Below are 451,754 nucleotides of genomic sequence, written 5' to 3' on the forward strand. Positions count from 1 at the left end.
CCGCGCCGAGCACGGAGATCGCCACGAGCACGACCGTGTCGACGATGGGTTCCATGCCCGGAAGCTTAGAGAAGTCCGCCCGCGACGCCCTGTGGCGCCTCCCACCCTCTGCGACCCTGGTCCTGGTCGCCGGGCCTAGGAAGAATGAGCCGTTCTACTCACGCCGCGGACCCCGGCACTGCTGAAGGCTGGCGCCCATGACGACGACCGTTCCCCGCGTGGGTATCACCGCCGTGGCCAGTTGCCTGCCCGAGCAGCGGATGACGACCGACGATCTCCAGGCGAGGGTGGCCGGCGGCCTGCCGTTGCCGGCCGGGATGTTCGCGCAGGCCACCGGCATCACCACCCGTCGCGTCGCCGCCGACGGCGAGTACGCCTCCGACCTGGCCGTGGCCGCCGGCCGCCAGGTCCTCGAGCAGGCCGGCCTGGACGCGCTGGACGTGGACCTGCTGCTGTTCGCCTCGGCGACCCGGGACATGGCCGAGCCGGCCACCGCGCACGTCGTGCAGGCTGCGCTGGGTGGCCGGGCGCACGCCCTGGACGTGACCAACGCCTGCAACAGCTTCCTCAACGGCATCGACCTGGCCCGGTCGATGATCCTGGCCGGGCGGGCCCGCCGGGCGCTGGTGGTGACCGGCGAGACCCCGACCCGGGCGATGCGGCCCCGGCTGGACGGCATGCGCCAGGCCCGGCAGGCGTTCGCCGGCTACACCTTCGGCGACGCCGGGGCGGCCGTGCTGGTCGAGCCGGTGGCCACCGGCGGCATCCTGGACGTGGACGCCGAGACGCACTCGCAGCACTGGGCGGTGGGCGGGATCTTCGGCGGCGGCTCGCGGCATCCGCGCGGTGACGAGCACACCTACTTCACCGGCGACGGGCACAAGCTGCGCGGCGTCTTCGAGAAGATCGGGCTCGGCCTGGTCGAACGCGTCCACCACCGCACCGGCCTGGGCTGGGACGACTACGCCCGGGTGCTGGTGCACCAGGTGACGCTGCCCTATCTCCAGCGGTTCGTGGAGGTGGCCGGCGTGCCCGTGGACAAGCTCGAGGTGACCGTGCCGGAGCTGGGAAACATGGCCAGCGCCACGCTGGGCGTCCAGCTCGACCGGGTGCGTCCGGGGCTCCGCACCGGCGACAAGGTGCTGCTGGTCGGGCTGGGTGGCGGCGTGAGCCTGATGACCATGATCTGGGAGGTGTCGTGACCGCGCTGTGGGTGATCGTGCCGGCGTACAACGAGGCCGGGCGGATCGGTCAGACCCTGGCGGCGCTGGCGGCCCAGACCGACACCGATTTTGAGCTGCTGGTGGTGGACAACGGCTCGGCCGACGACACGCCGGCCATCGCGCGCGCTTTCGTCGCGCCGTTCCCCGTGCACGTGCTCATCGAGCCGGAGAAGGGCGTCGGCTGCGCCGTCGACACCGGTTTCCGGCACGCGATCGCGGCCGGGGCCACCATGCTCGCCCGTACGGATGCGGACTGCCTGCCCCGGCCCGGCTGGCTGGCGGCGGCCCGGGCCGGGCTGACCGGCGGCGCCGGGCTGATGTGCGGGCGGATCACCGCGCGCCGCGACGAGCACGGCCCGGCCGGGCGGGCGCTCTTTCGGCTACTGGTGGCACTCGCGGCGACCTTCGGGCGGCTGCGGCCGGCGCACCGCGCGGACGGCTACCGCGCGCCCTACCGGATGCACGCGGGCAACAACATGGCCATCACCGCCCACCTGTACGAGGCCTGTGGCGGCATGCCCCGGCGCCCGTCCCCCACCGACCGCACCTTCCTCAACCGGGTCCGCCGCAGCACGACGGCGATCCGGCACAGCCGCGCGATGGTGGTGGAGAATTCCACCCGGCGGCTGGCCGCGTACGGGATCGTCGGCACCGCCAAGTGGTATCTCGACCGCGGCAGCGGCGCGCTCACGGCGGACCCCCGCTGATGCTCGGCGAGCTCATCGCGGGCCTGCGGGACGACGACACCCGGCCGGCCGTGCTCGGCGCGCGGCGCACCGGGCAGACCGTGGTCCGCGCCACCCGCGCCGACCTGTCCCGGCTGACCAGCGGATACGCCGCCGCCCTGCACGCGCGCGGGCTGGTGGCCGGGGACACCGTCGGCATCGCCGTGCGCCCGGGGCCACGGTCCTTGGCGGTGCTGCTGGCGGCGTACCACCTGGGTCTGCGGATCGCGGTGCTGGACCCGACCGCCGGCCCGGAGGTGCTGCTGTCCCGGCTGCGGCTGGCCGCGCCGCGGCTGGTGCTGGCCGACGCGGCCGCGCAGGCGGTCGCCGGCTGGGCCGCTCCCCTGGCCCGCCGGGCCCACCTGGCCCTGCCTGACCTGGCCGCGCTGGCGCCCACGGTCACCATCGGGCGGCGGCTGCCCGGCACCGCGCCCGGCCTGGCCCCGGCGAGCGGACCGGCACCGGCGGGCTTCGACGGCGACGGCGACGCGGTGGTGGTCTTCACCTCGGGCACCACCAGCCGGCCGCGCGCGGTCGTGCACACCCGGGCGAGCGTCTCCGCCGGCATGCGGGCGGTCCGCGACCTGGTCCTTCCCGTGCCCGGCCGTCCGGTGCTGGGTGGCACCTTCTTCGTGCTGGTCCCGTCGCTGGCCGGCGGCGCGCCCGTGGCGTTGCCGGCGCACCGGCCGAAGACATTGGTCCGGCAGCTCGCGCGGCTCGCGCCGCAGGCCACCTATCTGACGCCGCCGCAGCTGCGGGCCGCTCTGGCCACCGGCGCCCGCTTCACCGGGCGGGTCTACAGCGGATCGGCCCCGGTCAGCGCCGGGCTGCTGGCCGCGGTTCGGCGCGCGGGCGCGGAGCAGGCCTGGGGCGTGTACGCCCTCACCGAGGTCTTCCCGGCCGCCGCGGTGGAGAGCGCCACCAAAGCCGCCTTCACCGGGCCGGGCGATCTCGTGGGTGAGCTGCTCCCGGGGGTACGCGCCCGGGTCGACGACGACGGTCAGCTGCTGCTCGCCGGGGCCAACGCGGCGGACCGCTATCTCGGCGAGCCGTCGCAGCCGTGGGTGGCGACTGGGGACATCGGCCGGCTCGACGGCCGCACGGTGGTGCTCGGCGGCCGGTGCAAGGACATGATCCTGCGCGGCGCCGAGAACATCTACCCCGGCCTGTACGAGCCCGCGCTGCACGTCCCCGGCGTCGAGCTGGCGGTGATTGTGGGCGTACCGGCGGGCGACGGCGACGAGCGGGTCGTGGCCGTGGTGCAGCCCGCGGCCGGTGCCGCGCCGGAGGCCGTACGGGCCGCGTTGCGCGAGCCGCTGGCCCGGATGGGTTCGGCCCGGCCGGACGCGGTCGTGCTCGCCGAGGTGCCACTGGCCGGGCGGTCCCGTAAGCCCGATCGCGCGGCGGCGGCCCGGCTGGCGGCCGGCGCATGAGGGACCTCGCCGTGATCGTGCCGGCCTACAACGAGGCCGCGCTGCTACCGGGGTTGCTGGCGGCGCTGGCGGCACAGTCCGATCAGGACTTCACCCTGGTCGTGGTGGACAACGGCTCGACCGACGGCACGGCCGCGATCGCCGCGGGCCACCCCGGTGACGTGGTGGTTCTGCACGAGCCCGAGCCGGGTGCGGGCACGGCCGCCGACACCGGTTTCCGGCATGCCATCGCCGGTGGTGCGACCCGGCTGCTGCGCACCGACGCCGACTGTCTGCCGGCCCGGGACTGGGTGGCGACCGCCCGGCTGCTGCTGGACGAGGCCGACCTGGTGTGCGGTCGCAGTGTGCCGCGCCGCGACGAGGGGCCGAGTCTCGCCGAGCGGCACCTCTATCCGGCCGTTGTCCGGCTGGCCGCCCGTTATGGCCGGTGGCGGCACCGCTCCCCGGCCTACCGGTGCCCGTTCGTGCTGGTCCACGGGCACAACGTGGCGATCACCGCGGAGCTCTACGAGCGTTGCGGCGGCACCCCGCGGGAGGCCCTCGGCGACGGCGCGGAGGACGTGACGATGCTCAACCGGGCCCGTCGGCACAGTGCGCGGGTGGTGCGGGCCGAGCAGCTCGTCGTCGAGTCGAGCCTGCGCCGGCTGCGCGCGTGGGGTGCCCGCCGCACACTGCTGTGGCACTGGGACCGGCGGTACCGGCCCGCGCCGGCCGCGGTGCACGTGCGATGAGGGCTCGTTCCCGGGATCGGCTGGTCTACCTCGGCAGCCATCCGATGCTGTTCGCGTTGCTCGCCGCGGGACGCCTGCGGCCGGTGCTGCGGCTGGGCGGCACGCTGCTGATCAACGACGCCGAGGCGTACACGGCCGGGCTGACCCGGATCCCGCTGGACCGCACCGCCGAGGGCACCACCGGCGGGGCCGCGGGCCGGCTCACCGGCGGTGACCTGCTGTTCGACCAGCACGGCGACGAGCACCGGCAGGCCCGGCGGGGCACGGCCGACGCGCTGGGAGCGGCCGCGGTGGCCCGGTTGCGCCCGATCTGGACGGAGGTGCTCGACCGCGGGCTCAAGCCGCTGACGGACGGCGAGACCGTTGATCTCGTACCGGTGGTGACGGAACTGGCCGGCACGACCGCGGCGGCGCTGCTCGGCCTGGAGGTGGACGGCCCCGCGCTGGCCGCGGCGGCCCGCGAGGCGGCCGCGACGGCAGCCCGCTCGCACCTGCCGGGTCCGGGCCGGCGCCGGGCCCTGACCCGGGCCCGGGCGGCGACCGACCGGCTGTCCGCGCTGGTCGCGCCGGGCGGTGGGCCCGAGGCCGGCCTGGCCGTGATGCTGGCAGTGGCCGCGGTCAACACGACGGTCGCCGCACTGCCGCGGGCCGCGGCCTGGGCCGCGGACGCCGACCTCTGGGGGTACGCCGGCAGCCCCGCCCTGGCCTCCGAGCTGCTGCGGGTCACCGCTCCGACCCCGTTGCTGCCCCGCGTCGCCGCCGCGCCCGGTCGCCTGCCGACGACCTCCGGTGGCTGCCCGGTCCGCGCCGGCGACCGGATGCTGCTCATCGCCCGGCACGCGGTCGGCGCTCACCACCTCGACCCCGACCCGGGTGCGCCTGCGCCGGCGCACATCGCCCAGCTCGTCTTCGGCGTCGGCCCGCACGCCTGCCCCGGCGCCCGGCTGGCCCGCACCCAGCTCACCGACCTGCTCCAGGCGCTCGCCCCGCTGCGCCCGGTGGTGGTCCGGGCCCGGCCCGATCGGCGCGCGGCGCTGCCGGGCTGGCGTTCCTTGACGGTACGGGCGACATGCGGCTAGCTGTCACCGGCGCGTCCGGCTTCTGTGGCGCAGCCGTCGCCCGCCTCGCCGCGGCCCACGGGCACGACGTGCTCTGCCTGGGCCGCCGCCCCGGTCCGATCGGCCGCCACGTTCCCTGGGACGCCGCCCGTGAGCTGCCCGACCTGACCGGCGCGGATGCCGTGGTCCACCTGGCCGCCGCTGTCGGTGACCCCAGGCCGGGGCGCCGGACCGAGGCGGCGTTCCGGGCCGTGAACGTGGACGGGACCGCCCGGCTGCTGCGAGCGGCGGACGGCCGGCCCCTGGTCTGGGTGAGCAGCGCCAGCGTCTACCGCCCGGGCCCGTACCGGACGCCGGTGTCCGAGGATCATCCCGTCGACGGGCACCGGGGCGTGTACGGGCGGACCAAGGCAGCCGGGGAACGACTCGCTCTGGCCGCCGGCGCGGTGGCACTGCGCCCACGGGCGGTCTACGGCGACGGCGACCGGCATCTGGTGCCGCGCCTGCGCCGGGTGGTGCGCGGGGGCCGGGCGTGGCTGCCGGGGCCTGACGTGGCGATGAGCCTGACGGCGGTGGAGAATCTGGCGGCTGCGTGCCTGGCGGCGGTGGGGTGGCCCGGGGGTGCGTACAACATCGCCGACGAGCGGCCGTACCGGCGCGACGAAGTTTTCGCCCGGGCCCTGCGCGTGCCGGTGCGGCACGTGCCGGCCGGGCCGATCCGGGCGCTGGCCGCGGTGTCACCGGCCCTGACCCGCTATGCCGTCGACCAACTCACCGACGGGATGGTCCTGGAGCTGGGCCGGGCCCGGGCGCTGGGCTACCGCCCGGAACGCACGCTGGCTGACTACTTGGTATAGACAACGACGCTACTTGGTGTAGACCACCGACGAGCGGAAGACCGTCGCAGCATGGGTGCCGTCGCCACTGCGGCGGGTCACCACCGCGTCGACCGTGAAGACATAGCCGGTCCTGCGGTCGAGGCCGGACACTGTGGCGCTCAGGAAGCCGCACGGGTTGCCCGGCTTGACCCTCACGAAGCCGATGTCACGCTGCTTGCCGAGTTTCAGGTCCTGGCTGATCGCGGTGATCCGGAACTCGACGATGTTGTAGCCGCCGACGTTGTACCAGTTCACCGTGGCCGAGGTGGTGCCCGGCGTGACGGCCAGTGCGTTGATCTTGTTGAAGTGCGGGGTGTCCCGGGCACACGTGGCCGACGGGGTGGGCCGCACCACCGGGGGCAGCGGCAGGAAGCCGCTGCTGGTCGCGGTCGGGGCCGGCGAGACGCCGCTGCTCGGCTGCGGGGTCGGCGTGGCGCTGCCCTGGGCCACGACGAGCCACTGGTCACTGCCGGTCACCTCGGAGGTGATGTCCGTGCCACCGCTCTTCTTGGCGCTGGGCGCGGTGAACAGGCTGCAACCGGTGAGCACCAACGGGGTCACCAACAGCAGGAGCCAGCGCTTGCGCAGCGGCAAGCGCCCTCCGGAGTTCGTGTCCCTGTCCTTCACAGGAGCAATCATCGACAACGTTCACGCCGACTTTAGGAACGGCGGTAGAGCTCCGTGGTGCGCCGGGCCAGGTCCTTGGTCGCGGCGGAGTTCGCCCACGTGCCGAGCACGACCGCCGCACCCGGGATGACCTTGGCGGCCATCCGCCGGGCCGCCCGGACGCCGGCCATCTGGGCCAGCTTGACGCCGAGCTTGACCATGACCCCGGACAGCGGCTGGCCGGCACTGGTGGCGAAGAGCCGGCTGGCGCGTTCCCGGCCCGCCGCCACGCCGAGCGCGAGCCGGGCGGTCTCGGCGGCCTTGTGCACCCGTTGCAGCACCAGCAGGTCGGTGGCACGGTCCGGGCCCGTCGGGTCGACGCCGTACGCGGCGGCCATGTGCAGCACCATCCGCGCCTGCGTCCACGCGAGCACGCCCACGTCGACGACCGCGCCGGGCAGGCCGGTGGCACCGGAGACGGCACCGGAGAGCCGCGCGTGGTTGGTGAACCGCTTGACCACTTGCTGGGCCAGCTCGTCCGGGGTCAGGCCAGGGTGTTCGGAGCGGGCCCGCTCGGCCCAGCGCTGCGCCTCGGGGCCGAGCCGGCGGACCGCCTCCAGGGCGAGGTGCTCCGGGGCGTACTGCGGGTCGGCCTTCATCCGGGCCCACAGCGTCCCGGGTGGGCCGGTCGGGTCGGGGCCCTGGTCAGAGGCGTTCGGCGGGGTCGGGAGGGCGGGTACGGCGGGATCGGTCACCAGATCACTCCGAGGGGTCGAGAGGCGGATCTCGTTCCATTGTGCCGTGCAGCTGCACGTGCACGGCAACGGTTGGCCGGATCCCACGCTGCGCGTCCGTCCGGTGACGCTCGCCGCCCCGGTTTTCGCTCATCCCGTCCACCGGGCGACCGATGAGCCCTGCGCAGGCACCCATCCGCGGCGGAAGGACGACGCACGCATGACGACGGGCGAAGAACAGCAGGTGGAACGGCTGCGGCCGACGCCGATGCTGATCACTGCTGTCGCCGTACTGGTCGTGTCGATCGGCGTCTTCGCGGCGAACTTCGCCGCGCAGCGCAGCCAGGTGGTGTGGGGCTGGATGCCCGCCATGATCGGTACCGCGATCGCGGGCTGGGCCTGCTGGCGTACCGCCTTCACGCCCGGGCTGGACCGGGTGACCCGGCGGGTGTGGCGCTCGCTGGCGGTGGTCTGCGTCCTGATCGTGCTGGGCCTGGCCGGCGATGCCCGCTTCACCGTGCTGCACCCCGGCCGGCTGGACCAGCAGCACGACGTGCCCACCTCGATCTGCTACGCGCTGGCCATGCTGGTGCTGCTCTGGGCCCTGCTGCGGCTGCCGATGGCCAAGCGGGAGAGCAAGGACCGGATCATGGTCCGCTTCCTGCTCGACGCCGCGACGATCAGCATCACGGTCGGCATCTTCTCCTGGTACATGCTGGTGCAGGTGGTCAACGCCTGGGACGCCGAGGGGCCGGCCGCCGTACCGGTGATCATGCTGATGGCCCTGGGCCTGGTCGGCTCGCTGGCCTTCGTCAAGGTCGCGCTCAGCGGCTTCGGCGGCGTGGACCGGATCGCCCTGCGGCTGCTCGCGGCCGCGGCGGCGGTCGGCGCCGTCGGCGGCGGGCTGTTCCCCCTGCTGTTCGACCTGCACCCGGGCCTGAGCGGCTCGCAGATGTTCGTGCCGGCGACGCTGCTGTTCGTGGCGTTCGCCGCCGACCGGCAGCGCCGGGCCGCCGGGGTCCCGCAGCCCGAGCGCCGCCGCCGGCCCTTCAGCGTGGTGCCCTACCTGGCCGTCGCGGCCACCGACGCCCTGCTGCTGACGGTCAGCAGCCAGGCCGGCGGGGCCGTGCTCATCGTCGCGCTGGCCGCGGTGCTGCTGACCGCGCTGGTCGTGCTGCGCCAGGTCAACGCGCTGTCCGAGAACGGCCGGCTGCTCGGCCGGGTGGACGCCAACCTGGTCGAGCTCAACGGCTACCAGCGCCGGCTCACCCACCGCGCCACCCACGACGCGCTCACCGACCTGGCCAACCGCACCCTGTTCGAGCAGCAGACCCGGGCGGCGCTGGCTGAGACCGGGGCCGGGGCGGTCGACACCCTGAGCCTGGCCCTGATCGACCTCGACGACTTCAAGGCGATCAACGACCGGCTCGGCCACGCCGTCGGCGACGCCCTGCTGGTGGTGGTCGCGCAGCGGCTGCGCGAGGCGGTCCGCGAGGACGACGCCGTGGCCCGTCTCGGCGGCGACGAGTTCGGCCTGCTGCTGCGCGGGCTGCGCCTGGCCGAGGCGACCGAGGTGCTGGACCGCATCGCCGAGTCGCTGACCCGCCCGGTGCACGCCCTGGGCTACGACCTGCTGGTCAAGGCCAGCATCGGGCTCGCCGAGGTGTGGCCGGAGGCCAGCCCGCAGGAGCTGCTGCGCCGCGCCGACCTGGCGATGTACGCCGCCAAGGAGCGCGGCAAGGGCCGGCACGCGGTCTACGACGCCCGCCTCGAGCAGGACCAGGCGGCCGACGCCCAGCTCGGCGCCGAACTGCGTCAGGCGCTGGACAACGGCGACTTCACGCTGGTCTACCAGCCGATCGTCTCGCTGCCCGACGGCGAGTGGACGTCGCTGGAGACGCTGATCCGCTGGAAGCACGCCGAGCGCGGATTCATCGGCCCGGACGTGTTCATCCCGATCGCCGAGCGCACCGGCCTGATCGTGCCGCTGGGCGACTGGATCCTGCGGACCGCGCTGCGCCAGGCCGCCGAGTGGCAGGACGTCTTCGGATCGGGGGCGCCCGGCGAGATCGGCGTCAACGTGTCGGCCCGGCAGCTGCGGGAGCCGGGCTTCGCCGCGGACGTACGGGCGGCGCTCGCGGACAGCGGCTTCGATCCGGAGAAGCTGGTCGTCGAGGTCACCGAGACCGCGGTGTTCGACGGCGGTGTGGCCCTGGACACGTTGCAGAGCCTGGTCACGCTCGGGGTCAAGGTGGCGCTGGACGACTTCGGCACCGGGCACTCGTCACTCGGGCTGCTGCGTACCTGCCCGGCCGACACCCTCAAGGTCGACAAGTCCTTCGTGGACGGCATCGGCGGGCGCTCGGAGGAGGCGGTGATCGCCACCGCCATGATCCAGATCACCAACGGGCTGCACCTGCAGGCCATCGCCGAGGGCGTGGAGACGGCCGAGCAGGCGGAGACGTTGTACCGGCTGGGCTACCGCTTCGCGCAGGGATACCACTTCTCCCGCCCGCTGTCCCCGCAGCAGGTCACCGACCACCTCGAAGCCGCCCGGGTGCTCGCCGTCTGAGCCCAGTCACACCACCACCGGGCTGCGCCGTTCCAGCAGCACGACGTCCCGCCAGCGGCCGTGGTGCCGACCGACGCGTTCCCGGGTGCCGATCACCCGGAACCCGGTACGCCGGTGCAGCGCCAGGCTGGCCTCGTTCTCCGGGAAGACGCCGGACTGGATGGTCCAGATGCCGGCCGCCTCGGTCGAGGTGAACAGCCGTTGCAACAGCGCCCGGCCCACGCCCCGGCCCTGGGCCCCGGCGTCGACGTAGACGCTGTGCTCGACGACTCCCGCGTACACCGGCCGGGGTGAGACCCTGGTGACAGCGACCCAGCCCAGGACGGCGCCGCCGGCCTCGGCGACCCAGCGGTGATCCGCCAGCCGGCCCGCGTCGAAGGCGGCCCAGTCCGGCGCCGTCGTCTCGAAGCTGGCGTCTCCGCCGTCGAGCGCCGCCTGGTAGATCGCGACGACGGCCGCCGCGTCACCGGGCACCATCGGCCGTAGGGAAAGATCAGACATGCACCGATCCTCGCGCGCGGGAGCAGGAATGAACACGCGCGGCCCGGTGTTCCCATCACATGGCCCGCCCCCGCGGGCGCATCTCGAGGAGGTCCGCAGCGTGCTCGACCCACAAGGGCTCTACGAGTTGGCCGACGACCTGCCCGACCTGGACGAGCCGGTGCTCGTGCAGGCGCTGACCGGGTTCGTCGACGCCGGGAGCGCGATCCAGCTCTCCCGCGAACATCTGCTGGAGCACCTGGACACCCAGGTCCTGGCGACCTTCGACATCGACCAGTTGCTCGACTACCGGTCCCGCCGGCCCTCCATGATCTTCGTCGAGGACCACTGGGAGAGCTACGAGGAGCCGAGCCTGGCCCTGCACCTCGTCCGCGACCAGCTGGGCACCCCGTTCCTGCTGCTCGCGGGCCCCGAGCCGGACCTGCAGTGGGAACGCTTCATCGCCGCCGTGACCGGCCTGATCGAGCGCTTCGGGGTCAACCTGACCGTCGGCCTCAACGCCATCCCGATGGCCGTGCCGCACACCCGCCCGGTGAGCGTCACCGCGCACGCCACCGACCAGCGCCTGCTCGGCGACCGCGAGTCCTGGCTGCAGCGCGTCCAGGTCCCGGCGAGCGTCGGCAACCTGCTGGAGTTCCGGCTGGGCGAGTCCGGGCACGACGCCATGGGGTACGCCGCCCACGTGCCGCACTACCTGGCCCAGACCACGTACCCGGCCGCCGCCGAGCTGCTGCTGGACTCCGTCTCCCGGACCACCGGGCTGGCCCTGCCCACCGGCCGGCTCCGCGAGGCCGCCCTGGTCGTCCGCCAGGAGGTCGACAAGCAGGTCGCCGACGACGAGCAGGCCAGCCGGCTGGTGCTGTCGCTGGAGGAGCAGTACGACGCGTTCCTGCGCGGACGGCAGGGCAACCTGCTGGCCGAGTCGAGCGGGCCGCTGCCGACCGCCGAGGAGCTCGGCGCCGAGCTCGAGCGCTTCCTGGCCGAGCAGAGCCGCGACAACGACCAGGGCTGAGCCCGCACCGGCTTCGCGCAATCCCACCCCGGTTTGCCCGAACTGTCTGATGATGTGAGGTGCGTCGAACGGCGACGGTCAGGCATGGGGGTTTCGCGGTGGCACCATTTCTCACGCGGCGGTCGGACGGACCGGCGCTGCGCCCGGTCCCTCGTGACGTCGAGAGCCTCGAGAAGCTGATCACGGATCTCGAGCGGGCCCAGGATCTGGCGTCGACCTGGCGGATCACGGTGGACAGCACGGTCCAGTCGCACAACTTCAGCTACGGCGCGGTCTGGCTGCCCGACGGCAAGGGCAACGTCTGCATCGAGTACGAGACCGGCCCGATCACCGGCGAGCTGCGGTCCGCGGTGCCCGCCGGTCCCGTACCGGCCGAGGTCGGCCTGGTCGGCAAGGCCTGGCGCACGAAGCAGTTCGTGTACCTGAGCTCGATGGCCGACTGCGCCGACTGCCGGCGCTGCCAGGCGGCGGGCCGGGCCGGCATGGCGGCCGCGGTGGTGATCCCCGTCATGCACCGCAATCAGCAGGTCGCGGTGCTGGAGTACTACTCGGCCGAGCCGCTCTACATCGACGGGCCGCGCAGCGAGAAGTGGGCGTCGATCGCCCGGATCGCCGAGCAGGCCCGGTTCAACGCCGTCGCCACCGCCGAACTGCGCCAGATCGCCGACGACCGGCTCGCGGTGACCAACGTGGTCACCTCGCTCGGCGACGCGACCGACTCCTCGGCGGCCCTGCGGATCGCGCTGGACTCGGTGCGCACGTCGTTCGGCTGGGCGTACGGGTCGTACTGGGAGGTCGACGACCAGGAGCACGTGCTGCGCTTCCAGGTCGAGTCCGGCTCGGCCGGCGACGAGTTCCGCAAGGTGACGCTGGCCGCCACCTTCGCCGAGGGCGTCGGCCTGTCCGGCCGGGCCTGGCGCGCCAAGGACCTGGTCTTCGTCCGCGACATCGGCGAGCTCACCGACTGCGTCCGGGCGCCCGCCGCGCAGCGCGCCGGGGTCCGGTCCGGGGTCTGTTTCCCGATCGTGAGCCACGGCCGCATCATCGGCACGATGGACTTCTTCACCTCCGAGTTCATCGACCTGTCCGAGTCCCGGGCGTCCGCCCTGCGCAACGTGGCGCAGCTGGTGTCGCAGCGGCTCGACATCGTGCGAGCGACGGAGGCGGCCCAGGAGAGCGCCCGGGCCCTGCTGGACACCGTCTCGCGGCTGCGCGCGGCCAGCGACGACGCGACCCGGGTGGCCCAGGACGCGGTGAACCGCGCCTCGGACATGACCCACGAGGTCGAGGCCCTGGGCAACGCCTCCACGGCCATCGGCGACGTCATCAAGATCATTTCGTCGATCGCCGACCAGACCAATCTGCTCGCCCTCAACGCGACCATCGAGGCCGCCCGGGCCGGTGAGGTCGGCCGCGGCTTCGCGGTGGTGGCGGGCGAGGTCAAGGACCTGGCCCGGGAGACCGCCGAGGCCACCCAGCGGGTCGCCGAGCAGATCACCGGGATCCAGAACAGCGCCCGTACGGTGTCCGCCGGCATCCTGACCACCAGCGACACGATCGGGCAGATGGACGCGGTCCAGGCCCGGATGAACGAGGTCCTCGAGGAGCAGGCCCGGATGGCCGGCGCCCTCCAGCCCTAGTTCTTCAGGGGTAGCCAGTCCAGGACGGTCTGGATCTCGGCGTCCCAGTAACCCCACTCGTGCGCACCCGGTCCGAACGCGGCGTCGAGGTCGACGCCGTGTTCGCGGCAGGCCGCCACAAAGCGCTCGTTGGCGGCGCGCAGGTGGTCCTCGGTGCCGCACCGGAGCATGAGCCGGGGCAGTTCCCGGCGGTCAGCGGTGGCGACCAGGTGCAGCAGGTCGTCATCGGTGCCGGCCAGCGGGCGGTCGAAGACCCGGCCCAGCAGCTCCTCGATGTGAGGGCGGTCGTCGTGCTGCTGCATGCCGGCCACGTCGAGGGCACCGGAGAGGCTGGCCGCGGCGGCGAAGCGTCGCGGCTCGCGCAGGGCCCACTTCAGCGCGCCGTAGCCGCCCATCGACAGGCCGGCCACGAAGGTGTCCTCGCGGCGGGTCGAGACCCGGAAGAACGACGACACCACCGCCGGCAGCTCCTCGGACAGGAACGCGAAGAACCGGGACCCGTGCGTCTCGTCGGCGTAGAAGCTGCGGTGCACCTGGGGCATGACCACGGCCAGGCCGCGGGCGGCGGCGTACCGCTCGAGCGAGGTGTAGCGGGTCCAGGCGGTGTCGTCGTCGGTCAGTCCGTGCAGCAGATAGAGCACCGGCGGCGGCGCGGCGGTGTCGTGACCGGTGATGCCGATCTGGGTGCTCGCCCGCTCGGGCAGCACGACGGTCATCGAGGTGCCGAGCGCGAGAGTCTCGGACGAGAAGTCAACACGGAGCAGGGCCATCGCTCCAGTATGTCGTGATTACGGAACGCACCCGCACGGTCACGGCAGCCCTTGGGGAATGTCGTACCCGTCGATTAGTATGTGTGTACTAAAACAAGCGCTGAGCTGCGGGGAGATCACCTTGACGACGCCCGTTTCGACCAGTTCCACCACCCTGATCCCGCCCTACGCGACGATGCTCGGTTTCACCCGCTACGTCGCCCGCACCGGGCCGGCGAAGGCCACCTTCGTCGGCGGACTGCGCCGCCAGCGCGAGCGGCGCACCGGCTTCAACCCGCACGGCCAGCTCGTCAAGGCCCTCAAGGCCGACATCGCGTTCCGCACCGGCGGCAGCTACCTCAACGGGGTCGTCGACCTCGTCAAGCCGCGGTGGAAGCCGCTCTACGAGGCGGTCAGCGCCGGGGCGACGACCTACCTGCACTCCCTCGGCGACCCGGAGGGCGTCGGCCTCGCGCAGACCCGCGACGCGCTCGCCTCGGTCGGCCCGCTGGCAGTCAAGATCAACCCCCACTTCGGCCTGCGGTACGAGGACGGCCGGCGCGAGGCTGTCCGGCTGCACTTCGACGAGCAGCCGCCCACCCCGGAGGCCGTCACCGCGACCCTGCACCTGATGGCCCGCCACATGGACCAGATCCTGCCCAACGCCGAGCCGGTGCTGGTCGACCTGCGCCGCGGCACCACCCACCGGATCGACCCGGGAGCCCGCCCGGGCGACGTGGAGAGCTGGCTGGCCGGGGAGGCGGCCGCGTTCACCGCCATGTGGGCCGCGACCGCCGCCTGACCGATCGGCAGCCCGACCTGCCCGAACGGTCCGTATTTCTCCAGGTTTCGGCGCGGGAACTTCTTAGGAGCAGCCCGGTTGCGACGATGTCTCCGGTGTAGGTGAACGGCGACACGTCGGGGGGCGTTCGGACATGCGGGTTGTGACGCGAGCAGCAGGCACCATCGCGCTGACGGTGCTCGGAGCCGCGGCGGGGGCGCTCTTCCAGACGGCGCCCGCCGCCGCGGCCACCCCGGCCATGCCGAGCCTGGTGGCGTACGTCCGCGCCGGCGACGTGTGGGTGAGCAAGGGCGCGACGGAGACGAAGCTGACCACCGGCGGCGGCTGGTCGCGGCCGCGCTTCAGCCCCAACGGGCGCTCGATCGCCCTGCTCAAGGCCGGCCAGCTGTGGACCATGAAGGCCGACGGCACCGGCCAGCGCCGGCTCACCACCCGCGCCGCGTCCGGCCCGTCCTGGTCCCCGGACAGCACCAGCATCGCGTTCGCCTCGCTCTCCTGCTCCGGCGGCCCGGGCGTCTACCAGATCTCCGCGACCACGGCCGGGGCCACGCCCACGGTGGTCTTCCCGGCGTACTGCCGCGACGAGCCGCTGCCGGCCGAGCCCGCCCCCGCCGCGAAGGCCGGGACGCCGAGCGCGCTCCCCGACCGGCTCCGCACCGACGACGCGGTGGCCTGGTCCCCCGACGGCACCCGGGTCGCCTTCCGCGGCGGCGACTGCGAATCGACGTACGACGCCTGCCTGACGGTGGGCACGGTGGCGACCGGCGGCGAGAAGACCGTCGCGGCGTACGGCGGCGGCAGCCTGCAGAACTCCGGCTTCGCGGTGATCCCGAGCTGGCGCGCCGACGGGGCGAAGCTGGCCTGGACGGCGTACCAGCAGGGCGAGACGGCCGCGGAGAACCAGCCGCTGCACGTGGTGGAATACGACACGGCGACCGGGGCGAAGCGCACGGTGGGGGCCAGCCAGGACCGCGAGCTGGCGTACGTGGACGCGAACCGCGGGGTGGCCACGGGCACGTACCGCAACGGTTCGTGGGTGATGGTGGTCAACCTGGCCACGGGGGCGCGGACGCCGTTCCACCAGGGCTCGCAGCCGAGTGTGCAGCCGGTGAGGTGATCCCGGGAGAGCGATGACGGCCGGCCCGGCGGTCCCGGCCTGCTCACGCCGCCGGATGACCGGCGGCCGGCGCTGCGTATCGTGGACGGCCTGATGAGTGAGACGACAGAGCGCCCGATCCGGACGTTCCATCCCCGGCGTGGCCGGATGGGCAGCCGGCACGCGGACGCCATGACCGACATCTGGCCGGCGTATGGGCTCACAGTCGTCGACGGTGATCGCACTCCCCTCGACCTGGTGGAGTTGTTCGGCCGCGATGCGCCCAAGGTGCTGGAGATCGGCTTCGGCATGGGTGACACGACGGCGGCGATGGCGGCCGCCGACCCCGGCCGGGACTACCTCGCGGTGGAGGTGCACACGCCGGGCATCGGCAACCTGCTCTCGTTGATCGGCGAACGCGGCCTCACCAACGTACGGGTCGCGCACGGCGATGCGATGGAGCTGGTTCGCAAGGTGCCGGCGGGCAGCCTGGACGCGGTGCACGCCTTCTTTCCCGACCCGTGGCCCAAGGCCCGGCACCACAAACGCCGCCTGATTCAGCCGGCTAACGTCGCCCTGCTGCGGGAGCGGCTCCGACCGGGCGGCACGCTCCACTGCGCGACCGACTGGGCCCACTACGCCGAGGCGATGGCCGAGACTCTGGACGCCGATCCGGGCCTGGCCAACACCCACGAGGGGTTCGCCCCGCGGCCGGCCCATCGCCCCGAGACGAAGTTCGAACGGCGTGGGGTCAGCTCCGGGCGGAAGATCTTTGACCTCATCTACCGCCGGACCTGACACCGCTGGTGGCGGCACCCACCCCGGTGGTCGACTCGATATTTTCCGGTGGTTTGCCGGTTTTATGGCTTCTTGGTCCGTAGCCTGATCTGCGGAGGTCCAAGCATGCCGCGAAGTGATCTTGGCCTCGAGCGTCCCGCCGCACCGGTGGCGCCGAGCGCCCGGCCTGCCGGAACGGCTGCGGCGGCGACCACGCCGGCCAGCACCGAACCGGACGGGCCCACGCGACCCGGCACCCCGCCGGCCGCGAAGAGCCCGGCGCCTGCCGCCCCTGGACCCACCGACCAATCCGAGCCGGCAGAGCCCGTCACCACCGGGCCGGCGGAGCCCGCCACGACCCGGCCGGCGGCCCCCAACGCCTCAACCCAGCATCCCTCACCGGCACAGCCCACGAACGGGCAGCCCGCGACCGAGCAACCCGCGAACGGGCAGCCCGCCGACGGGCAACGCACGACGGCGCAGCCCACGACCCCACCGCCGGCCAAGGGGCAACCCACGACGGCGCGGCCCGCGAACGGGCAGCCGGCAAGCGCGCAGGTCACGACCACCCAAGTCACAACCCCGCAGCCCACGGCCCCGCGGCCGACAACCGCGCACACGCCCGCCGCGCAGGCAGCAACCGCGACCGCGGTCGTCTCGCTCAACGGCATTCATCGGGCCGAACACCGGGATGCATCCCCCGCCGACCGTGGCCGGCAGTCGTGGCCGGAGATCTTCTCCGCTCACGACGACACCATCAACAGCGCCGCCGGTGAGCAGCTTGCCGCCCTCATCGCCCGCGCCGCGCATGCGCCCGGCGGGCTCGTGCATTTCGTCGACGGTGAGGCGTTGCGGATCTACGGCAGTTACGGCATGCGGATGCGCTGGGAGGACATCGGCGACACCCCGCTGCGGGACAGTCTCGCCGGGCTGGTTGTCGCCGACGGCCGGCCGTTGGTGATCACTGACTTCGCCACCGATCCGCGGATTCCGGCCAATTCTCCGATCCGGCGGCGGGGGCTCAGCGGCGCCTATCTCGGGCAGCCGATCCGGGACGCCTCCGGGGCCGTACTCGGGATCTGTTGTGCGCTCGACACCCAGCCGCATGAGTGGTCCGCCGATGATGTCGCCGCCGTCGGTGATGCCGCGCGGCTCGGGACTTTGCTCATCACTGAGCAGCAGGGGCGCCAGGAGGTTGATCGGCAGCGGCGGTTCCTCGATGCCGTGCTGGACAACCTGCATGACGGGGTCACCGCTTGCGACGCCGATGGGCGGGTTGTGCTGGTCAATGCCCGGATGCAGCGGCTCTGGGGTGGCGCGCGGATGCCCGCCGATCTCTCCGACCACCCCGCGGTCGCCGGGCCGAGTGACGGGGACGGGCTGAGTGACGGGGACGGGCGGCCCATCGCTCCCGGTGACGTCGCTTTGTTCCGGGCGCTTCGCGGTGAGCGGCTTCGCAACGAGGAGCTGGTGCTGCAGGGACGTGGTGGGCGTACCCGCTACTACCTGATCGACGCGCAACCGATTCTCGGACCCGATGGGGAGACCGTCGGCGCTGTGCAGGCCGTTCAGGATGTCACCCGGCAGCGGCGGGCCGAACGGTTCCGTACCTGTGAGCTTGCCGTGGTCACCGCCCTCGCCGCCGCGCCGACGATCGAGGCGGCCGGGCCTCGGGTGCTGGAGGCCGTGGTCGGGACGCTCGGCTGGACCCATGCCGAGTTGTGGCTGGTCGACGAGGCTGCCGGCGTGGTGCGGTCCGCCGCCAGCTGGAACTCGCCCAGCTGGCAGTCCGACATCGAGGTGCCGGCCGAACTGCCGTACGGCACCGGGTTGCCCGGCCGGGCCTGGCAGGCCGGCAAGCCGCTCTGGATCCGCGACGTCGGCCGGCCGCAGAGCCTGATCTCCCCCGAGACCGCCGAGAGCTCGCGGCTGCACACCGCGCTGGCCATCCCGGTGCGCAACGGGCTCGAGCCGCTGGGTGTGCTGACCGCTTTCGCCGACACCATCGAGGATCCCGAGGACGAGCTGGTCGCGCTCATGTCCGGGATCTCCGCGCAGATCGCCCAGTTCATCGAGAAGCGGCTGGTCGACGATCTGCAGCGGCAGCTCATCCGGACCAAGAACGAGTATCTCGCGCTGATCGGTCACGAGCTGCGGACGCCGCTGACCTCGATCGCCGCCTATACCGAGCTGCTGCGGGACGCCGACGCCGAGACGCTCGTGGCCGAGGGGCCCCGGCTGCTGGAGGTCATCGACCGCAACGCCACCCAGCTGCGGCACATCATCAACGAACTCCTTGAGCTCTCCGCGCTCGACACCGGGCACGCCGCGGTGCAGCTCAGCCCGATCAACCTGGCCGAGCTCGTCCGGGAGTCGGTGCAGGCCGCCCGGGACGCCATCACCGACGAGCCGGTGTCGATCGTCGACGAGCTGCCCGACGAGCTGGTGCTGCCCGGTGACCGGCACCGGCTGCGTCAGGTCGTCGACAACCTGCTCGGCAACGCCGTCAAGTACAGCCCCGACGGCGGGCGGATCGCGGTGCGGTTGCGGACCACCGGCCGGGCCGCCGAGCTGTCGATCTCGGACACCGGGATCGGCGTCTCGCAGGAGGAACGCGAGAAGATGTTCACCGGTCTGTACCGCACGAGCCGGGCCCGCGACCGGGCCATTCCCGGCAGCGGGCTGGGGCTGACGCTCAGCCGCGCGGTCGTGCAGCGCCACCACGGCACCATCGAGCTCAGCGAGCACGAAGGACCCGGCACGACCGTGTCCGTGCGGCTGCCGCTGGACGCTCGTTGACAACTCGTTGACAATTGTGACCCTGTTCACCGGGCTGCCGCCGGGCGAGGATGACCACCATGACGAGGTGGACACCAGACCCGACGTTCTATCCCTCCCCGCGTGACGCCGCCGGTGCGCCCGCCGAACAGCTGGCGTACATCGCCGCGTTCGACCGGTCGGCCGGGCAACCGGACGCCATCGCCGTCGTGGACACCGACCCGGTCTCCGCCACGTACGGCGCGGTCGTCGGCTGGACCGAGCTGCCGCACACCGGCGACGAGCTGCACCACTTCGGGTGGAACGCGTGCAGCAGCGCCCTGTGCCCCACCGCGCCGCACCCGCACGTCGAGCGGCGCTACCTGATCGTGCCCGGGCTGCGCTCGTCGCGGATCTACGTGCTGGACACCAAGGACGACCCGCGCAACCCCGTACTGGTCAAGGAGATCCCGGCCGAGGAGCTGGCCGGCAAGGCCGGCTACTCCCGGCCGCACACCATCCACTGCGGCCCGGACGGCATCTACGTCTCCGCGCTCGGCGGCGGCTCGTCCGACGGACCGGGCGGCATCGCGGTGCTGGACCACACGACCTTCGAGGTACGCGGCGCGTGGGAGAGCGACCGCGGCGACCAGTACCTGGCGTACGACTTCTGGTGGCACCTGACCCGAGACGTGCTGGTCTCCTCCGAGTGGGGCACGCCGTCCATGATCGAGGACGGTCTGGTCCCGGAGCTGCTGCTGGGCCGCAAGTACGGCCACCGCCTGCACTTCTGGGACCTGGCCAAACGTTCCCTGGTGCAGACGGTCGACCTCGGCGACCAGTACCAGATGACGCTGGAGCTGCGTCCCGCCCACGACCCGCGCAAGGAGTACGGCTTCCTCGGCGTCGTCACCAGCGTCGAGGACCTGTCGGCCTCGGTCTGGGTGTGGCATCGCGGCGACGACGGGCAGTTCGCGGTCACCAAGGTCATCGACGTGGCCGCCGAGCCCGCCGACGCCGAGGCCCTGCCGCCGGCGCTGCAGCCGTTCGGTGCGGTCCCGCCGCTGATCACCGACATCGACCTGTCGGTGGACGACCGCTTCCTCTACGTCTCCTGCTGGGGCACCGGCGAGCTGAAGCAGTTCGACGTCAGCGACCCGTTCCACCCGGTGCAGACCGGCTCGGTCCGGCTCGGCGGCGTCGTCGGCCGGGTGGCGCACCCGTCGTTCCCGGACGAGCGGCTGGCCGGCGGCCCGCAGATGGTCGAGGTCTCCCGCGACGGCAGCCGGGTCTACGTCACGAACTCGCTGTACGGCTCCTGGGACGACCAGTTCTACCCGGACGGCGTGGGCGCGTGGCTGGCGAAGATCGACGTGGACACCGAGCGCGGCGGCATGACCCTGGATCCGAACTTCTTCCCGCACGGCGACGAGTTCCGCGGCCGGCGCGTGCATCAGGTACGGCTGCAGGGTGGCGACGCCTCGTCCGACTCGTACTGCTTCCCGTGACCGGTGGCCAGCTCGCGGTGCTGGCGGCGCTGGGCGCCTTCCACGGGCTGAACCCGGCCATGGGCTGGCTCTTCGCGGTGGCCCGGGGCATGCAGGAACGTAGCCGGGCCGTGCTGCTGCGCTCGGTGCCGCCGATCGCCGCCGGGCACCTGGCCTCGGTGGCGATCGTGGCGGCGGTGGTGTCGGCGACCGAGTCGGTGGTGGCCGGCAACGTGGTGGCGATCGTCGGCGGGGTCGTGCTGGTCGGCTTCGGCCTGTGGCGGCTGCTCTCGGCCCGGCACTTCCGGTGGGCCGGTATGCGGCTGTCCGCGGCGCAACTGGCCGGCTGGTCGTTCCTGATGTCCTCGGCGCACGGCGCCGGGCTGATGCTGCTGCCGGTGCTGGCCACGACGACGAAGGCGCAGCCGGGCGGGCATGCCGGGCATCTCGCCGCGGCGGGCCCGGCCGGGCTGGCCGGCACGCCCGCCGCGGCCCTCGACGGGCTGCTGGCGGCGGGCGTGCACACGGTGGCGATGTTCGCGGTGCTGGCGACCTGCGCCGTGCTGGTCTACGAGTTCGTCGGCCTGAGCGTGCTGCGCCGGGCCTGGTTCAACGTGGACAAGCTGTGGGCCGCGGTGATGGTCGCGGCCGGCGCGCTGACGATCGCCCTGACGGCGTGAGGCCTGTCCCGCCGCGCGGCGGGACAGGCCATCAGGTCAGCGCCGGGGATGCACCACGCCCGCGGCACCGCTGCCACGCCGGGCCGGCTCGGCACTGGCGATCAGCTGGCCGCCGCGGCCGAACTCGATCGCGGTGGCCGCGCCCAGCTCCGCCACGGGCGGCTGGAACGCGTGCCCGAGCCGGCCCAGGGCGTCGCCGTACTGCGCGATGAACGCCGGCTCGGCCTGGACAGCGGCGGTGTTGCGCTGCGACGCCCGCGGAGCTGCCATCGCCTCCGGCAGGGTCATGCCCAGGTCGATCCGGTTGACCAGCACCTGCAGCACGGTGGTGATGATGGTGGCGCCGCCGGGCGAGCCGACGGCCAGGAACGGCCGGCCGTCCTTGAGCACGATCGTCGGCGACATGGAGCTGCGGGGACGCTTGTTCGGGCCGGGCAGGTTGGGGTCGGGCGCGCTGCCCTGCGTACCGGTGAAGTTGAAGTCGGTCAGCTCGTTGTTGAGCAGGAAGCCGCGGCCCGGCACGACCATCGCGTTGCCGCCGGTCTGCTCGATCGTCAGGGTGTATTCCACGACGTTGCCCCAGCGGTCGGCGACGGTGAGGTTGGTCGTGCTCTGCCCGTCCTCGACCTTGCCGCCGACGCGCGCCGGCGTGCAGCCCGAGGCGGTGATGTCGCCCGGCGCCACCGGCTTGGGCAGGGCCGCCGCGGGGTTGATCTGGCAGGCCCGCTGGGCCGCCCACCGGTCACTGATCAGCCGATCCAGTACGGGCTGCGGCGTGTAGGCGCCCACGTAGCGATTACGGTCCGCGAAGGACAGCGCGGAAGCCTCGAGGTACTGGTGCAGGGCCTGGGTCATGGAGACCTCGGAGAGGTCGGTCCGCTCCAGGATGTTCAGCGCCTCGCCGACCGCCGTGCCGCCGCTGGACGGGGTGGACATGCCGTAGACGGTCAGGCCCCGGTAGTCGGACTTCGTCGGGGCGGGGAACCGCAGCCGGTAGTTGGCCAGGTCGGACAGGCGCAGGTCGCCGGGGCGGATCGGGTACGCCCAGGGGGCGGCGGGGTCGGCGGCGACCGGCGGGTGCTGCACGGTGCGCACGATGTCGGCGCCGACGGGACCGCGGTAGAAGACGCCGGTGCCGCGCTTGGCGATCAGCCGGTAGGTGTCGGCCAGGTCGGGGTTGCGCTGCACGGAACCGACCGCGGGCGGGGCACCGCCGGGCAGGTACAGCTCACGGGTGGAGCCGAACTGGGCGAAGGGCGCCGCGTTGTCGGCGATCTGCTGCCGGAAGGTGGCGTCGACGGCGAAGCCCCGGTCGGCGACCTTGGCGGCGGGCTGCAACAGGCTGCCCAGGGAGCGGGTGCCCCACTTGCCGGTCGCGGCCTCCCAGGTGGCCAGGGTGCCGGGGGTGCCGACGGACAGGCCGCTGACCCGGGCCTCGGCGAAGTCGTAGGGCAGGCCGTCGGCCGGATCGACGAAGATGTCCTCGGTCATCGTGGCCGGCCCGGACTCGCGGCCGTCGATGGTGTGCACCTTGCGGTGTTTCGCGTCGTAATAGACGAAGAAGCCGCCACCGCCGATACCGGCGGAGAACGGCTCGGTGACCCCGAGGGTCGCGGCAGCGGCCACGGCCGCGTCGACGGCGTTACCGCCGCGTCGCAGCACGTCGAGGCCGACGGCGGTCGCGGTGGGGTCGACGGTGGAGACCGCGCCGCCGTAGCCGGTGGCGGTGGGGCTCAGGGGTGGCGCACCGCCGTGGGCGGAGGCCGCGGCGGGCACGAGGGCGACGGTGGTCGCGGTGAGCGTGGCCGTCATGGCCAGCGCGGTCGAGAACCGCATCATGCCTCCGGGAGCGGTGAGAACAGAGTGGACAGACTCCTGCCTACCGCGAGTGGGAGGTGCGCACAACCCGGGACACGCTCGTCACCCAGCGTCATCAAGATCAAGAGAAGGATCATGTCGTGCCTGGTTGCATGGCCCGGACCGTCACTCCCGCCGAGACCGGGCGCGGAGATCCAGTCGCTGGCGCTCCCGAACGGATCTCCGCACCCTGCCAGGTCCGTGCTCCCCCACCCGGCCGGGTTGCGCTACGTCGGGCCGGGTAGGTGCTGATGGAACGGGACAACCGATGCCGGGAGGTGTCATGGACAGCCGAACCGAACTTCGCGCGGTGGTCGAGGAACGGATCGCCGCCGTACGGGCGAAGGATCCCAAGCCCCTCGCGGCGCGCCAGCATCCCGACGTCATCACTTTCAACGTGCTGCCCCCGCTGCACGCGCAGGGCAGCGCCGCCGTGGAGCAGGCGACCCGGGCCTGGTTCGACGGGTACGCCTCGGACATCGGCTACGAGGTGCGCGACCTGCAGGTGACGGCAGACGGCGACGTCGGGTTCTGCTCGTTTCTCTACCACGTCTCCGGCACGCTGCACTCCGGCGCGCAGGTCGACATGTGGGTACGGGCCACCCTCGGCTGCCGGCGGGTCGACGGGCGGTGGTTGATCGTGCACGACCACGAGTCGGTGCCGTTCGATCCCGGCACCGGCCAGGCGTTGATCAGTCTGCGGCCGTGAAGGGCGGGATCCGCCGGCGGACATCCTCGACCGTCGCCGGCCCCGGCTGCCACGCCGACACCCAGGCGCCCTCGGTGGACCGCGGGATGATGCCCTGCTCCAGGAAGGCATAGCGGCCGCCCAGCACCCGCCGGGTGGCTTCGACGTCCAGGGAGTCGGTGTTCTCCCAGAGCGCGGCGAAGAGCGCCTCCACCCGGAGCCGGGACTGCTGGCAGAACAGGTCGGCCAGTTCGTGACCCGCGGCGCGGTGCTCGCGTTCGGCGCGGGCCCGCACGCACACCGCCGACATGGCGAACAGCTCGGCGCCGATGTCGACGATGCGGCCGAGGAAGGCCTGCTTGTGCTCCAGCCCGCCCTGCCAGCGGGACATCCCGTAGAACGTCGACCGGGCCAGCTTGCGCGAGGTCCGCTCGACGTAGCGCAGGTGCCGGGCGAGCGGGCCGAACTCGGCGTACCCGGTCGGCACCTGGCCACGCCCGACCGCCAGGCTCGGCAGCCACCGCGCGTAGAAGGCCCCGGCCCGGGCCCCGGCGCGGGCCTTGCGGCCCATCCCGGCCTCCGGGTCGATGATGTCGCCGGCCACCGTGAGGTGCGCGTCGACCGCCTCCCGGGCGATGAGCAGGTGCATGATCTCGGTGGAGCCCTCGAAGATGCGGTTGATCCGCAGGTCCCGCAGGACCTGCTCGGCCTCGGCCGCGCGTTCACCGCGGGCGGCCTGCGAGGCGGCCGTCTCGTAGCCGCGGCCGCCGCGGATCTGGATCAGCTCGTCGGCGACCAGCCAGGCCGTCTCGCTGGCGAAGAGCTTGATCAGCGCGGCTTCGATCCGGATGTCGTTGCGGTCGTCGTCGGCCAGGATGCAGCACAGATCCAGGGTGGACTCCATCGCGTACGTGGTCGCGGCGATGAAGGCCATCTTCTTGGCGACAGCCTCGTGCTGCGACACCGGCCGGCCCCACTGCACCCGCTCGGCCGACCACTCCCGCGCGACGGCGAGCGACCACTTCGACGCGCCGACACACATCGCCGGCAGCGACAACCGGCCGGTGTTGAGCGTGGTCAGTGCGATCTTGAGGCCCTTGCCGAGGCCGCCGATGACGTTCTCCTGCGGCACGAACACGTCGTGGAAGCGGGTCACGCTGTTCTCCAGGCCGCGCAGGCCGAGGAACTCGTTGCGCCGTTCCACCGTGATGCCGGGTGCGTCGCCCTCCACCACGAACGCGGTGATGCCCTTGCCGGGCACCCGGGCCATCACGACCAGCAGGGTCGCCACGGTGCCGTTGGTTGCCCACAGCTTCACCCCGTTGAGCCGGTAGCCGCCCTCGACGGGCTCGGCGACGGTGCCCAGGCGGGCCGGGTCGGAGCCGACGTCCGGCTCGGTGAGCAGGAACGCGGACACCTCGCCGGCGGCCAGCCGGGGCAGGAACGCCTTCTTCTGCTCCGGGGTGCCGAAGGTCTTGAGCGGCTGCGGCACGCCGATCGACTGGTGGGCCGACAGCAGCGCACCGACGGCCGGACTGGCCGAGCCGATCAGGGTCAGCGCCCGGCAGTAGTGCAGGTTGGACAGGCCGAGACCGCCGTACTCCTTGTCGATCTTCATGCCGAACGCGCCGAGCGCGGCCAGGCCGTGGAAGACCTCGTCGGGGATGCGGGCCTCCCGCTCGATGCGGGCGCCGTCGACCTCCGCGACCAGGTACGCCTCCAGCTTGGCCAGGAACTCCTCCGCATCGGGACGGGGCTCCGCCGCGGGCCAGGGATCGATGAGGTCGAGCCGTAACCGCCCGAGGAACAGCTCCTTGCCGAAGCTGGGCTTGCGCCACTCGGACTGGCGGGCCTCCTCGGCGACCTTGCGCGCCTGCTTCTCGGTGACGTCGGCCGGTTCGGTCACGGTCTACCCCCTTGACCCGGGTACGGCTGCTCGTAGCAGCCACGCTACCCAGCAGGGTTACCGCTGGGTAGCCCTCGACCGATGTCGATCAACGACACCCGGCAGTCACGAGTCGGCGGGGATGTCCGTCTCGAGCTGGTCGACGATGGGGTTCAGGAGCTCGTTGAGCTCTCGGACCAGCACGGCGACAGCCCGGTGCGCGCTCTGCTCGACCTCCGCCTCCGGGCCTTCCGGGGCGGGTGGCAGGTCGTCGAGCCGGACGGGTGCCTGCACCAGCAGCGAGGCGCGCAGGTGCGGGCTGCGGGTCAGGTCCTGCTCGGACGGGCCGACGTACTGGCCGAACAGCTGGGGCCAGTCGCGCCAGCCGCGGTCCCGGTCCCACTGGCGGCTCCAGGTGAGCTGGGCGGGCCACGGCGACACCAGCGTGACGTCGCAGGTCAGGCTGCCGTCCCAGGCGCTGCGCGAACAGGCCGCCGAGACGATCCGGGGATGCCGGCGGACGTAGCCGGGCTCCAGGCCGGTGGCCAGCCGCCACGCCACCACGGCGAAGGTGACCGGCGCGAAGTCGCCCCACGCGTCGGCGAACTCGCCGATGCGGCTGCGGACCTCGCCGGCGTACCGGCTCGGCCCGCCGGTCGCATGCTCGCGATCGAACTGCTCGTCGATCCAGAATGCCTGCTGCACGGTCCCCAGCCTACGGGCCGGCGGGGATCAGGCCGGCGAGGAGTGGGCCGCCCAGGTCTCGAACATCGTCGCGTAGCGGCCGCCCGCGGCCAGCAGCTCGTCGTGGCTGCCCGTCTCCACGATGCGGTGCTCGTCCACCACGATGATCCGGTCCGCCCGCATGGCCGTCGACAGCCGGTGCGCCACCAGGATCGCCGTACGCCCGTCCAGCAGGCGGTCCAGCGCCGCCTCGACCCGCAGCTCGCTGCGCAGGTCCAGGCTCGAGGTGGCCTCGTCCAGCACCACCACCCGGGGCTCGGCCAGGAACGCCCGGGCCAGGGCCAGCAGCTGGCGCTCGCCCGAGGACACCGACTGGCCGCGCTCGTGCAGCGGGGTCGCGAGGCCCTCCGGCGAGCGTTCCACCAGGTCCCGCAGGCCGACCGCGTCGACCGCCGCCCACACCTCGGCGTCGGTGGCGGCCGGACGGGCGAAGGCGATGTTGTCGCGCAGCGTCCCGGCGAACAGGAACGGCTCCTGCGGGACCACGCCGATCTGCCGGCGCAGCGAGGCCAGGGTGACCTCGCGCAGGTCGTGACCGTCGATCCGGATGCTGCCCGCGGTCGGGTCGTAGAGGCGGGTGACCAGCTTGGCCAGCGTCGACTTGCCCGCGCCGGTCGGGCCCACGCAGGCCACCGTCTCGCCCGGGTGGATCACCAGCTCCACGCCGGCCAGCACCGGGCGGTCCGGGAGGTAGCCGAACGTGACGCCGGCGAAGACGATCTCCCCGCGTACCGGTGGGAGCTCTGTCGCCGCCGGATGCTGGACCACCGACGGCCGCAGGCCGAGCAGGGTGTTGATCTTCCCGATCGCCGCCCGGCCCTGCTGGTACTGGGTGTAGAGCTGGACCAGTTGCTGCACCGGCTGGAAGAAGGCGTTCAGGTAGAGCACGAAGGCGGTCAGCTCGCCGATGGTCAGGGTGCCGCGCAGCACCATGCGGCCGCCGATCAGCAGCAGCGCCGCCATCCCGAGCAGGCCGATGACCGACGTGCCGGGGCCGTAGATCGCGTTGATCCGGCCGGTGAAATCGTTGGCGTCGCGGTAGCCGCCGACCACCTCGCGGTGCGCCACGATGTTGCGGTCCTGCCGGTTGTGCGCGGTGACCACCCGGACGCCGTTGAGGCTCTCGGACAGGTCGGCGAACATCGCGGCGATCGCGTCCCGCTGGCGGTTGTAGCCCCGGTCGGCCGCCCGGCGGAACCACAGCGAGGCGATCAGCAGCGGCGGCACGACCAGCATGAGCGTGATGACGGCCAGCCCGGCGTGGTAGTGGAACAGCACCCCGGTGACCACGACCATGGTGAGCGCCTGGATGACGAACTGGGCGAAGCCGTCGGCCAGCAGGGACTGCAGCGACTCCACGTCGGAGGTCATCCGGGTCATGGTGACGCCGGCCTTCTCCCGGGTGTAGTAGTCCAGCGACATGCGCTGCAGGTGGGCGAAGATCCGGATCCGCAGGTCGCGGGTGGCCGAGGCGGCGAGCCGGCCGCTCTGCCGCATCCGGACCGCGGTGGCCAGCCCGGTGGCCAGCACCGCCACGACGAAGGCGACGGTGGCGCCGACCAGGACGGGCAGGTTCCTGGCCGCGATGCCGTGGTCGATGCCGACCTGGACCAGGTACGGCCCGGCCTGCAGCAGCAGGGTCTCGACCAGGATCGCCAGCAGCGCCGCCACCAGCAGGCCGGGCCGCCCGATGACCAGCCGGGGCAGCGTGACCTGGGCGCCGCTGTCGGCCACCGGGTCGAACGGGACCCGCGGGTCGCCGTGCTCCGGCTCGCGCGCCTCCAGTTTGGCGACGCCCTCGGCCACGTCGGCCGGGATGCCGGCGAACGGCAGCCCGTTGCCCTTGCGCCCGGCCATCCCCATCGAGGGCCGCCCACCACTGCTGAACCCGCCGAAGCCACCACCGAAAATGCTCATGCCGCCACCGCCGAGGCGAGGACCCGGGCGTACTGCGGCTCGGTGGCCAGCAGCGACTCGTGGGTGCCGTCGGCGACCACCCGGCCGCCCGCCATCAGCACCACCCGGTCGGCCAGGCTGATCGTGGAGAGCCGGTGCGCCACGATGATCGTGGTCCGCCCGCGCATGAGGTCGCGCAGCGAGGAGTGGATGCGCTGCTCGACCGTCACGTCGATGGCGCTGGTGGCGTCGTCGAGCACGAGCACCGGCGGGTTCACCAGCAGGGCCCGGGCGATGGCGACGCGCTGACGCTGGCCGCCGGAGAGGGTGTAGCCGCGTTCGCCGACCACCGTGTCGTACCCCTCGGGCAGGTCCCGGATGAAGTCGTCCGCCCCGGCCGCCACCGCCGCCGCGACCACGGACTCGCGGTCGGCCTCGGGGCGGCCGTACGCGATGTTGTCGTGCAGCGAGAGCGAGAACAGGAACGGCTCGTCGGGCACGATGCCGACCTGGTCCCGCAGCCGGGCCAGGCGCAGGCTGCGCACGTCGTGCCCGTCCACGGTGATCCGGCCGCCGGTCACGTCGTAGAACCGGGCGAGCAGCCGGCCCAGGGTGGACTTGCCGGAGCCGGTGGCCCCGACCACGGCCACCGTCTCCCCGGCCCGGATGCGCAGGTCCAGGCCGTCGAGGGCCAGGGTGCCGTTCGGGTACGCGAACCGCACGTCCTCGAAGCACACGTCACCCCGCAGCGCCACATCCACCGGCTCGGCCGGGTCCACCACCTCGCTGGGGGTGTCGAGGATCTCGTAGATGCGCGCGGCCGAGGCCGAGGCCCGCTGACCCATCATGATCATCATGCCGAGCATCCGGAACGGCGGCTGGAGCATCAGCACGTACGAGTTGAAGGCCACGATGGTGCCGACCGTGGTCCCGCCGTCGATCACCATGATGCCGCCGACCAGCAGCACCAGGGCCAGCCCCAGCCGGGGCAGGTTGTCCAGCACGGGATTCCACCGGCTGCGGATCCGGGCGTCCTGCAGGTACGCCCAGCGGATCCGGTCCGCGGCCTCGGCCAGCGAGCGCAGCTGGCGCCCCTCGGCGGCGAACGCCTTGACGATCCGCACGCCCTGGATGTTCTCGTCGACGACGGTGGCCAGCCGGGCCAGCCGGGCCTGGATGAGCCAGGACACCGGGAAGATCGCCCTGCGCATGCCGACGCCGAGGAAGCCGATGACCGGCATGGTGGCCATCGCCACGATGGCCAGCGGCACGTTGATCGACAGCATCAGCACGAAGGCGACCACCGCGATCAGGCACTGCACCAGGATCGACGGGCCGAACGACAGGTACATCTGCACGGCGCGGATGTCCGAGCCGGACCGCGACATCAGCTCACCGGACTGGACCCGGTCGAAGAAGCCGAACGGCATCCGGGCCAGGTGCGCGTAGACGATGTTGCGCAGGTCGTACTCCAGCTCGTACGCGGTGCGCAGCAGGTAGAGCCGGGCGGCGTAGTTGATCAGGCCCTGAACCAGCGCCAGGGCGACGATCCACCAGACGTAGGTGGGCAGGTCGCCGGTGCGCTCGACGATCGCCCGGTCGATGCCGAGCCGGACCAGGTTCGGGATCTGCACCTGTACGACGAGCCCGGCGAACGACAGCACGAGCGAGGTGATCAGCAGCGCGCGGTGCGCCCGGACCAGTGGCAGCGCGCGACGCAGCCAGGATTTGCGCTGGTCAGGGTCGATGGCGGCGCGGGGCGCGCGGCGGCTCAACAGTGAGCCGGGGCGACGGCGGAAGGATGGGACACGGCGCCTCCTCCGGGATACTTAGCCAGGCTAAGGATACCCGCGCCGCGGCGCAATGCCGCCGACGCCCGCCGCCTTCGGCTCCACTCCGGGGCACCGGGTCCCGGCGGCGGGCGGCCGGACGGTCAGCAGGTAGCGGTCCACCGCCCCGCCCACACAGTCGCTCCGGCCGTAGACGGTGTGTCCCCAGCCCTCGTAGGTGAGCAGGGACGCCTTCGGGCCGAGCTGGGCGGCGACGTGCTGGGCCCAGGCGTACGGGGTGGCGGGGTCGTGCCGCGCGTTGACCAGCAGCACCGGGCCGGTCCTGGCCGGGGTGAGCGCCCGCTGCGGGTTGGCCGTGGCGCCGGTACGGCCCAGGCAGCCGTAGACCGAGGTGAGCGCGAGCGGTGAGAACGGCATCTGCGGCGACTTCGCGGCGATCCGGTCGAGGCGGGCGCGCAGGTCGGCGTACCCGGCCACCGGCATCGACCAGTCGTCGCAGAACACGGCGTGGAAGTTGTGCTCGCTGACGTCGACCGCGGCGGCCCGGCCCAGCTTGGTGCCCGCGCCACCGGTCGCCTCCTTGATGAAGACGCCGAGCGAGTGCCACTGCGGGTCGTACATCGAGCTGAACGCGACCCCGACCAGCTCGTGCAGAGTCAGCTTGTACGCCGTGTCGTTCGGGTCCCGCAGCGTGCCCCGCCGCGCCGAGGCGAGCAGCCCGGCCCAGAGCTTGCGGACGTCGCGGCCGTGCACGGCGCACTCGGTGCTGCGCGCGCACCAGGCCACGAACTCGTCGAACGAGTCCTGGGCGGTGCGCGCCTCGCCCCCCAGGAAGCCGTCGGTGTCGACGGTGTGGTCCATGACGCTGTCCAGCACCATCGCGCGGACCCGCTGCGGGTAGCGCTCGGCGTACTGCTGGCCGAGCAGGGTGCCGTACGAGGCCCCGTAGAAGCTGATCCGCTCCTCGCCCAGCGCGGCCCGTACCGCCTCCAGGTCCCGCACCACGCTCAGCGTGTCGACGTGCCCGTAGAGCGGTCCGGTGCGCCGGGCGCAGTCAGCGGCGAGCCGGCGGTTGTAGGCGACGAACGCGTCGTACGCCTTCGCACTCTCGATGGCCGGCGGCGGGGCAGCGGTCAGCACCGTCGTCGTGCACACGATCGGGTGGCTGCGGGAGATCCCGCGCGGGTCGAAGCCCACGATGTCGAAGCGCCGGCGCAGCTCGGGGCTGAAGAACGTGCTGTCGAGGGTGAAGTCGACGCCCGAGCCGCCGGGGCCGCCGGGGTTGACCACCAGCGTGCCGATCCGCTGCTTCGGGTCGGCGGCCGGGCGGCGGGCCAGCGCGATCGCCACGGACGCCCCGTACGGCCGCGCCCAGTCGACCGGTACGTCGAGGGTGGCGCACTGGGCGGTCTTGTCCTCCTCGCAGGGCTGCCACTTCGGCGCTCCCCCGCGTACCGCGTACGCGGGGGTCGCCGCCGTGGTCACCGCGGCCAGGACAGTGAGGAACGCGGCCAGGATCGGCCGTGTCTTTGCTCGCACCGGTTGTCTCTCCGCCCTGCCCGGCAGGCGCGCCGCGCGCCTCCTGTCTAGAGCAAGCGCGCGGCGCGATCTGCGGTTCTGGCGGTTTACCTCCGAAAGAGGATTACCTCTTCAGGTGACGCAGGGCCCGGCGGACCAGGTCCACGCGCTTATCCTCGGGCAGCCCCTCCAGGCCGAAGCCCAGGTAGACGCTGTCCCCGGTGGTCACGGCGGCACCGGAGTCGAAGGCGAGCTGGCTGCGCGCCCAGTCGGTGCTGTTGCGGCCCGAGCCCGGCGGCGGCCCGGCGACGGTCCAGCCGCCGAGGTCCGTCTCGAACGAGGTCTGCTGCGCGACCGCGCCGCCGACCTCGACCCGGACGTCGTCCAGGAAGACGCCCAGACCCTGGGTGCCCCAGTCCGACATGTAGGAGATCGAGAGCTCGACCTGCTTGCCCGCGTAGGCGCTCAGGTCGGCGTCGAACTGTTTCCAACCGGAGCTGGTGCCGGTTGCCGCGTTCCAGGTGCCGGTGGTGCCGGTCGACGTGCAGCCCTCGCCCTGGTAGTGGGTCAGGAACGGGTGGATCGTCTCGATGCCGGACTGGCAGCTGTCCCCGGTCTCGGTGGTGGTCAGCCCGCCCGCGTCCGGCAGCGTGGTCCAGTCGTCGGTGCCCACGACGTGCGCCTCGACGAACATGAAGTCCCAGCCCGCCTCGGTGTCGAAGGACGTCTGGAACTTCAGCCGCGCGGCGGTCGCCGCCGTCAGGTCGACGGTCTTGGTGAGCCGCTTGTACGAGACGTCCGACTGCCCGCTCCACAGGTACCAGTCGCCGTCGTACGGGTCGTACGGCGCCGCCCCGGGCAGCTGCCAGTCGATCGGCGCCCGCGAGTTGCCGAACTGCGGGAACTGCTTCGGCGGCAGGAAACTGGCCGTGGTCAGGAAGGACCCGGTGTGGTCACCGGCCGGGGTGGCACTGAAGCCCTTGAAAGCCCCCTCGGTGCCGACCAGCGGGTACGGCGTGCCCTCCGCGCTGGTGCCGCCGTCGCTGACGTAGGAGTACGCCCCGAGCCAGTACTGCTCGAAGTCGTTGCCCAGCGGCAGACAGGTCGGGTCGTTCGCCGCCAGGCACTCCGCCGGGCCGTTCGGCTGGTACACGTAGGCACCGTTGGCCGCCTGCGCGAAGCCGGCGTACTTGCCGCTGAACAGCAGCTTGCCGCCCTCGTTCAGGTAGTCACGCACGGCCAGCTCGGTCTCCAGGGCCGAGCGGGCCACCGTGCCGGCCGGCTGGCCGGGTGCCCGCGGGATGATGTCGTCGCCGGTCTCCCACAGCACGGTCCGGTAGTGCGAGAGCACACCGAGGGGGTGCGGGGCCTGACGGCCGTTGGCGTCGATGTCGTAGACGTCGGCCGAGCGGCCGGCGCGCTTGAGGGCCGCCACGTGCGCGGCGGCGTAGCGGGCGGTGGTGGCGCCGTCGGTGTTGGCCGGCGAGACGCCGGTGACGTCCTCGGCGGCGAGCACCAGCACGTCACCGCCGATCTTGCTGGCGACGGTGTAGGTGAAGCTGGCCGACTTGACCGTCCGGCGGCCGTTGCGGGCGGTGAACCAGACCTGCACCTTGTCCTTGGCGCGGGCCTTGGCGACCGTGCCCCGGCGCTCGGCGAAGTACTTGTCGACGCCGTCGCCGTAGCGCTCGCCGCCGCGCCACTCCCAGGTCCCGTCGGTGCGCTCACGCCCGCCGTTGACCCGGTAGTGCAGGGTGACGTCGCGCAGGGCCCGGCGGGCGGTCACAGCCACCTGCTGGCGCGAGCCGTACGAGGTGCTGAACGCGTCGACGGTCAGGTCGGCGGTGCTGCGCCCGACGGTCGAGACCGGGTTGTCCGGGTCGACGGCCGACCGGCCGACCGACAGCGCGAACGGCAGGTTCTTGCGGAACTCGTCCTCGATCAGCTTCTCGTCGTCCGGGAAGTTGAAGCCGCTCTCGCAGTCCTCGGCCTTCCACTGGTCGTCCGGGTAGAGGTTGGAGATCGTCTCGCAGGTGCTCATCTCCGGGGTGAAGCCGAGCGCACCGGTGCGCACCTGGGCGTGGAAGTCGGTGTCGCCGTTGGTGGTGTAGAGCTCGGCCGAGATGTCCGGGTCGTAGCCGGGCACGGCCGGGTGCGCGTCGTCGCCGGCCAGGGCGATCTGGATCTGGTCATCCGGGCTGGGCGTGCTGACCTGCCAGCCGATGCCGTAGAGCAGCAGCTCGGCGGCCGAGTGGTAGTTCACCAGGAACTCGAAGCCGACCCGCTTGAACAGCCCGTCGAGCGCCTTGGTCTCGGGCTCGGAGTTGGGGCCCGGGCCGCGGTAGGTCTCGCTGGCCGGGTCGGGCGACGAGCCCTCGTTGTCGTAGCCCCACTTCTCCGCGAAGTTGCGGTTGAGGTCGACACCGTCGCCCGCGGTGATCTCACCGTCGCCGTTGTTGTCGCGCAGGTTCTTGCGCCACAGCCGGTGGCCCTCGGTGAAGGTGAAGTCGTAACCGTCCGGGTTCACCACCGGCAGGAACCAGACCTCGGTGGTGTTGAGCAGCTTGGTCAGCGCCGGGTCGGTGCCGTAGCCGTCGATGACGTGGTGCATCAGCCGCCGGGTCATCTCGGGGGTGATCCACTCGCGGGCGTGCTGCCCGCCGAGGTAGATCGTCGCGGGGCGGCGCCCGTCGGGCACGAACCGCGCGTCGCGGGTCACCTTCACGGCCTGGATGGGTACGCCGCGGACCGTCTTGCCGACGGTGACCAGCTTGGCCAGGCGCGGGTTGCGGGCGGCGGTGTCGGCGAGCTCCTCGCGGAGACCACCGGGGGCGTTGTACTGCCGGAAGACGGTCGGCGCCGCGGCGGCCTGCTTGCGCATCGCCGTGGTCGTGCGCTTCTCGGCCAGCGGCACGCCGGCGGCGATCAGGGACTCGGCCTGGCGGCGGCCGAGGATGGGCTGGACGGTGACTTTGCCGTCGGCGGCGGCGGTCACGGCGCTCTCGTCGTGGTCGATGCCGACGGCCCGGAGGCGCTGGAGCTGTGCTGCGTCGAGGGTGCCGACGTACACCGCGAGATCCTCCTCGGCTGGTACGGCGGCGGCCGGCGCGATCCCGGACAGGGCCGCGGCGGCCACTGTCAGAAGAGATAACGCGCAGGCGGTAGCCCGGCGGGCTGGGGTCATGGTGTGAGCCTCCATGGGTGGGAAGGTCGTGAGTGGACCCTCCCGGCCATCCGCCGAGGCTGTCAAGGATGTGCATACCTGTATCGGTGAAGAAATGGTAACGGTCCGTACCCGTTCAGGTTTCTCTCAGCCAGCCGAGGCACGGTGGGTGCCATGTCAACCGCCGATCGGTCGAGGATGCGCTGGCAAGTGGCTGTTACCGCTGCTGGCGCGGCCCTGCTGGCCGCTTGCTCCGCCGAGGAGCCGGCTGCCGCTCCCGCGCCCCGCGCCAGCGCGCCGGCTGCCACCGCGCCCGCCTCGGCCGCCCCGTCCACGGACCGTGGCACCCCCGACCTGAGCGCACCGGAGACCGTGGCGACCGGGCTCGAGGTGCCGTGGGGAATGGCCTTCCTGCCCGACGGCAGCGCGCTGGTCGCCGAGCGGGACAGCGGGCGCGTGCTGCGGGTGCGGACCGGTTCCGGAAAACCGCAGCAGGTCTTCACTGTGCCGGGCGTCGCGGCCGACGGCGAGGGCGGGCTGCTCGGCCTGGCGGTCGCCGCGGACTACGCCCGGACCCGGTGGGTCTACGCCTACCACACCGCGGCGGACGACAACCGGATCGTGCGGTTCAAGCTCGGCGGGGGCGCCCCGGAAGTGATCTTCGACGGAATCACCAAGGCCGGCATCCACAACGGCGGCCGGATCGCCTTCGGCCCGGACAAGATGCTCTACGTGGGCACCGGGGACGCCGGGGACGGCAGCGCCTCGCAGGACGCCGGCGACACCAACGGCAAGATCCTGCGGCTGACCCCGGAGGGCCGGCCGGCGCCGGGCAATCCGAAGGCCGGCTCGCCGGTCTGGAGCCTGGGGCACCGCAACGTGCAGGGCCTCGCCTGGGCGGCGGACGGCACGATGTACGGCATCGAGTTCGGCCAGAACCGCCTCGACGAGGTCAACAAGATCGAGCCCGGCGGCAACTACGGCTGGCCCGAGGTCGACGGCAAGGGTGGCGACGGGGACTACGTCGACCCGGTCGTCACGTGGAGCACCGATGAGGCCTCCCCGTCCGGGGCGGCGATCGCCGGCGACACCCTGTACGTCGCCGCGCTGCGGGGGCAGCGGTTGTGGACCGTGCCGCTCGCCGGTGGCGAGCCGAAGGCCGAGTTCTCCGGGCGGTACGGACGACTACGAACCGTAGCCGTCGCGCCGGACGGTGCCCTCTGGCTCACCACCTCGAACACGGACGGCCGAGGCGACGTACAGGATGGCGACGACCGGATCCTGCGCTTCCGCGCCCGGTGACGGCTCGGGCGGCGGAAGGCAGGTGTTACGTCCGATTGTTGGGCGGAAGCAGCGGCAAGGTGGAGATGGCCGCCGCGTACTGGGCGATCTGCCGGGAGTTCGGCACGACGCCGACACTACGCAGCTGATCCTGAATGGCCTGTGCAACTTCATCCTCGGACTTGCCGCGATGCGTCTGCATGACCTTGTTGACGGCATAGTCAACACGAAGCTGCATCTGCCAGCCGACGGGCCGTTGTCCTGCACCGCCGGCGAAGCTCACTGAGGCGAGGGGTTCCATGACCTGAGTATCGGGAGCACCCCGGGTGAATCGGAAGGTTCAGGGTGCGGGTGCAACCGTCTTGCACCCGGGCCGCACCGGCTTCTCCATCAATCGGGCGGCCCGGGTCGCCGTTCAGTCGCCCACAGGCTTCCGGGGGCCGGCGTCGGCATCCGGATCCGCCTTCGCCGCGGGCACCTGGGTCGGCCGCCACCGCAGCCAGAGCAGGAAGAACGCGCCCAGCGCCAGCATCGCCAGCCCCATCCAGAGGTTGATCCGGACGCCCTGCGCCTTGTCGATCTCCGACGGGCTGTCGAAGATCCCCAGCAGCGTGACGATCAGGCCGTACACCACGAACAGCCCGCCGATCACCCGCCGCACGTCGAACAGCCGGGCCGCGGCGGACACCTTCTCCGCCTCCGCGGTCTGGGCCAGCAGTTCATCATCGGGACCGTTGGTCTCCTCGGACATCTCAACTCCTCTCGTGGCTCGCGCCGGTCACCAGACGGGGATGTACAGCAGGAACGCCAGCGCGACAGCGATGCCACCGAGCAGCACGGGGTTGCGCCACCAGACCTTGTCGCCCGCGATGATCACCTCGCCGGAGGTGGATGGTCCGGCCAGGCCGTAGACCAGGCCGCGCAGCTGGTTCTCGGGCTTGGACTCGGTCACCATGGTGACCACGACGGCGGTCAACACCGCCGTGACGAAGGCCAGGCCCGCGCCCCAGAAGCTCTCCTCCAGGTCGGAGTTGAACTTGACGACGTCCGCCAGGTACAGCAGGTACAGGGTGAGCGACGACAGCGTGCCCAGCGTCAGCGACCAGAAGCCGGCCCAGGCGGTCATCCGCTTCCAGAACATCCCGACGATGAAGGTGGCGAACAGCGGGGCGTTGAAGATCGAGAACAACGCCTGGATGTAGTTCATGATGTTGCTGAAGCCGGCCGCGATGAACGCGGTGCCGATGCCGACGACGATGCCGCCGACCGTGGCGAGCCGGCCGATCCGCAGGTAGTAGTCGTCGGAACGGTTCTTGCGGATGTACGTCTGCCACAGGTCGTAGGTGAAGACGGTGTTGAACCCGCTGACGTTGGCGGCCATGCCGGCCATGAACGAGGCGATCAGGCCGGTCACCGCGATCCCCAGCACGCCGTTGGGCAGCAGGTCGCGCATGAGCAGCGGGATGGCGTTGTTGTAGACCAGGTCACCCTCGTCGGCACCGAGCCCCTTGACCGTGATGATGGCGATCAGGCCGGGGATGACCGTGACCGCCGGGATCAGCAGCTTCGGGAAGGCGCCGATGATCGGGGTGCGCCGGGCCGCGCTCATGTCCTTGGCCGAGAGGGCCCGCTGCACCTCGGCGAAGTTCGTCGTCCAGTAGCCGAACGAGAGCACGAAGCCCAGGCCGAAGACGATGCCGATCCAGTTCGCGCCCAGCGGGTTGTCCGAGTTCGCCGTGCCCTGCCAGGTGTGCAGCGCCGCGTCGCCGAGCTTGCTGTCCCGGACCGCGTCGAAGAGGCCGTCGATGCCGCCGACCTTGACCAGGCCGACGACGGTGATCGGGATGAGCCCGGCCAGAATGACGAAGAACTGCAGCACCTCGTTGTAGATCGCCGAGGAGAGCCCGCCGATGCCGATGTAGAGCAGCACGATGGCCGCGCCGATCACGATCGACACCCAGAGCGGCCAGCCGAGCAGCGCGTCGAGCACCAGCGCCAGCGCGTACAGGTTGACGCCGGCGATCAGCACCTGGGCGACCGCGAAGGTGACCGCGTTGACCAGGTGGGTGGGCCGGTTGAAGCGCAGCCGGAGGAACTCGGGGACGCTGCGGACCTTGGACCCGTAGTAGAACGGCATCATCACGATGCCCAGGAAGACCATCGCCGGTACGGCGCCGATCCAGTAGTAGTGCAGGGTCATCAGGCCGTACTGGGCGCCGTTGGCGGCCATGCCGATGATCTCGAGGGCGCCGAGGTTGGCCGAGACGAACGCCAGGCCGGTGACCCAGGCGGGCATCGATCGGCCGGACAGGAAGAAGTCGGCGCTGGTCTTGATCGCTCTTCGGGCGGCGAAACCGACGCCCAGGACGGTCGCGAAATAGATCGCGAGGATCAGGTAGTCGAATACGTCGAGATCGAGCCGTAGCCCTTCAGCCGCGAGCGTCTCCACGGGCACCTCCTGTGCAGTCCAGGCGGCGATACCCGTCATGAAGATCCTTCACACCTGCCTGTTTCGGCGAGGTGAATCGGCGGTCCGGCTTCACCCGGGGCCTCTCGTGCGATCGAATGGCGTGGATGTCCATCGTTCCCGGAAGGACCGCCATGCCCGTTGCCGTACCCCGAGCTCTGCTCGTCGCACTTGTCGTGCTCGCCGGTCTGCTCAGCGTGCCCGCGCCCGCCTCGGCCGCCCCGCCCTTCATCCGCGGTGGCGAGACCGTGCCCGTCTACGACTACGCCGACGCCATTCGCGAAAGCGTGTGGGTCCAGACCCCCACCGACGCCGACCGGGACGGCGTGCCCGACCGGGTCGCGGTCGACCTGGTCCGCCCCCGCACGGCCGCCGGCGTCAAGGTGCCGATCATCATGGACGCCTCGCCCTACTACGCCTGCTGCGGCCGCGGCAACGAGGGCGAGCTCAAGCAGTACGACGCCCAGGGCGTGATCAGCAAGGCGCCGCTGTTCTACGACAACTACTTCGTGCCCCGCGGGTACGCCTTCGCCGCCGTCGACCTCAGCGGCACCAGCCGCTCGACGGGTTGCGAGGACGTCGGCGGCCCGGCCGAGGTGGCCGGGGCCCGCGCGGCGATCGACTGGCTCAACGGGCGGGCCCGGGGCTTCACCGCCGACGGCACCCCGGTCTCGGCCCGCTCCTGGAGCACCGGCAAGGTCGGCATGATCGGCAAGTCCTGGGACGGCTCGGTGGCCAACGGCGTCGCCGCCACCGGGGTCCGGGGCCTGGAGACCATCGTCCCGATCTCGGCCATCTCCAGCTGGTACGACTACATGCGCTACAACGGCTCCCTGCGCTCCTCGGGCTACCCGAACTACCTGCAGTCCGTGGTCAGCGACCGGCTCACCGAGTGCGCGGCGGTGACCTCCTCGCTGGCCACCGACAGCGCCGACGACACCGGTGACTACAACGCGTTCTGGCGCGCCCGCGACTACCGCCCCGCCGCCGGCCGGGTCCGGGCGAGCGTCTTCGTGGTGCACGGCCTCAACGACCTGAACGTGGCCACGCCGCAGTTCGCCGCCTGGTGGCAGGAGCTGGCCGAGCAGGGCGTGCCGCGCAAGATCTGGCTGCACCGCACCGGGCACGTGGACCCGTTCGACGTCCGCCGCGCGGAGTGGGTCGACACGCTGCACCAGTGGTTCGACTACTGGCTGCAGGGCCTGCACAACGGCGTCATGGCCCAGCCGCGGGCGACGATCGAGACCGCACCCGGGGTCTTCACCGCGGCCCGGGACTGGCCGTTGCCCGGCACCCGCAAGGTCAGTGTGCCGCTGGGGTCGGCGGTGGCCTCGTACACCGACGCGTCGCTGACCGAGGACGCGGCCGTGGCCTCGCCGTCGGAAGAGGTCGCGGGGCGGCTCGCTGTGCTCTACGGACCGCTGCGGGCACCGCTGCGCATCTCCGGCTCCCCGTCCGTACGGCTGCGGATCCGCGTCGACCGCCCGACGACCCAGCTCACCGCCCGGCTGGTCGACTACGGCACGGCGACCCGGGTGGACTATGGCACCGGTGAGGGTGTGCGGACCCTGGCCACGGAGTCGTGCTGGGGAGCGTCGACGGCGGCCGACGACGCCTGCTACCGCGACGTGGCCGAGCGGGTGGTGACCTCCGACCACGAGGTGCTGACCCGCGGCTGGCTCGACGCGGCCCACCACGTGTCGCTGCGCTTCACCACGCCACTGCGGCCGGACCGCTGGTACACCGTGACGGTCCCGCTGAGCGCCTACGACGTGACGGTCGCGGCCGGGCACACCCTGGGCCTGGTCCTGACCCAGAGCGACCCTGAGTTCACCGAGGCACCGAACACCGGTGCCACCGTACGGGTCGACCTGGCCGCCAGCCGCCTGGTCCTGCCGGTCACCGGCCGCGCCACGCTCACCCCGGCCCCGGCCGGCGCGACGGTCACCACCGCACCGGTCGCCCCGGCGGAACGCCGGGCTCCGGCCGACCGCCGGCAGCTGCCGCAGTAGCCGCGCATCGGGCCCGGCGTCTCCGGCCGGACACGCCGGGCCCGATCGGCAGTAATAATTATTATTCTGGATCTCCGCAACGCGCGTGAAATATGGTCATCCTTCGATGCGAAGGAGATCCGATGCGCCTACGGCGATTGTCCTCCACTGTGCTCGGTGCGGCGCTGGCCGCCACCACGTTGGCCGCTCCGGCGGCGGCCGCGGAGCCGCTGTCCTGGTCCGTGAGCGGCCCGGGGGCCGCGGTGAACGCGCGGCTCGCCCTCGACGAGGCGGGCCGGCTCAGCTTCGGGGTCGACCGGGCCGGCACAGCCGTGCTGTCCCCGGCACCGATCGGCCTCGTCACCACCGCCGCCGACCTCAGCGTGGGGCTGAGTTTCGTGTCGCGCGGCAACCGCACCGTCCGCGAGCGATACACCAGGACGACCGGCAAACAGCTGGCCCGTGACGTCACGCTCACCGAGTCGACGTTCGCCTTCACCGGCGCCGGCGGGGCCCGGCTGGACGTCGTGGTGCGGGTCTCGGCCGAGGGGGCCGCCTACCGGTACGTGCTGCCGGCCGGTGGCACGATCACCGGGGAGACGTCGTCGTTCTCGATGCCGGCCGACGCGCTCGCGTGGCTGCTGCCGTACTCCCCCAACTACGAGAACGAACGGGTGCAGACCACCGCGGGCGCCGCCGCCACCGGTGACTACGGTTTCCCGGCGCTGTTCCGGGTCGGCACCAACTACGCCCTCATCACCGAGTCCGACGTGGATGGTCGCTACTCCGGCGCCCGGCTGACCCACAACGCCGGCTCGGGCGCGTACGCGATCAAGCTCGCCGACCCGCAGATCGTGGCGACCGCCCGGCTGGCCACCCCCTGGCGTACGGCGATCGTCGGCGACCTGGCCACCGTCACCGGCTCGATGCTGGTCGACGACCTGGCCCCGCCGGCGAAGCTCACCGACACCTCCTGGGTGCGGCCCGGCACCACCGCCTGGTCCTGGCTCTCCGAGCACAGCAGCCCGGGCGACCCGGCCCGGCAACGGCAGTACATCGACTTCGCCGCCCGCAACGGCTGGCCCTACGTGCTCATCGACGAGGGCTGGAGTGCGGAGTGGGTGCCCGGCGTGGTCCGCTACGCCCGGGCCCGCGGGGTCGACGTGCTGCTCTGGTTCCACTGGACCGCGCTGGACACCGCGCAGGAGCGGGACACCATGCTGCCGCTGCTCAAGTCGTGGGGTGTGGCCGGGGTGAAGGTGGACTTCATGGACTCGGACAGCCAGGCCCGCTTCCGGTGGTACGACGACATCCTGGCCGCCACGGCCGCCCACAAGCTGATGGTCAACTTCCACGGCGCCACCATCCCGCGCGGGGTGCAGCGCACCTGGCCGCACGTCATGACGCTGGAGGCGATCCGCGGCGCCGAGCAGTTCCGGACCCGGGCCGCCACCAACACGATGTTCCCGTTCACCCGCAACGTGGTCGGTGGCATGGACTACACGCCGGTGACCTGGGTGGTGGCCGACCGGGACACCACTGACGCGCATGAGGTGGCCCTCGCGGTGGTCTACGAGTCCGGCTGGCAGCACCCGGCCGACAAGCCGGAGACGTACGAGTCGCATCCCGAGGCGCTGCGGACGCTGAGCCAGCTGCCGACCGTCTGGGACGAGACCAAGCTGCTCGCCGGGGCGCCCGGCCAGGAGGCCGTCATCGCCCGGCGCCACGACGACCGCTGGTACGTCGGCGGCATCTCCGCGGTGGCCGCCAAGACGTTCAGCACCCCGCTCGGGTTCCTCGGCAGCGGGCGCTACCTGGCCGAGACGCTGCGCGACGGCGACGGCGGGCTGGTGCGGGAGAGCCGGATCGTGCGCCGCGGCGACACGCTCACCGTGCCGGAGCGCACCAACGGCGGGTTCGTCACCGTGCTGTGCGCGTACACCGGATCGGCGACCTGCGACCGGCCCGTACGGCGAGTGCCCGCCACCACGCTGACCGTCGACCCGGCGAGCGCGGATGTCCGTCCGGAGGGGACAGTTTCGGTGTCGGCGACGTTCACGCTGCCCGCCGGTGGGCCGATCACCGGGGTGACGCTGGCGCCCGTACCGCCGGCGGGCTGGACCGTCTCCGGCGCGGTCGTGCGCGATGCCACCATGCGCGGCGGCGACACCCTGCGCGGCACCTGGCGGCTCACCGCACCGGCCGGCCTCGCCACCGGCTTCACCGACCTGCCGGTCGCGGCCGACTTCACCTTCCCGGCCGATCCGGGTTCGCCCGACGCGGCGGGAAGCCGCCGGCCGGTGCACGTCGAGCAGGCGGTCCGGGTCCTGGTGCCGCCGGCCGATCCGGCCGGCACCCCGGCGGTCAGCGACCTGCCGTTCCTGAGCGAGAGCAACGGGTACGGGCCGGTCGAGCGCGACCGGTCCAACGGGGAGGCCGACCGCGGTGACGGCCGCCCGCTGACCATCCGCGGCTCCGTGTACGCCAAGGGGCTCGGCATGCACGCCCCGGGCGAGATCACGGTCTGGCTGGGTGGCGCCTGCACCGGCTTCACCGCGGTGGCCGGCATCGACGACGAGGTGACCCAGTCCGGCTCGGTGGACTTCCAGGTGCTCGGCGACGCGCGGCCGCTGGCGGCGACCGGGATCCGGCGCAGTGCGGACCCGGCTGCCGCCCTCAGCGTCGACGTCACCGGCGTGCGGATCCTGACCCTGCGGGCGACCGACGGCGGGGACGGCCGCAACTTCGACCACGCGGACTGGGCCGACGCCCGGCTCAGCTGCGCGCCGAGCGCCGGTCGATAAGGGCGGCGAGGCCGTCGAGGATGCGGTCCAGGCCGAAGGTGAACGCCTGGTTCTGGCCGCCCTCGACGGCCGTCTCGCGCATGGCCGCGGTCAGCTCCGGAAAACGCGCGCCGTGCCGGGTCATGACCTCGCTCATCGCCGCGGTCATCCCGCTCTCGTCGAGCCGGGCGGCGGACTGCTGGGCCAGCATCCGGGCGTGCCCGGCCAGCACCGCGATGGCGTCCAGCCGTTCCGCGCCCGTCAGCCCGGAGCTGGTGCCCAGGGCGGCCAGGGCGCACTCCATCCAGCCGAGTTCGCGCGGGCCGAGCGGACGCCGCCCGACCGTGGCGTCGACCGACCACGGGTGCCGCAGGTAGGCCGCGAAGAGCCGCTCCGACCATTCGGTCAGCGCAACGCGCCAGGAGCCGGCCGACAACTCCGGCGGCTCCCCGATGGCCCGCTCGATCATCAGGGCCACCAGCTCCGCCTTGCCCGGCAGGTAGCGGTAGAGCGACATCTTGGTCTTGCCGAGCTCGGCGGCGACGCGCTGCATGGAGACGGCGGCCAGGCCCTCTGTGTCGGCGACCGCGATCGCGACGTCCGTGATGCCCTCCAGGGTCAGCGCCGGCTTGGGCCCGCGCGTGGGCTGGGCCCGCCCGTCCCACAGGAATTCCACTGACATCGGACAACCCTCTTGCGCTCCGGCGACAACTGTCTCTACCGTACACAGAAATAACTGATACCTATGGACACAGTTTGGAGCCACCATGACCGGCACGGTCCTGATCTCGGGCGCGAGCATCGCCGGGCCCGCCCTGGCCTACTGGCTGGGCCGCCACGGCTTCCGGCCGACGATCGTCGAGATCGCTCCGGCCCTGCGCACGGGCGGCAACGCCGTCGACTTCCGCGGCCCGGTCCACCTCGGCCTGCTGGCCCGGATGGGCGTGCTGGACGCCCTGCGCGAGGTGCAGACCGGGGGCACCGCGATGCGCTTCGTGACCGCGGACGGACAGCGGACCATGGAGATGCCCGCCGACTTCGCCGGTGGCGACATCGAGATCCTGCGCGGCGACCTGTCCCGGATCTTCTGCGCGGCCGCCGGCGAGCACACCGAGTACCTCTTCGGCGACAGCATCGCGGCCCTCGACGAGACCCCGGGCGGCGTCGACGTCACCTTCGCCTCCGGCCGGCAACGCACCTTCGACCTGGTCATCGGGGCCGACGGGGTGCACTCCAACGTCCGCCGGCTGACCTTCGGCCCGGAGCGGCAGTACGTCAGCCACCTGGGCTACTACGTCGCCGGCTGGCCGATGCCCAACCACCTCGGCCTGGGCCGCGACACCCTGGGCCACAACACCCCCGGACGGCTGGCGTCGATCGGCGGCGATCACCGGGACCCGGCGCAGGCCGGCGCGTTCGTCGTCTTCGCGTCGCCCGAGCTGAGCTACGACCGGTACGACCTCGACGCGCAGAAGCAGCTGGTGCGCGAGCGCTTCGCGGACCTCGGCTGGGAGGTACCGCGCATGCTGGCCGCCCTGGACACCGCCGACGACCTCTACTTCGACCAGATCTGCCGGGTGGACATCGAGCCCTGGTCGCGGGGGCGGATCGCCCTGGTCGGCGACGCGGCTTGCGGGGCCACCATCGGCGGCATGGGCAACGGTACGGCGCTGGTGGCGGCGTACACGCTGGCCGGCGAGCTGGCCGCGGCGGGCGGCGACCACACCGTGGCCTTCCCGCGCTACGAGGACCGGATCAGCCGCTTCGCCAAGCGCGCGCAGAAGGGCGGTGCGGGCGCGGGCCGGTTCCTGGCCCCGAAGACGGCGCACGGCCTGGCGATCCGCAACTGGCTGCACAACCGGGGGTGGTTCATGACGATGACGTACAAGATCGCCGGCGACCGCAGCAGCGGCATCGACCTGCCCACCTACCCGGAAACGGAGTCCCGGGCCGGCCGCACGGGCCGGCCCGGAGAACCGCTCAGCGGAGCTTCTCGACCGCCTCGACCGTGAGCTCGTCCAGACCGTCGATGACCAGGCCGGCCAGCGCCAGAGCGTCGGCCGCGGGCGGATAGACCCCGTGCGGCACCGCGATGACCGCGAGCCCCGCCGCGGCCGCGGACCGCAGGCCGTTGCTGGAATCCTCGACCGCCGCGCAGACCTCCGGGGTCAGACCGAGCCGCTCGACCGCGGCCAGGTAGACGTCCGGCGCCGGCTTGCCGCGCGGCACCTCCTCGGTGGACAGGGTCACCCGGAACGTGCCGGCCAGCCCGGCCGTCTCGAGGACCTGGTCGATGAGGATCCGGGCGGACGAGCTGGCCAGGGCGACGGGGAAGCGTTCCGCGAGCCGCCGGACGGCGTCGACCGAGCCGGGGATCAGCGGCAGCGCCGACCGGTAGCGCTCGGCCATCCGGGCGAGCACGTCCGCGGCGACCTGCTCCGGGGTGCGGGGCACGCCCACCTCGGCGCTCAGGTGCGTGGACCACTCGCCGGTGCTCATCCCCATCATCCGGGTCTGGGTGTCGGCGAGGAACTCGCGCCCGTGCTCGGCGACGTAGCCGCGGCGCACCTCCTCCCAGACCTCCTCGGTGTCGATGATGACGCCGTCGAGGTCGAAGACCACCGCCTGTACTGTCACAGCGCCTCGATCGCGGGCATGACCTCGGTGCGCAGCGTCTCGATCTTGCGCAGATCGGAGACGCCGGCGACCATGCCGTGCCCCACCGTGAAACCGAGCCCGGCGTAGCGGGTCAGGTCGTCGATGAGCTCCCCGACGCGCTCGCCCTTCTCCCCCGGGTCGAGGTTGAGCGTCACCGTCTTCTCGATCGCGTCGTAGTCGCGGCCCTCGGTGGCGCAGTGCTGCCGCAGCACGTCGAGCTTGTGCTCGACCTCCGGGACGGCGAAGAGGTTGCACGAGTCGGCGTACCTGGCCACGAAGCGCAGCGTCTTCTTCTCGCCGCCGCCACCGATCAGGATCGGCGGGTGCGGCTTCGACAGCGGGAGCGGGGAGTTGAGCAGGCGGCCGAGCTGGTAGTGCTTGCCGTCGTACGGCGCCTCGTCCCCGTGGAACATCCGCAGGCAGATCTGCAGAGCCTCCTCGAGGCGCTCGAAGCGTTCCGCGGTGGGCGGGAAGAACAGGCCCAGGCCGCGGGACTCCTCCTCGTTCCAGGCGGCGCCGATGCCGAGCATGGCCCGGCCGCCGGAGAGCACGTCGAGGGTGGTGACGGCCTTGGCCAGCAGGCCGGGGTCACGGTAGACGACGCCGGTCACCAGAGTGAGCAGCTTGGCGCGGCGGGTGTGCGCGGCCAGGAAGCCCAGCGCCGTGTACGCCTCCAGCATCTCGTGCTCGGGGGTGCCGAAGATTTGCCACAGGTGGTCCATGACGCTGATCCGGTCGAAGCCGGCCTCATCGGCCGCGGTGGCCACGTCGGCCAGCACCGGCCCCAGCCGCGGCGCGCCGTCGGGCCAGGTGAAATCGGCGATGTGCAGACCCAGTTTCACTGAGAATTTTCCTCTCCACGGTCGGGTGGCCGGCCGGCCCGGGGGACCGCGGCCCGCCCCGAACCCTATCCCCCGCATCCATCACCGTACGGATTCCCCGCGTCCGGAATGCCGGTTATGAGCGGGCCGAAATCCCCCCTTTCGTCACTCAGAGCAATGGGTGATCTGTCACGATTCTCGGATACTTAACCGGTAAAGGGGCACCGGAGCTGCACATTCATGACCGTCCGCCGCCGGCCCTTCCGTCACCCCGGCGACCAGTTGACGCACGGTAATCGATTGGTAAGTTGATGCCCGGTCCCCCCGATGACCTCCGTACCGCACCCGCCGAGGAGCCACCGCCATGCCTCCCGCGCCGCGACAGCCGGCGAACCACGCCTCGTGGTCGTCGCCCACCGTGACCGTCGTGATCCCCGCCCTCAACGAAGAGCACAACCTGCCGCTGATCCTGGAGAACCTGCCGCCGGTGGACGAGGTCGTCGTCGTCGACGGCCGGTCCCGCGACGACACCGTGGCGGTCGCCCGCGAGGTACGCCCCGACGTGGTCGTGGTCCGCCAGACCCGCTCGGGCAAGGGCAACGCGCTGGTCTGCGGCTTCGCCGCGAGCACCGGCGACATCGTGGTCACGCTCAACGCGGACGGCTCGGCCGACCCGCAGGAGATCCCCCGCTTCGTGGACGCCCTGCTCTCGGGCGCCGAGGCGGCCCATGGCTCGCGGCTGCGCCCGGGCGGCGACCACCGTGACGCCGGCGCCGCCGAACGCTTCGGGCACGCGGTGCTGTGCCGGGTCGTCAACCTCTTCTTCGGCACCCGGTTCACCGACCTCAGCTGCGCCTACAACGCCTACTGGCGCGAGCTGCTGCCGGCGCTGGAGCTGCCGGCCCCCGACGCGCGCGGGCCCAAGCGCGGCCGGCCGGCCTGGGGCGAGGGACCGGAGATCGACACCCTGACCACGCTGCGGATGGCGACCCAGGGCCTGCGGGTGGTGGAGGTCGCCACGGTCGGCTACCCCCGCATCCACGGCGACGACCGGCCCCGCCGGGTCCTGCCGGCGGCGCTGCGGGCCCTGCGGACCGCGTGGAGCGAGTACGTCCGCCGGTGGCGGATCGGCCGCCGCCCTGCCCCGCAGCGCTACGAGGCCGCCAAGGAGGCGCGCTTCGAGGCACACCGGGAGGCTCGCTTCGAGGAACGCCAGGAGGCTCGCTTCGAGGCTCCTCGGGGTTCCCGTTCCGAGGCCCCTCGGGAGGCGCGCTTCGACGGGCCGGCGGCGCGGCAGAGCCCCTACGCGGACGAGCCGACCGGGCGGCACGCGGCCCGGCACTCGGTGCCCCCGCCCGGCAGCGATCGCGACATCCGGGACCGCGACATCCGGGACAGCCGGGACAGCCGGGAGGGCCGGGGACGTGACGGCCGGCGACCGGTGCGGCGGCGCGGCGGCGAGCCCGGCCGCCCGGACCTCACCGTGATCCAGGGCGAGGGCCGGGACGAGCGCTGGGACGGCCCGGCGCACCTGCGGGCGGTGCCGGGCGAGAACTACCGCGGGTACTAGCCCTGGGCGACGCGGTCGCGCAGCCGGGGCAGGATCTGCTCGCCGTACACCCGCAGGAAGCGGTCCTGGTCCGGGCCCGGCGCGTGGAAGACCAGGTGCTTGAAACCCATGTTCAGGTACTCGGTGACCTTGGCGGCGTGCTCGTCCGGGTCCGAGGAGCAGATCCAGCGGCTGACCGTACGGTCCACCGACAGGGCGTCCGCGCGCCGCTGCATCTCGATCGGGTCCTCGACGCCGGTCTTCTCCTCCGGCGACAGCGCCAGCGCGCCCCAGTACTGGGTGTCGTTGCGCGCCCGCTCCAGGTCCGGGTCGAAGGAGACCTTGACCTCGATCATCAGGTCGACGTCGTCGAGTGACCTGTTCGCCTTCTCGGCGCCCTCGCGGACGGCCGGCAGCAGCGTGTCGGTGTAGAGCTCGCTGCCCTTGCCGCTGGTGGTGATGAACCCGTCGGCGATGCGCCCGGCGAGCCGGGTCGCGGCCGGGCCGGAGGCGCCGATGTAGATCGGCACCGGCTGCTCCGGCTTGTCGTAGATGGTGGCCAGCTCGGTGCGGTAGAAGGTGCCCTCGAAGGTCACCCGGTCCTCGGTCCAGAGCTGCCGGATCAGGGTGACCGCCTCCTTGAGGCGGGCGAAGCGCTCCTTGCCGTCCGGCCACTGCAGGCCGAGCGGCACCTCGTTGAGGGACTCCCCCGAGCCCACACCGAGGATGACCCGGCCGGGCGCAAGGCAGCCGAGGGTGGCGAACGCCTGGGCGACCACCGCCGGGTGGTAGCGGAACGTCGGGGTGAGCACACTGGTGCCGAGCAGGACCCGCTCGGTGCTCGTGGCGAGCGCGCCGAGCCAGGGCAGCGCGGCGGGAGCGTGCCCGCCGTCGTGCCGCCACGGCTGCAGGTGGTCGCTGACGAACACCGAGTCGAAACCCTGCTGCTCGGCCTGGATGCCGTAGCGGAGCAACTCGCGCGGGGCGAACTGCTCCGCCGATGCCTTGTAGCCGAACCGAATCATGATCCGACCCTATCCCGCGGTGCTACCCGGCGGCCTTGTACGCCTTGCCCGCCTCGGTCGGGGTCGAGGCGTCCTTGTAGAGACCGAAATCGACGCTGTCACCCACCGCGGGCAGCCCGAACCAGGCGTACCGCTCGACGAAGGAACGCTTCTCCATGCCGGTCGTGGTGCCCTTGATGAAGGCCGCCTCCTGGGCACCCGTGGGGTACTTCGGGGAGCCGGTGAAGTTCATCAGGCCGTACTCGGTGACCCAGACCGGCAGGTCGTAGCGGGCGTGAACCGCGTCGACGTAGCCGAGGAACTGCCCGACCGCGGCGGCGCTGAAGTCCGAGCCGTACCAGTGCACCGTGATGAAGTCGACGCGCAGATTTTTTTCCTTCGCGCCCTTCATGAACCGGTCCAGCCAGCCGCCGGCGGTGTCGCCGCCGTAGGCGACGGCCGGGCTGCCCAGCCGCAGGCCGGTCTCCTGCAGCTTCGGCCAGGCGGCGAGGGCGTCCTCGACGCTCATGTTCGCCTGCCCGCCCATGTCCGGCTCGTTGAAGCCGAGCAGCACGTCACCCTCGCGCTTCGCCTTGGCCAGGGTCCCGGCCGTCACGTTGGCCTTGCCCCAGATCATCGGCACGAACTCGACGTCGGCCGGCCCCGGCATGGAGTCGTTGTCGGGTGACCAGTTGTAGTACCAGCCCGCGCCGACATCGTCGAGCGCGCCCTTGATCCCGTCGAACTGCCAGGTGCCGACGCCCTTCTTGGCCGAGGTCGCGGTGGCCGGCACCGGTGCCACGGGCGCCTTGGTCTTCTTCTTCGTCGGCGAGGGCTGCGCCGACGGCGACACCGAGGTGGCGCTGGGCGTGGGCGCGGCCGGCAGGGACAGCCGCGGCGTGGGCGCGGCGGTGGAGATCACGGCCGCGTTGGCGACCGGCTTGTCGGCGTTGGAGTACACGACCACGGCCGCACCGCCACCGGCCACCGTGCCGGTCGCCAGCATCGCGGTGAGCACCCGCCGGCCGACGCCGACGCTGCCCTTCACGGCGATCTTGGCGGCCAGCGCCTTGCCCGAGACCACGTGCGCGACGTGTGAACCGGCCTGCGCGCCACCGAAGGCGGACAGAGCACCGCCGCTGAGCGTGTGCGGCAGCGGCACCAGGGCCATGCCGACCAGCAGCCGTTCCGCCGCCACCAGACCCGACCAGGCCGGTGAGCACTGCCGGCAGTCACGGGTGTGACGGGCGATGCGCTTGCGCCACAGGGCTCCGGGCCGGCCGTCCCACTCGGCGGTGACCAGCGCCAGATCCGCGCACGGCGGATTGGCGGCCAGCGCCCGCACGACGACGCGGGCCGTCTCCAGCTGGCCCTTCATCCGCTGGATCCGTACCGCGGCGTGCTGGCGGGTCACCTCGGTCGCGGCGACGATCTCGTCCCGGGTCAGCTCGCCGGAGGCCTCCAGCCACCACAGCGAGAGCAGCTCCCGGTTGTCCTCGTCGAGCCAGCGGGTGGCCTCGGCGGTCTCCCGGCGCTGACCGGCCAGCTCCAGCCGGGTGATCGCCAGGTCGGTGAAATCGGCCCCCGGGTCGCGGACGTCGTCGGGCAGCAGGGTGTCCGGCGCCGACCGGCGCACCCGGTAGCGCTCCCGCACCTGACGCACGGTGATGGCCACCAGCCAGGACCGGAACGCCTCGGGTTCGCGCAGGTCACCGAGGTTGCGCAGGACGCGCAGCATGGTGTCCTGCACGACGTCGTCGACGTCCGCGTGCCCGTCCAGGGCCCGGCCGACGATCGTGTAGACCAGCGGCAGGTACCCGGCGACCAGGCGGTCGACCGCGGCCGGGTCGCCGGCGCGGGCGGCGACCACCGTCGCGGTGTCCGGTTGAAACGCCATCAGAGTCCTGACCTCTTCCCGTGGGGCCTCGATCATTGCGCGCGGCGGCCGTTTCGCCGACCACGGGAAGGGAGACCGCCCGAACGGCCTGCGATAACAAGAACTTCGGACGGCCGGTTCCGGACCGGCGGGAAGCCGGATCGCCCGTACCGGGATTAGCCCGGCCGTCCCGCGGGAACATCACTGTCAGCGGACCGGGCGGGTGCCGGGTCGACAACGGGGGGAGGAGTCGCATGCGTATCTCGGTACGGCTCAACCTGCCGCGTGAGGTCGACAGCGTGCCCGCGGTGCGCCGGCTGCTGCGGTGTGCCCTGTCGGCGTTCCAGGTCGACCGCCAGGACGGCGACGACCTGGAGCTGGCCCTGACCGAGGCGTGCGCCAACGTGGTCAAGCACGCCACCGGCGCGGACGGCATCGAGGTCCGCCTGGACGTGGCCGAGGACCGCTGCGCGATCGACGTCGCCGACAACGGCGCCGGCTTCGACGCGAGCGCGGTCGACGACCCCGGGCCGAACAGCGAGCGCGGCCGGGGACTGTTCCTCATCAAGGCACTGAGCGACAACGTCCGGATGCAGTCGACCCCGCGCAGCGGCAGCCTCATCCACTTCGAGAAGTCCTTCGCGCTGGCCGGCGGTGCGGGCGCGCACTGAGCGACCCGCCGTACCGCCGTACCCGTTGATCCGCCGTACTCCTTGATCTGCCGTACCCCCTGATCCGCCGGGCCCGCTGCCCGCCGCCGGACCGCTTCGCGGTGCCCCTATCATCTTTGCCGTACAGCAAATATTGCTGTCCGGTCGCTGTCCCGCGCCCCGATGAGAAAGAGGTCAGCCCTTGTCCGACCGTCCGACGCTCGTCGGAGCGCTGCTGCGCGCGGCGCCGCCCGACCGGCTTCCCGAGGTCGTGGCGGACCACCTGCGCCGGCACTACGCGGCCGGCCGGGTCGAGGTGCTGCTCGGCGACCTGACCCTGACCGGCCTGTGGCCGCTGCTCGAGCTCGGCGGACCGCCTGGAAACGCCCTGGCCGTGCGCTGTTTCGGCAGCCAGCGGCCGCTGGTCGACATCGCCGCGGACGCCAACCGCGCCTACCTGCCCCTGACCGTCTGGGGCGAACGCCTCGGCGTGCTCGTCGTGCGGACCTCCCTGCCCTCGGGCACCGGGCTGACCAGCGACCTGTCGGCGGTCGCCGACGAACTCGCCGTCGCCCTGCGGGCCGCCGACTCGGTCACGGACCGCTACCGCCGGGTGGTACGCCGGGAACGCCTCACCATGGCGGCCGAGCTGCAATGGGAACTGCTGCCGGGACGCTCGCTCGGCGACGAGCGCTTCCTGGTCGCCGGGCAGCTGGAGCCCGCGTACGCGGTCTTCGGCGACCACTTCGACTGGACCCTGGCCGACGACCGGCTCACCATCACCGTGCTCAACGGCGCCGGCGACGGCCTCGACGCCGCGGTGCTCACCACCGTCGCGGTCAACGCCATGCGCAACGCCCGCCGCTCCGGCGCCGACATCGTCGAACAGGCCGAACTGGCCGGCGATGCCATCCACGCCCGGTACGGCGGCGCCGCCCACGCCGCCACCCTGCTGCTGGAGATCGACCTGATCGGCGGGCACGTGGCCGCGGTCGACGCGGGCTCACCCCGCGCCGTCATCGCCCGCGAACGGGACATCCAGCCGGTGATCCTGGAGCAGCAGCTGCCGCTGGGCATGTTCGGCGAGACCCGGTACGAGATCCAGCGGTTCCGGCTCGAACCGGCCGACCGGCTGCTCGTGGTCAGCGACGGGGTGCACGCCGCCACGCCGGGCGGACGGGCCCCGTACGGGGAGAGCGCCCTGCTGACCGCGCTGCGCCGGACGCGCCTGCAGCCCGCCACCGAGGCAGTGGGTACGGTTATGCGGGGCCTGCGCGAATATCACGCGGGCGCCGATCCGGACGACGACGCGGTCACCGTCTGCCTCGACTGGCGGCGATGACCGACGTGGTCCAGGCTGGGAGAGGCCATGACCTGGTAGGCCGAAATGCCCCGACTTTGAGCAAACAGAGGACCGGCATGGATCGCGTCACGGACGTCGCCGCGGCGATGGAGTCGACGGTGGAGTCGCTGCTGGGTGTCCTGGAGAGCGCCCGGCTCGCGCAGTCGCCCGCCGTACCCCCGGCGCAGCTGCGCGTACTCACGATCATCTCGCGGGGGCCGCACACGAACATGAGCCGCCTCGCCGAGGCCCTCGACGTGGTGCCGTCCTCGGCGAGCCGGCTCTGCGACCGGCTGGAGGCCACCGGCCTGCTGCGCCGGGTGCCGGACCCCCGCGACCGCCGCGAGGTCCGGCTGCTGCTCACCCCGACAGCCCAGCGCCTGCTGGAGGACCTGCGCGAACGCCGCCGGTCCGCGCTGGCCGAGGTGCTCGAACGGATGAGCCCGGCCAGCCGGCAGGAGCTGGTCCGGGCGATGGCGGCGTTCGACGCGGCGGCCGGCCCGGCGACGGCGACGGGCGACGAGGACGGCCTGCGCTCGGCGTGAGGTAGCGTCCTCGCGTGCGTATCGGCATCGTGATCCTTCCCGACGAACGCTGGTCCGTGGCCGGGCGGCGCTGGCGCCTGGCCGAGGAGTACGGCTTCGACCACGCCTGGACCTACGACCACCTGGGCTGGCGCGACCTCGTCGACGGCCCCTGGTTCGACGCCGTGCCGACCCTGACGGCGGCGGCGATGGTGACCCGCCGGATCCGCCTCGGGACCTTCGTGGCCTCGCCGAACTTCCGCCATCCGGTGCACTTCACCCGCGAGATCACCGCCCTGGACGACATCTCCCAGGGCCGGCTGCTGCTCGGCGTGGGCGCGGGCGGCATCGGCTTCGACTCGGCGGTGCTGGGCGCGGCCGAGCTGACCCCCAGGGAACGGGTGGACCGCTTCGCCGAGTTCCTCGAGCTGCTCACCCGGCTGCTGGAGAACGACAAGGCCGACTTCACGGGTACGTACTACAGAGCGGTGGACGCCCGCAGCACCCCCGGCCCGGTCCAGCGGCCCCGCCCGCCGCTCGTGGTGGCGGCGAACGGCCCCCGCGCCCTGCGCCTGGCAGCCCGGTACGGCGACGGCTGGGTGACCACCGGAGCGCAGGCGGTGGACGACGAAGCGGCGTGGTGGCGATCGGTGGCCGAGGTCAGCGCCAAGTTCACCGAAGCGGCAGGCGACCGGAGGGTGGACAGGTATCTCAACCTCGACTCGTCGCCGGTGCTGTCGCTGAGCAGCGTCGAAGCGTTCACGGACGCGGTGGGGCGGGCGGCGGAGCTGGGCTTCACCGATGTGCTGACGCACTGGCCCCGCAAGTCGAGCTGGTACGCCGGGGACGAACGCATCCTGGAAGCGGTGGCGCCGATGCTGCCGAAACTCCGTACCGCCTGAACCGGACTCACCGCAATCTTTCCGGTCCCGGCTATCCCAGGACGGCTATTCGCCTTACTGTCACCAGTCGCGTACGCAATGCCACCGTTAGAGATCACTCGCCGGGCGGTCATTGGGCAGTGATGCCTATGACTTTAAGGCCAGTACTCGTGGGTGGGCGCCCACTTACCTTTAGGGGTGACGGGACCGGCGCTGCTCCCTTGCCCTGGGGCAAACGTGCCGTCCGGGCCACACGATTCCCGATGAGCGCGTCGATAGCCGGCGGGCAGTTTCCGACGATGTCGCGGCCGGGACCACGGCACCGCCGTTACCGGAGACGCGGGCGGCCCGTTACCGGATGCACGGCGGATGGTCGGCAGGGCCGGGCGGCATCGGTCGGCATCGCTGCGGCGGCGGCCGCGAGGGCCATTCCTCATGCCGGCAGGCGGGATCCACCGGCGTCGGGTGTGGCTCAGGTGAACGCCGTTTCCTCGCGGACGGGCCATTCCGGAGGTCGGAGCTGCCGGTGATCGCGACGACCGTGTGGCCATTGACCGGCGCCTTTGCCGGCGCAGCCGGGCTATCCGCCGGGCCGGGGAACGGCTTTCCAGCGGGCCGCGGACTGGAGTTCCATCTGGGCGCGGGGCGGACTTTCCACCGGTCCACCCGGCCACAGCTTCTCGCCAGGCCAACGGCCGGGCTTTCCAACGAGCCGACGGCTGGGGCTTTCGACCCGGCCACGAACAACTTCCGACCGGGCCGCCGGGCCGTGCTCCCACCGGACCACCGGCCGGGCCACCCACCGAGCCGCGGCCAGAGCTGCCGGGCTCCTCACCGGGCCACCGGGCCGGGCTCCCGACCAGGCCGCGGCCGGGGCTTCCCACCGCGCCACCGACCCGGCCTTCCGCCAAGCCGCAGCATGGTGTCCACCCCTTGCTACCGGCCGCGCCTCTTGGCGCGATCCCGGTCAGCCATGGCGCATCGCTGACTGCATCCGTGCGAAAGGCCGTCCACCCGGTCACCTCCGGGCGCGGCCGGATGGACAGGGACACTCATTGCCGTACCGGAGCATGCGCCGGGGCCGGACGCAGATGCGTCCGGCCCCGGCAACCACAAGGGATCAGCGGCCGTGGGCCGCCCGATAGGCATTGCTGACACTCTGCGGGATGCGGCCCCGCTCGGAGATCTGGTGGCCGTTCTCGGCCGCCCACTCGCGAATCAGCCTGTTCTCGTCGCGGCTGCCCGCCGTGCGGCCCGTGCCACTCGACGGCCGCCCCGCGGCACGGCCGGAACCGCCCCGGCCGATGCGCGTGCCCGCCTCGATGAACGGGTCCAGCGCCTTGCGCAACTTGCCGGCATTGGCCTCGGAAAGGTCGATGGTGTAGCTCGTGCCGTCGAGGCTGAACTCCACCGTCCGATCGGCCGGCTTTCCGTCCAGGTCGTCGATGAGGGTCGTGATTACCTGCCGCGCCATAACGACTCCTGACGTAATCCGAAGAACGCGCCCAGTCTCGCCTGTGACGGACTCCGCGCGCAACTGTTCGCTTGAATTTCACAGAATAACGGAGACGCCGGGCAATTATCGCCCCGGTCACCTTCACTAATGCGACCGCGCTATTCCGTGGAATCGTGGCGGGCGGCACGGTTAGCTGTGCCCGGGTGGAAAACCCGGGTGGCTGGGGCCGTGCGGATGCCGTTAGGGTCGTCGCCATGGACGCCGACGACCGTGCCGCCTGGGAAGAGCAGCGCCGGCAGGCGGTCGCCGGGCACGGCGCCGCGCTGGAGGCCGGCCGGGCCGCCGAGGCGGAGCAGGCCGGCAAGCTGCTGGCCGACTTCGTGCGCCGGGCCACCGAACGCGGCCTGCCGCCCGTCGTGCTGCGGGCCCGCGCCTTCGACGGCCACGCGACCTACCGCACCCGCCTGCGCGGCTGGTACCTGAAGGCGAACCGCTCGGTGGCCGTCGGCGAGGACGGCCAGTACTACGTCCTGTCCGTCCCCTCCTCACTGCGCGCCCGCTTCATCGGCGCCGACGTGTCCCCCAGCCCGGCCCGGCTGATCGTCGGCGCGGGCGGCGGCGACGGTGAGACCATGCCGCTGGAGCGTCTGCTCCAGCGCCGACTCGACGCGGGAGCCGTGTGGCCGTGAGGCTCATCCCCACCCCTGCCCCGGCCCGGCGACGGATCCTGGCGGCCCTGACCGCCACCGCGACCCTCGCCACCGCGGCCCTGACCGGCCCGGCCCGCGCAGCGCAGCCACCGACCCACCCGGCCCAGGTCAACGCGGCCCAGGTCAACGCGGCCCAAGCCAGCACGGCAAAGGCCGGAGCAGGGCAAGCGCTCGCGGCGGAGGCCCAGGCAGCGCAAGCCCAGGCAGCGCCCGTGCCGTGTCCGCGCCCCAAGGTCAAGCCGCCCAAGGGGCGCCCGGCCCGCCCCACCCCGCCCAAGGACGACCCCGTCCTCCGCGCGGTGGGCGGCGACGCCCTGGCCACCGACGGCCTGATCATCCCGCGCGGCGCCCCGAGCCCGCCCGCCCTCACCGCGACCAGCTGGCTGGTGGCGGATCTGGACACCGGCGAGGTCCTTGGCGGCTGCGGCCCCCACGTGTACGGCACCCCCGCCAGCGTCCAGAAGCTGCTGCTCGTCGCCACCGTCATAGACAAGCTCGACCCCAAGCAGGTCGCCACCATCACCGACGGGGATCTGGCCATTGAGCCGTACAGCTCGGCTGTCGGGTTGCTCAAGGGTGGGAAGTATCCGGTCAGCACGTTGTGGCTCGGGCTGCTGCTCAATTCCGGCAACGATGCGGCGAACACGCTGGCCCGGCTCGGTGGTGGCCGGGGTGGACTGCCCGCCACCGTCGCCGCCATGAACGCTGAGGCGAAGCGGCTGGGTGCGTACCAGACGCATGCCGCCACGCCGTCGGGGCTGGACGGGCCGGGGCAGTTCACCAGCGCGTACGACCTGGCGCTGATCGCCCGGCAGTGTTTCGCCAAGCCGGACTTCCGCAAGTATGCGCTGACCGAGCGGGCTCAGATCCCGGCGCAGAAGAAGTTGAAGAAGGGTGGCTTCCAGATCCAGAACGAGAACAAGCTGATCTACAACTACCCGGGGGCGCTCGGCGGCAAGACCGGCTTCACCAAGCTCGCCCGGCACAGCTATGTCGGCGGCGCCGAGCGGAACGGCCGGCGGCTGGTCGCCACCGTGCTGGGCGCCGAGGCGGCTCCGCTGCGCGGCTGGCAGCAGGGCGCCGCGTTGCTGGACTGGGGCTTTTCGCTGCCCAAGGACGCGTCGGTGGGCAAGCTGGTCGAGCCGGACAGCCCGGATGCCCACGGTACGGCCACAGACGCGAGCGCCGCTCCTGCCCCGGCGGCGAAGGACGAGCGGCCCGCCGCCACCGCGGTGCGCGCCGCCACTAACAGGGGCGTGTCCATCGGGCTCGCCGCCACGATGGCGGTGCTGCTGGCCGGCGCCCCGCTGCTCCTGCTGCTGACCCAGCGTCGCCGGCGGCGGCTGCGGCGACGCACCACGGTGCCCCACGAGGCGGAGCTCAGGGTGCCCCGCTAAGCGGAGCTCAGGTGGCGAGCAGGCCGAAGACCCAGATGACCGCGATGCCCAGCGCCGCCGCGAACTCCACCAGCAGGGACAGGCCGACCGCGCCCAACGCCTGCCGGGTCGACGGCCATGCCTGACCCGGGCCCAGCCGGAGGCGCTCGGCCACCCACAGGCCGCCGACGAAGCCGAGCACCAGGCCGACCACCGGCACCACGAAGAAGCCGACGATGCCCAGCACGCCGGCGATCAGCAGCGACGACGTGGGCACGCCGGTGCTCTTGAGTCGCTTGCCGGGCCACAGGTATTTCACCACCGTGCCGCCCACCGCCACCACCGTGGCCAGGGCGAACACCACCCAGCGGCCGCCGTCCGCGTCGCCCAGGATCACCCAGAGCAGCACTGCCAGCCAGCACAGCAGCAGGCCGGGCAGGACCGGGATCACCACGCCCAGCACGCCGGCCAGCATGGCCACGCCGGCGATCAGGTTGACGGTCGTGCCGGAGTCGCTGAGATCCATGCCGACCAGCGTGCCGTAGTCACGCCACAACCCTCAAGCCGTGCCGCCCGTGACCGATGGACACTCAGCGCCGCCGAACCCCCGCGACGGTGCACCGAGAACCACGGAGGCCGGAATGACCCGCAGCGTGCTGGCGGTCGGTACGCACCCCGGTGACGTCGAGTTCGGTTGTGCCGGGACGCTCGCCGCCCACCGCGCCGCCGGCGACTCGGTCACCATGCTCGTGCTGACCTGCGACGGGCCCGACACCGTACGCAGCCGGCAGGCCGAGGCCGCCGCCCGGGAGCTCGACTGCCTGCTGGTCTGGGGCCCGCAGGCCGCCGAGCGCCGTTCCGGGGACCGCCGGGGGCACACCCGCGGCAGCAACGACCGCCGGTCGCGCCACCAGCGGCCCGGCGAGACGTGGCCCGGGCTGATCTCGTCCGCCGCGATGACGGTGGCCGCCATCGAGAACGTGCTGACCGGCGTCGACGCCGACGTGGTCTACGTGCACGCCCCCGAGGACGCCAACGCCGAGCACCGCGCCGCCGCCGTGGCCACGCTGTCCGCCGCCCGGCACAGCAGCCGGATCCTGCACTACTCCGGCGAGTCGACCCTGCAGTTCGCCCCCGCGCTGTTCGTCGACATCTCGCCGTTCCTGGACCGCAAGCTCGCCGCGCTGGCCGAGGCCCCGGTGCCGGTGGATCCGGAGCTGCCGACCGGTACCGCCCGGCACTTCGGCGCGCAGGCCCGCGTGCGCTACGCGGAAGCCTTCGCCCCCGCCCGCTTCGTCTGGGATCTCGCCGCCGTACGAGTGCCGGCCCGGGCCGCCTGAGAGCCGGATCCGAAGCAACCGGTCGGCAACTGAGCGCAACCAGAACATGTACCCGGCGTCACTCAAAGTTTCTCCTTGTCAGCCGGTGCCCACCGCCGCGGGCCACCGACAACACACGGGGGATTCACATGACCAGCACCATGACGACCGCTGCCGACCTTGCCGCCGACACCGCGACCGCCGTGCCGGCCCTGTCCGCCGCCGAGCAGGAGGAACTGATCCGCACCAACATGCCGCTGGTCGGCCACCTGGTGCGCGACATGCTCAGCCGGATCCCGAACCACATCCACCGTGACGATCTCACCAGCGCCGGCCTGCACGCCCTGGTGACCGCCGCCCGCGGCTGGGACCCGACCCGCGGCATCCCGTTCAACCGCTTCGCCACCACCCGCATCCGCGGCGCGATCCTCGACGAGCTGCGCTCGCTGGACTGGGCGACCCGCTCGGTGCGGACCAAGGCGCGGGCGACCGACACCACGCGGCAGAGCCTGACCACCACGCTGGGCCGGACGCCGACGAACGAGGAGCTGGCGCAGGCGCTCGGCACCACCACCACGGACCTGCACCAGACGGACAACGACGTGCAGCGCGCCACCGTGCTGTCGCTGCAGGGCTTCACCACCAGCAGCCCCGACGACCTGGTCACCGAGCGCACCCCCGGCCCGGAGGACATGCTGATCCGCCGCGAGCAGATCGGTTACCTGCACCACGCGATCGAGTCGCTGCCGGAGCGCCTGCAGACCGTCATCACCGAGTACTTCCTCAAGGAGCGGCCGATGGCCGACATCGCCTCCGACCTCGGGGTCACCGAGAGCCGGATCAGCCAGCTGCGCGCCGAGGCGCTGTCGCTGCTCAAGGACGGCCTCAACACCCACCTCGACCCGGAGCTGGCGCCGGCCCCGGAGAACCCGGACAGCATCATCGCCCGCCGCCGGGCCGGCTACTACGCCACCATCGCCGGCAACACCAGCCTGCACTCGCGTCTCGCGCTGACCAACGCGCACGGCTTCACGCCGCTGACGCACGGCGCGGCCGCCTGATCCACGACGACGAGCGGGGCCGGTGCGTACGCGCACCGGCCCCGCTCTGCGTTCCCGTTCAGCTCAGCGCGTCGAGCACCTTGGGCAGCTCGGCCGTGTGCAGCACACCGAGCCGCCGGGTCGCCCGGGTCACCGCGACGTAGAGGTCGCTGAGGCCGCGCGGGCTCTCCGCGATGATCTCGTCCGGCTGGACCACGATCACACTGTCGAACTCCAGGCCCTTGGCCTGCCGGACGGTCATCAGCACGATGTGGTTGAGCAGGTCGGGCTGCTCCCCCACGGCCGCCTCGGGAATGGCGGCGGTGAGCTCGCGACCCAACGACTCCTCCAGCCCCGCCGGCACCAGGACACCCACGCGCCCCTCCGCGGCGGCTGCGGCTTCCCGGCGTACCGCTGTGATCAGCTCGGTCGCCAGCTCGGCGGGCCGCACCCGGGCCGCCCACGGCTCCTCGCCGGCGGTCCGCACCGAGCGCGGCGGCTGCAGCGACGGGTCGACCGCGGCGAGCACGTCCGCGGCCACCGTCATCACCTCGGCCGGGGTGCGGTAGTTGACGGTCAGCTCGGCCAGCCGCCAGCGCTGGGCCACGTACGGCTCGAAGACCTGCTCCCAGGTCGTCGTCCCGGCCAGCTCGCCGGTCTGCGCGACGTCCCCGACCACGGTCATCGACCGGCTCGGGCAGCGGCGCATGAGCAGCCGCCAGGCCATCGGCGACAGCTCCTGCGCCTCGTCGACGATCACGTGCCCGAACACCCAGGCGCGGTCCGCGCCCGCCCGCTCCGCAGCGGTACGCGTGTCGATCACCTCGTGCCGCTCGACGAAGGCGCTGGCGTCGACGACGTCGGTGGCGGACAGGATCTCCTCCTCCTGGTCCTCGAAGTCCAGCGACCGCGAGCCCTCGACGATCTCCAGCACGCCCTCCGCGTACTCGATCGCCTGCTCGCGCTCGCGGGCCACCGCCCGGGCCCGCAGGGTGTCGTCAACCCCCAGCAGCTCGGCCAGCTCGTCCAGCAGCGGCACGTCGGCCGGCGCCCAGCCGGCCCGGCGCTCGCGCAGCAGCAGCGCCCGTTCCTCGTCGCTGAGCTCCGGCGCGGCCGAGGCGAGCCGGTCCGGATCGCTGAGCAGGTCCCGCAGGACCTGCCGCGGGGTCAGGATCGGCCACAGCTCGAAGAGCGCGGCCTGCACGTCCTCGTCCTCGCGCAGCTCGCGCCGGGTCTCGGCCAGGTCGGCCTCCTCCAGCAGGTTGTCGCCGCCGAGCGGGTCGGCGCCGATCCGCTCGGCGATCTGCAAAGACAGGGTGTGGATGACCGCGGTCACGAAGATCGACCGGGCCAGGTTGTGCGGGCGCCCGGAACGCCGGGCCTCGGCGCGCGCGTCCTCGCAGACGGCCCGCTCGATGCGCAGCGGGAAGCCGTCGTGGTCGACCTCCACGTAGTCGTCGGGCACGGTCTGCCGGTCGGCCACCGCGGCGGCGAGCACCTCGAGCATGTCGACCCGGCCCTTGAGCGCGGCGGCGGCCGGCGCCTCGGTGGCCCGGGCGGTCACGCCGGGGAACATGTCGCCGAGGGTGGCGAGCAGCACGCCGGTCTCGGCGAGCGAGGGCAGCACCTGCGAGATGTAGCGCAGGAAGGTGGCGTTCGGGCCGAGGATCAGCACGCCCTGCTTGGTCAGCTGGGCGCGGTGGGTGTAGAGCAGGTACGCCGCGCGGTGCAGCGCCACGGCGGTCTTGCCGGTGCCGGGACCACCCTGGACCACCAGGACACCGGGCAGCCCGGCGCGGATCACCTCGTCCTGTTCGGACTGGATGGTCTCGACGATGTCGCGCATCCGGCCGGTGCGGTTGGCGGTCAGCGCGGACAGCAGCGCGGCCTCACCGGTCACGTCCTCGCGGCCGTCCGTGCCACCGGCCTCGATGTCGAGCACCTCGTCGTCGATCCCGGTCAGCTCGCGGCCCCGGGTGCGCAGATGCCGGCGGCGGGTCACCCCCTCGGGGGACACCGCGGTGGCGAGATAGAACGGGCGCGCCGCGGGCGCCCGCCAGTCGATCAGCAACGGATCCTGATCACGGTCCTCGGCGAACAGTCCGATCCGGCCGATGTAGCGGGGATTGTCGGCGGCGAAATCCAGCCGGCCGAAGCACAGACCGTTCTCGACGGAATTCATCTGGGCGAGCTGCTCGGCCCAATGGCTGCGGGTCGCCTCGCGCTGGGAGCGGCCCTGCGGGGTGCCGCCGGCCTCGAGCAGAATCGCGCGCAGCCGCTCGTCGGCCTGCTCACGCAGCAGGTCGAGGCGGTCGTAGAGCACGGCCAGGTAGGCCTTTTCGGACTCGATGTCGTCGTTCCGCAGTGTTTCCGTGCCGCCGGCGGAGCTTGACAAAGCTACTCCCTGTTGTGGTAGCATTCCGAGGTCAGCCACCTTTTCAGGTGGCTTTTTTCGTTTCCGTGGAAACGCTCAGAATAGCCGATGCATCCGCCTCACGGCGAGTCCGTGACCGGGGTTACGGCCCGGTCGGCAAGTGTAAGGAATCCGTCACCGCAGGGCCTTGCCCGTTACGCCGGACGGTCCATCGACATTAAGCGGTGCATGAACCACAGCCACCCGTTCCGACGCCTCGGCGCGCTGGCGCTCATCGCCGTCGCCGCCGTCTCCCTCACCACCGCCTGCTCCGACGACAAGGAAGCCGCTCCGGCCGGTAACGCCGCCGCCGCGGCCGCCGGCGGGCCCCAGCCCAAGACGATCGAGGGCGCCAAGGCCGCCGCGCAGACCGTGTTCGACCGTTTCAGCGGCGGTGACTTCGCCGGCGCCTGGGACATGTACACCGATGCCGGTAAGAAGGCCATCACCAAGGCCGACTACGTCAAGCTCAACACCGCCTGCTCGCGCAAGGGCCTGGCCATCACGCTCAGCAGCGCCCGGATGGAGGGCGCCGACCGGGCGGTCGTGATCGCCAAGCAGCTGGTCGCGGCCCAGTCCTACACGATGGTCTACGAGAAGGACTCGTGGAAGCTCGAGCCCGCCAAGGAGGGACTGGCCCTCTACGCCAAGGGCGCCGACAAGGCGATCGCCGCCCAGAAGAAGGCCGGCACCTGCGCCAACGCGTGATCCCCGCTTGAGGCCGGCTCCGCGCGGAGCCGGCCTCAGGCCGCCACCGGCAGACCGTCGGGGCTGGTCAGCGCGAGCCGGTCGCGCAGCCCGCCGCGGGTCGCGATCTGGTCGTAGTACGCCGCCCGGCGCCGCGCCACGCAACCGTCCTTGACCGGGCTCTGGGCCGCCAGCGCCGGGTCCAGGTGCGTGTTCAGACCGTCCTTGAGCAGGGTCAACGCCTCGGCCCGCAGTTGCGACACCCGCGACTCGGTGACTCCCAGCTCCTCGGCGATCCGGGCCATCGGGCGCTCCTCGAAGAAGTAACCGGTGATCACCGCGCGCAGCCGCTCCGGCAGCACGTCGATGGCGTGCCGCAGGTAACCCAGCCGCTCACGCCGGATCAGCAGCTCCTCCGGGCCCGCGCTGGGCTCGGTCACCATGTCGTCGGCCCCCACGGTGGCGAAGCCCTGCAGGCTGAACACCACGGCGCGGGCCACGTCGTCGTCCGCGGACTCGATGTCCTCCACCGTGCAGCCCAGGTGCGCGGCGACCTCGGCCGCCGTCGGGGTCCGGCCCAGCTCGGCGGTCAGCTCCTGGCGGGCGGTGTCCGTACGCCGGGCCCGCTGCCGCACCGACCGGCTGGCCCAGTCCAGCCCGCGCAGCTCGTCCAGCAGGGCCCCGCGTACCCGGGCCGCCGCGAACCGGGCGAACGGCACGCCACGCTCCTCGTCGAAGCCACGGGCGGCGGCCACCAGGGCCGCGTACCCGGCGGAGAGCAGGTCGTCGCGGTTGACGTGGGCGGGCACCCGGGCCAGCATCTCGCGGACCAGATGACCGACGAGCGGCATGTGCGCCCGTACGACGTCCTCGCGACGGCGGTCGAAGACAACAACACCGCTCATGGGGGGTCTCTCCTCGGATACCGGCCGGCGGGGGGAGTCCGGCACTGAGGAGAAACGGTGCGGGTCGCGGGGTGCAGGGAGGGTCACAGTCGGGTGCGGCGGGGTTGCGATGCACTTACGCGTACACTTGATCTCGCGGCCCGCCCAGTTCTGCCTCGGGCCGCCTTGGATCGACCACCACGCGCCGCGACCCGTGAGGTCTGCGCCGGGCAGGACGACCCCTTCAGACTTACGGAGTTCACACCTACATGTCCTCGTTCACCGACCTCGGCGTGCCCACGAAGCTCGCCGCGGCCCTCGCCGACCTCGGCATCACCACCCCCTTCCCGATCCAGGCCGCCACGCTGCCGGACTCGCTCGCCGGCCGCGACGTGCTCGGCCGTGGCCGCACCGGCTCCGGTAAGACGTACGCGTTCGTCCTGCCCGTGCTCGCCCGGCTGGCCGAGAGCAAGTCCCCGCGGCGGCCGACCCGGCCCCGCGCGCTGATCCTGGCGCCGACCCGCGAGCTCGCCACCCAGATCGAGGCGACCATCGCCCCGCTGGCCGCGATGCTCGGCCTGCGCACCCTCACCGTCTTCGGCGGCGTCGGCGCGAACCCGCAGATCAAGGGCCTGAAGGCCGGCGTCGACATCCTGGTCGCCTGCCCGGGCCGGCTGGCCGACCACATCCAGCAGGGCTACGCCAGCCTGGACGCGGTCGAGATCACCGTGCTCGACGAGGCCGACCACATGGCCGACCTGGGCTTCCTGCCGGTGGTCCGGCGCCTGATGGACGGCACGCCGAGCAACGGCCAGCGGATGCTCTTCTCCGCGACGCTGGACGGCGGCGTGGACGTGCTGGTCAAGCGGTTCATGCACAAGCCGGTCACGCACCACGTCGACTCGGCGGCCGAGGCCCCGATCGAGATGACCCACCACGTGCTGCACGTCCGCCACGACGACCGGTTCCCGGTGCTGGTCGACCTGACCGCCGCCCCCGGCCGCACGGTGGTGTTCACCCGCACCAAGCGCCGCGCCAAGACGCTGACCCGCCAGCTCGTGCAGGCCGGCGTGCCCGCGGTCGAGCTGCACGGCAACCTCGCCCAGAACGCCCGCAACCGCAACATGGCGGCGTTCTCCGACGGCAGCGCGCAGACGCTGGTGGCCACGGACATCGCGGCCCGCGGCATCCACGTCGACGACATCGCGATCGTGATCCACGCGGACCCGCCGGTCGAGCACAAGGCGTACCTGCACCGCTCCGGGCGTACGGCCCGGGCCGGCGCGCAGGGCACGGTCATCACGCTGATGACCGACGACCAGCAGAGTGAGGTCCGCGACCTCACCCGCAAGGCCGGCATCAGGCCGACCACCAGCAAGGCCCGTCCCGGCGACGCGCTGCTCGCGCAGCTCGCCCCGGGTGAGCGCACCTACAGCGCGCCGGTGTCCCCGGTGCCCGAGCCGGTCGAGGAGCAGGGCGGCGGCCAGGCCCGGCGTGGCCGTTCGGGCGGCGGCCGGGGCGCGGCCACGGGCGGCACCCGGGCAGCGGGCGGCGGTCGTGGCACGGGCGGCGGCAGTCGCAGTGGTGGCGGCGCGCGTGGCGCGGGCGGCGACCAGCCGGCCGGTTCCGGCGCTCGTGGCCAGGGCGGTCACACCCAGGGGGCGCGTTCCTCCGGTGGCCGTTCCCAGGCGCCTCGCACCCCGGGCGCCGCTCGCGGCGGCGGCCGGCGCGGCGGCACGGGCTCGACGGCCGTGCACACCAGCCAGTCGTCCAGCGGCGGCGCGGCGGCCTTCTCGGCCCGCAGCCGGGCCGCGCGCTAACTAGACACAGGCAAAGGGCGCTGAGGGTTACCTCAGCGCCCTTTCTGCTGTCATCGGCCGGCCAGGGCCGGATCGCGCCAGGCGGTCAGCACGCAGAACTCGTTGCCTTCCGGGTCGGCCAGCACCACGTACGGCTCGTCGCCCTGCTGCCCCACGTCCGCATGCCGGGCGCCCAGGCCGATCAGGCGTTCCACCTCGGCCTGCGGGTCGGTGGCGGTCAGGTCCGGGTGGGCGCGGTTCTTCCCCGACTTCGGGCCGGCCGACGCCTGCAGCCACATGTGCTGGGCGCCGGGCGGAGCGTCGTCCGGCGGGATCAGCTTGGCGTTGCCGTCGTCGCCCTTCTCCACGCGGTAGCCCAGGGCCGCCGACCAGAAGGCCGTCATCACGTCGATGTCCTGCACATCCAGGGTCAACTGTGCGATTCGCAGCATGTCGTGCTGCATACCCCGCTCAGCCGGCTGAAACGCGGCACTCCACGGTCACCCGGACGTGCCGGCCGATCAGGGCCCGGCCCGCGCCGACTCCCGCGGCCACCCGGTCGACCGTCGTCCTGGCCCGCACGTGGTAGCCGTCGGTGACCGGCTGGACGTCCACGATGGACAACGTCAGCGGGGCCGAGCCGCCCCGGATGCTCAGCACCCCGGTGAGCTGCCAGCCGTCGGCCGTACGGCTCAGCCCGGTGCTGCGGAAGCCGATCGCCGGGTGGGTGTCGACGGCCAGGAAGCGCTTGCCGCGTACGTCCTTGTCGCGGCGCGGGTCGTCGGTGGTGAAGCTGGCCGCGTCCAGGTCGGCCGAGACGGTGGACTGCTCGGGTCTCTGCCCCACCATCACGGTGCCGGACCGTACGGCGAAGGTCGCGTCCACGGGTTTGAGGCCGAAGGTGTGGGTCGCCGTCAGCTTGACGCTGGAGCGGGCGGAGTCGATCACGTACGTGCCGGGCCGGATGTCGCCTTCGAGGCGCTGGTGCTGTGTCATACCAGCAGCCTGGCGACCGTGGCGCCCGAAGACCTCAGTACTGCCGCTGAGATCCGGTACGTAGCCAGGACGCGACCTGGGTGCGGTTGCTCAGCCCCAGCTTGGCCAGCAGGTTGCGGACGTGCGTCTCCACGGTGCGCTCGGAGAGCACCAGCCGCTCGGCGATCGCGCGGTTGGCGAGCCCGTCGGCCACCAGCGCGGCGATCTCACTCTCCCGCGCGGTCAGTGCGCCCGCTCCCCCGCGTACCCCCCTGGTCTCCTCGACCAGGACCTGCGCGCCTGCCGCGACCCGGGTCATGCCCAGCCGCCGGCCGGTCGCGGCCGCGGCGGCCGCGAGGTCGTGCGCGCGACGGCGGTCCCCCGGCGCGGCCCGGGCGATCAGCGCCCGCGCCTGGGCCAGCTGGGCCTGCGCCAGGAACGGCGGCGAACCGGCTTCCATGGTGATCGCGGCGTCGAGGTGCCCGACCGCGGTGTCGTGCTCGCCGAGCAGGGACGCGATCGCGCCGAGCGCGCGGGCGGCGGCCCCGTGGCAGTTCGTGGTGCTGTTCAGATAGACGCCGGCGTGGCGCGCGGTGCGGTCGTAGCAGGTCCGGGCCGTGTCGAGGTCGCCGAGCCCGGCCGCCAGCTCACCGCCGAGGACCAGGACGTAGACGCGCAGGCTGCCCGCGGGCACGTCGTCCAGCTTCGGCCGCAGGTGCTGCCAGCACAGCCGGGCCATGTCGCCGGCCCCCGCGTCCAGGGCCGTGCGACCGAGCTGGGCGGCCGCGATCGGCAGGGACAGGGCCGTCGACATCTGCCCGGCCGCGGCGACATATTCCGCGGCCTGCCCGGTCTGCAGGGACAGACCGGCCAGGAACGCGTAGTAGAGCCCGACCGCGGTCGGGTCCTGCATCCGGTGCCCGACCTCCCGGGCCTCGGCGGCGAGCTGCTCCGCCTCGGTGAGCCGGCCGGCCAGCAGGGCCCGCGTCGCCCGGGCCCGCAGCAGGTGCCAGCGGGCGAGCGGCCACCCCAGCCGCTGCGCCAGCGTGTCCAGCCGCAGCGTCTCCGCGTCGGCGGCGGCGTTGTCACCGGCCATCAGGTACGCGTCGATGCGCCAGGTGCGCCCCCACAGCTCGGCGTCGGGGCGGCCCAGGGCGCAACTGCGCTCGGCCAGGGCCACCACCTCGTCCGGCTGCTCGAACGGGTCGGTCACCTGGTGCCGGGCGTGCACCGCCGCCGCCATGTCGTCGGGGCTGCCGGTCAGCTCGGCCAGCGCCATCGCCTCGGCGCTGATCTCCTGCGCCCGCCGCACGTCCCCGGAGTCCGCCAGCAGGTACGCGTACTGGGCGAGCACCCGCGGGTGCCGGCCGGCGACGGCGAGCGCGCGTTCGCAGAGCAGCAACAGGGCCGGTCCCAGCTCGCCGGCGACGCCGCGGACCACCAACGCCGCCTCGACGGCCAGGTCGGCCCGGTGGTCGCGTTCAGCGCTGTCCAGCACGGCCGCGCAGTCAGTACGGGCCAGGTCGAGCCGGCCCTCCGCATACGCGGCCGTGGCCCGGGCGAGCCGGTCGGCGGGGTCGTCCGCCAGCTCGACGGCGTGGCCCTGCCAGCGGATCGTCTCGGCATAGTCGAGGGCTCGGGTGGCCGCCGTGGCCGCAGCACGGCACGCGTCGACCGCGCTCTGCCGGGAGCGGGCGTCCACGGCCGCGCGTACCCGGTGCCGGGCGATGTCGGCGGGCGCCGCACCGGCCGTGGCCAGCGCGTCGGCGAGCCGCTGATGCCAGGCGATCCGCTCGCCGCGGGACAGCTCGTCGTAGCGGGCCTGCCGGACCAGGTCGTGCGCGAAGGCCAGCAGCGCGGGCCGCCACGGGTCCTCGGTCAGCACCCCGGCGTCCAGTGCCTCGGCGAGCAGGCCGTCGACCGAGTCCGGATCGCTCGCCGCCGTACGCAGCACCGCCACGTCGATCTCCGCACCCAGCGCGGCCGCCCCGCCCAGCAGCTCCCGGCAGTCCGCGCTGAGCTGGGCCGTACGCCGGCCGACGAGCCGCCGCAGCTCGGCGGGCACCTCCAACCGGCCGGCCGGGCGGCGCAGCCGGTCCTCCCGCGACAGTTGCCGGGTCAGCTCCCGGACATAGAGCGGGTTGCCGCCGCTGAGCCGGTGCACCACGGCGGGCCACGAGCCGTGCACGCCGGGACCGGCCTCCTGGGTCAGATACGCACCGACCGCCGGCGCCTCCCACGGCTCCAGGCGCAGCACCTCGACGGCGGGCAGATCGTCGAGCGGCACCGGCGGGCGGACCGTGCCGACCACCAGCAGCCGCGAGCCGGACAACTCCCGGCAGAGCATGCGCAGCAACGCGACCGACGCGGCGTCGGCCCAGTGCAGGTCCTCCAGCACGAGCACCAGATGACCGGCCTCCCGCAGCGCGCGCACCGTGCGCTGGGCCACCCGGAAACGGACGGCGGCCTGCGACTCACCCTCGGCGGCGGTCGCGGTCAGCAGCTGCGGCGACAGCCCGGGCACGTCCTCCAGCAACCGCAGCCACGGCCAGTACGCGGGCGCGCCCTCGTCGGGCACCGCCCGCGCGACCCGGACCGTGGCACCGGCCGCCGCCGCGCGGGCCACCGCCTCCTCGACCAGGGTGGTCTTGCCGATGCCGGCCTCACCGACGATCAGGGCTGCGCCACCCTCGCCGGCTGCCGCGGCGGCGCGCAGCCGGTCCAGGGCGACGACCTCGGGCACCCGGCCCACCAGAACCACGGGCCCAGAGTAACTACGGTGTGACCGCGATCTCCGCGCCGAGCCGGTAGCCGTCGCACAGTTCCAGGTCGTCGCCGCTCCAGAAGCGGCCCGGGTCGTACCAGCTCGGCTGCTTGCCGTGCGGCAGCAGGCCCATGTCCTCGTAGGTCACCGCGACCACCTCGGCGCAGTACGCCGTCTCGAGGTCGGCCTCCTCGGCCCCGGGCTCCTGCCACGGCAGGCGGATGCGGGGCACCCGGCCACGGGCCCAGCGCCAGGCGAGCTGGGCGCTGGACGGGAACGGCGTGCCGTCGAGGCGGGCGACCGTCTTGAGAGCGCGGTCCTCCATCTCGGTGGTCACCGGCTGCTCCAGCTGCCGCAGCCAGCCGCGCTGGCCGTACCGCCGGGCCCAGACGGTGACCGCGTCACGCAGGTCGTGCAGCTGCACGCCGCGCTGGAAGGTGCCCGACCACATGTCGGGCAGCGACTTGCCCAGCTCGGCGTGCCACATCAGCGGTGGCATGTCCTCGATCACCAGCGACATGCCGACATGGTTCACCGGGCTGTTGGTCATCGCCTGGATGGCCCGGTCCGGGCCGGAGCGGCCACGGAACAGCCAGATGTCACCCGTACGCGTCAGATCTATGGCCTCGTCGAGGCTGATGTCGGCGACCACGTGTCTATCCTCAGCAGATGCGTTGGTGGAAGGTAGCGGGACTGGCCGGGCTTGCGGGAATCACAGCCACGGGGGTGGTGCTGGCTCGCTCCGAGCGGCGGCGCCGGGCGTACACCCCGGACGAGATCCGGGAACGGCTGCACGCCCGGGTCGCCGAGGGCACGGCCGACAAGGCGCCGGAGCCGGCCGACAGCGAGCGGGACTGACCTCAGACAACGTCGGTGTCCCGCAGCAGGGACCATAAACCGGCGCCGTCCGGGGCGGCGAACCACGTCTTGCCGCCCGAGCCGACCGCCTCGGGCGTGCCCGACGGCCCGGGGACCGCGCCGGCCAGCACGGCCTGGGTCGGCGAGAGCCGGCGGATGGCCACGGCTGCGACGTTGTCCGGGTGCTCGCGCGCGAACTCGGAGTAGATCTCCTGGTCGTGCTGGCCGTCGTCGCCGATCAGCAGCCACTTGATGTCCGGGAACTCGGCGGACAGCCGGCGCAGGGTGTTGCGCTTGTGCTCCTGGCCGCTGCGGAACCACCGGTCCGGGGTCGGACCCCAGTCGGTGAGCAGCAACGGGCCGGCCGGATACATGTGCCGGGACAGGAAGCGGGCCAGCGTCGGCCCCACGTTCCAGGCGCCGGTCGACAGGTAGAACACCGGCGCGCCCGGGTGGGCCGTGACGAGCCGCTCGTAGAGCACCGCCATGCCCGGAACCGCGGCGCGGGCGTGCTCGTCGAGAACGAACGTGTTCCACGCCGCGAGCAGCGGACGGGGCAGGGCGGTGACCATCACCGTGTCGTCGATGTCGGAGACGACCCCGAACTTGATGCCCGGGTCCACGACCCGGATCGGTGCCTCGACCGGCTCGGCGCCCTCGGTGCTGAGCCGGACGCTGCCCCAGCCCGGCTCGAGGTCGCCCTTGACCCGGGTGTCGACGTAGCCACTGCGGTCGGTGCGGGTCTCGTGGACCTGGTCGCCGATCTGGATCCGCACCGGCGCATTGTTCACCGGTGAGGTCGTGAAGCTGCGCCAGCCGCGCACCTTGTCCAGCTGCCGGACAGAGCGGGTGCGCCGGGTCAGCACGACCCGCGCCATCACCCGCGCCCAGCCCGGCGCGCCGTAACCGGTGTACGCGGTGATCACCGGCTCCCAGCCGCGTTGCCGCAGCCGGCGCTCGACGATCTCGTGCAGGGCATCCTCGATGCGCGCCGCACGATGCAGCCGTACGGCGGGCGGGCGGCCCGCCGGGGTCAACGACACTTCGGCCTCCTGCCGTCCGTCATCAGCGACCCCGACGGTACCTGGCCTGCCTGAGTCGCGCCTCGTAAGTCCGGGCGTGGGCAGTCCGACGGGTGACCACATTCCACTCTGGACGATCGCCGGCGGCTCAGTGCACTGCCAGCCGGGCCTTGGCCGGGCGCGCCGGCGTCCACTGCTGCCTGTAGTGCACGTCGCTGCCGGCCGGGACCCGAACCGTGCGGGCCTCGGCGCGCAGGCCGCGCAGCGTGGCGGCCGCCCGCTCCGACTCCTGCCACGCCAGCCGCTCCTGCTCTGCCGCGGCCTGGTAGGCGGCGAACCGGTGCTCCCGCACGGCGGCCCGCAGCGCGGCCTCCTGGGCGACGGGGTGCCGCCGCGGGTTCCAGCTGCCGCGGTGCGCGAGCACCTCGTTGAGCTGCGCGATCGACAGCTCCCGGTGCCGGCAGGCCGCGGTGGCCATCCGGTGCAGGTTGCGCTCGCGGTCGGCGAGCTCGGTGCGGGTGCGGCGCTGCTTGAAGATGGGGAAGGCGGCCGCGGCGGCGACCCGGCGCGCGTCCCGGTCGGCCGCGTCGAAGGCCGCCCAGGCCGCGTCGACCTGCTCCTGGGCGCGTTCCCAGGCGGCGCGGCGGCGACGGGACACCTCGGCGGCGCGGTCGGCGGCCGCGGCGCGCTCGGCAGCGCGCGGATCAGGAGGCAGCGCGGCCGGGCGGGCCGGGCGGCGGGGCACAGCGAAGAGGGCCGTCGCGGCGGCGACGGCGATGAGCAGGACCATCCACATGGTTGCGGCGGTTTCCACGATGAACATCCGCTTCTCTAGGGGTTTGTCACTGATCTGGGGCCGCTGACGGTCGCGGCGCTGCCGGCTTCCGGCGTTTCCCGTACGCGCACAGGAGTCGCTCATGAAAGCCGAGGGGCCGGCGCCGTCACGGGACGGGACGCCGGGCGGGGTGGTGGGCCCGGCTCAGGCGCGCGGCGGGCCGCGCTGGCCGTGAACCCGCAGGTTGGCGCCGGCGGCCGCGCGGGCCTCGACGCAGATCCCGCGGCCGTCGTGCCGCGGCTGGACCGGCAGCCCGGCCACGCCCTGCACCGCGCCCGCGTCGACATGCCCGGAACCCGGAGCGTCGCTCTGCCCGGTCTCCGCGGCCTCGGCGGCCTCAGCGGCCTCGGCTGTCCGGACAATCTCAGCGGCCAGGGCGGTCTCAGCGGCCAGGGCGACCTGGGCGGTCCCGGTCACGCCGCTCGCCGACTCCGGAGCGCTCAGGGCCAGACCGGCCCGGCTGCCACCCAGGCGCGGCGCGGGGACCTCGATCACCGGCACGGCCGGGCCCGCCGGGGTGTCGACCGTCGTGATGATCGTGACCGGGGACTCGGCGGGCACCTCGGCCGGGCTCAGCACCGACGGGAGCGCGAAGGCCAGGGCGATCAGCGCCAGGCCGGCCAGGAACTGCAGCAGGCGTCGACCGTCCCAGTAACGGGGCAGCAGGCGCGCGACAGTGGCCACCCTGACAACTTACCGTTCTCGGCCCCTCCGTGCACAGATAGTCGTGAGTGCGTCCTTCGTCCCACTCCGGCGAGTGAGGGACCATGGACGGGTGACGCAGATCGAACAGCTCGCCGAGTGGGTCGGCGACGGCGGCGTGGTCGTGCTGAGCGGGGCCGGCCTGTCCACCGATTCCGGCATCCCGGACTACCGCGGACCCTCCGGCGCGGCCCGCCGCACCACCCCCATGACGTACCAGGCATTTACCCGGGATCCGGTCGCCCGGCGGCGTTACTGGGCGCGCAGCCACCTGGGCTGGCGCACCATCGGCGACGCCCGGCCCAACATCGGGCACCGGGCCGTGGCGCGGCTGCAGGAGCTGGGCCGCCTCGACGGGATCATCACCCAGAACGTGGACGGGCTGCACCAGGCGGGCGGCGCGCACGGCGTGGTCGAGCTGCACGGCAACCTGTCCCGGATCACCTGCCTGGACTGCGGTGAGCTGTCCGACCGGCTGGCCCACTCGGACCGTCTCGACGCGGCGAATCCGGGCTTCGCGGCGGCTGTCAACGCGGTCAACCCGGACGGCGACGTGGAGATCGACGACGCCGAGCTGGACGGCTTCACGGTGGTCGACTGCGAGTCCTGCGGCGGGATGCTCAAGCCGGACGTCGTGTACTTCGGCGAGACCGTGCCGGCCGAGCGGGTCAGCCGCAGCTTCGAGCTGGTCGCGGGGGCGCGGACATTGCTGGTGCTCGGATCCTCGCTGACGGTGATGTCCGGGCGGCGGTTCGTGCTGCGCGCCGCCAAGGACGGCATCCGGGTGGCCATCGTCAACCAGGGCGTCACCCGCGGCGAGCCGTACGCGGACCTGATCGTGGACGCCGCCCTCGGTGCGGTGCTGCCCGACGTGGTCCGCCGGGTGGAGGGTGTCGCCGTACCCGGATGATCTGGGTACGCGGGCTCATCCGGCGGCCGGTGGCAGCGCCCTAGGTTCGGTGCCATGCCCGTCACGAAGCTCCGCGCCCTGTCCGGCCTGCTCGCCCTGGCCGCCGCCACCGTGTTCACCTGGTGGGCCTGGCTGGGCCGGGACACCACCAAGACGCTCGACCCCGAGACCGGGAACTACTCGGGCCCGTACACCACCGCCCAGGTCGCCGGTGCCGTGCTGACGCTCGCCGTCCTGCTGATCGCCGCCGTGCTGCTGCGGGTGCCGGCGCTGCCGGCGGCCGCCGTGATGACCGTCGCGTTCACCGCGGCGTGGACCGCGCAGGCCGCCGGCGAGGACGAGACGGGGCTCTATCTGGTGGGGACTTTCCTCGTGCTGGCCGGCATGACCGCCGGCACCACGGTGGTCGCTCTGATCACCGCGCGCCTGCGCCGACCGGCGACCTGATCCCGCCCGTTTCATCCGGTATCGCGGGGCTCGCGAAGCACGTAAACGAGTAAGCCGCAACCTAGTTACCGTCTCGAAACCTAAATAAAGCTACCGACGCGTTGACGTGACCCGGCTCACCGGAGTTAACTGCCCGGAACCGCTCCCGAAACCGGTTCCGAAACTGCGGTGCAACCATCTGGACACAAGTCGGAGGACACGTGCCAATCACCATCGCCGATGTGGCAGCCCGGGCCAAGGTCAGCAAGACCACGGTCTCCCGGGTGCTCAACGGCAAGGGTGAGCTGGACGAGTCGACCGCCGCCCGGGTCCGCAAGGTCATCGAGGAACTGGGCTATGTGCCCAGCTCACGGGCCGTGGGCCTGGCCCGCGGCCGGACCCGGGTGGTCGGCATGCTGGTCCCCTCGCTCACCTGGCCGTGGATCGGCGAGGTGCTGCAGGGCGCCGTGGACGTGCTCGAGACCGAGCGCTACGGCCTGCTGCTGTTCACCTGCAACCGCGGCGAGGAGTCGATGCGCCAGTTCGGCGTGCAGGTCTCCGCCAAGAGCTTCGACGGGCTGCTGGTCATCGAGCCCGAGGGCACCCTCGACTACATCGCCATGCTGCACGCCCGCGGCTTGCCGGTGGTGCTGATCGACGACCGTGACGTGCAGCCCGGCCAGATCCCCAGCGTGGGCACCACCAACCACACCGGCGCCGGCGCCGCCGCCCGGCACCTGCTCGAGATCGGCCGGCGCAAGCCGCTGGTCGTCGCGGGTCCCGAGCGCTTCGGCTGCACGGTGCAGCGGCTCGACGGCTTCGCGAGCGTCTTCGCCGAGGCCGGCCACCCGGTCACCCCGGACCGCGTGCTCCAGGGTGACTTCACGATCGCGCGCGGCTTCGAGCTCGTGCAGGCGGCGCTGGAGTCCGGTGTGGAGTTCGACGCGATCTTCGCCCACAACGACCTCTCCGCCACCGGCGCGATGCAGGCCGTGCTCGACAGCGGCCGGCGCATCCCGCAGGACGTCGCGGTGGTCGGCTTCGACGACATCCCCATGGCGGCCCACACCCAGCCGCCGCTGACCACCGTGCACCAACCGCTGCGCGAGATGGGCGAGGCGGCGGCGCGCACGCTGCTCGCCCACTTCGAGGGCTCACCCCTGCCCAACCGCCCGACCGTCATCCCCGCCACGTTCACCGTCCGGGGCTCCACCGGCGTGAGCCCGGAGCCCGACTCCGCATAAGCCTTACTCCCCCGTCACACCCCCATAGATCCGCAAAACGGCCGGCGTTCCGACGTCCGGCGCACTCGCCCTGCCTCGGGGCACCCCCTCTCACCCGATTCGCACCACCTGAGGAGACATCAGAGATGCAGCGCAGGAAATTGTTCGCGGTCGCCCTCGCGGGCGTGCTGGCCTCGGGCGGCCTCGCCGCCTGTGGCGATTCCCCCAACGAGGGCAACAAGAAGGCCGGCAGCGGGGCCACGTTCCTGACCGTCGGCATGCCCAACGGCCCGCAGACCGAGAACCACAACCCGTTCCTCACCACGTCGGCGGGCGCCTCGCTCGGCTATCGCTGGATGATCTACGAGCCGCTGCTGATGTGGAACCCGGTGAAGCCGGCCGAGCCGTCCCGCCCGTGGCTGGCCACCGGCGCCGAGTGGACGCCGGACTTCAAGAAGGCGACCATCACGGTCCGCGACAACGCGAAGTGGTCCGACGGCAAGCCGGTCACCGGTGACGACGTCGCCTACACGTTCAACCTGATCAAGAAGAACGAGGCGCTGAACCTGGCCGCCACCCCGTACGGCGACATCAGCGCCAGCGGGAACACCGTGACGGTGACGTTCACCAGCTCGATGTTCGTCTACAAGGACAAGTGGCTGGGCCAGACCCCGATCGTGCCCAAGCACATCTGGGAAGGCATCAAGGACCCCACCACCGACCCGAACAAGACGCCGGTCGGCTCGGGCCCGTACACGCTGAAGTCCTTCACCCCGCAGACCACCACGCTGACCGTGCGCGCCGACGGTTACTGGCAGGACCTGCCGCAGGTCAAGGAACTGCGCTACACGTCGTACACCGACAACAACGCGCAGACCACCGCGCTGTCCGACGGTTCGAACGAGTGGAGCTTCGTCTTCATCCCGAACTACAAGACGGTCTTCATCGACAAGGACCCGGCGCACTACAAGGTGTGGGCCCCGCCGGTGCTCGGCATCCACGGCCTCTACATCAACACCACCAAGGCGCCGTTCGACAACGTGGCCCTGCGCAAGGCGATGAGCATGGTCGTCAACCGCGAGGACATCTTCAACCAGGCCGAGGCCGGCTACTTCCACCCGCTGGTCACCAGCGTGACCGGTCTGCCGTCGCCGGCCGGTGACGCCTACGTCGCGCCCGAGTACAAGGGCAAGACCCAGGCCGTCGACGTGGAGGGCGCCAAGAAGGTCCTCACCGAGGCCGGCTTCAAGCTCGAGGGCACCACGCTGAAGGACCCGAGCGGCAAGCCGGTGAAGATCACCCTCACCGACCCGAGCGGCTGGTCCGACTACCAGACCTCGCTCGAGATCGTGAAGGACAACTTCGCGCAGATCGGCATCGCCGCCACGGTCGACAAAGCCAACCAGGACGCCTGGTTCCGCAACGTGGAGGAGGGCAAGTTCGACGCCACCTTCCGCTGGACCAACGGTGGCTCGACGCCGTACGACATCTACCAGACCATCATGGACGGCAAGCTGCTGAAGAAGATCGGCACTGCCTCCCCGGGTGGCAACTTCGGCCGCTTCAACAGCCCCGAGGCGACCGCGGCGCTGGCCGCGTACGCCAACGCCGCCGACGACGCCGCCCGCACCACCGCGCTCAACACGATCCAGAAGATCTTCGTGGAGCAGGTGCCGATGATCCCCGTCGGCGCGGACAACATCGGCATGGCCTACAGCACCAAGAACTGGGTCGGCTGGCCCGACGACACCAACCCCTACAGCGCCGGCCAGCCCACGCAGGCCAACGCCCTGGACGTCGTCCTGCACCTCAAGCCCGCCAACTCCTGACCCGCAACGCCGTGCCCCGGACGGGCTCGACCCCGTCCGGGGCACGGCACCGCGGCAGTTCACCCCTGCGAAGGAACTCGGCATGACGTTGAGCCCAGAGGCTGAGGCGCCGGCCAACGAGGTGGTGCTTGAGGCGATCGGCCTGACCAAGCACTTCCCCGTCCGCCGGAAGCTGCGCGACCTTTTCAACCGCACGCACGACGCCGTCCACGCGGTTGATGACGTACATCTCACGCTGCGACGCGGCCGCGTGACCGCCCTGGTCGGCGAGTCCGGCTCCGGCAAGTCCACCGTGGCCCGCCTGCTCGCGCAGCTCTACCCCCGCACCGCCGGGGACATCCAGCTGCACGGCCGGAGCACGAAGGTGAAGGGCGGACGGCAGTTCCGCCAGTACGCCGCCCGGGTCCAGATGATCTTCCAGGACCCGTTCGCGTCGCTGAACCCGGTGCACACCATCCGGTACCACCTCACCCGGTCGTTGAAGATCCACCACAACGCCGGCAACTCCGCCGAGGAGCTCGATGCGGCGCTGAACAACCTGCTCACCCGGGTCAGCCTGACGCCGCCGGAGCGCTACCTGGACAAGTTCCCGCACGAGCTGTCGGGTGGTCAGCGCCAGCGCGTGGCCATCGCCCGGGCGCTGGGCGCGGACCCGGAGGCGCTGCTGGCCGACGAGCCGGTGTCCATGTTGGACGTCTCGATCCGGCTCGGCGTGCTCAACCTCCTGCGCGACCTCAAGGAACGGCTCAACCTGGCCATCCTCTACATCACCCACGACATCGCCTCGGCCCGCTACTTCGCCGACGACACGATGGTGATGTACGCCGGCCGGATGGTCGAGGGCGGCGACAGCGAGTCGGTGACCCAGTCGCCGGCGCACCCGTACACCCGGCTGCTGATCGACTCCGCACCCGACCCGGACCGGATCGCCAACATGCTCGGTGACGCCGCGGACCGCGGCAACGGCGAGCCGCCCAGCCTGATCAAGCCGCCCAGCGGCTGCCGCTTCCACCCGCGCTGCCCGATGGCGATGCCGCGCTGCCTCACCGACCTGCCGGTCCGCCTGGAGATCGGCGACAAGCCCGGTCACTGGGCCGCCTGCTGGCTCTACGACGAGGCCACCGTCGCCGCCCAGCCGCCCGGCTCGGCCGCGACCGGCCACTCCCCCGAGGCCGTGGCGGTCGCGGCGGACGCGCACCCGGAGGAGGTCCGATGAAGTTCCTGATCCAGCGGATCCTGTTCTACCTCTTCACCGCGTGGGCGGCGATCACCCTCAACTTCTTCATCCCCCGGATGATCCCCGGCGACCCGGTCAAGTCGCTGCTGGCCCGCTTCCAAGGCCAGATGAGCACCGACGCGATCGACTCGCTCTACGTGCTGTTCGGCCTGGACAAGGACGCCAGCATCTGGAGCCAGTACATCGACTACTGGAAGCAGCTCTTCCAGGGCGACCTGGGCCTGTCGTTCACCGCGTTCCCGTCGCCGGTGTCCGAGGTCATCAGCGACGCGCTGCCGTGGACCGTGGCGCTGGTCGGCATCACGACCATCATCAGCTTCTTCATCGGCACCAGCCTCGGCGTGCTGGCCGGCTGGCGGCGCGGCTCGTGGATCGACGGGCTGCTGCCGGCCACCACGTTCCTGTCCTCGGTGCCGTACTTCTGGCTGGGCCTGCTGGCCATCTACCTGCTCGCCGGGCCGGACAGCTTCTTCCCGTCCTCGGGTGGCTACGGCACCGACGTGGTGCCGTACCCGGACTGGCCGTTCATCTCCAGCGCCCTGCAGCACAGCCTGCTGCCGGCGCTGACCATCCTCATCTCGTCGGTGAGCGGCTGGATCCTGAGCATGCGCAACATGATGGTCACCGTCGCGGCGGAGGACTACATCACGGTCGCGCACGCCAAGGGCCTGTCGGACCGCCGGGTGGCGCTGAGCTACGCGGCCCGCAACGCCCTGCTGCCCAACATCTCCGGCTTCGCGCTGTCGCTGGGCTTCATCGTCGGCGGCACCCTGCTGGTGGAGATCGTCTTCTCCTACCCGGGGCTGGGCTTCCTGCTGTTCCGGGCGGTCGGGGCCAAGGACTACCCGCTGATGCAGGGCATCTTCCTGGTCATCACCATCTCGGTGCTGGTGGCCAACCTGATCGCGGACATCGCCTACCTGATGCTCGACCCGCGTACCCGCAAGGAGGGCTGACAGGTGACCATCCCCACCTCCAGCATCGACCAGGTCATCCCCGGCCAGGGCGCCATGGCGCAGCCCGAGGCGGCCAAGCCGGGCAAGGCGGCCAAGCGCCGCAAGTTCCGGTTCATCTCCAACAAGAAGGCCATGACCGGGATCATCGTCCTGGGCATCTACCTGCTGTTCGCGGTCATCGGGCCGTGGGTCGCGCCCTACGACCCGGACGCCCGCGGCAAGCAGTTCGTCGCGCCGCCGTCGGCCGACCACTGGTTCGGCACCACCCACCTGGGCCAGGACGTGTTCAGCCAGATCCTGGTCGGCACCCGGGCCGTCATGCTGGTCGGCCTGGCCGCCGGCGTCATCGCCACCATCCTGGCGGTGCTCATCGGCGTCACCGCCGGCTACCTGGGCGGCGGCTGGGACGACAGCCTTTCGGCGCTGTCCAACGTGTTCCTGGTCATCCCGGCCCTGCCGCTGATCATCATCGTCACCGCGGCGGTGCCCAGCGGCGGTGACACCCTGGTCGCCCTGATCATCGGTCTCACCTCGTGGGCCTGGGGCGCACGGATCCTGAGAGCCCAGACACTGTCGCTGCGCAGACGCGACTACGTCGAGGCGTCCCGGGCCACCGGCGAATCGACCTGGCGCATCATCATCTTCGAGATCCTACCCAACCTGACCGCGATCATCGCGTCCGGCTTCGTCGGCACGGTCATCTTCGCGGTCACCTCGGAGATCACCCTGGCCTTCATCGGCATCGGCTCGGCCACCTCGTGGAACTGGGGCACGATCCTGTTCTGGGCGCAGAGCCAGCAGGCCCTGGCCCAGGGCGCGTGGTGGTGGTTCGTCCCGGCCGGTCTGGCGATCGCGTTCCTGGGCACCGCCCTCTCGCTGATCAACTTCGGCATCGACGAGTTCGTCAGCCCGCGACTGCGCAGCGCCGGCAAGACGAAGATCAAGACCACGTCCGGGCGCACCGTACGGATGCGGGTCGGCTTCACGCCGGTGCTGGACAACTCGGCCGCGCCGCACACCCACGCCAGCCCGATCCCGGTCATCGGCGGCAAGCCGACGCCGGTCATCCGCAGCAAGGAGGCCACTCGATGAACGAACCCGTTCTCGAGATCAAGAACCTCAACGTGGACTACGGCCTGGGCGACCAGGCGGTGCACGCCGTCCGCGACGTCAACCTCACCCTGCACCGCGGTGAGGTCCTCGGGCTGGCCGGCGAGTCCGGCAGCGGCAAGTCCACCCTGGCGTACGGGCTCACCCGGCTGCTCGCCCCGCCCGGCGTGGTCAGCGGCGGCGAGGTCATCTACCACCCCGAGCAGGGCGAGCCGTACGACGTCCTGGGCCTGACCGACAAGCAGCTGCAGGCGTTCCGCTGGGCCGAGACGGCGATCGTGTTCCAGGGCGCGATGAACTCGCTCAACCCGGTGCACAAGATTTCGACCCAGCTGACCGACGTGCTGGCCGCGCACGAGCCGCAGATGTCGGCGCACAGCCGCAACGCGCGGGCCCGGGAGATGCTCAAGCTGGTCGGCATCTCGGCGGACCGGATGGACGCGTACCCGCACCAGCTCTCCGGTGGTATGCGGCAGCGCGTGATGATCGGCATGGCGCTGATCCTGCAGCCGCAGGTGGTCATCATGGACGAGCCGACCACGGCGCTCGACGTGGTCATGCAACGGCAGATCCTGGGTCAGCTCATCGAACTGCGCGAGCGGCTCGGCTTCTCGGTCATCTTCATCACCCACGACCTGTCGCTGCTGGTGGAGTTCTCCAACCGGATCGCCATCATGTACGGCGGCCGGATCGTCGAGGAGGCGCAGGCGACCTCGCTGTACCGGGACTCGCTGCACCCGTACAGCATGGGTCTGTTGTCCTCGTTCCCGGCGCTGCGCGGCCCGCGCCGCGAGCTGGCCGGGATTCCCGGCTCACCGCCCGACCTCAAGGGCATGCCGACCGGTTGCTCGTTCCACCCGCGCTGCCCGAAGGCCTTCGACCCGTGCGCGGACAACATCCCGGTGCTCGGCAACCCGGACACCCCCGACGGGGCCAACCGCACCGTCGCCTGCTGGCTGCACCCGGTCAAGCAGCCGGTCGGATAACGACCGCAACGCCGACGGCCCCGGCCCCACCAGCCGGGGCCGTCACCATATCCATCCCCCTTCAGGAGAACCATGAACCCCACAGTCACGCCCGCCCCCGGGCTGCTCCTGCCCACCGCCGACCTGCCGCCGTCGTTCAAGTGGGGCGTCGCCACGTCCTCGTACCAGATCGAGGGCGCCGTCGCCGAGGACGGCCGAACACCGTCCATCTGGGACACGTTCTGCCGCGTGCCCGGCGCCGTGGTGGGCGGCGACAACGGCGACGTCGCGTGCGACCACTACCACCGGATGCCGCAGGACGTGGCGCTGATCAAGAGCCTGGGGGTAGACACGTACCGGTTCTCGGTGGCGTGGCCGCGGGTGCAGCCCGGCGGCCGCGGCCCGGCGAACGAGGCCGGCCTGGCGTTCTACGACCGGCTGACCGACCAGCTGCTGGCCGCCGGCATCGACCCGTGGGTCACCCTGTACCACTGGGACCTGCCGCAGGAGCTCGAGGACGCGGGCGGCTGGCCCAACCGGGACACCGCGTACCGCTTCGCCGACTACGCGATGCTGGTCTTCGACAAGCTCAGCGACCGGGTCGACAACTGGACCACGCTGAACGAGCCGTGGTGCTCGGCCTGGCTGGGCTACTACGTGGGCGTGCACGCACCGGGCCGGAAGAACTTCGACGACGCCATCTCGGCGGTGCACCACCTGCTGCTCGGCCACGGCCTCGCGACCCAGCGGATGCGGGCCGCGGCGACGCGCGAGATGAAGTTCGGCATCACCCTCAACATGGGTACGGCGGACCCGGCCACGGACACGGCAGCCGACCGGGACGCGGCCCGCCGCGCCGACGGCATGGGTCTGCGCATCTACCTGGACCCGCTGCGCAAGGGCAGCTACCCGGCGGACATGGTCGAGGACCTGGCGGCGCGCGGCACGGCGTTCCCGGTCCAGGACGGCGACCTGGAGGTCATCTCGACGCCGTTCGAGGTGCTCGGGGTGAACTTCTACTTCGGTCAGGACTTCAGCGGCACCGACGAGCAGGGCAACACCCACGACGCCGACGGGCACCCGGTGGTGCGGGCGGTCCTGCCGGGCGGTCCGCGTACGGCGATGAACTGGCCGATCACCGCGGAACGCTTCACCCAGCTGCTGGTCCGGCTGCACCGCGACTACCCCGGCCTGCCGATGGTGATCACGGAGAACGGCGCGGCCTTCGACGACAGCGCCGACACCGACGGGAACGTGGCCGACGAGGACCGGACCGCGTACCTGGCCGAGCACATCGCGGCGGTGGCGGCGGCCCGGGAGCAGGGCGCGGACGTGCAGGGCTACTTCGCGTGGTCGCTGATGGACAACTTCGAGTGGGCCGAGGGGTACGCGAAGCGGTTCGGCATCGTGCACGTGGACTACGACACGCAGGTGCGTACGCCGAAGCAGTCGGCCCTCTGGTACCGCGACACGATCAGCCGGGTCCGCGGCAGCTGACCACTTGCCAATACGGCGGCCCGATTGCGGGCCGCCGTATCGCCGTTCGGCCTTGCTTGCTTCTGCTGACTGCCGCTGTCATCCTGATCGGCTGTCCATCGGCCAGCCCACCGACAAGGTGGCCGGACGAGAAGGCAGGTACGAGATGACATCGCCATTGCAGTCAGCGTTGCGATCCTTGGTACGGGAAGCGCTCCACGAGTTGGCGAGCGTCGAGGGTACGCCGACCTTCGCTGACCTCCCGGATAACCGCGGGTGGAACCGTTTCGGTCAGCGAGAGTTCGGTGCCCTGCGTCGCAATGCCTGGCGGGTCTCTCCGGAGCTAGCGCACTACCGCTGGTTCGACCGGTTTCCCGCGATGGCGAAGGTGCGATCGATCGTCGCCACCGATGCTGCTCTACATGAACGCCTCGAGATCGGTGCGGGTGTGGAATTCTCCATGTCCGGCCCACAGAACCTCGGGCCGTCAGTGACTCAGCACCTAATCGAACCGATGGTGCGGAGCTCGCGGTCCTACGAATTCGACGAGCACGCCTTCAGCGAGGCATTCGCTACCCTTCTGCGCGGATTGACCGCTGCCCGGGCCCGGCTCGTCGAGTTCGTACCGATGAATGCCTTACGAGTGACCAGCGACGTCACGACGGTTGAGCTGTCAGACGACCTGACGCTGAGGGCCATGTCCGACCAGCAGGTCAGCGCCGCGATAATGCGCCACGCGGTCCCTGCGGAGTTCCTTGGCGGACCAACCTTCGTCTCGGTCGAACCTGATCACCAGTGGGCGCTGTCCGTCGAAAGCAACTTTCCCATCATCTCTGCCTCAGAGATGCCGAAACACCCGACGGCCGGGCCCTTCCCGGTACTGGACGGACCGGCCGAACGGCTGGTCAAGGCACTGCGAGTCGTCTGTGGAGGCTCGGTGGTCTCCACCCGTTCAGTACGGCTTCAGCACGACGACGACTTTCCGCTACTGTCCGGGCCCACGGCGGTACTGACCTCTCTTTCGGCCGTCGACTTCACCCGGCCGACACTCCTGACCGGAGACGATGTCGTTGAGGTCAGCCGTCTGTTCGCCTGGCTCGATGAGCCCGGCGTCCGTGCGGACCGTCTGCTGAGTGTCACTCTGGACCGGCTGGTCATCGGAGGTGCCCAGCGCGACCCCGCCCAACGGCTGACCGACTTGATGACATGCCTAGAAATGATTTTCATTAAGCGCGCCGGCCTTGACGACACGAGACAGAAGAGCATTCACATCCGGCGAGGGGCTGCCCGGCTGCTAGCTGACGATCCGGCTATCGGAGCAACCCGCAGCGAGATCGAGAACTTCATCGCAGCCGCGTACAAGAAGCGGAACGACTACATGCACGGCGATGATCCGAACTCGGGCACCCTCGTCCTCATCGATGCGGGTCCCGCAGCGAGTCTCACCGAGATGGTCGATGCTGCTGAGCTCGTGACTCGCCGGGCCGTGCACCTAACCATCACAGGAACAGCCTCGCCTTAGCCCGTACGCCGTCCTCAGCGACGGAGGCCCTGCTCCGGCTCCGCGCGTCGGCTCGCGCCACCCGGCATCCTATGACCGGCCGCGGCTCAGGGAGCGGCGGTGGGCGGCGCGGGACGGCGGGGTTGTCGGGCCCGGGGTCGCCGGGAGGCCGCCGTCGACGAGCAGCCGGGCGATCGGCAGGGTGGCCGCGCCCATCGCGACCGCGTCCGGGCCGAGCTGGCACAGGTCGATCCGGGTCCGCGAGTACGGATGCCGCAGAGCGTTTCGGGAGGCTGCGTCGCGAATGTCGGGAAGAAAGCGCTCTCCGAGGGCCAAGCCGGCCGGCCCGCCGAGCACGATGCGCTCCGGTGAGAACAGGTTGACCAGTCCCGCGATGCCCGCGCCCAGGTAACCCACGGTCTGCGTGATGACCGCCTGGGCCGGCTCGTCCAGCGCACCGTCGGCCGCGAGCATCCGGGTGAGCAACTTCGGGTCGGGCTGCTGACCGGTCGCCGCGGCGAGGCGGGCGATCACCGTCTCCGACCCGATGTACGCCTCCAGACACCCCCGCGCCCCGCACCGGCAGACGTCGCCGTCGTACACCAGGGTGGTGTGGCCCCACTCCCCGGCGTTGCTGAACGCGCCGCGATAGCCGCGCCCGTCCATCACGACCGCCGCGCCGACGCCGGTGCCGACCATGACTATCACCGCGTGCCGCGCGCCCCGGCCCGCGCCGAACCACATCTCGGCCTGGCCCAGGGTCTTGGCGCCGTTCTCCACGAACACCGGCACGTCGGTGCCGGCCCGCAACATCTCGCCCAGCGGTACGGCGTCCCAGCCGGTGGTCTGCGAGTGCACGACGGCCGAACCGGTCGAGTGGTCCACGACGCCCGGGACGCCCACGCCGAAGCCGAGCACCTCGGAACGCTCGACGCCGGCCTCGGCGATGACCGCCGCCAGCCCCTCCAGCAGCTTGGCCGCGGTCACCTGCGGGTCGGGGCCGTCGTCGCCGAGCGAGAACTGGGCCACGCCGAGGCGGGACATCGCCAGGTCGTACAGCTCCACCAGCAGGCGGGTCTCGCCCACGTCGGCGCCGGCGACGTAGCCGTACCCGGGGGCCACCCGCAGCAGCGCGCGGGGCCGCCCGCCGTCCGAACCGACCAGGCCGGCCTCTTCGACCAGGCCCTCGTCGATCATCTCGCCGATCAGGTTGCTCACGCTGGCCTGGCTCAGCGCGGTCGTGTCACCGAGCTCCTGGCGGCTCTGCCGGCCGCCGTGGAACAGGTCCGTGAGCAGGCTGGCCCGGTTCGCGCGGCGGACGTCCCGCACCGTCGTACGCCTGGTCTCCAACCCCTACCGCCTTCGCATTCAGCCCCGTCGACCTGCCATCTAACGCTATGCCACTGACATCATGTGGCACGGGAGGCCCGGAAACCACCTCGTGACCTGGCCGGGGCTGGGATACGGTCGGCGCCGTGAACGACTATCAGGTCCTGAACCGCGCCAACTGGGACGAGCGCGCGGCAGCCCACGCGGCCTCCAAGGACTACCGCGTCGCCGCCTTCGCCGACGACCCGGCGCACCTCAGCGGCGTGGTCCGCTTCGACCTGCCCCGGCTGGGCGACATCCGCGGCCTGCGCGGCGTGCACCTGCAGTGCCACATCGGTACGGACACCGTGTCGCTCGCCCGCCTCGGCGCGACGATGACCGGCGTGGACTTCTCCCCGGCGTCCCTGGCCGAGGCCCGGCGCATCGCGGAGCAGGCCGGCACCCCGGTGGAGTACGTGGAATCGGACGTCTACAGCGCGCCGGAGAAGCTGGAACGAGGCAGCTTCGACCTGGTGTACACGGGCATCGGGGCGCTCTGCTGGCTGCCCGACATCCGCCGCTGGGCGCAGGTCGTGGCCGAGCTGCTGCGCCCGGGCGGCCGGCTGTTCATCCGTGAGGGCCACCCGGTGCTGTGGGCGCTGGCCGACCCCCGGCCGGACGGTCTGCTCACGCTGGAGCACCCGTACTTCGAGCAGCCGGAACCGACGGTCTGGACCGAGGGCGGCACGTACGTCGAGACGGACGCCGAGTTCACGCACAACACCACCCACGAGTGGAACCACGGCCTCGGCGAGGTCGCCACCGCGCTGATCGAGGCGGGGATGGCGGTGACCGGGCTGGCCGAGCACCTCTCCGTGCCGTGGGAGGCGATGCCGGGCCAGATGCGGCAGCTGGAGAACGGAGAATGGCAGCTCACCGACCGTCCGCAGCGGTTGCCGCACAGCTATACGTTGCAGGCGGTCCGGGCCTCCGTTTAAAGATCGACGCATTCGGGGTATCTCGCGGCCAGTCCCCACGACCTAGGAGCCCCCGATGCGCGCAGGATCAATCGGCGGAGTCATTCTCGTCATCTGGCTCGTCCTCGGCGCCGTCGCCGCGTTCGAGCGTGGTTACTTCAAGGACACCGGCGACGCGAGCTGTGCCGAGGCCGGCACGGTCGTCGTCACGGTGGTCGCCGGTCCGCTCAACTGGATGGGTGTGAACCCGAAGATCACCTGCGACGTCCCGGAGCCCTCGAAGTAGACCAGCCCACCTCTGCCGGACGCCGCCGTCATCCCGCCCGGGGTGCCGGCGGCGTCCTGCTGTCCGGTCGCGCTCAGCGCACCCAGGGCGGGCTGATCGACGAGCCGTCGGCCAGAGTGGCCTCGAGCCCGACGGTGGTCGTCACCCACGCGGTCGCCGGAGCGCCCGAGGTGTTGTCCAACGCGAAGCTCGCCCCGGCCGGCACGAAGACCACGTCGCCGGAGCGCACCTGCGTGCCGGCGCCGTCGACGGTTGCCGTCAGCTCACCGCTCAGGACGAGAAGCACCTCCTCACGGTTCACCCGGTGCGGCACGCCGGTCGTGCCCGCCGCGACCTCCAGCCGCCAGGCGCAGAGCTCACTGCTGCCCGACGAGGGCGCGACGAAGGAATTGAAAGTGGCGCCGTGCAACTGATGCGCGACGGCGTCCTGCTCACGGATGACGGACATGGTGGAGCCTCCCCAGGTAGTCAAGCTGCTTGACTAAATAGTCAAGCAGCTTGACCGATCTGTCAAACTTCTTTTGTGGACCGTGATCTCCTCGACCTGCCGGTGCTGCTGCTCAACGCGGCCGGCGCCCTGGTGGACGCCATCGACGCGGGCGTGCGCGCCCGCGGCTTCGCCGACCTGCGCCCGGCGCACGGCTTCGCCTTCGCCCGCCTGTCCCACGACGGCGCGACGGTGGGCCAGCTCGCCGAGCACCTGAGCATGACCAAACAGGCGGCCAGCCAGCTGGTCGAAGAGCTCGTGACCAAGGGGTACGTGGAACGCCGCCCGCACCCGGCCGACGCCCGCGCCCGGCTGATCGTGCTGACCCCGAAAGGCTGGGCGTGCACCCGGGCCGCGGACGAGGCCGCCATCGAGGTCCTGCGCCCCTGGGCGGACGCCCTCGGCCCGCACCGCCTGGCCGCCCTGCGCGCCGATCTGTCCCGCATCGCCACCCCGGGCCGCCTGCGACCCACTTGGTGACCGCGCACCCGATTACTTTCGCGCGGCTGATCCGTACTCCTGGAAAGCCCACCGAACAGGAGACCCGCGATGCCGAACCTGCAGGCCGAAGTACAGGCGGAACGCACCGAGCAGGCCGACCTGCTCGCCACGCTGACCCCGGAGCAGTGGAACGCCCCGACCCTGAGTGCCGGCTGGCGCGTACGAGAAGTCATCGCCCACACGACCGCACCGTTCCGCATGTCGCTCGGCCGTACCGTTTGGGAACTGACCAAAGCCCGCGGCGACATCAACCGGATGGCGGACCGCCTGGCCCGCCGCGACGCCGCCCGGCTGTCGCCGGCGGAACTGCTCGCCGCGCTGCGCGACAACATCACCCACCCGTGGGCGCCGCCCGGCGACGGGCCGCGCGGAGCACTGTCCCACGACGTCATCCACGGCCTGGACATCACGGTCGGCCTCGGCCTGGACCGCCGGCCACCGCCCGAGCGCGTCGCGCTCGTGCTGGCCGGCCTGCGACCGAAGAACGCCAAGTTCTTCGGCGCCGACCTGACCGGGGTACGCCTGGAAGCAACAGACCTGGACTGGGTGTACGGGACGGGTGAGCCGTTGCGTGGACCGGCCCAGGACCTCCTGCTCGTGGTCTGCGGCCGGCACCTGCCCCCGGGCCGGCTGACGGGCGAGAGTGCCCCTCGGTTCCACGCGCCCGCCCTGCGTTGAGGGCCTGCGCTGGCTCGCTACAGCGTGGTCAGCACGGCGAGGAGGATCGCGGTGGTGAGCAGGCCGACGATGACCGCGAAGATCGCCCGTCCCCGGCCGTGACCGCCGCGCCGGGACGCCCGGACCAACGCCCAGACGCCCAGGCCGAAAGCAACCGGCCCGAGCGGCCAGATCACGAGCGCGAACAGGGCGACATAGCCGGAAGCGATGGACTGCCACGACCGCCCCGTCGGCAGAACCCAGTGCGAGGCGGTGGCCGGGGGATACGAAGACTGCTGCATGTGGGTGTCCTTCGGCGCGTCGAGGGCCGACCTGAACCTTTCGTGGGCTTGGCGGAAGTCGCTACCGTGAACGACAGGTGACGCCTATCCGCTGGGCGGTGAGCGATGCGGCAGGAACTCCGGACACGAGCATCGAAGATGGCCGGTGGAGCCTTCACCGGGGCTGTCATGCTGGCGATCGTGGCCTTCTGGGCTGCGGTGGCCGTCTTCATCTGGCAGGCGCTGAAACCGTACCGGTTGATGGTGGTGGACCTGTGGGAGCTCATCCCGCCCGGCGCCCGCGGCGAGGTCGGGCTGGGGCTCGCCATCGCGGGCGGGATCCTGCTGATCCTCTTCGTCATCCTGGTCATCGTCAGCGACACGCGCGTCGGGCCCAGCGGCGGCAGCAGCAGCCGGAGCACGTCCGTCGGTGTGGACCTCGACGGGGCGGACATCGACGTCTCCGGCATGTAGCAGATATCGCTGAACGTCGATTTTTACGGCCGGGCCCTGGCGTGTCCTGACAGGACCGTTCTACCGTCGCTGCATGGTGTCGCGTCGATCTGTCCTGCGGGCGTTGCCGCTCGCCACGGCCGCTCTGGTCGCACCGAAACTCCCGGCCCAGCAGGGTCCGGCGCGCGTACCGCCGGATCCGGCTGCCGCCGCGGGCGCCGCGATCGCCGTACAGGGCTTCACCGCCGACCTCTACCGTTCGCTGAGCTCCACCGCCGGCGACGGCAACGTGGTGTGCTCGCCGTACTCGGTCGCGCTCGCCCTGGCCATGACCAGAGCGGGCGCCGGCTCCACCACCGCGGACGAGATGGACGCCGTGCTGCACGCGCCGCAGCCGCGTCCCGGCGCGCTGGACAGCGGCCTCAACGCCGTCGATCAATTGCTGACCGGGCGGTACCAGGACGGGGACGGCACCAAACAACCCAAGCTGGCCACGGCGAACGCCCTGTGGACGCGGCTCGGTCTCGACCTGGAGCCGGCTTTCCGGGACACGCTGGCCGGCTACTACGGCGCCGCGCCGCACCCGGTTGACTTCCGTGGCGCGACGGACCTGACGCGTCAGGCGATCAACACCTGGGTGTCGGACCGGACCAACGCGAAGATCCCGGAGCTGTTGCAGTCCGGCTCGGTGAGCCCCGACACCACCCTGATCCTGACGAACACGACCTACCTGCGCGCGGCCTGGACGTACCCGTTCAGCGTCCCGGCGACCGCGGCGGCGCCGTTCACCCGCGATGACGGCCGGGTCGTCGAGGTGCCGATGATGCGCGGGCCGTTCGACACGATGGGGTACCTCGAAGGGGACGGCTGGCGGGCGGTCGACGTGCCGTACGCCGGTGGCGGCCTGGCCATGGCCGTCGTACTGCCGACCCGGGACGATCTCGCCGCGGTCGAGGCGCACCTGAACGAGGAGTGGCTCGGGGCACTGCTACGCGGATTCCGGTTCCAAATGGTCCAGCTGCGGCTGCCGAAGTGGACGTTCCGCCTGCCGGCCCAGCTCGGCGGCGTGCTGAGCGAGCTGGGCATGCCGACCGCGTTCTCGTCGCGGGCGGACTTCACCGGCATCAGCACCGAGCCGTCCCTGCGGATCGACGACGTGGCCCACGAGACCTTCATCGCGGTGGACGAGAAGGGCACCGAGGCGGCAGCCGCGTCGGCGGTCATCGTCCGGCCGCCGTCGATCCCCCAGGGGCCGAACTTCTTCGTCGACCGCCCGTTCCTCTACGTCATCCACGACCGCTCCAGCGGCGTACCGCTGTTCATCGGCCGGGTCCACGACCCGCTGGTCACCGCGCCGGCCTGAGCTCATCCCCCGGCGATCCGGCGGCCGGCCTTCGTGCCTTGCCGTACGGCGATCAGCCGGCTGGGCACCGTCAACGCCGCGTACAGCCCGGCCATCCGCAGGGCCAGGGCGCGGTGCGGGTGCGGGTGGCCGTGCCGGGTGAGCCGCGCCAGCCAGCGCCGCTCCAACTGCCGGCCCGCCACGGTGACGCCGACCGAAGCGGCCACGGCGGTGGTCAGCACGCCGACGCCGACGGCACCCGCCAGGACAGCTCGCCGACGCGGCGACGCGTCATCCTCGGACGGATCGCCGGCCGGCAGGTGGATGCCGACATCCACGTACGGAAGTCCGGAGCCGGCCCCCGGGACGGCGGGCTCGTCGGTGCCCGTGGCGGCAGAACGGGCGGCACGAATCCCCGGAATCGCCACGGCGCCGATGACCGCCGCCACCGCCCCACGAGCGAGACGGCGACGGGCCGGGGGCAGCTCGGCGGCGGCAACCCAGACGCCGACAGATGCGACGTCGAGGCCCGCGTCGGCGAGCGTGCTCAGGTACGGGCGCCAGGCGGCGCCGGTCGGGATCTTGGTCATCCCTCGACGGTAGAAGCCGCGGTCCACTGCCTATGCGGGATCGGGCAGGGCGGCGGTGATGGCACCGGCCCACTGACGCAGCATGTCCGGGTATCGCGCGGCGAAGTTCCGCAGGTCCTCCGCGGCCGACGCGGTCAGCGCCGTCAGCTCGTAGGTGACCTTGACGTCACTGGTGCCGACGGCATCGCCGGCCAGCTCCACAGTGACGGTGCCGGCGTTCTCGCCCGGGACCACCCGGGCGTAGCGGATGCGCCGGCCGGGCGTTCGGTCGGTCACCACCCAAGTGGTACGGCGACCGTTCGCGTCTGTCTCGAAGACCGTTCCCGGCGCGGATTCGTCGGCCGGGTCGGCCGGGAAGCGAGGCAGCCACCCCGTCACCCACCGCTGCTCCCCGCGCGGGGTGAACAGCTCGAACGCGCGCTCGGGCGGAAGTGGGACAGTCAGCCGGCCACTCAGGGCGACGTTCACGGTTCCTCCTCGCTGTGGGCATCGGCCGCGGTCAGGGTGAGTCCGTAGACCTCCCGGAGCTGCTCGATCTTGACGAGGGTCTCGGGCGAGAACGGGGGCCGGCCCTCGAACGCGTGCAGCGCCATGCCCTCGACCAGATCGCCGAGTGAGAGGTCGAGATATTCGGCCACGCCCTTGAGCACCTTCAGCACCGTCCGGTCGAGCCGGAGGCCGGTCTGAACACGATCAGCTGTTACCACGGTACCAAGGTAACACCGTCTGCACGTCCACCACCGCCTGAGCGCGGACGAACCGGTGGTGACGCGTATGGTCGGGCGGTGAATCCGGCTGACCTGCAGGGCCTTCGCTCGGGAGACCTCGAGACCCGCGAAGCACATGTGCACCGCCTGCTCGACCGGGCCAGGACGCAGGGTGACGAATCAGCCATCGCGGCGCTGCACGCGCTCGTCCGCGACTACCGCGATTTCCACCGGTCGTTGTATTCGCGGGCGATGAACCAGGCGGCCGTCTTCGCGGACAGCGCCCTCGAGGAGCCGTTGCTGGCCGCGCTCGCCGACACCCGGTACAACTGCCAGGCGTGGGCCGCGATGGGCTGCGCGGCCATGGACATCCGGGCCGCCGTACCGCAGCTCGTCACGCTCCTCGACCACTCGCAGTGGATCGTCCGGGGCGAAACGGTGACCGCGCTCGGCCGGCTGGGCGACGCCTCGGTCGTACCGTCGCTGCAGCCGCTGCTCGGCGATGAGGCCGACTGGCTCCGCCAGCGAACCGCCGACGCCCTGGCCCGCATCGGCGGCGACGCGGCACTGGAGGCCCTCTGGCACGAGTTCGAGCACCGCCGCTTCCCCCGGATCGGCTACGTGGCCAGCACACTGGCGTTGTTCGCGCCCGAGGTGGTGCCCCGCCTGCTGGCCGCGACCGAAAGCCCGGACCCGAATCAACGCTACTGGGCTGCGGTCGCGCTCGGCTCCACAGGCGACGACCGGGCGGTCCCAACCCTGGAACGGCTGATGGCCACCGACCGCGGCACAACCGTCTTCGACGGCGAAGTACGCGCTGCCGCCAAGAAGGCCCTGCGCACCCTACGTCGCATCCAGACAGCAATAGCAGAACGAGAAAGCGCCGAAGCTTGAGGCAGCAATCGACGCTGTTCCTGACCGTGGGACTCCCCTGCGCGGGAAAAACGACTGCCGCCCGGCGCATCGAAACCGAACAGGAAGCCCTGCGTCTCACGAAGGACGAGTGGATCAAGGCCCTCTACGGGGACGAGAATCCACCGGAGGCCGGCGACGTGATCGAAGGCCGACTGATCCAGATCGGCCTGCGCGCCCTGGAACTGGGCAACAACGTGGTGATCGACTACGGCCTGTGGAGCCGGGACGAGCGCTCCGCGCTGCGCCAGGCAGCGGCGGACCGGGGCGCCAGCGTGGAGATGTTGTATTTCGAAGTCTCGCCAGCCGAACAGCGGCGACGGGCTGATCGGCGCCAGGCCGAAGCGCCTCACTCGACCTGGCCCATGTCCGACGAGGAACTCACCGAGTGGGCCGCCAAAATCGAGATCCCCACCCGAGGCGAACTCGACGGCACCGAACCCATCGGCAAACCCCCACCTGGCTTCCCCACATGGGACGCCTGGCGCACGCACCGCTGGCCCCCATCAGTCCATTGACCCACCCCGAGGCGCGGCCGGTCGGTGCGGAACGGTCTCGGCTGCTCGTGCCGGACCCGTGGGAACTCATCCCGCCCGGCGACGGCATCACGCTGCTGGACGAGACCTGCGCGGTTCAGTTCGAAGAATTCGAGCGCCGCCGCGTCCCCGCGCGTTGCCGGGCGATTCGGCGCGATCAGGTCAGCTCGCGGTAAGCCCGCAACACCGCCTCGGTGCGCTCGGCAAGCTCAGAGCCGGCATCCGCCGAGATGTCCGGCCCCGCCGAGGTCAGCCGGGCAAGCGCCTCGTCCGCCTCCCTGGCCAGCGCATCGATCTCCTGATCGCGGATCAGTTCCTCACCGACCACCATAACTGCGTGCAACGCTTCCAGCCGCTGGGTCACCTCGTCATCCAGCTCTGCCAATGCCGAGGTGGCCTTCGCCATCCGAGGCGCCAGCTCGAACGCACCGTCATGCTTGGCCAGCTCGGCATGCAGTTCCCGGATTTCGTGCCGCCTCTCCAGCGCTCCGGCGAGATCGAACAACGCCTGCGCGAGCTGCCGCTCCGCCATGGGCACGTCGATGAGCGCTCCGAGCGCGGGCCATGTCTGCGACGTTCGCTGACACAGATCGATGGCGTCCGAGAATACTTTCCGATCGCGGCCGTCGACGAGTACGTGATGCTGCGCGCGGTCACTTGCGAAACTGGGCGCCGAGATCACGCCAGGTCGACGCCGCAAGCGGTACAGAACCGCCCCACCACCGACAGCGATCCCCGCCAGGACGAGAAGGCCGCCGACAAGCGCACCACCCAGCAGCATCAATCCGCCGACGATGCCGAAAAAGAGCGCAAACCCATAGAGGAGGCCCTCGAAAGGCCCTCGATCGGCGGGTTCCTCCGCAGGGGTGATCTCGACGACGCTGCCCCAGCCGAACGAAAGCCCTCGCCCGCCGACCACCTCGAGAGCAAGACGGGACACGATGACCAGCTCATCGTCGTGGGCCACATACAGGGACGGCATCGCCCTCGCTCCGCTCTCCAGTCAGGCGGCCCACATCATCCCATGCCGAAAAACACCGGACGAACGCTGTCGCGCGAATCGCCGGCCTCACGCCGCTCACGGCTGGACCGTCCGCGCGGCGACCCCACAGTCCGCCGGCGCCAAGCGTCGTCGACCTCGCCGAATCGCTACCGCGTTGCGTTCGCGTTCCATCAAAGCGACGCCGTAGACATTCGCACCGAGGCTACGGCCGCGAACCATGCCGGAACGGCTGCGTTCCTCCGGCAGCGGTGAGCCGGACTGCCAGCCGCAGCCAACGGGATTTCACTGCCGCGGAGCCATCGCTGCACGACAGCCGGCCCCCTGCTCCATACACGGCAGACCACTTTCCGCCCGGAAGGTGTACCGATCTCGCTCCCTATTGCAGTTTCCCATACGCTCAGAGTAATGCACACACCGATAGGGGCAGGGTATGAAGATCCACAGAGTGACCAGTGACAAAATCGTTCTTGTATTTTTCCTTGCAGCCGCAATAGCAGCGATCTTGGCCTCACCGCTGGTCCTCTATCTTGTATCGCGCATAGGCGGGACCGATTGGGCAATTCTCGGAAACATCGGCCAAGCGTATGGACTGGCGTCCGCGTTGGTGTCGTCCATAGCGTTGATCGCAGTAGCCCGCACACTGTCCTTCCAAGCCAAGCAGAACAACATCGCCCACATACACGCATTCCGTTCGATGCAAGCCGACGTCGCCCGTTTCTCGTTCGACTATCCGGAAGAATGCCTGGGCACGGTAGGAGCGACCACGCCGGACGAGATGGCGGCCGCCAAAGCGAACATCTTCCGCACCTTCCAGGCCAGGTACCAACTCGCCGGCTACGAGATGAACGAGTTCACCGAGTGGGATGTGCGCAACGAGTACGCTGCCGGACTGTTCTCCACCGAAGGCGGCAGGAATTGGTGGAGGTGGGCGCGACTCTCCTGGGTGGATGCCGGCACCGGCGCGGCACCGGCAAGAGTGAGATTCGGGCGCATTCTGGATGACGTGTTGATATCGCTGAGTTCGGCCGACGACCAAAGCCCGGAGATCGACGTCACCTACGACGGCCTCGCGGCAAGACTGCTCAATGGAGGCGACATCTACAGCGGCAAAGCCTGGATACCCGCGGCCACAAAGGCCCATAAGCAGAATAACGAAGCACCTGACCAACCACATGACGCCCACCACCGACGGCCAGACGCAGCCACACAACCCGAGACCGACTGACGGCCTGGGCCCCCAATGCCGAACCGCAACCGGCGAGGTATGTCCGCCTGATCCCCACCACGCCGGCCCGCACGGCGATATCCCACCAGAACCGCAGCGCGGCAACCACACCACCACTCAAGGTCGGGGGCAAGAGAAGGACCTCAGCCCGCTCGATGAGATGCCAACAATCTGCGGCCCCATGAGCACAACCTCCCCAGAACCATCGCGCCGACCGGGTCGCCGACTACGAGCCACCGTTCTGCGGTGGCGGCCGTGATCGCGGCAGGCGCCGCACTTCTTTCGGTAGGTCGGTGGGCGGCGCTGCGTCAAGTGCCGGTCGGTGGCGCGCTCATCGCCGCCGCCAGGAACGTGATCGCCCAGTCCCGGGCCGCCTCGCCCGATCCGGAGGTCGACGGGCGCTGGTTGTAGAGATTGACGCGGTCCACGGCGGTCACCGCGAGGATCCCGCGCAACCGGAACCACAGCTCCTCCGCAGGCAGGCCAGGCAGCGCCTGTCTGAAAGCGGCCACGAAGCGGTCGCGAACCGTGTCCTCGGCCGGGCCGGTCCAGGCCCGGGTCTCCTCGGCCGGGTCACTGAGGATGGTCACGATCAGCCGGGACGTCCGGGCGCCGCTCTCCGCGCCGGCCGGCATCTCGTCGAACAGCGGGCCCACGAAGGCCGCGACCAGGTCGGCGACCGCCGGGCCAGGCGTCCGGGCGAGCAACCGGTCGAGCCCGGCGGCCTGCGCGGCGTTGATCGGCTCGATCACCCGGCGGGCCACCGCGGCCAACAGCTCTGCCTTCGAGCCGAAGTGGTATGCGACGGCGGCCAGGTTCGCCCCGGCGCGGTCGGTGATCGCGCGGACCGAGGTCCCGCGGTAACCGCGCTCGGCGAACAGGTGCTCGGCCGCGTCAAGGAGCTGGGTGCGGGTGTCGATCGTAGCCACGTGTGCCACCATACAAACGTTTGATTAAAACGAACGTTTGAAAGAGGCCAAAATGAAGATCCTCGTGTACGGCGCCGGCGTCCTCGGCACGCTGCATGCCGCCCGCCTGCACGAGGCCGGGCACGACGTCGCCCTGCTCGCTCGCGGCGGGCGCCTGGCCGCCCTGCGCGAGCACGGCGTGCTGCTCGCCGAGGGCGACAACCCAGCGGTACGGCGGGTGTCGGTGCCGATCGTCGAGAAGCCCTCCAACGGGTACGACCTGATCACCGTCTTCGTCCGCACCCACCAGATCGACGCGGTGCTGGAGTCGCTGGCCGCCGTCGACGGCGACGTGCTGTTCCTGCTCAACTGGGCAGCCGGAGCAGAACCGCTGGCCGCAATGCTCGGCCGCGAGCGCGTGCTGCTCGGCTTCCCCAATTCCGGCGGAACGATGGACGGCAACGTGGTCCGCTACCGCGCCACGAGTCTGATGAACCGACTGGTCCCGATGCCGATCGGCGCCCCCGACGGCCGCCCCAGCCCACGCCTGGAACAAATCATGCAGGCGTTCCGCACGGCCGGGATCCGAACCAAGCCCGAGCCCAAAATGGACGCCTGGCTCACCACACACGCCGCCTTCGAGGCACCCCTCAGCCAAGCCGCACACGCAGCCGGCGGCCCAGCCGCACTGGCCGCCGACCCAGAAGCGGTCCGCACCATGCTCCGCCAAATCCGGGAAAACCTGTCCGCCCTCCCGACCCCACCAGTCCCCCGCGCCTTCGCCGCACTGAAGACACTGCCGGAAGCCCTCCTCGTGCCCCTCCTACGAAGCTTCCTACGCAGCCCAACAGCCGCCCGAAGCGGCCTGAGCGACACCACCCCCACCGCAACAGCCGAACACAACCGCCTGACCGAACAACTACAAAGCCGCGCCAAGAAATGACGCGGGTGCCGCCCGAGGGAGGCAAGCCTCGTGCCCGGCCTCCGCTTGGCCATTGACCGTGTCCGATCGGACATGCGCGGGCCCAGGCACCCCTGGAAGTGGGTCACAGATCGAGGCGAGCCCGGGTGGGTTCCGGGTCGAGGCACGCCCGGAAGCGGCTCACGGATCGAGTCGAAACCGAGTGAGTTACGGGTCGAGGCACGCCCGGAAGCGGGTCACGGGCCGAGGCGAAACCGGCAGGGTTGCGGATCGAGACACGCCTGCAAGTGGCTCACGGGCCGAGCCGAAACCGGGTGGGTTGCGGGTAGGCCCAACCGCTCCCGCACCGCAACCGGCGAGGTGCGTACGCAAGACCCACCACCCACGCCGGCCCGCCCAACAAAAATCCCCTGCAAAGACCACAGCGCGGCAGCCAGACCCATCACCGCAAGGGGATCACCCACAAAGCCCTGCAACCAGCGCCGAGCAACCAAAAACGCACCCGGAACAGGAAACCATGCAAGGTTGGGGGCCGGGGTGACCAAGAACGGCATAAATGCTCCTCAAGCCGATCTTGGTCACCCCGGCCCCCAACCGTCCACCCGCAAGCAAAATCAACCCCGCTCAATCAAATGCCCAACAATCTGAGGCCCCATAAGCACAGCCACCCCAGACCCATCCCGCCGATCATCAACCGCAGGAAGCTCAACAGGATCCCCGGTAGCACTGGCCCCAACCGGCCGAGGCCCGACCCAGGCAACCACCAGAGCGGTCTCCCCCTTGAGGAACCGCTGAACCCGAACCCCGCCGGTAGCCCGCCCCTTGGCCGGATACAACCCGAACGGCGTGACCTTCACCTGGGTGCCGGTCGACGTGACGACCATCGGCTCCCCATGCTGCGGATCCGTCGTGTTCACCACGTTGAACGAAACAGCCTCGGCCCCGGACGACAGGTTCATCCCGGCCATGCCACCGCCCTTCAACCCCTGCGGCCGCACCAGCTTGGCCGGGAAGCGCAGCAGCGACGCGTCCGAGGACACGAAGGCCAGGGACTCGGCGCCGTCGGTCAGCCAGGTCGCTCCCAGCAGCTCGTCGCCGTCCTTGAGGGTGATGACTTCGAACTCGTCCGAGCGGACCGGCCATTCCGGCGCGCAGACCTTGACCACGCCCTGCCGGGTGCCCATGGCCAGGCCGGGTGAGCCGGTCGCGCCGAGCGGAGCCAGTCCGACGACCTTCTCCCCCGGCTCCAGCGGGATCAGCTCCGAGGCCGACATGCCGCCGCGCACCGAGACCGTGCCGGACTGCTCCGGCAGGACCGGCAGGGGCAGTACGTCCACCTTGAACGCCCGCCCGGTGCTCGTCACGAGCAGCACGCGGCCACGGGCGGTGGAGTGCACGACCGAGCGGACCGCGTCGTGCTTGACCCGTCCGCTGCGCCGCCGTCCCTCGGTCGCTTCTTCGCTTTCCGCCGCCGTGCGGGCGATGAGCCCGGTCGCGGAGAGGATGACCTGGCAGGGGTCGTCGGCCACTTCGAGGGGACCGGCCGGCGCGGACGCCGCCAGCACCTCCTTGAGGTCGCCGTCGATCAGCGTGGTGCGCCGGGCGCCGCCGAACTCCGAGGCCACCTCGGCCAGTTCGTCCGAGACGACCTGCTTGAGGACGTCGTCGTTGTCCAGGATCCGGCTGAGCTCCGCGATCTCGCCGCGCAGACGCTCCTGCTCGGTCTCCAGCTCGATGCGGTCGAAGCGGGTGAGCCGGCGCAGCGGGGTGTCCAGGATGTACGTCGCCTGGACGTCGCTGAGCCCGAACTCGCTCATCAGGCCCGCCTTGGCCGCCGCGGCGTCGTCGCTGCCGCGGATGATGGCGACCACCCGGTCGATGTCGATGAGGGCGATGAGCAGGCCGTCGACCAGGTGCAGGCGGTCCTGACGCTTGGTGCGCCGGTGGGTGGTCCGCCGGGTGACCACCTCGTAGCGGTGGGCCAGGAACACCTCGAGCAGCGCCTTGAGGCCCAGCGTCCGCGGCTGGCCGTCGACCAGCACCAGGTTGTTGATGCCGAAGGACGACTCCAGCGGGGTCAGCCGGTAGAGGTCGGCCAGCAGGGCCTGCGGGTTGACGCCGACCTTGCACTCGATGACCAGCCGGATGCCGTGCTCGCGGTCGGTGAGGTCCTTGACGTCGGCGATGCCCTGGAGCCGGGCCGGCTGGCGCTGGCCCTTGCGCGGGCCGGAGGTGATGAGCTTGCCCTTCACCTCGTCGGTGATCGCCTCGATGATCTTCTCGGTGCCGACGCCGTACGGGAGCTGGACGACGGTGATCGCCTGGCGGCCGCGACCGCCCTCCAGCGGGCCGGTCTGGGCGCGGGCCCGCATCCGCACCACGCCGCGGCCGGTCTCGTACGCCCGGCGGACCTCGTCGAGGCCGAGCAGCTGCCCGCCGGTTGGCAGGTCGGGGCCGGGCACGAAGCGCATGAGCGTGTCGAGGTCGGCCTCGGGGTCGGTGATCAGGTGGCGGGCCGCCGTGACGACCTCGCCCAGGTTGTGCGGGATCATGTTGGTCGCCATGCCGACGGCGATCCCGGACGTGCCGTTGACCAGCAGGTTGGGGAAGGCCGCGGGCAGCACCTTGGGCTCGAGCTCGGAGCCGTCGTAGTTGGGCTTGAAATCGACCGTGCCCTCGCCGAGCTCGCCGACCAGCAGCATCGCCTCGCGGGACATCCGGGCCTCGGTGTATCGCGAGGCGGCCGGGCCGTCGTCGGGCGAGCCGAAGTTGCCGTGCCCGTCGATCAGCGGCGCGTTGAGCGAGAAGTCCTGGGCCAGGCGCACCATCGCGTCGTAGATCGCCAGGTCACCGTGGGGGTGGTAGCGGCCCATCACGTCGCCGACCACGCGGGCGGACTTGACGTAGGCCCGGTCGGGGCGGTGGCCCTGCTCCTGCATCGACCACAGGATGCGGCGGTGCACCGGCTTGAGGCCGTCGCGGGCGTCCGGCAGGGCGCGCGAGTGGATGACCGAGTAGGCGTACTCCAGGTAGGAGTCCTCGACCTCGGTGGTGAGCGGGTTGTCGATGACCCGGGCGCCGGCCTGGTCGAAGGCCGACAGGTCCACCCGGGACTGCTCGTTCTTGCGGCGTGCCATGTCTGAAACAGCCTCTCAGGCGTCGATCGTTTCCTGGTCGATGCGGCCGGCGGCCTCGATCAGCCAGTTCTTGCGCGGCTCGACCCGCTCACCCATCAGCAGCTCCAGCGTCGCCTCGGCCCGTTCGGCGTCGTCGAGGGTGATCCGCCGGACCGTGCGGGTGGCCGGGTTCATCGTGGTGTCCCACAGCTCGTCGGCGTCCATCTCGCCGAGGCCCTTGAACCGGCTCACCGGCGCGACCGACCTGCCGGCGCGCTGCAGCCGGGTCAGTGCGGCCTCCATCTCCTGCTGGGTGTACGTGAAGATGGTCTCGGCGTTGCGGCCCTTGGTGGTGATCTTGTGCAGGGGCGGCATCGCGGCGAAGAGCCGGCCCTGCTCGATCACCGGGCGCATGTACTTGGCGAAGAGGGTGATCAGCAGGGTGCGGATGTGTGAGCCGTCGACGTCCGCGTCCGCCATGATCATGACGCGGCCGTAGCGCATCGTGCTCATGTCGAAGGTGCGGCCGGAACCGGCCCCCAGCACCTGCACGATGGCCGAGCACTCCACGTTGTCCAGGACCTGTTGCAGGCTGGCCTTCTGCACGTTGAGGATCTTGCCGCGGATCGGCAGCAGGGCCTGGTATTCGGAGCTGCGGGCCATCCGGGCGGTGCCGAGCGCGCTGTCACCCTCGACGATGTAGAGCTCGCTGCGGCCGATGCCGGTGGAGCGGCAGTCGACCAGCTTGGGCGGCATGGACGCGCCTTCGAGCGCGGTCTTGCGGCGGGCCGCGTCCTTCTGCTGCTTCTGGGTCAGGCGGACCCGGGCGGCGTCGACGACCTTCTGCAGGACCGTGCGGGCCTCGCTCTTGGTGCGCCGGTCGTCGATCCAGGCCTTGAGGTGCTGCTCGACCAGGGTCTGCAGCACCCGGGTGATGCCGGCGGTGGAGAGCTCGTCCTTGGTCTGCGAGGTGAACTGCGGCTCGGGCACCCGCACGTGGATCACCGCGGTCATGCCCTCCAGCAGGTCGTCCAGGACCGGCACGTCCTCCTTGGGCTTGAGCAGGCCGCGGGCGTTGCGGATGGCGTCGCTCAGGGCCCGGACCAGGGCCCGCTCGAAGCCCTTGCGGTGGGTGCCGCCGTGCACGTTGCGGATGGTGTTGGTGAAGGACTCCACCGTGCGGTCGTAGCCGGTGCCCCAGCGGAACGCGACCTCGACCTGGGCCTTGCGCTCGACGTTGGACTGCATCACGCCGTTGGCGTCGGCGGCGTTCTCCTTGTAGGTGCCCTCGCCGGCGACCATCAGGATGCCCGAGACGGGCTTGTCGCCGGCCGGGGTGAGGAACTCCACCATGTCGGTCAGTCCGTGCGGATAGTGGAACTTCTCCTCGGCCGGCTCCTCGCCCGTGTGGTCACGCAGCACGTACGCCACGCCGGGGACCAGGAACGCGGTGTTGCGCAGCTTGGCCCGCACCACGTCGATGTCGAGCCGGGCGCCGGTCTCGAAATACCGCGCGTCGTACCAGTAGCGGATCGAGGTGCCGGTGCGCTCGCCACGCTTCATCTTGCGCACCACGCGCAGGCCGCTCTGCGACTGGAAGGGGGCGTCCGGGCCGGGGCCGGCGAACACGCCGGGCACGCCACGCTGGAAGGACAGCTCGTGCACCTTGCCGTCGCGCCGGACGGTGACGTCGAAGCGCAGGGAGAGCGCGTTGACCGCGGAGGCGCCGACGCCGTGCAGGCCGCCGGAGGTCTTGTAGCCCGAGCCGCCGAACTTGCCACCGGCGTGCAGCCGGGTGAGCACCAGCTCGACGCCGTTGAGGCCGGACTTGGCGTTGATGTCGGTCGGGATGCCGCGGCCGTCGTCGTCGACCTGCACCGAGCCGTCGGCGTGCAGGATCACCTCGACGTGCTCGGCGTGCCCGCCGACGCCCTCGTCGGTGGCGTTGTCGAGGATCTCGTTGGCGAGGTGGTTGACGCCGCGGCTGTCGGTGGAACCGATGTACATACCCGGCCGCTTGCGGACCGCATCGAGTCCTTCGAGGTGCGTGAGGTCATCAGCCCCGTAGAGGATCTCTGGTTGCGCAGTCACGAGGTATTACTCCCGGCAGTGGCAGCTGTCAACGACGCGGCGAGCCTACCGGGCACCTCCGACGACTTTCGTGAGGCCGACCGTGAGCTGGTCTCCATAACACACGACTAAAGGGGCAAATGCTCCGGGTCGTGAGCCACAACACGATTCCGGCCGGCCTGTTTGGCCGCGTAGAGGCCGGCGTCGGCCCGCCCGAGCAGGGTGTCCGGGGTCGGGTCGCTGGGGCGCAGCCGGGCCAGGCCGACGCTGATGGTCACCGGGATCGGCCCGGAGCGGGTGTCGACCGGCGTGCCGGCCACCGCGGCCCGCAGCTCCTCCGCGAGCTTGGCCCCGGCGGAGTCGATGCCCGGCAGCAGCACCGCGAACTCCTCACCGCCGTACCGGGCGACCAGGCCGTCGGCCGGCAGGCCGCCGAGCAGGCGCTGGACCACACCCTTGATCACGTCGTCGCCGACCTGGTGGCCGTGCGCGTCGTTGATCCGCTTGAAGTGGTCGATGTCGACCATGAGCGCGGTGACCGGCCCGTCCACCGCCCGGGCGGCGGCCAGCGAGCGCTCGGCGAGCTCGAAGAACCGCCGCCGGTTGGCGACGCCGGTCAGGCTGTCGGTGGTGGCCAGCTCGGTCACCCGGCTGAACAGCCGGGCGTTGTCGAAGGCGACCATGCCCTGGCCCACCAGCGCCGCCGCGAGCCCGAGGTCGGCCGCCGCGTACGCGCCCGGCCGGTCCGACGCCAGCACCAGCACGCCCACCGCGCCGTTACGGTCGTCGAGGGTGACCGTGAGCCAGCTCTGCCCGGTCGAGTCGTCGAAGGCGCCGGCCCAGGGCGGCGTACCGTTGATCATGTCGGCCTGCCGGTTGTCCAGCAGCCCCCGCAGGTCCGGATGATCGGCCAGGGCGAGCTGCACCGGGGCCGGCCCGCCGAGCACGGTGATCTCCTCCGAGTCGGAGGTGCCGAGCAGCAGCCAGCCGCGGTTCGCGCCGGGCGTCTGCCGGGCGGTCAGCAGCAGCCGGCGCAGCACCAGCTGCGGGTCCAGGGTGCCGGTGAGCCGGGCCATCGCGCGGCGCAGCGTCTCGGCGAGGTCGCGCTGGCGGTTGGCGGCGGCCACCGCGACCTCCAGCTGGGCGGCCCGGGCCGTCTCCAGGCCGACCGCGATGTGGTGGGTGATGGCGGTCAGCACGTCGGCGTCGTCCACGGTGAAGACGCCCTTGGCGACCCGGCTGTCCAGGTAGACCACGCCGAGCAGGCGGTCGTCGAGCTCCAGCGGGGCGACCAGGATGCTGCGCAGGCCGTACTGGACCACGCTCTGCGCGCCCAGCGCCTCGCCCTGCTCGGTGCCGGTGACTACGAGGGGCTCGCGGCTGTGCCGGACCTTGTCGACGACGGTGGCGCTGTAGCCGGTCAGCTCGGCGACGTCGCGGCCGCTCGAGTCGCGGCCCACGAACGGGGCGAGCACCTGGGTCTCGGCGTCCATCAGGAACAGGATGGCGCGTTCGGCCCCCAGCAGGCGGGTGGTCTCGTCCAGGGCGACGCGGGTCAGCCGGTCGGGGTCGATGACCCGGGAGGCGGCCAGGCTGAGCTGTTCCAGGGCGGCCCAGCGCTGCCCGGACCGGCCGCGGGCGGCCACCACCGGTACGCGGTTGCGGCGCCCGGCGTCGAGCCGGAACTCGGCGGCCACCCGGCGGGCCCGGTGCGGCCAGCCACGCTCCTCGGCGATCCCGGCGGCCATCCGCGCCTGCCGGTCGGCCTCTCCGGTGCTGCCGACGGCGGCGAGCGCGCGGGCGCGTACCAGGGCAGCCTCGAAAGCCGGCAGCGGCGCGTCGACCTGGCGCAGCAGGGGCTCGGCCTTGGCCAGCAGGTCCAGCGCGGCCACGCTGCGCGCCGGGTCCAGGGCGAGCAGCGCCGCGCGGGCGACCCGGTGGTGCGCGGCCACGACGGGCCGGCGCGTGACCCGGCCGAGAGCGGAGACAGCCGCCGCGGCGACGGCGACCGCGGTGTCACGGTCGGCGGGCGCGGCCCGGCGGGCCTGCTCCAGCCGGCCGTACGCCAGGTAGACGTAGTAGCAGTGCTGGGCGGGCAGCACGTCGAGCGGGCGCAGCCCGAGGCTCTCGAAGTCCGCGACGGCGTCGTCGAAGGCGCCCTCGAGGTCGTCGCGCTCGATGGCGGACAGCATCCGGGCGATGATCGTGTCGACGACCTCGTGGATCTCCTTGGGTCCGTCCCCGGCGCGGGCGAGCGTGGTGATCGCCTCGCCGGCCCGGCCGCGCATGGCCAGCAGCCCGGCGTCGACGGCGAGCACGGCACTGCGGTCGGCGTTGCCGCCGCCCTCGAGCCAGCGCTGCCGGCCCGGGCGGGCCGCCTCGGCCTCGGTGATCTCGCCGCGCAGCAGCCAGTCCCAGCCGAGGACGGCGTAGCAGTCCAGGATCAGCCCGACGTCGAGGAAGCGGTCGCGTTCGGCCAGCACCTGGCGCACCCGCTCGCCGGAGTCGGCGCCGCTGCCGTGCACGGCGATGGCGGTCATCCAGTCGATGCGGGCGAGCAGGGTGGGGTCGCCGAACTCGTGGGCCTGCCGGACGGCGGCCGCGGTGATCCGGTCGGAGGTGCGCTGCAGTCCGAGCATCCGCAGGGCGAGGGTGAGGCCGACGAGGTCGCGGGCCCGTTCCGGGGACCGGCCGAGCCGGCTCGTCGGGTGGATGAACCGCAGGCCGTAGAGCAGTGACCGCAGCGGGCGCAGGGTCCGCACGCTGCCGGAGCCGCCGTAGTGGTAGAGCGTCGTCTGCAGCCGCAGCCGCTCGCGGTAGGCGCCCTTGGCGGTGCCGTAGCCGAGCCGGGTGACGCCGATCAGGCAGCCCACGAAGAACAGCCACATGCCGGTGAGCGCGGCCAGGACCGGGTTGCGCGGCAGCGGGCGGCCCAGCTCGGCCAGGCCCTGCTCGACCGCGCGGACCTGCGCCGCGCCACCCCAGTTGCTCTCGTGCACGCGGGCCAGGTGCAGGTGCAGGTGGGCCCGCGCGATCCGGTCGGTGGTCCCCTCCAGGGCGGTGGTCAGGGCGGCGATCGCCTCGTCGAAGCGGCCGTTCTGGTGGTACGCGACACCGAGCAGCTGGTGGAACTCGCTGCCCACGGTCAGCCCGCCGGTCTCGGCGGCCTCGGCGGCGTACTCCAGGAAGGTCAGCGCCGTGTCGGGGGCGTGCTCGGCCAGCGCCCGGGCTCCGGCGGCCTGTCCCGCGCGCAGCATCCGGGCCGGCTCGTAGGAGGGGTCGCCGAGCGCGCAGTGCCGGGCGAGGGCGTACACGTCGGCACCCTCCTTACGGTCGAGCACGTCGGCGATGCGCTGGTGGAGCCGGCGTACCTCGTCGTCGGGCAGGCCGTCGATCAGCGCGAGGCGGATGCTGTCGTGCACGAACCGCACGGTGCCCTCGCGGTGCTCGACGAGGCCGCGGCGGGCGGCGTCGGAGAGGACGTCGAGGACCCGGCGGCGGCCGACGCCGGCCACCTCGGCGACCAGGCCGGGGGCGAAGGTGGCGCCGATGACGCCGGCGAGCTGCAACAGGCGGCGGTTCTCCGGGGCCAGGGTGCCCATCCGGCGCAGCAGCAGCTGGGCGGAGTCGGCCGGCAGGGCCAGCTCCTGCACGCCGGCGGTGTCCACCCGCCAGACGCCCCAGTCGGGGGTCAGCAGGCCGGCGTCGATGACCGCCCGGGCATAACCGAGGGTCGCGAACGGGTTCCCGCCGGTCAGCACGGCGATCGCGGTGGCCCCGCGCTCGTCGATCCGGACCCCGCCGGACAGGGAGCTGATCAGGTCGCCGACCGCCGCGGCACTCAGCGGCGCCAGCGTGATGTCGGTGTCGGGGCCGGGCTGGAGGCGGTTCAGGACCATGGCGGCCGCGGGCGCGCCCTCGTCGTCGTTGCGGGCGGTGGCCACCACGAGCAGCGGCACCCCGGTGAGCCCGGCGGCGAGCTGCTCCAGCACCCGGACGGTGCCGTCGTCGAACCACTGCACGTCGTCCAGGTGCAGCAGCACCGGACCGGTCGTCCGGGCCAGGCCGGTGAGCAGGTCGGCGACGGCGGCCGAGTGCCGCTCCAGGCCGATCTCGGCGGCGACGCCGGGCACGCCGAGCGCGTCGGCCAGCGCCGGCGACAGGCTGGTCACCAGGCCGGCACCCTGCCCGGCGGCGGAGCGCAACAGCTTGCCGGCGGCGGCAGCGCCACCGGGGCGGCGCAGCAGAGCCCGGACGTACGCGTCCACGGCCGCCCGCAGCGGCGCCATCGGCCGGCGGTCGCTGGGTGAGGCCGTACCCCGCAGGACGATGCCGCCGGCCGCCACGACCAGCTCGCCCAGCTCGGCGGCCAGCCGGGTCTTGCCGCTGCCGGTGCTCCCGTGCAGCACAGCGATGCCACCACGGCCCGCCGCGGCGGCACTCCAGCGCTCCCGCAGGGCGCTGAACTCGGCGTCGCGTCCGGTCAGCGGGGCGGTGGCGAGGGTGACCGGGCCGTCCTGCTCCCCGAGCGGGAACATCGCGGCCGGGTCGGCACCGAGCCGCCGCAGGTCGGCCACCAGGCCGGCGGCGCTCTGGTAACGGTCGTCGGGGTCCTTGGCGAGCAGCCGGACGATGATCGCGGCGAAGGCGGCGCCCAGGCCGGGAGCCAGGGCCCGGGGATCCGGTACGGGCGCAGTGGCGTGCAGGTGCAGCAGCTCGCCGACGTCCCCCGCGGCGAACGGCGGGGCCCCGGTGACGCACTCGAAGAGCACCGCACCCAGGGCGTACAGGTCGGAGCGGCCGTCGACGGGCCGGTTGAGCATGCCGCTCTGCTCGGGCGGGCTGTAGAGCAGCGTGCCCGCGACCGGGTCCTCGGTGATCCCGGCGCCGGCCGAGACGCGGGTGGCCAGCCCGAAGTCGACCAGTCCGGCGCCCCCGTCCGGCCCGACGACGATGTTGTCCGGCTTGACGTCGCGGTGCACCAGGTCGTGGGCGTGCGCCGCCACCAGCGCGCCGGCGATGTCGGTGCCGATCCGCACGGCCATGGCCTCGCGGACCGGACCCCGGGCCAGGCGGGCGGTCAGCGGCTCGCCCGGGAGCAGATCCATGATCACGTACGGGCGGCCGCCGGCCGTACCGGTCTTGTGCACGCGGGGCAGGCCCGGGCTGTCGACCACGGCCAGCAGCGCGCACTGGCGGCGGAACTCGCGGACGCCCTCGGTGCTCGCGGCGATGGTGTCGCGCAGGAGTCTGAGGGCGTACTCCTTGCCCCGCAGGCGTACCCGGTGCACGACCGCCTGGTTGCCCCGGCCCAGCTCGCCCAGCACTTCGAGCCCGGCGGCGTCGCCGGGCTCGAGCTGCAGCAGGGCCGGCTCAGCCGGCGGAGAAGGCGTGGCACCCACGTTGCCTTTATCGGCTCAGGTCGGCCCCGCTGAAGTATTGGCTCCCGGCGGATCTGCCGGGCGGCCGGTCAGCCGCACGTCTGCAGGATCGGTCCGGCCGTCACCACCTGCGGATACAGCGCCCGCGACAGCTCCACCGGGGCCGACTTACCGGCCACCGAGACCGGCGGCATCTCCTGGTAGACCACCGCGTGGTCGGTCACCGCCCGGGTGGCCGCGCAGACCACCACCGTGTCGTGCGGCGCGTACGCCTGCAGCCGCGCCGCCGTGCTCACCACGCTGCCGCTGACCATCCCGTACCCGCCGTCGCGGGTCTGGTCCAGGTCGACGATGGCGTCGCCGGTGGCCAGCCCGACCCGGGTCCGTACCGGGAACCGGCCGGCCAGGAGACGCCCCCGCAGCGCCTCCTGGATGGCCAGGCCGGCCCGGACCGCTCCCACGGCCGCGCAGCTCGTGTCCTCCGGCGTGCCGGGCACCGGCCCGCCCGCCCCGAAGATCGCCATGACCGCGTCCCCGATGAACTTCTCGACCACCCCGCCCGCCGCCCGGACCTCGGCCGACACGGTGGCGAAGTAGTCCATCTGCAGATCCCGGACGTCCGCGCAGTCCAGCTCGTCGACGATGCCGGTGAAACCGACGATGTCGACGAACAGCACGGTCACTGTCTGTCGCCGGCACCGGATGCCGGCAGTCATTCTGTTCATGCCCCACGCCCCTTCGCCGCATTGGCGAGGCAAACGGTGCCAGCCGGCAGGGGTACAGCGGATCCGCAGAATGACGTATCTGTGACAGCGGGCCCAGCGTCGAATTTGTGACGCAGAACAGTCCGAACCGACGAGAACGTGCTACCCGGATCGGCACTAGGCTGCCACGCATGGCCAGCGAGGGGGACGACGCGCCTATTGTCGGACGTACCGGCACTTTGACCGCGGTTCGCACGGACCTGCTGGACGCCGGTCCCAGCGGCACCGCGGCGGTGTTCGTCACCGGCGAGAGCGGCGTGGGCAAGAGCCGCCTGCTGCGCGAGACGGCGGATGCCCTGCGTGACGCGGGTGTCGCCGTGCTGTCCGGCACCTGCCTGGACATCGGCGACGCCTCTCCCCTGCACCCGGTCCTGCAGGCGCTGCGCCGCGCCGGGGTGCACGCCGACACCGCCCCGGTGGACGCCGCCGCCAACCAGGACGGCGCGGGCGTACTCCTCGAACGGGTCTCCCAGCAGCTGCGTTCGCTGGCCCAGGGCCGGCGGCTGCTGCTCGTGCTCGACGACCTCCAGTGGGCCGACCGCAGCACCCGGCAGCTCCTGCTCTACCTGCTGGCGGGCCTCGGCGAGATCAACCTGTCGGTGCTGGCGGCGGTCCGGGCCGAGTCGCTGCACGGCTCCCATCCGCTACGGCGGGTGCTGGCCGAGCTGCGCCGGTTGCGGTCCGTACGCGTGCTCGACCTGGCCCCGCTCGACCAGGAGTCGACCGGTGAGCTGGTCGCCGCGATCGCCGGCGCCGACGTGGCCCCGGAGGACGCCGACCGGGTCTACAAGCGCAGCGGCGGCAACCCGTTCGTGGTCGAGGAGCTCTCCCGGGACCTGCGGGACGGCCGGGTCGAGCTGTCCGACACGCTGCGCGAGATCTTCCTGTCCCGGGTCGACGAGCTGCCCCCGCACGCCCACGACGTGGTGCACGCCGTCGCCGCCGGGGTCGAGCCGGTCGAGCACGCCCTGCTGGCCCGGGTCCTGCCGCTGCCGGAGACGGAGCTGATCGAGGCGATCCGGGCCGCGGTCGCGCACCGCTTCGTGACCAGCGCGGCCGACGGCTACCGGCTGCGGCACCAGGTCGTCGCCGAGGTCCTCGAGCACGAGGTGTTGCCGGCCGAGCACGCCGCCCGGCACCGCCGCTACGCCGAGGCCCTGGAGGCTGTCCCCGGCGCCGCCGACCACGCCCGGCTGGCGCATCACTGGCGGCAGGCGGGCGAGCCCGCCCGGGCGATGCCCTCGGTCGTCGCCGCGGCCCGGGCCGCCGAGCAGCTCTACGGCTTCGCCGAGGCGCACCGCTACTGGAGCATGGCCCTGGAGCTGGGCTGCGACCAGGCCCCCGAGCGCACCGAGCTGCTCGCGCACGCCGCCGAGTCGGCGCACCGCTGCGGCGAGCACCAGCGGGCCCTGACCCGGCTCGAGGAGCTGGCCGCCCGCCCGGACGGCCCGGGGGCCTGCGAGATCCACCTGCGCCGGGCCCGCTACCTGGCCGCGGCGGGCCGCTCGGCGACCGCCGAGATCGAATACGAGCGGGCGCTGGCGTTCGCCGAGTGCACCCCGTCGGAGCAGGCCAGCGCGGCCGCGCACCTCGCCGAGCTGCTGGTCCACCTGGGCCGCTACGCCGACGCCGGGGTCCGCGCGCGCGACGCGCTGGAGCTGGCCGAGAAGGCCGACGGCTCGACCGCCGACCTGGTCCGGGCCAGCGCTGCGCTGGGCTTCAGCCTGGCCTTCCGGGAGGATCCCGACGCGGGGCTGGCGGTGATCCGCCAGGCGGTGGAGATCGCCGAGCGCTCGGGGCACCCGGACGACATCGGCTGCGCCTATCTGCACCTGGCCGAGCTGCTCACCGGGCCGCTGAACAGCGTCGAGGAGGGCGTGCTGGTGGCCCGCCGCGGCGCGGAGAAGCTGGCCGCGATCGGGCTCGGCCGCACCTACCAGACCCGGCTGCTGGCCATCGCCGCCAACGGGCTGTTCCGGATCGGCGACTGGACCGAGATGGAGAAGGTGCTCGACACCGCGATGCGGCACCGCCCGTCCGGCGCCGACGCGGTCGAGCTGCTGCTGTCGCGCTGCCGGCTGTGGGTCGGCGTCGGCGACGTCGAGCAGGCCGACCGCGACCTGGAGGCGGTGGCGACGATCCTCGCCGGTGGCGGGGCCCGGCACGTGCTGCCGATGCTCACCCTGCGGGCCGGGCTGGCCATGTGGCAGGGCCGGCACGCGGAGGCGCGGGCCGCCGTGCAGCGCGGCCTGACCGAGACCCGCTCGGACGACCTGGTGCTGCTCGGTGTGCTGGCCTGGCACGGGCTGCGCGCCGAGGCGGAGGCCCAGGCCGGCGGCAAGGTGCCGGTGGACCTGGGGGCGGTGCGCCGGCTGCAGACCGTGGTCGAGCGGATGGCCAAGGGTGCGGGCAACGCGGCCCCGCCGGTGCGCGCCGTGGTCGACGGTTACCTGGACCTGTGCGCGGCCGAGCAGAGCCGGATCGACGAGCGCAACGACCCGGAGCTGTGGGCCCGGGCCGCGACGGCGTGGGACAGGCGCAAGCAGCCGTACCCGGCGGCGTATTCGCGGCTGCGGCAGGCCGAGGCCACCTTCGCGCGCCGGCCGGGCCGTTCCAACCGCGGGCGGGCGGCGGCCACGATGGCGCTGCGCGAGGCGTACGCGACCGCAAGGGCCATGGGCGCCAAGCCGTTCGCGGCCGAGATCACCGCGGTGGCGACCCGGGCCCGGGTCGCCCTGACCGGCGACGAGGACACGGTTCCGATCCCGCCGCCGAGCCGCGACTCCGGCGACGAGCTGGACGTGCTGACCGAGCGCGAGCGGGAGGTCCTGGCGGCGGTCGCCGAGGGGCTGACCAACCGGGAGATCGGTCAGGCTCTGTTCATCAGTGAGCGGACCGTCGGCGTGCACGTCGGGCACATCTTCGACAAGCTCCAGGTGCGCACCCGGGTGCAGGCCAGCCGGGTGTTCCTCCGGGCGGCGTGACCTTTTCGTTATCTACGTACGCGGAATACGTCGTTCTACCGATCCCCACGCCCGTCCCCGATGAAAGGCTGACTCTCGTTCGGGGGAGCACCGCCCGGCCGGCCGGCCCGACCAGGCCGCCGGGCGGTGCTGGAGGGCCTCCGCGAGGGAGTTCCGTGTGTGGAGGACCGCGATGATCACCGATTCCGTCTGGGGGCCTGTCCGCCAGGACATGGCCGACGTGCTGGCCGGGCACCCCGATGACGTACCCGCGGTGGTCGACCAGCTCACGAAGCTCCAGGACGTACTGGAGCGGGTGCCGCCGCTGCTGGACAGCAACCCGCTCGCCGACTTCAACAAGCTCTACCTGACCATCACGACCAGCGTGCTCGAGCGCCTGTACGCGGGCCGGTTCGCCGACCCGGCGTTCCTGTCCCGCCTGGACGTGGAGTTCGCCGCCCGCTACTTCGACGCCCTGCGCCAGTGGTCGGACGCCAGCGCCGGCTGCCCGCGGGCCTGGTCCGTGCTGTTCCACCGGATCCCCGGCCCGGACGCGCGCCCGTTGCCGTCGGCGGCCGCCGGGGTCAACGCGCACATCAACTTCGACCTGCCGTTCGCCCTGGTCACGACCTTCGACCACCTGGGCTCCGACCCGGTCGACGACAGCGACCAGCACCACGACTATCTGCAGATCAACGACATCTTCGCCGAGTCCATCCCCGGGCTGCGCCGCGGCTTCCTGGAGAAGTGGCAGCTGATCATCGACATGATGAACGGCGACCTGGACGACTGGTGGCAGGGCGAGCTGATCGAGTACACCCGCAACGTGGCCTGGCGCAACTCGCAGAAGCTCTGGTGCGTACGCCATGACCTGCAGGCCCTCGGCCGGGAGCGGACGCGCCTGGACGGCACCGCCGAGGCTTTCGGCAAGCTGCTGATGTCGCCGATGGGCGCCATCCTGCAGTGACCTGATCTTTCTTCCGGGGGGCGGGGTGCAGGGCCCGTGCTTGTCCAAGAGCACGGGCCCTGAACCTCCGGGCTACTTGATCACGACGAGCCGGGCGACGTTCTTGCCGCCGTCCTTGGCGCCGGCGAGGCCGATCTCCGCGCCGCTCTTGATCGCGGCGGCCTCGGCCTTCTTCTTGTCCTGCACGACCCGCAGCTTGTCGCCGTAGGTCCAGGTCTGCGCGAAGCCGTCGGCCGACTTGACGCTCACCGTCGTGGCGTCCACGGCGGTGACCGTGCCGCGCTGCACGACGACGGTCTTGACGCCGTCCTTGCCCTGCACCGTCATCTCCCCGTGCAGAGTGTTCTTCCGTAGGAACTTGCGGGCCCGGGGGTGCTTGCCAGCCTTGTCCGGCTTGGCCGCGGCGGAGGCCGACGGCGCCGGGTCCGCCTCCAGACCGACGGCGGCGAGCGCGAAAGTCTCGTCCGCGACGTCCGCCGCGGGCGCCGCCGGGGCACCGGCCGGGGCCGCGCCACCGCCGCAGCCGCTCAGCCCGAGCAGACCGGCGAGGCTCACAGTGGTCAGGGTCAGCGCGATACGGGTTCGTGTCATGCCGCCAAGACTGCGCCGGCCGTGCACGGGCCGGATCAGCGTCATGTTCGGGTTGAGTAAGGGCCGGTGGCGGCAGGCAGGGCGATGGTGAACATCGCGCCGCCCTCGGGAGCGTGGCCGGCCGCGATGGTGCCGCCGAGCCGCCCGACCAGGCGGGCGGCCAGCGCCAACCCCAGACCGCTACCGGTACGCCGGATGCCCCGGTACCGCCGCTGCAGCGCGCCACGCTGGAACGCCACCGCCAGGTCTTCGTCGGAGAAGCCGGGACCCCCGTCCCGGATCTCGAGCACGCCGCCGTGCGGGCCGGGCCGTACCGCCAGGATCAGCGGGGCACCCGGCGGCACAACCCGCAGCGCGTTCTCACAGAGCCCGTCGATCACCTGGCGGATGCGGCCGGGATCGGTGGCCACCACGACCGGCTCGGCGAGCAGCTCGGTGCGCACCTGCGGGCCGTCCGGGCCGCAGCGCCGGGCCCACGCCTCGGCGGCCGACCCGGCCAGGTCGACCAGGTCCACCGGCACGATGTCCACGGGCAGGTCCGCGGCCTCCAGGCGGGCGAGCACCAGCAGGTCCGAGATCAGCCGGTCGAGCCGGTCGGCCTCGGCGACCATGGTCTGCCCGGCCCGCGCAGCGTCGTCGGCGGCGACCACCCCGTCGGCCAGGGCCTCGGCGTAGCCGCGGATCGTGGACAGCGGGGTACGCAGCTCGTGCGACACCGACAGCAGGAACTCGCGTTCCCGGCCCTCGCTGATCTGCAACGCCGCGCCGAGCTGGTTGAGCGCGGACGCGAGCTCGGCCACCTCGGCGGGAGGTCGCACCGCGAGGCGTACCGAGCGGTCACCGGACGAGAGCCGGCCCGCCGCCACGGCCGCCTGCCGCAGCGGCCGGGCGATGAAACGGGCCAGCAGCGCTCCGGCGAGGACACCACCGAGCAGGCCGGCCAGCAGTGCGAGCCACACTCCGCCGAGGACGCGGGCCGCCGTACCGGAAGCGGTGTCGCGGGTGAGGACCACCCCGCTGGTGTTGCCCCGCAAAGGCCGGCCGACGATCAGCACCGCGCGCCCGCCGACCGTGCCGCGGGTGTTGACCGTCGCGCCGCCGGCGACCTGGGTGACCACCCGGTCCGGCAGCCCGGCCCGGTCGACGGTGCCCCGCCGGATCAGATAGACGTCGACGCCGTCGGCCCGCAGCCGGGACACGATCCGCTCCCGGGCCACCTGACGTTCGGTGGTGAGCAGCTCGACCGCAAGCGCGGACTTCTCCATCAGTTCGTCGCGAGCGGCGTTGTTGGCCGAACGCACCGCGATGGGCAGCGCCACGAGCGCGGTGATGATGACGGCGACGACGGCCGTGGCCGCGGTGACCAGGACGGTCCGGCCGGACAGGGTGCCGAGGATGCTACGCATCGGCTGTGTAGCCGACCCCGCGGACCGTGCGGATCAGGGTCGCGGCGGCGCCCAGCTTGGCGCGCACCTGGGCCACGTGCACATCGACCGTACGGGTACCCGCCGGCGACGCGTACCCCCAGACGCTGGCCAGCAGCTCCTCCCGGGTGAAGACCCGCCCCGGGCGCCCGAGCAGGTGCGCGAGCAGGTCGAACTCGGTGGGGGTGAGCGTCAGCGGCACACCGTCCACGGTGACCAGATGTCGGCCGGAGTCCAGCTGCAACGGCCCCAGCGTGCGCACGTGGCCGCCGTCGGGTGGCCCGGCGGCGCGGCGCAGCAGGGCCCGTACCCGGGCGACCAGCTCCCGCGGGCTGAACGGCTTGGTGAGGTAGTCGTCGCCGCCGAGCTCGAGGCCGAGGATCCGGTCGACCTCGTCGTCACGGGCGGTGAGGAAGACGACGGGGGTCCAGTCACCGGCCTCCCGCAGCCGGCGGCAGATCTCGGTGCCCTCCATCCCGGGCAGCGCGATGTCCAGCACGCACGCGACCGGCCGCAACCGCCGGGCCGCGGCCAGCCCGGCCGGGCCGTCGTGCTCGACGTGCACCCCGAAGCCGTCCCGGCTCAGGTAGAGCCGGACCAGGTCCGCGATCGGCCGTTCGTCCTCGACCAGCAGGATCAGGCCCTTGGCGGGAGGTTCACTCACCGGACCATCATGCCCGGCTCAGGCCCGGCTCAATGTTCGGATGAGGTACGGGTCGACAGCGCCGCCGCCCGCAGCGTCAGATACCGCTGCTCGGGCAGGCTGGCCGTCATGGCCGCCGCCCGCAGGTAACTGCTGTGCGCCGCGGTGTGGTCGCCGGCCAGCTCCAGCAGGTGCGCGCGGACGGACTCGAGCCGGTGGTTGCCCGTCATCCGCTCGTCACCGTCGAGCTCGGCCAGCACGGCGAGCCCGGCCAGCGGCCCGCGCGCCCGGGCCACGGCCACCGCCCGGTTCAGCGTGACCACCGGACCGGGCGAGACGCGTTCCAGCACCTCGTAGAGGGCGAGGATCTGCGGCCAGTCGGTCTCCGCTGCGGTGCGGGCCTCGTCGTGCACCGCCGCGATCGCGGCCTGCAACTGGTACGGCCCCAGCGGCCCCCGGCCCAGCGTCCCGGAGACCAGCGCGACCCCCTCGGCGATGAACGCGGCATTCCACAGTCCCCGATCCTGCTCGTCCAGAGGCACCAGCGCGCCGTGCTCGTCGGTCCGCGCCGGGCGCCGCGCGTCGGTGAGCAGCATGAGCGCGAGCAGCCCGGCCGTCTCCCCGTCGCCGGGCAACAGCCGGTGCAGCATCCGGGTCAGCCGGATCGCCTCGGCGGTCAGGTCGGCCCGTTGCAGGTCGGGCCCGGCACTCGTGGTGTAGCCCTCGTTGAAGACCAGGTAGAGCACCTGCCGTAAGACCTGGAGCCGGTCGGCCCGCTCAGCCTCGGGCGGCGCCTCGAAGCCCAGCCCGCTGGTGCGGATCCGCTGCTTGGCCCGGCTGATCCGCTGGGCCATCGTGGCCTCGGGCACCAGGAACGCCCGGGCGATCTCCGCGGTGCTCAGGCCACCGACCGCGCGCAGCGTCAGGGCGAGCTGCGAGGGCGGCGACAACGACGGGTGGCAGCAGAGGAAGAGCAGAGTGAGGGTGTCGTCCTCGTCGACGGCGGCGGCCGGGTCGGCCGGCTCGAGCAGCGCGACGTGCTCCTCGCGGGCGCGGCGGGCGCTCTCGCTGCGCCACTCGTCGACCAGGCGTCGGCCGGCCACGGTGATCAGCCAGGACCGCGGGCTGTCGGGCACCCCCTCGACCGGCCACTTGAGGGCGGCGGAGAGCAGGGCCTCCTGGACCGCGTCCTCGGCGGCGTCGAACTGCCCGTACCGGCGGACGAGGACCCCGAGGACCTGCGGCGCGAGCTCGCGCAGCAGGCCCTCGACACCGGGCTGGTCCGTGGTCACTGCTCGGGCGGCCCGTCGGGAACCTCGCGCAGCTCGACCCGCTCGGCCCAGACGACGATCTGGCCGGCCCGCTCGATCGCCCGCTGCTCGTCCTTCACCTCGAGCACCCAGTAGCCGGCCAGCGACTCCTTGGCCTCGGCGAACGGCCCGTCGGTCACCACGACCTGGCCGTCGACCAGCGAGACGGTCTTGGCCGAGGTGGGATCGGCCAGCCCGCGGGCCTCGACGAACTCACCGGCCTGCTCCAGCTCGGCATTGAACGACATCATGAACTGGATCATCTCGGAGACCCACTCCTGACTCCGGCTCTGCATCATGGTGGCGCCGTCACCGAACATCATCAGCATGTACTTCATGGCTCAGTCTCCCAGCCCTCGGGTGCCCCCGGCGGGGCACTTCCACCGGTGAGTCGGAGACCCGGCCCCGTTCTCTACACACCCCACAAAGAAATTCTCGGCTCGCCCGGCCGCACTATCCTCCCGGGCATGCCGACCGTCGATGTGTTGCTGCTCGTGGCCGAGGCTGTGCTGGCCGTGCTGGTGCTCGCGTCGGCGGTCTGGCTGGTGGTGCAGCACAACCGCCGGCCGGGCCGGGTCCGGCTCTTCCGGAGGCCGGTCCCGCGACCGCGGCTGCTGGCCGGGGCGTACGCGGTGCTCGCCCTCGGGACCGGCATCCACGTGGTTCAGGACCTCACCGGCAACAGCCTCACGCTGCTGCTGATTTCGCTGGCCACTCTGGGCGCGTTCGTAATCCTGCTCTCCTTCGCTCGCCGCCCCGTCTGACGGGATTCCTTGCGGGGCGGCGTCAGCCGAGCAGCCGGTCGAGCAGGTCGTCGGTGAGGCCGATGTGACGGTCGGCCGGATCGCGCAGGGCGACCGTCAGCAGCGTCAGACCGGCGTCGGGTGACCTGGCGTGGAGCAGTCGCAGCTGCTGCCAGCCGCCGCCGTGCCGGTAGACGCGCCGGCCGCGGTGGACCCGCACGCCGATACCCCAGGCGTAGTCGAGCGGCGTGCCGTCGTCCAGGAATCCCGGCGTCTGCAGCAATCCCGAGATGTGCAGCCGGTCCTCGTTGAGGCCGTCGCCCCAGCGCAGCAGGTCGGCGGGCGTACTCCACACACCCCCGTCGCCCAGTGACAACGGGGCCGGATGCGGTGACTCGATGGGGACGGCGCCCGGGGGCTGAGCCGAGGGACCGGGCCAGTACAGCGTGCGCGACATCCCCAGCGGCGCGAAGAGGTGATCGCGGGCGAAGCCGGGCAGGGGCTGTTCCGTGGCCCGTTCCACGATCGCGGCGAGCAGGATGTAGCCGGCGTTCGAGTAGGCGAACCGGCTTCCCGGCTCGGAATCGGATGCGGGTGAGGACTTCAGGGCTGTCAGCATGCCGGCGGAGGTGCGGTCGCCGGGGCCTTGCAGCCGGGCGTCGTCGGGCAGCCCGGCCGTGTGGTGCAGCAGGTGGCGCAGCCGCACCGCGCCGGCCCAGGACGGCAGGTCCGGCAGCCAGTGGCGCGCCGATGTCTCGGTGTCCACCTGGCCCCGCCTGACCAGCAGGGCGAGACAGGCCGCCGTCATCTGCTTGGCCACGGAGGCGATGTAGATCATCGACTCCGCACCCGGACCTTCCACGGGACGCGTGACGACCATCGGTTCCTGACCCGGACGGCGGATCGCTACTGCCACCGGCTCCTGCGGTCCATAGCCCGCCCGCTCGATCAGCTCCGCAACTCCACCTTCGTCCATCGGGTCACCGTAGCCGTGGAGAGCGCTTTCCATAGGAGCCGTCTCGCCGTACCGTAAGACCGTGTTTGTCGCTTCCTGGGCACGGAATGCTTGACACATCGGAAAACTGGGCGCAACACTGCGGCGGTATGGAGAGCGCTCTCCATTGATCACTCCCCCCGTGACTCCGTCCCCGAACGTCAGGAGTTCCCGTGCATCCGGCATCCCCCCAGGCGCTGTCCCCGCACGCGCCCCGACCTCGACGCTGGCGCCGGTTGATCCCCGTCACCGTGCTCGCCGTCGTCGCCGCCTATGTGGGCGTCGTGCAGTTCACCGCGCACGCCGCCGATTCCCTGCTGTCGCAGGGCAAATCCGCGACCGCGTCGTCGCAGGAGGGTGCGGACGTCGCCGCCGCCCTCGCGGTGGACGGCAACGCCGGTACGCGCTGGTCGAGCCAGTTCAGTGATCCCCAGTGGCTGCGGGTGGACCTCGGCACCACCGCCACGATCAGCCAGGTCGTCCTGCAGTGGGAGGGCGCGTACGCGAAGGCGTACAAGATCCAGACCAGTGCCGACGCCACCACCTGGACCGACATCCACAGCACCACCACCGGCGCCGGCGGCACCGAGACGCTCACCGTGAGCGGCACCGGGCGCTACGTCCGGATGTACGGCACCACCCGCGCCAGCGGCTACGGCTACTCCCTCTACGAGTTCAAGGTCTACGGCTCCACCGGCGCACCCACGGCCTGTGGCACCACGAACGCTGCCCAGGGCAAGCCGGCCACCGCCTCCACGCAGGAGGGTGCGGACGTCGCCGCGGGCAAGGCCGTCGACGGGGACGCGGGCTCCCGCTGGTCGAGCGAGTTCGCCGATCCCCAGTGGCTGCGCGTGGACCTGGGCAGTTCCCAGGCGATCTGCCAGGTGGTCCTGCAGTGGGAGGGCGCGTACGCCAAGGCGTACAAAATCCAGACCAGTGCCGACGGCACCACCTGGACCGACATCCACACCACCACCACCGGCGCCGGCGGCACCGAGACCCTCACCGTCAGCGGCACCGGCCGCTACGTCCGCATGTACGGCACCACCCGCGCCAGCGGCTACGGCTACTCCCTCTACGAGTTCAAGGTTTTCACCGGTGGCAGCACGACGCCGCCCACCGACCCGACCACGCCGCCGCCCGTGCCCGGTGACTTCACCACCGTCTGGACCGACGACTTCAGCGGCGCCGCCAACACCTCGCCGAACGCGGCGAACTGGCTGCTGCGCACCGGCACCCAGTATCCCGGCGGCGCCGCGAACTGGGGCACCGGCGAGGTCGAGACCGCGTCGAACTCCACCGCCAACGTCTACCTCGACGGCGCCGGCAAGCTGAACATCAAGGCGACCCGTGACGGCGCCGGCAAGTGGACCTCGGGGCGTATCGAGACCCAGCGCACCGATTTCGAGCCGCTGGCCGGGCAGCAGACGAAGTTCACCGCCGTCCTGAAGCAGCCCGACGTGGCCAACGGCGCCGGCTACTGGCCCGGCTTCCGGGCCACCGGCGCGGCCTACCGGGGCAACTACACCAACTGGCCCGGCGTCGGCGAGACCGACATCATGACCGACGTCAACGGCCGCAGCCAGCTCTCCCAGACCCTGCACTGCGGCACCGCACCCGACGGGCCGTGCGCGGAGTACAACGGCCGGCAGAGCGGGCTCGCGAGCTGCACCGGCTGCCAGACCGGCTTCCACGAGTACACCCAGGTCATCGACCGCACCAGGACCGACGAGGAGATCCGCTTCTACCTCGACGGCCGGCAGACCTGGGTGGTCCGCGAGTCGCAGGTCGGCGTGACCGCGTGGCGCGCGGCCGTGCACCACGGCTTCTTCCTGCGCTTCGACCTGGCCATCGGCGGCTCGCTGCCGAACGCGATCGCGGGCTTCACCACGCCCACCCCGGAGACCACCTCGGGCGGCGTGCTCAGCGTCGACTCGGTGACCGTGGCCCGGGCCACCGGCACCACCCCGGCGGCGATGACCGACCCGGCCACCCCGGCCGGCCCGTCCACCGTCCGGGTCACCGGTACGCAGGGCAACTGGCAGCTGAACGTCAACGGCGCGCCGTACGAGGTCAAGGGCATCACCTACGGCCCGCCGCAGGCCGCCGCCGACGGCTACCTGCGGGACCTGAAGAACATGGGCGTCAACACGATCCGCATCTGGGGACCGGACGACAACACCCCGGCGCTCCTCGACCGGGCCGCCCAGCAGAACATCAAGGTCGTCGTCGGCCTCTGGCTCAACCACGGCGCCGACTACGTCAACGACACCGCGTACAAGTCCTCGGTGAAGGCCGAGATCGTGGCCCGGGTCAACGCGCTCAAGGGCCGGCAGGGCGTCCTGATGTGGGACGTCGGCAACGAGGTCATTCTGGAGATGCAGAACTACGGGCTGGCCGCCGACGTGGTCGAGGCGCGCCGGATCGCCTACGCCAAGTTCGTCAACGAGGTCGCCGAGGCGATCCACGCGGTGGACCCGAACCACCCGGTCACCTCGACCGACGCGTACACCCACGCCTGGACGTACTACAAGCCGTACGCCCCGGCCCTGGACCTGCTGGCCGTCAACTCCTACGGCGCGATCGACACGGTCAAGCGGGACTGGATCGCCGGCGGCTACACCAAGCCGTACATCCTGACCGAGGGCGGCCCGGCCGGCGAGTGGGAGGTGCCCAACGACGTCAACGGGGTCCCGGACGAGCCGACCGATCTGCAGAAGCGGGCGGGGTACACGTACAGCTGGAACGCGATCAAGGGCCACCCGGGTGTGGCGCTGGGCGCGACCGAGTTCCACTACGGACTGGAGAACGACTTCGGCGGCGTCTGGCTGAACACGTTCACCGGTGGCTGGCGGCGGCTCGGCTACCACGCGCTGAAGCAGGCGTACACCGGACAGGCGTCGGCGAACACCCCGCCGGAGATCACCACCATGACGGTGAGCCCGCAGACGGCCGTGCCGGCCGGTGGCACGTTCACCGTGAATGTCGCCGCGACCGATCCGCAGGGCGATCTCATCCGGTACAACCTGATGGCGAGCGACAAGCACATCACCGGCAACCGCGGCCTGACCAATCTGAGCTTCACCCAGAACGGCAATCAGTTCACGGTTCGCGCGCCGGAACAGCTCGGCGTCTGGAAGGTCTACGTGTACGCGTTCGACGGCCAAGGCAACGTGGGCATCGAGCAGCGCTCGTTCAAGGTGGTCCCGCCGACGATCCCGGGCACGAACCTGGCCCGCGGCAAGACGGTGACCGCGTCGACGTACCAGCCGACCGGCACGAACGGGCCGCAGCTGCCGGCGTACGCGGTCGACGGTGACTACGGCACCCGCTGGGCCAGCGAATGGGTCGACACCGCGTGGGTACAGGTCGACCTGGGCTCGGTGCAGTCGTTCAACCGGGTGCTGCTGGCCTGGGAGGCGGCGTACGCCAATGGTTACACGGTGCAGGTGTCGGACAACGGCAGCACCTGGCAGACGATCCACACGACGACCGGCGGCAACGGCGGCTTCGACGACCTGGCGATCAGCGGCACGGGCCGCTACGTCCGGGTCTCCGGCACCGCCCGCGCCACCGACTACGGCTACTCGCTCTGGGAGTTCGGCGTCTACCGCAGCTGACCACGGTGGCGCCCTCGCTCCTGCGGGGGCGCCACTGTCGAATGGACCTTCCGGCTGCTCTTCCTGGCCGAGATCGCGGTCCGGATCCTGGCCCACAGCCGGGTGCTGCGGCTGGTGCGCTTCTCCCCCGGCCTGCGGACCATCGTCTCGGCGCTGCTGCGCAGCTGATCGAGCAGGGCCTGGCCGTCTCGGCCTGGACCCTGGTCTACTACGTCAGTTACATCCTGATCACGGTGAACCTGCTGGTTAACATCCTGATCGCGGTCATCGTGAACTCGATGGAGGAGGTCCGCCGGCTGGAGCTGACCGAGGGCCTGGCGCCGGACTTCGACGCTGACGGCGACGGCGAGCCGGACGAGCTGGACCGGCTCGCGATCAGCCAGCGCCTGGACGATCTCCGCGCGGTGATCGCCGAGCTCGAACGGGATCTGCGGGTCGGCGAGCGAACCCCGGATTCTGTCGGTGGCCGGGTCTATCGTCGGCAATGAGCTGAGGAGGAGTCATGGACAAAGTCGTCCACTTCGAGGTCCCGTTCGACGATTCGGACCGGGCGCACACCTTCTATCGCGAAGCCTTCGGCTGGCAGCTGGCGAGCATGCCGGGCATGGGCTACACGATGGTCACCACCACCGCGACCGACGAGTCCGGCCGGCCGGGTGAGCCCGGCGGCATCAACGGCGGCATGCTCGCCAAGCAGGGCCCGATCACCAGCCCGGTGATCACCATCGGCGTCGACGACCTGGACGACGCCCTGGCCCGGATCGAGAAGCTGGGCGGCCAGGTGGCGATCGGCCGGCAGCCGGTCGGGGACATGGGCTTCTCGGCCTACGTCCACGACACCGAGGGCAACCTGATCGGCCTCTGGCAGAACGCCTGAGACCGCTCAGCCCGCGAGGCCGGCCGTCCAGGCCAGGACCCGGTCCACGTCGGAGCGGGTCCAGCCGACGGCCGAGTCGATCGGCACCAGCAGCGTGGGTGCCGACCGCCCGGCGGCCCAGCGGCGGCCCGCCTCGGTGTGGTTGTCGTCGATCCAGGCAACCGGGCGGTCACCCACCACCTCCGCCACCGCCGGCACCTTGGCCTCCGGCGGGAACGGTAGCGGCGGGAAGGTGACCACCGGCAGCGGGGCGACGCCCACCTTCGCGCCGAAGAGGGTGTTGGCGTCCTCGCCCCAGGCACTCGCCCAGTGCAGGTCACCGGCGGCGGCCAGCTCGGTGATCCACGCGGCGTGGTCCGGGCAGTAGCGCTCCGGGCCCTCACCGGGATAGAACTCGTGCTCGAGGTATCCGTCGGGGCAGGAGGACGCGGCGAAGGGGTTCAGCACCCCGTCGAGATCCAGCAGCAGAACGGGTCGGCTCACCGTGCCATCCAACCCCGGCGGGCTTACCGTCTCTGCATGCGGGTCATGACCTGGAACGTATGGTGGCGTTTCGGCGGCAACTGGCGCGAGCGGGCCGCCGGCATCAGAACCACCCTGGAGACGTACCAGCCGGATGTGGTGGGTCTGGTGGAGACCTGGGCCGCCGACGGCACGACACAGGCCGACGTGCTGGCGAAGCAGCTCGGCCTGCACGCGGCGTTCGCACCCACCTCGCTGCCACCCGAGCCGGATCCGGTCGAGGAGCCCGGCCAGCTCGGGGCGGTGGTCGGGCTCGGTCTGCTGAGCCGCTGGCCGATCCTGCGCACCGAGGTCCGCGAGCTGCCGCACCCCCAGCGCCCCGGTCCGCCGCCGACGGCACTGATCGGCACCCTGGACCATCCCCGGGGCAACCTGTACGTCATCGTCACGTGCCGCGAGTGGGAGCCGCACTACGCCGAGGACCGGGCCGTGCAGACGGTGGCGCTCGCCGAGCTGGTGACGGACCCGGCGTTCGACGGGCCCCTGCCGGTGCTGCTGATCGGCGACCTGAACGCGCCGCCGGACGAGCCCGAGCTGGCCCCGCTGCGCGCCGTGACCGTGGACACGTGGGAGGCCGGTGGCGGTGATCCGGGGGCGACCACTCTGGACTCGCTGCTGCCGTACGCGCCGCTGGAGGCGACCACGCTGATCGACCGCCGGATCGACCACGTGCTGGTGCGCCCGGGACGCCCGGACACCGCCGTGACGGTCCGGGGCGCTTTCATCGCCGGCGACCGCCCGATCGACGGGCTCTACCCGTCCGACCACTACGCCATCGGCGCCGATCTGGACCCGTGAGCCGAAGTGTCGTACCCCCTCTCTACCTTCTCCGCATGGTCTCCGCGACGTACTCCTACCTTGGCTCCTCGGATCTGGTCCCGGCCGGCGGGCTCACGTTGCAGACCTGCGGTGGCCCGGCGGCACACCCGAGATTCTTCACCGGCTTCCTGACCGAGCCGGGTGCCACGGCGACCGGGCTGCTGGCCGTCGCCGAGGTCGCCCGCAGCCGCTATTTCCGGCCGTTCGACCCGGCCAGCCTGGACCCGGTCGTCACCGCCGGGGCGGACAGGTTGCGCTTCGAGTCGTTCTCCGGCTGCTGCGGCGTCTACGCCCGCCTGGACGTGCTGCCGCCCGGCATCGACGGCGAGATCACCGGGCACGGCACCACCAACATCGACGTCAACCCGCCGCTGCAACGCGCGCTGACCCGGGTGGGCCGCGTCGACCCGCTGCACCTCGCGGTCGGGCCCGACGACCTGACGGTGTCCACGTTCGACGGTCCTCTCGTCGAGCGCAAGGTGCCGCTGCCGTCCCGCTGGCTGCGCGGCTTCGCCGAGGCGCAGGTGCTGACGTCCCGCTTCGACCCGCGCGCCGTGATCGGCGTGACCGAGGCCCGAGCCCTGCTCCAACGCCTGACGGCGGGCGACCGCTCCGTGCTGTGGGCGCTTCCCGCCGGGCGCTCGCTGCGCCTCACGTCCCGGCCGGTGCCGGGCGCGATCTGCCTGCCGGGTGCCGGCCGGCTGGTCGCCCTCAAACCCTTCCTGCGGTACGCGACCAGCCTGCGCGTCTACGGCCCCGCGGTCGCGACCGGCAGTGGACCGGTGGCCAGCACCTGGGAGCTGAGCATGCCGGCGCTTCGGCTGTCACTGACGTTGTCACCGGAGCCACACCGGGGTTTCTCCGGCGAGGGCGCGGTCCTGGAGTCACTGGCGAGCGACGAGGCGGCCGACGACGCCGAGCTGGTCAGCGCGCTGCTCTCCTGGGATCCGGCGATCGACGTCAACGCGCTGGCGACAGCGGCGGGCATCGGGGCCCAGCGGGTGCGCGACGCGTTGACACAGCTCGGCACGGCGGGCCGCGTCGGCTATGACGTGGCCGAGGCGGGCTACTTCCATCGCACCCTGCCGTACGCGGCGGAGGTGGTGGAGCGGATGAATCCCCGGCTGGCCGGAGCACGGGCCCTGGTCGCCGCGGGCGCGGTGGAGGTGACGGGAGAAGTCGCGGTCGTGCGGAGCGGTGACGACACGTACCACGTGCGCCACGCCGACGACGTGTTCTCGTGCACCTGCCCCTGGTGGGCGAAACACCGAGGGGAACGGGGGCCGTGCAAGCATGCGCTGGCCGTACGCATCGTCCGCGCGGGAGGGCCGGCGTGAGCCTGGAATGGGAGACGCTCGACCGCCTCACGGGCGAGGGCGAGATCGACCAGCTCGCCGGGCTGTTGCTCAGCGCGGATGAAACGCAGCGGCTGGCCTTCGCCAAGGAGTTCGAGGCCCGGATCAAGGCGATGACCGCCGACGACTGGCACCGCCCACGCCACGATCCGGCCCGGGGCTACGCCCTGATCGCGATCGCGTGCTTCTCGTCCGCCGCCAAGACGGCGGCGCTGCTGATCCGGCCGGTCATGCGCGAGGGCTGGGGCCGGCTCCCCGCCGACTGGTTCATCACGATCGCCCAGGCCCGGCAGCTGCCGTGGCTGGGCGACCTCGGCACCCGGCTGGCGGCCCGGGTGCGCCCCGACGACTCGTGGACGGGCCAATGGGAGTTCCCCGCTGCTCTGTTGCGCGCGGCGGACGCGGAGCCGCCGACCAGCGAGGGAATGGTTCGCGGCTGGCTCGCCGAGATGCTGCGGTTCCGGAACGAGGGCGGGCCGACCCGGCTGGTCGACCTCCTCCGCGAAAGCTCCTACCTCGATCTGTTCGTGCCGGCGCTGTTCACCATCGACGGCCTGGGCAACGCGTTGAACGAAGGGCACTTCTCCGAGGCGGACGGCAGCTGGCAGAGCACTCCGCTGTTCCCGTCAGCGGTCGCCCAGCTTGTTGCCGAGGGTCGGCTCGAGCGTCGGCAGATTCTTGATGCCACTGTGGATCGTCTGGTCCGCGGCGACCGGCCGGTGGCCCTGCGACCGTTCGCCATGCTGCTCGAAGCCCTGACCCCGACGAACGACGAGGTGGCCGGCCACGCCCTCGACTACGTCCGGCTGCTGCCCGACGCACCGTCACCGATCGCCACCATGGCCCAGCGCGCCCTGCGCAGCCTCGACGAGGAGGGCCGCCTGGAGCTGGAGACAGTCCTGGAAGCGAGCCGGTCGGTGCTGGTGCGGAAGGAGAGGTCTCTGGTCAAGGCTCAGCTGGTGTGGCTGGAGAGGGTCGCTCGGCGGGAGCCTGACCGCATCGCTGAGGTGATGGAGGTGGTGGCCGTCGCCTTGGAGCATCCGGCGCTTGATGTTCAGGAGCGGGCGCTGACGCTGATCGGCCGGCATGCCGCAGGGCTGCCGCCGCTCGTGGTGGCCGCTCTTGCCGAGGCGGCAGCTGGGCTTCCGGGCGCTGCCACTGTCTTCGGTCCGGCCACCGGCACCTCAGACCACTCCGGGCTCATGGGTGCAGGCGCCATCGGTCCGGGCGCTTACGGATCAGTCGGTTCTCCTGCGGACCTTCCGCTGCCGGCGCGGGTGCCGCCGGCCGTCATGCCGCCGCCGATCGCGAGCGCGGCGGAGCTGGCCGAGGAGGTGGTCGCCCTCATCCGCGAGGAGTCCGGCGTCCGCTGGGAGCGCGTGCTCGCGGGCATCGTGACCCTGCACGCCGCCGGCCGGACGTCCGACCTCGCCGAGGTTTTCGAGCCGGTGTTCGACCGCCACCCGGATGCCTTCGGCGATCAGCGGTGGAACCACCGGCCGCGCCTGGTCTTCCTCGGCGAGGCGCTCTGGAGCGTCATCGACCCGAAGCGACACGGTCGCGCCTGGGAACGCATGATCGCGGCAGTGCGTGCCGCGCGCCAGGAAGACCCGTCCCACGGCAATCCTCTGATCGCCACCCCGAACGGTGTGCCGGCGCTGCGCATTGCGGAGCTGGCAGTGGAGGTGACGCGCACGCCGGTGGCGGAGTTGTTCGCCACACCGACGCACGTCAACGGCAGCCTCGACGCCGAGACTCTGCTGGACCGGCTCGTCCGAGCCGAGGCGCAGGGCCGGCAGCCGTGGCCCACGGACTTCGAACAAGCCCTCCTACGAGTCCCCCGCGAGGTCGACGCCTCGGTCCGGCAACGGGCCCGAGCTCTGACCTCGCCGGCCGGACACCAGTTCGCCGAGTGGCTGGCCGGTGGCGGTCTGCCCGATCCGGCAAGCACCCGCTTCGAGCAACGGTCCGTCGCTTCGGAGCCCGGTGTCCTGCTCCAGGAGATCGCCGGCCGTCGCGTCATGGCGAATCTCCGCCCGGCCCGCACCGCCGGACTGCTCGAGAATCACCTGACCTGGCTGGAACGCCGCCCCAAGCCGAACTACTCCGGCGCGGAACTGACCGGTGACGTCACCACCCTGGCCATGGTGCTCCCCCACCACCGGGAGATCACCGCGGCCTGGGCGCTGCCGGCCCTCGCCCGTCTGGCCGACCAGGACGAGCGCGGCGGCGGGACGCTGCTCCCCACGCTGGCGGAATGCACGGGCCCGCCCGGCCCGGCCATGTCGCTGGCCATCACCTACGTGTTCGGCGCCCGCCATGAGCAGGACCGGGTGGCGGGCGTGGACGCGTTCCTCGCGCTGGCGGTGACCGACGCATCGGTCGCCTCGGCGATGGGAGCAGACATGGGCGACCTGTGCGCAGACGGCACGGTGAAGCTCAACCGGGTGGTGCTCGCCCTGGCCGACGCTCACCGCGCCGGAGCCTCGGCCGCGGTGTGGGACGTCCTGGTGGCTTCCATCCCGCCGTTGCTGCCGCAGGGGTCACGCGGTCTGCCCGACCTGTTGGAGCTGGCAACGCAGGTGGCCTCGGCGATCGGCGCCAGAACGGAGATCGCGGGCCTGGCGGAAGCAGCGGCCAAGCCGGGAAGTGCACGCCTGACGAGAGAGGCGAGGCGCCTGCAAGCGACGCTCACCCGATGATCCGGGGTACAAGCACCCGCCCGCGCGACCATCTCCGGAAGGGAGACCTGGGTGCCGGCCGTTCCGGGAGCTGGAGGCCCCTGCGCGCCACAGCCTCGGTGGCACCGTGGCGCGCAGGGGAATTCTGTGGGCCGGCCGCTTCGGGAGAGCGTTTTCCGGACTGAGTTGATTGTTGCCGCGGTGTTGCGGCCCGTCAATATCTTTTGGTTCCGGAACCGTGCGGCATTGGAATTCCAGATGGCGATATTGACAGGGCCTGCACCGCCGCAGAGACTGAGATGCTTCCTTTGCGAATGGAGTTTTTTGTGAGCATCGCGCTGCGGGCTGTAGCGGGCAGCTGCCTACTGACCCTGCTGCTCGGTGCCGGCGCTTGTGACTCCGGGACGTCCACCACCGCCGCACCGCCGGTCGCCAGTTCGTCGGCCGCCGGTTTCTTCGGCGGCACCGACCTGGCCTGGGTCGAGATCACCATCGCCATGAACGAGCAGCTTCTGCCGCTGCTCGACCTGGCTCCCACACACGCCTCGGATCCCGGCCTGCGGTCCCTCGCGGCCGAGGTCAAGACCACCCATGAGCAGGAGCTCAGCACCCTGCGAGGCCTGCACGACGAGGCCAGGCTGCCCGCCGAGAATCCGCACAAGGGCATGCCGATGCCGGGCATGGTGACCCCGGAGCAGGTCACTCAGGCCGCGGCCGCCCAGGGCGCCGCCTTCGACAAGCTGCTCGCCCAGCACCTCAAAGCGCATCTTGAGCAGGGCGTCAAGCTCGCCGAGAGCGAGGGGAAAGCCGGCCTCGAGCCGCGGACCAAGGACCTCGCCGCCCAGGTGCTCGCCGGATGCCGGCAATTTCTCGCACAGCTGCCGGCGACAAAATTCAGCGGGAAATAACTGTTATCCCGACGCCACGAAATGGTCCGGGCACCCGACCAGCGGCACCCGGACCATTTCGTGTGACTGTTACGGCAGGACGTAGTTCTCGTTCAGGGCCGCGCCCCGGTCCGGCTTGTACTGGTCGAAGCCGCGCGGGTCGCACTGCAGCCCACCGTTGATGCAGTGGGTCACCAGGGCGTTCAGGGTCCGCGCGTCCCAGGCGTTGTAGAAGTCGTAGTGGAACGAGTACGCCCGCCCGCTCGCCAGCCGCACGTTCGCCATGGTGCCGCTCACCGGGAACGCCATCTTGAACTCGACCATCGGGACCGCCACCGGGTGGCTGGCCGGGCACACACCGACCGTCGGGTACGCCATGTGGCTCTTGTGGTCCGGCGTGTCCAGGTGGATGCCGTCCCAGCAGCTCGGCGCCTGGTACCGGATGTTCAGCTGGGTGCCGGCCGGACAGTTCGCCGGGAAGTCCCAGTTGCGCACGCTGTCGCCGCACTCCCAGCCCTCGACCGCACCCGGCGCGTTCTTGAACTCGTCGAGGGTCGCCGACGGGCTGCCGACCACGTACCGCAGGCCCGGCGGGGACGGGCGCACGCTGCGGTAGTCGATCACGCCGCTCTTGTAGTAGATGACCTGGCGGCCCACCGGCTGCACGGCCGTGTCGCCGTTGAGCAGCGTCGGCATCCAGTAGCCGGTCTTGTCACCGGGCGTGATGCAGGAGGTGCCGCCGGCGTTGAGGCTGTTCAGGGTCGTCGCCGCGTTCGTGGTGGTGTTCCCCATGAACGTGTGCGAGTGCGAGGCGCCCGGCATGTTGGGGAAGACGATCGGGTCGTCCGGCAGGTTGGAGCGGCTCACCGAGCAGTTCGCCTGGAACTCGTGGTGGGTCGTGGGCGGGTTGGTCGCCGGTGGCGTCGCCGTCGACGGAGTGACACCGGTGACGGGCGGGTTCGCCAGGACGTAGCCGCCGCCGGCCGGGGGTGTGCTGGTGCTCGTGCCGTACACCTTGAACTCGTACAGGGAGTAGCCGTAGCCGGTGCCGCGCTGGGTGCCGTACATGCGCACGTACCGGCCGCTGCCGTTGACCGTCAGGGTCTGGCTGCCGCCGGCAGCCGTCGTGGTGCTGTAGATGGTGGTCCAGGCGTTGCCGTCCGGCGAGGTCTGGATCTGGTACGCCTTCGCGTACGCGGCCTCCCACTGCAGCACGACCTGGGTGACCGTGGCCGTGCTGCCCAGGTCGACGCGCAACCACTGGGGATCCGCCCACTGGCTGCCCCACCGGGTGTCCGTACGGCCGTCGACCGCGGCCGCCGCCGGCGACTCACCGTTCTCCAGCGACGACGCGAGCGCCGGTTTTCCCTGCGACAGCAGGGTGTCGGCGGCCTGCGCCGACTGCACTCCGGCCACCAGCAGCGATCCCGCCACGGCGGCGACACCCAGCGGCGCGACGAGCCGTCTGAGCCGGCTTCTTGCTGTTCTCATGAGTTCTCCCACGGGGGTGAGGACGGATGGCACCACGGCCGGACGTGCGGGGGATCGGCCGACATAACTTGGAGAGCGCTTTCCGAAGTGTTACGCCGAGGTTGCGCGTACGTCAATATGCCCCGGTGGTTCCGGAACCTGAGCGCCTGGAGGCGGGCCCGGAAGGCCAGGTCGGAGAGCGCTCTCCACCATGTGCTATAAAAACTGTTATGCAGACCCGGAGCCTCACCCCATGACCGCCGGCACCCGGCGGTTGCCCGTCGGCGAGCGGTTGCCGACGCTGGAGGACGTGGCCCGGGTCGCCGGCGTCTCCCGGGCGACCGTCTCCCGGGTGATCAACGGCATCCGCAACGTGGACCCGCAACTGCACGAGATGGTGTGGAACGCGGTCGGCCAGACCGGCTATGTGCCCAACCGGCTGGCCCGCTCGCTGGTCACCCGGCGCACCGGCACGGTGGCCCTGGTCGTGTCCGACTCGGAGTCGCACGATGACGACCCGTTCATGGGCCGGTTCTTCGCCGACCCGTACTTCGGCCGGGTCGTCGGCGGGCTGATGAGCGTGCTGCGCGCGGCCGGCATCCAGCTGGCGCTGCAGATCGTCGGCACCGAGGAGCAGCGCACCCGGCTGGTCGGCGACCTGCGCCACGGCCAGGCCGACGGCGTGATCGTGCTGTCGCTGCCCGGCCACGACCCGCTGCCGCGCATGCTCACCGACGCCGGCGTGCCCGCGGTGATGATCGGCCGCCCGGCCGACCCGGTGCCGATCAACTACGTGGACCTGGCCAATGACACCGGCGCGTCACTGGCCGCGGACCACCTCGTCGGCCGCGGCTGCCAGCTGGTGGCGATGATCTCCGGCCCGGCGGACGTGCCGGCCAGCAACGACCGGATCACCGGCTTCCGCCGCTCGATGGCCCGGCACGGGCACGCCTGGGTGCCGCTGGCCTCGGGCAACTTCACCCAGGAGAGCGGCGAGCAGGCGATGCGCACCCTGCTGGCCGAGCACCCGGACGTGGACGGCGTCTTCGTGGCCAACGACCTGATGGCGCTCGGCGCCCTCCTGGCCCTGCGCGACGCGGGCCGCCGCGTGCCGGAGGACGTGGCGATGGTCGGCTTCGACGACAGCAGCGCGGCGGTGGCGGCGAATCCGGCCCTGACGACGGTGCGGCATCCGCTGGAGGACATGGCCGCGGAAAGCGCACGCCTGCTGATGGCCCGCATCGAGGACCCCACGATGCGCATCTCATCGGTGATCTACGAGCCGACGCTGGTGCTGCGCCAGTCGGCCTGAAGCAGTGAGTCCCGCCGCCACGGGGGCGGCGGGACGCACCCACCGTCACAAAGCCAGGGGTACGGCAGCCTCGCGGGTGGCCGGAGGTGACGGCGGATCGTCATCGTCCGGCACTCACATCACGGCGCCCTGCGGGAGGGGCCTGACAGTCAACTGTCAAGAAGGATTTGGCGAATTCGCTCCCGGCTGTAACCGGTGGCAGCCACGATGTCTACCTGGCGCATCCCCGCTCGGTCAGCGGCGCGGATCTCCTCGGCCAGGTCGGCGCGCGCCTGGTCCACCTTCTCCCGGGCCTCCCGGATGATCTGGGCCGCCCGCTCCTGAGCACGCGGCACCCCGGCCTCCGCCATGCGGAGCTTCCGTACCGCCGCCTCAAGAGTCACGAGTGCATCGTCCCTGGTCGGCATGTAGGCCAAGTGACATATCCATTAAGTAGGCCAAGTAGAGGTCTTGACGTTTGGCCTAATACAAGGTTTTGTAGTTGGCATGCGGCAGACAGGTGAGCGGTCCGCCGACCGAGCTGGTCAGCCGTACGGCACAGAGAGGCCCCGCACAAATCACCGTGCGGGGCCTCGTCGTTTCCTCAGCCAATGGCCGGGCAGGCTACGGGCTCGCCGCCAGGAACAGGAAGGCGGCCAGCAGTCCCAAGTGGATGCCGCCCTGCAGCACGTTGGCCCGGCCCGGGACCACGGTCAGCGTGCCGACCACCACCGTCAGCGCCAGCAGCACCATCTGTGTGCCGCCCAGGCCGAGCAGCAGCGGACCCTCCAGCCAGATCATCGCGATGGCGATCGCCGGGATGGTCAGGCCGATGCTCGCCATCGCCGAGCCCAGGGCGAGATTGAGGCTCGTCTGCATGCGGTCACGTGCTGCCGCCCGTACCGCGGCAATGGTCTCCGGCAGCAGCACCAGCAACGCGATCACCACGCCGACCACCGCCTGCGGCATGCCGGCCGCGGCGACCGCCGACTCGATCGACGGGGAGACGCCCTTGGCCAGACCGACGACCGCGATCAGGGCGACCAGCAGCAGGCCCACGCTGGTCAGGGCCGCCCGGCGGGTCGGCGGTTCGAGGTGGTCCTCCTCCTTGATGATCTCGCCGGCCGTCGTGATCGGCAGGAAGTAGTCGCGGTGCCGGTGGGTCTGCACCAGCACGAACAGCAGGTAGAGCCCGAGTGAGGCCACCGCGGCGAAGCCGAGCTGGGCCGGGGAGAACTGCGGGCCCGGGCGGCTGGTCGTGAAGCTGGGCAGCACCAGGCTCAGGGTGGCGATCATCGCCACCGCGGCCAGCGCGCCGCCGGTGCCCTCGGAGTGGAAGACGGCCACCCGCCGGCGGATCGCGCCGACCAGCAGGGACAGGCCCAGGATGCCGTTGCAGGTGATCATCACGGCCGCGAAGACCGTGTCGCGGGCCAGCGCCTGCGCCTTGTCGCCGCCGCTGATCATCAGCGTCACGATGAGGGCGACCTCGATGATGGTCACGGCCACGGCCAGCACCAGCGAACCGAACGGCTCGCCGACCTTGTGGGCGACCACCTCCGCGTGGTGCACCGCGGCCAGCACGGCCCCGGCCAGCAGCAGGCCGCTGATGATCACGGCCGGCGGCGGCAGGTCGCGACCCCACGTCAGGATGAGGGCCGCGACGGCGAGGATCGGGACCCAGGCCGTCCAGCGGGCGAGGTAACTCGTGATCTTCGCGTTCATCTGTCAACCCTGCCAGAAAACCGGCCCCCGCGCCCTGCGACCAGCGTCTCCCCGGAAATTGACGCGTTGACGTTGGCGCACCCCGCTGCCGGGGCACGATAGTCTCATGGCCTACGTCAACCCGTCCGGTGAGTTCTCCCGCGACCAGCGTTACATCGCCACCCGGATCACGGCCGACGGCCGCGACGGCTATCCCGTCGAGCCCGGCCGCTACCGGCTGGTGGTCAGCCGCGCCTGCCCGTGGGCCAACCGGGCGATCATCGTACGGCGGCTGCTCGGGCTCGAGGACGTGCTGAGTATGGGCATCGCCGGCCCGACGCACGACGAGCGCAGCTGGACCTTCGACCTCGACCCCGGCGGCCGGGACCCGGTGCTCGGCATCGAACGGCTCCAGGAGGCCTTCCTCGCCCGGTTCCCCGACTACGACAAGGGCATCACCGTGCCGGCGATCGTGGACGTGCCGACCGGGCAGGTGGTGACCAACGACTTCGCGCAGATCACCGTCGACCTGAGCCTGGAGTGGAAGAAGTACCACCGCGAGGGCGCCCCCGAGCTGTATCCGGAGCACCTGCGCGAGGAGATCGACAAGGTGAACAAGTTCGTCTTCGCCGACGTCAACAACGGCGTCTACCGCGCGGGTTTCGCCGGCACCCAGGAGGCCTACGAGAAGGCGTACCACCGGCTCTTCGACCGCCTCGACAAGCTCTCCGAGCTGCTGTCCGGCCGGCGCTACCTGGCCGGCGACACGATCACCGAGGCCGACGTGCGGCTGTTCACCACGCTGGTGCGTTTCGACCCGGTCTACCACGGCCACTTCAAGTGCAACCGGCAGAAGCTCACCGAGATGCCGGTGCTGTGGGCGTACGCGCGGGATCTCTTCCAGACGCCCGGTTTCGGGGACACGATCGACTTCGTGCACATCAAGCAGCACTACTACGAGGTGCACCGCGACATCAACCCGACCGGGATCGTGCCGGCGGGCCCTGAGCTGGGCAACTGGCTCACCGAGCACGGGCGCGAGGCGCTCGGCGGCCGGCCGTTCGGCGACGGCACCCCGCCCCCGCCGCCCAAGGAGGCGGAGGTCGTCCCCACCGGGCACGGAGCGGCCGCATAGGATCTCCTCCGGTGTCCATCCTGGAGGTCCCGTGAGCGACCAGATCGACAGCACGACCGCGCAGCCCGCCCGCCGGTACAACTACTGGCTCGGCGGCAAGGACAACTTCGCGGTCGACCGGGCGTCCGGCGACGAGATCCTCAAGACCTTCCCGACGGCCCGGCTGGCCGCGCTGGAGAACCGCCGTTTCCTGCAGCGGGCCACCCGCTACCTGGCCGCGGAGGCCGGCATCCGGCAGTTCCTGGACATCGGCACGGGCCTGCCCACGGCGGACAACACCCACGAGGTGGCACAGGGCATCGCGCCGGAGAGCCGGGTCGTCTACGTCGACAACGACCCGATGGTCATGGTGCACGCCCGGGCCCTGCTGACCAGCACCCCCGAGGGTCGCACCACCTACATCGAGGCCGACCTGCGGTCGCCCGAGCAGATCCTGGCCGACCCCGACCTGCGGGCGACCCTCGACCTGGGCGAGCCGGTCGCGCTGATGCTGGTCGCGGTGCTGCACTTCGTCCAGGGGTACGGCGCCGGCCGGCCGATCGTCGGTACGTTGATGGACGCCCTGCCCAGCGGCAGTTTCCTCGTGGTGACCAACGCGACGAAGGACCCGTTGCCCGCGAAGATGGCGGCGGACTACGACGCGGCGCTGGCGGCCGGGGTCACCAACATCTGGCCCCGGGACCGCGCCGAGTTCACCGACCTGTTCAGCGGGCTGGAGCTGGTCGAGCCGGGCGTCACCCCGGTCAGCGAGTGGCGCGCGGAGTCCGAGCCGGAGCCCCGCCCGAACCCGGCCCACATCGCCATGTACGGCGCGGTCGCCCGCAAGCCCTAGCCTTCGTGCGGCTCCAGCGCGGCTCTGAGCAGGTCGGCCAGCCGGCGCTGGTCCGCCGGAGACAGGTGGCTCAGCAGGCTCTGCTGCCGGGCCAGACCGGCGGCCACGGCCCGGTCGACGACGTTGATGCCCTTCGAGGTCAACCTGACCAGCACGCCGCGGCGATCCGAGGGTGACGGGCGGCGTTCGGCCAGGCCGGCCTTCTCCAGCCGGTCCAGCCGCGCGGTGGTGCCGCCGGTGCTGAGCATCATCGAGGCGGCCAGGGCCCCCGGCGACAGCTCGTACGGCTCCCCCGACCGGCGCAGCGTCGCCAGCACGTCGAACTCCGCGCGGCCGATGCCGAAGTCCGCGTACGCCCGTTCGCCCTCGTCGCCGGCGATCCGGGCCAGCCGGTAGATCCGGCCGAACACCGCCATCGCCGTCGTGTCCAGGTCCGGACGCTCGCGATGCCATTGCTCGGTGATCCGGTCGACGCCGTCGGTGTGAGCCACCACCCCATTCTCTCGATGTCGAGCTTCTTGACAAGAAGGCAGTTCCGGGCAAGTCTCTTGATGTCGAGATACTTTGCGTCGAGGGAGTTCGGATGCGCCCGCCGGTTCTGCTGGTCACCGCCCTGACCCCGGTCGTCTGGGGCACCACGTACGCCGTCACCACCGAGTTCCTGCCGCCCGGACGGCCGCTGCTCGCCGCCGCGTTGCGCGCCCTGCCCGCGGGGCTGCTGCTGGTCGCCCTGACCCGCCGGCTACCCCGCGGCGACTGGTGGTGGCGCTCAGCGGTGCTCGGGACGCTCAACATCGGCGTGTTCTTCGCCCTGCTGTTCGTCAGCGCGTACCGGCTGCCCGGCGGGATGGCGGCAGTGCTCGGCGCGGCGCAACCACTGCTGGTCGCCGGGCTGACCGTGCTGCTACTGACCGAGCGGGTCGCGCTGCGGACGGTCCTGGCCGCGGTCGTCGGCGCGGGCGGGGTCGCGCTCGCCGTGCTGACCGCCGAGGCCCGGCTCGACCCGATCGGGCTGCTGGCCGGGCTGGCCGGGACGGCGTCGATGGCCCTCGGCCTGGTGCTGACCAAGCGCTGGGGACGCCCGGACGCCTCGCTGCTCACGACCACGGGCTGGCAGCTCACCGCCGGCGGACTGCTGCTCACGCCACTGGCGCTCGGCGTCGAGGGACTGCCGGCGACGCTCACCGGCGTGAACGTCGCCGGGTACGCGTACCTGTCGCTGGTCGGCACCGCGCTGGCGTACACGATCTGGTTCCGCGGCCTGGACCGCCTGCCCGCGGCCCGGGTCTCATTGCTCGCGCTGCTCTCGCCGGTGGTGGCGACCGCCGTCGGGTGGGCCGCCCTGGGTCAGGCGCTGACCCCCGTGCAGGTGCTCGGCATGCTGCTCGCCTTCGGCGCGGTGCTGGCCGGGACGTCAGCGCAGGTCCGCGTTCTCCACGATGCGGGTGGCGAAACCCGTGCGCGCGGCCCGGAGCATGGCCCGGCCGAGGCGGTCGGTGCTGGTCACGTACTTCGGAGCGATCTTGAACAGCACCGGGATCAGCGGCGCGGTGAGCGCGTAGGTCACCCGGTAGATGCCGGTCTTCGAGGTGGCGCCGTGGGTCGGCTGGATGAAGCCGGGACGGAAGCCGTACCCGTTCGGGAAGGTCTTGATGACCTCGATCTCCGTCCGGGCCTTGACCCGCGCCCACATCTGCCGGCCGTCGGGCTTGGTCCCCGCGCCTGACACGTAGACGAAGGTCATCCCGGGGTTCAGCCCGGCGAGCTTGTGCGCGGCCGCGACCGGATAGTCGTACGAGATCTTCGTGTACGCCGCCTCGTCGAGCCCGACCGAGGAGACGCCGAGGCAGTAGAAGCAGGCGTCGTAGCCGCGCAGCTCGTCCTCGATCGGCGTCAGGTCGGCAACATCAGCCAGGGTGACCTCGCGCAGTTTCGGGTGCCGTACCCCGGTGGGCCGGCGCCCGACGGACAGCACCTGCTCGACGTCGGCGGCCAGCAGGCTCTCGCGCAGCGCACCCTGACCGACCATGCCGGTCGCGCCGAAGATGATGACCTTCATGTGGTGTCCTTCGCGGTGAGGATCCGGACGCTCTCGACGACCGTCCGGCGGCGTGCGGCGAGGCCGTCGGGCCCCGCGGTGTGGGTCAGGGCCAGATCCGGCGAGCCGAGCACGGACAGGCCGGTGACCAGGGCCAGGAGCTCCCCGGGCGGGAAGCGGTCGCTGATCCGGCCGGCCCGCTGCGCGGCCGCGATGGCGGCGACCTTCTGCTCGTCGGCCGCGACGACGGCTGCCGGCATGGTCGCGCTGCCGCGCTCCAGGGAGTACCACAGGGCCAGGCGCAACGCGTACGGCTGCTGCTGGATCCGGTCGAACAGCCGGGCCGCATAGCCGGGCAGATCGTCCGGGTCGATCGGGACGTCCTCGACGGTGTCCACCACCAGGGCGTGGAACACGGCGTCGAACAGGTCCTCCTTGTTGCCGAAATAGGAGTAGATCAGCGCCTTGTTGGCCATGGCGGCGGCCGCGATCCGGTCGACCCGGGCGCCGGCGATGCCCCGCTCGGCGAACTCGGTCGCCGCGGCTTCCAGCAGCCGTCTCCGGGTGTCCTCAGCATCGCGGACCATGCCGGTCAGCCTAGCTGACTAACTAGTTAGTTGGCCGTATTTTGTCGTACCGGGCTTCTAGAGTGCGACAGTGCCTGTTGAACGCTGGACTGCCACCCACGTCGCCGCGCTCGCCCCCGACGCGAGCTCGCTGAAGGGTGCGCGCGGCGTGAGCAGCGCCGCCAAGTGGCAGCAGACCGGGCTGCTCGGCGAGTCACTGTGGGGGCTCTGCCGAGGCAGCGGCCGGCAGCCCTATCAGGTGTGCGTCGACCTGGCGGGCCCGGCCTACAAGTGCTCCTGCCCGAGCCGGAAGTTCCCGTGCAAGCACGCGCTCGGGCTGCTGCTGCTCTGGGCCGAGGGCGGCGGGATCGAGCCGGCCACCACGGCACCGGCCTTCGTGACGGAATGGCTCGCGGGCCGGGCCGCACGGGCCGCACCCCGGCAGCCCGGGCCGGTGGACCCGGAAGGCGCCCGCAAGCGCGGGCAGCAACGCGCCGAGCGGGTCGCGGCGGGGATGGCCGAGCTGCGGCGATGGCTGGACGACCAGGTGCAGCAAGGGCTGGCCGGGGCGCAACAGGCGGGGCGCCAGCCGTACGAGACGATGGCCGCCCGCCTCGTGGACGCGCAGGCCCCCACGGTGGCCTCGGCGGTCCGGCGCCTCGGTGGCGCGGCGGGCATCGGCCCGCAGTGGGCCGACCGGCTGGTCGGCGGCCTCGCGATGATCCGCCTGCTGGTCGCCGGTCACGAACGCCTCGACAGCCTGCCGCCCGCCCTGGCCGCGACAGTCCGGTCCCGGATCGGCTTCCCGGTGAGTCAGGAGGACGTGCTCGCGACGACGCCGGTCCGCGACCGCTGGCAGATCCTGGGCCAGGTCGACAGCGACGAGGGCGCGATCACCACCCGGCGCACCTGGCTGCTGGGGGCCACGACCGGACGGTTCGCGCTGGTCCTGTCGTTCGCCGCGCCGGGCCAGTCCCTGTCCGCCGAGCTCGTGCCGGGCAGCGTCATCGACGCGGCGCTCTGCTTCTATCCCGGAGCCGCACCGCTGCGCGCGCTCGTACGGGAGCACTTCGGCACGCCGCAGCCATTGACCGCGCCGGCCGGCGCGGCGGGGCTGCGGGCCGCCCTGGCCGGCTGGGCGACCACAGTCGCGGCCGAGCCGTGGCGTTCCGACGCGCCGATGCTGATCGGCGGCGTCGCACCCAGCGCCGACGGGTTCCTCACCGACACCGCGGGCGAGTCGTTGCCGCTGGCGCCCGGCCATCAAGAGCCCTGGTGGCTGCTGGCGGCGGCCGGCGGCGCACCGGCCACCGTCGCGGGTGAATGGTCCCCCGCGGGGCTGCGACCGCTCGCCGCCTGGGTCCACGGCCGGCACGTGCCGGCCGCCGCACCGGCCCCCGGCCCCGCGATGGCACGCCGGCCCGAGCTGCCGGCCGACCTGCTCGCGGTGGCGTTGGTGGGGACGGCTCGGCGGCCGTGGGCCTCGTCGACGGTCCACATCGGTGACCGCGAGCTGCACACCGGAGAGTCCTCGCTGCTGGAGGCGGCGGCGACCGCGCTGACGTACCGCCGAGCCGGTGTCACCCCGGAGTCCGGCCACGCACCGGTCGAGCCCGCGCCCGCGGAGGTCGATGCGCCGTTCCCGGAGGCCGCCGCGGCCCGGCTGATCCGTTTGCTCACCGACGGCGCGGCGCCCGGCGGCGCTCAGCAGGTGCAGGAGCTGCTGGCCCAGTGGCTCGGAGCAGCCGCCGCGCACGGTGGGCACGTGCCGCCCGAGACGCTGCCGGCGCTGCTGGATGCGGGCCGGCGCAACGCGGCGATCCGGCCCGCGCTCGGCAAGGTGGCGGGCAATCGTGGCGCCTGGCTGGCCGGGATGCGGCCCGACTGGCGGTGGCTGCGCGACGAGGCGCCCGCGGCCGGGGTGCCCAGCGATCCGGAGGTGTGGGAGACCGGCACGGCGGGCGAACGGCTGGCGTACCTGTCACGGCTGCGCGCCACCGATCCGGCCGCCGCTCTTGCTCTGTTGCAGAGCACCTGGCCGACGGAGGCGCCCGACGACCGTGCCCGTTTCGTGGCCGCTCTCGACACCGGCCTGTCCCTCGCCGACGACGCCTTCCTGGAGCAGGCGCTCGACGACCGCCGCAAGGAGGTCCGGGAGACGGCCCTCGACCTGCTGCAACGACTTCCCGGATCGGCGCTGGCCCAACGGATGACAGTGCGGGCGCACGAGGCGGTGCGCTGGGAAGGCCGGCTCGTCGTCACCCCGCCCGCGGAGCTGACCCCGGAGCTGCGGCGCGACGGCGTGGCGGCCCAGCCCGCACGCGGCACGGGAGTGCAGGCCTGGCTGTTGGAGGAGGTCGTCGCCGGCACGCCGCTGAGCACCTGGACCGCCGCCTTCGACCGCACCCCCGCCGCGGTCGTGGCGCTGGCCCGCGGCCACGACTGGGAGACGCCGCTGCTGCACGGCTGGGCCAAGGCCGCCATCGTCCAGGCCGAGTCCGAGTGGGCCACGGCGCTCGTCTTCAACGACACCGGGGAAGGCGCGGCCAAGCTGCGCGAGGCGGTGCGATGGGATCTGCACCTGCTGCTGCCACCGGCCGACCTGGCCCGGATCGCCGCCGACTTCCTGCGCCGCGAGGACCACCTCGCGCACCGGCTGCTCGCGGTGCACCCGGGCGAATGGCCGGAGGAGCTGGCGGTCGCGGTGGTGGAGACGATCGCCCACCGCGCGCGTACGGACAAGCACAGCTGGCAGCTGGCGGAGCTGTGCCGGGCGGCCGCGCTGGCCATGCCGCCCCGATATGCGGTGCCGGTGGCGCGGCTGGCCGAGGAGCTCGATCAGCAGCAGGGCGACGTGTCCCGGGTCCGGCCGGTGGCCGACCTGGCCCGCACCCTCGACTTCCGCTACGAGATGCTGCAGGAGCTGCGCTGACCGGCCCATCTTGTCCGGCCCATCTTGTCGGGGGGCCTGAGTAACGTTCCCGGCATCGCCCATCGCCCGCAGGGACACACAGGGAGCCCGAGTGACCGCACTGCGACCGCACGCCGAGGACCAGTATGCCGAGGAGCTGGCCCTGCTCGCCACGACGGACGAGCGCCCGCGCCCGCCCGGCTGGCGGCTGTCGCCACAGGCGGTGGTGACCTACCTGCTCGGCGACGGCGCCAAGATCACCCCGAAGTACGTGGGGCCGCGCCGGCTGATGGAGGTCGCGGTGTCCACCCTGGTCACCGACCGCGCGCTGCTACTGCTCGGCGTGCCCGGCACAGCCAAGACCTGGGTGTCCGAGCACCTGGCGGCCGCGATCTCGGGCGACTCCACCCTGCTGGTGCAGGGCACGGCCGGCACCGCCGAGGAGGCCATCCGGTACGGCTGGAACTACGCCCGCCTGATCGCCGAGGGCCCGTCCGAGGCGGCCCTGGTGCCCAGCCCGGTGATGCGGGCCATGCAGACCGGCACCATCGCCCGGCTGGAGGAGCTGACCCGCGTCCCGTCCGACGTGCAGGACGCCCTGATCACCGTGCTGTCGGAGAAGACCCTGCCGGTCCCGGAGCTCAACACGGAGGTCCAGGCTCAGCGCGGCTTCAACCTGATCGCCACGGCCAACGACCGCGACCGCGGCGTCAACGAGCTGTCCAGCGCGCTGCGCCGCCGGTTCAACACGGTGGTCCTGCCCGTGCCCGCGTCGGCCGACGAAGAGGTGGAGATCGTCGCCCGCCGGGTCGGCCAGCTCGGCAAATCCCTGGACCTGCCCGAGGTCCCCACCGCCCTGGAGGAGATCCGCCGGGTCGTGACGATCTTCCGGGAGCTGCGCAGCGGCCTCACCGAGGACGGCCGCACCAAACTGAAATCCCCCACCGCCACCCTGTCCCCGGCCGAAGCCATCTCGGTGATCACCAGCGGCATGGCCCTGGCCGCCCACTTCGGCGACGGCCACCTGCACCCCAGCGACGTGGCCGCCGGCATCGTGGGCGCAGTCATCAAGGACCCGGTCTCCGACAGCGTCGTCTGGCGCGAATACCTGGAAACAGTCGTCCGCGAACGCACCGACTGGCGAGACTTCTACCGCGCCGCCCGCGATGCCTGAACGGCTCTACGGCATCCGCCACCACGGCCCCGGCTCGGCCCGGGCGGTGGTGCAGGAGCTCGACCGCCAGCAGCCGGACATCATCCTGATCGAAGGCCCACCGGAGGCAGACGACCTGGTCCGCTGGGTGGCAGATGCCGGCCTGGAGCCGCCGGTGGCGCTGCTGGGCTACGCGGCGGACAACCCGGGGCGGGCGGCGTTCTGGCCGTTCGCGGTGTTCTCCCCGGAATGGCAGGCGATGCGGTGGGCGGCGGAGCGGGGGGTGCCGGTTCGGTTCTTCGATCTGCCGTATGCCTATCGGTTGACTGACAAGCGGACTCCGGATGCGCCGCCTTCGGCTGGGCCGCCGCCCTCGGACCCGGCGCCACCGGGTGCTGGGCCGCTTCCCGACCCGGCATCGCCTGGCGCCGCCCTCCCGCCGGATCCGGCGGCACTGCCGAGCACTGGCACGGCACCAGCGGTGTCTTCAGACCTGGATCCCTCCAGCACAGAATTTGCGAGCCCGCCCGGCGTCTCCTCAGGTCCCGCCAACCTGAGGTCTGTTGTGGACAGTGAGCACGAGATACCCGCTCAGGCTGCCGGGGGTGAGCCCGTCTTGCGGTTGCGGCCTGTTGACCCCATCGGGGAGTTGGCTGCCGCCGCCGGCTACGACGATCCCGAGCGGTGGTGGGAGGACGTTGTTGAACATCGGGGGATGCCTGCGTTCGACGCCATCGCTGAGGCCATGACGGCCATCCGGGAGAACGCGCCCGAGGATCCTGAGGATCTTTTGCGGGAGGCCTACATGCGGACGGTGCTGCGGGAGGTGCGGCGCACCCACGAGAACATCGCCGTTGTCTGCGGGGCCTGGCATGTGCCCGCGCTCGCCCGGAAGGTCACTGCGCGGGAGGATGCCGCTCTGCTCAAGGGGCGGAAGAAGGCCAAGGTCGTCTTCACCTGGGTGCCCTGGACGTACGGGCGGCTCGCCTCCTGGTCCGGTTACGGCGCCGGGGTGCGGTCGCCGGGCTGGTACCACCACCTGTTCACCACCGGTGACGACGTTGTGCCGCGCTGGCTTGTTGATGCTGCTCAGGTGCTTCGAGCCGAGGGTGTGCCCACCTCCTCCGCGCACGTCATCGAGGCCACCCGGCTGGCCGAGGCATTGGCCGCCGTTCGCGGGCGACCGTTGGCCGGGCTGGCCGAGGTGACCGAAGCTGCTGAGGCGGTCATGTGTGACGGCGAGCCGTTGCGGGTCGAGCTGATCGATCGGCGGCTGGTTGTCGGTGAGCGGCTCGGTGCGGTTCCTGATGCCATGCCCGCCGTACCGCTGGCCCGGGATCTTGCCGCCCAGCAGCGGTCCGTGCGGCTCAAGGCCGAGGCGCTCGAACGCGTTCTTGACCTTGACCTGCGCCGCGACATCGATCTGGCCCGCAGCCGGCTGTTGCACCGGCTGCGCGCGATCGGGGTGCCGTGGGGCGAGGCCGACACGACCCAGCGTGGCACCGGCACGTTCCGGGAGCAGTGGCGGTTGCGGTGGCTGCCCGACTTCGCCATCCAGTTGGTCGAGGGCAGCATGTACGGCACCACCGTCGTCGCCGCAGCCACCACCAAGGTGACCGACGCGGCCCGTAAAGCGGCGTCGCTCGGTGACGTGACCGCGCTCGTCGAGGTGTGCCTGCTCGCCGACCTCGCGGACGCGTACCCGCCGGTGCTGGCCGCGCTCGACACCCGGGCCGCGCTCGACGCCGACATCAACCACCTGATGGCCGCCATTCCCGCTCTGGCCCGCACCCTGCGGTACGGCGACGTCCGGCGCACCGATGTCGCCGGGCTGGCCACCGTCACCGCCAGCCTGCTGACCCGCGTCTGCGCCGGGTTGCCTTCCGCCGTCGGCTCGTTGTCCGACGAGGCCGCGAAGGAGTTGCGGTCTCACATCGACGGCGTGCACTCCGCGGTGAGCCTGCTCGACGACGACGAGCTGCGCGACCGCTGGCTGACCACAATGGAGTCCGCCTCGCGACGCGCGGATCTGCACGGGCTGCTCGCCGGACGGTTCACCCGGCTGCTGCTCGACGCCGGCCGGCTCGGGACCGCCGAGGTGCAGCGGCGGCTGCGGTTGCCGTTGACCATCGGTACGCCACCCGCGCACGGCGCCGCCTGGGTCGAGGGTTTCCTCGCCGGCGGTGGCCTGCTGCTCGTGCACGATGACGCGCTGCTCGAACTGCTCGACGGGTGGCTCGCCGACATCGCACCGGACGCATTCGATGACGTTCTGCCGTTGCTGCGCCGTACCTTTGGGGCTTTTGCCGCGGGTGAGCGCCGGGCGATCGGTGAGCGCGTCGCGGACCCGGGCGGGGCGGGCGGCGCCGCCGGCGAGCCGCTGGTGCTGGACCACGACCGGGCGGCTCTGGTGCTGCCGACCTTGAGTGCGTTGCTGGGCCGGGAGGTCTCATGACGGACAGCGAAGATCCCGCCCGGCGCGAGCGGCTGCGACGCTGGCGGCTCGTGCTCGGCGGTCCGGCCGAGGAGTCACTCGGCACGGCGCAGGGCCGCGACGGTGCGATGGACGCGGCCCTGTCAGCCCTGTACGACGGCGGCGGTGACGGCGAGGGCAGCCGGACAGCCCGCTCGGCGGGGCTGGGCAGTTCGGCGCCGAAGGTGGCCCGGTGGCTCGGCGACATCCGCGAGTACTTCCCCAGCACCGTCGTGCAGGTGATGCAGGCCGACGCGATCGAGCGGCTCGACCTGACCCGCCTGCTGCTGGAGCCGGAGATGCTGGCCGCGGTCGAGCCGGACGTGCACCTGGTCGGCACGCTCCTCTCGCTGAACAGGGTGATGCCGGAACGCACCAAGGACGCGGCCCGGCAGGTCGTGCGCAAGGTGGTCACCGAGCTGGAGAAGCGGGTCGCCCAGCAGACCCGGGCGGCGGTCAGCGGCGCGCTGAACCGGGCCGCGCGGATCAACCGGCCGCGGCACGCCGACATCGACTGGGACCGGACGATCCGGGCGAACCTCAAGCATTACCAGCCGGGTCCGGGCACGATCATCCCGGAACGGCTGATCGGCTACGGCCGGCGCGCCACCGCGATCCAGCGGGACGTGGTGCTCTGCGTCGACCAGTCCGGCTCGATGGCCGCCTCGGTGGTGTTCTCCGGGGTGTTCGCTGCGGTGCTGGCCTCGATGCGGTCGTTGCGGACGTCGCTGGTGGTCTTCGACACGGCGGTGGTCGACCTGACCGAGGAGCTGAGTGATCCGGTCGAGGTGCTGTTCGGCACCCAGCTGGGCGGTGGCACCGACATCAACCGGGCCATCGGCTACAGCCAGCAGCTCATCACCCGGCCCCGGGACAGCATCTTCGTGCTGATCAGCGACCTGTACGAGGGCGGGGTCCGGGAGCAGATGCTGCGCCGGGTGGCAGAGATGAAAACCGCGGGGGTGCAGGTGGTCGTGCTGCTGGCCCTGTCGGACGAGGGGGCGCCGGCCTACGACCACGAGAATGCGGCGGCTTTGGCGGCGTTGGGCGTGCCGGCGTTCGCGTGCACACCGGACGCGTTTCCGGACCTGATGGCGGCGGCGATCGAACGGCGGGATCTGATGGCATTCGCCCAACGCTTCGCCGACCGCTGAGAGGACAGCGGCGTCAGGAGGCGGCGGGACGGCGGCGGGCGAGGACTCGCCAAGCAACAACGGCCACCGCGAACGGCAGCGCCGCGTTCGCGAGCAGGATCGGCAGCTCCTCAGCCACGCTGTAGCCGGCCGACCGCACCCCGGCAGCCCACAAGAACCAGATCCGTCCCCCGCCCACCTCCGGCGAGTACAGCGATCCCACAACCACAGCAACAACCGCCGGCACCCCGAAGACCAGCCCGAACACCGCGATCTCCGCCCGCACCGGATAACCCGCCCACACCACGCCCAGCCACGCGTTCAGCACCGCGATGACATACCAGAGCGGCACGAACACGCCCGCCGCGATCAGCCCGCGCGGCCCCGAGGCCAGCAGCGCGCTCAGCACCAGCGTCGCGGCGAACAGAAGCAGGCCAGCGGCAAGGAAACGGGGCAGGCGAGGCATCAGGCGCTGATCGTCATCCGGGTCACGTGCTCACCCGCGACCTGAAAAGTGAAGTGGCTCGGCCCGTTGAAACCGCCACCACCCACCATCGCCGTCACCACGTACGCGCCGTCCTGCACCGCCACCTCCGTGACGTCGAGGGTCGCGTGCACGCCGATGTTCTCGCCGTCGCTCCACCGCCGGATCGCCTCGTGGCCGTGGAATTCCCGGCCCCAGTCGTCGACCACGCCGTCGGGTGCGAACGCCGCGAGGAACGCTTCGGTGTCGCCCGCGTTGGTCGCGTCGAAGACGGCCTGGACGGGCGCAGGCAGCAACACACTCATGTCAGCGACGATAGCGGCGGCAGGACTATCGCGGTCAGCACGAGACCGTCCTCGACCAGATACCGGCCGGTCAGCACCGAAATTGGTCCTGGCACGAGCACCCGCGCGGTGAACGTCGCCGCCTCCGGCTCGAAGCTCACCTCGGCCTCCTCGAAGCCCAGCCACTCCCCCGTCCGCGGCGACCACACCTTGTACACCGACTCCTTCGCGCTGAACAGCAGCCGCTCCCAGCACACCTCCGGCCGCGCCGACGCCAGCCCGGCCAGGTGCGTCCGCTCGTCCGGCGACGCCACCAGCTCCAGCACTCCCTCCGGCAGCGGCCCGTGCTCCTCCGCGTCGATGCCGATCCCGCCGGCCTCCGACGTACGCGCCACCGCGGCCGCCCGGTAGCCGGCGCAGTGCGTCATGCTGCCCACGATGCCGTCCGGCCAGACCGGCGCTCCGCGGACGCCGGGCAGGATCGGGGCCGGCGGCACTCCGAGCTCGGCCAGCGCCAGCCGGGCGCAGTTGCGTACCGTCGCGAACTCCTGCTTGCGCTTCTCCACGGCGTTCGTCACCAGCGCGGCCTCGGCCGGGAACAGGGACGCCGGCGGGTCCGAGCGGGTGTGAGCCGTCTGCACGGTCGGCGGCAGAATGCGGTCAAGCACCGGCGAAGAACCCCAGGATCGCGTCGTTGACCGCCGCCGGCTGCTCCAGGTAGCCGTAGTGGCCCGCGTCGGCGATGCGCGCGTACCGGGCCTGCGGGATCGCGTCGGCCAGCTCGCGGCCGCGGGCCGCGGGCGCGATCAGGTCATCGGCGAACGACAGCACCAGGGTCGGCACCCGGATCCCCTGGTACGCCGGCCGCCGATCGGTTTCCACGGTCACGCCGAGGTGCGCGCGCAGTCCCGGGTCGGCCCAGTCGGTCGGGGACACCTCCATGATGTCCAGCCAGTCCTGCGCGCTCTCCGGGTCCTCGAGGGTGCGGGGCGACAGGTTCTGCAGCGCCCGGTTCACCGCGTCGTACTCCGGCGGCAAGGTGACCCCTGAAGCGGTCATCGCCAGGTCAGCGGCCGTCATGGCCCGCGACACCACGTCCGGCCGGGCCCGGCTGGCCATCAGCACCGCCTGGGTGACCAGTTCCGGCCGCACCAACAGCAGTTCCTGCACCACGTAGGCGCCCATCGAGGTGCCGATCAGCCGGCACGGCCCGCCGGCGACTCGCTCGATCACCGCGACCGCGTCGGCCACCAGCTGCTCGATCGTCAGCCCGGGCGTCGCCGGGCCGCTACGGCCGACGCCGCGGTTGTCCAGGGTGATCGTCCGGTACCCGGCGGCGGTCAGGGCCGGCACCTGGTGCAACGTCCAGGTGCGGCCGCGGGCCGCCGAGCCGGGGATGAGCAGGACCGGCGCACCCCGGCCCGACTCCTCGTAGTGGAGGGTGATGTCACCGACACCGATCGCGGGCATGTGCGGAAGGCTAGCCGAGCCGGCGGGGCGGATACTGACGCGATGACCTCCGCGATCCGCCGGCTGGCCGCCGGGCTGCCTCGCGACCCGGGCGTCTACCGGTTCCGCGACGCCCGCGGGCGTGTGCTCTACGTCGGCCGGGCCACCGAGCTGCGGGCCCGCGTCGGGTCCTACGGCGGCGACCTGCGCGACCGCCGGCACCTGCGCCGGATGGTCCCGGCGGTGACCCGGATCGAGGCGGTGGCCTGCGAGTCGGTGCACGAGGCGGCCTGGCTCGAACGCAACCTGCTGGAGGAGTCCCTGCCCCGGTGGAACAGGACGGCCGGCGGCGAGGAAGTCCCGGCGTACCTGCGGCTTGATGCCCGGCCCGCGACGGCCGGCCTCCGCCTCACCCACGAGGCCGGGCCGCCGGTCGCGGGAGTGCGGATCTTCGGGCCGTATCTCGGCGGCACGCGCGCCCGGCTCGCGGTCAGCGCGCTGCACCGGGCGCATCCGCTCGCGGCCGCGGGCTCGGGCCTGACCGGCGCCGAACGGGAGCTGGCCGCCCGGCGCGGCGTCAGCGCCGCCGACCGCGAAAACCTGGCCGAGGCCGTCGCGGCGGTCCTGCGGCGTGATCCGGTCGCGGTCGCGGCCGCCCGAAGGAGCTTGGAGACGGTACGCGACAGAGCCGCCACCGCGCTCGCCTTCGAAATGGCCGGCCGCGTCCAGGAGGAGATCCGCGCGCTGGAGTGGGTGACGGCCGCTCAGCAGGTCACGACGCTGGAGCCGGTCGACGTCACGGTGCAGGGCTGGGCCGACGGCTGGCTGGTGTCGTTCGCCGTGCGGGCCGGCCGGGTCCGCTCGTGGAGCCAGCGCCGCAGCGCCCGGCCCCCGCAAGAGCCACCGCCGGCATGGGCGGGCTTCGCCCGGCGCAACGCCGAACTAGCCGCGACGCTGGCCAGGCTCGCCCAATGACCGGCCCAACAGCCGAGACCGGCGCAACGGCCGAGGCCAACCCAAGAGCCGAGACCGGCGCAACGGCCGAGGCCGGCCGATGACGGACACTGGCCCGGTGACGATCATCTACGGCTGGCGGGCCGGCTTCGACAACGCCGCCCTCGACGCCCTGCACGCGGCTGGTTTCGGCTATTCCGCCCAGGGAATCGACTGGAAGGGCCGGCTCGACCGGCACAGCCTGGGCTGGGTCTGCGCCCACCAGGAAGACGAGCTGGTCGGCTTCGTCAACGTGACCTGGGACGGTGGTGTGCACGCTTTCCTGGTGGACACCGTGGTGGCCACCGAGGCCCGCGGCCAGGGCGTCGGCACCACTCTGGTGGCGACCGCGGTGACCGGTGCCCGGGAGGCGGGCTGCCAGTGGCTGCATGTCGACTACGAGCCGCACCTCACCTCGTTCTATGTCGAGGCCTGCGGCTTCCGGCCGACCGCCGCCGGTCTCATGGCCCTCGATCTGTCTTCGACCTCAGGAGGAAATCATGCCGTTGACCGGTGAGTACGCCCCGAGCCCGGAGGACTGGGCCCGCGAGCAGGCCGAGAAGTTCGAGGCCAGCGGGGGCACCGAGGCCGCCGAGCTGCGGGGCCGCCCGATCATCCTGCTGACCTCGGTCGGCGCCAAGACCGGCAAGATCCGCAAGACGCCGCTGATGCGGGTCGAGCACGACGGCGAGTACGCGGTGGTCGCGTCCCGCGGCGGCGCCCCCACCCACCCGGTCTGGTACTGGAACCTGGTCAAGAACCCGCACGTCGAGCTCCAGGACGGCAACGCCAAGCGCGACTACCAGGCCCGCGAGGTCTCCGGCGAGGAGCGGGCCGTGTGGTGGGAGCGGGCGGTCGAGGCGTGGCCGCCGTACGCGGAGTATCAGACCAAGACCGACCGGATCATCCCGGTCTTCGTCCTCACCCCGATCTCCAGCTGAGAGGCATTCATGCCACTGTCCGGCGAGTACGGCCCGAGCACTTCCGCGTGGGCCCGTAAGCAGGCGGAGACGTACGAGGCGTCCAACGGCGAACGCGCGGGCGACATCAGCGGCCAGCCGGTGATCGTGCTGACCTCGGTCGGCGCCCGGACCGGCCTGCTGCGCAAGACGGCGCTGATGCGCGTCGAGCACGCCGGCGAGTATGCCGTCGTCGGCTCGCTGGGCGGTGGCCCGAAGAACCCGGTCTGGGTCTACAACCTGCGCAAGGAGCCTCGCGTCGAGCTGCAGGACGGCGACGCCCGGCACGATTACGTCGCGCGGGAGGTCAGCGGTGACGAGCGCGCGGTGTGGTGGGAGCGGGCGGTCGCGGCGTTCCCCACGTACGCGACCTACGAGAAGAAGACCGCCCGGCTCATTCCGGTCTTCGTGCTGGCTCGGGCCTGACCGGCGGGCCGTCAGCGGGTCAGGCGGGCGGCCCGTGCGGCGCGGGCCGCCGGCACCACCAATGGCGTCCGCGTCTGCGGGTCCGGGATGACCTCGCACCGCAGCCCGTAGACGTCCTCGACCAGCTCCGCGGTGACGATCTCCCCCGGTACGCCCTCCGCGACGATCCGCCCGGCCTTCATCACGATCAGGTGGGTCGCGTAGCGGCAGGCGTGGTTGAGGTCGTGCAGCACGGCGACCAGGGTCCGGCCCTGCTCGTTCAGGTCGGCGCAGAGGTCCAGCAGGTCGATCTGGTAGGCGATGTCCAGGTACGTCGTCGGCTCGTCCAGCAGCAGGATGCCGGTCTGCTGGGCGAGCGCCATGGCCATCCACACCCGCTGCCGCTGACCGCCGGACAGCTCGTCGACGGCGCGGTCCGCCAGCGCCGTCACGCCGGTGGCCTCCATGGCCGCGGCGACCTGGTTCTCGTCCTCCGGCGTCCACTGGCGCAGCAGCTTCTGGTGCGGATATCGGCCGCGGGCCACCAGGTCGGCCACCGAGATGCCCTCCGGAGCAGTGGCCGTCTGCGGCAGCAGGCCGAGGCGCCGGGCGACCTCCTTGGCCCGGTACGAGCCGATCGACGCGCCGTCCAGCACCACCGAGCCCTGCTTCGGGGTGAGCAGTGCGGACAGGGCGCGCAGCAGCGTGGACTTGCCGCAGGCGTTCGGTCCGATGATCACCGTGAAGGAGCCGTCGGGGATCGTCACGTCCAGGCCGGCGGCGATCACCCTGTCGCCGTAGGCCAGCGTCAGGCCGGTCCCGGACAGCCGCGAGGTCATCAGTTTCCCTTTCGCCATTGCCCGGCGAGCAGCCAGGCCAGATAGACCCCGCCGACCGCGCCGGTGACCACCCCGACGGGCAGCTGGGCGGGGGCCAGCAGCCGTTGCGCGACGAAGTCGCTGAGCACCATCAGCAGGGCGCCGGTGATCGCCGCCGGAAGCAGCTGCAGCGTCGGCGAGCCGGTGAGCCGCCGGGTGATCTGCGGTGCGGCCAGGGCCACGAACGCCACCGGGCCGGTCGTGGCGGTCGCCACCGCGCAGACCGCGACGGCCAGCAGGACCAGCACCAGGCGAGAGCGGTTCACCCGTACGCCGAGCGACTGCGCCGAGTCGTCACCCATCTCCAGCAACTGGAGTCGCCGGCCGAACAGCAGGAGCAGCGGGGTGAGCACCAGCAGGGCCAGGCCCAGCAGGCGCACGTACTCCCAGGTCCGGCCGTTCAGAGTGCCGACCAGCCAGACCGAGGCGGCCTGGGCGGCGTCGACCCGGGCCCGGCTGATCAGGTAGCTGTTGACCGCGACGAGCATCGCGCTGATGCCGATCCCGACGAGCACGATCCGCCGGACCGCGCCGCCGCCGGCCGCCGCCAGCCCGTACACGATCAGGGCCGTGAGCAGGCCACCCACGACGGCCGCGACCGCGGCCCCGCCCGGCCCGGCGCCGAACACGAGAATCGCGACGACCACGCCGGTGGCCGAGCCGGTGGTGAAGCCGACGATGTCGGGGCTGCCCAGCGGATTGCGCGACAGGCTCTGGAAGACCGCGCCGGACATGGCCAGCGCCGCCCCGGCCAGCAGGCCCAGGCTGACCCGGGGCAGGCGCAGGTCGAGCAGGATGAAACGGTCGGCGCGCCGGCCGCCGCCGTCGAGGATCTCGAGGATGTCGGCGACCGGCAGCCGCACGCCGACAGCGACGATGGTCCAGACCACGACGGCGGCCACGGCCAGCAGCAGGACCCCGCTGACCCCCAGTGTGCGCAGGTCGAGGCGGAGAGCGAGGCCCGGCGCCCGGACGGTGATCCGGCGTCTCACAGCGGCACGATCCGGCGGCGCAGGATGACAGCCAGGAACACCGGGGCGCCGATGAAGGCGGTGATCAGGCCCGCCTGCACCTCGCCGGGGCGCGCGATCACCCGGCCGGCGACGTCCGCGAGCAGCAGCAGCGTCGGCGCGAGCACCAGCGAGTACGGCAGCAGCCAGCGCTGGTCCGGCCCGACCAGGGTGCGCGCGATGTGCGGCACGGCGAGCCCGACGAACGCGATCGGCCCGACCGCCGCCGTGGCCGCGCCGCAGAGCAGGGTGACGGCCACCGCGGTGAGTACCCGGGTGCGGTTGAGGTTGGCGCCGAGCGCCCGGGCGGTGTCCTCGCCGAGCGCGATCACGTTGAGCGAGGGTCCGAGGGCAAGCGCCAGCACGACGCCGACCAGGATGAACGGCGCCACCGCCCAGAACACGCCGAGGTCGCGGCCGGCGAGCGCGCCGACCGTCCACAGCCGGTAGCGGTCGAAGGTGGTGACGTCGAGCAGCGCGACCGCGTTGGTGACCGCGAGCAGGGCGGCGCCGACCGCGGCACCGGCGAGCGCGAGCCGTTCCGGCGACGCGCCCGAGCGGCCGCGGGTGCCGAGCAGGTAGACCACGGCGAACGCGCCGGCCGCCCCGACGAAGGCGAACCAGATGTAGCCGGTCAGCGAGCCGATGCCGAGCACCCGGATGGCGAGCACTACGGCGGTGGCCGCGCCCGCGTTGATGCCGAGGATGCCCGGGTCGGCCAGCGGGTTGCGGGTCAGCGCCTGCATCAGCGCGCCGGCCAGGCCCAGGGCGATCCCGGCGGCGAGGCCGATGACCGTCCGCGGCACCCGCAGGTCCAGGACGATCCGGACGTCCTCCGAGGTCACCCCGTGGGTGAAGAAGGCGTCCCAGATCGTGCCCAGCGGGATCGGCTTGGTGCCGACCACGATGCTGAGCACGGCCACCGCCGCCAGCGCCCCGGTCGCGGCGACCAGCCCGAGGCCGCGGGCGGTCAGCCCGCCTCGGGCCCGGACGCGCGCCTCGAGCGGGGTGTAACCGGCGCGCTCGGCGGCGGTGCTGGTCACGCCAGGGCGGCCTTGACGAGCGGCACGAACTTTTCGATGACGAACGGGGTGCTCAGCACGGAGTTGGTGGAGAAGCCGTTGACCAGGTCGGCGTCGTCGACGATGAGCAGCCGGCCGGCCTTGGCGGACGGGATGCTGTTCAGCACCGTGTCCTTCTTGAGCTCGGCGCCGGCGCCCAGGGCGAAGATGACGGTCAGGTCGGCGTCGAGCAGGCCGACCTTCTCCTTGGAGACCTCGGCGTAGAAGTTGGCCGGCTTGAGATCCTCGATCTGCTGCGAGTTCTGGAAGCCGAGCGCCTCCATGAACTGCACCCGGCCGTCGCCGCGGGTGTACGCGCCGTACTGCCCGCTGAACGCGGCCGCGACGACCACGCTCTTGCCGGCGAACCCGGGGTTGGCTGCCTTGGCGTCGGCGAGCGCCTTGTCGTTGGCCGCGACCAGGGCCTCCCCCTCGGCCTTGCGGCCCAGCGCCTCGGCGATCAGCAGCGTCTGGTCCTTGAGGGTGGTGCCGTACGGCGCCGTGCCGGCCGGGCCGGAGAGTGTCGGGGCGAGCTTCTCCAGCTGGTCCCACTCGGCCTTGGTGTTGGCGCTCTTGGTGAAGGTGATCAGGTCCGGGCGCAGCGTGGCGACGCTCTCGAAGTTGATCTCGGGACCCTTGAGCACGGTGGGCCTGGCCCCGTTCAGCTTGGCCTGGGCCCACGGCCCGACGCCGGTCGGCCAGGCCTGGAACCAGTCGAGGATGCCGACCGGGACGACACCGAGGGCGAGCAGCGCGTCCGCGTCTCCCCAGCCGAGCGACACGACCGTCTTGGGCGCCTCCTCGACGGTGGTGCTGCCGAACTGGTGGGTCACCGTGACCGGGAACGAGCCACCGGTCGCGGCGGACGAACCACCGGTGGTCGGGCTGTCGCCGCTGTCGCTGTCGCCACAGGCCGCGAGCAGGCCGGCGGCCGCCACGCCCGCTGCACCGAAGAGCAGGTTCCGGCGCGAGATGAGCGGATGGGTCGCCATGTCGAACTCCGTTCAGGTTAGGTAACCCTCACCTTACCGACGCTCACGGATCTTGGGAAACCGGAGTGAGCAGCCGCATAGCGGCCCCGTTCGGGCCAACCTGCCGGAAAACCGGGTGCTCATCCCCCACTTCGGGTCGATCATGGGGTAATGCGTACCCCCCATCAGTCCGTCGACCGGCCCGGCAGCCGCCTGGTGGAATCGGCGGCCACGCCGACCGCCCCCGCCACCCTGCCGCTGTCCGGTGCCGTCGATGACGGTGACCGGCTGGTGGACGTGGTCGACCTGCTCGCGCTGGACGCTTTCGTCACCGGCCGGGAGCCGTTCGGCCGCACCCGGTACCTGGAAAACGTACGCGCCGAGGCCCTGCTGACCACGGAGGACGCGCGCATCGTGCGCGACGCCGTGGAGGAGGACGGGCACGGCCGGCTGTCGGTCGGCGAGGGCTGGACGCTGCACGTCACCCGCTGGAAGCAGAGCCGCCGGGCCCGGGTCACGGTCACCGCGATCAGCTCCGAGCTGGCCGAGTCGGTGCTGGCCGTCGTCGCCGAGGACGCCGTCGAGGAGCCGGAGCCGGCCGACGACAGCGTGCCGATCGGCTTCTGGCACTACGGCGCGCACGGCCCGCGCCGGGTGCAGCGCGAGATCGACGCGGCGCCGTGGGACAAGATCCGGGCCAACTACGCCGGCCCGGTGGCGAGCACCCTGGAACGGCTGATGGCCATCGACGGCACGGCGGTCAACGGCCGGCTGCTCCTGCTGCACGGCGAGCCGGGCACCGGTAAGACCACCGCGCTGCGGGCGCTGGCCCAGCAGTGGCGCTCGTGGTGCCAGGTCGACTGCGTGCTCGACCCGGAACGCCTCTTCGGCGACCCGGCCTATCTGATGAGCGTCGCCCTGGGCAGCGGCGACGACGACGAACCGCGCTGGCGCCTGCTCATGCTCGAGGACTGCGACGAGCTGATCAGCGGCGACGCCAAGGCCAGCGCCGGCCAGTCGCTGTCCCGGCTGCTCAACCTGACCGACGGGCTGCTCGGCCAGGGCCGCAACGCGCTCATCGGGATCACCACCAACGAGGACCTGGCCACGCTGCACCCCGCGGTGGTCCGGCCGGGGCGGTGCCTGGCCAGCATCGAGGTCGGGCGGCTGCCGTACGGGGAAGCAGTCGCGTGGCTGGGCACCCCGGCCGGCGTCGGCCCGCACGGCGCGACCCTGGCCGAGCTGTACGCGCTGCGCACCGGCGCCCAGCCGGTGACCGTTCCGGTGACGCCCCCGGCCACCGGCATGTACCTGTAAGTCAGCCGCTGCACTGCGGTGCTGCGTACCGGCCGTCGGCAGTGGTGGAGCTGAGCAGCTTGCCGTCCAGAGTGATCGTGCACGTGACGGGCCCGGCGTCGCCGCCACCCTTGCGCTGGCTGATGAGCACCAGCGGCTTCTTCTGCCCGGTCACCTCGAAGGTGACGCGCCAGGGCAGGGCGATGCCGTTCAGCCGGATGATGTCGCCGTCCTGGTCGGTGTAGCTCACGCTGCCGGTGTTGCGCGATCCGCTCGCCGTGACCTCGTAGACCACGACCTGGCCCCCGGCCGTGGGCGCCGCGACGCCGCCGGCCGTGGGCGCCGCCACGCCGCTGCTGACCGCGACGATCGGCTTTTTCCCCGCCGGCGCAGTGGTGGTGGCACGGCGGGTCGGCGCCGCGGCAACCGCCTTGGAGGTGGCTCCCACCGAGGGGGTCGGTCCCTGGGCATCATTGTCCTCGCCGGACCCGCCGCCGAACTGGTCGATGGCCAGCATCCCGGCGATGAACAGGGCGCCGGCCGCCAGCACGGCCACGATCCACCGGGTCGCCCGGCGGCCGCGCCGCTCCTCAGGCCCGGGCGTGGCCACCCAGCCGGACGGCACCGCGTCTTCGAAGCGGGCCGTGTCGGCCAGCGGCACCTGGCCCGCCGCGCCGGGCTCCGCTGCCGCGTCGCCGATGGCCGAGGTCGGTGCCTCGGTCAGCCAGGGATCCGCCGGCGTTGATCGGCGTACGGAATCACTGTCGTCACTGCTCACAACTCGAAGCTACGGCGGGTCCGCAACACCGTCACCAACCGCAACGGCGAGATCGGCCAGCGTCCGGAGGAACCGTTCACTGTCGACACCGTGCGGGTGCCGGCCGGCGAAGATGTCGGTGAAGATCCAGTAGTGGCTGACCGCCGCCATCAACACCGCGGCCAGCGCGGCTGGGTCGGGATGCCGGGGTGACTCGCGGGCCACCCAGCCGGTCAGGGCCTCGTGCACCCGGGCCAGCTCCTGGGTACGTACCTGGTCCAGCAGGTCCGGGAAGGACGCCAGGTCACGCAGCAGCAGCCGGTTGACGTCGCGTTCCTGCTCCAGCCGGCGCAGCCCGGCCCGGGCCACGGCGAGGAAGCGGTCCCGGCGGGACAGCTCCGCGCCGGTCTGCTCCAGATAGGCCACCAGTGGCCGCCCGGCCTCGAACTGCCGGCGCAGACCCTCCTCGAGCAGGGCGCGCTTGGTCTTGAAGTGCCGGTAGAGACCGCCGGCCCCCGCGGACAGCCCGGCGGCCGCCTCGATCTGGGCGATCGTGGTGGCGTGGTAGCCGTGGCGGCCGAAGAGGTCCATGGCCACGGTGACGATGGTGTCGCGGGTGCCGCTCAGCTCTGCTCCAGGGTCAGCTCGTAGTGCAGGGTGGTCCAGCCCTTGCGGCGGTGCATCGCCGGCACGATCCGGCCGTGCAGCCACGGATGTTTCGCGGCGAGCAGGGCCCGCACGGGCTCGGCCTCCTCCGCGCTGAGCAGCCGTGCCCGGCCGGGCACGGCCGGGCCGGTCGGACGGCCGCGCATCGTGCTGGGCGCCACCCGGACCTCGGGGAAGTTGCGCAGCCGCTTGGCCTTGCCGGCCGCGTCGTAGCTGCGGAAATAGCCGTGCCCGCCGGACACGACCAGGCTGACGGGCGTGCCGACCCAGGAGCCGTCGCGCTTGCGGGTCTCCAGCAGCACAGTCCGCTGCCGGCCGAGGGAGTCGAGGGTGGTCATGGCGCACCTCCGCACGTAAGTAAGTACCTACTTACAGGCTACCCCAGGATCCGGTCCAGCAGACCGGCCACCCGGGGATCGGACAGCGCCGAGGGCTGGTGGACCACGTGATAGGTCACCGGCGGCAGACCCTCGACCGGTACGGCGACCAGCCCGGGCGGAGCCGGCACGCACCCGTTGACGATGGCCAGCCCCACGCCCAGCGCGACGAAGTGTGTGATCAACGGCCAGCCCTCGGCCTCCACCGCGACCGTCCACTCCGCCCCGGCGCCGCGCAGCGCCCGCTCCAACAGCACCCGGTGCGGCCGATGCTGCGGTGGCACGACCAGGCTCGTACCGGCCACGTCCGGCAGGGTCACCGCGCGGCGCCGGGCCAGTCGATGGCCTTTCGGCACGAGCAGCACCTGGGGGAAGGTCGCCAGCCGCACCGCGGTCAGGTCCTCGGGCAGCACGTCGAGCACGCTCACGCCGAGCTGCGCCTGTCCGGTGCGGACCGCGGCGAGCATTTGCCGGTGGTCGCAGGTGATCAGGCGCAGCCGGGTCGGCTCCTCGGCCAGCACCGCCCGGATCGTGTCACCGAGCAGATAGAGGTAGGCGCCCTGTCCCGCCGCCAGCACGACCGGCCGGCCCGGCACGACGCCGGCGAACTCGGCCAGGAAGTCCGCGAGCCGTTCGTCGTGCGCGCGGGCGAACCGGGCGACCGCCGCGCCATCCGCGGTGAGCACGAGCCGCCGGCCGCTGCGGTGGTAGAGCGGCCGGCCCAGGGCCTGGGCCAGCTTGCGGACCTTCACGTGCAGGGCGGGCTGGGAGATGCGCAGCTCCGCGGCCGCGCGGGTGAAGTTGAGGTGCTCGGCGAACACGGCGAAGGACGTCAGGGCATCGCTCGACACCGCCCGCTCATTCATAACCGGGGACTATAGCTGCGCCGACATCGATAGTTCTGCTCTAGAGTGCTGGCACTCAGGCTGAGCTCATGACGACACAACAACTCAGGCTCGGCGTCGACATCGGCCGGGTCATCATCGGCGGCGGTGCCCCGGGCGGCAACGACACCCAGTTCTTCAGCGGAGACACCGCCCGGATGCTCGCGACGCCGGCCGTCCCCGCGGCGATCGACACGCTGGCCCGGCTGGTTCCGCTCTTCGGGCAGGTGTGGCTGGTCTCCAAGTGCGGCGAACGCGTCCAGCGCCACACCCGCCAGTGGCTCGACCACCACGACTTCGCCGCCCGGACCGGCATCCCCGGCGACCACCTGCGCTTCTGCCTGAAGCGGCCGGACAAGGCGGTCCACTGTGCCCAGCTGGGGATCACCCACTTCGTCGACGACAAGCTCGACGTGCACCAGGCGCTGCGCGGTGTCGTGCCGCACCGCTACCTCTTCGGGCCGCAGCGCACCCCGCCGCCCGACTGGGTCGAGCACACCCCGACCTGGGCGGCGGCCGAGGCGGCGATCCGGCGCAGCCTGGGATGACCACTCACCGCAGACCCGCGATCACCGTACGGGCGAACGACCGCGCGGCCGTGTCGTCGTCGCGGCGGTCCACCCAGCCCATGTGCCCGAGGAAGGCGTGCTGCATGCAGGCTCCGGCCAGCAGTCCCGCGGCCGCGTACAGGTCGGCGTCGGCTCGGATGCGGCCCGCTTGCGCCTCGGCACTCAGGTATCCCGCGATGGCCTCGTTGACCTTGTGCGGTCCCAGGCCGTGCTTGCGCAGGCCGTCGGTGTGGGCGGCGAGGATGGTGCGGTCGGAGAAGATCGACGCGAGCATCGGGAAGTTGTCGGTGTAGAACACGATGGCGGCGCCGGCCACCGCGGCCAGCCGGTCCTCGAGGTCGTCGGGGCTGTCGCCGGCCGGCCGGTCCAGCGCCACGGCCAGTTCGGCGAAGCCGGTGGAGCGTTCCTGCAGCACGGCGAGCATCAGCTCGATCTTGTCGGCGAAGTGCTTGTAGAGCGTCGCCTCGGAGAAGCCGGCCGCCGCCGCGATCTGGCGGGTGGTCACGTTGGCCAGGCCACGTTCGCGCATCACGCCGGCCGCCGCGTCCAGGATGACGTCTCGGGTTCCCACCCTTGACAGGTTAGTGAACGCTCACCACCCTGACTAGGTAGTGAGTGTTTACTAACCAGGGAGTCAGCATGAAGATCACCGTGTTCGGAGCGACCGGCGGCACCGGGGTCGAGCTGGTGCGACAAGCGCTGGAGGCGGGACACACCGTCACGGCGGTGGTCCGCTCGGCCGCGGACTTCCCTGCCGGTGCGGAGGTCGTCCGGGCCGACGTCATGGACCCGGCGGCGATCGAGCCCGCCGTGGCCGGCCGCGACGTCGTCATCTCGGCGCTCGGTCACCGGCCGGGCGCCGACGAGCCCGTGTGCGCGCCGGCCGCGGAGTCGATCATTCAGGCGATGCGGGCGACCGGGGTGCGGCGGCTGGTCGTGGTGACCGCGGCCGGCCACATCAAGGACTCCCACGACGGCTTCGTGACGGCCCGGATCGTCAAGCCCCTCCTGTGGCGGTTCCTGCGCGCCGCGTGGACCGATTTCGTGGCCACGGACCGGATCGTCGCGGCGAGCGGTCTGGACTGGACGATCATGCGTCCGCCCCGGCTGACCGACGGCGGGCCCAGGCCGTACCGCACGGCGCTCGACCACACCGTGCGTGGCGGCAGCTCGATCTCCCGCACGGACCTGGCGACCGCGACCCTGGCCGCGGCGACGGACCCGGCCACCGTCGGGCACGCCGTCGCGCTCGGCTACTGACTCGCGGGCCCGGAGGCCATACGGCATACGCTCGCGGCGACCGGCTCCCCCGTGGGCGCGCCAAGCCGCGCGGGCGCGCTCGGGCCGCGCGGACAGCTCAAGCCGCGCGGACAGCCCAGGCCGCGCGGACAGCCCAGGCCGCGCGGACAGCCCAGGCCGCGCGGGCCGCTCAGGCCGCGCGCCCGACGAGACCCGCGAACGACCAGCGCTTGTCCGTGCTCCTGGGGCCGTACGACTCCAGCACCACCGGCGCGCCCAGGAGGTCACCGATCGCGGCCGGCCAGTCCGTGGGGCGGTGCAGGTCGCCGGGGCGGGCCCGGTCGAGCAACGCGGTCAGCGCCGCCTGGTGGCCCAGGTCGCGGGGCGGGCCGGGGGCGATCCGTTCCCAGCGGGCGCCGTCCAGGTCGTAGGACGTGCAGATGCGCAGGCCGGGGACCCGGGGCGGCGCGTCGAGGTGGGTGACGGCGAGCGAGTCGACCCCGCCGGCCACCTCGACCGCGTACCGGTGGGCGACCGCGTCGAAGTGGCCGACCCGGAACGCGCCCTGCCACTCGCCCACGCCGTTGTGCGCCTCGGGCAGGTCGAGCGGCGCCTCGGTCACGAACGGCCCCGCGCCGTGCCGGGTGGCGTACGTCCGCACCACCCCCAGCCGCTCGAACGACGGACACAGCGCCGCGACGTTGTCGAATGTCGTCGTGGACCACGTCGTGTACGGGTGCCAGCCCCGCCACTCGTCCAGCAGAACCCCCTGCGCCCCCTCGAAGACGCACCGTCCCTGGGTCAGCAGTCGGTCGAGGTGACCGGAGTCCACGATGGACACGGCGCGGCCGAAGGCCAGGAAGGCGTCCGCGACGTCCTCCAGCGGCGGCACGTCGTCGAAGGGACCCAGCGCGTCGCGGACGGCGGCCAGCCGGGTGCGCAGCCGTGCGGGCGACAACACGTCCGCGACCCGGGGCGCGTCCGCGTGGCTGAGGGCGTACTCCATGGTCTGCCCGATGCCCATGCCGCACGAACCGTGCCGGGCCCCGCCGCGGCGCCGCTCGCGGGCCTGGTTGGCCGCCCGGTGCCAGGGCGTCGCGAGCAGCGCGTCGCCGTCGACGGTGAGCAGGTGGAACGGGTTGCCCAGCGCGGCCGCCTCGGCGGCCAGCGCCAGCGGGTCGACGACCACGAAACGCGACAGGTGGGTGGGCACGCCGTGCAGCGTGCCCGCCCCGAACTGCGCGAACGTGTGGTGCCGCCCGGCGGGGGTGACCACGTTGTGGGCGGCCTGCGCTCCCCCGTTGAACCTGATCACCGCGGTGACCGGGCCCGAAGCGCAGAGCGCGTCCACCACCGTGCCCTTGCCCGCGTCGCCGTAGCCGAGATCGACCACGGCGACGTGGCCCGCCGGGCCGTTCACAGCCGTTCGTTCCCGCCCGGCGTTGCCGCGCCGCCCGTCTCCAGCGGGGAACGAACGACCGTGCCGCGGCCCGCGCCCAGCGGGGCCAGGGCCTTGCCCACCGACGGGCCGGCCGGTGAGCCCACCTCGACCAGGTCGGCGAGGCCGGCGTCGAGGTCGATGGACTCCTCGCCGAGGCCGACGGTCAGCGCGATCGTCTCGCAGACCGCGTCGAGGTCGTCGAGCTCGATGACGTGCTGGCCGAGCAGCTTGCGCCAGTAGCCGAGGATCTCCGCGTCGCCGCCCCAGCCGGCTGCGGTCGGCATGATGTAGTAGACGTCGAAGCTGCGGCGCAGCTCGGCCAGCATCGCCTCGGTCGTGATCGGCTCGCGGAGGTCGTCGCCGATGAAGCGCCGCACCTCCTTGGGGTTGATCCGCGGGTAGGCCATCTCGTCGCCGATGATGAACAGGTAACCGCGGCGGCCGCGCTTGGTCACCGAGTCGAGGTCGGTGTGCCGGGCCATGAAGTACATGGCCAGCTCGTACGACTCGCGCCGCTGGCCGCCGCCCCCGCCCTCGAGCACGATGCGGGCCAGGTCCTCGTCCATCCGGTTGTCCGACTCGAATTGCCCGATCTGCAAAGGCACGCGGTCGCAGGTGGCGTCGCCGATGGCCCCGAACATGACGTGCGGGTCGGCCACGTAACCGCGGGTCAGCAGGCCGAGCAGCTGGGGCAGCTTGGTCTGCAGCACCCGCGGCACGGTGCCCATCGAGCCGGTCACGTCGAACAGGACGGCGATCGGCGTGCTGTGCGGGTGCTCGTCGCTGTCGCGGCTCTCCCGCTTGCCGACGTTCATCGGGTCCAGCGCCGGGTGGGCCTTGCGGGCCCCGCTGTCGCTGTAGGCGAAGGCGCTCGCGCCGGTCGCGGCCCGGTAGCCGGCGGCGGCGGAGTAGACATCGGTGGACCAGCGTCCGCTTCCCATTTTGTTCCTCCTGTGAGTCAGGCCGGCATCGCGAAGGGGCGAAAACGGCGGGGGCCGTACAGGTCGTCGAGGAGCTCGTCGAACTCCCGGAGCAGGCGCCAGGCGTCCTGGGGGCGCATGCGGGGCTTGTCGTAGCGGCAGCCGCGGGCGAAGCGCCGCAGCGCGACCGGCGGGTCGTGGATGAGCCGCAGCATCAGGCCGGTCGCCATGAAGATGTCGGTGGCGGCGGTGGCCGGCTGCTTGCCGGTCACCTCGGGTGGATAGGCGGCGCGGTGCTTCGCCACCAGCGCCGGGACCGTCGTGCCGGCCGGCACCGAGTAGCACCAGTCGACCAGGACCAGGCCGTGCTCGGCCGGGTGGATGAGCACGTGCTCCGGCAGGACTGCGCCGTGCACCAGGCCGGCGCGGTGGGCCCAGCCGAGGCCGGTGAGCAGCCGCCGCCACATCCAGGCGACGTCGCGCGGGTCGAGGCCGGCCGGGTAGGCGGCGTGCACCTCGGACAGCGGGACGAAGCCGCGCTGCCGGGCGATGACGTTGGCGGTGCGGCGGACGCGCGCCGCGTCCTCGTGGGTGAAGCTCTCCAGCAGCCGCGGCGCGTAGGCGCGGAACTTCGGATCGCCGTCGGCCGCCAGCGTGGTCAGCGCGGCCGCCTCGGCCCGCATCAGGTCGTTGTCACCCGGCCGGTGCGGCAGCTTGAGCAGCGCGGCGTCACCGTCGACCGCGTGCAGCCGCGTGATGTCCCCGGTCGCGACCACCCCGCCGACGCGATAAGTGGCGCGCTTCGTGGTCAGCGGCCGGTCGTCGCGCTCGCTCCACAAGGTGGTCAGCCGGGCGAGGGCCGCCGTCGCGGCCGGGCTGCGACCCGCGGGTGCGACATCGGGATGCACAACCTTGACCAGGATCCGGTACGCGTGCCCGGCATCCCCGACCGCAACACCGTGGCCGGAGCCAGCCGGCCGGGCACAGGCTGCCACGAGATCGGCGAACGTGCCCGCCCGGCCGATGGCCGCCACCGCCTCGTCGAACGTCACCGCACACCGTCCTCACGGGTCGGCCGCAGCAGCGCCGGGTGCAGCAGGTGCGCGTCGCCGGCCCGGTACAGGCGCGGCTTGGGACCACCACGCTCCCCGGCCCGGCTGGCCGTCTCGCCGGTGCTCTCCACAAATCCGGGCACCGACAGCACCTTGCGATGGAAGTTGCCGGCGTGCAGCTCCTCGCCCCAGACCGCCGCGTAGACCGCGCGCAGCTCGGCGATGGTGAACTCGTCGCCGACGAAGGCGGTGGCCAGCGGGGTGTACTCCAGCTTGGCGCGGGCCCGGTCCAGCCCGTCGGCGAGGATCGCCGCGTGGTCGAAGGCCAGCTCCCCGGCCTCGTCGACCGGCACCCAGAACGCGCCCGAGGCGTCGCCGCCCGCCCGCGGATCGGGCAGGCTCGGCGCGAACGCCAGGTAGGCCACCGAGACGACCCGCATCCGGGGGTCGCGGCCGGGGTCGCCGTAGCTACGCAGCTGCTCGAGATGCACCCGGTCGAGCACACCCTCGCCGGGGCGCAACCCGGTCTCCTCGGCGAGCTCGCGGAGCGCGGCCGCATCGAGCGTCTCCTCCTGCACGAAGCCACCGGGCAGCGCCCGCCAACCGGCGAACGGATGCCCGCCCCGCTCGACGAGCAGCACATGCAGCCGCCCGTCCCGGATGGTCAGCGCGACGACATCAACCGTGACCGCGACCGGCGCGAAAGCCCCGGGGTCATAGCTGTCGAGAAAGTCCCGCTCGTCGCTCATCGTCATCCTCGTTATGCTCGTCGTTCTCAGCTTGAGTAAAACTCGATCTGAGAAGAACCTAGCGCAGTCTCGCGCCCAGGGTCAACCACTCACGCAGAATGAAGGGTGTGCGGATCCGTTCAGGCGCCGCCGAGGCGCCTGGATCCGTGCGCCCGGCCTCGGCGGGAGCGACGGTCAGCACCATGCACGGACCTACGACCGGAATTGCTTTTGACCGCAAAAGGCCGTCACCGACGAAACGGTGACGGCCTTAGGTGAGGCTCAGCTCTACAATTACCGCGCTTCGAATGTCAGGCAGTCGGCGCGGTCCACGCCGGCGCCCACCATGATCGACGGCGCGTGGCACTCGAGCTCGGTGTTGTGCACGCACTCGCTCCGCTTACAGGCGCCGACCTGGGCTTCCGCCTGGCCCATGCCGCCCTTGTCGGCGGTGTCGATGAACGTGTCGCACTCCGAGCTGGCCCGGCCGATGGTGATCGCGAAGGCCGTGCAGCCGTCGTGGTTGTATCCGCATCCGCTGACCGTGCAGGTCTGCACGCGCGGCATGGCCATCATCTGAGTCATGTGAGGCCTCCCTTTCTCCCTGCCGACCATAAACCATCGGACGCCATTCCGCCGGTCGGCGACAAAGGTATTCGCGGGGATTCAACAAATAAGGACGACCATTCTTTAGGTAAGGCAATCCTCGCTCACCGCGGGTTGGGCGACTGGGCCCCGGCCGCCCACCGGGCCTGTCAGAATAGGGCAAAACGCCCCGACCGTCCCGGAGGTCCGCGCCGATGGCCGACGAACGACCGCCCCGCAAGCGGCTGTGGCTGGGGGCCGGGGCGGCTGTGATGGCGCTGGCGGCCACCGCCGTGGGCCTGGCGTCGGATCCCAAAGATCCGGTCCCCTCAGCGTCGGCGGCCCCGTCGGTCTCCGCAGCGTCCGGCCCGTCCGCTTCCGCGACCGCCGGCACCCGGTCGGCCCGGGCGCTGATCGCCCTGCCCCGCGCGGACGGCACCTGGCCGGGCGTCAACGGGATGTCCGGCGTCAACGGCGACCCGCTGTTCGACACGGCGCACGTCAACGCGTTCTGCACCGCGCGGGGCCGGGCGTGCCGGGTCGCGCAGACCTACACGGACCGGACCTCGTGGGCGGCGATGACCGCGGGCTCGGGCTGGACGTTCGACCTGTTCTCCGACTTCGACGGCATGCTGGTGGTGTCCCAGGGCCTGGTGCCGATCGGCGCCGGCGCCGACCTGGCGGCCTGCGCGGCCGGCGACCACGACCAGGACTGGAAGAACTTCGGCTCGCTGATGACCCGGTACGGCCGCGGCGACTCCGTGGTGCGCCTCGGCTGGGAGTTCAACGAGAAGACGTCCCCGTGGCGCGCCGACGACCCGAAGACCTGGATCGCCTGTTACCGCCGGGCCGCGACGAACATCCGCGCGACGAACCCGGACGTGCTGCTGGACTGGACGATCAACGCGCACGGCACCCCGGCGGGGACGTGCGGCGGGCTGAGCACCAACTGCTACCCGGGCGACGAGTACGTGGACATCATCGGCATCGACAACTACGACCACTACCCGTGGTCGCCCTCCAAGGCGGTGTTCGACCAGGCCGCGACGGATCCGGAGGGCCTGACCTGGCTGTACGACTTCGCCCGCCAGCACGGCAAGCCGTTCTCGGTGGGCGAGTGGGGCGTGGTGCCGACCGGTGACGCCGGTAAGGAGAACCCGTCGTTCGTGACCTGGATGCACGAGTGGTTCGCGGCGCACGCGTCGAACCTGGCGTACGAGGCGTACTTCTCGGACTGCGGGGACGGCGGTGTGCAGTCGAGCCTGTTCCGCACTGATGCGGCCTGCGTGAAGAACCCGAAGTCAGCGGCGGTCTACCGATCGCTGTTCCGAAGCTAGACAGGACTCCGCGCTGGTCAGTACGGAGAATTCACTTGTCTTCATCACTCTAAGCAATCAGATAATCACATTTCGTTACGCTTCCGGCGAGACGGCCCGGCCGATGGTTGATCGAGCGCGCGGGCCCACCCATCCAGCGACGCGGTCCCTTGTGACCGTAGGAGGACCTCGCATGAGCAAGTCCATGTCCACCACTCGATCCCGGTTGGCACGCGCCGGGTTCGCGACAGGAGCGGTCGCCGCCGTCCTGCTCGGCACGACCACACCGGCGTTCGCCGCTGGGGCGGTCACCATCGACGACGCCACCGGAGTGACCGGCCTCGTCGAAACGATCACCGCTTCATCGAGCACCCAGTTCGGCACCTCCGGGACGATCGCGGCCAACTTCTCCACCGCCTCCGTCTGCCCCACGGCGTCCACGGCGAACGCCACCAACATCGCGGCGACCAACGTCGTCCGTGTCACCAGCAGCAGCGTCACGATGTCGACACCGGCCACACTCGTGCCGGCCGTCTACAAGGTCTGCGTGTACTCGGGCGGCACTCTGGTCAACAACCCGACCACCACCCCGATCTACACGGTGTCGGCCGCCACTCCGGCGCTGAACCTCACGACCGGTCCGGCCGGCGGCGGCAACCAGATCACCGCCACGTCCGCCAATCCCTTCCTGACCGTCGCCGGCACCACGCCCGGCGTGGTGTTCTCCGTCCCCACGTGTCCGGCGGTCTCCGTGACAGCCGATGCCACGCACGTCTCGGCGTCCGCCGTGACGGTAAGCAACGACAAGACCACGGCGACGATCACCGTGCCGTCCGGCGTCGTGGCCCCGAACACGTACAACGTGTGCATCTACAAGGCCACTACCGTCGGCAGCGACCTGATCGGTAACAGCAGCAACGACTACGTCGCCGGAGCGCCGGAGGTCACCCTCAGCGCGGTCACCGGCCCGAACGGTGGCGGCAACACGCTGACCACCACGGCGGCCGCCTTCGCCGATCTTGGCGCGACCGTGCCCGCGGTGAACTTCTCCACCACCGCCTGCAGCACCACGTACGAGAACACGGGTCCGGCCGCTGCGCTGGCCGCACCGGCAACCCGGGCCAGCAACACCGTCAGCTTCGTGGTGCCGGCCGGTGTGCTCGCCCCGGACCAGTACAACGTCTGCATCTACGCCGGCAACACCGACGGGACCAGCCCGCTGGTGGCCCAGAGCAGCGCCAAGTACTCGATCCCGCTGGCCGCCGTAACCACCAGCCCGGACGTTGGCGCCTCGGCCACCAACAAGACCATCACGATCACGTCGAGCAGCCCCATCCTGAGCGGCGTCACCGCGCCGGGCGTCACCTTCTCGGTCACGGCCTGCCTGCCGACCTACACGGTCGACGGCACCCACTTCGCCGCTGACGGGACGCCGAAGCGGATCACCGACAACATCGCCTCGATGATCGTCCCGACAACGGTGGTCGTGGCCGGCGGTGTCCCCACCGCCTACAACGTGTGCCTCTACAACGGCACCGCGCCCGACAGCACGCTGGTCTCCAACGCCGGTACCTACACCGTCGCGGGGGCCGTCACCCTGGCCAACTCCCCGCTCACGGTCGCCACGAGCGGCCCGGCGCAGGGTGGCACCCTGGTCACCGTCTCCGGAACGGGCTTCCCGACCGGCGCCGGCGCCATCACCGCCAGCCTCGGCGGCAGCGAGCTGAAGAACATCAAGCGCCTCAACGGCACCACCTTCACCGGGGTCACCACCGCGCACGCCCCGGGCGTCGTCGGCCTCAGCGTCACCACGGCCGCCGGTACGCTCACCAAGGCGAACGTCTTCACGTACTCCTACGGCATCACGGTCCTGCCGAACACCGCACCGAGCGACACCACCGTTGATCTCTACATCACCGGCGCCGGCTTCTCGGAGCTGACCTTCGCCGACACCGCCGGCGGCGACCTGTCGGACAACGACGAGGCGCATGTCTACCTGGTCGACGGCGCGTACAGCGCGGCGGACAACAGCGTCCCGGGCACCAAGAACAACCCGCCGGTCGCCGAGTGCGAGGACGCGTTCGCGCTCAGCGACACGGCCCTGCTCTGCTCGTTGAACCTCGAGGAGAAGCTGAACGCGGCGGGCGCGGCCCAGCCGAACACGCCGGTGTCCAACGGCACCTACACCGTCGCCGTGGTGAACACGGGTCTGCCGGCCTCGGAGGCTGCGGCCAACAACCCGGTGCAGACGGTCAGCGCGTCCATCCTGACGAGCGGTTCCACCTTCACGGTCGCCCAGTACTGATCGGCGCCACCTGATTCATCTGACCCAACGGTGCACCACGCGGTGATGGCCCGGAGCGTTCCGCTCCGGGCCATCGCTCATGTCCGGCCCGGGCGTACGGTCACCAGGGAAACGGCCGGTCGCCCCGCTGGGCGACCGGCCGGTCCACATCGGGGAGCGAGTCAGCCCAACGTGGTCCACTGCGCGTCGATCGCGGCGACACTCAACGTCGGGGACGGCCGCCCGCCGATCTTGACGGCCACGCTGTACACGCTCTTCCCCGCGCTGGTGCGCCAGCAGATCAGCAGGGTCGGATGCTCGGTGGCCGCCACATCCGCACTCAGCCGGATGGTGTCGCTGCACCGGGCGGTGCCCACCTTGTCCCCCCGGCCGGCGACCCAGCCCAGCTCCTTGTAGCCGGTGAGGTCCTGACGTGCCGACACGACCTTGATCGTCCCGCCGTCCTGCGCCGACGTGGTCACGGCGACGTCGTCGGCGGCAACGGTGGCCGGCGACGGCAGTGGCCGTAGCACTCCGGGCCCTTTTCTCGCCGCGGTGGATCTGACCGCCGCGACCCGCTCCTCCACCGTCTTCGGGCGTTGCGACGCGCCGGACGTGGGTGACGGCTTCAGCGCGGATGCCGGCGTCGCGGTCACGGCCGGTCCGGTTAACCCGGAGGTCGCCGTCCCGGGTTCCGGCGCGGCGTTCTGCGCGGTGGGAGCGGTGCCGCGGTCGGCGTGCACCTGGTAGGCGACGAACCCGCCCACACCGAGCACGGTCAGCAGACCGGCCGTGCCGACCACCGCGCGCCGGCGGGAGCGGCGGACGCGTCCCGAGGTGCGGACGCCGTCCGGCGATGCTGCCCCATCGGGGCGGTCGTTGTCGTCACCATCGCGCATAGCTTCAGTCCTCCGCGGTCCGGGCGTAGGGCCGGTCCGCATCGGTCGCGGCTGCGGGCCCCGATCTCCGCCATGCTGCCACGCTGACGAGACAAGTTATCCCAAAACGGGTTGGGTCAGCCCAGGGCTTGCCACTCCCTGTCGATGGCCGCCACGCTTTCCTGCTCGGACGGGTCCCCGTCGAGGTCGACAGCAACCGTGTAGACGCTTTTCTGCGCACTGGTACGCCAGCACAACAACAGGTTCTGCTTCGCCTGCGCCTCGGCGTCCGCACTCACCTTGATCTTCTGGCTGCAGAAGGCACTGCCGACGGGCTTGCCCTTGTCGGCCACCAGGGCGAGCTCGCGCTGGCCGGTCAGATCGGTGCGCGCGGACACGATCCGCAGGGTCGCGCGGTCCTTGCTCAGCGACCCGGTGTTCACCACCTTGGCCGCGGCCGCGGCGGCGGCTTTGCCCTGCGGCTTCACCGGCCTCATCAACGGCACGCCGTCCTTCGCGGCAGCCGCCCGGGCATCGGCGATCTCCTTGGCGACCGACTTCCCATCGGCGGAGGCAGTGGGGGACGCGGATGCCGTTGGTGACGCTGAGGTCGGAGGCGAGACGGTCGTTCCCGGCGAGACAGCCGGAGCGGAGGACGCAGTAGACGGCGTCAGCCGCACCAGCGCCGCCGCGTCCCGGGTCGTCGCCTTGCCGTCGTCCACCACCTGGGCGGTCACCAGAGCCGCCCCGACCCCGAGGACCGCCAGTCCGGTCACGGCGATGAGGACCTGCTTGCGGCGCCGGTTGCGCTGCGCGGTCACCTCGTCGCGGCCGTAGTCCTGGTCGTCCCATTCGTTACGCATGCTGTTGTCCTCCGCAGGTCTCGACTGGGTCGGCCCACGGTCTCGCGGGCCAGGCCCCGAGCCCTCATCGTCCCATCCGAACGGACATACCGGTCTAAAACCAGCAACTTCGCAGAGCTTCCAGGGCGCCCGCGAACGCGTGGTCGGCCGGACGGGCGTACCCGATCACCAGGCCGCCCGCCGGCCCGCCCGGCGCGCGGAAGTGGTCCAGCCCGTGCAGGGCCAGGCCCCGCTCCGCCGCCCGGGCGATCACGGCCGCCTCGTCGGGCACCGGGACGAGGGCGTGCAGCCCGGCCGCGATACCGGTGACCGAGGCGCGCCCGGCCAGCGCCGCCACCAGCAGGTCGCGCCGCTTGCGGTAGCGGAGCCGGGACCGCCGGATGTGCCGGTCGTACCCGCCGCCGGCCATGAACCTGGCCAGCGTCAGCTGCTCCAGCACCCCGGCTCCCCCGCCGCTGAGCCGCTTGGCCGCGATCACCGCGTCCAGCAACGCCGGCGGCACCGCGATCCAGCCCAGCCGCAGCCCCGGCGCGAGCGTCTTGCTCACCGTTCCGACATAGGCCACCAGGTCCGGCGCGAGGCGTCGGCGCCGTCCGCGTCGACCGGCAACAGCGTCCCGCTCTGCCCCAGCACTTCCCGATGCAGCCGCAGGCCGTGCGACTCCATCGCGACGGACCCGGGCGCGAGCGCGGTCGCGAGCAGATACAACGCCTGGGTCGTGCCCGAGCAGATCACGAGGTGCTCCGGCGAGGTGCGCACGCCGCGCACCCGGGCCAGGTACGACGCCAGCTCGGCCCGCAGCCCGGGCAGCCCGCGCGGATCCGGGTAGCCGAGGGCCTCGGACGGCGCCGCCGACAACGCCGCCCGGGACGCCCGCTGCCACGCCGCCCGCGGGAACGCCGACACGTCGCCGGGGTGGCCGCGCACCTCGAGCAGCAGGTTGACCGAGCCGGCCCACGAAGCAGACATCGGCATGGATCGTAGGCGGGCGGTGGCACAAACCCGGCGTCGGTAGTAGAGAGGGCGCATGGAGAAACGCGCATTGGTGCTCGGCGGTGGTGGCGTCACCGGCGTCGCTTGGGAGATCGGCCTGCTGCACGGGCTGGCCGAGCAGGGCGTCGACCTCAGCTCGGCCGACCTGTTCGTCGGCACGTCCGCCGGCTCGGTCGTGGCAGCCCAGCTCACCAGCGGCACCGGCATCGACGCTCTGTACGAGCACGAGCTGGCCGACACCACCGGCGACACCGACGCGGTCATCGGGGCCCGGGTGCTGCTCGGCTTCGTGCTCGCCGCGCTCTGGCCCGGCGACCGGGCCCGCGGCCGGGCGCGGCTGGGCCGGGCCGCCCTCAAGGCGCGCACGGTGCCCGAGTCGGCCCGGCGCACGGCCATCGCCGCACGGGTCAAGCGGGACGACTGGCCGGCCGCCCGGCTGCTCATCCCCGCGGTCGAGGCGCGGACCGGCGTGGTCAAGGTCTTCGACAGCGAGAGCGGTGCGTCACTGATCGACGCGGTCGCCGCCAGTTGTGCCGTGCCGCTGGTGTGGCCGCCGATGACCGTCGGCGACCGTCGTTACGTCGACGGCGGCGTGCGGTCGGTCGCCAACGTCGACCTCGCCCGCGGCTACGAGCGGGTGGTGGTCATCGCCCCGGTCACCGCGGCCGCCCGGCGCGCGGACCGGCCCGCCGCACAAGCCGCCGCTCTGGGACCGGGTGTGCGTACCGCGGTCGTCAGCCCGACCGACGCGGCGCTGACGGCGATCGGCCGCAACCCGCTCGACCCCTCGCGGCGCGCGCCCGCGGCGCGGGCCGGGCGCGCGCAGGCCGCCGAGGTGATCGAGCGGGTCCGGGCCGCCTGGGATTAACCCACTCCGACGCTGTTGTGGCCGGCGGGCAGGGCGCGGCCCTTGCTGTCATACGCCTTCAGGTCGCTGACCATGCCCGCGGCCGGGTCGAACCAGAAGAACTTGACCGCGTTGTCTTCGCTCCACGCGGCCTGCCGGGCGGTGACGGTACGGCCACCGATCCGCGCGGTGATCTTCGTGGCGGCCCCCGCGTAGTAGCCGAACGACGGTGACGGCCGGCCGTCGACCTCCATGCCGCCCTGCACGGCGTGGAAGCCGGGCGCCCGGTCCGATCCCTCGGTCTCGTTGGCGACGACGACACCGGTGACCTTGCCGTCACCACGCCGCAGCCCGGCCATCACGCCGAACCGCGTACCGGGCAGCACCTTCTCCTCGATGGCCACCGCGTAGAGCACCCAGGCGCCGTCCTTCGCGCGGTATCCGGCGTCGACCGCGTCACCGAGCTTCCGCTCGGCGGGCTGGGCCGCGGGCTCCGGAGCAGCCGCCGGGGCCGAGGCCGACGCGGCGGTGACCGGCCTCGGCGTGGGCTTGCGCTGCGAGGCACCGGCGGCCACGGCTCCGGTCACCACCAGGGCGGCGGCGGTGCCGGTCACGGCAACGGCGAGGATCGATCGGCGGGACAGTCCCATTGCGCGACTCCATCAGGATGTGCGGATGGTGCATGACGCAGACCGAGACGGCCCGCCGCGGAAAAAGGTTGCTGCAACCTTTCCGGGCCCTGACCCGTCTTGGCCGTCGTGGGAGTGAGAGGCGACGATGAGTTCGTCGAGTTCGCGCAGGCGAACTCGGCCCGGCTGCAACGCGCCGCGTACCTGTTGACCGGTGACCGGCATCAGGCCGAGGACGCGGCCCAGGCCGCCCTGGTCCGGGTGTACGCGGCCTGGGGCCGGGTGCGCCGCAAGGACCCGTACGCGTACGCCCGCACGGTCCTGGCCAACCTCGTCACGGACCAGTGGCGCCGCCCGATCCGCGAGTACGCGACCGAGGAGCTCCCCGAACGACCCCTGCCCCGCGACATGGCCGACGACGTGACTCGGCGCCGCTGGCTGATCGGCGCGCTGCAGACGCTGTCGCCCCGCGAGCGCACCGTGGTCGTGCTGCGGCACTTCTTCGACGCCACCGAGGTCGACGTGGCCCGCGAGCTCAACCTGTCCCTCGGCACGGTCAAAAGCCTCAACTCGCGGGCGCTGGCCAAGCTGCGGGTCTCCATCCCGGCACCCCGGCGCGCGGAAAGCGGAGTACGCCCATGAACAACCTCGACGAGCTGAGAGACGCCATGCACTCGACGCCGGACTTCGAACCCAAGTCACTCGACCTGGCCGCCGTGATGTCCGCCGGTGGCCGGTTGCGCCGCCGGCGCCGGGCCACGGTGGGCGCCGCCTCCGGGGTGGCGGTGCTGGTCCTGCTCGTGGGCGGTTTCCAGCTGGTCCGCCCGGAGTCGTCGCAGCCGGGGGTCGCTGCGGCCGGTCAGCCGTCGAGTGCCGCGCCGGCGAAGACCGCTGAGCCGTCGGCCACCGCGGTCCAGGAGGATCCGGACGAGCCGATCACCGGGGACGCGTTCGGTGACGTCGTCGAGACCGGGATGAAGGTCGACGGGCTGGACCGGCTGCTGTGGATGCAACGGGTCGACGAGCCCGTCCTGCCGGACACCACCATGGGGATCGCCACCGGCTGGCGCACCACCGCGGGTCAGCTCGTCGTCGACGTCGTCAACAACGAGGTGGAGGGCTCGGACCGGGCACCGGGCTTCCACGCCCTGGAGATGGCGATGGTCGTCAACGACAAGCCGAGCCCCGCCTTCGGCTACTACGTCGGTGCTGCGGCGAAGATCACCGTGACCGCGGACGGCCGGACAGTCCGGGCAGAACAGGCCACCTGGAGCGAGGACCGGTCGATCGTGCTGTTCTGGTTCCCCCTGAACAAGGTCAAACCGACCAGCAAGGTCGGTAAGGCGACCGCCTACGACGACAACGGCCGCAAGCTGCCGACCGGCAACGCCACCTTCGGCGTGGGGTAAGCCTGTCCCCGTTCATGATCATCGGGTTTACTGCTGTACATGAGCATCATCTCCCCCGGGTTCGGCGGGCGGCGCCGCTCCTCGCAGCCCGACCTGCCGCCCGGGCAGTACCTCACTCATGACTTCCCGGTGCTCTCGGCCGGCCCGACGCCACGGATCCCGCTCGACCGCTGGCAGTTCACGGTCACCGACGAGACCGGCGCCAAGCACAGCTGGTCCTGGGCGGAGTTCCAGGCCCTGCCGGCGGAGGACGTCACGGTCGACATCCACTGCGTCACCAAGTGGTCCAAGCTCGGCACGACCTGGCGGGGCGTCTCGATCGACACCTTGTTCGAGAACGTCGAGACCACCGCCGACTACACGATGGTGCACGGCTACGGCGGCTACACGACCAACGTGCCGCTGGAAGATCTGCTCGACGGCAAGGCCTGGGTGGCGTACCAGTTCGACGGCGAGCCGCTCGCGCCCGAGCACGGCGGCCCGGCCCGGCTGGTGGTCCCGCACCTGTACTTCTGGAAATCGGCCAAGTGGGTCAACGGCATCGAGATGCTCCAGCAGGACGAGCCGGGCTTCTGGGAAGAGGCCGGCTACCACATGTACGGGGACCCATGGCGCGAACAGCGTTACCAAGGCGACTGACCTGGCGGGCCGCCATTCTCGAAGCGGCTCGTCAGGAGACACCGTCCGCTCGGACCCTGGTGCTGCGGGTGCCGGACTGGCCGGGGCACCTGCCCGGTCAGCACGTCGACGTGCGCCTGACCGCCCCGGACGGCTACTCGGCCCAGCGCAGCTACTCGATCGCCTCGGCCTGGCAGGACGGCGGCACGGTCGAGCTGACCGTGCAGCGCGTGGAGGACGGCGAGGTCTCGTCCTATCTGGCCGACGACCTCCAGGTGGGCCAGCCGCTGGAGCTGCGCGGCCCGGTCGGCGGCTGGTTCGTGTGGCGCAACGCTCCCCCGCCGGTGCTGCTGCTGGCGGGCGGCTCGGGTGTCGTACCGCTGATGGCGATGATCCGGGCCCGCGGCGACGTACGCGGCCGGCAACCGTTCCGGCTGATCTACTCCGTCCGCACCCCGCAGGACGCCCTGTACGCCGACGAGCTGGCCCGCCGGGTCCGCGACGACCCGGGGCTGGACGTCCGTTTCGTCTACACCCGCAAGGCCCCCGACGGCTGGCCCGATCCACCGGGCCGGCTCACCGTGGCGACGATCAACACGTACGGCTGGCCGCCGGACTTCGCGCCGGACGTGTTCGTCTGCGGCCCGACGTCGTTCGTGGAGGCGTCGGCCGACATCCTCGTCGCGCTGGGGCACGACCCGAAGAAGATCCGCACGGAACGATTCGGAGGGACGTCATGACCGAGCACGAGCTGGACGGCAACGCGATGGCCGGGGATCTGCGCGAGGTCTTCGCGGTCGATGTGACCACGGCGGTGGCCACCTGCGGCGGGTGCGGGGAGCCGAGCGTCGTCGCGCGGCTGCGGGTGTGGGGGCCGGCGCCCGGCCTGGTGGCCCGCTGCCCGTCCTGCGACGACGTGGTGCTGCGGCTGGTCCGCGGCCCGGAGCGGGCCTGGCTGGACCTGCGCGGCGCGGTCAGCCTCCAGGTCACGATGCCGCCGCTGGGCGCCGTCGCCGAGAGCTGACCCCGGCGTTCAGTCGCGGAAGGTACGGCGGAGGCGCTCGGCCAGGCCGAGGGGGCGTGGTGCGGTGGCGATCCGGTCGGCGCGCGACGGGCCGACGGTCGGCGTCGTGGGGCGGGAACGGCCGATCGGCTGGTCGTAGTCGGCCGCGGCGATCGCGTCGATGATCTGCTCGTCGGTGAAGTTCTCCGAGCCGGGGATGGACGACACGAAGCCGACCAGGACGCCGTTGCGCATCACCTGGGCCTCGAGCCCGGCCGTGCCGTCGTTGTCCCAGACCGCCTCGCGGCCATCGGGCAGGACGACCCGGATGCCGTACTGGGTGATGCCGGCGTGCGGCAGCTTCACATGGGCGAAGACGTTACGTCCGCGCAGCGTCTCGACGACCCTCCGGGCCCGTTGCTCATCCATGCGGCGACGCTAGCCCGGGTAGCTGAGCGCACGCTGAAGACCGACTGTGGCACCGGTGAAAACTTATCGCTCTGCGCACACGGCCCATGACCGCCTGACATAGATGCAGGTCACATCGACGGATGTTACTACGAGGTAACAGGAAAGTCACTGTGTTTCTTTCCTCGGGACCTTGACTTACTGTTCGGTAACCGGAGCGCTCCGGCCCCCAGTCCCCCGCGGATCCGGAGGCCACCCCGATGAGCAGACGTACCACCGTCCTCGCCTGCCTCGTCATGTCCACCCTGCTGAGCATCGTCGCCGCGACACCCGCCGCGGCCGCCACACCCCGATCCGAGTGGGACTACGTCGCGCTCGGCGACTCCTACTCCTCCGGCGTCGGCGCGTCCGGCCAAACCGGACTCTGCCTGCGCAGCCCCAATGGCTACCCCGGCCTATGGAACGCGGCGAACGACCCGAAGTCGTACCGCTCGGTCGCCTGCGGCGGCGCCACCACGCAGACCCTGCGGTCCACCCAGCTGTGGCCGCTGACCAGTAGCACCGACCTGGTGACGCTGACCATCGGCGGCAACGACGTCGGCTTCGCGTCGACCGTCATCACCTGCACCCTGTCCAGCGACAGCAAGTGCGCGGCGACCGTCGCGTCGGCGATGCAGGTCCTGCGCACGGAGATGACGGCCAAGCTCGACGGCACGTACGCCGACATCCGCCGCGAGGCCCCCAACGCCCGGGTGGTCGTCCTCGGCTACCCGATCCTGTTCGACGAGACCGCGGTCAACTGCGGGATCGGCGGCATGAGCATCGCCAAACGCAAGTCGATCAACGGCGGTGCCGCCGAACTCAACAGGCTGATCGCCGCCCGGGCCGCGGCAGCCGGCTTCACCTGGTCGGACGTGACCGACGAGTTCGCCGGCCACGGGATCTGCGCCCCCACCCCGTGGCTGAACGGCCTCACGGTGATCCCCGCGACCAACTCGTTCCACCCGAACGCCGCGGGCTACCGCAGCGGCTACCTGCCGGCGCTGAACGCGGCTTTGAACTGACCCGCAACTGACGGCCCGGCAGTCACCCTGCCGGGCCGTCAGTCAGCGGGACTCCAGCACAGACAGATCCCTCATCGCGAAGCGGTAGTGCTCGATCTCCTCTTCGAGCACGACGGCCAGACACCCGGCCACCGCGCGGACCTCGTCGGGGTAGCCCGGAGCCGGCGGCCGGGTGCAGGGCCGGCCCAGGTCGGCGTCGGTCAGGCCGTTCAGGATGCCCGCGAGCACGGCCAGCCGGTCCGCCCGGGCGGCCAGGACCTCGGCCCAGGTCGGCTCCGCCGTGAGATCGATGCCCAGGCCGGCCGCGTCCGCCGCGGCGTAGGCGGCCTGCGGAAGACCGATCCGGTGGTACGGCAGCTCCTCGTCGAGAACCGTGCGGCTGGCCCAGGAGTCGGTGATGAAGACGAGGTGGCGCAGCGTCTCGGCGAAGGACCACTCACCGTCCACCCGCTCGTCACGGGCCGGCTCGGGCAGGGCCTCCACCCAGCCAGGAGTCGACGACCTTGACGCCGGTGAGATCGCAGTCGACCAGGGTCACGCCGGTCAGATCGGCGACCTCGACGCGGGTGCCACGGAACCTGGCGGTGTCCCGGTGCGCGCCGGCGGACCAGCGGTGGGGACCGAACTGTGCAGCCATCCCGCCATCCTGCCGCACCCGATCGGCCGGTGCGGACAGCATGCTTCGGGGTCACCTGGACGGCCGGTTTCTGTCATGATCTCTCGCCATGATCCGGCTGTATTCGCTCTTCGTGCTGATCGACCTGGCGCTGCTCGTCGTCGCGCTGATCAGCTGCCTGTCCGCCGAGGAATTCGAGATCCGGGCTCTGCCCCGGATCGCCTGGGTCTTCCTCATCCTGCTGTTCTCCCCGATCGGTGCGATCGCCTGGTTCGTCGCCGGTCGTCCGGCGCGTCCGGTGCGGCTCAGCAACGGCACCACCTGGCGGCCGGGCAGCGGCTTTCCCGAGCAGGAGCGGCCCCGGCGCGCTGCCCCGCTCGCGCCGGACGACGACCCGGAATTCCTCAAGAGCCTGGGTCCGGATCGGACCGAGCTCCAGCGCTGGGAGGCGGACCTGCGCCGCCGGGAGGAAGAGCTGCGCCGGCAGGAGCCCAAGGAGCAATGACAGAACGGGGCCACCCGCAGGTGGCCCCGTTCCCGTTCAGTCCAGCAGTTCCTTGACCGTACCCGCGGCGACGGTGTGGCCGCCCTCGCGGACCGCGAAGCCGAGACCGACGTCCATCGCCACCTCCTTGCCCAGGTGCACCGTCAGGTCGACCGTGTCACCCGGCATGACCATCGGCAGCTCACCGAGGTCGATCGCGCCGGACACGTCCGTGGTGCGGAAGAAGAACTGCGGGCGGTAGTTCGCCACGAACGGCGTGTGCCGGCCACCTTCCTCCTTCGTCAGCGCGTACATGGTCGCCGTGAAGCTCTTGTGCGGCTTGACGCTGCCCGGCAGCGCCACGACCTGGCCGCGCTGCACCTGGTCGCGCTTGATCCCGCGGAGCAGGATCGCCGCGTTGTCACCGGCCTCCGCGGTCGGCAGGCTCTTGCCGAACGTCTCGAGCCCGGTCGCGACCGTGCTGAGCGTCTCGCCGAGGCCGACGACCTCGACCGGGTCGCCGACGCGCAGCGTGCCGCGCTCGATCTTGCCGGTGACCACGGTGCCGCGGCCGCTGATGGTGAGCACGTTCTCGATAGGCATCAGGAACGGCTCCCCCAGCTCCCGCTCCGGCACGGGCACGTACGCGTCCACGGCGTCGAGCAGCTCCACGATGGACTGCGTCCACCGCGGGTCACCCTCGAGGGCCTTCAGCGCGCTCACCCGCACCACCGGGACCTCGTCGCCGGGGAAGCCGTACTCGCCGAGCAGCTCACGCACCTCCAGCTCGACCAGGTCGAGCAGCTCCTCGTCCTCGACCGCGTCGCTCTTGTTGAGCGCCACGACCAGGTACGGCACCCCGACCCGCTGGGCCAGCAGCACGTGCTCGCGGGTCTGCGGCATGGCGCCGTCCTGCGCCGAGACGACGAGGATCGCGCCGTCCACCTGCGCCGCCCCCGTGATCATGTTCTTCACGTAGTCGGCGTGCCCCGGCATGTCGACGTGGGCGTAGTGCCGGGCCGCGGTCTCGTACTCGACGTGGGAGATGTTGATGGTGATGCCGCGCAGCGCCTCCTCCGGCGCCTTGTCGATGCCCTCGAAGGCGACGAACCGGTTGGCGGCCGGGTCGCGGTCGGCGAGGACCTTCGTGATGGCGGCGGTCAGGGTCGTCTTGCCGTGGTCGACGTGACCCATCGTGCCGATGTTCAGGTGTGGCTTGGTCCGGACGAACTGGCTCTTGGCCATGGTTGTACTTGTCCTCACTGGATGCGAGAAACGGTCGGGTCGAAAGGTGGAACGCGAGCCTTGCCCAGGGACGCGCGCCAGAACCGCGCAGCTACCCTTCCCCGGGTTCTGCTGCGGCTTGGGGAAGGGTCAGATTCGCGTATCGCACGCGGGAGCGGCCAGCGGGGAGAACCCCGCGGGCAGCTGCAGACCGGGTGCGAACATGCGGATCACGGTAGGCGGTAACGCCGGAACCGGCGACCTTATTTCACACCTTGCCGAGGTCGGCCGTCGGCGCCATCACGATGCGCGGCAACTGGGCCGGATCGAGCCACTGGAGCACCCGGACCACGTCGCTGCGGCTCAGCGACACGCAGCCGGCCGTCGAGCCGGCGCCCTTGACGTGCAGGAAGATCGCCGAGCCCCGCTTGACGTTCGCCGGCTTGCTGGTGACGTACTCGCCGTGAGTGGCGTCCCAGGTGATCGAGGTGGGCGCCGGGCGGTTGTAGTCGATGACCGCCGCGAACTCGTACTGCGTGGGGTACGCGGCCAGCCGTTCCGCCTCGCCCGTCCGCCAGGTGCGCTTGGCGGACGCCGACGGCTGGAACATGTTGTAGGTCTTGGGGTCCTTGTTGTCGCCGACCCAGTAGTCGTTGGTGTCGGCCCGGGTCCACGGCATCTTGGTGCTGGGACCGTTCTTCAGGCCGAAGGTCTGGGTGATCCGGAAGGTGCCCATCGGCGTGGTGCCGGAGTCCTGGATCCGCTGCCCCGCCCAGGCCCAGCCGGCATAACCGTTGCGCGCCGCCATCGCCGGGAACTTCGCCGTCCAGGTCTTGCCGTCGGCACCCAGCTGGTACGTGTACACCGTCGAGTACGAGGAGCCGCGCGACTTGCCGACCACGACGACCACCTGCCGGGAGTCGGCGACCTTGGCCAGCTTGGTCGGGTGGTACGGCGGGACCGCGGCGGCGTCGGCGGACATCGCCCGCACCACGCCGAGACCGGCCACGACAGCGCCGAGCACGATCCCGGCCGCGAGCAACCTACGCATAGTTCACGGACGATACCGTTCACCAGTCGAAGGCGCTGCCCCTCGCGACCTTGGCCCCGCCGTACCGGCTCTGGCCGAAGGTCCACGACATGATCACCTGATAGCGGCGGCCCTTGACCGGCTCGACCGTCAGCGGCCCGCAGAGCCGGGTCGGCCGGTCCTTGGTGAAGGTCAGGCCGGTGCAGACCTTCGGGCTGCCGACCGTACGGCCGGAGCTCAGGTCCTGCAGGGCGACGGCGATCCGGCCCTCGCCCGGGGTGGGGGCGGTCAGCATCGCCTGGATCCGTACCCGGCTGCCCAGCGCGTGGCAGGGGCTGACCACCAGCGGGGTGAAGCCGGCCATGCCGAACTCGCGCTCGCAGGCGTACGGGCCGTACGGCTGGGCCTCCTTGACCCGGGGTTTCGGCGTGGTCTTGCGGGTCGCCGCCGGCCGGGCCGGGGACAGCGCCTGCGCGGCGACCGCAGCGCCGGTGGGCCGACGCCGCTGGGCGGCGGGCTCGTGGGAGGCGCTGGTACGCGCGGCCGGGGCCGAGCGGGATGCGGCGACCGGGCCCGAGGGCCTGCTCGCCGGCAGCATCGGTTCGGCCGCCGCGGCACCGGCCTGCTGGCCCGGGGTACGGACCAGGTGCCAGGCCGTGGTGGCCACCCCGGAGGCCAGCATCGCCGCCGAGACCACCGCGATAGTGGCCCAGGGCCGGCCCCAGCGCCAGCTCGCCGGCTGGTTGCGTCGCCGCGGCACCGGCAGTCGCACGCCGGCCAGCGACGGGTGGACCGGCTTCGGCACCTCCGGACCGGCGGCGCGCGGCTTCCGCTCATCCCCGGCGCGCGGCTTCCGCTCATCCCCGGCGCGGGCGGGCCGGGGCGACGCAGACTCATCCGCGGCGCGGGCGGATCGGGACGACGCAGACTCATCCGCGGCTCGGGCCGACCGGGGCGACACAGACTCGTCCGCGGCAAGGACGAGCCGGGACGAGACGGGCTCGGCGGCGGACCGCTCGGGCCGCGGCAGCGCGGGTACGTCCCCCGCCGCGCGGGCCACGGCGCTCAGCTCGGCGATCAGTTCGCCGGCGGTCGGGCGGAGCCGGGGCTTCTGTTCCAGGCAGCCGGTGATGATCTCCCAGAGCGGATCGGGGATGCCCGGCAACCGCTGCGGGTTGCCCTCCAGGTGCAGCCGCATCAGGTCGTGGACGGTGTCGCTGTCGTACGGCGGCCGCCCGCACACCATCTCGTAGAGCAGCACCCCGAGGGCGTAGATGTCGGCCGCGGGGCTGACCGTGGCGCTGTGGAACGCCTCCGGCGCCATGTAGTGCGGGGTGCCGACGACGGCGTGGGTCGTGGTGAGGCTCGGGGTGTTGAGGACCCGGGCGATGCCGAAGTCGGTGAGGCGGGTGTCGAGCTCGCCGTCCGTACGGTGCAGCAGGATGTTGTCGGGTTTGAGATCGCGGTGGATGATGCCGAGCTCGTGCGCCTCGGCCAGCGCGGCCACCACCTGCGCGGCGAGGCGGGCCGCCTCGCCGGGCCTGAGGGTGTGCTGCTCGCGCAGGTATTCACGCAGGCTGCCGCCGGGGACCAGGTCCATCACCAGGCCCAGCGACTCGCCGACGCTGAACAGGTCCCGGACCCGCACCACGTTGCGGTGCCGCAGCATCAGCAGGATCGTGCGCTCCTGCACGAAGCGGGTGACCAGCTTGGGCTGCCGGAGCAGGCTCTCGTGCAGCAGCTTGACCGCGACCGGCTCGCCGGAGGCCCGGTCGACCCCCCGCCAGACCGTGCCCGTCGCCCCCTGCCCGATGGGCCGGACGAGGATGTACGAGCTGCCGACGCACCGCCCGCTCAGATCGAGGGTCGACGCGCCGTCCGAATCCGGGCGTACGCCGCTGCCCGTGGGATCCTGATCCACCTGTGGTCGTGTCCTTCCGCCGCTGCGGTGCTCTGCCAACCTTCGCTGTACCGAGGCCTTCGCTGACCAGGCGGAATGATGGTGTTTGTCCGGATCAAAAGGCAAATGCATGCGTCGGAGTTCGCACCCAAGGTAGTTGTGCGGGGTCGCCCGTCACCCCGGCGGCGCCTCGTCGTTCCAGCCCATCGAGAGCCCGTGAACAGCGAAAACTCCGCGGACGGCCGGCGCTGGGACCCGCCGGGCGGGTGTGACGGGTGGGAACATCCTCGGCCGGACGGTTGCTTTGCCGGGAAACGACCACGACGCCCCGCGCTATTGCAGATAGTGAACGACATGGGTGTCATGGCTTATCCCCTCCGATACGCGCTGGCCGATCTGGCCCTGGCGCTCAGCCGCGCCTCCCAGGATGCGGCGACCGTGTGCGCGACCGCGGCCCAGGCCGCGGCCGACATGCTCGGCGACGGCGCCGGGGTCCAGCTGTTGCGCGACGACGGCCGGTACGACGCGATCACGTTCCACCATCCCGACGACGAGCTGAACCGGCCGTACGCCCGGCTGCTCGACCGGGAGGGTGAGCTGCCCGACGACGACTTCTCCACGGGGCTGGCCGCGAGCCGCCGGCCCGTGGTGCTGGCCGGCGAGGGCACCGACCCGCTCAGTGAGCTGCCCCGCCCCCGGCACCAGGCGTACGTGGACCCGGGCGGCCACCCGCCGGCCGTGCACTCGGCCGTGCTGTGCCCGGTGATCGTGGACAACACCTACGCCGGCTACCTGGTGCTGGTCCGCGCCACCCCGGGCGCGACCTACTCCGAGGCCGATGTCGAGCTGGCCCGCGACATCGCCGGCGAGCTGTCCCTGGCGCTGTCGTCGGCCCGGGCCACGGAGCGGCTGCGGGCCAGCGAGGAACGCTACCGCCGGGTGCTGGAGACCATCCCCGAAGGCGTGCTGCAGCTCGATGCGGACGGCGTGGCCACGTACGCCAACGAGCCGATCGGTGTCGTCCTCGGCCTGCCCCGCGCCCAGCTGGTCGGGGTCTCGCTGCGCGGCTTCCTGGACGAACGCGGCCAGGCCGAGCTGATGCGCCGGCTGGCCGAGTGCCGGGCCGGGCGCTCCACGGTCGGCGGGGCCCGGCTGATGCGCGCCGACGGCTCGCAGCGCAGCGTGCGGATGAGCATGATGCCGCTGACCGACGAGCACGGCCAGCACCTCGGCGTGCTGTGCATGATCACCGACACCACCGACCACATCGACACCAAGGGGCTCAAGCGCCAGCTCGACCACCTGCGCCGGCTGGACAGCATGAGCCAGCTCATCGGCGGCATCTCGCACGACTTCAACAACCTGATGACCGTCGTGCAGGGCTCCGCCGACATGATCGCGACCACCACCGCCGAGGGCTCGCCGCAGCACCAGATGGCCAAGGACATCATGGACGCGGTCAGCACCGGCCGGACGCTGACCCATCAGCTGCTGGCGTTCGGGCGCACCGAGGGCAACCGGCCCGAGGTCATCCCGATCCCCGACCTGCTGACCGACGTGCAGAGCCTGTTCAGCCGGACCCTGGGCGAGCGGATCGGCCTCGACCTGGCGTTCGGGCCGGACGTCTGGCCGGTCCGGGCCGAGCGCGGCCCGCTCGAGCAGGCGCTGGTCAACCTGGCCGCGAACGCCCGCGACGCGATGCTGCACGGCGGCATGCTGCGGGTGGCGGCGACCAACGAGGTGGTGGCGCCCGGGCAGCTCGCCGAGGGCGCGCCGACCGGCCGGCTGGTGCACATGGTCATCCAGGACACCGGTACGGGCATGTCCGACGAGACCCGGCGGCGGGCGCTGGAGCCGTTCTTCACCACCCGGCCCACCGCGGCCGGGCTGGGCCTGGCCACCGCCGCGGGCGTCGTGCAGAGCATCGGCGGGCACATCTCGCTGGAGTCGCAGCCCCGGATGGGCACAACCGTGCACCTCTACCTGCCCGCGGCCGAGGAGCGGACCACCCCGGCGGTGGACCGGCAGAGCACCCCGTCGGTGATCGGCCGGGTGCTGATCGTCGAGGACCAGCCCGAGGTGGCCCAGCTCGTGCAGCGGCTGATCGCGCCGGCCGGCTACGAGATCACCGTGGCCACCGACGCGCTGATGGCGGTGACCCAGGTGGCCGCGGGGGCGCACCCGGACCTGCTGATCACCGACGTGGTGATGCCGGCGATGACCGGGCCGGAGCTGGCCGCGGCGCTGCGGACGCACCACCCGGACCTGCCGGTGCTCTACATGTCCGGTTACACGGCGGCGTCGCTGGGCCCGCAGCTGCACCTGGACGCGAACAGCATGCTGGTGGAGAAGCCGTTCACCCGGTCGACGCTGCTGGGGGCGATCCGTTCGCTCTGCGGGCCGCAGCCGGTCCCGCAGGCGGCCGCGCCGGCCGTCCCTCAGTCCGGGGCCTGACCTCCGCGGCTGAGACCGAGCAGGACCGAGGCGAGCACGAGGACGCCCAGGCCGAGCCAGACCCAGGCGGGCGAGGCCCAGTGCTCGTTGGCCAGGTAACCGGCGATCAGGCCGGCCCCGGCGCCGAGCAGCAGCAGACCCGCGCCGCGCATCAGCTGTGCCCCGGCCGGGCCGGGCCGACCGCGCAGGCGGCCAGCAGGTGGAACGCCTGCGCCTCGGCGGACCAGCCGGGCCGGTCGAAGGACGGCGAACCGCAGGCACCGCGGACGATGCCGTACCGGTCGACCTCGCGGGTGGCCGCGGCCAGCAGGTCCCGGCCGGTCGCGGCGTAGGACTCCGGCAGCCAGCCGTCGGCCGCGCCCACCGCCGCCGCGTAGGCGAACATCTGCGCGGCGTTGGTCTCCCGGAACGTCGCCGGGTCGTCCAGCACGTCGTGGAAGAGCCCGTCCGGTCGGCGCAGCGCCAGGCAGGCGTCCAGCACCTCCCGGGCGTGCGCGGCCAGGTCGTCGCGTTGCGGCAGCTCGGGCACGAGCCGCAGGGTGCGCGCGATGCCCGCGACCACCCAGCCGTTGCCGCCGCCCCAGTGGTCGGCGCGGCGGAGCGTTCCGCTCTCCTCCGACCAGATCGCCGCGTACAGCCCGTCCCGGCACAGCCGCCGGCGATGCCCCTCCAGCTGGGCCACGGCCAGGTCGCCCCGGCCGGAGAGCGCCAGGAAGGGCAGCACCATGTAAACGGTGTCGGCCCACATCTCGCGGGCGCCGAGCATGTGGAACAGCGTGCCGTCGGCGGCCCGCGGCGCGGCGTCGGTCAGCCAGGCGAGCTGGCGCCGGGCCGCGGCGGCAAAAACTTCTTCCCCGGTGCGGCGGTGAGCGGCCAGCACGGCCTCCCCGCAGGCAGCCCCGTTGACCACCCCGGGCTCGTCCACGTCACCGAGCCGCCCGTCCGCCGCCTGCCGGGCCACCGCCGCCTCGGCCAGCAGCAACGCGAGGTCGTCCCGCCCCAGGTCCAGGGCAGCCTGCGCGGCGACGCCCTGCTCCCACGACTGGCGCTGCACGGCCAGCAACGCGGAAAGCACCGCCTCCAGGCGACTCATGCGAACAGGGCGCTGACCGACTCGCCGTTGTGGATCCGGCGCATCGCCTCGGCCAGCGCCGGAGCCACGGACAGCACGGTCAGCTTGTCGGTGTGGTGGTCCTTGGGGATCGGCACCGTGTTGGTGCAGACGATCTCCTCGATGTCCTTCTCGGCCGACAGCCGGGCCACCGCGTCCCCGGCGAACAACCCGTGTGTGCAGGCCACCCGGACGCTGCGGACGTTGCGCTCACGCAGCCGGGCCAGCAGCTCGAAGACCGTGCTGCCCTTGGCGATCTCGTCGTCCAGCACGATCACGTCCCGGTCGGCCACCTCGCCGATCACCGAGCTGATCACCACGTTGTCGTCGGCGAAGCGCTGCTTGGCGCCGGCCGCGACCTCGATGCCGAGCAGCCGGGCGAATGCCGCGGCCTCCTTGGCGTTGCCGAGGTCCGGGGAGACCACGACGGCGTTGCTCAGGTCGTAGCCCCGGAAGTGATGGGCCAGCTCGCGCAGGGCGTGCAGGTGGTCCACCGGGACGCTGAAGAAGCCGTGGACCTGCGGAGAGTGCAAGGTCATGGCCAGGATGCGATGCGCGCCGGCGGTCTGCAACAGGTCCGCGACGAGCCGGCCACCGATCGAGATGCGCGGCGCGTCCTTCTTGTCGCTGCGGGCGTACGCGTAGTGCGGCAGCACCACGGTGATCCGTCCGGCGGAGGCCCCGCGGGCGGCGTCGAGCATGAAGAGCAGCTCGACCAGGTTCTCCTGGACGGGCGGCACGAGGGGCTGGATGAGGAAGACGTCCCGTTCCCGGCAGTTGCCCTGCAGTTGCACCTCTATGCAGTCGTTGGCGAACCGGGAGGTCTTGGTGGGTAGCAGCGGCACGCCCAGGTGATCACAGATCTCGGCTGCCAGCTCCGGGTGGGCACTCCCGGTGAAAACCGCGATGTCACGCACGGGCACCACCCTAAGCGCTGCTCCGCCGACACCACGGAGCGACCTGCTCGGCGCGCGCGGGGGTACCTCCGACGAGCGGATCTTCGCTAGCGTGGGCCCATGAACGGACTTGCCGTGGCCTGCCGCCGGGTGGTGCACATCTACCGTGCCGAGGCCGGCGACGTGGTCGCGCTGGCCGGCGTCGACCTGTCCATCGCGCCCGGAGAGACGCTGGCCCTGGTCGGGCCGTCGGGATCGGGCAAGTCGACGCTGATCGCCCTGCTCGCGGGGCTCATGCGCCCGTCGGCCGGCCGGATCAACATCGGCACGTACGACATGGGCAAGCTCTCCGACGCCGAGGTCTCCCGGCTGCGCGGCACCGAGGTGGGAGTGGTGCTGCAGGGGGCTGCGCGCAATCTGCTGCCGTACGCGTCGCTGCACCGCAACATCTGGCTGGCCCAGCGGCGCGCCGCGCACACCCGCGGCATCGAGCTCGACGACCCGGACCGCATCCTGGATCTGGTCGGGCTGCCCGGGCAGGGACGGGCGAAGATCGCCGAGCTGACCCCGGGCGCCCGGCAGCGGGCCGCCCTGGCGGTCGGCATCGCGGCCGGTCCGGGCCTGCTGCTGGTGGACGAGCCGACCAGCCGGCTGGACACGGCGGGCCGCAACGAGGTGCTGGCGGCGATGGAGACGGTCAACGCCGAACGGCAGACGACGATCGTGGTGGTCACCCACGACAACGAGGTGGGCGCGCGGCTGGGCCGGGCGGTGACGATCCGCGACGGCCGGGTCGGCGCGGAGGGCCGCGACGGTCAGGACTTCGCGGTGGTGGCCGGCGACGGCACGGTGCAGCTGCCCCCGGAGGTCCTGGGCAACTATCCGCCGGGCACGCTCTTCACGGTCGACCACGAGAACGGCACGGTCACGCTGGTCCCGGGAGGTTAGCCTTCGTCCTCCCGCTCCGGGACGGTCCGCACGGTCGGGTTGATCCTGATCGTGGAGTTCAGCGAGTTGGCGATGTAGCACTCGTGGTGGGCCTGCTCGACCAGCGCGAGCACCTGCTTCTCGTCGGTGCCGGGGGCCACGTCGATCACCGGCGCGAGCTCGATGAGCTCGATCCGTGCCCGGCGAAGGTCCTCGCTGAGATGCCCGACCGCCTCGTCGGTGTAGCCGAGCACGTCCACGTGCCGGCGGGCGGCCAGCGACAGGAAGGACAGCAGCTGGCAGGAGCTGGCCGCCATGACGACAAGCTGCTCGGGATTCAGCAGGGCGGCGTCACCACGGAAATGCGGATCGGCGCTGAGCCGCAGGTCGTCGTCGGCCGCGGCCGCGGTGTGGGCACGTGAGTAGAAACGGTAGCCCGCGCCGGTCGAGCCGTCCCACGCCAGCCGGGCGGTGTGCACCAACTTCTCCATGCACCCCAAGTTAGCGGGGCGAGCGGCTTCCGCCGTGCGAAGCGACCAGGGCGTCGGCCACGAGGGCGGCGTCCGCGTCGGCGATCTCCCCCGGATACTCCGGCAGGAGGTCGTCCCAGACGACCAGCCACGAGCCGTACAACTGGGCCTGGCCTTCCGGTCGGGCGAAGAACCACACGTGCAGATGGGCGCCACCGTCGCCGATGCGGTAGACGTGGGCCCGCGAAATGTGCGGCAGGGCCTGTACGTGGCGGACGATCCGGGTGGTCAGCAGCCCCAGCTCGGCGGCCATCTCGTCGGGCAGGTCGGCCATGTCGTAGTGGTCGCGGGGATACAGCATCAGCACCAGCGGCATGCCGACTCCGGGGATCCGGGCCAGCCGCCAGTGCTCGTTGAACCAGATCCCCTCGTCCCGGTTGCGGCAGTCGTTGCAGTCCGCGGGGTCCTCGCCGTGGCGTGGGGGCTCGGGCAGCACCGGCGGACGCAGCGGGGAGACACGCAGCCCGTCCTGCTCGAACGGGCTGATGTCCCATCCCGTCATGCGAGCCAGCGGCAGCCGGCGCTCGGTGTCAGCGATGCTAACTGCTCGGTCGTAGAACTCATCCGGTGGCAAGGCCATGCCGTCAGCGTACTTTGTGGACGGAGGACGCAAGTGGTGACCGCACTGCGGCACCTTTCCGCCGGCCCTTGACAAGGAGTATTGGACTTCCTGTCCATGCGCTTTATGCCGAGCTGGCGAATTCGTTTCACGTGCCGCATTATGTGACTTAAGAAAGGCCAGTTCGGCGGTCACCAGGTCTGAGCAACGGCACAGCTTCAGCCGCCTCAGATACGAGGCGCTGGAGGACGGGATCATGGCGGAGGTCGATCGCTCGAGCGCCAGGCCACTGCGCGCGACTCGGATCATGGCGTGGTGTTCGGCGGTCGTGGTCGGCACCTCTGTGACGGTCCTCGCCGGGGTCGGACTGGCGGCGTTGCTGGGCCGGCAGGGTGACGCGACATTCTGGAACAACCTGAGCAACGTCGGGCAGGCATTCGGCGTGCTGAGCTCGATCATCAGCGGTCTGGCGCTGGCCTACCTGGTCGTGACGAGCCGCGTGCAATTCCGGGAACTGCGGGCGAGCCGGGACGACCTCGAGCGACAGCATCAACTGTTGTTGCGCAGTAACGCTGAGTTGCAAAGAACGGCCGAGGCTGGTCGCGGGCAGCTCCATCTCGACATCCTCAAGCTCGCCATCGACGATCCCCAGCTCGCCGAGGTGTGGCCGCCTTTCCAGCCGGGACTCACGACGAAGCAGAACCGGCAGTACCTCTACGCCAACATCATCTACCAGTTCCAGCAGACGTGGATGAGGGTGGGCGGCCACAGCGACGAAGAGGTGCTCGACACCATGCGCTACCTGTTCACCAGCCCCATAATCCGGGACTACTGGCGAGCGTCGGCACGCGCCCGGATGTCCCTGACCCCCGGCAGCGACGAGCACCGGCTGGCCCAGAAGGTCGACGAACTCTGGCATGAGTACGAAGCGGTCATAGCCGCACGCCGGGAGTCGAACCACGGGTCGGTGAAAGACCTCCGCACTACCGGCGACGCGCGGGATCGATCCGACAGTGACTCGCCGGCCACCGAGGCTGCCTGAGCCTCAACTGAGCGGGATGTCCTTGCGGGCTGCGAGCAGGGTGGCGCGATTCACCATCACGATCCGCTCGTAACCGGCGACGGCGGCGTCCGGGGGAAGTTGGCCCGAGAGCTCGGTCGTCATGTCCGTCCCGATGACCGCGAAATTGCCGTCACTCAGTTCGAAGATGTCCGGGCACGTGCCGTTGGTGGCACTTCCTCGTTCGCTCGGGGGAACGCCGAGCCGGCGAATGATTTCCACTTGTATCGCCCTTCCAGGACACAGAATATGAACCCCCCGAACGCCGTGGCGACGAATTCCGGGGAGTGACTTTTCGGCCACAGCGAGTGCTCGAAGTGCCGTTCACACAACGGCCCGAGAACAAAGGCACGCTAGCACAATAGATCGTTCTGGCTGAGTTGAGCGGCAGTAGCGGTGCATTTTCTCGAAAGGAGGACGCGGCCCGCCTCCGGCGGCGCCCGTCACGCCGAGTCGTCAGCAGCAACATACCGTTCCAGACTTTGCCGTGGAGAGTGCCGATCGGCGGCAATGGCCGCTTTCCGAGCCACCGATCGAGCGCTTTGCCACCGCCGGTTGCGCGCGTCGGGTTTGCTCGGACGTATGGACGAGGACCTCACCCGGCTCGCCGCCGACCTCCGCGAACGTGAGCTGCTCGCCTCCCGCCGGGCCGGCATCACCGCCGCGATCACCCGGCTCGCCTCGGATCTGGACGCCCTGCGCCGCCGGCACGCGATCGAGCAGCGGGACGTGGACCGCCTGGAGAACCTCTCGCTGACCCGGCTGCTGGCCGACCTGCGCGGCTCCCGCGAGCAGGCCCTGGACCGGGAACGGGCCGAGGCCGAAGCCGCGTACTACCGGGTGGCCCAGGCGCAGGACCAGCTCGACACCCTCCGGACCCAGCTCGTCCAGATCGAGGCCCGGCTGGCGGCCACGTCGACAGCTCCCGGGACGTACGCGGCGTTGCTCGCCGAGAAGGAGCGACAGCTGCGGACGAGCGGGACAGGCCCGGCGGGCCGGCTGACCGAGCTGGCTGAGGAACGCGGCCGGCTCTCCGCCGAGCTCAAGGAGCTGACCGAGGCCGAGTCCGCGGCCCGGGCCGCCGCGCAGGCCCTGACCGAGGCGAACGAGCTGCTCGGATCGGCTGACAACTGGTCCACCGCCGACACGTTCCTCGGCGGTGGCGGACTGGCCAGCATGATCAAGCACAGCCGGCTGGACGACGCCGCGGCCCGGGCCGCCGAGGCCGACCGCCGGATCGCCGTGCTCCGCGCCGAGCTGCGCGACGTCGACCTGGCCGTGCCCACAGTGGCCGGCGAGCTCGGGCTGGGCGGCTTCACCCGCTTCGCGGACGTGTGGCTCGACAACATCTTCACCGACCTGTCCGTGCGCGGGCAGATCAAGAACGGTCTCGGGCAGCTCGGCCAGGCCGCCCAGCAGGTGGGCCGGATCCGGGCCGCGCTGGCCGCCCGGATCACCGAGAACCGCAACCGGCTCGCGACCCTCGACCGCGAACGGGCCGCCCTGCTACAGCCCTGACCCGGCGCGGGTCAGCCGTTCGCCCGCGGCTCGACGGCCTGCAGCGCCCAGCTGTTGCCGTCCGGGTCCTTGAAGTGGACGAAGTTGCCCCACGGCTGCACGTCGACGTCGCCGGCCTCGACGCCCGCGTCCAGCAGCTGCCGGCGGGCGGCCTCCGCGTCGGGCACCACCACCTGGATCTCCTGGGTGCCCGGCACCTTCTCGGTGATGCCGACGCCGAGCACGATGGAGCACGCCGAGCCGGGCGGGGTGAGCTGCACGAACCGCAGGCCCTCGTGCACCCGGTGGTCGTGGTCGGCGTTGAAGCCGATCCGCTGGTAGAACGCCTTGGCCCGGTCGACGTCGGTCACCGGTACGGGAATGAGCTCGATCTTCCACGTCGATGTCATGAGGACATCCTGCCAACCATTGCGGTCACTTCCTGACCGCAGCGGATCTTCGGTTCAGTACAGTGCGGGCATGGCGAACCTACGGCAGCGCATCCTGGCCGAGCTCGGCGTCAGACCGGTGATCGAGCCCGCCCAGGAGATCCGGCAGCGGGTCGGCTTCCTCAAGGACTATCTGCGCTCGACCCCGGGCGAGGGCTTTGTGCTGGGGATCAGCGGGGGCCAGGACAGCACGCTCGCCGGCCGGTTGTGTCAGCTCGCCGCCGAGGAGCTGCGGGCCGAGGGGCGGGCAGCCACGTTCGTCGCGGTGCGGCTGCCGCACGGCGTGCAGGCCGACGAGCACGATGCGAGGATCGCCCTGGAGTTCATCCGGCCCGACCGGTCGATCACGGTGAACGTGCAGCCCGGCGCGGAAGCCGTCGCGGCCGAGGCCGCGCTCGGGCTGAAGGAGCTGCTGGGTGCCGAGCCGCGGCTGCGGGACTTCGTCCGCGGCAACATCAAGGCCCGGGAACGGATGGTGATCCAGTACGCGATCGCCGGGCAGCTGAACCTGCTCGTCGTCGGCACCGACCACGCCGCGGAGGCGGTCACCGGCTTCTTCACCAAGTACGGCGACGGCGGCGTCGACATCACCCCGCTGACCGGCCTGAGCAAACGCCAGGGTGCCGCCCTGCTGCGGGAGCTCGGCGCTCCGGCCAGCGTCTGGGAGAAGGTGCCGACTGCCGACCTCGAGGACGACCGCCCGGCCCTGCCCGACGAGGAGGCGCTGGGCCTGACCTACCACCAGATCGACGACTACCTCGAGGGCGCCGACGTCGCCCCGGACGTGGCCGCGAGGATCGAGTCGATCTACCAGGCGACCCGCCACAAGCGCGCGCTGCCCGTGACCCCTCTCGACGACTGGTGGCGCCCGACTGTCTGATCAGCGCACCGTTTCCCGGGCGGTACGGGCCAGCTCCTCGTCGTACGGGCGGCCCAGCTCACCGGCCAGCGCGATGATCCGGTCCAGCGCCGCCACCGCCTCCTCGACGTGCCCGGCCGCGCGGCAGGTCTGCGCGTACGCATGAAGGCAGTCGATCTCCAGTTGCACCTCGGCGAGCGGCTCGAGCAGCTCGAGGGCCCGCCGGTGATGGTCGAGCGCCTCCTCGGGCTTGCCCATGACCATTAGCGCAACACCGAGAGCGTTGTGGCACCACGCCCGGTTGTGCTGGAGGTTGTGCTCCTCCGCGAGCCGCAATGCGTCGTGCAGCGCCCCCAGTGACTCCGCCGGGTCGTGCCCGGCCAGCGCGACGCCGAGCGTGACCAGTCCGGTGATCCGGCCGGGTCCCTCCGCCAGGGCGACCGAGGCCCGCGCGAGCTCGACGGCTTCGCTGTGCCGCCCGAGGTGCGCTGCCACCCAGCCCTCGACGGCCATTGCCTGCGCCTGCCCGGCGCGTTGCCCGAGCTTCTCGAACAGTTCCCGGGCCCGCCGGAGCTGCGCCTGCGCTGCTTGGAGGTCCCCGGAGTCCCGCCGCGCGAACCCGAGGCGCAGCGCCAGACCGGCCGCGAGGTCGTCGTCCGGCCCGGACTGCTCCGCCAGCTCGTACGCGGCGAGCGCCTCGGTGAGGCGTCCGGCGGCGGCCCGCGCGAAGCCGAGGTCTGCCAGCAGAGCAGCCCGTTGCTGGTGGCGGGCCAGCCTTCCGGCGGCGGCCGCGGCGGCTTCGAGCATGCGTACCTGTTCGTCGGTCCCGCGGTGCCGGAAGAACCAGACCCGCAGGGCCTGCGGCAACTCGGCCACCACCTCGTCCAGGCCGAGCCGCACGGCCGCGTCGAAGGCGGCGACCAGGTTGACGTACTCGGCTTCGAACCAGGCCATCGCCTTGGCCGGATCGCCCGGCGCCGGTTCGCGGCGGTGCGGTGCGGGCAGCGTCCGATCGTGGGCGACCGCCAGCGCCAGATAGTGCCGCAGGACCCGGCGCAGGGCGGCCTCGGCCTGCGGCTCCTCCGCTGCCGCCAGGTCGGCCGCGTACTGCCGGATCAGGTCGTGCATCCGGTACCGCCCGGGCGCGGGCTCCTGGATCAGGTGGGCGTCGATCAGCTCCTCCAGCACCGCGCCGACCCGGTCGGGTGGCAGGTCGGTGAGCGCGCCGGCCACCGCCGCGTCGAAGTCGGCGCCGGGCAGCAGGCCGAGCAGCCGGAACGTACGCCGCTGGACCGCGTCGAGCTGGTGCAACGACATGCCGAACACGGAGTCGAAGCGGCCGGCGGTGTCGCGCAGCCGCTCGGCCAGCACGGCCACCGTCCATCCTGGACGATGCCGCAGCCGCGCGCCGGCCATCCGCAGCGCCAGCGGAAGCCCGCCGCACTGCTGCAGGACCTGGCTCACCCCGGCCTCCTCGGTGAGCGCGAGCCCGGCCGCCCGGCCGAACAGCTCCGCCGCGTCGCCACCGGTCAGCGGTTCCAGCGACACCGGCGGCACCCCGTCCAGGTCGACCAGCCGGTGGCGGCTGGTGATCAGCACCCGCGACCGGCCCGCGCCCGGCAGCAGCGGGCGTACCTGCTCCGCGTCGACGGCGTTGTCGAGCACGACCAGCGCCCGCCGGCGGGACAGCTCCGAGCGCCAGAGCGCCGCGCGTTCGGCGGCGCCCGCCGGCGGATGACTGACGTCCAGCGCGTTCAGCAGCCGGCCCAGCGCGGCCTGCGGATCCAGGGGTTGCTGACCGGGGGTGAAACCCTGCAGGTCGAGGTAGAGACCGCCGTCCGGGTAGGCGGTGGCGAGCCGATGGGCCACGTGCACGGCCAGGCTGGTCTTGCCGACGCCGGCCATGCCGTCGACCACAACCGCACCCACGGTACGGAGCAGCTCCTCGACCAGCGCGCACTCCGCCTCGCGCCCGGTGAAGTCGAACAGGTCGGCCGGCAGGTCGTTGCGGCGTGGCACGGGCGCCGCGCCCGCCTTCGCCGCATCGGCCCACACCGCGCGCAGCGGCCGGGGATCGCGGCCCACGACCCGGCACAGCGCCACGACGGTGTCCCACGGCGGCACGAGCCGGCCGGTCAGATACCGCGACAGGGACGAGCTGCTCAGCCCCGACCGGGCGGCCAGGGCGCGCAGGCTGAGCCCGCTCAGCTCCTTGATCCGGGCGAGCTGGACCACCAGCTGTTCCTGGGGGCTGGACACCTGGAACACCGTACCGTCCCGCCCCGCGGCCCCGGATCAGCGACGCGTTTCCGCAGCTCAAGTCGCACCTGGGTGTCCCACGGTGTCCCACGCGCCGGGCGCGGCCCGGCCCGCCGGTGGTCGGATGACTCCTGTCGGGAACGCCGACGACGGAGACGGAAGGAGACCCGATGCCGACCGAGCGCATGCCGAACCCGGCGGTCCTGCTCCCCGCGGCGATGACGGCCCTGACGGCCGTCGACGCGGCCGTCGCCCGGGCCGGGCTGGACGGCAAGCTGCTGGCGCTGAGCCGGCTGCGGGCCAGCCAGATCAACGGCTGCGGCCCCGGCGTGGCCGAGGGAGTGCACCAGGCCCAGCGGTACGGCGCGAGCACAGCACAACTGCACGCGGTCGCTGCCTGGCGGGCGACCACCTGGTTCAGCGACGAGGAACGCGCCGCCCTGGCGCTGACCGAGGCGGTTACCCGGCTCGCCGACCGCCCGGACCCGGTGCCGGACCGGCTGTGGGACCTCGCCGCCAAGCACTTCGACCACCGGGAGCTGGCCGCTCTCCTGCTGACCACCGCGATCACCAATGCCGTCAACCGGCTCACCGTGCCGACCCGCCAGCAGGCCGGCCCGCGATGACCGGACACCGAGAGGAACCTGACATGCCGACCACCACGAAGACCGCCAGCGTTTTCACCGACGAGGAGCGCGGCGCGATGAAGGAGCGCGCCAAGGAGCTCAGGGCGAGCACCAAGCGGGGGGCCAAGGCCGACACCGAGAGCCAGGTGCTGGAGAAGATCGCCGGGATGGCGGAGCCCGACCGCGTCCTCGCCGAGCGGTTGCACGCCCTGATCAAGGCCGGCGCGCCGGCCCTCACCCCGAAGCTCTGGTACGGGATGCCCGCCTACGCCCGCGACGGCAAGGTGGTCTGCTTCTTCCAGAGCGCGGCGAAGTTCAAGACGCGGTATGCGGTGCTCGGCTTCAGCGACGAGGCCCGCCTCGACGACGGCGCCCTGTGGCCGACCTACTTCGCCCTGACCGAGCTCAACCCCGAAACCGAGGCGCGGGTCAGCGCCCTCGTGCGGCAGGCCGTCAGCTGAGAGCCGGGTCCATCATCCGATGGTTCCGAGGAAGACGACGGCGTCGAGCTGGTCGATGGTCGCCGGGTCCAGGGAGAGGTACGTGTGGTCGCGCGGCACCCGCGGCGTCAGCTCGCGGTCGAGGGCTGCGGCGAGACGACCGGGATCGATGACGGCGCGGTCGTACGGCAGGGTCGACAGCACGCCTTCGAGGGTGTCGGGAGGCGGGACGTCGGAGCCGCGGGTGCCGAAGGTGGTGGCGGCGAAGGCGTACTCGCCGTCGAGGCGGGTGCCGGCGATGGCCCCCGCGCTCCACCACTGCAGGGGCAGGCCGGCGAAGTGCAGGTAGCTCTTGTCGCGTTGCAGGTGACGGTTGCCGGTGAAGGCCAGCGTGGGTCCGCGCCGCCGTTCCCGGCAGACGATGGCCCCCAGGTTGTCGGCCATGATCGTGTCGCGCAGGCCCATGAGCGCGTTGACGCGGGTGGGCGCGGGGTCGGCCATTCCGGCGTGGTAGCGCAACAGTCCGGCCGCGGTACGGGCGTGCAGGTCGGCGCTCCACCAGTCATCGGCGGAGGTGACGGCCGTCAGATGGGGAGCGTGGGTGCTGAGCAGCACCCGCAGGTCGTCGACGATCAGGCGCAACTCCCGGACCTCGGGGCTGCGGCCGACCGACCGGGCCGGGTCCAGGGTGGCGGCCGGGTCGGTCCAGCGCCCGTCCGGTCCCAGCAGGCCATCGAGGTGCTCGCGGCTCCAGGGCAGGTCGAGGTGGCCGGCGAGGTAGTCGTACAGGGCGGTCACGGCGGGACGGGGGCCGGCCGGTCCGGTGACCTCCAGGGGACCGTCGAAGCCGTAGAAGCGCAGCCGCTCGGGCCGGGGCCGCTCCTCGTTGTAGGCGCGCATCCAGTGCAGGAGCTCGCGGTTGGCCGGTGAGGCGCCGAAGCCGTGGCTGAAACCCCGGCCCAGCGCCGTGTCGAGCGAGCCGGTGCCGTCGGTGACGTACGCGTCGGCGATCAGGCCGGCCAGGCAGTCGCTCTCGATGGTGATCGAGCGGTAGCCCTCGTGGGTGACCAGGTGGCGGAAGAGCTCGTTGCGCAGCTCCGGGAAGGCTTCGACGCCGTGGGTGGGCTCACCGAGGCCGAGCAGGCGGGTGCCCGGGGGCAGCAGCGCGGTGAGAGCTTCAGGGGTGAAAGGCCGGGCGGCGTCCCGGATCGAGGTCGTCATGCCCATCAACAGTATCGTTGAACTTTCTGTGTAAACTTTGCCGGAATGCGGCTGCGACCGATCGACCTGGCCCGTGAGCACGGCCTGTCCACCCAGGCGGTGCGCAACTACGAGGAAGCGGGCATCCTCCCGCCGGCCGGGCGCTCGCCCTCGGGCTACCGCGTCTACGCCCCACGTCATGCCGCGGCGTTGCGGACCTTCCTCGCTCTGATACCCGCGCACGGCCACGCGACCGCCACGGCGATCATGCGGGCGGTGAACGAGGGCGCGGTCGAGGAAGCGCTGCGCCTGATCGACGGCAGCCACGCGCAGCTGGCCGAGGACCGCCGCACGCTGGAAGCCGTGGACCTCGCCCTGGGCGGCCTGGCCCCACCGGCCGAACCGGCGCCGGGTGAGACGTTCATCGGCCCGCTCGCGCACCGGCTCGGCATCCGGCCGGCCACGCTCCGCAAGTGGCAGCGCGCCGGCCTGATCACGCCCCGCCGCGATCCGCACACCGGCTACCGCGTCTACACCGCCACCGACGTACGCGACGTGCTGCTGGCCCACCAGCTGCGCCGCGGCGGGCACGGGCTGGCCCGGATCGCCCAGGTGCTGGAGCAGGTACGGACGGCGGGCGGACCCGAGCCCCTGCAAGCGACGATGAACGAGTGGCGTGCACGGCTGACGGCCCGCGGCAGAGCGATGCTGTCCGGCGCGACCGCGCTCGACACGTACTTGAAGACACCCGGCAGCTGAGCCCGCTCAGCGCACCAAGGTCGCCTCGCCGTCGGCCAGGTGCAGTTCGTGGTCGCAGGCCGCCGCGGCCTCCGGGTCGTGGGTGGCGAAGACCACCGCCGCGCCCCGCACCGCCTCCGCGCGCAGCAGCTCGATCACCTTCTGCCGGTTGGCCGCGTCCAGCTCGCTGGTCACCTCGTCGGCCAGCAGCACATCGCCGCGCAGGGCCAGCCCGCGGGCGATCGCGGCGCGCTGCTGCTGGCCCCCGGAGAGCTCGTCGACGAGCTGGTCCGCCTGCCCGGCCAGGCCGACGCGTTCGAGCGACTCGGCGGTGCCGCGCCGGGCGTCGGCGGGGGTGCCACCGGTCGCGATGACGGCGACCGCGATGTTCTCGGCCGCGGTGAGGATCGCCGCCAGCCCGTTCTCCTGCGGGATCAGCACCACGCCGAGCGCGACGCCCTGATCACGGTCCTTGAGCTCGCCGCCGTCGACCAGCACCCGGCCGGTGGCCGGCGGCAGCAGGCCCGCCATCGCTGCCAGCAGCGTGGTCTTGCCCGCCCCGGACGGGCCGGTCACGGCCAGGATCTCGCCGGGCCGCACCGTCACGGTCACGTCCCGCAGCACCGGCACCCCGTCGCCGTAAGCGACCTGCGCCGCGTCCACCGTCAGCGTCCTCATCGGCCCTCTCCCTCGTTCACCCCGGCGGCACGCACCCGGCGCCGCAGGTCCCGGCCGGTCAGCAGGGCCACCCCGGCCAGCACGACCAGCATCGCCAGCCCGGCCGCGGCCAGCACCAGCGGCCGGGGCCAGTCGGCGAACGGCAACGGCGCCGGCTTGATGCCGGCCAGCGGCAGGGTCCAGCCGGTCAGTCCCCAGCCGGCCAGGGCGATGCCCAGGCCGGCGAGCACGGCGATCACTGCCAGGATCGGGTACGTCCACAGTGTCGCCTGCCCCGCCGCCCGCCGGTTGAGCCCCTGGGCGCGCAACGCGGACAGGTCCTGCACCCGCCGCGCCCGGTCCACGGCCGCGGCCAGGATCAGTGCGCCGGCCCCCAGCAGGGTCGCCAGGCACCCGGCGAGCACGTAGAACCACAGCGCCAGCGCAGGCCCCTGCTCATCGAGCTGAGCGCGCACCGCCGACGCCCGGGTGTCGCCGGTGATGACCAGGCCCTGCGCGGCCAGCCGGTCCAGGGTGTCGGCGGGCGCGGCCGCGGACAGCCAGACCTCGGGCAGCGTCGTGGTGGTCGCGGCGGTGGCGTAGCGGTCCAGGTATTCCAGGTCGGACACCGTCGCGCGCCGGCCGAGCCGGGGCACGGCGGGCAGGTCGGCGACCCGGGTGACCGGCACCAGCTGCCCGTCCAGGCCGGTGATCGTGTCGTCCGTGCTGCGCCCGGCCCCGGCCACCGGCAGCGGCGAGGGCGTGTCCGCCGGCTGGATCCAGGCGCCGTCGGGCAGCCCTCCCGGCGCGTCGAGGTCGACCTGGAGACCGGCGGGGACGGCGGTGAGCGTCCCGAACCGGGGCATCCGCCAGCGCTCCACGTCGGCGAGCTCGGCGGCCGGCAACGCTGCCCGGACCGGGTTGATGCTGCCCAGTCCGGTCAGGATCAGCCGGCAGCGGACCCCGTTCGTCCCGCCGATGACGGTGATCTGAAGGCCGTCGACCCGGCAGCCCGCCCGGCACACCGGCACCCGCTGCCCGTACGTGTAGGGGCCGTCCTGCAGCTCGCCGAACGCGACGGTGGCCGAGCCCAGCCCGGTCACCGAGGTGACGGTGACCGTCAGCCGCAACGGCGGGCTGCCCTCGAGCCCGCTGGCGGTGACGCTGACGTTGAGGTCCCGGCCGGGGATGACGATCGGCTCGGGGGCGGCCGGACGCAACGCCCGGGCCACCTCGGCGGCGTCGGGCCCGCCGGCCCAGTTGGCCACGGTGGCCAGCCGGGTGCTGTCCACGGCGAGACCGGGCGGCTCGCCGACGCCGCTGCCCGGGGTGCGGGCGACGGCCATCGCGAACGCGCCCTCCGGGTCGACTGCCCGTACGGCTGTGAGGAGCTGCTGCGGTGTGCCGGGTTCAACGGTCAGGACCCGGTCGGCGCCGGTGCCCAGGGTCGCCTGCACGGCCCGGTCGCGGGCGCCCACATCGGCGGCGCAGGCCGCGTAACCGGCGACGGCCACGGCCGCGACCAGCATCGCGAACAGGCCCCGGGCGCCGGAGCGGCGGGACAGTTGCAGGCCGGCCAGGGCCATGCCGAGCCGGCCCCGGCGCAGCGCGCGGACCGCGAAACGGGTGACGACCGGAAGCAGGGCCCGGCCCACCACCAGGGCGAAGGCGAAGACGATCAGGGCCGGCGCGAACAGGCCGGCCCCGGTCGGGTCGCCGGACAGGTTGAGCTGGACGCCGGTGATGATCGCCAGCAGGGCCACCGTCAGGTCCAGGACCGGCGGGCGGCGGCCGGTGACGGGCAGCCGGCGCAGCAACGCCGAGACCGGGCTGAGCAGCTGCCGGCGCTGGGCCAGCAGGGCGGCCAGGACGGCGGCGAGCGCGGCCAGCGGGGCGTACCGCAGCGAGGAGAAGGCCGGGGCGACGCCCACTCCGGGGAACCGCGCGGCCGCGATGGCGTTCACCAGCAGCTGCCCGGCCAGACAGCCGAGCAGGGCGCCGAGCACGATGGCGACCAGGCTCTCGCCGGTGGCCAGCCACCAGCGTTCCCACCAGCGCGCGCCGCGCAGGGCCACGACGGCCAGCTCGGGGCGGCGGCCCTCGGTGCCGTACCCGACCGCCAGGAAGATGACGAAGCAGGAGAGCAGGACCAGCGGCACGGCGATGACCGGCACGATCACCCGGGCCGCGGCGCGACCGGCCTCGATCCGCGCGAGCAGGTCCGGGATGCCGGTCTCGGTCAGGATCGGCGCCCCGATCTTGATGGTCATGTCCCGCAGCCCGTCCAGCGCGGCCTGGACCCCGGCGAGCTTGTCGACGTCCAGGGCGCCCGGCCCGGCGGCGCTGTCGATGGCGAGCTGCGTGTTGCCGTGGTCCATCGTGGACAGCGTGGCGTAGTCGGCGAACACCGGCTCCCCCGCGCGCGGTCCGGGATCGGCGGCGAAATAGCCGTGCGTGCCCCAGTACACCGCCGTGGGGTCGGGCACCCGGTACGTGCCCACCACGGTCACCCGCTTGGGCTGCCCCTTCGGCTCGAAGTACGGCGTCCGCGGATCCTGGCTGAACTCCGCGTACGTCAGCTCGACGGCGTCGCCGGGCGCCAGTGACCGCCGCCGCGCGGTCTGCTCGCCGATGACCACCTCGCCCTCACTGATGAGGCACCGCCCGGCCACGATGCTCAGGTGGCCGCAGACGTCCTGCCGGTAGACGAACCGGGACCGCAGCTTCACGTCCGGCTCGATGCCCAGCGTCGGATACTCGGCCGAGAAGACGTTGCCGAAGCCGGGGAACGCGACCAGGGCCGGACCGACGTTGGTGAAGCTGAGGCTGTCGCCCTCGGCCCGCGCGTCCTCGATCTTGCTGACCTGCAGGCTGCGTTCCCGAGGCAGGGCGGTCTCGACCTGCCCGGCGGCGACGGCCCGGTCAGCGGCCTGCACGTACGCGGGCGCGGCAACCGCGGCGGCGACGCTGATCATGGCGAGCAGCGCGAGGGTGAGCGCCTGGCCACGCCGGCTCCACACCATCGCCAGGACCAGGGCCATCATCGGCTGCTCCCGTGCAGGTCACGAACCAGCGGGCGGACGGCGAGCCAGCTGGTCACGCCGAGGGTGAGCAGTGCGAGCAGCCCGGCCACTAGCAGCGCGGCCGGGCCGAGGGCACCCGGCGGTGGGATCAACGTCCAGTTGTCGGTGAACGGCCGGACGGTGACCCCCACGGCGGGGCGGGCCACGGCCGCTGCCAGCAGACCGGCCAGCAGACCTGCGACCACGAGGGCGGCGCTGCCGGCGTACCCGATGGTGACGGCCGTGCGCAGCGGCAGACCCTGCAGCCGCAGCGCGGACAGCTGATCGAGCTGCGGGCCGCGTTCGACGGCCGCGGCCACCGCGACGGCCGCCGCGGCGAGCAGCAGGCCGACCATCGCGGCCAGCATGGCGAAGGTCGCGCCGACCGCGGTGCCCTGGTCCTCCAGCCGGCCGGCCTGCTCGGCCACCGTGGCGTCGTCGAGCACGGTCAGGCCGCCGGCCCGTAATGCCGTGAGCACCGACTGCGGGGCGTCCGCGGACAGCCAGACCTGGTACGTGCCACCGAGATCCGACTCGGCCGCGATCCGGCGGGCGGTGTCCAGGTCCACCAGCACCCCGGCGCCGCCGACCACCGGGAGCACCGGCGCGGTGCCGGCCACCCGGACCCGGACGGCCGGACCGCCGAACGCGTAGACGACCGCGTCGCTGAACTGCCAGGCCGGCGGCTGCGGCCCGGCCATCACGACCGGCAGCGGCAACGCGGCGTCCACGGCGAACACCCGGTTGCCGGGTGGCGAGTTGCTGCCGGTCTCGTTGCGGTCCATCCGCAGGGTGAGGGCGCCGGCGGTGGCGGAGACGTCCATCGCGGCGGCCGAGAAGTCGGGGCGCCACCGCCGCGGGTCACCCAGCGAGGCCGCGTTCAGGACCTCGGTGGACGGCTCCTGTTGCGACAGGCCGCGGATGGTCACCGCGGCACTGCTGGACGGCAGGCCGAGCCGGCCGTCGCGGCCGGCCGGCGACGACAGCTGCCAGCGGACCAGCCGGCATCCCGGCGCCTCGGTGCAGCCGCTGACCCGGGCGCGCACCCGGTGCTCGCCCGGCTTGACCGGTCCGAAGTCGACGGAGCGGCTCACGCCGGTCGCCTCGTGCTGCAGGACGGCGGTGACCACAACCGGCTGGCTGTCGGCGTTGCGCACCCGCAGGGTCAGCCGGCTGCCGGTGACCATCGCGGCGGGCGGCAACGGGGTGGCGCGGGTCGCCGCCCCCAGGGCGTCCGGCAGGCCGTACTCGGGTCGCCAGACGGCGATCGCGGCGAGCCGGGAGCTGTCGACAGCCACGACCGGCGGGGTGCTGTCGCGGTTGATCACCACGGCCATCGCCTGGGTGCCACCCGGGTCGGCGGCCCGGACCGCGTGCTGCAGAGCGGTGCGGTTGGTGGCCTGCACGGTGAGCACCCGGGGGGCGCCCAGCTCGACCTCGCTGCGCTGGGTGCGCGCCTCGCGGCCGGCGGACCAGCTGCCCGCCGTACCGGTGAAGACCGCGACCGCCACCGCGACCAGGGCGAAGACCCGGTGGGCGCCGGGCCGGCGGGCGGTCTGCGCGGCCACCAGGCCGAGCCGCAGCCGGCCGGCGCGCAGGGCGGCACTGCCGCCGCGATCGGCGATCCGGCCGAACAACCGGGCCAGCAGCAGCGCCACCGCGAGGGCGACCAGTGCGGGCGCGACCAGCGCCAGGCCGCCGGTGCTGCGCCCGGCCCGGACCTGGTACGCGGCACCGACCGCCACGGCGATGAGCACGAGGTCGATGACGTCGGCCCGCCAGTCCCGGCGGCCGGCGGAGACCCGGCTCAGCAGTTGTCCGACCGGCAGCCGCAGCACGGCCGCCTCCACCGCGAACAGCACGAGCAGGCCGCCCGCGACGACCAGGCCCACCGCCGCGGCGGACAGGCCGAGCGCCTCCAGCCGGTCGGTCGGGCCGAGCACCGGGCCGGCCAGCAGCCGGGCGGCGAGGAAGCCCAGCGGCGCCCCGACCAGCGCGCCCGCCAGCAGCGGCACCACGTGCTGGCCCAGGGCCAGCCACAGCATGCCGCGCCGGGTGCTGCCGCGCAGCTTCAGCAGGGCGGCGTCACCGCGCCGCTCGCGGCCGGTGTAGCGGCCGGCCAGCCCGATCGCGAACAGGCCGAGCACCAGCACCTGGCAGAGCGCGACGGCGACGGCCTCGCGGATCGTGCGCCGGTCCCCGGCGATCGTGCGCAGCAGCTCCGCCGTCGGGTTGACCAGGCGCAGCCCGGCCGCGTCGAAGTCCGCCTCCGCCCCGCGGACGACGGCGGCCAGGTTGTAACCGTCGTCCCCGCGGATCAGCGCCTGCGGCACGCCCACGTCGTAGGTCAGGGTGGGATCGGTGAGCCCGTCCCCGGTGAAGGTCCCGACCGGGGTGAACGCCGGCTCCAGGCCGCCGTTGGCCCGGAACAGCTTGTTGCTCCAGTACTCGCCGGCCGGATCGCTCACCACGTAGCGCGAGACGATCCGCAGCTCGACCGGCACCGTGTTCTGCGAGGCGCGCAGCACCAGCTTGTCGCCGGGCGCCAGGCCGAGCTGCTCGGCGGTGTCCTGGCTGATCGCCACCTCACCCGGGGCCGCCGGGCACGGCCCGGTGAGGAAGACGTGGGTGCAGAACTCCTCGCGGTAACTGATCGACATCGTCGGGCTGGCCTCGCCGCGGTCGGCGGTCAGCGCCACCGTCATGCCGAGCACCGGCCGCAGGTCGGCGATGGGCAGCAGCCGGTCGACGGAGGCCCGGAAGGTGTCGAGCGCGGGCTGCGGCGCGCCGTCGGTCTCGGCGTTCTGCCGCACGGAGAGCATGCGCTGGGCCGCCGGAGCCGCGGCGACGTCACCGTCGGCGGCGCGGGAGGAGGCGGCGATCGCGTACCAGGGGCCGGCGGCCGCCACGGCGGCGATCAGGCCGGTGAGGATCAGGACAGTCAGAACCTGCGCGGTACGGGCGCGGACGGCCCCGAGCACCAGCGCGACCATCGAGCCCTCCCCCGTTGAAGATCCACGGGCAGGGTACGCGATGTCACAACCACCCGCGCCGCTTCAGATACAGATACAGTCCCGCCGCGGATCCGACGATCATTCCCAGGCTCAGCAGGAAGCCCCAGAACTTCTCGTAACCCCAGTACGGCACGTTCTGTCCGAAGAAGCCGGTCAGGGCCGTCGGCACGGCGATGATCGCGGCCCAGGCGGCGAGTTTGCGGGTCACGTCGTTGAGGGCATTGCTCTGCTCGTTGAGGTCCGCCTCGAGCAGTCCGTTGATCCGGTCCCGGGCGCTGTCGATGGTCTCGATGGCCCGCCGCGCGTGGTCGTCGACGTCGCGGTAGTACGGCTCCAGGTGCTCGACGATCATCTCGGTGTCGGCCCGCATGACGTCGGCGATGAGCCCGGCCATCGGCGCGACCGGCCGGCGCAGTGCGGCCAGGGTCTTGCGCAGCGCGAAGCCGTACATCCGCACGCTGCGCGGCGCGCCGCCCTCCTCCAGCATGTCGTCCTCGGTCTTGTCCATCGCCTCGTCGAGGAGGCGGGCGGCCGCGAAGTGGCCGTCCACGATGACGTCGAGCAGGCCGTAGACGAGAAAGCCGACACCGCCCTCCGGCGCCAGCTCCGCGTCGGCGTCCCAACGCCGGATCAGCGGCGTGAGGTCGCTCTGCGACTTGCGGACGGTGATCAGCGCCCGCTCGGTGATGAAGGAACTGATCTCGGTCTTGTGCATCGCCGGACCGGGAGCCGCGGTGTCGACGTGCACGGCGTAGACGTTCATGAACAGGTGACCGGGATAGCGGTCGACCTTGGGCCGCTGGTGGTCGTGCACGGCGTCCTCGACGGCCAGCGGGTGCAGCCGGAACTCGGCGGCGACGGCCTTCAGGTCGTTCTCGTCCGGGTCGAACAGGTCCAGCCACAGCACCGCCTTGGGGTGCGCCCGCAGCTGGTCGGTGATCTCGTGCGGGTCGAAACCCTCGGCCACCACTTCCCCGGCCTCGTACAGGCGGGTGTAGGTGGGGCAGCTCGGCGCTGGTGTGTCCGTCACAACGGATCACTATGCCCCGAGCTGCCCCGGGCACAATCAGCCGTGCGTCACAGTCAGCGTGTAGAACTTCACCTTGGCCCCGTTCGAGGTGCTCTCGGACGAGGACTGGTTGTACGAGCCGGCCTTGAAATACATCCCGTACGGGTTGAACGACGACGGGATGGCGTAGCTCGTGGTGGTGCCGTTGATGGTCAGGTTGACCCGGTTACCGCCGGACACCGCGATGGTGTAGTCCCACCGGGTGCCGAGCGGGACGTTGCCGACCTTGCGGACGTCCTGACCGCCGGCCGGCGAGATCTCCGTACCGAAGTAGATGTCGCCGTTGGGCCGGTAATAGAGCTCGACCAGGGGCTTGGTCGACGGGCCGCCCGAACCGAGGTGGATCTGGCCGACGCACACGTTCTTGGTCACGTGCGGAATGCGCAGGTTGGCGGTGAGCTTGTGCGAGCCGGCCAGCCGCCAGTCGGCCGCGCTGCCGTTGGCGTTCATCTCGCGCAGCTCGGAGCGGGCGTATTTGGAGTTGGGGGTGGTCACGCCCTTCTCCGGGGCCCAGAACGTCATCGACCCGTCGGTCTTGTCGGTGAAGAAGTACGCCGGGTTGGTGTAACCGTTGGCCCCCTTGAGCTGGGACGGGGGGATGGTGGTGGGCGAGCCCGGCGACCCGGAGGGCAGCTGCAGGCTCCAGACGCCGAGGTTGAAGTTGCCGCCGGGGGCGACCGCCGGGTTGAGCGCGGCGGCGTCGGCGCTGGTGATGCCGAGGACACCGAACGTGCCCGCCACAGCGGCAGAGGTCAGGACGGCGAGGAGCGTGGAACGGCGCTTCATGCGGGGGACCTTCCTTGCGGAACGGAGGCGCCGGTGGGGACGACCTTAATAGGTAAGACGCTGAACAATAAACATTGTCATCGATGTAAAGTCAATGGCTGCTTGGCGAACGCGGCCGTACGCAGCAAGATCGGGTGAGTCGCCTGCCGAGGAGAAGCACCGTGCCCGTTCCGTCGATCCCGCTGCGCAAGCTGGGCTTCCTGACCATCGGCCTGTTCGACGGCGACGATCCGCGCGCCGGCCACGAGTCGACCCTGGAGATCATCGAGCTGGGCGAGCGGCTGGGCTTCGACAGCGCCTGGGTCCGCCACCGGCACCTGCAGTACGGCATCTCCTCCCCCGTCGCGGTGCTGGCCGCCGCCACCCAGCGCACCACCCGGATCGAGCTCGGCACCGCGGTCATCCCGCTGGGCTGGGAGAACCCGCTGCGGCTGGCCGAGGACCTGGCCACGGTCGACATCCTGTCCGGCGGCCGGCTCAACCCGGGCCTCAGCGTCGGGCCACCGATGCACTACGAGCAGGTCAAGGGCGCGCTCTACCCGGACACCGCGGACGCCGAGGACTTCAGCTACGAGCGCGTACGGCGGCTGCTCGGCTTCATCCGGGGCGAGCCGGCCACCGACTTCAGCGGCGTCGAGGGCTTCGAGGTGTTCTCCGACCGGGTCCAGCCGCACGCCGCGGGCCTGGGCCGGCGCCTCTGGTACGGCGGGGCCAGCCTGCGCTCCGCCCGCTGGGCCGGCGAGAACGGCATGAACTTCCTGACCAGCAGCGTGGTCAAGGCGGAGGAGTCGACGGACTTCGCCGAGATCCAGCTGTCGCACATCCGCGAGTTCCGCGCCCACCACCCCGACGGCGACCGCGCCCGCGTCTCGCAGGGCCTGGTGGTCATCCCGACCGACAACGCGACCGCCGACCAGCGGGCCAGATACGAGGAGTACGCCCGCAAGCGCACCCCGCGCACCGCCACGCCGCAGGGACCGGCCCGGATGATGTTCGCCCCGGACCTGGTCGGCCCCGCGGCCGAGATCGCCGAGCGGCTCTACGCGCACCCGGCGTTCCGCGAGATCGACGAGGTGGCGTTCGCCCTGCCGTTCACCTTCGGCCACGATGACTACGTGCAGATCCTCACCGACATCGCGGGCGCCCTCGGGCCGGCCCTGGGCTGGCACCGGGCATGACGACACCGGAGCACGACCGGGCCAGGGTGCTGGCCGCCGCCCGGGCCGAGTTCACCGAGCGCGGCTACCACGACGCCGACCTCGACGTGATCGCCGAGCGGGCCGGGCTGACCCGGTCGCCCGCCAGTAAGCAGGCGCTGTATTTCACGGTCCTGGCCGAGATCGCCGAGCAGGCGCCGGAGCCGCAGTACCCGCCGACCGCCCGCACCACGAAGGCGGCCCTGGGCGACTTCGCCCGGGCCCGGCTGGCCCGGCTCCCCCTGGCCACCGAGAAGCAACAGCTCGACCTGCTCCCGGAGATCCTCGCCGGCGAGACCCGCCAGGCCTACGCCCAGCTGACCAACCTGACCGCGATCGTGCTGGGGCTCGCGCTGGAGAATCTGCCGCCGGGTGCGCCGCGAATGGTCCGGGTCGCCGAGGCCGCCCTGACGGCCATGCACGGTGCCGGCCGGCTCGCCGCGGTGGCACCGGGCTTCGGCGAGCCCTTCGCGATGGTGACGGTCTGCGAGATGCTCGCCGGCCTGGAACTGGACGACGACTGGGGCCCGCCGCACCTGCCCTACGTGCCCGCGGCCGAGACGGTCGACGAGCCGTGGTCACCCCCGGCGCTGCCGGACGCCCTGCGCGCCGCGCCGGCCCGGCTGGACCGGGACGGCGTGGTCGCGGTGCTGGGAATGCACCGTCTCGGCGCGGTCGAGGAAGCGGTCCGCGCCGCGCCGGCCGGAGCGCAGGTGACCGTCGCGCTGGTCACCGGCACCCCCGACGAGGTGTCCCCGCTCGCACGCCTGGTCGTGGCCGAGCTGCGGGCGGACCTGCGGGCCGCTTTCCCGGCTTCGGCGCGGCCCAGCCTGCAGATCGTGCACGACGACACCGGCGCGCTCGCGGCCGCTGCGGGACTGCCGGCCGGCAACGGCGGTGCTCTCGCCGCCGCTGCGGGGCTGCCGGCCCGCAGCGACGCGACCGAGTTCGCGGTCCGGGTCGCTGCGGGCCGGATCGTGGCGCGCGCCGACGGCTACGGCGCCTGCTACGCCGCCGCCACCGGCTGAACGTGCTGCTCGTCCTCATCTCCGTGGGCGAACGGCCACTGCGCGCGGGCGCCGGCCTCGATCAGCGGGATCATCGAGAACGCGGCGTCGGACAGGCCACCGAAGGTGAACCTGTTCCCGGCCACCGGGGTGTGCCCGGCCCGGTAGCCGGCCAGGTTCCACGTGTACACCGGCACCCGCGCCGGCACCGCGGCCGCGACATCACGAGCGCCGTGCCAGTGCGCCTGCTCGTCGGTCAGGATCACCACCCGGTCATGCTCGGCGTAGTGCTTCCGGACCGCCCGCTCGGTGTCCGTGCCCCGGCCGAGGAAGTAGCCGTCCGCCTTGAACCGGCGCACCGCGGCCAGCACCGACTCGCCGGCCACCCGCGGGAACACCCTGGAGTCGTCGGAGAACGACACCACGGTCGCGTCCCAGGCTCGCGCGCTCAGCGCGAGGCCGAAGACCGTGGCGGCGTCCCAGCAGCGCAGCGTGCCGTCCCGGCTGAAGCCGGTGGTCATCGACCCCGAGGTGTCGATCAGGATCAGGGTCCGTGCGCCCAGGGCCGGCACGTTCGCCAGCGCCTGCTGCAGGCCCTGCTCCAACGGGTACGCCCACCGCAGGCTCGGCGCCGCGTTGAACGCCGACAGGAACCGCATCGGCAGCGCCCGGGACCGCGCGACCTCATCGGGATCGGCCAGCCGGGCAGCCACCGTGGCGGCCACCGCGTCACTCACGCCGGCCTGGTCGAAGTTGCGCAGATTCCGCAGCAACGCCAGGTAACCCATGCTCGGAATGATCGACTCCCAGGCCGTCGCGTCCATGGCCGCCTGCCGCCATCCGGCCAGCGCCTCCCACGTCATCCCGGCCGCGTGCAGCACCGCGGGGTCGGTGATCCCACGCCGCTGCTCCACCGGCAGGGCCATCAGCCCGGCCCGCGCGGTGAGCAGGGTCAGCGCGGACGGTACGGGGTTGTCCCGCTTGTGCCGCCGGTCCAGCGCGTGCCGGAACAGCTCACCCTGCCGCTCGTCCTTCGCCGTCGGGTGGGTGAGATCGATGACGTCACCGAAGCGCACCGGACGGGCGTCGGTGTCGTACTTGAGCAGGCTGCGCTCGTGGTAGAGCCGTACCACCGCGTCGGCGATGCCCCGCTTGACCGGCTTGGGCAGCGACCGGCCGTACCGGCCCAGCCAGTACGCGAGCGCCTCGCCCGGCTCGTCCGGCCGCTGCAGAGCACTGTCCACGATGGACCGCGAGCCGGGGATGCCGGCGGCGACCTGCGCGCGGGCGCCCTCCAAGGCGGCGACGACCGCGGCGGACCGAACCATCGCAGCGGTCCGCAGCCACCGCACGAACCCGGCGAACCACTGCGGATCGGCGACGGCCACCTCGGCGACGAGGGCGCGGAACCGCAGGTCGCGCTCGTCGGCACCCTCGTAGAAGGTGTCCTCGCCGACCATGAGCGAGACACCGAGCAGGAAGAGCTCGGCGCGCGGCTCCCGCAGGAAACCGGGTGCGCCCTGAGCTGTCGTCACCGGCTTCACCGGTCGGTTGAACTTGGCCATCACGTCCCCCTGACGTCGCGCCTCCCGAGATCGAAGCGGCGACGGAGACTGGCCCTTGCGGGCCTAGGTGACCTGGGCCGCTGGTCGAACCGTCCGAGGACGGTAGCGGGATTCGAACCCGCGTCTCCCCGTTATGAGCGGAAGTAGCCGTCGCCTGCGCACCGGGAGGTGCGCACCGAAAGTAGGCGCTGCCGGCGATCACCGGCAACCGAATTCACGACGGCCGGCCCGTCCCCGAACGCCGCTCCCGGAAGGCGATCATGTTCATCCGGTTGCCGCAGCGCACGCTGCAGAACCGCTTGAGGCCGTTGCGGGAGAGGTCGAGCAGCAGGCCGGTGCAGTCGTCGGCCTCACAGACCCGCAGCCGGCGCATCTCGTTCATCCGGATCACGTCGATGAGGGCCAGGGCCGCCTCGGCCCGGATGCGTTCCGCGAGCGGCGCGTCGGGCGAGGTCGCGTGCAGATGCCAGTCCAGCGCATCGTGCCGGGTGAGAAACGGCAGGGCGTTCGCATCGCGCAGCATCCCGTTGACGGACTCGACGGCGTCGTCGCGCTCGAGGGTCCACACCCGCCGGAGCTGGGCGCGGGCCTGCCGCACCTCGCGCAGCTCCACCTCGTCATGGTCGATGCGCCCGGTGTAGGCGAAGCGGGTCAGCAGCTCGGTTAGCTGATCGACGGTCACGAGTTCGTCGTCACCACTGCGCGACGCCCCGGCCTCGGTGTTGCCGAGCACCACGACGAAGGCCAGCGACTCCTCCGTGTCAGGGGCAAAAAGCAATTTGACTCCTCACTGGTACGGGCCTAGCGTCAGGACCGTAAGCCAATTTAGCCCATGACAGACTGGCCGAGCCCGGGGAGCCGCCATGAAAACGCCGTCGATGTCCACGGGCCTGATCGCCGCCCTGATCTCCTGCGTCTCGTTCAGCACGTCCGGCGCCTTCATCAAGCCCATGCTGGAGGCGGGCTGGTCACCAGTCGCGGCCGTCACCGCCCGGGCGCTCACCGCGGGTCTCGTCCTGCTGCCGTTCGTGCTCTTCTCACTGCGCGGCAGATGGGCGGCACTGTGGCGGGCACGCTGGCGCGTGCTGGGCATGGGCCTGGTCGGCGTGGCATTCACCCAGGCCGCCTACTTCGCCGCCATCCAGCGCATCCCGGTAGCAACGGCCCTGCTGATCGAATACCTGGCGCCGCTGCTGCTGGTCGCGTTCGCCTGGGCGACCACCCGGCGGATGCCCCGGGCCACGGTCCTGCTGGGTTCGGTGCTCGCGGTCGGCGGCCTGGTCCTGGTGATCGGCCCCGGCGCCCTGCAAGCGGTCGACCCGATCGGCCTGGCCATCGCCTTCAGCGCGGCGATCGGCTGCGCGGCGTACTTCGCCATCGCCGCCCGCCCCGCCGACGGCCTGCCCCCGGTGGCCCTGGCCGGCTCGGGCCTGCTGCTGGCCGGCGTCGTCCTGGCGCTGATCAGCACAACCGGCCTGCTGCCGTTCACGGCAACCTACGGCGACCTGTCACTGTTCGACACCACCGTGCCGTGGTGGGCGCCGCTGCTGGTGGTCGCGGTCATCGGCACGGCCGTGGCGTACGCGTCAGGAATCGCCGCCTCGGCCATCCTCGGCTCCCGGCTGGCGTCGTTCATCGGGCTGCTCGAAGTGGTGTCGGCGTCCATGTTCGCGTGGCTGCTGCTGGGCGAGAAGCTGACGCCGCTGCAGTTCGTGGGCGGGGCGTTGATCCTGGGCGGGATCGCGGCGGTCCGGATGGAAGGCTCGGCGCCGTCAGACGCTGCTGAGGTGCCCGACGCTGCCGGCGCACCCGATGATGCGCAGCCTGCCGATCTGACTGCCGGCCGGATCTGAATCCCCGCAGCTCGACGTGCAGAGCCGCGAAGCGGCGGGCTGGGAACAGCCCGCCGCATCACTACCTCAGTGGATCATCACCGGCGTGTCGAGGCGGCCGTCGCCCTCCTCGGCCGGCCCGCCCAGCTTCGCCGGCTGGCGCTTGCGGGGCAGGAACGCGATCGGGATGAACGTCAGCAGCACGAGCCCGAAGCCCACCCAGAACGTGGTCGCGAACGAGTCGGCCACGAACTCCAGGCCGCGCTGGATGACCGACGGTTCGACCGGCATCTGCTGGCCGTGCTGGCTGGCGATCGCCGCCCCGGCCTCGGTGATCGGCTCGCCGGTGCGCGGGTTGTTCAGGCCGGGGATCGGCTCCGAGCCGTTGAGCCGGCTGGTCAGGATCACCGACATGATCGCGGAGCCGATCGAGCCGCCGATCTGCTGGAGGATGTTCACCAGGGTGGAGCCGCGCGCCACTTCCTGGCTGGTCAGCGTGCGCAATGCCGACGTCATGATCGGCATCATCGTGCCGCCCATGCCGAGGCCCATCACGAACAGGGAACCGCACAGCAGCCAGTACGACGTGTCCGTGCCGACCTGGGTGAACGTGAAGAAACCGGCGGCGATGAGGGCCATCGCGAACGGCACCGTACGGCCCACCGGGATCTTGTCGGCCAGGGTGCCGGCGATCGGCATCGTGAGCATCGCGCCGATGCCCTGCGGCGCCATCAGCAGGCCCGCGTTCAGCGTGGATTCGCCGCGCACCTGCAGGAAGTAGCTCGGGAACAGCAGGCCGGCGCCCATGAACGCGATGATGAACACGAACAGCGAGATCGACGAGACGGTCAGGTTGCGGTTGCGGAACAGCCGCAGGTCGAGCAGCGGGTGCTTCGGCTTGAACGAGTACAGCACGAAGCCGATCACCAGCAGGGCGCCGACCAGCATCGTGGACCAGACCTTGGTGGCCGTGATCGTGCCGGTCTCCGGCAGCGACGAGACGCCGTACAGGAAAAGCGCCAGACCCGGCGACAGCATCAGCATGCCGACGAAGTCGAACGACTCCGACGACTCGGCGTTGTCCTTGGGCAGCGCGAAGAACGCGTAGACGAGCGCGATCGCGCCGATCGGCAGGTTGATCAGGAAGACCCAGTGCCAGCTGGCCGCCTCGATCAGCCAGCCGCCCAGGATCGGGCCGCCGATCGGGCCGAGCAGCATCGGGATGCCGAGGACGGCCATCAGCCGGCCGATGCGTTCCGGGCCGGCGGCCCGGGTCATGATCGTCATGCCGAGCGGCATGAGCATGCCGCCGCCGAGGCCCTGGAGCACCCGGTACGCGACGAGCTGCTCGATCGAGTCGGCGGTGGCGCAGAGCACCGAGCCGAGCGTGAACAGCAGCAGCGCGAGCATGTAGAGCCGTTTGGTGCCGAACCGGTCGGCGGCCCAGCCACTGAGCGGGATCACCGTGGCGAGCGCCAGGGTGTAGCCGGTCATGGTCCAGGCGACCTGGGCGTACGTGGCGTCGAACTCGGTCTGGAAGGTCGGCAGCGCCACACTGACGACGGTGATGTCGAGGATCGACATGATGGCACCGAGGACCACCACGCCGGCGATCTTCAGCACGGCGGCGTCCAGCCTGTTGGGCGGCGCGGCGGCTTGACCAGTCACGGAGAGCTCCAGGTTGTGTCGGGCAGTGCGGCCGGCGTCAACGTGCTGCACGTCGGGGCGCGGGCCGTGCGCAAAGCGACGATGGTGCCACTGTCCCCGGCGGCCGGCATCCGCTTTTCCGGACCGGGTCCGAGCTACCGGGGTTATTCTGCCCTGTGGCGCCCCGGCGGGCGGGGAAGTCGTGCTACTTGAATACGTGAAGCCCGCCACGTCTTCACATTTGCCGGCCCGGTCTACCGTCGGCCTGGTGAGCGGCTACATCGCGGGCGGAATCGCCATCGGTACGGCACTGCTGATCGCGGCGCTCGTCATCCGGCGCGGCCGGGCCCGCCGGGGGCGCGATCAGCTCCTGCGCCGTGCGGCCCGCGCCACCGGGCAGATCCACCGCGACGCCCGGCGCGCGCGGCGGGAGACCATCCGTGGCACGGGCACCGGGGTGAACAGCCGACCGAACAGCGCGGCCATGCTGGGAAACGACGGACCTGTCGGCCTGCCCTGAGCCCTCGGCAGCACTACGGTCAGCGTGGCGTCGCCGGCCATCAGGGCCGGCGACCGACATCGGGGTGGCGTGCATGGCGACCGAGTTCGCGCTCGACAACGAGATCATGGTCCTGGACGGCCGGGTGCTGGAGATCTTCCACAGCGGCACCGAGGAGAGCCTGCGGCTGCACGTGGCGCATCTGCGGATCAGCGCGACCCCGAACGGTGACGGCTTCAAGGTGCGCCTGGGGCGGGCGTACGGCGAGGACGACATCATGGGCGGGCGCCGGTGGAAGATGACCGCCGAGCAGTTCGCCGGGTTCCGCGCTTTCATCGCGGACGCCATCGCGGCCCGGGACCGCGGGCCCGGGCATTAACCGGACGGAGGCCGACCCGTACGGCGGGAGCGAACCATCGCGAGCCCACCGAGGACAACGGCGATCAGCCCCACCGCCACCGCCACGATGGCGCCGCCCAGTCCGTTGCCGGTGCCGACACCCCCGTCGGACGTGGCGATGACGACCCCGCCGAGCGCGGCACCGAGCAGCCCGGCCACCAGGGCAACAACGGCTCTGGTGCGACCGGCGGGACGGGTGAGAGCCAGCCAGCCGATGACCACCCCCACCAGTCCCAGCACGGCGCCCGCACTCGCCCCGAGCCGCCCGGAGCTCATGGTGGTGACGTCGGCGGCGATCGGGTGCGCCGCAGCCGGGGCGGCCGGAACGAGAGCCACCAACAGGAACATTCCGGCCCCGGCGATCGATTTCAGCAGCTTCATGACAGCGTCCTTCCGATGTGTCCCGCCCCCGGATTCCGGGTTACGCCCCGATCATGTCGCCGGGCGCGCCGCCGGTCGTCCCGCGGAAGGACGCACTTCAGGCTGCTGTCACCGGCGTACCCGGCTGCTGCGGACGCCGCAGTTGACAGCGATCTACTACCGGCGCGGTAGCTGCCGGCCATGACGATGTGGACGGTGCCCGCGTCAATCGGCCTCGGCGCGCAGGGCGCGGACCGCGGTTGCCATTCCGGCCAGCGCCGCGCGGTAGAAGCTGGGCCCGTACGAGACGCGGGCCACGCCGAGCTTGCGCAGCGTCGCCAGGTCGAGGTGTTCGCCGGTGTTGCCGTTGACCGGGCACGCCAGTTCGGTGACCAGGGTGGCGACGGCGTCCTGGTCGCGTACCCCGATGGGATAGATGCAGTCGGCGCCCGCGTCCCGGTAGAGCGTGCCCCGCCGGATGGTTTCCGCCAGCCGGTCCGGCTGGGGGATGCCGGCGGTGGGCAGGAAGGTGTCGACCCGGGCATTGATGACCAGCGGGACTCCGGCGTCGTCGGCGGCGGACCGGACGGCCGCGAGCCACTCGGCGTGGGCACCGGCTTCCTTCAGCCCGCCGGCCCGGTGGTCGGTGTCCTCCAGGTTGCAGCCGGCGGCGCCGATGTCCAGCAGGCGGTGGACGAGCTCGTGCGGCGGCATGCCGTACCCCGCCTCGGCGTCCACCGTGACCGGGACCGGCACGGTCCGGATGATCCGTTCGGCCGCGGCGAACATCTCCGGCCAGGGCGCACCCTCGCCGTCGGGATAGCCGAGCATGGCCGCGACGGCGTTGCTGGCGGTGGCGACGACCGGGAAGCCGGCCTCGACCACTACGGCGGCACTGGCCGCGTCCCAGGCGTTGGGCAGGACGAGCAGCTCTCCGCTGTGGAGCTCGCGGAGCCGCTGCGCGCGGGCTTGCAGGAGGGACAGATCAGCAGGCATGGGAGTCCTCCGGGTCGGGATTCAGCCGAGGGTGCGCGGCAGGCCGAGGTACGGCGCCACCGTGGCCTCGAAACGGGTGATCTCACAGATGCGGTCCCCGGCGAGGCCGATGACCTCGATGCCCGCGAGGCGGGAGATGCCGGTGACCGGGTCGCGGCGGTACTCGCCCCAGGCGGGCTGGCCGTTGGCGCGTACCGGAATCAAGCGGTCGGTCTGCGGTCGGCGCGCGCCGACCGCCGTGAAGAAGGCCCGCGCGGCCTCCGCGCCGTGATATTCGAACGGCACCGGCGGCATCCGCAACCACACGTCGTCGGTCATCAGCGCAACGAGCCGGTCGACGTCGAAGGCGGTGAACGCCGACACGAACTTGTCGAGCAGCTCACGCTCCTGCGGGCCGTCCGGCGCCGGCGGCGCGGGCCGGTCCGGCCGGGCCTTTGCCATCGTCGCCCGGGCCCGCTTCAGCGCGCTGGTGACGGCGTCCGGCGTGAGACCGAGCAGGTCGGCGGTCTCGGCGGCGCGGTAACCGAGCACGTCGCGCAGCAACAGCACGGCCCGCTGATTGGGCGGCAGCAACTGGACGGCGGTGACGAAGGCCAGCGAGATCGCTTCCCGCGACTCGTAACGGGCCTCGGGCCCGGGGGCCCGGTCGGCGAAACCCTCCAGCAGCGTGTCGGGATACGGCTGCAACCAGAAGACCTCACCCGTACGCGTGGGCTCGGGCACCGCCGCCGGAAGCGCGACGGGCGGCGCGGGCCGGCGCTTCGCGGACCGCAGGTGATTGAGGCAGCGGTTGGACGCGATCCGGTACAGCCAGGTGCGCACGGAGGAACGCTGCTCGAACCCCTCCAGTCCGAGCCAGGCGGCGAGCAGCGTTTCCTGGAGGAGGTCCTCGGAGTCCTGCAAGGAGCCGAGCATCCGGTAGCAGTGCGCCTGCAACTCCGCCCGGTACGGGGCGACCAGCTCGGTGAAGGCGTCATGGTTGCCCGCGCGCGCCCGCCGGATGAGTTCTGCCGTCACGTTGCCCTCGCATTCGTCGTCTTCTCATACAGACACCAGCCGCCGCGGAAAGTGGGCGGACGTCACCGTCATGCCCGGCTGACCGGCCCGGCCCGCCTCCGAATATCGACCCTCGACTATCCCTTCCGGCACTTTCTTGTCATGATGGGAGCGCTCCCACGTCCCCATCCCCGGAGGAAGCGCATGACGTCACGGACCCTTCGCATCGCTGCGGCTGCACTCGTCACCGGCGTGCTGACCGCCGCCGGCGGCGCGCTCACCACTCAATCGGCGAGCGCGCACGGCGCGGTGTCGGACCCCGTCACCCGGGCGTACGACTGCAACCAGCGGTGGCAGAGCCCCAGCGATCCGGGGATGCAGTCGCAGGACCCGATGTGTTACCAGGCGTACCAGGCCGACCCGAACGCCATGTACAACTGGAACGGCCTGTTCCGCGAGGGCGTCGCCGGCCGCCACCAGGCTGCCATCCCCGACGGCACCCTGTGCAGCGGTGGCCTGACCGCGGGCGGCCGGTATGCCGCGCTGGACGTGCCGGGCCGGTGGAACGCCACCAGCAAGCCGAACAGCTTCACCCTGAAACTGAACGACCCGTCCAGCCACGGTGCCGACTACCTGCGGATCTACATCACCAGGCAGGGCTTCGACCCGCTCACCGAGAAACTCACCTGGGGCGCGCTGGAGCTGGTCACCGAGACCGGGCGGCAGGCGCCCAGCCAGACGTACACGGCCCAGGTCAACGCCGGCACCCGCACCGGCCGGCACATCGTCTACACCATCTGGCAGGCCAGCCACCTCGACCAGTCGTACTACGCATGCAGCGACGTCGTGTTCGGCGGCGGAACCGACCCGGGTCCCACCCCCAGCGGGCCCACGCCGACCAGTCCCGCCCCGACCACTCCGGCCCCGACCACTCCCGCGCCGAGCAACCCGGGCCCGACAGGCTGCGACGCAACCATCCGGACGATCAGTCAGTGGCAGGGCGGCTACCAGGCCGAGGGCCAGGTGCGCGCGGGCGCCAACGGCACCCGGGGCTGGGCGGTCTCCTTCACCGCCACGGTCCAGAACGGCTGGAACGCCAGCTTCAGCACCAGCGGATCGTCCACCATCGCCAGCAACGCCGGCCACAACGGCACGCTGGCCGCCAACGGCACGGCGACCTTCGGCTTCCTCGGCACCGGAACGCCACCGGCAACGGCCATCTGCACCGCATCCTGACACCAGGCACCCAGCACATCGCGGTCCCCGCTGCTCATTCCGGCGGGGACCGCGTTGCTCGTCCGGACCTCCAGAATCAGGTCTCGGGCGGCGTGCTCTCGTCCGCGGCCGCCAGCTCGATCCGCTCGGTATGGCTTGCCCCGATGACCTCGATGCCTCGCGTTCCGATGTAGCCGGCCAGGTTGAGCTCGACCACGTACGGGACGATCGCGGGCTGACCGATCGGGGGCATGCAACCGACGACCTCGATGCCCCAGTACTCGGGCTTCTGCACATAGCGCAGCGGATTGAGCGACACCTGCATGTTCGCCAAGGGCTTCTGCCCGGCGACGACGAGCATGGGAGGCGGCGGTGGATAGATCATGAGGGAGACGGCGTCCGCCCGCTCGAAGTCGATGATGCGGCACGACTGGGCCAGGGGCAGGCTCTCTGCTGCGGGCATGTTAATCGCCCGCCACGTACTGAAGGCCCACCACGAATTCGAGCGCCAGCGGCAACGCCATCCAGGTTCGCTGGCCGACGACACCGTCCACCGAAACGCTCGCCCAGCCCTGGAACGCACGCACCGAAGCGTCGGTGTTCGGCCCGAACTGCCCGTCGATCTTCTGCGGCGTCGTTCCCCACAGGCCCGAGGCGCCCGACGTCAGGACCTGCTGGAGGCTGCGGACCACATCACCCTTCGACCCCTGTCTCAGCGTCGGCATCGCATTGCCGTCCGGAAGGGCCTTCCACGTCGCTTGATCGACGACGCCGGTGACCGGCAGACCCTCCGCCGTCTGGAAGTCCCTCGTCGCGGCTTCCGTCTTGGCCCCGAACTTGCCGTCCACGACGAGTGCGGTGTTCGGCGTACGCCGCAGCGCACGCTGCGCCTGACTCACTGTGTCGCCGGTGGCGCCCGGGCCGACCGTCGCCATTCCCTCGTTGGTCATGATGCTCCTCGCCTGGCGGAGTTGTGGTTCCTGCAGGTCGATGCCCAAGGGAGAATCGGCGACGCGGAGCGCGAGAAAGAATGGCCTCGGGTAGCGACGAAGGCCGTCCCATCATCGACGCCCATGGATGACTGGTCAATCGTTCCGCCGACACGGGTGCTGATGGACCCGGATGCCGGTCGTCGACGGGCTGGCCGCGACGCGACGCATCCGGTCCCGCGGCATCGGCGAACTGCCGCAAGGCTCGCCGGCGACGGTGACCGACCGGGAGCGCGAGACCACCGCCCGGGCCGCCCACCACAACGCGCAGCGAAGCGCCCGCGAAGCCCGGCAACCGCATCGCCGGACCCGACTCACAAGGGCGCCCACCGCAACGCGGGGCGTCCGGGGGCTCGGCCCCCGGAGCAGAAATGACGAGTGCCCCCGGTCCGCGCTTTCCGCGGACAGGAGGCACCTGGGACTCGTGGGCGATACTGGGATCGAACCAGTGACCTCTCCGGTGTGAACGGAGCGCTCTCCCGCTGAGCTAATCGCCCTCAACGGAGTCAGACTGTACCGGAACCCGGGCCGGGCGCGCGAACCAGGGTCCCGGCGCGTCAGGCTCCGGTGACGAACTTCCAGATCACCGCGGCCAGGTCGATGCCCATGGTGAGCTTGACCGACAGCCAGACCACGGCCGAGATGAAGATGAAGCCGGCCAGGCCGATCAGGGCGCGCATCGGCAGCGACTGTCTCAGCACCCAGTGGGTCCAGGCCTGGACGTGCTTCTTGGTGAAGTGCAGGAGTCTGCGCGCCCAGGCGAACTCGACGGCCAGGATCGCCAGGCCGAGGATCACGATGGCCCAGCCCGGTCCGGGGAACGGGATCAGCACGATGCCGACCGCCACCACGACGGCGCCCAGGACACCGATGCCGATCTTCAGGGCCAGCCGGCCGGTGGGGTTGGCGCGGATCCGGTCCAGGACCCCCGGAGGTGAGTGTTCCTCGGGTGGGGATTCGGTCAGGGGTTCCGATTGGGACATCTCGTTCACTTTCGCGGCAAAGATCGCGGGCTCCCGGTCATTTCATCCCCCAGTGTTCCCCGCCCCCGTCACTACCCGGGAGGAATGGACGTTACCGGAGTGAGTCAACTGCTGGGCCACCCGACGCCGGGCGAAACCGAGTACATGGGCAGAACAGGTCAAGATACCGTTTAACGCCTCCTCCGGAGAGCTTATCGGAAGCGCCTTCCCACTACTGGGTGAGATCAGCGTATGGCGGAGCGTAATGACAGGGATCACCTGAGTATGGGAAACGCGGGGTTCACCAGCCTCGCAGCGGTGCCGGGGGGAGTTCGTCCATGAGTACCATTCGTCCAACGACCGTCGAGGTCGAAACCTCGCTGCGGCTCGTAGCGCCAGATGCCACGGCTCTGCCCGTGCGCGCCAGTCTGCGGTACGACCCAGCCGACCCGTATGCCGTGCACGTGTTGTTCCACGCGGAATCAGCCGGTGGGGAAGCCGTTAGCTGGTCCTTCGCGCGTGAACTGCTCGTGACCGGGCTCGATGAGCCGGCGGGTATCGGGGACGTCCGGGTGTGGCCGTGGGCCACGCCGCGGGGCGACTTCGTGGCCCTCGCGCTGTCGTCGCCAGACGGCAACGCATTGTTCGAAGTGCCGCGCAGTGTCCTGGTCCGGTTCCTGCGGCGCACCTATGTGGTGGTGCCGCGGGGCCGGGAGTCCGATCACCTGGACGTGGACGCGGCGGTCAACCGGCTGCTCGCCGGTCGATAGCGACAGGAATTACCGGGGCGACCCGCGCGGACTCTGCCGGTCCGCGCGGGTCGCCTTTTTGCCGCCCGGGTCCGGGAAACGGACAGTCGGCGGATTGTCGGCGAATCCCGGGCACAAAGCGAATAGCACGACCGACCGTACTTAATGTCCGATTTGACCCTTGATTTCTGCCCCGTGACACCGATATCAGGCGCGGTCGGCACTCACACGTGCATCGCTGGTCACGGCCCGATACGGTCGGCTCGATGGTCACCTCCACCGCGCGTCCGAGCAGGTCCGCACCCGCCCCGAACTGGGCGGGCGTGGGCACGTGCACGCTGCCCGAGACCGACCTGGCGACGCCGCGCCCGGCACCGCGCCGGTTGCCGTACCACCTGCTCGCGCTGACCACCGCCGGGCACGGCACCGTGGAGATCGACTTCGTCCTGCAGCGCTGCCGGCCCGGCACCCTGCTCTGGATCCGGCCCGGTCAGGCGCTGCGCTTCGGCATCGAGCCGGGACTGGACGCCTCCCTGGTCTCTTGGGACCGGGAACTGCTCTCGGCCGCCGACGTCACCGGCGTACCGGTGGATGATCTGCCCGGGCCGAACCGCTGGCAGCTGGCCGGCGAGGACGAGGACGCGGTGATCACCGAGGTCGCGCAGCTCGGGGTCGACTGCGCCCGGCACACCTCCGGGCCGGTCGCGGCCGCACTGCTGCGTCATCAGCTCGCCGTCCTGCTGCTGCGCATCGCCCTGCTGACCAGCGGCGACGACCGGCGCGCCGGGACCACGAGCGCCGAGAGCCGCACGTTCGCGAGGTTCCGCCGCGAGCTGGAGGACGGCCATCCGCACAGCCGGCGGGTCGAGGACTACGCCGCTTCGCTCGGCTGCTCAGTGCGTACGCTGACCCGGGCCTGCCTGGCAGTCACCGGCCGCACCGCGAAACAGGTCGTCGACGACCGGGTCGCGCTGGAAGCGCGCCGGCTGCTGGCCTGCACCGAGCTGTCGGTGGCGGAGATCGGCCGCCGGCTCGGCTTCGGCGAGCCGACCAACTTCGGGCGGTTCTTCCACCGCGAGGCGGGCCTGAGCCCGGGCGCCTTCCGGGCCGGCGCCGCAGCCGCGATGCCCACCCAGGTGGCCGACGACGTGGCCGACATCGGGGCCCGGGTCCCGGCCCAGCGACTGGCCGCTGACTGAGTGTGATGCCCGAATTCCCATTATTCCCGGGGTGCGCGAGGGTCGCGGGCTTCGACGCGGCATGATGGAGGGGTGCAGATCTCCGCGCGCGGCGACTACGCGGTACGGGCGGCGCTGAGCTTGGCCCACGCCTACCCGGCCCTGATGTCCGCCCAGGCCATTGCCCAGGACCAGAACATGCCTCGGAAGTTCCTCGAGGCAGTGCTGGCCGACCTGCGCCGCGCCGGGGTGGTCAGAGCTCAGCGCGGTGCCGAAGGTGGCTACACCCTGTCACAGAGTCCCCGGGACGTGACGATCGGTCAGATCCTGCGGGCTGTGGACGGTCCACTCGCGGGGGTCCGGGGCCTGCGCCCCGAGGAGACCCAGTATTCGGGGGCGGCGGAAAACCTGCCCAACCTCTGGGTCGCCGTACGCTCCGCGGTCCGCGAGGTGGTCGACGAGGTGAGCCTGGCCGAGCTGATCAGCGGCCGGATGCCGGCCCACGTCCGCAAGCTGACGACCAGGCCCGACGCCTGGCAGCCACGCTGAGGGGTTTGCGGAAATCCACCATCGGGAATCTTCCGGCCACCTGGCTCTCCACGGAAGGACTCCCCCGATGGGCATTCAATACCGCAGTCGCAAGAAGTTCGGGCCGTTCATCCTGAACTTCACGCAGCGCGGATTCTCGTCCTGGTCCATCAAGATCGGCCGCTGGTCCTGGAACTCCAAGGCCAAGGCGCACCGCGTGGACCTGCCCGGCCCGCTGTCGTGGAAGCAGGACAAGTCGTAGCTCGTCGCTGACAGCTCACGCCGCGGCGATCACCACGTCGCCGCCGAGCCTGCCGTGCTCCGGCCGCCGGGTCACCGACCCGGCGGTCAGCAGCGCCTGCAGCACCCGGGTCGCGTCCGCGGCCCGGTAGACGGTCTCGGTCAGCGCGAAGGTCCGCAGGTCGGTCACCGTCGCCTCGCCCCCCGCGGCGAGATGCGCCAGCAGTTCACGCCGCAGCGGCCCGGGATGCGGGCTGAGCGAGATGTCGATGAGGTGGCGCTCGGGATCGCCGGGGTCGCGATAGCGCACCCCCGCGTATTCGTCGACCGCCCAGAGCGCGTCCTTGAAGCCCTCGAGGTTCTTGCCCGACTGGGTGGCGAACACCAGCACCTCCCCCGGCTCCTCGCCGGTCGCCAGCTCCACCGCCGCCACCAGCGGGAAGCCGGCCGCCCTCAGCTCGGCGCGGTAGTCGTCGGCCACGAACCCCGGGGCCGGGACCACGATCACCGCCTCCGCGGGCTTACCCGCAGTCAGCGCCGCGACGGTCGCCGGCTGCGGCGGTCCGCCCGCGGCGGTCGCATCCAGAAAAGCAAGCAGCGGTACGCGACCAGCCCCGACCGCCTTCAACGCCACTGCCAGCCGCGCGTCCGTGCCACCGGACACAGCCTGCACGGTCAGCCCCGCACCCGCGCCGGCCTCCTGCTGGATCGCGGTGAGCCGCGCACCGACCTCGCCGACCTCCTCGCCCAGCGCGAGCATCGTCAGCTCCCGCCCCCGGACCAGGTCGGACTGGTCCACGAAGACCCGCAGCGCGGCCTGCGCCAGCTCGGGCCCGGCATCGGCGTAACCGTGCACATAGGTGGCGCGGCGGGCCCGGTGCAACGCGGCGGGCGCCCACGCCTCGAGGAGGCGGACGAGGATCTCACGCTTGACGTCGGCGACGCTGTCGGCGGTCATGACCTCGTTATACGGCGTCGCGTCCAAGCGCGGCGGGCCGGGTCACCGCAAGCCGGGTCTTGTACCGAGGGTGTCCGAGCAGACACTATGAGGCACGTGGCACCTCCGCTCGCCGACCTCACCGCCCAGGCCCAGATCCTCACCTCCGCGGGCGACCTCGCCGGGGCCAGGGACGTGCTCGCCGACGCGCTGGACCCGGCCGACGCCGACCCGCAGCGCGCCTCCCCCGACCTGGCCCTGGCCGCGGCCCTGCAGGCCCGGATCCTGATCGCCCTCGGGGACCCGCACGCCGCACGCACCTGGGCCGGCTTCGCCCACGCCGCCGAGGAACGCCTGCACGGCCCGCACGACGAACGCACAATCGCGGCGGCGGCGACCCACGCGGCGGTGCTGCACCGGGTGGGCAACCACGGCCGGGCGGCCCAGCTCTACCACGACCTGGTCGCCGAACTGACCGCTGTGGACGGCCGCCTGTCGGCGCGGGTACTGGCCGCCGAGGCCGACCTGGCCACCGCCGAGCACGCGTCCGGGCAGTGCACGGCAGCGCGGAACAGGCTCGCCGACGCCTGGGCCCGGCACAACCAGGCGCACGGCGAGGACGCCCCGGCCGGCATCAAGATGCTGGCCCGGCTGGCGGCGATGGAACGCGAATGCGGCCACGAACGCGACGCGCAACAGCACTTCAGCCGGGCCCAGGAGCTGTGCGCCCGCTACCTGCCGCCGGACCATCCGCTGGGCCGGCAGGTCGCCCGCCTGGCCGGGGCGCAGCCGTCGGGCCGGCACACGTGCGGCCAGGTGCAGCGCTCGACGGGCCCGGCGGCGGACGGCCCGGCGCCGGGCGTCACCCGCGTGCCGGCGAAAACCCCGGAAGTCCATCCGGTACGCCAGGAGCCCCCGGCACCGGGCGACCCGACCGGCCGCCACGCCCGCCCCGAGCCACCGGTCCCCCTCCCCCTGATCTCGCCGGCCCCACCACCCGAGCCCACCCCACCGCCTCAGGCCGCCCTGCCGGTCGACACCGCCCCACCTTCCGAGGTCGCTCCGCCGCCTCAGGCCGATCCGCCGATCGACACCGCTCCACCGCCCGAGGCCGTCGAGCTACCTGACACTTCCCCGCGAGCCGAGACCACCCCATGGGCCGAGACTGCACCACCGCCGGCGGCCGAGGCCGGTCCGCCGCGGCTGGAGGTGACCCCGCCGCCGCAGGCGCACGGTTTCACCCCCCGGCGCCCCGACTCCGCCCCGCTGCAAGACGAAGCGCCCGCCGAGGCCGCACCAGGTGCCTGGGTGACGCCGCCCCCGCCGATCCCGGTCCAGGCGCAGCAGTCCTGGCCCGAGACGGCACCCCAGCCGCACATGGCCATGGCCGCACCGGCCCCGCCGACCCACCGGCCAGCCGAAAAGCCAGCCGAGAGGCCGGTCGAGCAGCCGATCGAGCAGCCAGTCGAGCAGCCGGTCGAGCAACCACGCCAGGGCTGGGCCGTGGAGCCGCCCGGCCCCTGGCCACCGGACTCGTTCCCACCGGCCGCGTACCCGCCCGACACCTATCCGCCCGGCCCGCGGCTCCCACTGGACGAGCCCCCCGCGCCCGGGACGGATCGTCGTCTGCCCGTACCGGTGGAGAAGCGGAACCGGCAGCCCCTGGTCCTCGCCGCCGTGCTCGTGGCCGGCATCGCGGCCGCGGCCGCGATCGTCATCGCGACCTGGCCCCGCGAGGACGCCCAGCCGGCAGCCGGCCCGACCGCCTCGGCCTCCGCACCGGTCTCCGCCGCCCCACCTGCGGCTTCCGCTTCGGCCCGGCCGAGCAACGCCGCCGTCGCGCCCACCCGGGTGACGTTGCAGGACAACCGGGACAGCGTCGCGCTGACCTGGCGGTATCCGAAGGGTTCCGAGGGGCCGGTGCTGATCTCCGGCGGCCGGACCGGGCAGGAGCAGCGGGCGTTCCAGCAGCTGCCCGCCGGCACCACCGACTACGTCGTGTACGGGCTCAACCGGCAGAACAACTACTGCTTCTCCGTGGCCGTCGTCTATACCGTCGACCAGGTCGCGGCTTCCGAGGCGGTGTGCACGAAACGGTAGTGACCGACTTGCAACCCGGCAACACCTCAGCAATCACCGCCCGCGTCCGATCGCAACGGTTGCCGAGGACCCACCGGGGACTCAACGGGGAAAGCGGGAACGCGGGTGACGACGGAGGCGGCAGAGACAGCCGGCGCCGTGGCCGTGAACGAGCGGATGACGCTCGAGGCCACCCTGGCGGAGCTCGAGGACCGTCCGCCGTCGCAGTTCCGTTCGCTGGCGACCCCGGCCGCGCTGATCGAGCGCCGGGCCGACGAGCTCGGCGCCGGGGATCTCGCCATGCGGGCGCGGCTGCTGCGCGCCATGTCGCTGGTCCGGGAGGGCCGGTCCGAGCAGGGCGGCCGGCGCGCCCACCAGGTGCTGGCCTGGGCCCAGCAGCACGACCACCCGTTCCTGCTGGGCCGCGCGCACCGGGTGCTGTCGCTGTTCTACCGGCAGATCGGCGATCTGTCCGAGGGGCTCAGCCACGCGGTGCAGTGCGTCGCCAACCTCACCGACGACGAGCCGCAGAACGTCCGGGCGCTGCACCTGATGCGGCTGGCCGTGGCACTGGACGAGAGCGGCTCGACCGAGGAGGGTGACCGCCGGTTCCGCGAGGCGCTCGCCATCGCCACCGAGATCGGCGACCTCGACCTGACGATGAACATCCTCAACAACATGGCCTACACGGCCTTCGAGAACGGCGACGAGCCCGGCGCCCGGGAGCTGGTCCGGCACATGCACGAGGTCCGGGAACGCGGCGGCCGCGACTTCGGGGCGCTGGAGATCGACACGATCGCCCGGATCGAGATGATGAGCGGCAACTACGACGCGGCCGAGGAGGCTCTGCACGTCATCCTCGACGGCGAGACCTCCGCGCTGCTCAGCCATGAGGGCGACGCCCCGGCGGTCTGCATGCTCACCCTGGCCGAGGCGCGCCGGCTCAGCCGCCGCTACGGGGCAGCCCAGGAGGCCCTGGACGCGGCGGTGGCGCTGGCCGAGGAGCGCGGCCTCGACCGGGTACGGGCCCAGATCCGCGAGGAGCAGGCGGCCCTGTTCGCCGCCACCGGCCGGTATCAGGAGGCCTACGACGAGCACCGCGCCTTCTACGCCGCGGCCAACGCCCTGAACTCGAGGCAGCGGGAGGCGCAGGCGCGGGCGCTGCAGGCGGTCTTCGAGGCCACCGAGGCGCGCCGGGCCAGCGAGCACTTCCGGGAGATGGCCCACCGGGACGCGCTGACCGGCCTGTGGAACCGCCGGTACGTCAACGAGCGGCTGCCCGCCCTGCTCAGTGAGGCCGTCGCGCGGCGCACACCGTTGTCGCTGGCGATTCTCGACCTGGACCACTTCAAGCGGATCAACGACACGCTGTCGCACAGCACCGGCGACACCGTGCTGCAGGAGGTGTCCCGGCTGCTGACCGACACGGTCACCGGCCCGATGATCGCGGCGCGGATCGGTGGCGAGGAGTTCCTGCTGGTGCTGCCGGGCCTGGACGCCGAGGAGGCGGCCGACTGCTGCGAGCGGCTGCGGCTGCGGATCCGGGCGCACGCCTGGGAGCCGGTCACCGGGACGATGCCGGTGACCACGAGCATCGGCGTCACGACCGCGCCGGAGGGCCGGGCGACCCCGTCGACGTTGCTGTCGCTGGCGGACCGCAACCTGTACGTGGCCAAGCGCGAGGGCCGCGACCGTGTGGTGGCGGACCTATAGCTCCAGGTCGACGGCGAGCGGGTAGTGGTCGGAGGCGTACTCGGTCTCGGCGCCGCGCAGCACCCGCGCGTTCGTGGCCCGGGCGGCGATCGGCGGGGCGGCCATCAGGTAGTCCAGCCGCATCCCGGTGGCGGAGAACTCGTGGCCGCCACCGCGGGTCGTGGGCACCGTGTGCCCGTCGCCCGCCCCGGCCCTCGGCCACAGGTCCACGAAGCCCGCGGCGGTGAAGGCCGCGATGGCCCGGGTGTCCGCCGTACCGTCCGGGGTCGTGTGCCGGCGGCGGTACGGCCCGCTGAGGGCCGCCAGCCGCTCGGTGTGGTCGGTGTCCGGGTCCAGGGAGTTGAGATCGCCGGCGAGCAGCACAGGGCCCTTGCCGGGCCGGTGCCGCGCGGCCAGGAAGCGGGCCTCGCGCAGCCGCCGGTACGGCGAGAGCGCGTTGAGGTGCGTGCTGACCACCGTGAGCTGCCCTGCCGTGGTCGGCACCCGGACCGCCGCGGCGGCGTGGTGCAGCCGCCACCGGACGCCGGACCAGTCGACGATCCGCAGCGGCGGCCGGACCAGCACCGCGACGCTCTGCCCGAACACCGAGCGGGCCAGGAACGGCGTCATGCCCAGCGCCCCGGCCACCTCCCGCATCCGCCGGCCCGGGAAGCCGCGCAGCTCCTGCAGCGCCAGGATGTCGGGGCTCTCCCGCCGCAGCAGGCTCACCACGGCGTCCAGCCGGCCGCCGCTGCCCCCGGTCCGGATGTTCCAGGTCAGGAAGCGGACCGTCACCGCACCGCCTCGGGCGTGCCGGCGGGCACCGTCGTCTCGGTCAGGTCGCGGTGCGCGTCGCGTTCGGTGAGCTCGCCGGCGTCGGCCCGGTTGCCCTCGGCCACGTCGGCGTTGGGCCGCAGCACGAAGTAGAGCAGGGTCAGCCAGCAGGCGGCCAGCACGCCGGCGCCGAGGAAGTCGGTCGGGTGGTGCATGCCGCGGTACATCCGGGACAGCGCGACACCGGCCGGCATGATCACCGCGAGGGCCACGAAGACCCAGCGCCACCAGGCCCGGATCCGCGGCACCAGCAGGATGGCGATCGCGGCGTAGAGGCACATGGTGGCGGCGATGTGCCCGGACGGGAACGACGAGGTGGGCATCTGCCCGTCGAGCTGCTCGACCGGCGGGCGGGGGCGGCCCACCGCGGCGGCCGCGGTCAGGAACAGGCTCAGCTCGCCGAACATGGCCAGCACCACGAACAGCACCGGGCGCCAGCGCCGCCACAGGGCCAGCACCAGCGGGCAGAACACCAGCGAGACCAGCAGGATCATGTGGGTGTCGCCGGCCTTGCTCCACAGCCAGCTGAAGTGGTCGAGCGAGGGCGTGCGAAAGGTCTGCAGCCAGCGGTCGAAGCCCACGTCGGCCGACGCGATCCAGGTGCCCCCGGTGTGGTTGGTGACGGCCCAGCCCAGCAGGTAGAGCACGCCGAAGATGAAGACCCAGCCGACGACGAGCTCGGCCGCCTTGGCCCAGGGGTGCGGCAGCAGCTTCTCCTCGTCGGGCGCCGGGGTGACGTCGTGGGCCGCCTCCGGCTCGAGTCCCTCCTCCAGCGGGCGGACGGGCTGGCCGACCTCGCGGCGCCAGAGCCGGAACGCGTACGCGGTCACGCCCAGCCAGGCCGCGCCGAGCAGCCAGCCGGCCAGCACGTCGGAGAGGAAGTGCACGCCGAGCGCGATCCGGGTGACGCCGACGGTCACGATGACCAGCCCGACCAGCGCGATCACCGCCTTGCGCCAGCGCGGCGCCACGGCGGGCAGGAAGACCAGCAGCAGGGCGCCGTACGCGACGAACGAGCCCAGCGCGTGCCCGCTCGGGAAGCTGTTGCCCGGCGCCCCGGACACCGGCACGTCGACGACCGGACGCAGCCGGCCGACCAGCGTCTTGAGGGACGGGTCGAGCAGCAGCGCACCGACGCCGGTCACGACCAGGTACGCCGCCAGACGGGTCCGGCGGCGGATCAGCAGCAGCACGACGGCCACCGACACCAGCCACATCATCACCGGCCGGCCACCGAGGTCGGTCACCGCCTCCAGCACGGTGACCACCGGCGGGTGCGGCGCGACCAGCCCGTTCAGCCCTTCGGCCACGCCCCGGTCGAGGCTCTGCAGGGGTCCCCAGTGCAGCCGAACCAGCAGCAGGAGGAGGCCGAAGCCGAGCCCGACCGCGATGACCGCGAGCAGGCCCAGGACGCTGCGCTCGGTGAAGTGCCGCAACGGCGCCCAGCCGACCCGTTTGTGGATCCTGCCTTCGTCGGTGGACATCGTCGGCTCCTGCTCGTTCGGGGGTCACGCGGTGGTGCGGCGGGACTTACCCTTTCGGCTCGGCGCTCACACCGGGGCCGCGCTGACGGGGCATCTCCCCGTCCGCCGTGTCCCCGTCGGCCGCGTCCGGCGCCGGCGGGTCGAAGTCCTTCAGGTCGGTGTCCGGGCCCGGCTCCCACTGGTCGTGCTGGGCCGGCCGGACCACCCCGACCCGCTGCGCCTCCAGCTGCGCGGCGAAGGACAGCCCGAGGAACAGCGAGATGCCGGTGAGGTTGGCCCAGAGCAGCAGCGCCATGATCGCGGTCAGCGGGCCGTAGGTGGCGCCGAAGCCGTCGCTGACGCGGACGTAGCCGGCCAGCAGCAGGCTGGCCACCCACCACAGGATCGTGGACAGCGTGGCCCCGAACAGCAGCCAGGTCAGCGCGGGCTGGTTGCGCCGCGGCGAGTGCCGGAACAGCAACCCCACCGCGAAGACGATCAGCAGCAGGCTCAGCGGCCAGCGCACCAGATTCCAGGCCGCCATGGCGCCGTCGCCCCAGCCGAACTGCCGGGCCAGGGACTTGCCCGCCGAGTGCCCGGCGACCAGCAGCAGGAAGCCGAAGAGCGCGGGCAGGCCGGCGATCAGCGCCATCACCGCGGCCCGGAAGTACTTGGGCAGGGCGGGACGGTCGCGTTCGACGCCGTAGATGCGGTTGGCGCCGCGTTCGATCTGGGCCATGGCGGTGGTGAGCGCGAACAGCCCGGTGATCAGACCCAGGGCCAGGGCCAGCTCTCCGGCCTCCTCGGTGCGCTCGTCGTCCTCGAGCAGCTCCGTGACCAGCGGCTCGCTGGCGCCCGGGGTCAGCGCGATGACCGTGTCCGCCACCACCTGGCCGCCCTCCTCGACGCCGAGGTCGGTGGCCAGGCCGGACAGGGCGATGAGGAACGGCACGATGGCCAGGCAGAGCTGCAGCGCGAAGGCCCGGGAGTGGCTGAAGCCGTCGCCGTAGCGGAACCGGACGAACGCGTCGCGCAGCAGCGGCCAGCGCCCGTAGTGGCGCAGGGCGAGGAACGCGTCGTCGGCGGAGAGTTCGTCCCCCGGCATCATCTTGGTCTCGGGGACCGGCTCCGTGCTGCTCATGCTTTCTCTTCAGCCGCGGCGCGCACCCCCTCGGCGGCCCGCTTCGCCGCGCTGCTGTCGTACGCCAGGTCGGGGTCGCCGGCGGGCTGCGGCACGCAGAGCAGCAGCGCCCGGTGCCGGACGTGGACCTTGAGGGTCTTGCCCGGGTCGATCAGGTCCCCGTCGAGCTGGCGGGGCTGGGCCCGGTTGCTGAAGATCTCCACCCGCTCGGCGGAATACGTCTCCATCAGCGGCACGCTCTTGCGCCGGCGCACCACGGCCCAGCCGAGCTCGGCCCAGTGCCGCAGGCTGCGCGGGCTCAGGATGGCCACGTCGAGCTTGCCGTCGGCGGGCTCGGCCTCGCTGAGCAGCCGTACGCCGCCCTGCAGCCGGCCCACGTTGCCGACGATCACCGAGCGCGGGCGCCGGGGCATGGGCGCGCCGCCGTCGATGACGATGCGCACCCGCATCGGGCGGTCCCGCAGGTGCTTGGCGGCGCCACCGACGTACGCCAGCCAGCCGATGTGCTTCTTGGCCGTGTCCGAGGTGCCCTCGAGCATCTGCGCGTCGAAGCCCATGCCGGCCATCACGGCGAAGCACTGGTCACCGACGGCGCCGACGTCGATGCGTTTGCGGCCGCCCTCGATCGCCACCTGCACCCCGGTGGCGGCGTCCGTGCCCAGGCCCAGATTCGCCGCGAGCAGGTTGCCCGTGCCCGCGGGCAGCACCGCCAGGGCGACGTCCGTGCCGGCCAGCGCGGTCACCGCGGCCATCACCGTGCCGTCGCCACCGCAGACGAACACCAGCTCGGCGCCGTCCTTGACCGCCTGAGCCGTCTGGCCGCGGCCGGCGTCCTCCGGGGTCGTCTCGTGCCAGGTGGGTTCGGGCCAGCCGACACTCGCGACGCCTTCGCTGACGATGCGGCGCAGCAGGTCGAGGTCGCCGACCTTGACGGGGTTGTAGATCACGGCAGAGCGAGGTCCTGTCACGGCCGTCAGTGTGCAGGACGCACATCACAACGGCGACCCGGGTGCGGGTGCGTTAGAGTGAAATCAGTTACTTGAACGTGTTCAAGAACGAGGGAGGTGAGGTCGGTGCGGGTGCTCGTCAACCTGCTTGTCGCCGTCGGCATGCTGGTGGTCGTGCCGGCCGGGCTGCGGCTGATCCGTGACCCGGCGGTGGCGTTCGCCCGGCGGTGCTGGCCGTTCGGAGCGGTCGCCGGGGCGGTGAGCCTGTGGCTGCCCCGCGGCACGGTGGCCACCAGCCTGGCTACGGTGTACGCGGTCGCGGCGGCCGTGCTGTGTGCGTACGCGCTCAGCCGCCCGGTCCGCCCCCGCCGCGAGTGGCCCACCGAGGCCGCCGTGCTCACCGCCCTGATCAGCCCGGCCATCGCGGCGAGCGCCCTGATCGCCGAGCGGGCCGGCTACCACCTGTTCGGCTTCGAGCTGGGCATTCTCACGCTGACCGTGGCGCACTTCCACTTCGCCGGCTTCGCCGCGGCACTGATCGCCGGGTTGCAAAGCCGCCTGACGCCCGGGCGGGCCGCCGACGCCGCCGCGCTCACCGTCCCGGCCGGGACGCTGCTGGTGCTGCTCGGCTACTTCACCGCTGAGGCGGTCGAGCTGGCCGGGGCGCTCATGCTCACCGCGGGCATGTGGACCGTCGGCTGGCTGACCTGGCGCTACGCGCGCACCGCGCCCGACCGGCTCACCGCGCTGCTGCTGGGCTGCTCGGCCGTCGTACTGGTGGCGTCCATGGCCCTCGCGGTCAGCTGGGCGCTGGGCGAGGCCACCGGGCTGCCGCATCCGTCGCTGGCCTGGATGGCCGCGACGCACGGAGTGGCGAACGCCCTCGGATTCGCGGTCTGCGCCATGGTGGGCCGGCACCGCGCCGGGGCATATCTGGGATCCGAGGAAGGGACGTCATGAGTGAGTTCACCTACGCCGAGGTCGGCGCGACCCGGCACGAGCCGCTGCCCCCGGGCTACCGGCACCTGCACTACCGCACGGAGCTGGACCGCGACGACTTCACCGCGGCGGCCGACGCGATCCTGACCTTCCGCATGCACCGCGCGACCGGGGCCCGGATCCGCGCGACCGCCGACCGCGCCGCGCCCGGCGTCGGCGTCACCGTCGGGCTCGGACCGCTGGTCGTACCGTGCCAGGTGGTGTGGGCCGCGGACGACGGCGACCGGGCCGGCTTCGGCTACGGCACGCGGCCCGGCCACCAGGCCCGCGGCGAGGAGTCCTTCACCGTCGAACGGGACGCCGACGGCCGGGTCTGGTTCGCGGTGACCGCGTTCAGCGTCCCGGCGCGGCTGCCGATGCGGCTGGGCGGTCCGGTCGCGGTGCTGGCCCAGCACGGGTACGCCCGGCTGTGCGGTCGTGCCCTCAGACGGCTCTGTGCCCGGTCCCGTACGGTTGGATCGTGAGCGAAACGAGCGTCACCTGGTGGGGGCACAGCACGATGTGGCTGGCCGACTCCGGGGTCTCCCTGCTCACCGACCCGTTGCTCACCGACCGGCTGATCCACCTGCGCCGGATGGCCGGGCCCACGCCGCGGCTGCCCGGCCCGCCCGACGCGGTGCTGGTGTCGCACCTGCACGCGGACCACTTCCACCTGCCGTCGCTGCGCGCGGTGCCCGGGGAGCCGCTGCTGATCCTGCCGCGCGGCGCCACCGGTTTCGTCGCCAAGGGCCTGGGCCGCGAGTGGGCGCAACGCTGCGTCGAGCTCGAGCCGGGCGAGCAGACCACGGTCGGCGCGGTCACCGTGCGCGCGGTGCCCGCGGCCCACGACGGCGGCCGCGGCCCCTGGTCCAAGCTGCGCTCGGTCGCGATGGGCTTCGTCGTCGAGGGCGCGGCCCGCACCTGGTACGGCGGCGACACCGGCCTGTTCGACGACATGGCGTCGCTGGGCCCGCTGGACCTGGCCCTGGTCCCGGTCGGCGGCTGGGGACCGACCCTCGGCGCGCACGGCCATCTGGATCCGGTCGACGGCGCCGAGGCGCTGCGCCGGGTGAAGGCGGCCTGGGCGGTCCCGGTGCATTACGGCACGTTCTGGCCGGCCGGCATGGGCCGCTTCCGGGCGCACATGTTCCACGACCCGGGCACGGAGTTCGCCCGGCGCGCCGCCGCCGCGGCACCCGACACCCACGTGCGGGTCCTCGCCCAGGGCGAGACGCTCAGTTTCGAGCCGGCCACGTGATCTCCGAGCTCGGAGCCATGGGCTGGCTGGCGCTGGTGGTCGCCTTCGGCGCCATCGTGCCGATCGTCCCCACCGGCGCGGCGGTGAGCGGAGCCGCCGCGCTGGCCTTCCACGACCACCCGCTGCTGATCGTGCTGACCATCGCGGCCGGCGCGACCGGCGCGTACGTGGGCGACCTGGTGATGTACGCGATGTGCCGGGCCGGCGGCGAGCAACTGGCCCGCCGGCTGCGCTGGCTGCGCGACGAGGAGCACCTGGCGGCGGTCAAGGAACGGCTGGAGAAGAGCCAGATCCCGGTGCTGCTGGTCTCCCGGCTGCTGCCCGGCGGCCGGGTGCCGGTGCTGCTGGCGGCGGCGTTCGTGGGCCTGAGCTGGCGCACCTTCGTGGTGGCGAACGTGCCGGCGTGCGCGCTGTGGTCGGCGGTCTACGCGGCCATCGGGGTGGTGGGCGGCTCGATCTTCCCGGAACCGTGGGAGGGCGTGGTCGCGGCGATCCTGCTGGTCCTGATCATCAGCCAGATCGTGAGCCTGATCAGCAAGCGCCGCGCCGCCCGCCAGGCCGATGCCGAGGCGGAAGCCGAGACCGCTTAGTACTTCAGGTGCTGGCGGGTCAGCTTGGCGACCTTCTGCACCAGCGTGATGCCGCCGTCCATGGACTTGTTGTTGTGCGAGAGCACCGCCACCGACACGTCCACGTCGTCGTCCGAGGTCACCCGGCCGACCGTGTTGATCGCCCACAGGCCGCCGTCCGCCGATCGGGTGTCCCAGCCGTTCTTGACCGTGGTGGTCTCGCCGGCCTTGGCCACCGCCGGCACGCCCCAGTCCTGGGCCGCGTCGACCGTGCTCATCAGCGTGAACGCCTGCTTGCGGGAGCCCGCGTCCAGCGGCCCCTTGGTGTCGACCAGCTCGGAGAGCAGCTTCACCTGGTCGTCGACCGTGGTCTTGGTCAGGCCCCAGGCGGTGTTGACCGTGGTCTGCTTCAGGCCCAGCCGCTTGTTGCACTTGCTGACCGACGACACGGCGCCGATCTTGGTGAACAGCGAGGTGGTCGCGTTGTTGTCGCTCAGCCGGATCATCGGCTTGGCCAGAGCCAGCTCACCGGCCGACAGCTTGCGGCCCGCGTCCTGGGCCCGCAGCAGCGCACAGGCGAGCACCTGCACCTTCACGATGCTGGCGGTGTCGTAGCGCTCGGATCCCCGGTACGAATAGCGCTGGCCCGTTTTCTTGTCGAGCACGGCGACGGAGAACTCCGGGGACGTGGCGTCGAGCTTCTTCAGGGCCGCGTCGAGCGCCTTGACGCGCTTGGCGCGCTGCTGGGCGGCGAGCTCTTCCGGGCTGGGGCCGGTCGGGGTCGGCGAGGGTTTCGGTGTCGGGTCGTCACCGAAGGTGAGCGAGCGGGGCAGCACGCCACCGCCGCCGGTGCCGCCGCTGTCGTCGCGCATGCCAAGACCGATCAGGGACGCGCCGCCCACGATCACCAGTGCCGCCATCGCGAAGATCCAGAGCCGGGTTCGTCGCACCCATGCATAGTGCCGTGCCCGGCGCGGGATGCCAAAACCTACTACCGCGTGCTTGATCGCCCTCACGGTTTGTCACTGGCCCCGGCGGGCACAATGGGCTCATGGCCCTGCTCCCGTCACCTGTCGCCCTCGTCCAGCTCACCCGGTACGCGGTCGGTCAGGTGGTGGAGACGGCGGCGTCGGCGGCCACCATCCCGTTCCGCCTGCTCGGCCTGCTCGGGCAGACCGAGCTGCTGGTCAGCCGGATGACCCTGCTGGCCGAGCGGGCCGAGGGCCTGATCGGCCGGGTCGACGGCGTGGTGGGCGACATCGAGCAGACCCTGCGCGACACCAAGGTGATCATGGCCGCGGCGGCGCTGGCCGTCGACGAGGCCACCGCCGTGGCGGCCCGGGCGGCGCTGGTCGTCGACGGCGCCGGCGCGGCCGTGACCGGCGCGTCCGCGCTCGTGAGCGACGCCGGGCGGATCACTGACGCGGCCTCCGGGGTGGTCCAGCAGGCGTCGGCGACCTCGGTCGAGGCCCGCACGCTGCTCGACGGGTACGCACCCGCGCTGCGCCGGGCAGCCCCGCTGGCGGTGCGGTTCATCGAGGAACTGACGCCGGAGGAGGTCACCGCGGCGATCCGGATGATCGACGAGCTGCCGCGGCTGCGCAAGCACCTCACCGAGGATGTGATGCCGCTGCTCGGCAAGCTCGACCAGGTCGGTCCCGATCTGCACTCGCTGCTGGAGGTCACCAACGACCTGCACCTGGCGATCATCGGGCTGCCGGGGCTCAAGATGCTGCGCCGCCGCGGCGAGGAGCGCGTGGCCGAGGACGACGCCACCAACGGCCGCTAGGAACGTCGCCGGCTCCGCAAATGTCGGCAAATCCCCGCTGACCAGCACCTATTCACGTTTGTAAACATTGACGAAACACAGGGTGACGGTTAATCTCGCGGCACCGTGAGAGCGCTCTCACACTCGCCCGTGGTCCACCGCCGCGGCTCCGGCGACCCCCGTCCCCATCGGAGGCACCTGGTTATGACATCCCCGCTCCCCCCTTCCCCAGTATCTCATCGGCGGCGCCGGTCCGGCCGGCTCGCCGGTCTCGCCACCGCCGTCGTGGTCGCCCTCGGCTCCGGCGCCCTCGCGGTCGCCGTCACCGGCTCCGCCGAGGCCGGGACCGTCGGCGCCGGCAGCTACACCGAGACCCTCCCGGCCGGCGCCAAGCTGCCGACCGGCTGCGGCGACATCGCGACCAACCCGCGGCAGTTCCTGACCGCGAACGCGCCGGCCGGTGCGGTGCCCACCAACGACTGGTGGTCCTCGCTGGTGTTCAAGAAGGGCGACGAGTGCAACTTCTCCCAGCCCCTGTTCGCCCACCCGGCCGCGTACAAGCCGGTGGCGAGCGGGCTCGGGATCTCGTACCAGACGGACGCCGCGATCAGCGGCAGCCCCACCGGCCTGGGTGAGTACCACTTCCCGTACGCGCAGCACGTGGTGGTCGGGGTCGCCGGGCTGAACGCGCCACGGGCGCTGGTGGACGGCTGGAGCGACTGGACCGTCACGCCGTCCTGGAGCGACGGCACCCGGACCATGAAGGCGACCATCGGGCACGGCCTGCCGATGTCGTACTACCAGGTGACCGGCGGCGACGCGCTGATCTCCGTGGTCGGGCCGCCGACCGTGTGGCAGAACAGCGGCAATCGGATCGGCTGGTCGATCGGCGGGCACGACTACGTCGCGTACGGGCCGGCCGGCTCGACCTGGTCGCTGAGCGGCAACACCTTCCGGTCCAGCCTGGCCGGTCGCGGTTACTTCTCGGTCGCGGTGCTGCCCACCACCTCGGGCACCAGCACAGCCGACAAGACGTCGCTGGCCGACCGGTACGGCGCGGTCGCGCACAACCACGTCACCGGCACCCGGGTCTCGTACACCTACAACCAGGCCGGCGGCACGGTGAACACCACGTACGCCTTCACCACCACCGCCCGCGAGGGCAGCGGCTCGGGCACGGTCATCTCGCTCTACCCGCACCAGTGGCGTTACCTGTCCGGCGGCTCCCCGCTGGCCCAGACCTACGTCTCGCCGCGCGGCGCCATGAAGACCGTCATCGGTACGTCGTTCCAGACGTCCATGAAGTACACCGGCGTGCTGCCCGAGGTGCCGGCCGTCGGCGACTCCTCCGGCGCGGACCTGTCGCAGGTCACGACGTTCCTCACCAACGAGCTCAACAACCCGGCCGACTTCCGCGGCGACGACACGTACTGGACCGGCAAGGGCCTGGGCCGGGCCGCCCGGATCGCGGAGATCGCCGACCAGCTCAACCTCACCGCGGTACGCGACTCGGCGCTGAACGTCATCCGGACCCGGATCACCGACTGGTTCACCGCCTCGCCGGGCAAGACCTCGCGGGTCTTCTACTACGACAACAAGTGGGGCACGCTGATCGGCTACCCCGCCTCGTACGCCTCCGACGAGGACCTCAACGACCACCACTTCCACTACGGCTACTTCATCGCCGCGGCCGCCACCCTGGCCAAGTTCGACCCGCAGTGGGCCTCGGCCGGCCGGTACGGCGGCATGGTCGACCTGCTCATCCGGGACGCCAACAACTACGACCGCACCGACACCCGGTTCCCGTACCTGCGCGACTTCGACATCTACGCGGGCCACGACTGGGCCTCCGGGCACGGCGCGTTCGGCGCGGGCAACAACCAGGAGTCCTCGTCGGAGGGTCAGAACTTCGCCAACGCGCTGATCCAGTGGGGTCAGGCCACCGGCAACACCGCGGTCCGCGACGCCGGCATCTGGATCCACACCACCCAGGCCGCCGCGATCAACGAGTACTGGTTCGACGTGCGCAACGAGAACTTCCCGGCGAACTGGGGGCACAACTACTCGGCCATCGTGTGGGGCTCCGGTGGCGCGTACGCGACCTGGTTCTCCGGTGAGCACGCCCTGGTGGTCGGCATCAACATGCTGCCGATGACCGGCGGCCAGCTCTACCTGGGTGACTACCCGGAGTCGGTGAAGAGCACGTACGCCGAGCTGGTGCGCAACAACGGCGGTGAGCCGACACTGTGGCGCGACATGCTGTGGCAATACCTGGCGCTCGGTGATCCGGACGCGGCGCTGGCCAAGTTCCGGGCGAACAGCTCGTACACGTCCGAGGAGGGCGAGAGCAAGGCGCACACGTTCCACTGGCTGCGCAACCTCGCGGCCCTCGGCCAGGTCGACACCGGCGTGACGGCCAACCACCCGCTGGCCAAGGTGTTCAGCAAGGGCGGCGCGAAGACGTACGTCGCGTCGAACATCACCAACACCGCGCTGACGGTGACCTACTCGGACGGCAAGTCGCTCAGCGTTCCGGCCGGCAAGACCGTGGCCAGCGGCGCGACCAACTGGAGCGGTGGCAACGCCAACGGCGGCGGAACGGTGACGACCCCGCCGACCACCTCGCCGCCCGCCTGCACCACCGGACCGCTGCTCTCGCAGGGCAAGACGGCCACCTCGTCGTCGATCGAGGCCGGCTACCCCGCGAACCTCGCCGTGGACGGTGACGCGGCCACCCGCTGGTCCAGCGCGTTCGCAGACCCGCAGTGGCTCCAGGTCGACCTGGGCACGGCGCAGCCGCTGGGCCGCGTCGAGCTGAGCTGGGAGGCCGCGTACGGCAAGGCGTACCAGATCCAGACCTCGGCGAACGGCACGAGCTGGACCACCGCCGCGACGGTGACCGCCGGGACCGGCGGCAACGTCACCCACGCGATCTCCGGCACCGCCCGCTACGTGCGCATGTCCGGCACCGAGCGCGGCACGCCGTACGGCTACTCGCTGTTCGAGTTCAAGGTGTTCGGCGCCTGCGGGACCACGACAACCCCGCCCACCACGACCCCTCCGACCACCACACCGCCCACCACGACGCCGCCGACGACACCGCCGACCACCCAGCCGGCCGGCACCGCGTGGGCGGCCAACACCGCCTACCCGGTGGGCGCGATCGTCACCTACAACGGCGTGCGCTACCGCTGCCTGCAGGCGCACACTTCGCTGGTGGGCTGGGAGCCGTCGAACGTGCCGGCGCTCTGGGCGGCCGTCTGACGGTGTGACCCACCCTGCCGTTTCACGTCCCTTTCACGGACAAAACGGCAGGGTGGGTCGCATGAGTGATCACCTGACTCGACGTACCTTGCTCACCGGCGGCGCCGCGACCGCGGCGCTGCTGCTCCTGCCCGGCACCCCGGCGCAGGCCGCCGGCGGCCTGCGCCGGCTGGAACGGGACTACGACGGCCGGATCGGTGCCGTCGGGATCGACACGGGCACCGGCCGGACCGTCGGGCACCGCGCGAACGAACGTTTCCCGCTGCTGTCCACCTTCAAGGCCCTCGCCGCGGCGGCGGTCCTGGACCGCGCCCGGGGCCGCGAGCCGGGCCTGCTGGACCGGGTCATCCACTGGACCGCGGACGACCTGCTGCCGAACTCCCCGATCACCGCCGAGCACGTCGCCGACGGGCTCACCGTCGCAGAGCTGTGCGCGGCCGCCATCGACTACAGCGACAACCTCGCCGGGAACCTGCTGCTGGAGCGGATCGGCGGACCGGCCGGGCTGACCCGCTACGCCCGCTGCCTGGGCGACCCGGTCACCCGGCTGGACCGCTGGGAGACCGAGCTGAACGACTGGTCACCGGCGTCCCCACGGGACACGACCACCCCCGCGGCCATGGCCGCCAACCTGCGCAACCTCACCGTCGGCCACGAGCTACACCCCGAGGACCGCGACCGGCTGGTCGGCTGGCTGCGCGCCAACACCACGGGCAGCGCCCGGATCCGGGCCGGCCTGCCGGATTCCTGGACGGTCGGCGACAAGACCGGCTCCGCCGACGCGTACGGCGCGGCGAACGACATCGCGATCGTCCACCCGCCGACGGGTGCCCCGCTGATCCTGGCGATCTACACCAACCGCACGGCGCCGGACGCCACCTACGACAACGCGGTCATCGCCTCGGCGGCGACACTGCTGGCGTCGGCTCTCGGCCGGCTGTGAGCAGCTCCGCCGCCGGATAACGGGCGGTCGCCGGCCCGTCGAGCAACCGGTCGTAGAAGTCGTTGAGCAGCGTGACGGTGGGCCCGTACCGTCGGACGACCGCGCGGGCCCAGGCCGGCAGGCCGGGCCCACCGTCGCGGATCAGCGCCCGCCGGCCGGTCTCGGGCGCCAGCCGATGGCAGAGCCAGTTGACCAGGTACCGCCGGGTGTCCCAGCGGTCCCAGTCGCGGTGCAGGTCGAGGAAGGCCGTTTCGGCGTTCGACAGGGCGAACGTGCCGTCGAGGGCGAGCCCGAAGTCCGAGAGGTAGAGCCGGAGGCCGGTGGCGGCCTCGATCGCGGCGAGGCGGCGGGCGACGGCCTGGTCGCCGTCCCAGTCACCGAAGTCGGGCGGTGCGGCGGGCGGCGACGGCAGGACGCGCCAGTGATGCAACAGCGGGAACCGGGCCGACACCCCGCTGCGTACCCACTGCGTGGTGGTGTGGTGGGTGGCCAGTTCCCGCCAGGCGCCGAAGCCGGTGGAGCCGACGCCGTACTGGTAGCAGGTCGGCAGACCGAAGAGGTTCGCGGTGGAGCCGAGGTGCCCGGGGCGGCGTTCCAGGTCGGTCAGCGGGATCCGCTTCACGAACACGGGCACCCCGGCCACGTCGAGCCGGGCGGTCCGCCCGCCGATCCCCACGCCCAGCGGCGTCGCGGTGTCCACCCGGGTGGCCAGCTCGTCGTCGTCCAGCCCGGTCAGTGCGGCGGCGACGGCCCGGTGCCGGTCGAGGCGGGACTCGAGGGAACCGGCGTTGCCCAGGTCTGCTGCCACGCCGCGATCTTGGCCGGACGTGGGGAACGGGTCAACTCGATCAGCGCGCGTACCCGGAGAGGGTGTTGCCCTTGATCGCGTAGAGCCGGCCGCCGGTCACGATGACGTTGCCTCCGATGACCGCGCCGATCTGGGTGCCGGCGGAGGCCCGGGCGCCGCTCGCCGCGTGCAGGATGCCGAGCGGCCGGCCACCGTCCACGGTGGCGTAGAGCAGTCCGCCCGCCCGGACCGGCTGGCCGGCGTTGCCCGGCAGGGACACGGCCCACCGCCGCGCACCGGTGCCGGCGTCCAGGGCCTCGATACCCTTCGCCATGGCCCGGTAGACGCGCCGGCCGTCGGTGGCGATGAGCGGGCTCCCCTTGCGGGCGGCGGTCCACCGGACGGCGCCGGTGGCGGCGTCCACGCAGACCATCTCGTTGCGGCTGCCCGAGGCGAAGAAACTGTCCCCGGCCGGGCTTGCCGCCTGTCCGGCCAACGCGACCTTCCGGGTCCACAGCGCCGCGCCGGTCGTCACGGACAGCGCCGACGTGCCCACCGCGCCGACCCGGCTGACCAGCACCCGGCCACCGGCCGACACCCCGGCGGAGGAGTGGTCGGCGAGCTGCCAGCGCTGCGTGCCGTCGCTGACCGCCAGGCCGATCACGGTCGGGGTGTCGGACATCGACTCCCCGGAGACCACGGCGATCCCCCGGTCGACGACCAGCGATTCCACCGGAGCCGACACCCGCTTGGTCCAGACCAGCCGGCCGGAAACAGTGTCCAGCGCGCGGACCGTGCCGTCCGGGTCGCTCTGCGACTGGCAACCCTGGTTGGCCACGATGAGCAGGCCAGCGGAGACCGCCAGGTACGGAGTGCTCTCGTCCTCGGGCGACGACCAGGTGAAACGCCACGACAGCCGCCCGGTCCCGGCCTGGTACGCCGAGACACCGGTCTCCTGAGCGACGAAGACCCGCCCACCGGCAACCACAGGCGTGGCCGCCCGCGCACACCGTTCCCGGGCCTCCGGCAGCGCGACGGTCCACCGGCGCCGCACCGCGTTGATGCTGCCCGCGTTGATCACCGACTCGCCGGGGTTGTAGTACGTGTCCCCGGCGCCGTAGCCGGGCTGGGTCCACTCCGCCGCGACGGCAGCCTGAACGGGAACGGGAACGGGCACAGCGAGCACACCGGCGGCCACCAGGGCGACGCCGAGAGCGGGCAGGACGGGCAACGGTCCTCCAGAGATCGAGCGGCACGAACGCTGTGAACGTAAACGGCCGGAATGCCGCTGGGAGGCGTCTTTGCTCGATGATCACCCGCAGTGCGTTTCATTTGTTTCATCGACGTTCACCCATGCCAAGCGATTGACAACGAGGCGATGGGCCGGTGTTCTGAGAACAGCGGTGTTACGAAATTGTTTCATCCTGTTACAGCTGTCCCTCCCCCGAAAGGACATCTCATGGCAGAACGATCCAGCCCTCGGCGTCGGCTGCTGGCCCTGGCGGCATCCGGGGTCCTGACCGTGGGCGCCGCGGCCTATGTGGTCGCCGCCGACACGGCCTCCTTCGCCGCGACGAGCGCCAGCGTCTGGCTCACCACGCCGGACCGCGGCAACCTGCTCACCCAGAAGGCCGCCGTCACCTTCGGCACGGCCGGCAGCGGCTCGACGATCACGGTCAACCCCGGCACCACCCACCAGTCCATGGTGGGCTTCGGGGCGTCGTTCACCGACGCGGCCGCCTACAACGTCTACAACTCGTCGCAGCGCAACACCATCATGAACGCGTTGTTCGGCACCGGCAGCGGTATCGGCCTGAGCTTCGTGCGGCAGCCGATCGGGGCCAGCGACTTCTCCCGGTCGTTCTACACCTACGACGACGGTGCCGCCGATCCCTCGCTGTCGCGCTTCTCGACCGCCCACGACAACGCGTACATCCTGCCGCTGCTGCAGCAGGCCCGGCAGCTCAACCCGCAGCTCACCGTCAAGGGTGCGCCGTGGAGCGCGCCGGCGTGGATGAAGACCAACAACAACCTCATCGGCGGGTCACTGGCCCAGGCCAACGAGGGTGTCTACGCCGACTATCTGGTCCGGTTCGTGCAGGCGTACCAGGCAGCCGGAGTCCCCATCGGCTACCTGAGCGTGCAGAACGAGCCGCAGTTCTCCCCGCCCGGTTATCCGGGCATGCTGATGTCCGCCGAGCAGCAGGCCCGCATCATCAACCTGCTCGCCCCGAAGCTGCGCGCCGCCGGGCTGAGCACCCGCATCCTCGGCTGGGACCACAACTGGGACAACACGTCGTACCCCCAGACCGTGAACAACGCCGCCGGCGGCAACGTGGCCGGCTCGGCCTGGCACTGCTACGCCGGTGACCCCGGCGCCCAGTCGGTCGTGCACAACGCCCAGCCCGCCAAGGACGTCTTCTTCACCGAGTGCTCCGGCACCGAGTCGGCCAACACCTTCGCCGACTCGCTGCGGTGGCAGGGCCGCAACCTGGCCGTCGGCGCCACCCGTAACTGGGCCCGGGCGGTCTCGCTCTGGAACCTCGCCCTGGACGCCAACCACGGACCGGTCATCGGCAGCTGCACCAACTGCATGGGCGTCGTCACCGTCAACGGCGGCAGCGTCACCTACAACGCCGAGTACTACGTCCTCGGCCACCTGAGCAAGTTCGTCAAGCCGGGCGCGGTCCGGATCGACTCCACCGGGTACGGCCAGGGCGGCATCGAGAACGTCGCCTTCCGCAATCCGGACGGCAGCATCGCGCTCGTGGCCGTCAACACCGGCGGCGATCAGGACTTCCAGGTCTCGTACCAGGGCGCGTCGTTCGGCTACCGGCTGCCCGCGGGCGCCATGGCCACCTTCACCTGGCCGGGCACGGGCGGCGGCACCACCACACCCCCGGCGACCACCCCGCCGGCCGGCCGGACCGGGGCTGTCACCAGCGCCAACGGCAAGTGCCTGGACGTCACCGACGGCTCCACCGCCAACGGCAACCTGCCGCAGATGTGGGCCTGCACCGCCGGGCCGAACCAGCGCTGGACCGTTGCCGCCGACGGCACGATCCGCGGGCTGGGCAAGTGCCTCGACGTCAAGGACAACGGCACGGCCGACGGTTCCGCCGTCCAGCTGTGGGACTGCGCCGGCGGCGCCAACCAGCGGTGGAGCTCCACCTCCGGCGGCACGCTGGTGAACGCCGCCTCCGGCAGGTGCCTCGACATCAAGGACAACAGCACGGCGGACGGCGCCAAGCTGCAGATCTGGTCCTGCACCGGCGCCACGAACCAGCGCTGGACCCTGCCGGCATGACCGGCGGCGGGTGTGCGTCCCTTCACCGGTACGCACACCCGCCCGATCAGCCGCCGGTGGTGATCATCAGGCCGGTCAGCTCGTACGAGGCGATCTCCTTGCGGATGCCCACCTTCGGGGCCCGCACCATGCGCAGACCCGGCAGTGCGAACAGCTTGGTCAGGAAGATGTCCGTCTCCTGAATGGCGATGTACGCCCCCGGGCAGCGGTGCGGCCCGTCGCCGAACGACAGCCCCGCGTCCCCCACCCCGTCGCCCAGCGACCGGCCCGGGCAGACCGCACCCGGGTCGGCGCCCACCGCCGCCGGATCCATGTTGGCCGCCGCCACGCCGATGTCGACCCGCGCCCCGGCCGGGATGGTCGCGTCGCCCGTCCGCAGCTCCGCCGTGGTCCAGCGGGCCAGATTGGCCACCACCGGCTCCAGGCGCAGGATCTCGTGCAGGATCGCCACCCGCTGCTTCTCGTCCCCCTGGGTGTACGCCGCGCGCAGCTCGTCGTCGGTGAACAGGTGCCAGGCCACCAGGGTGATGAACTCGCGGGTGGTGATCATGCCGGCCGCCGCGAAGGTGACGCATTCGCCGAGGATCTCGCCGCTGGAGCAACCCTCGCTCAGCAGGTGACTGATCAGGTCGTCGCGGCTGCGCTCCTTGCGGGCCTTGATCGCCGGGCGGACGTCCCGCCAGAAGAACAGCGCCATGTTGGCGTTGGAGCGGATCTCCTTCCAGGACCGGATCAGGCGGTTCGGGCTCTCCTTCTCCTCGAAGAAGCGGTCGAGCCGGCGCGCCATGCCCGGGCCGCTCTCGGTCAGCCCGATCACCTCGGCGGCCACCGCCACCGCCAGCCGGAAGGACAACTGCGAGAGATCCACGGTGCCGCGGCGGCGCAGCGTCTCGCACTGCTCCTCGGCCAGGCGGTCCATCAGGGACGCGTACGCCGTCTCGACGCGTCTCGGGGTGAAGTACTTCGCGGTCTGCCGGCGGTGCTCGCGGTGCTCGGGGCCGTCGCGGTAGAGGACGGGCATGCGCATCCGGCCCTCGAGCTTGACGGCGTTCTCCACGCCGAAGCCGGCCTGCCGGGTCTCGGTGCTGCGCAGCACCGACCGGGCGCCGGCGAAGTCCTGGACGTGCCAGACCTCGTCGGCGCCGGCGTGGACGGGGCAGCCGGGGGCCAATTCCCCTCGTGCGATCTTGCGGACGGACTCGACCGGGGTCTCAGCTGACATGCATCGATTCTCGTCGCTGCCAGGCTCACGGGAAAGGCCCCACCCGGGATCGGGTGAGGCCTTTCTCGATGGGGAGCTGGATCAGAAGACCGAGACGCCGTACACGCTCAGCGGCTCCGTCACCGGCTGGAAGTACGTGGTGCCGCCGCTGGAGCAGTTGCCACTGCCGCCCGAGGTCAGGCCCAGCGCGGTGGTGCCGGAGTAGAGCGAGCCGCCGCTGTCACCCGGCTGGGCGCAGACGGTGGTCCGGATCAGGCCGGAGACCGAACCCTCGGCGTAGTTGACCGTGCTGTTCAGCGCGGTGACCCGGCCCGAGTGGATGCCGGTCGTGCTGCCGCGGCGGTAGACCGTCGCGCCGACGGCCGGGGTGCCGGCCGACGTGATGTCCTGCGAGCCGACCGCGCCCGACTTGGCGATCGTGGTGTTGGTGTAGCGCACGATGCCGTAGTCGTTGCCCGGGAAGCTGGTGCCGGCCCGGGTGCCGAGCGTCGTGGAGCCGTTGGTCCAGGTCGCGCCGATGTTGGTGCAGTGCCCGGCGGTCAGGAAGTAGTTGGTGCCTGCGCTGTTGCGCACGTTGAAGCCCAGCGAGCAGCGGCCGCCGCCGGCGTAGATGGCGTCTCCGCCGGAGATGGTCGGCTGCAGCTTGCCGGGCACCGACTCGAGGGTGGCCTTGTCGCCGAGCTTGGCCACGATGGCCTTGACAGCGGCGAGCTTGGCCCCGGTGACCGTCTCGTCGGCGGTCACCACGATCTTGTTGCTGACCGGGTCCAGGCCGAACGAGGTGCCGGGCGTCTTGAGCTCGGCCTTCAGGGCGGAGTCGGCGGCGGCCATCGCGGCGCCGCTGTGGGCGACGTAGCGGGGGGTCGCGCCGGCGGCGGACACCGACTTGGCGGTGGCGGCGTCGGTCACGTTGACCACGAGCTTGCCGGCCGAGTCGACGTAGGAGCCGGCGGCGGCGGTGCCGAACTGGGTGTCCAGCTTGGTGGCGAGCGCGGAGGGGGCGAAGGACGGGTCGGCGGCGGGGCCGGACGGGGCGGCGGACGCGGGTGACGCGAACGCACTGCCCACCAGCAGCACGGCGGCCAGGCCGACGATCGGTCGGCCGAGCTTCGAGCCGGGGTTACGCACAGGTTCCTCCCAGGGGGACGGGGGTACGCCGGGTCTCCGGCGTACCGGTGCCTCCCTGAGTATTGAGGTGTTTCGATGTGGACTCAAGGTCGGTCATTGTTTCCACAATGTGAAGCAGATACCCACCAAACCAGTCCTGAGCTGCGGAAACAGCCTCGTCATATCATCGGGCTATGCCCGTTTCGGGATGCCGCCCGGACCGGTCCGCGAGCTACGCGGCGGCCGGGAACGCGGCCGCGATGCGCATCCCGGCGCGCAGATCGGTGACCAGCCGCCGCGCCTGGGCCCGGATCTCCGGGACCGCGGTGGTCTCCCAGCGCGCGCCCCGGCGCAGCGGCCCGATGACCCAGAGCCGGTCGTGCGCCCGGCCGTCGGCCCCGACCAGCCGCCCCGCCTCGTCGATGTCGAGACCGAGGCCGTGCGGACCCACCCGGGCCAGCCCGGTGGCCAGCAGACCGCGGACCAGCGGGCCGGCCGAACCCGGGAGCCGCCCGGGACCGGCACAGTTGACCACCGCGGCGAAGTCCGCCAGCCCAGGCCACGCCGCAACCCCACCGGAGCGGATCTCCAGTAAGCCGGCCTCGCGCAGCTCCACCACCCGGGCAGCCACCACCGGCGCCATCCGGTGCCGGTGACATTCCCACGGGCGCGCCAGATGCCGCAGGAAGGCGTCCTGCTCACCCGGCGTCAACGCGGTCCACAGCTGATCAAGCAGGGGCCGCATACCGTCCACGACCGGCCGCCAATCCCCCGCCTCGCCGGCAGCCGCGCGCACGGCGCGGACCACGTCACGCAACGTGGCGCAGTCATCGAGCGACGGCACGGCCGGCGGAATCGCATCGGTGGTGTGCGTCAGCGGCAGCAGCCCCCGCCGGCTGACCGCGACCACGGGAGCAGTCCGACGCCCGTCGGCGGTGAGAGTCAGTGCCACGTCGACAGCGGTGAGCCCAGTACCGATCAACAGCACCGGACGGTCGGCGGGCAGCGCGTCGAGCACGCCGGGGCGCCACGGGTCGGTCACGTACCGGGGGTGGTCGATCTGCTGGCGGGCGGCGGCCGGGCCACCGGTGGCCAGCACCACGTGATCGGCGTGGACCGCACCGCCGTCGTCCAGCGCGACCGTGCCGTCCGGGGCCAGTGCGGCCACCCGGGCCCGGTGCACCCGCAGCCGGCCGGGGTGGGCGCGGTCCACCTCCTCGAGCACGGAACGCAGGTAGCGCCCGTACTCGGCCCGGGGACGGAAGGCCGCCGCGGTGGTGCCGGCCCAGCGGACGAAGTGCCCCGGGTCGTCCGGGTCGGCGCTCATCGCCCCGGCCCGCGAGTTCAGCAGGTGCCACGGTTGGGCTTCGCCGTAGGCGACCCCGCCGCCGGGCTCACCGGGCTCGATCAGCACCACGTCGTCATCGCCGCCGCGCAGAAGCTCGCGGGTCACCAGAACCCCCGAACACCCTCCCCCGACCACTGCCACCACACGCCCCATGAGGCCCCCTATCTCCTATCAACACGATAGGCAAAACAGGTTTTAAGCGCCAGTGGCGCGCCGTGGCGGAACCGCATTGACGAGGACATCCGGGACAGAGCGGCTGGCGATACGCCCGATCCCAGCCGGCAGGACCGACGGAAGCGCCGGCGCGGCGCCTCCTCGGGCGCGCCGCGCCGGCGAAAGCGGAGGACCGGACCGGGTCAGACGTCGGCGATCATGACGCGCGCGCAGCGCCGGTGAGCTCCAAGATCGGACCGGGTCAGACGTCGGTGGCGGTGATGCGCGCGGTCCGGGCCGTGACCGCCGCGCCCACCCGGCTTCGGGTCCCACCAGCCCGCCCGACCCGGGTCCTAACCAGCCCGCCCAGCCCGAGGTCTCGACCAGCCACCCGGCCCCGGGTCTCCAGCAGCCTGCCCGGTCCGGGGTCTCGACCGACCAGCCCGGGGTTTCAAGCAGCCTGCCCCGCCCCGGGTCCAATCAACCCGCCCAGCCCGGGACCTCGACCAACTCGCCCAGCCCGCGGTCCCGACCAGCCCGCCCGAGCCGAAACTCGACCAACCCGCCCCGCCTGCGATTCCAACCAGCCCGCCCGAGCCGAAAACTCGACCAACCCGCCCGCCTGCGATTCCAACCAGCCCGCCCAGCCCACGGTCTCGAACAACCCACCCGGCCCACGGTCGCAACCAGTCCGCCCGGGCCGGGAACTCGACCAACCCGCACGGCCCGCGGTCCCAACCAGCCCGCCCGGCCCGCGGTCCCAACCGGCCCGGCCTGCTCCGGCCAGCGGCAGGCTGGGCGGCGGTGTTCGACGCCACGCCCAGCTCGTTGGCGAGCGCGTCGCCAACGTGCGGGAAGTCACCGACCGGACCGGGCCACCCGTCCGCGATCGCGGCGCACGTCCCCGACCAAGCGGAAGCCGAAGGCGGACCGGGCCGGACGTCGCCGGCCAGGCAGAGTCGGACCGGGCGGAGTCGGACCGGGCGGAGTCGGACCGGGCGGAGTCGGACCGGGCGACACGTCCGCGAAAGCGCGGCGCACGTCGCCGACCCGGCGGAGGCCGAAGGCGGAACCCGAGCCAGACGTCGCCGACCAGGCCGGAGCGGAGGCCGGAGCCGGAGGCCGGACCGGGTCAGGCGTCGTCGATCGTGATGCCGGCTTCGTCGGCCAGGCGATACCCGACCCCGTAGACCGTGGTCACGATCTCCGGGTCGCCGAGCTTCGTCCGCAGCCGGCTCACGTGCACGTCCACCGTGCGGACCGTGGTGTGCGTATGCCCCCAGACGTGCCCCAGGAGCTGGTTGCGGCTGAACACCTGGCGGGGGTGCCGGGACAGGAAGAGCAGCAGTTCGTACTCGAGCCGGCTCAGGTCGAGCCGGCGGCCGTCCTGGGTAACCGTGCGGGCGCGGGTGTCGAGCTGCAGGCCGGGCACCGTCTCGGCCAGGGTCGGCGGCGTCCCGGCCGGGCCGAGGTCGATGTCCGCGCCGGGGCCGGCGGCGGCGACCAGGTCACGCAGTGCCGACAGGACCCGTTCGCTCTCCTCCGAGCCGGGCCGGCCCAGGGTGATCGTGACGGTGACCGAGGAGTCGGGGGTGGCGATCGAGCGCAGCCGGGCGGCGCGCGGGCGGCCGGTCCGGCGGACCGGGGCGGGGCGGGCGAGAGGCAGATCGGCGACGGCGAGTACGGACATGATTTTGCCCCTTTGAGGAGGGTGTGGCGGCCGGCCGGGTCTCGGCCGGCGCCTGAACAATACTTTTCCCATGTGTGGGATAGGTTTATAGACGCGGAACGGCGTCGAGGGATCATTCCTTCGGGCTACCGCGGCTCTCGCACCGCGCGGTCGCGGCGGGGCACAGGGATCGCCGGTCGATCAGTGAAGGCGACAGCGTGCGCTCGCGCATCGGAGGAGATCGATGGCGAGGCGGGACGTGAGTCTTACGTCGCGCAACTGCATGGTGACCATCCTTCACACTCGGCGGCGGCAGGTCAAAACAAATCCAGGATGCGGGAGTTCAATTCAGTGACGGTCGGCACATTGCCATTCAGGCGGGCACCGGTAATGCGGCGCTGTCTCGTCGTGCTATTTCCGCGCGAACGGCGGGAATGAGCTCGCGGCCGTAGTCGATCGCGTCGTCCAGCGGGTCGTAGCCGCGGATCAGGAAGGTCGTCACGCCGAGCTCGTGGTAGTCGAGCAGGGCCCGGGCGACCGTGTCCGGCGTGCCGACCAGTGCCGTGGAGTTGCCCGCCGCGCCACTGGCCCGTGCGGTCGCCGTCCACAGTGCGCGGTCGTGCCGGTCCTGGGTCGCCGCCGCCGCGAGCAGCCGTTGCGAGCCCACGTTGGCCGGCCCTTGGCCGGCGTCGCCGAAGAAGCGGGACGGGTTGATCCGGTCCAGGATCGCGTGGGCCCGCTCCCAGGCGAGTTCCTCGGTCGCGCCGAGGATGGGCCGGAACGAGACCGAGAAGCGCGGCGCGGGCTGTCCCGCCACCGCGGCCGCGGCCCGTACGGCGGCGATCTGCTCGGCGATCTGGGCCAGCGGCTCACCCCAGAACATGTATGTCTGCGCATGCTTGACCCCCGTCGCGTACGCGGCCGGCGACGATCCCGAGAAGTACAGCGGGATGGTGCCGTGCACCGGCCGGACCTGCGAGACGAAGTCCTCGAAGCGGTAGAACCGGCCCTCGTGCGAGAACGGCGTCTCGGCCGTCCATGCCCGGCGCAGGATCGACAGGTACTCGTCGGTGCGCGCGTACCGGTCGTCCTTGGCCAGGTAGTCGCCGTCCCGGCGCTGTTCCACGTCGTGGCCGCCGGTGATGATGTTGAGCGTCACCCGGCCGCCGGTGAAGTGGTCCAGCGTGGCGAAGGTGCGCGCGGCCAGCGTCGGGGCGACGAAGCCGGGCCGGTGCGCGACCATGAACCGCAGCTTCTCGGTGTGCGCCGCCGCGTACGCCGCCAGCTGCGCACCATCCGGGTACGCCGAGCTGTAGCCGATCAGCACCTGGTCGAAGCCGGAGTCCTCGTGGGCGCGGGCGATCCGGCCCGCGTAGCCGGGGTCGATGAAGGGCACCGTGGCCGGGCTGCTCTCCGAGCCGTCCTGGGTGGCGATGAGGCCGATGAATTCGACGGGCATGACGTCTCTCCCTCTCAGGACCGGGGCTTGAGCGAGGGCAGGTTGACGACGATGGCCTCCTGCGTGGTCCGCGCGATCACCACGACCGCCTCGTTGTCGGGGTCCGGGTTCTCCTCGCGGTGCGGCACCCACGGCGGGACGAAGATGTAGTCGCCCGGCTTGGTCTCGATCCGCGTCTCGGCGCCCTCCTCGGCGGAGTAGAAGACGAAGACCGGATTGCCGCGCACCACGTAGATCGCTGTCTCGGACTCGCCGTGGTGGTGGTTGTCGCTCGCCGTCGCCGCGGAGACGTGGGTCTCGCCCATCCACAGGTCCTTGCTGCCCACGGTCTTGCCGCTGATCGCCTCGACCCGGGTCATCCCCTTGGTCTGGGCGGTCTCACCGGACAGCGCGACCGGCGCGACGTGGTGCAGCCTCTGGTGGAAATCGTCGGTCACTGATGCTCCAGGGGTGGGTCGTAGGCACGGACCGGCGGTGTCGGTCCGTCGTGGCGGGAGATCTCGACGCGGGCCTGCTGGCCGGTGCAGCCCTGCGCCAGCCGGGAGGTGCCCACGTCGCGGGTCAGCACGTTGGGGTTGCCGTGCACGCAGGTGGCGACCTCGGGCGCGGACGGGTCGAACCAGGCGCCGGTGGAGAGCTGGGCGACCCCGGGCGCGCACGCGTCGGACAGCCGCGCGCCGGCCAGGAGGCTGCCGAGGTCGTTGTGGACCCGTACGACGTCACCGTCGGCGATGCCCCGCGCGGCCGCGTCAGTGGGGTGCAACCGCAGCGGCTCGCGTCCGGCGATCTTGGCCTGCTGGGAGACCCCGCCCATGTCGAGCTGCGAGTGCAGGCGCGAGGCGGGCTGATTGCAGATCAAAACGATCGGGTACGGCGACAGCTCCGGCTCGTGGAACACGGGATGGCCGGGGCACTCGTCGTAGCCGAAACCGGCCACGGTCGCCGAGTAGAGCTCGATCTTGCCGCTCGGGGTGTCCAGCGGCCGCCCGTCCCGGAAGCCGGCGAACAGTACGGTGTCCGCGCGCCGGCCCGGCAGCTCCACCTCGCCGGCCGCCCAGAAGTCGTCGAATCCCGGCAGGTCCAGGTCGGCGCCCCAGTCCTCGTACAGGTGCCGCAGCCACTCGCCGCTGGTGCGCCCCTCGGTGAACGCCGCGCGGTAGCCCAGCCGCTGGGCCACGTCGGCGAAGATGTCGTACTCGTCGCGGGCCTCGGCGTACGGCTCGTCGGCGCGCTGCATGGCGATAAGGTGGGTGTCACCGCGGCCGGCGCCCAGGTCGTCGCGTTCCAGGGTGGTGGTGACCGGCAGCACCACGTCGGCGTGGCACGCGGTCGCCGTCCAGTACGGCTCGTGCACGATCACCGTCTCGGGCCGGGCGAAGGCGCGGCGCAGCCGGTTCAGGTCCTGGTGGTGGTGGAACGGGTTGCCGCCGGCCCAGTAGACGAGCTTCGTGTCCGGGTAGGCGTACCGGCCGCCGTCGTAGTCGAACTCCTCGCCGGGGTGCAGCAGCAGGTCGGCGATCCGGGCGCACGGGATGAAGTCCGGCACCGGGTTGCGGGCGCGCGGGAACGTCGGGAGCCCGTACGGCAGCTTGCCCCCGCCCACCTCGCCCACCGAGCCGTACCCGTGGCCGAAACCACCGCCGGGCAGCCCGATCTGTCCCAGCACCGCGGCGAGGGCGAGCCCGGCCCAGAGCGGCTGCTCGCCGTGCCGGGTGCGCTGCAGCGACCAGCTGACCGTGATCAGCGTGCGGCCGGCCGCCATCCGCCGGGCCAACGCGACGATCGCCGCCTCGTCCAGCCCGGAGATCTCCGCGGCCCAGGCCGGGGTCCTGTCCGCCACGTCGGCGAGGAACCGGCGTCCGCCGACCGTGTACTTGTCGAGGAAATCCAGGTCCGCGTGGCCGTCGGCGACGAGCTGGTGGGCCAGGGCGAACATCACCGCCACGTCCGTGCCGGGGCGGATCGCCAGCCAGTCACCGGCCAGGTCGGCGGCGAGGTCGTCGCGCAGCGGTGACACCGAGGCGACCCGCAGGCCGCGGGCCGTGGCGGTGCGCAGGTGCTCGCGGAGATCGTGCGTGGCGCGGCCGCCGGGCGAGACGTAGCTGGTCGCGGCCCGGATGCCGCCGAAGGCGACCACCAGGTCGGTGTGCGCGGCGATGACCGGCCAGTCGGTGCCGCCCCGGATGATCGCGTGCGTGCCGCGGTGGCCGACCAGGTGCGGCAGGGCCACGTTGGACGCGGCGAAGCTGTAGTTGTCGCGCGCGTCGGTGTAGCCGCCGCCGAGGGCGAGGAAGCGGTGCAGCTGGGACTGCGCGTGGTGGAAGCGGCCGGCGCTGGCCCAGCCGTACGAGCCGCCGAAGATCGCGTTGTCGCCGTGCTCCCGGGCCCGGGTCAGCGCCTCGGCCACCCGGTCGAGGGCCGTGTCCCAGGAGACCTCCTCGAAGGAGTCGTAGCCACGACCGGCCCGCGGGCGGCGCAGGGCCGGGCGCGCGACCCGGGAGCCGTGCCGGTGCGCGCCCGCGATGTTGCCCAGCAGCGGCGTGGGGTCCGGATCCCCGGGACGCGGTGTGACCTCGAGGGTCGCGCCGGCCCCGGAGACCCGGAAGGCTCCCCAGTGCGAGCTGCCGGTGCTGCTCACTGCTCGACGACGCCCAGTTCGGCGAGCAGGTCGGCGCGCAGCGCGACGAACTCCGCGTGGCCGCGGGAGCGGGCCTGCGCCGACACCTGATGGTCCGCGGCGATCCGGCCGTCGCGCATGGTCAGCACCCGGTCGGCCAGCAGCACCGCCTCGTCGACGTCGTGCGTGACCAGCAGCACAGCCGGCCGGTGCCGGGAGATCAGGTCCCGGACCAGCCCGTGCATCCGGATCCGGGTGAGCGCGTCCAGGGCCGCGAACGGCTCGTCCAGCAGCAGCAGCTCGGGTTCGCGGACCAGGGCCCGGGCCAGGGCGACCCGCTGGGCCTCGCCGCCGGACAGGGTCAGCGGCCAGGCGTCGGCGTGATCGCCGAGACCGACCTCCTCCAGCGCGGACTGGGCGCGGGCCCGGGCCGTCGCGCGCGGCAGGTTCAGGGCCACGTTGCGCCAGACCTTCTCCCAGGGCAGGAGCCGGTGCTCCTGGAAGACCACGGTGGACGAGGACGGCACGACGAGGTCACCGCCGTCGAGCCGGTCCAGGCCCGCGAGGGTACGCAGCAGCGTCGTCTTGCCGCACCCGCTCTTGCCGAGCAGGGCCACGAACTCGCCCCGGCGGATCTCGAGGTCGAGCTCGTGCAGGACGGTGCGGTCGCCGTACCGCCGGGTGACCGCGCTGGCCCGCACCGCGGGCGCGTCCACCGCCGTGGTCACAGCTTCACCGCGTGGTCCGCGATATTGATCTTGCCGCTGAGCACCTTCCGCTCGCTCAGCCAGTCGGCGCCGGCCTGCAGCTGGGCGATGCCGTCGTCGTTGATCAGGCTCCACGTGGTCTGGACGTTGCCGGCCACGATCTTCTGCACCACGGCGTCGGGGTACTTGGAGACGGCGTTGCCGATCTTCTGCGCCTCGGCCTGGTTGGCGTTGACCCAGTCGGCCTCGGCCTTGTACGCGGCGATGACCTTGCGGATGGTGTCCGCCTCCTTCTTCGCGTAGTCCTCGCGGACCAGGTACGTCGAGAAGTCGATTTGCTTGTCCAGCTCGTCGCCGTCGGTGAAGATGCGCTTGGCGCCGTACTGCACCTCGGCCAGCTCCATCGGGCCGGACCAGATGCCCCACGCGTCCACCTTGCCACTGCCGAAGGCGGGCGCGGCGTCCGGCGGGTTCAGATAGGTGAAAGTCACCGAGTCCCGCGGCACGTTGTACTTCTCCAGCGCGGCGACGAGCAGGAACTCGCCCAGCCCGGCCTTGTTCACCGCCACGTTCTTGCCGGCCAGGTCCGCGACCTTGGTGATGCCCGAGTTCGGCAGGGCCAGGATCGACGACAGGCGGGGCTTGGCCGTGGCCCAGGCGACGTACTTGAGCTTGTTGCCGGACAGCAGCGCCTGGTCGGCCGGGGTGGAGCTGCCGCCGAAGCTGAAGTCGGCGGTGCCGGTGGCGACGGCCTGCAGGGTGGGGGCGTGGTTCGGGAAGGGGCCGACCCACTCGACGTCGATGCCCTGATCCTTGAGGGTCGTCTCGAACACACCGCGGGTCTTGGGCACCGAGATGGCGCCGTAGGTCAGCCGGACCTTCTTGCGGCCGTTGGCCTCCGCCGCGTTGTCGCCGCAAGCCGCGAGCACGGGTAGAGCGAGTGCGGCTCCCAGCAGTGAGCGGCGGGACAGTGTCACTTCTTACCTCCGGAGTAGTTCGGGTGCCAGGCCAGGAGACGGCGCTCCAGGGCCCGGGCGATGAGATCGGTGCTCAGACCGATGAGCGCGTACAGGACGATGACCAGGACGATCACGTCGGTCTGAAGGAACTCGCGGGCGTTGGTGGCCATGAAGCCGATGCCGGCGGGCGCGCCGACGGTCTCGGCGATGACCAGGGCCAGCCACGCGTTGGTCAGCGCCAGCCGGACGCCCAGCAGGACGGACGGCAGCGCGCCGGGCAGGATCACCGTGCGGACCAGCCGGAGCCGGGGCAGGCCGATGACCCGGCCCATCTCCAGCAGCTTCGGGTCGACCTGGCGGATGCCGAGCACGGTGTTGAGGTAGATCGGGAACAGGGTGCCGAGCGCCACGAGGAAGTAGCGCCCGCTCTCGCCGACGCCGAACCACACCATGACCAGCGGCAGGATCGCCAGGAATGGGATGGCCCGGACGATCTGGATGTTGCGGTCCACGATCGCCTCGGCGAGCCGGGAGAAGCCGGTCAGCACGCCGAGCACCAGGCCGATGCTGCCGCCGATGGCCAGGCCGATGGCGGCGCGCTTGAGGCTCTCCCACAGGTGGGTGGGCAGCTCGCCGGTCTCGGTCAGCCGCCAGGCGGTGACCCCGACGGAGCTCGGCGCCGGCAGGACGTTGGGGGCGATGATCCCGGCCCGGGCCAGCAGCTCCCACGTGAGCAGCAGCAACAGCGGAACGACCCAGGAGATCACCCGGTACGGCAGCCCTCTCCGGCGCGCCCCGCCGGGGGCCGGTGTGCTCGTGGTCGCCGCCGGTGGGCTGACCGGGGCGGCGATGGTGGGAGTGGACATGGCCGGAACTCTGACTCATCCAAGTTCTGCATGTCAACTGAACCCCATAGGTTTACTAGGATATGGGATCACCGTTGACACCCGTGCTGCAAGGAGGGCACGGTTGGGGCCATGCCCACCCCCGCTGCGGACGCCCAGGCTCTGCCGACGCCCCGCCTTTCCCATCTGGTGGACGTGACCGCGGCCCTGGCTGCCCACGCCGAGCAGCACGACCGCACCGCCGACCTGCCGCACGCCGGCCTGGCCGCGGTGCACGAGGCCGGCCTGCTCACCCTCACCGTCGGCCCCGAGCACGGCGGCCCGGGCGGTGGCCTGGCCGACACCGTGCGCGTCCTCACCGCCCTCGGCCGCGGCGACCCGTCGGTCGCCCTGATCAGCGCGATGACGCTCTTCGCGCACGCCGCCTCGGCCGCCTGGCCCACCGACCTCTATGCCGAGGTGCTGGCCGAGTCGGCGCGGCGGCCCACCCTGATCAACTCCCTGCGGGTCGAGCCCGACCTCGGCACCCCGGCCCGCGGCGGCCTGCCGGTCACCACCGCCCGGCGGACCGCCGGCGGCTGGGAGCTCACCGGCCACAAGATCTTCTCCACCGGCGCGATCGGGTTGCGCTGGATGCAGGTCTGGGCCCGGACTGACGAGGATCCGGTACGCACCGGAGCGTTCCTGGTCCGCACCGACTCCCCCGGCATCACCGTCGAGCGCACCTGGGACCACCTGGGCCTGCGCGCCTCCCGCAGTGACGACGTGACCTTCGACCGGGTGCCCGTGCCGCACGGGGCGACGCTGGAGCTGGCCGAACCGGGAGCGCCCGGCGCGGACCCCGGCGGCCTGCGCGCCTGGAACGCCCTCGGCATCGCCGCCATCTACCTCGGGGTGGCCGCCGCGGCCCGTGACTGGCTCACCGGCTACCTGCGTGAACGGGTCCCCACCAACCTCGGCAAGCCGCTGGCCTCGCTCCCCCGCTTCCAGAGCGAGGTCGGCCTGATCTCCGCTCAGCTGCTCACCGCGACGACGCTGATCGACAGCATCGCGCAGGCGATCGACCGCGGCGAGCCGGTGGACGCTGATCAGCCGGGCCTGGCCAAGACCGTCGCCACCACCGCCGCCATCGACGCCGTGCAGCGCGGTGTGGCCCTCATCGGCAACGCCGGGCTCAGCCGCCGGAACCCGCTCGAACGCCATCTGCGCGACGTGCTCTGCGGACGCATCCACACCCCGCAGGACGACGTCGTCCTCACCGCCGCCGGTCGCGCCCAGCTCGAGAGGAATTCCTGATGACCGTCGAGTTCGTCGGCATGATCGGCACCCGGGACGTGTCCGAGACCCGCGCACCCAGCGGGCCACCGATCGACCCCGGGTACGTACGGCGCTTCAGCCGGGCGCACGAGGACGGCGGCTTCGACCGGGTGCTGATCGGCTACGGCTCGTCCACGCCGGACGGGACGCAGGTCGCCGCGTACGCCGCCGCGCACACCGAACGCCTCGGGCTGCTCATCGCCCACCGGCCCGGTTTCGTCGCCCCGACCACCGCCGCGCGCACCTTCGCGACCCTGGACCAGCTCTCCGGCGGCCGGGTCGCCGTGCACACCATCACCGGTGGCTCCGACGCCGAGCAACGCCGCGACGGTGACTACCTGGGCAAGGACGACCGGTACGCCCGCACCGAAGAGTACCTGCGGATCCTGCGCCGCGCCTGGTCGTCGCCGGAGCCGTTCTCGCACGAGGGCCGGTTCTACCGCTTCGAGAACTTCTCGCTGCTGGCCCAGCCGGCGCACCGGATCCCGCTGTACTTCGGCGGCTCGTCTCCGGCGGCGTACCGCACCGGCGGGGCGGTCGCCGACGTCTTCGCCCTCTGGGGTGAGCCGCTGAAGGAGACCGCCGAGCAGATCGCCGCCGTGCAGGCCTCGGCGGCCGCGGCCGGGCGCGGCCCGCTGGGCATCAGCGTCTCGTTCCGGCCGATCCTGGCCGCGACCGACGAGCTGGCCTGGGAGCGGGCCGAGCGCATCCTGGCCACCATCACCGAGAGCAAGGGCGGCAAGGGCTCCTTCACCGGTGACAAGACCCGCGTGCTGGGCGGGCCGCACCCCGAGAACATCGGCTCGCAACGCCTGCTCGCAGCCGCGGCCAAGGGTGACCGGCACGACCGGGCACTGTGGACGGCCACCGCGCTGGCCAGCGGCGCCCAGGGCAACTCGACCGCCCTGGTCGGCTCGCCCGAGACCGTGGCCCGCGCCCTGCTGGACTACGTCGACCTCGGCGTCACCACGATCCTGATCCGCGGCTACGACCCCGTCGACGACGCGGTCGACTACGGCCGGCACCTCATCCCGCTCGTCAGGCAGGAACTAGCCCACCGCTCCCTCGTCGCTGCTTAGGGGACCACCATGACCGTCACCCCTCTCCACCAGGACCGTGCCGTGGACGCCGACCTCTTCCGGGCGCTGCTGCGCCGCCATGCCGCTGCCGTCGTCGTGATCACCGCCCCCGGCGAGCCCCCGGCCGGCTTCACCGCCACCTCCTTCACCTCCGTCTCGCTCGACCCGCCGCTGGTCTCGTTCTGCCTGGCCAAGACCGCCTCGGCGTGGCCGGCCGTGGAGTCGGCGAGCACCATCGCCGTGCACGTGCTGACCCAGGAGCAGGAGCACGTCGCCCGCACGTTCGCGACCCGGGGCATCGACCGCTTCGCCGCGCACGGCGCCTGGCGGCCCGGACCGGACGGGGTGCCGCTGCTCGACGGCGTGCTGGCCCGCATCGTGTGCCGGGTGACCCAGCGGGTGGAGGCCGGCGACCACACCATCGTGCTGGCCGCGCCGGAGGTGGGCGAGCACCACGAGGACACGACGGTCACCCCGCTCGTCTACCACGACGGCACGTACGCGCACCTCAAGCGGTCGGCGTAGATGGAGTTCCACTGGTTCCTGCCGACCGCCGGGGACAGCCACGGCATCACCAGCGGCGGGCAGGCGGCAGCCACCGTGACCACCGAACGCCCGCCCGAGCTGGGCTACCTGGCACTGGTGGCCCGCGCGGCCGAGCGCCTCGGCTTCACCGGCGTGCTCACCCCGACCGGCACGTTCTGCGAGGACGCGTGGCTCACCACCGCCGCGCTGCTCACCGAGACGTCCACACTGCGGTTCCTGGTCGCGTTCCGGCCCGGGCTGGTGTCGCCGACGCTGGCCGCCCAGATGGCCTCGACCTACCAGCGGATCTCCGGCGGGCGGCTGATGCTCAACGTGGTCACCGGCGGAGAGTCCACCGAGCAGCGCCGCTTCGGCGACTGGCTGGACCACGACCAGCGGTACGCCCGGACCGCCGAGTTCGTCCAGGTGCTGCGCGGCGCCTGGTCGGGCGAGCCGTTCGACTTCACCGGCGAGCACTACCGGATCGAGGGCGCGACGACGCGGCAGCCGCCCGATCCTGTACCCCCGATCTTCTTCGGCGGGTCGTCACTGCCGGCGTTGCGGGTGGCCGCCGAGCACGTCGACACGTACCTGACCTGGGGTGAACCGCCGGACGCGGTCGCCGCCAAGCTGGCCGCGGTGCGCGCGCTGACCGACCGCCGGCTCACGTACGGGATCAGGCTGCACGTCATCACGAGGGACACCGCCGACGAGGCCTGGGCGGCGGCGCGCGCCCTGCTCGACCGGGTGCCGGAGGCCGCCGTCACCGCGGCGCGGGAGCGCTTCGCCCGTACCGAATCCGAAGGCCAGCGCCGGATGGCGCAGCTGGCCGGCGGGGACTCGCTCGAGGTCTCCCCCAACCTGTGGGCCGGCTTCGGCCTGGTCCGGCCGGGCGCGGGCACCGCGCTGGTCGGCAGCCACGCCGAGGTCGCCGAGCGGCTCACCGAATATCACGCGCTCGGCATCGACCACTTCATCCTGTCCGGACAACCACACCTGGAGGAGGCCTACCGCTTCGGCGAGGGCGTCCTCCCCCTGCTGAAACTGGGAGCAAACGCATGAGCGGAATCGTCGTCGTCTCGGGTAACCCGCGGCCCGGATCGCGGACCTCCGTGCTGGCCTCGGCCGTCGGGGAGGCGCTGGGCGGTGCCGCCGCCGTGGTGGAGGTCGGCGCGCTCGGTGCGGGCCTGCTGACACCGGGAGACACCGCCACGGCGGCCGCGGTGACGGCGGTCCGCGAGGCTGACGTGCTGGTGGTTGCCACGCCGACCTACAAGGGCAGCTACACCGGGGTGCTGAAGGTGCTGCTCGATCAGCTGCCCGCCAATGCGCTTGCCGGCAAACGGGCCGTACCGGTGGTGACCGCGGGTGTGGCCCCGCAAGCGGCGGCGGCCGCGGCCCTGCTGGCGCAGCTGCTCGCCGAGCTCGGCGCCGAGGTCGCGCCCGCGCTGCCGGTGGTCGAGGCGGACCTGCCCGAGTCGGCGGCGATCGCGGAGAAGTACGCGGCGTTGCACGGCGGGTGATTGGCGGCGGCTTGCCACGATGACGCCATGGAAATCCTCGTGACCGTCGCGCTCGTCGTGCTGCTGGTCGGCCTGATCCTGCTGGGCCTGGCCTCGTCGGCGAACTCCCGGCGGGAACAACTGCGGACGGCCGCCCGGCTCACCGCGATCGAGCAGAAGCTCGACGCGGTGGTCGGGCATCTCGGCATCACCGTCCGCGAGCGGGAGCAGCCCGAGGTGCTCCGGCTGATCTTCGCGGACCAGCGGGTGGCGGCGATCAAGGCCTACCGGGACGAGACCGGCGCCACGCTGCTGGAAGCGAAGAACGCGGTCGACGCTATGGCTGCCCGGCACGGGCGTTGACGCGGCGCCGCTCCCGCAGCCTCGCCGCCCCGGCCAGCAGTCCCGCGGCGGCCATCGAGACGGCTCCCCAGAACATCAGCGAGCCCACGGCATCTCCGTCGAACCAGGCCCCGTACGCCAGCACGACCGCGACCGCGACCACGACGACGCCGGGCAGGCTGGCCAGAGCCCGGCCCCGCCGGGCCGGCCGGAGCAGCCCGAACACCGCGTCCGCCACCACCAGCAGTGCGGCCACCGCGCTCATGCCGAAGGTGAACGACCGCACGTCGACCGGCACATCCGCGTCGTCGAGGCGGTAGACGATGAGCAGCAGAGCGACACCGAGGGCCAGCGCCAGGATGGCGGCGGCGCCGAGGTCCCAGCTGCGCGGCAGCGGTCGCTCCCGGTCCTGGCGCTTGCGCGGGATGTGGTCCCAGGCCCGGTTGATGGCGAAGCGGCTCGCCATCGCCCCGAAGACGCTCAGCGCGAGAAAGGCGACGATCGGGGGGACCACGCTGCGGGTCAGGTAGGCGATGATGCCGGCGACCAGGGCGGCCACCGGCAGGCCGGTGGCCGCGCCGACCAGCCAGCCGTTGCGGAAGTCGGTGCGGGCCGCGGGCAGGTCCAGCGGGTGGACCAGCGGCTGGGTCTCGGGGTCGGGCAGGTCGACGAGCTCTTCCATGACGGTCGGTGCCTCTTCCAGGGTTGTCACGGCAGCCTCCAGGGCGCGTGGTCGATGAAGGAGCTGGTGGGGTTGGGGCGGGCGATGTCGTAGACCTTCTGCCGGGAGACGCCGAGCCGGGCGGCGACCGTCACAGCGCTGAAGTCGTCGAGCAGAGCCTCGACGGCGAGCGCCCGGACCGCGGATGCCCGGGAGGTCAGGTGGGCGGTGAGGGCGCTGACCTCGGCCGCGATCAGCGCGACGGCGAGCGGACCGCCGAACGGCCCGGCCCAGTCGGCCGCACCCCCGGCGGCCGCGGCGAACATCTCGTCGCCCCCGTCGGCCAGGGCCGAGCGCACCAGCTCCGGGGACACCCCGGCCGACTCGAAGCGCTCGCGGACCGGCGCACGGGTGTCGGGGGTACGGTGCGCCAGGACGACGTCCCAGCTGTTGTCACCCCCGGGTTGACTGCTCATGGGTAGAGCATGTGTCACCCCGGGGGTGACTGTCAACCCTCCAGACTGGACCGGGCCGCCTAGAGTGCGGCTGTGCCCCCGTTCCCCCTCGCGTACCGGTGGACGCTGGGCGTCTTCCTGATCGTGGTCGCCGCCACCTGGTGGCGGCCCGAACATCCGGTCGAGCAGGCCATGCACCACTCGCTCACCGTGCTCGGCCTGGTGGCGCTACTGCTCGTGCAGCGGCGCCGCCCACTGCCGTACGCGTCGTTCCTGCTGATCCTGATCTTCCTGGTGCTGCACTCGGTGGCGGCCCGGTGGATCTACTCGTTCGTGCCGTACGACGACTGGACGGAGGCGCTGTTCGGCGTACGCCTCAACGAGCTCTTCGGGTGGCAGCGCAACAACTTCGACCGGCTGGTGCACCTGTCGTACGGGCTCTGTTTCGGCCCGGTGCTGTTCGCCCGGTTCCGGGAGGCCGGGCGCGGCATCCGCTGGGCGGCGCTGGTGGCGGTGGACGTGGTGCTGTCCACGAGCGCGGTGTACGAGCTGTTCGAGTGGGGCATCGCGATGACGCTCGCGCCCGGGGCGGCCGAGGCCTACAACGGCCAGCAGGGTGACATGTGGGACGCCCAGAAGGACATGACGCTGGCGACGGGCGGGGCGATCGTGGCGGTGGCGGTCACGGCGCTGATCGCGTACCACCGATCGGGTTTTGGCTCTCGCCGGATCCCGCAGCCGGCGGCGACGCTGGACGGATGATCAGTCTCGCGTCCCTGCTCGGCGTCACGGCCGTCGCCCTCGGCATGGTGCTCACCCCGGGCCCGAACATGATGTACCTGGTCTCCCGCAGCATCACCCAGGGCCGGCGCGCCGGCATCGTCTCGCTCGGCGGCGTGGTGATCGGCTTCCTCATCTACCTGACCGCCGCCAACCTCGGCCTCTCGGTGATCTTCGTGCACGTCCCGGAGGCGTACACGACCGTCAAGCTGGCCGGCGCGGCCTACCTGGGCTGGCTCGCCGTCAAGACGCTGCGCCCGGGCGGCACGTCGGTCTTCGCGCCGGCCTCCGCGCCGACCTCCGCGCCGGGCGACTCACCGCGCCGGCTGTTCACCATGGGCCTGCTCACCAATCTGCTCAACCCCAAGGCCGCGATCATGTATCTGTCGCTGATCCCGCAGTTCGTCCGCCCGGAAGCCGGGCACGTGCTCGCCCAGGGCTTCGTGCTCGGCGGCGTGCAGATCCTGGTCAGCCTGACGGTCAACCTGCTGATCGTGGCGGCGGCGGGCGGCATCGCGGTCTTCCTGGCCCGGCGGCCGGGCTGGCTGCGGATGCAGCGCTACCTGATGGGTACGGTGCTCGGCGCGCTCGCCGTCCACCTGGCCACGGACCGCGCCCGCCCGGCCTGACACAGGCATCTGGGCCTGTACATCCCGCAATGGCTCGGGTGTGCGCTCTCCAGCTTCATTGAATAGCGACGCCGTGGACGCCGCCGCGATCGCTCAAGCCGCTCGTGGCCGGGACATCAACCACCCGCGACTACGTCGCCCGCCGCATTAGCGAAGGCCGCATCGCGCTCCAGCCGCTCAGGAGATGACCGTGCGTGACGGCACTCGATGGAAGGCGATACCGAGAGCGGCTATGGCGGCCAACGATGCTCCTCCCGGAATCAGCCAGATCAAGCCGAATCCAGCTCCGTTGTGTACGCCTTGCAGCCAGGCCGAGCAGAGCCCAAGTCCAGTCGCGAATATGACGGATACCATGGGCACGGCGAAAATCTGAGCCGTGAGCATGCGCCGTCGACGCGGCAGTCCTCCGATGTCGATCAGCGTACGGCGCAACCTCGCCTGAACGGAGACGATGGTGGCTCCGCCGAAACCCAACAGGACCACCAGCAGGAGACCACCGGAAGCCGACCAGGCTCGCGCTAGCGCCAGGTGAATATCCGCGCCCTCGTACTGACTACGCTCTTCGGCCACCTGACCTGCGCTGGCGAGCCGGGCGACATCGGAGCGGAACTGCGCCTGAGAAACGGTCGGGAGTTTCGCGAAGTCAAGGAAGGCGATGAACTCGCCGTTGGTGGCGCGGAGTTTCAAAGAATGCGCCAACGCGCCTTCAGCCGGCAGAACGGCGCCCGGCATGTTTCCACCGAGTAGCGCATCGCCACTGGCGGGCGACTCCTCGATCCGCGAGGTCACATCACTGCCTGCGGCCAACGTGAGCAGACCAACTACACCACTTTGGATAAGGCTGGGGTCGGCCGTCAACGGCGCAGTGCTGTCGCCCGACGAGAGCGCGATGATATTGATCGGAGCGATCGAGTGTGGTGGGAAGCAGGTCAGATCCACCTCACTGAGTCGCGTTGATCTCATGCGCTTCATACACCCGGTCAGTTCAGCGCTCGCCGCTCGGACCATGGTGCTGGTCTCATCGGGAAGTCGGTAGGTGACAACGCTTTTGCCGCCGAGACGGCGGTATGAGGCGCGTAGTACATCGCCGCTTTTGGATGGCACTTCAGTCAACAGCAGAGAGCCGGACGGCTGTACCATCGGCGAAGTCTCCCGCATGGAGATCGCATTGTGCGAACCGGCTGCCGATTGCATAGTAGTCACCCAAGTCAGCAGCGCCGCCACGATCACGACCGGCAGCAGCGCATGAGCGACCATGCGCACCACCCGGCGCTCGGCTGTCCCAGCACTACGGGATGCGAGGTGGGCGATGAGCACCGGAGCAACGACGACGGCGGCGGCACCGGCGGCACCGCCGACCTGTACCGGCAGCACGCGAGCCAGGGTGAGGCCGAGCATGACGGCCCATACGGCCATCACGGCGCTTGCTACCCGTGCTGAAACACTGATTCGGGGAATCCGCCGGCGCCGTCTGCTCAGCAGGTACGCCGGGGCCGTATGGAGTACCAGAATCACCAGGGTCGGGACACCTGCGACATAGACAGCGAGCGGCAGCCACGACGCTGCGATTGTCTGCCAATCCTGACCAAAAATCGCTGACAGGTGGGACCGCCACACTGTCGCCGCGGCAAGGGTCAGAATGCTCCCGGAGACCGTGCCCATAAGGACCGCCGCCGCTCCCGCGTAACCGACGATACGCCACGAGCGCACCCTCTCCATCCCGCTGGCCTGCAACGCGGACGCATCGCGCCGTACCTTGTAGGCCGACATGGCCAACAACGCCAAGATCAGGGAGATCGAGATGGCACTCAAGGCCGGTGTGGCGTAGCTCAGCATCGACAGGACGGCGGACCGGGTCGACGAGCCCTCGTCTTCCGCCAGGATTTCCACTGTGCGGCCCTTGAGAACTCGCCGATCCAGAAGCGGGCCCAGCTCTCTGTCGGTAAAGGGATCGGCATGGGTAAGGAATACGGTTGCCTCGCGCGCATCAACGTCATCGGACAGCAGAACAACCGTGAGGTCGTCGTCGTTCGCCGGCGATGAAGTGATACCTGAAACCCGAACCGGGTGCTTCTGACTCTTCGCGTCGGTGACGATTGACTCATCGCCTACACGCAGACCGAGTGCGTCCGCCAAGAACGAGGATATCGTCGCCTCATCGGGGCGGACCGGGTAACGTCCTTCGACCAGCAGACCCAGCTCGGCAGTCGGATCACTGACGAAGCGCAGACCTGCCGGTGACTCAGCGTTCCTCGAAGCGGCCTTTCCTGCGCTGTCGATGACCGCCAGCAAATCCGTTCGCCGGGACAGCACGGGAAGAGCCTGCTGCTCGTCAAGAACTTGGACTGCGAAAGCCCGTCCGCCGGCATCGGCGGCGACTGCCTGCTCCGTGGCTGCAGTGACTGATGCTTGCAGGATATTGGCCCCGGCAAAGGCGATCGCGAGGACAAACGCTGTGCCGGCCAGTCCGCATACCGCGGCGAAGTGGAACCGGATGAACTTTCCGACCAGGAACCTCGTAGTCACGCCGGCAACTCGCTTGTCTCGCGGAAGCTTCCGTCATGGTGCACCAGCGCGCGTGACATCATGTGCGCTACCGACCGGTCGTGCGTCGCGACGACGACAGCCACCTGATGCTCCTGACTGATGTCACGCAGGAGCGTGGCCACAGTAATAGTGTTCTCCCCATCCAGTGCACCGGTCGGCTCGTCAGCCAGCAGAACTCTTGATCGGGACACCAGAGCCCTGGCGATGGCCACACGCTGCTGCTCCCCGCCGGAGAGAGTGGCTGGTGAACGCTCTTGAAGTCCGTTCAGGCCCACCCGATCGAGCGCGTTGGCGACATCCGTCTGCGAGACGTCGATCGCGCGCAGTTCCGCCGCGAGAGCGAGATTCTCCGCCACGGTTAGGAAATCAACCAACCGGTAATCCTGGTGGATCAAAGAAATTCGCGCATCGCCGCCGTTTCGGCTCCTGAGCGGCCTCCCGTTGAGGCTGACACGCCCCTGGTCAGGAATTTGAAGCCCCGCAAGAATCCGCAGAAGAGTGGACTTTCCGCTGCCGCTCGGGCCCATGATGGCCACTGACTCCGCGCCAACTTCGAGGGAAACGGATCGGAGCGGTTGCGCCCGGACAGTACCTTGCCGATATGAAACGCTGATATTTTGACACGAAAGCACGAAACAGCCTTTCAACGGCATCCGGGAACTGCAGTGGAGATGAAAGTGCCATCCGGGCCTTCTACGCCGCAATCTTGCAACGACCGCCAGAAGGCCCGGATGCGACTCAGCTAGACGCTGGTGATCTCGACCTTGACGGTATCGTTGGCGCCCCAGCCCCAAGAGCTCCACTTCCACGAATTGAGCTCCGTGAAGTACGGCGTGTAGTGATCAGGGCCGGAAGAGACAACGCCGACCCCACGCGCCCTTGAGTTGGCATTGAGAGAGGCGCACATGGCTCCGACCCGCCAGTCGTCCGGTTCCCAGTTGACGGGCCTGTCCTCAGATTTCGCAACGCAGTTTCCGCCGGGCGCAGCCGCCGCGGGGGAAGCGACCGAGAGAACAATCCCTCCGCCCAACATGGCTACAGTTGATGCGACGGCCGTAAGCTTTCTCACAGACGGACTTCCTTTCGGTAGGAGTGAACATGAGCCTGCCTCAAGGATCGATCTACGTCAACTCCATATCCTGCGCCCGATAGTTCGAGGCAGGTAAGGAGTGCGCCCATGACAAAATGGCCCTCGACGAGGGCCGGACAGTCGAATAAACGCCGGTTGCGTCGAGCGCGGGTGGCTAGAAGGGCGTGGTGAATGCGCTCTCTTCAGCAGTGGTCAGGAAATGGCAGAGGAAAACGCAGCGCAGCAAGGCGAGTCTTGAACGCAGAGGGACAACGAATGTGGGCTACCGAATGCCTTGCGCCGACTTACCGTCAATTCGTTCAGCCAACCAAGGGAAAGCTCAACAGCCGGCAGTCAATAGAGCACGGATAAGATCCAGGCGCCCACACCAACGGCTGCCACCACGGTTGATACGAGCAGGACGATCCTTCGCTGGGTCACCGATGCCGGGAGGGCAGGGGCTTCGTCCTGACGCGCCGGCTCCGGCGGCCTCGCCGCCGGAGAAGTTACGTAGAGCTGAGACTGCGGAGCCGGCCGAGCGGTTGGCAAATCGAGCATCAGCACGTCCAGCTCAGCGTACGTCTTAGCGGCATAGGCCTGCTGAAGCCGCTCGTCGTACTCGTGCAGGTCCAGCCGACCTTCGTCCAGGGCCGTTCTCAGGCGATCGACGACCTCCTCGCGGTCCTTATCACCAGCTCGTTTCGGCCCGACATGCATGGCCGAAGCGTAGCATTTCCGGTCCGGATCCGGAGTGTCCACGCGAGGGCGGCGTTGACGATCAGATCGGTCGGCATCACTGCCACCAGGGCAGGCCAAGGCCGTCAGTGAGCCTTTTGCAAGCGATCTTGCAGCTCAGGACGGTAGTGACGGGTCCGGGTGATCGACGCGCTTCCAGCCGGGCCCTCTCGGCACCACGTCGAGGCCGATCGCTGCCCAGGATCAATGAAAGGCATCTCATGGCGGGGGCGGTACGGCTGGGAGTTGGGCCACGATCGTCGGGTCCGTGATCGTGTCGTCAGCCGCCAGCAGAATCGCCTTGGACAGGATCAAAGACAGCACCCGGTCATCGTCGAAGGGCAGGTGGACCGCCGGCTTGCGTTTGTGGTCCGGGACGATGCACAGATAGGTGTCGTCGGGTTCGATCAGGATGTTGGCCGAGCCGAGGTGGATCCGGTACGTACCCCGCTGACCGCGGACCCGGAGGTATCTCTCCGTCAGCTCGCACCGCGGCCCGATCGACAGCCGCGGCAGGAGCCGGGCCAGCACGTCTCGACGCACTTCGGCCGAGGCGGTCAGAGCACCGAAGCCAGCCGACTCGCGATAGGCGCGGAAACGCGAGGTTCCCCGATCCTGCCACGCCTCGTCGGCCGCGATCGACGTAACGCCGACGAACAGGTCCACGTCGCGCATCGCCTCGCTGAACACCCGCACCGGCACCTCGGTCAGCGGCGCATCCTGCCACGCCCCGCCGGCGCGGCGGGTGAAGCGGACCTCGCCGAGAATGCAGTACACCACCTGATAGTCCGCTTCCCCGGCCGCCTCGTGGACCAGCAGCGCCCGCCACTCACCGCCACCGAGATCCTTCGAAGCTTCCGTGCGGTGACCCTGGTCCCACGTGCCGAGGTAGCTCGCCGCCCAGCCTCGGGTCCGCATCAGAGCATTGGCCTGGCGGTAGCGCAGAATGTGCCCCGCGAAACGCCGCGACGAAGTCCGGCTCGACGCCTCCGCCGGAGTCAGCGGATACACCTCCCGGAACGCCTGTTTGAACGGCTGCCGCAACTCCTCCACTCCGATGTGGTCACGCCATCTCGCCGCCTCCCCGGGCGCAGCCAACGCGGGATGCCAAAGCCGCACTCGCCCGCCGGCCGGCTCGAAGTCGTTGCCTGCCTCGTCCACCAGCCTCCAGCCGCCGTCGGCCTCGCGACGCGGAATGCCGGCCCGCCACGCCCTGCCGTCCACCGACGATTGCCAGATCAGGCGATCGGCCACAGACCCCGTGATCGGATGATCCAGATAGCGCGCCACCCAATCAGCCCACGCCCAGCTCCTCTCCTGGGACAGCAGCGACTCGACCCGATCGCGTTCCGCAGCCAGCGTCTTGGTGATCTCCTTGACCAGCGCCCTGGCCTCCGCGACGTCCACATCGGCCGGCACTCGCTTGAGCGGCCTGCCGTCCCGCATGACCACCAATCGCGCCCTGCCGTCAACGACCTCCACGAGGACAGAGCCGGGCACCGGCCAGCAGCGCCGCCCCTCCGCATCCAGGCCGTGGTCGTCGATCCCGAGTTCCAGCGCCTCGCCGGCCGCCCAGCCACGCGCGCTCTCGATCCGCGCGACCGCAGCGCGAACCCGCGCCAGCAACGGTTTGCTCCGCACCGTGAGCGCCAGCCGCACCAGTGCCCGCACCGGCGCATCACCCCCGCGATCCGCCAAGATCTCCACCGCAGCCGCCGCCGTCCGCGGCGCCTGCACCTCCGAGGATGCCGTGCCCGCCCGCACCGCGACCCGGGCCAGCAAAGCAGTCGACTCCGGATCCCGGGCGGCGAACCAGATCAGCCCCCGCACCAGCAGGTCGGTGTCCTCACCGACCGACCCTTGATAAGCACAGAACCGCTCCAGCAGGGGATTGACAACGCCCGCCGCGCCGCGCAGATCATCCGCCCGTCGCAGCCAGCCCTTGGCCGGCACCGGCTTGGCCAGCGACTCGGCGTGCCGCAGCACCGCACGCATCCCGGCATCGGTCAGCAGCGGCCGCAGCGACTCCTGCACCGCCGCGTCGAACACGTCGTCCGCCGGCAGCACGTGACCGAGCCCACCGGGATCGATCCGGTCCAGCACAGCGCCGTACGCCTGGGACAGCGAATGACGCACCCGCACAGCCAGATAGCTCGTCTTCACCGCGTCCAGCACCGCTTCGAAGGCCGGTACGAGGTCACGCAACTCCTCCGGCGGCAGCGCGGCACCGATGATGACGGGCAGGCGCCACGGGGAGCCGTCGTCGCGTCCGGTCTCGCCGGCCAGCACCCGCAGGCTCCAGATCAGGTCGTCCCGGGTCCAGTGCACGTCGTCCGTCGCCAGCGCGGCGATCACCTCGGCCGGGTGCACGAACGGGGCGTCGTCGCGGGCCGCCTCCCAGTGCAGGCGCAGACAGATCAGCCGGCGGTGGTCCGCGGGTAGCGCCGGGTCGGCATCTGTCGTCTTTACCTCGTGCAGGCGCGGGTCGGGGTCGACCGCCGGGGTCAGGTCGAGCAGGATCGGCTCCATCAGCCACCCACCAGCGGGACCAGGCGGATGAACGCCACCGTCGGATCGCCGCGCAGGTCGATGAGCTGGTCGAGGTCGTCGACCTGGTGCCGGCCGACGATCATCACGAAGCCGTTGCGGGTGAACGCCGCGCACGCCGCGTCAGCCTGCGCGGTCCAGTCGAGACGCTGTCCCCTCCGTACCGTTAAAGGCGCCAAGCCGCGGAAGACGTCGCCCGCCGTGGCATGGAAGCGGGCCACCTCCTCGCGGACCCGCAGGCGCAGCAGTTCGCGCGCGGTGATCTCGTCGGGCAGGTCCGGCAGGATCCACTCGTCGATCGCCCGGCCCGCCATGGTCTCGTCGCGCACCATCACCTCGGCCACACCCACCCCTTCCCTTCGGCCCGGTCATCATGGCGGCAGCCTCCGACAGTTTCCGGAATGCCGGGGTGACCGGCGGCGTTGGCAGGACCGAGGAGGCATCATGAAGGTTCGCAACTCGCTCCGGTCGCTCAAGAGCAAGCCGGGTTCGGTTGTCACCCGCCGGCGGGGCCGGATGGTCGTCATCAATCGCAAGAACCCCCGCTGGAACGGCCGTCAGGGCTGATCCCGCGATACCGTGACAAGGCACCAAGGCCGGGAACCCGCCGCCACGGGTTCCCGGTCTTTTGCGTGTGGGAGATCACATCGCCGCGGGTGACCGTCCACCCGGAGACTGTCCCGATGGAACCTCGCGTGCATCCGGTGCCCTCCACTGACGGCGTCACGCTGACCGTCGAGGAGTACGGCGAGCCCGGCCGCGCCGCGTCCGTGGTCTTCCTGCCCGCGCTCGGGGTGCCGGTGGCCTACTACGGCCCGCTGTTCCGCGCCTGGGCGGCCGCCGGCCGGCACGTCGTCGGCGTGGAGCTGCGCGGCATGCCGCAGAGCCCGGTCGCCGACCTGCGCCGCGACTCGTTCGGCTACGCCCATCTGGTCCGCGACGACCTGCCGGCCGTCTTCACCGATCCGGCCGTCGCCGGCGCGGCCAAGGTCGTGCTGGTGGGCCACAGCCTGGGCGGTCAGCTCGCGCTGCTGTCGGGCGCCGCCGGCACGGTACGCCCGGACGCCGTCGTCACCCTGGCCACGGGTACGAGTTCCCCGTTTGCCCGCAGCGGCCGGCTCGCCCGGGCCCAGCGCGCCGCCGGGGTCCGCTTCGTCGGCGCGGTCACCTGTTCGCTGGGCTACTGGCCGGGACACCGGCTCGGCTTCGCGGGACGCCAGCCCCGCACACTGATGAACGACTGGGGTTACGAGGCCCGCTACGGCCGCTACCGCCTGCGCGGTGACCGCACCGACTACGAGGCCGCGCTGGCCGATCTGTCCGTGCCGGCGCTGCTCGTCGACATCGCCGGCGACCGGATGATCCCGCGCGCCGCGGTCGACCACCTGGCGGCCCGGCTGCCCTCCGACGTCGACCGGGCCACGATCGACGCGGTCCCGGACCACTTCCTGTGGGCCCGCCGCACCCCGGAGAAGGTCATCACCCGCGTCGAGAGCTGGCTCACCACCCGCGGCCTCTGACCCGGCCGAGCAGCGGTCGCCGCTGGCGATCAGCCGCCGCGGGCGAAGAGCGCCAACCGCACCCGGTTGGGACTGTCGGTCTTGGTCATCAGGCTGGTGATGTGCGTCTTCACAGTCGTCACGCCGATGTGCAGCCGGTCGGCGATCTCCGTGTTGGACAGCCCTTCGGCCACCAGCTCCAGCACGTCCCGCTCCCGGGCGGTCAGCCCCGCCACCGGCCGCGGCTGGTCCACCCGGGCCGCGACCGCCCGCCGCACCAGCCGCTGCAGCACGTCCTGACTGAACGGGCTGTCCCCCGCCGCGGCCCGCCGGATCCCGTCCAGCAGCTCGACCGGCGGCGCGTCCTTCAGCAGAAAGCCGCAGGCCCCAGCCGTCAGCGCCGGATAGAGGTGGTCGTCGTCGCCGAAGGTGGTCAGCACGACGATCCGGGCGCCCGGGCGTTCCGCCAGGATGCGGCCGGTCGCCGTGATGCCGTCAACCCCCGGCATCCGCAGGTCCATGACGATCACGTCGGGGGCCAGCCGGGCGGCGAGCGTCACCGCGTCGCGGCCGTTCTCCGCCTCGCCGACCACCGTCAGGTCGGCTTCGGCGTCGCAGAGCATCCGCAGGCCGGCGCGGATCAGCGGCTGGTCGTCGACCAGCAGGACCCTGATCACACCGGCTCCGTGGACCGGCTGGCCGGCAGTACGGTCTCGACCCGCCAGCCGCCCGCCGCCGGTCCGGCCGTCAGCCGGCCGCCCAGCACCTCGACCCGTTCGCGCATCCCGATCAGACCGTGACCGCCGCCGGACGGCAGCCCGGGCACCACGCCGCCGCCGTCGTCGGTGACCGACCAGAGCACGTCCCCGTCCTGCACCTCGACCCGCAGGCTCGCCCGGGCGGCCGGTCCGGCGTGCTTGGCCACGTTGGTCAGCGCTTCCTGGGTCAGCCGCAGCACGGCCAGGCCGCGGACCACGTCCAGCGATCCGGCCTCCGGCGCGATGCTCGCGTCCACCGTCAGTCCCGCCCGCCGGGCCGTTTCGACCGCGGCTTCGAGGGCGGCCGGCAGCGCGCCGGGCTCGATCGCGGTGAGCGCCGCATCCGTACGCCGGGACGGGTCCCGCAGCACCGCGACCAGCTGCCGCAGATCGGCCAGCGCGGCCGTACCGGTGCCGTGCACGTCGTCGAACACCTCCGTCACCCGCGGGTCCACGTCCGGCAGCACGTGCCGGGCCACGCCGACCCGCAGCACCATCGACGCGACGTGGTGTGCGACCACGTCGTGCAGTTCGCGGGCGATCGCCGAGCGTTCGTCCGCGCGGGCCGCCCGGCTCTCCGACTCGGCCCGACGCCGGGCCTGCACGCCCAGCTCGCGGGTGGTCCGGATGACCAGGCCGAGCAGCACCGGTACGCCGATCACTATGAACAGCCCGAAGACCAGCCCGGAGATCTGCGACGGGTCCCGGCCCAGGGTGAAGGCCGCATAGACCGCCGCGACCAGGCCCGCGCAGGACCAGAGGATGCGCGGCCGGGGGGCCCACAGTGCCACTTCGAGCAGCAGCCAGCTGGTGCCGACCTGATTGATCGTGGTGTCGTCGATGAGCCAGAACGCCACGACCAGCAGGGCGGTCTGGGCCAGCAGGCCGGGCAGCTGCCGGCGGTGCAGGATCAGGGCGAGGGCGAACGCGGCCACCGCGAGCAGCCATTGCGTCGGGGTGGGCGCCGGGCCGGCCTGGGTGCCGAAGAGCAGGTAGCTCAGGCCGCTCAGGTCCAGCAGCACCATCCGGACGAACGTGTCCCGCGCGTCGAAGAGCCGTGCCACCCATCCCACGAGGACCACCCTAGGCGCTCTCGGCGGGGCGGTAGCGGGCCCGTACCAGCAGGTAGACCAGCAGGCCCAGGGGGCCGAGCAGGATCGTGAGCAGCAGCACCGGCGACATGATCAGCGCAGGGACGCCGCGGGTCCGGCTGTCGAGCCAGGACCAGCGGCCGACGAAGAGATCGAACGCGAGCATGTGCGCCCAGGCCGCCGCCGCGCCGTCGGCCGTGCCGAGCAGTTCGCGGACGCCGCCGAGGGTGGGCGACGCGACGGCCGGCAGCACCTCGCCGAAGGCCGGGATGACCAGCAGCGCGTAGATCACCACGACCGGCAGCACGATCAGCGGGGAGGCGATGATCCGCCGGGTCCAGGACCAGCCGGGCAGCAGGATCATGAGCGCCCAGAACGGCGCGGCGACCGCGAAGGTCAACCCGAACAAGGCCCCGGTCATGCTGGCCCTCCCAGGCCGTCGTCCGCCGCGGCCAGGTGCCGCTCGGTGCAGGCGGTCATGCCGCCAGCTCCAGAGCCGGCTGCCGGCGGCGGGCCACCACGGCGACCGTGGCAGTCGCGGTCGCGGCGGCGAGGGCGGCCCAGGCGGTCAACGTCAGGGCGTCGGGCTGCAGCAGCGGCTGGCCGCGCAGGGCCTGCCAGGTCAGTAGGGCGGTGAGGATGCCGTACGCGACGCCGCCGACCGCCAGCAGCCGGATCCGGGTGAGCTCGTCGAGCCGGTTGCCGAGCAGCAGGGCGAGCAACGGCAGCGCCTGCAACGCGTGCAGCCCGACGAAGTGGCCGATCCGCAGGTCGCCGCCGGTGGTGCTCCAGCCGACCACTGGCAGTCCCGGTCCGCCGTCGCTCACGCCGACACTGTGCCCCATCTGGGCGGGCTGCACCATCGGGATCGCCGCCACCAGGCCGAGCAGGGACAGTCCCAGGCCCCAGCGGACGGCGTGCGCGGACACCCGGTCGGCGATCCGCTGCCGGAGCACCACGACGCCGATCACGAAGTGCGCGATGAACAGCACCATGATCGCGCTGCCCATGACCTGCCACAGCGCGGAGTTCAGCGCGGAGGTCTCGTTGTAGTGGCTGGTCTGCCCGCGCAGCACCTGCGTCACGATCACGACCATCTCGGCGACGGACATGGCGACCACCACGGTGGCGGCCCATTCGGCGAGGCGGCTGCGCCGCGGGAGCAGCGAGAGCATCCAGGCCAGGGTGGAGGTGTAGAGGACGAAGGACACCGCGAACTTGAACGGCTTGAGCCAGATCGGCGCGCCGGTCAGGACGCGCGGGTCGGCGAGGGTGCCGACCGCCGCGACGAGGGCCAGGAGGGCCATCGCGGCGGCGAAGATCATCAGCGGGCGGTGCCAGCGCAGCACGTTTGTCATGCCCTTGATGCTTTCGGGGCCGGCGGGCGCTTTCGCCCATCCGCGGGCCCGTCCCGCGGCCGGTGGTCGGAGGCCGTCTCCTCCCTGGGTAGGAGGTCGCCATACTGTCCGCGTGAACGAGGTCGTGTTTCCCCGGGCCGAGGACGGCCGGCGCAGCGGTTCGGCGCTGGGCCGGGCGGTGGTCGCGGACGCTCTGCGGGTGGCGGATCCGGCGGCGGCCGCGGCGGCCGAGCGGGAGAGCGACTGGCGTACGGGCTACCTGCGGCACTTCCGGGCCCTGGTCGAGGCGGGGCTGGACGGCGGCTACGACATCGCGCGGGCCGGGCTGGCGTCGGTGCACAGCCGGATGCGGGTTACCAGCGGCGCGGACGAGGTGCCGCTCGATCAGGCGTTCACCACAAAGAGCGAAGCCGCCGAGCCGCTGGGCACCGTGACGATCCACGGTGAAAGCAAGCCTGAGCAGGAGCTGGTCCTGCCGTACCGGGGTGAGCTGCTGCGCGGGGACGCCCTGCTGCGGCGGCTCGACGACTGGGTGCGGGAGGGCACGATCGAGGAATCGTGCGCCGAGGCCGTCCGCGAGGTGGCCGCCGAGCCGGACTGGCTGGACCTGTCCGATCAGCGGCTGGTGGTGCTGGGCGCCGGCGCCGAGATGGGACCACTGCCCGCCGTACTGGCGTGGGGTGGCACGGTGATCGGCGTCGACCTGCCCCGGCCGCGGGTCTGGGAACGGGTGGCGGCCACCGCCCGGCAGAGCGCGGGCACGCTGATCGCGCCGGGTGCCACGATCGAGGGCGCGGGCGTGGACCTGCTGACCGGGCTGCCGGCGACGGCGCAGTGGCTGCTCGGCATCGAGGGCCGGCTGGTGCTCGGCAACTACGTGTACGCGCCCGGGGCGGCGTACCCCCGGCTCTCAGCGGCCGTCGACGCCCTGACCGAGCATGTGCGCCGGCAGCGACCCGGCACCGCCCTGGCCTTTCTGGCCACGCCGACGGATGCCTTCGCGGTGCCGGCCGGCGCCGTCGCGCAGGCCGCGGTGCGGTTCCGGGACCGGCCGGCGGCGGCCAAGGTGCTCGCCGCGATGTCCGGCGGCCGGCTGCTCCAGCCGAACTACCCGCCCGGCGCCGACCCCGGCATCGCCGACAGCCTGGTCCCCCAGCAGGGCCCGAACTACGCGCTGGCCAAACGCATCCAGCGGTGGCGGGCGTCGGTGGCCCGGCACGACGGCACGACGGTGAGCTTCTCGGTCGCCCCGCCGACCCGGACCCGGTCGGTGCTGAGCAACCGGCTGCTCGCGGCGGCCTACGCGGGTGCGCACGTGTTCGGCGCGGAGATCTTCGAACCCGCGACCAGCAACCGGCTGATGGCGGCGCTGCTCGTGCACCAGCTCCGCAAGCCACGGCCCGCGGCGCCGAACGCATGGACCGACGAGACCATCGGCGCGGCGCACGGCGGGCTGTGGCGGGTCGCCTACCAGCCCCGGACGGTGCTCGGGCTGGCCGCCGTACGCGGTCTGCCGGCCGCCCTGGCTAGACCCCCACGCGGCTGATCAGCGACACCAGCTCGTCCCGGCTCGGGCCGGTCGGCAGCGGGGCCCGCCAGCCGCCCGCATAGATCTCCCGGGCCCGCGGTTCGGCCGCGGCCAGCGTCGCGGGCAGAGCTTCCATCGACAGATACGGCCCGACGTGGCGCATCAGCGACGGGTCCGCCTGAGCCGCCTCGACGATGTAGCCGGAGGCGAGCGGCCGGGACAGGTTGATGTCCGCGCCTGCCCACTGGCGTACCTGTTCGGCGTCCCAGATCAGGTGGTCGTCGAACCAGGGCTTGATCTGCTCGGTGCACCACCGGTCGAACTCCAGCGTCACGGTCTCGAGATCCGCGCCGCCGGGACCGCCGATCAGCGAGACCAGGTGCTGGGCCTGCAGCAGAGACGTCGTGATGCCGCGGCCGGCGACCGGGTTGGTGGTGCAGACCGCGTCGCCGACGTGGATGAGCCCGGGCAGCGCCACCCGGCCGTCCTCGTCCAGCTGGCCCCGGTAGGCGTTGCGCAGGTGACCGCCGGGCAGCACGGCGGTGATCGGCCGGGTGCGGGCCGGATCGGTCCATTCCGCGAACCCGGGCACCGCCCGCGCGGCCGCCTCGAAAGCCTCGGTGACCCGCAGGCCGGCCAGCTTCCGGTCGGTGCTGAGCCGGCAGAACGTGGTGCTCACAGTGCGGTTGTCCTGCAGGAACACGGCGAAGAAGTAGCCCGGCATCCGGGAGATCAGGCCGACCGGCGCGTTGACCGGGCCCGGCGCGGCGCCCGGCAGCAGCTCGTACTGCCGGGAGACATAGGACAGCCCGCAGTCCCGGCCGGTGCCGGGGGCGCGCAGGTCGTCGCCGATCCGCCCGGCCCGGCCGGAGGCGTTCAGCACCAGGTCGGCGGCCACCTCGGTGCCGTCGACGCGCAGTCCGGCAGCGCGGCCGTGGGAGCGCAGCACATCCTCGACGTGTCCGCACCGCAGCGTCACGCCGGGCTCGGCCGCCGCGGTCCTGCGCAACACCAGCTCGAAGACCTCCCGGCGGCAGGCCATCCCGACCACCATCTCCGGCCGGGTGCCCTCCGCGGGCAGGATGATCAGCTCGGCGCCGGCGGCCAGCAGCGCGTCGCGCACCTCGGGCAGCTCCGCCTCGAGGGCCGTGAGGATCTGCCGGCGCAGCGCGTGCGGATGGTGGAACTGCATGACGCCTTTGCGCTGCCAGTCGCCGCCGGGTGCGGGGCCGGGGTCGCGATCCACGACGGTGACCTCGTGACCGCGGCGGGCCAGGGCGGTCGCGGCGTACAGGCCGGTGGGTCCGGTACCGACGATGGCTACCCTCATCCGCTGAGCCTAGGGGCCGGCCGGCGGCTGCTGCTCGCTCTCAGTCGGGATCCCGTCACCGCGGCTAGGCTCTGGTGATGGAGATCGCCGGTCTGGTTCTCGCCGCGGGCGCCGGTCGCCGCTACGGGATGCCCAAGGCCCTCGTTGCGCACCGGGGCAGCCTGCTCGTGGAGCGCGCGGCCGGCATCCTGCGCGAGGCCGGCGTGGCCGAGCCGGTGGTCGTGATCGGTGCGCAGGCAGCCCAGGTCCGCACTGTCGCGCCCGCACTGACCTATGTCGAGAATCCGGACTGGGCGAGCGGCATGGCCTCCTCGTTGCGCACCGGCCTGGCGGCGCTGGCCGCCGGCCCGGCCGGTGCGGCGGTGGTCCTGCTGGTCGACATGCCCGGCGTCACACCCGCAGCGGTACGCGCCATCGCCGCCGACGCCACCCCGGCCTCCCTGGTGATGGGCGGCTACGGCGAGCGCCGGTCCCATCCGGTCCTGCTCGGCCGCGAGCACTGGGACGGGGTCGCGCGCAGTGCCACCGGCGACCGCGGCGCCCGCGACTACCTGCGCGCGCACGCCGGCCAGGTCCGCGTCGTCCCGGTCGGCCACCTCGCCGACGACACCGATCTCGACGTACCGGAAGTGACCCGTGCGTGACGTCCTGGACGATCTGCTCCGCTGGTGGCGCGCGGGTGAGCCGGCCGGGCTGGCCACCGTCACCGCCACCTGGTCGAGCGCACCCCGGCAGCCCGGCGCGGCGATGCTCGTCAGCGCCGACGGCACCGCCGTCGGCAGCGTCTCCGGCGGCTGCGTCGAGGGCGCGGTCTACGAGCTCTGTCGCGAGGTGGCCGGGTCCGGCACCCCGCAGACCGTGCGGTACGGCATCAGCGACGACGACGCGTTCGAGGTCGGGCTGCCCTGCGGCGGCACGATCGAGCTCTTCGTCGAGCGGGCCGGCTTCCCCGAGCTGCCCGTGCTCGCGGAGGCGGTCGCCGCGGACCAGCCGGTCGCGCTGCTCACGTGTGTCGAGGGCCCGCCGGAGGCGCTGGGCCGGCACCTGGTCGTCAACGGCGACACCCGGCACGGCTCGCTGGGCGGTGACCGGCTGGACGACGCGGTCACCGACGACGGCCGGGGGCTGCTCGCCGCCGGGCGCACCGGGCTGCTGCACTACGGCCCGGCCGGCGAGCGCCGCGGCACCGGGCTCACCGTGCTGGTCACCTCGTTCGCGCCGGCCGCCCGCATGATCGTGTTCGGGGCCACCGACCACGCCGCCGCGGTGGCCCGGATCGGCGCGTTCCTCGGTTATCGGGTGACGGTCTGCGACGCCCGGCCGGTCTTCGCCACCGCCCGGCGCTTCCCCGAGGCCGACGAGGTCGTCGTCGACTGGCCGCACCGCTACCTGGCGGCCGAGGCGGCAGCCGGGCGGATCGACCCGCGCACCGTGCTGTGCGTGCTGACCCACGACCCGAAGTTCGACGTGCCGGTGCTGGAGGTGGCGCTCGGGCTGCCGGTGGCGTACGTGGGGGCGATGGGTTCCCGCCGCACCCACGACGACCGGCTCAAGCGGCTGCGCGAGACCGGGCTGGACCCGGCCGCGATCGCCCGGCTGGCCTCGCCGATCGGGCTCGATCTGGGCGCGCGCACCCCGGAGGAGACCGCGGTGAGCATCGCGGCCGAGATCGTGGCCGTGCGCTGGCACGGCACCGGCGGGCGGCTCACCGGCACCGCGGGGCCGATCCACTCCTGAGCGGTGGTTTGATGACCGCGTGCTGCACTTGAGGATCATCGTCCCGCCCGACCGCAGGGCCGCCGTCCAGGAGCTGCTGACCGGCAACGACGCCGTGACCCACGTGGTCGTGCTGCCCGGTGCGGCCGTCGAACCGGTCGGTGACCTGCTCTTCTGCGACGTCGTCCGGGAGGGCGCCAGCGCGATCATCGAACGACTGCGTGAGCTCGACGTCGAGCGGGACGGCTCGATCATGCTGGAGAAGGTCGACACCACGCTGTCGGCGGCGGCCGACCGGGCCGAGCGGCGGGTGCCCGGGCTCGGCGTGGACGCCGTGGTCTGGGAGGAGGTGGAGCACGCCACCGCGGCCGAGTCGGAGCTGTCCGGCGCGTTCCTGACCTTCATGATCGTGGCGACGGTGATCGCCGGCATCGGCGTCCTGCTCGACCAGCCGATCCTCATCGTCGGGGCGATGGTCGTCGGTCCCGAGTTCGGCCCGCTGGCCGCGCTCTGCGTCGGCCTGGTGCGCCGCCGGCCCGGGCTGGTCCGCCGGGCGCTGCTGGCCCTGGGGGCCGGCTTCTCCGTCGGCATGGTGGTCACCGTCGTGACCACCTGGGCGCTGACCGCGCTGGATCTGGTGAACAAGGGCATGCTGCTCGGCGAGCGCCCGCTGACCGAGTTCATCTGGCAGCCGGACGCGCTGAGCTGGGTGGTCGGTTTCCTGGCCGGGGTGGCCGGGATGCTGTCGCTGACCTCGGCCAAGGCCGGCACGCTGGTCGGGGTGCTGATCTCGGTGACCACCGTGCCGGCGGCCGCGAACGTCGCGGTGGCGCTCGCCTACGGCGTGATGGACGAGGCCGCCGGCTCGGCGCTGCAACTGCTCATCAACGTCGCCGCGATCGTCGCGGCCGGCGTGCTGACGCTGCTCGTGCAGCGGTACGCCGGACGCCGCCGCTGACCCCGTCCCACGTCCTACTGTGGACGGACACACAGCCGGCCCGCGGACCGGTATGGTGGCGCTTCCGCCGGTGACTTCGATCGTGGTCGCCGCAACGACACGGGGGCTTCGGGCGTGAGGATCAGCAGGTCACGAATGGTGGCGGGGACCGCCGCGGCGGTCACTGCGACGGCACTGACAGTGACCGGGGTCGTGCTGACCCGGTCGTCCGCCGACCCGGCCGCAGCACCGCTCGCCGCGACCGCGGCCGAGGCCGCCGCCGCACCGCTGCCCTCCGGCCCGCCGCCGGCGCCGGTCACCACGCAGTCGCTGGAGCTGGACGGCAAACCGACGATCGAGGACGGCCGCGAGACCCTGCGGCTGGCCAAGCGCACCGTCTCCCGGTTCAGCCTGCTCGGCGTGACCTGGACGGACGCCCTGCTCTCGTTCCGGGGTGACGCCGCCGTGCGCACCCGGTCGGCCGCCTCCGGCGACTGGTCCGCCTGGCAGAGCCTGGATCTGGAGCACGCGGTCGCGGCCGGCGACCCGGATCTCGTGGCCGGCCGCACCCGCGGCGGCAGCACCGGTCTGTGGGTCGGGGTCTCGAACGGCGTCGAGGTGAAGGTGGTCTCCCCCGCCGGACGCGCCTCGAGCCGGCTGCCCGCGGGCCTGCGGCTCACCCTGGTCGATCCGGGCCCCGCGACCAGCGGCGGCCAGGGCGGCGGGATGCCGCTCGCCGATCCGGAGGAGTCCGCGCCGGCCGACCCACCGGCCACCGGCACCGAGCCGCTGCCCGACCCGGAGCCCGAGCCCGAGCAGCCGCCGGCGCAGCCCGACCCCGACGACGAGACCTCGACCAGCGCCACCCCTTCGGCCCCGGCCACCACCACGGCCGCTCCGCCCACGACGACGGCCGCCACCCCGGTGCCCACCGTCCCGGCGCAGAGCGCGATGCCGGCCTACGTGAGCCGCAAGGGCTGGAGCGCCGACGAGACGCTGGTCAAGGACGCCCCGGTGTACGGCACCACGATCAACGCCCTCTTCGTGCACCACACCGCGCAGAGCGGCAGCCGGTCCAACGACTACACGTGCGCCGACGCCGGCAAGGTGATCCGCAGCATCTACACGTACGCGGTGACGGGCAAGGGCCTCAACGACATGGAATACAACTTCCTCGTCGACAAGTGCGGCACGCTCTACGAGGGCCGCAAGGGTGGCGTGGACAAGCCGGTCGTCGGGGCGCACACGCCGCCGTTCAACACCAACTACGCCGCCGTCGCCGTCCTCGGTGAGTACGGCACCACCGCCGTGCCCGCCTCGGTCACCACCAAGATCGCGCAGCTGGCGGCGTTCAAGCTCGGCCAGTACGGTCACGACCCGCTCGACCAGTTCACCACCACCGCGCAGGGCAGCAACGACAAGGTCAAGGTCGGCGACAAGGTCACCATGGGCCGGATCGCCGGGCACCGCGACGTGCAGGCGACCGAGTGTCCCGGCAACACCCTCTTCGGCAAGCTGCCCGCGTTGCGCACCGAGGCCGCCGGGGTGCTCTCCGGGCTGAAGATCACCGGGCTCAGCGGCCGCAAGGGCGTGGTCCGCGACAGCCTCACGGTCTCCTGGTCGGTCAGCACGCCCGGCGGCGAGATCGGTGGCTTCGACGTGCGCATCGACGGCCGTACGGCCGGCAGCGCCACCGCAGCCGCCCGGTCCGCCACCGTGAAGCTGGCCGCCGGCCGGCACACCGTGCAGGTGCAGATGAACCGGGTCGGCGGGCCGACGTCGGTCAGCGACACCCGCACGGTCATCGCCGACCTCACCAAGCCCACGTTCCCCGGCCGGCCGGACGTGGTGCTGCGCACCGGCACGGTCAACCCCACCGCCGCGCCGGTGACCCTCAAGTGGCAGGTGGCCGACGCCGTCGGGCTGTCCGCCGTGCAGCTCACCGCGCCCGGCCGCACCACGTTTGCCACCAGCGCCCGCAGCTGGAACACCACGGCCCGGCCCGGCACGGCGACCACCTGGCGCCTACAGGCCACCGACCTCGCCGCCAACGTGGCCACCGCCCCGGTGACCCGCACCCCCGTGCTGGTCGCCGAGACCAAGGCCAGTCGCTCCGGCAAGTGGGCCAAGGCGTCGAGCAGCGCGCACATCGGGAAGGCGGCGCTCGCCAGCTCCACCAAGAAGGCCTCGCTGAGCTGGAGCTTCACCGGCCGCTCGGTGGCGCTGCTGGCGATGAAGGGCAAGACGGCGGGCCAGGCGTACGTCTACCTCGACGGCAAGAAGGTCGGCACGATCGACCTGCGGGCGAGCAAGAACACGTACCGCCAGGCCGTCTGGACCAAGTCGTGGACCAGCGCCAAGAAGCACACCGTGAAGATCGTCGTGGTCGGCACCAAGGGCCGCCCGAAGGTCACCATGGACGGCATCGTCCACCTGAAGTGACCGCCGCCGCCGCGGGCGCGCTGATCGATTATTCGCGTGCGCCCGCGGCGGGCCGCGGAGCACACTTCCCGGCGTGCACTCCGCTGTCACGGTGACCCCGGCCCAGCTGCCCGACCTGCTGCTGCACGTGGCGGTCGTGCGGCCGGTCTTCGTGTGGGGCGCGCCGGGCATCGGCAAGAGCTCGCTGGTGCGCGCGTTCGCCGAGTCGCTCGGGCTGGACTGCGTCACGCTGGTCGGCACCCAGCTCGCCGCCGAGGACCTGATCGGCGTGCCCGAGCTGCACGACGGCCGCAGCCGCTTCGCGCCGCCGGAGTCGATCGCCCGCGACGAGCCGTACTGCCTGTTCCTGGACGAGCTCAACTCGTCCAGCCCGGAGGTGCAGAAGGCGTTCTACTCGCTGATCCTGGACCGCCGGATCGGCGGGTACGAGCTGCCGGCCGGCTCGATCGTGATCGGTGCCGGCAACCGGGCCGGCGACAACGCGCTCGCCCGGCCGATGGCCTCGGCGCTGATCAACCGGCTGGTCCACGTCCACCTGCGGGCCTCGCACACCGACTGGCTGAACTGGGCGCTGGGCGCCGGCATCCACCCGTGGATCCTGGCGTACCTGGACGAGCGCCCGGACCACCTGTGGGCCGCGCCGCCCAAGACCGAGGAGGTCTTCTCCACCCCGCGCAGCTGGCACATGCTCAGCGACGCGCTGCGCTCCTACGGCGACGACATCGCCGAGGAGACGCTGCGGCTGCTGGCGGCCGGCACGCTGAGCCCCGCGCACGCGGCGGCCTTCTGCGGCTACCTCAAGGTCGTCCGCCACCGGTACGGCCTGGAGGCCATCCTGCGCGGCGATGCGGGCTGGCCGCAGGGCAACGACGACCGGGACCTGCTCTACTTCCTCGCCGAGACGTTCCGGGCCCGGCTGATCAAGGACCTCCCGGCCGACAAGGACAAGGCGCCCGCCGCGGTACGCCGTTTCGCGCACCGGGCCAAGGGTCTGCTCGTGGAGCTGGCCGAGCTGTCCCTCGAGTGCGGCCGGCTGGTGATCGCCGCCGACGCCGACGGCGCCCCGGTGCTGCCCGCCTGGTTCCTGGTCGAGGTGAGCCGCGACCTGCCGCGCCTGGTCGCGGCCCGCGCCTGAGATGGCCAAGCAGAGCCAGCAGGACCCGAACATGCTGGCCTTCGCGGCGGCGTGGCAGGAGCTGTCGGCCCACCCGATGTTCCGCCCGCTGACCGCGAACGCGTGGCCGCGGCCCAGCGTCGGCGCGGTGCTGGTGGACAGCTCGGACCTGGGATACGCCGAGGTGTCGACCGACGGCCGGATCCGGGCCAACCGCGGCCGGCGACTCGACCGGGCACAGTGGACCTGGGTGCTGGCGCACTGCTTGCTGCACCTCGGCTTCGGTCACCTGGACCCGCGGCACGGCCACGACGCGGCGTTCCGCGACGCGGCCTGTGTGGCGGTGACCCGGTTCCAGCGGGCGGTGAAGTTGGGCAGCGAGCCGGAGCTGTTCCCGGTCGCGCTGCCCAAGGCCGACGAGGCCGCGCTGGTGCGCCAGTGGCGGCTGGACGGCGTACCGGCGGAGTTCGCCGGCTGCGGCGCGGGAGCCCCGGACCTGGTGGTGCAGGCTGATCCGGTCGCGCCCGGCCACGAGCCGGCCTGGCCGGAACGCTTCGCCCTGGGCCTGTCCGCCGCCGCCACCGCCGCGGTCGACGTGGCCGGTGGCGCCCGGACGTCGCTGACCGATCCGCGCGCCCCGCGCAAGCCGTGGGAGCGGGCGCTGAGCTGGTTCGTCGGCTCGTACCCGCTGCTGGGCGGGCTGGCCGCCGGGTTCACCCTGGTCGCCGACACCGACCTGGCCCGGGGCTGGGACATCACCGTCGCGGCGGTGTCGAGCGCGGCCGGCGAGATCTACGTCAACCCGCTGCGTGAGCTGAGCGAGGCGCAGTGGCGGTTCGTACTGGCCCACGAGATGCTGCACGTCGCGCTGCGGCACGCCGACCGGGTCGGGCCGCGGGACCCGTACCTGTGGAACGTCGCCTGCGACTACGTGGTCAACGGCTGGCTCGTCGAGATGGGCGTCGGCGAGCTGCCCGACGGTCTGCTGCTCGACCCCGCCCTGGGCGGGGCGTCCGCCGAGGAGGTGTACGACCGGATCGCCACTGACCTGCGCCGCCTGCGCAAGCTCGCGACTCTGCGGGGCCGGGGCCTCGGCGACATGCTGGGTGAGCCGCTGCCCTGGCGCGGTTCGCGTTCCGGGGGCGTGGACCTGGACGACTTCTACCAGCGGGCGCTGCTCACCGGCTACCGGTACCACCAGCGGGACGGGCGCGGCCTGCTGCCCACCGGGCTGGCCGCGGAGATCCGGGTGCTCGAGCAGCCGCCGCCGCCCTGGGACGTGCAGCTGGCCCGCTGGTTCGACGAGCACGTCCCCGGCCCGGAACGGCAGCGGACGTACGCGCGGCCGTCGCGGCGGCAGGCAGCCACGCCGGGCATCCCGCGGCCGGGCCGGCACCTGCCGGAGGAGGTCGTGCGGCGGCACACGTTCGGGGTGCTGTTGGACACCTCCGGGTCGATGAGCCACGAGCTGATGGGCAAGGCCCTGGGCGCGATCGCGTCGTACGCCGCCGCCCGCGACGTGCCCGCAGCCCGGGTGGTCTTCTGCGACGCGGCCGCCTACGACGCCGGCTACCTGCCGGTGCATGAGATCGCCGGCCGGGTACGGGTCCGCGGACGCGGCGGCACGGTCCTGCAGCCGGGCATCGACCTGCTGGAACGGGCCTCGGACTTCCCGCCGGCCGGGCCGCTGCTGGTGATCACCGACGGGCACTGCGACGTGCTGCGGATCCGGCGGGCGCACGCGTACCTGATGCCGCGTGACGCCCGGCTGCCGTTCCCGGCCCGCGGCCCGGTCTTCAGCCTGCGCTGAGGTGGGACGGCAGCTCGCGCAGCGAGGTGATCCGGTGCGCCTCGCCGGCCGGGCCGCGGTCGTGGCGGTCCAGGTGGACGGCGGACAGCCCGGCCGCGCGGGCCCCGAGCACGTCCAGCGCGTGGTCGTCGCCGACGCTGAGCACCTCGCCCGGCGGGAACCCCCAGCGCGCGCAGGCCCGGCGGAACGCCTCCGCGTGCGGCTTGGCCACCCCGAGGTCGTCGACCGTGAAGACCGGCCCGACCCGGTCGCCCAGGCCGGTCCGGCCGAGCTTCCTGAGCTGCTGGCCGCGGGAACCGTTGGTCAGCACAGCGGTGGGCAGGCCGGCGGCGGCGAGCGCGGTCAGGGCGTCGGCCACGTCGTCGTAAGCGCACCAGGCGCCCTCGTAGTGGGTCAGGTAACCGGCGAAGATCTCGTCCAGCTCGGCGTCGCTGCCCTGCGTACCCAGGAAGTCACGGACCCGGCGGCGGCGCTGCTCGGCGAAGGTGATCCGGCCGTCGCGCCAGGCCGCGAGGTGCGGCTCCTGCACGGCGGCCCAGCGGGCGATCGCCTCGTCCGTCGGCACCAGGCCGATGCTCGGCAGCCAGCCGCGCAGACCGGCGGCGGCAGCGCCCTCGTGGTCGACGAGCGTGCCGTCGAGGTCGAGCAGGACACCACGCGGATTCACGCCGGGGATCCTAGACTTCCCGGGTGGACATCACGCCGATCGCCCTGGGTACCTGGCCGACCCCGCTCGAGCCGGCACCCCGGCTCGGCACCGCCCTCGGTCTCGACGAGCTGTGGCTCAAACGCGACGACCTGACCGGCCTCGGCGGCGGTGGCAACAAGGTGCGCAAGCTGCAGTACACCTGCGCTCAGGCACTCCAGGCGGGCGCAACGACGCTGGTCACCACCGGTGCGCCGCAGTCCAACCACGCCCGGCTGACGGCTGCGGCCGCCGCCCGGCTGGGGCTGGAGTGCGTGCTGGTGCTGCGCGGGGACGAGCCGCCGGCCGTACGCGGCAACCTGATCCTGGACCAGCTGGCCGGCGCGCGCATCGTGTGGGCCGGCGACGCCCCGCTCGACGAGGTGGCGGCCGCGCAGCCGGGCTACGTCATCCCGTTCGGCGGCACGTCGGCGTTCTCCGCGCTGGGCTATGTGGACTGTGCCCGCGAGCTGACCGCGCAGCTGCCGGATCTGAGCACCGTGGTGGTGGCGGTGGGCTCGGGCGGCACGATGGCCGGGCTGGTGGCCGCGCTGGGCCCGGGCCGGGTCTTCGGCGTGGACACCGGGGCGCTGCCGGACGCGCGCGGCACCGTCGCCGCGCTGCTCGACGCCATGGGCGTGCCGGTCAAGCCCGACGAGTTGCAGATCGACCACTCGCACGTGGGCGCCGGTTACGCGGCGCTGACCCGCCCGGTGCAGGAGGCACTGAGCCTGGCCGCCCGCACGGAGGGAGTCTTCCTCGACCCGACCTACACCGGGCGGGCGCTGGCCGGGCTGCGCGCCAGCCCACCGGACGGCAAGGTCGTCTTCCTGCACAGCGGCGGCCTGCCCGGGCTCTTCGGCCACCCGGCCCTCTGACCCTCAGGCCGCCCGGGTTTCTCGGCCTCCCGGCCCACTGGCTGTCAGGCCGCCCGGGCCCTTCGGCCACCCGGCCCGCTGGCTGTCAGGCGGACCGGGCGCGCAGGCGGCGCAGCATGCGGGCGTCCACGAAGCCGACCGCGTGGGCGGCCGCCTCGACCGTCGCGCCGTGCCCGATCAGATATTCGGCGCGCTCGACCCGCAGCAGCTGCTGGTAGCGCAGCGGCGTCCGGCCGGTCGCGGCCTCGAAGCGGCGGGTCAGCGTGCGCTCGCTGACCCCGGCCGAACGGGCCAGCTCGGCCAGCGGCAGCGGCTCGGCGAAACTCTCGTCGATCCGGTCCTGCACCCGGTGCACCGCGTCGCTGAGATGCGCCCGGTGCCGCAACATCGCACTGGTCTGCTGCTGGTCCCCGTTGCGCCGGGCGTAGACGACCATCTGCCGGGCCACCTGCGCGGCGACCGCCGGGCCGTGCCGCACCGCCACCAGGTGCAACGCCAGGTCGATGCCGCTGGCGATGCCCGCCGAGGTCACCACCCGGTCGTCGGCGACGTAGAGCACGTCGCGGACCACGGTCGCCGCCGGATAGCGCCGGGCCAGCTCGTCCTGCACGTCGTGGTGGGTGGTGCACCGCCGGCCGTCGAGCAGGCCGGCCCGGCCCAGCGCGTCGGCCCCCGCGCAGACGCTGGCCACCGTGCCGCCCGCCGCGTGGTGTGCGGTGAGCCGGCCCAGCGTCTCCTCGGTGAGCAGCCCGGTGCCGGCCAGCCTGTCCGCGCGCCAGCCGGGCACCACCACCAGGTCGCCCGGGGCCAGCTCCGGCCAGCTCAGCTCGGCGCGCAGGGTGACGCCCTGGTGCGTCGGCACCTCGGTCTGCTCGGCGACGTAGGACAGCCGGTAGGGGTGCCCGTGGTCCGCCGCGGTCGAGAAGACCTGGGCGGCGCCCGCGAGGTCCAGCAGGTGCAGCCGCGGCACGAGGACGAAGACCACCTGGTTCACGATCCGGTCAAGCTCCCGGTCAGCTCGGCGACGGTCCGGACGGTGGCGAAGCGTCCGGCCAGCGCGTACTCGGTGCGGGTCACCACGTCCTCGGCGGCCAGCGTACGCGGGTCGGCCAGCAACTCGGCGACGGTCTGGCCGGCCGGGGCCTCCCAGTGCGGGATCGGGAAGGTCGCCGTTGCGTCCGTGACGAACGTGACGGCGTACCCCAGATCGGAACCGACCCGCGCCGTGGTCTCGACGCACTGCTCGGTCCGGATCCCGCAGACCGTCAGGTCGCGGATCCCCCGCTCGGTCAGGACCTGCTGCAGATTGGTCGTGGTGAACGCGTTGTGCGAGGTCTTCGTGATGATCGGCTCCCCGGGTGCCGGCTCGAGCCCGGCCATGACCCGCACGTGCCCGCGCGCCGGGTCGAACTCGCCGCCGCTGCCCGGTTCGGCGTGCAGCACCCAGACGACGAGGTCGCCGGCCGCGCGGGCGGCGTCGACGAGGACACCGACCCGCTCCACGACGGCGGGGTTGGAGACGGCCTGCCACAGCGGCCGGACCCGGAAGGACTCCTGGACGTCGATCACGACGAGTGCGTTGGTCATGCTGCCATCGTGGCGGCCGGGACGGCACCGGGCCAAGACACCGACCCGACCGGAACCGGAACGATCCGGTCAGGCGAGGCCGGGTGAGGATCGGATCCGGCCGGTAAGGTCGGCAGGCATGACAGGGCCTCTGACGGGAAAGACGGCAGTGGTGACGGGCGGCTCCCGGGGCATCGGCCGGGCGATCGTCGAACGGCTGGCGCGCGACGGCGCCACGGTGATCTTCGGCTACCGCAGCCGCGACGACGAGGCCAAGGCGGTCGAGGACGCGGTCGGTTCGGCGCGCGGCTTCCGGGCCGACCTGGCCGAGCCCGGGGCGGTCCGCGAGCTGCTCGAATGCGCCGACCACCTGGACATCCTGGTCGCCAACGCGGCGGCGAGCTTCGCACCGACGCCCATCGCCGAGGTGACCGACGAGGACTACGACCGCATTTTCGCGGTCAATGCCAAGGCCACATTCCAGGCGATCCGGTACGCGGCCCGGCACATGCGCGACAACGGCCGCATCATCACCATCTCCACCCTGAACACGACGTCCCCCGCCCCGGGCGGCAGCCTCTACGTGGGCAGCAAGGGTGCCGTGGAGCAGTTCAGCGCAGTGGCGTCCCGGGAGCTCGGCGCACGCGGCATCACGGTGAACACCGTCTCGCCCGGCGCCACGGACACCGAGCTGCTGCGCTCGACCAACAGCCCCGAGGCGCTGGAGATGGCGGCGGGGATGACGCCGCTGGGCCGGCTCGGTCAGCCGGCGGACATCGCCGACGTGGTCGCGTTCCTGGCGGGCCCGGACGGCCGCTGGATCACCGGCCAGAACATCCACGCCGGCGGCGGCCTCGCCTGAGCGTCAACCGGCGAGCAGGGCGAGCAGCTTCGGCGAGGCCTGCCGGATGGTGTCATGCCCGTCCGCCGCCTGGGCCAGCATCCGGCGGCAGCCGTCCCGCTCCACATAGATCTGCCCGGACCCCAGGTGCAGCACGACAAACTCGCTCGCCGGGCTCGTGCACGCCGGTGCGGGCGCGGCGGCCTCGACCTCTTTCCGGACTGCGGCCCACTGCTGCTCGCTGAGGTAGCGACCGGAGGCGAACTCACCGGCCGGCTTGCCGGTGCGCTGCTGATCGGCCGGCACGCGGTACGCGCAGAGCCGGACCTGGACCGGGCCGTCGAAACCCGCGGGCACGACGGCCGGCTCACCCTTGGTCCCCCACTGCGCCGAGACCCAGACCATGTCCGCCCACTGCTGGGTGCAGCCGGCCGCCGCCGCCTCCGACGACTCGATCTCCCGGATCGGCCGGGACGAGACCGGCGTCAGCCGCAGCCCGCCGAGGGCCTCGCGCACCTCGGAGCGGACCTTGCCGCAGCTGTCGTGGGGTACGCCGGGACGCACCCAGCGGCCCTGCGCGTCGAGCAGGGCGAAGAACGGCGGAAGGTACAGCTCGAGGGTGCAGGCGCCGCCGGAGAGCGGCTCGTCCGGCAGCCGCAGCGCGGCGACCAGCGCGGTCACGTCGTCGGCGCGGCTCTCCGTGGCGGTCAGGTCCTCGCCACCGTCGGCCCGGCGCAGCGGCGCCGAGTTGCACACCACCACCGCGACCGGCTGGAAGCTGTCGTCCAGCGGCGGGACTCCAGCCAGGTCGCCCCCGCCCGACGCGGGACCCGACGACGCCGCGCCCGCTGCCGCACACGAGGTCCAGGCCGGCTCGACCTTCACCTTCCCGGGAACCCCCGCCTGGCCGGCGCAACCGGCGACCGCACCGAAAAGTACCACTGAGACCACAAATGACCCACCACACCGATCCATCGCGCACCTCCGTGCCGCGTACTCGCCCTCCTCTGCGACGGTGCCGGAGGTACGACGGTTCCTCACCGGGCACTAAGTGGTCTTGAAAACGAAGCTCTCGATGACGGGGGTGACGGCGGCAATGCGTTCGTCTTCAGTAACCCCGCAGCAAATTTGGACGTTGATCGCGACGTTCCCGTCAACGGCGTTCGGCCCGAGATCCAGGATGTACTCGCGTTGCGCGCTGTCGGCATCGCTGCCCCAGAGGACGCCTGCACTGATCCCGCTGCCGACGAGCAGCGGCACCGTGGCGCTTCCGCCGCTGAACGGACACGTGCCCTTCCAGGCCGGGTCCATCTTTATATCGATCAGATAGCCACTGAGTCCGCCGACGGTCACGGCCTTCGGTTTGGTGGTCACCAGTCCCTTATGCTTGGCCAGCCATGTGGTGATGTCCTTGGCCGACTTTCCGACGCCCGGCTCCGGGCTTTCGGCACAGCTCTTCGCGGCCGCGCTGACATCGCGCCAGACGCAGACGCAGGGATGATCGTTGGCGACCAGAGCCAGGCCGAATTGTCCCGGCTCGTCCTCGAACATCTTCCACCCGGCGGGCACGGTGTACGTCAAGGGGGTTTTGAATACCTCGGACGTGTAGGTGCCCGCGGGCAATGGCAGGTGAGGGACGGGTTTTACGGGTGCGTTCGCACCCTGCGCGCTGCTGGACGCCGCCGCGGGTGTGGGGGCCTCAGGATTGCCGGAGGCGCACCCGGCGAGTAGTGCCAATATCGCCGTCACTGATGCGAATGCCAACCAGCGGGAGCCGCTTCCAAGAATATGGCCCTGGCGGGCGCTCGATTTCGCCATGTAGCCATCTCCTTCAAGCAATGAAGTGTCCGAACCCGACGAAGGAACCCTTCGCGACCACCAGGCGAGAGCGGACCTCCGTGCGCTCGACCGTGACAACGACGCACCGAAGGAAGCGGCGCCGGTCGATCTTCTTGGCGCTCAGCAGGAGCGTAAAGGCATCTGTTACAGCGTCCCCTTCTCGCCGGTCGCCCAGCTTCAACCTTTTGGACAGATCCACAACGGCTGTGGAGGCGCGGACCGGCAGTCTTGTGACCGGCACTCCACGAGATCCCGGACCGACTGATCAACAATTCCTGAGTGCCGTCCGGAAACTGGTTTTCCCTGCCGACACCTTTTCGCGCCCCTTCCAGTTGATCACGGTATGCGAAAGTTGTCGGTCTTCCTGGCACTGGTCTGCGCGTTCGTCGGCGGCGCTGTCCCGACCGCGACACCAGCGGCCGCCGTCGGTGCCCGCGCCCAGGCAGCCCCCTCGTTCAACGGCACGGTGTGGGCGATCGCGTTCCGAGGTGACGTCGTCTACGTCGGAGGGTCGTTCACGGCGGTCACCTACCGGGGCCGCAGCTTCGAACGCCGGCGGCTCGCGGCGCTCGATGCCCGTACCGGTGCGGTTCTGCGCTGGCAGCCCGCCGCGGACGGGACCGTCCGCGCCCTCGCGGTCGCCGGCCCGGCGGTCTACGCCGCCGGCGACTTCGACAGCATCTCCGGGCAGAGCCGCGACGCGGTCGCCCGGATCGACGCCTCGACCGGCCGGCCCACCCGCTTCGCCCACCGCGTGACCGGCGAGGTGGCCACGCTCGCGGTCGGCAACGGACGCGTGTACGTCGGCGGCAGCTTCTCCACCGTCGACGGCGTCACTCGGCGCAACGTCGCCGCCTTCTCGCACAGCAGCGGCGCCCTGGACCGGTCGTGGCGGCCGAGCACCGGCGGCCGGGTCCGGTCGCTGGCGGTCACCCGCAGCCGGATCTACCTCGGCGGAGAGTTCCACCAGGTCAACGGCTCACGAGCGGCGGACCGGCTGGCGGCCGTGCACCCGGCCAACGGGTCGCTGGTGCGCGGCTTCCGGCCGCACGCACCCGCGAACGTGATGGACGTGGCCGCAGACGCCAGCGGGGTCTACACGGCGACCGGCGGACCGGGCGGCCGGGCCGTCGGATACTCGTCCTCCGGGGCGATCCGCTGGACGCACCTCTTCGACGGCGATGTGCACACGATCGCTGTCATGGGCGGGATCGCTTACGTCGGGGGGCATTTCGACCGGGCCTGCCGGCGGACCAGCACTGTGCGGCAGCTCGGCTGCCTCGGGGGGTACACGGCGCGGGTGAAGCTGGCTGCGCTGGACGGAAGGGGGCGGCTGACCGGGTGGAACCCGCGGGCCAACGGCACGATCGGGACGCATGTGCTGACCACTTATCCGCCGCGGCATCGTATTGCTGCTGGTGGGGCCTTTACGCGGATCGGGGGTGCGGGGCGGGAACGCTTCGCTCTCTTCAACTGACCGCCGCGCCGCCGGGCCGGATCTCCGGCCCGGCGGTTGATGGCCCGGCCCGGCTAGAGACGGCCTGGCTACCGCGTCACGTCGTCGGTGGCTGAGAGCAGAGCAGCGAGATCAGCTCGGGACGGCAGCCCCTCGCAATCCCCGGGGACCGTGACCGCGAACCCGCCCACCGCCACAGCCGTGGCCAGCCGCTGAGCCTGCGCCGCCCCGGCGAGCCGGTCCGCCAGATACCCCGCGACGAACGCGTCCCCCGCCCCCACCGGGTCCACCACCGTCACGTCGAGGGCCTTGAGCACATACCGCTCCCCCTCGATCAGCCCCGTGCAGCCGCGCGGACCGTCCTTGATCACGACCTCGCCGGGACCGAGCGCTGCCAGTCCGTCGGCCACCGCCTCGTTACCGCCCAGCACCAGGGCCGCCTCGTCGGGTCCCGCGAAGACCACGTCTGCCCGCGACACCAGGTCGCGTAGGACGGGCGCGGCGTCGTACCGGGACCAGAGCTTGGCCCGGAAGTTGATGTCGACCGACACCGTCACCCCGGCCGCACGGGCCGTCTCGACCGACTGGAAGACCGCGGCCCGGGCCGTGTCGCTCAGCGCCGGGGTGATGCCGGTGACGTGCAGGATCCCGGCCGACCGCAGGAGGTCGGCGGGCACGTCGGTGGGGCCGAGCCGCGAGCCCGCGCTGCCCGCGCGGTGGTAGTCGACGGTCGTCAGCGCGCCCGTGCGGCGGTGCCGGACCATCAGGCCGGTGTAGGCCTCGTCGCGGACGGCCACGGTGTGCACGCCCTCGGCGCGCAGGCGGCGCTCGATCAGGTCGCCGGTGGCGTCGGGGCCGATCCGGCCCACCCAGGTGGCCCGGCCGCCGAGGCGGGCCACACCGATCGCCACGTTGCTCTCCGCGCCGCCGATGCCGAATCGGAAGCCGCTTGCATGCTCCAGCGGGCCGACCCCCTCGGCGGCGACCAGACCCATGGTCTCCCCGAGCGTGAGAAGGCCGCCGTTGTCAGGGCTCATGAGCGGGCGAACGCAACCGCGTCGACGGCCCGCCGAGCGCGCACCGCCAGCTGAGCCAAACTGCCCCCGGTAGCCGCATCCCCGATCAGCGGACCACCGAGCCCGACCGCCGAGGCCCCGGCGGTCAACCACGTGGCGATATCAGCGATCTCGATCCCCCCGGTGGGCATGATCCGCACGTCGGGCAGCGGCCCCCGCAGATCCTTGAGGAAACGAGGCCCGACCGCACCGGCCGGGAAGAGCTTGACCAGCGGCGCCCCACCCCGGCTGGCGTTGAAGATCTCCGTAGGGGTGAACGCCCCCGGATAGACCGGCACCTGGAAACCGTCGAGCGCGGCCACCCAGACCGGGGACACCAGGAAGGCAGCGCCCGCGTCCACGGCGGCCTTGGCGTCGTCGAGGGTGAGCACCGTCCCGGCCCCCACCGCGACCGAGGCCGGCAGCTGGCGGCGCAGCCCGGCGATCGCTTCCAGCGCGCCGCGGGAGGTGAGGGTCACTTCGAGGGCGGTGATGCCCGCCTCGACGAGCACATCACTGACCGCTGCGAAGGCATCCGCGGTGGGCGCGCGCAGCACGGCCACGACGCCGCTCCCGACAACCGCCTCGGTGACCGACTTGTCCGACATGGAGGCCTCCCCAGGGTCCGTCGCTGCCTCCATACTCCCCGGGCCAGGCAAGATCAACCAGTGACGCGGGACTCCGCCGGCGTCGCGTCGCGCCGGATGTACGAGCGCAGACCCCGCGACGGTGGCTCCACCGGCGGCAGGGGCGGAGTGGCCTCGATGCCGAGCTCCTCGCGGACCGCCGCCTCGAACTGCTGCATCACCAGCGGCACGTGCCCGAGCATCTCCCGGACCGACTTCTCCGGGTCGACGCCCAGTGGCGGGGTGGGGCGCTCGCCGTACAGCTTCTCGATCAGCAGGTGCACGGCCAGCGCGGCGCTGCGGACCTGCCCCGAGGCCAGCAACCGGACCTGCATGAGGGCGGGTCCGACCGAGTCGACGTAGGTGAACGGCCCGGGCGGGGGCTGACCGCTGTCGTACGCCGCGCGCAGCCGGTAGGTCGCCCGTTCGAACTCCGTCATCAGGGCGATGTAGGCCTCCTTGCGCTCGGCGTACCACCGTTTGGTGCGCTTGGCGCGGCTGCGGGCGTACTCGTCGCGGGCCGACACGAGCAGGGTCACACCGGCCCCGGCCAGCGCGAACACGACGGCGACCAGGGGTAACGCCCACCAGGGGATCTCAGACACCCGCCAACGGTAGCGATGCCGGTCCGCCGGGTCCCGGGCGAGGGCCGGATCGTGACCTGGCGTCCACCGGTTCCGGCCGATGGGCCAGGTCGGCGTCGATCGCGGCCGGCGCCGCCTCGACCACCTGGCCACCGGTCAGCACCGCGGCCCGGCGCCGGGCCGCCGTTGCCGGTCAGGTCGGCCCGCGGCGATGGCCCGCACGACGGGGTACGCCCACAGCCACGTCCCGCCCCGGCAAGGCGACCTCCGGACCAGGCCGAGGCCGTTACGCCCCCGCCGGGCTGAAGCTCGTCCCGGCCGAGGTGCCCGCGCCGCGCGCGAGCTCTGCCTGGAGCTCGCGGACCGCGGGTGACGGGTCGAGTCCGAGCGCCTCCACCACAGCCTCGGCGTGCCCGCGCAGCACCGCCGTCGCCTCGGCCGCCGGCAGCATCCGGGCCAGCACCAGCGCACCCCGCTCCCAGCACGGGTCGGCGGCCACCTCGGCCGCCAGCCGGTCGCTGCCGCCGCCCAGCTCGGCCCGGTCCGCCAGCGCCGTCCGGTGGGCCGCACCCAGCCGCGCCGCCCAGCCGGCCAGTGGCCCGGCGGGGAACTCGGGCAGCGCCGGCCCCCGCCACAACGCCAGCGCACGGTCGAGCAGTTCGGCGCGCCCGGCCGGGCCGGCGCCGGTCCGGGCCTCGCCCAGCAACCGTTCGAAGCACAGCGCGTCGACCTGCTCCGGCGCCAGCATCAGGCGGTAGCCGGCGGGCTCGTGCCGGAGGACGCCGGCCGGCAGCACCGACCGCAGCCTCGTCACGTGTGACTGCAGGCTGTTGCGGGCCGAGGGCGGCGGGTCGTCGGGCCAGAGGGCGTCGATCAGCCGTCCGATCGTGACGGGCCGCCCGGCGTGCAGGGCGAGGACGGCGAGCACGGTTCGCTGCCGCGCGCCGGCCACGACGCACGGTCCGTGCAGGCCGTCCGCCTCGAACGGCCCGAGCACCCGCACCTGCATGCGATGACCCTAGGGCGGCCGGGGTGCCGGGCGCCGTCGTATTTCCGGCTGCCGGAGCGGCCGGTCAGCCGCGCAACCGGTAGAAACGCCAGAAATCGTTCGGCGGTCTTCTCCGTGATCGTCATGGGACCACCGCTCTTGACCTCAACCCGGCTTCAGCTTGCAGAGTGGCCGCATGAGAGCAGCGGTGTTCGACCGGTACGGCCCGCCCGAGGTGTTGCGGGTGGCTGAGCTGCCCGATCCGGTGCCGGGTCCGGGCGAGGCGCGGGTCCGGGTACGCGCGGCCGGCGTGCAGCCCTTCGACGTCGCCGTACGTGAGGGGTGGATGAGACGGGGGCCGGGGCACTTCCCGCATCAGGTCGGCCAGGAGTTCTCGGGGGTGGTCGACCTGCTCGGCGAGGGTGTCACCGGCCCCGTCCCGGGCACGGCAGTACTGGGTTCCACGATGATGAACGGTCAGGCGACTCACGTGGTCGTGCCCGCCGCGAATCTGGTCGTGAAGCCGCCGCAGCTGTCCTTCCCCGCGGCGGCCGCGCTGGTGGCGGCCGGCCAGACCGCCTCCGGGGCGCTGACCCAGCTGGGCGTCACCGCCGGCGACGTGCTGCTGGTGCACGCGGCGGCGGGCTCGGTGGGCACGTTGGCCGTGCAACTGGCCCGGCTCGCCGGCGCCACCGTGATCGGCACAGCCAGCCCGGCCAATCACGACTACCTGCGCGAGCTGGGGGCCGTTCCGGTCGCGTACGGCGACGGCCTGGTCGACGCGGTCCGGGCGGTCGCACCCGGGCCGGTGACCGTGGCCCTGGACGCGGCCGGGCGCGGGGCCGTCGCCGCGTCGGTGGCTCTTGGCGTGCCCCGGGACCGGATCGGCACTATCGCCGACGACAAGGGTGCCGCCGAGTTCGGCACCCCGGTGGTACGGGCGCCACGGTCCCCCGTCCGGCTCGCCGAGGTGGTCGCGCTGGCCGGACGGGGGGTGCTGACGATGCCGCTGCGGGCGTACCCGTTGACCCAGGTCGTCGCGGCGCACGCGGCCGTGCAGGCCGGGCACGGCCGCGGCAAGGTGGTCCTGATCGTCGAGCCGGAGCAGCTCTGAGGGAACTGGTCAGGCCAGCGGCGCGCCCGCTGCGGCCTCCTCCTGGGCCCGGCGCTCGTCGCCGCTCAGCGTGTGCAGCGGCTTCTCCTTGATGAACAGGACGGCGAGCACGGCCAGCGCGGCGATCGGGGCGCCGATCAGGAACAGGCCGGCCGTGGCCTCGCCGTAGACCTCGCGGACGACGGTCAGCACCTCCGGCGGCAGGGTGGCCAGGTCGGGCACCTTCGCCGTGCCACCGGTGGCCGGCGCGCCGAAGCGGTCGGCCAGCATCGTGGTCACCCGGGAGGCCAGGACCGCGCCCAGGGCGCTGACCCCGATCGCGCCGCCCATGCTGCGGAAGAACGTCAGCGCGGACGTGGTCGCCCCGAGTTCCTGGGCCGGTACGTCGTTCTGCGCCGCCAGCACCAGGTTCTGCATCAGCATGCCGACGCCGACCCCCAGCACCGCCATGTACAGCGCGAGCATCGGCACGCTGGTGTGGGCGTCGATCGTGCTCAGCAGCACCATGCCGGCGGTCATCACCACCGCCCCCGCGACCAGGTACGCCTTCCACCGGCCGTACTTCGTGATCAGCTGGCCGGCCACGGTGGACGACACCAGCAGGCCGAAGATCAGCGGGAGGCTCATCAGGCCGGCGACCGTCGGGGTCTTGCCGAGGGAGATCTGGAAGTACTGCGACAGGAACACCGTGCCGCCGAACATGGCCAGGCCGACCAGCACGCTGGCCAGGATGGCCAGCGAGACCGTGCGGTTGCGGAAGATGCTCAGCGGGATGATCGGCTCCTTGGCCCGCGATTCCACCCGGACGGCGAGAGCGAGCAGCAGGAGCCCGGCCGCGACGAACAGTACGGTCGGCCAGGAGCCCCAGGCGAAGTGGTTGCCGGCCAGGGTCGACCAGATCAGCAGATCGCACACGCCCGCGGTGATCAGGGACGCGCCGAGCCAGTCGATCGAGACCGCTCGGCGCGGCGTCGGGGGCAGGTGCAGGGTCTTCTGCAGCAGCACGATCGCGGCCAGCGAGAACGGCACGCCGATCAGGAAGCACCAGCGCCAGCCCAGCCAGGACGTGTCCACCAGCAGCCCGCCGATCAGCGGCCCGGCGATGGTCGCGACGCCGAACACCGCGCCGAACAGGCCCGAGTAGCGGCCCAGCTCGCGCGGCGGGATCATCGCGGCCATCACGATCATCGCGAGCGCGCCCATGCCGCCCGCGCCGATGCCCTGCACGACCCGGCTGACGATGAGGATGCCGACGTCGGGGGTGAGCCCGGCGATCAGCGAGCCCGCGACGAACAGGCCCAGGGAGAGCTGGATCAGCAGCTTCTTGCTGTAGAGGTCGGCCATCTTGCCCCACAGCGGCACGGTCGCCGTCATGGCCAGCAGCTCGGTGGTGACGATCCAGGTGTAGACGGACTGGGAGCCGCCCAGGTCGGCGATGATCCGCGGCAGCGCGTTGGACACGATCGTGGAGGCCAGGATGGACACGAAGAGGCCGAGCATGAGGCCGGACAGGGCCTGGACGACCTCCCGGTGCGACATCCGGGTGGCGGACGGGGTGGTGACTGAGGTCATCGAGCTCCCTCGGTGGTGGTGAGAATGACGAGTTGCTGGGTGGCGCGGGTCATCGCGACGTACCGGTCGACGGCGCCCTCGATGCCCGGGCCGAACGCCTCCGGGTCGATGAGGACGACCAGGTCGAACTCGAGGCCCTTGGACAGCTCCGGGGTCAGCGACCGGACCCGGGGCGTGGCCGGGACGGTGGCCCCGTCGGTGCTGATGACGCAGGCGATCCCCTCGGCGTGCGCGGCGAGCCAGCCGTCGAGGATGGACTCCAGTTCGGCCACGGATCCGTGCCGTACGGGGATGCCACTGCTGCGGATGGAGGTGGGCACGTTGGCGTCGGGCAGCGCGGCCCGGATGACCGGCTCGGCCTCGGCCATGACCTCTTCCGGCGTCCGGTAGTTGATGGTCAGCGAGGACATGGTGATCCGGTCGAGCCCGATCCGTTCCAGCCGGTCCCGCCAGGACTCCGTGAAGCCGTGCCGGGCCTGGGCGCGGTCCCCGACGATGGTGAAGCTGCGGGACGGGCAGCGCTGCAGGAGCATCTGCCACTCCGCGTCGGTCAGTTCCTGGGCCTCGTCCACGACGATGTGCGAGAACGGGCCGGCCAGCCGGTCGGGCTCGGCGGCGGGCACGGCGGTCTCGTCGACCAGCGCGTCCTGGAGGTCGAGCTGGCGCAGGCTGGACAGCACCCCTTCCCCGTCGTCGTAGGTGTGGGCGTGGATCAGCTCGTCGACGACCGCGGACATGCGCTCGCGTTCGACGGCGAGGGTGGCGTCGTGCCGGCGGTTGCGCCGGGACGCCTCCGGGTCGCCGAGCCGCCGCCGGGCCGCGTCCAGCAACGGCAGGTCGGCGACCGTCCAGGGCTGTCCGGCGTCCCGGCGCAGCGCGCGGATCTCGTCGGGAGTGAGCCAGGGCGCGCACTTGCGCAGGTACGCGGGCACCGACCAGAGGTCCGCGACGAGGTCGGTCGCTTCGAGCACCGGCCAGGCGCGGTTGAAGGTGGCGAGCAGTTCCCGGTTCTGCCCGAGCGACCGCCGGACGAAGGTCTCCGGCTCGTCACCGTCGTACTTCTCCACCAGGATCGTGAGCAGCTCCTGGAAGATCTCGTCCCGGGCCTCGTTGTGCGGCGTACCGGGTCCGGGCGCCTCGAACGCCTCGGCCCAGTCGTCGGCGCTCAGCCTGATGTCGGCCTCGCCGGTGGAGACCGTCATGGCGGTGGCCGGTGGCTCCTCGTAGAACCGGACGGCTGCCTCGATCGCCCGTACCAGTTGCACCGACGACTTGAGCCGGGCCACCTCGGGGTCGGTCTCGGGGCCGGCCGCGGCGCCCTCGACGATGAGGTCGCGCAGGGTGCAGATCTGCACCTCCTCCTCACCGAGGCTGGGCAGGACGTCACCGACGTAAGCCAGGTACGGCTGGTGCGGGCCGACGAACAGGACGCCACCGCGGCGGTGACCGAGGCGGGGATCGGCGTAGAGCAGGTAGGCGGTGCGGTGCAGGGCGACGACGGTCTTGCCCGTACCCGGTCCGCCGTCGACGACGAGAGCGCCGCCGGACCCGGCGCGGATGATCGCGTCCTGGTCGGCCTGGATGGTGCCGAGCACGTCGCGCATCCGGGCCGACCGGTTGCCGCCCAGGCTGGCGATGAAGGCCGACTGGTCGTCCAGCGCGGCGTGCCCCTCGAACCCGTCCGGGCTGAACACCTCGTCCCAGTAGTCGCTGATCCGGCCGCGGGTCCACCGGTAGCGGCGGCGGCTGGCCAGCCCCATCGGGTTGGCGTGGGTCGCCCCGAAGAACGGCTCGGCCGCGGGCGACCGCCAGTCGAGCAGCAGCCGGCGGCCCGTGCTGTCGGTGAGGCCGAACCGCCCGACGTACACCGGCTCGGCGTCGTCGGCGCTGACCATGCGCCCCAGGCAAAGGTCCATCCCGAAGCGGCGCAGGGCACGTAGCCGCGCGGACAGCCGCCGTACCTCGGTGTCGCGGTCCACCGCCTGCCGGCCCTTGCCCGCGGGGGCCCGGCGCTCGGCCTCCAGCCGGTCGGACAGGTCGGCGATGGACTGCCGCAGGCTCTCCGCGATTGCCGCGAAGTGCCGCTCGTCGGCAGCGATCAGTTCCGGGTCGGCCTTCTGGGCCAGCCGGTCGGGAAGATCGAAGGCGCTGGTCGCCAAGGGATTCATTCACACCTCGATTGCGCAGATTCCGGGCTCGGCCGCTGATTCTGCGCCAGGTACGGGGTCTTGCCACAAGCCCCGGGGTGCGATATACGTTAGAGGTGGCGGAGAGTGGGTGCTCCTATCCGGCCACTTGTCAACTGCCCGTGACAGCCGGGCGGTGGATCCAGCTTCCCAGGTTCGCCGGCAGTTCCGCCTTGCCGTAGAACCAGCCCTGGCCCAGGTCGCAGCCCTGCTCGCGCAGCCAGTCGCGCTGCACCTCGGTCTCCACGCCCTCGGCGACGACGCGCAGGTTCATCGCCCGGGTCATGGCCAGCACCGCGCGCACGATGGGCTCGTTGGCGCCGTCCTCGCCGACCCGGCTGACGAACGAGCGGTCGATCTTGACGATGCCGACCGGCAGCCGGTTCAGGTAGCTCAGCGACGAGTAGCCGGTGCCGAAGTCGTCGATGCACAGCGTCACGCCGAGGCCGCGCAGCTGGTTCAGGGTGATCAGCGCGGTGTCGATGTCCTCCATCACGCCGGACTCGGTGATCTCCAGCCACAGCTGGTCCGGCGCGAGCCCGGTGTCGGCCAGCACGTCCCGCACCACCGTGACCAGGGCACCGTCGCGCAGCTGGCGGACCGAGACGTTGACCGAGACGTGCAGCCGCCGGTCGTCCGGACCGCGTTCGGCTGTCCAGGCGGCGAGCTGGGCCGCGGACTCGCGCAGCAGCCAGGCACCGCTCTGCACGATCAGACCGGTCTCCTCGGCCACCGGGATGAAGTCCACCGGTGAGACCGCGCCGAGCGTCGGGTGCTGCCAGCGCATCAGCGCCTCGAAGCCGTCCAGCTCGTCGGTGGCCAGGTCCACGATCGGCTGGTAGTGCACGGAGAGCTCACCACGGGGCAGGGCCCGGCGCAGCGCCTGCTCCAGGTTCATCCGGTCCCGGACCTCGTCGCGCAGGGACGTGTCGAACAGCGCGTACGCGTTGCGCCCGCTGCCCTTGGCCTTGTACATGGCGGTGTCGGCGTCGCGGATCAGCTCGAGGGCCTGCGCCCCGCCCAGCGACTTGGCCACCCCGATGGACGCGGAGATGACCACGTTGCCGACGGAGAGCTCGAACGGGCGGGCGAACTCGGCCAGCACCCGGTCGGCCAGCGACTCGGCCAGCGCGGAGTGCGACGGGCTGGCCGAGGCGATGACGAACTCGTCCCCGCCGATCCGGCAGACCAGGTCGGCCCCGCGGATCTGCGCGCTCAGCCGGCCCGCGACCGCGCAGAGCAGCTCGTCGCCGACCTGGTGACCCCAGTGGTCGTTGACCATCTTGAAGCGGTCCAGGTCGATGAAGAGCAGGCTGATCTCCTGCTCGTCGGCGGCGGCCCGGTCGCCCCACTCCGCGATCGTCTCGGCGAGCAGTTCGCGGTTGGGCAGGTCGGTGAGGGCGTCGTGGGTGGCCCGGCGGCGGGTGGCCCGTTCGGCGCGGGCCCGGGAGTTGTTGGAACGCACCACGCGGGCGAACACGGCCAGGATGAGCAGCACGCAGAGGACCGAGCGGACCACGCCGTTGAGGGTGGAGCCGGCCGGCACGATGGTGGTGATGATCGTCGGCACGACCACCATCAGGGCGATCAGGCCGGTGCGGATCTTGCTGAGGTCGGTGACGACCACGCGTTGCGGCTCGGTCAGCGTGCGCATGGACGGGTGCAGACCGGCCGCGCCGACCAGCAGGAACGTCGCCATGAAGAGCACGTCGACGGCGTGCTGGGGCACGTCGGCCAGGGCGCCGTCGCGAAGCATGAAGAAGAAGTCGCCGACGAACATGGTCGCCGACGCCGACAGCAGCAGCCACAGCGAAGGCTGGCGGGCCCCGCCGGAGATCGCCAGCTGGGCGGCCAGCACCACCAGCACGACGTCGATGACCGGGAAGAACGAGTTGGCGATGCGCAGCGGGGTCAGGTCGGTCTGCGCCATCGACGGCACGATCAGGTACGTCCAGCACATGAACGCCGCGGCCAGCCCGACCAGCAGCGCGTCCACCCGGGCCGGGTCGTCGTCCGCGGCCCGCCGGCGGCGCAGCATGTCGGCGAAGGCGTAGCCCATGAGCAGGTAGCCGGGCAGCACGAAAGCGTCCGGGATGAGCGCCATCGAGGTCGGCGGGGAGGCACCGGCGCCGGGCACGACGACCCGCAGCACGATGCCGGCGAAGAACATCCCGGCCGACCAGAGCAGCAGGCGCCAGGGCTTGCGGTGGGCGGGGACGGCGATCCGGCGGACCGCGTACGTGGTGGCCCACAGCCCGCCGATGATCGCGGTCAGCATCAGCGGCAGCTGCAACGACGCCGGCCCGGCCGCGAACAGGGTGATGGCGACGCCTGCCGCGGCGATGTATGACCAGGCCAGCGCGGCGCTGCGCCGGGGCAGCACCGGGTACGCCGCAGTCGGCGCGTCCACGTCGCCGCCGGCTCGGACGGGCGCCAGCACAGAGGTCACGTCCTACCTTCGGCAGAACGGCGCGACGCATTAACGAACCCCGTGCCCGGCACCCGGAACAGAGTGACCGGTGTCACGGGAATCGGCAACCCCACACATGAGAGCCGCATACGTTTCATCCTGATCTGGCCTGGTCCGAAGCCTTTCGCGGGGGGAAACGCGTGGAGAACAAGACCCAGAGACGAGTCATGGCCGCCGTGGTCGGCACAGCGATGGCGATGAGCGGCGCGGTGACCGTACTGGCCGCCGGGGGTGGTGCAGCGGCCCGCCCGGAGGCGTTGACCGTGCCCGCCACCGAGCCCACTCTGCAGACGATCGACCTGATGCCGGTGACCGGATCGTCGGTGACCGGGCGCAGCGCGTCCGCCGCCGGTGCCCGGGCCGTCGCGCCGCGTACCACCGGGCGGTTCAGCATGGTCGGGGTCACCTGGAGCGACCCGCACCGCAAGCTCGACGGCGTCGTGGAGATCCGCACCCGGCGGGCCGCCGACGGCGCCTGGACCGGATGGCAGCGGCTCGAGTCCGACGGCGCGTCGCCGGCCGAGCCGGGCTCGGGCGACGCGGAAGCGGCCCGGGGCAGCACCGACCCGCTCTGGGTCGGCGAGTCGGACGGGGTGCAGGCGCGGATCGCCGACGCCGGCCGGACCCGGCCGCTGCCCGCCGGACTGCGGATGGACCTGGTCAACCCGGGCGAGCCCGGGACCCCGGCGCCGCGGACGACGCCGGCCGCCTACGCACTGCCGGCGCCGGCCGGACGCGCCCGCGCCGACGTCACCGTGCCGCCGCGACCCGCCCCGGCGGTGGTCAGCCGGGCCCGGTGGGGGGCCAACGAGAAGATCGTGCAGGGCGCGCCCGAATACTCCACCGACGTGCAGGTGGTCTTCGTGCACCACACGGCGGGGACCAACAACTACAGCTGCGCCCAGTCCGCGGCGATCGTCCGCAGCATCCAGGCGTACCACGTGAAGAGCAACCACTGGGACGACATCGGCTACAACTTCCTGGTCGACAAGTGCGGGACCCTGTTCGAGGGCCGCGCGGGTGGTGTCTCCCGGCCGGTGCTGGGCGCGCACACCCTCGGTTTCAACGCCCGCAGCAGCGCCATCGCGGTGCTCGGCAACTACTCCGGCACCGGCGTCCCGGCCCGGGTCAAGCGGGTGATCGCGCAGGTCGCGGCGTACAAGATCGGGGCGTACGGCAACACGCCGACCGGCCGGGTCGCGATGACCTCCAGCGGCAGCGACCGCTACGCCAAGGGCAGCACCGCGATGCTGAACCGGGTCTCCGGCCACCGCGACACCGGCAAGACGGAGTGCCCCGGCAACACCCTGTACGCGCAGCTCGGCTCCATCCGCAGCCTCGCCGGCGCCGCACCCAGCGGCCTCACGGTGACCAAGGTGAACGGCGCCACCAAGGTCGGCACCACCTACTACACCCGCGGCACGATCCGCCCGTTCTGGCAGGTCAGCACTGCGACGACCATGCTGTACCGGTTCGACGTGCTCGTCGACGACGTGGTCACCGCGTCGGCGCCGCGGGGCGACCGGCAGCGACTGCTCACCCTGAGCTCGGGCCGGCACACCCTGCGTGTCCGCGCGGTCGGCCTGAACGGCAAGACGTCGATCACCAGCGTGGCCGTGCTGGTGGACCGGACCCTGCCCGAGTTCACCAGCGGACCGAGCGTCTCGCTGCGGACCGGGTCGGTCAACGGGATCGTGCCGGTCCGGGTGCGCTGGGCAGTCACGGACGCGGGCGGGCTGGGCAGCCTGGCCCTGACCGCCCCGGCGCCGGTCAAGCTGGCCACCACCACGACGACCTGGGCCGGCAGCGTCAAGCCCGAGGCCGACACCGCGTACGGGCTGCGCGCCACCGACCGGGCCGGGAACGCCAGGTCGGTGGCCGTGCAGCGCACCGCGTCCGTCACCGCGGAGACGGCCGGCGAGCGGACCGGGAGCTGGAGCACGGTGACCGGGACGGCGTACCTGGGCGGTCAGGCGCTGCGCAGTACGGCCGCGGAGTCCTCGCTGAGCTGGACCTTCACCGGCCGCTCGGCGGCGCTGGCGGTGTCCCGCACGGCGGTGTCCGGCCGGGTCCAGGTCTTCGTCGACGACGCGCCGGCCGGGATCATCGACCTGCGCTCGCCCGAGACGCTGCACCGGCGCGCGGTGTGGACGCGGGCCTGGCCCGACAGCGCGCAGCACACGGTCCGGATCGTCGTCGAGGGCACCGCGGGCCGCCCCGGCGTGATCGCCGACGGACTGGTCTACCTGCGGTGACCGCCGCCCTGCGGGTCGGGCCGGTCGGCGAGCTGCTGATCGAGCACGACCCGCAGGGACCGCATGGCGAAGTAGAGCCGGGACTTGAGCGTCTCCACCGGTATGCCCCGGGCCGCCGCCGCGTCCTCGAGCGAGACACCCTGGTAGAAGAGCTCGATCAGCACGTCCCGGTGGGCCGCGGCGAGGTCGTCCATGGCCCGGACGATGGTCGTGCCGGCGTGCGGGGACGGCGGGGTGTCGAGCGGTTGCCGGTCGTCGTGGCCGGCCATCCGGGCACTGTCGCGCAGGATCGTCCGGGCGGTCAGCACCAGCCACGGGCGTACGGCCGAGGCCCGTTGCGGGTAGCGCGACGGGTCCTGGGCGGCGCGGTAGAGCGTCTCCTTGAGCAGGCTCTCGGCGGCCGCCTCGTCGCCGCCGGTCAGCCGCAGCACGTACGTCTCCAGCGCCTCCCGGTGCGGTTCCACCAGGGTGTCGAACGCCGAGCCGGCGCGCTGCTGCGCGGTGCGGGCGGCAGCACTGCCCGGCGTCGGGACGAACAGGTCCGCGTGCAGCGGGGGATTGCGAGGCCGGTCGGCCGCGTGGCGGCCCATGGGTGCCCCTCTCTGATGCGGTGTGCCTCCATGCTGGGCCGCCGGGCCGCCCGCGGACACGGGAGAAGTACCCACGATCAGGTATTCGGGTACGGGTCGGGTAGTTCCCCCGTGTCCGCGCGCCGGGCCGAGGTGAACTGTTGGTCGCTGGAGGACCGACATGTTGTGCGTGCACGTGCCGCCCTGTCCCGGGGCGACCCAGACCGACCACGAGGCCGCGCGGGTGGTCGCCACCCATCCTGAGCAGGGGTGGAGCCTGCTCTGCAACGGTGTGGTGACCTTCGACGACAACGGCGAGCTGCTCCCCGACGGCCGCGTCACCGCGCCCCGGGTGTGCGCCGGGCTCGCCCTCGCGGCGCGACCCGAGGTGTCCGTGGGCATCCACGCGACGGCAACCGGAGGTCACACCCACTAACGTGCTCCTATGAGCACCGCCACGACCGCGCGTGGTTCCCCCGGCAACCTGCCCGCCGAGGTGACCAGTTTCGTCGGCCGGCGGCACGAGCTGACCGGGGTCCGGCGGATGCTGGCCACCAGCCGGCTGGTGACCCTGACGGGGGCCGGCGGCGTCGGCAAGACGCGGCTGGCCCAGCGCATCGGGCTGGACATGCGGCGGGCCTTCGCCGACGGCGTGTGGCTGGTCGAGCTGGCCGAGCTGCGCGATCCGGACCTGGTCGCGGTGACGGTGGCCGAGGCCCTCGGGGTACGCGAGGAGTCGGTCAGCCCCGGCGCGCCCGGACTGGTCACGTTCCTCGCCGACCAGCAGGCGCTGCTGATCCTGGACAACTGTGAGCACCTGGTCGGCGCCTGCGCGGATCTCGCCGAGACCCTGCTGCGCAGCTGCCCGGGGCTGCGCATCCTGGTGACCAGCCGGCAGGCGTTGCGGATCGCCGGCGAGGCCACGCTGACCGTGCACCCGCTCTCGGTGCCCGACGCGGACGAGGACTGCACCCCGGCCGACCTGTCCCGCTACGAGTCGGCCAGCCTGCTGGTGGAACGGGCGACCGCGGTGCTGCCCGGCTTCGCCGTCACGGACGCGAACTGCGCCACCATCAGCTCGCTGTGCCAGGCGCTGGAGGGCATGCCGCTGGCGATCGAGCTGGCCGTGGCCCGGCTGCGGGTGCTGACGCTGGACGAGATCCTGGACCGCCTGACCGACAGATACCGGTTGCTCACCGCCGGTGCCCGCAACGCGCCGGCCCGCCAGCAGACACTGCGCGCCCTGATCGACTGGAGCTGGGACCTCTGCTCCGAGCCGGAGCAGCTGCTCTGGTCCCGCCTGTCGGTCTTCTCGGGCGGCCTGGAGCTCGACGCCGCCGAGTACGTCGGCGCGGACGAGAAGCTGCCGGCCGACGCCATCCTGGACGTGGTCGCGTCGCTGGTGGAGAAGTCGATCATCGTCCGCACCGGGGACGGTCCGCGGGCCCGCTACAAGATGCTCGAGGTGATCCGCGAGTACGGCGTCGCCCGGCTGGCCGCCGCCGGTGAGCAGGCGGAGGTCGCGCGGCGGCACTGCGACTGGTTCGCCCGGCTGGCCGCGTACGGCGACACCCACTGGGTGAGCCCCGACCAGGCCGCGCTGATGCTGCGGTTGCGCCACGAGCAGGCCAACCTGCGCGTCGCCCTGGAGTACGCGGTCACCTCGGCAGCGCCCGAGACCGCCCTGCGATTCGCCGCCGACCTGCAGAACCACTGGTTCGTCCGCGGTCTGCTCTCCGAGGGCCGGCACTGGCTGGACCGCGCACTGGCCATGCCGGCGCCCCAGCACTGGACCCGGGTCAAGGCGTTGCGGGTGGCCGGGTGGATCGCCTGCGTGCAGAGCGACCCGTCGCGGGCCCAGGCGCTGTTGTCCGACGCCCGGTCGCTGGCCATGACCCTGCCGCCGTCGCCGGAGCTGGCGTTCATCCCGCTGATCGAGGGCAACATCGCCATGTTCGGCGGCGACCACGCCAAGGCGCTGCCGCTGTTCGAGCAGGCCCTGACCCGGTTCCGGGAGCTGGGCTCGCTCAGCGGCGAGATGTGGACGCTGGCGGTGCTGGGACTGGCCCGTGGCCTGGCCGACGACGACCCGACCGACGGCTATCCGGACCTGCTGGCGTGCCGGGACCTGGCGGCGGCCAACGGTGAGGTGTGGTGGCGCTCGTTCGCGATGTGGGCGCTGAGTGTGCTGCGCTGGCTGGCGGGTGACCTGGTGGGCGCGGCCGAGGCGGCCAAGGAGAGCCTCGAGGTCGGCAAGCTGGTCGAGGACGAGCAGTTCAGCGTGGGCCTGTCGCTGGAGAGCCTGGGCTGGGTGTGCGCCACCGAGCGGCGCGACCAGCGCGCGGCCGAACTGCTGGGCGCGGCCGAGCGGGTGTGGCAGGCGATGCACGCCTCGCTGGCGTCGTTCCACGGTCTCCAGGACCACCACGACGAGGCGGTCGCCACGATCCGGGCGCGGCTCGGCGACCGGGCGTTCGACGCGGCGTTCCGGCGTGGGAGCGAGCTGAGCACGGCCGAGGCGCTGACCATGGCGCTGGAACGCTCGGCTGCTCCCGGGGTCCCGGCGCCGCGTACGGCCGCGGCCGAGCCGGCTCCCACCGCGGACGCCCGGCTGGCCGAGCTGGGCCTGACCCGGCGCGAGCGCGAGGTCATCACGCTGATCGCGCAGGGGCTGACCAACCGGGAGATCGCGGCCCGGCTGGTGGTGGCCCAGCGCACGGCGGAGGGCCACGTGGAGAACATCCTGAGCAAGCTGGGCTTCACGTCCCGGGCGCAGGTGGCGGGCTGGCTGGCGACGCAACGCGATACCTGACAGAAGGTGTCAGCTACCTGGGGCAGGATTCGGTGCGTCGGCGACGATCAGCGCCGCCCGTACCCGAAAGGCTCCTGCCATGCCCGGTTTCGCCTCCCTCGCCATGATCAATCTTGACGCCGCGGATCCCCCCGGCCTGGCGACGTTCTACTCACAGGTGCTGGGCTGGGACGTCCTGCACAGCGAGGCCGAGTACGCCATGATCGGTGACGGCTCCACCAGCATCGGCTTCGGCCGGCTGCCCGGCTACTCGGCGCCCGGCTGGCCCCAGGAGACCGCCCCGAAGCGCTTCCACCTGGACTTCTACGTCGACGACCTGGACAAGGCGGAGGAGCAGGCGCTGGCCCTGGGCGCCACCAAGCCGGCCGAGCAGCCGACCCCGGAGCGCTGGCGCGTGCTGCTCGACCCGGGCGGCCACCCGTTCGACATCTGCCTGCGTTCCTGATCGGCGGACTCCAAGCAACCGCTTGACGTTCCCCGCCGCGCCGCGCAGACTCCAAGCATGTCCTTGGAGTCCAATCCGGCGCGGCGGGTCGTCACCGACCCGCTGGCCCTGCGCGCCCTCGCCCACCCGCTGCGGCTCAAGATCTGGAACCTGGTCGGCCGGGAGGGTCGGCTGACCGCCGCCGACGCCGCCCGCCAGCTGGGCATCAGCCAGGCTCTCGCCTCCCACCACCTGCGCCAGCTGGCCAAGTACGGCTACGTCGAACGAGGCAGCGCGGAGAACCAGCGCGAACGCCCCTGGCAGCTCACCGCCACCTCGCACAGCTTCGAGGGCGACGACTCCGCCGAGGGCTGGGAGGCCGTCGAGTTCCTCGACCGCTACCTGGCCGAGCAGGCCGTCAGCCAGCTCGCGGAGTGGCAGGAGCGCCGCGCCGACGAGGACCCCCGCTGGTCCGAGCACAGCGGCGTCTCGCAGAGCCTGCTCTACCTGACCGTCGACGAGCTGGCCGAGCTGGGCCAGACCTGGCGTGACCTCACCGCCGAGTACGCCCGGCGGCGCCCGCTCGGTGACGCCGAGAGCCGGGGCCCGGGCGTGGTGCCGGTCAACCTCACCCTGGTCAAGGCCCCGCTGCGGCCGACGCCCTCGGGCGGCTGACGTGGGGCGGCTGCGGACCGTGCTGGGCGGCCGCGATCTGCGGCTGCTGCTGGCCGCCAACCTGGTCTCGCTGACCGGGGACTGGATCCTGCGCACCGGGGTCGCGTACCAGATCTATGTCCTGACCGGCTCCACGCTCGCCGCCGCCGCCGCCGTGCTGGCCTCCCTGCTCCCCCAGCTGGTGCTCGGCTCGGTGGCCGGGGTCTACGCCGACCGGTGGGACCGGCGGCGGACCATGGCCGTGACCAATCTGCTGATGGCGGCGGCCCTGCTGCCGCTGCTGGCGGTGCAGGACGCCGGCCGGGCCTGGCTCGTCTACGCGGTCATCGCGGTGCAGAGCTGCCTGGCGCCCTTCTTCGGCTCGGCGGAGGCGGCGCTGGTGCCGTCCGTGGTGCCCGCCGATCAGCTCGTCACGGTCAACGCGCTCAACGGGCAGGTCCGCGACGTGGCCCGGCTGGCCGGCGCGGCGCTCGGCGGGGTCATCGCCGGGCTGGGCGGGATCGCCCTGCTGGCCGTCGTGGACGTCGCCACCTTCCTGCTGGCGGCGGCCCTGATCGCCGGCATCCGGGGCCGGTCGGTGTCCGGACCCGCGCGGCGCCCGCGCGTGTTCCGCGAGTGGGCCACCGGGCTGCGGATCGCCGCCACCGGCCGGACGCTGCGGATCTTCCTCGCCTTCACGCTGATCACCGGCATCGGCGAGGCCGTCATGGGGACGCTGATGGCGCCGTTCATCCGCGATGTGCTGGGCGGCGACGCCCGCGCCTACGGCATCGTCATGGCCGCGCAGGCCGTCGGCGGCATCGGGGGCGGCATCCTGGTGACGATGACCGGCCACCGCTTCTCGCCGCGGGCGATGTTCGGCTGGGGCGCGACCGTCTTCGGCGCCCTGGACGTGGCGCTCTTCTTATATCCGCTGGTGACGCGGGTGCTGTGGCCGGCGATCACCATCATGGTCCTGGTCGGGGTGCCGGTCGCCTTCCTGGCCGCCGGAGCGATGACCGTGTTCCAGCAGGCGACCGACGACCGCCATCGCGGCCGGGTGTACGGCGCGACCGTCGCGGTGGACGGGGCGGCGATGCTGCTGGGCACGATCGCGGCCGGCGCGCTGGGTGAGCGGGTCGGCATCCTGCCGGTCATCACCGCCCAGGGCGTGGTCTACGCGGCGGCGGGCGTCATGGTCCTGCTGGCGCTTCCGCGCGACACCACCATGGTACGGCCGGACGTGTCGCTCGCGGCCTGAGATCATCGGGCGATGCTCGCCGACCTCATCGCCGCCCTGTCCCCGCACGACGATCTCGCCGCCGCGCACCGGGCCGACGCGCTGGCCTGGCTGGCCGGCACGGACGACGTGTACCGCCGGGTCAAGCCCGCGACGCCGCCGAAGCACCTGGTGTCCTACGTGGTGCCGACCGATCCGGCCACCGGCGACGTGCTGCTGGTGGACCACCGCAACGCGATGCTCTGGCTGCCGCCGGGCGGCCACGTGGAACCGGGTGAGCACCCGGCGCTGACAGCCGCCCGCGAACTGGAGGAGGAGCTGGGCTGCACCGGTGTGGCGGCCGAGCCGGTCTTCCTGACCGTGACCGAGACGGTCGGTGTGGACGCCGGGCACACGGACGTGAGCCTGTGGTTCCCGGCCGCGGTGGGCCGCGACGAGCCGCTGCGGGTGGACGAGCGGGAGTTCGCCGGGGTGCGGTGGTGGTCCCGGGCGGAGCTGGCGGCGGCTGACCCGGCCCGTTTCGAGCCGCATCTCGGCCGCTACCTCGCCGCCCGGGACCGAACCTGACTTCACTCAGGCGAAGTACACAGCGCTGTCGGCACCGGTCCAGCCGGAACCGATCTCCACCGGGTTGCCCCAGCGGACGGTCAGGTCACCGTTGATGCCGTTGTTGTAGTAGGCGAACAGCTTGCCGTCGTCCTTGCGGATCACCTCGGCGAAACCGTCACCCGAGATGTCCGCGAAGTAGACCGCGCCATCGGCGCCGGTCCACCCTGAACCGATCTCGACGGGATCACCCCAGCGGACGGTCAGGTCGCCATTGATGCCGTTGTTGTAGTACGCGAACAACTTGCCGCTGTCCTTCCGGATCACCTCGGCGAAACCGTCACCCGAGATGTCCGCGAAATACACCGCGCCATCGGCACCGGTCCACCCCGCACCGATCTGCACCGGATCACCCCAGCGGACGGTCAGGTCACCGTTGATGCCGTTGTTGTAGTAAGCGAACAACTTGCCGCTGTCCTTGCGAATCACCTCGGCAAAACCGTCACCCGAGATGTCAGCGAAATACACCGCGCTGTCAGCACCGGTCCACCCTGAACCGATCTGCACCGGATCACCCCAGCGGACCGTCAGGTCACCGTTGATGCCGTTGTTGTAGTAGGCGAACAACTTGCCGTCGGACTTGCGGATCACCTCGGCGAAACCGTCACCCGAGATGTCGGCGAAGTACACCCCGCCGTCGGCACCGGTCCACCCCGCACCGATCTGCACCGGATCGCCCCAGCGAACCGTCAGGTCACCGTTGATGCCGTTGTTGTAGCGCGCCCGCAGCACACCGCTGTCCTTGCTGATCACCTCCGCGTGCGGGTCGCCGGACAACGAGTCGCCGCGGGTCCGCCACAGGGCCGCGGCGATGCGCGCGCCGTCGGCCGCTTCCGGCTGGTACCGGGCCGGGTACGCGGACACCTGCACGCGCTGGCAGACGTCGCCGACGACCGCGTTCTGCCAGCTGCCATTGGGGTACAGCGACAGCATCTTGCCGAGGAACGCGTTGGTCGCCCAGGTCGGGTTGAGCCGCTGGGCGCGGGTGCCCCACGAGGCCCGCTGCTGGAACAGGCCGAGACTGTCGTGGTCGACCTCCTGCGAGATGTTCTCGATGGCCGACTCGGGGATCGTCGTGGTGACCGCGATCGTGGCGGCGTGCAAGGGCAGGTTGCGGGCCCGTACGGCCTCGACGATCATGCGGGCGCAGGAGATCTTGTACCCCGTCAGCTTGTTGCGGAGCTGCCCGGTGAGCTGCGGGTTGAGTTGCCGGGCCAGGTCGTTGTCGCGGCCGGTGACGCCGGCCGGGTCGCAGGCCACGGTGACCCAGGCGTGTGCCGGTGTCGCGGTGACCGCGACAACGCCGGTGGCGATGAGCAGGGTCGCGGCCAGCCCGGACAGGCGGCGGGTGAAGGCTCTCATGGCAGGCTCCCCCGCTCAGGCGACGTAGATGGAGGTGTCGGCCATGGTCCAGCCGGAGCCCACGACCGTCGGGTTGCCCCACGTGACCTTCAGGTCCGACGTGATGCCGTTGTTGTAGCGGGCGACCAGCTCACCGTCCTGCTTGGTGATGCGGTCGGCGCGACCGTCGCCGTTCAGGTCGGCGAAGTAGACGGAGGTGTCCGCAGCGGTCAGGCCCGACTCGACCTCGATCGGGTCGCCCCAGCGGACGGTCAGGTCGCCGTTGATGCCGTTGTTGTAGTAGACGAAGAGCTTGCCGTTGTCCTTGCGGATCACCTCGGCGTAGCCGTCGCCCGAGATGTCGGCGAACTGGACGGCGTTGTCGGCTCCGGTCCAGCCGCCGCCGATGCGCACGGGACCACCCCAGATCACCGATCCGTTGCCGTGCACACCGTTGTTGTAGTAGGCGAACAGGGCGCCGTCGGCGTCCTTGCGGATCGCCTCGGCGTAGCCGTCTCCCGTGATATCGGCGAAGTACACCGAGTCGTCGGCCATCGTCCAGCCGACGCCGATCTGCTTCGATGCGGTCCAGCGGACCCCGAGGGAACTGGTGACGCCGTGGTTGTAATAGGCCTGGAGCGCCCCGGACGGGTCCTTGCGGATGGCGTCGGTCTGGCCGTTGCCGTCCAGGTCGGCGAAATAGAGAGCGTTGTCCGAGCCGGTCCAGCCGTTGCCGATCTTGACTGCGCCGCCCCAGGCGACGGCTCCGGCGCCGTCGACCCCGTTGTTGTAGTACGCGTACAGGTCACCCGCGGCGTCCTTGCGGACCAGCTCCGCGTGGCCGTCGGAGGAGAGCGAGTCGCGCCGGGCGGCGGCCAGGTTGGTACGCCGGATCGGCGTGTACGACATCAGGTCGTCCGCCTTGTTGAAGCCCAGGCTGCCGACGTTGTTGGGTCCCCACGGATTCTGCACGGTCTCGCCGTCGCTGTTGAACGAGTAAACGTACGCGCCCTGGTTGTGGTCGCCGGAGTTCTTCCAGTGCGAGAACAGTTCCATGTGCCCGTTGCGCACGATCGCGTCGCCCGGGGCGAGTTGATCCCGGCCGGCGAGTCTGGTCCAGTACGGCGAGGAGCCCTGGAAGTCGCCGGTGACATAGCTCTGGCCCAGGTGCCAGGCCATCGACACCAGGCCCGAGCAGTCACGCCGGTAGGTCTTGTCCGCCCAGGCGTCGCGGAACCAGGTGCCGGTCTGCGTGTAGGTGATCCCGGCATCCACCCAGAACTGGGCCCGGGCCAGCACCTCGGACCGGCCGACGGGTCCATTGATGACGGACGCGTGCGCGGCCTCGGGGGCTGCGACGACGGCTGAGCTCGCGCCGAAGCCGATGCCGGCCGCGGCCATGGCGAGCACGCTTGTACCGGTGGCGAGAAGGGACCTGGACGATGGGCGAAGGGGCATGGCTGTATCCCTGCTTTCTTTCGAACGGCTGTCGAATGTGGAAGCGAATTGACACCGGTCGCTACTGGCGACCGTGCGGAGGCGCGCTTAAGGTGGCCTGAGGCAGCAAGCAACCGTGTGAGGAGCCAGTCGGCGGCCTCACTCACATACGGGGTGTGCAGTGCTCGTCTCTTCGGGGCTCTTTTCTTCGGGCGTCTCCTTTTCCGGCTTCCGGCCGGGCGTCTCGGCTGGCAGGACCATCGCGCACCGGGCGGGAACGAACCTTGACCGATCCTTGACCGCCCCTGATCCCGCCGCCGGCATGATCGAGTTCCGGCTGCTGGGCGAGGTCCAGATGTGGGTGTCCGGGCACCCGGTCGCCTTGGGCCCGCTCAAGCAGCGGACCGTGCTGGCCGCGCTGCTGATCGACGCGGGCACCTCGGTGCCGACGGACACGCTCATCGACCGGGTGTGGGACGAGGCCCCGCCGGCGGAGGCACGGAACGTCCTCTACACGTACATGGCCCGGCTGCGCCGGGTCCTGCTCGCGGCGTCCGCCGACGCGCCGTCGCTGCTGCGCAAGCCCGGCGGATACCTGTTCGACGTCGACCCGGCGCTGATCGACCTGCATCTGTTGCGCCGTCTCACCACGCAGGCCCGCGAGCACCCGGAGGGCGATCCGGCCCGGTTGGCGCTGCTACGGCGGGCCGTCGACCTCTGGCACGGTGAGCCTCTGGCCGGGTTGAGCGGTGAGTGGGTGGCCCGGATCCGGGAAGGCACCCGTCAGCAGATCCACGGCCTGCTCGCCGACTGGTCCGACGCGGAGATCAGTGCCGGCCGGTACGCCACGGTGGTCGACCGGTTGTCCCCCGTCGTCGACAGTCATCCGCTGGCCGAACCGCTCATCCTGCACCTGATGCGGGCGTTGTATCTGGACGGCCGCCGGACCGGAGCCCTGGAGCGGTACGGCCGTACCCGTCAGCATCTGGCCGACGAGCTGGGCATCGATCCTTCCGCCGACCTCCAGGAGCTGCACCAGCGGATTCTGCGGGGCACCCCGGAACGGCCGGTGCCGCCCGCCGGTGCGGTCACGCCGCTGACTGTGTCACCCGAGCCGATCGAGGCCGCGGCGCCGGCCAAGCCCATCGCCGACCCGCCGTCCACCGGCTCCGACGAGGGGGTCCCGGGCCGGCAGCTCCCGGTCGGCCTCGACGACTTCACCGGCTGCGAGCCGGAGATCGCGCAGGTGCTCACCACCCTGGGCAGCCGATCCGGCGAGGACCGCCAGGTCGTCGTGGTCACCGGCCCCGGCGGCATCGGCAAGACGTCCTTCACCGTCCACCTGGCCAACCTGCTGGGCCCGCACTATCCGGACGGTCAGATCCTGGTCGGTTCCGAGGGCCGCGAGGGCCAGACCGGCGAGCTGGTCGACCGCGTCCTGCGGGCCCTCGGCGTGCAGGACGCCCACCGCCTCGGCACGATCGAGGACAAGGTGGCCCGGTACAGAGCGACCATCCGCGGTCGGCGCCTGCTGATCATCATCGACAACGCCGCCGGGGCCGGCGAGATCAGGCCGCTGGTGCCCGGCGCGCCCGGAACGGCACTCATCGTGTCCAGCCGGGCCCGGCTCACCACCATCCCCCGGGCCGAGCACGTCGAGCTGCGCCTGTTCTCCCGGGACGAGTCGCTGACGTTGCTGCGCCGCATCATCGGCCGGGAGCGCGTCGACCGCGAACCGGAGGCCGCCGTCGCCCTGGCCACTATGTGCGCCGGTCTGCCGCTGGCCCTGCGGATCGTGGCGGCACGGCTGGCAGCGCGTCCACACTGGCGGATCACCCGGTTGCTCGACCGCATGCGCGACGAGCGGCGCCGGCTCGACGAGATGGCGGTCGACGGCCTGGCCGTGCGGATCAGCGTCGGGGTGAGCTACGAGGGCCTGCCGCCGGCCGTACGAAAGGCGTTCCGGCTGCTCGGTTTTCTCGGCTGTGCCACGTTCGCCGAGTGGATGGCCGCGGCCCTGTTCGGCGAATCGGTCGGCGACGCCGGGGATCTGCTGGAGCAGTTGTTCGACGCCCGGCTCGTGGAGATCGACGACAGCCCGGCCGACTCGGTCGTGCGCTACCGGATGCACGAGCTGGTGCGCCTGTACGCCCGCGAACGGGCCCTCGAGGAGGACAGCGAAGCCGAGCTCACCGGCTCCGTGCGACGGACGGTCGTCGCGGCCACCGAGATCGTCGACCGGCTGGGCGAGTCGCTGCCGTACGCGGTGGCCCGGTCCTACCAGGGCATCAGCCCGGTGGCCGGCGTGCACCCGACGGTCCTGCAGACCGACTGCAGCGGCCCCGACTGGCTGGCCACCGAGGCCGACGCGCTGGTGGCCACCGTGGTGCGGGCCGCCGGGGCGGGCCTGGTCGAGGAGGCCTGCGTGCTCGCCGACGCGCTGGTCTATTCGTCGTTCGCGCTCAGCAACGACTTCAGCCGGTGGAACCGCGCGCATGCTGCCGCGCACGCCGCCGCACGGGCGAGCGGCAACCGCGTCGCCGAGGCGGTGATGGCCTGCGGGGTGGGCCTGCTGAGGTACAAGGAGGACCGGTTCACCGACGCGGAGCGCCACTTCACGGCGGCCATCGAGCTCTTCGGCGACGTCGGCCACGAGCACGGCCGGGCCGCCGCTGTCAGCGGTCTGGGCACTGTGCTGCGGGAGGTGGGCCGGCACCAGGAGGCGGTGCCGATGCTCGAACGCGCCCTGCCGGTCCTGGAACGGGTCGGTGATCGCGCCGGCGCGGCCCACGCCGCCTACGGCCTCGGGCACGCCCACCGCGAGCTCGGCAACGACGACCAGGCGATGCGATATCTGGAACGGGCGCGCAACCTGTACCGCTCGGCCGGGCACTGGCGCGGTGAGGCGATCGCCGTCCGCGGCATCGGGCTGGTCCACCGGGCCCGCGGTGACCTCGACGCCGCGGAGGTGTGGTTCGTCCAGGCGCACGACATGGTGCTGCGCCGCGGCGACCGACTGCTGGCCTGTTACACGACGCAGAGCCTGGCCAAGCTGTGGATCCGCCGGGGCCGGCCCGAGCAGGCCGCCGAACCGCTCGCCCGCAGCCTGCAGCTCTGCGTCGACGCGCAGGACCGCTTCGGTGCCGCGCTGCTGCGCCGCACGCTCGGCGAGATGCACCTGGCGGCGGGCCGGCCGGACGACGCGCTGCGCGACCTCTTCCTGGCCTTCGCGGTGTGGACCGAGCTGGGGCACGAGCTCGGCCGCGCCCGTACCCTGCGCGACATCGGCGCGGCGCACGTTCTGGGCGGTGACTGCGGGTCGGCTCACCAGGCCTGGCAGTCGGCGTACACCACGTTCAGCCGGCTCGGTCTGCGCGAGGCCGGCGAATTGAACTGGTGGATCCGCAGGTGGGGCTGTTACTGCGACCACGTCTGGCTCAGCGGGGACGATGCCGAGCGCACCCTGCCCTCCCGTCCGTGACTGGCCTGCAAGAAACGTTCCAGGTTCCTGTAGGTGGTGGTTCGTAGCGTGACCGCGCCGCACCGCACCCGAACGGAGACCTCGATGAGACTTGCGAAGCTGTCCCTGGTCACGACGACGCTCTGCCTCACTGCCGCCGCGGCGGCTTGTTCAAGCAACGCCGCCACACCGGCCGGCGCCCCCGCACCGATGTCCACTACTCCGTCGCCGGCAGCATCAGCGAAGGCGCCGGCAGCATCAGCCGCGGCACCGGCGACCTCGGCGGCGGCCGGGCCCGTGAAAACAGCCCCGGTAAAGAAAGCACCGGTGCAGAAGGCCCCAGCGAAGAAGGCCGCGACCGGTGCCCGCCCGCTCGATCCGGGGCCCCCGCCGACCGATCCGGCGTGCGCGCCGGCGGCCATCCTGCCGACGGCCAAGCGGCTGGTGGACGACCCGGCCGCCGGGCTGAAGGTGCAGGCCGTGCAGGTCACGGTCTGCCGCAACGGGTACGCCCGGGTGTTCACCGTCCCGGCCCGTACGCCCAAGCGGTTCGAGGGTGACCAGCTCTTTCTCCGGCTGGTGGGCGGCACCTGGACGCTGGTGGGCCGGGGCGCGAGCATCGACTGCGGCGACGCGGACCTGCGGCCGGCCATCGCCCAGGCCTGCACGGCGCTGGGCTGAGCCGGCCGCTTCTCAGCCGCCTCTCAGTAGCAGGCCGCGAGCATGTCCAGCGTGAGGTCAGTTGGCCGACCAGATGGCGGCGTTCAGGGCGGTCGCGAAGGTGACCCAGGCCCAGTACGGCACCAGCAGCCACGCCGCGGCCCGGGAGATCGGCCGGAACAGGAAGATGGTCGCGCCGATCAGCAGCCACATCGCCACGATGTCGACCAGGGCCAGGCCGTACCGGCCGAAGCCGAAGAAGATCGGTGTCCACAGTGCGTTGAGCACGAGCTGCACGGCGTAGACGGTGAGGGCGCGGTTCCAGCCCGTACGGCGCCAGACCAGCCAGCCGGCCACGGCGATCATCGCGTACAGGATCGTCCACACCGGGCCGAACAGCCAGGACGGCGGCGCCCACGACGGCTGGTCGAGGTTCTGGTATTCGGCTGCGGTGCCGGCGACGCCGAGCCCGCCGATCAGTGCGGCGGCCGCCACCGCGGCGGCGAACGGGAGCAGACCCCACCAGGAGGGCCGGTGCACAGCGGGCGCAGTGGTCATGGTCGGGGAGTACCCGTAGCCGACGCTGCGCTAACTCCGCGCAACCGCGTAGTCCTTGAGCGCGATCCGCTCGGCCTTGCCGAACTGCCGGCTCATGAGCGCCCGCAGTGGCGGCCGGGTCATCATCCGCATCGACGCGGCCCGCACCGCGATCATCGCGGCCGAGTTCGGGGCGAACGCCCGCACGCCGCCCGGCGGCAGCCGGATGCCCGCCGCCACGTAGTGGCCGAGCTCCCGCTGGTACGCCGCGAACGCCGCGGCCGGGTCACCGGGATTCCCGGCGAGTTCGCCGGCGAGGACGTACGCGCCGACCAACGCGAGGCTCGTGCCCTGCCCGGCCAGCGGCGATCCGCAGTACCCGGCGTCACCGAGCAGCACGACCCGCCCGCGCGCCCACCGTTCGACCCGCACCTGGCTGATCGCGTCCAGGTAGCAGTCATCGGCGTCCCGCAACGCGGCGAGCATTGCGGGCACCCGCCAGCCGACGCCGGCCATGCGTTCGGCCAGCACTTCCCGGGAGACGGGCCGGGGCGGCGACGTGAAGGTCAGCGAGGCCATCGCGGTGCCGGGACGGGCCGGCCGCAGACCGGCGACCCGTCCGCCCGGGGCGTTGTGCATGAGGAACCAGTGGTCCAGATCGCCGGGATCGGGCACGGTGAAATAGCTCGTGTACGCACCGAGGTGCCGGACGAAGTCCCGCTCCGGGCCGAAGGCCAGCCGGCGCACGGCCGAGCGGACACCGTCCGCCCCGACCACCACGTCGAACCGTTCGGTGCGACCGGAAGCGAACCGCACATCGACCCCGCGCTCGTCCTGGGCCAGCGCGACCAGACGGTCACCGAACCGGTGCTCGACCTCGGGTCCGACGTGTTCGCGCAGGACAGCGGCCAGGTCACCGCGCAGGATCTCGAGCTCGGCGACGATGCCCTCGCCACCGAACAGGTCTGCGCCGAGTTCGGCGAGCCGCCGGCCGGAGCTGTCGACCAGGGCCACGCCCCGTTCATCGACGCACCGGGCGCGAATCGCGGCCAGCAGCCCCATCCGCTCGACGACGCACCGCGCGGCCCCGCGGATGTCGACGGTCTGGCCGCCGGGCCGGGGCGCGGCCGCGCGTTCCACGATGGTGGCGCCGATACCGTGCCGGCCGAGCCATTGGGCCAGGGCCGGGCCGGCGATCCCGCCGCCCGAGATGAGTACCCGCATGCTTCTCCCCCGTTCGATGCGTACTTTGTACGCGCAGCTTGCTCAGCCCAGCAGGAACAAGCAAACTGCCCTAGTACGGTCGGCCCTGCCGACGCCGGTGTACTAGTACTGGGGAGGCGCGGTGACGGCTACCGTGCCGCCGTATCGCCGGATCGCGGAGGAACTGCGCCGCCGGATCATCGCCGGCGAGCTGACGCCGGGCGACCGGGTGCCGTCGACGCGGCGGCTGGCCGGCGACTTCGGGGTGGCGATCGCCACCGCGACCAAGGCGCTCGCGGTCCTGAGACAGCAGGGCTGCACGGTCGTCCGGCCCGGCGTGGGGACGGTGGTGGCACCACGGGCGACGGTCGCGCCGATCCGCGCAGCGGACGGCGAGCTGAGCCGGGAGCGCATCGTGCGGGTGGCGACGGCGGTGGCCGACGCGCACGGCCTGGGCGAGCTGTCGATGCGCCGGGTCGCGGCCGAGCTCGGGGTGGCGACGATGTCGCTGTACCGGCACGTGCCGGGCAAGGACGACCTGATCCTGCTGATGATCGACGCGGCTCTGGGCGAGGAGCGGCTGCCGGCCGTCCGCCCGGCCGGGTGGCGGGCCGGGCTGATCATCTCCACCACGCTGCTGTGGCGGCTGTTCCGCCGGCATCCGTGGCTGGCCCCGGCGATGTCGCTGACCCGGCCGCAACCGGCGCCGAACGGGCTGCTGCTGGTCGAATGGGTGCTGGAGACGCTGGCACCGACCCGGCTCGACCGACGGCAACGCCTCTACGTGCACATCCTGCTGTTCAGCTTCGCCCGCGGTATCGCGACGGCGCTGGAACCGGAGGCGGAGGCCTTGCGCGAGACCGGGGTGGGCAGCGACGAGTGGATGGGCTCACTGGCACCGCCGGCCGCACTGAGCACGGAAGCCCTGCCGCGCTTCGCCGAGCTGGTCGAGAGCGACGACTTCGACCTGGATCTGGACCTGCTCTTCCGCTTCGGCCTGGCGCGGCTGCTCGACGGTCTCGACGGGTGGCTGAACCGGACGGGCTAACCGCTGAGCAGGCCCTTGATCATGCGCTGGGCGATCGCGTCGAAGCTCGGTTCGGCGGCGGGCGCGTCCTCGGCCAGCACCCGGGCCAGTTCCGGGTACGCGCCGGTCGCCACCGCCGCCTGCAACTGCTCGACGTGCGCCGCGATCCGTTCCGGGTCGGTGATGCCGGCCTGCGCCTGGGCCAGCTCGTGGCTCACGTAGCTGGCGACGAAACCGGTCAGCAGCGCGAGGATCTCCATCTTGGCGCCGCCGGGCAGCCCGGTCGGGGCCAGGGCGGCCAGCGCGCGTTCCAGGTAGCCGAGCATGTTGGGGCCGGTGAGCTGCCGGTTGGGCAGGGCGGTGGGCAGCCAGGGGTGGCGCAGCATCAGCTGCCGCTGCCAGCGGACCAGATCGAGCAGGTCCGTGCCCTCGTGCTCCGGATCGAAGGCGCTGATCTGGTCGACCATCTGGTCGATCAGGTCGTCCTTGTCCCGCACGTACGTGTACAGCGACATCACGCCGGCACCGAGCTCGGCCGCCAGCCGCCGCATGGTGAGCGCGTCCAGCCCTTCGGCGTCGGCGACGGCGATCGCGGCGGCGACGACCTGCGTACGCGAGTGCTTGGGCGGGCGGCCTCGTGGCACGAATTCCTCCGGGGTGCTATTTTCAGTACAACGTACGGGAAAGGGATCCGGTTATGGAACCACTGCCATTTTTCCTTCGCTTGCTACGCCGCCGCGCACGGGAGGCCATGCCGTACGAGGTGCGGTGGGAGCCGGGGATCGAAGTGCCCGCCGCCGACGGCAGCCCGCTGATCACCGACCACTACGCCCCGGTCACCGACGAGGAGTGCCCGGTGCTGCTGATCCGCAGCGCCTACGGCCGCGGCTTCCCGTGGAACTCGCTGTTCGGCGCCTCCTTCGCCGCCCAGGGTTACCGCGTGATCCTGCAGAGCACCCGGGGCACCGGCGGCTCCGGCGGGGACTTCCACCTCTGGCGCAACGAGGCCGCCGACGGCCAGGCGGCGGTCGACTGGCTGCGCAAACAGGAGTGGTTCCCGGGCGCCTTCGCGACGATCGGGCCGAGCCAGTTCAGCTATGCGCAGTGGGCCCTCGGCCTGGACCCGCCACCCGAATGGCGGGCGGCGGTGCTGCAGGTCGCCGCGCACGACTTCTACGACGGCATGTACCCGGACCAGCACTGCGCCTTCCGGCTGGAACTGGCTCTGGTCGCCGGCGTGGCGTTCTTCCATCAAGGGGCGGGCACAGGCCGATACCTGCGCGCCCTGCTGCGACTGGCACGGCATCTGCGGCACGCCGTGCGTGGTGTGCCACTCCTCGACTCCTACCGCCGGGCACTCGGGGGCCGGCGGCAGGAGTTCGAGGACTGGCTCACCCACCCGTACCAGGATGATCTGTTCTGGGCCGGCGCCGACGCCGGGCCGGCGGCGGACCGGATGACCGTGCCGGTGAGCCTCGTCTCCGGCTGGCACGACCTCACCCTGGACCAGACGCTGCAGCAGTACGCCCGCCTGCGCCGCGCCGGCCAGGAGCCGACCCTGATGATCGGCCCGTGGACCCACACCTCCTTGTTCGAGCAGGGCCGGCCCGAGATCTTCGCGGACGCCTTGGAGCACCTGCGGGTGCACCTGCGCGGCGAGGGCGAGCGCGGGACCCGGATCCGGGTGCACGTCAACGACGCCTGGCGGGAGCTGAACGCCTGGCCGCCACCGAGCACTCCGATCCGCTACCACCTGCGGCCGGACGGCGAGCTGGGCGAGCTCGACGCCGGCAGCACCGCCTTCGACTACGACCCGGCCGACCCGACGCCGTCGTTCGCCGGCCAGTTGCAGTCCCGCACGGCCGGGGCCCGGGACAACAAGACCCTGGAGGCGCGGGCCGACGTCCGGACCTTCACCACCGCGCCGCTGACCTCGGCCCTGGAGATCATCGGTACGCCCACCGCCGAGCTGTACGCGAGCGGCAGCACCGGCCACTTCGACCTGTTCGTCCGCCTCTGCGACGTGCACCCGGACGGCCGCTCGGTGAACGTGTGCGACGGCTTCACCCGGCTGACCCCGGACCACGCGGACGCCGACCTGGTGCGGGTGCCCATGGGCGCGGCCGGTCACCGCTTCGAGCCCGGTCACCGGATCCGCCTGCAGGTCAGCGGGGGCGCGCATCCCCGCTTCGCCCGCAACTACGGCACCGGCGAGCCGCTGGCCACCGCGACCGAGCTGGTCGCCACCCGCACGACCCTCCACCACGATCCGGACCGCCCGTCCGCGGTGATCCTGCCGCTGCACCGGGCGGTACTTGGCGCCGCCTAATACCAGGGCTATTATGTGACGCATGATAGCGACCGATCCGGGGGACGCCGAGCGGCAGACCCAGTTGCTGCGGGGGGCGCTCGACATGTGCCTGCTCGCACTGCTGGCCCGCGAGCCCGCCCACGGTTACGAGCTGGTCCGCCGGGTCGAGGCGGCCGGCTTCGACGCGGTCGGCTACGGCACCGTCTATCCCCTGCTGACGCGCATGCGCCGGCTCGGGCTGGTCGCCGACGAGATGCAGGCCAGCCCGGCCGGGCCACCGCGCAAGGTCTACGCGCTCACCGACGCCGGCCGGGCCCGGCTGGGGTCGTGGCAGCAGCAGTGGGCCCGGTTCGTCGGCGTCGTCGACGCCATGCTGAGCGACACCGTCACCGAGAGCCCGAGGAGCTGACCGTGGACCCCATCGACGACGCGCTGGCCACCGCCGACCGCGCCTGGCGGCAGCACGGCGTGCAGCGGGCCGACCGCGAGGCGCTGGCCGCCGACCTGCGCCTGGATCTGGAGTCGGCGGCCGCGGACGGGGTCGCACCGGACCGGCTGCTGGGCGAAGACGTGTCCACCTTCGCCCGGCGGCTCGCCGACGAGGCCGGCGTCCGGCGCGAGCCACCGGAGCTGGGGCGGCTGATCGGCACCACCCTGACCGGCGCTGTGCTCGGTGCCGCCGTCGGCTTCGCGTTCTTCATATTGTTGTTCCGGATCTTCGGGCGCCTGTTCGACATGACCAGCGGCACGCACGTCCCGGTGCAGGTCGCCGTCGCGGTCTACTACGGCATGCCCGCCGTGATCGTCGTCGTCGGTGCGGTGACCGCCGTCCGCTACCACCTGCGCGCGCTGCCGCGGATCCGGGCGACCGTGCACGCGATGTGCCTGCTGCTGCCCCTCGCCGGCATCGTCATCACGCCGATCACCATGGGCTTCGCCGGGCTGACGGGTTTCAGCACCTGGGCGCCTGTCGTGCTCGCCGAGATGCTGCTGGTGCTGGCCGCGCTGGCCGGCGCCACCGTGCTGGCCCGCCGCTGGGCGCTACGCGAGCAGGCCGGTGCGCGGCAGACCAGCACGGCCTGAGCCGTACAACGGGATGGTCACGGTTGTTTAGCTCGACTCGACCAGGGGGTACATGCCGCGCCGCATCCCCCACACGAATTGAGGAACACCAATGAGCATCCAGGCTCTCTTCTACATCATCGCCGTCATCCTGCTCGTGCTCGCGGCACTGCCGATCGGCACCCGGGGCATCTCGCTGGCCCTGCTCGGCGCGGCCTTCGCGCTGCTGGCCTTCTCCTGGGACACCATCACCGGCTGATCCGGCGGTAGATGACGGCCTGCCACGGTTGCAGGACCAGATCCTCGGGCGCCGCGGCGTTGGTGAGCAGCAGTTCCGCTGCCGACCACGCCGCGGCGTCGTCGATCCCGGCCCGGACGGTCTCGCCCGAGAAGTTGCCGATGACCAGCAAAGTCGTGTCGCCGTGGGCGCGGGTGAAGGCGTACAGCCGCTCGTCGTGCGGCAGCAGCATCGTGAAGTCGCCGTAGACCACCGCCGGCTCCTCGTGCCGCAGCGCGATCAGCTTGCGGTAGAAGTGGTAGACCGAGTCCGGGTCCTTGACCGCGGCCTCCGCGTTCACCTGGGTGTGGTTCGGGTTGACGGCCAGCCAGGGCGTGCCGGTCGTGAAACCGGCGTGCGGCGAGGCGTCCCACTGCATCGGCGTCCGCGCGTTGTCCCGCCCGCGGGCCCGCAGCACGGTCAGCACATCCTCCGGGGCGCGGCCCTCCTGGTCGACGGCCTGCACGTACTGGCCCAGCGCCTCGATGTCGCGGAAGTCGGCGATGGTGGCGAACGGCGCGTTCGTCATCCCCAGTTCCTCGCCCTGGTAGACGTACGGCGTCCCGCGATGCAGGTGCAGCACCGCGCCCAGCATCTGCGCCGACCGGACCCGGTACTGCGGTGAGTCGTCACCGAAGCGCGAGACCACCCGGGGCTGGTCGTGGTTGTTCCAGTAGAGACTGTTCCACCCGTTCCCGGCCAGCCCGGCCTGCCAGCGGCCCAGGATCGCCTTGAGGTCGGTGAGCCGCAACGGGTACAGCAGCCAGGGGTCCTCGCCCCGGTCGACCCAGACGTGGTCGAACTGGAAGACCATGTCGACCTCGCCGCGGGCCGGGTCGGTGAACAGCTTCGCCTCGTCGATCGTCACGCCCGGCATCTCGCCCACGGTCAGCAGCTCCTGCGGGCGGCCGGCGAAGACCCGCTCGTGCATCTCGTGCAGGAACTCGTGGATCCGCGGGCCGTTCATGTAGGACGCCGAGCCGTCCCCGTACGCGATCCCGGGCCGCACCGGGCCGTCCGGCAGCGTGGTGTCCTTGGAGATGTAGTTGATGACGTCCATCCGGAAGCCGTCCACGCCGCGGTCCAGCCACCAGTTCATCATCGTGCAGACCGCCTCGCGGACCTCCGGGTTCTCCCAGTTGAGGTCCGGCTGCTTGCGGCTGAACAGGTGCAGGTAGTACTCGCCGGTGGCCGGGTCGTACTCCCAGGCCGGGCCGCCGAACGCCGCGCCCCAGTTGGTCGGCTCGGCGCCGGGCGCACCGGGCTCCATGCCGTCACGGGCCGGGCGCCACCAGTACCAGTCGCGCTTCGGGTTGTCCTTGGACGAGCGGCTCTCGGCGAACCACGGGTGCTCGTCCGAGCTGTGGTTCACCACCAGATCCATGATCAGTTTCATGCCGCGGGCGTGCACCCCGGCCAGCAGCTCGTCGAAACCGGCCAGGTCGCCGAAGACCGGATCGATGTCCTGGTAGTCGCTGATGTCGTAGCCGTTGTCGTCCTGCGGCGACGGATAGACCGGGGACAGCCAGATCACGTCCACGCCCAGACCCGCGAGGTGGTCCAGGTGCGCGCTGATGCCGCGCAGGTCGCCCATGCCGTCCCCGTCGGCGTCGGCGAAGCTGCGCGGATAGATCTGGTAAACGACGGCGCGGTGCCACCAGGGGTTCTGCATAGTCACTCCTTAACACGGGAACCTCCCGCGAAACATCAGTTCCGCTCCCATACTGGGGCGCATGAGAGTGGCTCTGCTCGGACCGGTCGCCTGGCGCACCCCGCCCGTTCACTACGGACCCTGGGAGCTGATCACCAGTCTGCTCGCCGAGGGACTGACCGCGCGCGGGATCGACGTGACGCTGTTCGCGACGCTCGACTCGGTCACCAAGGCCACCCTCGACGGCATCTGCCCGAGCGGCTACGAGGACACCCCGGAGCTCGACGGCCGGGTCTGGGAGGCCCTGCACGTCGCGTACGCGCTGGAACGCTCCGGCGACTTCGACCTGGTCCACAACCACCTCGACTGGCTGCCGCTGGCGTTCTCCGCGCACTGCCGGGCGCCGATGCTGACCACGGTGCACGGCTTCTCGGGGCCGAACATCCTGCCGGCGTACCGGCGGGGCCGCTCGCACTACGTCTCCATCTCGGACGCCGACCGCTCCCCCGACCTGGACTACCTGGCCACCGTCTACCACGGCGTCGACCTCGAAGGCCTGCCGTTCGATCCGGTCGGCGGGGACGGCCTGGTGGCGTTCGGGCGCATCCACCCGGACAAGGGCACGCACACCGCCATCGAGATCGCCCGCCGGACCGGCCGCCGGCTGACGCTGTGCGGGATCGTGCAGGACCGGCGCTACTTCGCCGAGCAGGTGGAACCGCACATCGACGGGGACCGGGTGGTCTACCTGGGCTCGGTCGGGCCGGCGCAACGGGCCGCGATCCTCGGCGGCAGCGCCGCCCTGCTGCACCCGATCCTGTTCGCCGAGCCGTTCGGGCTCTCCGTGGTGGAGTCGATGATCTGCGGGACGCCCGTGGTGGCGTACCGCAAGGGTTCGATGCCCGAGGTGGTCGACGACGGTCTCACCGGCCGGCTGGTCGACGACGTCGATCAGGCGGTGGCCGCGGTGGCCGACGTCGCGCGGCTGGACCGCTCGGCCTGCCGGGCGCGGGCCCGCTCGCGCTTCGGCGCGGACCGCATGGTCGAGGACTACCTGGCGATTTACCGCGATCTGGTCGGCTGAACAGCCGTTCTTGTTAATGTCTTATTACCGAATTGCGGCATTTTCACAGTCAGTCGCCGCCGAAAGCTGAAGCGTGCGCTCACGCTCCACGCCCGCGCGCGCCGGTTTGTGCTGCGGGGAGGCAGCCTCTGATCAGAAAGGCCCGTCAATGCCCGCGACCTACGGTTTTCTGAGCACGTATCCCCCCACCCAATGCGGTCTGGCGACGTTCAACGCGGCGCTCGCCAGTCACCTGACGGGCGGCACGCCCGGCAGCGGGGTGGTCCGGCTGCTCTCCGCCGACGCCGCCGGGGGCGGGCTGGCGGTCGACCGTACGGCGCCACGGGTCGCGCACACCTGGCACACCGACACCCCGGGCGGCTGGGTGGCCGCGGCCAACGTGCTCAACCGCTTCGACGTCGCCATCGTCCAGCACGAGTACGGCATCTACCCCGGCCACGACGGCGACGAGGTGCTGCCGCTGCTGCGCGCCCTCAAGGTGCCGACGATCGTCGTGCTGCACACCGTGCTCAGCACCCCCTCGATCACCCAGCGCATCGTGCTGGAACGCATCGTGGCCGCCGCCGACGCCGTGGTCACCATGACGGACACCGCCCGGCAGCGGCTGAGCACCGGCTACCGGATCGACGCCCGCAAGGTCACGGTCATCCCGCACGGCGCCGGCAGCCACTCCAGCGCACCCCGCGAGGCCCACGACGTGCCGCACCTGCTCACCTGGGGACTGCTCGGGCCCGGCAAGGGCATCGAGTGGGCGCTGCGCTCGCTCGCCCTGCTGCGCGACCTCAGCCCGATGCCGGCGTACACGGTGGCCGGACGGACGCACCCCAAGGTGCTCGAACACCACGGCGACGTCTACCGCGAGTCGCTCAAGGCACTGGCCGCCGAGCTGGGCGTCGCCGACGCCGTCCGGTGGGACGACGTCTACCACGACCAGGCGACGCTGAGCCGGCTGATCCGCTCGGCCGACGTGGTGGTGCTGCCGTACGACTCCACCGAGCAGGTCACCTCCGGCGTGCTCATCGAGGCCGTCGGCGCCGGCGTGCCCGTGGTGGCCACCGAGTTCCCGCACGCCGTGGAGCTGCTCGCCGACGGGCCCGGCCTGCTCGTACCGCACCAGGACCCGCCGGCCATGGCCGCCGCGATCCGGCACCTGCTGTCCACCCCGGACGCGGCGCCGCACCTGAACGGACTCGGCGGCGCACCGACCCTGCGCTGGCCGGCCGTCGCCGCCCGCTACCAGGCGCTGGCCACCCGCCTGGTGCAGCACCGCACGCCCGCCACCGCCCCCGTACCCGCGTGAGCGTCTCCCTGCGGCTCGTGCCGCCACCGATCCGGCTCGTCGACGCACCCGAACCGAACTGGTCCCAGATCGCCCGGCTCTCCGACGACACCGGGCTGCTCGAACACGCCCGGCACGCCACCCCGCGGCGCGAGCACGGCTACTGCGTCGACGACGTGGCCCGCGGGCTGCTCGTCGCCAGCCGGGAACCGCAGCCCACCGCCCTGGTGGCCGGGCTGGCCGAACGCTACCTGGCCTTCCTCACCCACGCCCTGACCGCGGACGGCCGGTGCCACAACCGGCTCAGCTACGACCGGCGCTGGCTGGACGAGCCCGACCTGGGCGACTGGTGGGGCCGGGCGGTATGGGGGCTGGGCACGGCGGCCGGTCGCTGCCCGGTGCCGTGGATCCGGGCGGAGGCCCGTACGGCGTTCACCATCGCGGCACGCAAGCGCTCACCCTGGCCCCGGGCGATGGCCTTCGCCGGCCTGGGCGCGGCCGAGGTGCTGCGCGCCGACCCCCGCGCCGGCGCGGCGGCCGAACTGCTCGGCGACGCCGCCACCGTGGTCGGGCTGCCCGACTCCGACCCCGAATGGGTGTGGCCGGAACGCGAACTGACCTACGCCAACCCGGCCCTGGCCGAGGTGCTCATCGCCGCCGGCGACCTGCTCGGCGACGAGCCGCTGCTCACCGACGGGCTGCGGATGCTGAGCTGGCTCTGCCGGACGCAGGAACACCAGGGCCACCTGTCCACTGTGCCGGTCGGCGGCTGGCGGCCGGACGTGCCCCGGCACCGCTACGACCAGCAACCCATCGAGGCCGCGGCGACGGCCGACGCCTGCGCCACCGCGGGCGCGGTGACCGGGGACGACCGCTGGGACGCGCCGCTGTTCCAGGCCATCGCCTGGTTCCTGGGCGACAACGACTCCGGCACCGTCATGTACGACCCCCTGACAGGTGGCGGGTATGACGGATTGACCCCGGACGGGCCTAACCTGAACCAAGGCGCCGAATCCACGCTCGCACTCGTCTCCACCCTCCAGCACGCCCGCGCGCTGGCCGGGCGGAGCGCGACCCGACCCTCAGGCGGATCCGCATGACGGCAACCATGGACCCTCAGGACGTCCGGACCACCACTCTCGCCAAGCGGCACGCACTCACCATGCAGCCCGACGGCCGGCGGGTCGTCATCAAGCTCTTCGTGCCCGGTGAGGACGCCCAGCTCGGGCAGAACCGGGCCTCGCTGATCATCGAGCGGATCCTGCAGCTCGACGACGACGAGATCACCCGGCTGCTCGACGACGTGCTGGCCCGGTTCTCCGGGCGCCACCACGACATCTGCGCCACCTTCCAGCACCACTACGACCTGGTGCAGCACCGGGTGCCGCCGGACATCGAGCTCTCCCCGAGCGCCCGGGCGCTGATCGGGGCCTACTTCAGCCACGAGTTCTCCGTCGAGGCGGCGGCGCTGTGCAATCCGTCGATGGTGCCGCACCCGGACCAGAGTGACCTGGCCCCGGGCGAGCTGCGGGCGGCGATCAGCCTGCGGCAGATCGGCGAGGGGCACATCTCCTCGGTGGGTTTCTGCTCGGCCGTGCTCGGCCCGGACGACCAGATCCGGCTCGAGGACCGCGACGGGCCGCTGATGATCGGCCAGCGGGTCGGCGCCAAGCACCACCGTGACCTGCTCGCCGCCGGACTGGCCGAGGAGGACCTGGACAACGAGATCACCGCCACGGCGCTGTCCTCGCTGCCCGAGCGCTACGACGACGACGAGTTCGAGGATGTCCTCGGCCATCTGCCCGGCGAACTGCTGGCCCGGCCCACCGCCAACGAGACGCTGGAGGCCATCCGGCGCATCGTGGCCAGCGACTACGCGGTGACCTTCCCGGCCACCGTGCCGCTGCACGAGCGGGTGCTGTGGCCGGCCACCCCGGCCGAGAGCAACGGCATGGAGGACGCGCGCTTCGTGCAGGTCGAGGAGGCGGACGGGCGGATGGCGTACCACGCCACCTACACCGCGTACGACGGGCGGCACATCGGCGGGCGGATGATGCACACCCGCGACCTGCGGCACTTCGAGGTCACCGCGCTGCGGGGCCCGGCGGCCCGCAACAAGGGCATGGCGCTGTTCCCGCGTACGGTGAACGGCCGGCACCTGGCGCTGTGCCGCTCCGACGGCGAGACCCTGGGGCTGAGCACCCGCGACGAGCAGAACCGCTGGCAGGACGCGGTGCCGCTGCTGATGCCGCACCGTGGCTGGGACCTGATCCAGGTCGGCAACTGCGGGTCCCCGGTGGAGACCCAGGCGGGCTGGCTGGTACTGACCCACGGCGTGGGCCCGATGCGGCGGTACGCGATCGGCGCGATGCTGCTCGACCTCGACCACCCGGAGCGGGTCATCGCCGACCTGCCGCACGGGCTGCTGGAGCCCGACGAGACCGAACGCGAGGGGTACGTCCCCAACGTCGTCTACTCCTGCGGCGGGCTGGTGCACGCGGGGCGGTTCTGGCTGCCGTACGGGGCCAGTGACGTCCGCGTCGGCTTCGCCAGCATCCCGCTCGACGACCTGCTCGCCGCGATGGTGCCGGTCGTCTAACGCGCGTCGTGCACCAGCAGGGCGACCTGGACCCGGTTCGTCAGGTCCAGTTTGGTGAGGATGCGCGACACGTACGCCTTGACCGTGGCCGTGCTCATCCGCAGGGCCGTGCCGATCTCCTGGTTGGTGCGGCCCTGCGCCACGAGCAACGCGACATCGTTTTCGCCGGGACTGAGCTGCTGGAGCGCCGCGCGGGCCCGGTCGCGTCCCGGGTCGTGCGCCGCGGCGGCGACGTGGTTCATCATCCGGCGCAGCACCTCGGGGGAGAGCATCGGCTCACCCGCGGCGACCCGGCGCACCGCCCGCGCGATCTCCTCGGGCGGGGTGTGCTTGAGCAGGAAGCCGCTGGCGCCGGCGCGCATCGCCCGCAGCACGTGCGCGTCGGTGTCGAAGGTGGTCAGCACGATCACCTCGGGCGGTTCGCGGCGGGCGCGCAGCGTCTCGGTGGCGGTGAGGCCGTCCATGCCGGGCATCCGGATGTCCATCAGCACCACGTCCGGGCGGTGGGTGCCGACCGCGGCGGCGACCTCGGTGCCGTCGGCGACCGCGCCGGCCACCTCGATGCCGTCGAACGCGGCCAGCATCATCGTCAGGCCGGCCCGCACGAGCGCGTCGTCGTCCACGAGCAGCACCCGTACCGGCTGCGGCTCCGCGGTCACGGGGTCCACGGCAGCCAGGCCCGCAGGTGGAACTCGCCGGTGGCGGTGGGGCCGTGGTCCAGACGGCCGCCGGCGAGCTGCACCCGTTCGCGCAGCCCGACCAGTCCGGTGCCCGAGCCCGGCAGCCCGGAGCCGCCGGCCCGCAGCAGGTTGCCGACCTCGACGACCAGTCCCTGCTCGGCGTGGCCGGTGACCGCGACCCGTACGCGCGCGCCGGGCGCGTGTTTGCGGGCGTTGGTCAGCGCCTCCTGCACGATGCGGTAGGCGTGCCGGCCGACCCCGGCCGGCACTCCGTCGGCGGCCAGTCGCAGCTCCACCTGTTCCCCGGCCTCCTGGGACTGGGCGACGAGCGCGGGCACGTCGTCGAGGGTGGGTTGCGGACGGTCCTCGGCCGGCTCGCGCAGCACGCCGATCACCTGTCGCAGTTCCTCCAGCGCCTCGTAGGCGCTCTGCCGGATCACCCCGGCCGCCAGCTGTTCGCCCCGCGGGGCGTCCCGGCGCACCTCCAGCGCTCCGGCGTGCACGGCGAGCAGCGAGATCCGGTGGGCCAGCACGTCGTGCATCTCCCGGGCGATCCGTTCCCGTTCGGCCAGCCGGGCCTGCCCCACGCGCAGTTCCTCACCCTGCTCGGCCTCGCGGGCCCGTTCGGCCAGGGACCGGACCAGCCGGCGCTGGGCCCGGACCAGCATGCCGATCCCGACGAGGATCACGTGCAGCAGCACCAGGAACGTCGTCGCCTCCCAGTAGGTGCGGGTGGGGCCGAGCGCGATCAGGTAGACGGTGGCCAGGGAGACGGCGTGCACCGCGGTGACGGCGACGGCCACCGCGGCCGAGCGGTACAGGGCGACGGCGAACAGGGCGATCGGGGTGGCGCCCATGGGCAGCCCGAAGAGCAGACCGAGCACGATCAGCACGAGGGCCAGCGCGACCGGACGGCTGCGGCGGTACCGGATCAGGGCGGTGACCGCGACCGCGCCGGCGACCAGCTCGACCCCGATCGGCCAGCCGTCACCCTCGCTCAGGGTGGACGCCAGGAAGAAACTGCCCAGGGCCAGGGCGGTGCCGGCCAGGGCCGCTTCGACGAGCCAGCGCCTCATGAGTGGACCGTACTGTGCCGGGGCCGGCTCGCGCAGTGGCCGGTCGGCGGCCGCGGCGTCGACTTTGGTCGACGCGGGTGCGACCACCGCCGCTAGCGGGAGCCCGGCGGCGGCCCGAAGACTCGGCGGTCGTGGACGAGACGGTTGTGGCGACCCCGTGGTGGGCCCGGGTGGCGGTGTGGACGGCGTTGCCGGCGGCCGGCGCCGGGCTGGGCTGGGTGATACGCGAGGTGCCGGGTTGGGTGCTGCGCATCCCGTTCGTGCCGGTACGGGGGCCGCTGCGCCTCGTGGACCGGTTCGACGAGCCGTGGGCGACGCTCGGCGCGGTGGTGCTCGGCACGATCGCCGGCCTGGTGCTGGCCGGGCTCGTCGACCGGGAGTCGCTGACCGTGCGCATCTCGGGCACGCAGGTGACGCTGACCCGTCCGGGCACCACCCGCGCAGTGCCGCGCAGCACTGTGGCGGTGGCCTACCGCGAGGGCGACCAGCTCGTGCTGCTCGGGCCGACCGGGCGGGAGGTGGCCCGCGAGCCGTCGCACCTGTCGGTCGCGCGGCTCGCTGCGGCCTTCGGCACGGTGTGGTCGGCGCAGGACCCGTACGCCGGCTCCTACCGGCGCTGGGTGCCGGACCTGCCGGATGTCCCGGCGGAGGCGGCGGCGCTCTTCGCCGCCCGGCAGCAGGCGCTGGACAAGGGTGACAGCGACGACGCCCGGGACCTGCGCGAGGAGCTGGCCCGGCTCGGTTTTGTGCTGCACGACCGTAAGAAACGCCAGCACTTCCGCCGGGTGGGGCCCTAGACCGTCGCCGCGACCACCCAGATGGTCAGGACCGCGAGGAACTCGCCGTCCGCGCCGGCCTGCTCCACCTGGTCGAACCAGCGCTCACGCAGCCCGGCCGGGGTCATCCACGACTCCTGCGGCACCTGGGGGTTGACCATCGGCAGCACCACCGCGGCCGAGTCCGGGTCGGGGAAGTAGCAGGTCACCGGAGTGGCGCTGATGTCGCGCAGGCCGTAGCCGACCAGCCGGCGGCGCAGCGTACGGCCCATGTCGAGCCGGCGCGGGGTGAGCCGGCCGTGCATGTGCGCGACGATCGTCTCGGCCAGCCCGGTGTCGACACCGTCGAAGGCCAGCGAGTCCCAGTCCGTGTCGAGCAGGCAGAGCCGGCCTCCGGGGCGGATCACCCGGATCAGCTCGCCGATCGCCACGTCCGCGTCGTCGACGTGCTGCAGCACCCGTTCGCACCACACGCCGTCGAAGCTGTCGTCGGGCAGGTCGAGGTCGGAGACGTCGCCGGTCACGTACCGGATGTCGCCGCCGTCGTGGCGGTCGCGGGCGGCGGCCAGCGTGGCCGCGGAATGGTCCAGGGCGATCACCTCGCCACCCGGCGCGACAGCCGTCGCCAGGGCCCGGGCGACGTCGCCGGCGCCGCAGCCGGCGTCGAGCAGGCGCTGCCCGGCGGCCGGGCGCAGGGCCTGCCACGCGGTGTGCCGGACCCGGCGGATCTCCGGGTGGCGGGACATGCCCTCGAGGGCGGCCACCAGCATGGCGAACATGTCCGGCGGGATGGCGTCGAGGTCCGCGAAGGGGGTGCGGTCCAGCTGTGCGGGCTCCATGGCTCCGATCGTCGCGCGGCGCGGGCCACGCTGTGGGCAGCGGTCAACCTTCCGACACGGGAAGGCTCGGATTCCGGAAGTTTTCACCGATCGGGTGACTGTGACCCGCATTCGGCAGCTGCTGCCCGCCGGCAACCTGGACCGCACCCGGCTGGCCGCGACGATCCTCGCCTGTCTCGGGCTGGCCGCCGATCTGGCTCAGGTCGGCAACGAGGAGCGGTCGCCGCACTGGCACCTGGCGTCGTTCCTGGCCATCCTGCTCGTGATGGCGGCGGTCGTGCTCACCCATCTGCGCGGCCGAGCGCCGTGGTGGGACTCGGTCACCCTGCCGGTGCTGATCACCATCGCGGGCGCCGGCCTGCGGGACCCGCTCGCGACCATCGGGCTGGCCTTCGCGGTCGCCCTGGCCCTGAGCCTGTACGGCCCCACGGGCCTGTGGATCGTGCGTACGGTCGGCGGGTTCGCGGCGATCCCGGCCGCCCTGGCCATCTCGCCGGTCTCGCTCGGCCGGGTCATCTCGTGGCACTCCCCCACCGTGGTCGCCATGCTGCCGATGCTGGTGCTGACGAGCGCGATGATGCGCGGCATCTACCTGGCGCTGCGGCACCAGGAACGGGCCGGCGCCCGCGACGCGGTGCTGGCGCAGACCGGCAGCCGCATGATCAGCCTGACCGAGGTCACCGCCGTCCGCCGGCTGGGCGTGGAAGCGGCGAACGCCATCGTCGCCCTGACCCCCGGGGTCGCGATGGCAATCGTGCGCCGGGACGAGCGGGGCCTGTTCATCAAGGCCGTGGCCGGCCTGCCGGAGGCGTTGCTGCAACAGCCCGTGCCCGAGTCGATGGTTACCGGACCGGCCGGCCTCCGGGAGCTGGCGCCCGAGTTCCGGCACTGGCGGGTCGAGTCGTTCTCCGCGGACCTGCACCTGCTGGTCGGCGGGCGCAACCCGATGGCCGAGGACGTCGTGGCGGCGTTCCGTACGGTGTCGAACCAGGTGGTGCTCGGGGAGGCGGCCTGCGTCTCGCACGCCGAGCTCGATCACCGGGCGCACCACGACCACCTCACCGGGCTGCCCACCCGCGACAAATTTTTCCGCGAGCTGGACGCGGCGACGGTGGCCGGGGCGCCGGGCAGTGTCGCGCTGCTGCTCATCGACCTGGACGATTTCAAAGCGGTCAACGACACGTACGGGCACGCGGCCGGCGACGAACTGCTGGTAGAGCTGGCCGGCCGGATCGTCGGCGCGGGCGGGCCCGGCAGTGTGGCCGCCCGGCTCGGTGGCGACGAGTTCGCCCTGCTGCTGACCGGGCTGGGCACACCGGGCGACGCCGACGCGACGGCCCGCGCAGTGAGTGCCGCCATCGTCGCTCCGGCCCGGCTCACCGACGCCACGGTGACGGTCGGCGCCTCGATCGGCATCGCCGCGGCTACCACCGGCTGCGACGCCGGCCAGCTCACCCGGCACGCCGACAAGGCCATGTACGCGGCCAAGGCGCACGGCAAGAACCGCGTCGAGCGCTACGACCCCGACCGGCTGCAACCCGCCTGAGCGGCCCGGTCGTCCGGTGCCCGGCAGCGGTGAAGATCGCGGGACGTAGGATCCGGTCCATGACGGCTACACGGATCGGACTGGTGGGGTACGGCTCGGGCGGGCGGATCTTCCACGCCCCCCTGCTCGCGGCGGCGGACGGTGCCGAGTTCGCGGGCGTGGTGACGCGTTCCGCCGAGCGGCGCGCCGAACTGGCCAAGGGCCACCCCGGCGTGCCCGCCTTCGACTCGCTCGCCGACCTCGCCGCGGCGGGTGTCGAAGCCGTCGCCATCTCCACTCCGGCGGCCACCCACGCGGCCCTGGCCCGCGAGGCGATCGCGCTCGGCCTGGCCGTGGTGGTGGACAAGCCGTTCGCGCTGGACGCGGAGGCGGCCCGCGAGGTCACGACGCTGGCGGCCGACGCGGGTGTGCTGCTCAGCGTCTACCAGAACCGCCGCTGGGACTCCGACCTGCTCACCCTGCAGCGCCTGATCGGCGAGGGGGCGCTCGGCGAGGTCCGCCGGTTCGAGTCCCGTTTCGAGCGCTGGGCGCCGGACCGGGAGCCGCCCGCGGCAGGCGGTGGCACGCTGCTCGACTTCGGTGCCCACCTGGTGGACCAGGCGCACCTGCTCTTCGGCCCGGCCACCCGGGTGTACGCGGAGTTGCGCGGCGACGGCGACCTGGACGACGACGTCTTCGTGGCCCTGCACCACGAGAGCGGCGTCGAGTCGCACCTGTGGGGCAGCTGGCGGCAGGCGGCGCCGGGTCCTCGCCTGCGGGTCAGCGGCACAACGGGCACCTACATCGTCGACGGCATCGACGGGCAGGAGGCGGCGCTCAAGGCCGGCCGTTCCCCCGCCGCCCTGGGCGAGCGCTGGGGTGCCGAGCCGGACCACGCGTGGGGACGGCTCTACCGCGGGGCCACGGGTGCGCCGGTCCGTAGTGAGCGTGGCCGGTGGGACAGTTTCTACCCGGCGTTCGCGGCGGCTGTCCGCGGGGAGGCGCCGGTCCCGGTCGACCCGTGGGACTCGGTCCGCAACATGGACGTGCTGGACGCGGCCCGGATCAGCGCGACCACCGGCGAGACGGTCGGGCTCTAGCGCAGCCGCACGTGCGGGCCCAGGACGCCCGGTCGGGCTCCAGCGCGGCCGCACCTGCGGCCCGAGACGCGCGGTCGGGCTCTAGCGCGGCCGCACGTGTGGGCCCAGGACGCGGGCGGTGGCCAGTGAGCCGGCGAAGGTGGCCGGCTCCAGGTCCAGGCCGGCCGGCAGCCAGGCCGGTTCGCCCTGATCCGGATCGGTCGCGGCGGCCAGGATGTCGGCCGGGCTCAGGCCCGCCTCCAGCAACGCGCCCAGCTCGCGCGGGTTGATCCCCGGCGGTAGCGGGCCGTTGCCCAGGTCGGTGCCGTAGCGGACTTTTCCGCCCTGGCCGAGGAATCGCCGCAGGTTGCCGAGCGCCACGTCGCGCTCGGGCGTCGCGGTGCCCCAGCCGTGGATGTCCAGCGTGCTGATCCAGGTCATCCGGTCCGCGCAGTCCCGGATCAGCCCGTCGTCGAGGGCCTCGGTCCACGGGGTGTGCGCGAGCACGTCGGCCCCGGCGGCCAGGGCGGCGGCGACCGTGCCCGGCCCTTCCGCGTGCACGACCACCGGCAGCGCCGCCGAGTGGGCCGCCTCGACCACCGCGGCCAGCGTCGCGTCGCTGAGCATCGGGCCGCCGGCGTGCGCGGTCACCTTGATCAGCGTCGCCCCGCTGCCGTGCGCCTCGTCGACCGCCGCGGCCGCGTCCGCCGCCGACCGCACTTCGCGGCAACTGCCGGCGGGCGCCCACGACCGATCGCTGGGATAACCGCCGGGAGCGATCAAAAACGGACCGGCGAAGCGTACGGCCGGAGCACCGCGCGCCGCCTCGGCCGCAACCTTGGCCGGCACGCCGCCCAGGTCCCAGACCGACGAGATGCCCCCGGCCTGCACCGTCGGCAGATCCACCAGCGCCGAGTGCACGTGCGCGTCGCACAGCCCGGGCAGCACCGTCCCGGGCAACCGCCGCCGCGCCGCCCCGGCCGGCACCTCAGCGACCGGCACGACCTCCCGCCCACCGACCGCCCCGGCCTGAGCGAAGGGCCGGGCCGGGCTCAGCGCCACGCCGGTCCGCAGCCGGCCGTCCCACCACAACGAGTCCGGCAGCAGCCAGTCCGGGCCCGCCGGGCTCACGACTGTTTCTCGAGCAGGGTGCGCAGCACGGCCAGGCCCCGGTGCACCTCGGCAAAGCTCGTGCTCAGCGGGGCCGGCCCGATCCGGATGCCGTCCGGCCGCCGGTAGTCCGGGATGACGCCGTTGTCCCAGAGGCTCTCCAGCAGCTGTTCGAAACCCGGGCGGCGCAGCGTCACGTGACCGCCGCGCGACGATGGCTCCCGAGGGCTGACCACCTCGACGCCCAGCGGCGCCAGCCAGCGATCGGCCAGCTCCAGCGCATAGCCGGTGAGCAGCACGGACTTGGCCCGTACGGCCTCGATGCCGGCCTCGGCCAGCATGTCCAGGTTGGCGTGCAGCGGGACCATGGCCAGGATCGGCGGCGTGCCGCTGAGCAGCGCCCGTACCCCTTCGGCCGGTTCGTGGCCCGGGCCCATCTCGAACGACGCCCGGTGGCCCATCCAGCCCTGGATCGGCTGCCGCAGCTCGCCCTGCAGCTCGCGGCGCAGGTAGCCGAAGGCGGGCGCGCCCGGGCCGCCGTTGAGGTACTTGTAGGTGCAGCCCACCGCCAGGTCCGCACCCCAGTCGTCGAGGCGCACCGGCACCGAGCCGACCGAGTGGCTCAGGTCCCACAGCGTCAGGGCGCCCGCGGCGTGCGCGATCCGGTTGATCTCCGCGGCGTCGGCGAGCCAGCCCGACCGGTACGCCACGTGGCTGAACAGCACCAGTGCGGTGTCCTCGTCGACCACCTCGGCGACCTGGGCCGGCGTGATGCCGGTGGCCGGGTCCGTCTCGATCCACGCCAGGCTCAGGCCGCGCTCGGCGGCGATGCCCTCCAGCACGTACCGGTCGGTGGGGAAGTTGTCGGTGTCCAGCACGATCTTGCGGCGGCCGGGCCGGGCGTCGACGGCGGCCCGGGACAGCTTGTAGAGCAGCACCGTCGTGGAGTCGGCCACCACGACCTGGCCGGCGGCGGCCCCGAGCGCGACCGCGCCGAGCCGGTCGCCGAGCTGCAGCGGCCACTCCAGCCAGCCGTCCGTCCAGCCGCGGATGAGCCGGCCGGCCCACTGCTCGCGGACGAACTCGTCGAGCAGCTGGGCGGTGGCCCGCAGCGGCCGGCCGAGCGAGTTGCCGTCCAGGTACGAGACGACGTCGAAGCCGTCCGGGGTCAGGAAACGCTCGCGCAGGTGGGCCAGCGGGTCGGCGGCGTCGAGGGCCTCGGCCCGGGACAGCAGGTCGTCGCTCACGCGCCCACCACGCCGATCTCGGTCCGGACCGCGTACAGCTCCGGGAAGAAGGTCAGGTCCAGGGCCTTGCGCAGGAAGTTCACGCCGCTGGAGCCGCCGGTGCCGGCCTTGAAGCCGATCGTGCGCTCCACGGTCTTGAGGTGGCGGAAGCGCCAGAGCTGGAAGTTCTCCTCCAGGTCGACGAACTCCTCGCAGGCCTCGTACGCCTCCCAGTTGGCGTCCGCGTTCTCGTAGATCTTGGTGAAAACCGGGACGAGCTCCTCGTGGTACCGGTAACCCTCGGTCACGTCCCGTTCCAGCAGCGACACCGGGACGTCGTGGCCGTGCCGAGCCAGGTAGCGCAGGAACTCGTCGTACACGGTCGGCGCCTCCAGCGCGCCCAGCAGCAGCTCCTGCGCCGCCGGGTCGTCGTCGAAGATCGTGAGCATCCGGCGGTCCTTGTTGCCGAGCAGGAACTCGACCGCGCGGTACTGGTACGACTGGAAGCCCGACGAGGTGCCCAGGAAGCTGCGGAACTCGGCGTACTCCGACGGGGTGAGGGTGGCCAGCACCGACCACTGCTCGGTGAGGCAGCGCTGGATGTGCTTGACCCGGGCCAGGCCCTTGAGCGCGGGCCGCAGGTCGTCGGCAGCGAGCTTGCGTTGCACGGCGCGCAGCTCGTGCAGGATCAGCTTGAGCCAGAGCTCCGACGTCTGGTGCTGCAGGATGAACAGCAGCTCGTCGTGGTGCTCCGGGACGCTGACCGGGTGCTGCGCCGAGAGGACCTCGTCGAGCCGCAGATACCGCCCGTACGACATGTTGACCTTGAAGTCGCGGACGATGCCGGCCTCCAGGGGCCGTTGATTCGACGACACGTGCCTGCCCTCCTCAGATGATTCACCTGAAGGAGATCACACCCGTCAGATGTTGGCGAGAGGCCCGTCGGTAAGGATCGGACCCCAGTACACCCACTGACCGTCGTGCCGCACGAAGCGGCTGCGCTCGTGCATCTCCCCAGGCCGGCCCGCGTCGCGGTAGTGGGCCCGGAACTCCACCATGCCCTCGGCGTCGAAGAGCCCGCCGCGGCTGGTGCCCAGCACGTCGAGCCCGGTCCAGCGCAGGCCCGGGTCCGGCTCGACGTCCGCCGGCCGGGTGTCCGGGTGCCAGGACCGCAGCACGTACGCCGCGTCGTCCAGCACGAAGGCGGCGTAGCGCGAGCGCATCAGCCCCTCCGCGGTGGCGGCGGCATGGCCCCGGTGCGCCGGGCCGCAGCATTCACCGTACGGCTGACCGAGCCCGCACGGGCAGGGCTTCGCGTCGTCGAAGCCGGTCAGCGTCGTGGTGCGGCGGGATGCGCGTCGGGCCATGCCCTCATTCTTGCTCACCGGCGGTGTCGAGCGACCGGTAGTAGCGGATCTTCCCGCGGATGTGCTCACGCTGCTCGGCCAGCTCGGCCAGGCGCCGGCCGATCTCACGGTCGTGCTCCTCGAGCAGCTCCACCCGTTCCCGCATGGTGCGTTCGTCGCGGGTCAGGTCGGCATAGCGGCGCATCTGGGCGATCGGCATGCCGGTGTCGCGCAGGCAGCGCAGGATGCCCAGCCAGGCGATGTCGTCGTCGTCGAAGACCCGCTGCCCGCCGGGTGTACGGGCGATGTCGTCGAGCAGCCCGATCCGTTCGTAGTAGCGCAGGGTGTCGAGGCTGAAGCCGGTCTTGTCGGCGATCTCGCCCGGGGAGTAGGTCGGCATCCCGCGATTCTGCCCTTGATCTGGAGTGCGCTCCAGGTGGCACCGTGCCGCCATGAGCGAAATCGTTTTGGGCGCCATGCTGTTCGGCACGCGGATCGGCGAGCGTGAGTCGTTCGCCCTGCTGGACCACTTCACCGAGCGCGGCGGGCGGTGGATCGACACCGCCAACAACTACTCCTTCTGGCTGCACGAGAGCGGCCTCGGCGGCCAGAGCGAACAGGTCGTCGGCCGCTGGCTGGCCGCGCGGCCCGGCCTGCGTGACCGGGTACGGATCAGCACCAAGCTCGGCGCGCAGCCCACTGACCCCGCCATCGGCTTCCCGTCGGCCGAGGGCCTGTCCGCACCGGTGATCCGCCGGGCCACCGAGCAGAGCCTGGCCCGGCTGGGCATCGAGCACCTCGACCTGCTCTGGGCGCACATCGAGGACCGGTCGGTGCCGCTGGACGAGACCGTGACCGCGTTCGGTGAGCTGGTGACGCGGGGCGTGGTGGGCCGGCTGGGCGCGTCGAACCACCCGGCGTGGCGGGTCGAGCGGGGCCGGCAGCTGGCCGCCGCCCAGGGTGTCGCGGGCTGGACCGCTCTGCAGTTGCGGCACTCGTACCTGCGGCCGCGGCCGGGAGCGGCGTTGCCCGCGTCGGCGCACCGGGTGGTGACCGACGAGGTGCTGGACTTCGTGCGCGGCAATGACGACGTGGTGCTGTGGGCGTACACGGCGTTGCTGAACGGGGGTTACGTGCTGCCCGAGCGGCTCGACGAGGCGTACGAGCACCGCGGCACGACCCGGCGCCTGGCCGAGCTGGATGCTGTCGCCGCCGAGCTCGGTGCCAGCCGCCACCAGGTCGTACTGTCCTGGCTACTGGGGGGCAGCCCTGGCGTGTGGCCGATCGTGGGCGCCACCACGGTGGAGCGGCTCGACGAGGCGCTGGACGCGTACGAGATCAAGCTGGACGCCGCCCAGCGCGACCGGCTCGACCGGGCCGCCTGAGGCTTCAGCGGGCCTGCTGGTCCAGCACGATCGCGCTGATCACCTGCTGGCAGCGGTCCAGCTCCTCGATCAGGCCGCGCATCTCCTCGATCGCCGAGACGGCGTTGCGGGTGTCACTGCGGATGCCGCCGACCTGCCCGCCGATCTCGCTGGTGGCCACCGCGGTCTCGTTGGCCAGGTCCTTGACCTCGCTGGCCACCACGGCGAAGCCCCGGCCGGCCTCGCCCGCCCGGGCCGCCTCGATGGTGGCGTTCAGGGCGAGCAGGTTGGTCTGCTTGGCGATGGTGGCGATGAGCTCGACGACCTTGCCGATCTCGGTGCTGCTGGCCTCCAGCCGCTGGATCACCTCGACGGCGGTCTGCGCCGCGCGGACCGCCGACCGGGTCGCCGTCGCCATGTCACTGCTGACGTCGGCGAGCCGATGCGCGGAGCCGGGCGCCGTGCTGTCCGGGTATTCCGCACCGCTCTGCCAGTCCGTCATTGCGTCCACCCCTCGCCGGCCCTACCTCCAACATCGCACCCCGCGGTTGCCGTTCGCGGCGAATTCCCGCTATCGGGTCGCGTCGGCCCGGCCGCGCGTCGCCAGCCGGGGGTCAGGGTCGTCGGCGAGCCGCAGCGCTGCTTGCCGGCGGGTCACCGGGTCCCGGCCGTTCAGCAGCCGGTAGCCCGCCCGGCGCACCTCGGGCCGGCTGTCCCCGAGCAACTCCCAGCCCAGCCCGGGAGGCACCCGCCGGTCGAACGGGCGCAGCGCCAGGGCCGCCTCCCGGACCACGGCGGCGGCCGGGTCCCGCAACAACGGCACCACCAGCTCCACCGGTACGGCGCCGAGGTGGCCGAGCGCCCGTACCGCCGCGGCCCGGATCCGCCCCGACGGGTGGCTCAGCAGCGCGACGAGCACCGGGGCGTCGCGGTCGGAGCCGGCCTCGGCCAGCCCGGCCACCGCTCCTGGCGACGGCTCGGTGGTGCGGTAGTGCGCGACGGCGTCCGTACCGGCGCGGCGGGCGGCGTCCCGGGCGATCGCGCGGACCAGCGGCGCCGGGTCGTCCAGGGCCGGGACCGCCTCGGCCGCCGGTCCGAGCCGGAGCAGCCCGGTGAGGCCGAGGGCCCGTACCCCGGCCGGCCGCGCGGCGAAGAGCCGTTCCAGGGTGGGCCGGTGCTGCCGCCCGACCGCCTGTTCGTAGGCCACCTGCGCGGCGCGGTTACGGATCTGCGCGTCGCCCTCCCGCACCGCGAGGTCCGCCAGCGCGGCCAGGTCGAGGCGGCCCTGGTGCAGGTCGGCGTCGAAGGCCAGCCGCCGCTGGTCGCGGTCGGGCGACGCGGCCAGCTGCCGCCGCACGTCGTCCGGCGCGGCGAGCACCGCGGCGGTGACCAGTTCGCGCGCGAAGTGCCCGCGGAAGCGGTCGGCGAGCTTGACGGCCATCGGTACGGCGCCCGGCAGGAACCGCCCGGGGTCGTCGCTGAGCAGCCGGGTCAGCGCCGCCCGGGCCGGGTTGCGCACCTGCGGGACCCAGTCGTCGGCCCGCAGCACCAGCAGGGCCACCAGTTCCGGGAGCGGACGCGCGGCGATGGCGACGACAGCACGTTCCCGGACCCGCCCGTCGCGATGCAGCGCGGCGGCAGCGAGGGCGATCGGCGTCCGGCGGCCCTTGGCGAATCGCCGCAGCAGCATGTCGAACGCCGGCGCCGACTCGTCCGCGTACCGCCAGGTGATCCGGCGGATCCGCTCGTCGAGACGCACCAGCAGCCGCGGCCGCCCGCCCAGCCGGGACAGCGCGGTCCGGGCCGCGAGTTCGTCGTCGCGGGAGTCCGCCTCCACGAGCAACTCGACCAGGCGCAGCACTGCCTCGTCGTCGTAGGCGGGCGTCTCGAGCGCGGCGGTCAGGGCGTCGGTCATCGGGCCATGGTGTCAACCCGGGCGCTCGTCAGCGCGGCATTATCAGCGGCAGCCCGAAGGCGGTGAACAGGCTGTCGTCCATGAAGACGACGGTGCGGGTGACGGCGCCGCCGGCGACCTCGAAGACCTGGATGGTGTGGGCGCGGCCGTCGACGTAGGCCGCCGCCGCGAGTCCGCCGTTGGCCTCGATCGGCAGCAACCGCCAGTCGGTGCCGCGCATCGCCCAGACCCGGGCGATGAAATCGGCGTACGCGTCGGCGCCCACGTACCAGTTGAGCACCGGCGGCATCTCCAGCACCACGTCGGCCACCAGGAGCCGGCGCAGCGCGTCCAGGTCCGCGTTCTCGAAGGCCGCCACGTACCGCTCGACGACGGCCGGATCAGGCGGCGGCCGCAGGTCGTCCTCCGCCACGTCGCCGACCCGGGACCGGGCCCGCTGCAAGCCACTGTTCACCGCCGCCGTGGTCGTGCCCAGGGTCGCGGCGACCTCCGCGGCGGAGAACTCCAGCACGTCGCGCAGCAGCAGGATCGCCCGCTGCCGGGCCGGCAGGAACTGCAGGGCGGCCACGAACGCCAGCCGCAGCCGGGTGCGGGCGGCGATCACGTCGGCCGGGTCGGTGCGCCAGGGCTGCAACCACGGCACTTCCGGCCGGGCCGTCATCGGCGCCTGCGGGTCGTCGAGGGCGCCGACCAGGCCGGACGGCAGCGGGCGGCGGGCCTGGCCCTTGAGCGCGGTCAGGCAGGCGTTCGTCGCGATCCGGTAGAGCCAGGTGCGCAGGGACGCGCGGGTCTCGTCGTACGTGCCGAAGGCCCGCCACGCCCGCAGCAGCGTCTCCTGCAGCAGGTCCTCGGCGTCGTGCGCCGAACCGGACATCCGGTAGCAGTGCGCCAGCAACTCCCGGCGGTACGGCGCGGTCAGTGCCTCGAACTCCACGCCCATGGATACCGCCGGGCGGCCCGGAAGTCATCGCCCGTCCCGCGATGAGTTTCCGTGGCGCCCGCGGTAGGTACGGCCGGAACCATCGGACACCCTCGAGAGGACAGGTCATGACCGACGAGAACGATGTGCGTGCGGTGCTGCGGTCGATCACCGCGGCCTGGGACGCCAACGACGCCGACGCCTTCGCCGCCGCCTACACCCCGGACGCGACGGTGGTGCTGACGGGCGGCGTCTTCCACCGCGACCGGGAGGAGATCCGGGCCTACATGGCCGCCGGCTTCGACGGGCCGTTGAAGGGCACCCGGGGGATCGACGAGCCGGAGCTGGTGCGGGTCGGCGGGGACAGCGCGGTGGTGGTCAGCCGGGCCGGCTTCCTGATGGTGGGTGAGACCGAGCTGCCGGCGGCCCGGGAACGGCGGGCGACGTGGACGCTCCGGCGCACGCCGGAGGGCTGGCGGGTCGCCGCGTACGCGAACGTTGCAACGGCGAACTGACAGTATCCGCAAGACCGGTCAGCCGTTCGTCCGCCGCTGCAAGGTCCAGTACAGGATTTGCAGAGCGCTGACGTAGGATTCCGGAGTGACCAAACGTCTCGCCGAAGTGGCGAAGAAGGCCGGCGTCAGTGAGGCGACCGTCAGCCGGGTGCTCAACGGCCGCAGCGGCGTGTCCGAGGCGACCCGGGCATCCGTGCTGACGGCCCTCGATGTGCTGGGCTACGAGCGGCCCACCAAGCTGCGCGGTGAGCGCGGCCGGCTGGTCGGCCTGGTGCTGCCCGAGCTGCAGAACCCGATCTTCCCGGCGCTGGCCGAGGTGGTGACCGCGTCGCTGGCCCAGCGCGGTTTCACCCCGGCCCTGTGCGCCCGCACGATCGGTGGTGTGCCCGAGCGCGACTACATCGAGATGCTGCTGGACCACCAGGTGTCCGGGGTGGTCTTCGCCGGCGGCTCGTACGCGCTGGCCGACGCCGAGCACGGGCACTACCGCCAGCTGCTGGACCGGCGGATGCCGGTGGTGATGGTCAACGGCGGCGTGGACGATCTCGGCTTCCCGCACATCTCCACCGACGACGCGGTGGCGGTGGAGCAGGCCTTCGGGCACCTGCGCTCGCTCGGGCACGAGCGGATCGGCATGGTGATGGGCCCGGAGGACCACGTGCCGTCGCGCCGCAAGCTGGCCGCGGTCAAGGAGGTCGCCCAGTGGACCGGCCCCGCGGCACAGTGGCCGGTCGAGCGGACCAATTTCTCGATGGAGAGTGCCCGGCTGGCCGCGACCCGGCTGATCCAGCGCGGCGTCACCGCGCTGATCTGCGCCAGCGACGTGCTGGCCCTGGGCTCGATCCGGGCCGCCCGCCGGCTCGGCCTCGACGTGCCGCGGGACGTGTCGGTGGTCGGTTTCGACGACAGCGTGCTGATGACGTGCACCGATCCGCCGCTGACCACCGTGCGGCAGCCGATCGAGCTGATGGGTCAGGCGGCCGTCGACGTCCTGGTGAACCAGATCGAGGGCGCCGCGGCCACCACCGACGAGCTGCTCTTCGAACCGGAGCTCGTGGTGCGCGGCTCGACCGGTCCGGTGCCGGTCCGGACCGGCTGACCAGCACATTCATCCTCATCATCAGGGCGGGCCCGGCGGGCCCGCCCTTCTTTGTGCCCTGGCCCACATCCGTCGAGTTTTTTCTATTGTTGGTTCACTTCTTGCGGGACCCCGTTGGACTTTGTATCGTCACCTCCACGAAACATCGCACCGATGAGTGAACCCCCTTAGGCGCGCACCCCACCCCCAGGAAGGGGTCTATTTCCCATGTTCAGAACCAGGCTGCGCAGTGCCCTCGGGCTGCTGCTCGTCGCCGGGGTCGCGATGTCCGCCGCCGCGTGCGGCGACAGCGACGACACCCCCGCGGCGACCAAGGACGGCAAGGTCACGCTGGTGGTCAACGGCCTCCCGCCGGCCACCGAGAAGGCCACCCACGAGCGGTTCCTCGCCAACGTGGCCGAGTTCGAGAAGGCCAACCCGAACATCAAGATCGACGCCCGCGAGGGCAAGATGGACCCGCAGACGTTCCCGGCCAAGCTCGCCGGCGGCCAGCTCGAGGACGTCTTCTACGTCTACTTCACCGACCCGGCCAGCCTGATCGCCAAGCGCCAGGTCTCGGACATCAGCAAGTACCTCAAGGACTACCCGGTCACCTCGCAGATCAAGCCCGAGGTGCTGCGGGTGTTCCAGGACGAGGGCGGCAAGACGTACGGGCTGCCGTACAAGAACTACTCGATGGGCCTGCTCTACAACCGGGACCTGTTCACCAAGGCCGGCCTGGACCCGAACAGCCCGCCCAAGACCTGGGCCGACGTGCGGGCGGCGGCCAAGAAGATCGCCGGCCTGGGCAACGGCACGGTCGGCTACGGCGACTACAGCAAGAACAACACCGGCGGCTGGCACTTCACCACCGAGCTCTACTCGCTCGGCGGCGAGATGGCCGTCAACAACGGTGGCACCTGGAAGGCCGCGTTCAACAGCCCCCAGGGTCAGCAGGTCCTGCAGCAGCTCAAGGACATGCGCTGGACCGACAACTCGATGGGCCAGAAGCAGCTGCTGGAGTGGGCCGACCTGCTGCAGCAGATGGGCTCGGGCAAGCTCGGCATGTACCTGGCCACCGCCGACAACATCCCGACCATCGTCAACCAGTACAAGGGCAAGTACGCGACCTACGGTCTCGGCCCGATCCCGGACGGCAAGGGCACGCTGGGCGGTGGCGAGGGCTACATGTTCAAGGCCGGGCTGAGCCCGGAGAAGATCAACGCCGGCCTCAAGTGGCTGACCTTCTGGTTCACCTCGGCCGAGCGCTATGAGGCCGAGAACAAGTGGTCGAGCGACACCGACCAGCCGGTCGGCCTGCCCGAGCCGGCCATCTTCACCGGCGCGGCGGCGCAGACCCAGGCCGCGGCCGACAAGAAGTACGCCAACGTCCCGCAGGAGAACTACGCCGCGTTCGTGGCCGCCATGCCCACCATCCCGGTGAAGCTGGAGCCGCCGAACGCCCAGCAGATCTACGCGGCGCTGGACGTGGCCATGCAGAAGGTCCTGACCGACAAGAACGCCGACATCACCAAGCTGCTCACCGACGCGGAGACCCAGGCCAACTCCATCCTGGCCGGCGTCAAGTAATTCGGAACGGGCCGCCGGCGGGCCATCCGCCGGCGGCCCGGACACCAATGAAGGAGAGAAGATGGCGGTTCTGACGGCGGCCCAGGTGCGGGAATCCCGCACGGCCCGGCTGCGCCGGAAGATCCAGGACAACCTGCTGGCGTACGCGTTCATGGCAGCGGGGCTGCTGTGCTTCGCCTTCTTCTCCTGGTATCCGCTGGTCCGGGGCGTCATCCTCAGTTTCCAGCAGAACAACTTCGTCGTGCCGCCGTACTGGGTGGGCCTGGAGAACTACCAGGCGCTGTTCGACGACCCGCTGTTCTACACGGCCTGGAAGAACACGCTGCTGTTCACCGGGCTGGCGCTGGTCTTCGGCTTCGTCCTGCCGTTCTTCATCGCGGTGCTGCTCAACGAGTTCCGCCACTTCAGCGGCTTCTTCCGGATCCTGGTCTACCTGCCGGTGATGCTGCCGCCGATCGTGGCGGTGCTGCTCTGGCGCTACTTCTACGACCCCGGCAACGGCCTGTTCAACTCGCTGCTGCGCAGTGTGGGTCTGCCGGAGTCCCAGTGGACGCAGTCGTCCAGCACCGCGATGATCTCGCTGGTCCTGGTGTCCACCTGGGCCAACCTCGGCGGCGCGACGCTGATGTATCTCGCCGCACTGCAGGGCATCCAGGGTGAGCTCTACGAGGCCGCCGAGCTCGACGGCGCGAGCGTCTGGCAGCGGCTGCGGCACGTCACGCTCCCGCAGATGCGCTTCATCATGCTGGTCCTGCTGCTGCTGCAGATCATCGCGACGATGCAGGTGTTCATCGAGCCGTTCGCGCTGACCGGCACCTCCAATCCCGACACCATCACCGTGCTGGTGCTCGTCTACCGCTACGCCTTCACGGTCAACCAGGACTTCGGCCTCGCGGCCGCGATGAGCATGCTGCTGTTCGTGGTGCTGGGCGCCTTCTCGGCGCTCTACCTGCGGCTGACCCGGACTGCGGACTGAGGGGAATTCCGATGACACTGACCGCCCCGCCGCAGACCCCGATCAGCGGCGCCACCCCGGCGCCGGTCCCGCCGCGCAGCAAGCGGAGGCTCGCCGGCACCAACCCGGCCACCCGTACGCTGATCTCCAGCGTCGACCTGCAACGCCACCGCGGCCTCTACTTCACCGTGCTGGGCCTGACGATCACCGTCTTCGTGCTGGTCTTCCTGGTCCCGCTGTACTGGATGTTCGCCAGCGCGGTGAAGTCACCGGCCGAGTACGCCCTGAGCACCCCCACCTTCATCCCGCACTCCTGGCACCCGGAGAACTACGCGACCGCGTGGGACAACATGCGCATCGCCAAGTACTTCACCAACACGGTGCTGTACGCGGCCGGCGGCTGGCTCATCGCGCTGATCTTCGATGTCGGGGTCGCGTACGCCCTCAGCAAGCTCAAGCCGATCTTCGGCCGGATCCTGCTCGGCGCGGTCCTGGCCAGCCTGATGCTGCCGGCCTCGGCCCTGCTGGTCCCGGCCTACCTGACCGTGGTCGACGTGCCGCTCATCCACGTCAACCTGCTCAACACGCCCTGGGCCCTGTGGTTGCCGGCCGCCGCCAACGCGTTCAACGTCTACGTGCTCAAGCGGTTCTTCGACCAGATCCCCGACGACCTGCTCGACGCGGCGTCGATCGACGGCGCGGGCAAGCTGCGCCAGCTGTGGTCCATCATGCTGCCGCTGTCGCGGCCGGTGCTCGGCGTGGTCTCGATCTTCATCATCATCGCGCTCTGGAAGGACTTCCTCTGGCCGCTGCTGGTGCTGCCGGACCCGGAGGCGCAGACGCTGAGCGTGGCGCTGAGCCGGCTGGCCAACACCAGTCAGGTGCCGCCGACCGAGTTCATGGCCGGGCTGGCCATCGCGAGCGTACCCATGATCGTCGTTTTCCTGATCTTCCAGCGCAGCATCATCGGCGGACTCTCCGCGGGCTCGATGAAGGGCTGATCCCCACCCGGTCCCTGAGGCGGTCAGCGTCGACCGCCAGGACCCGTGCGCCCTCCTCCTCTCTCGAGACACCCCAGAAAGCAGGTCATCGTGGCTAATTCCGACCAGGATCCCTGGTGGCGGGACGCCGTCATCTACCAGGTGTACCCGCGCAGCTTCGCCGACAGCGACGGCGACGGCATCGGGGACATCGACGGGATCCGCGCTCGCCTGGGCCACCTGTCGGACCTCGGCGTGGACGCGATCTGGATGAGCCCGTGGTACCCGTCCCCGATGGCCGACGCCGGCTACGACGTGGCCGACTTCCGCGACATCGACCCAGTCTTCGGCACGCTGGCCGGCGCCGAGGCGCTGATCACCGAGGCGCACGCCGCCGGCATCCGGATGATCGTCGACATCGTGCCCAACCACATCTCCAGCGAGCACGTGTGGTTCAAGAAGGCGCTGGCCGACCCGGGCGCTCCGGAGCGGGAGCTGTTCTGGTTCCGGCCCGGGCGCGGACCGGCCGGCGACGAGATGCCCACCGACTGGGTCGGCGAGTTCGGCGGCAGCACCTGGACCCGCACCACGAACCCGGACGGCACTCCCGGCGACTGGTACCTGCACCTGTTCACCCCGGAGCAGCCCGACCTCAACTGGGAGCACCCGGCGGTGCGCGCCGAGTTCGAGGACATCCTGCGGTTCTGGTTCGACCGCGGCGTGGACGGCATCCGGATCGACTCGGCCGCCCTTCTCCTCAAGGACCGGGACCTGCCGGCCGTGGTCGAGGGCCGGCCGCACCCGTTCCACGACCTGGACGAGGTGCACGACGTCTACCGGGCCTGGCGCCGGATCTCGGACAGCTACCCGGACCGGGCGCTGATCGGTGAGGTGTGGATGCCGGAGGTCGACCGGTTCGCCAACTACCTGCGGCCGGACGAGCTGCACGCGGCGTTCAACTTCGACTTCCTCGGCTGCGCGTGGGAGCCCGGGCTGATGCGCGAGTGCATCGACCGGACCCTGGACGCGCACCGGGCGATCGGCGCCCCGGCCACCTGGGTGCTGTCCAACCACGACGTCACCCGGCACGTCACCCGGTACGGCCGCCAGATGACCACCTTCAGCTTCGAGAACAACCTCGACGGCAGCCCGGTCGACCTGGAGCTCGGCACCCGGCGGGCCCGTGCCGCCGCGCTGCTGTCGCTGTCCCTGCCCGGCGCCACCTACGTCTACCAGGGCGAGGAACTGGGCCTCTGGGAGAACGAGAACATCCCGGTGGAGCAGCTCCAGGACCCGATGTGGGCCCGCCGCGGCCACAGCCGGGACGGCTGCCGCGTGCCGTTGCCGTGGAGCGGTGACGAGCCGCCCTTCGGCTTCTCCACCGCGTCGCCGTGGCTGCCGCAGCCGCCGGAGTGGAAGGACCGCACGGTCCAGGCCCAGACCGGCGACCCGAGCTCGATGCTGGAGCTCTACCGCGGCGCGATCAAGCTGCGCCGGGCCGAGCCGGGTCTGCACACCGCGGACATGGCCTGGCTGAGCGTCGCCCCCGGGGTGCTCGCCTACACCCGGGGACCTGAGTTCGCCTGTGTCCTCAACATGTCCGACGTCGCGGTCGCGCTGCCGGACCACCACCGATGCCTGCTCGCGAGCGGTCCGCTCGACGGTGACCTCCTCCCCCGGGACACCGCCGTCTGGCTGCACCTGCGCACCGAAAGGAAGTAAGCACCACCGAGGGGGCTTGGCCACCTGATGAAAGGGATCCCCATGGCCAACCGCACCGCCTACCTGTCCCTCGCGATACTCACCGCGGCGTCCGCTGTCACCGCCGTCATCGCCGGGGCGGCCTCCCCGGCCGCCGCGGCGGGACTGTCCCCCTTCGACATCCCCGGTCGCGGTGCCACCGTGCCGTTCACCGAGATCGAGGCGGAGAACGCCGCCACCACCGGCACGAGGACCGGCACCAGCCGCTACTACGGGCAGCTGTCCTCCGAGGCGTCCGGCCGCGAGGCCGTCACCCTGGACAATGCCGGCGAGTACGTCGAGTTCACCCTGACCAAGCCGGCCAACGCGGTGACCTTCCGCTACAGCCTGCCCGACGGCAACAACGGCGCCGGCCGGGACGCGACCATCGACGTCCGGGTCGGCAACGCGGTCGTCCGGACCGTGCCGGTGACCTCGAAGTACAGCTGGTTCTACGGCGGCTACCCGTTCAACAACAACCCGGGTGACAGCAACCCGCACCACTTCTACGACGAGGCCCGGACCATGTTCGGGACCACGTACGCGGCCGGCACCAAGGTACGGCTCCAGGTCAGCTCCACCGCGCAGTCGCCCAGCTTCACCATCGACCTGGCCGACTTCGAGAACGTCCCGGACCCGATCGGCAAACCGGCCGGCGCGGTCGACGCCGTGGCGCAATTTGGTGCGGACCCGACCGGGGCCACCGACTCCACGGCGAAAATCCAGGCAGCCGTCAACGCCGGTGGCACCGTCTACCTCCCGCCGGGCAACTACACGCTGCACAGCCACGTCATCGTCGACCGGGTCAACCTGGTCGGCGCCGGTCCCTGGTACACGGTGCTCGGGGGCCGGCACCCCACCCAGCGCAACCTGGCCGCCGGCATCTACGGCAAGTTCAACGGCCAGGGCGGACCCAGCCAGAACGTGACGGTCAAGGACCTGGCGATCATCGGCGACATCCGGGAACGGGTCGACGACGATCAAGTCAACGCGTTCGGCGGGGCGATGTCCAACTCGACCATCGACAACGTGTGGATGCAGCACACCAAGGTCGGTGCCTGGATGGACGGGCCGATGGACCGGTTCACCATCAAGAACAGCCGGATCCTGGACCAGACGGCCGACGGCGTGAACTTCCACATCGGCGTCACCAACTCCACGGTCACCAACACCTTCGTCCGCAACACCGGCGACGACGGGCTGGCCATGTGGGCCGAGCGGGTCCCGAACGTGGGCAACTCCTTCACCCGCAACACCGTGGTCGCGCCGATCCTGGCCAACAACCTGGTCAGCTACGGCGGCCGGGACATCGTGATGACCGACAACGTCGTCTCGGACACGGTGACCAACGGCGGCGGCATCCACGTCGCCAACCGCTACCCCGGCGTGAACGGCGCGACCGGCGTGCAGGGCACCTGGACGCTGGCCCGCAACACCCTGATCCGGGCCGGCAACTCCGACTACAACTGGAACTTCGGGGTCGGGGCGATCTGGTTCTCCGCGCTCAACGAGGCGTTCCAGAACCCGACGATCAACATCACCGACACCGACATCCTGGACAGCTCGTACGCGGCGCTGATGTGGATCGAGGGCCAGACCAACGGCATCCACTTCGACAACGTGAACATCCAGGGCGCGGGCACGTACGCGCTGCAGGTGCAGGCGTCCAGTCAGGTGAGCTTCAACAACGTCCGGGCGAGCGGCATCGCCCAGCCCAAGCCCATGCACAACTGCGTCGGCTCCGGCTTCCAGATCACCCGGACCGGCACCAACACCGGCTGGTACACCGACGCCCCGGACTGCGGCCTGTGGCCGGCCCCGCAGTGGGGCAACACCACCACGCCGCCGACCACTCCCCCGACGACCCCGCCGACCACCCCGCCCACGACGCCTCCGGCCACCGGGAACCTGGCGCAGGGCAAGGCTGTCACCACCTCCAGCACCTCCGGCGGATTCACCGGGGCCAACGCGGTCGACGGCAACGCGGCCACGTACTGGGAGAGTGCCAACGGTTCCTTCCCGCAGACGTACACGGTGGATCTGGGCTCCTCGCAGGCCGTCGGCCGGCTGGTTCTGAAACTGCCACCCGGCTGGGAGTCCCGCTCCCAGACCATCGCCGTGGCGGGTTCCACCGACGGGTCGTCCTACTCGTCGCTGGTCGGCGCGACGGGCTACTCCTTCAACCCGACTGCGACGATCACCCTGCCCGCGGGGAGCCGTCGCTACCTGCGCCTGACCTTCTCCGCCAACACAGGGTGGCCGGCTGCGCAGCTGTCGGAACTGGAGGCCTACGCGAGCGGTGGCACGACCACGCCGCCGCCGACCACGCCGCCGCCCACCACGACCCCGCCGGCTCCGACCGGGAACCTGGCCGCCGGCCGGCCGGTCACCGCGAGCAGCCAGGCGGACGTCTACACGCCCGCCAACACCGTGGACGGCAACGCGAACACCTACTGGGAGAGCAGCAGCAACGCCTTCCCGCAGTCGCTGACGGTGGACCTGGGCCAGGCCCGCTCGGTCTCCCGGGTGGTGCTCAAGCTGCCGCCCGCGGCCGCCTGGGCCACCCGGACCCAGACCCTGTCCGTGCTGGGCTCGGCCGACGGCTCGTCCTACAGCACCGTCAAGGCATCCGCCGGGTACACGTTCAACCCGTCCTCCGGTAACACCGCGACCGTCGCCTTCCCCGCGACCTCGCAGCGCTACCTGCGGCTGACGTTCACCGGCAACACCGGCTGGCCCGCGGGCCAGATCTCCGAGTTCGAGGCCTACACCTCGTAGCGAGCCGGGGAGGGCGGGACCCACCGAGCCCGCCCTCCCCGATCCCCCACCCAAGAAGGGCGCGCTCCCACATGTCCAGAGTCAGAAAGCTGCTAGCCGCCGCCATAGCCACCACCCTGATCCAGCTCGTCCTGCCCGCCTCCTCCGCCGCCGCGGCCGGCCCGAACCTGGCCGCCGGCAAGACGTTCACCGCCAGCAGCGTCGCCGACGTGTACGGCGCCGGCAACGCGGGCGACGGCAACGCGAACACGTACTGGGAGAGCCAGAACAACGCCTTCCCGCAGTGGTTGCAGGTGGACCTGGGCGCGTCCGTCAGCGTCAACCAGGCCGTCCTCAAGCTGCCGCCGGCCGCCGCCTGGCAGACCCGTACGCAGACCCTCACCGTGCAGGGCAGCACCACCGGCTCCGCCTTCGCCGATCTCAAGGCGAGCGCCGGCTACACCTTCAACCCGGCCTCGGGCAACACCGTGACCATCGACTTCGGCGCGGCCACCGCCCGCTACCTGCGGCTGAGCATCACCGGCAACTCCGGCTGGCCGGCCGGTCAGATCAGCGAGCTCGAGGTGTACGGGCCCACGGCCGGTGACACCCAGGCGCCCTCCGCACCCGGCGGACTGGCCTTGAGCCAGCCGGCGAGCGGGCAGATCCGGCTCACCTGGAACGCGTCCACCGACAACGTGGGCGTGACCGGCTACGAGGTCTACGCCAACGGCACCCTGCGCACCACCGTGGCCGGCAACGTGCTGACCTATCTGGACAACCAGCCCGACAGCGCCACGGTCGCGTACTACGTGCGGGCCCGGGACGCGGCCGGCAACGCGTCCGGCAACAGCAACACGGTCACCCGTACCGGGCAGGGCGGGGACAACACCGCGCCGTCCACGCCGGGTACGCTGTCCTACACCCAGCCGGCCGCCGGGCAGATCCGGCTCGCCTGGGGCGCGTCCAGCGACAACGTCGGCGTGACCGGCTACAACGTCTACGCCAACGGCGCGCTGAAGACGACCGTCACCGGGCTCACCTACACCGACAGCCAGCCCGAGAGCGCGACGGTGTCGTACTACGTCAAGGCGCGCGACGCGGCCGGCAACGAGTCGGCGGCGAGCAACACGGTGACCCGTACCGGAACGGTGACCAACGGGACCAACCTGGCGGTGGGCAAGCCGATCGAGGCGTCCTCGTCGATCTTCACCTTCGTGGCCGCCAACGCCAACGACAACGACACCGCCACCTACTGGGAGGGCAGCGCGTACCCGGCGAACCTGACCGTCAAGCTGGGCGCCAACGCCACCACCCAGTCCGTGGTAGTCAAGCTCAACCCCGACACCGCATGGGGCACCCGGCAGCAGACCTTCTCGGTCCAGGGACGCGAGCAGAGCGCCACCGGCTTCACCACGCTCGTCGGCTCAGCGACGTACACCTTCAACCCGGGCTCCGGCAACACGGTGACCGTGCCGGTGAGCGCGACCGCCGCGGACATCCGGCTCAGCTTCACCGCCAACACCGGCGCGCCGAGCGGCCAGGTCGCGGAGTTCCAGGTGATCGGCAACCCGGCACCGAACCCGGACCTCACGGTGACGGGCCTGTCGGCCTCGCCGGCCTCGCCGGTCGAGACCGACACGGTGACCCTGTCGGCCACCGTGCGCAACGCGGGCACCGCGGCCAGCCCGGCCAGCAACGTCAACTTCTACCTGGGTACGGCCAAGGTCGGCACCTCGAACGTGGGCGCCCTCGCGGCCGGAGCCTCGGCCACGGTCACGGCGGCCATCGGCGCGCGCAACGCCGGCACCTACGTCGTCAGCGCCAAGGTCGACGAGGCCAACACGGTCGTCGAGCAGAACGACGCGAACAACTCCTACACCAGCCCCACGAACCTGGTGGTGGCCCCGGTCAGCAGCTCGGACCTGGTCGCCTCCGTGGTGAGCTGGTCGCCGGGCAACCCGTCCGCGGGCCAGACGGTCACCTTCTCCGTGACGATCAAGAACGAGGGCACCCAGGCCTCGGCCGCCGGCGCGCACGGGGTCACCGTCACCGTGCTCTCCGACTCGGGCGCCACGATCAGGACGCTGACCGGCTCGTACTCGGGCACCCTGGCGGCCGGCGCGTCCTCGCCGGCGATCAACCTGGGCACTTGGACCGCCGTCAACGGCAAGTACACCGTGCGGACCGTGCTCGCCGACGACGGCAACGAACTGCCGGTCAAGCGGGCCAACAACACCAGCGAGAAGCCGTTCTTCGTCGGTCGCGGCGCCAACATGCCGTACGACATGTACGAGGCCGAGGACGGCCAGACCGGGGGCGGTGCCGCCGTGGTCGGCCCGAACCGTACCGTCGGTGACCTGGCCGGTGAGGCGTCCGGCCGCAAGGCCGTCACGCTCAACTCGACCGGCAGCTACGTGCAGTGGACGACCCGGGCCAGCACCAACACGCTGGTGGCCCGCTTCTCCATCCCGGACAACACCACCAGCTCGATCAACGTCTACGTCAACGGCACGCTGAACAAGACCCTGCCGCTCACCTCGAAGTACGCGTGGCTCTACGGCAACGAAACAGCACCGCAGAACTCCGGCTCGGGCCCGCGCCACATCTACGACGAGGCGAACATCATGCTGGCCGGCACGGTGGCCGCCGGCAGCGTCATCAAGCTGCAGAAGGACTCCGGCAACGGCGGCAACATCGCGATCGACTTCATCAACACCGAGCAGGTCGCGCCGGTTGCCAACCCGAACCCGGCGACGTACGTGGTGCCGGCCGGCTTCGACCAGCAGTCGGTGCAGGCGGCGTTCGACGCGGCCCGGATGGACAGCGGCAAGACCGGCGTCTACCTGCCCGCCGGTGACTACCAGACCTCGAACAAGTTCCAGGTGTACGGCAAGGCGATCCAGGTCGTCGGGGCCGGCCCCTGGTACACGAGGTTCCGCACGCCTGAAAATCAGACCGAGACCGACGCCGGGTTCCGCGCCGAGGCCTCGGCCAACGGCTCGACGTTCAAGAACTTCGCGTTCTTCGGCAACTACACGATCCGCCAGGACGGCCCGGGCAAGGTCTTCGACCTGTCCAACGTCTCCAACATCACCATCGACAACATCTGGGCCGAGCACACGGTCTGCCTCTACTGGGGCGCGAACACCGACCGCATGACGATCAAGAACTCGCGGATCCGCAACCTGTTCGCCGACGGCGTCAACATGACCAACGGCAGCACCGACAACCTGGTCGACAACAACGACGCGCGGGCCACCGGCGACGACAGCTTCGCGCTGTTCTCGGCGATCGACGCGGGCGGCTCCGACGAGATCAACAACGTCTACTCCAACCTGTCCAGCACGCTGACCTGGCGCGCCGCGGGCATCGCGGTCTACGGCGGCTACGCCAACACCTTCAAGAACATCTACATCGCGGACACCCTGGTCTACTCGGGCATCACGATCAGCTCGCTGGACTTCGGCTACCCGATGAACGGCTTCGGCGCCGACCCGCCGACCGTGTTCGACAACATCTCGATCGTCCGGGCGGGCGGCCACTTCTGGGGCGCCCAGGTGTTCCCGGCGATCTGGATCTTCTCCGCGTCGAAGGTCTTCCAGGGCATCCGGGTGAGCAACGTCGACATCGTCGACCCCACCTACTCGGGCATCATGTTCCAGACCAACTACACGTGCCCGACCTGCCCGCAGAACCCGATCAAGGACACCGTCTTCACCAACGTCTCGATCACCGGGGCGCAGAAGAGCGGTGACGCGTACGACGCCAAGTCCGGCTACGGCATCTGGGCCAACCCGATGCCGGAGAGCGGGCAGGGGCCGGCGGTCGGCTCGGCCACCTTCACCAACCTGCGCCTGAGCAACAATTTCAAGGACATCGAGAACCCGACCAGCACGTTCACCATCGTCCGCAACTAGCCACCGCGGCGAGAGGGGGCCCGCACCGATAATGGTGCGGGCCTCACGCGTACGCCTTGTTAGGGTGCCCCGGTGCCCGCTCACCGCCCGCTGTTGCCACGCTCGACGCCGGCCGCGTCGGGGGTGTCGTCCCGCGCGATCGGCGCGCTGCTGGACCGGTTCGAGGCGCGCTCCGTCGAGGTGCACTCCATCATGGTGGTGCGGCACGGTCACGTCGTCGCCGAGGGCTGGTGGGTGCCGTACGCGGCCGACCGCCCGCACCTGCTCTACTCGCTGACCAAGTCGTTCACCTCGGTCGCCGTGGGGCTCGCGATCGCCGACGGGCTGCTCTCGCTCGACGACCGGGTGGTGGACGTGCTGCCCGATCACGTGCCGGCCGGCCTCGGCGAGCAGGGTCGCCGGCTCACCGTGCACCACCTGCTGTCCATGACCACCGGGCACACCATGGACAGCCTCACCGAGGCCTGGGAGCTGGAGCCGGGCGACCTGGTCAAGGGCTTCCTGCGCGTGCCCTTCCCGGAGCCTGAGGGGAGCCGGCACGCCTACGACAACGCGACCACCGGCGTCCTGGCCCGGATCGTGGAGCGGGTCACCGGCCGGGGCCTGCCGGAGCTGCTCGACGAGCGTCTCTTCCACCCGATGGGCATCGAGCACGCCGAGTGGGACCGGTTGGCCGGTGGCGCCGCCTTCGGCTTTCACGGGCTGCATCTCACGACCGAGGCCGTCGCCGCGTTCGGCCAGGTGCTGCTGCACGGAGGCGCCTGGGGCGACCAGCAGCTGATCCCGCGCGCCTGGGTCGACCTCGCGACCAGCCGGCACATCGCGACCCAGCAGGATCCGGAACTCCTGCCCAATCCCGACGGACTGGCCGGGTACGGCTACCAGTTCTGGATGTCGCGGCACGGTTACCGCGGTGAAGGCGCCTACGGCCAACTGTGCGTGGTCGTCCCGGCCCACGATCTCGTGGTCGCTGTGACCGGCGGCGGCGACCCCCACCAGGAGATGCCCGGCGCCCTGTGGGAGCTGCTCCTGCCCGGCCTGGACAACCCGGGAAGCGCCCGGGACGACGAGGTCCTAGCCGAGCGGCTGGGCCGGCTGTCGTTCCCGCCGCCGCGTGGTTCGGCCGATCCGTCCCGTTCCGCCACGGCCGACATCGACGCCTCGGCCGAGGGTTCGGCTCTGCTCGACGGCACCACGGTGACCGTCGAGCCGGTCGACGGCGGGTGGCATCTGCAGCTCGGACCTTCACTCAAGCTCGCGGCCGGTCACGGTGACTGGCGGGAGAGCTCGCCGCTCGGCCGTCCGGTCGTCGCCGCCGGCGCCTGGCAGGGCGACACGTTCGTCGCCGATCTCTTCGTCATCACCAGCCCGCACCGGGTCCGGCTGGTCCTCGACGCCGGCGCCGGCCTAGCCATCGCCACCTGGAGCACCGTGCCCCTGACCACCTCGGACCTGAGGTTGCACCTGCAGTCGCCGCTGATGACCCGGCCCGACGTCGCCTAGGACAGACCCCAGGCCGTCGGGCTCAGACGGTGCGGATGCGGCCGAGGCCGGCCAGGCGGACGAAGATCCGGCGCCGGGCCACCGCGCGGCCCCGGTTGTCGAGCTGGTAGCCGTCCAGCCAGACCCAGCCCGCGTACGTCGGCCGCGCGTCCACCGCGACCACCCGGAACGTGAAGCCGAGCCGCCCGGCGAACTGCACGCTCGCCGCCCGGCCGACGACCACCACGTCGCCGGCACTGACCATCCGCTCGAGAGCCGCCACGTCAGTCACCTCCGGGTGGGTGACGCCCCGATCAACTCTGTTCCGTCCCGGCCCGCAGCTCAATGGCCCGAACAGATGTGGCACAAAGTTGTCACTCAAAGTGCAGAAACCGGGCTCCGGACGCCGTCGGCCACGTTGTACATCCGGGCCTCGGCCAGGTCGAAGTAGAGGCCGGTGAGTTCCAGCCGGCCCTCGTCGACCGCCCGCCGCACGCTCGGGTACGTCCGCAGGTTCGCCAGTTGCCGTTCCACGTTGGCGGCGATGCACTCGTCCTCGTGGGCCCGGCCGGTGAGGTCCGTCCCGGCGGACGCCAGCCAGGAGCCCAGCGCTGTCTCCGGGCCCGCCGCGCCGTCCATCATCGCCCGCACCGCGCCGCAGCCGGAGTGCCCGCAGACGGTGATCGTCGCGACGCCGAGCACGTCCACGGCGTACTCGACGCCCGCGCCGATCGAGGAGTCGCCGGTCCCGTGGGCCGGGACGATGTTGCCGACGTTACGCAGGCAGAACAGGTCACCCGGCCCGCTGGTGGTGATCATGTTGGGCACCACCCGGGAGTCGGCGCAGGTGATGAACAGCTGTTCCGGGCGCTGACCCTCGCGGGCCAGCCCGGCCAGGTGCGGGCGGACCAGCGGGGCGACGCTGCGCTCGAACTCGTCGATGCCCGCCGCCATCGCGTCGCGGCGCTGCTCGTTCAGGGAGATCCACTGGGCCCAGGAGCCGAGGAAGCGGGGCAGCCGGCCGGGCTGGGAACGGTTGACGCCGAGCCGCCCGGAGGTGGCCCGGTGGAACCAGCTGTCGCGGACCTCCTCGATGTGCACCCGGCCGCCGCCGCGCTCGTAGGCGTCCCGCCAGTCCTGGATCGTCTCGAACGCGCCGTGGTCCAGGTAGTCCAGGTGCAGCTCCAGCTCGACGGACTCGCCGGGCGGCACCGCGGCGAGCTCCCGCGCGACCCGGCCGGAACCGATGAAGGCCAGCGTGCCGGTGATGACCACGAGCCACCGTCCCGGCGCGGGCGACGAGCGGTGGATCTCGCAGCGGGCCAGCCGGGCCAGCATCAGCAGCACCGCCGTGGCCATGCCCAGCGCCACCCCGGTGAGCAGGTCGGTGAAGATCACCCCGAGGGCGGTGACCAGGTAAGTGGGCAGCTCGCGGTGCCGCACGTACGCCTTGATCTGGGCCATGCTGACCAGCCGCAGCCCGACCACCACCAGCACCCCGGCCAGCGCGGAGAGCGGGATCTGTTCCAGCAGCCCGGCGAAGAGCAGCACGCAGACCGCGATCCAGCAACCGTGCAGCACGGCTGACGCCCGGGTCCGGGCACCGGCGGCGACGTTGGTGGAGCTGCGCACGATGACGCCGGTGACCGGCAGCCCGCCGAGCGCCCCGGACACGGTGTTGGCGGCGCCCTGGGCCAGCAGCTCACGGTTGAGGTCGGCCCGCTTGCCGGTGTGCAGCTTGTCCACGGCCACGGCGGACAGCAGCGACTCGACGCTGGCGACCAGCGCGATGGTCAGCACGATGCCGGCCACCCGCAGCGGCGGCGCGTCCGGCCAGCGGGGGAAGATCAGCTCGTCCAGCGGACGGTCCGGCAGGTCCACCCGGGCGATGTCCAGCCCGGCCAGCGCCGCGGTCGCGGTGGCCACAGCGACCGCGATCAGGGCGCCGGGCAGCAGCGAGATCTTCACGAAGCGCGGCCAGATCAGCAGGATGGCGATGGTCAGCACGCCGATGCCGATCGAGACGCCGTGGTTGCCGGCGATCTGGGCGGGCAGGTCACGCAGGTTGCGCCAGGCGGAGCTCTGCGGGTCCCCGCCCAGCACCACGTGCACCTGGCTGAGCGCGATGACGATGCCGATCCCGGCGAGCATGCCGTGCACCACGGCCGGGGAGAGCGCGAGCGCGGCCCGGCCCAGCCGGGACACGCCGAGCACGATCTGCACGAGTCCGGCGAGCGCCACCACCGCCGTCGTCCCGGCCCAGCCCAGCTCGGTCACGGCCCCCGCGACGATCACCGTGAGGCCGGCGGCCGGGCCGCTGACCTGCAACGGAGAGCCGCTGAGGGCGCCCGCGACGATGCCGCCGACCACCGCCGCGATCAGACCGGCGAGCAGCGGGGCCCCGGAGGCGGCGGCGATCCCGAGCGACAACGGAATGGCGATGAGGAAGACGACGACGGAGGCGGGTACGTCGTGTCGCAGCAAGGTGCGCATCGGCGCGATGGTCCCTTCCCGAATCTCTGCGAATAAGCTCGCAATTGGGGTATTTCGGGCCACCCTAGCGTCGCTGCGTGAACGCGCCGTTACAGATACCCACCCTGGGCCATACTCTCAGTCACTTCTCAGCGAGATCGCCGGGCGCGGACGCGGGCGATCGGTGCCGCCGCCCGCACGAGCAGGGCCATCCGCCGCGGGTACGAGACGACCGCCGGCCGGGTCCGCACGCAACGCATCAGCACCTCGACCGCCCGGTCCACCGTGATCATCATCGGCTTCACCGGCCCCTTGGCCATCTTGGTGTCGACGAAGCCGAACCGCACGGTGCTGACCGCCACCCCGCGCGGGCGCAAAGTCGCACCCAGCGCGAGCAGGTAGGCCGACATGCCCGCCTTCGACGCCGCATAGCCCGGAGCCTGTGGCGTGATGAGCGCGTCGGCGAGGCTGGACAGGCCGACGAGGTGCCCGCCGCCGGCCGCCAGCAGGTGCGGCACGACCACCTCGACCGTCCGGGCGACTCCGAGCAGGTTCACCTCGATGGCCCGGGTCTGCGCTCCGAGGTCGTCGAGGTCGAGCAGGTCACCGACCCCGGCGGCGTAGACGCACAGGTCGACGCGGCCCGCGGCGGTCAGCGCCCGGGTCAGTTCCTGCGGGTAGCCGGCGGCGGTGACATCGGCCGCCACGTGCACGTACCGGTCGTGCTCGATCGTGGCGGACCGCCGGGACAGACCGGTGACCGCCCAGCCGTCGCTGAGCAGTCGCCGGGTCAGCGCCAGTCCGATGCCGTCGGTGTTGCCGATGATGATCGCGTGTCGCACGGCCCGGGAGCCTACGCGCCGGCGGCGTCAGCGGCTGTCCGAATCCCCCGCGGTGATCGCCGCCCGGCCCGCTTCCAGCCGCGCGACCGGCACCCGGAACGGTGAGCAGGACACGTAGTCCAGGCCCACCTCGTGGAAGAAGTGCACCGACTCCGGGTCACCGCCGTGCTCGCCGCAGACGCCCAGCTTCAGGTCGGGACGTACCGCCCGGCCCTCCTCGGCCGCGATCCGGATCAGCCGGCCGACGCCGTCGCGGTCGATCGACTCGAACGGCGAGATGCCGAAGATGCCCAGCTCCAGGTAGCGCCAGAAGAACGCGCCCTCGACGTCGTCGCGGGAGAAGCCCCAGCCCATCTGGGTGAGGTCGTTGGTGCCGAAGGAGAAGAAGTCGGCCGCCTCGGCGATCTGCCCGGCGGTCAGCGCGGCCCGCGGCACCTCGATCATCGTGCCGATCAGCACCCGGACGCCGCTGCCGGCCACGACCTCGGCGACGATCTGCTCGCACTCGCGGCGGACCGTCTCCAGCTCCTGCACGGCGCCGACCAGCGGCACCATGATCTCGGGGTGCGGGTCCAGGCCCTCGCCGGCCAGCTGCACGGCGGCCTCGGTGATCGCCCGGACCTGCATCGCGAACAAGCCGGGAATGACCAGACCCAGGCGTACGCCGCGCAGGCCGAGCATCGGGTTCTGCTCGTGCATCCGGCGGACCGCGTCGAGCAGCTCGGCGTCCTCGGCGTGGTCCTCGCCGCGTTCGCGGGCCACGGCCACGTTGACCGCGAGCTCCTCCAGCGACGGCAGGAACTCGTGCAGCGGCGGGTCGATCAGCCGTACGGTCACCGGCAGCCCGTCCATGGCCCGGAACAGGTCCACGAAGTCCGCCCGCTGCAACGGCAGCAACGCGGCCAGCGCGTCCGCCCGCTCGCTGGGGGTCGCCGCCAGGATCAGCCGCTCGACCAGCTCGCGCCGGTCGCCGAGGAACATGTGCTCGGTCCGGCACAGGCCGATACCCTCGGCGCCGAAGCGCCGGGCCCGGGCCGCGTCGTCGGCGGTGTCGGCGTTGGTGCGCACGGCCAGGGCCCGAGTGGCGTCGGCGTGCGAGATGATCTGGTGGACGGCCTCGACCAGCGGATCGTCGACCTCTTCCGGGGTCAGCGTGCCCTCGAAGTACTGCACGACCTCGGACGGGCGGACCGGCACCGCGCCCAGGTAGACGCTGCCCGTGGTGCCGTCCACCGAGAGCACGTCCCCCTCGGCGACCGTCCGGCCGGCCACGGTGAAGCGGTCCGCGGTGATCTCCAGCGAGTCGGCGCCGCAGACGCAGGTGCGGCCCATCCCGCGGGCCACCACCGCGGCGTGGCTGGTCTTGCCGCCGCGGGCGGTGAGGATGCCCTGAGCGGCGATCATGCCGGACAGGTCCTCCGGGTTGGTCTCCCGGCGCACCAGGATGACCTGCTCACCGGCGGCCGCCAGCTCGACGGCCCGCGCCGCGCTGAAGACCGCCTTGCCGACTGCCGCACCCGGCGACGCACCGATGCCCTTGGTCAGCGCGACCGGTTCGGTCTCCAGGTCGAAACGGGGAAACATGAGCTGGGCGAGCTGCGCCCCGGAGACCCGGCGCAGCGCCTCGTCCAGATCGATCATGCCCTCGTTGACAAGCTGGGCGGCGATCCGGAACGCGGCGCCGGCGGTGCGCTTGCCGACCCGGGTCTGCAGCATCCACAGCTTGCCGCGCTCGATGGTGAACTCGATGTCGCACAGGTCCCGGTAGTGGCCCTCCAGCGTGGCCATGATCCCCAGCAGCTCCTCGTACGAGCGGGGGTCGAGGGTGGCCAGCTCCTGCAGCGGGACGGTGTTGCGGATACCGGCCACGACATCCTCACCCTGGGCGTTGGCCAGGTAGTCGCCGTAGATGCCCTGGGCGCCGCTGGCCGGGTCGCGGGTGAACGCCACGCCGGTGCCGGAGTCCGCGCCGAGGTTGCCGAAGACCATCGCGACCACGTTCACGGCCGTGCCCAGATCCGCCGGAATGCGTTCCTGGCGGCGGTAGAGAACCGCCCGGTCGGCATTCCAGGAACGGAACACGGCGGCCATCGCCAATTCCATCTGTTCGCGCGGATCCTGCGGGAAGTCGTAGCCGGTGTGCTTGGCGAAAATGTATTTGTAGCGATCCACCAGGGCCCGCAGATCATCGGCGTCCAGATGCAGATCATCGGTCGCGCCGCGGTTGTTCTTGGCCTCGTCCAGGGCCGCGGAGAATTCCTCGCCGGGTACGTCGCAGACCGTTTTGCCGAACATCTGGATCAGCCGGCGGTACGAGTCCCAGGCGAACCGGTCGTTGCCGCCGGCCTGAGCCGCGAGCCCGACCACGCTGGCGTCGTTGAGCCCGACGTTGAGCACCGTCTCCATCATGCCGGGCATCGAGAAGGCCGCCCCGGAACGCACCGAGACCAGCAGCGGATCGGCCGGGTCACCGAGCCGCCGGCCCATCGTGGACTCCAGCGCGGCAAGATGCTCGTCGATCTCCTCGGCCAGCCCGGCGGGGTTGCTGCCGGTGGCCAGGTAGGCCTGGCAGGCCCGGGTGGTGATCGTGAATCCGGCCGGCACCGGCAGGCCCAGGCGGGTCATCTCGGCCAGGTTCGCACCCTTGCCGCCGAGCAGCTCCTTGAGCCCCCGATGACCTTCCGCAAAATCGTAGACGTACTTCTCGCCGGCCATTGTCACGACTGCCTCCCCTGAGGTGATGCGTCATCGAACGCCTGCGCTCGAACGTTCGTTAATGGTGTCCGGAGAGTAGGGGTCGCGCCACCGGGCGCCATAGCACCGGTGAGTAATTGCACAAGCACAAGCGCGCTCGGGCTCAGTGAACCGGTTTTTCGCGCAGCCGCGAGCACGAACGCGCACGCCGGGCCGGGCTTGCGAGCATCGGGGCGTGGGCGGGCGAGCATCGGGGTGTCAGGATCGTCATGCTTGGTCGGCGCCGGAAATGGGCACGTCACAGGTTCGGTACATGAGCTGGCAAGGCTCCGGACAACGGACGAGGACATAGGCGGTCGCAGGCATGACGGAGTCACTCAGGGTCTCGGAGGACGACGGCGCCAAGGAGGCGGACAGCAGCACCGGCACCGAGCTCACCCTCGGTGTCGAGGAGGAGTTGCACGTCGTCGACCTCAAGACCCGGGAGCTCGTGCCCCGGGCCCCGGAGGTGCTCGACCAGCTCGACGAGGCGCATTTCTCGGCCGAGCTGCACCGGTCGGTGGTGGAGACCAACACCCCGGTGGCGGCCACGCTGGACGAGCTGCGCGACGGGATCGTGTCGCTGCGCCGCCGGGCCATCGGTGTCGCCGAGTCGCTCGGCCTCGGCCTGGTCGCCGCGGGCACGGTCCCGCTGGTCGACCTCGACTCCCTGCCGGTCACCCCCACCTCGCGGTACCGCCGGATGCTCGACGAATACCAGATGCTGGCCCGGGAGCAGCTCATCTGCGGCGCCCAGGTGCACGTCGGCATCCCCGACCGCGACGAGGCGGTGTCGATCGCCCAGCGGGTCGCCCCGGCCCTCCCGGTGCTGCTCGGGCTCTCCGCCAGCTCCCCGTACTGGATGGGTGAGGACAGCGGCTACGCCAGCGTCCGCTCGCTGGTCTGGCTGCGCTGGCCGACCGCCGGCGACAGCGGCGTGGTGACCTCGGCCGCCGACCACGACGCCCTGGTGGCCGACCTGATCGCCTCGGGCACGATCACCGACCCGAAGATGGTCTACTTCGACGTCCGGCCCTCGGCCCACCTGCCGACCGTGGAGCTGCGGGTCACCGACTCCAGCCCGGACGCCGACACCGTGGTGCTGCTGGCCGGCCTGTTCCGCGGGCTCGTGCTGCGGGCCCGGCAGGACTACCGCGCGGGCCGGCCGATCGAGGTGATCCGGCCACCGCTGCACCGCGCCGCGATGTGGCGGGCCGCCCGGTCCGGCCTGGAGGGCGACCTGCTCGACCTGCCCCGCTCGCCCGTACCGGTGCCCGCGGCGGTCGCCGTCGAGCGGCTCATCGCGGAGCTACGGCCCCAGCTGGAGGAGCTCGGCGACTGGGAGCAGGTGTTCGACCTGTCCGTGCAGGCGCTCAGCCGGGGCAGCTCCGCGGCCCGTCAGCGCCGCGCGATGACCCGCCGCGGCCGCATCTCCGACGTGGTCGACCTGGTCATCGCCGACACCCGGGGCGGCGCGACCGGCATCGGCCCGGACGGGCAGACCGTCCCGGCCGGGCTCACCCCGTACTCGGCGGCCGGCGACGAGGCGTTCCCCAACGGCGACGTCATGCCGGACTACCAGGGGATCGTCAACGTGCTCAGCGCGCTCGGCCCGGCCGGGCTGCGCCGCCGCGAGGACGCCAAGGACGACGAGCAGCGCGCCCGCGGCATCACCTTCAGCGTGGCCGGCGAGGCGGCGACCCGGCTCTTCCCGTTCGACCTGGTGCCCCGCCTGGTGCCCGCGGCCGACTGGCGGGAGCTGCGGCTCGGCCTGGTCCAGCGGGTCCGCGCGCTGGACGCGTTCGTCAACGACGTCTACACCGACCGCGTGGTGGTCAAGGACGGCATCGTGCCGGACTGGGTCATCGACGGCTCCCCGGAGCTGCGCCCCAGCGGCGCCCTGGTCAGCCGGCCGGGCGTCCGGGCCCAGGTGGCCGGCGTGGACCTGGTCCGCGACGGCGAGGGCAACTGGTGCGTGCTGGAGGACAACCTGCGGGTGCCCTCCGGCATCGGGTACGCGATGCAGAACCGCCGGCTCACCGAGAGCGTGCTGCCGGAACTGCCCCGCCCCGACGACCTGCTCAGCATCGAGGAGACCCCGCGGTTGCTGCTGCGGGCCCTGCTCGACGCGGCCGGCCCGGCGGCGGGCGACAACCCCGCGGTGGTGGTACTCAGCCAGGGCCCGGACGACTCGGCCTGGTTCGAGCACCGGATGCTGGCCGAGGAGATGGGCGTCCCGCTGGTCCGCAGCACCGAGCTGGTGGTCGACGAGGGCCGGGTGCACCGGGTCCGCAACGGCCGCAAGTATCCGGTCGACGTGATCTACCTGCGGATGGGCGAGGACAGCCTGGTGCACTCGCCCGGCGCGAACGGCATGCCGCTGGGCCCGAGCCTGGTCACCGCCCTGCACGCGGACACCGTGGTGCTGGCCAACGCGCTGGGCAACGGCATCGGCGACGACAAGGCCGTGTACGCGTACGTGCCCCGGCTGATCGAGTACTACCTGGGCGAGAAGCCGCTGCTGGCGGACGTGCCGACGTACCTGTGCGGCATCCCCGAGCAGCGTGAGCAGGTGCTCGGCCGGCTGGAGGAGCTGGTCTGCAAGCCGGTCGACGGCTACGGCGGCGACCGGATCGTGATCGGCCCGCACGCCTCGCCCGAGGACATCGCCGCCGTCCGCCGGCAGATCCGCACCGCGCCGCACCGCTGGGTGGCCCAGGAGGTCGTCGACCTTTCCACCCACCCGGTCTTCGACGGCCAGCAGCTCGCCCCGCGCCACGTCGACCTGCGCGCGTTCGTCTTCACCGGCAGCCAGTCGGTGGTCGCGCCGGCCGCGCTGACCCGGGTCGCGCCCGCCGGCAGCATGATCGTCAACTCGTCGCGCGGCGGCGGCTCCAAGGACACCTGGCTGTTCGGGTAAGGCTGGCTCTTCGGATAAGAGCGTTACTGGCGCGATACACAATCGAAACGGGAGCAGCACACCCTGGTCAATCTTGGGTGCGCCTCCTACTGCCCCCAAGGAGGTTCAGGCCATGTGTGGAATCGGCGGCGAACTGCGGTACGACGCCCAGGCAGCGGACGGCGACGCCGTCCGGCGGATGATGCCGTGCCTGCAGTCCCGCGGGCCCGACGGCGAGGGCCTCTGGCAGCGCGGCCCGATCGCGTTCGGGCACCGCCGGCTCAAGATCATCGACCTCTCCGAGGCCGGCTCCCAGCCGATGACCGACTCCCAGCTCGGCCTGACCCTGGTCTTCAACGGCTGCATCTACAACTACCAGCAGCTGCGCGACGAGCTGCGCGGCTACGGCTACACCTTCGTGTCCACCTCCGACACCGAGGTGATCCTCAAGGCGTACCACCGCTGGGGCGCCGACTGCGTGCAGCACTTCCTCGGCATGTTCGCCTTCGCCATCGCCGAGCACGCCACCGGCCGGGTCATGCTGGCCCGGGACCGCCTCGGCATCAAGCCGATGTACCTGGCCGAGACCCCCGGCCGGCTGCGCTTCGCGTCCACCCTGCCGGCCCTGCTGGCCGCCGGCGACGTCGACACCTCGATCGACAAGGTGGCCCTGCAGCACTACATGACCTTCCACTCGGTTGTGCCGGCGCCCCGCACGATGGTCAGCGGCATCCGCAAGCTGCCCCCGGCCACGGTCCGGATCATCGAGGCGGACGGCACGTCGGTCGAGCGCGTCTACTGGGAGGCCGACCACACCCGCACGCTGATCAAGTCGCGGGCCGAGTGGGCCGAGGCGATCCACGAGTCGCTGCGCACCGCCGTCGAACGCCGGATGGTCGCCGACGTGCCGGTCGGCGTGCTGCTCTCCGGCGGGCTCGACTCCAGCTACATCGTGGCGCTGCTGGCCGAGCAGGGGCAGCGCGGGCTGACCACCTTCAGCATCGGCTTCGAGTCGGCGGCCGGCGAGAGCGGCGACGAGTTCGCCTACTCCGACATCATCGCCAAGCAGTTCGACACCACGCACCACCAGATCCGGATCGGTAAGGACCGCTTCCTGCCCGCGGTGGCGCGCACGGTCGCCGCGATGAGCGAGCCCATGGTCAGCCACGACTGCATCGCCTTCAACCTGCTCAGCGAGGACGTCTCGCAGCAGGTCAAGGTCGTGCAGTCGGGGCAGGGCGCGGACGAGATCCTGGCCGGCTACAGCTGGTACCCGCCGCTGAAGGACGTGCCGCGCGAGCAGGCCGTGGACGCGTACGCCCGGGAGTTCTTCGACCGGCCGTACGCTGAGCTGGCCCGCCAGCTCTCCCCCGAGTGGCTGCTCGACACCGACGTCAGCCGCGAGTTCGTCGCGGCGAGCTTCGCCCGGCCCGGCGCCACCACGAGTGTCGACGCGGCGTTGCGGCTGGACTCCCAGGTCATGCTCGTCGACGATCCGGTCAAGCGGGTCGACAACATGACCATGGCGTGGGGGCTGGAGGCGCGCGTGCCGTTCCTCGACCACGAGCTCGTGGAGCTTGCCGCAGCCTGCCCGCCCGAGCTCAAATTGGCCCAGGGCGGCAAGGGCGTACTCAAGGACGCGGCCCGCGGCGTGGTGCCGGACGAGGTGATCGACCGGACCAAGGGCTACTTCCCGGTTCCCGGGATCCGGCACCTGGAAGGGCCGATGCTGGAGCTGGTCCGCGACGCGCTGCACGCACCGGCGGCCCGCGCGCGCGGACTGTTCCGACAGGAGTACGTTGACGCGCTGCTGGCCGACCCGAACACTGCTCGTACGACGCTCGGGGCGAACCAGTTGTGGCAGCTGGCGCTGCTCGAGATGTGGTTGCAGGACAAGGGGATCTAGCAAACCGAGGGAGGACCCGTATGACCGGTCAGCTGAACCGTGTCGACGTCACCGTGCTGCCCGTGGGGTGGCTGAATCGGCAGTCGGGAACCCTTCCTTCGGAAGTGTCCGGCAGCTGGTCGGGGGCGCTGTCGCCCGACGGCCGGCACGCCGCGTACGTCTCCGACCGCAGCGGCTCGCCCAAGGTGTGGGTGCAGCCGGTCGGCAGCGACCTGACCTTCCTCGTGGACACGGGTGAGCACCCCGTCGTCTCGGTGCAGTGGTCCACCGGCGGCGGGTGGCTCGCCTGCCTGATCGCTCCCGGCGGCGCGCCGCGCACCGAGGTGTGGCTGGTCCGCCCGGACGGCTCGGCGCTGCACCAGGTGGCCGGCTTCGGCGCGGACAGCGCGGACAACGTGCGCTGGCTGCCCGGGCGCCCGCTGCTCGCGGTCACCGAAAACCTCGAGACCACCCTGCTGGTGGACGCCGAGCACGGCACCCGCGAGGTCATCACCACCGGCGAGCTGGTGACGCTCTTCGACGTCTCCCCCGACCGCAGCCGGGCGCTGCTGCGCCACGGCCCGCGCAGCGGCCGCTACATCGTGGTGCGCGACCTGGCGACCGGCGTCGAGGAGTACGTGACTAGCGGCGAGCACGCCTGCTTCGGCCCCGACGGCGCGGTGTACGCCCGCAGCGACGCCGGCGAGCTCCCGGTGCTGATCCGGGTGGCCGACGGCAAGGCGGAGATCCTGGCGTCGTCGGAGACCGCCGAGGTCGAGTCGTTCGCGCTGACCGCGGACGGCCGGGCGATCGCGGTGCTCTGGAACGTCCGCGGCGGCGAGTCCGAGCTGACCGTGCTGCGCGGTGGCGACACGACGAAGGTCGAGCTGCCCGGGACCGTGGCCTCCGGGGTCTCCTGGTGCTTCGACGGCAGCACCCTGGCGTTCACCGCCGAGGGCCCGGGCCAGCCGCACGGCGTGTGGACGTACGACGGCGAACTGCACCCGGTCTCGATCGAGGAGCCGGCGCCGGACGCGGTCCGGCCGGTGCTGCACCGCTTCGCCTCGCACGACGGCCTGGAGATCAGCGGCTGGCTCTTCCGGCCGGCCGGGGCGGGCCCGCACCCGACGGTGCTGTGGTTGCACGGCGGCCCGGAGGCGCAGGAACGCCCGGGTCACGGCCCGCTGTTCCAGTCGCTGGTGGACCGCGGCATCGCGGTCTTCGCGCCCAACGTACGCGGCTCGTCCGGCTTCGGCCGCAGCTTCGTCAACGCCGACAACGGCTCCCTGCGTTACGCCGCGATCGGCGACGTCGCGGCCTGCGTGGGCTACCTGGTCGAGCAGGGCGTGGCGGATCCGGCGCGGGTCGGCTGCATGGGCCGCTCGTACGGCGGTTACCTGACGCTGGCGGCGCTGACGACGTACCCGTCGATGTTCGCCGTGGGCATCGACGTGTGCGGCATGTCGAACTTCGCGACCTTCTACGAGCACACCGAGCCGTGGATCGCAGCGGCGGCGGTGTCGAAGTACGGCGACCCGGTGGCCGACGCGGAGCTGCTGCGCGACCTGTCCCCGATCACGCACATCGACAAGCTCAGGACGCCGCTGATGATCGTGCACGGTGAGAACGACAGCAACGTGCCGGTGATCGAGGCCGAGCAGGTGGCGGCGGCCCTGGCCGAGCGCGGCGTCCCGCACAAGTACCTGCTCTTCCCCGGCGAGGGTCACGAGCTGCAGCACCGCACCTCCCGCGCGGAGTATCTGCGGGAGACGGTCGGCTGGCTCACCGCCCATCTCACCCCGGCGCCGGCGCTGCTCGGCTGACGCCGCGGAACCACCCGGTCGAGTGGCGTGACGGGTCCCACGTCCCTTTTGTGACCCGGATCGTTGTCGTACCCCCGCCCTCGGAGAAAGGGTGGGGGCACGCGATCGGATGGAGTTGTTGTCATGCTGGGCGGTGCCCGGGCCTGGGCGGTATGGGCCGTGGGGCTGTCGGCCTACGTGGTCGCGGTTCTGCACCGCACGTCCCTCGGCGTCGCCGGGCTGGACGCGCAGGTCCGTTTCGACATCGGCGCCGGCACGCTGGCCTCGTTCGCCGTCCTGCAGCTGCTGGTCTACGCCGGCCTGCAGGTGCCGGTGGGGGTGCTGCTGGACCGGTTCGGCTCGTTGCGGCTGGTGGTCGGCGGCGCCGTCATCATGGCGGCCGGCCAGGCGCTGATGGCGTTCTCCGACGGGATCACCGGGGCGGTCATTGCCCGGGTGCTGGTCGGGGCCGGCGACGCGATGACCTTCATCAGCGTGCTGCGCCTGGTGCCGCAATGGTTCCCCGGCCGGCGGGTGCCCGTGGTGACCCAGCTGACCGGCCTCGTCGGGCAGCTGGGGCAGGTGCTCAGCGCCGTACCGCTGGCGGCCCTGCTGGCCGGTCCGGGCTGGACCACCGCGTTCATCTCGGCGGCCGCCGCCGGGATCTTCGTGGCGGTCGTCGCGCTGGTTGCGCTGCACGACAGCCCGCAGCGCCGGGTCAGCTCGGGTGAGGCGCTCACGCTGCGCCAGCTCGGCAGCGACCTGGCGAGCGCGTGGCGGCATCCGGGCACCCGGCTCGGGTTGTGGACCCACTTCACCACCCAGTTCCCCGGCACGGTCTTCGCGTTGATCTGGGGCTATCCGTTCCTGGTGGCCGGGGAGGGGTTGTCGCGGGGCACGGCCAGCGTGCTGCTGACCGTGTTCGTGCTGACCGGCATGGCCGCCGGTCCGGTCGTCGGGGTGCTGGTGCAGCGGCATCCGCTGCGCCGCTCGTGGCTGGTGCTGGGCGTGATCGCGGCCAACGCGCTGGGCTGGGGCCTGATCATCGCCTGGCCGGGGCGGGCGCCGCTGGCCGTGCTGGTGGTGCTGGTGCTCGCGCTCGGCCTGGGCGGGCCCGGCTCGATGATCGGCTTCGAGTTCGCCCGCACGTTCAACCCGCCGAACAGGCTCGGCACCGCCACCGGCATCGTCAACGTGGGCGGCTTCGTCGCCTCGCTGGTGTCGATCCTGCTCGTCGGCCTGATACTGGACGCGCGCACCGGCGGACAGGCCACGTACGGCATCGCGGATTTCAAGGTCGCGATGTCGGTGCAGTATGCGATCGGCGCGATCGGCCTGATCGGCATCCTGCGCACCCGCAAGCTGGCCAGACAGCGCCTCGCCGACGAGCAAGGGCTGATCATCCGGCCGCTGCGGGAGGTGCTCGCCGAGAGGGGTTGGTTTAGCGGCGAGCGCATCGGTAAACATTGACGTTTTGCCCGCTTACAGCAGTTCGATGCGAGGAGGACATGAGCGAGCACGCACCGGACCGCATCTGGTCCGGCATCGAGATCACCAAAGTCATCGCGGGCACACTCGCGGCAGTCACCGCGGCAGTGATCGGCTCCTTCCTGGGAGTCGCCGGCACCCTCGCCGGTGCTGCGGTCGCCAGTGTCGTCGGCTCGATCGGGACGGAGATCTACCAGAGGTCCTTGAACAGGGGCGCCAAGCGTCTCAGCACGATCGCGCCCACGTTCGTCAAGGCACCCGCCGCGGTGGGCACCCCTGAGGTCGCCGCGGCGACCGAGGAGGACCTGCCCTCGCACACGGTCCCGGAGCCGGCCCGCAAGCGGCAGGTCCGTTGGGGACGGGCGGCGATGCTCGCCGGCGCGGTGTTCGTGCTCGCCATGGGTGCGATCTGGATGTCCGAGAAGGCCTTCGGGGAGCCCCTGTCCACCAAGGTCGGCGTCACCGACACCACCGGCACCAGCTTGGGCAACGCCGTCGGCAACAACTCGTCGAACAACCGGCCCGCACCGGGCCCGTCGGTCGCGCCGAGCGAGCAGCCGGCGACGGATGCGACCGGTGACCCGGAGCCCACGGCGACGACAGAGCCGACCGCGACCCCGACGGACACCACGACGGAGCCGACCACGGCCCCGACGACCGGGCCGGCGGACACCGGCACGGAGCCGACCACCCCGGACGGCACCGGCGAGCAGGACCAGCAGCAACAGCAACAGCCGAACCAGGACGTCGCCCCGGACCAGGGCGCGACCGAGTAGCACCGCGGAGGGCGTCAGTGCACAGCAGAGATCTGCTCATCGAGGCCTTCGACCGGCTTCCCGAGCTCGTACGGTCGGCCGTCGACGGGCTGAGCCCCGAGCAGTTGCGGACGCCCCCGGCCGAGGGGGCCAACACGGTCGCCTGGCTGGTCTGGCACCTCACCCGGATCCAGGACGGCTACCTCGCCGAACTGACCGGCCAGGACCAGATCTGGGTGACGGGCGACCGGGCCCCGCGCTTCGGCCTGAAGCCGGACCCGGACGACAACGGCTACGCGCACACGGCAGCCCAGGTCCTGGCCGTCCGGCCGGAGAGCGCCGCGGTGCTGGTGGAGTACTACCAGGCGGTGCACGAACGCACGCAGTCCTACCTCGCCGGCCTCACGGACGGCGACCTGGACCGGGTGGTGGACGAGTCCTGGGATCCGCCGGTGACGCTGGGCGTGCGCCTGGTGAGCATCCTGAACGACGACACCCAGCACGTGGGCCAGGCGGCCTACGTGCACGGGCTGCTCGAGAACTGACGAACGCCGGCCGTCGGCGCTCCCGCAACTGCGGGGGCGCCGACGGCTTCGTCTACTGGGGAGCGGCGAGCTGACCCATCGCCTCGGGGGCGTGCAGCTGCGTCCAAGGCTCGGCCGGCCGGCCGGTGACCGTGAGGGCCACAGAGCCCGCGGCGACCCGGACCGGGACGAGCCGATCCAGCGCCTCCCCGTCGGTGGTCGCGGCCAGCACGGTACGACCCTCCACCCCATCCACCGCGGCCAGCGCTCCGGTGCCCGCCGCGGCGGCAGCACGAACCGCCGCGACGGTGGGCGCAACCTCGGTGCAGGTCCCGTCCGCGTGGGCGACGAGCACCCGGTCCGCCCGGCCGGCCGCCTGCCACGCGAGGAGATCGAGCAGGGTCGCCCGGTTGCCGCCGGCGAAGTGCTCCCACTGGTCCGCGGCGGCCCGCGCCAGCTGATCGCCGTGCCGGCCGACGCTGTGGCCGTAGCCGCGCCCCGGCAGGCTGAGATCGGTCCACAGCAGCTGCCGGTCGACGAGGTCGAGCACCATCGGCAGCAGCATCCGCGCATCCCCACGGAGGTCGAACCGCTGCTCGACCCGGGCGGCATCGAACTGCGCGCCACCGTCGAGCGGCAGCATCAGCCCGGCGAAAGCCTCGGTGAGCAGCTCGAACGGCACAGCGTTGTAGCTGAGCACCACCGGAACCGCGTAGCGCACCCCCCGGTCGGTGAGCGGCGACAGCCGCAGATCGAGGAACTCGGTGGCCCCCAGCGGAGCAGGCGCCGAGGTGAGATCACCGGAATGCACGGCGGCATCGTCGGCGAACCGCAGCTCCGTGTAGTCGCAGTGCCCCAGCCGCCGCCAGTCGGCGTCGAAGAACGCACAGGACAGGTCGAGGTCGACCCGGGACTCTTCGGTGTCCTCCCAGTGCAGGAACAACCGCAGCACCGAGGCGCCGGGCAGCGCGCGGATGCTGCCGCGCGGCCAGCCCGCGAACTGGGCCGAGGCGGCCCGCTCCCGCATCGGCGCGGGAACCCGCGCCAGGGCGGCGTCGATCACCGCCACGTCGAAACGATCGAGGGACGCGGCCCGGCGGGCCAGCTCATCATCGACGACGGTACGCACGGCGGCGATCGCTGCGGCGGGCAGAGGCTCGCGGCGCTCGGGCTCCGTCCACGTGGTGACGGTGCTGCCCCGCGGGAAGAAGACGCGCCGCGGCATCCCCGGCCCGGGCCGCCCACCGACAACCCCGGCGGCACCGCCCCCAGGCGAGTCCCCGGCTTCCGGCGCTGCGAAGGCCGCATCCGAACCGGCGTCCCCGCCAGACTCATTACCCGCCTCGGGCGCCGTGCCGGGGCCGAAGCCCGCGCCAGACGCCGCGCCACCGTCAACGGCCGCGCCACCATCGGTTGCCGCGCTGCTCTCGGTGGCCGCGCTGCTCTCGGTGGCCGCGCTGCTGTCGGGGGCGGCGCCACCGTCGGGGACCGGCGCGGCGTCGCCGGGCCGGCGCGCGGCACCCGCGTCCGGGCGTCGTCCGCCGTCCGCGGCGGATCGGCCGATGACAGCTCCGAGAGCAGCCTGAAGCGCCCGCCCCAAGCCGTTCCCCGCCGCCTCGGCCGAGGCTGCGGTCGGAGCGGCGGCCGTGGCGGTCGTGTAGGCCGCACCGCGAGCACGCACCACACCCGCAGCCCGGGCCGCAGCCACCGCCGCCAGCTGCTCCGGGGTCGCCGCCACCGTCTCGTCCCGCCCGTGCAGCTCGGCGGCCGCCGCAGCCAGCACACCCGGCGAAACCCGCCCCGCGCTGTCCCGCAGCACGTCCGTCAGCGCCCCGTGCCCATCCGGCCCGGACGCCCGCAGCAGCTGATCCACCCGCCGCCACAGCTCACCCGGACGTTCGCTGAGCAGCCGCGCCGCCCGGCCGACGTCACCCTCGGCGAACGCCTGCTCCACCAGCGCCGCATGGGAGCGGACGCGGACGGTGACCGTACCGTCGTCATGCTCGGTCAGGACCAGGCGGCGCGGGTCCGCAGCGCAAGCAGCCACGATGGCCGCGCCGAGCGCGGAATCCCGCGCCGTCCGCGTCTCGCGCAGCGCCGCGAACGCCACCGCCGCGCCCGGGTGGGCCGCCACCCGCTCGTACGGGTGCAGCCGCTCCCCGAGCCGCTTCCACACCGCAGCATGCCGCCGCAGATCCTCGGCCGCCGCCCCCGCCCCGCACGCGTCCAGGTGCGCGAGCACCACCCGTCGCAGCGCCCGCGGCAGGGCCCGAACCCGGGTGACCGGCACAGGCGTGGCCGGCTCGTCCACCGGCCGCCAGGCCTCTCCCGGCGCGGACGGCCCGTCGGCCCGCGCGGGCAGGATCAGTCCCGGGTCTCCCCCGGAGTACGCCCACAGCGTCCGCCCCGCATCGGTGGCCGTCTGCCAGCGCCGCCGCACCTCGGCCGGCACAGCCGGGTACGCCTCGGTGAGCGCGCTCGCGTGCAGCGCCCACGCCAGGACCAGGGCCAGCGTCTCCCGCGCGGGCACCGTCTCGGGCAGCCAGTCGAGCTCCGTCGGGGCAGTGGCGACCAGCACCGCGAGGTCAGCCCGATCCGCCTCACCCAGCGCCGCGGGCCGGGCCACGAGTTCGTCGCGCAGCGTTGTCGCAGCGCCGGCCGGGTCCGTTTCGAGGCGCAGCAGCCGTACCTGGATCGGGGGTCCGGCCGGACGGCGCCCGCGCGGCGCGACCATCGGCAGGTAGGGCGTGCCGGCCGCGGGCCGGCGGCCGCAGATCGGGCACGCGCTGAACTGCTCGGGCGAGAAGCAGGCCCGGCACACCGGGTGCCCGCACGGGTCCAGCGGCTCGCCGCCCTGGTCGCGGCCGCAGAGCACGCAGGGCGCGCCGGGCACGGCGAGCAGGTGGGTCAGCAGCCGGCGGACGAAGACCGCGTCGGTGTCACGCGGGGTGTCCGGGAACGAGCGGTACAGCGGGATCATGGTGCGGTCGGCGCCGACCATCTCCTCCACCGTGGCCAGCAGCCAATCCGCCCACTGCACCCGCAGCGGGTGCGGCAGGCGCGCGGCGGCGGACCGCAGCTCGTGATGCAGCAGCCAGCCCCGCTCGGCGAGGTCGGCCTCCAGGGCGCGGGCCCAGGCCGCGCCGTCGGTCGTGGCGGGCCCGGCCGCGGAGACCGCGACCTTGGCGGTACGGCGCAGCAGTACGACTGCGAGTGAATCCATGGTCCGACCCTCCCCCGGGACATGCGGAAGCGGTGGGCGGAGAGTCGCGACGCTAGATTGCGATTAAGAGTCGTGGAGAAGGAAGCACCGCGGGGAGCCGCCCACCGCTGGGCCTGATCATAGGGAGCCGGAGCTCGCGGCTCATCTCATTAACGGGACGCCTGCTCGGCCAACGGCAGGCTGACCAGGAACTTGGTGTCACCAGGCTGCGACTGCAGGACGATGTCGCCGCCGTGCCCGTTGACCACGATCCGGTACGAGATGTCCAGGCCCAGCCCGGTGCCCTCGCCGACCGCCTTCGTGGTGAAGAACGGCTCGAAGACCCGCTTGCGCAGCTCCTCGGGCACGCCCGGCCCGGTGTCGCCGATCGACACGACGACGTGGTCGTCCTCGCGGTACGTGCGGATGGTCAGCGTGCCGGCGCCGTGCATGGCCTGCACCGCGTTGTCGATGATGTTGGTCCAGACCTGGTTGAGCTCGGCCGGGTGCGCGGGCACCTGGGGCAGGCTGCGGTCGTAGTCCTTGACCACCTTGACGCCGTCGCCGATCTTGTGGCCGAGCATGACCAGGGTGCTGTCCAGCCCGGTGTGCACGTCGATCCACTGGTGCGCGGCCCGGTCCAGCTGGGAGTACTGCTTGGCCGAGGCCACCAGGGAGGAGACCCGGCCGGTCGCGTCCTCGATGTCGCTCATCAGCTGCTCGGTCTCCAGCGCGTACCCGATCCAGTGGATCGCCTGGTCGAGCAGGCCCGGCTCGACGACCTTGGCCTTGATCAGCTCGAGGCACTCGATGTCGAGGCCGCCCTGGGCGAAGACCGGTGCCAGGTCCCAGCCGCCGGTGACGTTGTGCTCCTCCATCCAGTCGCCGAGCTCGTCCTCCCGGTCGGCGGCCTGCATGGCGGTCAGCGTGGGGGCCTTCGCGGCCCGCTCGATGACGTCCTCCTGGAGCTCCACCAGCGCGTCCAGCCGCTCCGGGGCGACCTTGCCGGCGGCGAGCATGCCCAGCTTGTGCCGCATGCCGGCGACCCGCTGACGCAGCGCGCCGGTGGCCCGGGACGCCGCTGCGGCGGGATTGTTCAGCTCGTGCATCAGGCCCGCGGAGAGCGCGCCGAGGGCGACCAGCCGCTGCCGTTCGGAGATCGCCGCCTGGGTGCTGCGCATGCCCAGGGTGAGGCCTTCGAGCAGGTGGATGGCCATCGGGAACCACTCGCGCATCATCCAGCCGAAGTCCGCGGCGGTGAGCACGAAGAAGTCGGAGTCGTCGAGCGCCCGCATGGAGGCCATGTACTTGCGCTCGAGACCTTCGTCACGGATGTACGCCTGGGTGGCCCCCATGTACACGCCGCGCTGCTCCGTACGGATGGTCTGCACGTCGTCCTGCCCGACCCGGCGGGTCAGCGCGACCGTGCCGCTGAGCAGGACGAAGAAGTGACCGGCGGGCGTGCCCTCCTCGATCACCAGGTCCCCGGCGGCCACGTGCTGGACCCAGCCGTGGTCGGCGATCCAGCCCAGCTGCCCGTCCGTCAGCTTCTCGAACAGGAACAAGGTCCTCAACTCGGCAGGTGTGAGCCTGCCGCTCTCACTGGGCGCGGACATCTACTGTGCCTCCAGGTAACGATGGACCAGCGTGACGGCCATCGCGCCCTCGCCGACCGCCGAGGCCACCCGTTTCACCGAGTTGGCCCGGACGTCGCCGGCGGCGAAGATGCCGGGAACACTGCACTCCAGGTAGAACGGATCCCGGTCCCGATCCCATCCCGCCGGACGGGTGCCATTTGTGAGCAGATCCGGGCCCGTGTAGACGAAGCCCTTCTCGTCGCGGGCGACGGCGCCGCCGAGCCAGTCCGTGCGCGGCTCGGCGCCGATGAAGACGAACAGGTAGCCGCACTCGACGCTGGTCACCGTGTTGTTCTTGCTGTCACAGATGGTGATCGCCTGCAGGTGCCCGTTGCCCTGGGCGCCGACCACCTCGCACCGGGTCCGGACGTGCACGTTCTCGATCTTGTTGAGCTGTTGGATCAGGTAGTACGACATCGACGCCTCGAGGGAGTCGCCGCGCACGAGCAGGGTGACGCTGCGGGCGTACCGGGCGAAGAAGAGCGCCGCCTGACCGGCGGAATTCGCCCCGCCGATGATGTAGACGTCGCTGCCCGCGCAGGACGGCCCCTCGGTGGCCGCGGAGCCGTAGTAGACGCCGGAGCCGGTCAGCTCGGCGACGCCCTCGGCGACCAGCGGCCGGTACGCGACGCCGGTGGCCAGCACGATCGAGTGCGCGGAGATCTCCCCGCCGTCGGCGAAGTGCAGCGTGCGGGCCGAGCCGTCGGTGCGCAGCCCGACCACCTCGCGGGTGTTGAGCACCTCGGCCTCGAACTTGCCGGCCTGCCGGCGGGCCCGGTCGGTGAGCTGCGCGCCGGAGATGCCGTCGGGGAAGCCGAGGTAGTTCTCGATGCGGGAGCTCTGCCCCGCCTGCCCGCCGACCGCCTGCCGCTCCACCAGCAGCGTCTTGAGACCCTCGGAGGCGCCGTAGACGGCCGCACCGAGCCCGGCCGGCCCGCCGCCCACGATGATCAGGTCGTAGAAGTCACGCTCCGGCGCCGTCGACAGCCCGACCGCCTCGGCCACCTCCGAGTTGCTCGGCTGCGCCATCGCCCGGCCGTCCGCGGTCACCACCAGCGGGATCGACTCGGGGCCGACCCCGGCGGCCTCCAGCAGGCGGCGGCCCTCCGGGTCGTCCGCGGCGAGCCACTTGTACGGCACCAGGTTGCGCGCCAGGAAGTCCCGGATCTGGTATGACGGCTCACTCCACCGGTGCCCGACCACCCGGATGTCCTCGACCTCGCGGTCCCCGGTGGCCTGCCAGGCGTCCAGCAGCGCGTCGAGGACCGGGTAGAGCTTCTCCTCCGGCGGGTCCCAGGGCTTGAGCAGGTAGTGGTCGACGTCGACCACGTTGATCGCCTGGATCGCGGCGTCGGTGTCCGCGTACGCGGTCAGCAGGGCGCGCCGGGCGTTCGGGAACAGGTCCATCGCCTGCTCGAGGAACTCGATGCCGTTCATCTGCGGCATCCGGTAGTCGGCCAGGATCACGGCCACCCGGCCGCCGCGGAGCTTGATCTCCTTGAGCGCCTCGAGGGCCTCGGCGGCGGAGGCGGCGCGGATGATCCGGTACGCCTCGCCGTAGCGGCGGCGCAGGTCCCGGGCGATCGCCCGGGACACCGAGGCATCGTCGTCGACGGTCAGGATGGCGGGGTGGCCCATGCGTCAGTCCTCAGGGATGCGTGAACGAGGGGGCGTCCGCGACCTCGAAGGCCACGTTGTCCTGGTAGCACCACATCCAGTTCTCCCCCGGCTCGTACGACTGCACGATCGGTTCACCGGTGGCGTGGAAGTGGGCGGTGGCGTGCTTGCCGGGCGACGAGTCGCAGCAGCCGACGTGCCCGCAGGTCATGCAGACCCGCAGGTGCACCCAGCGGCCGCCCTCGGCGAGGCACTCCACGCAGCCGTCGCCGGACGGCTTGACGTCCTGGACCTGGTCGAGGTGGGTACAGACAGGCTTGTTCATCCGGGGTTTCCTCTCGCGACGAGCAGATCGTTGTACTCGGGGTGCCGTTCCACGTAACCGGCGACGAAGGGGCAGGTCACCACGACCGGCGTGGACCGGCCACGGGCGTCCTCCAGCGCGGCCGAGGCCAGCCGGCCGGCCAGCCCACGGCCCTCGAAGGCCTGGTCGATCTCGGTGTGCGCGAGCTCGACCTGCCCGCTGTGGCGGCGGTAGTGCAGGACCCCGGCCAGCTCCCCGCCGAGCAGGATCTCGTAGCGGGACTGCTCGAAGCTGTCCACGACCGTCGCATCGGTGACGTCACCGGAGCCGACCTGGGCGCTGCCCTCGACCCGCAGCTTGCGCCGGGCCCGCTCGTAGAACGAGGTCTGGCCGAAGCGGATGACCTGGGCGGCGCCGGGCACCGGGATGATGGCGAGCCGCTGGCCGGCCTCGGCGTAGCCCTGGATGATGCCGTCGACCTCGATGGCCAGCCGGCCGCTGGTCGCCAGCACGTCCAGCTCGAGCTGCTCGTCGGGGGAGAGCACCAGCGAGCGGTTGAACGAGGAATGCGCGGCGGCCGCGGAGACCAGCAGGCCCTCGACGTTGGGCGAGACGATCGGGCCGCCCGCCGAGAAGCTGTACGCGGTCGAGCCGGTCGGTGTGGCGACGATCACGGCGTCGGCCGCGTACCGGACGAAGCTGCTGCCCTCGACGTTGATGCCGACGTGGGCCAGGCCGTAGCCGGGCACCCGGACCAGCGCGATGTCGTTGAAGGCGGAGACTTCCTCGCCGCCGGGCAGCACCGTGCGCACGGCCGTACGGGGCTCGATGGTGAACCGGTGCTCGTCGATCGAGGACAGGGCGCCCGGCAGGTCCGGCAGATCGACCTCGGCGAGGAAGCCCAGCCGGCCCACGTTGACCCCGAGGACGGGCGTCTTGCGCCCCTCGACCAGGCGCATCGTGCGCAGCATGGTGCCGTCGCCACCCAGGCTGACCAGCAGTCCGGCGCGCTCGACCATCTCCTCGGCGTCGACCGCGACGGCGTCGCAGTCGATCCGGTTGATCTCGTCGTGCAGGCCGAGCACGGTGACGTCCCGCGACGTGGCCCAGCTGACGATGGCGTCGATGGCGGCACCGCAGTCCCGCCGCGGGTGCAGGACGAGCCCGACCACCTTGATCATGCCCACGACTTGTACCCCACGATCATCCAGCAACCCCCGGTCGCACGCGTGTCAGCGTTCAGCCTTGCACGTCCGACCGGGAAACCGCGAGGACCGTCAGCTGGTGAGTGCCACAGCCACCGGGGTGAGCACGCTCGTGCGGTCGCGCTGGCCGTCCTCGCCGGAGACCAGGGGGGCCGACTCGTAGGTGGTGAGGGTGCGCAGCAGCCCGGGCGGCGCGTAGCCGCGGCCGGGGTCGCCGAGCAGCACGGTCGCGCCCCGCTGCATCGCGCGGCCGATGAAGGGCAGCATCTTGGCCGCGACCTCGGCGGTGTAGAGGCAGTCCCCGGCGAGGATCACCTCGAAGTCGTCACCGTCACCGTCGGTCAGGTCGTCGGCCACGGTGGCGAGCTGCACGCCGTTGGCGTTGGCGTTCGCCTGGATCGCGGCGATGGCGTAGCCGTCCGTGTCGTTGGCGGTCACCTCGGCGGCACCGGCGATCGCGGCGGCGATGGCGACCAGGCCGGAGCCGGACGCGAGGTCGAGGACGCGGCGGCCGGCGACGACCTCCGGGTTGTCCAGGACGTACCGGGCCAGGGCCTGACCGCCCGGCCACGGGGTGGCCCAGTACGGCGCGGGCAGCGGGCCGCCGTCCTCGGCCTCGAGCCGGGCCCAGAGCAGCACGGAGTCCTCGGCGAGGAAGAGGTGGACCTCCGGAACCATCGGCACAGGGCCCATCTTCAGGGCGTCCTGCTGCACCGTGCGCGGCGGGAATGAGGCGTTACGCAGCAGTCGCCGCTGCAGGGCGCTGTGGGTCGCGGCCGCGTAAGGGGCTCCGGAGTAGGTCTTCACAGATCTCGTTTCATAGCAATAGTGGAGCCGGGGAGTCGAGCCGGGGGGAACGACCGAGGGCCGCGCCAGCCGCGGTAACGCGGCTGGCACGGCCCTCGTGACGTACGTCAGATGGGACGGATGTTCGCCGCCTGCAGGCCCTTCTGGCCCTGCTCGATGTCGAACTCGACCCGCTGGTTCTCCTCGAGGGTGCGGTACCCGTCAGAGGCGATGGCGGAGAAGTGGGCGAACACGTCCGGCGCACCGCCGTCCTGGGTGATGAAGCCGAAGCCCTTGTCCGCGTTGAACCACTTCACTGTGCCGACAGCCATGCTGAACCCTTTCGAAACCACAGGGAGCCCGCACCTCGCGAACTCCGTCGCCGCCCGTAGAGGATCAGGAAACCGGACTCATACGACAAAAGCCCAGTGGGTTCGGATACCCACCAGGCTCTGGCAAATATGAGAAATCGGAACGGCAACTCGACAAAGCTAGCACGTTCCGGCGCCAGGCGCCGTGGCGCGACGCGATGACATCGATGGACAACGATCATCGATGTTTCTTGACACTTCGTTAACAAATCGACAGACTCCGATTCAGAGAGCGCTCTCCGTTCCCCGGAGTTCCCCCAGCTCAGCGGAAGGATCCCCCATGTCCCGTGCTGTCCGTTCCCTGGGCGTCGCCACCGCGGCGCTCACCGTTCTCGGCCTGCTACCGGCCACGAGCTATGCCGCCGACACACCCGCGCCGGCCGCACCCACCGCGGCCGCCACATTCGACATGGCCCCCGGCATGGTCGCCGCCATGCGCCGCGATCTGCGGCTGACCGATGACCAGATCGCGGCCCGGCTCGCCACCGAGGCCGGCGCCCCGGTGGTCGAGAAGCAGCTGCGCACCCGGCTCGGCGCGAGCTTCGGCGGCGCCTGGATCCCCGCGGGCGGTTCCCGGCTGACCGTGGCGGTCACCGACCCTGCGGCCGCGGACGCGGTCCGCGCGGCCGGCGCGACCCCGAAGGTCGTCGCCCACAGCGATGCCGACCTGACCGCCTCCCGCCGCAAGCTCGACAAGAACGCGGCAAAGATCAAGAACACGGTGGTACGCGGCTGGTACGTCGACGTCGCGGCCAACAAGGTCGTGGTGACCGCGGCCCCGGGCAAGGCGGCTGCCGCCCGCGCCTTCGCCGAGAGCAGCGGAGCCGGGGCGGTCACCGTCGTCGAGTCGGCCGAGGCCCCCAAGCCGATGTACGACATCCGCGGCGGCGACCAGTACGTGATCAACGGCAACACGCTGTGCTCCGTGGGCTTCTCGGTCGCGGGCGGTTTCGTCACCGCCGGGCACTGCGGCGGCGTGAACAGCCCGACCCTGGGCAACAACAACGTCGCGCAGGGCACCTTCGCCGGCTCCTCCTTCCCCGGCAACGACTACGCGTGGGTCCGGACCAACGGCAACTGGACCCCGCAGCCGTGGGTCAACAACTACGCCGGCGGCAACGTGCTGGTGGCCGGCTCGCAGGACGCCGCGATCGGCAGCTCGGTCTGCCGCTCGGGCCGCACCACCGGCTGGCGCTGCGGCACGATCCTGGGCCGCAACGAGACCATCGTCTACTCCCAGGGCGCCGTGTCCGGTCTGTCCCGCAGCAACGCCTGCGCCGAGCCGGGCGACTCCGGCGGCTCGTGGATCTCCGGCAACCAGGCCCAGGGCGTGACCTCCGGCGGCAGCGGTAACTGCTCGTCCGGCGGCACCATGTGGTTCCAGCCGGTCAACGAGATCCTCGGCGTCTACGGCCTGTCGCTCACCACGAGCGGCGGCGGCAGCGGGGGCAACTCGCTGATCAGCAACCTGAACAGCAAGTGCATCGACGTGCCGAACGCCAACTTCGCCGACGGCGTGGGGCTGCAGATGTGGACCTGCAACAACACCGCGGCGCAGAAGTGGAACTTCGTCAACGGCACGCTGCAGACCTCCAACAACAAGTGCATGGACGTCGCCTGGGGCTCGACGGCCAACGGGGCGGTGATCCAGATCGTCACCTGCAGCGGCAACCCGGCGCAGCAGTTCGTCCTGTCGGCGGCCGGCGACCTGGTCAACCCGCAGGCCAACAAGTGCATCGACATCGACGCCTGGAACGCCAACGACGGCGCCCGGCTCATCCTCTGGGACTGCACCGGCGGCGCGAACCAGAAGTGGCGTCGCGCATAGCGAATAACTGTTATCGCCCGTCGATCGCGCTGTCCGCGATCGGCGGGCGACTCTTTGTGTGCGGCTTCCGTTAGAAAAACTTTAATGACGTTCTTAATTAACGGATCCGCAGTTAGGAGTCCTAATAATTAGGCGCATCCCCGCACATCCCCCTCCGGAGGCAGTCCCCCATGCGCCGCAAACGAACACTCATCCTCTCCGTGGCCGCCGTGCTCGCGGCCGCGGGGACGACCTGGATCGCCCTGCCGGCGTCCGCCGCCGCGGCGACCGCGGCCTTCACCAAGACGTCCGACTGGGGCTCCGGCTGGCAGGGTGACGTCACCATCACGAACGGCGGCTCGTCGGCGATGACCTCCTGGAAGGTCGAGTTCGACCTGCCCGCCGGCGCCACGATCGGCAGCTTCTGGGACGCCGAGATGGTCGCCGCCGGCAGCCACCGGGCCTTCACCAACCGGGCCTGGAACGGCACCGTCGCGGCCGGCGCCAAGGTCTCCTTCGGCATGGTCGGCGCGGGCGGCACGCCGCTGAACTGCCTGCTCAACGGCCAGCCCTGCGGCGGCGGCCCGACCGCCCCCACGGCCGCGCCGACCACGAGAAACCCCACCGTGGCGCCCACCACGCGGCCGCCGACGACCGCACCCACGACCCGGCCGCCGACCACGGCGCCCACCACGGCCCCGACCGGCAACCCGGCACCGCCGCCGGCCTCGAACCTGCTGCCGGTCACGGTCACCAACAACACCGGCCGCTCCGACGCGGTGTACCTCTACCTGCTCGGCGTCAACCTGAGCACCGGCAAGCTCGGCTACGTCAACGGCGCCGGCGCCTTCACCAACTGGACCGGCGGCCAGCCCACCCCGGTGCCGGCCCCCGACGTGTCGATCCCCGGACCGGCCAACGGCGCCAGCACCACCATCAAGATGCCGAAGAACCTCTCCGGCCGGCTCTACATGTCCTTCGGCAGGAAGCTCGACTTCCGGCTCAGCACCGACGGCCTGGTCCAGCCCGCGCCGTGGGCCGGCGCCGACCCCAACAAGGACATCCTGTTCGACTGGAGCGAGTTCACGCTCAACGACTCCGGCCTGTGGCTCAACAGCTCACAGGTGGACATGTTCGCCGTGCCGCACATCGTCTCGGTGCAGGGCGGCAACGGGGTGACCAGCAAGACCGGCGAGCTCAAGGCCGGCGGGCGGCAGCGGGTCATCGACCGGATCAAGGCTCAGCCGGGCTTCGAGAAGACCGTCTACACCCGGGCCGACGGGACCGTGCTGCGGGTGCTCGCCCCGGGCAAGGCGGCTGACGGCGGACAGTTCAGTGCGACGTACCTGGACCCGTACATCACGTCGGCGTGGAACGCGTACGCCGGCCGGACGCTGACCGTGGTGCCGTTCGGCGACCGCCCGGACACCAAGTTCCTCGGCCGCACCTCCGGCAACGTCATGAACTTCACCGACACCACCGGCCGGACGGTGGCCTCCTTCACCAAGCCCTCGACGGCCAACGTGTGGGGCTGCGACGGGGCCCTGGGCGCGCCGAACGACCAGGTCGTCGGGCCGATCGCCCGGACGCTGTGCGCGGCGCTGCACCGCAGCACGCTCGGCACGCTGGACACCCAGCCCGGCGGGACCGCGGCGGACTTCTACAAGGGCACGCTGACCAACCACTACTCGCGGATCATCCACGAGCAGATGGTGGACGGTAAGGCGTACGGCTTCGCCTTCGACGACGTGCAGAACCAGGAGTCGCTGGTGCACGCCGGCGACCCGCGGCAGGCCGGCATCGTGCTGACGCCGTTCTGATCCTCCGATAGTCGGCACCGGGCCCGGCGCGTCAACCGAATTACCATTCTTCGGTAGCCGCGCCGGGCCTTTCCCACAATTTCTTTTTGACTGTGACGGGCGGCACCAAATTGCTGCCCGGGGAATCCCCGCCGGAGGCCCGAACTTGTCATACCTGTGTCGGACGCTGGACAGCGACCGACCGGACGACGAGATGGGATCCACTTTCATGACCCAGGCGCCCGAACGCCTCGCAGCACCGCCGACGGCGCAGACGCCCGGGGAGCTCATGTCCCCGCGCGAGCGGCTGCAGCTCGTGCTGGTGCTCGGCTTCCTCATCGCCCTCGGCCCGCTCACCATCGACATGTATCTGCCGTCGCTGCCGACGATCACCGACGACCTGCAGACCACCACCGCCGCGGTCCAGCTGACCCTCACCGGCACCCTGGCCGGCCTGGCCCTGGGCCAGCTGCTGATCGGCCCGGTCTCCGACGCCGTCGGGCGCCGCGCGCCGCTGCTGGCCGGCGTCGCCGTGCACATCCTGGCCTCGGTCCTCTGCGTCATCGCGCCCAACCTGGCGCTGCTCGGCACGCTGCGGGTCCTGCAGGGCCTGGGCGCCGCGGCGGCCGCGGTCGTCGCCATGGCGATCGTGCGTGACCTGTTCACCGGTCTCGCCGCCGCCAAGCTGCTCTCCCGCCTGATGCTGGTCATGGGCGCCGCGCCGATCCTGGCCCCGACGCTGGGCGGCATCACCCTGAACTGGACGTCCTGGCGGGGCGTCTTCGTGGTGCTGGCCCTGTTCGGCATCGCGATGCTCACGGTGACCGCGCTGGCGCTGCCCGAGACGCTGCCCGCCGAGCGACGCCGCAACGGCGGCGTGGTGGGCACCCTGCGTGACTACGGCCGGCTCTTCGGCGACCGGGCCTACCTGGGGCTGATCCTGGTGGCCGGGCTCGCGATGGCGGCGCTGTTCGCGTACGTCTCCGGCTCCTCGTTCGTCTTCCAGGAGCAGTACGGCCTGAACGAGCAGGAGTTCGGCTACGTCTTCGGCGCGGGCGCGGTCGGCCTGATCACCGCCACCCAGCTCAACGTCCGGCTGCTGCGCCGCTGGACCCCGTCGCAGATCCTGATCAGCTCCCTGGCCGGCGGCGCGATCGCCGGCCTGGTCCTGCTGCTCTTCGCGGCCACCGGCTTCGGCGGCCTGCCCGGCGTGCTGGTCCCGCTGTGGCTGGTCCTGGCCGCAGCCGGCCTGGCCCTGCCCAACGCCCCGGCGCTGGCCCTGTCCCGCCACGGCGAGGCCGCGGGCACGGCGGCGGCCCTGCTCGGCGCGGTCCAGTTCGGCGTGGGTGCCCTGGCTGCCCCGCTGGTCGGCGTCCTCGGCACCGGCGCGGTCGGCATGGCCCTGGTGATCGCCGGCGGCATGCTCGCCGCGAACGTGGTGCTGCTGCTGGTGGTCCGCCCATGGCAGCTCCCGGTCGAGGACCCGAACCCGGCGGTCGCCACCGCCCACTGACCGTCCCACCACCAAGCTCGACGACGGGAGCCATCGGAGCAGCCCAGCTCCGATGGCTCCCGTGTCGCTGGACCTGCCCGCCTCAGCCGAAGTCGGTGCCCCAGGCGCTCTCGCCACCGGGCTCGATGGCATAGGCCTCGGCGACCCGGCGGTCGAAAACGGCAACGAGGTTGCTGGGCCGATACTCGACCGCGCCGTCCTCGGTCTCGCCGAGCGCGACCGTCAGGCTGTGCCCGGTGTCGGTCTCCAGCCGGACCGACCACAGCAGCTTGCTGCCGTCCTCGGCCTCAGCCGTGGCTGTGCCCACACCCGTGACGGTCGCGCCGATCAGCACGCGCCAGGGCCGGCTGTGGGAAACGTCGACCAGTCGACCTACCCGGGCAGCCGGGCTGGCGGCGGGATCACCGACAACGCTGAGATATTCGTAGTAGCCGTCGATCCGCCAGGCCAGCGCAAGCTCACCCGCCGTGATCGAGACCACGATGCCGTGATCGACGTCCACGACCCCGGCGAGCTCGCCGCCGGACAGTGCATCGTCGGCGCGCCAGAGCCCGATCCGCTCGATGCGGCCGCCGACCAGATCTCGCAGAGCTTGCTCCTCCGAGTCACTCATCCGTGACGCCGATGCCGTCCGCCAGAGAAATCACCACTGGGTGCCGGCCCAACTGCTCGACGGTCACTGCCTCTTCGGACCACCGCAGGTCCTCGATGAGATCGGTGTCGGCCCTCCATCGCTCGGAGCCGTCATTGTTGAAGCAGCGCATTCCCGATTCGTGGACAACCGCGAGCACGTCCAGCTTTCGCGAGACGAAGAATTCCATGAACGGCGACTCGAAATTGCTTTCCGTCACCCGGCCGGAACGCAGGTCCACGGCATAAGCGGCCAGGTCCGCACCAATCCAGACCGCGCCCGCCCACGTGCGCCCCAACAGGGTCGGCGCACTGGACGGCCGAGCGCCTTGCAGGCCGAGGCTGATGGCGCTCCCGGAGCCCGCCAGCCCGTCAACCCGCACAGTGAAGAAGGAACCGTCGGCGGAAGCCGGACTGCCCAGCATCGTCATGCCCGCCGGCCCCGAGACTTCCGCATCAGTGGCGTCCGCCCACTCACGAACAGTCGCCGTGGCGTCGCCGAGACAGATGATCAAGAGGGTGACCTCCACGTCGGGCGGGCGCCCAGCGTACCGATCACCGAGCCGGTGGACGCGGGACCGCGCGGCGACAGCGCGGTCCCGCGTCCGGTTCAGGAACGTTTCACGTTCTGCACGTCGATCCGGTGGTCCGCCTGCGCCGCCATCGGCTGGCGCACCTCCACCGTCACGTTGTACTCGCCGATCATCGGTACCTGGGACACCGCCTGGTACGTGCCCGGCGACCCGGACACCTCCGCCATCACGATCGGCCCCTGCCGGTGCGACAGCGGCATCGCCACCATGTCGGTGTACGCGACGACCTGGCCCTTGGTGATCGGGCTGTACGAGCCCGGCGCGCTGACCCGGGCGTCGATCCGGATCTGCAGGTCACCGAGGTGCTCGGCCGCCACGTCGATGGAGGCCTGCGGCTGCTTGCCGTTTCCCGCCGCGGCAGCGTGTGATGCGGCCGGCGCCGCTGCCGGAGGAGCCGCCTGCGGACGGGTCACCAGGAAGCCGACCACGCCGAGGGCCAGCGCCACCGTCATGCCCACGCAGATGCCCAGCAGCAGTCCCTGCCGGAACGGCGAGGGCACACCCGGCCGCCGAGACGGGCCCCGGGGGGCCCGGGCGCGCTTCGATGCGCGCTCGGGCCGTCCCAGCATCTCGTCGGAGAGACGAAACTTGCTCACCGTGGCCCCTCCGCTGCCTTGGCCGTCGATATCGGATGGTCGGGCAGGGCGATCAGCCCGGTCCGGGTCGTGGCGTGCACCCGGAACAGACCCCACTGCCCGCCGGTCAGGTGCCGGGCCAGGGTGTTGGAGCGGTAGAGGTAGTCACCCGCCGCGGCCCGGCGGCCACCGGCACCGCCCAGCACAGCCGGGTCGAGCACGACGTCGTAGCCGACGCCCGGGTTGAACTGGCCCTGACTCGCCGCGACCTGGGACTGCGGGTCGTTGGGCGAGCGCCGCCACACGTGGTCGTACAGGGTGAAGCTGGTCGATCGGGGTTTGCCGACCGCCTGCGCCACCCGGAAGACCGTCTTGTCCCCCGCGTACGCCTCGAACAGCGGGGTGGACGGGTCACCGTGCACCGCCGAGCTCAGGATGTTGGTGATGTTCTGATCGTTGGCATAGCGGTGCGCCCACGCCTCGTTGCGGTAGTTCACCGCCACCTCGCCCTGGTCCTCCGGGTCGTCGGCCTCCCGGCTCGGGGTCTTGACCAGGTCGAAGTTGTCCGGCACGGGCTGGTCGTCGGCGGGGTTGGCGTTGGTGTCCTTGCGGAACAACGCCAGGTCGCTGTTGAGCAGCACGATGTTCTCCCGGAAGTCGGCCTGGCCGGGGTTGCTGATCACCGCGCTGGTGCCGCTGGTCAGCGGCTGGCCGTTGGCCGGGTTGAGGTACGTCGACCCGGCCGGTTCGATCACGAGTGCACCGAACAGCCCGTGCTGGAGGTGGCTCTGCACGTCGGCCCGGTCCTGCAGCAGGGCCATCCCGGTCATGTTGGCCGGCGCCTTCCACCGGTACACCAGAGTGCCGCCCGGGGCGACGGTGGTGTCCGGGTTGCCGCCGATGTTCGAGCCCGCCGACCACTTGTCATGTTCCAGGAACTGCGGCCGGATCGACGCCCGGGCGCTGACCGGGAACGGCTGGAAGCCCGGCACGTTGTGCTCGTTGCGCGGCGGCTGGTCGATGCAGGCCGGGTACGCCACGACGCCCGTCTTGAAGCCGAGCTGCCCCGGCTCGGTGGCCTCGTGGCAACCGGGTGTCATCTTGGCCGGATCGAGCTGGTTCTTGAAGGTGACGTTGAGGCAGTCGCCCGCGTTGGCCCGGATCACCAGGGGTTCCGGTTTCTTGGTGCCGTTGGCCAGCGCCGGCAGGTCCGCCTCGAGCGCGTACATCAGCCCGCGGGGATCGTGGTCGCCGGCGTTGTTGTAGGTGATGTCCTTGTTGATCGCGACGACGGTGAAGTTCTTGACCGTGTCCGCGGTGCCGCACGGGTCGGACATCATCGTGGCCTGCGCCGCTGTGTCGGTCTTGCTCTTCGCGGGCGCGGCGAACTGCGGGCACGGGACCTGGTTGTCCGGCAGTTCATTGATCGGCGCGTCGGCTCCCTTGGGCGGATTCTTGCAGCCGTACGAGCGCAACAGCCCCCACGCGCCGAGGAAGAAGTCGTCGGTGCCGCTGTAGTTGTAGAGATAGTCGTGATAGTTGAGCGTCGCGTTCTCGGAGACCTGGTCGTCGAGCGGCACCGTCGCCTCGAAGTACTCGAGCATGCCTATGTGCTGGGCCTGGACGACATTCGACTGTGGATCCTTGGGTTCGAACTTCCATCTGAAGCGGTCCAGGTTGAAGCCGTGCGACTCCTCCTGGGACAACTGGAACAGGTTGAACTTCACCTTGTCGCCGGTGAAGGCCTGGAGTAATGGCGTGAACGGATCGCCGTGCACCCCGGAGTCGAACAGGTTCGCCGGATCGCTGTTTCTTCGGCCCTCGAACGGTTCGAGCCGGTAGTTGACGCCCATCACGCCTGCGTCGTCGGTGCTGGACGGGAACTTGGCCGGGAAGATCGGCACGCCGTTCGGGGTGATCACCCGGTCGTCGTTGGCGGTCGCGGCGCTGGCCGGTTGGAACATCGGCACGTGGTCCTCGACGAACAACGAGAAGCTGCGGTAGTCCACGCCGTCGGAGACCGTGCCGTTGTAGTCGGTCGCCGTGGTGCAGACCATGTCGAAGACGGTGCCGACGGTCTTGGGCGGTGACGGCGCACAGCCGGCCGGATGGATCGTCGACCCGCCGAACAGCCCGTTGTCCTGGTGCACGTTCGGGAAGAAGTGGTCGTGGAACGAGTTCGTCGCCGTGTTCTCGTGCACGAAGTTGCGATAGGTGATCGTCTGGTTGATGTCGGCGCCCTGGTCGTAGTTCCAGCCGTTCGCCGCGCCGTCGGAGGACAGCACGTCGAACTGCACCATGTGCTGGTGGATGCCGACCTCGTTGGTCTCCTGCGCCCGGTCGAAGACGTTGCCGCCGAACTGCCGGGGTAGCTCATTGGTCAGCTTGTAGACCACGCAGTCACCGACGTTGAGGATCGGGGCGAACGGTTCCGGTTTTCGCCCGCCCAGCACTGCCTGTTTCTCCGACTGCAGGACGTACACCCGCGATTGTGGATTGACCCACTGCAGGTCCGGGCTGTACTGCTGGCTGATCTCGATGGCCGCGACGTCGTACGTCTTCACCGGCCGCCCGGCCGGGCAGGGATTCTGGAAGAAGCCGCCGGCCACCTGCGCGCCGGGATCGGCGGAGGCCTTCTCGGCCGCGGTCGGCGGGAAGACCCCGGCCGTGCCGCGCTCGGGCACGCCCAGCGGCGGCTTCGGCGCCTTGAAACCGAACTTGCCCGGTACGAAGAGCGGGAAGCCCGGTGTGGTGGGGTTCGGTGACAACGGCGGATTCGTACCGGCCACGGCAGGCTGGTAGTCGAAGTCGGCCAGCGGTTCCAGCCGCGGGATCGGCGTGCCGTCCGGGTTCACCCGGGTGCCGTCCTCGCGTTTGTCCAGGGTCCGGTTGAGACCCCACATGCCGGTCGCGAAGTGTGGATACAGGTGGCAGTGGAAGATGATGTCGCCGAAGGTGGCGGCCTTGTCCTTGTGCGCCGAGCCGGCCCCGCCCTGCACCACCAGGCTGTAGTGGCTGCCCGGGGACACGGCCTGCACGTCCAGCACGTTGGTGACCTTGGTCAGGTGGGTGGACTTGCTGATCTCGTCGACCCCGCCCTCGTCCTTGGGGTCGAACATCCACCGGTTGACGTGCCAGTGGAAGGTGTGGGTCTCGAACTCCGCCGGGTGCAGCAGACGGACCTGGGCCGGTTCCCCGCGGTAGTTGGCGAAGACCAGGTCACCGCCGCCGGGATCGCCGTACGCCCACGACGACAGCGACGTCTCCTCACCGATGCACCGCTCGGCGTCGAAGCCCTGCCCCGCACGGCCGGCCGCCGAGCAGCCCACCTCCTCGCGGTTGAAGCCCGGCTCGGAGCGGTAGTTGAACCCGAACCACTCCAGCTTGACCGGGATCTCGCCCTGGACCAGCGCGTCGGCGTCGCCGCCACCGAGGTCCGGTAGCGTGCCCGCGGTCAGCTTGGCCAGCTCGGCCGAGGTGGGCTGACGGCACTCGTTGCCACCCTGCTCGTCGCCGGAGTCGGTACGGCAGAAGCGGGTCAGCACCCCCGGCTCGGCCTCCACCTCGTCGTGCATGAACAGCACGTTCTCCCGGAAGTCCTTGTTGTTGGGCAGCTTGATGACCGCCCGGGTGCCCGACGGCAGCGCGCCACCGGTGCGCCCGTCGACCCAGGTGGCCCCGGCCGGCTCGACCAGGATCGCGCCGAAGGCCCCGAACGAGTGCGAGCCGATGAAACGGACCTTGCCGTTGCTGTCCACCGGCCGGGTCTGCTGCGAGGACAGGTCGGCACCGTCCTTGAACTGGAACTCGCCCTCGGTCTGGGCGTACAGCCGGTAGGTGAGGGCCGCGCCCGGCGCCGCCGTGGAGTCGGGGTTGTTGCCGACGACCGAGCCGTCGGAGCCCTTGACGTCGTAGTCGAGGCCGTCGAAGTGCATCGAGGCGTTCGGCGCGGTGGCCGGGTCGAAGTCGTTGTCCGGCACGGTGCCCGCCGGGGCGAACTCGCGCGGCGTCGGCGTCACCGTGCCGGCGGCGCGCAACGTCTCACCGGGCAGCGTGAAGATCGCCGAGTTGCGGACCTGCTGGTTGACCGCGGGCGCCGGCTCGTTCAGCCGGTTGGTGAAGCGCACCTCCACGCACTCGCCCTGGTTGACCCGCAGGGTGAGCGGTTCGATCAGGTCGTTCTCGTTGGCCTTGGCCGGGTTGGCCGCGTCCTTGAAGCCGGCCCGCACCTTGGCGATGTTCTCGTCGAGGACGTACATCCGGCCCTCGGGGACGACGTCGCCGAAGCGGTTGAGGAACAGCGGCAGGTTGATCAGCGAGACGTTGAAGGTCCGGGCGGTCTGCCCCGCGACGCAGGGGTTTCCCGGTGACGTGGCCACCGGCGGGGCCGGTAACTGCGCCGCGGTGGCCTGGCTGACCAGCCACACCGCCCCGCCGGTGACGGAGATCCAGATGCCGGCCCCGATGGCCAGGGCGATCCGGTGCGGCAGTGTGCTTCTTCGCCGGCCCCGCAGGAACAGGACGGGTACGGCGGCGGCGAGCAGGAGCAGTGGAATGAGATCCGGATAGGACGCGGTCACGGTGCCTCCCCCGTGCATCGACCACGGGGGCATGCCGAAAGAGGCCGGGCTGACTGCCTCGGCCGGGTAGCGCGCGATGAATCCCCCGTGGTGCTGCGCTACATCGAAGCCGATGATTGTCGAGCCCATGGTCACTGTCAAGGGCCATTTCAGTACTCTGCGTGATCAACATCGCGGTGTCTGGCGCACCGGCCTCCGGGTACGCGAGGATCGCAGCATGCGTGATCTCTCGCGGCGGTGGGCGTGGCTGGGCGTGCTGGTCATCGGTCTGGTCCTCTACGTCATCGTGCTGCGCACCCTGGTACGGACCCAGAACCCCAACTTCATCCCGTCCCTGCTGCTGCTCGGCGCGACCGTGGTGCCGCTCGCCTTCCTGACCTTCGCGCAGGCCCGTACCGGCCACTGGCAGGTGCCGCCGTCGGCCCTCGTGGTGGCGGCCTTCTTCGGCGGCGTCATCGGCGTCGTCGTGGCCGGCACCCTGGAGTACGACGCCCTGCGCGGGCTGGGCGCGCTGCCGATGGTGTTCGTCGCGCTCATCGAGGAATCCGCCAAGATGATCGTGCCGATCGTGCTGCTGTTCGCGTTGCTGGCCCGGCACGGCCGCCGGTTGCCGTCGGACGGCCTGGTCATCGGGGTGGCGTCCGGCATGGGCTTCGCCGCGCTGGAGACGATGGGCTACGGCTTCACCGCCCTGCTGTCGTCGCAGGGCAACATCGGCACGGTCCAGGAGACGCTGTTCGTCCGCGGCCTCACGGCTCCGGCCGGGCACACCGCCTGGACCGGGCTGACCTGCGGGGCCCTGTGGGCGCTGGTGGCCGGCCCGTCGGCCCGGAAGCTGCTGGCGTTCATCGCCACCTTCGTCGGCGCCGTCGCGATGCACACCGCCTGGGACACCTTCGGCGGCGCCATCGCCTTCGTCATCCTGGCGATCATCAGTCTGGGCTGGCTGTTCCTGGCCCTGCACCGCTACCGGGCCTTCGCGGAGCACAGCACCTGGGCGCCCCGCGAGCCACTCACCATCTAGTTGCGCTGGGCGCGGCCGCGTTTCCAGTAGCCCATGAAGGCGACCGAAGCACGGTCCACGCCCCGCTCGCCGACCAGGTGCCGACGCAGCGCCACCACCGTGCCCGCCTCGCCCGCCAGCCAGGCGTAGAAGGCGCCCGCGGCTTCCTCCGGCACGTCCCAGACCTCGTCCTCGGCGGCATCCACGGCGACGGGCGGCCCGCACGGCGCCGCGACGTCCAGATGGGCTCGGACCACCGGCTCCAGCCGCTGCCCGGCCGCGCGGACCAGCCAAGTGATGGCGGCCGGGCCGCCGATCGGCAGGCAGTCGTCGCGGCTGGGCACCTCCAGGAACGCGGTGGCCGGGCGGTCCAGGCTCTCGAGGATGGCCGCGGCGGCCGGCAGCGCCGTCTCGTCGGCGGCCAGCAGCAGCCGGGTGGCGGTCGCCGGTGGGCGCCAGGCGATGTCCGTGACCGGGTGGCCGTGCGTGGCGCCGATCATCACCACCTTGTCACCGGGCCGGGCCGCCGACGCCCAGCGTGACGCCGGGCCGCTGTCACCGTGCAGCGCGAAGTCCACGTCCACCTCGAGGGCGGCGGGACGGAACGCCCGGACCGTGTACACGCGCAGCGGCGCCCATGAAGCCGGTGGGCCGCACCGCCAGGCGGCCAGCCAGTCCGGGCGGCGGGCGAACTCCTCGTGGTCGGCGTCCGGGGGCAGCAGGAGCAGATTGATGCGCTGGTCGAGCCCGTGCCCGGCGAACTCGGCGAGGGACTCCCCGGTCAGCGTGACCCGCAGGAACGTGGTGCTCAACCGGACCGCCCGGGCCACCCGCAGCGCGAACGGCCGATAGGGCTCGGCGGCGGGGCGCAGGGTGGGAGCGGCGGCGCGCGATGTCGTCGTCAAAAGACCGGTCCGATCGGTACGGGGGGTCACCAGCAAGCTAAGGCTACCCTTACCTCACGACCGGGCTAAGGGTGGTTCCGTCCCGCGAAGAGTGCGCGGGCGCGGGCGACCAGCGCCGGCGAACCACACTCCTGGGCCAGCTCCAGCCCGTCCCGCAGCACCCGGCGGGCCTGCGGCCGGCGGCGCGCCGCGTTGAGCAGGGCGCCGTGGTCGACCAGGGCTGTGGCCAGCTCGAAGCGCCGCGGCGTGCCCCGCAGCACCCGGATCGCCTCCTCGGCGGCGGCCATCCCGGCCGCGCCCGGGCGGACCTGGCCCTGGATCCGCAGCGCCCGGCCCAGCGCCGAGGCGAGCCCGTGCCGCCGGGTCAGGGCGACCTCCTCGGCGACGAGCCGCTCGGCCGCCTCCCGGGCGCCGAGTCCGACGAGGACGGACGCGGCCGCCGAGCGCCACGGCAGCACGCCGGGGTGGTCGGAGCGCCGCACGGCCAGCCGCTCGCCGCACTTGTACAGGTCGGCCAGCCCTTCGCCGGGCCGCTCGGCCGCGGTGTGCAGCTTGCCGCGGACGTAGCGCAGCAGCAGGAACTCGGGGTCGTCGGGCAGGTCGCCGTCCAGCCCGGCCGCGGTCAGCAGGCTGTCGGCCAGCGCGATGTCGCCGAGGTCGAGCAGGACCGCGAGGCGCCGCGACAGCACCAGCGAGCCGGCCGGACCGGCCTGCTCGGTGCCGGAGACCGCGAGCAGCTCCGCGGACGCGTCGGCGTCGCGGGCGGCGTCGGCCAGCCGGCCCAGCCGCCGGGCCACCGAACTGCGCTGTGAGTAGGCCATGGCCAGGCCCGCCGCCGAGCCGTCCCGGCCGGCCACGTCGATGGCGAGGGTGCAGCCGGAGTGGGCCGCCGCGAGGTCGTCCGCGTCGGCCAGCCGGCGCAGGGCATGCAGGTATCGCGGGAGGTCGTCCACGCCGACCGGCGGTGCCAGGGGCACCGGGCGGGTTGCCGGGGGAACGGCGTTGTCACCTGGGGTGATGTCCCGGCCGAGGTCCGCCAACCCCGGCCGTTCGTCACTGACGGTCATGCAAGCGTGTGTACCCTTCCGGGCGTCCGACCCACCATCGATCGGGCTTCGATCCTTCGTGGACCCCAAGGTTTTCCCAACCACGAGAGATGCACAATGCGGCATGCGCAGTCCGACCCAACGCAATCTCGACTTTTCCGCAATCGACGGCCTGCTCAGCGGCGTTTTCGGGGTGAATGTCAGCGAAGCCGGGGAATTGTCCGGGGGCGGCTTCGCGGCCGTGTGGCGCGCCCGCCTGGCCGACGGACGGGACGTGGTGGTCAAGGTCGGCCCCCCGCCCGGCGTCCGGCTGCTGCGGTACGAGCGTGACCTCATCCCCGCCGAGGCGGCGTACTTCCGGGCCGTCCGCGCCGGCGCGCCCGGGGTGCCCGTACCGGAGGTGCTGCATGTCGAGGACGACTGGATCGTCACGACCATGCTGCCCGGCAGCAGCCTGAGCGAGCCGGCAGACGCCGCCGGGACGGCCGCGGCGGCAGGGGTACGCGAGCAGCTCGGTACCGCGATCGCCGGCCTGCACCGGCTCACCGGCCCGCACTTCGGCTACACCGGCGACCGCCCGGCCGGCACCGACTGGCCGACTGCGTACGCCGCGATCATCGCCGCCCTGCTGGCCGACGCCGCCGACTGGGAGGTGCCGCTGCCACCGGGGATCGACGCCCTCGCCGCCCGGCACCACTCGAACCTGGCCCAGGTCACCCGGCCCGCGTTGCTGCACTTCGATCTCTGGGACGGCAACGTGCTGGCCGCGGGCGGCCGGCTGACCGGGCTCGTCGACGGCGAACGCTTCCTCTGGGGCGACCCGTTGCTGGACCTGGTGTCGCCGGCCCTGTTCCACCGCATCGAGGAGGAGCCGGAGCATCCGTTCCTGCGCGGGTACGCCGCCGCGAGCGGCCTGGTGCTCGACGACCCCGCCCGGACCCGGCTCGGGCTCTACCGCGTCCACCTCTACACGCTGATGCTGGCCGAGGGCCCGAGCCGCGGCATTCCGGTCGGCAGCGAACGGCACGACTATCTGACCGTGCTGCTCGAAGGAGAGCTACGCGACCTCAAGTGACGCAGATGCGAGTGTGAACGGCTCGACGGCCTGGCATCTGCGGCCTAGGCTGACGGTCGTGACGACGTACCGGATCGGTGAGGCGGCCGACCTGCTCGGGGTCAGCGTCGACACCGTGCGCCGCTGGATCGACGTCGGCCGGCTGGCGGCCGAGCGGGACGGCCACGGGCACCGCACGGTCGCCGGCGCCGATCTGGCGGCGTTCGCGCGTTCGCTGGCCGACGAGCCCGACACCGGTTTCCGGCGCTCCTCGGCCCGCAACCGGCTGCGCGGCATCGTCACGGCGATCACCCGGGACGCGGTGATGGCCCAGGTCGACATCCAGGCCGGGCCGTTCCGGCTGGTGTCGCTGATGAGCCGGGAGGCCGTCGACGACCTGGGCCTGGAGGTCGGCTCCCCGGCGACCGCGGTGATCAAGTCCACGACCGTGGTCGTGGAAAGAGGGGACGACGCATGAGGGCACGACGGCTGGCCGCGGTCGCGGTGGCCGCACTCCTGGCGCTCTCCGGGTGCAGTTCCCCGGTCTCGGACGAGCCGGTCGGCGGTGGCTCGCCCGGTCCGGCCGGCCCCGGCAGCGACGCCGCCGGACCGGTGACGGTGCTGGCGGCGGCCTCGCTGACCGAGTCGTTCACCGCCATCGGTACGAAGTTCGAGCAGCTCAACCCGTCGGCCGAGGTGAGCTTCTCGTTCGGTGGCAGCGCCGGACTGGCGCAGCAGATCACCGCGGGCGCCCCGGCCGACGTGTTCGCCGCGGCCAGTGCCGCCACCATGAAGACGGTCACGGACGCGGGCGCGGCCACCGGCACCCCGGTCACCTTCGCGCGCAACCAGCTCGTCATCGCGGTGCCGAAGGGCAATCCGAAAGGGCTGACCACGCCGGCCGCCCTGGCCGGCTCCGGCGTCAAGGTGGCCCTCTGCGCCGAGCAGGTGCCGTGCGGCGCGGCCGCCGGGAAGGCGTTGTCCGCAGCCGGCGTACGGCTGATGCCGGTGACCCTGGAGCAGGACGTCAAAGCCGCGCTGGCCAAGGTGAAGCTCGGCGAGGTGGACGCCGCGCTGGTCTACCGCACCGACGCGAAGGCCGCGGCGGCCGACGTCGACAGCGTCGAGTTCCCCGAGTCCGCCGGGGCGGTCAACGACTACCCGGTCGTCGCGCTCAAGGACGCGCCGAATCCGGCCGGCGCGACTGCCTTCCTGGCCTTCCTCCGGACCCCTGAGGCTCAGCGGATCCTCACCGACGCAGGGTTCCAGCAGCCCTGAGCCGGTCACCGTCCCGAGCGCCGCTGGCCCTGGCGATCCCCGCGATCGCCGGGCTGGCGTTCCTTGTGCTGCCGCTGGCCGGGCTGCTGATCCGGGCGCCCTGGACGACCCTGCCGCAGCGGCTCACCGAGCCCGGCGTGCTGGCGGCCCTGCGGCTGTCCCTGCTGACCGCGACCCTGGCGACCGTGGTGTGCCTGCTGCTCGGCGTACCGCTGGCCTGGCTCCTGGCCCGGGCCCGGTTTCCCGGCCGGCGGCTGGTCCGGGCGCTGGTGACCGTGCCGCTGGTGCTGCCTCCGGTGGTCGGCGGGGTCGCGCTGCTGCTGGTCTTCGGCCGGCGCGGCCTGGTCGGCGGGTGGCTGGACGCCACGTTCGGTTTCAGCCTGCCCTTCACCACCGCCGGGGTGGTGGTGGCCGAGGCGTTCGTGGCGATGCCGTTCCTGGTGATCAGCGTCGAGGGGGCGCTGCGCGGGGCGGACTCGCGCTTCGAGGAGGCCGCGGCGACGCTAGGGGCGAGCCGGTGGACGGCGTTCCGGCGGGTCACGCTGCCGCTGATCGGGCCGGGGGTGGCGGCCGGGGCGGTGCTGTGCTGGGCCCGGGCGCTGGGTGAGTTCGGCGCGACGATCACCTTCGCCGGCAACTTCCCGGGGCGCACCCAGACCATGCCGCTGGCCGTGTATCTGGCCCTGGAACAGGACCTGGACGCGGCCATCGTGCTGAGCCTGGTGCTCCTGGTGGTCAGCGTGGTCATCCTGGCCGGGCTGCGCGACCGCTGGCTGGGTGCGCCGTGAGCCTGGACGCGCGCCTGGTCGTCCGGCGGGACGGCTTCACGCTGGACGCCGTGCTGCGCGCCGAGGCCGGTGAGGTGGTGGCGCTGCTGGGCCCGAACGGCGCCGGCAAGACCACCGCTCTGCGGGCGCTGGCCGGGCTGGTCGCCCTGGACGACGGCTACCTCGAGCTGGACGGCGAACGCCTGGACGACCCGGCGGCCAAGCTGTTCACCGCGCCCGAGCACCGGCACATCGGCGTGGTCTTCCAGGACTACCTGCTGTTCCCGCATCTGTCCGCAGTGGAGAACGTGGCCTTCGGGCCGCGCTGCCGGGGCGTGCCACGAGCGCGGGCCCGGGCCGAAGCGGCCGAGCTGCTGGGCCGGGTCGGGCTCGCCGAGCACACCGGCAAGAAGCCGCGGCAGCTCTCCGGCGGTCAGGCCCAGCGGGTGGCCCTGGCCCGGGCGCTCGCCACCGGGCCGCGCCTGCTGCTGCTCGACGAGCCGCTCGCCGCGCTGGACGCCCGGACCCGGCTCGACACCCGGGCCCACCTGCGCGGCCACCTCGCGGCCCACACCGGGCCGACGGTGCTGGTCACCCACGACCCGCTGGACGCGATGATGCTCGCCGACCGGCTCGTCATCCTGGAGCACGGCCGGGTGGTGCAGACCGGCGACGCGGCCGCGATCACGTCGCGGCCGCGCACCGACTACGTGGCCCGACTGGTGGGACTGAACCTCTACCGCGGCCGGGCGGACGGCGAGCTGGTCCGCATCACCGACGACTTCGCCCTCACCACGGCGACGCCGCTGCACGGCGACGTGTTCGTGGCCTTCCCGCCCGCCGCCGTGGCCCTCTACGCGGCGCGCCCCGACGGGAGCCCCCGCAACACCTGGCGGGCGACCGTGGCGGCCGTCTCCCGGCACGGGGACGCGCTGCGCATCGAGCTGACCGGCGGGATCACGGTGGCCGCCGACGTGACGCCGGCGGCCGCCGTGCAATTGGGACTCGAGCCCGGTCGTGAGGTCTGGGCCAGCCTCAAAGCGACCGAGGCGACGACCTACCCCGCCTGAGCGGTAAAGGTGTAGCTACCGGACGCCAGGCTGTAGGCCGCCGCGCCACCGCTGTACCCCTGCGGCACAGCTTCCGCCGGGGCGGTGACAGCAGCCGCGGACGGTGCCGGGACCTGGACCGTGGCCGTCGCGTTCGGCGGGACCACCACCTTCAGCGTCAGCGTGGAGCCGGTACGGGTCCACTCCGAGCGCGTCTGGCCGTACCGGGTCTGCAGCGACGCGGTCGCGGAGGTGACCGTACCGCCGGGTTTCGGGGCGATCAGCACCTGCCGGTAGCCCGGTGCGGCCGGGGCCACCCCGCCCACCGTGCGGTAGAGCCAGTCCCCCACCGATCCCAGGCCGTAGTGGTTGAACGAGTTCATCCCCACGTCCTGCAGCGAGCCGTCGGGACGGATCCCGTCCCAGCGCTCCCAGACCGTGGTCGCGCCGCGGGAGTTCATGTAACCCCAGCCGGGATAGTCCGGCTGCTGCAGGATCCGGTACGCCGTGTCGGCGTGCCCGTGCTCGGCCAGCACCGGCAACAGATTCTCCACGCCCATGAAACCCACCGACAGGTGCCCGTTGCGGCTGGCCACCTTGGCCGCAAGCTTGTCCGCCACCGCCTGGGCGCGGCCGGCGGGCACCAGGCCGAAGGCGAGCGCGAGCACGTACCCGGTCTGGCTGTTGCTGCCCACGGTCCCATCGGCGGCGACGAACCGGTTGGTGAACGCCACCGCGATCTGATCGGCCAATGTGCCGTACCGGGTCGCCTCGGCCGTGCGCCCGGTGGCCGCGGCCATCCGCGAGAGCAGGCGGGCCGACCAGCCGAAGAACGCCGTGCTGGAGACGTCGTTCGGGGTGTTGTCGTCGACGTTGAGCCAGTCACCGAAGGTCTCGTGGTCGCGGATCAGGTCCGCACCCGCGGTCGACCTGAGGTAGTCGACGTAACGGGCCATGGCCGCGAAGTGCTTGTCCACGACGGACAGATCGCCGTAACGCTGCCACACCGTGTACGGCACGATCACCCCCGCATCGGCCCAGCCGGCCTTGCCCGCGCCGTCGATCACGGCCGGGGCCACGTCGGTGAACGCCCCGTCAGCCCGCTGGGCGTCGACCAGGTCGTCGGCGAACTTGGTGAGCAGCCCGTAAGTGTCGAAGTTGAATGTCGAGGTGGCCCCGAACGCCGCGATGTCGCCGGTCCAGCCGAGCCGCTCGTCGCGCTGCGGGCAGTCGGTCGGGATGGACAGCATGTTGGAGCGGGCACCCCAGAGGATGTTGTGCTGCAACTGGTTGACCAGCGGATCGTTGGTGCTGAAGGTGCCGGTCTCGGCGCCGTCGGTCCAGGCGGCGAGCCCGGTGAGGCTGTCCGCGGTGGGCGTGCCCGGGAAGCCGGTCAGCTCGACGTACCGGTAGCCGTGCACGGTGAAGTGCGGCTCGAAGACCTCCGGCGCGCCGGTCCCGGCGAGCGTGAAGGTGTCCGTGGCCTGGGCGGCGCGCAGGTTCGCGGTGTAGAGGGTGCCGTCCCCGTTCAGGATTTCGCCGTGCCGCAGGGTCACCCGGGTGCCGGCCGGGCCGGTCACGGTGAGCCGGTTCCAGCCGGCGAAGTTCTGCCCGAGGTCGGCGATGAAGACGCCGGGCTTGGGCTGGGTGATGCTCTTCGGCCGCAGCTGCTGCTGCACGGTGACGCCGGGGTCGACCTGGGCGACCAGGTTCGGCTTCGCGGCGGTGCGGACGGTGACGGCGGTGCCGGCCCCGGGCCGGATGCGGGCATCCTGATCCTCGCCGTGGTACAGGTCGTCGGCGACGATCACGCCGGCGGTCGCCGACCAGGAGCCATCGGTACGCACGTCAGCCCGCGTCCCGTCGGTGTACTCGATGGACAGCTGCGCCGAGTACCACGGCGAGGTGCCGTAGCGCTGGCTACCGGCGAAGCCGATGTTGCCCGAGTACCACCCGTTGCCGACGAGTGCCCCGAGGGTGTTGCTGCCCTGCTTCAGGCTGCTCGTGACGTCGTAGGCGCGGTACTGGAGGCGGTCGTTGTAGTCGGTCCAGCCGGGCGCGAGCCGCTCGGCGCCGACCTTGGTGCCGTTGAGATAGGTGTCGTGCAGGCCCAGCGCGGTGGCGAAGAGCCGGGCGCGGGCGACCGGCTTGCCGACGCTGAAACCCTTGCTCAGGTACGGCGTCGGGTTCGGCACCGTGACCTGCGCGCCCCACGGGCCGGCCCCGTAGGCAGCCGTCACCTTGGCCGCGGCCCAGCCGGAGTCGTTGAAGCCCGGCTGCTCCCAGCCCGCCGGACCGGACTGCGCGGCCTTCCACGTGCTGCCGGTCGCCACGGTCGTCGAGCCGCTGGTCAGCTTGGCGATGACACTGGCCGGTCCGGCCACGTTGTTCGCCGCGGCGATCGCGATGGTGTTCGCCCCGGCGCGCAGCTGCGCGGTGACGTCCACTGTGGTCGCCCGTTTCCACGAGTCGGTGACGCGGCGCGAGGTGCTGACCCGGGAACCGTTGACCCACACGTCGGCGGTGTCGTCACCGGTCACCACGAGGACGGATTTGGCCACTGCGGCCAGGTCGAAGGTGCGCCGGAAGAACCGCTGCTCGGCCGGGGCGGTGGTCGCCGGGTCACCCTCGGGATACCAGATCCACTCGGCGCCGGTGAGGTTGGCCGTGGCCGGGCCGCCGATGAAGTCCGCCTGCCACTCGGCCGCCGGGTTGAACAGACCGGTGTCGAAGCGGGCGGCGGCACTCCACGGGCTGGGCCGGCCCTGGGCGTCCCAGACCCGTACCCGCCAGTGGTAAGTGCGGTTGCTGGCCAGTGCCGGTCCGCCGTACGGGATGTCCACGCTCTGCCCGGAAGTGACCTGGCCGCTGTCCCAGAGGTCCGCGGCTCCCGGGGTCGTGCCGACGGTGAGCTGGTAGCGACCCTGCAGCTGGCCGGTGGCGGCCGAGACGAGCCGCCAGCCGAAGCGCGGCTTCGCCGTGTCGAGCCCGACCGGGTCGGTCCGGCGCTCGGTGGTCAGGCCGGCCAGTGTGACCGGCGAGCCGGCGCCGGGGTCGGGACCGGCGACGTCGCTGCGCCACGGCCCGGTGCCGTACGCGCCGAGGTCCTTGGCGGCGGTCCAGGTCTGCGGCACCGAGTCGGCCGCCTGCCAGCTGCCGTCGGTGACCAGGTCGACAGTGCTCTGCGCGGTGGCGACCCGGATCCGGCCGAGGACACCGGCCGGACCCGCGCTGGTGTTGCGCGCGGCGATCGTCAGGGTGTTGCTGCCGGGCTTGAGGGCGGCGGCCAGGTCGACGTAGCGGGCGGTCTTCCAGGAGTCGGCGGCCCGGGTGGAGCCGGCGAGGTAGGTATCGTTGAGCCAGACGTCGACCGTGTCGTCGCCGGTCACGACCAGCTGGGCGTCGGTGTAGGGGCCGGCCGGGGCGGTGAAGGTGCGGCGCAGGTAGCGGGTGGCGGCGGGGGCGCTCTGCGCGGGCTCCCCCTCGGCGAACCAGATCCAGTGCGCGCCGGCGAGGCCGACCGGCGCGGTAATCAGGGCGGCGGGACGGGAGACTGGAGGGGCTGCGGCGGCCGGGGAGCCGGGCAGCAGCAGGAGGGCCGCGGCGAGCAGCAGCGGTTTGCGGGCATGGAGGGATAGGGACTTGGCCATGCGATTCTCCTCGGTGGGGGGAGGTGCGCGGGGCAGCGGATCAACGCATTTAAACGTTTCAATGCGCTGACCTTTCGAGCGTAGGACGAACTACAAGATCCACTCAAGGGGTGCGGGATACGGTGGTCCCCGTGCAGGCACTCGAACTCGCCGACTACCGCGCGGCGGTGGCCCGGATCTACCTGACCGCGACCGACCTCTCCGACTTCCGCGCCCGGCGTGACGAGCTGTTCGCGTACCACCCCCAGTCACCGATCCCGAGCACCGGCGACTTCGAGGGTCTGTCCTACTTCCCGCCGACCGAGGAGTTCCGCGCCGAGGTGGAGCTGCGCCCGGCGCCCGGCGAGATCGACATCGACACGGGCGGCCCGGACGGCGTGTGCCACTACGACCGGGTGGGCATCCTGGACACCCCGTGGGGCGAGCTGTCGCTGTGGTGGCTGGCCGCGTACGGGGGTGGCCTGTTCCTGCCGGTCCGCGACGCGACCTGCGGCCCCCAGTCGTACGGCGGCGGCCGATACCTGACGGACACGGTGAAGGGCACCCACGGCCGCGGGCTGGAGATGGTGTCCCGCACCCGCGTCCTGCTGGACCTCAACTACCTCTACAACCCGAGCTGCGCGTACGACGACCAGTGGCTCTGCCCCCTGGCGCCCCCGGAGAACAGGCTGACCACCGCGATCACCGCCGGCGAGCTCAAGTACCACTGACCACGCGTCCGATTCCTTCAAGACGGTGCCGCCGCCGGGCTCCTACGCTTCGGCCATGGATGATGTCTTCGCCGCCGCCGAGCGGTTCGTCCGGGCCGAGGCCCGGCTGCTGGAGCAACGCCTGTTCGACACGCTCTTCCACGGGGCACCGGCCGGCGGGGTCGTCGACGCCCTGCGCGGTTACCAGAACGAGGACGGTGGTTTCGGCCACGGGCTCGAGCCGGACAAGCGCTGCCCGGCCAGCCTGCCCCTGGACGTCGAGATCGCCTTGCAGACCCTCGTGGCCGCCCGGACCACCGATCCGGAGATGCTACGACGGGCGGCCGGCTTCCTCGACAGCGTCGCGGTCGACGGCGCGGTCTCCCTGGCCGCGCCGGTGATCGAGGCCTACCCGCGCGCCGAGCACATGACGGACTGGACCTACGTGCCGGGGCTCAACCCGACCGCCGGTCTCGCCGCCCTGCTGTACCAGCTCGACGTCGACCACCCGTGGCGCGACGCGGCCACCCGCTACTGCTGGCGGGCGCTGGAGGAGAACCCGCCGCCCGACGACGCGCACGCCCTGCTGGAGGTGTTCGCCTTCCTGGCCCACGTCCCCGACCGGGCGCGCGCGGACAAACTGGTCGCCACCGTGACCGAGCGCCTGCTGACCACCTCGATGTTCCACCTCGACCCCGAGACCGAGGGGTACGGCCTGACCCCGCTGCACTTCGCCCCGACCGCGGACTCGCACTGGCGGTCCCTGTTCACCGACGCCCAGCTCGACGGGCACCTCGACCACCTGCTGCGGGCCCAGCAGCCGGACGGTGGCTGGGCGCTCACCTGGGAGCCGCCGGGCACCGCGTCCCGGCTGGCGTGGCGCGGCCGGGTCACCGTGGAGGCGCTCCGCACGCTGGAGTCGTACGGCCGGCTGCGACGATGAGGCCATGCGTGCGGTGATCTACGACCGGTTCGGTGAGCTGCCCGAGCTTCGCGACGTCCGCGACCCGGAGCCGCCCGACGGCGGGGTCGTCGTGGCCGTCCGCGCGACCGGGCTGTGCCGCAGCGACTGGCACGGCTGGCGCGGCCACGACACCGACATCCGGCTGCCGCACGTCCCGGGTCACGAGTTCGCCGGCGAGATCGCCGCGGTCGGCACGGGCGTCCGGGGCTGGCAGGCCGGCGACCGCGTCACCGCGCCCTTCGTCTGCGCGTGCGGCACCTGCCCGGCCTGCCTGGCCGGCGACCAGCAGGTCTGCCACCGGCAGGAACAGCCCGGCTTCACCTACTGGGGCTCGTTCGCCGACCTCGTCGTGGTGCCGCACGCCGAGACCAACCTGGTACGCCTGGACGACCGGATCAGCTTCGCCGCGGCCGCCACCCTGGGCTGCCGGTTCGCGACGGCGTTCCGCGCGGTGGTGACCCAGGGCCGGGTCCGTCCCGGCGAGTGGGTCGTGGTGCACGGGTGCGGCGGTGTCGGGCTGTCCGCGGTGATGATCGCGGTGGCGGCAGGTGCCCGGGTGGTCGCCGTCGACGTGTCGGCCGAGGCGCTGGCCCTGGCCCGGCGCTTCGGCGCGACCGCCACGGTCGATGCGACGACACCGGCGGTCGAGGCGATCCGGGAGCTCACCGGCGGCGGCGCGCACGTCTCCCTCGACGCGCTGGGCAGCCAGGTCACCCTCACGGCTTCGATCGAGGGGCTGCGCCGGCGGGGGCGGCACGTGCAGGTGGGACTGCTGCCGGCGGTGACCGGGCGTCCGACGGTGCCGATGGAGCTGGTCGTCGCCCACGAGCTGGAGATCCTGGGCAGCCACGGGATGCCGGCGCACGCGTACCCGGAGATGTTGTCGCTGGTGGAGACGGGCGCGCTGCGCCCCGGCGAGCTGATCACCGGTGAGCTCGCGCTCCCGGACGCCCCGGCGGCCCTGGCCGCCATGGACGGCGCCGCCCCGGCCGGCGTCCAGGTCATCGTGCCCTGAGCTGCTGTCACCACGATGCCGCTGAGGTGGCCACGAGGTCACCTGCAAGTCGCCATTGACGCCAACACCCGTCTGGTCATCGCCCTGGGCGACCCGCAACTGGGCAACGGCAACGACACGATCGTCTACCGCACCAGCGGCATCGACCGGAAGCCGGCCGGCGCGACGTAATGGCCGCTGGCGGCTACCGCGGCAATCTTGAGGTGATCACCCCTTACCGCCCGCGTGGAACACGCCCTGGCGGGTCTGAAGACCTACAAGATCCCGCGGGACTACCGCCGCGCCGGGCGCACACTCGCGGTCCCCGCGCCAGGCATCGCCCATCTGCACAACATCGCTCCGGCCGATCGACGCCGCCCACCCGTTTGCCCGGCAACGCCCGTACCGAGTTACGAGACATCACCTAGGAGACCGTGTCAGGAGCTTTTCTAACGGTCGTCTCAGATTCGCTCGGTACGAAGTCGGCATCAGATGAGCGAGCCGATTCGCGTGCCGGAGGTTCTGATGGTCGTCAATGTAACGCGGTCAGGGAAAGCGCCGCCCGGACGGTTGAGATTCGGGGTGGGCGCCATGGCTCTGGTGACGGCGTTCCCTGTCGCCGCCCGCGGGTCGCACGCCGAGAACAGCGCGGGGCCCGGCGCGGCTGACCCGCACAGCGCGCACGCGGGCGGGTCGTCAGCTCCACCACAGTCGCCGCGCGCCGGCGAGCAGTTCCTCGCGGTGCCGCCGGTCGGCGCTGCCGCGGTGCGCAAGAAGGACGCGAAGACCCCCGGTCTCGAACTGAAGCATCTCGCAGACGGATGCCGTACGGAAACCACGCCACATAAAAACCTGAAAGAGAGACTGGCATGAAGTCCATGGGACGCCGCGGCTTTCTGGCCGCTGCCACGGCGCTTGGCGCTGGTGCCGGCTTGTCCGCGTATGCCGCCGTTTCGGCAGCGGACGAGGACGAGACCCCGGCCAAAACTCCGGCCAAGACTTCGGACATTGCATTGCGGGATCGGGACCTGCCCTTCATCGGCGCGGAGGAGACATTTTCGACTCCCGAGTTGTTGAAGTTGAACTCCATCAATGAGGATCACATAGCGTACCTTGAGGAAATTGGTCTTTCGGATCTGGGCCAACGCCGCATCGGCGATATGGACAAGGGGGGACTCAACGTTCAGATCCTCTCTGCTCATACACCGTCCGTACAAAATGTCCCCGGGAAAAAGGGCATCGACCTCGCCCATCGTCTTAACCGGCAACTTGTAGAAGGGCCGATTGCCAAATATCCGGGCCGCTTCAAGGCTTTCGCCACCTTGCCCTTGCAGAGCCCGGAGGCGGCGGCGGACGAACTGGAACGCTCGGTCAAGGAAGATGGCTTCCTGGGCGCACTGACCAACGGACACATCACGAAGAAGTATCTCGATCATCCCGATTTCGACCCTGTGCTGGCGCGTGCCCAAGCTCTCGATGTGCCGATCTACCTGCATCCCGGTTATCCAGCTGACGAGATCTTCAAGATCTACTACAGCACCACGCGGTCCAAATACGCGGAAGAGCTCCAACCCTACATTTTCAGTGGGTCTGGATATGGCTGGCACCAGGAGGTGCTGACCCAGTGTATTCGGATGATCACGTACGGGGTGTTCGACAGATTCCCCAGACTGAAAATCATCATCGGCCACATGGGCGAAGGTCTTCCCTTCTACTACAAGCGGATCCTCGAAGACATGGGCGAGTCGACCGAAAATTCGCTCGAGAAGCCCTTCGCGCAATACTTCAAGGACAACTTCTGGGTCACCACCAGCGCATTCCCCCAGACCGAACTGCTCGATCTCCTGCTGAAGTTCATAAGCGTGGATCGAGTGATGTTCGCAACCGACTACCCGTTCGCGGACATCAAGGTCCAGACCGACTGGTTCCGCGGAGTCGATCTCCCACGCGAACACAAGGAAAAGATTGCGTTCCGAAATGCAGAGAAACTGTTCAGAATGAAAGTGCCCGTGAAGTGATACGCCGGCGTCGGCCGGAGTGAAAGAATGTGGCGAGGCCGGCCGCGTCCGGGGCTGATCGACGGCCCGGCATCGCCGGGCTCGATGCCAAGTTGAAAAGGTTCAGTACATGTCTGAAGGTTGTCGTGGCGGGTGGGCGCTCGCGGAGTGGTCGGTCACGCCGGCGCCCGCCTGCTCACCGATCTGGCCGACAAGACCGGATTGACCAGCGGCTTCGTCCAAGCATTGGGCCTGAACCGGCAGCGCCGGCCAACGCACGAACCAGGCCGCGTCGCGGTCGACCTGGCGGTGCTCGTGGCTGACAGCGGCGAAGCCAATCGCCGATCTGGCGGTGTTGCGGCAGCAGGGCGGCCCGTTCGGTCCGGTGGCCTCTGATCCGACCGCGTGGCGGGTCCTGGGATGCGATCGACACACCGCGGCCTTGGCCCGGCGGCGGGCGGCGCGCGCCCGTCGCCCGAGACCTGGCCTGGGTGCAGGTCCTCGAGACCCGGCGCTCGTGACGGCGCCCAGGTCGTCGAGCTCACCGCCCATCTCGACCCCGGCGTGCTGGCCGCGTTCCCGGCCGGTGCAGCACCGCTGCCACGCCCGCGCGGTGGCGATCGTGCTCGGCTTCCTGACGATCCGGCGGCGCGACATCGTCCGGCACCGCGCGTGGATGATCCGGGCGTACGCCATCGGCCAGGGCGCGGGCACGCAGGCGCTGACCCACGCGCCGTGGGTGCTGACGGCCGGCCAGCCCGGCGCCGGCACCCGGGCGGTGCTGATGATCGCCGCCTGGACGATCAACCTGGTGGTGGCGGAATGGATTATCCGGCGCCGTCCCCGCCCGATACGGTCAAGCCCGGGCGCCGCCGTCGACCGGGAGCACAGCGCCGGTCACGAAGGAGGCCCGGTCGCTCAGCAGCCACGCCGCGGCCTCGGCGATCTCGGCCGGATCGGCTGAACGGCGCAGCGGCGTCGCGGCGATGAGGCGGTCCGTCAGGCCGGGCGAGTCCGCCTCCCAGGTACGGATCATCTCGGTGCTCGTGTTGCCGGGCGCGATCGCGTTGACCCGGATGCCCTGCGGGCCGTACGTGACGGCGGCCGACTCCGTGAGGCTGTTGACCGCGCGTTTCATCGCCCCGTACGCGGGCAGCGCCGGATTGCCCCGCAGACTGCCCACGCTGGAGTTGTTGACGATGGCCCCGGCACCGGCCGTCTCCCGGATGGCACCGATCTCGGCGACCATGGCCAGCCACACGCCCCGCAGGTTCACGGCGTACAGCTCGTCGAAGTGCTCCTCCCGTACCTGGTCGAACGGCACCGGCGGGGTGATGGTGGCGCCGTTGTTGAAGGCGACGTCGAGCCGCCCGAAGACCTCGACGGTCCGCGCGACGGCGGCCCGCACACTGTCGGCGTCGGCCAGATCGCAGACCACGTGGTCCGCGCTGCCGCCGTCCCGCCGGATCTCCTCAGTCACGGCCTTCAACTGTTCCTCGGTACGCGCGGCCAGCAGCACCCGGGCGCCCTCGCGAGCGAACAGGCGGGCCGCGGCGGCGCCGATGCCCCGCCCGGCGCCGGAGACGAAGGCGACCTTGCCGGCCAGCAGGCCCTCAGTGGAGTCGTTGTTCATGCCTCGACCCTGCGCCCGCCGCCGAGGCCCTATCCAGGCATCGCCGGTACCTGGATAGTCACCGCCTTCGGCGACGACACTAGGTGGGTGGACAAGCGACAGCTCGCGGATTTCCTCCGTTCCCGGCGGGAGCGGATCACGCCCGCCGACGTGGGTCTCCCGGCCGGCCCGCGCCGCCGCACCCCCGGGCTGCGCCGGGAAGAGGTGGCGCAGCTGGCGTACATCTCGACCGAGTACTACACCCGGCTGGAGCAGACCCGCGGCCCACACCCGTCCCGCGAGGTGCTCGCCGGCCTGGCCCGGGCCCTGCGCCTGTCCGACGCCGAACGCGACCATCTGCACCACCTGGCCGGGCAGCCACCGGGCCCGCCGCCCGGCCCGTCCCGCGAGGTCCGGCAGAGCATCCTGGACCTGCTGCGACGCCTGCCGCTCACGGCCGCGATCGTCACCTCCGCGACGTACGAGGTGATCGCCTGGAACGACCTGGCCGCCGCGCTGATGGAGGACTTCTCCGCGCGCTCCCGCCGCGACCGCAACCTGGTGCGCCGCGTCTTCCTCGGCCCGCACCTCGACGGCCGCCGCCTGTACGGCGTTTCCGACGCGGACGCCTTCGCCCGTATGTCCGCGCTGCACCTGCGGGCCACCGCCGCCCGCTATCCCGGCGATCCGGAGGTGAGCGAACTGATCCACGACCTGCTGACGGGCAGCGAGGACTTCGCCCGCCTGTGGGGCTCGAACGACATCCGCACGGTGCCCGCCCTCATCAAGACGTTTCAACACCCGCAGGTCGGCCCGGTCACCGTCAACTGCGACGTGCTGGACATCACGGACCGGGACCAGCGGGTGGTCATCTACACCGCGGCTCCGGGCTCGCCGTCCGAGGCGGCCCTGCACCTGCTCTCGGTCATCGGCACCCAGCGCATGACCACCGCGGTCAGGCCGTGATGCGGTCCAGCCATTCACCCAGCAGCACCTTTTCGCCGGTCGAGAGGCTGGTGATCTCGGGCAGGGCGGCGTGCAGAGCCACTGCGGCGGTCACCGGCCCGGGCTCCCGGCCGACGGGCCGGTCGGTGCTGATCGCCGCGATGACCGCCTCCCGGGCGGTGACCGACAGGGCCGGCTCGCGCTGATCCGCCGGAGTGGCGATCAGCGCGAGGGTGACGCCGGAACCGGCCGCGTGCACGAGCGAGGCCGCCAGCGCCTCGGAGACCCGCAGCCGACCGGCCTCGGCGATCCGCCTGATGTGCCCGGCCAGCACGTCGGCCGCCGCGCGGGTGGCAGCCGAGGCGGCGTGGCCGGTGCGAGGTCGCCCGTACATCAGTTTGTAGAGCGCGGGGTTGGCCAGGCCCAGCTCCACGTGCAGGTCCCAGCCGCGGCGCAGGTCCGCCACCGGATCGTCGGACAGCGGAGCTGTGGACTTGGTGGCCAGATACTGCTGGAGCCCATGGGTCGCGATGACGTCGAGCAGGCCCTGCTTGTCGCCGAAGAACCGGTAGATGGTCGGCGGCTGCACCCCGGCGGCCGCGCTGACGGCCCGCGTGGAGACGGCGTCCTCGCCGCCCATGGTCAGCAGCTCCAGAGCCGCGTCGACGATGCGGTCGCGCGTGTTGTCACTCACAGAACCAATGATATCCCAATCTTGATTCCACTGGTATTTCCAGTGGTACGGTCTTTCCGTTATCACTGGAAAGGACATCACATGATCATCGTCACCGGGGCAAGCGGACAGCTGGGCCGCGCTGTTCTCGACAACCTGCTGGAGCACGTGCCGGCCGAGCAGCTCGGGGCCAGCGCCCGCGATCCACAGCAGCTCACCGCCCTGCAAGAGCGCGGCGTCCGGGTCCGGCCAGGCGACTTCGACAACCCCGCCGGCCTGGGCGACGCCTTCGAGGGGGCGTCCACCGTGCTCATCGTCTCGGTGAACAGCACCGGGGAGGAGTCCGTGCGCCGGCACCGTAGCGCCGTCGACGCCGCCGTCGCGGCGGGCGCGAAGCGGATCGTCTACACCAGCCACATGGGTGCCGACCCGGCTTCGCCGTTCCCGCCGATGCCCGACCACGCCGCGACCGAGGACGCCCTGCGGCAGTCCGGCGTCGCGTTCACCTCACTGCGCAACGGCTTCTACGCCAGCACCGTCCCGATGCTGCTCGGGCACGCGCTGCAGACGGGCGAGCTGCGGGTGCCCGAGGACGGCCCGGTCGCCTGGACCACCCACGCCGACCTGGCCGCGGCGGCCGCGCGGATCCTGATCGACGGCGGCTTCGACGGTTTCACCCCGCCGCTGACCGGCCCGGCGGCGGTCGACATGACCCGGGTGGCCGAGATCGCCGCGCAGCGCACCGGCCGGCCCATCCGCCGGGTGATCGTCGCGGACGAGGAATACCGGCAGGGACTGCTCGCCGCGGGTCTGCCCGAATCCGCCGCCGACATGCTGGTGGGCCTGTTCGCCGCGAGCCGGCACGGCGACTTCGGGCCCGCCGACCCGACGCTGGCCGCCCTGCTGGGCCGCCCCGCCATCAGCATCGAGGACTACCTGGTCAGCTCGCTGCCTGCCGGTCCGGGGCGATAAGCGACCACACCTCGGTGTCGTGGCGGACACCTTTGTAGAGGAATTCCCCGCGCAGCACGCCGTCGAGGCGCATGCCGAGGCGGCGGGCGACGTTCGAGCTCGCGGCGTTGTCCGTGCGGCAGTGCCACTCGACGCGGAAGATGCCCCGCACCTCGATCGCCCAGTCGATGATGAGCCGGGCGGCCCGGGTGATCAGGCCGCGGCCCTGGGCGGCCGGCTCCAGCCAGCAGCCGACCTCACAGGTGCCCGCGGCCACGTCGAAGTGGACGAACATGACGCCGCCGACGAGCGTGCCGTCGAGCCAGATGCCGTGCAGCCGGCCGCTGTCGTTGGCCGCCTTGTCCGCGTAGCGCTGCAGGGTCGCCGTCGCGGACTCCAGGTCGGTGCTGATGCCCGCCCACGGGATCCACGGGTCCACGGTGGCGCGGGCCCGGTCCATGTGGGCGAGGAATTCGGGTGCCTGCCACGGGTCCAGCGGCCGCAGCTGTGCTCCCCCGCCAAGATCGATCGCGTACATCCCGGCAGCCTACCCAGGGGTGACGACAAGCCCGGGCACCGCGACACCGATCCGGCCCGGGTATTCGGCCGCCGCCTCGGCAACGGCGGCACGGTGATCGGTGCCGGGCCACAGGTGGGCGAGCAGCAGGTGCCGCACCCCCGCTTCCCGGGCCTGCCGGCCCGCATCCCGCGGACCACTGAGCAGACCCAGATCATCCAGCGGTACGCCGCCCAGATGCGTTGCGTCGGCAATGAGCAGATCCGCGTCCCGGGCCAGCGCCACCACCTCGGGATTCGGCCCACAGTCCCCCGTGTACGCCAGCACCCGCCCACCCGCGGCCAGCCTGATCCCCGCATTGGGCACAAAATGCGGCAGCAGCCGGGTCGACGCAGAGAACGGGCCCACCCGGAAGGGCTCCCCCGCCGTGAGCTCATGCAGCACGTAGGCGTCGTCGAGCATCCCCGGCCGGTCCAGCGCCAGGACCGCGTCGAGCGCGCCCGGCAGGGCGTAGACCGGCAGCGGCAACGGCGGATCCGCACTCAGCGCCCGGGCGCGCAACAGCGGGTTGAGGTCCGCGCAGTGGTCGGGATGGCCGTGGCTGACAAAGACCGCGTCGACCGGCCCGGGCAGCCGCGGCATGGTGGCGTAACCCAGATCGAGCACCAGCCGGAACCCGTCGTACTCGACGAGGTAGCCGCTGGAGGCCGAGCCCGGCTCCGGCCACGCGCCGCAGGCCCCCAGCACGGTCAGCCGCATCCGCAACCGCCACTCAGCGAATTCACAACAAAAAGCCGCATAGTGGAGAGCGCCCCCGTCCGGCCTTGGAGGTCTTCATGGGTCTCGTGCTCGCCCTCGTGAGCTTGGTGTTGCTGCTGCTGCAGGTGTTGCTGATCGCCCGGGCGGTGCTCGACTGGACCGTGGCGCTGGCCGGGCCGTCCGCGTACGGGTCCGTGCGTTCCCGGCTCTCCGCCGGGGTGCACGCGGTGACCGAGCCGATCCTGGCCCCGGTCCGCCGGGTCGTGCCGCCGCTGCGTCTCGGCGGGATGTCCATCGACCTGGCCTTCATCGTGGTCTTCCTGGCCATCGTGATCATCCGCTCGCTGATCGGCTGACCCCCTCCCGACCTCCGCTGACCGACGACGGCCCGGCTGATCACTCAGCCGGGCCGTCGCTCGCTCAGGCGGGTTCGGGCACGTTGCCGGGGTCGCCCTCGGGCACGTTGCCCGGGTCGTCGGGGCCGGGCATCGGCTCGACCGGGGGCGGGGGCAGCGTCTCCGGGGTGTCCGGGGACAGCTCGCCCGGATCGTCGGGGACGGGCTCGCTCGGGTCGATCGGCGGGTAGTTGTCCGGGTCAGGACCTGGCTGCACCATGGCCATCAGTCTGCCCCACCGGCCGGCCAGCTGGAAAACTCCCCGATCCCCGGCGCGCCGGGACGCCGAAGCGCCGGGGCGCCGCGTGGCGTCCCGGCGCGTGGGTCAGGCGCCGACCTCGCCGTCGATGCCCTCGCGCAGGAAGTCCGCGTGGCCGTTGTGCCGGGCGTACTCGTGGATCATGTGCAGCATCACCAGGCGCAGGGAGACCTTCTCGCCCCACCGCGCCTGGTAGCCCGTCACGTCCAGCGACTCGGCCGCCCGCTCGATGCGGCGGGCGTGCTCGACCTCCTCCTGCCATGCGCCGAACGCCTCGGCCCGGGTGGACGCCGACGCGTCGTACGCCGCCTGGAAGTCGCCCTCGGCCGACCAGCGCAGCGGGATGTCCTCGGCGTTGATGACCCGGCGGAACCAGGTGCGCTCGACCTCGGCCATGTGCCGCACCAGGCCCAGCAGGGTCAGCGTGGACGGCGGCATCGAGCGTTGCCGAAGCTCCTCGTCCGACAGGCCCTGGCATTTCATCGCCAGCGTCGCCCGGTGGTAGTCCAGGTAGGCGCGCAGTGTCTCGCGTTCCCCGCCGAGCAGGGGTGGGTCGATCCGGTCGTCCTGCACAGGTCCCTCATTCGTTGCGGGCCGCCTCCGGGCCGGTGATCCGGCGCAGCAGCGGCATCGTGGACGCGATCACGGCGAGCGACGCCGCGAGCCCGGCGACCACGATGACATAGAACGAGATCCCGGGTGGGCTCAGCGACAACCTCATCTGCGCGGTCAGGAACAGATGCGCCGCCAGCAGTCCGGAGCCCAGCGCCACCATCGCGGCGATCACCAGCGGGGTGACGCTCTCCAGCGCGACCACCCGGCGCAGTGTGCCGAGCGGGACGCCGGTGAGCCGCAGCATGCTGAACGGGCGCTTGCGCTCGCTCAGGCCGCCCGCCACGCTCACCGCCAGGCTGCACCCGGCGATGGCCAGGCTGGCCAGGATCACCACGTTGGCCAGCCGCTTCCAGCCCTCGAAAACCTTGGCGGTCTCGGCGTTGAACTCCACGCTGGAGTACGGCGAGTAGAGCATGGGGTGGGCCAGCTGCAGGATCGTCCGCGCCCGTTCCAGCGCGGGCGTCGAGCCGTCCGTGACCGTCACGATCGACTGCGCCGGCAGGGTGTTCAGCCCGGCCGGGTCGACGTCCGCGGCGGGCCACGGTCCGGTCCACTCGTCCGGGCCGATCAGGTCGGGCCACACCCAGGCGGTACGGACCCCGGCGACGCACCCGGTCACGCCGGGTAGCCGGGCGATGTCGTCGCACGACGCCAGCACGTACGGCAGGAAGCTGGTGGAACCGGGCGGCGCCTCGGGCAGCGGCATGTCCGCGGGCGGGATCCGGGTCACGGCGACACCCCGGACACCCGGTTGCGCCGCCAGCCCGGCCGGAACCGGATCACCGACCGGCGCCACGTCCCGGTCCCGGAACAGGGTGATCAAATTGGCGGCGTCCGGCACCCGGCTCGGGGTGCCCCGGTCGGCGGCGATCGAACCCATCACGCCGACGGCCACGCTCGTGACGAACAGCGCCAGCACCAGGCCGCTGACCGAGCGGAAGCCGGCCCGCGGGTTGTCGGCGAGCCGCCGGGCCGCGATCAACGCGGCCGGCCGCCCGGCCCGGCGCGCGACCAGGCGGGAGCCGGCCATGGTCAGCCACGGGCCGGCCACGAGCAGGCCGATCATGACGACGAAGATGCCCGGTAGGAACGCCATGATCTGCCCGTTGGTGGTGTCGGGCCGGCGGCCCACGAAGTACGCCAGTTCGCCCAGGCCGGCCGCGAGCGGGATCAGCCGCCAGGCCCGGGGCGGCCGGGGCGTGACCCGCCGGGTGACACCCAGCGGGGAGATCTGCACCCGGCGCAGGGCCAGCCGGGCCGCGAGCGCGGCGACCACGGGCACCCCGAGCGCCACGCCGAGGAAGGTCACCGGGTCCAGTGCCAGGTCCTCGGGGAACATCGGTGCGCCGGTGAACGGGACCGCCGCCACCGTGTCCCGGACGAGGAAGAACAGGACGAAGCCCAGGACCGTACCGGCGAGTGCGGAGACCATGGACTCCACCGCGGACACGGTGGAAACCTGCGCCGGGGTCGCGCCGACCAGTCGCATCGCCGCGAACCGTTGCTCGCGGCGGGTGGCGGCGAGGCGGGTGGCCGTACCGATCAGGATGAACAGCGGGAAGATCAGGGCGGCCGCCACCACCGCCAGGATGAGCTGCAGCCCGGCGGTCGGGATGCCTCTCCAGCAGCCGTTCGGGCACTGCTCCGGCGGGGTCGCCGCGATCGTGCCGACCCGGGAGACACCGGCGCGCTGGGCCAGCTCCGCGGGGGTGTAGCCGACGACGGCGACCAGCGAGTCCGGGGCGGGCAACGCGTCGCGGCCGATCGTGCCGGCCAGGCGGCGGCCCGGGAAGCGGTCGGCCAGCTGGGCCGCCGGGGTGTCCGCGATCAGCTTCGCCAGCTCCGGCGACGCGAAATACTCCCCCGGGCCGGGCAGCCGGGGCAGGCCCGGCGGCACCGGCGAGCGCGGACCGGTCGCGGCCAGATCAACCCGGCCGACGGTACGGCTGTCGAAGCCGTCCACCCGCAGCTGCCACCACAGTGGATCGACGCCCTGCTCGGCCCCGGGCGCGTCCGCCGAGTTGGCCCAGCCGTACCGGTCGTTCTGACTGGTCACGCCGTTCAGGCCGGTGAGCGCCAGCAGCAGCATGCCCACCCCGAGGGCCACGGCCAGGGCGATGACGATCAGGCGTACCGCTGCCTCCCGGCCACCGGCGAGCGTGAGCCGCAGCCCGAAGCGGATCATGCGATCGCCTCGGCGGTCAGCGAATGCACCCGGCCGTCGCGGACGACGACCTCCCGGTCGGCGTACGCGGCGACCCGCGGCTCGTGGGTGACCAGCACGACCGTGGTGCCCTCGTCCCGGGCGGCGCTGACCAGCAGGTCCATGACGTGCTCGCCGGTGAGCGAGTCGAGCGCGCCGGTCGGCTCGTCGGCGAACAGCACCCGCGGCCGGGCCACCAGCCCCCGGGCCAGGGCGACCCGCTGGGCCTGACCGCCGGAGAGCTCGCCGGAGCGGCGCTCCTCGAGGCCGTCGAGCCCGAGCCGGCCGAACCAGGCCCGGGCCTCGGCCACCGCCGCCGCCCGCCGCATCCCGTTGAGCAGCAGCGGCAGGGCGACGTTCTCCTGCGCGCTGAGCTCGGGCACGAGCTGGCCGAACTGGAAGACGAAGCCGAACTTGTCCCGTCGCAGGCGGCTGCGCTCGGTCTCGCCGAGCCGGTCCACCCGCCGGCCCGCGAAGAGGATCTCGCCGGACTCCGGCACCAGGATGCCGGCCAGGCAGTGCAGCAGCGTGGACTTGCCGGAGCCGCTCGGACCCATGATGGCCAGCAGCTCGCCCTCGGTGACGGCGAGGTCGGCGCCGCGCAGCGCGGGCGTCTCGCCGAACGACAGGACGACGTCGCGCGCCTCGATGACGGTCATGACCGGACCTCCTTGGCCAGGGCGTCGAGCCGGGCGGAGGTCAGGTCGATCCAGCGCAGATCGGCCTCCAGGTGGAACAGGCCGTGGTCGGCGAGCAGGGCGTCGACCAGGCCGCCGGTGCGCTTGATCTCGGTGAGCTCGCGCATCCGTTGCAGGTGGGCGGCGCGCTGGGTGTCGAGATAGCCCTCGGCGTTGCGCCCGAGCATGAGCGCGAGGGTGACCTTGGCGAAGAGCACGGTCTGCAGGTGCGGCTCGGGGGCGACGGGCTCGGTCAGCCAGCTGTCCACCTCGGTCGCACCGAGATCGGTGATGATGTAGCGCTTGCGGTCGGGACCCTCGCCGGGCTCCAGGTCGCTGATGACGACCTTGCCGTCGCGGGCCAGGCGGGACAGCGTGGAATAGACCTGGCCGAACGAGAGCGGCTTGCCGCGCCCGAAGTAGGCGTCGTAGTCACGTTTGAGGTCATAGCCGTGGCTGGGTTCACGTTCGAGAAGCCCCAGAAGGGTCAGCGGCACCGTCATGCCGAGGACTATACGCTGAGAGTATACGCTCAGGGAATAGCGCCGGCTCCGAAGACCCAGCGGGCGTTCTGGTTGATGAAGTCACCCGGGAAGCCGAGCTCGAAGCCGGTCGCCGCCGCCAGCCGGCCGCACTGCTCGTCGGAGAGCTCGACGGACAGCGCCCCGAGGTTGTCCTGGAGCTGGGCCAGGCGCCGGGCGCCCAGGATCGGGAAGATCGCCCGGGACCGGGTCCTGATCCAGGCCAGGGCGACCTGGGCCGGAGTCGCGCCGATCTCCGCCGCGACGGCCAGCACGGCCCGGACGACGGCGTGCGTCCGCTCGTCCACGCTTGCGCGGTCCAGCCGGGTGCTGCCCGCGTCACCGTCCACTGTGTACTTGCCGGACAGCACTCCGCCACCCAACGGGCTCCACGCCGTGACGGCCAGGCCGAGCGCCTCGGCCATCGGCAGCAGCTCGCGTTCCGCGTCCCGCTGCACCAGGCTGTACGGCACCTGCAGACCGATGAACGGGCTCCAGCCCCGCCACTCCGCGAGCGTGTTGGCGCGGGCCACCACCCAGGCCGGCGCGTCCGAGATGCCGACATAGAGGATCTTGCCGGCCCGTACGGCGTCGTCCAGGGCGCGCATCGTCTCCTCGATCGGCGTCGCCCGGTCCCACATGTGCACCCAGAAGACATCCAGGTAGTCCGTGCGCAATCGGCGCAGGCTGGTCTCCAGGGAGGCGCGCAGATTCTTCCGGGCATTGCCACCGGCGTTGGGATCGGCGGCGTCGCGGGTGACCGTGTATTTGCTCGCCAGCACGAACGGGTCCCGGCGGCCCTCGAGCAGGTCGCCGAGAATCTCCTCGCTGGCCCCGCCGCGGTAGTTGACCGCGGTGTCGATCGCATTGCCGCCCGCCTCCGCGTAGGCGTCCAGCATGTCGCGGCACTCCTGCGGCGGCGCCCCGACACCGCCCTGCTCACCGAAGGTCATCGCCCCGAGGATCAGCTCGGAGACGCGCAGTCCGCTCCGGCCCAGCGTCCGATATCTCATCAGGCGACCATACAGCGTGTCTGGTTGGGGTGTACAGACATGCTGTTAGGCTCCCGGCATGGCCGCGAAGAAGGACGCCCGCCGCACCACCGCTCCGAGCGAGGGGGCGGAGCTGCGCGAACGCATGCTCAGCGCACTACGGGAGCTGCTGGACGAACGCCGCTTCGAGGCGATCAGCGTGGCGGACGTCATCGCGCGGGCCGGGGTGTCGCGGGCCAGCTTCTACTTCTACTTCCCAGGCAAGCAGGCGGCGCTCGCCGAGCTGGTCCGCCGCGCGGTCGGCCAGGGCCGGGAGGCCGCGACCCCGTGGACCGACTCGTCCGACGCGCCGGCCGACGCGCTGCGCGCGGGTGTCGCCGCCGGGGCCGAGTTGTGGCACGCCAACGCCGGCGTCCTGAAGGCCGTCGTGGAGAGCTGGCACTCCGACGACCAGCTCCGGGAGCTGTGGCTGGCCCAGATGGACGTGTTCACCGACGCCGCGGTGGCCCGCATCGAGGCCGACCCGGTGGCCTCGGCGGTGCTCGCCGGTCAGGACGTCCGGGCGGTCGCCGCATCATTGAGCTGGCTCGGCGAGCGGCTCTACTACCTCGCCGCGGCCGGGGTGCCGCCCTTCGACGACCGCGAGGTGCTCGTCCGGACGCTGACCCACGCCTGGGTGTCCACCCTCTACGGAGAGGCCGGCCGGTAGGGCGTGTTCGCCGATCGGGCCACGGATGCCGGCTGCGTTGGCTAGCGTCCGGACGCATGGATGAGCAGACGGCAGCCTTCGTCGCGGTTTTCCGGACCTTCCTCGAGGAGGTGGTCAGCGCCCAGCACGCCGAGGAGTCGTCCGGCGAGCCTGGACTGGTCGCGCTGCTGACGGATCATCTCGGCGCCGATCCGCGCCGGCTGCCGGTGGTCAGTGAGGAGTTCCCGGCCTATCGGCTCGCCGATCTGGACGTCGCGCTGGACGAGATCGAGCAGCGGGCCGGGCCGGCGACGCTGCTCGGCATCGGCGGCGGGGAGCAGCGCCGGCACCACTCGCTCAGCGAGATCCTCGAGGCGTCCGGACGCTTCCAGCAGTTCCCGGTCGGCGCGGTCGACTACAGCAGCACCGCGACCGGGCCGGACAGCACCCGGGAGATCGTCTCGTTCGGGATGCGGCTGTTCTCCTTCGACGGCGTGCCGGTGGCGGTTCTGCAACGCGGAGCCGACCCGCGTACCGGCAGCGCGAACGCCCGGATGGAGGTGCTCGCCGCGGCGCCCGGCGTGGCCGCCGCACTGATCGGCACGGTCCGGGCGGTCATGCTGGAGCGGTCTGTCCTGCGCGGGCAGGTTCTGACGCTGGGTGGCTCGGACTTCGAGCCGGGCGTCGGCGGTATCACGTTCCACCGCCGGCCGGTCCTGGCGCCCGACGACATCGTGCTGCCCGCCGGGGTGCTGGAACGGCTGCAGCGCCACGTCGCCGGGGTCGCCCGGCACCGGGACCGGCTGCGGGCCGCGGGCCAGCACCTCAAGCGCGGCCTGCTGCTCTACGGGCCGCCGGGCACGGGTAAGACCCACACGGTCCGCTACCTGCTCGGCGCGCTGCCCGACCTCACGGTCATTTTGCTCGCCGGGCCGTCCATCCAGTACGTGTCGGAGGCCGCCCTGATGGCGCGGGCCCTGCAACCGGCTCTCGTGGTGCTGGAGGACTGCGACCTGGTCGCGGAGAGCCGTGACCACCACGGCGGCGAGCAGCCGCTGCTGTTCGCGGTGCTGGAGGCCCTCGACGGGTTGAGCGACGACGCCGACGTGGCGTTCCTGCTCACCACCAACCGGGTCGACGTCCTCGAGCCGGCGCTGGCCCAGCGGCCGGGCCGGGTGGACCTGGCCGTCGAGGTGCCACTGCCGGGTCTGGCGGCCCGCCGGCTGCTGATCGCCCGGTACGCCCGCCGGCTCCCGTTCAGCGCGGACATCCTCGACGAGGTGGCCGAGCGTACGGAGGGGACCACGGCCTCGTTCGCCAAGGAGCTGGTGCGGCGGGCGGTGCTGATCGCCGCCGAGGACGACCGGGACCCCGGTGACGCCGATCTGCGGCAGGCGGTGGACGAGATGCTCGCCGAGGCCGAGAACGTCACCCGGTCCCTGCTCGGCACGTCGACAACCAACGGGTTGTACAACGAGTGAGTTGTGCGTACTGTCGGCCCATGCCCGTTGTGCAGGATGACCTGAGCCAGGTGTTCTTCGCGCTCGCCGATCCCACCCGGCGCGCGATCCTCGCCCGGCTGGCCCACGGCGACGCCACGGTCAATGAGCTGGCCGAGCCGTTGCCGATGAGCCAGCAGGCCGTCTCCAAACACCTCAAGGTGTTGGAGCAGGCCCAGCTCATCTCCCGCACCCGGACGGCGCAGTCGCGGCCCTGCGTGCTGGAGACCGGGCGGCTCGACGAGGCCGTCGAGTGGGTGGCCCGGCACCGGCAGGTCTGGGCGGACCGGCACGACCGTCTGGAGCAGCACCTCAGCAATCTGCGCAGCGCATCGGAGGGCACCCCGTGACCGGCACCGGCGAGCTCACCTTCACCCGGGTGCACCGCGGCTCCCCCGCGTTGCTCTTCGCCTGCATGACCGAGCCGGCTCACCTCGTGCATTTCTGGGGCCCGGCCGGCACCACGACACCGATCGAGGGCATCGTGGTCGACCTGCGGCCGGGCGGCGCCTTCGAGACCACCATGGTCAACGACGCCGACGGCAGCACGTACACGATGCGGGCGGTCTTCGCCGAGATCGATCCGCCGCACCGGCTCGTCTGGGTCGAGGCCGGCGTCGAGGGCGGCATGCGGACCACGGTCACCTTCACCGACCTGCACGACGGGCGTACCGAGGTCGTCACCCACCAGAGCAACGTGCCCGCCGCGTATCTCGCCGCCGGGGCCCAGGCCGGGTTCGTCACCAGCCTGGACCGCTACGCCGCCTACGTGGCCCAACTGACCAGCCAGGAGCCCACATGACCACCGTGACATCCGCCGACGGCACCGAGATCGCCTACGAGAGCGCCGGCAGCGGGCCCGCGCTCGTCCTGGTCGACGGGGCCATGTGCTACCGGGCCGCGGGCCCGATGCGGCCGCTGGCCGCGCTCCTGACGGGCACCTTCACCGTCTTCACCTACGACCGGCGGGGCCGCGGGGAGAGCAGCGACACCCAGCCGTACGCGACTGAGCGGGAAGTCGAGGACCTGCGGGCGATCGTGCGGGCCGCTGGTGGCCAGGCCGCTCTCTACGCCATGTCGTCGGGCGGCGCTCTCGCCCTGGCGACCGCCGCCGCCGATCCGGGCGTCACCGGGCTGGTGCTGTACGAGCCGCCGTTCCTGGGCGGGGACAAGGAATACACCGCGCGGCTCGGTGAGCTGCTGGCGGCGGGCCGGCGCGGGGACGCGGTCGCGCTGTTCATGACCACCGTCGGCGTGCCCGCACCGGTGATCGCCGGCATGCGGAGTGGCCCGGGCTGGTCGACCCTGGAGGCGATCGCCCCGACGCTGGCCTACGACGACACGTTGCTGGGTGACGGGCGGGTGCCGGGCGAGCTGCCGGTCACCGTACCGATGCTGGTCGTCTCGGGGACCGCAAGCCCGGCGGCAATGCAGCAGGCGGCGCAGGCGACGGCGGCCGCGTTCCCGACGGCCGAGCACCGCTCGCTGGCGGGACAGACTCACGACGTGCGGCCGGACGCCCTGGCCCCGATCATGATCGATTTCCTCCGGGGTTGAGCAGAACACCCATGACAAATATCAGTGGTTGAGTGAGTGCTCGCTCATTAAGCTCCTCTGAGTGACCTCCCCAGCCCAGAGTCCGCGACGCCGACGGGTGCCTGCCATGGCCCCCGAGGATCGGCGGGCCGCCCTGATCGCTGCCACCATCCCGCTGCTGCACGAGCACGGGCTCGACGTCAGCACCAAGCAGATCGCCCAGGCGGCCGGGGTCGCCGAGGGCACCATCTTCGGTGTCTTCCCCGACAAGAGGTCACTGCTGACCGCCGCGATGGTGCAGGCCTTCGATCCCGCGCCCACCATCGACGCCGTCGCCGCGATCGGTCCGGGCCGGGATCTGCGGGGGCGGCTGGCGGCCGCCGCCACCCTGATCATGAAGCGGTTCGCCCACAATGCCCGCCTGATGGCCGCGGTCCGGCACGCCCATCATGCCAACGATCCGGCGGGCATCGTGCGGATGAACCGGGCCCGCGAGCAGCTGCTCGCCGCCCTGACCGAGCTGATCGAGCCGGACGCCGCGCTGCTGCGCCGTTCACCGGCGGAGGTCGCCCGGCTGGTTCTGCTCTTCTGCGGAGCCAATACCTACGGCCCGTTCGCCGACCGGCGCTTCGACGGCGACGAGCTGGTGTCGCTGCTGCTCGACGGGCTGCTCGTCCAACCAGACCATTCACACGGGGGTGTCTGACCGGTGCTCGTCCGACTTCTGCGCGCGCGGCTGCGACCGTACGGAAAATCGATCTTCCTGGTCGTGCTCTTCCAGTTCGTCGCCACGCTCGCCACGCTCTACCTGCCCGCGCTGAACGCGGACATCATCGACAACGGCGTGGTGCCCGGCGACACCCGCTACGTGATGATGGTCGGCGCCGAGATGCTCGGCATCACGCTGGTGCAGATCGCCGCCCAGGTCGCCGCCGTCTACTTCGGCGCCCGCACCGCCATGGCCGTCGGCCGCGACGTGCGGGCCGCCGTCTTCTCCCGGGTGCTCGACTTCTCGGCCCGCGAGGTCGGCCAGTTCGGCGCGCCCTCGCTGATCACCCGCACCACCAACGACGTCCAGCAGGTCCAGATGCTGGTGCTGATGACGTTCCTGCTGATGGTGTCGGCCCCGATCATGTGTGTCGGCGGCATCGTGCTGGCGCTGCGCCAGGACGTGCCGCTGTCCTCGCTGCTGCTGGTCGTCGTGCCCGTCCTGGTCGGCGTGGTCACGCTCATCATCATCCGGATGCGCCCGCTGTTCCGCACCATGCAGGTGCGCATCGACAAGGTCAACCGGGTGCTGCGCGAGCAGATCACCGGCATCCGGGTGATCCGCGCGTTCGTCCGCGACGACCGCGAGCAGGCCCGCTTCGGCGTGGCCAACGCCGAGCTGACCGACGTGTCGCTGCGGGTCGGGCGGCTGATGGCGCTGATGTTCCCGACCGTGATGCTGCTGGTGAACGCCTCCAGCGTGGCGGTGCTGTGGTTCGGCGGGCACCGCATCGACGACGGCTCGATGCAGATCGGCGCGCTCACCGCGTTCCTCAGCTACCTGATGCAGATCCTGATGGCGATCATGATGGCCACCTTCATGTTCGTGATGATCCCGCGGGCCGAGGTCTGCGCCGAGCGCATCGAGGAGGTGCTGGTGCTGCCGTCCAGCGTGGTGATCGCGCCGCGGCCGGTCACCGAGCTGCGCCGGCACGGCTCCCTGGAGCTGCGCGGCGTCGACTTCCATTACCCCGGCGCCGAGGCGCCGGTGCTGTCCCGCATCGACCTCACGGCCCGGCCGCGGGAGATCACGGCCGTCATCGGCAGTACGGGCAGTGGCAAGACGACCCTGCTCAACCTGGTCCCCCGGCTGTTCGACGCCACCGGCGGCACCGTGCTGGTCGACGGCGTCGACGTCCGCGAGCTCGACCCGGTGCTGCTGTCCCGCACGGTGGGCCTGGTGCCGCAGAAGCCGTACCTGTTCAGCGGCACGGTCGCGTCGAACCTGCGCTACGGCAACCCGGACGCCACCGATGAGGAGCTGTGGACCGCGCTCGAAGTGGCCCAGGCCCGGGACTTCGTCGAACGGATGGAGGGCGGGCTGGAGGCGCCGATCGCCCAGGGCGGCACCAACGTCTCCGGCGGTCAGCGGCAGCGGCTGGCGATCGCCCGGGTCCTGGTGCACCGGCCCGAGATCTACCTGTTCGACGACTCGTTCTCGGCGCTGGACTACGCCACGGACGCGGCGCTGCGGGCGGCGCTGACCGCGCACATCGCCGACGCGACCGTGGTGATCGTGGCCCAGCGGGTCAGCACCATCCGCGACGCCGACCGGATCGTCGTGCTCGACAACGGCGTGGTCGTCGGCACCGGCTCGCACACCGAACTGATGGACACCAACCCCACGTACCGCGAAATTGTTCTTTCGCAGTTGACTGAGCAGGAGGCCGCGGCATGACCGAGCGAAGCGAGCGTCATGATCGCGTTCGGGGTCCGCTCTTTGTTTCAGGAGGCACAGCATGACTGCTCCAACTCGTCGTCCTGGACCGCCGATGGGCGGGCCCGGGGCCCGCATGATGGGCGGCGGGGGCATGCCGGCCGAGAAGTTGCAGGATTTCAAGGGTTCCAGCCTGCGGCTGCTGCGCATGCTGCGTCCGCAGCGGGTCCTGGTCGGGGTGGTGATGCTGCTCGGCATCACCAGCGTGACGCTGTCCGTCATCGCCCCGCGGCTGCTCGGCCACGCCACCGACATCATCTTCGACGGCATCGTCGGCAAGGGCCTGCCCGCCGGGGTCAGCAAGGCCGAGCTCGTCGAGCGGCTGCGCGCCGAGGGCGAGACCAACCGGGCCGACATGCTGGCGTCGATGGACGTCATCCCGGGCCAGGGCGTCGACTTCACCCGCCTCGGGCACCTGCTGCTCTGGGTGCTCGCGCTCTACGTGGCCGCGTGGGTCTTCGGCGTGTTCCAGGGCCGGCTGACCGCGACGGTGGTGCAGGCCACCGTGTCCCGGCTGCGCGAGCAGGTCGAGGCCAAGCTGGCCCGGCTGCCGCTGTCCTACTTCGACCAGCAGCCGCGCGGCGAGGTGCTGAGCCGGGCGACCAACGACACCGATAACATCGCGCAGACGCTGCAGCAGACGTTCAGCCAGCTCGTCACGAGCCTGCTGACCATCATCGGCGTGCTGGCCGTGATGTTCTGGATCTCGCCGTTGCTGGCACTGATCGCGCTGGTCACCGTACCGGTGTCGGTCTGGGTCACGACCCGGATCGGCAAGCGGTCGCAGCCGCAGTTCGTCGCCCAATGGGCGACGACCGGCCGGCTCAACGGCCACATCGAGGAGATGTTCACCGGCCACTCGCTGGTCAAGGTCTTCGGCCGCGAGCAGGAGGCGGCCGAGACGTTCCAGGAGCACAACGACAAGCTGTACGCGTCCAGCTTCCGCGCGCAGTTCATCTCCGGCCTGATCCAGCCCGCGATGATGTTCATCAGCAACGTGAACTACGTGCTGGTCGCGGTCGTCGGCGGGCTGCGGGTGGCCACGGGTTCGCTGTCGCTGGGCGACGTGCAGGCGTTCATCCAGTACTCGCGGCAGTTCAGCCAGCCACTCACCCAGGTGGCCAGCATGGCCAACCTGGTGCAGTCCGGGGTGGCGTCGGCCGAGCGGGTCTTCGCCTTGCTGGACGCGCCCGAGCAGTCCGCGGATGCACCCGCTCCGGTGCTCGGTGACACGGTCCGGGGCCGGGTCGCCTTCGAGGACGTGTCGTTCCGCTACCTGCCGGACAAGCCGCTCATCGACAACCTGTCGCTGACCGTGCAGCCCGGGCACACTGTGGCGATCGTCGGCCCGACCGGCGCCGGCAAGACCACGCTGGTCAACCTGCTGATGCGCTTCTACGAGGTGACCGGCGGCCGGATCACCCTCGACGGGGTCGACATCGCGACGATGCCCCGCGAGGAGCTGCGCGACCACATGGGCATGGTGCTGCAGGACCCGTGGCTGTTCGGCGGCACGATCTACGACAACATCGCGTACGGGGCCGATCACCCCACGCCGGAGTCCGTGGCCGAGGCGGCCGAGGCGGCCCACGTCGACCGGTTCGTCCGGTCGCTGCCGGACGGCATGGAGACGGTGATCGACGAGGAGGGCTCGAACGTGTCGGCGGGCGAGAAGCAGCTGATCACGATCGCCCGGGCGTTCCTGGCCGAGCCGAGCATCCTGATTCTGGACGAGGCGACGAGCTCGGTGGACACCCGTACGGAGGTGCTGATCCAGCGCGCGATGAACAGGCTGCGTACGGGCCGCACCTCGTTCGTGATCGCCCACCGCCTGTCGACGATCCGGGACGCGGACGTGATCCTGGTGATGGAGCACGGCGCGATCGTCGAGCAGGGCACCCACGACGACCTGATCGCCGCGGACGGGGCGTACGCCCGGCTGTATTCGGCGCAGTTCGCCCAGGCCGCTGTCGAGGTCGATTAGCGTTTCCCCCGCGGGACCCGACGCTGCCGCATCGGCCGATGCCGATGCGGTGGCGTCCGTCCTAGCGTGAGCGCGACAGCGTTCGGCTCCAGGGGGACTTATGAATGCGTTCCGGCGTCGTACCGCCGTGCTGGCCGGCATCCTGCTGCTGCTCACCGGCACGCCCGCGCGAGGGGCCGGGGCCGACACCACCGCGCCGGAGCTCGCCTCGATCGACCTGTCCCGCGAATCGATCACCGTGGCCGGCACCGATGTGGAGCTGCTCACCGTGAGCGTGCGCCTCACCGATGACGTCGGCGTGGTGACCAGGTACGACGGCGCCGGTGGCACGTCGCCGTTCCTGTTCTTCGGGAGCCGGGGAGTCCCGGTGAGTCTGGTGTTCGGCACCGGTATCCCCCAGGACGGCGTGTGGACCGGCGTGGTTGCGGTCACCTCGGACTGGGCGGCCCGCGAGCAGCCGGTTCAGGTCGTCGCGCAGGACGAGGCGGGCAACACCCTCGACGTCGACCCGCGCACGGTCATCGAGACCCCGGCGGTGACGGTGCTCAGCTCCCACACGCCGGTGGTCGACGTGACCGTGACACCGGACCCGGTCATGCCGAACGCCGCGGTCACGCAGACGGTGCGGGTGACGGACAAGGACACCGGCCTTCCGTGGCCGCGGCTGCCGATCGCGGTCGGCCTGGACAACTCCTGCCCCGAGGACGGCATCTCCACGGCTACCGCCCGGACCGACGCCAACGGCCGTTACCAGCGGATCTTCCCGGCCGGCCAGCTGTACCAGGTCGTGATGTGCGCCTGGGTGCCGGCAGCCAACGTGCCCGGACAGCGGTCCACCCGGATCGGCGGCGACGCCGCCTTCCCCCGGTACAAGTTCGTGGTCAGCGCGACCCCGGCCGCCACGTCGGCCCCGACCGGGACGAACGTCGCCGTCAACGGGTCGGTGGCCCCGCCGGTCCAGGGCAAGGTCGTGCAGCTGCAGCGGCTGTACGGCACCGAATGGCGGACGGTGGGCACCGCCGGGACCAGGGCCAGTTCCCGCTACACCGTCGTGGCCACGCCGCCCGGCGTGGGTGTCTGGACGTACCGGGTCTACGCGCCCGGCGACACGAGCCATGCCGGGAGCATGTCGCCGGCCTTCACCATCCGGGGTACCTGACCGGTGCGATCCGGTTGTGCGCCGGGTCGCGGGGCCGGTACTTCTCAGCTCCGCGGCCCGGCTCCCGACAGTTGCGGCTACGCGGCCCAGCTGGGGGCGGCGTGAGCTGAGCCGGGGGTCGCACGGTGCGCAGGATTCAGAAGCTGGCCGCCGTGGCAACGGCCGCCGTGATGCCGGGCATGCTGCTGAGCGCACCCGCCCGCGCGGACGTTCCCGCGGCGCCGCAGCCGTGCTGGCAGCCGGCCGACGGGTGCGGCTTCGCTGTTGCTCCGGGACGGGCCTACACCATCGGCGCGTCGTATCAGGCGGGGGCGATGGTGCGGGCGGTCGCTTACACGTACAGCGCCGGTGCGGGGTGGCGGAAGTGGTTCGACGGGACGCCGTACGGGCGGTCGGCGGCGTGGGCACCACTGGCCACCACCACGCCCGCTGTGCCGTCCGGCACCGAGCGGATCGGCGTCGACTTCCCGGGGGCCACGACGGTTGATGACGTCACGGTCGCCGCGGTCGCCCCCGCCCAGCGTCGGGTCGTCTACCGGCCGGCGCTGGGCCGGAAGTCGGGCCTGGTCACCAACTCGTTCGCGTACCACAACCCGAGGAGCAAGCAGGCGTTGCGCTCGGCGGTCTGGCACGTCACCACCGGTTCGCTGTTCGCCGCCGGCGGCACCGGCGACACCGGGAAGATCGACGACGGCTCCCCGGGCCCGCGCTCGGCGGTCAGCACCGGGTCGTCGGTCTTCCGGATGCATTCCGTACGGCGGGACTTCACCGACGTGCAGGTCGCGTTCCGGCTGAACATCGCCCATCAGACGTCGACCGCGTACACCCCGGAGAGCAGCTACGACGGGGTCCACATCTGGCTGCGCCACAAGTCGCAGTACGAGCTGTACGCAGCCAGCGTGGCCCGCCGCGACGGCATGGTGCTGATCAAGAAGAAGTGCGCGGGCGGCCCGGTGAACGGCGGCACCTACTACACGCTGGGCGCCGAGGTCCCCGGTGCGCCGATCGTGCGCAACAAGTGGCGGCAGGTGTCGGCAACGGTGCGCAACAACCCGGGCGGCTCGGTCACCGTCGTGCTGTACGTCGAGGGCCGGGCCATGGTCAGCGCGGTGGACACCGGGGTCGGCTGTGCGCCGATCCGGGCCGGGGCACCCATCGGCATCCGCGGTGACAACACGCGCTTCCGCTTCTCCGACGTCACGGTGACCGGGCTGTAGGAGTACTGGCGAACGGCGGAGGGGCGGCCCGTGTGGGCCGCCCCTCCTTCGTGCTGTCTGACCCGGTCGCTAGCGACCGGACCGGATCACTTGCTGACGATGCGCTTGGTGCCGGTCCAGTTGCTCAGGATGCCGAAGTTGGCGTTGGAACCCACGAGCGCCCGGAAGGTGTAGGCCGACTTGGACCGCAGTCCGGTGACGGTCCGGCTGTACTGCCCGTTGGCGTTCAGGATGCCGGTGCCGACGGTCGTCCAGGTGCCGTTGGCGTTGCGGCGCTCGAGCCGCACCGAGAGGCCACGGACCTTCGGGTTGCCGGTCACGGTGAGCGTGGCGGCACCCTTGCGGGGCGACGAACCGCCGATGACCGGCGTCTCCTTGAGGTACACGGTGACCGACTTCGACCGGACACCGTCGACCTCGACCGCGAACTGGGTGCCCCGGCTGGTCAGCGAGCCCGCGAACGAGAACTTGCCGCTGGCGCCGACCTCGAACGACTCACCGTACGGCTGGAGACCGGCGGTGCTGCCGAGCGTCTGGGCCATGGGAACCACGGTGGAGCCCGGCGTGGCGCTGCCGCTCAGGGTGACAGTGCCCGGGCCGACCCGCACGGTGGTGCTGGCGGCCAGGGTGGTGGCCACCGGCGTCACGGTGTCGTTGTCGTCCATGATCGTGACCGAGCCGGTGCCCTGCTTGACGACCACGCCGGCGGGGCCGGCCTTGCCGAGCATGACCTCGAAGTCCTCGTCGGACTCCTTGGTCTTGTCGTTGATGATCGGCACGTTGATCGTGGTCGAGTCGTGCGTCGGCGTGATCGTGGCGGTGCCACCCGACTTGGTGTAGTCGCTGCCGGCCTTGGCCGAGCCGTCGACGGTCCACCACGGCACCGAGATGGTCTGCTCGGTGGACGTCGTGTCCTCGTCGAAGGTCAGCGAGATGTCCAGGTCGACCGAACCCTCGCCCTCCTTGATGGACTCGCTGCTGACCGAGACGGCCGGCGGCAGGTCACCCGCGTCGTCGTTGATGCGGTAGTTGCCGACGTTGGTCTTGTAGCCGATCGCGCTCGGCACCGTCTCCGTCGCCGTGAGTTCGATCGTCTCGACCGGCTCGTCGATGGAGTCGTTGTTCAGGTCCAGCGTGCCCAGCGGGATCTCGCTGGTGGTACCCGCGAGCAGGGTGTAGGTGGCGAGCACGTTCTCGTCGTAGTCCGCCGTCTCGGCAGCGTCCTCGCCGCTGGATCCCAGCGTCAGCGTGAGCGGGATGTCCGCCTGCGCCGTGCCGACCGGGGTGGCGCTCACCTTGAGCGTGGTGCCCTCGGTCCCGGAACCACCGTTGAACTTGAGCGTCGGGACGGGATCGTTGTCCTTGATCGTCAACGTGGCGCTGTGCGAACCACCCGGCGCCGCCCCGGCCGCGACGAGAGTCTCGCCGGGCGCCCGGGTCAGGGAGAGCGTGGCCGTCTCGTCACCCTCGTAGACCTTGTCGCCGTTGAGAGTGATTTCGACGTAGCCGGTGGTGCTGCCCGCCGGGATCGTCACCGCGGCAGTCGGCACGTCGTAGTCCCGGCTGCCGATCGCGCCCGCGGTGGGGTCGGCGGTGACCGGGGTCAGCGTGGCGACGAGGTCGACGTCTCCGTTGGTGACACCCGACAGCGTGACGGGGAACTTGACCTTGTTGGTCACGTCGCCCTCGTCGAAGGTCGCGTTCCCGACGGTGAAGCTGGGCTGGGTGTCGTCGTCGACGATGGTGAACGGCTGCGGGCCCAGGCTCGAGGTGTTGACCGACATGTTCGGGCTCGAGAAGTTGATGTTCACGATCTCGTCGCCGGGCTCGTAGATCGTGTCACCGATCGTCTCGACCACGATCTTGCCGACGGTCGAGCCGGCCGGGATCGTCAGCGAGGTCGCCCCCGCGGGAATCGTGATCGAGCCCGAAGCCGACTTGTAGTCCACACCCGCCGTGGCAGTGCCGCCGCCGAGGGTCCAGTCCACGATGACCGGGATCGTCGACGCCTTGTCCAGCGTGAGCTCGATCTCCGTCTTCTTGGTGCTGGTGTTACCTTCCGGGCTCACCTGGTTGACGCTGAGCGAGACCTGCGGCGCGGCCTCATTGTCGCTGATCGCGCCGCTGGCGCTGGTCGGCGTGCCGAGGGCTGCGTTGACGGGGCTGGAGATTGTCGCCGTGAGTGCCTCGGGGCTGCTCTCCACGTCGTTGTCGTCGATGGTGTCGACGAGCGCCGTCTGCGACACCGAGTCCGCGGGGAACGTGACCGTCGTCCCCGCGAGCGGGGTGTAGTCCTTGCCCGCGGTGGCGCTTGCCGCCTGAGCTGTGGCCGGTCCGTCAGAAGTGCTGACGTTGACCGTGATCTCCTTCTCCGAGGCCGCGGTCAGCAGCAGCGGGAACCCGAGCGGGGATCCCTCCGCCACCTGGCCGGCACCGCCGAGGCTGACCGACGGCGCAGCGTCGTCGTCCTTGATGTTGATCGTGGTCTCACCCGCCGTGGTGTTCAGCGGGATGGCGCCCGTCACCGCCCCGCTCACCTGGACCTTGAAGTCCTGGAGGGCATCTTCGTTGCGCTTGTCGTCAACAACCTCGACATCGATGTAACCGCTGGTCTGGTTCTGCGGAATCGTGATCTTCGCGCCACCCGGGAGCGACTTGTAGTCCGGGTGATCCGGGTTGGCGACCTCGTCGACAGCAGTACCGTCCGCGGTCTCGACCGGGATGTCGATGGTGCTCCCGGCCGGATTGGACAGCGTTGCCGTGATCCGGACCTTCTTGTTGTCCTGCACCATCACGATGTTGGGAGCGACACCACTGGGCTTGGTGCCGGCCGTCTCGTCGAAGGGGCTGACCGAGGTCAGGCGATACGTCGGCTCCTCGCCGGCGTCCTCAATGGTGGCCGTGTCGTAGTCACTGCCGACGGGGGCCACGCTCTGACTGGTGGCAGTGAGGTCAAAGGTCTCGTCCGCCTCCGCGAGATCCCCGTCGACCCTCGTCTTCACGACCACTGTCGCGCTGGCGCCCGGTGCCAGAGACACAGTCGCAGGCTGCGGGTTGGCGATGTAGTCGCCGTTCGAGCCGGCGATGGCACTACCGTTCTGGGTGCTCAGCGTGTAAGTAACCAGTCCGGTACCGGGGCCCGCGTCGCGCTGGACGGTGAACACCGCGTCCTGGCCTTCTTTGACCGCGGACGGCGCAGTGACGGTCACTCCGTTCGTCGCGGCCGACGCGGGGGACGCGATCAGGATGGTCGGCACCAGGCCGACGACTCCCGCGACCGCGGCCGTCATTGCCGTCCGCAGCGACTTGGGGCCACGCAGCATGAACGGAACCGAGCCGCTCTTGGCCGCATGGGCTGGTGAATAGCGCATGTGTTTCTGTCTCCTTCGGCGGCTGGGCCGCCTCCCGCTCGGGAGGTCCCTGGCTTTGCGTCCCCGCCTCTCGACGGGTTTGCCTTTCTCGGTGCCGCACGCGACGGCTTGTGGTGCGCCGGCGTGAACCGGTTGGCGCGGGCACCTAGCGCGGGGACATAACTCGCACTTCGGAACTGCGCCGTCCGTACTGTAACCAGCGGATTGCCGAGTTGTGGGGGAATTGGACTTTTAGGCCGGATGGCCCCGTGGGTACGGTCTTGTGTCTATTTCGTCTCGGCCGAGCGGACCCTCTACCAGGCGAAATGCATCGGCGCGGCAGATCTAGACGACGACAAGACGAGCGCGGGCGACCGGGAACCAGGCGAGTAGCACGGCCAACGCCAACAGCGCCAGGAACGGCAACCGCCAGAACCGGTCCACCCCGTTCGGCAGTGGCGCCGGCGGGTCGGCCACCCACGGCCGCGCGGTCTTCGACCACGCCAGGAAGGCGTCACCGATCGGCAGCGCGCCGGCCGCATAGCGCTTGGACCACGGCGTCGACACCGGTACGCCGATCAGCTCCCCGTAGTTGCCCAGCGCCCCGGCCAGTTGCCGGTCGCCCTGCACGGCGGCCGCGCCCAGCGTCACCGCGGTGGCCGACAGGCTCACACCCAGCGGCAGCGGACCCGAGTCCACGTCCGCCGGCCCGTCCGTCCCGCGCGGATACTCCCGCACCGCGGGCCCCAGCCGCAGCGGCCGCACCACGAACAGGGACCGGAACCGCAGATACTGCTCGCGCGCGAACGCCGGGTCGATGTCGACCAGGAACCGCTGGATGATGCTCTGCGACGTGCCCCGGGCGCCCGAGGTGGGCCGGCCCGACACCGGATCGACAGTGTGCGGCAGCAGCCCGGTCGCCGGGTCGAGGCGCTGCCGGACTCCGGCCAGCCAGCGACCGGTCGTGCCGGCGTACCGGGGTGTCAGGAGCTTGTCGTGCAGGCGTAGGGAGGCGACCGCGACCGTCGTATCGACCGGCCAGGCCTGTCCCGGATAGGCCGCCAGGTACGGCGTCGCCGCCGCGTCCAGGGCCGTGGCCAGCGCCGCGGACGCGGACTCGAAGTCCCGCCGCAGCGCCGGGTCCGGCCCCAGAGAGAGAACGCCGCCTCGGAGCCAGTTGGTCCAGCCCTGATAGAAGACGCCGTACGCGGGGGTGAGAGCAGCGTCGAACGGCCGCCGACCGGCCGGTGACTCCAGCTGGGCCAGCGCCCAGCGGGCCTCGCGAGCGTCCTCGGCCGGGTCCGCCGCGGTACGGCCGAGGTCGACGCGGGCGAGGCCGTAGAGGGCGTACAGGAAGAAGTAGCCCTCCGGGAACAGTTCCTGAGCTTCCTGGGCGGCGCCGGCGTCGAGCTGCGCGCGCAGGAACGTCAGCTGCCGGCGTACCCCCGAGGTGTCCTGCGGGGCGACCAGCCGCACGGCCGCGACCAGGGCGATCAGGGTGACCACGACGGCCGCTGTCCGGCGGAGCATGACGCCGAGCCTAGGCATCGCCTGCCAGCGGTACGGTCGGGTCATGGCTTACGACGAGGCCCTGGCCGAGCGGGTCCGCGACCGGCTGGCCGAGCTGCCCGGGGTGACCGACAAGCGGATGTTCGGCTCGCTGGCCTTCCTGACCGACGGCCGGCTCACCGTCGGGGTCACCGGCGACGACCTGATGGTCCGGGTCGGGCCGGCGGCCGCCGACGAGGCGCTGACCCGGCCGGGGACCCGGCTGATGGAGATGGGCGGCCGGCGCATGCGGGGCTGGGTCCGGGTGGACGGCGCCGAACTCGACGACGATGTGCTCGAGGAATGGCTGATCCGGGCCCGCGATTTCGTCAGCACGCTGCCGCCCGGGTGAATCGCCCGGTTCTGCGTGGTCAGCGGCCGCACAACAGCAGGTCGACCCGCATTCATGCCAACCGGCACAACGACGTTCGCGCAGGCCGCGGCGGGTGGACATGTGCGGACACGACCGATTTGGACACGGGGGCAACGGTCGGCCGCGCATTAGTGCAGTCTTAAGCCCGCATTAGGCGCGGTTTTGCGAAGATGTGATCTTCACGGTGTTCCGGATACGCTCGGTCGTCGATCCACCACAAGGGAATATCTCCGAGGAAAGTAGACAGTTGATGTTGCGCAGGGCGCACGTGCCGGCCCATGCACCGGCACCGCGGCGGGGGATTCGCAGCACCCGATCGCTCACCATCATCGGCACCGCGGTGCTGGCCGTCACCGCCGGGACGCTGGTGCCCGTCTTCGCGGGCGACGACGACGGTCTCACCTTGCGGCCGGTGGCCGACACCACCGTCACCCAGGTGCCGCAGGACGGCGACACCAACGGCAAGACCACCCTGGCGAGCTGCCCGGCGCTGTGCGACGGCAACCCCAAGGGACGCCGGGACGCCACCCTGCAGTTCGCCGTCGACAAGCTCCCGGCCAACGCCACGGAGGTGAAGGCCACCCTGCGCGTCTACGCCTGGCACGACTTCGCCGCCCGGATCCTGGCCCGCACCGTCCCGGGTGACCTGGCCGCGGCGAGCAGCCCGGCCCAGCTCGCCGCCGTCGGCAGCGTGCAGGCGCTGGACAAGGTCTCCAAGGGTTACAACGAGTTCGACGTCTCGGGCTCGGTGCAGGGCAACGGCACCTACACGTTCGCCCTCTCCCAGGAGAGCCTCAACACCCGGGTCTACTGGGCCTCGCGGGAGAACTCGAAGGACAACCTGCACCCCGAGCTGGTGCTGTCGTACCGGACGCAGGCCAAGCCGACGCCGGGCAAGAGCACGCCGAGCACGGCCCTGCCCCCGGCGCCCTCGACCAAGCCGACCACGGCCGCGCCGACCGCCACGTCGCCGAGCGCGACGAAGCCGGCCACCACCGCCCCGGCGACCACCAAGCCGCCGGCCGCGCCCACCGCGCCGGCCGCCGACGGCTGGCGCCTGGTCTTCAACGACGACTTCACCTCCGGCAGCGTCGACAAGTCGAAGTGGAACCTGCGCGACGGCGAGGGTCGGTCGATCGACATCGGCTGCAACGTCGACGATCCGAAGAACACCTTCGTCAGCGGCGGCAACCTGACCCTGCGGGCCCTGAAGCAGTCCTCCACGTGCAGCTCGCAGAACCGGCAGTACACGCAGTCCTATCTGGACACGATGGGCAAGGCCTCGTTCAAGTACGGGCGCTTCGAGATCCGCGCCAAGTCGCCGAACAAGCCCGAGAGCTCCAAGGGCCTGTGGCCGGCGTTCTGGCTGCGCCCCGACGACGGCGGCAACGGTGAGATCGACGTGACCGAGCTGCCCGGCGGTCCCGGCTGGCACGACAAGTCGACCGCGGCCATCTTCTGGGACTACACGCCGGTCAAGCAGGACACCCGGATCGCCATGCCCGGCGGCGCGCACCCGGCCGACGGTTTCCACACGTACACCACCGAATGGGACGCGAAGTCGCTGAAGTGGTACATCGACGGCAAGCTGGTGTGGACCCGGGACAGCAGCACGACTCCCTGGTACGACAAGGCGTTCAACAAGCCGTACAACCTGCGCCTGAACTTCCAGGTCGGCGGCTGGCTGGGCAACCCGGACGCGAGCACGCAGTTCCCGGCGGACTTCGTGGTGGACTACGTGCGGGTCTATCAGCGCTGACACGTATCGCCTATCGTCGACGCCGTGGTCAACAAGTCAACGCGGACGTCCGTCCCGGGTCAGCGGACCCCATCCGATCCGCTGGTCGGGACGGACCCCGATCCCCGGGGCCGGCAGGACGGGCTGGGCTGGGTCACCCGCGCCATCTTCGGTGACCCCCGGCTGCGGGTGACCGTCGGCGACGACCCGGCCGCCACCGTCCGGTACGCGGTCATCCCGTCCCTGGAGCACGCCCGTTTCCTGCTCCCCCTGGCCTCCCGCAAGGTCACCGCGGCGTCCCTGCTGGCCTACAACGCCCTGCGTCCGCCCAAGGTCCGGGCCGGTCGCGCCGCCGTCGGCCTGCTGGCCAGAGTCGGCGCCCTGGGCCTGACCCGGGCACCGATCCTGTCCGTGCACGCCCCGGAGCGCGAGCTGCTGCTCTCCTCGTTCCTGGCCGACCAGCTCGGCGAGCCGGAGCTGCACGCCGCGATCGGCATCCGGCCGCCGGACCCGCACCACAAGCCGACCCTGCAGCTGTTCGACGCCCACGGCCGCCCCCGCGGCTACGCGAAGATCGGCTGGAACGACGGCACCCGCGCGATGGTCCGCGCGGAGGCCGCCACCCTGGCGGAGCTGCCGACCGGCAACGGCTTCCCGCCCGCCCCGCGGCTGATGCTGCACACGCAGTGGAACGGCCGGGAGATCGCCGTCATCGAGCCGATGCCCCGCCGGGTACGCCGGATCAGCAGGCCGGACAGTCCCCGCCTGGACGCGATGCTGGCGGTCGCCCGGTGGGGCTCACCCGCCACCGAGGCCCAGCCCGTGACGGCGCTGCTGGCCGGCTGGCGGGCGCGGGCCGAGGGCGCCGATCCCCGCATCCACGCCGCCATCGACAAGCTCGACCGGGAGCTGACGCTGGAGTTCGGCAACTGGCACGGCGACTGGGTCCCGTGGAACATGGCCCGGCACCAGGGTGGCCTGCTGGTCTGGGACTGGGAGAACAGGGCGCCGGGCGTGCCGGTCGGCTTCGACCTGGCCCACCAGGCGTTCCAGACGGCGCTGTCCACGCGGGGACGGCCCGCGGCCGAGTGCGCGACGGCCGTGGACGAGGCGTTGCGGCGTCACGGTGCCGCGCTGGGTCTGGCCGATCCGGTCCGGCAGCGGTTCGTCGCGGACGCCTACCTGGTGGAGCTGTGGCTGCGCACGTACGAGCTGTCGGGCGGGGGCGCGGGCTGGAACCCGAAGCTGCACCCCGCCCTGCTCGACATCCTCGGCGAGCGGCTGCCCTGACTAACTCCAGTCGAAGGTCATGCCCAGCCGCTCGGCCAGGGCGGCGTTGTGCGGGCGGTAGTACGCCGTCAGCTCCGCGCGTACCTCGTCGTCCATGCCTTTGCTGGGCCGGTCGTTGAAGACGTCGTAGGCGCCCAGGTCGTACGGCGGCAGCCCGATGAAGTCCAGGATCCGCGCGTACGTCGCCGCCGGCTCGCGGTACAGCGTCTCGCTGGCCACGAACAGCAGCTGCTCCCGGTCGAAGTGGTCCAGCCAGGGCGTCAGGTGCTCCAGGTAGCGGCCCCGGGCCCGGTACGAGTACCAGTCGTAGGCCTCGCTGAAGTAGTTCGGGTCGGCGAGCAGCTTCTCCCGCTCCCCCGCCGTCCGGGACTCCTCCGCCGCCAGTGCCGCCGCGAATTCCAGCGGCTCCACACCCTCGGTACGCCGTTCCTTCCAGTGCGAGTACGCGCGTTCCACCGGGTCGCGGAGCAGCACGACCATCCGGGCCCGCGGCATCAGCTGCGCGACCCGTGCGGCCACCAGGGGATGGAACATGTACAGCGGCGCGGCCTCGCCCACCTTCGGCGGTGCCCCGTGCTTGCGTTCCAGCGCCGCGCGTTGCCTCACCGTCGGGAAGTGCGAGCGGTACCAGGCCTCCCCGCGCGGCCAGTTCTCCTCGAAGTAGTGCGAGGTCTTGGTGTTCCACGCCGGGAAGAGCCGCGGCACCAGCGGGTGCTGGATCAGGTAACGCCACAGCGACGTGGTGCCGCCGCGCTTGGTGCCGATCACCAGGAAGTCCGGCAGCGGCCGCTGGTCGCTGGTGCGTTCGCCGTAGCGGACCAGCAGCTCACGGACCTGTTCCTTGGCGCCCTTGGGGGCGACGCTCTTGATCCGGTCCTTCACGGTCACGACGAGACCTCCTGGGTCGGTGCCGGCCGGAGCTGCGTCCGGACGTTGTGCAGGGCCGCGCGGACGCGGCGGTCGGCGAGGGCGGCGAGGCCGGCGGCGGCGATGACGCCGAGCGTGACGGCCAGGCCGGGCAGGCCACGGCCGGCGATCAGGACGCCGGTCGCGGCCGCGGCGCCGGTCGCGGCGATCGCCACCCCGGCGGCGAGCACGAGGGTACGGCCGAACAGCGGCTCGCCCAGCGCCCGCCGGGCCAGGATCGCGGCCAGCACGTTCTCGCAGACGATGCCGAGCGACCAGGCGACCGCCGCGCCCAGGGCACCGTGCCGCGGGATCAGCACCACGCACGCGACGACGTTGAGCACCAGCCCGGCGACGGTGGCGAGCAGGTGCCCGCGGCTGTTGCCGCTCATCAGCAGCACGGTCTGCACCAGGCCGACGCCGACGTTGACGAGCATCGCGACGGCCAGCACAGCCATCGGGGTGGCCCCGGAGCTGAACTCACGCCCGAACAGCGCCAGGAAGGCCGGCGCGAACACGGCCAGGATCAGGTAGGCCGGCCAGGAGAGCAGGACGATCCACAGGGTGGTCCGCCGGTAGACCCGGGCGGCGTCGGCGCGCCGGCCGGCTCCGAGCAGCCGGGAGAGCTGCGGTGCGATCGCGACCCGCAGGCCCTGCATGATGAGCAGGCCGGCCAGCGCGTACCGGCCGACGGCGGCGAAGACACCGGCCTCGGCCTGGGTGGCGAGGGCGCCGGTGAGCAGGACGCCGACCCACATGCTGCTGGCGTCGATGGCCACCGAGGCGGCCCGGGGCAGCGCGAAGCCCCAGAACGTGCGCCAGTCGGCCCGTACGGACCGCAGGCTCGCGCCCGCACCCAGTCCGAGCGGGCGCACGACCAGCAGCAGCGCCAGCACGACGGCCGCGGCCAGCGGCAGCAGCCAGCCGCCGAAGCCGAGCAGCACCCCGCCGCCGGTCAGCACCGCGGCGATCATCAGCACCGGCCGGGCGATCGGCACGAGCAGAAACTGCACCCCCACGTACGCCGACACGGACCGGGTGGCCCGGACCGCCGCGAGCAGCACGGTCGAGACCACGACCAGCGGGACACCGATGGCGGCGAGACGGATCAGCGCCGCGCCGTCCGGGTCGTCGAGCAGTGCCCGGGCGATCGGGCCGGCGGCCAGCAGTCCGGTCGCGGCGACCACCAGGGCCAGGCCGAACGTCGGCAGCACGGCCAGTGGCAACAGCCGGGCCGCATCACCCTGCGGGCCGAGCCGGCGCCGCGGGATGGCCCACATCAGGCCGGTGTCCGCGCCGAAGCAGCAGATCGCGCCGGCGATGGTGACCAGGCCGATGACGCTGAACAGCGCACCCGAGCCGTCGGCACCGAAGGCCCGGACGATGACGGTGGTGAGCACGAATCCGAAGGCGCCGTTGACCGCCGCACCGACCAGTCCGATGGCCCCGCTGCGGGTGCTGCGGCGCACCTCGGTGTCGGCGGGACCGGGCGCGGCGACCGCTGTCATGCCGGCACTTCCTTCGGGCTGCGGTTGACCGGCCCGTCCACCGCCGCCAGCCCGAGGCCGAGGGCGAAGAACAGCACCGACATGTTGGGGTCGATGTAGGAGTAGAACGGCGTCACGATCGCGGCGATGATCGGCAGCGCGCTCAGCCACAGCCCGGACGGCGTCACGGCCGCCGCCAGCCGGCGCGCGATCACCAGCAGCAGCAGGTAGAAGCAGAGCGTCGCCGGGATGCCGTGGCTGTAGAGCAGCTGCCAGATCATGCCCTGGGTGCCCAGCGGCTCGGACGCGTGCGTGGTGTCGACCGAGTTCGGCTGGCCGAAGCCCAGCAGCGGCGAGTGCACCACCGCGGCCCAGGTCTGTACGTAGAGGTCGAAGCGGTCCGACGTGGTGTCCGTGCTGGAGGTGCGGTTGGTGATCAGGTCGAAGACCGGGATGAACAGCGTGACGATCCAGCCGATCAGCAAGATGCCGACGACGGGCAGCAACAGCCGGACCCGGCCGCGCATCACCTCCCGGAACAGCAGGTAGGCGACCCCGGCGCCCAGGCCGATGAACATGCCGCGGTTGAGCGTCAGGAACGCCGGGACCAGCGACAGCGGCAGCGAGACCAGCAGCACGATCCGCATCGGGCCGCGGCGCACCGACGTCAGGTACGCGAGCACGAACGGCACCAGGAAGCTGTACGCCGTACCCCAGTTGTTGGTGTACGGGTACGGCGCCGCCGGCCGGTAGATCGGGTTGCGGCTGAACTTGTTGAACTCCGTCGAGTCCAGGTGGGTGATGTCGAGGATGTACCGCTCGGCCTGCACGCCGTGCGGCAGCACCAGTTCGAACGGGCTAGGGAAGCTGAACGTCGGCACGAGCACGCCGAGCCAGCCCAGCGCCACCATCGACAGCCAGAAGATCGCCAGCGGGTTGGCCACCTTGGTCCACGGCACGCCGTCGCGGATCAGGTTGTAGACGTAGATGCCGACCAGCAGACCGGTGACCAGGTGCCCGAGCCGCAGGCCGAAGATGATCAGGTTGGTGACATAGTTCAGGCGGGTGGCGCTCACCGTGACGATGCCCAGGAAGATCAGCCACAGCACGGTTCCGGTGGGCAGCCGGATGTTGCCGCGCGAGGTCAGCAGGGACAGCAGCACCGCGCCGAACAGCGGCCAGGCGATGTAGAAGAGCCCGAGACCCCACCACAGCGGCAGCAGCGCGAACATGCCGACGATCGGCCACACCGGGAGCTTCGCCTGGCGTACCGCCCAGGCGCCCGGCTCCAGCACGCCCGGCTCGACCAGGGCGACCGCGCGGGCCCGGGCCGGCGCGGACGCCCGCGCGGTCCGCCGGCCACGCACGATCGTCCTGGCCAACGCTCAGATCCCCTTACCGCGCTTCTGCGCCATCCGCAGCACCCGCTCGCCGGTCATCAGACCGAGGATGACGGGTACGGTGACCAGCACGCGCTTCTCCCGCGGGTTCAGCCGGATGACCGCGGCCAGCTCCTTCATCGCCTCGGTCCGCCGGTTGCCCGAGGCCAGCGCGAACGCGATCTGCCCGCGCAGCCGGGCCATCCCGGCGCGGCTGGTGGCCAGCTCGGGGTGCTTGCCGATGAGGTACCGCTGGGCCTCGACGATGGTCGCCCAGCGTCCGAAGTAGAACGACCCCCCGTGCCAGTCGACGATGACCAGCGCCTCCCGCACCACCGCGATCGGTGTCGTCGCCGACACCCGCAGCAGCCACTCGTAGTCCTCGCTGTAGCCACCGGGGATACCCTCGTCGACCTCGCCGGCCGCCGCCCACGTGGACCGGCGCACGAGCATGGTGCTGGAGTGCACCTCCATCACGCGGTCGGCGAGCAGCTCCTCGTGCACGACCCGGTCGCGGTCCAGCACGCGTTCCTTGTCGATGCCCGGCCCGCGCAGCCGCAGGCCGCAGCTGACCGCGCCGATCGCCGGGTCGGCGAGCTGCTCGACCTGGCGGCTCAGCTTGGTCGGCAGCCAGATGTCGTCGTCGTCGCAGAACGCCAGCAGCTCGCCGGTCGCCGCCTCCACCCCGCTGTTACGGCCGCCGGGCAGTCCCTGCCGGCGGGTGTTGGCGATCAGCTTGAGCGAGCGGTCGGGGCCGACCGGCACGTCCAGCTCCCGCACGTCGACGTGGTCGTAGACCACGACACACTCGACCCGGCCGGGATAGTCCTGGCCGAGGATGCTGGCGACGGCGCGTTCGAGCAGCCCGGGCCGGTCCCGGGTGGCGACGACGACGGTGATCTCCGGGTAGGTCTGCGGCACGGCGTTCTCCCCTGCGCTGTCGGGCACGGCGCTCTCAGGCACTGCGGCCTCCGGTGAGCACGAAGCCGACCGTCTGGGCGCCGGCCGAGCGCAGCCGGTCGACCAGGCGGGACAGCTCGGCGTTACGGGTCCGGTCGCGGGCCACCACGAGCACCGCGACCCCGGACTGCGCGGCCCGGACGCCCCGCTCGTCGGTGTCGGACGGGGGCGCGTCGATGACCACGATGCCGGACTCCGGCTCCTCGCCGAGGTTGCACAGCCGGATGACACCGCCGCCGATCAGCACGACCAGCAGCCGGCTGTCCGCGTCGCTTCCGGCCGACCCGGCCGCGACCACGGGCGTCTGCCGGACCGGCGCCTCCATGATCAGGGTGGCCTCGGGGTCGGCCGAGGTGGTCTGCACCTGGGTGGGGGCGCCGGCGGTGCGCACGCCGGAGCCGGCGACCCGGGTGACCCCCGGCGCCGCGGTGGCACCGGTGCCGCCCAGCCCGAGACGGCCCGCAGCCGCCGATCCGTTCAGCCCGGCGGGCGCGGACGTCGACAGCGTGCGGGGACGCGGCGGGGTGCGCTTCTGCGCGGCGAACAGCACCCGCTTGAGCTCCTCGTGGGTCTCCGGCGGCGCGGCCAGCGTGACGTCCTGCCCGGCCTCGGCCAGCGCGACCGCCAGATTGCCGGTCACCGTCGTGCGGCCCTCGTCGTTGCGGCCGGACAGCACGACGAGCGCGCGGTCGGGATGCCGGTCGATCCACTTGAGCACCGCCAGCGAGACGTACCGGGCGTCGGCCGCGGCGGCCTCGTCGTGATGCCGGCCGACCGCGCGGACCACGCCGAGCGCCGGCAGCCCGACCAGATCGGCGGCCTGGTCGATGGAACGGACCCGGCGGTCCAGCGCCTCCCGGGCGTGCGCGGCGACCATGCCCAGCAGGAGCCCGCCGAGCCCGGCGCCGAGCAGATAGAGCAGGCCGGCGTCGTGGCTGGACGGGATCGGCGAGCGGGCCGCGGCGGTGATCGAGCCGGGGCTCAGGTCGGCCGAGGAGACCTTGGCGCGCGCGTTGGCGAGCTGGGCGATCTGGTCGTTGAGCGCGCTCACCTGGTCCAGCGTCGCCTCGGTACGCGGCGACGCGGTGTCGGTGCTGCTCTTCTGGTTGGGCAGCGTCTTCTGCACCGCCAGCCGCTGCCCGGTCACCTGCTTGATGGTGTTGTCGTACGAGAGGATCAGCGCGGCCCGCTGCTGCTTGTAGATGTCCTCACGGACCCGCAGGTAGGTCTGCGCGGCGGTGTTGGCGCCGGTGATCGCGCTGCGCTCGCTGTCGCCGGCGTACTGGAAGCGCAGCACCTGGCCGCCCGTGGGCACCTCGGTGGTGAGCGACTCACGGACCGCCTCGGGATCGCGGTCGAGGATCCGGGCGGTCGAGTCGATGACGTCGTTGCCCAGGGCGATGCCGTTCTCGGCGGTCATGTTGATGGCCCGGTCGGCGCCACTGGACGGCAGGGTGAACGGGTCGGTGACCACGGGACGCAGCACGACAACCGTTGTCGCGCGATACGTCGCCGGGAAGAAAAAGAGGTAGGCGAGCACCGCGAGCGTGACGGCCGCGGTGGCGGACAGCACGATGCGCCACCTTCGCAGCGGAATCCGTACGACGTCCGCGAAGCCGACGACCCGCTGCCGGCTCGCGGCGACGGAATCAGTCACATCCATGAGTCGTCTCTCCCCGACATGTGTGCAGTTGTGTTTCGGTAGAGCTTGTTCTCACCGAAACCTTCCCCGGCCGGCATCCTCGCGCGGCCGGGGAAGGTTACGCAACAGAGAGTCGTCGCTCCGACGACAGTCTGTGTTACGAAGTGGCGAAGAACAGGGTCGGGTTCGACCATGTCGCCTCGGCCGTCGGCGCCGCCACCACAGTGGCGGTGGAGCCGTCGACCGCAGTCGACGCCGAGGCGTCGAAGTTGACCGTCCGCAGTGAACCGTCCGTGGAACCGTAGACCAGCTTGCCGGCCACCCAGGTCATGCCGCGCACCGTGCGCCAGTCGATGCCCGAGGTGGGCAGCGTGAAGGCGGTGCAACCGATGACGTAGCCGTCCGGCGTGAGGTAACGATAGAACAGCGCGTTGCTCGACGCTGTCGTGTAATACATCCGGCCCTGCAGATAGAACGAGCCGGTCATGCTGGCCGCGGCGTACCACGAGTTGTAGCCGCTGCCGACCCACGGGGCACCGATCGCGCCGGAACCACTGAGGATCGAGATGTTCAGCAGACTGCCGCTGGGCGCGCTGCTGTCCGTCTTGGCCCAGTACACCTTGTTGGACACCACGAACGCCGACTTGGCGTTGGTGAGCTGCGGCTGGCTGACCGTCGCCGGGGCGCCCACCCCGGACACGCCGTAGGACACCTTGGTCACCTGGCCGTTACCGGCCCCCAGGTAGAGGTAACCGGAGGCGGCCTGCGGGGCGTCCTGGATCGCGATGGTGCGTCCACCCGCGTCCGGGAAGTAGCCCTGCCGGCCGTGGTACTCGTTGCCCAGGCCATCGGCGTCGAAGCCGGCGAACAGCCCGTTCGGGCCCTTCCACAGCTCCCACATGATCGGGCCCCAGTTGGTCCCGCCGGCCGGCAGCTGGCTGCCCGGTGACCGGGTCGGGTTCCAGTTCAGCGGTACGCCG

The 451,754-nt window shown here is 71.9% G+C and carries 408 protein-coding genes, 1 tRNA gene, 3 pseudogenes and 1 riboswitch (2 of these 413 running past the window's edge); of the genes and pseudogenes, 207 read left to right on the plus strand and 205 right to left on the minus strand.

The genetic code is table 11. The features are described 5' to 3' along the window. A protein-coding gene (locus ACQP2Y_RS34860; RefSeq protein WP_433720218.1) for a Na+/H+ antiporter crosses the window boundary here: on the minus strand, positions 1-55 show its 5' portion. 1,520 nt of this gene lie to the left of the window's left edge; 55 of the gene's 1,575 nt are visible here — the first part of the coding sequence; its start codon is at positions 53-55; its stop codon lies beyond the left edge, outside the window. 142 nt (positions 56-197) lie between these two features. Here ACQP2Y_RS34860 and ACQP2Y_RS34865 point away from each other — a divergent pair, with 142 nt between their 5' ends. The 6 genes from ACQP2Y_RS34865 to ACQP2Y_RS34890 are packed head-to-tail and all read left to right on the plus strand — an operon-like array spanning position 198 to position 6,027. Further along, positions 198-1,202, plus strand: a complete 1,005-nt coding sequence (locus ACQP2Y_RS34865; protein ID WP_433720220.1) for a 3-oxoacyl-ACP synthase III family protein — start codon at positions 198-200, stop codon at positions 1,200-1,202. Further along, positions 1,199-1,930 (plus strand): glycosyltransferase family 2 protein, encoded by a 732-nt coding sequence (locus ACQP2Y_RS34870; protein WP_433720222.1) that lies wholly within the window; start codon positions 1,199-1,201, stop codon positions 1,928-1,930. The genes ACQP2Y_RS34865 and ACQP2Y_RS34870 overlap by 4 nt, the downstream gene beginning before the upstream one ends. After that, positions 1,930-3,381, plus strand: a complete 1,452-nt coding sequence (locus tag ACQP2Y_RS34875; RefSeq protein WP_433720224.1) for a class I adenylate-forming enzyme family protein — start codon at positions 1,930-1,932, stop codon at positions 3,379-3,381. Before ACQP2Y_RS34870 ends, ACQP2Y_RS34875 begins: the two co-directional genes overlap by 1 nt. Then, positions 3,378-4,112, plus strand: a complete 735-nt coding sequence (locus tag ACQP2Y_RS34880) for a glycosyltransferase family 2 protein (protein ID WP_433720226.1) — start codon at positions 3,378-3,380, stop codon at positions 4,110-4,112. Before ACQP2Y_RS34875 ends, ACQP2Y_RS34880 begins: the two co-directional genes overlap by 4 nt. After that, positions 4,109-5,191, plus strand: coding sequence for a cytochrome P450 (locus ACQP2Y_RS34885; RefSeq protein ID WP_433720228.1), 1,083 nt, complete (start codon positions 4,109-4,111; stop codon positions 5,189-5,191). The genes ACQP2Y_RS34880 and ACQP2Y_RS34885 overlap by 4 nt, the downstream gene beginning before the upstream one ends. Continuing rightward, positions 5,182-6,027, plus strand: a complete 846-nt coding sequence (locus ACQP2Y_RS34890; protein ID WP_433720230.1) for an NAD-dependent epimerase/dehydratase family protein — start codon at positions 5,182-5,184, stop codon at positions 6,025-6,027. Before ACQP2Y_RS34885 ends, ACQP2Y_RS34890 begins: the two co-directional genes overlap by 10 nt. A gap of 9 nt (positions 6,028-6,036) precedes the next feature. On the opposite strand, the gene ACQP2Y_RS34895 is transcribed toward ACQP2Y_RS34890, so the two are convergent. Together ACQP2Y_RS34895 and ACQP2Y_RS34900 are read right to left on the minus strand one after the other, a co-directional pair. After that, positions 6,037-6,675 carry a hypothetical protein gene (locus ACQP2Y_RS34895; protein ID WP_433720232.1) on the minus strand — a complete coding sequence of 213 codons (639 nt, stop codon included), beginning with the start codon at positions 6,673-6,675 and terminating at the stop codon, positions 6,037-6,039. Between the two features lie 32 nt (positions 6,676-6,707). Continuing rightward, positions 6,708-7,409, minus strand: a complete 702-nt coding sequence (locus ACQP2Y_RS34900; protein ID WP_433720234.1) for an EcsC family protein — start codon at positions 7,407-7,409, stop codon at positions 6,708-6,710. 199 nt (positions 7,410-7,608) lie between these two features. Between ACQP2Y_RS34900 and ACQP2Y_RS34905 the strand changes: the two genes are divergently transcribed. Next, a complete protein-coding gene (locus tag ACQP2Y_RS34905) occupies positions 7,609-9,960 on the plus strand; it encodes a putative bifunctional diguanylate cyclase/phosphodiesterase (RefSeq protein ID WP_433720236.1) in 2,352 nt (783 codons plus the stop codon). A 6-nt stretch (positions 9,961-9,966) separates the two neighbouring features. Here the strand turns inward: ACQP2Y_RS34905 and ACQP2Y_RS34910 are convergent, their stop codons facing one another. Continuing rightward, positions 9,967-10,461: an N-acetyltransferase family protein gene (locus ACQP2Y_RS34910; protein WP_433720238.1), complete on the minus strand. Its 495-nt coding sequence runs from the start codon at positions 10,459-10,461 to the stop codon at positions 9,967-9,969. 100 nt (positions 10,462-10,561) lie between these two features. Between ACQP2Y_RS34910 and ACQP2Y_RS34915 the strand changes: the two genes are divergently transcribed. Together ACQP2Y_RS34915 and ACQP2Y_RS34920 are read left to right on the plus strand one after the other, a co-directional pair. After that, positions 10,562-11,473 (plus strand): proteasome assembly chaperone family protein, encoded by a 912-nt coding sequence (locus ACQP2Y_RS34915; RefSeq protein ID WP_360553253.1) that lies wholly within the window; start codon positions 10,562-10,564, stop codon positions 11,471-11,473. 98 nt (positions 11,474-11,571) lie between these two features. Beyond that, positions 11,572-13,113, plus strand: a complete 1,542-nt coding sequence (locus ACQP2Y_RS34920) for a GAF domain-containing protein (RefSeq protein ID WP_433720240.1) — start codon at positions 11,572-11,574, stop codon at positions 13,111-13,113. On the opposite strand, the gene ACQP2Y_RS34925 is transcribed toward ACQP2Y_RS34920, so the two are convergent. Then, positions 13,110-13,883, minus strand: coding sequence for an alpha/beta hydrolase (locus ACQP2Y_RS34925; RefSeq protein ID WP_433720241.1), 774 nt, complete (start codon positions 13,881-13,883; stop codon positions 13,110-13,112). The genes ACQP2Y_RS34920 and ACQP2Y_RS34925 overlap by 4 nt on opposite strands. A 175-nt stretch (positions 13,884-14,058) precedes the next feature. On the opposite strand from ACQP2Y_RS34925, the gene ACQP2Y_RS34930 reads away from it, so the two are divergent. The 6 genes from ACQP2Y_RS34930 (at position 14,059) to ACQP2Y_RS34955 (ending at position 21,461) form a co-directional block, all read left to right on the plus strand. Continuing rightward, a complete protein-coding gene (locus ACQP2Y_RS34930; RefSeq protein ID WP_433732182.1) occupies positions 14,059-14,664 on the plus strand; it encodes a hypothetical protein in 606 nt (201 codons plus the stop codon). A 142-nt stretch (positions 14,665-14,806) separates the two neighbouring features. Beyond that, on the plus strand, positions 14,807-15,781 hold the full coding sequence (locus tag ACQP2Y_RS34935) for a hypothetical protein (RefSeq protein WP_433720243.1): 975 nt from the start codon (positions 14,807-14,809) through the stop codon (positions 15,779-15,781). A 93-nt stretch (positions 15,782-15,874) separates the two neighbouring features. Next, positions 15,875-16,558: a tRNA (guanosine(46)-N7)-methyltransferase TrmB gene (gene trmB, locus ACQP2Y_RS34940; RefSeq protein ID WP_433720244.1), complete on the plus strand. Its 684-nt coding sequence runs from the start codon at positions 15,875-15,877 to the stop codon at positions 16,556-16,558. 105 nt (positions 16,559-16,663) lie between these two features. After that, positions 16,664-19,336: an ATP-binding protein gene (locus ACQP2Y_RS34945; protein ID WP_433720246.1), complete on the plus strand. Its 2,673-nt coding sequence runs from the start codon at positions 16,664-16,666 to the stop codon at positions 19,334-19,336. 59 nt (positions 19,337-19,395) lie between these two features. Then, a complete protein-coding gene (locus ACQP2Y_RS34950) occupies positions 19,396-20,802 on the plus strand; it encodes a selenium-binding protein SBP56-related protein (RefSeq protein ID WP_433720248.1) in 1,407 nt (468 codons plus the stop codon). Then, positions 20,799-21,461 carry a hypothetical protein gene (locus ACQP2Y_RS34955; RefSeq protein ID WP_433720250.1) on the plus strand — a complete coding sequence of 221 codons (663 nt, stop codon included), beginning with the start codon at positions 20,799-20,801 and terminating at the stop codon, positions 21,459-21,461. The genes ACQP2Y_RS34950 and ACQP2Y_RS34955 overlap by 4 nt, the downstream gene beginning before the upstream one ends. A gap of 36 nt (positions 21,462-21,497) precedes the next feature. Here the strand turns inward: ACQP2Y_RS34955 and ggt are convergent, their stop codons facing one another. After that, complete coding sequence (ggt, locus tag ACQP2Y_RS34960) at positions 21,498-23,300, minus strand: gamma-glutamyltransferase (protein WP_433720252.1); 1,803 nt, start codon at positions 23,298-23,300, stop codon at positions 21,498-21,500. Positions 23,301-23,601: 301 nt separating this feature from the next. On the opposite strand from ggt, the gene ACQP2Y_RS34965 reads away from it, so the two are divergent. Then, complete coding sequence (locus ACQP2Y_RS34965) at positions 23,602-24,027, plus strand: YybH family protein (RefSeq protein ID WP_433720254.1); 426 nt, start codon at positions 23,602-23,604, stop codon at positions 24,025-24,027. Here ACQP2Y_RS34965 and ACQP2Y_RS34970 read toward each other — a convergent pair. The 6 genes from ACQP2Y_RS34970 to ACQP2Y_RS34995 form a co-directional block, all read right to left on the minus strand. Continuing rightward, the gene (locus ACQP2Y_RS34970; RefSeq protein ID WP_433720256.1) at positions 24,011-25,912 is read right to left on the minus strand and encodes an acyl-CoA dehydrogenase family protein; all 1,902 of its coding nucleotides are present in this window, start codon (positions 25,910-25,912) and stop codon (positions 24,011-24,013) included. The genes ACQP2Y_RS34965 and ACQP2Y_RS34970 overlap by 17 nt on opposite strands. 105 nt (positions 25,913-26,017) lie before the next feature. Continuing rightward, on the minus strand, positions 26,018-26,596 hold the full coding sequence (locus ACQP2Y_RS34975) for a hypothetical protein (RefSeq protein WP_433720257.1): 579 nt from the start codon (positions 26,594-26,596) through the stop codon (positions 26,018-26,020). A 27-nt stretch (positions 26,597-26,623) separates the two neighbouring features. Then, the gene (locus ACQP2Y_RS34980) at positions 26,624-28,552 is read right to left on the minus strand and encodes an ABC transporter ATP-binding protein (protein ID WP_433720259.1); all 1,929 of its coding nucleotides are present in this window, start codon (positions 28,550-28,552) and stop codon (positions 26,624-26,626) included. Beyond that, complete coding sequence (locus ACQP2Y_RS34985; protein WP_433720260.1) at positions 28,549-30,306, minus strand: ABC transporter ATP-binding protein; 1,758 nt, start codon at positions 30,304-30,306, stop codon at positions 28,549-28,551. Before ACQP2Y_RS34985 ends, ACQP2Y_RS34980 begins: the two co-directional genes overlap by 4 nt. 63 nt (positions 30,307-30,369) lie before the next feature. After that, positions 30,370-31,860, minus strand: a complete 1,491-nt coding sequence (locus ACQP2Y_RS34990) for an alpha/beta hydrolase (RefSeq protein WP_433720262.1) — start codon at positions 31,858-31,860, stop codon at positions 30,370-30,372. Positions 31,861-31,963: 103 nt separating this feature from the next. Beyond that, positions 31,964-35,023: a M14 family zinc carboxypeptidase gene (locus ACQP2Y_RS34995; RefSeq protein WP_433720264.1), complete on the minus strand. Its 3,060-nt coding sequence runs from the start codon at positions 35,021-35,023 to the stop codon at positions 31,964-31,966. 153 nt (positions 35,024-35,176) lie between these two features. Here ACQP2Y_RS34995 and ACQP2Y_RS35000 point away from each other — a divergent pair, with 153 nt between their 5' ends. Beyond that, entirely contained in the window at positions 35,177-36,304 is a 1,128-nt protein-coding gene (locus ACQP2Y_RS35000; RefSeq protein WP_433720265.1) for a PQQ-dependent sugar dehydrogenase, read from the plus strand. Positions 36,305-36,329: 25 nt separating this feature from the next. On the opposite strand, the gene ACQP2Y_RS35005 is transcribed toward ACQP2Y_RS35000, so the two are convergent. From ACQP2Y_RS35005 to ACQP2Y_RS35015, 3 genes are all read right to left on the minus strand, one after another. Further along, a complete protein-coding gene (locus ACQP2Y_RS35005; protein WP_433720266.1) occupies positions 36,330-36,584 on the minus strand; it encodes a hypothetical protein in 255 nt (84 codons plus the stop codon). Positions 36,585-36,698: 114 nt separating this feature from the next. Next, positions 36,699-37,034, minus strand: a complete 336-nt coding sequence (locus tag ACQP2Y_RS35010; protein WP_433720268.1) for a hypothetical protein — start codon at positions 37,032-37,034, stop codon at positions 36,699-36,701. A 27-nt stretch (positions 37,035-37,061) separates the two neighbouring features. Further along, positions 37,062-38,771, minus strand: a complete 1,710-nt coding sequence (locus ACQP2Y_RS35015) for a sodium:solute symporter family protein (protein WP_433720269.1) — start codon at positions 38,769-38,771, stop codon at positions 37,062-37,064. A gap of 86 nt (positions 38,772-38,857) precedes the next feature. Here ACQP2Y_RS35015 and ACQP2Y_RS35020 point away from each other — a divergent pair, with 86 nt between their 5' ends. Together ACQP2Y_RS35020 and ACQP2Y_RS35025 are read left to right on the plus strand one after the other, a co-directional pair. Further along, positions 38,858-40,762 (plus strand): Xaa-Pro dipeptidyl-peptidase, encoded by a 1,905-nt coding sequence (locus ACQP2Y_RS35020; RefSeq protein ID WP_433720271.1) that lies wholly within the window; start codon positions 38,858-38,860, stop codon positions 40,760-40,762. Positions 40,763-40,884: 122 nt separating this feature from the next. After that, the gene (locus ACQP2Y_RS35025; protein WP_433720273.1) at positions 40,885-43,545 is read left to right on the plus strand and encodes a glycoside hydrolase family 97 catalytic domain-containing protein; all 2,661 of its coding nucleotides are present in this window, start codon (positions 40,885-40,887) and stop codon (positions 43,543-43,545) included. Here ACQP2Y_RS35025 and ACQP2Y_RS35030 read toward each other — a convergent pair. Beyond that, positions 43,517-44,206, minus strand: coding sequence for a TetR/AcrR family transcriptional regulator (locus ACQP2Y_RS35030; protein ID WP_433720275.1), 690 nt, complete (start codon positions 44,204-44,206; stop codon positions 43,517-43,519). The genes ACQP2Y_RS35025 and ACQP2Y_RS35030 overlap by 29 nt on opposite strands. 85 nt (positions 44,207-44,291) lie before the next feature. Between ACQP2Y_RS35030 and ACQP2Y_RS35035 the strand changes: the two genes are divergently transcribed. Next, on the plus strand, positions 44,292-45,536 hold the full coding sequence (locus ACQP2Y_RS35035) for an FAD-dependent monooxygenase (protein ID WP_433720277.1): 1,245 nt from the start codon (positions 44,292-44,294) through the stop codon (positions 45,534-45,536). Here ACQP2Y_RS35035 and ACQP2Y_RS35040 read toward each other — a convergent pair. Both ACQP2Y_RS35040 and ACQP2Y_RS35045 read right to left on the minus strand, forming a co-directional pair. Next, entirely contained in the window at positions 45,505-46,161 is a 657-nt protein-coding gene (locus ACQP2Y_RS35040; protein ID WP_433720279.1) for an HAD family hydrolase, read from the minus strand. The two genes, ACQP2Y_RS35035 and ACQP2Y_RS35040, sit on opposite strands and share 32 nt — an antisense overlap. Further along, entirely contained in the window at positions 46,158-47,024 is an 867-nt protein-coding gene (locus ACQP2Y_RS35045) for an LLM class F420-dependent oxidoreductase (RefSeq protein WP_433720281.1), read from the minus strand. The genes ACQP2Y_RS35040 and ACQP2Y_RS35045 overlap by 4 nt, the downstream gene beginning before the upstream one ends. A gap of 343 nt (positions 47,025-47,367) precedes the next feature. Between ACQP2Y_RS35045 and ACQP2Y_RS35050 the strand changes: the two genes are divergently transcribed. Continuing rightward, positions 47,368-48,573 (plus strand): glycosyltransferase family 2 protein, encoded by a 1,206-nt coding sequence (locus tag ACQP2Y_RS35050; RefSeq protein WP_433720283.1) that lies wholly within the window; start codon positions 47,368-47,370, stop codon positions 48,571-48,573. Here the strand turns inward: ACQP2Y_RS35050 and fgd are convergent. Together fgd and ACQP2Y_RS35060 are read right to left on the minus strand one after the other, a co-directional pair. Then, positions 48,570-49,577: a glucose-6-phosphate dehydrogenase (coenzyme-F420) gene (gene fgd, locus ACQP2Y_RS35055; protein ID WP_433720285.1), complete on the minus strand. Its 1,008-nt coding sequence runs from the start codon at positions 49,575-49,577 to the stop codon at positions 48,570-48,572. The genes ACQP2Y_RS35050 and fgd overlap by 4 nt on opposite strands. A gap of 22 nt (positions 49,578-49,599) precedes the next feature. Continuing rightward, positions 49,600-51,453: a sigma-70 family RNA polymerase sigma factor gene (locus ACQP2Y_RS35060; RefSeq protein ID WP_433720287.1), complete on the minus strand. Its 1,854-nt coding sequence runs from the start codon at positions 51,451-51,453 to the stop codon at positions 49,600-49,602. A 233-nt stretch (positions 51,454-51,686) separates the two neighbouring features. Here ACQP2Y_RS35060 and ACQP2Y_RS35065 point away from each other — a divergent pair, with 233 nt between their 5' ends. The 4 genes from ACQP2Y_RS35065 to ACQP2Y_RS35080 all read left to right on the plus strand — a co-directional run bounded on the left by ACQP2Y_RS35065 (position 51,687) and on the right by ACQP2Y_RS35080 (position 54,850). After that, positions 51,687-52,103 (plus strand): ATP-binding protein, encoded by a 417-nt coding sequence (locus tag ACQP2Y_RS35065; RefSeq protein WP_212990117.1) that lies wholly within the window; start codon positions 51,687-51,689, stop codon positions 52,101-52,103. 181 nt (positions 52,104-52,284) lie between these two features. Next, positions 52,285-53,424, plus strand: a complete 1,140-nt coding sequence (locus ACQP2Y_RS35070; protein WP_433720289.1) for a PP2C family protein-serine/threonine phosphatase — start codon at positions 52,285-52,287, stop codon at positions 53,422-53,424. Between the two features lie 77 nt (positions 53,425-53,501). Then, on the plus strand, positions 53,502-53,969 hold the full coding sequence (locus ACQP2Y_RS35075; protein ID WP_433720291.1) for a MarR family winged helix-turn-helix transcriptional regulator: 468 nt from the start codon (positions 53,502-53,504) through the stop codon (positions 53,967-53,969). A 14-nt stretch (positions 53,970-53,983) separates the two neighbouring features. Further along, a complete protein-coding gene (locus tag ACQP2Y_RS35080) occupies positions 53,984-54,850 on the plus strand; it encodes an LLM class flavin-dependent oxidoreductase (protein WP_433720293.1) in 867 nt (288 codons plus the stop codon). Positions 54,851-55,949: 1,099 nt separating this feature from the next. On the opposite strand, the gene ACQP2Y_RS35085 is transcribed toward ACQP2Y_RS35080, so the two are convergent. Then, complete coding sequence (locus tag ACQP2Y_RS35085) at positions 55,950-56,303, minus strand: histone-like nucleoid-structuring protein Lsr2 (protein WP_360553220.1); 354 nt, start codon at positions 56,301-56,303, stop codon at positions 55,950-55,952. A 236-nt stretch (positions 56,304-56,539) separates the two neighbouring features. On the opposite strand from ACQP2Y_RS35085, the gene ACQP2Y_RS35090 reads away from it, so the two are divergent. After that, positions 56,540-56,974 (plus strand): hypothetical protein, encoded by a 435-nt coding sequence (locus ACQP2Y_RS35090; RefSeq protein WP_433720294.1) that lies wholly within the window; start codon positions 56,540-56,542, stop codon positions 56,972-56,974. Continuing rightward, positions 56,971-58,392: a D-alanyl-D-alanine carboxypeptidase family protein gene (locus ACQP2Y_RS35095; RefSeq protein ID WP_433720296.1), complete on the plus strand. Its 1,422-nt coding sequence runs from the start codon at positions 56,971-56,973 to the stop codon at positions 58,390-58,392. The genes ACQP2Y_RS35090 and ACQP2Y_RS35095 overlap by 4 nt, the downstream gene beginning before the upstream one ends. 7 nt (positions 58,393-58,399) lie before the next feature. Here the strand turns inward: ACQP2Y_RS35095 and ACQP2Y_RS35100 are convergent, their stop codons facing one another. After that, complete coding sequence (locus ACQP2Y_RS35100; protein ID WP_433720298.1) at positions 58,400-58,897, minus strand: DUF456 domain-containing protein; 498 nt, start codon at positions 58,895-58,897, stop codon at positions 58,400-58,402. 115 nt (positions 58,898-59,012) lie between these two features. Between ACQP2Y_RS35100 and ACQP2Y_RS35105 the strand changes: the two genes are divergently transcribed. After that, entirely contained in the window at positions 59,013-59,711 is a 699-nt protein-coding gene (locus ACQP2Y_RS35105) for a PIG-L deacetylase family protein (protein WP_433720300.1), read from the plus strand. 128 nt (positions 59,712-59,839) lie between these two features. After that, positions 59,840-60,751 carry a sigma-70 family RNA polymerase sigma factor gene (locus tag ACQP2Y_RS35110; protein ID WP_433720302.1) on the plus strand — a complete coding sequence of 304 codons (912 nt, stop codon included), beginning with the start codon at positions 59,840-59,842 and terminating at the stop codon, positions 60,749-60,751. 58 nt (positions 60,752-60,809) lie between these two features. On the opposite strand, the gene ACQP2Y_RS35115 is transcribed toward ACQP2Y_RS35110, so the two are convergent. Continuing rightward, positions 60,810-63,149: a HelD family protein gene (locus ACQP2Y_RS35115; RefSeq protein ID WP_433732184.1), complete on the minus strand. Its 2,340-nt coding sequence runs from the start codon at positions 63,147-63,149 to the stop codon at positions 60,810-60,812. A 183-nt stretch (positions 63,150-63,332) separates the two neighbouring features. Between ACQP2Y_RS35115 and ACQP2Y_RS35120 the strand changes: the two genes are divergently transcribed. Then, positions 63,333-63,851, plus strand: coding sequence for a hypothetical protein (locus tag ACQP2Y_RS35120; protein ID WP_433720304.1), 519 nt, complete (start codon positions 63,333-63,335; stop codon positions 63,849-63,851). 35 nt (positions 63,852-63,886) lie between these two features. On the opposite strand, the gene ACQP2Y_RS35125 is transcribed toward ACQP2Y_RS35120, so the two are convergent. Continuing rightward, on the minus strand, positions 63,887-64,735 hold the full coding sequence (locus ACQP2Y_RS35125; protein WP_433720305.1) for a sigma-70 family RNA polymerase sigma factor: 849 nt from the start codon (positions 64,733-64,735) through the stop codon (positions 63,887-63,889). Positions 64,736-64,983: 248 nt separating this feature from the next. Between ACQP2Y_RS35125 and ACQP2Y_RS35130 the strand changes: the two genes are divergently transcribed. Further along, complete coding sequence (locus ACQP2Y_RS35130; protein WP_433720307.1) at positions 64,984-66,534, plus strand: DEAD/DEAH box helicase; 1,551 nt, start codon at positions 64,984-64,986, stop codon at positions 66,532-66,534. A gap of 50 nt (positions 66,535-66,584) precedes the next feature. Here the strand turns inward: ACQP2Y_RS35130 and ACQP2Y_RS35135 are convergent, their stop codons facing one another. Genes ACQP2Y_RS35135 through ACQP2Y_RS35150 form a run of 4 tightly spaced genes read right to left on the minus strand, consistent with a single transcriptional unit; the run spans position 66,585 to position 70,904 of the window. Beyond that, positions 66,585-66,965: a VOC family protein gene (locus ACQP2Y_RS35135; protein ID WP_433720308.1), complete on the minus strand. Its 381-nt coding sequence runs from the start codon at positions 66,963-66,965 to the stop codon at positions 66,585-66,587. Positions 66,966-66,984: 19 nt separating this feature from the next. Beyond that, positions 66,985-67,509 carry a YceI family protein gene (locus ACQP2Y_RS35140; protein ID WP_433720310.1) on the minus strand — a complete coding sequence of 175 codons (525 nt, stop codon included), beginning with the start codon at positions 67,507-67,509 and terminating at the stop codon, positions 66,985-66,987. A 34-nt stretch (positions 67,510-67,543) separates the two neighbouring features. Further along, positions 67,544-70,249: an AAA family ATPase gene (locus ACQP2Y_RS35145; protein WP_433720312.1), complete on the minus strand. Its 2,706-nt coding sequence runs from the start codon at positions 70,247-70,249 to the stop codon at positions 67,544-67,546. Positions 70,250-70,262: 13 nt separating this feature from the next. Then, positions 70,263-70,904, minus strand: a complete 642-nt coding sequence (locus ACQP2Y_RS35150) for a hypothetical protein (protein WP_433720314.1) — start codon at positions 70,902-70,904, stop codon at positions 70,263-70,265. Positions 70,905-70,921: 17 nt separating this feature from the next. Between ACQP2Y_RS35150 and ACQP2Y_RS35155 the strand changes: the two genes are divergently transcribed. Further along, complete coding sequence (locus ACQP2Y_RS35155; protein ID WP_433720316.1) at positions 70,922-71,110, plus strand: hypothetical protein; 189 nt, start codon at positions 70,922-70,924, stop codon at positions 71,108-71,110. A gap of 2 nt (positions 71,111-71,112) precedes the next feature. Here the strand turns inward: ACQP2Y_RS35155 and ACQP2Y_RS35160 are convergent, their stop codons facing one another. The 3 genes from ACQP2Y_RS35160 to ACQP2Y_RS35170 form a co-directional block, all read right to left on the minus strand. After that, the gene (locus tag ACQP2Y_RS35160) at positions 71,113-72,255 is read right to left on the minus strand and encodes an App1 family protein (protein WP_433720318.1); all 1,143 of its coding nucleotides are present in this window, start codon (positions 72,253-72,255) and stop codon (positions 71,113-71,115) included. Between the two features lie 25 nt (positions 72,256-72,280). Further along, positions 72,281-72,955 carry a hypothetical protein gene (locus tag ACQP2Y_RS35165; protein WP_433720319.1) on the minus strand — a complete coding sequence of 225 codons (675 nt, stop codon included), beginning with the start codon at positions 72,953-72,955 and terminating at the stop codon, positions 72,281-72,283. Between the two features lie 156 nt (positions 72,956-73,111). Next, entirely contained in the window at positions 73,112-73,651 is a 540-nt protein-coding gene (locus tag ACQP2Y_RS35170) for a hypothetical protein (protein WP_433720321.1), read from the minus strand. A 91-nt stretch (positions 73,652-73,742) separates the two neighbouring features. Here ACQP2Y_RS35170 and ACQP2Y_RS35175 point away from each other — a divergent pair, with 91 nt between their 5' ends. From ACQP2Y_RS35175 to ACQP2Y_RS35220, 10 genes are all read left to right on the plus strand, one after another. Next, entirely contained in the window at positions 73,743-74,579 is an 837-nt protein-coding gene (locus ACQP2Y_RS35175; RefSeq protein WP_433720323.1) for an NAD-dependent protein deacetylase, read from the plus strand. Positions 74,580-74,633: 54 nt separating this feature from the next. After that, a complete protein-coding gene (locus tag ACQP2Y_RS35180) occupies positions 74,634-75,026 on the plus strand; it encodes a hypothetical protein (protein WP_433720324.1) in 393 nt (130 codons plus the stop codon). Positions 75,027-75,226: 200 nt separating this feature from the next. Further along, positions 75,227-76,249: a LacI family DNA-binding transcriptional regulator gene (locus tag ACQP2Y_RS35185; RefSeq protein WP_433720326.1), complete on the plus strand. Its 1,023-nt coding sequence runs from the start codon at positions 75,227-75,229 to the stop codon at positions 76,247-76,249. A gap of 125 nt (positions 76,250-76,374) precedes the next feature. After that, a complete protein-coding gene (locus tag ACQP2Y_RS35190; protein WP_433720328.1) occupies positions 76,375-78,057 on the plus strand; it encodes an ABC transporter substrate-binding protein in 1,683 nt (560 codons plus the stop codon). 82 nt (positions 78,058-78,139) lie between these two features. Further along, positions 78,140-79,273, plus strand: coding sequence for an ABC transporter ATP-binding protein (locus ACQP2Y_RS35195; RefSeq protein ID WP_433720330.1), 1,134 nt, complete (start codon positions 78,140-78,142; stop codon positions 79,271-79,273). Beyond that, entirely contained in the window at positions 79,270-80,250 is a 981-nt protein-coding gene (locus ACQP2Y_RS35200) for an ABC transporter permease (RefSeq protein WP_433720332.1), read from the plus strand. Before ACQP2Y_RS35195 ends, ACQP2Y_RS35200 begins: the two co-directional genes overlap by 4 nt. A 3-nt stretch (positions 80,251-80,253) precedes the next feature. Continuing rightward, the gene (locus tag ACQP2Y_RS35205) at positions 80,254-81,342 is read left to right on the plus strand and encodes an ABC transporter permease (protein ID WP_433720333.1); all 1,089 of its coding nucleotides are present in this window, start codon (positions 80,254-80,256) and stop codon (positions 81,340-81,342) included. Further along, positions 81,339-82,346, plus strand: coding sequence for an ABC transporter ATP-binding protein (locus ACQP2Y_RS35210; RefSeq protein ID WP_433720335.1), 1,008 nt, complete (start codon positions 81,339-81,341; stop codon positions 82,344-82,346). The genes ACQP2Y_RS35205 and ACQP2Y_RS35210 overlap by 4 nt, the downstream gene beginning before the upstream one ends. 72 nt (positions 82,347-82,418) lie before the next feature. Continuing rightward, on the plus strand, positions 82,419-83,822 hold the full coding sequence (locus ACQP2Y_RS35215) for a GH1 family beta-glucosidase (protein WP_433720337.1): 1,404 nt from the start codon (positions 82,419-82,421) through the stop codon (positions 83,820-83,822). 145 nt (positions 83,823-83,967) lie between these two features. Next, a complete protein-coding gene (locus ACQP2Y_RS35220) occupies positions 83,968-85,323 on the plus strand; it encodes a hypothetical protein (RefSeq protein ID WP_433720338.1) in 1,356 nt (451 codons plus the stop codon). A gap of 69 nt (positions 85,324-85,392) precedes the next feature. Here the strand turns inward: ACQP2Y_RS35220 and ACQP2Y_RS35225 are convergent, their stop codons facing one another. Continuing rightward, positions 85,393-86,652, minus strand: coding sequence for an ROK family transcriptional regulator (locus tag ACQP2Y_RS35225; RefSeq protein WP_433720339.1), 1,260 nt, complete (start codon positions 86,650-86,652; stop codon positions 85,393-85,395). A gap of 125 nt (positions 86,653-86,777) precedes the next feature. Here ACQP2Y_RS35225 and ACQP2Y_RS35230 point away from each other — a divergent pair, with 125 nt between their 5' ends. Together ACQP2Y_RS35230 and ACQP2Y_RS35235 are read left to right on the plus strand one after the other, a co-directional pair. Beyond that, positions 86,778-87,608, plus strand: a complete 831-nt coding sequence (locus ACQP2Y_RS35230) for a class I SAM-dependent methyltransferase (RefSeq protein WP_433720340.1) — start codon at positions 86,778-86,780, stop codon at positions 87,606-87,608. Positions 87,609-87,663: 55 nt separating this feature from the next. After that, positions 87,664-87,873, plus strand: coding sequence for a hypothetical protein (locus ACQP2Y_RS35235; RefSeq protein WP_433720341.1), 210 nt, complete (start codon positions 87,664-87,666; stop codon positions 87,871-87,873). Between the two features lie 73 nt (positions 87,874-87,946). Here ACQP2Y_RS35235 and ACQP2Y_RS35240 read toward each other — a convergent pair whose 3' ends face one another. Next, positions 87,947-88,321, minus strand: a complete 375-nt coding sequence (locus tag ACQP2Y_RS35240) for a cupin domain-containing protein (RefSeq protein ID WP_433720342.1) — start codon at positions 88,319-88,321, stop codon at positions 87,947-87,949. Positions 88,322-88,396: 75 nt separating this feature from the next. Between ACQP2Y_RS35240 and ACQP2Y_RS35245 the strand changes: the two genes are divergently transcribed. Further along, positions 88,397-88,840: a MarR family winged helix-turn-helix transcriptional regulator gene (locus tag ACQP2Y_RS35245; protein ID WP_433720343.1), complete on the plus strand. Its 444-nt coding sequence runs from the start codon at positions 88,397-88,399 to the stop codon at positions 88,838-88,840. Positions 88,841-88,909: 69 nt separating this feature from the next. Continuing rightward, positions 88,910-89,539, plus strand: a complete 630-nt coding sequence (locus tag ACQP2Y_RS35250; RefSeq protein WP_433720344.1) for a maleylpyruvate isomerase family mycothiol-dependent enzyme — start codon at positions 88,910-88,912, stop codon at positions 89,537-89,539. Between the two features lie 17 nt (positions 89,540-89,556). On the opposite strand, the gene ACQP2Y_RS35255 is transcribed toward ACQP2Y_RS35250, so the two are convergent. Continuing rightward, complete coding sequence (locus ACQP2Y_RS35255; RefSeq protein WP_433720345.1) at positions 89,557-89,820, minus strand: hypothetical protein; 264 nt, start codon at positions 89,818-89,820, stop codon at positions 89,557-89,559. A gap of 138 nt (positions 89,821-89,958) precedes the next feature. Between ACQP2Y_RS35255 and ACQP2Y_RS35260 the strand changes: the two genes are divergently transcribed. Together ACQP2Y_RS35260 and ACQP2Y_RS35265 are read left to right on the plus strand one after the other, a co-directional pair. Beyond that, a complete protein-coding gene (locus tag ACQP2Y_RS35260; RefSeq protein WP_433720347.1) occupies positions 89,959-90,273 on the plus strand; it encodes a hypothetical protein in 315 nt (104 codons plus the stop codon). Between the two features lie 73 nt (positions 90,274-90,346). After that, positions 90,347-91,615, plus strand: a complete 1,269-nt coding sequence (locus tag ACQP2Y_RS35265) for a serpin family protein (RefSeq protein WP_433720348.1) — start codon at positions 90,347-90,349, stop codon at positions 91,613-91,615. Between the two features lie 2 nt (positions 91,616-91,617). On the opposite strand, the gene ACQP2Y_RS35270 is transcribed toward ACQP2Y_RS35265, so the two are convergent. From ACQP2Y_RS35270 to ACQP2Y_RS35280, 3 genes are read right to left on the minus strand one after another with little or no spacing between them, the layout of a single operon-like run. Then, a complete protein-coding gene (locus tag ACQP2Y_RS35270) occupies positions 91,618-92,184 on the minus strand; it encodes a hypothetical protein (protein WP_433720349.1) in 567 nt (188 codons plus the stop codon). Positions 92,185-92,214: 30 nt separating this feature from the next. After that, positions 92,215-92,652, minus strand: coding sequence for an SRPBCC family protein (locus ACQP2Y_RS35275; protein ID WP_433720350.1), 438 nt, complete (start codon positions 92,650-92,652; stop codon positions 92,215-92,217). Further along, positions 92,649-92,891 (minus strand): hypothetical protein, encoded by a 243-nt coding sequence (locus tag ACQP2Y_RS35280; protein ID WP_433720351.1) that lies wholly within the window; start codon positions 92,889-92,891, stop codon positions 92,649-92,651. Before ACQP2Y_RS35280 ends, ACQP2Y_RS35275 begins: the two co-directional genes overlap by 4 nt. A 78-nt stretch (positions 92,892-92,969) precedes the next feature. Between ACQP2Y_RS35280 and ACQP2Y_RS35285 the strand changes: the two genes are divergently transcribed. The 3 genes from ACQP2Y_RS35285 to ACQP2Y_RS35295 are packed head-to-tail and all read left to right on the plus strand — an operon-like array spanning position 92,970 to position 94,515. Continuing rightward, a complete protein-coding gene (locus ACQP2Y_RS35285) occupies positions 92,970-93,785 on the plus strand; it encodes a HEAT repeat domain-containing protein (protein WP_433720352.1) in 816 nt (271 codons plus the stop codon). Continuing rightward, positions 93,782-94,321, plus strand: a complete 540-nt coding sequence (locus ACQP2Y_RS35290) for an ATP-binding protein (protein WP_433720353.1) — start codon at positions 93,782-93,784, stop codon at positions 94,319-94,321. Before ACQP2Y_RS35285 ends, ACQP2Y_RS35290 begins: the two co-directional genes overlap by 4 nt. Next, positions 94,318-94,515 (plus strand): hypothetical protein, encoded by a 198-nt coding sequence (locus tag ACQP2Y_RS35295; protein WP_433720354.1) that lies wholly within the window; start codon positions 94,318-94,320, stop codon positions 94,513-94,515. Before ACQP2Y_RS35290 ends, ACQP2Y_RS35295 begins: the two co-directional genes overlap by 4 nt. On the opposite strand, the gene ACQP2Y_RS35300 is transcribed toward ACQP2Y_RS35295, so the two are convergent. Beyond that, a complete protein-coding gene (locus ACQP2Y_RS35300; protein ID WP_433720355.1) occupies positions 94,497-95,321 on the minus strand; it encodes a hypothetical protein in 825 nt (274 codons plus the stop codon). The two genes, ACQP2Y_RS35295 and ACQP2Y_RS35300, sit on opposite strands and share 19 nt — an antisense overlap. Positions 95,322-95,772: 451 nt before the next feature. Between ACQP2Y_RS35300 and ACQP2Y_RS35305 the strand changes: the two genes are divergently transcribed. After that, the gene (locus ACQP2Y_RS35305) at positions 95,773-96,567 is read left to right on the plus strand and encodes a DUF6082 family protein (protein ID WP_433720356.1); all 795 of its coding nucleotides are present in this window, start codon (positions 95,773-95,775) and stop codon (positions 96,565-96,567) included. A gap of 308 nt (positions 96,568-96,875) precedes the next feature. Here the strand turns inward: ACQP2Y_RS35305 and ACQP2Y_RS35310 are convergent, their stop codons facing one another. Beyond that, positions 96,876-97,496, minus strand: a complete 621-nt coding sequence (locus tag ACQP2Y_RS35310) for a TetR/AcrR family transcriptional regulator (RefSeq protein WP_433720357.1) — start codon at positions 97,494-97,496, stop codon at positions 96,876-96,878. A 52-nt stretch (positions 97,497-97,548) separates the two neighbouring features. On the opposite strand from ACQP2Y_RS35310, the gene ACQP2Y_RS35315 reads away from it, so the two are divergent. Then, complete coding sequence (locus ACQP2Y_RS35315) at positions 97,549-98,418, plus strand: ketopantoate reductase family protein (protein ID WP_433720359.1); 870 nt, start codon at positions 97,549-97,551, stop codon at positions 98,416-98,418. A 593-nt stretch (positions 98,419-99,011) separates the two neighbouring features. Here the strand turns inward: ACQP2Y_RS35315 and ACQP2Y_RS35320 are convergent. The 4 genes from ACQP2Y_RS35320 to ACQP2Y_RS35335 form a co-directional block, all read right to left on the minus strand. Beyond that, positions 99,012-101,534, minus strand: coding sequence for a DNA gyrase/topoisomerase IV subunit A (locus ACQP2Y_RS35320; RefSeq protein ID WP_433720360.1), 2,523 nt, complete (start codon positions 101,532-101,534; stop codon positions 99,012-99,014). 15 nt (positions 101,535-101,549) lie between these two features. Continuing rightward, positions 101,550-103,604 (minus strand): DNA gyrase/topoisomerase IV subunit B, encoded by a 2,055-nt coding sequence (locus tag ACQP2Y_RS35325; protein WP_433720361.1) that lies wholly within the window; start codon positions 103,602-103,604, stop codon positions 101,550-101,552. Positions 103,605-103,711: 107 nt separating this feature from the next. Then, positions 103,712-108,985 carry a diguanylate cyclase gene (locus tag ACQP2Y_RS35330; protein ID WP_433720363.1) on the minus strand — a complete coding sequence of 1,758 codons (5,274 nt, stop codon included), beginning with the start codon at positions 108,983-108,985 and terminating at the stop codon, positions 103,712-103,714. Between the two features lie 68 nt (positions 108,986-109,053). Continuing rightward, positions 109,054-109,689 (minus strand): adenylate/guanylate cyclase domain-containing protein, encoded by a 636-nt coding sequence (locus tag ACQP2Y_RS35335; RefSeq protein WP_433720364.1) that lies wholly within the window; start codon positions 109,687-109,689, stop codon positions 109,054-109,056. Positions 109,690-109,859: 170 nt separating this feature from the next. Between ACQP2Y_RS35335 and ACQP2Y_RS35340 the strand changes: the two genes are divergently transcribed. Together ACQP2Y_RS35340 and ACQP2Y_RS35345 are read left to right on the plus strand one after the other, a co-directional pair. Next, positions 109,860-112,712, plus strand: a complete 2,853-nt coding sequence (locus ACQP2Y_RS35340) for a helix-turn-helix transcriptional regulator (protein WP_433720366.1) — start codon at positions 109,860-109,862, stop codon at positions 112,710-112,712. A gap of 175 nt (positions 112,713-112,887) precedes the next feature. After that, positions 112,888-113,658, plus strand: coding sequence for a DUF5995 family protein (locus ACQP2Y_RS35345; protein WP_360553358.1), 771 nt, complete (start codon positions 112,888-112,890; stop codon positions 113,656-113,658). Between the two features lie 72 nt (positions 113,659-113,730). Here the strand turns inward: ACQP2Y_RS35345 and ACQP2Y_RS35350 are convergent, their stop codons facing one another. The 5 genes from ACQP2Y_RS35350 to ACQP2Y_RS35370 are packed head-to-tail and all read right to left on the minus strand — an operon-like array spanning position 113,731 to position 117,964. Next, positions 113,731-114,249, minus strand: a complete 519-nt coding sequence (locus ACQP2Y_RS35350) for a hypothetical protein (RefSeq protein ID WP_433720368.1) — start codon at positions 114,247-114,249, stop codon at positions 113,731-113,733. Between the two features lie 41 nt (positions 114,250-114,290). After that, a complete protein-coding gene (locus tag ACQP2Y_RS35355; RefSeq protein ID WP_433720369.1) occupies positions 114,291-115,655 on the minus strand; it encodes a HAMP domain-containing sensor histidine kinase in 1,365 nt (454 codons plus the stop codon). Beyond that, positions 115,648-116,337 (minus strand): response regulator transcription factor, encoded by a 690-nt coding sequence (locus ACQP2Y_RS35360; RefSeq protein ID WP_433720371.1) that lies wholly within the window; start codon positions 116,335-116,337, stop codon positions 115,648-115,650. Before ACQP2Y_RS35360 ends, ACQP2Y_RS35355 begins: the two co-directional genes overlap by 8 nt. Positions 116,338-116,366: 29 nt before the next feature. Beyond that, entirely contained in the window at positions 116,367-117,608 is a 1,242-nt protein-coding gene (locus tag ACQP2Y_RS35365; protein WP_433720372.1) for an RNA polymerase sigma factor, read from the minus strand. Next, positions 117,605-117,964, minus strand: coding sequence for a YciI family protein (locus tag ACQP2Y_RS35370; protein ID WP_360828507.1), 360 nt, complete (start codon positions 117,962-117,964; stop codon positions 117,605-117,607). The genes ACQP2Y_RS35365 and ACQP2Y_RS35370 overlap by 4 nt, the downstream gene beginning before the upstream one ends. 129 nt (positions 117,965-118,093) lie before the next feature. On the opposite strand from ACQP2Y_RS35370, the gene ACQP2Y_RS35375 reads away from it, so the two are divergent. Then, on the plus strand, positions 118,094-118,390 hold the full coding sequence (locus tag ACQP2Y_RS35375; protein WP_433720375.1) for a hypothetical protein: 297 nt from the start codon (positions 118,094-118,096) through the stop codon (positions 118,388-118,390). 22 nt (positions 118,391-118,412) lie between these two features. Here ACQP2Y_RS35375 and ACQP2Y_RS35380 read toward each other — a convergent pair whose 3' ends face one another. Beyond that, the gene (locus ACQP2Y_RS35380) at positions 118,413-119,345 is read right to left on the minus strand and encodes a serine hydrolase domain-containing protein (protein WP_433720377.1); all 933 of its coding nucleotides are present in this window, start codon (positions 119,343-119,345) and stop codon (positions 118,413-118,415) included. A 254-nt stretch (positions 119,346-119,599) separates the two neighbouring features. Between ACQP2Y_RS35380 and ACQP2Y_RS35385 the strand changes: the two genes are divergently transcribed. The 3 genes from ACQP2Y_RS35385 to ACQP2Y_RS35395 all read left to right on the plus strand — a co-directional run bounded on the left by ACQP2Y_RS35385 (position 119,600) and on the right by ACQP2Y_RS35395 (position 123,860). After that, positions 119,600-122,983 carry a galactose-binding domain-containing protein gene (locus ACQP2Y_RS35385; protein WP_433720379.1) on the plus strand — a complete coding sequence of 1,128 codons (3,384 nt, stop codon included), beginning with the start codon at positions 119,600-119,602 and terminating at the stop codon, positions 122,981-122,983. Between the two features lie 233 nt (positions 122,984-123,216). Continuing rightward, positions 123,217-123,471 (plus strand): hypothetical protein, encoded by a 255-nt coding sequence (locus ACQP2Y_RS35390; RefSeq protein ID WP_433720381.1) that lies wholly within the window; start codon positions 123,217-123,219, stop codon positions 123,469-123,471. A gap of 14 nt (positions 123,472-123,485) precedes the next feature. Beyond that, complete coding sequence (locus ACQP2Y_RS35395) at positions 123,486-123,860, plus strand: VOC family protein (protein WP_433720383.1); 375 nt, start codon at positions 123,486-123,488, stop codon at positions 123,858-123,860. A gap of 6 nt (positions 123,861-123,866) precedes the next feature. On the opposite strand, the gene ACQP2Y_RS35400 is transcribed toward ACQP2Y_RS35395, so the two are convergent. Further along, positions 123,867-124,343, minus strand: coding sequence for a hypothetical protein (locus tag ACQP2Y_RS35400; RefSeq protein WP_433720385.1), 477 nt, complete (start codon positions 124,341-124,343; stop codon positions 123,867-123,869). A 36-nt stretch (positions 124,344-124,379) separates the two neighbouring features. Between ACQP2Y_RS35400 and ACQP2Y_RS35405 the strand changes: the two genes are divergently transcribed. From ACQP2Y_RS35405 to ACQP2Y_RS35420, 4 genes are all read left to right on the plus strand, one after another. Then, entirely contained in the window at positions 124,380-125,180 is an 801-nt protein-coding gene (locus tag ACQP2Y_RS35405) for an endonuclease/exonuclease/phosphatase family protein (RefSeq protein ID WP_433720387.1), read from the plus strand. 35 nt (positions 125,181-125,215) lie between these two features. Beyond that, entirely contained in the window at positions 125,216-126,538 is a 1,323-nt protein-coding gene (locus ACQP2Y_RS35410; protein ID WP_433720389.1) for an SWIM zinc finger family protein, read from the plus strand. Next, positions 126,535-129,258 (plus strand): DUF6493 family protein, encoded by a 2,724-nt coding sequence (locus tag ACQP2Y_RS35415; protein WP_433720391.1) that lies wholly within the window; start codon positions 126,535-126,537, stop codon positions 129,256-129,258. The genes ACQP2Y_RS35410 and ACQP2Y_RS35415 overlap by 4 nt, the downstream gene beginning before the upstream one ends. A 305-nt stretch (positions 129,259-129,563) precedes the next feature. Further along, the gene (locus ACQP2Y_RS35420; protein ID WP_433720393.1) at positions 129,564-130,145 is read left to right on the plus strand and encodes a DUF305 domain-containing protein; all 582 of its coding nucleotides are present in this window, start codon (positions 129,564-129,566) and stop codon (positions 130,143-130,145) included. Between the two features lie 69 nt (positions 130,146-130,214). On the opposite strand, the gene ACQP2Y_RS35425 is transcribed toward ACQP2Y_RS35420, so the two are convergent. Further along, the gene (locus ACQP2Y_RS35425) at positions 130,215-131,615 is read right to left on the minus strand and encodes a DUF1996 domain-containing protein (protein WP_433720395.1); all 1,401 of its coding nucleotides are present in this window, start codon (positions 131,613-131,615) and stop codon (positions 130,215-130,217) included. A gap of 232 nt (positions 131,616-131,847) precedes the next feature. Between ACQP2Y_RS35425 and ACQP2Y_RS35430 the strand changes: the two genes are divergently transcribed. Continuing rightward, the gene (locus ACQP2Y_RS35430; RefSeq protein ID WP_433720397.1) at positions 131,848-132,906 is read left to right on the plus strand and encodes a LacI family DNA-binding transcriptional regulator; all 1,059 of its coding nucleotides are present in this window, start codon (positions 131,848-131,850) and stop codon (positions 132,904-132,906) included. A gap of 149 nt (positions 132,907-133,055) precedes the next feature. Here the strand turns inward: ACQP2Y_RS35430 and ACQP2Y_RS35435 are convergent, their stop codons facing one another. Together ACQP2Y_RS35435 and ACQP2Y_RS35440 are read right to left on the minus strand one after the other, a co-directional pair. Then, positions 133,056-133,289 (minus strand): hypothetical protein, encoded by a 234-nt coding sequence (locus tag ACQP2Y_RS35435; protein WP_433720399.1) that lies wholly within the window; start codon positions 133,287-133,289, stop codon positions 133,056-133,058. Positions 133,290-133,509: 220 nt separating this feature from the next. Next, on the minus strand, positions 133,510-134,610 hold the full coding sequence (locus ACQP2Y_RS35440; RefSeq protein ID WP_433720401.1) for a calcium:proton antiporter: 1,101 nt from the start codon (positions 134,608-134,610) through the stop codon (positions 133,510-133,512). Positions 134,611-134,716: 106 nt separating this feature from the next. Here ACQP2Y_RS35440 and ACQP2Y_RS35445 point away from each other — a divergent pair, with 106 nt between their 5' ends. Both ACQP2Y_RS35445 and ACQP2Y_RS35450 read left to right on the plus strand, forming a co-directional pair. After that, entirely contained in the window at positions 134,717-135,724 is a 1,008-nt protein-coding gene (locus ACQP2Y_RS35445) for a glutathione S-transferase family protein (protein ID WP_433720403.1), read from the plus strand. A gap of 31 nt (positions 135,725-135,755) precedes the next feature. Beyond that, on the plus strand, positions 135,756-136,556 hold the full coding sequence (locus ACQP2Y_RS35450) for an SAM-dependent methyltransferase (RefSeq protein ID WP_433720405.1): 801 nt from the start codon (positions 135,756-135,758) through the stop codon (positions 136,554-136,556). On the opposite strand, the gene ACQP2Y_RS35455 is transcribed toward ACQP2Y_RS35450, so the two are convergent. Beyond that, positions 136,553-137,047 carry a MarR family winged helix-turn-helix transcriptional regulator gene (locus ACQP2Y_RS35455; RefSeq protein ID WP_433720407.1) on the minus strand — a complete coding sequence of 165 codons (495 nt, stop codon included), beginning with the start codon at positions 137,045-137,047 and terminating at the stop codon, positions 136,553-136,555. The genes ACQP2Y_RS35450 and ACQP2Y_RS35455 overlap by 4 nt on opposite strands. Positions 137,048-137,139: 92 nt before the next feature. Here ACQP2Y_RS35455 and ACQP2Y_RS35460 point away from each other — a divergent pair. Continuing rightward, positions 137,140-137,901, plus strand: a pseudogene (locus ACQP2Y_RS35460) (EamA family transporter); the annotation flags it as partial. A gap of 69 nt (positions 137,902-137,970) precedes the next feature. Here the strand turns inward: ACQP2Y_RS35460 and ACQP2Y_RS35465 are convergent. Next, positions 137,971-138,615 (minus strand): NAD-dependent epimerase/dehydratase family protein, encoded by a 645-nt coding sequence (locus tag ACQP2Y_RS35465; RefSeq protein WP_433720409.1) that lies wholly within the window; start codon positions 138,613-138,615, stop codon positions 137,971-137,973. Beyond that, a complete protein-coding gene (locus ACQP2Y_RS35470) occupies positions 138,612-139,181 on the minus strand; it encodes a TetR family transcriptional regulator (protein WP_433720410.1) in 570 nt (189 codons plus the stop codon). Before ACQP2Y_RS35470 ends, ACQP2Y_RS35465 begins: the two co-directional genes overlap by 4 nt. Before the next feature lie 70 nt (positions 139,182-139,251). On the opposite strand from ACQP2Y_RS35470, the gene ACQP2Y_RS35475 reads away from it, so the two are divergent. The 4 genes from ACQP2Y_RS35475 to ACQP2Y_RS35490 all read left to right on the plus strand — a co-directional run bounded on the left by ACQP2Y_RS35475 (position 139,252) and on the right by ACQP2Y_RS35490 (position 146,851). Continuing rightward, positions 139,252-142,092, plus strand: a complete 2,841-nt coding sequence (locus tag ACQP2Y_RS35475) for an SWIM zinc finger family protein (protein ID WP_433720411.1) — start codon at positions 139,252-139,254, stop codon at positions 142,090-142,092. A 91-nt stretch (positions 142,093-142,183) separates the two neighbouring features. Next, positions 142,184-143,245, plus strand: a complete 1,062-nt coding sequence (locus ACQP2Y_RS35480; protein ID WP_433720412.1) for an ATP-binding protein — start codon at positions 142,184-142,186, stop codon at positions 143,243-143,245. Continuing rightward, the gene (locus tag ACQP2Y_RS35485; protein ID WP_433720413.1) at positions 143,238-145,679 is read left to right on the plus strand and encodes a DUF5682 family protein; all 2,442 of its coding nucleotides are present in this window, start codon (positions 143,238-143,240) and stop codon (positions 145,677-145,679) included. Before ACQP2Y_RS35480 ends, ACQP2Y_RS35485 begins: the two co-directional genes overlap by 8 nt. Next, positions 145,676-146,851: a VWA domain-containing protein gene (locus ACQP2Y_RS35490; protein ID WP_433720415.1), complete on the plus strand. Its 1,176-nt coding sequence runs from the start codon at positions 145,676-145,678 to the stop codon at positions 146,849-146,851. The genes ACQP2Y_RS35485 and ACQP2Y_RS35490 overlap by 4 nt, the downstream gene beginning before the upstream one ends. A 13-nt stretch (positions 146,852-146,864) precedes the next feature. Here ACQP2Y_RS35490 and ACQP2Y_RS35495 read toward each other — a convergent pair whose 3' ends face one another. The 4 genes from ACQP2Y_RS35495 to ACQP2Y_RS35510 are packed head-to-tail and all read right to left on the minus strand — an operon-like array spanning position 146,865 to position 149,068. Beyond that, positions 146,865-147,296 (minus strand): hypothetical protein, encoded by a 432-nt coding sequence (locus ACQP2Y_RS35495; protein ID WP_433720416.1) that lies wholly within the window; start codon positions 147,294-147,296, stop codon positions 146,865-146,867. Beyond that, on the minus strand, positions 147,296-147,619 hold the full coding sequence (locus tag ACQP2Y_RS35500) for a nuclear transport factor 2 family protein (protein WP_433720418.1): 324 nt from the start codon (positions 147,617-147,619) through the stop codon (positions 147,296-147,298). The genes ACQP2Y_RS35495 and ACQP2Y_RS35500 overlap by 1 nt, the downstream gene beginning before the upstream one ends. Next, positions 147,616-148,266 (minus strand): 4'-phosphopantetheinyl transferase family protein, encoded by a 651-nt coding sequence (locus ACQP2Y_RS35505; RefSeq protein ID WP_433720419.1) that lies wholly within the window; start codon positions 148,264-148,266, stop codon positions 147,616-147,618. Before ACQP2Y_RS35505 ends, ACQP2Y_RS35500 begins: the two co-directional genes overlap by 4 nt. Beyond that, complete coding sequence (locus ACQP2Y_RS35510) at positions 148,259-149,068, minus strand: alpha/beta fold hydrolase (protein WP_433720421.1); 810 nt, start codon at positions 149,066-149,068, stop codon at positions 148,259-148,261. Before ACQP2Y_RS35510 ends, ACQP2Y_RS35505 begins: the two co-directional genes overlap by 8 nt. A 42-nt stretch (positions 149,069-149,110) precedes the next feature. Between ACQP2Y_RS35510 and ACQP2Y_RS35515 the strand changes: the two genes are divergently transcribed. From ACQP2Y_RS35515 to ACQP2Y_RS35530, 4 genes are all read left to right on the plus strand, one after another. Further along, positions 149,111-150,022 carry a GIY-YIG nuclease family protein gene (locus ACQP2Y_RS35515; protein ID WP_433720422.1) on the plus strand — a complete coding sequence of 304 codons (912 nt, stop codon included), beginning with the start codon at positions 149,111-149,113 and terminating at the stop codon, positions 150,020-150,022. Between the two features lie 97 nt (positions 150,023-150,119). Then, positions 150,120-150,557 carry a GNAT family N-acetyltransferase gene (locus ACQP2Y_RS35520; RefSeq protein ID WP_433720424.1) on the plus strand — a complete coding sequence of 146 codons (438 nt, stop codon included), beginning with the start codon at positions 150,120-150,122 and terminating at the stop codon, positions 150,555-150,557. Continuing rightward, positions 150,541-150,981, plus strand: coding sequence for a nitroreductase family deazaflavin-dependent oxidoreductase (locus ACQP2Y_RS35525; RefSeq protein ID WP_433720425.1), 441 nt, complete (start codon positions 150,541-150,543; stop codon positions 150,979-150,981). Before ACQP2Y_RS35520 ends, ACQP2Y_RS35525 begins: the two co-directional genes overlap by 17 nt. Before the next feature lie 9 nt (positions 150,982-150,990). Beyond that, on the plus strand, positions 150,991-151,425 hold the full coding sequence (locus ACQP2Y_RS35530) for a nitroreductase family deazaflavin-dependent oxidoreductase (RefSeq protein WP_433720426.1): 435 nt from the start codon (positions 150,991-150,993) through the stop codon (positions 151,423-151,425). 11 nt (positions 151,426-151,436) lie between these two features. Here the strand turns inward: ACQP2Y_RS35530 and ACQP2Y_RS35535 are convergent, their stop codons facing one another. From ACQP2Y_RS35535 to ACQP2Y_RS35550, 4 genes are all read right to left on the minus strand, one after another. Further along, positions 151,437-152,243 carry an ABC transporter ATP-binding protein gene (locus tag ACQP2Y_RS35535; RefSeq protein ID WP_433720428.1) on the minus strand — a complete coding sequence of 269 codons (807 nt, stop codon included), beginning with the start codon at positions 152,241-152,243 and terminating at the stop codon, positions 151,437-151,439. Beyond that, positions 152,243-153,274 carry a FecCD family ABC transporter permease gene (locus ACQP2Y_RS35540; RefSeq protein WP_433720430.1) on the minus strand — a complete coding sequence of 344 codons (1,032 nt, stop codon included), beginning with the start codon at positions 153,272-153,274 and terminating at the stop codon, positions 152,243-152,245. The genes ACQP2Y_RS35535 and ACQP2Y_RS35540 overlap by 1 nt, the downstream gene beginning before the upstream one ends. Continuing rightward, positions 153,271-154,266 carry a FecCD family ABC transporter permease gene (locus ACQP2Y_RS35545; RefSeq protein WP_433732186.1) on the minus strand — a complete coding sequence of 332 codons (996 nt, stop codon included), beginning with the start codon at positions 154,264-154,266 and terminating at the stop codon, positions 153,271-153,273. The genes ACQP2Y_RS35540 and ACQP2Y_RS35545 overlap by 4 nt, the downstream gene beginning before the upstream one ends. A gap of 65 nt (positions 154,267-154,331) precedes the next feature. Beyond that, on the minus strand, positions 154,332-155,345 hold the full coding sequence (locus ACQP2Y_RS35550) for an ABC transporter substrate-binding protein (protein ID WP_433720432.1): 1,014 nt from the start codon (positions 155,343-155,345) through the stop codon (positions 154,332-154,334). 150 nt (positions 155,346-155,495) lie between these two features. On the opposite strand from ACQP2Y_RS35550, the gene ACQP2Y_RS35555 reads away from it, so the two are divergent. Next, positions 155,496-156,641, plus strand: a complete 1,146-nt coding sequence (locus ACQP2Y_RS35555) for a DUF5925 domain-containing protein (RefSeq protein ID WP_433720434.1) — start codon at positions 155,496-155,498, stop codon at positions 156,639-156,641. Between the two features lies 1 nt (position 156,642). Here ACQP2Y_RS35555 and ACQP2Y_RS35560 read toward each other — a convergent pair whose 3' ends face one another. The 4 genes from ACQP2Y_RS35560 to ACQP2Y_RS35575 are packed head-to-tail and all read right to left on the minus strand — an operon-like array spanning position 156,643 to position 159,286. Further along, on the minus strand, positions 156,643-157,398 hold the full coding sequence (locus ACQP2Y_RS35560) for an MmpS family transport accessory protein (RefSeq protein WP_433720435.1): 756 nt from the start codon (positions 157,396-157,398) through the stop codon (positions 156,643-156,645). A gap of 9 nt (positions 157,399-157,407) precedes the next feature. After that, the gene (locus tag ACQP2Y_RS35565) at positions 157,408-157,968 is read right to left on the minus strand and encodes a TetR/AcrR family transcriptional regulator (RefSeq protein ID WP_433732188.1); all 561 of its coding nucleotides are present in this window, start codon (positions 157,966-157,968) and stop codon (positions 157,408-157,410) included. A 32-nt stretch (positions 157,969-158,000) separates the two neighbouring features. After that, a complete protein-coding gene (locus ACQP2Y_RS35570; RefSeq protein WP_433720436.1) occupies positions 158,001-158,381 on the minus strand; it encodes a PPOX class F420-dependent oxidoreductase in 381 nt (126 codons plus the stop codon). A 38-nt stretch (positions 158,382-158,419) separates the two neighbouring features. After that, on the minus strand, positions 158,420-159,286 hold the full coding sequence (locus tag ACQP2Y_RS35575; protein ID WP_433720438.1) for a LysR family transcriptional regulator: 867 nt from the start codon (positions 159,284-159,286) through the stop codon (positions 158,420-158,422). A 68-nt stretch (positions 159,287-159,354) separates the two neighbouring features. Between ACQP2Y_RS35575 and ACQP2Y_RS35580 the strand changes: the two genes are divergently transcribed. Further along, entirely contained in the window at positions 159,355-159,852 is a 498-nt protein-coding gene (locus ACQP2Y_RS35580) for a hypothetical protein (protein ID WP_433720439.1), read from the plus strand. Between the two features lie 4 nt (positions 159,853-159,856). On the opposite strand, the gene ACQP2Y_RS35585 is transcribed toward ACQP2Y_RS35580, so the two are convergent. Then, a complete protein-coding gene (locus ACQP2Y_RS35585; protein ID WP_433720441.1) occupies positions 159,857-160,444 on the minus strand; it encodes a TetR/AcrR family transcriptional regulator in 588 nt (195 codons plus the stop codon). A 68-nt stretch (positions 160,445-160,512) separates the two neighbouring features. On the opposite strand from ACQP2Y_RS35585, the gene ACQP2Y_RS35590 reads away from it, so the two are divergent. Then, positions 160,513-161,133: an NAD(P)-dependent oxidoreductase gene (locus ACQP2Y_RS35590; protein WP_433720442.1), complete on the plus strand. Its 621-nt coding sequence runs from the start codon at positions 160,513-160,515 to the stop codon at positions 161,131-161,133. A gap of 169 nt (positions 161,134-161,302) precedes the next feature. Here ACQP2Y_RS35590 and ACQP2Y_RS35595 read toward each other — a convergent pair whose 3' ends face one another. The 5 genes from ACQP2Y_RS35595 to ACQP2Y_RS35615 all read right to left on the minus strand — a co-directional run bounded on the left by ACQP2Y_RS35595 (position 161,303) and on the right by ACQP2Y_RS35615 (position 165,838). Beyond that, positions 161,303-162,532, minus strand: a complete 1,230-nt coding sequence (locus ACQP2Y_RS35595) for an adenylosuccinate synthetase (RefSeq protein WP_433720443.1) — start codon at positions 162,530-162,532, stop codon at positions 161,303-161,305. Continuing rightward, positions 162,529-163,494 (minus strand): hypothetical protein, encoded by a 966-nt coding sequence (locus ACQP2Y_RS35600; protein WP_433720444.1) that lies wholly within the window; start codon positions 163,492-163,494, stop codon positions 162,529-162,531. The genes ACQP2Y_RS35595 and ACQP2Y_RS35600 overlap by 4 nt, the downstream gene beginning before the upstream one ends. Positions 163,495-163,511: 17 nt before the next feature. After that, positions 163,512-164,525, minus strand: a complete 1,014-nt coding sequence (locus tag ACQP2Y_RS35605) for a molecular chaperone DnaJ (RefSeq protein WP_433720445.1) — start codon at positions 164,523-164,525, stop codon at positions 163,512-163,514. Further along, entirely contained in the window at positions 164,522-165,274 is a 753-nt protein-coding gene (locus ACQP2Y_RS35610; RefSeq protein WP_433720447.1) for an NUDIX hydrolase, read from the minus strand. Before ACQP2Y_RS35610 ends, ACQP2Y_RS35605 begins: the two co-directional genes overlap by 4 nt. A 273-nt stretch (positions 165,275-165,547) precedes the next feature. After that, entirely contained in the window at positions 165,548-165,838 is a 291-nt protein-coding gene (locus ACQP2Y_RS35615; RefSeq protein ID WP_360553132.1) for a DUF1540 domain-containing protein, read from the minus strand. A gap of 215 nt (positions 165,839-166,053) precedes the next feature. Between ACQP2Y_RS35615 and ACQP2Y_RS35620 the strand changes: the two genes are divergently transcribed. Beyond that, a complete protein-coding gene (locus ACQP2Y_RS35620; RefSeq protein WP_433720449.1) occupies positions 166,054-167,175 on the plus strand; it encodes a glycoside hydrolase family 26 protein in 1,122 nt (373 codons plus the stop codon). Positions 167,176-167,347: 172 nt separating this feature from the next. Further along, the gene (locus ACQP2Y_RS35625) at positions 167,348-169,459 is read left to right on the plus strand and encodes an IPT/TIG domain-containing protein (protein WP_433720451.1); all 2,112 of its coding nucleotides are present in this window, start codon (positions 167,348-167,350) and stop codon (positions 169,457-169,459) included. A 161-nt stretch (positions 169,460-169,620) separates the two neighbouring features. On the opposite strand, the gene ACQP2Y_RS35630 is transcribed toward ACQP2Y_RS35625, so the two are convergent. The 4 genes from ACQP2Y_RS35630 to ACQP2Y_RS35645 all read right to left on the minus strand — a co-directional run bounded on the left by ACQP2Y_RS35630 (position 169,621) and on the right by ACQP2Y_RS35645 (position 172,148). Next, complete coding sequence (locus ACQP2Y_RS35630; protein WP_433720453.1) at positions 169,621-170,337, minus strand: hypothetical protein; 717 nt, start codon at positions 170,335-170,337, stop codon at positions 169,621-169,623. A gap of 116 nt (positions 170,338-170,453) precedes the next feature. Beyond that, positions 170,454-171,179 (minus strand): hypothetical protein, encoded by a 726-nt coding sequence (locus ACQP2Y_RS35635; RefSeq protein ID WP_433720455.1) that lies wholly within the window; start codon positions 171,177-171,179, stop codon positions 170,454-170,456. A gap of 94 nt (positions 171,180-171,273) precedes the next feature. Next, a complete protein-coding gene (locus ACQP2Y_RS35640) occupies positions 171,274-171,726 on the minus strand; it encodes an aminotransferase class I/II-fold pyridoxal phosphate-dependent enzyme (RefSeq protein WP_433720456.1) in 453 nt (150 codons plus the stop codon). Beyond that, complete coding sequence (locus ACQP2Y_RS35645) at positions 171,723-172,148, minus strand: aminotransferase class I/II-fold pyridoxal phosphate-dependent enzyme (RefSeq protein ID WP_433720457.1); 426 nt, start codon at positions 172,146-172,148, stop codon at positions 171,723-171,725. Before ACQP2Y_RS35645 ends, ACQP2Y_RS35640 begins: the two co-directional genes overlap by 4 nt. Before the next feature lie 58 nt (positions 172,149-172,206). Between ACQP2Y_RS35645 and ACQP2Y_RS35650 the strand changes: the two genes are divergently transcribed. Next, entirely contained in the window at positions 172,207-173,040 is an 834-nt protein-coding gene (locus ACQP2Y_RS35650) for a patatin-like phospholipase family protein (protein WP_433720459.1), read from the plus strand. Here ACQP2Y_RS35650 and ACQP2Y_RS35655 read toward each other — a convergent pair. Beyond that, entirely contained in the window at positions 173,037-173,669 is a 633-nt protein-coding gene (locus ACQP2Y_RS35655) for a hypothetical protein (RefSeq protein ID WP_433720460.1), read from the minus strand. The two genes, ACQP2Y_RS35650 and ACQP2Y_RS35655, sit on opposite strands and share 4 nt — an antisense overlap. Before the next feature lie 114 nt (positions 173,670-173,783). Here ACQP2Y_RS35655 and ACQP2Y_RS35660 point away from each other — a divergent pair, with 114 nt between their 5' ends. Genes ACQP2Y_RS35660 through ACQP2Y_RS35680 form a run of 5 tightly spaced genes read left to right on the plus strand, consistent with a single transcriptional unit; the run spans position 173,784 to position 176,699 of the window. After that, a complete protein-coding gene (locus ACQP2Y_RS35660; protein WP_433720461.1) occupies positions 173,784-174,290 on the plus strand; it encodes a SigE family RNA polymerase sigma factor in 507 nt (168 codons plus the stop codon). Next, positions 174,287-175,057: a hypothetical protein gene (locus tag ACQP2Y_RS35665; protein WP_433720462.1), complete on the plus strand. Its 771-nt coding sequence runs from the start codon at positions 174,287-174,289 to the stop codon at positions 175,055-175,057. The genes ACQP2Y_RS35660 and ACQP2Y_RS35665 overlap by 4 nt, the downstream gene beginning before the upstream one ends. A 39-nt stretch (positions 175,058-175,096) precedes the next feature. Next, positions 175,097-175,696 (plus strand): sulfite oxidase-like oxidoreductase, encoded by a 600-nt coding sequence (locus tag ACQP2Y_RS35670; protein WP_360832472.1) that lies wholly within the window; start codon positions 175,097-175,099, stop codon positions 175,694-175,696. After that, positions 175,666-176,415, plus strand: coding sequence for a ferredoxin reductase (locus ACQP2Y_RS35675; protein ID WP_433720464.1), 750 nt, complete (start codon positions 175,666-175,668; stop codon positions 176,413-176,415). Before ACQP2Y_RS35670 ends, ACQP2Y_RS35675 begins: the two co-directional genes overlap by 31 nt. After that, a complete protein-coding gene (locus ACQP2Y_RS35680; protein ID WP_433720466.1) occupies positions 176,412-176,699 on the plus strand; it encodes a DUF6510 family protein in 288 nt (95 codons plus the stop codon). Before ACQP2Y_RS35675 ends, ACQP2Y_RS35680 begins: the two co-directional genes overlap by 4 nt. A 9-nt stretch (positions 176,700-176,708) precedes the next feature. Here the strand turns inward: ACQP2Y_RS35680 and ACQP2Y_RS35685 are convergent, their stop codons facing one another. Beyond that, a complete protein-coding gene (locus ACQP2Y_RS35685; RefSeq protein WP_433720467.1) occupies positions 176,709-177,107 on the minus strand; it encodes a hypothetical protein in 399 nt (132 codons plus the stop codon). A gap of 239 nt (positions 177,108-177,346) precedes the next feature. Here ACQP2Y_RS35685 and ACQP2Y_RS35690 point away from each other — a divergent pair, with 239 nt between their 5' ends. Beyond that, positions 177,347-178,150: an SGNH/GDSL hydrolase family protein gene (locus tag ACQP2Y_RS35690; protein ID WP_433720469.1), complete on the plus strand. Its 804-nt coding sequence runs from the start codon at positions 177,347-177,349 to the stop codon at positions 178,148-178,150. 42 nt (positions 178,151-178,192) lie between these two features. On the opposite strand, the gene ACQP2Y_RS35695 is transcribed toward ACQP2Y_RS35690, so the two are convergent. Both ACQP2Y_RS35695 and ACQP2Y_RS35700 read right to left on the minus strand, forming a co-directional pair. Beyond that, positions 178,193-178,633 (minus strand): DinB family protein, encoded by a 441-nt coding sequence (locus tag ACQP2Y_RS35695; RefSeq protein WP_433720470.1) that lies wholly within the window; start codon positions 178,631-178,633, stop codon positions 178,193-178,195. After that, a complete protein-coding gene (locus ACQP2Y_RS35700; protein ID WP_433720472.1) occupies positions 178,605-178,787 on the minus strand; it encodes a hypothetical protein in 183 nt (60 codons plus the stop codon). The genes ACQP2Y_RS35695 and ACQP2Y_RS35700 overlap by 29 nt, the downstream gene beginning before the upstream one ends. Before the next feature lie 88 nt (positions 178,788-178,875). Between ACQP2Y_RS35700 and ACQP2Y_RS35705 the strand changes: the two genes are divergently transcribed. Beyond that, the gene (locus tag ACQP2Y_RS35705; protein WP_433720474.1) at positions 178,876-179,271 is read left to right on the plus strand and encodes a PLD nuclease N-terminal domain-containing protein; all 396 of its coding nucleotides are present in this window, start codon (positions 178,876-178,878) and stop codon (positions 179,269-179,271) included. Positions 179,272-179,307: 36 nt separating this feature from the next. Here ACQP2Y_RS35705 and tuf read toward each other — a convergent pair whose 3' ends face one another. From tuf to ACQP2Y_RS35720, 3 genes are all read right to left on the minus strand, one after another. Then, positions 179,308-180,495 carry an elongation factor Tu gene (tuf, locus tag ACQP2Y_RS35710; protein WP_360827898.1) on the minus strand — a complete coding sequence of 396 codons (1,188 nt, stop codon included), beginning with the start codon at positions 180,493-180,495 and terminating at the stop codon, positions 179,308-179,310. 247 nt (positions 180,496-180,742) lie between these two features. Beyond that, positions 180,743-181,525, minus strand: a complete 783-nt coding sequence (locus tag ACQP2Y_RS35715) for a L,D-transpeptidase family protein (RefSeq protein ID WP_433720476.1) — start codon at positions 181,523-181,525, stop codon at positions 180,743-180,745. Positions 181,526-181,544: 19 nt separating this feature from the next. After that, positions 181,545-183,425 (minus strand): protein kinase domain-containing protein, encoded by a 1,881-nt coding sequence (locus ACQP2Y_RS35720; RefSeq protein WP_433720478.1) that lies wholly within the window; start codon positions 183,423-183,425, stop codon positions 181,545-181,547. A 333-nt stretch (positions 183,426-183,758) separates the two neighbouring features. Between ACQP2Y_RS35720 and ACQP2Y_RS35725 the strand changes: the two genes are divergently transcribed. After that, complete coding sequence (locus ACQP2Y_RS35725; RefSeq protein ID WP_433720479.1) at positions 183,759-185,858, plus strand: hybrid sensor histidine kinase/response regulator; 2,100 nt, start codon at positions 183,759-183,761, stop codon at positions 185,856-185,858. Here the strand turns inward: ACQP2Y_RS35725 and ACQP2Y_RS35730 are convergent. Genes ACQP2Y_RS35730 through ACQP2Y_RS35740 form a run of 3 tightly spaced genes read right to left on the minus strand, consistent with a single transcriptional unit; the run spans position 185,843 to position 187,886 of the window. Then, positions 185,843-186,010, minus strand: a complete 168-nt coding sequence (locus ACQP2Y_RS35730) for a hypothetical protein (protein WP_433720480.1) — start codon at positions 186,008-186,010, stop codon at positions 185,843-185,845. The genes ACQP2Y_RS35725 and ACQP2Y_RS35730 overlap by 16 nt on opposite strands. Continuing rightward, positions 186,010-186,951: a glycoside hydrolase family 88 protein gene (locus ACQP2Y_RS35735; RefSeq protein WP_433720482.1), complete on the minus strand. Its 942-nt coding sequence runs from the start codon at positions 186,949-186,951 to the stop codon at positions 186,010-186,012. Before ACQP2Y_RS35735 ends, ACQP2Y_RS35730 begins: the two co-directional genes overlap by 1 nt. Continuing rightward, positions 186,948-187,886, minus strand: coding sequence for a ribose-phosphate diphosphokinase (locus ACQP2Y_RS35740; RefSeq protein WP_433720484.1), 939 nt, complete (start codon positions 187,884-187,886; stop codon positions 186,948-186,950). The genes ACQP2Y_RS35735 and ACQP2Y_RS35740 overlap by 4 nt, the downstream gene beginning before the upstream one ends. 99 nt (positions 187,887-187,985) lie before the next feature. Here ACQP2Y_RS35740 and ACQP2Y_RS35745 point away from each other — a divergent pair, with 99 nt between their 5' ends. Beyond that, positions 187,986-188,813: an ABC transporter ATP-binding protein gene (locus tag ACQP2Y_RS35745; RefSeq protein ID WP_433720486.1), complete on the plus strand. Its 828-nt coding sequence runs from the start codon at positions 187,986-187,988 to the stop codon at positions 188,811-188,813. Here ACQP2Y_RS35745 and ACQP2Y_RS35750 read toward each other — a convergent pair. Beyond that, a complete protein-coding gene (locus tag ACQP2Y_RS35750) occupies positions 188,810-189,283 on the minus strand; it encodes an OsmC family protein (protein WP_433720488.1) in 474 nt (157 codons plus the stop codon). The two genes, ACQP2Y_RS35745 and ACQP2Y_RS35750, sit on opposite strands and share 4 nt — an antisense overlap. A 10-nt stretch (positions 189,284-189,293) precedes the next feature. After that, complete coding sequence (locus tag ACQP2Y_RS35755) at positions 189,294-189,824, minus strand: hypothetical protein (protein ID WP_433720490.1); 531 nt, start codon at positions 189,822-189,824, stop codon at positions 189,294-189,296. Positions 189,825-190,137: 313 nt separating this feature from the next. Here ACQP2Y_RS35755 and ACQP2Y_RS35760 point away from each other — a divergent pair, with 313 nt between their 5' ends. Beyond that, positions 190,138-190,923, plus strand: a complete 786-nt coding sequence (locus ACQP2Y_RS35760; RefSeq protein WP_433720492.1) for a DUF6082 family protein — start codon at positions 190,138-190,140, stop codon at positions 190,921-190,923. A gap of 3 nt (positions 190,924-190,926) precedes the next feature. Here ACQP2Y_RS35760 and ACQP2Y_RS35765 read toward each other — a convergent pair whose 3' ends face one another. After that, on the minus strand, positions 190,927-191,163 hold the full coding sequence (locus ACQP2Y_RS35765; RefSeq protein WP_433720493.1) for a hypothetical protein: 237 nt from the start codon (positions 191,161-191,163) through the stop codon (positions 190,927-190,929). 360 nt (positions 191,164-191,523) lie between these two features. Between ACQP2Y_RS35765 and ACQP2Y_RS35770 the strand changes: the two genes are divergently transcribed. Then, the gene (locus tag ACQP2Y_RS35770) at positions 191,524-192,459 is read left to right on the plus strand and encodes a hypothetical protein (protein WP_433720495.1); all 936 of its coding nucleotides are present in this window, start codon (positions 191,524-191,526) and stop codon (positions 192,457-192,459) included. Positions 192,460-192,470: 11 nt separating this feature from the next. Here ACQP2Y_RS35770 and ACQP2Y_RS35775 read toward each other — a convergent pair whose 3' ends face one another. Continuing rightward, the gene (locus ACQP2Y_RS35775) at positions 192,471-192,848 is read right to left on the minus strand and encodes a VOC family protein (RefSeq protein ID WP_433720497.1); all 378 of its coding nucleotides are present in this window, start codon (positions 192,846-192,848) and stop codon (positions 192,471-192,473) included. 70 nt (positions 192,849-192,918) lie between these two features. Here ACQP2Y_RS35775 and nadE point away from each other — a divergent pair, with 70 nt between their 5' ends. Further along, positions 192,919-193,767, plus strand: a complete 849-nt coding sequence (gene nadE / locus ACQP2Y_RS35780) for an ammonia-dependent NAD(+) synthetase (RefSeq protein ID WP_433720499.1) — start codon at positions 192,919-192,921, stop codon at positions 193,765-193,767. Here nadE and ACQP2Y_RS35785 read toward each other — a convergent pair whose 3' ends face one another. Continuing rightward, on the minus strand, positions 193,768-196,005 hold the full coding sequence (locus tag ACQP2Y_RS35785) for an ATP-binding protein (protein WP_433720501.1): 2,238 nt from the start codon (positions 196,003-196,005) through the stop codon (positions 193,768-193,770). A gap of 170 nt (positions 196,006-196,175) precedes the next feature. Between ACQP2Y_RS35785 and ACQP2Y_RS35790 the strand changes: the two genes are divergently transcribed. Then, on the plus strand, positions 196,176-196,631 hold the full coding sequence (locus ACQP2Y_RS35790; protein WP_433720502.1) for a carboxymuconolactone decarboxylase family protein: 456 nt from the start codon (positions 196,176-196,178) through the stop codon (positions 196,629-196,631). A gap of 23 nt (positions 196,632-196,654) precedes the next feature. Beyond that, complete coding sequence (locus ACQP2Y_RS35795) at positions 196,655-197,092, plus strand: iron chaperone (RefSeq protein ID WP_433720504.1); 438 nt, start codon at positions 196,655-196,657, stop codon at positions 197,090-197,092. Positions 197,093-197,104: 12 nt separating this feature from the next. On the opposite strand, the gene ACQP2Y_RS35800 is transcribed toward ACQP2Y_RS35795, so the two are convergent. Continuing rightward, positions 197,105-198,292, minus strand: a complete 1,188-nt coding sequence (locus ACQP2Y_RS35800) for an erythromycin esterase family protein (protein ID WP_433720506.1) — start codon at positions 198,290-198,292, stop codon at positions 197,105-197,107. A gap of 45 nt (positions 198,293-198,337) precedes the next feature. Here ACQP2Y_RS35800 and ACQP2Y_RS35805 point away from each other — a divergent pair, with 45 nt between their 5' ends. Further along, complete coding sequence (locus ACQP2Y_RS35805; RefSeq protein ID WP_433720508.1) at positions 198,338-199,030, plus strand: TioE family transcriptional regulator; 693 nt, start codon at positions 198,338-198,340, stop codon at positions 199,028-199,030. Positions 199,031-199,036: 6 nt separating this feature from the next. Here ACQP2Y_RS35805 and ACQP2Y_RS35810 read toward each other — a convergent pair whose 3' ends face one another. From ACQP2Y_RS35810 to ACQP2Y_RS35830, 5 genes are read right to left on the minus strand one after another with little or no spacing between them, the layout of a single operon-like run. Then, positions 199,037-199,687 (minus strand): ABC transporter ATP-binding protein, encoded by a 651-nt coding sequence (locus tag ACQP2Y_RS35810; RefSeq protein WP_433720509.1) that lies wholly within the window; start codon positions 199,685-199,687, stop codon positions 199,037-199,039. After that, a complete protein-coding gene (locus tag ACQP2Y_RS35815; RefSeq protein WP_433720511.1) occupies positions 199,684-202,710 on the minus strand; it encodes an FtsX-like permease family protein in 3,027 nt (1,008 codons plus the stop codon). Before ACQP2Y_RS35815 ends, ACQP2Y_RS35810 begins: the two co-directional genes overlap by 4 nt. After that, positions 202,707-205,721, minus strand: coding sequence for an FtsX-like permease family protein (locus ACQP2Y_RS35820; protein ID WP_433720513.1), 3,015 nt, complete (start codon positions 205,719-205,721; stop codon positions 202,707-202,709). Before ACQP2Y_RS35820 ends, ACQP2Y_RS35815 begins: the two co-directional genes overlap by 4 nt. Positions 205,722-205,764: 43 nt before the next feature. Then, positions 205,765-206,772, minus strand: a complete 1,008-nt coding sequence (locus tag ACQP2Y_RS35825) for a magnesium transporter CorA family protein (protein WP_433720515.1) — start codon at positions 206,770-206,772, stop codon at positions 205,765-205,767. A gap of 36 nt (positions 206,773-206,808) precedes the next feature. Beyond that, positions 206,809-207,597, minus strand: coding sequence for a polysaccharide lyase family 7 protein (locus ACQP2Y_RS35830; protein ID WP_433720517.1), 789 nt, complete (start codon positions 207,595-207,597; stop codon positions 206,809-206,811). A gap of 161 nt (positions 207,598-207,758) precedes the next feature. On the opposite strand from ACQP2Y_RS35830, the gene ACQP2Y_RS35835 reads away from it, so the two are divergent. Together ACQP2Y_RS35835 and ACQP2Y_RS35840 are read left to right on the plus strand one after the other, a co-directional pair. Continuing rightward, a complete protein-coding gene (locus ACQP2Y_RS35835) occupies positions 207,759-208,775 on the plus strand; it encodes an LLM class flavin-dependent oxidoreductase (protein WP_433720519.1) in 1,017 nt (338 codons plus the stop codon). Then, positions 208,772-209,821: a TetR family transcriptional regulator gene (locus tag ACQP2Y_RS35840; protein ID WP_433720521.1), complete on the plus strand. Its 1,050-nt coding sequence runs from the start codon at positions 208,772-208,774 to the stop codon at positions 209,819-209,821. Before ACQP2Y_RS35835 ends, ACQP2Y_RS35840 begins: the two co-directional genes overlap by 4 nt. Here the strand turns inward: ACQP2Y_RS35840 and ACQP2Y_RS35845 are convergent. Then, entirely contained in the window at positions 209,800-211,335 is a 1,536-nt protein-coding gene (locus ACQP2Y_RS35845; RefSeq protein WP_433720523.1) for a TROVE domain-containing protein, read from the minus strand. The genes ACQP2Y_RS35840 and ACQP2Y_RS35845 overlap by 22 nt on opposite strands. 244 nt (positions 211,336-211,579) lie before the next feature. Next, a complete protein-coding gene (locus tag ACQP2Y_RS35850) occupies positions 211,580-212,143 on the minus strand; it encodes a CGNR zinc finger domain-containing protein (protein WP_433720525.1) in 564 nt (187 codons plus the stop codon). Between the two features lie 85 nt (positions 212,144-212,228). Between ACQP2Y_RS35850 and ACQP2Y_RS35855 the strand changes: the two genes are divergently transcribed. Continuing rightward, a complete protein-coding gene (locus ACQP2Y_RS35855) occupies positions 212,229-213,218 on the plus strand; it encodes an EamA family transporter (protein ID WP_433720526.1) in 990 nt (329 codons plus the stop codon). A 66-nt stretch (positions 213,219-213,284) separates the two neighbouring features. Here ACQP2Y_RS35855 and ACQP2Y_RS35860 read toward each other — a convergent pair whose 3' ends face one another. Continuing rightward, complete coding sequence (locus tag ACQP2Y_RS35860; RefSeq protein WP_433720528.1) at positions 213,285-214,865, minus strand: DHA2 family efflux MFS transporter permease subunit; 1,581 nt, start codon at positions 214,863-214,865, stop codon at positions 213,285-213,287. A gap of 247 nt (positions 214,866-215,112) precedes the next feature. Here ACQP2Y_RS35860 and ACQP2Y_RS35865 point away from each other — a divergent pair, with 247 nt between their 5' ends. Both ACQP2Y_RS35865 and ACQP2Y_RS35870 read left to right on the plus strand, forming a co-directional pair. Next, positions 215,113-215,364 carry a hypothetical protein gene (locus tag ACQP2Y_RS35865; protein WP_433720530.1) on the plus strand — a complete coding sequence of 84 codons (252 nt, stop codon included), beginning with the start codon at positions 215,113-215,115 and terminating at the stop codon, positions 215,362-215,364. A gap of 73 nt (positions 215,365-215,437) precedes the next feature. After that, on the plus strand, positions 215,438-215,722 hold the full coding sequence (locus ACQP2Y_RS35870) for a hypothetical protein (protein WP_433720531.1): 285 nt from the start codon (positions 215,438-215,440) through the stop codon (positions 215,720-215,722). On the opposite strand, the gene ACQP2Y_RS35875 is transcribed toward ACQP2Y_RS35870, so the two are convergent. From ACQP2Y_RS35875 to ACQP2Y_RS35885, 3 genes are all read right to left on the minus strand, one after another. Continuing rightward, the gene (locus ACQP2Y_RS35875; protein ID WP_433720532.1) at positions 215,719-216,123 is read right to left on the minus strand and encodes a DUF6223 family protein; all 405 of its coding nucleotides are present in this window, start codon (positions 216,121-216,123) and stop codon (positions 215,719-215,721) included. The genes ACQP2Y_RS35870 and ACQP2Y_RS35875 overlap by 4 nt on opposite strands. 204 nt (positions 216,124-216,327) lie before the next feature. After that, entirely contained in the window at positions 216,328-217,098 is a 771-nt protein-coding gene (locus tag ACQP2Y_RS35880) for an isocitrate lyase/PEP mutase family protein (RefSeq protein WP_433720533.1), read from the minus strand. A gap of 21 nt (positions 217,099-217,119) precedes the next feature. Beyond that, the gene (locus ACQP2Y_RS35885; protein WP_433720534.1) at positions 217,120-218,115 is read right to left on the minus strand and encodes an RNA polymerase subunit sigma-70; all 996 of its coding nucleotides are present in this window, start codon (positions 218,113-218,115) and stop codon (positions 217,120-217,122) included. A 183-nt stretch (positions 218,116-218,298) separates the two neighbouring features. Here ACQP2Y_RS35885 and ACQP2Y_RS35890 point away from each other — a divergent pair, with 183 nt between their 5' ends. Beyond that, positions 218,299-219,330, plus strand: coding sequence for a lytic polysaccharide monooxygenase auxiliary activity family 9 protein (locus ACQP2Y_RS35890; protein WP_433720535.1), 1,032 nt, complete (start codon positions 218,299-218,301; stop codon positions 219,328-219,330). Positions 219,331-219,406: 76 nt separating this feature from the next. Here the strand turns inward: ACQP2Y_RS35890 and ACQP2Y_RS35895 are convergent, their stop codons facing one another. The 4 genes from ACQP2Y_RS35895 to ACQP2Y_RS35910 form a co-directional block, all read right to left on the minus strand. Next, positions 219,407-219,772: a hypothetical protein gene (locus tag ACQP2Y_RS35895; RefSeq protein ID WP_433720536.1), complete on the minus strand. Its 366-nt coding sequence runs from the start codon at positions 219,770-219,772 to the stop codon at positions 219,407-219,409. A 1-nt stretch (position 219,773) separates the two neighbouring features. Next, positions 219,774-220,259 (minus strand): peptidoglycan-binding domain-containing protein, encoded by a 486-nt coding sequence (locus ACQP2Y_RS35900; protein WP_433720538.1) that lies wholly within the window; start codon positions 220,257-220,259, stop codon positions 219,774-219,776. A gap of 464 nt (positions 220,260-220,723) precedes the next feature. Beyond that, positions 220,724-220,795: transfer RNA gene (locus ACQP2Y_RS35905), tRNA-Val, on the minus strand. A 60-nt stretch (positions 220,796-220,855) separates the two neighbouring features. Next, a complete protein-coding gene (locus ACQP2Y_RS35910) occupies positions 220,856-221,281 on the minus strand; it encodes a TIGR02611 family protein (RefSeq protein WP_433720540.1) in 426 nt (141 codons plus the stop codon). Between the two features lie 317 nt (positions 221,282-221,598). On the opposite strand from ACQP2Y_RS35910, the gene ACQP2Y_RS35915 reads away from it, so the two are divergent. The 4 genes from ACQP2Y_RS35915 to ACQP2Y_RS35930 all read left to right on the plus strand — a co-directional run bounded on the left by ACQP2Y_RS35915 (position 221,599) and on the right by ACQP2Y_RS35930 (position 223,977). Next, on the plus strand, positions 221,599-222,030 hold the full coding sequence (locus ACQP2Y_RS35915; RefSeq protein WP_014446635.1) for an SsgA family sporulation/cell division regulator: 432 nt from the start codon (positions 221,599-221,601) through the stop codon (positions 222,028-222,030). Between the two features lie 245 nt (positions 222,031-222,275). Next, entirely contained in the window at positions 222,276-223,208 is a 933-nt protein-coding gene (locus ACQP2Y_RS35920) for a helix-turn-helix domain-containing protein (RefSeq protein WP_360553077.1), read from the plus strand. Positions 223,209-223,280: 72 nt separating this feature from the next. After that, positions 223,281-223,736, plus strand: a complete 456-nt coding sequence (locus ACQP2Y_RS35925) for an RrF2 family transcriptional regulator (RefSeq protein WP_212988814.1) — start codon at positions 223,281-223,283, stop codon at positions 223,734-223,736. A gap of 67 nt (positions 223,737-223,803) precedes the next feature. Next, a complete protein-coding gene (locus tag ACQP2Y_RS35930) occupies positions 223,804-223,977 on the plus strand; it encodes a DUF4236 domain-containing protein (protein WP_212988815.1) in 174 nt (57 codons plus the stop codon). Positions 223,978-223,992: 15 nt separating this feature from the next. Here the strand turns inward: ACQP2Y_RS35930 and ACQP2Y_RS35935 are convergent, their stop codons facing one another. Further along, positions 223,993-224,913 (minus strand): hypothetical protein, encoded by a 921-nt coding sequence (locus tag ACQP2Y_RS35935; protein WP_433720544.1) that lies wholly within the window; start codon positions 224,911-224,913, stop codon positions 223,993-223,995. Positions 224,914-225,009: 96 nt separating this feature from the next. Here ACQP2Y_RS35935 and ACQP2Y_RS35940 point away from each other — a divergent pair, with 96 nt between their 5' ends. Together ACQP2Y_RS35940 and ACQP2Y_RS35945 are read left to right on the plus strand one after the other, a co-directional pair. Beyond that, positions 225,010-226,992 carry a tetratricopeptide repeat protein gene (locus tag ACQP2Y_RS35940; RefSeq protein ID WP_433720546.1) on the plus strand — a complete coding sequence of 661 codons (1,983 nt, stop codon included), beginning with the start codon at positions 225,010-225,012 and terminating at the stop codon, positions 226,990-226,992. A gap of 105 nt (positions 226,993-227,097) precedes the next feature. After that, complete coding sequence (locus ACQP2Y_RS35945) at positions 227,098-228,684, plus strand: diguanylate cyclase (protein WP_433720548.1); 1,587 nt, start codon at positions 227,098-227,100, stop codon at positions 228,682-228,684. On the opposite strand, the gene ACQP2Y_RS35950 is transcribed toward ACQP2Y_RS35945, so the two are convergent. Genes ACQP2Y_RS35950 through ACQP2Y_RS35965 form a run of 4 tightly spaced genes read right to left on the minus strand, consistent with a single transcriptional unit; the run spans position 228,679 to position 233,069 of the window. Beyond that, the gene (locus ACQP2Y_RS35950) at positions 228,679-229,458 is read right to left on the minus strand and encodes an endonuclease/exonuclease/phosphatase family protein (RefSeq protein WP_433720550.1); all 780 of its coding nucleotides are present in this window, start codon (positions 229,456-229,458) and stop codon (positions 228,679-228,681) included. The genes ACQP2Y_RS35945 and ACQP2Y_RS35950 overlap by 6 nt on opposite strands. Then, complete coding sequence (locus ACQP2Y_RS35955; protein WP_433720551.1) at positions 229,455-230,981, minus strand: phosphatase PAP2 family protein; 1,527 nt, start codon at positions 230,979-230,981, stop codon at positions 229,455-229,457. The genes ACQP2Y_RS35950 and ACQP2Y_RS35955 overlap by 4 nt, the downstream gene beginning before the upstream one ends. A gap of 46 nt (positions 230,982-231,027) precedes the next feature. Beyond that, positions 231,028-232,101, minus strand: a complete 1,074-nt coding sequence (locus ACQP2Y_RS35960) for a YihY/virulence factor BrkB family protein (RefSeq protein WP_433720553.1) — start codon at positions 232,099-232,101, stop codon at positions 231,028-231,030. After that, a complete protein-coding gene (locus ACQP2Y_RS35965) occupies positions 232,098-233,069 on the minus strand; it encodes a diacylglycerol/lipid kinase family protein (protein ID WP_433720554.1) in 972 nt (323 codons plus the stop codon). The genes ACQP2Y_RS35960 and ACQP2Y_RS35965 overlap by 4 nt, the downstream gene beginning before the upstream one ends. A gap of 105 nt (positions 233,070-233,174) precedes the next feature. On the opposite strand from ACQP2Y_RS35965, the gene ACQP2Y_RS35970 reads away from it, so the two are divergent. Genes ACQP2Y_RS35970 through ACQP2Y_RS35985 form a run of 4 tightly spaced genes read left to right on the plus strand, consistent with a single transcriptional unit; the run spans position 233,175 to position 235,874 of the window. Then, entirely contained in the window at positions 233,175-234,008 is an 834-nt protein-coding gene (locus tag ACQP2Y_RS35970; RefSeq protein WP_433720556.1) for a YndJ family protein, read from the plus strand. After that, entirely contained in the window at positions 234,005-234,511 is a 507-nt protein-coding gene (locus ACQP2Y_RS35975; protein WP_433720557.1) for a DUF1990 family protein, read from the plus strand. Before ACQP2Y_RS35970 ends, ACQP2Y_RS35975 begins: the two co-directional genes overlap by 4 nt. Continuing rightward, positions 234,508-235,284: an MBL fold metallo-hydrolase gene (locus ACQP2Y_RS35980; RefSeq protein WP_433720558.1), complete on the plus strand. Its 777-nt coding sequence runs from the start codon at positions 234,508-234,510 to the stop codon at positions 235,282-235,284. Before ACQP2Y_RS35975 ends, ACQP2Y_RS35980 begins: the two co-directional genes overlap by 4 nt. Next, on the plus strand, positions 235,281-235,874 hold the full coding sequence (locus ACQP2Y_RS35985; protein WP_433720560.1) for a DedA family protein: 594 nt from the start codon (positions 235,281-235,283) through the stop codon (positions 235,872-235,874). Before ACQP2Y_RS35980 ends, ACQP2Y_RS35985 begins: the two co-directional genes overlap by 4 nt. Here ACQP2Y_RS35985 and ACQP2Y_RS35990 read toward each other — a convergent pair. Then, positions 235,871-236,803 carry a serine hydrolase gene (locus tag ACQP2Y_RS35990; protein WP_433720561.1) on the minus strand — a complete coding sequence of 311 codons (933 nt, stop codon included), beginning with the start codon at positions 236,801-236,803 and terminating at the stop codon, positions 235,871-235,873. The genes ACQP2Y_RS35985 and ACQP2Y_RS35990 overlap by 4 nt on opposite strands. A gap of 101 nt (positions 236,804-236,904) precedes the next feature. Between ACQP2Y_RS35990 and ACQP2Y_RS35995 the strand changes: the two genes are divergently transcribed. The 3 genes from ACQP2Y_RS35995 (at position 236,905) to bla (ending at position 241,828) form a co-directional block, all read left to right on the plus strand. After that, positions 236,905-237,642 carry a hypothetical protein gene (locus ACQP2Y_RS35995; RefSeq protein ID WP_433720562.1) on the plus strand — a complete coding sequence of 246 codons (738 nt, stop codon included), beginning with the start codon at positions 236,905-236,907 and terminating at the stop codon, positions 237,640-237,642. A 183-nt stretch (positions 237,643-237,825) separates the two neighbouring features. Next, entirely contained in the window at positions 237,826-240,885 is a 3,060-nt protein-coding gene (locus ACQP2Y_RS36000) for a glycosyl hydrolase (protein ID WP_433720563.1), read from the plus strand. 61 nt (positions 240,886-240,946) lie between these two features. After that, entirely contained in the window at positions 240,947-241,828 is an 882-nt protein-coding gene (bla, locus tag ACQP2Y_RS36005) for a class A beta-lactamase (protein ID WP_433720564.1), read from the plus strand. Here the strand turns inward: bla and ACQP2Y_RS36010 are convergent. Both ACQP2Y_RS36010 and ACQP2Y_RS36015 read right to left on the minus strand, forming a co-directional pair. Next, entirely contained in the window at positions 241,779-242,636 is an 858-nt protein-coding gene (locus ACQP2Y_RS36010) for a hypothetical protein (protein ID WP_433720566.1), read from the minus strand. The two genes, bla and ACQP2Y_RS36010, sit on opposite strands and share 50 nt — an antisense overlap. A 40-nt stretch (positions 242,637-242,676) precedes the next feature. Next, positions 242,677-243,846, minus strand: coding sequence for a PQQ-binding-like beta-propeller repeat protein (locus ACQP2Y_RS36015; RefSeq protein WP_433720567.1), 1,170 nt, complete (start codon positions 243,844-243,846; stop codon positions 242,677-242,679). A gap of 228 nt (positions 243,847-244,074) precedes the next feature. On the opposite strand from ACQP2Y_RS36015, the gene ACQP2Y_RS36020 reads away from it, so the two are divergent. Next, positions 244,075-245,922 (plus strand): lectin, encoded by a 1,848-nt coding sequence (locus ACQP2Y_RS36020; RefSeq protein ID WP_433720568.1) that lies wholly within the window; start codon positions 244,075-244,077, stop codon positions 245,920-245,922. Positions 245,923-245,968: 46 nt separating this feature from the next. Here the strand turns inward: ACQP2Y_RS36020 and ACQP2Y_RS36025 are convergent, their stop codons facing one another. The 10 genes from ACQP2Y_RS36025 to ACQP2Y_RS36070 all read right to left on the minus strand — a co-directional run bounded on the left by ACQP2Y_RS36025 (position 245,969) and on the right by ACQP2Y_RS36070 (position 258,029). Further along, positions 245,969-247,144, minus strand: a complete 1,176-nt coding sequence (locus ACQP2Y_RS36025) for a cytochrome P450 (protein WP_433720570.1) — start codon at positions 247,142-247,144, stop codon at positions 245,969-245,971. Positions 247,145-247,225: 81 nt separating this feature from the next. Next, the gene (locus ACQP2Y_RS36030) at positions 247,226-248,272 is read right to left on the minus strand and encodes a S1 family peptidase (protein WP_433720571.1); all 1,047 of its coding nucleotides are present in this window, start codon (positions 248,270-248,272) and stop codon (positions 247,226-247,228) included. Between the two features lie 211 nt (positions 248,273-248,483). Further along, on the minus strand, positions 248,484-249,704 hold the full coding sequence (locus ACQP2Y_RS36035; protein ID WP_433720573.1) for an FAD/NAD(P)-binding protein: 1,221 nt from the start codon (positions 249,702-249,704) through the stop codon (positions 248,484-248,486). Positions 249,705-250,884: 1,180 nt separating this feature from the next. Further along, entirely contained in the window at positions 250,885-251,442 is a 558-nt protein-coding gene (locus ACQP2Y_RS36040; protein ID WP_433720575.1) for a winged helix-turn-helix domain-containing protein, read from the minus strand. A gap of 352 nt (positions 251,443-251,794) precedes the next feature. After that, positions 251,795-252,880, minus strand: coding sequence for an LLM class flavin-dependent oxidoreductase (locus tag ACQP2Y_RS36045; protein WP_433720577.1), 1,086 nt, complete (start codon positions 252,878-252,880; stop codon positions 251,795-251,797). A 14-nt stretch (positions 252,881-252,894) separates the two neighbouring features. Further along, positions 252,895-253,317 (minus strand): cupin domain-containing protein, encoded by a 423-nt coding sequence (locus tag ACQP2Y_RS36050; RefSeq protein ID WP_433720579.1) that lies wholly within the window; start codon positions 253,315-253,317, stop codon positions 252,895-252,897. Beyond that, complete coding sequence (locus tag ACQP2Y_RS36055) at positions 253,314-255,518, minus strand: molybdopterin-dependent oxidoreductase (protein WP_433720581.1); 2,205 nt, start codon at positions 255,516-255,518, stop codon at positions 253,314-253,316. Before ACQP2Y_RS36055 ends, ACQP2Y_RS36050 begins: the two co-directional genes overlap by 4 nt. Next, on the minus strand, positions 255,515-256,225 hold the full coding sequence (locus ACQP2Y_RS36060) for an ABC transporter ATP-binding protein (RefSeq protein ID WP_433720583.1): 711 nt from the start codon (positions 256,223-256,225) through the stop codon (positions 255,515-255,517). Before ACQP2Y_RS36060 ends, ACQP2Y_RS36055 begins: the two co-directional genes overlap by 4 nt. Next, positions 256,222-257,181, minus strand: a complete 960-nt coding sequence (locus ACQP2Y_RS36065; protein WP_433720585.1) for an aliphatic sulfonate ABC transporter substrate-binding protein — start codon at positions 257,179-257,181, stop codon at positions 256,222-256,224. The genes ACQP2Y_RS36060 and ACQP2Y_RS36065 overlap by 4 nt, the downstream gene beginning before the upstream one ends. Then, on the minus strand, positions 257,178-258,029 hold the full coding sequence (locus tag ACQP2Y_RS36070; RefSeq protein WP_433720587.1) for an ABC transporter permease subunit: 852 nt from the start codon (positions 258,027-258,029) through the stop codon (positions 257,178-257,180). The genes ACQP2Y_RS36065 and ACQP2Y_RS36070 overlap by 4 nt, the downstream gene beginning before the upstream one ends. A 111-nt stretch (positions 258,030-258,140) precedes the next feature. Between ACQP2Y_RS36070 and ACQP2Y_RS36075 the strand changes: the two genes are divergently transcribed. From ACQP2Y_RS36075 to ACQP2Y_RS36100, 6 genes are read left to right on the plus strand one after another with little or no spacing between them, the layout of a single operon-like run. Then, positions 258,141-259,304 carry an acyl-CoA dehydrogenase family protein gene (locus ACQP2Y_RS36075; RefSeq protein WP_433720589.1) on the plus strand — a complete coding sequence of 388 codons (1,164 nt, stop codon included), beginning with the start codon at positions 258,141-258,143 and terminating at the stop codon, positions 259,302-259,304. Next, positions 259,304-260,404, plus strand: coding sequence for an LLM class flavin-dependent oxidoreductase (locus tag ACQP2Y_RS36080; RefSeq protein ID WP_433720590.1), 1,101 nt, complete (start codon positions 259,304-259,306; stop codon positions 260,402-260,404). The genes ACQP2Y_RS36075 and ACQP2Y_RS36080 overlap by 1 nt, the downstream gene beginning before the upstream one ends. 9 nt (positions 260,405-260,413) lie before the next feature. Continuing rightward, positions 260,414-260,929 carry a flavin reductase family protein gene (locus tag ACQP2Y_RS36085; protein WP_433720591.1) on the plus strand — a complete coding sequence of 172 codons (516 nt, stop codon included), beginning with the start codon at positions 260,414-260,416 and terminating at the stop codon, positions 260,927-260,929. After that, positions 260,930-261,991 carry an LLM class flavin-dependent oxidoreductase gene (locus ACQP2Y_RS36090; protein WP_433720592.1) on the plus strand — a complete coding sequence of 354 codons (1,062 nt, stop codon included), beginning with the start codon at positions 260,930-260,932 and terminating at the stop codon, positions 261,989-261,991. After that, positions 261,988-262,452, plus strand: coding sequence for an NADPH-dependent FMN reductase (locus ACQP2Y_RS36095; protein ID WP_433720593.1), 465 nt, complete (start codon positions 261,988-261,990; stop codon positions 262,450-262,452). The genes ACQP2Y_RS36090 and ACQP2Y_RS36095 overlap by 4 nt, the downstream gene beginning before the upstream one ends. Positions 262,453-262,479: 27 nt before the next feature. Continuing rightward, positions 262,480-262,794 (plus strand): hypothetical protein, encoded by a 315-nt coding sequence (locus ACQP2Y_RS36100; protein WP_433720594.1) that lies wholly within the window; start codon positions 262,480-262,482, stop codon positions 262,792-262,794. Here the strand turns inward: ACQP2Y_RS36100 and ACQP2Y_RS36105 are convergent. Together ACQP2Y_RS36105 and ACQP2Y_RS36110 are read right to left on the minus strand one after the other, a co-directional pair. Next, positions 262,769-263,485 (minus strand): hypothetical protein, encoded by a 717-nt coding sequence (locus ACQP2Y_RS36105; protein ID WP_433720595.1) that lies wholly within the window; start codon positions 263,483-263,485, stop codon positions 262,769-262,771. The two genes, ACQP2Y_RS36100 and ACQP2Y_RS36105, sit on opposite strands and share 26 nt — an antisense overlap. Continuing rightward, positions 263,482-263,910, minus strand: coding sequence for a hypothetical protein (locus ACQP2Y_RS36110; protein WP_433720597.1), 429 nt, complete (start codon positions 263,908-263,910; stop codon positions 263,482-263,484). The genes ACQP2Y_RS36105 and ACQP2Y_RS36110 overlap by 4 nt, the downstream gene beginning before the upstream one ends. Before the next feature lie 72 nt (positions 263,911-263,982). Between ACQP2Y_RS36110 and ACQP2Y_RS36115 the strand changes: the two genes are divergently transcribed. Next, positions 263,983-264,651 carry a DUF2238 domain-containing protein gene (locus tag ACQP2Y_RS36115; RefSeq protein WP_433720599.1) on the plus strand — a complete coding sequence of 223 codons (669 nt, stop codon included), beginning with the start codon at positions 263,983-263,985 and terminating at the stop codon, positions 264,649-264,651. Next, the gene (locus ACQP2Y_RS36120) at positions 264,648-265,298 is read left to right on the plus strand and encodes a LysE family translocator (RefSeq protein WP_433720601.1); all 651 of its coding nucleotides are present in this window, start codon (positions 264,648-264,650) and stop codon (positions 265,296-265,298) included. Before ACQP2Y_RS36115 ends, ACQP2Y_RS36120 begins: the two co-directional genes overlap by 4 nt. 177 nt (positions 265,299-265,475) lie before the next feature. Here ACQP2Y_RS36120 and ACQP2Y_RS36125 read toward each other — a convergent pair whose 3' ends face one another. The 5 genes from ACQP2Y_RS36125 to ACQP2Y_RS36145 form a co-directional block, all read right to left on the minus strand. Then, complete coding sequence (locus ACQP2Y_RS36125; protein WP_433720603.1) at positions 265,476-267,824, minus strand: hypothetical protein; 2,349 nt, start codon at positions 267,822-267,824, stop codon at positions 265,476-265,478. Continuing rightward, positions 267,821-268,372 (minus strand): ABC transporter ATP-binding protein, encoded by a 552-nt coding sequence (locus tag ACQP2Y_RS36130; RefSeq protein ID WP_433732190.1) that lies wholly within the window; start codon positions 268,370-268,372, stop codon positions 267,821-267,823. The genes ACQP2Y_RS36125 and ACQP2Y_RS36130 overlap by 4 nt, the downstream gene beginning before the upstream one ends. 896 nt (positions 268,373-269,268) lie before the next feature. Beyond that, on the minus strand, positions 269,269-269,631 hold the full coding sequence (locus tag ACQP2Y_RS36135) for a DUF1707 SHOCT-like domain-containing protein (protein WP_433720605.1): 363 nt from the start codon (positions 269,629-269,631) through the stop codon (positions 269,269-269,271). A 237-nt stretch (positions 269,632-269,868) separates the two neighbouring features. Next, positions 269,869-272,178, minus strand: coding sequence for a DUF4132 domain-containing protein (locus tag ACQP2Y_RS36140; protein WP_433720606.1), 2,310 nt, complete (start codon positions 272,176-272,178; stop codon positions 269,869-269,871). Beyond that, complete coding sequence (locus tag ACQP2Y_RS36145; RefSeq protein WP_433720608.1) at positions 272,178-272,540, minus strand: hypothetical protein; 363 nt, start codon at positions 272,538-272,540, stop codon at positions 272,178-272,180. Before ACQP2Y_RS36145 ends, ACQP2Y_RS36140 begins: the two co-directional genes overlap by 1 nt. A 100-nt stretch (positions 272,541-272,640) precedes the next feature. Between ACQP2Y_RS36145 and ACQP2Y_RS36150 the strand changes: the two genes are divergently transcribed. Next, positions 272,641-272,763 carry a ribosomal protein bL36 gene (locus tag ACQP2Y_RS36150; protein WP_015624451.1) on the plus strand — a complete coding sequence of 41 codons (123 nt, stop codon included), beginning with the start codon at positions 272,641-272,643 and terminating at the stop codon, positions 272,761-272,763. A gap of 116 nt (positions 272,764-272,879) precedes the next feature. Next, entirely contained in the window at positions 272,880-273,716 is an 837-nt protein-coding gene (locus ACQP2Y_RS36155) for an alpha/beta fold hydrolase (RefSeq protein ID WP_433720610.1), read from the plus strand. A 29-nt stretch (positions 273,717-273,745) separates the two neighbouring features. On the opposite strand, the gene ACQP2Y_RS36160 is transcribed toward ACQP2Y_RS36155, so the two are convergent. The 4 genes from ACQP2Y_RS36160 to ACQP2Y_RS36175 are packed head-to-tail and all read right to left on the minus strand — an operon-like array spanning position 273,746 to position 276,902. After that, positions 273,746-274,372, minus strand: a complete 627-nt coding sequence (locus ACQP2Y_RS36160; RefSeq protein WP_433720611.1) for a response regulator — start codon at positions 274,370-274,372, stop codon at positions 273,746-273,748. Next, positions 274,369-275,526, minus strand: a complete 1,158-nt coding sequence (locus ACQP2Y_RS36165) for a sensor histidine kinase (protein WP_433720613.1) — start codon at positions 275,524-275,526, stop codon at positions 274,369-274,371. Before ACQP2Y_RS36165 ends, ACQP2Y_RS36160 begins: the two co-directional genes overlap by 4 nt. A 10-nt stretch (positions 275,527-275,536) precedes the next feature. Then, positions 275,537-275,965, minus strand: coding sequence for an ABA4-like family protein (locus tag ACQP2Y_RS36170; protein ID WP_433720614.1), 429 nt, complete (start codon positions 275,963-275,965; stop codon positions 275,537-275,539). 55 nt (positions 275,966-276,020) lie between these two features. Continuing rightward, on the minus strand, positions 276,021-276,902 hold the full coding sequence (locus ACQP2Y_RS36175; RefSeq protein WP_433720615.1) for a hypothetical protein: 882 nt from the start codon (positions 276,900-276,902) through the stop codon (positions 276,021-276,023). A gap of 112 nt (positions 276,903-277,014) precedes the next feature. Here ACQP2Y_RS36175 and ACQP2Y_RS36180 point away from each other — a divergent pair, with 112 nt between their 5' ends. Further along, positions 277,015-278,448, plus strand: coding sequence for a hypothetical protein (locus ACQP2Y_RS36180; RefSeq protein ID WP_433720617.1), 1,434 nt, complete (start codon positions 277,015-277,017; stop codon positions 278,446-278,448). On the opposite strand, the gene ACQP2Y_RS36185 is transcribed toward ACQP2Y_RS36180, so the two are convergent. Continuing rightward, positions 278,429-279,760: an FAD-dependent oxidoreductase gene (locus ACQP2Y_RS36185; RefSeq protein WP_433720619.1), complete on the minus strand. Its 1,332-nt coding sequence runs from the start codon at positions 279,758-279,760 to the stop codon at positions 278,429-278,431. The two genes, ACQP2Y_RS36180 and ACQP2Y_RS36185, sit on opposite strands and share 20 nt — an antisense overlap. Before the next feature lie 77 nt (positions 279,761-279,837). Between ACQP2Y_RS36185 and ACQP2Y_RS36190 the strand changes: the two genes are divergently transcribed. The 6 genes from ACQP2Y_RS36190 to ACQP2Y_RS36215 all read left to right on the plus strand — a co-directional run bounded on the left by ACQP2Y_RS36190 (position 279,838) and on the right by ACQP2Y_RS36215 (position 287,779). Next, complete coding sequence (locus tag ACQP2Y_RS36190) at positions 279,838-280,404, plus strand: nucleotidyltransferase family protein (RefSeq protein WP_433720620.1); 567 nt, start codon at positions 279,838-279,840, stop codon at positions 280,402-280,404. Then, complete coding sequence (locus ACQP2Y_RS36195) at positions 280,397-281,497, plus strand: XdhC family protein (RefSeq protein ID WP_433720622.1); 1,101 nt, start codon at positions 280,397-280,399, stop codon at positions 281,495-281,497. Before ACQP2Y_RS36190 ends, ACQP2Y_RS36195 begins: the two co-directional genes overlap by 8 nt. A gap of 19 nt (positions 281,498-281,516) precedes the next feature. Next, complete coding sequence (locus tag ACQP2Y_RS36200; RefSeq protein WP_433720624.1) at positions 281,517-282,434, plus strand: DUF389 domain-containing protein; 918 nt, start codon at positions 281,517-281,519, stop codon at positions 282,432-282,434. A 135-nt stretch (positions 282,435-282,569) separates the two neighbouring features. Beyond that, a complete protein-coding gene (locus ACQP2Y_RS36205; protein WP_433720625.1) occupies positions 282,570-284,855 on the plus strand; it encodes an N-acetylmuramoyl-L-alanine amidase in 2,286 nt (761 codons plus the stop codon). A 91-nt stretch (positions 284,856-284,946) separates the two neighbouring features. Beyond that, complete coding sequence (locus ACQP2Y_RS36210; RefSeq protein WP_360831919.1) at positions 284,947-285,990, plus strand: ATP-binding protein; 1,044 nt, start codon at positions 284,947-284,949, stop codon at positions 285,988-285,990. Position 285,991: 1 nt separating this feature from the next. Beyond that, on the plus strand, positions 285,992-287,779 hold the full coding sequence (locus ACQP2Y_RS36215) for a vWA domain-containing protein (RefSeq protein ID WP_433720626.1): 1,788 nt from the start codon (positions 285,992-285,994) through the stop codon (positions 287,777-287,779). On the opposite strand, the gene ACQP2Y_RS36220 is transcribed toward ACQP2Y_RS36215, so the two are convergent. Further along, positions 287,766-288,446 carry an HAD family hydrolase gene (locus tag ACQP2Y_RS36220; protein WP_433720628.1) on the minus strand — a complete coding sequence of 227 codons (681 nt, stop codon included), beginning with the start codon at positions 288,444-288,446 and terminating at the stop codon, positions 287,766-287,768. The genes ACQP2Y_RS36215 and ACQP2Y_RS36220 overlap by 14 nt on opposite strands. Positions 288,447-288,469: 23 nt before the next feature. On the opposite strand from ACQP2Y_RS36220, the gene ACQP2Y_RS36225 reads away from it, so the two are divergent. Beyond that, positions 288,470-289,342, plus strand: coding sequence for a pyridoxal-phosphate dependent enzyme (locus tag ACQP2Y_RS36225; RefSeq protein WP_433720629.1), 873 nt, complete (start codon positions 288,470-288,472; stop codon positions 289,340-289,342). Between the two features lie 85 nt (positions 289,343-289,427). Here the strand turns inward: ACQP2Y_RS36225 and ACQP2Y_RS36230 are convergent, their stop codons facing one another. Further along, entirely contained in the window at positions 289,428-290,336 is a 909-nt protein-coding gene (locus ACQP2Y_RS36230) for a GlxA family transcriptional regulator (RefSeq protein ID WP_433720631.1), read from the minus strand. After that, complete coding sequence (locus ACQP2Y_RS36235; protein ID WP_433720632.1) at positions 290,333-290,929, minus strand: cysteine hydrolase family protein; 597 nt, start codon at positions 290,927-290,929, stop codon at positions 290,333-290,335. Before ACQP2Y_RS36235 ends, ACQP2Y_RS36230 begins: the two co-directional genes overlap by 4 nt. A gap of 118 nt (positions 290,930-291,047) precedes the next feature. Here ACQP2Y_RS36235 and ACQP2Y_RS36240 point away from each other — a divergent pair, with 118 nt between their 5' ends. Beyond that, a complete protein-coding gene (locus ACQP2Y_RS36240; RefSeq protein ID WP_433720634.1) occupies positions 291,048-291,770 on the plus strand; it encodes an SDR family oxidoreductase in 723 nt (240 codons plus the stop codon). 3 nt (positions 291,771-291,773) lie between these two features. Here ACQP2Y_RS36240 and ACQP2Y_RS36245 read toward each other — a convergent pair whose 3' ends face one another. Then, positions 291,774-292,634, minus strand: coding sequence for a hypothetical protein (locus tag ACQP2Y_RS36245; protein WP_433720636.1), 861 nt, complete (start codon positions 292,632-292,634; stop codon positions 291,774-291,776). Positions 292,635-292,796: 162 nt separating this feature from the next. Beyond that, on the minus strand, positions 292,797-293,567 hold the full coding sequence (locus ACQP2Y_RS36250) for a hypothetical protein (protein WP_433720638.1): 771 nt from the start codon (positions 293,565-293,567) through the stop codon (positions 292,797-292,799). Between the two features lie 364 nt (positions 293,568-293,931). On the opposite strand from ACQP2Y_RS36250, the gene ACQP2Y_RS36255 reads away from it, so the two are divergent. After that, positions 293,932-295,065, plus strand: coding sequence for a hypothetical protein (locus ACQP2Y_RS36255; protein WP_433720640.1), 1,134 nt, complete (start codon positions 293,932-293,934; stop codon positions 295,063-295,065). Positions 295,066-295,133: 68 nt separating this feature from the next. On the opposite strand, the gene ACQP2Y_RS36260 is transcribed toward ACQP2Y_RS36255, so the two are convergent. The 4 genes from ACQP2Y_RS36260 to ACQP2Y_RS36275 form a co-directional block, all read right to left on the minus strand. After that, entirely contained in the window at positions 295,134-296,081 is a 948-nt protein-coding gene (locus ACQP2Y_RS36260) for a sugar kinase (RefSeq protein WP_433720642.1), read from the minus strand. Then, entirely contained in the window at positions 296,078-296,707 is a 630-nt protein-coding gene (locus tag ACQP2Y_RS36265; RefSeq protein ID WP_360825808.1) for a bifunctional 4-hydroxy-2-oxoglutarate aldolase/2-dehydro-3-deoxy-phosphogluconate aldolase, read from the minus strand. Before ACQP2Y_RS36265 ends, ACQP2Y_RS36260 begins: the two co-directional genes overlap by 4 nt. Before the next feature lie 53 nt (positions 296,708-296,760). Beyond that, a complete protein-coding gene (locus tag ACQP2Y_RS36270; RefSeq protein ID WP_433720644.1) occupies positions 296,761-297,330 on the minus strand; it encodes a hypothetical protein in 570 nt (189 codons plus the stop codon). Between the two features lie 265 nt (positions 297,331-297,595). Beyond that, positions 297,596-298,318 carry an AfsR/SARP family transcriptional regulator gene (locus ACQP2Y_RS36275; RefSeq protein ID WP_433720645.1) on the minus strand — a complete coding sequence of 241 codons (723 nt, stop codon included), beginning with the start codon at positions 298,316-298,318 and terminating at the stop codon, positions 297,596-297,598. Positions 298,319-298,493: 175 nt separating this feature from the next. Here ACQP2Y_RS36275 and ACQP2Y_RS36280 point away from each other — a divergent pair, with 175 nt between their 5' ends. Beyond that, the gene (locus ACQP2Y_RS36280) at positions 298,494-299,411 is read left to right on the plus strand and encodes an NADP-dependent oxidoreductase (protein ID WP_433720646.1); all 918 of its coding nucleotides are present in this window, start codon (positions 298,494-298,496) and stop codon (positions 299,409-299,411) included. A 9-nt stretch (positions 299,412-299,420) separates the two neighbouring features. Here the strand turns inward: ACQP2Y_RS36280 and ACQP2Y_RS36285 are convergent, their stop codons facing one another. From ACQP2Y_RS36285 to ACQP2Y_RS36295, 3 genes are all read right to left on the minus strand, one after another. Next, a complete protein-coding gene (locus ACQP2Y_RS36285; protein ID WP_433720647.1) occupies positions 299,421-300,983 on the minus strand; it encodes an MDR family MFS transporter in 1,563 nt (520 codons plus the stop codon). Beyond that, complete coding sequence (gene helR, locus ACQP2Y_RS36290) at positions 300,980-303,151, minus strand: RNA polymerase recycling motor ATPase HelR (protein WP_433720648.1); 2,172 nt, start codon at positions 303,149-303,151, stop codon at positions 300,980-300,982. Before helR ends, ACQP2Y_RS36285 begins: the two co-directional genes overlap by 4 nt. A 130-nt stretch (positions 303,152-303,281) precedes the next feature. Then, complete coding sequence (locus ACQP2Y_RS36295; protein WP_433720649.1) at positions 303,282-305,618, minus strand: putative bifunctional diguanylate cyclase/phosphodiesterase; 2,337 nt, start codon at positions 305,616-305,618, stop codon at positions 303,282-303,284. A gap of 188 nt (positions 305,619-305,806) precedes the next feature. Here ACQP2Y_RS36295 and ACQP2Y_RS36300 point away from each other — a divergent pair, with 188 nt between their 5' ends. Next, entirely contained in the window at positions 305,807-307,894 is a 2,088-nt protein-coding gene (locus ACQP2Y_RS36300) for a peptidoglycan recognition protein family protein (RefSeq protein WP_433720650.1), read from the plus strand. On the opposite strand, the gene ACQP2Y_RS36305 is transcribed toward ACQP2Y_RS36300, so the two are convergent. Further along, positions 307,882-308,484, minus strand: coding sequence for a sigma factor-like helix-turn-helix DNA-binding protein (locus ACQP2Y_RS36305; protein ID WP_433720652.1), 603 nt, complete (start codon positions 308,482-308,484; stop codon positions 307,882-307,884). The genes ACQP2Y_RS36300 and ACQP2Y_RS36305 overlap by 13 nt on opposite strands. A gap of 163 nt (positions 308,485-308,647) precedes the next feature. On the opposite strand from ACQP2Y_RS36305, the gene ACQP2Y_RS36310 reads away from it, so the two are divergent. The 6 genes from ACQP2Y_RS36310 to ACQP2Y_RS36335 all read left to right on the plus strand — a co-directional run bounded on the left by ACQP2Y_RS36310 (position 308,648) and on the right by ACQP2Y_RS36335 (position 314,160). Next, positions 308,648-308,899, plus strand: a complete 252-nt coding sequence (locus tag ACQP2Y_RS36310; RefSeq protein WP_360821393.1) for a DUF5999 family protein — start codon at positions 308,648-308,650, stop codon at positions 308,897-308,899. 9 nt (positions 308,900-308,908) lie between these two features. Further along, positions 308,909-311,275 carry an ATP-binding protein gene (locus ACQP2Y_RS36315; protein ID WP_433720653.1) on the plus strand — a complete coding sequence of 789 codons (2,367 nt, stop codon included), beginning with the start codon at positions 308,909-308,911 and terminating at the stop codon, positions 311,273-311,275. Between the two features lie 79 nt (positions 311,276-311,354). Continuing rightward, positions 311,355-311,720 carry a VOC family protein gene (locus tag ACQP2Y_RS36320; RefSeq protein ID WP_433720654.1) on the plus strand — a complete coding sequence of 122 codons (366 nt, stop codon included), beginning with the start codon at positions 311,355-311,357 and terminating at the stop codon, positions 311,718-311,720. 57 nt (positions 311,721-311,777) lie between these two features. Then, entirely contained in the window at positions 311,778-312,374 is a 597-nt protein-coding gene (locus ACQP2Y_RS36325; protein WP_433720656.1) for an ArsR family transcriptional regulator, read from the plus strand. A gap of 1 nt (position 312,375) precedes the next feature. Then, a complete protein-coding gene (locus ACQP2Y_RS36330; RefSeq protein ID WP_433720658.1) occupies positions 312,376-313,614 on the plus strand; it encodes an MFS transporter in 1,239 nt (412 codons plus the stop codon). Between the two features lie 12 nt (positions 313,615-313,626). Then, positions 313,627-314,160, plus strand: coding sequence for an NUDIX domain-containing protein (locus ACQP2Y_RS36335; protein WP_433720659.1), 534 nt, complete (start codon positions 313,627-313,629; stop codon positions 314,158-314,160). 6 nt (positions 314,161-314,166) lie between these two features. Here ACQP2Y_RS36335 and ACQP2Y_RS36340 read toward each other — a convergent pair whose 3' ends face one another. Beyond that, on the minus strand, positions 314,167-315,561 hold the full coding sequence (locus tag ACQP2Y_RS36340) for a hypothetical protein (protein WP_433720660.1): 1,395 nt from the start codon (positions 315,559-315,561) through the stop codon (positions 314,167-314,169). A gap of 15 nt (positions 315,562-315,576) precedes the next feature. Continuing rightward, positions 315,577-316,950, minus strand: coding sequence for an FG-GAP repeat domain-containing protein (locus ACQP2Y_RS36345; protein WP_433720662.1), 1,374 nt, complete (start codon positions 316,948-316,950; stop codon positions 315,577-315,579). Positions 316,951-317,272: 322 nt separating this feature from the next. On the opposite strand from ACQP2Y_RS36345, the gene ACQP2Y_RS36350 reads away from it, so the two are divergent. Beyond that, positions 317,273-320,458: a tetratricopeptide repeat protein gene (locus tag ACQP2Y_RS36350; RefSeq protein ID WP_433720663.1), complete on the plus strand. Its 3,186-nt coding sequence runs from the start codon at positions 317,273-317,275 to the stop codon at positions 320,456-320,458. A 306-nt stretch (positions 320,459-320,764) separates the two neighbouring features. Continuing rightward, positions 320,765-321,118, plus strand: a complete 354-nt coding sequence (locus ACQP2Y_RS36355; protein WP_433720665.1) for a hypothetical protein — start codon at positions 320,765-320,767, stop codon at positions 321,116-321,118. A gap of 57 nt (positions 321,119-321,175) precedes the next feature. On the opposite strand, the gene ACQP2Y_RS36360 is transcribed toward ACQP2Y_RS36355, so the two are convergent. Together ACQP2Y_RS36360 and ACQP2Y_RS36365 are read right to left on the minus strand one after the other, a co-directional pair. Next, a complete protein-coding gene (locus tag ACQP2Y_RS36360) occupies positions 321,176-321,655 on the minus strand; it encodes a TspO/MBR family protein (protein WP_360552997.1) in 480 nt (159 codons plus the stop codon). A gap of 30 nt (positions 321,656-321,685) precedes the next feature. Continuing rightward, positions 321,686-322,858 (minus strand): FAD-dependent monooxygenase, encoded by a 1,173-nt coding sequence (locus tag ACQP2Y_RS36365; protein ID WP_433720667.1) that lies wholly within the window; start codon positions 322,856-322,858, stop codon positions 321,686-321,688. 121 nt (positions 322,859-322,979) lie between these two features. On the opposite strand from ACQP2Y_RS36365, the gene ACQP2Y_RS36370 reads away from it, so the two are divergent. After that, positions 322,980-323,885, plus strand: a complete 906-nt coding sequence (locus ACQP2Y_RS36370) for a GntR family transcriptional regulator (protein WP_433720668.1) — start codon at positions 322,980-322,982, stop codon at positions 323,883-323,885. Here the strand turns inward: ACQP2Y_RS36370 and ACQP2Y_RS36375 are convergent. Further along, positions 323,882-324,508 carry a TetR/AcrR family transcriptional regulator gene (locus ACQP2Y_RS36375; RefSeq protein ID WP_433720670.1) on the minus strand — a complete coding sequence of 209 codons (627 nt, stop codon included), beginning with the start codon at positions 324,506-324,508 and terminating at the stop codon, positions 323,882-323,884. The genes ACQP2Y_RS36370 and ACQP2Y_RS36375 overlap by 4 nt on opposite strands. Positions 324,509-324,615: 107 nt before the next feature. Between ACQP2Y_RS36375 and ACQP2Y_RS36380 the strand changes: the two genes are divergently transcribed. From ACQP2Y_RS36380 to ACQP2Y_RS36395, 4 genes are all read left to right on the plus strand, one after another. Further along, positions 324,616-326,193, plus strand: coding sequence for a CocE/NonD family hydrolase (locus tag ACQP2Y_RS36380; protein WP_433720672.1), 1,578 nt, complete (start codon positions 324,616-324,618; stop codon positions 326,191-326,193). 22 nt (positions 326,194-326,215) lie between these two features. Continuing rightward, positions 326,216-326,584 (plus strand): PadR family transcriptional regulator, encoded by a 369-nt coding sequence (locus ACQP2Y_RS36385; protein WP_433720673.1) that lies wholly within the window; start codon positions 326,216-326,218, stop codon positions 326,582-326,584. 2 nt (positions 326,585-326,586) lie between these two features. After that, entirely contained in the window at positions 326,587-327,258 is a 672-nt protein-coding gene (locus ACQP2Y_RS36390; protein ID WP_433720674.1) for a hypothetical protein, read from the plus strand. Positions 327,259-327,349: 91 nt separating this feature from the next. After that, complete coding sequence (locus tag ACQP2Y_RS36395) at positions 327,350-327,496, plus strand: hypothetical protein (protein WP_433720675.1); 147 nt, start codon at positions 327,350-327,352, stop codon at positions 327,494-327,496. Here ACQP2Y_RS36395 and ACQP2Y_RS36400 read toward each other — a convergent pair. Further along, entirely contained in the window at positions 327,486-329,186 is a 1,701-nt protein-coding gene (locus tag ACQP2Y_RS36400; protein ID WP_433720676.1) for an alpha-glucosidase, read from the minus strand. The genes ACQP2Y_RS36395 and ACQP2Y_RS36400 overlap by 11 nt on opposite strands. Before the next feature lie 61 nt (positions 329,187-329,247). Here ACQP2Y_RS36400 and ACQP2Y_RS36405 point away from each other — a divergent pair, with 61 nt between their 5' ends. The 4 genes from ACQP2Y_RS36405 (at position 329,248) to ACQP2Y_RS36420 (ending at position 334,127) form a co-directional block, all read left to right on the plus strand. Next, a complete protein-coding gene (locus tag ACQP2Y_RS36405) occupies positions 329,248-330,249 on the plus strand; it encodes a glycosyltransferase family 4 protein (protein ID WP_433720677.1) in 1,002 nt (333 codons plus the stop codon). Between the two features lie 148 nt (positions 330,250-330,397). Continuing rightward, positions 330,398-331,549, plus strand: coding sequence for a glycosyltransferase (locus ACQP2Y_RS36410; protein WP_433720678.1), 1,152 nt, complete (start codon positions 330,398-330,400; stop codon positions 331,547-331,549). After that, the gene (locus ACQP2Y_RS36415; RefSeq protein ID WP_433720680.1) at positions 331,546-332,628 is read left to right on the plus strand and encodes a glycosyltransferase; all 1,083 of its coding nucleotides are present in this window, start codon (positions 331,546-331,548) and stop codon (positions 332,626-332,628) included. The genes ACQP2Y_RS36410 and ACQP2Y_RS36415 overlap by 4 nt, the downstream gene beginning before the upstream one ends. Beyond that, entirely contained in the window at positions 332,625-334,127 is a 1,503-nt protein-coding gene (locus ACQP2Y_RS36420) for a glycoside hydrolase family 130 protein (RefSeq protein ID WP_433720682.1), read from the plus strand. Before ACQP2Y_RS36415 ends, ACQP2Y_RS36420 begins: the two co-directional genes overlap by 4 nt. Here ACQP2Y_RS36420 and ACQP2Y_RS36425 read toward each other — a convergent pair. Both ACQP2Y_RS36425 and ACQP2Y_RS36430 read right to left on the minus strand, forming a co-directional pair. Next, positions 334,124-334,786, minus strand: coding sequence for a response regulator transcription factor (locus ACQP2Y_RS36425; protein WP_433720684.1), 663 nt, complete (start codon positions 334,784-334,786; stop codon positions 334,124-334,126). The two genes, ACQP2Y_RS36420 and ACQP2Y_RS36425, sit on opposite strands and share 4 nt — an antisense overlap. Further along, on the minus strand, positions 334,783-335,883 hold the full coding sequence (locus ACQP2Y_RS36430; RefSeq protein ID WP_433720686.1) for a sensor histidine kinase: 1,101 nt from the start codon (positions 335,881-335,883) through the stop codon (positions 334,783-334,785). Before ACQP2Y_RS36430 ends, ACQP2Y_RS36425 begins: the two co-directional genes overlap by 4 nt. A gap of 131 nt (positions 335,884-336,014) precedes the next feature. On the opposite strand from ACQP2Y_RS36430, the gene ACQP2Y_RS36435 reads away from it, so the two are divergent. Beyond that, complete coding sequence (locus tag ACQP2Y_RS36435) at positions 336,015-336,680, plus strand: YqeB family protein (RefSeq protein WP_433720688.1); 666 nt, start codon at positions 336,015-336,017, stop codon at positions 336,678-336,680. On the opposite strand, the gene ACQP2Y_RS36440 is transcribed toward ACQP2Y_RS36435, so the two are convergent. Beyond that, complete coding sequence (locus ACQP2Y_RS36440) at positions 336,677-337,498, minus strand: methyltransferase domain-containing protein (RefSeq protein ID WP_433720690.1); 822 nt, start codon at positions 337,496-337,498, stop codon at positions 336,677-336,679. The genes ACQP2Y_RS36435 and ACQP2Y_RS36440 overlap by 4 nt on opposite strands. Before the next feature lie 100 nt (positions 337,499-337,598). On the opposite strand from ACQP2Y_RS36440, the gene ACQP2Y_RS36445 reads away from it, so the two are divergent. Next, positions 337,599-339,044, plus strand: a complete 1,446-nt coding sequence (locus tag ACQP2Y_RS36445) for a diguanylate cyclase domain-containing protein (RefSeq protein WP_433720692.1) — start codon at positions 337,599-337,601, stop codon at positions 339,042-339,044. Positions 339,045-339,103: 59 nt separating this feature from the next. Beyond that, complete coding sequence (locus tag ACQP2Y_RS36450) at positions 339,104-340,123, plus strand: Gfo/Idh/MocA family protein (RefSeq protein ID WP_433720693.1); 1,020 nt, start codon at positions 339,104-339,106, stop codon at positions 340,121-340,123. An 81-nt stretch (positions 340,124-340,204) separates the two neighbouring features. Here the strand turns inward: ACQP2Y_RS36450 and ACQP2Y_RS36455 are convergent, their stop codons facing one another. From ACQP2Y_RS36455 to ACQP2Y_RS36475, 5 genes are read right to left on the minus strand one after another with little or no spacing between them, the layout of a single operon-like run. Further along, the gene (locus ACQP2Y_RS36455; RefSeq protein WP_433720695.1) at positions 340,205-341,233 is read right to left on the minus strand and encodes an amidohydrolase family protein; all 1,029 of its coding nucleotides are present in this window, start codon (positions 341,231-341,233) and stop codon (positions 340,205-340,207) included. Beyond that, positions 341,230-342,459 carry a kynureninase gene (kynU, locus tag ACQP2Y_RS36460; RefSeq protein ID WP_433720697.1) on the minus strand — a complete coding sequence of 410 codons (1,230 nt, stop codon included), beginning with the start codon at positions 342,457-342,459 and terminating at the stop codon, positions 341,230-341,232. The genes ACQP2Y_RS36455 and kynU overlap by 4 nt, the downstream gene beginning before the upstream one ends. Continuing rightward, positions 342,456-343,313, minus strand: a complete 858-nt coding sequence (locus ACQP2Y_RS36465; RefSeq protein WP_433720699.1) for a tryptophan 2,3-dioxygenase — start codon at positions 343,311-343,313, stop codon at positions 342,456-342,458. Before ACQP2Y_RS36465 ends, kynU begins: the two co-directional genes overlap by 4 nt. Before the next feature lie 45 nt (positions 343,314-343,358). Then, positions 343,359-343,805, minus strand: a complete 447-nt coding sequence (locus ACQP2Y_RS36470; RefSeq protein ID WP_433720701.1) for a YchJ family protein — start codon at positions 343,803-343,805, stop codon at positions 343,359-343,361. A 4-nt stretch (positions 343,806-343,809) separates the two neighbouring features. Next, positions 343,810-344,184 (minus strand): MerR family transcriptional regulator, encoded by a 375-nt coding sequence (locus ACQP2Y_RS36475; protein WP_360829113.1) that lies wholly within the window; start codon positions 344,182-344,184, stop codon positions 343,810-343,812. 52 nt (positions 344,185-344,236) lie between these two features. Here ACQP2Y_RS36475 and ACQP2Y_RS36480 point away from each other — a divergent pair, with 52 nt between their 5' ends. Then, on the plus strand, positions 344,237-345,169 hold the full coding sequence (locus tag ACQP2Y_RS36480; RefSeq protein ID WP_433720703.1) for an aldo/keto reductase: 933 nt from the start codon (positions 344,237-344,239) through the stop codon (positions 345,167-345,169). Positions 345,170-345,173: 4 nt separating this feature from the next. Here ACQP2Y_RS36480 and ACQP2Y_RS36485 read toward each other — a convergent pair whose 3' ends face one another. From ACQP2Y_RS36485 to ACQP2Y_RS36495, 3 genes are all read right to left on the minus strand, one after another. Further along, a complete protein-coding gene (locus ACQP2Y_RS36485) occupies positions 345,174-345,650 on the minus strand; it encodes a methyl-accepting chemotaxis protein (protein ID WP_433720704.1) in 477 nt (158 codons plus the stop codon). Positions 345,651-345,719: 69 nt separating this feature from the next. Further along, complete coding sequence (locus tag ACQP2Y_RS36490; protein WP_433720705.1) at positions 345,720-347,063, minus strand: HEAT repeat domain-containing protein; 1,344 nt, start codon at positions 347,061-347,063, stop codon at positions 345,720-345,722. A gap of 28 nt (positions 347,064-347,091) precedes the next feature. Then, entirely contained in the window at positions 347,092-348,003 is a 912-nt protein-coding gene (locus tag ACQP2Y_RS36495; protein ID WP_433720707.1) for an RNA polymerase subunit sigma-70, read from the minus strand. Between the two features lie 107 nt (positions 348,004-348,110). Between ACQP2Y_RS36495 and ACQP2Y_RS36500 the strand changes: the two genes are divergently transcribed. The 9 genes from ACQP2Y_RS36500 to ACQP2Y_RS36540 all read left to right on the plus strand — a co-directional run bounded on the left by ACQP2Y_RS36500 (position 348,111) and on the right by ACQP2Y_RS36540 (position 363,020). Beyond that, on the plus strand, positions 348,111-348,497 hold the full coding sequence (locus tag ACQP2Y_RS36500) for an SgcJ/EcaC family oxidoreductase (RefSeq protein ID WP_433720709.1): 387 nt from the start codon (positions 348,111-348,113) through the stop codon (positions 348,495-348,497). An 85-nt stretch (positions 348,498-348,582) separates the two neighbouring features. After that, positions 348,583-349,596 (plus strand): LacI family DNA-binding transcriptional regulator, encoded by a 1,014-nt coding sequence (locus tag ACQP2Y_RS36505; RefSeq protein WP_433720711.1) that lies wholly within the window; start codon positions 348,583-348,585, stop codon positions 349,594-349,596. Between the two features lie 207 nt (positions 349,597-349,803). Beyond that, positions 349,804-351,165, plus strand: a complete 1,362-nt coding sequence (locus ACQP2Y_RS36510; RefSeq protein WP_433720713.1) for an ABC transporter substrate-binding protein — start codon at positions 349,804-349,806, stop codon at positions 351,163-351,165. A 61-nt stretch (positions 351,166-351,226) separates the two neighbouring features. After that, positions 351,227-352,141 carry a carbohydrate ABC transporter permease gene (locus ACQP2Y_RS36515; protein WP_360822117.1) on the plus strand — a complete coding sequence of 305 codons (915 nt, stop codon included), beginning with the start codon at positions 351,227-351,229 and terminating at the stop codon, positions 352,139-352,141. An 11-nt stretch (positions 352,142-352,152) separates the two neighbouring features. Beyond that, positions 352,153-353,121, plus strand: coding sequence for a carbohydrate ABC transporter permease (locus ACQP2Y_RS36520; RefSeq protein WP_433720715.1), 969 nt, complete (start codon positions 352,153-352,155; stop codon positions 353,119-353,121). A gap of 90 nt (positions 353,122-353,211) precedes the next feature. Further along, positions 353,212-354,822: a glycoside hydrolase family 13 protein gene (locus tag ACQP2Y_RS36525; RefSeq protein ID WP_433720717.1), complete on the plus strand. Its 1,611-nt coding sequence runs from the start codon at positions 353,212-353,214 to the stop codon at positions 354,820-354,822. 42 nt (positions 354,823-354,864) lie between these two features. Further along, positions 354,865-357,618 carry a discoidin domain-containing protein gene (locus tag ACQP2Y_RS36530; RefSeq protein WP_433720719.1) on the plus strand — a complete coding sequence of 918 codons (2,754 nt, stop codon included), beginning with the start codon at positions 354,865-354,867 and terminating at the stop codon, positions 357,616-357,618. A 71-nt stretch (positions 357,619-357,689) separates the two neighbouring features. Then, on the plus strand, positions 357,690-361,517 hold the full coding sequence (locus ACQP2Y_RS36535) for a galactose-binding domain-containing protein (RefSeq protein WP_433720721.1): 3,828 nt from the start codon (positions 357,690-357,692) through the stop codon (positions 361,515-361,517). A gap of 72 nt (positions 361,518-361,589) precedes the next feature. Beyond that, positions 361,590-363,020 (plus strand): serine hydrolase domain-containing protein, encoded by a 1,431-nt coding sequence (locus ACQP2Y_RS36540; protein ID WP_433720723.1) that lies wholly within the window; start codon positions 361,590-361,592, stop codon positions 363,018-363,020. 22 nt (positions 363,021-363,042) lie between these two features. On the opposite strand, the gene ACQP2Y_RS36545 is transcribed toward ACQP2Y_RS36540, so the two are convergent. From ACQP2Y_RS36545 to ppdK, 4 genes are all read right to left on the minus strand, one after another. Then, entirely contained in the window at positions 363,043-363,264 is a 222-nt protein-coding gene (locus ACQP2Y_RS36545; protein WP_433732193.1) for a hypothetical protein, read from the minus strand. Positions 363,265-363,377: 113 nt separating this feature from the next. Next, positions 363,378-365,492 (minus strand): SulP family inorganic anion transporter, encoded by a 2,115-nt coding sequence (locus ACQP2Y_RS36550; protein WP_433720724.1) that lies wholly within the window; start codon positions 365,490-365,492, stop codon positions 363,378-363,380. A gap of 128 nt (positions 365,493-365,620) precedes the next feature. Continuing rightward, entirely contained in the window at positions 365,621-366,313 is a 693-nt protein-coding gene (locus ACQP2Y_RS36555; protein ID WP_433720725.1) for an SDR family NAD(P)-dependent oxidoreductase, read from the minus strand. A gap of 27 nt (positions 366,314-366,340) precedes the next feature. After that, positions 366,341-369,028 carry a pyruvate, phosphate dikinase gene (ppdK, locus tag ACQP2Y_RS36560; RefSeq protein ID WP_433732195.1) on the minus strand — a complete coding sequence of 896 codons (2,688 nt, stop codon included), beginning with the start codon at positions 369,026-369,028 and terminating at the stop codon, positions 366,341-366,343. Between the two features lie 343 nt (positions 369,029-369,371). Here ppdK and ACQP2Y_RS36565 point away from each other — a divergent pair, with 343 nt between their 5' ends. From ACQP2Y_RS36565 to ACQP2Y_RS36590, 6 genes are all read left to right on the plus strand, one after another. Next, positions 369,372-371,966, plus strand: coding sequence for a glutamate--cysteine ligase (locus tag ACQP2Y_RS36565; RefSeq protein ID WP_433720727.1), 2,595 nt, complete (start codon positions 369,372-369,374; stop codon positions 371,964-371,966). Between the two features lie 112 nt (positions 371,967-372,078). After that, complete coding sequence (locus ACQP2Y_RS36570) at positions 372,079-373,851, plus strand: N-acetylglutaminylglutamine amidotransferase (protein WP_433720728.1); 1,773 nt, start codon at positions 372,079-372,081, stop codon at positions 373,849-373,851. A 20-nt stretch (positions 373,852-373,871) separates the two neighbouring features. Continuing rightward, complete coding sequence (locus ACQP2Y_RS36575) at positions 373,872-375,653, plus strand: S9 family peptidase (RefSeq protein WP_433720729.1); 1,782 nt, start codon at positions 373,872-373,874, stop codon at positions 375,651-375,653. A gap of 123 nt (positions 375,654-375,776) precedes the next feature. Then, positions 375,777-377,102, plus strand: a complete 1,326-nt coding sequence (locus tag ACQP2Y_RS36580) for an MFS transporter (RefSeq protein WP_433720730.1) — start codon at positions 375,777-375,779, stop codon at positions 377,100-377,102. A 38-nt stretch (positions 377,103-377,140) separates the two neighbouring features. Beyond that, on the plus strand, positions 377,141-377,896 hold the full coding sequence (locus tag ACQP2Y_RS36585) for a hypothetical protein (protein WP_433720731.1): 756 nt from the start codon (positions 377,141-377,143) through the stop codon (positions 377,894-377,896). 17 nt (positions 377,897-377,913) lie between these two features. Further along, positions 377,914-378,420: a mycothiol transferase gene (locus ACQP2Y_RS36590; RefSeq protein WP_433720732.1), complete on the plus strand. Its 507-nt coding sequence runs from the start codon at positions 377,914-377,916 to the stop codon at positions 378,418-378,420. A gap of 52 nt (positions 378,421-378,472) precedes the next feature. Here ACQP2Y_RS36590 and ACQP2Y_RS36595 read toward each other — a convergent pair whose 3' ends face one another. The 7 genes from ACQP2Y_RS36595 to ACQP2Y_RS36625 all read right to left on the minus strand — a co-directional run bounded on the left by ACQP2Y_RS36595 (position 378,473) and on the right by ACQP2Y_RS36625 (position 387,482). Beyond that, positions 378,473-381,622 (minus strand): MXAN_6230/SCO0854 family RING domain-containing protein, encoded by a 3,150-nt coding sequence (locus ACQP2Y_RS36595; RefSeq protein ID WP_433720733.1) that lies wholly within the window; start codon positions 381,620-381,622, stop codon positions 378,473-378,475. Positions 381,623-381,771: 149 nt separating this feature from the next. Further along, positions 381,772-383,217, minus strand: coding sequence for an ATP-binding protein (locus tag ACQP2Y_RS36600; RefSeq protein ID WP_433720734.1), 1,446 nt, complete (start codon positions 383,215-383,217; stop codon positions 381,772-381,774). Further along, entirely contained in the window at positions 383,218-384,876 is a 1,659-nt protein-coding gene (locus tag ACQP2Y_RS36605) for an FAD-dependent oxidoreductase (protein ID WP_433720735.1), read from the minus strand. 10 nt (positions 384,877-384,886) lie between these two features. Next, positions 384,887-385,180 carry a UBP-type zinc finger domain-containing protein gene (locus tag ACQP2Y_RS36610; RefSeq protein WP_433720736.1) on the minus strand — a complete coding sequence of 98 codons (294 nt, stop codon included), beginning with the start codon at positions 385,178-385,180 and terminating at the stop codon, positions 384,887-384,889. Then, complete coding sequence (locus tag ACQP2Y_RS36615) at positions 385,177-386,340, minus strand: NAD(+)/NADH kinase (protein ID WP_433720737.1); 1,164 nt, start codon at positions 386,338-386,340, stop codon at positions 385,177-385,179. The genes ACQP2Y_RS36610 and ACQP2Y_RS36615 overlap by 4 nt, the downstream gene beginning before the upstream one ends. A 96-nt stretch (positions 386,341-386,436) precedes the next feature. Continuing rightward, positions 386,437-387,171, minus strand: a complete 735-nt coding sequence (locus ACQP2Y_RS36620) for a class I SAM-dependent methyltransferase (RefSeq protein WP_433720739.1) — start codon at positions 387,169-387,171, stop codon at positions 386,437-386,439. A 107-nt stretch (positions 387,172-387,278) separates the two neighbouring features. After that, a complete protein-coding gene (locus tag ACQP2Y_RS36625; protein ID WP_023561244.1) occupies positions 387,279-387,482 on the minus strand; it encodes a cold-shock protein in 204 nt (67 codons plus the stop codon). Between the two features lie 319 nt (positions 387,483-387,801). Here ACQP2Y_RS36625 and ACQP2Y_RS36630 point away from each other — a divergent pair, with 319 nt between their 5' ends. The 3 genes from ACQP2Y_RS36630 to ACQP2Y_RS36640 all read left to right on the plus strand — a co-directional run bounded on the left by ACQP2Y_RS36630 (position 387,802) and on the right by ACQP2Y_RS36640 (position 392,640). Beyond that, on the plus strand, positions 387,802-389,349 hold the full coding sequence (locus ACQP2Y_RS36630; protein WP_433720740.1) for a ricin-type beta-trefoil lectin domain protein: 1,548 nt from the start codon (positions 387,802-387,804) through the stop codon (positions 389,347-389,349). 170 nt (positions 389,350-389,519) lie between these two features. After that, positions 389,520-391,148 carry a beta-1,3-glucanase family protein gene (locus tag ACQP2Y_RS36635; protein ID WP_433720741.1) on the plus strand — a complete coding sequence of 543 codons (1,629 nt, stop codon included), beginning with the start codon at positions 389,520-389,522 and terminating at the stop codon, positions 391,146-391,148. Between the two features lie 208 nt (positions 391,149-391,356). Then, on the plus strand, positions 391,357-392,640 hold the full coding sequence (locus ACQP2Y_RS36640) for a multidrug effflux MFS transporter (RefSeq protein ID WP_433720742.1): 1,284 nt from the start codon (positions 391,357-391,359) through the stop codon (positions 392,638-392,640). A gap of 82 nt (positions 392,641-392,722) precedes the next feature. On the opposite strand, the gene ACQP2Y_RS36645 is transcribed toward ACQP2Y_RS36640, so the two are convergent. The 4 genes from ACQP2Y_RS36645 to ACQP2Y_RS36660 form a co-directional block, all read right to left on the minus strand. Next, complete coding sequence (locus tag ACQP2Y_RS36645) at positions 392,723-393,253, minus strand: hypothetical protein (RefSeq protein ID WP_433720743.1); 531 nt, start codon at positions 393,251-393,253, stop codon at positions 392,723-392,725. After that, positions 393,246-393,800, minus strand: coding sequence for a hypothetical protein (locus tag ACQP2Y_RS36650; RefSeq protein WP_433720744.1), 555 nt, complete (start codon positions 393,798-393,800; stop codon positions 393,246-393,248). Before ACQP2Y_RS36650 ends, ACQP2Y_RS36645 begins: the two co-directional genes overlap by 8 nt. Positions 393,801-393,880: 80 nt before the next feature. Beyond that, on the minus strand, positions 393,881-394,459 hold the full coding sequence (locus tag ACQP2Y_RS36655) for a hypothetical protein (RefSeq protein WP_433720745.1): 579 nt from the start codon (positions 394,457-394,459) through the stop codon (positions 393,881-393,883). Further along, on the minus strand, positions 394,456-399,018 hold the full coding sequence (locus tag ACQP2Y_RS36660; protein ID WP_433720746.1) for a hypothetical protein: 4,563 nt from the start codon (positions 399,016-399,018) through the stop codon (positions 394,456-394,458). The genes ACQP2Y_RS36655 and ACQP2Y_RS36660 overlap by 4 nt, the downstream gene beginning before the upstream one ends. A 217-nt stretch (positions 399,019-399,235) precedes the next feature. On the opposite strand from ACQP2Y_RS36660, the gene ACQP2Y_RS36665 reads away from it, so the two are divergent. Next, complete coding sequence (locus tag ACQP2Y_RS36665; RefSeq protein ID WP_433720747.1) at positions 399,236-400,042, plus strand: PrsW family intramembrane metalloprotease; 807 nt, start codon at positions 399,236-399,238, stop codon at positions 400,040-400,042. Here ACQP2Y_RS36665 and ACQP2Y_RS36670 read toward each other — a convergent pair. Beyond that, positions 400,039-400,926, minus strand: a complete 888-nt coding sequence (locus ACQP2Y_RS36670) for a siderophore-interacting protein (protein ID WP_433720748.1) — start codon at positions 400,924-400,926, stop codon at positions 400,039-400,041. The two genes, ACQP2Y_RS36665 and ACQP2Y_RS36670, sit on opposite strands and share 4 nt — an antisense overlap. 65 nt (positions 400,927-400,991) lie before the next feature. After that, positions 400,992-401,993 carry a hypothetical protein gene (locus tag ACQP2Y_RS36675; RefSeq protein ID WP_433720749.1) on the minus strand — a complete coding sequence of 334 codons (1,002 nt, stop codon included), beginning with the start codon at positions 401,991-401,993 and terminating at the stop codon, positions 400,992-400,994. A 103-nt stretch (positions 401,994-402,096) separates the two neighbouring features. On the opposite strand from ACQP2Y_RS36675, the gene ACQP2Y_RS36680 reads away from it, so the two are divergent. From ACQP2Y_RS36680 to ACQP2Y_RS36700, 5 genes are read left to right on the plus strand one after another with little or no spacing between them, the layout of a single operon-like run. Further along, positions 402,097-403,047, plus strand: a complete 951-nt coding sequence (locus ACQP2Y_RS36680) for a phosphotransferase family protein (RefSeq protein ID WP_433720750.1) — start codon at positions 402,097-402,099, stop codon at positions 403,045-403,047. Positions 403,048-403,105: 58 nt separating this feature from the next. Then, positions 403,106-403,504 carry a TOBE domain-containing protein gene (locus tag ACQP2Y_RS36685; RefSeq protein WP_433720751.1) on the plus strand — a complete coding sequence of 133 codons (399 nt, stop codon included), beginning with the start codon at positions 403,106-403,108 and terminating at the stop codon, positions 403,502-403,504. Then, complete coding sequence (gene modA / locus ACQP2Y_RS36690; RefSeq protein ID WP_433720752.1) at positions 403,501-404,304, plus strand: molybdate ABC transporter substrate-binding protein; 804 nt, start codon at positions 403,501-403,503, stop codon at positions 404,302-404,304. Before ACQP2Y_RS36685 ends, modA begins: the two co-directional genes overlap by 4 nt. Continuing rightward, positions 404,301-405,092, plus strand: a complete 792-nt coding sequence (locus ACQP2Y_RS36695; protein ID WP_433732197.1) for an ABC transporter permease — start codon at positions 404,301-404,303, stop codon at positions 405,090-405,092. Before modA ends, ACQP2Y_RS36695 begins: the two co-directional genes overlap by 4 nt. Beyond that, on the plus strand, positions 405,089-406,141 hold the full coding sequence (locus ACQP2Y_RS36700; RefSeq protein ID WP_433720753.1) for an ABC transporter ATP-binding protein: 1,053 nt from the start codon (positions 405,089-405,091) through the stop codon (positions 406,139-406,141). The genes ACQP2Y_RS36695 and ACQP2Y_RS36700 overlap by 4 nt, the downstream gene beginning before the upstream one ends. Here the strand turns inward: ACQP2Y_RS36700 and ACQP2Y_RS36705 are convergent. Further along, positions 406,129-409,770, minus strand: a complete 3,642-nt coding sequence (locus ACQP2Y_RS36705; protein ID WP_433720754.1) for a family 78 glycoside hydrolase catalytic domain — start codon at positions 409,768-409,770, stop codon at positions 406,129-406,131. The genes ACQP2Y_RS36700 and ACQP2Y_RS36705 overlap by 13 nt on opposite strands. A 131-nt stretch (positions 409,771-409,901) precedes the next feature. Here ACQP2Y_RS36705 and ACQP2Y_RS36710 point away from each other — a divergent pair, with 131 nt between their 5' ends. From ACQP2Y_RS36710 to ACQP2Y_RS36745, 8 genes and pseudogenes are all read left to right on the plus strand, one after another. Further along, positions 409,902-410,480, plus strand: coding sequence for a DUF1684 domain-containing protein (locus ACQP2Y_RS36710; RefSeq protein WP_433720755.1), 579 nt, complete (start codon positions 409,902-409,904; stop codon positions 410,478-410,480). A 55-nt stretch (positions 410,481-410,535) separates the two neighbouring features. After that, positions 410,536-411,402: a hypothetical protein gene (locus ACQP2Y_RS36715; protein WP_433720756.1), complete on the plus strand. Its 867-nt coding sequence runs from the start codon at positions 410,536-410,538 to the stop codon at positions 411,400-411,402. A gap of 4 nt (positions 411,403-411,406) precedes the next feature. Next, positions 411,407-412,438 carry a zinc-binding dehydrogenase gene (locus ACQP2Y_RS36720; protein ID WP_433720757.1) on the plus strand — a complete coding sequence of 344 codons (1,032 nt, stop codon included), beginning with the start codon at positions 411,407-411,409 and terminating at the stop codon, positions 412,436-412,438. Positions 412,439-412,477: 39 nt separating this feature from the next. Then, a pseudogene (locus ACQP2Y_RS36725) lies at positions 412,478-412,768 on the plus strand (IS5/IS1182 family transposase); the annotation flags it as partial. A gap of 240 nt (positions 412,769-413,008) precedes the next feature. Next, the gene (locus tag ACQP2Y_RS36730) at positions 413,009-413,290 is read left to right on the plus strand and encodes a hypothetical protein (RefSeq protein ID WP_433720759.1); all 282 of its coding nucleotides are present in this window, start codon (positions 413,009-413,011) and stop codon (positions 413,288-413,290) included. Then, positions 413,287-414,435 carry an amidohydrolase family protein gene (locus ACQP2Y_RS36735; RefSeq protein ID WP_433720760.1) on the plus strand — a complete coding sequence of 383 codons (1,149 nt, stop codon included), beginning with the start codon at positions 413,287-413,289 and terminating at the stop codon, positions 414,433-414,435. The genes ACQP2Y_RS36730 and ACQP2Y_RS36735 overlap by 4 nt, the downstream gene beginning before the upstream one ends. Positions 414,436-414,527: 92 nt before the next feature. After that, positions 414,528-414,920 (plus strand): annotated as a pseudogene (locus ACQP2Y_RS36740) (IS1380 family transposase); the annotation flags it as partial. A gap of 11 nt (positions 414,921-414,931) precedes the next feature. Continuing rightward, positions 414,932-415,378 (plus strand): DUF2306 domain-containing protein, encoded by a 447-nt coding sequence (locus tag ACQP2Y_RS36745; RefSeq protein WP_433720762.1) that lies wholly within the window; start codon positions 414,932-414,934, stop codon positions 415,376-415,378. Here the strand turns inward: ACQP2Y_RS36745 and ACQP2Y_RS36750 are convergent. Then, entirely contained in the window at positions 415,271-416,047 is a 777-nt protein-coding gene (locus tag ACQP2Y_RS36750; RefSeq protein ID WP_433720763.1) for an SDR family NAD(P)-dependent oxidoreductase, read from the minus strand. The two genes, ACQP2Y_RS36745 and ACQP2Y_RS36750, sit on opposite strands and share 108 nt — an antisense overlap. Positions 416,048-416,134: 87 nt before the next feature. On the opposite strand from ACQP2Y_RS36750, the gene ACQP2Y_RS36755 reads away from it, so the two are divergent. Next, the gene (locus ACQP2Y_RS36755; RefSeq protein WP_433720765.1) at positions 416,135-416,992 is read left to right on the plus strand and encodes a helix-turn-helix transcriptional regulator; all 858 of its coding nucleotides are present in this window, start codon (positions 416,135-416,137) and stop codon (positions 416,990-416,992) included. Here ACQP2Y_RS36755 and ACQP2Y_RS36760 read toward each other — a convergent pair. Then, a complete protein-coding gene (locus ACQP2Y_RS36760; protein ID WP_433720766.1) occupies positions 416,982-417,665 on the minus strand; it encodes a TetR/AcrR family transcriptional regulator in 684 nt (227 codons plus the stop codon). The two genes, ACQP2Y_RS36755 and ACQP2Y_RS36760, sit on opposite strands and share 11 nt — an antisense overlap. 81 nt (positions 417,666-417,746) lie before the next feature. On the opposite strand from ACQP2Y_RS36760, the gene ACQP2Y_RS36765 reads away from it, so the two are divergent. After that, a complete protein-coding gene (locus ACQP2Y_RS36765) occupies positions 417,747-418,616 on the plus strand; it encodes an NAD(P)H-binding protein (RefSeq protein ID WP_433720768.1) in 870 nt (289 codons plus the stop codon). Here the strand turns inward: ACQP2Y_RS36765 and ACQP2Y_RS36770 are convergent. Together ACQP2Y_RS36770 and ACQP2Y_RS36775 are read right to left on the minus strand one after the other, a co-directional pair. After that, on the minus strand, positions 418,585-419,133 hold the full coding sequence (locus ACQP2Y_RS36770; RefSeq protein WP_433720770.1) for a GNAT family N-acetyltransferase: 549 nt from the start codon (positions 419,131-419,133) through the stop codon (positions 418,585-418,587). The genes ACQP2Y_RS36765 and ACQP2Y_RS36770 overlap by 32 nt on opposite strands. A gap of 9 nt (positions 419,134-419,142) precedes the next feature. Continuing rightward, the gene (locus ACQP2Y_RS36775; RefSeq protein ID WP_433720771.1) at positions 419,143-419,871 is read right to left on the minus strand and encodes an MBL fold metallo-hydrolase; all 729 of its coding nucleotides are present in this window, start codon (positions 419,869-419,871) and stop codon (positions 419,143-419,145) included. A gap of 77 nt (positions 419,872-419,948) precedes the next feature. Between ACQP2Y_RS36775 and ACQP2Y_RS36780 the strand changes: the two genes are divergently transcribed. Continuing rightward, positions 419,949-420,227, plus strand: a complete 279-nt coding sequence (locus tag ACQP2Y_RS36780; protein ID WP_433720772.1) for a YggT family protein — start codon at positions 419,949-419,951, stop codon at positions 420,225-420,227. A 64-nt stretch (positions 420,228-420,291) separates the two neighbouring features. Here ACQP2Y_RS36780 and ACQP2Y_RS36785 read toward each other — a convergent pair whose 3' ends face one another. The 6 genes from ACQP2Y_RS36785 to ACQP2Y_RS36810 form a co-directional block, all read right to left on the minus strand. Next, a complete protein-coding gene (locus ACQP2Y_RS36785; RefSeq protein WP_360552915.1) occupies positions 420,292-420,486 on the minus strand; it encodes a hypothetical protein in 195 nt (64 codons plus the stop codon). Between the two features lie 105 nt (positions 420,487-420,591). Beyond that, positions 420,592-421,098 (minus strand): DinB family protein, encoded by a 507-nt coding sequence (locus ACQP2Y_RS36790; protein WP_360833410.1) that lies wholly within the window; start codon positions 421,096-421,098, stop codon positions 420,592-420,594. Between the two features lie 7 nt (positions 421,099-421,105). Then, a complete protein-coding gene (locus tag ACQP2Y_RS36795; protein ID WP_433720774.1) occupies positions 421,106-423,325 on the minus strand; it encodes an FtsX-like permease family protein in 2,220 nt (739 codons plus the stop codon). Further along, on the minus strand, positions 423,322-424,002 hold the full coding sequence (locus tag ACQP2Y_RS36800) for an ABC transporter ATP-binding protein (protein ID WP_433720776.1): 681 nt from the start codon (positions 424,000-424,002) through the stop codon (positions 423,322-423,324). Before ACQP2Y_RS36800 ends, ACQP2Y_RS36795 begins: the two co-directional genes overlap by 4 nt. Next, positions 423,999-424,523 carry a PadR family transcriptional regulator gene (locus ACQP2Y_RS36805; RefSeq protein ID WP_433720778.1) on the minus strand — a complete coding sequence of 175 codons (525 nt, stop codon included), beginning with the start codon at positions 424,521-424,523 and terminating at the stop codon, positions 423,999-424,001. The genes ACQP2Y_RS36800 and ACQP2Y_RS36805 overlap by 4 nt, the downstream gene beginning before the upstream one ends. 29 nt (positions 424,524-424,552) lie before the next feature. Beyond that, complete coding sequence (locus tag ACQP2Y_RS36810; protein WP_433720780.1) at positions 424,553-425,554, minus strand: aldo/keto reductase; 1,002 nt, start codon at positions 425,552-425,554, stop codon at positions 424,553-424,555. A gap of 58 nt (positions 425,555-425,612) precedes the next feature. On the opposite strand from ACQP2Y_RS36810, the gene ACQP2Y_RS36815 reads away from it, so the two are divergent. The 10 genes from ACQP2Y_RS36815 (at position 425,613) to ACQP2Y_RS36860 (ending at position 436,101) form a co-directional block, all read left to right on the plus strand. Next, positions 425,613-426,242: a TetR/AcrR family transcriptional regulator gene (locus ACQP2Y_RS36815; protein WP_433720782.1), complete on the plus strand. Its 630-nt coding sequence runs from the start codon at positions 425,613-425,615 to the stop codon at positions 426,240-426,242. Positions 426,243-426,298: 56 nt separating this feature from the next. Continuing rightward, positions 426,299-427,702: an AAA family ATPase gene (locus ACQP2Y_RS36820; RefSeq protein WP_433720783.1), complete on the plus strand. Its 1,404-nt coding sequence runs from the start codon at positions 426,299-426,301 to the stop codon at positions 427,700-427,702. Between the two features lie 20 nt (positions 427,703-427,722). Further along, complete coding sequence (locus tag ACQP2Y_RS36825) at positions 427,723-428,070, plus strand: ArsR/SmtB family transcription factor (RefSeq protein WP_433720785.1); 348 nt, start codon at positions 427,723-427,725, stop codon at positions 428,068-428,070. Beyond that, entirely contained in the window at positions 428,067-428,522 is a 456-nt protein-coding gene (locus ACQP2Y_RS36830; RefSeq protein WP_433720786.1) for an SRPBCC family protein, read from the plus strand. Before ACQP2Y_RS36825 ends, ACQP2Y_RS36830 begins: the two co-directional genes overlap by 4 nt. Then, positions 428,519-429,277 (plus strand): alpha/beta fold hydrolase, encoded by a 759-nt coding sequence (locus ACQP2Y_RS36835; protein WP_433720787.1) that lies wholly within the window; start codon positions 428,519-428,521, stop codon positions 429,275-429,277. The genes ACQP2Y_RS36830 and ACQP2Y_RS36835 overlap by 4 nt, the downstream gene beginning before the upstream one ends. A 106-nt stretch (positions 429,278-429,383) precedes the next feature. Beyond that, entirely contained in the window at positions 429,384-429,962 is a 579-nt protein-coding gene (locus ACQP2Y_RS36840; RefSeq protein WP_433720789.1) for a TetR/AcrR family transcriptional regulator, read from the plus strand. Between the two features lie 3 nt (positions 429,963-429,965). Next, positions 429,966-431,702: an ABC transporter ATP-binding protein gene (locus ACQP2Y_RS36845; protein ID WP_433720790.1), complete on the plus strand. Its 1,737-nt coding sequence runs from the start codon at positions 429,966-429,968 to the stop codon at positions 431,700-431,702. A 61-nt stretch (positions 431,703-431,763) separates the two neighbouring features. Then, positions 431,764-433,725 carry an ABC transporter ATP-binding protein gene (locus tag ACQP2Y_RS36850; RefSeq protein WP_433720792.1) on the plus strand — a complete coding sequence of 654 codons (1,962 nt, stop codon included), beginning with the start codon at positions 431,764-431,766 and terminating at the stop codon, positions 433,723-433,725. Between the two features lie 100 nt (positions 433,726-433,825). Beyond that, a complete protein-coding gene (locus ACQP2Y_RS36855; RefSeq protein WP_433720794.1) occupies positions 433,826-434,884 on the plus strand; it encodes a hypothetical protein in 1,059 nt (352 codons plus the stop codon). Positions 434,885-435,009: 125 nt separating this feature from the next. Next, entirely contained in the window at positions 435,010-436,101 is a 1,092-nt protein-coding gene (locus ACQP2Y_RS36860; RefSeq protein ID WP_433720796.1) for a hypothetical protein, read from the plus strand. A gap of 86 nt (positions 436,102-436,187) precedes the next feature. On the opposite strand, the gene ACQP2Y_RS36865 is transcribed toward ACQP2Y_RS36860, so the two are convergent. Both ACQP2Y_RS36865 and ACQP2Y_RS36870 read right to left on the minus strand, forming a co-directional pair. After that, complete coding sequence (locus ACQP2Y_RS36865) at positions 436,188-439,472, minus strand: Calx-beta domain-containing protein (protein WP_433720798.1); 3,285 nt, start codon at positions 439,470-439,472, stop codon at positions 436,188-436,190. A 14-nt stretch (positions 439,473-439,486) separates the two neighbouring features. Further along, positions 439,487-439,566: riboswitch (cyclic di-GMP riboswitch) on the minus strand. A 230-nt stretch (positions 439,567-439,796) separates the two neighbouring features. Further along, positions 439,797-440,981 carry a hypothetical protein gene (locus tag ACQP2Y_RS36870; protein ID WP_433720800.1) on the minus strand — a complete coding sequence of 395 codons (1,185 nt, stop codon included), beginning with the start codon at positions 440,979-440,981 and terminating at the stop codon, positions 439,797-439,799. Positions 440,982-441,024: 43 nt separating this feature from the next. Between ACQP2Y_RS36870 and ACQP2Y_RS36875 the strand changes: the two genes are divergently transcribed. From ACQP2Y_RS36875 to ACQP2Y_RS36885, 3 genes are all read left to right on the plus strand, one after another. Continuing rightward, the gene (locus tag ACQP2Y_RS36875) at positions 441,025-441,351 is read left to right on the plus strand and encodes a TfoX/Sxy family protein (RefSeq protein ID WP_360816065.1); all 327 of its coding nucleotides are present in this window, start codon (positions 441,025-441,027) and stop codon (positions 441,349-441,351) included. A gap of 271 nt (positions 441,352-441,622) precedes the next feature. Then, positions 441,623-443,131, plus strand: coding sequence for a family 16 glycosylhydrolase (locus ACQP2Y_RS36880; RefSeq protein ID WP_433720803.1), 1,509 nt, complete (start codon positions 441,623-441,625; stop codon positions 443,129-443,131). Positions 443,132-443,212: 81 nt separating this feature from the next. Then, positions 443,213-444,400, plus strand: coding sequence for a hypothetical protein (locus ACQP2Y_RS36885; protein WP_433732199.1), 1,188 nt, complete (start codon positions 443,213-443,215; stop codon positions 444,398-444,400). Here ACQP2Y_RS36885 and ACQP2Y_RS36890 read toward each other — a convergent pair whose 3' ends face one another. The 6 genes from ACQP2Y_RS36890 to ACQP2Y_RS36915 form a co-directional block, all read right to left on the minus strand. Further along, positions 444,401-445,282, minus strand: coding sequence for a sulfotransferase domain-containing protein (locus ACQP2Y_RS36890; RefSeq protein WP_433732201.1), 882 nt, complete (start codon positions 445,280-445,282; stop codon positions 444,401-444,403). Positions 445,283-445,284: 2 nt separating this feature from the next. After that, a complete protein-coding gene (locus tag ACQP2Y_RS36895) occupies positions 445,285-446,814 on the minus strand; it encodes a lipopolysaccharide biosynthesis protein (protein WP_433720805.1) in 1,530 nt (509 codons plus the stop codon). Then, positions 446,811-448,175, minus strand: coding sequence for an O-antigen ligase family protein (locus ACQP2Y_RS36900; RefSeq protein ID WP_433720807.1), 1,365 nt, complete (start codon positions 448,173-448,175; stop codon positions 446,811-446,813). The genes ACQP2Y_RS36895 and ACQP2Y_RS36900 overlap by 4 nt, the downstream gene beginning before the upstream one ends. A gap of 3 nt (positions 448,176-448,178) precedes the next feature. Continuing rightward, complete coding sequence (locus tag ACQP2Y_RS36905) at positions 448,179-449,135, minus strand: glycosyltransferase family 2 protein (RefSeq protein ID WP_433720809.1); 957 nt, start codon at positions 449,133-449,135, stop codon at positions 448,179-448,181. Beyond that, the gene (locus ACQP2Y_RS36910) at positions 449,128-450,795 is read right to left on the minus strand and encodes a hypothetical protein (protein WP_433720811.1); all 1,668 of its coding nucleotides are present in this window, start codon (positions 450,793-450,795) and stop codon (positions 449,128-449,130) included. The genes ACQP2Y_RS36905 and ACQP2Y_RS36910 overlap by 8 nt, the downstream gene beginning before the upstream one ends. 136 nt (positions 450,796-450,931) lie before the next feature. Further along, a protein-coding gene (locus ACQP2Y_RS36915; RefSeq protein WP_433720813.1) for a delta-60 repeat domain-containing protein crosses the window boundary here: on the minus strand, positions 450,932-451,754 show its 3' portion. It continues 1,124 nt past the right edge of the window; 823 of the gene's 1,947 nt are visible here — the last part of the coding sequence; its start codon lies off the right edge, out of view; its stop codon occupies positions 450,932-450,934.

This window comes from Actinoplanes sp. CA-051413 (assembly GCF_050955795.1).
Classification (GTDB): domain Bacteria; phylum Actinomycetota; class Actinomycetes; order Mycobacteriales; family Micromonosporaceae; genus Actinoplanes.

What these genes read in the sequence shown, in the direction of transcription:
- ACQP2Y_RS34865 (WP_433720220.1), top strand. Translation starts at nt 198, where the DNA reads ATGACGACGACCGTTCCCCGCGTGGGTATCACCGCCGTGGCCAGTTGC.
- ACQP2Y_RS34875 (WP_433720224.1), top strand. Translation starts at nt 1,930, where the DNA reads ATGCTCGGCGAGCTCATCGCGGGCCTGCGGGACGACGACACCCGGCCG.
- ACQP2Y_RS34880 (WP_433720226.1), top strand. Translation starts at nt 3,378, where the DNA reads ATGAGGGACCTCGCCGTGATCGTGCCGGCCTACAACGAGGCCGCGCTG.
- ACQP2Y_RS34885 (WP_433720228.1), top strand. Translation starts at nt 4,109, where the DNA reads ATGAGGGCTCGTTCCCGGGATCGGCTGGTCTACCTCGGCAGCCATCCG.
- ACQP2Y_RS34890 (WP_433720230.1), top strand. Translation starts at nt 5,182, where the DNA reads ATGCGGCTAGCTGTCACCGGCGCGTCCGGCTTCTGTGGCGCAGCCGTC.
- ACQP2Y_RS34905 (WP_433720236.1), top strand. Translation starts at nt 7,609, where the DNA reads ATGACGACGGGCGAAGAACAGCAGGTGGAACGGCTGCGGCCGACGCCG.
- ACQP2Y_RS34910 (WP_433720238.1), bottom strand. Translation starts at nt 10,461, where the DNA reads ATGTCTGATCTTTCCCTACGGCCGATGGTGCCCGGTGACGCGGCGGCC.
- ACQP2Y_RS34925 (WP_433720241.1), bottom strand. Translation starts at nt 13,883, where the DNA reads ATGGCCCTGCTCCGTGTTGACTTCTCGTCCGAGACTCTCGCGCTCGGC.
- ACQP2Y_RS34930 (WP_433732182.1), top strand. Translation starts at nt 14,059, where the DNA reads ATGCTCGGTTTCACCCGCTACGTCGCCCGCACCGGGCCGGCGAAGGCC.
- trmB (WP_433720244.1), top strand. Translation starts at nt 15,875, where the DNA reads ATGAGTGAGACGACAGAGCGCCCGATCCGGACGTTCCATCCCCGGCGT.
- ACQP2Y_RS34945 (WP_433720246.1), top strand. Translation starts at nt 16,664, where the DNA reads ATGCCGCGAAGTGATCTTGGCCTCGAGCGTCCCGCCGCACCGGTGGCG.
- ACQP2Y_RS34950 (WP_433720248.1), top strand. Translation starts at nt 19,396, where the DNA reads ATGACGAGGTGGACACCAGACCCGACGTTCTATCCCTCCCCGCGTGAC.
- ggt (WP_433720252.1), bottom strand. Translation starts at nt 23,300, where the DNA reads ATGATGCGGTTCTCGACCGCGCTGGCCATGACGGCCACGCTCACCGCG.
- ACQP2Y_RS34965 (WP_433720254.1), top strand. Translation starts at nt 23,602, where the DNA reads ATGGACAGCCGAACCGAACTTCGCGCGGTGGTCGAGGAACGGATCGCC.
- ACQP2Y_RS34980 (WP_433720259.1), bottom strand. Translation starts at nt 28,552, where the DNA reads ATGAGCATTTTCGGTGGTGGCTTCGGCGGGTTCAGCAGTGGTGGGCGG.
- ACQP2Y_RS34995 (WP_433720264.1), bottom strand. Translation starts at nt 35,023, where the DNA reads ATGACCCCAGCCCGCCGGGCTACCGCCTGCGCGTTATCTCTTCTGACA.
- ACQP2Y_RS35000 (WP_433720265.1), top strand. Translation starts at nt 35,177, where the DNA reads ATGTCAACCGCCGATCGGTCGAGGATGCGCTGGCAAGTGGCTGTTACC.
- ACQP2Y_RS35005 (WP_433720266.1), bottom strand. Translation starts at nt 36,584, where the DNA reads ATGGAACCCCTCGCCTCAGTGAGCTTCGCCGGCGGTGCAGGACAACGG.
- ACQP2Y_RS35010 (WP_433720268.1), bottom strand. Translation starts at nt 37,034, where the DNA reads ATGTCCGAGGAGACCAACGGTCCCGATGATGAACTGCTGGCCCAGACC.
- ACQP2Y_RS35015 (WP_433720269.1), bottom strand. Translation starts at nt 38,771, where the DNA reads ATGACGGGTATCGCCGCCTGGACTGCACAGGAGGTGCCCGTGGAGACG.
- ACQP2Y_RS35020 (WP_433720271.1), top strand. Translation starts at nt 38,858, where the DNA reads ATGTCCATCGTTCCCGGAAGGACCGCCATGCCCGTTGCCGTACCCCGA.
- ACQP2Y_RS35025 (WP_433720273.1), top strand. Translation starts at nt 40,885, where the DNA reads ATGCGCCTACGGCGATTGTCCTCCACTGTGCTCGGTGCGGCGCTGGCC.
- ACQP2Y_RS35030 (WP_433720275.1), bottom strand. Translation starts at nt 44,206, where the DNA reads ATGTCAGTGGAATTCCTGTGGGACGGGCGGGCCCAGCCCACGCGCGGG.
- ACQP2Y_RS35035 (WP_433720277.1), top strand. Translation starts at nt 44,292, where the DNA reads ATGACCGGCACGGTCCTGATCTCGGGCGCGAGCATCGCCGGGCCCGCC.
- ACQP2Y_RS35050 (WP_433720283.1), top strand. Translation starts at nt 47,368, where the DNA reads ATGCCTCCCGCGCCGCGACAGCCGGCGAACCACGCCTCGTGGTCGTCG.
- fgd (WP_433720285.1), bottom strand. Translation starts at nt 49,577, where the DNA reads ATGATTCGGTTCGGCTACAAGGCATCGGCGGAGCAGTTCGCCCCGCGC.
- ACQP2Y_RS35060 (WP_433720287.1), bottom strand. Translation starts at nt 51,453, where the DNA reads ATGGCGTTTCAACCGGACACCGCGACGGTGGTCGCCGCCCGCGCCGGC.
- ACQP2Y_RS35065 (WP_212990117.1), top strand. Translation starts at nt 51,687, where the DNA reads ATGCGTATCTCGGTACGGCTCAACCTGCCGCGTGAGGTCGACAGCGTG.
- ACQP2Y_RS35075 (WP_433720291.1), top strand. Translation starts at nt 53,502, where the DNA reads ATGGATCGCGTCACGGACGTCGCCGCGGCGATGGAGTCGACGGTGGAG.
- ACQP2Y_RS35085 (WP_360553220.1), bottom strand. Translation starts at nt 56,303, where the DNA reads ATGGCGCGGCAGGTAATCACGACCCTCATCGACGACCTGGACGGAAAG.
- ACQP2Y_RS35090 (WP_433720294.1), top strand. Translation starts at nt 56,540, where the DNA reads ATGGACGCCGACGACCGTGCCGCCTGGGAAGAGCAGCGCCGGCAGGCG.
- ACQP2Y_RS35100 (WP_433720298.1), bottom strand. Translation starts at nt 58,897, where the DNA reads ATGGATCTCAGCGACTCCGGCACGACCGTCAACCTGATCGCCGGCGTG.
- ACQP2Y_RS35105 (WP_433720300.1), top strand. Translation starts at nt 59,013, where the DNA reads ATGACCCGCAGCGTGCTGGCGGTCGGTACGCACCCCGGTGACGTCGAG.
- ACQP2Y_RS35110 (WP_433720302.1), top strand. Translation starts at nt 59,840, where the DNA reads ATGACCAGCACCATGACGACCGCTGCCGACCTTGCCGCCGACACCGCG.
- ACQP2Y_RS35115 (WP_433732184.1), bottom strand. Translation starts at nt 63,149, where the DNA reads ATGCTACCACAACAGGGAGTAGCTTTGTCAAGCTCCGCCGGCGGCACG.
- ACQP2Y_RS35120 (WP_433720304.1), top strand. Translation starts at nt 63,333, where the DNA reads ATGAACCACAGCCACCCGTTCCGACGCCTCGGCGCGCTGGCGCTCATC.
- ACQP2Y_RS35125 (WP_433720305.1), bottom strand. Translation starts at nt 64,735, where the DNA reads ATGAGCGGTGTTGTTGTCTTCGACCGCCGTCGCGAGGACGTCGTACGG.
- ACQP2Y_RS35130 (WP_433720307.1), top strand. Translation starts at nt 64,984, where the DNA reads ATGTCCTCGTTCACCGACCTCGGCGTGCCCACGAAGCTCGCCGCGGCC.
- ACQP2Y_RS35135 (WP_433720308.1), bottom strand. Translation starts at nt 66,965, where the DNA reads ATGCTGCGAATCGCACAGTTGACCCTGGATGTGCAGGACATCGACGTG.
- ACQP2Y_RS35140 (WP_433720310.1), bottom strand. Translation starts at nt 67,509, where the DNA reads ATGACACAGCACCAGCGCCTCGAAGGCGACATCCGGCCCGGCACGTAC.
- ACQP2Y_RS35155 (WP_433720316.1), top strand. Translation starts at nt 70,922, where the DNA reads ATGCGTTGGTGGAAGGTAGCGGGACTGGCCGGGCTTGCGGGAATCACA.
- ACQP2Y_RS35160 (WP_433720318.1), bottom strand. Translation starts at nt 72,255, where the DNA reads ATGTGGTCACCCGTCGGACTGCCCACGCCCGGACTTACGAGGCGCGAC.
- ACQP2Y_RS35165 (WP_433720319.1), bottom strand. Translation starts at nt 72,955, where the DNA reads ATGTTCATCGTGGAAACCGCCGCAACCATGTGGATGGTCCTGCTCATC.
- ACQP2Y_RS35180 (WP_433720324.1), top strand. Translation starts at nt 74,634, where the DNA reads ATGCCCGTCACGAAGCTCCGCGCCCTGTCCGGCCTGCTCGCCCTGGCC.
- ACQP2Y_RS35190 (WP_433720328.1), top strand. Translation starts at nt 76,375, where the DNA reads ATGCAGCGCAGGAAATTGTTCGCGGTCGCCCTCGCGGGCGTGCTGGCC.
- ACQP2Y_RS35195 (WP_433720330.1), top strand. Translation starts at nt 78,140, where the DNA reads ATGACGTTGAGCCCAGAGGCTGAGGCGCCGGCCAACGAGGTGGTGCTT.
- ACQP2Y_RS35200 (WP_433720332.1), top strand. Translation starts at nt 79,270, where the DNA reads ATGAAGTTCCTGATCCAGCGGATCCTGTTCTACCTCTTCACCGCGTGG.
- ACQP2Y_RS35210 (WP_433720335.1), top strand. Translation starts at nt 81,339, where the DNA reads ATGAACGAACCCGTTCTCGAGATCAAGAACCTCAACGTGGACTACGGC.
- ACQP2Y_RS35215 (WP_433720337.1), top strand. Translation starts at nt 82,419, where the DNA reads ATGAACCCCACAGTCACGCCCGCCCCCGGGCTGCTCCTGCCCACCGCC.
- ACQP2Y_RS35220 (WP_433720338.1), top strand. Translation starts at nt 83,968, where the DNA reads ATGACATCGCCATTGCAGTCAGCGTTGCGATCCTTGGTACGGGAAGCG.
- ACQP2Y_RS35235 (WP_433720341.1), top strand. Translation starts at nt 87,664, where the DNA reads ATGCGCGCAGGATCAATCGGCGGAGTCATTCTCGTCATCTGGCTCGTC.
- ACQP2Y_RS35240 (WP_433720342.1), bottom strand. Translation starts at nt 88,321, where the DNA reads ATGTCCGTCATCCGTGAGCAGGACGCCGTCGCGCATCAGTTGCACGGC.
- ACQP2Y_RS35250 (WP_433720344.1), top strand. Translation starts at nt 88,910, where the DNA reads ATGCCGAACCTGCAGGCCGAAGTACAGGCGGAACGCACCGAGCAGGCC.
- ACQP2Y_RS35255 (WP_433720345.1), bottom strand. Translation starts at nt 89,820, where the DNA reads ATGCAGCAGTCTTCGTATCCCCCGGCCACCGCCTCGCACTGGGTTCTG.
- ACQP2Y_RS35260 (WP_433720347.1), top strand. Translation starts at nt 89,959, where the DNA reads ATGGCCGGTGGAGCCTTCACCGGGGCTGTCATGCTGGCGATCGTGGCC.
- ACQP2Y_RS35265 (WP_433720348.1), top strand. Translation starts at nt 90,347, where the DNA reads ATGGTGTCGCGTCGATCTGTCCTGCGGGCGTTGCCGCTCGCCACGGCC.
- ACQP2Y_RS35270 (WP_433720349.1), bottom strand. Translation starts at nt 92,184, where the DNA reads ATGACCAAGATCCCGACCGGCGCCGCCTGGCGCCCGTACCTGAGCACG.
- ACQP2Y_RS35300 (WP_433720355.1), bottom strand. Translation starts at nt 95,321, where the DNA reads ATGCCGTCCCTGTATGTGGCCCACGACGATGAGCTGGTCATCGTGTCC.
- ACQP2Y_RS35305 (WP_433720356.1), top strand. Translation starts at nt 95,773, where the DNA reads ATGAAGATCCACAGAGTGACCAGTGACAAAATCGTTCTTGTATTTTTC.
- ACQP2Y_RS35315 (WP_433720359.1), top strand. Translation starts at nt 97,549, where the DNA reads ATGAAGATCCTCGTGTACGGCGCCGGCGTCCTCGGCACGCTGCATGCC.
- ACQP2Y_RS35320 (WP_433720360.1), bottom strand. Translation starts at nt 101,534, where the DNA reads ATGGCACGCCGCAAGAACGAGCAGTCCCGGGTGGACCTGTCGGCCTTC.
- ACQP2Y_RS35335 (WP_433720364.1), bottom strand. Translation starts at nt 109,689, where the DNA reads ATGAACAGAATGACTGCCGGCATCCGGTGCCGGCGACAGACAGTGACC.
- ACQP2Y_RS35340 (WP_433720366.1), top strand. Translation starts at nt 109,860, where the DNA reads ATGGCCAGCGAGGGGGACGACGCGCCTATTGTCGGACGTACCGGCACT.
- ACQP2Y_RS35350 (WP_433720368.1), bottom strand. Translation starts at nt 114,249, where the DNA reads ATGACACGAACCCGTATCGCGCTGACCCTGACCACTGTGAGCCTCGCC.
- ACQP2Y_RS35355 (WP_433720369.1), bottom strand. Translation starts at nt 115,655, where the DNA reads ATGCGTAGCATCCTCGGCACCCTGTCCGGCCGGACCGTCCTGGTCACC.
- ACQP2Y_RS35370 (WP_360828507.1), bottom strand. Translation starts at nt 117,964, where the DNA reads ATGAAGTACATGCTGATGATGTTCGGTGACGGCGCCACCATGATGCAG.
- ACQP2Y_RS35375 (WP_433720375.1), top strand. Translation starts at nt 118,094, where the DNA reads ATGCCGACCGTCGATGTGTTGCTGCTCGTGGCCGAGGCTGTGCTGGCC.
- ACQP2Y_RS35380 (WP_433720377.1), bottom strand. Translation starts at nt 119,345, where the DNA reads ATGGACGAAGGTGGAGTTGCGGAGCTGATCGAGCGGGCGGGCTATGGA.
- ACQP2Y_RS35395 (WP_433720383.1), top strand. Translation starts at nt 123,486, where the DNA reads ATGGACAAAGTCGTCCACTTCGAGGTCCCGTTCGACGATTCGGACCGG.
- ACQP2Y_RS35405 (WP_433720387.1), top strand. Translation starts at nt 124,380, where the DNA reads ATGCGGGTCATGACCTGGAACGTATGGTGGCGTTTCGGCGGCAACTGG.
- ACQP2Y_RS35410 (WP_433720389.1), top strand. Translation starts at nt 125,216, where the DNA reads ATGGTCTCCGCGACGTACTCCTACCTTGGCTCCTCGGATCTGGTCCCG.
- ACQP2Y_RS35425 (WP_433720395.1), bottom strand. Translation starts at nt 131,615, where the DNA reads ATGAGAACAGCAAGAAGCCGGCTCAGACGGCTCGTCGCGCCGCTGGGT.
- ACQP2Y_RS35430 (WP_433720397.1), top strand. Translation starts at nt 131,848, where the DNA reads ATGACCGCCGGCACCCGGCGGTTGCCCGTCGGCGAGCGGTTGCCGACG.
- ACQP2Y_RS35440 (WP_433720401.1), bottom strand. Translation starts at nt 134,610, where the DNA reads ATGAACGCGAAGATCACGAGTTACCTCGCCCGCTGGACGGCCTGGGTC.
- ACQP2Y_RS35445 (WP_433720403.1), top strand. Translation starts at nt 134,717, where the DNA reads ATGGCCTACGTCAACCCGTCCGGTGAGTTCTCCCGCGACCAGCGTTAC.
- ACQP2Y_RS35465 (WP_433720409.1), bottom strand. Translation starts at nt 138,615, where the DNA reads ATGAAGGTCATCATCTTCGGCGCGACCGGCATGGTCGGTCAGGGTGCG.
- ACQP2Y_RS35470 (WP_433720410.1), bottom strand. Translation starts at nt 139,181, where the DNA reads ATGGTCCGCGATGCTGAGGACACCCGGAGACGGCTGCTGGAAGCCGCG.
- ACQP2Y_RS35485 (WP_433720413.1), top strand. Translation starts at nt 143,238, where the DNA reads ATGCCTGAACGGCTCTACGGCATCCGCCACCACGGCCCCGGCTCGGCC.
- ACQP2Y_RS35490 (WP_433720415.1), top strand. Translation starts at nt 145,676, where the DNA reads ATGACGGACAGCGAAGATCCCGCCCGGCGCGAGCGGCTGCGACGCTGG.
- ACQP2Y_RS35495 (WP_433720416.1), bottom strand. Translation starts at nt 147,296, where the DNA reads ATGCCTCGCCTGCCCCGTTTCCTTGCCGCTGGCCTGCTTCTGTTCGCC.
- ACQP2Y_RS35500 (WP_433720418.1), bottom strand. Translation starts at nt 147,619, where the DNA reads ATGAGTGTGTTGCTGCCTGCGCCCGTCCAGGCCGTCTTCGACGCGACC.
- ACQP2Y_RS35510 (WP_433720421.1), bottom strand. Translation starts at nt 149,068, where the DNA reads ATGCCCGCGATCGGTGTCGGTGACATCACCCTCCACTACGAGGAGTCG.
- ACQP2Y_RS35515 (WP_433720422.1), top strand. Translation starts at nt 149,111, where the DNA reads ATGACCTCCGCGATCCGCCGGCTGGCCGCCGGGCTGCCTCGCGACCCG.
- ACQP2Y_RS35525 (WP_433720425.1), top strand. Translation starts at nt 150,541, where the DNA reads ATGCCGTTGACCGGTGAGTACGCCCCGAGCCCGGAGGACTGGGCCCGC.
- ACQP2Y_RS35530 (WP_433720426.1), top strand. Translation starts at nt 150,991, where the DNA reads ATGCCACTGTCCGGCGAGTACGGCCCGAGCACTTCCGCGTGGGCCCGT.
- ACQP2Y_RS35535 (WP_433720428.1), bottom strand. Translation starts at nt 152,243, where the DNA reads ATGACCTCGCGGCTGTCCGGGACCGGCCTGACGCTGGCCTACGGCGAC.
- ACQP2Y_RS35550 (WP_433720432.1), bottom strand. Translation starts at nt 155,345, where the DNA reads ATGGCGACCCATCCGCTCATCTCGCGCCGGAACCTGCTCTTCGGTGCA.
- ACQP2Y_RS35555 (WP_433720434.1), top strand. Translation starts at nt 155,496, where the DNA reads ATGCGTACCCCCCATCAGTCCGTCGACCGGCCCGGCAGCCGCCTGGTG.
- ACQP2Y_RS35565 (WP_433732188.1), bottom strand. Translation starts at nt 157,968, where the DNA reads ATGGACCTCTTCGGCCGCCACGGCTACCACGCCACCACGATCGCCCAG.
- ACQP2Y_RS35570 (WP_433720436.1), bottom strand. Translation starts at nt 158,381, where the DNA reads ATGACCACCCTCGACTCCCTCGGCCGGCAGCGGACTGTGCTGCTGGAG.
- ACQP2Y_RS35575 (WP_433720438.1), bottom strand. Translation starts at nt 159,286, where the DNA reads ATGAATGAGCGGGCGGTGTCGAGCGATGCCCTGACGTCCTTCGCCGTG.
- ACQP2Y_RS35580 (WP_433720439.1), top strand. Translation starts at nt 159,355, where the DNA reads ATGACGACACAACAACTCAGGCTCGGCGTCGACATCGGCCGGGTCATC.
- ACQP2Y_RS35590 (WP_433720442.1), top strand. Translation starts at nt 160,513, where the DNA reads ATGAAGATCACCGTGTTCGGAGCGACCGGCGGCACCGGGGTCGAGCTG.
- ACQP2Y_RS35600 (WP_433720444.1), bottom strand. Translation starts at nt 163,494, where the DNA reads ATGGGAAGCGGACGCTGGTCCACCGATGTCTACTCCGCCGCCGCCGGC.
- ACQP2Y_RS35610 (WP_433720447.1), bottom strand. Translation starts at nt 165,274, where the DNA reads ATGAGCGACGAGCGGGACTTTCTCGACAGCTATGACCCCGGGGCTTTC.
- ACQP2Y_RS35615 (WP_360553132.1), bottom strand. Translation starts at nt 165,838, where the DNA reads ATGACTCAGATGATGGCCATGCCGCGCGTGCAGACCTGCACGGTCAGC.
- ACQP2Y_RS35620 (WP_433720449.1), top strand. Translation starts at nt 166,054, where the DNA reads ATGGCCGACGAACGACCGCCCCGCAAGCGGCTGTGGCTGGGGGCCGGG.
- ACQP2Y_RS35625 (WP_433720451.1), top strand. Translation starts at nt 167,348, where the DNA reads ATGAGCAAGTCCATGTCCACCACTCGATCCCGGTTGGCACGCGCCGGG.
- ACQP2Y_RS35630 (WP_433720453.1), bottom strand. Translation starts at nt 170,337, where the DNA reads ATGCGCGATGGTGACGACAACGACCGCCCCGATGGGGCAGCATCGCCG.
- ACQP2Y_RS35635 (WP_433720455.1), bottom strand. Translation starts at nt 171,179, where the DNA reads ATGCGTAACGAATGGGACGACCAGGACTACGGCCGCGACGAGGTGACC.
- ACQP2Y_RS35645 (WP_433720457.1), bottom strand. Translation starts at nt 172,148, where the DNA reads ATGTCTGCTTCGTGGGCCGGCTCGGTCAACCTGCTGCTCGAGGTGCGC.
- ACQP2Y_RS35650 (WP_433720459.1), top strand. Translation starts at nt 172,207, where the DNA reads ATGGAGAAACGCGCATTGGTGCTCGGCGGTGGTGGCGTCACCGGCGTC.
- ACQP2Y_RS35655 (WP_433720460.1), bottom strand. Translation starts at nt 173,669, where the DNA reads ATGGGACTGTCCCGCCGATCGATCCTCGCCGTTGCCGTGACCGGCACC.
- ACQP2Y_RS35665 (WP_433720462.1), top strand. Translation starts at nt 174,287, where the DNA reads ATGAACAACCTCGACGAGCTGAGAGACGCCATGCACTCGACGCCGGAC.
- ACQP2Y_RS35670 (WP_360832472.1), top strand. Translation starts at nt 175,097, where the DNA reads ATGAGCATCATCTCCCCCGGGTTCGGCGGGCGGCGCCGCTCCTCGCAG.
- ACQP2Y_RS35675 (WP_433720464.1), top strand. Translation starts at nt 175,666, where the DNA reads ATGGCGCGAACAGCGTTACCAAGGCGACTGACCTGGCGGGCCGCCATT.
- ACQP2Y_RS35680 (WP_433720466.1), top strand. Translation starts at nt 176,412, where the DNA reads ATGACCGAGCACGAGCTGGACGGCAACGCGATGGCCGGGGATCTGCGC.
- ACQP2Y_RS35685 (WP_433720467.1), bottom strand. Translation starts at nt 177,107, where the DNA reads ATGGATGAGCAACGGGCCCGGAGGGTCGTCGAGACGCTGCGCGGACGT.
- ACQP2Y_RS35690 (WP_433720469.1), top strand. Translation starts at nt 177,347, where the DNA reads ATGAGCAGACGTACCACCGTCCTCGCCTGCCTCGTCATGTCCACCCTG.
- ACQP2Y_RS35700 (WP_433720472.1), bottom strand. Translation starts at nt 178,787, where the DNA reads ATGGCTGCACAGTTCGGTCCCCACCGCTGGTCCGCCGGCGCGCACCGG.
- ACQP2Y_RS35705 (WP_433720474.1), top strand. Translation starts at nt 178,876, where the DNA reads ATGATCCGGCTGTATTCGCTCTTCGTGCTGATCGACCTGGCGCTGCTC.
- tuf (WP_360827898.1), bottom strand. Translation starts at nt 180,495, where the DNA reads ATGGCCAAGAGCCAGTTCGTCCGGACCAAGCCACACCTGAACATCGGC.
- ACQP2Y_RS35715 (WP_433720476.1), bottom strand. Translation starts at nt 181,525, where the DNA reads ATGCGTAGGTTGCTCGCGGCCGGGATCGTGCTCGGCGCTGTCGTGGCC.
- ACQP2Y_RS35725 (WP_433720479.1), top strand. Translation starts at nt 183,759, where the DNA reads ATGGGTGTCATGGCTTATCCCCTCCGATACGCGCTGGCCGATCTGGCC.
- ACQP2Y_RS35730 (WP_433720480.1), bottom strand. Translation starts at nt 186,010, where the DNA reads ATGCGCGGCGCGGGTCTGCTGCTGCTCGGCGCCGGGGCCGGCCTGATC.
- ACQP2Y_RS35735 (WP_433720482.1), bottom strand. Translation starts at nt 186,951, where the DNA reads ATGAGTCGCCTGGAGGCGGTGCTTTCCGCGTTGCTGGCCGTGCAGCGC.
- ACQP2Y_RS35745 (WP_433720486.1), top strand. Translation starts at nt 187,986, where the DNA reads ATGAACGGACTTGCCGTGGCCTGCCGCCGGGTGGTGCACATCTACCGT.
- ACQP2Y_RS35750 (WP_433720488.1), bottom strand. Translation starts at nt 189,283, where the DNA reads ATGGAGAAGTTGGTGCACACCGCCCGGCTGGCGTGGGACGGCTCGACC.
- ACQP2Y_RS35755 (WP_433720490.1), bottom strand. Translation starts at nt 189,824, where the DNA reads ATGACGGGATGGGACATCAGCCCGTTCGAGCAGGACGGGCTGCGTGTC.
- ACQP2Y_RS35760 (WP_433720492.1), top strand. Translation starts at nt 190,138, where the DNA reads ATGGCGGAGGTCGATCGCTCGAGCGCCAGGCCACTGCGCGCGACTCGG.
- ACQP2Y_RS35770 (WP_433720495.1), top strand. Translation starts at nt 191,524, where the DNA reads ATGGACGAGGACCTCACCCGGCTCGCCGCCGACCTCCGCGAACGTGAG.
- ACQP2Y_RS35775 (WP_433720497.1), bottom strand. Translation starts at nt 192,848, where the DNA reads ATGACATCGACGTGGAAGATCGAGCTCATTCCCGTACCGGTGACCGAC.
- nadE (WP_433720499.1), top strand. Translation starts at nt 192,919, where the DNA reads ATGGCGAACCTACGGCAGCGCATCCTGGCCGAGCTCGGCGTCAGACCG.
- ACQP2Y_RS35790 (WP_433720502.1), top strand. Translation starts at nt 196,176, where the DNA reads ATGCCGACCGAGCGCATGCCGAACCCGGCGGTCCTGCTCCCCGCGGCG.
- ACQP2Y_RS35795 (WP_433720504.1), top strand. Translation starts at nt 196,655, where the DNA reads ATGCCGACCACCACGAAGACCGCCAGCGTTTTCACCGACGAGGAGCGC.
- ACQP2Y_RS35800 (WP_433720506.1), bottom strand. Translation starts at nt 198,292, where the DNA reads ATGACGACCTCGATCCGGGACGCCGCCCGGCCTTTCACCCCTGAAGCT.
- ACQP2Y_RS35805 (WP_433720508.1), top strand. Translation starts at nt 198,338, where the DNA reads ATGCGGCTGCGACCGATCGACCTGGCCCGTGAGCACGGCCTGTCCACC.
- ACQP2Y_RS35810 (WP_433720509.1), bottom strand. Translation starts at nt 199,687, where the DNA reads ATGAGGACGCTGACGGTGGACGCGGCGCAGGTCGCTTACGGCGACGGG.
- ACQP2Y_RS35815 (WP_433720511.1), bottom strand. Translation starts at nt 202,710, where the DNA reads ATGATGGCCCTGGTCCTGGCGATGGTGTGGAGCCGGCGTGGCCAGGCG.
- ACQP2Y_RS35820 (WP_433720513.1), bottom strand. Translation starts at nt 205,721, where the DNA reads ATGGTCGCGCTGGTGCTCGGGGCCGTCCGCGCCCGTACCGCGCAGGTT.
- ACQP2Y_RS35830 (WP_433720517.1), bottom strand. Translation starts at nt 207,597, where the DNA reads ATGAAGCGCCGTTCCACGCTCCTCGCCGTCCTGACCTCTGCCGCTGTG.
- ACQP2Y_RS35840 (WP_433720521.1), top strand. Translation starts at nt 208,772, where the DNA reads ATGACGACACCGGAGCACGACCGGGCCAGGGTGCTGGCCGCCGCCCGG.
- ACQP2Y_RS35855 (WP_433720526.1), top strand. Translation starts at nt 212,229, where the DNA reads ATGAAAACGCCGTCGATGTCCACGGGCCTGATCGCCGCCCTGATCTCC.
- ACQP2Y_RS35870 (WP_433720531.1), top strand. Translation starts at nt 215,438, where the DNA reads ATGGCGACCGAGTTCGCGCTCGACAACGAGATCATGGTCCTGGACGGC.
- ACQP2Y_RS35875 (WP_433720532.1), bottom strand. Translation starts at nt 216,123, where the DNA reads ATGAAGCTGCTGAAATCGATCGCCGGGGCCGGAATGTTCCTGTTGGTG.
- ACQP2Y_RS35880 (WP_433720533.1), bottom strand. Translation starts at nt 217,098, where the DNA reads ATGCCTGCTGATCTGTCCCTCCTGCAAGCCCGCGCGCAGCGGCTCCGC.
- ACQP2Y_RS35890 (WP_433720535.1), top strand. Translation starts at nt 218,299, where the DNA reads ATGACGTCACGGACCCTTCGCATCGCTGCGGCTGCACTCGTCACCGGC.
- ACQP2Y_RS35895 (WP_433720536.1), bottom strand. Translation starts at nt 219,772, where the DNA reads ATGCCCGCAGCAGAGAGCCTGCCCCTGGCCCAGTCGTGCCGCATCATC.
- ACQP2Y_RS35900 (WP_433720538.1), bottom strand. Translation starts at nt 220,259, where the DNA reads ATGACCAACGAGGGAATGGCGACGGTCGGCCCGGGCGCCACCGGCGAC.
- ACQP2Y_RS35910 (WP_433720540.1), bottom strand. Translation starts at nt 221,281, where the DNA reads ATGTCCCAATCGGAACCCCTGACCGAATCCCCACCCGAGGAACACTCA.
- ACQP2Y_RS35915 (WP_014446635.1), top strand. Translation starts at nt 221,599, where the DNA reads ATGAGTACCATTCGTCCAACGACCGTCGAGGTCGAAACCTCGCTGCGG.
- ACQP2Y_RS35920 (WP_360553077.1), top strand. Translation starts at nt 222,276, where the DNA reads ATGGTCACCTCCACCGCGCGTCCGAGCAGGTCCGCACCCGCCCCGAAC.
- ACQP2Y_RS35930 (WP_212988815.1), top strand. Translation starts at nt 223,804, where the DNA reads ATGGGCATTCAATACCGCAGTCGCAAGAAGTTCGGGCCGTTCATCCTG.
- ACQP2Y_RS35935 (WP_433720544.1), bottom strand. Translation starts at nt 224,913, where the DNA reads ATGACCGCCGACAGCGTCGCCGACGTCAAGCGTGAGATCCTCGTCCGC.
- ACQP2Y_RS35955 (WP_433720551.1), bottom strand. Translation starts at nt 230,981, where the DNA reads ATGTCCACCGACGAAGGCAGGATCCACAAACGGGTCGGCTGGGCGCCG.
- ACQP2Y_RS35960 (WP_433720553.1), bottom strand. Translation starts at nt 232,101, where the DNA reads ATGAGCAGCACGGAGCCGGTCCCCGAGACCAAGATGATGCCGGGGGAC.
- ACQP2Y_RS35975 (WP_433720557.1), top strand. Translation starts at nt 234,005, where the DNA reads ATGAGTGAGTTCACCTACGCCGAGGTCGGCGCGACCCGGCACGAGCCG.
- ACQP2Y_RS35995 (WP_433720562.1), top strand. Translation starts at nt 236,905, where the DNA reads ATGGCCCTGCTCCCGTCACCTGTCGCCCTCGTCCAGCTCACCCGGTAC.
- ACQP2Y_RS36000 (WP_433720563.1), top strand. Translation starts at nt 237,826, where the DNA reads ATGACATCCCCGCTCCCCCCTTCCCCAGTATCTCATCGGCGGCGCCGG.
- bla (WP_433720564.1), top strand. Translation starts at nt 240,947, where the DNA reads ATGAGTGATCACCTGACTCGACGTACCTTGCTCACCGGCGGCGCCGCG.
- ACQP2Y_RS36020 (WP_433720568.1), top strand. Translation starts at nt 244,075, where the DNA reads ATGGCAGAACGATCCAGCCCTCGGCGTCGGCTGCTGGCCCTGGCGGCA.
- ACQP2Y_RS36025 (WP_433720570.1), bottom strand. Translation starts at nt 247,144, where the DNA reads ATGTCAGCTGAGACCCCGGTCGAGTCCGTCCGCAAGATCGCACGAGGG.
- ACQP2Y_RS36040 (WP_433720575.1), bottom strand. Translation starts at nt 251,442, where the DNA reads ATGTCCGTACTCGCCGTCGCCGATCTGCCTCTCGCCCGCCCCGCCCCG.
- ACQP2Y_RS36045 (WP_433720577.1), bottom strand. Translation starts at nt 252,880, where the DNA reads ATGCCCGTCGAATTCATCGGCCTCATCGCCACCCAGGACGGCTCGGAG.
- ACQP2Y_RS36070 (WP_433720587.1), bottom strand. Translation starts at nt 258,029, where the DNA reads ATGTCCACTCCCACCATCGCCGCCCCGGTCAGCCCACCGGCGGCGACC.
- ACQP2Y_RS36075 (WP_433720589.1), top strand. Translation starts at nt 258,141, where the DNA reads ATGCCCACCCCCGCTGCGGACGCCCAGGCTCTGCCGACGCCCCGCCTT.
- ACQP2Y_RS36080 (WP_433720590.1), top strand. Translation starts at nt 259,304, where the DNA reads ATGACCGTCGAGTTCGTCGGCATGATCGGCACCCGGGACGTGTCCGAG.
- ACQP2Y_RS36085 (WP_433720591.1), top strand. Translation starts at nt 260,414, where the DNA reads ATGACCGTCACCCCTCTCCACCAGGACCGTGCCGTGGACGCCGACCTC.
- ACQP2Y_RS36090 (WP_433720592.1), top strand. Translation starts at nt 260,930, where the DNA reads ATGGAGTTCCACTGGTTCCTGCCGACCGCCGGGGACAGCCACGGCATC.
- ACQP2Y_RS36095 (WP_433720593.1), top strand. Translation starts at nt 261,988, where the DNA reads ATGAGCGGAATCGTCGTCGTCTCGGGTAACCCGCGGCCCGGATCGCGG.
- ACQP2Y_RS36100 (WP_433720594.1), top strand. Translation starts at nt 262,480, where the DNA reads ATGGAAATCCTCGTGACCGTCGCGCTCGTCGTGCTGCTGGTCGGCCTG.
- ACQP2Y_RS36110 (WP_433720597.1), bottom strand. Translation starts at nt 263,910, where the DNA reads ATGAGCAGTCAACCCGGGGGTGACAACAGCTGGGACGTCGTCCTGGCG.
- ACQP2Y_RS36120 (WP_433720601.1), top strand. Translation starts at nt 264,648, where the DNA reads ATGATCAGTCTCGCGTCCCTGCTCGGCGTCACGGCCGTCGCCCTCGGC.
- ACQP2Y_RS36130 (WP_433732190.1), bottom strand. Translation starts at nt 268,372, where the DNA reads ATGGGCCCGAGCGGCAGCGGAAAGTCCACTCTTCTGCGGATTCTTGCG.
- ACQP2Y_RS36135 (WP_433720605.1), bottom strand. Translation starts at nt 269,631, where the DNA reads ATGCATGTCGGGCCGAAACGAGCTGGTGATAAGGACCGCGAGGAGGTC.
- ACQP2Y_RS36140 (WP_433720606.1), bottom strand. Translation starts at nt 272,178, where the DNA reads ATGGAGCCGATCCTGCTCGACCTGACCCCGGCGGTCGACCCCGACCCG.
- ACQP2Y_RS36150 (WP_015624451.1), top strand. Translation starts at nt 272,641, where the DNA reads ATGAAGGTTCGCAACTCGCTCCGGTCGCTCAAGAGCAAGCCGGGTTCG.
- ACQP2Y_RS36155 (WP_433720610.1), top strand. Translation starts at nt 272,880, where the DNA reads ATGGAACCTCGCGTGCATCCGGTGCCCTCCACTGACGGCGTCACGCTG.
- ACQP2Y_RS36170 (WP_433720614.1), bottom strand. Translation starts at nt 275,965, where the DNA reads ATGACCGGGGCCTTGTTCGGGTTGACCTTCGCGGTCGCCGCGCCGTTC.
- ACQP2Y_RS36175 (WP_433720615.1), bottom strand. Translation starts at nt 276,902, where the DNA reads ATGACAAACGTGCTGCGCTGGCACCGCCCGCTGATGATCTTCGCCGCC.
- ACQP2Y_RS36185 (WP_433720619.1), bottom strand. Translation starts at nt 279,760, where the DNA reads ATGAGGGTAGCCATCGTCGGTACCGGACCCACCGGCCTGTACGCCGCG.
- ACQP2Y_RS36190 (WP_433720620.1), top strand. Translation starts at nt 279,838, where the DNA reads ATGGAGATCGCCGGTCTGGTTCTCGCCGCGGGCGCCGGTCGCCGCTAC.
- ACQP2Y_RS36205 (WP_433720625.1), top strand. Translation starts at nt 282,570, where the DNA reads ATGGTGGCGGGGACCGCCGCGGCGGTCACTGCGACGGCACTGACAGTG.
- ACQP2Y_RS36215 (WP_433720626.1), top strand. Translation starts at nt 285,992, where the DNA reads ATGGCCAAGCAGAGCCAGCAGGACCCGAACATGCTGGCCTTCGCGGCG.
- ACQP2Y_RS36235 (WP_433720632.1), bottom strand. Translation starts at nt 290,929, where the DNA reads ATGACCAACGCACTCGTCGTGATCGACGTCCAGGAGTCCTTCCGGGTC.
- ACQP2Y_RS36240 (WP_433720634.1), top strand. Translation starts at nt 291,048, where the DNA reads ATGACAGGGCCTCTGACGGGAAAGACGGCAGTGGTGACGGGCGGCTCC.
- ACQP2Y_RS36250 (WP_433720638.1), bottom strand. Translation starts at nt 293,567, where the DNA reads ATGGCGAAATCGAGCGCCCGCCAGGGCCATATTCTTGGAAGCGGCTCC.
- ACQP2Y_RS36255 (WP_433720640.1), top strand. Translation starts at nt 293,932, where the DNA reads ATGCGAAAGTTGTCGGTCTTCCTGGCACTGGTCTGCGCGTTCGTCGGC.
- ACQP2Y_RS36260 (WP_433720642.1), bottom strand. Translation starts at nt 296,081, where the DNA reads ATGAGCCCTGACAACGGCGGCCTTCTCACGCTCGGGGAGACCATGGGT.
- ACQP2Y_RS36265 (WP_360825808.1), bottom strand. Translation starts at nt 296,707, where the DNA reads ATGTCGGACAAGTCGGTCACCGAGGCGGTTGTCGGGAGCGGCGTCGTG.
- ACQP2Y_RS36275 (WP_433720645.1), bottom strand. Translation starts at nt 298,318, where the DNA reads ATGCAGGTGCGGGTGCTCGGGCCGTTCGAGGCGGACGGCCTGCACGGA.
- ACQP2Y_RS36280 (WP_433720646.1), top strand. Translation starts at nt 298,494, where the DNA reads ATGAGAGCAGCGGTGTTCGACCGGTACGGCCCGCCCGAGGTGTTGCGG.
- ACQP2Y_RS36285 (WP_433720647.1), bottom strand. Translation starts at nt 300,983, where the DNA reads ATGACCTCAGTCACCACCCCGTCCGCCACCCGGATGTCGCACCGGGAG.
- helR (WP_433720648.1), bottom strand. Translation starts at nt 303,151, where the DNA reads ATGAATCCCTTGGCGACCAGCGCCTTCGATCTTCCCGACCGGCTGGCC.
- ACQP2Y_RS36300 (WP_433720650.1), top strand. Translation starts at nt 305,807, where the DNA reads ATGGCCGCCGTGGTCGGCACAGCGATGGCGATGAGCGGCGCGGTGACC.
- ACQP2Y_RS36305 (WP_433720652.1), bottom strand. Translation starts at nt 308,484, where the DNA reads ATGGGCCGCCACGCGGCCGACCGGCCTCGCAATCCCCCGCTGCACGCG.
- ACQP2Y_RS36315 (WP_433720653.1), top strand. Translation starts at nt 308,909, where the DNA reads ATGAGCACCGCCACGACCGCGCGTGGTTCCCCCGGCAACCTGCCCGCC.
- ACQP2Y_RS36320 (WP_433720654.1), top strand. Translation starts at nt 311,355, where the DNA reads ATGCCCGGTTTCGCCTCCCTCGCCATGATCAATCTTGACGCCGCGGAT.
- ACQP2Y_RS36325 (WP_433720656.1), top strand. Translation starts at nt 311,778, where the DNA reads ATGTCCTTGGAGTCCAATCCGGCGCGGCGGGTCGTCACCGACCCGCTG.
- ACQP2Y_RS36335 (WP_433720659.1), top strand. Translation starts at nt 313,627, where the DNA reads ATGCTCGCCGACCTCATCGCCGCCCTGTCCCCGCACGACGATCTCGCC.
- ACQP2Y_RS36340 (WP_433720660.1), bottom strand. Translation starts at nt 315,561, where the DNA reads ATGAGAGCCTTCACCCGCCGCCTGTCCGGGCTGGCCGCGACCCTGCTC.
- ACQP2Y_RS36360 (WP_360552997.1), bottom strand. Translation starts at nt 321,655, where the DNA reads ATGACCACTGCGCCCGCTGTGCACCGGCCCTCCTGGTGGGGTCTGCTC.
- ACQP2Y_RS36365 (WP_433720667.1), bottom strand. Translation starts at nt 322,858, where the DNA reads ATGCGGGTACTCATCTCGGGCGGCGGGATCGCCGGCCCGGCCCTGGCC.
- ACQP2Y_RS36380 (WP_433720672.1), top strand. Translation starts at nt 324,616, where the DNA reads ATGCCGTACGAGGTGCGGTGGGAGCCGGGGATCGAAGTGCCCGCCGCC.
- ACQP2Y_RS36385 (WP_433720673.1), top strand. Translation starts at nt 326,216, where the DNA reads ATGATAGCGACCGATCCGGGGGACGCCGAGCGGCAGACCCAGTTGCTG.
- ACQP2Y_RS36395 (WP_433720675.1), top strand. Translation starts at nt 327,350, where the DNA reads ATGAGCATCCAGGCTCTCTTCTACATCATCGCCGTCATCCTGCTCGTG.
- ACQP2Y_RS36400 (WP_433720676.1), bottom strand. Translation starts at nt 329,186, where the DNA reads ATGCAGAACCCCTGGTGGCACCGCGCCGTCGTTTACCAGATCTATCCG.
- ACQP2Y_RS36405 (WP_433720677.1), top strand. Translation starts at nt 329,248, where the DNA reads ATGAGAGTGGCTCTGCTCGGACCGGTCGCCTGGCGCACCCCGCCCGTT.
- ACQP2Y_RS36410 (WP_433720678.1), top strand. Translation starts at nt 330,398, where the DNA reads ATGCCCGCGACCTACGGTTTTCTGAGCACGTATCCCCCCACCCAATGC.
- ACQP2Y_RS36420 (WP_433720682.1), top strand. Translation starts at nt 332,625, where the DNA reads ATGACGGCAACCATGGACCCTCAGGACGTCCGGACCACCACTCTCGCC.
- ACQP2Y_RS36430 (WP_433720686.1), bottom strand. Translation starts at nt 335,883, where the DNA reads ATGAGGCGCTGGCTCGTCGAAGCGGCCCTGGCCGGCACCGCCCTGGCC.
- ACQP2Y_RS36440 (WP_433720690.1), bottom strand. Translation starts at nt 337,498, where the DNA reads ATGGAGCCCGCACAGCTGGACCGCACCCCCTTCGCGGACCTCGACGCC.
- ACQP2Y_RS36450 (WP_433720693.1), top strand. Translation starts at nt 339,104, where the DNA reads ATGACGGCTACACGGATCGGACTGGTGGGGTACGGCTCGGGCGGGCGG.
- ACQP2Y_RS36470 (WP_433720701.1), bottom strand. Translation starts at nt 343,805, where the DNA reads ATGGCCCGACGCGCATCCCGCCGCACCACGACGCTGACCGGCTTCGAC.
- ACQP2Y_RS36475 (WP_360829113.1), bottom strand. Translation starts at nt 344,184, where the DNA reads ATGCCGACCTACTCCCCGGGCGAGATCGCCGACAAGACCGGCTTCAGC.
- ACQP2Y_RS36480 (WP_433720703.1), top strand. Translation starts at nt 344,237, where the DNA reads ATGAGCGAAATCGTTTTGGGCGCCATGCTGTTCGGCACGCGGATCGGC.
- ACQP2Y_RS36485 (WP_433720704.1), bottom strand. Translation starts at nt 345,650, where the DNA reads ATGACGGACTGGCAGAGCGGTGCGGAATACCCGGACAGCACGGCGCCC.
- ACQP2Y_RS36490 (WP_433720705.1), bottom strand. Translation starts at nt 347,063, where the DNA reads ATGACCGACGCCCTGACCGCCGCGCTCGAGACGCCCGCCTACGACGAC.
- ACQP2Y_RS36495 (WP_433720707.1), bottom strand. Translation starts at nt 348,003, where the DNA reads ATGGGCGTGGAGTTCGAGGCACTGACCGCGCCGTACCGCCGGGAGTTG.
- ACQP2Y_RS36500 (WP_433720709.1), top strand. Translation starts at nt 348,111, where the DNA reads ATGACCGACGAGAACGATGTGCGTGCGGTGCTGCGGTCGATCACCGCG.
- ACQP2Y_RS36510 (WP_433720713.1), top strand. Translation starts at nt 349,804, where the DNA reads ATGTTCAGAACCAGGCTGCGCAGTGCCCTCGGGCTGCTGCTCGTCGCC.
- ACQP2Y_RS36515 (WP_360822117.1), top strand. Translation starts at nt 351,227, where the DNA reads ATGGCGGTTCTGACGGCGGCCCAGGTGCGGGAATCCCGCACGGCCCGG.
- ACQP2Y_RS36520 (WP_433720715.1), top strand. Translation starts at nt 352,153, where the DNA reads ATGACACTGACCGCCCCGCCGCAGACCCCGATCAGCGGCGCCACCCCG.
- ACQP2Y_RS36530 (WP_433720719.1), top strand. Translation starts at nt 354,865, where the DNA reads ATGGCCAACCGCACCGCCTACCTGTCCCTCGCGATACTCACCGCGGCG.
- ACQP2Y_RS36535 (WP_433720721.1), top strand. Translation starts at nt 357,690, where the DNA reads ATGTCCAGAGTCAGAAAGCTGCTAGCCGCCGCCATAGCCACCACCCTG.
- ACQP2Y_RS36545 (WP_433732193.1), bottom strand. Translation starts at nt 363,264, where the DNA reads ATGGTCAGTGCCGGCGACGTGGTGGTCGTCGGCCGGGCGGCGAGCGTG.
- ACQP2Y_RS36550 (WP_433720724.1), bottom strand. Translation starts at nt 365,492, where the DNA reads ATGCGCACCTTGCTGCGACACGACGTACCCGCCTCCGTCGTCGTCTTC.
- ppdK (WP_433732195.1), bottom strand. Translation starts at nt 369,028, where the DNA reads ATGGCCGGCGAGAAGTACGTCTACGATTTTGCGGAAGGTCATCGGGGG.
- ACQP2Y_RS36565 (WP_433720727.1), top strand. Translation starts at nt 369,372, where the DNA reads ATGACGGAGTCACTCAGGGTCTCGGAGGACGACGGCGCCAAGGAGGCG.
- ACQP2Y_RS36570 (WP_433720728.1), top strand. Translation starts at nt 372,079, where the DNA reads ATGTGTGGAATCGGCGGCGAACTGCGGTACGACGCCCAGGCAGCGGAC.
- ACQP2Y_RS36575 (WP_433720729.1), top strand. Translation starts at nt 373,872, where the DNA reads ATGACCGGTCAGCTGAACCGTGTCGACGTCACCGTGCTGCCCGTGGGG.
- ACQP2Y_RS36580 (WP_433720730.1), top strand. Translation starts at nt 375,777, where the DNA reads ATGCTGGGCGGTGCCCGGGCCTGGGCGGTATGGGCCGTGGGGCTGTCG.
- ACQP2Y_RS36585 (WP_433720731.1), top strand. Translation starts at nt 377,141, where the DNA reads ATGAGCGAGCACGCACCGGACCGCATCTGGTCCGGCATCGAGATCACC.
- ACQP2Y_RS36595 (WP_433720733.1), bottom strand. Translation starts at nt 381,622, where the DNA reads ATGGATTCACTCGCAGTCGTACTGCTGCGCCGTACCGCCAAGGTCGCG.
- ACQP2Y_RS36600 (WP_433720734.1), bottom strand. Translation starts at nt 383,217, where the DNA reads ATGTCCGCGCCCAGTGAGAGCGGCAGGCTCACACCTGCCGAGTTGAGG.
- ACQP2Y_RS36605 (WP_433720735.1), bottom strand. Translation starts at nt 384,876, where the DNA reads ATGGGCCACCCCGCCATCCTGACCGTCGACGACGATGCCTCGGTGTCC.
- ACQP2Y_RS36610 (WP_433720736.1), bottom strand. Translation starts at nt 385,180, where the DNA reads ATGAACAAGCCTGTCTGTACCCACCTCGACCAGGTCCAGGACGTCAAG.
- ACQP2Y_RS36615 (WP_433720737.1), bottom strand. Translation starts at nt 386,340, where the DNA reads ATGATCAAGGTGGTCGGGCTCGTCCTGCACCCGCGGCGGGACTGCGGT.
- ACQP2Y_RS36625 (WP_023561244.1), bottom strand. Translation starts at nt 387,482, where the DNA reads ATGGCTGTCGGCACAGTGAAGTGGTTCAACGCGGACAAGGGCTTCGGC.
- ACQP2Y_RS36630 (WP_433720740.1), top strand. Translation starts at nt 387,802, where the DNA reads ATGTCCCGTGCTGTCCGTTCCCTGGGCGTCGCCACCGCGGCGCTCACC.
- ACQP2Y_RS36635 (WP_433720741.1), top strand. Translation starts at nt 389,520, where the DNA reads ATGCGCCGCAAACGAACACTCATCCTCTCCGTGGCCGCCGTGCTCGCG.
- ACQP2Y_RS36640 (WP_433720742.1), top strand. Translation starts at nt 391,357, where the DNA reads ATGACCCAGGCGCCCGAACGCCTCGCAGCACCGCCGACGGCGCAGACG.
- ACQP2Y_RS36645 (WP_433720743.1), bottom strand. Translation starts at nt 393,253, where the DNA reads ATGAGTGACTCGGAGGAGCAAGCTCTGCGAGATCTGGTCGGCGGCCGC.
- ACQP2Y_RS36665 (WP_433720747.1), top strand. Translation starts at nt 399,236, where the DNA reads ATGCGTGATCTCTCGCGGCGGTGGGCGTGGCTGGGCGTGCTGGTCATC.
- ACQP2Y_RS36675 (WP_433720749.1), bottom strand. Translation starts at nt 401,993, where the DNA reads ATGACCGTCAGTGACGAACGGCCGGGGTTGGCGGACCTCGGCCGGGAC.
- ACQP2Y_RS36680 (WP_433720750.1), top strand. Translation starts at nt 402,097, where the DNA reads ATGCGCAGTCCGACCCAACGCAATCTCGACTTTTCCGCAATCGACGGC.
- modA (WP_433720752.1), top strand. Translation starts at nt 403,501, where the DNA reads ATGAGGGCACGACGGCTGGCCGCGGTCGCGGTGGCCGCACTCCTGGCG.
- ACQP2Y_RS36705 (WP_433720754.1), bottom strand. Translation starts at nt 409,770, where the DNA reads ATGGCCAAGTCCCTATCCCTCCATGCCCGCAAACCGCTGCTGCTCGCC.
- ACQP2Y_RS36715 (WP_433720756.1), top strand. Translation starts at nt 410,536, where the DNA reads ATGGATGATGTCTTCGCCGCCGCCGAGCGGTTCGTCCGGGCCGAGGCC.
- ACQP2Y_RS36720 (WP_433720757.1), top strand. Translation starts at nt 411,407, where the DNA reads ATGCGTGCGGTGATCTACGACCGGTTCGGTGAGCTGCCCGAGCTTCGC.
- ACQP2Y_RS36730 (WP_433720759.1), top strand. Translation starts at nt 413,009, where the DNA reads ATGGCTCTGGTGACGGCGTTCCCTGTCGCCGCCCGCGGGTCGCACGCC.
- ACQP2Y_RS36735 (WP_433720760.1), top strand. Translation starts at nt 413,287, where the DNA reads ATGAAGTCCATGGGACGCCGCGGCTTTCTGGCCGCTGCCACGGCGCTT.
- ACQP2Y_RS36750 (WP_433720763.1), bottom strand. Translation starts at nt 416,047, where the DNA reads ATGAACAACGACTCCACTGAGGGCCTGCTGGCCGGCAAGGTCGCCTTC.
- ACQP2Y_RS36765 (WP_433720768.1), top strand. Translation starts at nt 417,747, where the DNA reads ATGATCATCGTCACCGGGGCAAGCGGACAGCTGGGCCGCGCTGTTCTC.
- ACQP2Y_RS36770 (WP_433720770.1), bottom strand. Translation starts at nt 419,133, where the DNA reads ATGTACGCGATCGATCTTGGCGGGGGAGCACAGCTGCGGCCGCTGGAC.
- ACQP2Y_RS36775 (WP_433720771.1), bottom strand. Translation starts at nt 419,871, where the DNA reads ATGCGGCTGACCGTGCTGGGGGCCTGCGGCGCGTGGCCGGAGCCGGGC.
- ACQP2Y_RS36780 (WP_433720772.1), top strand. Translation starts at nt 419,949, where the DNA reads ATGGGTCTCGTGCTCGCCCTCGTGAGCTTGGTGTTGCTGCTGCTGCAG.
- ACQP2Y_RS36785 (WP_360552915.1), bottom strand. Translation starts at nt 420,486, where the DNA reads ATGGTGCAGCCAGGTCCTGACCCGGACAACTACCCGCCGATCGACCCG.
- ACQP2Y_RS36795 (WP_433720774.1), bottom strand. Translation starts at nt 423,325, where the DNA reads ATGATCCGCTTCGGGCTGCGGCTCACGCTCGCCGGTGGCCGGGAGGCA.
- ACQP2Y_RS36800 (WP_433720776.1), bottom strand. Translation starts at nt 424,002, where the DNA reads ATGACCGTCATCGAGGCGCGCGACGTCGTCCTGTCGTTCGGCGAGACG.
- ACQP2Y_RS36805 (WP_433720778.1), bottom strand. Translation starts at nt 424,523, where the DNA reads ATGACGGTGCCGCTGACCCTTCTGGGGCTTCTCGAACGTGAACCCAGC.
- ACQP2Y_RS36810 (WP_433720780.1), bottom strand. Translation starts at nt 425,554, where the DNA reads ATGAGATATCGGACGCTGGGCCGGAGCGGACTGCGCGTCTCCGAGCTG.
- ACQP2Y_RS36815 (WP_433720782.1), top strand. Translation starts at nt 425,613, where the DNA reads ATGGCCGCGAAGAAGGACGCCCGCCGCACCACCGCTCCGAGCGAGGGG.
- ACQP2Y_RS36820 (WP_433720783.1), top strand. Translation starts at nt 426,299, where the DNA reads ATGGATGAGCAGACGGCAGCCTTCGTCGCGGTTTTCCGGACCTTCCTC.
- ACQP2Y_RS36825 (WP_433720785.1), top strand. Translation starts at nt 427,723, where the DNA reads ATGCCCGTTGTGCAGGATGACCTGAGCCAGGTGTTCTTCGCGCTCGCC.
- ACQP2Y_RS36835 (WP_433720787.1), top strand. Translation starts at nt 428,519, where the DNA reads ATGACCACCGTGACATCCGCCGACGGCACCGAGATCGCCTACGAGAGC.
- ACQP2Y_RS36840 (WP_433720789.1), top strand. Translation starts at nt 429,384, where the DNA reads ATGGCCCCCGAGGATCGGCGGGCCGCCCTGATCGCTGCCACCATCCCG.
- ACQP2Y_RS36850 (WP_433720792.1), top strand. Translation starts at nt 431,764, where the DNA reads ATGACTGCTCCAACTCGTCGTCCTGGACCGCCGATGGGCGGGCCCGGG.
- ACQP2Y_RS36855 (WP_433720794.1), top strand. Translation starts at nt 433,826, where the DNA reads ATGAATGCGTTCCGGCGTCGTACCGCCGTGCTGGCCGGCATCCTGCTG.
- ACQP2Y_RS36865 (WP_433720798.1), bottom strand. Translation starts at nt 439,472, where the DNA reads ATGCGCTATTCACCAGCCCATGCGGCCAAGAGCGGCTCGGTTCCGTTC.
- ACQP2Y_RS36870 (WP_433720800.1), bottom strand. Translation starts at nt 440,981, where the DNA reads ATGCTCCGCCGGACAGCGGCCGTCGTGGTCACCCTGATCGCCCTGGTC.
- ACQP2Y_RS36875 (WP_360816065.1), top strand. Translation starts at nt 441,025, where the DNA reads ATGGCTTACGACGAGGCCCTGGCCGAGCGGGTCCGCGACCGGCTGGCC.
- ACQP2Y_RS36880 (WP_433720803.1), top strand. Translation starts at nt 441,623, where the DNA reads ATGTTGCGCAGGGCGCACGTGCCGGCCCATGCACCGGCACCGCGGCGG.
- ACQP2Y_RS36895 (WP_433720805.1), bottom strand. Translation starts at nt 446,814, where the DNA reads ATGACAGCGGTCGCCGCGCCCGGTCCCGCCGACACCGAGGTGCGCCGC.
- ACQP2Y_RS36910 (WP_433720811.1), bottom strand. Translation starts at nt 450,795, where the DNA reads ATGGATGTGACTGATTCCGTCGCCGCGAGCCGGCAGCGGGTCGTCGGC.